Source organism: Chitinophaga sp. Hz27, from assembly GCF_042263525.1.
Taxonomy (GTDB): Bacteria; Bacteroidota; Bacteroidia; order Chitinophagales; family Chitinophagaceae; genus Chitinophaga.
Window position 1 is genome coordinate 173,015 of record NZ_JBHKFJ010000005.1, and the last position, 461,373, is coordinate 634,387.

At 44.0% G+C, this 461,373-nt stretch carries 349 protein-coding genes, 2 tRNA genes and 1 pseudogene (2 of these 352 only partly in view); 161 read left to right on the top strand and 191 right to left on the bottom strand.

All coding sequences use genetic code 11. From position 1 onward, the window contains the following. On the bottom strand, nt 1-658 hold the 5' portion of the coding sequence (locus ACE38W_RS12815) for a GNAT family N-acetyltransferase (RefSeq protein WP_375831392.1). It extends 293 nt beyond the left edge of the window; only the first 658 of its 951 coding nucleotides appear in the window; it begins with the start codon at nt 656-658; the stop codon falls past the left edge of the window. An 85-nt stretch (nt 659-743) separates the two neighbouring features. After that, a complete protein-coding gene (locus ACE38W_RS12820; RefSeq protein ID WP_375831394.1) occupies nt 744-1,700 on the bottom strand; it encodes a DUF5996 family protein in 957 nt (318 codons plus the stop codon). A 130-nt stretch (nt 1,701-1,830) separates the two neighbouring features. On the opposite strand from ACE38W_RS12820, the gene ACE38W_RS12825 reads away from it, so the two are divergent. Beyond that, complete coding sequence (locus tag ACE38W_RS12825) at nt 1,831-2,406, top strand: Crp/Fnr family transcriptional regulator (protein WP_375831396.1); 576 nt, start codon at nt 1,831-1,833, stop codon at nt 2,404-2,406. An 84-nt stretch (nt 2,407-2,490) separates the two neighbouring features. Next, nucleotides 2,491-3,264 carry a type 1 glutamine amidotransferase domain-containing protein gene (locus ACE38W_RS12830; protein ID WP_375831397.1) on the top strand — a complete coding sequence of 258 codons (774 nt, stop codon included), beginning with the start codon at nt 2,491-2,493 and terminating at the stop codon, nt 3,262-3,264. A gap of 157 nt (nt 3,265-3,421) precedes the next feature. On the opposite strand, the gene ACE38W_RS12835 is transcribed toward ACE38W_RS12830, so the two are convergent. Further along, entirely contained in the window at nt 3,422-4,195 is a 774-nt protein-coding gene (locus ACE38W_RS12835) for an MBL fold metallo-hydrolase (protein WP_375831399.1), read from the bottom strand. A 133-nt stretch (nt 4,196-4,328) separates the two neighbouring features. Next, nucleotides 4,329-11,756 (bottom strand): PKD domain-containing protein, encoded by a 7,428-nt coding sequence (locus ACE38W_RS12840; RefSeq protein ID WP_375831401.1) that lies wholly within the window; start codon nt 11,754-11,756, stop codon nt 4,329-4,331. Nucleotides 11,757-12,190: 434 nt separating this feature from the next. On the opposite strand from ACE38W_RS12840, the gene ACE38W_RS12845 reads away from it, so the two are divergent. From ACE38W_RS12845 to ACE38W_RS12860, 4 genes are all read left to right on the top strand, one after another. Then, on the top strand, nt 12,191-12,520 hold the full coding sequence (locus tag ACE38W_RS12845; RefSeq protein ID WP_375831403.1) for an antibiotic biosynthesis monooxygenase family protein: 330 nt from the start codon (nt 12,191-12,193) through the stop codon (nt 12,518-12,520). Then, nucleotides 12,520-12,654 (top strand): hypothetical protein, encoded by a 135-nt coding sequence (locus ACE38W_RS12850; RefSeq protein ID WP_375831405.1) that lies wholly within the window; start codon nt 12,520-12,522, stop codon nt 12,652-12,654. The genes ACE38W_RS12845 and ACE38W_RS12850 overlap by 1 nt, the downstream gene beginning before the upstream one ends. Nucleotides 12,655-12,680: 26 nt before the next feature. Next, nucleotides 12,681-13,826 carry a DUF6597 domain-containing transcriptional factor gene (locus ACE38W_RS12855; protein WP_375831407.1) on the top strand — a complete coding sequence of 382 codons (1,146 nt, stop codon included), beginning with the start codon at nt 12,681-12,683 and terminating at the stop codon, nt 13,824-13,826. 63 nt (nt 13,827-13,889) lie between these two features. After that, a complete protein-coding gene (locus ACE38W_RS12860) occupies nt 13,890-14,348 on the top strand; it encodes a hypothetical protein (protein ID WP_375831408.1) in 459 nt (152 codons plus the stop codon). Between the two features lie 74 nt (nt 14,349-14,422). On the opposite strand, the gene ACE38W_RS12865 is transcribed toward ACE38W_RS12860, so the two are convergent. The 12 genes from ACE38W_RS12865 to ACE38W_RS12920 form a co-directional block, all read right to left on the bottom strand. Next, nucleotides 14,423-15,412: a helix-turn-helix transcriptional regulator gene (locus ACE38W_RS12865; RefSeq protein WP_375831410.1), complete on the bottom strand. Its 990-nt coding sequence runs from the start codon at nt 15,410-15,412 to the stop codon at nt 14,423-14,425. A 347-nt stretch (nt 15,413-15,759) separates the two neighbouring features. After that, entirely contained in the window at nt 15,760-16,443 is a 684-nt protein-coding gene (locus ACE38W_RS12870; protein WP_375831412.1) for an ABC transporter ATP-binding protein, read from the bottom strand. A 10-nt stretch (nt 16,444-16,453) separates the two neighbouring features. Continuing rightward, nucleotides 16,454-17,698, bottom strand: a complete 1,245-nt coding sequence (locus ACE38W_RS12875; RefSeq protein ID WP_375831413.1) for an ABC transporter permease — start codon at nt 17,696-17,698, stop codon at nt 16,454-16,456. Between the two features lie 3 nt (nt 17,699-17,701). Further along, nucleotides 17,702-18,802 (bottom strand): efflux RND transporter periplasmic adaptor subunit, encoded by a 1,101-nt coding sequence (locus ACE38W_RS12880; protein ID WP_375831414.1) that lies wholly within the window; start codon nt 18,800-18,802, stop codon nt 17,702-17,704. A 2-nt stretch (nt 18,803-18,804) separates the two neighbouring features. After that, nucleotides 18,805-20,118 (bottom strand): TolC family protein, encoded by a 1,314-nt coding sequence (locus ACE38W_RS12885; protein WP_375831415.1) that lies wholly within the window; start codon nt 20,116-20,118, stop codon nt 18,805-18,807. A gap of 174 nt (nt 20,119-20,292) precedes the next feature. Then, nucleotides 20,293-21,054 (bottom strand): LytR/AlgR family response regulator transcription factor, encoded by a 762-nt coding sequence (locus ACE38W_RS12890; RefSeq protein ID WP_375831416.1) that lies wholly within the window; start codon nt 21,052-21,054, stop codon nt 20,293-20,295. Continuing rightward, nucleotides 21,051-22,058, bottom strand: a complete 1,008-nt coding sequence (locus ACE38W_RS12895) for a sensor histidine kinase (protein WP_375831418.1) — start codon at nt 22,056-22,058, stop codon at nt 21,051-21,053. Before ACE38W_RS12895 ends, ACE38W_RS12890 begins: the two co-directional genes overlap by 4 nt. 82 nt (nt 22,059-22,140) lie before the next feature. Continuing rightward, complete coding sequence (locus ACE38W_RS12900; protein WP_375831419.1) at nt 22,141-22,800, bottom strand: hypothetical protein; 660 nt, start codon at nt 22,798-22,800, stop codon at nt 22,141-22,143. 5 nt (nt 22,801-22,805) lie between these two features. Next, the gene (locus ACE38W_RS12905) at nt 22,806-23,282 is read right to left on the bottom strand and encodes a hypothetical protein (RefSeq protein ID WP_375831420.1); all 477 of its coding nucleotides are present in this window, start codon (nt 23,280-23,282) and stop codon (nt 22,806-22,808) included. A 92-nt stretch (nt 23,283-23,374) separates the two neighbouring features. After that, the gene (locus ACE38W_RS12910; protein WP_375831422.1) at nt 23,375-24,790 is read right to left on the bottom strand and encodes a serine hydrolase; all 1,416 of its coding nucleotides are present in this window, start codon (nt 24,788-24,790) and stop codon (nt 23,375-23,377) included. A gap of 105 nt (nt 24,791-24,895) precedes the next feature. Next, on the bottom strand, nt 24,896-25,789 hold the full coding sequence (locus ACE38W_RS12915; RefSeq protein ID WP_375831423.1) for a DMT family transporter: 894 nt from the start codon (nt 25,787-25,789) through the stop codon (nt 24,896-24,898). A gap of 51 nt (nt 25,790-25,840) precedes the next feature. Further along, nucleotides 25,841-26,341, bottom strand: a complete 501-nt coding sequence (locus ACE38W_RS12920; protein WP_375831425.1) for a MarR family winged helix-turn-helix transcriptional regulator — start codon at nt 26,339-26,341, stop codon at nt 25,841-25,843. Between the two features lie 148 nt (nt 26,342-26,489). On the opposite strand from ACE38W_RS12920, the gene ACE38W_RS12925 reads away from it, so the two are divergent. Then, nucleotides 26,490-26,888, top strand: a complete 399-nt coding sequence (locus ACE38W_RS12925) for a hypothetical protein (protein WP_375831427.1) — start codon at nt 26,490-26,492, stop codon at nt 26,886-26,888. Nucleotides 26,889-26,903: 15 nt separating this feature from the next. On the opposite strand, the gene ACE38W_RS12930 is transcribed toward ACE38W_RS12925, so the two are convergent. Then, on the bottom strand, nt 26,904-27,422 hold the full coding sequence (locus tag ACE38W_RS12930) for a DUF2199 domain-containing protein (RefSeq protein WP_375831429.1): 519 nt from the start codon (nt 27,420-27,422) through the stop codon (nt 26,904-26,906). Nucleotides 27,423-27,661: 239 nt separating this feature from the next. Here ACE38W_RS12930 and ACE38W_RS12935 point away from each other — a divergent pair, with 239 nt between their 5' ends. Continuing rightward, nucleotides 27,662-29,011: a vanadium-dependent haloperoxidase gene (locus ACE38W_RS12935; protein ID WP_375831431.1), complete on the top strand. Its 1,350-nt coding sequence runs from the start codon at nt 27,662-27,664 to the stop codon at nt 29,009-29,011. A 113-nt stretch (nt 29,012-29,124) separates the two neighbouring features. On the opposite strand, the gene ACE38W_RS12940 is transcribed toward ACE38W_RS12935, so the two are convergent. The 6 genes from ACE38W_RS12940 to ACE38W_RS12965 form a co-directional block, all read right to left on the bottom strand. Then, the gene (locus ACE38W_RS12940) at nt 29,125-30,702 is read right to left on the bottom strand and encodes a tyrosinase family protein (protein ID WP_375831433.1); all 1,578 of its coding nucleotides are present in this window, start codon (nt 30,700-30,702) and stop codon (nt 29,125-29,127) included. Nucleotides 30,703-30,733: 31 nt separating this feature from the next. Continuing rightward, complete coding sequence (locus tag ACE38W_RS12945) at nt 30,734-31,183, bottom strand: hypothetical protein (protein ID WP_375831434.1); 450 nt, start codon at nt 31,181-31,183, stop codon at nt 30,734-30,736. A 29-nt stretch (nt 31,184-31,212) separates the two neighbouring features. Further along, nucleotides 31,213-31,647, bottom strand: coding sequence for a hypothetical protein (locus tag ACE38W_RS12950; protein WP_375831436.1), 435 nt, complete (start codon nt 31,645-31,647; stop codon nt 31,213-31,215). A gap of 461 nt (nt 31,648-32,108) precedes the next feature. Then, entirely contained in the window at nt 32,109-33,107 is a 999-nt protein-coding gene (locus ACE38W_RS12955) for a hypothetical protein (RefSeq protein ID WP_375831437.1), read from the bottom strand. Nucleotides 33,108-33,426: 319 nt separating this feature from the next. Next, nucleotides 33,427-34,860 carry a SusD/RagB family nutrient-binding outer membrane lipoprotein gene (locus tag ACE38W_RS12960; RefSeq protein ID WP_375831439.1) on the bottom strand — a complete coding sequence of 478 codons (1,434 nt, stop codon included), beginning with the start codon at nt 34,858-34,860 and terminating at the stop codon, nt 33,427-33,429. Nucleotides 34,861-34,870: 10 nt separating this feature from the next. Continuing rightward, nucleotides 34,871-38,044: a SusC/RagA family TonB-linked outer membrane protein gene (locus ACE38W_RS12965; RefSeq protein WP_375831441.1), complete on the bottom strand. Its 3,174-nt coding sequence runs from the start codon at nt 38,042-38,044 to the stop codon at nt 34,871-34,873. 602 nt (nt 38,045-38,646) lie between these two features. Between ACE38W_RS12965 and ACE38W_RS12970 the strand changes: the two genes are divergently transcribed. From ACE38W_RS12970 to ACE38W_RS12995, 6 genes are all read left to right on the top strand, one after another. Beyond that, nucleotides 38,647-43,065, top strand: coding sequence for a hypothetical protein (locus tag ACE38W_RS12970; protein WP_375831442.1), 4,419 nt, complete (start codon nt 38,647-38,649; stop codon nt 43,063-43,065). A gap of 18 nt (nt 43,066-43,083) precedes the next feature. Then, nucleotides 43,084-51,852, top strand: a complete 8,769-nt coding sequence (locus ACE38W_RS12975) for a gliding motility-associated C-terminal domain-containing protein (protein WP_375831443.1) — start codon at nt 43,084-43,086, stop codon at nt 51,850-51,852. A 19-nt stretch (nt 51,853-51,871) separates the two neighbouring features. Then, a complete protein-coding gene (locus ACE38W_RS12980; protein ID WP_375831445.1) occupies nt 51,872-52,870 on the top strand; it encodes a type IX secretion system membrane protein PorP/SprF in 999 nt (332 codons plus the stop codon). A 21-nt stretch (nt 52,871-52,891) separates the two neighbouring features. After that, nucleotides 52,892-54,850 carry an OmpA family protein gene (locus tag ACE38W_RS12985; protein WP_375831447.1) on the top strand — a complete coding sequence of 653 codons (1,959 nt, stop codon included), beginning with the start codon at nt 52,892-52,894 and terminating at the stop codon, nt 54,848-54,850. Between the two features lie 141 nt (nt 54,851-54,991). Beyond that, nucleotides 54,992-55,249, top strand: coding sequence for a hypothetical protein (locus ACE38W_RS12990; RefSeq protein WP_375831449.1), 258 nt, complete (start codon nt 54,992-54,994; stop codon nt 55,247-55,249). Between the two features lie 595 nt (nt 55,250-55,844). Then, nucleotides 55,845-56,930: a hypothetical protein gene (locus ACE38W_RS12995; protein ID WP_375831450.1), complete on the top strand. Its 1,086-nt coding sequence runs from the start codon at nt 55,845-55,847 to the stop codon at nt 56,928-56,930. A gap of 67 nt (nt 56,931-56,997) precedes the next feature. On the opposite strand, the gene ACE38W_RS13000 is transcribed toward ACE38W_RS12995, so the two are convergent. Continuing rightward, complete coding sequence (locus ACE38W_RS13000; protein WP_375831452.1) at nt 56,998-58,623, bottom strand: hypothetical protein; 1,626 nt, start codon at nt 58,621-58,623, stop codon at nt 56,998-57,000. Between the two features lie 380 nt (nt 58,624-59,003). Here ACE38W_RS13000 and ACE38W_RS13005 point away from each other — a divergent pair, with 380 nt between their 5' ends. Both ACE38W_RS13005 and ACE38W_RS13010 read left to right on the top strand, forming a co-directional pair. After that, nucleotides 59,004-66,701 (top strand): amino acid adenylation domain-containing protein, encoded by a 7,698-nt coding sequence (locus tag ACE38W_RS13005; RefSeq protein WP_375831453.1) that lies wholly within the window; start codon nt 59,004-59,006, stop codon nt 66,699-66,701. Nucleotides 66,702-66,836: 135 nt separating this feature from the next. Next, a complete protein-coding gene (locus tag ACE38W_RS13010) occupies nt 66,837-67,331 on the top strand; it encodes a DinB family protein (RefSeq protein ID WP_375831455.1) in 495 nt (164 codons plus the stop codon). Between the two features lie 82 nt (nt 67,332-67,413). On the opposite strand, the gene ACE38W_RS13015 is transcribed toward ACE38W_RS13010, so the two are convergent. The 5 genes from ACE38W_RS13015 to ACE38W_RS13035 form a co-directional block, all read right to left on the bottom strand. Beyond that, nucleotides 67,414-67,800: a VOC family protein gene (locus tag ACE38W_RS13015; RefSeq protein ID WP_375831457.1), complete on the bottom strand. Its 387-nt coding sequence runs from the start codon at nt 67,798-67,800 to the stop codon at nt 67,414-67,416. Between the two features lie 189 nt (nt 67,801-67,989). Further along, nucleotides 67,990-68,925 carry a hypothetical protein gene (locus tag ACE38W_RS13020; protein ID WP_375831458.1) on the bottom strand — a complete coding sequence of 312 codons (936 nt, stop codon included), beginning with the start codon at nt 68,923-68,925 and terminating at the stop codon, nt 67,990-67,992. A 248-nt stretch (nt 68,926-69,173) separates the two neighbouring features. Continuing rightward, complete coding sequence (locus ACE38W_RS13025) at nt 69,174-70,529, bottom strand: DNA/RNA non-specific endonuclease (RefSeq protein ID WP_375831460.1); 1,356 nt, start codon at nt 70,527-70,529, stop codon at nt 69,174-69,176. A gap of 39 nt (nt 70,530-70,568) precedes the next feature. Then, nucleotides 70,569-70,970 (bottom strand): nuclease A inhibitor family protein, encoded by a 402-nt coding sequence (locus ACE38W_RS13030; RefSeq protein WP_375831462.1) that lies wholly within the window; start codon nt 70,968-70,970, stop codon nt 70,569-70,571. Between the two features lie 75 nt (nt 70,971-71,045). Continuing rightward, on the bottom strand, nt 71,046-71,567 hold the full coding sequence (locus ACE38W_RS13035) for a hypothetical protein (RefSeq protein ID WP_375831464.1): 522 nt from the start codon (nt 71,565-71,567) through the stop codon (nt 71,046-71,048). Between the two features lie 184 nt (nt 71,568-71,751). Here ACE38W_RS13035 and ACE38W_RS13040 point away from each other — a divergent pair, with 184 nt between their 5' ends. Further along, on the top strand, nt 71,752-72,660 hold the full coding sequence (locus ACE38W_RS13040) for a hypothetical protein (RefSeq protein ID WP_375831466.1): 909 nt from the start codon (nt 71,752-71,754) through the stop codon (nt 72,658-72,660). Between the two features lie 43 nt (nt 72,661-72,703). Here the strand turns inward: ACE38W_RS13040 and ACE38W_RS13045 are convergent, their stop codons facing one another. Then, the gene (locus ACE38W_RS13045) at nt 72,704-73,456 is read right to left on the bottom strand and encodes a glucose 1-dehydrogenase (protein WP_375831468.1); all 753 of its coding nucleotides are present in this window, start codon (nt 73,454-73,456) and stop codon (nt 72,704-72,706) included. A 56-nt stretch (nt 73,457-73,512) separates the two neighbouring features. Continuing rightward, on the bottom strand, nt 73,513-74,286 hold the full coding sequence (locus ACE38W_RS13050; protein ID WP_375831470.1) for a helix-turn-helix domain-containing protein: 774 nt from the start codon (nt 74,284-74,286) through the stop codon (nt 73,513-73,515). A 192-nt stretch (nt 74,287-74,478) separates the two neighbouring features. On the opposite strand from ACE38W_RS13050, the gene ACE38W_RS13055 reads away from it, so the two are divergent. Next, complete coding sequence (locus tag ACE38W_RS13055) at nt 74,479-75,315, top strand: hypothetical protein (protein WP_375831471.1); 837 nt, start codon at nt 74,479-74,481, stop codon at nt 75,313-75,315. 74 nt (nt 75,316-75,389) lie between these two features. Here ACE38W_RS13055 and ACE38W_RS13060 read toward each other — a convergent pair whose 3' ends face one another. The 7 genes from ACE38W_RS13060 to ACE38W_RS13090 all read right to left on the bottom strand — a co-directional run bounded on the left by ACE38W_RS13060 (nt 75,390) and on the right by ACE38W_RS13090 (nt 81,285). Continuing rightward, on the bottom strand, nt 75,390-76,499 hold the full coding sequence (locus tag ACE38W_RS13060) for an agmatine/peptidylarginine deiminase (RefSeq protein ID WP_375831473.1): 1,110 nt from the start codon (nt 76,497-76,499) through the stop codon (nt 75,390-75,392). A gap of 89 nt (nt 76,500-76,588) precedes the next feature. Then, entirely contained in the window at nt 76,589-77,425 is an 837-nt protein-coding gene (locus ACE38W_RS13065) for a GyrI-like domain-containing protein (RefSeq protein ID WP_375831475.1), read from the bottom strand. 300 nt (nt 77,426-77,725) lie between these two features. Then, the gene (rsgA, locus tag ACE38W_RS13070) at nt 77,726-78,787 is read right to left on the bottom strand and encodes a ribosome small subunit-dependent GTPase A (RefSeq protein ID WP_375831477.1); all 1,062 of its coding nucleotides are present in this window, start codon (nt 78,785-78,787) and stop codon (nt 77,726-77,728) included. A gap of 559 nt (nt 78,788-79,346) precedes the next feature. Next, nucleotides 79,347-79,655, bottom strand: a complete 309-nt coding sequence (locus ACE38W_RS13075) for an RNA recognition motif domain-containing protein (protein WP_375831479.1) — start codon at nt 79,653-79,655, stop codon at nt 79,347-79,349. A 344-nt stretch (nt 79,656-79,999) separates the two neighbouring features. Beyond that, nucleotides 80,000-80,083: transfer RNA gene (locus ACE38W_RS13080), tRNA-Leu, on the bottom strand. Nucleotides 80,084-80,211: 128 nt separating this feature from the next. Continuing rightward, the gene (locus ACE38W_RS13085; protein WP_375831481.1) at nt 80,212-80,709 is read right to left on the bottom strand and encodes a DinB family protein; all 498 of its coding nucleotides are present in this window, start codon (nt 80,707-80,709) and stop codon (nt 80,212-80,214) included. Between the two features lie 162 nt (nt 80,710-80,871). Next, nucleotides 80,872-81,285 (bottom strand): carbohydrate-binding protein, encoded by a 414-nt coding sequence (locus ACE38W_RS13090; protein WP_375831483.1) that lies wholly within the window; start codon nt 81,283-81,285, stop codon nt 80,872-80,874. A gap of 176 nt (nt 81,286-81,461) precedes the next feature. Here ACE38W_RS13090 and ACE38W_RS13095 point away from each other — a divergent pair, with 176 nt between their 5' ends. The 4 genes from ACE38W_RS13095 to ACE38W_RS13110 all read left to right on the top strand — a co-directional run bounded on the left by ACE38W_RS13095 (nt 81,462) and on the right by ACE38W_RS13110 (nt 85,069). Beyond that, nucleotides 81,462-82,079: a TetR/AcrR family transcriptional regulator gene (locus ACE38W_RS13095; RefSeq protein WP_375831485.1), complete on the top strand. Its 618-nt coding sequence runs from the start codon at nt 81,462-81,464 to the stop codon at nt 82,077-82,079. Nucleotides 82,080-82,179: 100 nt separating this feature from the next. Continuing rightward, nucleotides 82,180-83,256, top strand: coding sequence for a hypothetical protein (locus tag ACE38W_RS13100; protein ID WP_375831486.1), 1,077 nt, complete (start codon nt 82,180-82,182; stop codon nt 83,254-83,256). A gap of 99 nt (nt 83,257-83,355) precedes the next feature. Continuing rightward, a complete protein-coding gene (locus ACE38W_RS13105; RefSeq protein ID WP_375831488.1) occupies nt 83,356-84,171 on the top strand; it encodes a universal stress protein in 816 nt (271 codons plus the stop codon). 94 nt (nt 84,172-84,265) lie between these two features. Continuing rightward, on the top strand, nt 84,266-85,069 hold the full coding sequence (locus ACE38W_RS13110; RefSeq protein ID WP_375831489.1) for a class I SAM-dependent methyltransferase: 804 nt from the start codon (nt 84,266-84,268) through the stop codon (nt 85,067-85,069). Between the two features lie 54 nt (nt 85,070-85,123). On the opposite strand, the gene ACE38W_RS13115 is transcribed toward ACE38W_RS13110, so the two are convergent. Further along, complete coding sequence (locus ACE38W_RS13115) at nt 85,124-86,629, bottom strand: sialate O-acetylesterase (protein WP_375831490.1); 1,506 nt, start codon at nt 86,627-86,629, stop codon at nt 85,124-85,126. A gap of 188 nt (nt 86,630-86,817) precedes the next feature. On the opposite strand from ACE38W_RS13115, the gene ACE38W_RS13120 reads away from it, so the two are divergent. Continuing rightward, nucleotides 86,818-87,534, top strand: a complete 717-nt coding sequence (locus ACE38W_RS13120) for a J domain-containing protein (RefSeq protein WP_375831492.1) — start codon at nt 86,818-86,820, stop codon at nt 87,532-87,534. Nucleotides 87,535-87,564: 30 nt separating this feature from the next. On the opposite strand, the gene ACE38W_RS13125 is transcribed toward ACE38W_RS13120, so the two are convergent. The 5 genes from ACE38W_RS13125 to ACE38W_RS13145 all read right to left on the bottom strand — a co-directional run bounded on the left by ACE38W_RS13125 (nt 87,565) and on the right by ACE38W_RS13145 (nt 103,166). Then, nucleotides 87,565-88,491 (bottom strand): PorP/SprF family type IX secretion system membrane protein, encoded by a 927-nt coding sequence (locus ACE38W_RS13125; RefSeq protein ID WP_375831494.1) that lies wholly within the window; start codon nt 88,489-88,491, stop codon nt 87,565-87,567. Nucleotides 88,492-88,518: 27 nt separating this feature from the next. Beyond that, nucleotides 88,519-98,748, bottom strand: coding sequence for an Ig-like domain-containing protein (locus ACE38W_RS13130; RefSeq protein ID WP_375831495.1), 10,230 nt, complete (start codon nt 98,746-98,748; stop codon nt 88,519-88,521). A gap of 9 nt (nt 98,749-98,757) precedes the next feature. Beyond that, nucleotides 98,758-99,921 (bottom strand): ABC transporter substrate-binding protein, encoded by a 1,164-nt coding sequence (locus ACE38W_RS13135; RefSeq protein WP_375831496.1) that lies wholly within the window; start codon nt 99,919-99,921, stop codon nt 98,758-98,760. A 41-nt stretch (nt 99,922-99,962) separates the two neighbouring features. Beyond that, entirely contained in the window at nt 99,963-100,559 is a 597-nt protein-coding gene (locus ACE38W_RS13140; RefSeq protein WP_375831497.1) for a phage tail protein, read from the bottom strand. 375 nt (nt 100,560-100,934) lie between these two features. Continuing rightward, nucleotides 100,935-103,166, bottom strand: a complete 2,232-nt coding sequence (locus tag ACE38W_RS13145; protein ID WP_375831498.1) for a hypothetical protein — start codon at nt 103,164-103,166, stop codon at nt 100,935-100,937. A 219-nt stretch (nt 103,167-103,385) separates the two neighbouring features. Here ACE38W_RS13145 and ACE38W_RS13150 point away from each other — a divergent pair, with 219 nt between their 5' ends. The 3 genes from ACE38W_RS13150 (at nt 103,386) to ACE38W_RS13160 (ending at nt 104,890) form a co-directional block, all read left to right on the top strand. Then, complete coding sequence (locus tag ACE38W_RS13150; protein WP_375831500.1) at nt 103,386-103,946, top strand: hypothetical protein; 561 nt, start codon at nt 103,386-103,388, stop codon at nt 103,944-103,946. Between the two features lie 149 nt (nt 103,947-104,095). Further along, complete coding sequence (locus ACE38W_RS13155; protein WP_375831502.1) at nt 104,096-104,422, top strand: ArsR/SmtB family transcription factor; 327 nt, start codon at nt 104,096-104,098, stop codon at nt 104,420-104,422. A gap of 30 nt (nt 104,423-104,452) precedes the next feature. Then, nucleotides 104,453-104,890 (top strand): SRPBCC domain-containing protein, encoded by a 438-nt coding sequence (locus ACE38W_RS13160; RefSeq protein WP_375831504.1) that lies wholly within the window; start codon nt 104,453-104,455, stop codon nt 104,888-104,890. Nucleotides 104,891-104,951: 61 nt separating this feature from the next. On the opposite strand, the gene ACE38W_RS13165 is transcribed toward ACE38W_RS13160, so the two are convergent. From ACE38W_RS13165 to ACE38W_RS13185, 5 genes are all read right to left on the bottom strand, one after another. Further along, nucleotides 104,952-107,561 carry a glycoside hydrolase family 2 protein gene (locus ACE38W_RS13165; protein WP_375831505.1) on the bottom strand — a complete coding sequence of 870 codons (2,610 nt, stop codon included), beginning with the start codon at nt 107,559-107,561 and terminating at the stop codon, nt 104,952-104,954. A gap of 114 nt (nt 107,562-107,675) precedes the next feature. Continuing rightward, on the bottom strand, nt 107,676-108,242 hold the full coding sequence (locus tag ACE38W_RS13170; RefSeq protein ID WP_375831506.1) for an RNA polymerase sigma factor: 567 nt from the start codon (nt 108,240-108,242) through the stop codon (nt 107,676-107,678). 234 nt (nt 108,243-108,476) lie between these two features. Beyond that, entirely contained in the window at nt 108,477-108,971 is a 495-nt protein-coding gene (locus tag ACE38W_RS13175; protein WP_375831507.1) for a TlpA family protein disulfide reductase, read from the bottom strand. A 9-nt stretch (nt 108,972-108,980) separates the two neighbouring features. Next, a complete protein-coding gene (locus ACE38W_RS13180; RefSeq protein WP_375831508.1) occupies nt 108,981-109,409 on the bottom strand; it encodes a MauE/DoxX family redox-associated membrane protein in 429 nt (142 codons plus the stop codon). After that, on the bottom strand, nt 109,406-111,646 hold the full coding sequence (locus ACE38W_RS13185; RefSeq protein WP_375831510.1) for a hypothetical protein: 2,241 nt from the start codon (nt 111,644-111,646) through the stop codon (nt 109,406-109,408). Before ACE38W_RS13185 ends, ACE38W_RS13180 begins: the two co-directional genes overlap by 4 nt. A gap of 288 nt (nt 111,647-111,934) precedes the next feature. Between ACE38W_RS13185 and ACE38W_RS13190 the strand changes: the two genes are divergently transcribed. After that, nucleotides 111,935-115,153 carry an AsmA-like C-terminal region-containing protein gene (locus ACE38W_RS13190; RefSeq protein ID WP_375831512.1) on the top strand — a complete coding sequence of 1,073 codons (3,219 nt, stop codon included), beginning with the start codon at nt 111,935-111,937 and terminating at the stop codon, nt 115,151-115,153. A 139-nt stretch (nt 115,154-115,292) separates the two neighbouring features. Here ACE38W_RS13190 and ACE38W_RS13195 read toward each other — a convergent pair whose 3' ends face one another. Then, nucleotides 115,293-115,880, bottom strand: a complete 588-nt coding sequence (locus ACE38W_RS13195; protein ID WP_375831513.1) for a TMEM175 family protein — start codon at nt 115,878-115,880, stop codon at nt 115,293-115,295. Between the two features lie 151 nt (nt 115,881-116,031). Here ACE38W_RS13195 and ACE38W_RS13200 point away from each other — a divergent pair, with 151 nt between their 5' ends. From ACE38W_RS13200 to ACE38W_RS13245, 10 genes are all read left to right on the top strand, one after another. Beyond that, a complete protein-coding gene (locus tag ACE38W_RS13200) occupies nt 116,032-116,742 on the top strand; it encodes an outer membrane beta-barrel protein (protein WP_375831515.1) in 711 nt (236 codons plus the stop codon). A 26-nt stretch (nt 116,743-116,768) separates the two neighbouring features. After that, nucleotides 116,769-117,485 (top strand): outer membrane beta-barrel protein, encoded by a 717-nt coding sequence (locus ACE38W_RS13205; protein ID WP_375831517.1) that lies wholly within the window; start codon nt 116,769-116,771, stop codon nt 117,483-117,485. A gap of 23 nt (nt 117,486-117,508) precedes the next feature. Continuing rightward, nucleotides 117,509-118,204, top strand: coding sequence for an outer membrane beta-barrel protein (locus ACE38W_RS13210; RefSeq protein WP_375831519.1), 696 nt, complete (start codon nt 117,509-117,511; stop codon nt 118,202-118,204). Between the two features lie 39 nt (nt 118,205-118,243). Continuing rightward, nucleotides 118,244-118,942: a porin family protein gene (locus ACE38W_RS13215; RefSeq protein ID WP_375831520.1), complete on the top strand. Its 699-nt coding sequence runs from the start codon at nt 118,244-118,246 to the stop codon at nt 118,940-118,942. A gap of 366 nt (nt 118,943-119,308) precedes the next feature. Next, nucleotides 119,309-119,896, top strand: coding sequence for an RNA polymerase sigma factor (locus tag ACE38W_RS13220; protein WP_375831522.1), 588 nt, complete (start codon nt 119,309-119,311; stop codon nt 119,894-119,896). Between the two features lie 117 nt (nt 119,897-120,013). Beyond that, nucleotides 120,014-120,997, top strand: coding sequence for a FecR domain-containing protein (locus tag ACE38W_RS13225; RefSeq protein WP_375831523.1), 984 nt, complete (start codon nt 120,014-120,016; stop codon nt 120,995-120,997). A gap of 17 nt (nt 120,998-121,014) precedes the next feature. Continuing rightward, nucleotides 121,015-124,443: a SusC/RagA family TonB-linked outer membrane protein gene (locus ACE38W_RS13230; RefSeq protein WP_375831524.1), complete on the top strand. Its 3,429-nt coding sequence runs from the start codon at nt 121,015-121,017 to the stop codon at nt 124,441-124,443. 18 nt (nt 124,444-124,461) lie between these two features. Continuing rightward, complete coding sequence (locus tag ACE38W_RS13235; protein ID WP_375831525.1) at nt 124,462-125,910, top strand: SusD/RagB family nutrient-binding outer membrane lipoprotein; 1,449 nt, start codon at nt 124,462-124,464, stop codon at nt 125,908-125,910. Between the two features lie 25 nt (nt 125,911-125,935). Then, nucleotides 125,936-127,213: a DUF5689 domain-containing protein gene (locus ACE38W_RS13240; RefSeq protein WP_375831527.1), complete on the top strand. Its 1,278-nt coding sequence runs from the start codon at nt 125,936-125,938 to the stop codon at nt 127,211-127,213. Between the two features lie 2 nt (nt 127,214-127,215). Beyond that, nucleotides 127,216-128,385: a phosphatidylserine/phosphatidylglycerophosphate/cardiolipin synthase family protein gene (locus tag ACE38W_RS13245; RefSeq protein WP_375831529.1), complete on the top strand. Its 1,170-nt coding sequence runs from the start codon at nt 127,216-127,218 to the stop codon at nt 128,383-128,385. 122 nt (nt 128,386-128,507) lie between these two features. On the opposite strand, the gene ACE38W_RS13250 is transcribed toward ACE38W_RS13245, so the two are convergent. From ACE38W_RS13250 to ACE38W_RS13295, 10 genes are all read right to left on the bottom strand, one after another. Beyond that, a complete protein-coding gene (locus ACE38W_RS13250) occupies nt 128,508-129,311 on the bottom strand; it encodes a hypothetical protein (RefSeq protein ID WP_375831531.1) in 804 nt (267 codons plus the stop codon). A gap of 68 nt (nt 129,312-129,379) precedes the next feature. Continuing rightward, on the bottom strand, nt 129,380-129,700 hold the full coding sequence (locus ACE38W_RS13255) for a hypothetical protein (RefSeq protein WP_375831532.1): 321 nt from the start codon (nt 129,698-129,700) through the stop codon (nt 129,380-129,382). A 202-nt stretch (nt 129,701-129,902) separates the two neighbouring features. Next, nucleotides 129,903-130,346 carry a hypothetical protein gene (locus ACE38W_RS13260; RefSeq protein WP_375831533.1) on the bottom strand — a complete coding sequence of 148 codons (444 nt, stop codon included), beginning with the start codon at nt 130,344-130,346 and terminating at the stop codon, nt 129,903-129,905. A 51-nt stretch (nt 130,347-130,397) separates the two neighbouring features. Continuing rightward, the gene (locus tag ACE38W_RS13265) at nt 130,398-130,970 is read right to left on the bottom strand and encodes a hypothetical protein (RefSeq protein WP_375831534.1); all 573 of its coding nucleotides are present in this window, start codon (nt 130,968-130,970) and stop codon (nt 130,398-130,400) included. Nucleotides 130,971-130,975: 5 nt separating this feature from the next. Next, entirely contained in the window at nt 130,976-131,611 is a 636-nt protein-coding gene (locus tag ACE38W_RS13270) for a hypothetical protein (protein ID WP_375831536.1), read from the bottom strand. A gap of 10 nt (nt 131,612-131,621) precedes the next feature. After that, nucleotides 131,622-131,963, bottom strand: coding sequence for a hypothetical protein (locus ACE38W_RS13275; protein WP_375831538.1), 342 nt, complete (start codon nt 131,961-131,963; stop codon nt 131,622-131,624). A gap of 39 nt (nt 131,964-132,002) precedes the next feature. Then, the gene (locus tag ACE38W_RS13280; RefSeq protein ID WP_375831539.1) at nt 132,003-132,521 is read right to left on the bottom strand and encodes a hypothetical protein; all 519 of its coding nucleotides are present in this window, start codon (nt 132,519-132,521) and stop codon (nt 132,003-132,005) included. A gap of 373 nt (nt 132,522-132,894) precedes the next feature. Continuing rightward, a complete protein-coding gene (locus tag ACE38W_RS13285; protein WP_375831541.1) occupies nt 132,895-133,434 on the bottom strand; it encodes a hypothetical protein in 540 nt (179 codons plus the stop codon). Between the two features lie 111 nt (nt 133,435-133,545). Next, complete coding sequence (locus ACE38W_RS13290) at nt 133,546-133,851, bottom strand: hypothetical protein (RefSeq protein ID WP_375831543.1); 306 nt, start codon at nt 133,849-133,851, stop codon at nt 133,546-133,548. A gap of 205 nt (nt 133,852-134,056) precedes the next feature. Continuing rightward, nucleotides 134,057-134,503 (bottom strand): hypothetical protein, encoded by a 447-nt coding sequence (locus ACE38W_RS13295; protein WP_375831545.1) that lies wholly within the window; start codon nt 134,501-134,503, stop codon nt 134,057-134,059. Between the two features lie 141 nt (nt 134,504-134,644). Between ACE38W_RS13295 and ACE38W_RS13300 the strand changes: the two genes are divergently transcribed. The 12 genes from ACE38W_RS13300 (at nt 134,645) to ACE38W_RS13355 (ending at nt 150,959) form a co-directional block, all read left to right on the top strand. After that, a complete protein-coding gene (locus tag ACE38W_RS13300; protein ID WP_375831547.1) occupies nt 134,645-135,532 on the top strand; it encodes a hypothetical protein in 888 nt (295 codons plus the stop codon). 120 nt (nt 135,533-135,652) lie between these two features. Beyond that, nucleotides 135,653-136,213, top strand: a complete 561-nt coding sequence (locus ACE38W_RS13305; protein WP_375831549.1) for an RNA polymerase sigma factor — start codon at nt 135,653-135,655, stop codon at nt 136,211-136,213. A gap of 84 nt (nt 136,214-136,297) precedes the next feature. Further along, nucleotides 136,298-137,497 (top strand): FecR family protein, encoded by a 1,200-nt coding sequence (locus ACE38W_RS13310; protein ID WP_375831551.1) that lies wholly within the window; start codon nt 136,298-136,300, stop codon nt 137,495-137,497. Between the two features lie 129 nt (nt 137,498-137,626). Next, nucleotides 137,627-141,253 carry a SusC/RagA family TonB-linked outer membrane protein gene (locus ACE38W_RS13315; protein WP_375831553.1) on the top strand — a complete coding sequence of 1,209 codons (3,627 nt, stop codon included), beginning with the start codon at nt 137,627-137,629 and terminating at the stop codon, nt 141,251-141,253. Nucleotides 141,254-141,264: 11 nt separating this feature from the next. Further along, nucleotides 141,265-142,722 carry a RagB/SusD family nutrient uptake outer membrane protein gene (locus ACE38W_RS13320; protein WP_375831555.1) on the top strand — a complete coding sequence of 486 codons (1,458 nt, stop codon included), beginning with the start codon at nt 141,265-141,267 and terminating at the stop codon, nt 142,720-142,722. A 17-nt stretch (nt 142,723-142,739) separates the two neighbouring features. Beyond that, nucleotides 142,740-143,588 carry a putative zinc-binding metallopeptidase gene (locus ACE38W_RS13325; protein WP_375831556.1) on the top strand — a complete coding sequence of 283 codons (849 nt, stop codon included), beginning with the start codon at nt 142,740-142,742 and terminating at the stop codon, nt 143,586-143,588. A gap of 28 nt (nt 143,589-143,616) precedes the next feature. Continuing rightward, the gene (locus tag ACE38W_RS13330) at nt 143,617-144,585 is read left to right on the top strand and encodes a hypothetical protein (protein WP_375831557.1); all 969 of its coding nucleotides are present in this window, start codon (nt 143,617-143,619) and stop codon (nt 144,583-144,585) included. A gap of 119 nt (nt 144,586-144,704) precedes the next feature. Continuing rightward, complete coding sequence (locus ACE38W_RS13335) at nt 144,705-145,382, top strand: hypothetical protein (RefSeq protein WP_375831559.1); 678 nt, start codon at nt 144,705-144,707, stop codon at nt 145,380-145,382. Between the two features lie 81 nt (nt 145,383-145,463). Next, nucleotides 145,464-145,979 (top strand): class I SAM-dependent methyltransferase, encoded by a 516-nt coding sequence (locus ACE38W_RS13340; protein ID WP_375831560.1) that lies wholly within the window; start codon nt 145,464-145,466, stop codon nt 145,977-145,979. Nucleotides 145,980-146,014: 35 nt separating this feature from the next. Next, nucleotides 146,015-146,911 (top strand): DUF1444 family protein, encoded by an 897-nt coding sequence (locus ACE38W_RS13345; protein ID WP_375831562.1) that lies wholly within the window; start codon nt 146,015-146,017, stop codon nt 146,909-146,911. A 390-nt stretch (nt 146,912-147,301) separates the two neighbouring features. Further along, a complete protein-coding gene (locus ACE38W_RS13350) occupies nt 147,302-149,107 on the top strand; it encodes a WG repeat-containing protein (RefSeq protein ID WP_375831563.1) in 1,806 nt (601 codons plus the stop codon). Between the two features lie 97 nt (nt 149,108-149,204). Next, the gene (locus tag ACE38W_RS13355; RefSeq protein WP_375831564.1) at nt 149,205-150,959 is read left to right on the top strand and encodes a WG repeat-containing protein; all 1,755 of its coding nucleotides are present in this window, start codon (nt 149,205-149,207) and stop codon (nt 150,957-150,959) included. 75 nt (nt 150,960-151,034) lie between these two features. Here the strand turns inward: ACE38W_RS13355 and ACE38W_RS13360 are convergent, their stop codons facing one another. Next, nucleotides 151,035-152,042, bottom strand: a complete 1,008-nt coding sequence (locus tag ACE38W_RS13360; protein WP_375831566.1) for a hypothetical protein — start codon at nt 152,040-152,042, stop codon at nt 151,035-151,037. Nucleotides 152,043-152,197: 155 nt separating this feature from the next. Here ACE38W_RS13360 and ACE38W_RS13365 point away from each other — a divergent pair, with 155 nt between their 5' ends. Further along, nucleotides 152,198-153,205, top strand: coding sequence for an SUMF1/EgtB/PvdO family nonheme iron enzyme (locus ACE38W_RS13365; RefSeq protein WP_375831568.1), 1,008 nt, complete (start codon nt 152,198-152,200; stop codon nt 153,203-153,205). Here the strand turns inward: ACE38W_RS13365 and ACE38W_RS13370 are convergent. Together ACE38W_RS13370 and ACE38W_RS13375 are read right to left on the bottom strand one after the other, a co-directional pair. Further along, on the bottom strand, nt 153,183-154,010 hold the full coding sequence (locus ACE38W_RS13370; RefSeq protein ID WP_375831570.1) for a dioxygenase: 828 nt from the start codon (nt 154,008-154,010) through the stop codon (nt 153,183-153,185). The two genes, ACE38W_RS13365 and ACE38W_RS13370, sit on opposite strands and share 23 nt — an antisense overlap. A gap of 9 nt (nt 154,011-154,019) precedes the next feature. Then, a complete protein-coding gene (locus ACE38W_RS13375; protein ID WP_375831571.1) occupies nt 154,020-154,889 on the bottom strand; it encodes an SDR family oxidoreductase in 870 nt (289 codons plus the stop codon). Between the two features lie 147 nt (nt 154,890-155,036). Here ACE38W_RS13375 and ACE38W_RS13380 point away from each other — a divergent pair, with 147 nt between their 5' ends. The 3 genes from ACE38W_RS13380 (at nt 155,037) to ACE38W_RS13390 (ending at nt 157,263) form a co-directional block, all read left to right on the top strand. Then, nucleotides 155,037-155,405 carry a winged helix-turn-helix transcriptional regulator gene (locus ACE38W_RS13380; RefSeq protein WP_375831573.1) on the top strand — a complete coding sequence of 123 codons (369 nt, stop codon included), beginning with the start codon at nt 155,037-155,039 and terminating at the stop codon, nt 155,403-155,405. A gap of 29 nt (nt 155,406-155,434) precedes the next feature. Beyond that, nucleotides 155,435-156,052, top strand: a complete 618-nt coding sequence (locus ACE38W_RS13385) for a hypothetical protein (RefSeq protein ID WP_375831575.1) — start codon at nt 155,435-155,437, stop codon at nt 156,050-156,052. A gap of 191 nt (nt 156,053-156,243) precedes the next feature. Next, entirely contained in the window at nt 156,244-157,263 is a 1,020-nt protein-coding gene (locus ACE38W_RS13390; RefSeq protein WP_375831577.1) for a methyltransferase, read from the top strand. A gap of 114 nt (nt 157,264-157,377) precedes the next feature. Here ACE38W_RS13390 and ACE38W_RS13395 read toward each other — a convergent pair whose 3' ends face one another. The 5 genes from ACE38W_RS13395 to ACE38W_RS13415 all read right to left on the bottom strand — a co-directional run bounded on the left by ACE38W_RS13395 (nt 157,378) and on the right by ACE38W_RS13415 (nt 165,361). After that, a complete protein-coding gene (locus ACE38W_RS13395) occupies nt 157,378-158,496 on the bottom strand; it encodes an efflux RND transporter periplasmic adaptor subunit (protein WP_375831578.1) in 1,119 nt (372 codons plus the stop codon). A gap of 25 nt (nt 158,497-158,521) precedes the next feature. Further along, nucleotides 158,522-161,800 (bottom strand): efflux RND transporter permease subunit, encoded by a 3,279-nt coding sequence (locus ACE38W_RS13400; protein ID WP_375831579.1) that lies wholly within the window; start codon nt 161,798-161,800, stop codon nt 158,522-158,524. A gap of 51 nt (nt 161,801-161,851) precedes the next feature. Then, on the bottom strand, nt 161,852-163,234 hold the full coding sequence (locus ACE38W_RS13405; RefSeq protein WP_375831581.1) for a TolC family protein: 1,383 nt from the start codon (nt 163,232-163,234) through the stop codon (nt 161,852-161,854). A 115-nt stretch (nt 163,235-163,349) separates the two neighbouring features. Continuing rightward, nucleotides 163,350-164,678 (bottom strand): sensor histidine kinase, encoded by a 1,329-nt coding sequence (locus ACE38W_RS13410; protein ID WP_375831582.1) that lies wholly within the window; start codon nt 164,676-164,678, stop codon nt 163,350-163,352. Then, entirely contained in the window at nt 164,675-165,361 is a 687-nt protein-coding gene (locus ACE38W_RS13415) for a response regulator transcription factor (RefSeq protein WP_375831584.1), read from the bottom strand. The genes ACE38W_RS13410 and ACE38W_RS13415 overlap by 4 nt, the downstream gene beginning before the upstream one ends. Nucleotides 165,362-165,556: 195 nt before the next feature. Between ACE38W_RS13415 and ACE38W_RS13420 the strand changes: the two genes are divergently transcribed. Beyond that, on the top strand, nt 165,557-166,504 hold the full coding sequence (locus ACE38W_RS13420; RefSeq protein WP_375831586.1) for a hypothetical protein: 948 nt from the start codon (nt 165,557-165,559) through the stop codon (nt 166,502-166,504). Nucleotides 166,505-166,786: 282 nt separating this feature from the next. On the opposite strand, the gene ACE38W_RS13425 is transcribed toward ACE38W_RS13420, so the two are convergent. Next, nucleotides 166,787-167,608, bottom strand: coding sequence for an alpha/beta fold hydrolase (locus ACE38W_RS13425; RefSeq protein ID WP_375831588.1), 822 nt, complete (start codon nt 167,606-167,608; stop codon nt 166,787-166,789). A gap of 167 nt (nt 167,609-167,775) precedes the next feature. Here ACE38W_RS13425 and ACE38W_RS13430 point away from each other — a divergent pair, with 167 nt between their 5' ends. Further along, nucleotides 167,776-168,729: a hypothetical protein gene (locus ACE38W_RS13430; RefSeq protein WP_375831589.1), complete on the top strand. Its 954-nt coding sequence runs from the start codon at nt 167,776-167,778 to the stop codon at nt 168,727-168,729. A gap of 51 nt (nt 168,730-168,780) precedes the next feature. Here the strand turns inward: ACE38W_RS13430 and ACE38W_RS13435 are convergent, their stop codons facing one another. Beyond that, nucleotides 168,781-169,185, bottom strand: a complete 405-nt coding sequence (locus tag ACE38W_RS13435; RefSeq protein WP_375831591.1) for a 5-fold beta-flower protein — start codon at nt 169,183-169,185, stop codon at nt 168,781-168,783. A gap of 442 nt (nt 169,186-169,627) precedes the next feature. Between ACE38W_RS13435 and ACE38W_RS13440 the strand changes: the two genes are divergently transcribed. Further along, nucleotides 169,628-169,927 (top strand): hypothetical protein, encoded by a 300-nt coding sequence (locus ACE38W_RS13440; protein ID WP_375831592.1) that lies wholly within the window; start codon nt 169,628-169,630, stop codon nt 169,925-169,927. 78 nt (nt 169,928-170,005) lie between these two features. Here the strand turns inward: ACE38W_RS13440 and ACE38W_RS13445 are convergent, their stop codons facing one another. Then, on the bottom strand, nt 170,006-171,646 hold the full coding sequence (locus ACE38W_RS13445; RefSeq protein WP_375831594.1) for a peptide MFS transporter: 1,641 nt from the start codon (nt 171,644-171,646) through the stop codon (nt 170,006-170,008). A gap of 152 nt (nt 171,647-171,798) precedes the next feature. Continuing rightward, nucleotides 171,799-172,761 (bottom strand): helix-turn-helix transcriptional regulator, encoded by a 963-nt coding sequence (locus tag ACE38W_RS13450; protein WP_375831597.1) that lies wholly within the window; start codon nt 172,759-172,761, stop codon nt 171,799-171,801. 104 nt (nt 172,762-172,865) lie between these two features. Between ACE38W_RS13450 and ACE38W_RS13455 the strand changes: the two genes are divergently transcribed. The 4 genes from ACE38W_RS13455 (at nt 172,866) to ACE38W_RS13470 (ending at nt 177,102) form a co-directional block, all read left to right on the top strand. Further along, the gene (locus ACE38W_RS13455) at nt 172,866-174,497 is read left to right on the top strand and encodes an FAD-dependent monooxygenase (protein WP_375831599.1); all 1,632 of its coding nucleotides are present in this window, start codon (nt 172,866-172,868) and stop codon (nt 174,495-174,497) included. 242 nt (nt 174,498-174,739) lie between these two features. Next, nucleotides 174,740-175,711, top strand: a complete 972-nt coding sequence (locus ACE38W_RS13460) for a DUF6515 family protein (protein WP_375831600.1) — start codon at nt 174,740-174,742, stop codon at nt 175,709-175,711. 205 nt (nt 175,712-175,916) lie between these two features. Further along, nucleotides 175,917-176,426 carry a GNAT family N-acetyltransferase gene (locus ACE38W_RS13465; RefSeq protein WP_375831602.1) on the top strand — a complete coding sequence of 170 codons (510 nt, stop codon included), beginning with the start codon at nt 175,917-175,919 and terminating at the stop codon, nt 176,424-176,426. Between the two features lie 172 nt (nt 176,427-176,598). Then, a complete protein-coding gene (locus ACE38W_RS13470; protein ID WP_375831604.1) occupies nt 176,599-177,102 on the top strand; it encodes a hypothetical protein in 504 nt (167 codons plus the stop codon). A gap of 76 nt (nt 177,103-177,178) precedes the next feature. Here the strand turns inward: ACE38W_RS13470 and ACE38W_RS13475 are convergent, their stop codons facing one another. The 3 genes from ACE38W_RS13475 to ACE38W_RS13485 all read right to left on the bottom strand — a co-directional run bounded on the left by ACE38W_RS13475 (nt 177,179) and on the right by ACE38W_RS13485 (nt 179,460). Further along, the gene (locus ACE38W_RS13475; protein WP_375831605.1) at nt 177,179-177,700 is read right to left on the bottom strand and encodes a DUF3237 domain-containing protein; all 522 of its coding nucleotides are present in this window, start codon (nt 177,698-177,700) and stop codon (nt 177,179-177,181) included. A gap of 33 nt (nt 177,701-177,733) precedes the next feature. Beyond that, nucleotides 177,734-178,594, bottom strand: coding sequence for an RNA polymerase sigma factor (locus ACE38W_RS13480; protein WP_375831607.1), 861 nt, complete (start codon nt 178,592-178,594; stop codon nt 177,734-177,736). Between the two features lie 62 nt (nt 178,595-178,656). Next, a complete protein-coding gene (locus tag ACE38W_RS13485) occupies nt 178,657-179,460 on the bottom strand; it encodes an SDR family NAD(P)-dependent oxidoreductase (protein WP_375831609.1) in 804 nt (267 codons plus the stop codon). A gap of 158 nt (nt 179,461-179,618) precedes the next feature. Between ACE38W_RS13485 and ACE38W_RS13490 the strand changes: the two genes are divergently transcribed. The 5 genes from ACE38W_RS13490 (at nt 179,619) to ACE38W_RS13510 (ending at nt 187,538) form a co-directional block, all read left to right on the top strand. Further along, entirely contained in the window at nt 179,619-180,422 is an 804-nt protein-coding gene (locus ACE38W_RS13490) for a DUF5995 family protein (protein WP_375831611.1), read from the top strand. A 137-nt stretch (nt 180,423-180,559) separates the two neighbouring features. Continuing rightward, nucleotides 180,560-181,780, top strand: coding sequence for an MFS transporter (locus ACE38W_RS13495; RefSeq protein ID WP_375831614.1), 1,221 nt, complete (start codon nt 180,560-180,562; stop codon nt 181,778-181,780). A gap of 29 nt (nt 181,781-181,809) precedes the next feature. Continuing rightward, nucleotides 181,810-182,550, top strand: a complete 741-nt coding sequence (locus ACE38W_RS13500) for a GNAT family N-acetyltransferase (RefSeq protein WP_375831616.1) — start codon at nt 181,810-181,812, stop codon at nt 182,548-182,550. A 524-nt stretch (nt 182,551-183,074) separates the two neighbouring features. Continuing rightward, nucleotides 183,075-186,119, top strand: a complete 3,045-nt coding sequence (locus ACE38W_RS13505) for a SusC/RagA family TonB-linked outer membrane protein (protein ID WP_375831618.1) — start codon at nt 183,075-183,077, stop codon at nt 186,117-186,119. Between the two features lie 45 nt (nt 186,120-186,164). Next, the gene (locus ACE38W_RS13510) at nt 186,165-187,538 is read left to right on the top strand and encodes a RagB/SusD family nutrient uptake outer membrane protein (RefSeq protein WP_375831619.1); all 1,374 of its coding nucleotides are present in this window, start codon (nt 186,165-186,167) and stop codon (nt 187,536-187,538) included. Between the two features lie 145 nt (nt 187,539-187,683). On the opposite strand, the gene ACE38W_RS13515 is transcribed toward ACE38W_RS13510, so the two are convergent. After that, nucleotides 187,684-190,065, bottom strand: coding sequence for an ABC transporter permease (locus ACE38W_RS13515; RefSeq protein ID WP_375831621.1), 2,382 nt, complete (start codon nt 190,063-190,065; stop codon nt 187,684-187,686). A 454-nt stretch (nt 190,066-190,519) separates the two neighbouring features. Between ACE38W_RS13515 and ACE38W_RS13520 the strand changes: the two genes are divergently transcribed. Continuing rightward, nucleotides 190,520-191,734, top strand: coding sequence for a collagen-like protein (locus ACE38W_RS13520; RefSeq protein WP_375831622.1), 1,215 nt, complete (start codon nt 190,520-190,522; stop codon nt 191,732-191,734). 338 nt (nt 191,735-192,072) lie between these two features. Here ACE38W_RS13520 and ACE38W_RS13525 read toward each other — a convergent pair whose 3' ends face one another. The 12 genes from ACE38W_RS13525 to ACE38W_RS13580 all read right to left on the bottom strand — a co-directional run bounded on the left by ACE38W_RS13525 (nt 192,073) and on the right by ACE38W_RS13580 (nt 201,836). Next, on the bottom strand, nt 192,073-192,465 hold the full coding sequence (locus ACE38W_RS13525) for a RidA family protein (protein ID WP_375831624.1): 393 nt from the start codon (nt 192,463-192,465) through the stop codon (nt 192,073-192,075). Between the two features lie 80 nt (nt 192,466-192,545). Continuing rightward, nucleotides 192,546-193,238 carry a helix-turn-helix transcriptional regulator gene (locus tag ACE38W_RS13530; protein ID WP_375831627.1) on the bottom strand — a complete coding sequence of 231 codons (693 nt, stop codon included), beginning with the start codon at nt 193,236-193,238 and terminating at the stop codon, nt 192,546-192,548. Nucleotides 193,239-193,419: 181 nt separating this feature from the next. Then, nucleotides 193,420-193,638, bottom strand: coding sequence for a hypothetical protein (locus ACE38W_RS13535; protein WP_375831628.1), 219 nt, complete (start codon nt 193,636-193,638; stop codon nt 193,420-193,422). Nucleotides 193,639-193,861: 223 nt separating this feature from the next. Next, nucleotides 193,862-194,539: a flavin reductase family protein gene (locus ACE38W_RS13540; protein WP_375831630.1), complete on the bottom strand. Its 678-nt coding sequence runs from the start codon at nt 194,537-194,539 to the stop codon at nt 193,862-193,864. A 337-nt stretch (nt 194,540-194,876) separates the two neighbouring features. After that, entirely contained in the window at nt 194,877-195,272 is a 396-nt protein-coding gene (locus tag ACE38W_RS13545; RefSeq protein ID WP_375831631.1) for a YybH family protein, read from the bottom strand. Continuing rightward, nucleotides 195,259-196,269: an NAD-dependent epimerase/dehydratase family protein gene (locus ACE38W_RS13550; protein WP_375831633.1), complete on the bottom strand. Its 1,011-nt coding sequence runs from the start codon at nt 196,267-196,269 to the stop codon at nt 195,259-195,261. The genes ACE38W_RS13545 and ACE38W_RS13550 overlap by 14 nt, the downstream gene beginning before the upstream one ends. 79 nt (nt 196,270-196,348) lie before the next feature. Beyond that, nucleotides 196,349-196,954 (bottom strand): Crp/Fnr family transcriptional regulator, encoded by a 606-nt coding sequence (locus ACE38W_RS13555; protein ID WP_375831635.1) that lies wholly within the window; start codon nt 196,952-196,954, stop codon nt 196,349-196,351. Between the two features lie 413 nt (nt 196,955-197,367). Then, nucleotides 197,368-197,982 carry a YdeI family protein gene (locus tag ACE38W_RS13560; RefSeq protein ID WP_375831638.1) on the bottom strand — a complete coding sequence of 205 codons (615 nt, stop codon included), beginning with the start codon at nt 197,980-197,982 and terminating at the stop codon, nt 197,368-197,370. A gap of 121 nt (nt 197,983-198,103) precedes the next feature. Continuing rightward, entirely contained in the window at nt 198,104-199,012 is a 909-nt protein-coding gene (locus ACE38W_RS13565) for a helix-turn-helix domain-containing protein (protein ID WP_375831639.1), read from the bottom strand. Nucleotides 199,013-199,360: 348 nt separating this feature from the next. Continuing rightward, entirely contained in the window at nt 199,361-200,140 is a 780-nt protein-coding gene (locus tag ACE38W_RS13570) for a hypothetical protein (protein ID WP_375831641.1), read from the bottom strand. Nucleotides 200,141-200,833: 693 nt separating this feature from the next. After that, nucleotides 200,834-201,394, bottom strand: coding sequence for a hypothetical protein (locus ACE38W_RS13575; protein WP_375831642.1), 561 nt, complete (start codon nt 201,392-201,394; stop codon nt 200,834-200,836). 139 nt (nt 201,395-201,533) lie between these two features. Further along, nucleotides 201,534-201,836 (bottom strand): hypothetical protein, encoded by a 303-nt coding sequence (locus tag ACE38W_RS13580; protein ID WP_375831644.1) that lies wholly within the window; start codon nt 201,834-201,836, stop codon nt 201,534-201,536. A 241-nt stretch (nt 201,837-202,077) separates the two neighbouring features. Between ACE38W_RS13580 and ACE38W_RS13585 the strand changes: the two genes are divergently transcribed. Then, nucleotides 202,078-202,293 carry a hypothetical protein gene (locus ACE38W_RS13585; protein WP_375831645.1) on the top strand — a complete coding sequence of 72 codons (216 nt, stop codon included), beginning with the start codon at nt 202,078-202,080 and terminating at the stop codon, nt 202,291-202,293. Nucleotides 202,294-202,449: 156 nt separating this feature from the next. Here ACE38W_RS13585 and ACE38W_RS13590 read toward each other — a convergent pair whose 3' ends face one another. Both ACE38W_RS13590 and ACE38W_RS13595 read right to left on the bottom strand, forming a co-directional pair. Continuing rightward, nucleotides 202,450-203,010, bottom strand: a complete 561-nt coding sequence (locus ACE38W_RS13590) for a hypothetical protein (RefSeq protein ID WP_375831646.1) — start codon at nt 203,008-203,010, stop codon at nt 202,450-202,452. Nucleotides 203,011-203,012: 2 nt separating this feature from the next. After that, a complete protein-coding gene (locus ACE38W_RS13595) occupies nt 203,013-204,308 on the bottom strand; it encodes a hypothetical protein (RefSeq protein WP_375831647.1) in 1,296 nt (431 codons plus the stop codon). A gap of 520 nt (nt 204,309-204,828) precedes the next feature. Between ACE38W_RS13595 and ACE38W_RS13600 the strand changes: the two genes are divergently transcribed. After that, a complete protein-coding gene (locus tag ACE38W_RS13600) occupies nt 204,829-205,770 on the top strand; it encodes a hypothetical protein (RefSeq protein ID WP_375831649.1) in 942 nt (313 codons plus the stop codon). A 665-nt stretch (nt 205,771-206,435) separates the two neighbouring features. Further along, entirely contained in the window at nt 206,436-206,795 is a 360-nt protein-coding gene (locus ACE38W_RS13605; protein WP_375831651.1) for a hypothetical protein, read from the top strand. Nucleotides 206,796-206,855: 60 nt separating this feature from the next. On the opposite strand, the gene ACE38W_RS13610 is transcribed toward ACE38W_RS13605, so the two are convergent. Further along, nucleotides 206,856-207,950 carry a phage integrase SAM-like domain-containing protein gene (locus tag ACE38W_RS13610; protein WP_375831652.1) on the bottom strand — a complete coding sequence of 365 codons (1,095 nt, stop codon included), beginning with the start codon at nt 207,948-207,950 and terminating at the stop codon, nt 206,856-206,858. Nucleotides 207,951-208,369: 419 nt separating this feature from the next. Further along, a tRNA-Leu gene (locus tag ACE38W_RS13615) sits at nt 208,370-208,453 on the bottom strand. Nucleotides 208,454-208,563: 110 nt separating this feature from the next. On the opposite strand from ACE38W_RS13615, the gene ACE38W_RS13620 reads away from it, so the two are divergent. Beyond that, on the top strand, nt 208,564-209,316 hold the full coding sequence (locus tag ACE38W_RS13620) for a DUF2625 domain-containing protein (RefSeq protein WP_375831655.1): 753 nt from the start codon (nt 208,564-208,566) through the stop codon (nt 209,314-209,316). Between the two features lie 30 nt (nt 209,317-209,346). Here ACE38W_RS13620 and ybaK read toward each other — a convergent pair whose 3' ends face one another. From ybaK to ACE38W_RS13640, 4 genes are all read right to left on the bottom strand, one after another. Next, a complete protein-coding gene (gene ybaK, locus ACE38W_RS13625; protein ID WP_375831656.1) occupies nt 209,347-209,826 on the bottom strand; it encodes a Cys-tRNA(Pro) deacylase in 480 nt (159 codons plus the stop codon). Nucleotides 209,827-209,897: 71 nt separating this feature from the next. Then, on the bottom strand, nt 209,898-210,494 hold the full coding sequence (locus tag ACE38W_RS13630; protein WP_375831658.1) for a hypothetical protein: 597 nt from the start codon (nt 210,492-210,494) through the stop codon (nt 209,898-209,900). Between the two features lie 211 nt (nt 210,495-210,705). Beyond that, entirely contained in the window at nt 210,706-211,458 is a 753-nt protein-coding gene (locus ACE38W_RS13635; RefSeq protein ID WP_375831660.1) for an ABC transporter permease, read from the bottom strand. 9 nt (nt 211,459-211,467) lie between these two features. Continuing rightward, nucleotides 211,468-212,250, bottom strand: a complete 783-nt coding sequence (locus tag ACE38W_RS13640; RefSeq protein WP_375831662.1) for an ABC transporter ATP-binding protein — start codon at nt 212,248-212,250, stop codon at nt 211,468-211,470. A gap of 250 nt (nt 212,251-212,500) precedes the next feature. Here ACE38W_RS13640 and ACE38W_RS13645 point away from each other — a divergent pair, with 250 nt between their 5' ends. Further along, entirely contained in the window at nt 212,501-213,565 is a 1,065-nt protein-coding gene (locus ACE38W_RS13645) for a DUF2314 domain-containing protein (protein ID WP_375831664.1), read from the top strand. Next, nucleotides 213,510-214,160, top strand: coding sequence for a YdeI/OmpD-associated family protein (locus ACE38W_RS13650; RefSeq protein WP_375831665.1), 651 nt, complete (start codon nt 213,510-213,512; stop codon nt 214,158-214,160). Before ACE38W_RS13645 ends, ACE38W_RS13650 begins: the two co-directional genes overlap by 56 nt. A 123-nt stretch (nt 214,161-214,283) precedes the next feature. Here the strand turns inward: ACE38W_RS13650 and ACE38W_RS13655 are convergent, their stop codons facing one another. Then, entirely contained in the window at nt 214,284-216,485 is a 2,202-nt protein-coding gene (locus ACE38W_RS13655) for a B12-binding domain-containing radical SAM protein (protein WP_375831667.1), read from the bottom strand. A 439-nt stretch (nt 216,486-216,924) separates the two neighbouring features. Between ACE38W_RS13655 and ACE38W_RS13660 the strand changes: the two genes are divergently transcribed. The 5 genes from ACE38W_RS13660 to ACE38W_RS13680 all read left to right on the top strand — a co-directional run bounded on the left by ACE38W_RS13660 (nt 216,925) and on the right by ACE38W_RS13680 (nt 223,345). Then, nucleotides 216,925-218,181 (top strand): peroxiredoxin family protein, encoded by a 1,257-nt coding sequence (locus tag ACE38W_RS13660; RefSeq protein ID WP_375831668.1) that lies wholly within the window; start codon nt 216,925-216,927, stop codon nt 218,179-218,181. A gap of 35 nt (nt 218,182-218,216) precedes the next feature. After that, nucleotides 218,217-218,870 (top strand): YceI family protein, encoded by a 654-nt coding sequence (locus tag ACE38W_RS13665; protein ID WP_375831670.1) that lies wholly within the window; start codon nt 218,217-218,219, stop codon nt 218,868-218,870. Nucleotides 218,871-219,009: 139 nt separating this feature from the next. Continuing rightward, on the top strand, nt 219,010-219,972 hold the full coding sequence (locus tag ACE38W_RS13670; RefSeq protein WP_375831672.1) for a cytochrome-c peroxidase: 963 nt from the start codon (nt 219,010-219,012) through the stop codon (nt 219,970-219,972). 11 nt (nt 219,973-219,983) lie between these two features. Beyond that, nucleotides 219,984-222,539 carry a TonB-dependent receptor plug domain-containing protein gene (locus ACE38W_RS13675; protein ID WP_375831673.1) on the top strand — a complete coding sequence of 852 codons (2,556 nt, stop codon included), beginning with the start codon at nt 219,984-219,986 and terminating at the stop codon, nt 222,537-222,539. 20 nt (nt 222,540-222,559) lie between these two features. Beyond that, nucleotides 222,560-223,345, top strand: coding sequence for a DUF4397 domain-containing protein (locus ACE38W_RS13680; RefSeq protein WP_375831674.1), 786 nt, complete (start codon nt 222,560-222,562; stop codon nt 223,343-223,345). Nucleotides 223,346-223,403: 58 nt separating this feature from the next. On the opposite strand, the gene ACE38W_RS13685 is transcribed toward ACE38W_RS13680, so the two are convergent. The 13 genes and pseudogenes from ACE38W_RS13685 to ACE38W_RS13745 all read right to left on the bottom strand — a co-directional run bounded on the left by ACE38W_RS13685 (nt 223,404) and on the right by ACE38W_RS13745 (nt 236,096). Continuing rightward, nucleotides 223,404-224,606 (bottom strand): glycosyltransferase family 87 protein, encoded by a 1,203-nt coding sequence (locus ACE38W_RS13685; protein WP_375831675.1) that lies wholly within the window; start codon nt 224,604-224,606, stop codon nt 223,404-223,406. A 169-nt stretch (nt 224,607-224,775) separates the two neighbouring features. Beyond that, nucleotides 224,776-226,650 (bottom strand): TonB-dependent receptor plug domain-containing protein, encoded by a 1,875-nt coding sequence (locus tag ACE38W_RS13690; RefSeq protein WP_375831677.1) that lies wholly within the window; start codon nt 226,648-226,650, stop codon nt 224,776-224,778. Between the two features lie 90 nt (nt 226,651-226,740). Beyond that, complete coding sequence (locus ACE38W_RS13695; protein ID WP_375831679.1) at nt 226,741-228,750, bottom strand: TonB-dependent receptor; 2,010 nt, start codon at nt 228,748-228,750, stop codon at nt 226,741-226,743. 145 nt (nt 228,751-228,895) lie between these two features. After that, complete coding sequence (locus ACE38W_RS13700; protein WP_375831681.1) at nt 228,896-229,768, bottom strand: urea transporter; 873 nt, start codon at nt 229,766-229,768, stop codon at nt 228,896-228,898. Between the two features lie 13 nt (nt 229,769-229,781). Continuing rightward, entirely contained in the window at nt 229,782-230,483 is a 702-nt protein-coding gene (locus ACE38W_RS13705) for a hypothetical protein (protein WP_375831682.1), read from the bottom strand. Continuing rightward, nucleotides 230,480-231,280, bottom strand: coding sequence for an urease accessory protein UreD (locus ACE38W_RS13710; protein WP_375831683.1), 801 nt, complete (start codon nt 231,278-231,280; stop codon nt 230,480-230,482). Before ACE38W_RS13710 ends, ACE38W_RS13705 begins: the two co-directional genes overlap by 4 nt. Before the next feature lie 13 nt (nt 231,281-231,293). Then, the gene (gene ureG / locus ACE38W_RS13715) at nt 231,294-231,932 is read right to left on the bottom strand and encodes an urease accessory protein UreG (RefSeq protein WP_375831684.1); all 639 of its coding nucleotides are present in this window, start codon (nt 231,930-231,932) and stop codon (nt 231,294-231,296) included. 15 nt (nt 231,933-231,947) lie between these two features. Then, the gene (locus ACE38W_RS13720; protein ID WP_375831686.1) at nt 231,948-232,637 is read right to left on the bottom strand and encodes an urease accessory protein UreF; all 690 of its coding nucleotides are present in this window, start codon (nt 232,635-232,637) and stop codon (nt 231,948-231,950) included. Between the two features lie 11 nt (nt 232,638-232,648). Further along, nucleotides 232,649-233,155, bottom strand: coding sequence for an urease accessory protein UreE (gene ureE / locus ACE38W_RS13725; RefSeq protein ID WP_375831688.1), 507 nt, complete (start codon nt 233,153-233,155; stop codon nt 232,649-232,651). 18 nt (nt 233,156-233,173) lie between these two features. Then, the gene (gene ureC / locus ACE38W_RS13730) at nt 233,174-234,895 is read right to left on the bottom strand and encodes an urease subunit alpha (RefSeq protein WP_375831690.1); all 1,722 of its coding nucleotides are present in this window, start codon (nt 234,893-234,895) and stop codon (nt 233,174-233,176) included. Between the two features lie 71 nt (nt 234,896-234,966). Continuing rightward, nucleotides 234,967-235,266 (bottom strand): annotated as a pseudogene (gene ureB, locus ACE38W_RS13735) (urease subunit beta); the annotation flags it as partial. Nucleotides 235,267-235,284: 18 nt separating this feature from the next. Continuing rightward, entirely contained in the window at nt 235,285-235,587 is a 303-nt protein-coding gene (ureA, locus tag ACE38W_RS13740; protein WP_375831691.1) for an urease subunit gamma, read from the bottom strand. Between the two features lie 188 nt (nt 235,588-235,775). Next, complete coding sequence (locus ACE38W_RS13745) at nt 235,776-236,096, bottom strand: hypothetical protein (protein WP_375831693.1); 321 nt, start codon at nt 236,094-236,096, stop codon at nt 235,776-235,778. Between the two features lie 168 nt (nt 236,097-236,264). Here ACE38W_RS13745 and ACE38W_RS13750 point away from each other — a divergent pair, with 168 nt between their 5' ends. Continuing rightward, the gene (locus ACE38W_RS13750) at nt 236,265-237,149 is read left to right on the top strand and encodes a helix-turn-helix domain-containing protein (RefSeq protein WP_375831694.1); all 885 of its coding nucleotides are present in this window, start codon (nt 236,265-236,267) and stop codon (nt 237,147-237,149) included. A 140-nt stretch (nt 237,150-237,289) separates the two neighbouring features. Further along, complete coding sequence (locus ACE38W_RS13755; protein WP_375831696.1) at nt 237,290-238,249, top strand: YhcG family protein; 960 nt, start codon at nt 237,290-237,292, stop codon at nt 238,247-238,249. Nucleotides 238,250-238,487: 238 nt separating this feature from the next. Here ACE38W_RS13755 and ACE38W_RS13760 read toward each other — a convergent pair whose 3' ends face one another. Then, a complete protein-coding gene (locus ACE38W_RS13760) occupies nt 238,488-239,258 on the bottom strand; it encodes a DeoR/GlpR family DNA-binding transcription regulator (protein ID WP_375831698.1) in 771 nt (256 codons plus the stop codon). A gap of 225 nt (nt 239,259-239,483) precedes the next feature. Here ACE38W_RS13760 and ACE38W_RS13765 point away from each other — a divergent pair, with 225 nt between their 5' ends. From ACE38W_RS13765 to ACE38W_RS13795, 7 genes are all read left to right on the top strand, one after another. Further along, complete coding sequence (locus ACE38W_RS13765) at nt 239,484-241,085, top strand: FAD-dependent oxidoreductase (RefSeq protein WP_375831700.1); 1,602 nt, start codon at nt 239,484-239,486, stop codon at nt 241,083-241,085. Between the two features lie 108 nt (nt 241,086-241,193). Next, on the top strand, nt 241,194-242,687 hold the full coding sequence (gene glpK, locus ACE38W_RS13770; protein ID WP_375831701.1) for a glycerol kinase GlpK: 1,494 nt from the start codon (nt 241,194-241,196) through the stop codon (nt 242,685-242,687). A gap of 23 nt (nt 242,688-242,710) precedes the next feature. Then, the gene (locus ACE38W_RS13775; RefSeq protein WP_375831702.1) at nt 242,711-243,439 is read left to right on the top strand and encodes an MIP/aquaporin family protein; all 729 of its coding nucleotides are present in this window, start codon (nt 242,711-242,713) and stop codon (nt 243,437-243,439) included. 64 nt (nt 243,440-243,503) lie between these two features. Next, a complete protein-coding gene (locus ACE38W_RS13780; protein WP_375831703.1) occupies nt 243,504-244,433 on the top strand; it encodes a glycerophosphodiester phosphodiesterase family protein in 930 nt (309 codons plus the stop codon). 927 nt (nt 244,434-245,360) lie between these two features. Continuing rightward, complete coding sequence (gene pafA / locus ACE38W_RS13785; protein ID WP_375831704.1) at nt 245,361-247,019, top strand: alkaline phosphatase PafA; 1,659 nt, start codon at nt 245,361-245,363, stop codon at nt 247,017-247,019. An 89-nt stretch (nt 247,020-247,108) separates the two neighbouring features. Further along, entirely contained in the window at nt 247,109-247,642 is a 534-nt protein-coding gene (locus ACE38W_RS13790) for a hypothetical protein (RefSeq protein ID WP_375831705.1), read from the top strand. 186 nt (nt 247,643-247,828) lie between these two features. Further along, on the top strand, nt 247,829-248,239 hold the full coding sequence (locus ACE38W_RS13795) for a hypothetical protein (protein WP_375831706.1): 411 nt from the start codon (nt 247,829-247,831) through the stop codon (nt 248,237-248,239). A gap of 60 nt (nt 248,240-248,299) precedes the next feature. Here ACE38W_RS13795 and ACE38W_RS13800 read toward each other — a convergent pair whose 3' ends face one another. Continuing rightward, complete coding sequence (locus ACE38W_RS13800) at nt 248,300-250,813, bottom strand: phosphocholine-specific phospholipase C (protein ID WP_375831707.1); 2,514 nt, start codon at nt 250,811-250,813, stop codon at nt 248,300-248,302. Nucleotides 250,814-250,968: 155 nt separating this feature from the next. After that, nucleotides 250,969-253,857 carry a glycosyl hydrolase family 18 protein gene (locus tag ACE38W_RS13805; RefSeq protein ID WP_375831709.1) on the bottom strand — a complete coding sequence of 963 codons (2,889 nt, stop codon included), beginning with the start codon at nt 253,855-253,857 and terminating at the stop codon, nt 250,969-250,971. 360 nt (nt 253,858-254,217) lie between these two features. Between ACE38W_RS13805 and ACE38W_RS13810 the strand changes: the two genes are divergently transcribed. The 5 genes from ACE38W_RS13810 (at nt 254,218) to ACE38W_RS13830 (ending at nt 258,504) form a co-directional block, all read left to right on the top strand. Then, nucleotides 254,218-254,988, top strand: a complete 771-nt coding sequence (locus ACE38W_RS13810; protein ID WP_375831711.1) for a hypothetical protein — start codon at nt 254,218-254,220, stop codon at nt 254,986-254,988. A 744-nt stretch (nt 254,989-255,732) separates the two neighbouring features. Beyond that, a complete protein-coding gene (locus tag ACE38W_RS13815) occupies nt 255,733-256,710 on the top strand; it encodes a DNA/RNA non-specific endonuclease (RefSeq protein WP_375831713.1) in 978 nt (325 codons plus the stop codon). A gap of 127 nt (nt 256,711-256,837) precedes the next feature. Continuing rightward, nucleotides 256,838-257,626 carry a helix-turn-helix domain-containing protein gene (locus ACE38W_RS13820; RefSeq protein ID WP_375831714.1) on the top strand — a complete coding sequence of 263 codons (789 nt, stop codon included), beginning with the start codon at nt 256,838-256,840 and terminating at the stop codon, nt 257,624-257,626. 83 nt (nt 257,627-257,709) lie between these two features. Further along, nucleotides 257,710-258,129, top strand: a complete 420-nt coding sequence (locus ACE38W_RS13825) for a DoxX family protein (RefSeq protein ID WP_375831715.1) — start codon at nt 257,710-257,712, stop codon at nt 258,127-258,129. A gap of 12 nt (nt 258,130-258,141) precedes the next feature. After that, nucleotides 258,142-258,504: a dimethylsulfonioproprionate lyase family protein gene (locus ACE38W_RS13830; protein ID WP_375831716.1), complete on the top strand. Its 363-nt coding sequence runs from the start codon at nt 258,142-258,144 to the stop codon at nt 258,502-258,504. Nucleotides 258,505-258,561: 57 nt separating this feature from the next. Here ACE38W_RS13830 and ACE38W_RS13835 read toward each other — a convergent pair whose 3' ends face one another. After that, nucleotides 258,562-260,637 carry a DUF5689 domain-containing protein gene (locus tag ACE38W_RS13835; RefSeq protein WP_375831718.1) on the bottom strand — a complete coding sequence of 692 codons (2,076 nt, stop codon included), beginning with the start codon at nt 260,635-260,637 and terminating at the stop codon, nt 258,562-258,564. Nucleotides 260,638-260,691: 54 nt separating this feature from the next. Further along, nucleotides 260,692-263,232 carry a TonB-dependent receptor domain-containing protein gene (locus ACE38W_RS13840; protein WP_375831720.1) on the bottom strand — a complete coding sequence of 847 codons (2,541 nt, stop codon included), beginning with the start codon at nt 263,230-263,232 and terminating at the stop codon, nt 260,692-260,694. A gap of 438 nt (nt 263,233-263,670) precedes the next feature. Between ACE38W_RS13840 and ACE38W_RS13845 the strand changes: the two genes are divergently transcribed. Then, on the top strand, nt 263,671-264,720 hold the full coding sequence (locus ACE38W_RS13845) for an endonuclease/exonuclease/phosphatase (protein WP_375831721.1): 1,050 nt from the start codon (nt 263,671-263,673) through the stop codon (nt 264,718-264,720). A 266-nt stretch (nt 264,721-264,986) separates the two neighbouring features. Here the strand turns inward: ACE38W_RS13845 and ACE38W_RS13850 are convergent, their stop codons facing one another. From ACE38W_RS13850 to ACE38W_RS13860, 3 genes are read right to left on the bottom strand one after another with little or no spacing between them, the layout of a single operon-like run. Beyond that, nucleotides 264,987-266,732 carry an OmpA family protein gene (locus ACE38W_RS13850; RefSeq protein WP_375831723.1) on the bottom strand — a complete coding sequence of 582 codons (1,746 nt, stop codon included), beginning with the start codon at nt 266,730-266,732 and terminating at the stop codon, nt 264,987-264,989. A gap of 39 nt (nt 266,733-266,771) precedes the next feature. After that, a complete protein-coding gene (locus ACE38W_RS13855; RefSeq protein ID WP_375831724.1) occupies nt 266,772-267,788 on the bottom strand; it encodes a PorP/SprF family type IX secretion system membrane protein in 1,017 nt (338 codons plus the stop codon). A gap of 5 nt (nt 267,789-267,793) precedes the next feature. After that, nucleotides 267,794-272,371 carry an Ig-like domain-containing protein gene (locus ACE38W_RS13860; RefSeq protein ID WP_375831726.1) on the bottom strand — a complete coding sequence of 1,526 codons (4,578 nt, stop codon included), beginning with the start codon at nt 272,369-272,371 and terminating at the stop codon, nt 267,794-267,796. Between the two features lie 170 nt (nt 272,372-272,541). Here ACE38W_RS13860 and ACE38W_RS13865 point away from each other — a divergent pair, with 170 nt between their 5' ends. The 3 genes from ACE38W_RS13865 (at nt 272,542) to ACE38W_RS13875 (ending at nt 275,284) form a co-directional block, all read left to right on the top strand. Continuing rightward, on the top strand, nt 272,542-273,627 hold the full coding sequence (locus ACE38W_RS13865) for a cytochrome-c peroxidase (RefSeq protein WP_375831728.1): 1,086 nt from the start codon (nt 272,542-272,544) through the stop codon (nt 273,625-273,627). A gap of 12 nt (nt 273,628-273,639) precedes the next feature. Beyond that, entirely contained in the window at nt 273,640-274,131 is a 492-nt protein-coding gene (locus ACE38W_RS13870; RefSeq protein ID WP_375831730.1) for a molybdopterin-dependent oxidoreductase, read from the top strand. A gap of 82 nt (nt 274,132-274,213) precedes the next feature. After that, nucleotides 274,214-275,284, top strand: coding sequence for a glycoside hydrolase family 130 protein (locus ACE38W_RS13875; RefSeq protein ID WP_375831731.1), 1,071 nt, complete (start codon nt 274,214-274,216; stop codon nt 275,282-275,284). Here ACE38W_RS13875 and ACE38W_RS13880 read toward each other — a convergent pair. The 3 genes from ACE38W_RS13880 to ACE38W_RS13890 form a co-directional block, all read right to left on the bottom strand. Continuing rightward, nucleotides 275,259-276,446 (bottom strand): acyltransferase family protein, encoded by a 1,188-nt coding sequence (locus ACE38W_RS13880; RefSeq protein WP_375831733.1) that lies wholly within the window; start codon nt 276,444-276,446, stop codon nt 275,259-275,261. The genes ACE38W_RS13875 and ACE38W_RS13880 overlap by 26 nt on opposite strands. 62 nt (nt 276,447-276,508) lie before the next feature. After that, entirely contained in the window at nt 276,509-277,015 is a 507-nt protein-coding gene (locus tag ACE38W_RS13885; RefSeq protein ID WP_375831735.1) for a GNAT family N-acetyltransferase, read from the bottom strand. A 191-nt stretch (nt 277,016-277,206) separates the two neighbouring features. Continuing rightward, the gene (locus ACE38W_RS13890; protein WP_375831737.1) at nt 277,207-278,028 is read right to left on the bottom strand and encodes a hypothetical protein; all 822 of its coding nucleotides are present in this window, start codon (nt 278,026-278,028) and stop codon (nt 277,207-277,209) included. A gap of 192 nt (nt 278,029-278,220) precedes the next feature. Here ACE38W_RS13890 and ACE38W_RS13895 point away from each other — a divergent pair, with 192 nt between their 5' ends. The 3 genes from ACE38W_RS13895 to ACE38W_RS13905 all read left to right on the top strand — a co-directional run bounded on the left by ACE38W_RS13895 (nt 278,221) and on the right by ACE38W_RS13905 (nt 280,081). Beyond that, on the top strand, nt 278,221-279,006 hold the full coding sequence (locus tag ACE38W_RS13895; RefSeq protein ID WP_375831739.1) for a hypothetical protein: 786 nt from the start codon (nt 278,221-278,223) through the stop codon (nt 279,004-279,006). 46 nt (nt 279,007-279,052) lie between these two features. Continuing rightward, nucleotides 279,053-279,505: a hypothetical protein gene (locus ACE38W_RS13900; RefSeq protein ID WP_375831741.1), complete on the top strand. Its 453-nt coding sequence runs from the start codon at nt 279,053-279,055 to the stop codon at nt 279,503-279,505. 93 nt (nt 279,506-279,598) lie between these two features. Next, nucleotides 279,599-280,081 (top strand): FHA domain-containing protein, encoded by a 483-nt coding sequence (locus tag ACE38W_RS13905; RefSeq protein ID WP_375831743.1) that lies wholly within the window; start codon nt 279,599-279,601, stop codon nt 280,079-280,081. Between the two features lie 34 nt (nt 280,082-280,115). Here the strand turns inward: ACE38W_RS13905 and ACE38W_RS13910 are convergent, their stop codons facing one another. The 4 genes from ACE38W_RS13910 to ACE38W_RS13925 form a co-directional block, all read right to left on the bottom strand. Further along, the gene (locus ACE38W_RS13910) at nt 280,116-280,868 is read right to left on the bottom strand and encodes a metallophosphoesterase family protein (protein ID WP_375831744.1); all 753 of its coding nucleotides are present in this window, start codon (nt 280,866-280,868) and stop codon (nt 280,116-280,118) included. 21 nt (nt 280,869-280,889) lie between these two features. Further along, complete coding sequence (locus tag ACE38W_RS13915) at nt 280,890-281,102, bottom strand: hypothetical protein (RefSeq protein WP_375831746.1); 213 nt, start codon at nt 281,100-281,102, stop codon at nt 280,890-280,892. Between the two features lie 32 nt (nt 281,103-281,134). Continuing rightward, on the bottom strand, nt 281,135-281,824 hold the full coding sequence (locus tag ACE38W_RS13920) for a DUF2461 domain-containing protein (RefSeq protein ID WP_375831747.1): 690 nt from the start codon (nt 281,822-281,824) through the stop codon (nt 281,135-281,137). 86 nt (nt 281,825-281,910) lie between these two features. Then, the gene (locus ACE38W_RS13925; protein WP_375831749.1) at nt 281,911-282,672 is read right to left on the bottom strand and encodes a helix-turn-helix transcriptional regulator; all 762 of its coding nucleotides are present in this window, start codon (nt 282,670-282,672) and stop codon (nt 281,911-281,913) included. 158 nt (nt 282,673-282,830) lie between these two features. Here ACE38W_RS13925 and ACE38W_RS13930 point away from each other — a divergent pair, with 158 nt between their 5' ends. Beyond that, complete coding sequence (locus ACE38W_RS13930; RefSeq protein WP_375831750.1) at nt 282,831-283,484, top strand: DUF1349 domain-containing protein; 654 nt, start codon at nt 282,831-282,833, stop codon at nt 283,482-283,484. Between the two features lie 59 nt (nt 283,485-283,543). Here the strand turns inward: ACE38W_RS13930 and ACE38W_RS13935 are convergent, their stop codons facing one another. After that, complete coding sequence (locus tag ACE38W_RS13935; protein ID WP_375831752.1) at nt 283,544-285,289, bottom strand: ATP-binding protein; 1,746 nt, start codon at nt 285,287-285,289, stop codon at nt 283,544-283,546. 1,034 nt (nt 285,290-286,323) lie between these two features. Between ACE38W_RS13935 and ACE38W_RS13940 the strand changes: the two genes are divergently transcribed. Further along, nucleotides 286,324-289,806, top strand: a complete 3,483-nt coding sequence (locus tag ACE38W_RS13940) for a SusC/RagA family TonB-linked outer membrane protein (RefSeq protein WP_375831753.1) — start codon at nt 286,324-286,326, stop codon at nt 289,804-289,806. A gap of 10 nt (nt 289,807-289,816) precedes the next feature. Beyond that, nucleotides 289,817-291,223 carry a RagB/SusD family nutrient uptake outer membrane protein gene (locus tag ACE38W_RS13945; protein ID WP_375831755.1) on the top strand — a complete coding sequence of 469 codons (1,407 nt, stop codon included), beginning with the start codon at nt 289,817-289,819 and terminating at the stop codon, nt 291,221-291,223. A 40-nt stretch (nt 291,224-291,263) separates the two neighbouring features. Here the strand turns inward: ACE38W_RS13945 and ACE38W_RS13950 are convergent, their stop codons facing one another. From ACE38W_RS13950 to ACE38W_RS13960, 3 genes are all read right to left on the bottom strand, one after another. After that, nucleotides 291,264-291,533, bottom strand: a complete 270-nt coding sequence (locus tag ACE38W_RS13950) for a hypothetical protein (RefSeq protein ID WP_375831756.1) — start codon at nt 291,531-291,533, stop codon at nt 291,264-291,266. Nucleotides 291,534-292,288: 755 nt separating this feature from the next. Then, the gene (locus tag ACE38W_RS13955) at nt 292,289-292,579 is read right to left on the bottom strand and encodes a hypothetical protein (protein WP_375831758.1); all 291 of its coding nucleotides are present in this window, start codon (nt 292,577-292,579) and stop codon (nt 292,289-292,291) included. A gap of 301 nt (nt 292,580-292,880) precedes the next feature. Continuing rightward, nucleotides 292,881-293,315: a MauE/DoxX family redox-associated membrane protein gene (locus ACE38W_RS13960; protein ID WP_375831759.1), complete on the bottom strand. Its 435-nt coding sequence runs from the start codon at nt 293,313-293,315 to the stop codon at nt 292,881-292,883. Nucleotides 293,316-294,337: 1,022 nt separating this feature from the next. On the opposite strand from ACE38W_RS13960, the gene ACE38W_RS13965 reads away from it, so the two are divergent. Together ACE38W_RS13965 and ACE38W_RS13970 are read left to right on the top strand one after the other, a co-directional pair. Next, nucleotides 294,338-295,441: a FecR family protein gene (locus ACE38W_RS13965; protein ID WP_375831761.1), complete on the top strand. Its 1,104-nt coding sequence runs from the start codon at nt 294,338-294,340 to the stop codon at nt 295,439-295,441. Nucleotides 295,442-295,453: 12 nt separating this feature from the next. Next, complete coding sequence (locus ACE38W_RS13970; protein ID WP_375831763.1) at nt 295,454-295,744, top strand: hypothetical protein; 291 nt, start codon at nt 295,454-295,456, stop codon at nt 295,742-295,744. A gap of 585 nt (nt 295,745-296,329) precedes the next feature. On the opposite strand, the gene ACE38W_RS13975 is transcribed toward ACE38W_RS13970, so the two are convergent. From ACE38W_RS13975 to ACE38W_RS13985, 3 genes are all read right to left on the bottom strand, one after another. Beyond that, nucleotides 296,330-296,662, bottom strand: coding sequence for a hypothetical protein (locus ACE38W_RS13975; protein WP_375831765.1), 333 nt, complete (start codon nt 296,660-296,662; stop codon nt 296,330-296,332). A gap of 3 nt (nt 296,663-296,665) precedes the next feature. Continuing rightward, nucleotides 296,666-297,199, bottom strand: a complete 534-nt coding sequence (locus ACE38W_RS13980; protein ID WP_375831767.1) for an RNA polymerase sigma factor — start codon at nt 297,197-297,199, stop codon at nt 296,666-296,668. A 133-nt stretch (nt 297,200-297,332) separates the two neighbouring features. Further along, complete coding sequence (locus ACE38W_RS13985) at nt 297,333-298,814, bottom strand: DUF1254 domain-containing protein (protein WP_375831769.1); 1,482 nt, start codon at nt 298,812-298,814, stop codon at nt 297,333-297,335. A 190-nt stretch (nt 298,815-299,004) separates the two neighbouring features. Here ACE38W_RS13985 and ACE38W_RS13990 point away from each other — a divergent pair, with 190 nt between their 5' ends. Beyond that, the gene (locus tag ACE38W_RS13990; RefSeq protein WP_375831771.1) at nt 299,005-299,394 is read left to right on the top strand and encodes a putative quinol monooxygenase; all 390 of its coding nucleotides are present in this window, start codon (nt 299,005-299,007) and stop codon (nt 299,392-299,394) included. Nucleotides 299,395-299,484: 90 nt separating this feature from the next. Further along, nucleotides 299,485-299,883 carry a cupin domain-containing protein gene (locus ACE38W_RS13995; protein ID WP_375831773.1) on the top strand — a complete coding sequence of 133 codons (399 nt, stop codon included), beginning with the start codon at nt 299,485-299,487 and terminating at the stop codon, nt 299,881-299,883. Nucleotides 299,884-299,947: 64 nt separating this feature from the next. Here ACE38W_RS13995 and ACE38W_RS14000 read toward each other — a convergent pair whose 3' ends face one another. Together ACE38W_RS14000 and ACE38W_RS14005 are read right to left on the bottom strand one after the other, a co-directional pair. Next, complete coding sequence (locus tag ACE38W_RS14000; RefSeq protein WP_375831774.1) at nt 299,948-300,658, bottom strand: LytR/AlgR family response regulator transcription factor; 711 nt, start codon at nt 300,656-300,658, stop codon at nt 299,948-299,950. Beyond that, nucleotides 300,655-301,674 carry a sensor histidine kinase gene (locus tag ACE38W_RS14005; RefSeq protein ID WP_375831776.1) on the bottom strand — a complete coding sequence of 340 codons (1,020 nt, stop codon included), beginning with the start codon at nt 301,672-301,674 and terminating at the stop codon, nt 300,655-300,657. Before ACE38W_RS14005 ends, ACE38W_RS14000 begins: the two co-directional genes overlap by 4 nt. A gap of 197 nt (nt 301,675-301,871) precedes the next feature. Between ACE38W_RS14005 and ACE38W_RS14010 the strand changes: the two genes are divergently transcribed. From ACE38W_RS14010 to ACE38W_RS14105, 20 genes are all read left to right on the top strand, one after another. Then, nucleotides 301,872-302,696, top strand: coding sequence for a hypothetical protein (locus ACE38W_RS14010; RefSeq protein ID WP_375831778.1), 825 nt, complete (start codon nt 301,872-301,874; stop codon nt 302,694-302,696). A gap of 94 nt (nt 302,697-302,790) precedes the next feature. Next, nucleotides 302,791-304,077 (top strand): S41 family peptidase, encoded by a 1,287-nt coding sequence (locus ACE38W_RS14015; protein WP_375831780.1) that lies wholly within the window; start codon nt 302,791-302,793, stop codon nt 304,075-304,077. A 588-nt stretch (nt 304,078-304,665) separates the two neighbouring features. Then, nucleotides 304,666-305,277: a hypothetical protein gene (locus tag ACE38W_RS14020; RefSeq protein ID WP_375831782.1), complete on the top strand. Its 612-nt coding sequence runs from the start codon at nt 304,666-304,668 to the stop codon at nt 305,275-305,277. A 52-nt stretch (nt 305,278-305,329) separates the two neighbouring features. Next, on the top strand, nt 305,330-305,989 hold the full coding sequence (locus ACE38W_RS14025) for a hypothetical protein (RefSeq protein ID WP_375831783.1): 660 nt from the start codon (nt 305,330-305,332) through the stop codon (nt 305,987-305,989). Nucleotides 305,990-306,128: 139 nt separating this feature from the next. Beyond that, nucleotides 306,129-306,788 carry a hypothetical protein gene (locus ACE38W_RS14030; RefSeq protein ID WP_375831785.1) on the top strand — a complete coding sequence of 220 codons (660 nt, stop codon included), beginning with the start codon at nt 306,129-306,131 and terminating at the stop codon, nt 306,786-306,788. Between the two features lie 54 nt (nt 306,789-306,842). After that, complete coding sequence (locus ACE38W_RS14035) at nt 306,843-307,508, top strand: hypothetical protein (RefSeq protein ID WP_375831786.1); 666 nt, start codon at nt 306,843-306,845, stop codon at nt 307,506-307,508. Between the two features lie 65 nt (nt 307,509-307,573). After that, nucleotides 307,574-308,212: a hypothetical protein gene (locus tag ACE38W_RS14040; RefSeq protein WP_375831787.1), complete on the top strand. Its 639-nt coding sequence runs from the start codon at nt 307,574-307,576 to the stop codon at nt 308,210-308,212. Nucleotides 308,213-308,324: 112 nt separating this feature from the next. Continuing rightward, entirely contained in the window at nt 308,325-308,972 is a 648-nt protein-coding gene (locus ACE38W_RS14045) for a hypothetical protein (RefSeq protein WP_375831789.1), read from the top strand. A gap of 210 nt (nt 308,973-309,182) precedes the next feature. Next, nucleotides 309,183-309,821, top strand: coding sequence for a hypothetical protein (locus tag ACE38W_RS14050; protein ID WP_375831790.1), 639 nt, complete (start codon nt 309,183-309,185; stop codon nt 309,819-309,821). 161 nt (nt 309,822-309,982) lie between these two features. Continuing rightward, the gene (locus tag ACE38W_RS14055) at nt 309,983-311,563 is read left to right on the top strand and encodes a hypothetical protein (protein WP_375831791.1); all 1,581 of its coding nucleotides are present in this window, start codon (nt 309,983-309,985) and stop codon (nt 311,561-311,563) included. Nucleotides 311,564-311,606: 43 nt separating this feature from the next. After that, nucleotides 311,607-321,161 (top strand): DUF6603 domain-containing protein, encoded by a 9,555-nt coding sequence (locus ACE38W_RS14060; protein WP_375831792.1) that lies wholly within the window; start codon nt 311,607-311,609, stop codon nt 321,159-321,161. Next, on the top strand, nt 321,158-322,657 hold the full coding sequence (locus ACE38W_RS14065) for a hypothetical protein (protein WP_375831794.1): 1,500 nt from the start codon (nt 321,158-321,160) through the stop codon (nt 322,655-322,657). The genes ACE38W_RS14060 and ACE38W_RS14065 overlap by 4 nt, the downstream gene beginning before the upstream one ends. Nucleotide 322,658: 1 nt before the next feature. Next, entirely contained in the window at nt 322,659-323,579 is a 921-nt protein-coding gene (locus tag ACE38W_RS14070) for a hypothetical protein (RefSeq protein WP_375831796.1), read from the top strand. A 10-nt stretch (nt 323,580-323,589) separates the two neighbouring features. Next, on the top strand, nt 323,590-327,573 hold the full coding sequence (locus ACE38W_RS14075) for a hypothetical protein (protein WP_375831797.1): 3,984 nt from the start codon (nt 323,590-323,592) through the stop codon (nt 327,571-327,573). 9 nt (nt 327,574-327,582) lie between these two features. Then, nucleotides 327,583-329,022 carry a hypothetical protein gene (locus tag ACE38W_RS14080; protein WP_375831798.1) on the top strand — a complete coding sequence of 480 codons (1,440 nt, stop codon included), beginning with the start codon at nt 327,583-327,585 and terminating at the stop codon, nt 329,020-329,022. A 25-nt stretch (nt 329,023-329,047) separates the two neighbouring features. Continuing rightward, nucleotides 329,048-329,482, top strand: coding sequence for a hypothetical protein (locus tag ACE38W_RS14085; protein ID WP_375831800.1), 435 nt, complete (start codon nt 329,048-329,050; stop codon nt 329,480-329,482). A gap of 118 nt (nt 329,483-329,600) precedes the next feature. After that, nucleotides 329,601-330,098: a hypothetical protein gene (locus ACE38W_RS14090; protein ID WP_375831802.1), complete on the top strand. Its 498-nt coding sequence runs from the start codon at nt 329,601-329,603 to the stop codon at nt 330,096-330,098. Nucleotides 330,099-330,187: 89 nt separating this feature from the next. After that, nucleotides 330,188-337,153, top strand: a complete 6,966-nt coding sequence (locus ACE38W_RS14095; RefSeq protein ID WP_375831804.1) for an SDR family NAD(P)-dependent oxidoreductase — start codon at nt 330,188-330,190, stop codon at nt 337,151-337,153. A 6-nt stretch (nt 337,154-337,159) separates the two neighbouring features. Continuing rightward, entirely contained in the window at nt 337,160-337,912 is a 753-nt protein-coding gene (locus ACE38W_RS14100) for an aspartyl/asparaginyl beta-hydroxylase domain-containing protein (protein ID WP_375831806.1), read from the top strand. A gap of 133 nt (nt 337,913-338,045) precedes the next feature. Beyond that, nucleotides 338,046-338,585 (top strand): prolyl-tRNA synthetase associated domain-containing protein, encoded by a 540-nt coding sequence (locus ACE38W_RS14105; RefSeq protein ID WP_375831808.1) that lies wholly within the window; start codon nt 338,046-338,048, stop codon nt 338,583-338,585. Nucleotides 338,586-338,624: 39 nt separating this feature from the next. Here ACE38W_RS14105 and ACE38W_RS14110 read toward each other — a convergent pair whose 3' ends face one another. Both ACE38W_RS14110 and ACE38W_RS14115 read right to left on the bottom strand, forming a co-directional pair. Then, a complete protein-coding gene (locus ACE38W_RS14110; RefSeq protein ID WP_375831810.1) occupies nt 338,625-339,188 on the bottom strand; it encodes a hypothetical protein in 564 nt (187 codons plus the stop codon). A gap of 362 nt (nt 339,189-339,550) precedes the next feature. Further along, nucleotides 339,551-340,522, bottom strand: a complete 972-nt coding sequence (locus ACE38W_RS14115) for a hypothetical protein (RefSeq protein ID WP_375831811.1) — start codon at nt 340,520-340,522, stop codon at nt 339,551-339,553. 167 nt (nt 340,523-340,689) lie between these two features. Here ACE38W_RS14115 and ACE38W_RS14120 point away from each other — a divergent pair, with 167 nt between their 5' ends. The 3 genes from ACE38W_RS14120 to ACE38W_RS14130 are packed head-to-tail and all read left to right on the top strand — an operon-like array spanning nt 340,690 to nt 343,262. Continuing rightward, complete coding sequence (locus ACE38W_RS14120; protein ID WP_375831813.1) at nt 340,690-341,127, top strand: DUF1842 domain-containing protein; 438 nt, start codon at nt 340,690-340,692, stop codon at nt 341,125-341,127. Nucleotides 341,128-341,172: 45 nt separating this feature from the next. After that, nucleotides 341,173-341,826: a hypothetical protein gene (locus tag ACE38W_RS14125; protein ID WP_375831814.1), complete on the top strand. Its 654-nt coding sequence runs from the start codon at nt 341,173-341,175 to the stop codon at nt 341,824-341,826. A gap of 20 nt (nt 341,827-341,846) precedes the next feature. Next, on the top strand, nt 341,847-343,262 hold the full coding sequence (locus tag ACE38W_RS14130; RefSeq protein ID WP_375831816.1) for an alkaline phosphatase family protein: 1,416 nt from the start codon (nt 341,847-341,849) through the stop codon (nt 343,260-343,262). Between the two features lie 35 nt (nt 343,263-343,297). Here ACE38W_RS14130 and ACE38W_RS14135 read toward each other — a convergent pair whose 3' ends face one another. The 5 genes from ACE38W_RS14135 to chrA all read right to left on the bottom strand — a co-directional run bounded on the left by ACE38W_RS14135 (nt 343,298) and on the right by chrA (nt 347,397). Beyond that, the gene (locus tag ACE38W_RS14135) at nt 343,298-343,939 is read right to left on the bottom strand and encodes a response regulator (RefSeq protein ID WP_375831817.1); all 642 of its coding nucleotides are present in this window, start codon (nt 343,937-343,939) and stop codon (nt 343,298-343,300) included. A 20-nt stretch (nt 343,940-343,959) separates the two neighbouring features. Continuing rightward, a complete protein-coding gene (locus ACE38W_RS14140) occupies nt 343,960-344,745 on the bottom strand; it encodes a sensor histidine kinase (RefSeq protein WP_375831818.1) in 786 nt (261 codons plus the stop codon). Continuing rightward, entirely contained in the window at nt 344,721-345,374 is a 654-nt protein-coding gene (locus tag ACE38W_RS14145) for a hypothetical protein (RefSeq protein ID WP_375831820.1), read from the bottom strand. Before ACE38W_RS14145 ends, ACE38W_RS14140 begins: the two co-directional genes overlap by 25 nt. Then, the gene (locus ACE38W_RS14150) at nt 345,371-346,021 is read right to left on the bottom strand and encodes a hypothetical protein (protein ID WP_375831822.1); all 651 of its coding nucleotides are present in this window, start codon (nt 346,019-346,021) and stop codon (nt 345,371-345,373) included. Before ACE38W_RS14150 ends, ACE38W_RS14145 begins: the two co-directional genes overlap by 4 nt. Nucleotides 346,022-346,236: 215 nt before the next feature. Continuing rightward, the gene (gene chrA / locus ACE38W_RS14155; RefSeq protein ID WP_375831824.1) at nt 346,237-347,397 is read right to left on the bottom strand and encodes a chromate efflux transporter; all 1,161 of its coding nucleotides are present in this window, start codon (nt 347,395-347,397) and stop codon (nt 346,237-346,239) included. A 238-nt stretch (nt 347,398-347,635) separates the two neighbouring features. On the opposite strand from chrA, the gene ACE38W_RS14160 reads away from it, so the two are divergent. From ACE38W_RS14160 to ACE38W_RS14175, 4 genes are all read left to right on the top strand, one after another. Further along, nucleotides 347,636-348,658 carry a S41 family peptidase gene (locus ACE38W_RS14160; protein WP_375831826.1) on the top strand — a complete coding sequence of 341 codons (1,023 nt, stop codon included), beginning with the start codon at nt 347,636-347,638 and terminating at the stop codon, nt 348,656-348,658. Nucleotides 348,659-348,815: 157 nt separating this feature from the next. Next, nucleotides 348,816-349,412: a class I SAM-dependent methyltransferase gene (locus tag ACE38W_RS14165; RefSeq protein WP_375831828.1), complete on the top strand. Its 597-nt coding sequence runs from the start codon at nt 348,816-348,818 to the stop codon at nt 349,410-349,412. A gap of 5 nt (nt 349,413-349,417) precedes the next feature. Then, nucleotides 349,418-350,155, top strand: a complete 738-nt coding sequence (locus ACE38W_RS14170; RefSeq protein WP_375831830.1) for a YoaK family protein — start codon at nt 349,418-349,420, stop codon at nt 350,153-350,155. 316 nt (nt 350,156-350,471) lie between these two features. After that, complete coding sequence (locus ACE38W_RS14175; protein ID WP_375831832.1) at nt 350,472-351,185, top strand: Crp/Fnr family transcriptional regulator; 714 nt, start codon at nt 350,472-350,474, stop codon at nt 351,183-351,185. 283 nt (nt 351,186-351,468) lie between these two features. On the opposite strand, the gene ACE38W_RS14180 is transcribed toward ACE38W_RS14175, so the two are convergent. Genes ACE38W_RS14180 through ACE38W_RS14190 form a run of 3 tightly spaced genes read right to left on the bottom strand, consistent with a single transcriptional unit; the run spans nt 351,469 to nt 357,374 of the window. After that, on the bottom strand, nt 351,469-352,338 hold the full coding sequence (locus ACE38W_RS14180; protein ID WP_375831834.1) for an endonuclease/exonuclease/phosphatase family protein: 870 nt from the start codon (nt 352,336-352,338) through the stop codon (nt 351,469-351,471). Nucleotides 352,339-352,361: 23 nt separating this feature from the next. Beyond that, entirely contained in the window at nt 352,362-354,149 is a 1,788-nt protein-coding gene (locus tag ACE38W_RS14185; RefSeq protein ID WP_375831835.1) for a RagB/SusD family nutrient uptake outer membrane protein, read from the bottom strand. Nucleotides 354,150-354,173: 24 nt separating this feature from the next. Then, the gene (locus ACE38W_RS14190; RefSeq protein WP_375831836.1) at nt 354,174-357,374 is read right to left on the bottom strand and encodes a SusC/RagA family TonB-linked outer membrane protein; all 3,201 of its coding nucleotides are present in this window, start codon (nt 357,372-357,374) and stop codon (nt 354,174-354,176) included. A gap of 233 nt (nt 357,375-357,607) precedes the next feature. Here ACE38W_RS14190 and ACE38W_RS14195 point away from each other — a divergent pair, with 233 nt between their 5' ends. Further along, a complete protein-coding gene (locus tag ACE38W_RS14195; RefSeq protein WP_375831838.1) occupies nt 357,608-360,229 on the top strand; it encodes a hypothetical protein in 2,622 nt (873 codons plus the stop codon). A gap of 37 nt (nt 360,230-360,266) precedes the next feature. Here the strand turns inward: ACE38W_RS14195 and ACE38W_RS14200 are convergent, their stop codons facing one another. Beyond that, nucleotides 360,267-360,914, bottom strand: a complete 648-nt coding sequence (locus ACE38W_RS14200; protein ID WP_375831840.1) for a methyltransferase domain-containing protein — start codon at nt 360,912-360,914, stop codon at nt 360,267-360,269. A 678-nt stretch (nt 360,915-361,592) separates the two neighbouring features. Here ACE38W_RS14200 and ACE38W_RS14205 point away from each other — a divergent pair. The 8 genes from ACE38W_RS14205 to ACE38W_RS14240 all read left to right on the top strand — a co-directional run bounded on the left by ACE38W_RS14205 (nt 361,593) and on the right by ACE38W_RS14240 (nt 380,124). Then, entirely contained in the window at nt 361,593-367,691 is a 6,099-nt protein-coding gene (locus ACE38W_RS14205; protein WP_375831842.1) for a papain-like cysteine protease family protein, read from the top strand. 151 nt (nt 367,692-367,842) lie between these two features. After that, nucleotides 367,843-368,265, top strand: coding sequence for an SRPBCC family protein (locus tag ACE38W_RS14210; RefSeq protein ID WP_375831843.1), 423 nt, complete (start codon nt 367,843-367,845; stop codon nt 368,263-368,265). 206 nt (nt 368,266-368,471) lie between these two features. Beyond that, nucleotides 368,472-370,277 carry an exodeoxyribonuclease V subunit alpha gene (recD, locus tag ACE38W_RS14215; protein WP_375831845.1) on the top strand — a complete coding sequence of 602 codons (1,806 nt, stop codon included), beginning with the start codon at nt 368,472-368,474 and terminating at the stop codon, nt 370,275-370,277. A 9-nt stretch (nt 370,278-370,286) separates the two neighbouring features. After that, entirely contained in the window at nt 370,287-373,484 is a 3,198-nt protein-coding gene (recC, locus tag ACE38W_RS14220; RefSeq protein ID WP_375831847.1) for an exodeoxyribonuclease V subunit gamma, read from the top strand. 2 nt (nt 373,485-373,486) lie between these two features. Then, nucleotides 373,487-376,906, top strand: a complete 3,420-nt coding sequence (recB, locus tag ACE38W_RS14225; protein WP_375831849.1) for an exodeoxyribonuclease V subunit beta — start codon at nt 373,487-373,489, stop codon at nt 376,904-376,906. 88 nt (nt 376,907-376,994) lie between these two features. After that, a complete protein-coding gene (locus ACE38W_RS14230; protein WP_375831850.1) occupies nt 376,995-377,834 on the top strand; it encodes a helix-turn-helix domain-containing protein in 840 nt (279 codons plus the stop codon). An 83-nt stretch (nt 377,835-377,917) separates the two neighbouring features. Then, nucleotides 377,918-378,205 carry a DUF1330 domain-containing protein gene (locus tag ACE38W_RS14235; protein WP_375831852.1) on the top strand — a complete coding sequence of 96 codons (288 nt, stop codon included), beginning with the start codon at nt 377,918-377,920 and terminating at the stop codon, nt 378,203-378,205. Between the two features lie 191 nt (nt 378,206-378,396). Beyond that, the gene (locus ACE38W_RS14240) at nt 378,397-380,124 is read left to right on the top strand and encodes a hypothetical protein (RefSeq protein WP_375831854.1); all 1,728 of its coding nucleotides are present in this window, start codon (nt 378,397-378,399) and stop codon (nt 380,122-380,124) included. A 19-nt stretch (nt 380,125-380,143) separates the two neighbouring features. Here ACE38W_RS14240 and ACE38W_RS14245 read toward each other — a convergent pair whose 3' ends face one another. The 3 genes from ACE38W_RS14245 to ACE38W_RS14255 all read right to left on the bottom strand — a co-directional run bounded on the left by ACE38W_RS14245 (nt 380,144) and on the right by ACE38W_RS14255 (nt 384,834). Next, a complete protein-coding gene (locus tag ACE38W_RS14245) occupies nt 380,144-381,448 on the bottom strand; it encodes an McrC family protein (protein ID WP_375831856.1) in 1,305 nt (434 codons plus the stop codon). 6 nt (nt 381,449-381,454) lie between these two features. Beyond that, complete coding sequence (locus tag ACE38W_RS14250; protein ID WP_375831858.1) at nt 381,455-383,272, bottom strand: McrB family protein; 1,818 nt, start codon at nt 383,270-383,272, stop codon at nt 381,455-381,457. Between the two features lie 110 nt (nt 383,273-383,382). Then, a complete protein-coding gene (locus ACE38W_RS14255; protein ID WP_375831860.1) occupies nt 383,383-384,834 on the bottom strand; it encodes a hypothetical protein in 1,452 nt (483 codons plus the stop codon). 179 nt (nt 384,835-385,013) lie between these two features. Between ACE38W_RS14255 and ACE38W_RS14260 the strand changes: the two genes are divergently transcribed. The 12 genes from ACE38W_RS14260 (at nt 385,014) to ACE38W_RS14315 (ending at nt 403,541) form a co-directional block, all read left to right on the top strand. Then, entirely contained in the window at nt 385,014-385,562 is a 549-nt protein-coding gene (locus ACE38W_RS14260; protein ID WP_375831861.1) for an RNA polymerase sigma factor, read from the top strand. A 70-nt stretch (nt 385,563-385,632) separates the two neighbouring features. Further along, nucleotides 385,633-386,553: a FecR family protein gene (locus ACE38W_RS14265; RefSeq protein WP_375831863.1), complete on the top strand. Its 921-nt coding sequence runs from the start codon at nt 385,633-385,635 to the stop codon at nt 386,551-386,553. A gap of 78 nt (nt 386,554-386,631) precedes the next feature. Beyond that, nucleotides 386,632-390,084 (top strand): TonB-dependent receptor domain-containing protein, encoded by a 3,453-nt coding sequence (locus ACE38W_RS14270; protein ID WP_375831865.1) that lies wholly within the window; start codon nt 386,632-386,634, stop codon nt 390,082-390,084. Nucleotides 390,085-390,088: 4 nt separating this feature from the next. Then, complete coding sequence (locus tag ACE38W_RS14275) at nt 390,089-391,810, top strand: hypothetical protein (protein ID WP_375831866.1); 1,722 nt, start codon at nt 390,089-390,091, stop codon at nt 391,808-391,810. Nucleotides 391,811-391,821: 11 nt separating this feature from the next. Beyond that, complete coding sequence (locus ACE38W_RS14280; RefSeq protein WP_375831868.1) at nt 391,822-393,000, top strand: hypothetical protein; 1,179 nt, start codon at nt 391,822-391,824, stop codon at nt 392,998-393,000. 10 nt (nt 393,001-393,010) lie between these two features. Then, a complete protein-coding gene (locus ACE38W_RS14285) occupies nt 393,011-394,087 on the top strand; it encodes a fasciclin domain-containing protein (RefSeq protein WP_375831870.1) in 1,077 nt (358 codons plus the stop codon). A gap of 10 nt (nt 394,088-394,097) precedes the next feature. After that, on the top strand, nt 394,098-395,282 hold the full coding sequence (locus ACE38W_RS14290) for a fasciclin domain-containing protein (RefSeq protein WP_375831872.1): 1,185 nt from the start codon (nt 394,098-394,100) through the stop codon (nt 395,280-395,282). A 12-nt stretch (nt 395,283-395,294) separates the two neighbouring features. Then, nucleotides 395,295-396,275: a fasciclin domain-containing protein gene (locus tag ACE38W_RS14295; protein ID WP_375831874.1), complete on the top strand. Its 981-nt coding sequence runs from the start codon at nt 395,295-395,297 to the stop codon at nt 396,273-396,275. A 2-nt stretch (nt 396,276-396,277) separates the two neighbouring features. Next, entirely contained in the window at nt 396,278-399,517 is a 3,240-nt protein-coding gene (locus tag ACE38W_RS14300) for a carboxypeptidase regulatory-like domain-containing protein (RefSeq protein WP_375831876.1), read from the top strand. Nucleotides 399,518-399,528: 11 nt separating this feature from the next. Then, nucleotides 399,529-401,679, top strand: a complete 2,151-nt coding sequence (locus tag ACE38W_RS14305; protein WP_375831878.1) for an IPT/TIG domain-containing protein — start codon at nt 399,529-399,531, stop codon at nt 401,677-401,679. A gap of 120 nt (nt 401,680-401,799) precedes the next feature. Further along, complete coding sequence (locus ACE38W_RS14310; protein WP_375831880.1) at nt 401,800-402,240, top strand: hypothetical protein; 441 nt, start codon at nt 401,800-401,802, stop codon at nt 402,238-402,240. A gap of 131 nt (nt 402,241-402,371) precedes the next feature. Beyond that, nucleotides 402,372-403,541: an MFS transporter gene (locus ACE38W_RS14315; RefSeq protein ID WP_375831882.1), complete on the top strand. Its 1,170-nt coding sequence runs from the start codon at nt 402,372-402,374 to the stop codon at nt 403,539-403,541. Between the two features lie 77 nt (nt 403,542-403,618). Here ACE38W_RS14315 and ACE38W_RS14320 read toward each other — a convergent pair whose 3' ends face one another. The 10 genes from ACE38W_RS14320 to ACE38W_RS14365 form a co-directional block, all read right to left on the bottom strand. Next, nucleotides 403,619-404,608 carry a S1C family serine protease gene (locus ACE38W_RS14320; RefSeq protein WP_375831883.1) on the bottom strand — a complete coding sequence of 330 codons (990 nt, stop codon included), beginning with the start codon at nt 404,606-404,608 and terminating at the stop codon, nt 403,619-403,621. Nucleotides 404,609-404,884: 276 nt separating this feature from the next. Continuing rightward, nucleotides 404,885-406,780: a DUF3472 domain-containing protein gene (locus ACE38W_RS14325; protein ID WP_375831885.1), complete on the bottom strand. Its 1,896-nt coding sequence runs from the start codon at nt 406,778-406,780 to the stop codon at nt 404,885-404,887. A gap of 180 nt (nt 406,781-406,960) precedes the next feature. Then, nucleotides 406,961-409,411 carry a mechanosensitive ion channel family protein gene (locus ACE38W_RS14330; RefSeq protein WP_375831887.1) on the bottom strand — a complete coding sequence of 817 codons (2,451 nt, stop codon included), beginning with the start codon at nt 409,409-409,411 and terminating at the stop codon, nt 406,961-406,963. 161 nt (nt 409,412-409,572) lie between these two features. Next, entirely contained in the window at nt 409,573-410,079 is a 507-nt protein-coding gene (locus ACE38W_RS14335; RefSeq protein ID WP_375831889.1) for a hypothetical protein, read from the bottom strand. Between the two features lie 30 nt (nt 410,080-410,109). Continuing rightward, nucleotides 410,110-411,279: a peroxiredoxin family protein gene (locus tag ACE38W_RS14340; protein WP_375831890.1), complete on the bottom strand. Its 1,170-nt coding sequence runs from the start codon at nt 411,277-411,279 to the stop codon at nt 410,110-410,112. Between the two features lie 27 nt (nt 411,280-411,306). Beyond that, nucleotides 411,307-412,506, bottom strand: a complete 1,200-nt coding sequence (locus ACE38W_RS14345) for a redoxin domain-containing protein (protein WP_375831892.1) — start codon at nt 412,504-412,506, stop codon at nt 411,307-411,309. Between the two features lie 25 nt (nt 412,507-412,531). Beyond that, complete coding sequence (locus ACE38W_RS14350; RefSeq protein WP_375831893.1) at nt 412,532-413,914, bottom strand: RagB/SusD family nutrient uptake outer membrane protein; 1,383 nt, start codon at nt 413,912-413,914, stop codon at nt 412,532-412,534. 12 nt (nt 413,915-413,926) lie between these two features. After that, nucleotides 413,927-417,442 (bottom strand): SusC/RagA family TonB-linked outer membrane protein, encoded by a 3,516-nt coding sequence (locus ACE38W_RS14355; protein ID WP_375831894.1) that lies wholly within the window; start codon nt 417,440-417,442, stop codon nt 413,927-413,929. A 151-nt stretch (nt 417,443-417,593) separates the two neighbouring features. Continuing rightward, nucleotides 417,594-418,556 carry a FecR family protein gene (locus tag ACE38W_RS14360; protein ID WP_375831895.1) on the bottom strand — a complete coding sequence of 321 codons (963 nt, stop codon included), beginning with the start codon at nt 418,554-418,556 and terminating at the stop codon, nt 417,594-417,596. 81 nt (nt 418,557-418,637) lie between these two features. After that, on the bottom strand, nt 418,638-419,183 hold the full coding sequence (locus ACE38W_RS14365; RefSeq protein WP_375831896.1) for an RNA polymerase sigma factor: 546 nt from the start codon (nt 419,181-419,183) through the stop codon (nt 418,638-418,640). Nucleotides 419,184-419,339: 156 nt separating this feature from the next. On the opposite strand from ACE38W_RS14365, the gene ACE38W_RS14370 reads away from it, so the two are divergent. After that, nucleotides 419,340-420,140 (top strand): phosphatase PAP2 family protein, encoded by an 801-nt coding sequence (locus ACE38W_RS14370; RefSeq protein ID WP_375831897.1) that lies wholly within the window; start codon nt 419,340-419,342, stop codon nt 420,138-420,140. Here ACE38W_RS14370 and ACE38W_RS14375 read toward each other — a convergent pair. Continuing rightward, a complete protein-coding gene (locus ACE38W_RS14375) occupies nt 420,137-421,156 on the bottom strand; it encodes a hypothetical protein (protein WP_375831899.1) in 1,020 nt (339 codons plus the stop codon). The two genes, ACE38W_RS14370 and ACE38W_RS14375, sit on opposite strands and share 4 nt — an antisense overlap. 205 nt (nt 421,157-421,361) lie before the next feature. On the opposite strand from ACE38W_RS14375, the gene ACE38W_RS14380 reads away from it, so the two are divergent. After that, on the top strand, nt 421,362-422,129 hold the full coding sequence (locus ACE38W_RS14380; RefSeq protein WP_375831901.1) for a MerR family transcriptional regulator: 768 nt from the start codon (nt 421,362-421,364) through the stop codon (nt 422,127-422,129). 150 nt (nt 422,130-422,279) lie between these two features. Here the strand turns inward: ACE38W_RS14380 and ACE38W_RS14385 are convergent, their stop codons facing one another. After that, a complete protein-coding gene (locus ACE38W_RS14385; protein ID WP_375831903.1) occupies nt 422,280-424,787 on the bottom strand; it encodes a DUF5686 family protein in 2,508 nt (835 codons plus the stop codon). 121 nt (nt 424,788-424,908) lie between these two features. Next, entirely contained in the window at nt 424,909-425,862 is a 954-nt protein-coding gene (locus ACE38W_RS14390) for a Dyp-type peroxidase (protein WP_375831904.1), read from the bottom strand. A 168-nt stretch (nt 425,863-426,030) separates the two neighbouring features. Here ACE38W_RS14390 and ACE38W_RS14395 point away from each other — a divergent pair, with 168 nt between their 5' ends. Both ACE38W_RS14395 and ACE38W_RS14400 read left to right on the top strand, forming a co-directional pair. Then, on the top strand, nt 426,031-427,374 hold the full coding sequence (locus tag ACE38W_RS14395) for a hypothetical protein (RefSeq protein ID WP_375831906.1): 1,344 nt from the start codon (nt 426,031-426,033) through the stop codon (nt 427,372-427,374). A 47-nt stretch (nt 427,375-427,421) separates the two neighbouring features. Continuing rightward, the gene (locus tag ACE38W_RS14400; RefSeq protein ID WP_375831907.1) at nt 427,422-428,279 is read left to right on the top strand and encodes a hypothetical protein; all 858 of its coding nucleotides are present in this window, start codon (nt 427,422-427,424) and stop codon (nt 428,277-428,279) included. A 54-nt stretch (nt 428,280-428,333) separates the two neighbouring features. Here the strand turns inward: ACE38W_RS14400 and ACE38W_RS14405 are convergent, their stop codons facing one another. Together ACE38W_RS14405 and ACE38W_RS14410 are read right to left on the bottom strand one after the other, a co-directional pair. After that, nucleotides 428,334-428,858 carry a YceI family protein gene (locus ACE38W_RS14405; RefSeq protein WP_375831909.1) on the bottom strand — a complete coding sequence of 175 codons (525 nt, stop codon included), beginning with the start codon at nt 428,856-428,858 and terminating at the stop codon, nt 428,334-428,336. Between the two features lie 68 nt (nt 428,859-428,926). Next, entirely contained in the window at nt 428,927-429,505 is a 579-nt protein-coding gene (locus ACE38W_RS14410; protein ID WP_375831910.1) for a Crp/Fnr family transcriptional regulator, read from the bottom strand. Nucleotides 429,506-429,706: 201 nt separating this feature from the next. Here ACE38W_RS14410 and ACE38W_RS14415 point away from each other — a divergent pair, with 201 nt between their 5' ends. After that, nucleotides 429,707-431,560, top strand: a complete 1,854-nt coding sequence (locus ACE38W_RS14415; RefSeq protein ID WP_375831911.1) for a 7TM diverse intracellular signaling domain-containing protein — start codon at nt 429,707-429,709, stop codon at nt 431,558-431,560. 7 nt (nt 431,561-431,567) lie between these two features. Here the strand turns inward: ACE38W_RS14415 and ACE38W_RS14420 are convergent, their stop codons facing one another. Next, nucleotides 431,568-432,464: a hypothetical protein gene (locus ACE38W_RS14420; protein WP_375831912.1), complete on the bottom strand. Its 897-nt coding sequence runs from the start codon at nt 432,462-432,464 to the stop codon at nt 431,568-431,570. Nucleotides 432,465-432,530: 66 nt separating this feature from the next. Further along, nucleotides 432,531-434,342 carry a glycoside hydrolase family 30 beta sandwich domain-containing protein gene (locus ACE38W_RS14425; RefSeq protein ID WP_375831913.1) on the bottom strand — a complete coding sequence of 604 codons (1,812 nt, stop codon included), beginning with the start codon at nt 434,340-434,342 and terminating at the stop codon, nt 432,531-432,533. 467 nt (nt 434,343-434,809) lie between these two features. Between ACE38W_RS14425 and ACE38W_RS14430 the strand changes: the two genes are divergently transcribed. Further along, nucleotides 434,810-435,364 carry a dihydrofolate reductase family protein gene (locus ACE38W_RS14430; protein WP_375831914.1) on the top strand — a complete coding sequence of 185 codons (555 nt, stop codon included), beginning with the start codon at nt 434,810-434,812 and terminating at the stop codon, nt 435,362-435,364. Between the two features lie 138 nt (nt 435,365-435,502). Here the strand turns inward: ACE38W_RS14430 and ACE38W_RS14435 are convergent, their stop codons facing one another. Both ACE38W_RS14435 and ACE38W_RS14440 read right to left on the bottom strand, forming a co-directional pair. Continuing rightward, the gene (locus tag ACE38W_RS14435) at nt 435,503-438,247 is read right to left on the bottom strand and encodes a glycoside hydrolase family 2 TIM barrel-domain containing protein (RefSeq protein ID WP_375831916.1); all 2,745 of its coding nucleotides are present in this window, start codon (nt 438,245-438,247) and stop codon (nt 435,503-435,505) included. A gap of 228 nt (nt 438,248-438,475) precedes the next feature. Further along, a complete protein-coding gene (locus ACE38W_RS14440; protein WP_375831917.1) occupies nt 438,476-439,156 on the bottom strand; it encodes a DUF1345 domain-containing protein in 681 nt (226 codons plus the stop codon). A 186-nt stretch (nt 439,157-439,342) separates the two neighbouring features. Here ACE38W_RS14440 and ACE38W_RS14445 point away from each other — a divergent pair, with 186 nt between their 5' ends. Further along, the gene (locus ACE38W_RS14445; RefSeq protein WP_375831918.1) at nt 439,343-439,489 is read left to right on the top strand and encodes a hypothetical protein; all 147 of its coding nucleotides are present in this window, start codon (nt 439,343-439,345) and stop codon (nt 439,487-439,489) included. Between the two features lie 522 nt (nt 439,490-440,011). On the opposite strand, the gene ACE38W_RS14450 is transcribed toward ACE38W_RS14445, so the two are convergent. Continuing rightward, a complete protein-coding gene (locus ACE38W_RS14450; RefSeq protein WP_375831919.1) occupies nt 440,012-440,233 on the bottom strand; it encodes a helix-turn-helix domain-containing protein in 222 nt (73 codons plus the stop codon). Nucleotides 440,234-440,543: 310 nt separating this feature from the next. Here ACE38W_RS14450 and ACE38W_RS14455 point away from each other — a divergent pair, with 310 nt between their 5' ends. Continuing rightward, the gene (locus ACE38W_RS14455) at nt 440,544-440,906 is read left to right on the top strand and encodes a hypothetical protein (protein ID WP_375831920.1); all 363 of its coding nucleotides are present in this window, start codon (nt 440,544-440,546) and stop codon (nt 440,904-440,906) included. Between the two features lie 410 nt (nt 440,907-441,316). On the opposite strand, the gene ACE38W_RS14460 is transcribed toward ACE38W_RS14455, so the two are convergent. The 23 genes from ACE38W_RS14460 to ACE38W_RS14570 form a co-directional block, all read right to left on the bottom strand. Beyond that, complete coding sequence (locus ACE38W_RS14460; protein WP_375831922.1) at nt 441,317-441,925, bottom strand: glycoside hydrolase family 73 protein; 609 nt, start codon at nt 441,923-441,925, stop codon at nt 441,317-441,319. Nucleotides 441,926-441,927: 2 nt separating this feature from the next. Then, nucleotides 441,928-442,473, bottom strand: coding sequence for a hypothetical protein (locus ACE38W_RS14465; protein ID WP_375831923.1), 546 nt, complete (start codon nt 442,471-442,473; stop codon nt 441,928-441,930). After that, entirely contained in the window at nt 442,460-442,735 is a 276-nt protein-coding gene (locus tag ACE38W_RS14470) for a hypothetical protein (RefSeq protein ID WP_375831925.1), read from the bottom strand. The genes ACE38W_RS14465 and ACE38W_RS14470 overlap by 14 nt, the downstream gene beginning before the upstream one ends. Then, nucleotides 442,732-443,109 (bottom strand): hypothetical protein, encoded by a 378-nt coding sequence (locus tag ACE38W_RS14475; protein WP_375831926.1) that lies wholly within the window; start codon nt 443,107-443,109, stop codon nt 442,732-442,734. Before ACE38W_RS14475 ends, ACE38W_RS14470 begins: the two co-directional genes overlap by 4 nt. Nucleotides 443,110-443,119: 10 nt before the next feature. Further along, nucleotides 443,120-445,798 carry a hypothetical protein gene (locus ACE38W_RS14480; RefSeq protein ID WP_375831928.1) on the bottom strand — a complete coding sequence of 893 codons (2,679 nt, stop codon included), beginning with the start codon at nt 445,796-445,798 and terminating at the stop codon, nt 443,120-443,122. Nucleotides 445,799-445,811: 13 nt separating this feature from the next. Beyond that, nucleotides 445,812-447,152: a hypothetical protein gene (locus tag ACE38W_RS14485; protein WP_375831929.1), complete on the bottom strand. Its 1,341-nt coding sequence runs from the start codon at nt 447,150-447,152 to the stop codon at nt 445,812-445,814. Nucleotides 447,153-447,155: 3 nt separating this feature from the next. After that, nucleotides 447,156-447,914 (bottom strand): phage tail tube protein, encoded by a 759-nt coding sequence (locus ACE38W_RS14490; protein WP_375831930.1) that lies wholly within the window; start codon nt 447,912-447,914, stop codon nt 447,156-447,158. Continuing rightward, nucleotides 447,911-449,818, bottom strand: a complete 1,908-nt coding sequence (locus tag ACE38W_RS14495; RefSeq protein WP_375831932.1) for a hypothetical protein — start codon at nt 449,816-449,818, stop codon at nt 447,911-447,913. Before ACE38W_RS14495 ends, ACE38W_RS14490 begins: the two co-directional genes overlap by 4 nt. Next, nucleotides 449,818-451,947: a hypothetical protein gene (locus ACE38W_RS14500; RefSeq protein WP_375831933.1), complete on the bottom strand. Its 2,130-nt coding sequence runs from the start codon at nt 451,945-451,947 to the stop codon at nt 449,818-449,820. The genes ACE38W_RS14495 and ACE38W_RS14500 overlap by 1 nt, the downstream gene beginning before the upstream one ends. Continuing rightward, nucleotides 451,940-452,194 (bottom strand): hypothetical protein, encoded by a 255-nt coding sequence (locus tag ACE38W_RS14505; RefSeq protein ID WP_375831934.1) that lies wholly within the window; start codon nt 452,192-452,194, stop codon nt 451,940-451,942. Before ACE38W_RS14505 ends, ACE38W_RS14500 begins: the two co-directional genes overlap by 8 nt. Nucleotides 452,195-452,271: 77 nt before the next feature. Beyond that, on the bottom strand, nt 452,272-452,625 hold the full coding sequence (locus ACE38W_RS14510) for a hypothetical protein (RefSeq protein WP_375831935.1): 354 nt from the start codon (nt 452,623-452,625) through the stop codon (nt 452,272-452,274). Continuing rightward, nucleotides 452,625-453,083, bottom strand: a complete 459-nt coding sequence (locus ACE38W_RS14515; RefSeq protein WP_375831936.1) for a hypothetical protein — start codon at nt 453,081-453,083, stop codon at nt 452,625-452,627. Before ACE38W_RS14515 ends, ACE38W_RS14510 begins: the two co-directional genes overlap by 1 nt. A gap of 6 nt (nt 453,084-453,089) precedes the next feature. After that, nucleotides 453,090-453,512, bottom strand: coding sequence for a DUF3168 domain-containing protein (locus tag ACE38W_RS14520; protein ID WP_375831937.1), 423 nt, complete (start codon nt 453,510-453,512; stop codon nt 453,090-453,092). After that, a complete protein-coding gene (locus ACE38W_RS14525) occupies nt 453,505-454,083 on the bottom strand; it encodes a hypothetical protein (protein ID WP_375831938.1) in 579 nt (192 codons plus the stop codon). Before ACE38W_RS14525 ends, ACE38W_RS14520 begins: the two co-directional genes overlap by 8 nt. After that, nucleotides 454,083-454,421, bottom strand: a complete 339-nt coding sequence (locus tag ACE38W_RS14530; protein ID WP_375831939.1) for a phage head closure protein — start codon at nt 454,419-454,421, stop codon at nt 454,083-454,085. The genes ACE38W_RS14525 and ACE38W_RS14530 overlap by 1 nt, the downstream gene beginning before the upstream one ends. Continuing rightward, entirely contained in the window at nt 454,412-454,912 is a 501-nt protein-coding gene (locus tag ACE38W_RS14535; RefSeq protein WP_375831940.1) for a head-tail connector protein, read from the bottom strand. Before ACE38W_RS14535 ends, ACE38W_RS14530 begins: the two co-directional genes overlap by 10 nt. After that, entirely contained in the window at nt 454,902-455,129 is a 228-nt protein-coding gene (locus ACE38W_RS14540; protein WP_375831941.1) for a hypothetical protein, read from the bottom strand. The genes ACE38W_RS14535 and ACE38W_RS14540 overlap by 11 nt, the downstream gene beginning before the upstream one ends. A 5-nt stretch (nt 455,130-455,134) precedes the next feature. Next, nucleotides 455,135-455,521, bottom strand: a complete 387-nt coding sequence (locus ACE38W_RS14545) for a hypothetical protein (RefSeq protein ID WP_375831942.1) — start codon at nt 455,519-455,521, stop codon at nt 455,135-455,137. A gap of 32 nt (nt 455,522-455,553) precedes the next feature. Further along, the gene (locus ACE38W_RS14550) at nt 455,554-456,831 is read right to left on the bottom strand and encodes a phage major capsid protein (RefSeq protein WP_375831943.1); all 1,278 of its coding nucleotides are present in this window, start codon (nt 456,829-456,831) and stop codon (nt 455,554-455,556) included. Nucleotides 456,832-456,836: 5 nt separating this feature from the next. After that, complete coding sequence (locus ACE38W_RS14555) at nt 456,837-457,568, bottom strand: HK97 family phage prohead protease (protein WP_375831944.1); 732 nt, start codon at nt 457,566-457,568, stop codon at nt 456,837-456,839. Nucleotides 457,569-457,743: 175 nt separating this feature from the next. Further along, nucleotides 457,744-458,580: a phage minor head protein gene (locus ACE38W_RS14560; RefSeq protein WP_375831945.1), complete on the bottom strand. Its 837-nt coding sequence runs from the start codon at nt 458,578-458,580 to the stop codon at nt 457,744-457,746. Between the two features lie 164 nt (nt 458,581-458,744). Continuing rightward, complete coding sequence (locus tag ACE38W_RS14565) at nt 458,745-460,175, bottom strand: phage portal protein (RefSeq protein ID WP_375831947.1); 1,431 nt, start codon at nt 460,173-460,175, stop codon at nt 458,745-458,747. Between the two features lie 33 nt (nt 460,176-460,208). Next, nucleotides 460,209-461,373, bottom strand: the 3' portion of a protein-coding gene (locus ACE38W_RS14570; protein WP_375831948.1) for a terminase large subunit domain-containing protein. The gene runs 359 nt beyond the window's last position; 1,165 of the gene's 1,524 nt are visible here — the last part of the coding sequence; its start codon lies beyond the right edge, outside the window; its stop codon occupies nt 460,209-460,211.

Below are 461,373 nucleotides of genomic sequence, written 5' to 3' on the forward strand. Positions count from 1 at the left end.
CCAAAAGCGCTACCAGTATGTAACCACCTTTATCGAGGATATAACCTTCCGGATCATCCAGGGCTTTATAGTCCGCCGCTTCCATCTTAAAATAATGGCTAATCCATTCTTCATTTAGTGCGCGGAAAGCGGTTTTATATTCCGGTGTATAATTTACGATTTGCACGCCACTGCTTTCGCGGCGTTTCTTTTGTTCCTGCACCCTGCGCAGTAGCGACTTCTGTTCCAGCAGATACTCCCACTCACCGATGGCACGCCAAAGATCGTGCTGGGTCTGGGATTGTAACTCATCGATGGCAGCGGTTACATCATGGTACTGCGCCTGGATGCGACGTGCCACTTCCTGACCTTCAGCAGTCAGACTCACTACCGTTTTGCGGCCATCTGTCTTGTCTTTCTTCTCTTTTACCAATCCTTTCTTTATCATTTCCCTGACGATCTTACTAACAGAAACGTGAGAATGCCCTATTTCCTTTGCGATGCCAGTAATGGTTTCAGATTCATGCTGCGTGAGCACATAAAATACCGGGAACCATTTTGGTTGCAGGGATACGCCAAATAAAGCATAGATCTGTTCTGCATCTGCAGCTATCTGGTCAGTCAAAAATCTCAACCTGCTGCCTATCGCCATTTTTCCTACCTGATCGAAGAAGTTCATTTTCAAATATTTTACGTAAACAATTGCGTAATCAGTTACGTAAATTTAGAAATATTTCAGGAATTTCAAAATAGATTTTAATTTTTCAGGAATCGCGGAAGCAGCCATACTTATGTTCGAGGGAAGAGAGATCGCATTCGAGGTCGTGGCGATCCCAACCAGCGCTGTTTGCTGCCGCTTCATAGGTAGACTCGAGGAAATCCATCAACGCAGCTTCCGGGTCAGCCGATTGCTGAACCACATCATAGTTCAGGAGGAACTCTCCCATTTCTGAGCTATAAAAAGCGCCTGCTGGCCTTACCGGCTGTGTGGAAAATGCAGCAGGCGGCGGATAGGCGTAAGAATAGAAAGCGGCCTGCGGATAGGCATCGCTGCCAGGCCAGAAGCCACAAGAGCTCACTTCTTTGGAATAAGCTTCCTGCATAACGGCAGCGGGCATATTAGGTGCTTCGCCCTGGTGTACCGGCGCATTACGGCCGGAAAAGCGAGTAACTGCCAGATCAAAAGCCCCCCAGAAAAAATGTATAGGGCTTACCTTTCCGGTGAACTTGGCCCGGAAACGCAGAAATACATTGTAGATCTTCACCATAGCCCGCCAACACGCCTGCATATGGGCTTCATTATAGGTTTTATGCGTTACATCCACCGGAAACGGCACGGCATCAGGGATTTCGCTGGGCACAGGAAAAATCGCGACATCTATCTCCAGCTTCTCAATCCTCTCAAATATCTCTCTGTAAAAATCAGCCACAGAACGAGCTTCCAGCTTCATAATCTCCCTCCCTCCTTCGCTGGTATCAATGACCAGCTCATGGCGGAGAAAATTAAAGTCTATCTGGAAAATGCCATACTGGTAAGGCACACTTCCTGTAGTCAGGCCATCTGGCGTAATGTATAAAGTCACATGCCAGGAGTGATTAAGCCAGGGCATCTTACGGAGCCGAATCTTCCCAACGATTTGCGTCCAAAGATGTACAGTCGCCAATGTATCTTTCCACTCAGTGTAATTAAGTATAGGCCATGCCTGCCTGCTGTCCGTCATATTTCTTTATTGAGAGATGATTAATAAGATACCTGTTTATGCTAAACAAAGAATTATAGGGAAGGTTTATCTCCTGCCAGGTAAGCCTGAAATGCAATACCTTTATAGCACCATCAACTGATGGAAATTTATGCAAGTACTAAGAGATCATTTTGAAAAATTAATTAGTCTGACTGATACTGAATTTGCAGATGTCATGCAGTATTTTAAGTCGCGACGTATATTAAAAAAACAGTTTCTTCTTCAGGAAGGCGATGCGGTCAGTTATGAATATTTCGTGGTGAGCGGTTGCCTGAAAGCCTATGTACTGGACGAGGAAGAGAAGCCGCATATCCTGCAATTTGCAATGGAAGACTGGTGGACTACGGACTATCAGGCTTTATATACTGGTATTCCTGCGCGTGTATTTTTGGAGGCGGTAGAAAACACAGAAGTATTGTGTATTACAAAAGCCGATAAAGATAAGATCTGTGCAGAGATGCATAAAATGGAGCATTTTTTTCGTATCAAGAACCAACATGGATATATAGGGCTGCAGCAACGCATTTTGTCTATGCTTACCAATAATGCTAAAGATCGCTACGAACAATTAATAAAGCAGTATCCAGCATTGATACAACGGGTACCCAAACACGATCTGGCGGCCTTTCTGGGTGTTAGCCGCGAAACCCTGAGCCGTTTGTATAGCCGCTCCAAAGAAATGTGACCTGCATCACATAAAAATTGTGATCTGTGTCAATTACCGCTGTTGAAAGTTGCCTGAACTTTGTGATGAAATAAATATTTACGAATGAACTTCATCACTAAGCTGCTGTTAAGTACAATATTGATTCTTTCAGCAATTAAAGGATTTTCACAAATGAGCAACCCTAACAACCACCCAAAAAAGGTACTGTTCGTAGTTACCTCCCATGGCGATCTTGGCAATACTGGCCATAAAACTGGCATTTGGATAGAAGAGTTTGCCGCACCATATTATCACTTGATGGATAAAGGCGTAGCAATTACAATTGCCTCGCCCAAAGGCGGTCAGGCACCCATAGATCCGAAAAGCACTGCGCCAGATGCACAAACGCCTGCTACCAAACGATATTACGCCGACGCAGCTACGCAGGAAAAACTGGCGCATACCGTACAGCTGTCTACCGTGAAACAATCTGACTATGATGCTGTATTCTATCCTGGTGGTCATGGCCCTATGTGGGATCTTGCGGAAGACGCAACTTCTGCAAAACTGATCAGCGATTTTATCAGTCATAACAAGCCAGCGGCATTGGTATGCCACGCTCCTGCTGCATTGAAAAATGTAAAGGATGCAAAAGGCCAACCATTGGTTAAAGGCAAAAAGGTGACGGGCTTTAGTAACAGTGAAGAAGAAGCCGTGGGACTGACAAAAGTAGTTCCTTTCTTGCTGGAAGATGCACTGAAAGCCAATGGAGGACATTATGAAAAAGGACCAGACTGGCAATCTTTCTCTGTGCAGGATGGCTTGCTGATTACTGGACAAAATCCAGCTTCTTCAGATGCTGTAGCAGAAAAACTGCTGAAACAGATATCTAAATAATTTTCTCTGTTGAATAATTCCCGCCTTGGGCGGTAAACAAAATAATAGAGCAGCAAAGGTCGACATTTAGTCAGGCCATTGCTGCTTTTTTGGTTTATACAATCCATTCTACACAAAAGCTGTATCATCAGCTTTAAGTCCTTTATAACTTCAACGGCTAAACGTATTTGTTTATAGATTTCGTAATAATATCCTTGGCATTGCCTATCAGGTTCTGATAGGCAAGAAACCCATATAGGTTTTCAAATGGCAGCTGCTCCAGCAGCTGTAATACCCGCAGGGATTCTGTTACTGGCAGCGGAATACGATTAGGATAACTAAACATCACAGAAAGGTGCTGCATACTTTGGCTAAGGTACATGGTATCACCACAAAACAAATCGTTGCCATTCAGCAATACGGTACTACCAGGGAAATGTCCGCCGGCATTGATCAGGGTCACGTCTTCCCACATTTTCAATTCTTTCTCTTCCCAAAACTGAATATGCGAATGCATGTCAACTACATACGCTTTATCGGCAGCATGCAAGTAAACCTGGCAGCCAAATGTTTCGGCCCATTCGCGCATATTGCTGTAGTAATGCGGATGTGAAATGGCGATAGCCTGCAAACCACCCTTGGAGCGGATGAAGGCCACCAAGGCCTCGTCCAGCAAAGGGATACAATCCCAAAGGACATTACCAGCAGGGGTAGTAATAAAAAACGCGCGCTGTCCGATGGCAAACTGTGGTGTAATTTCAAATTCATACATGCCTGGTTTCAACTCCTTTACTCTTACGCTATGCTTGTCGCTCAATTGTTGTGGTCTAACCCAAACTTGTCCTGTTACTGGTACATACTGTCGTTCATCTGCACAAATCATGCAGTTATCGTTTGCCGGTCTTTCGTAATAATGTGTGCCACAGGTAGCACAGATCAAGTGTTCTTTCATACGTCACAATCTTTAAAATATAAAAGTAGGTTAACGCCGGCATATCGGCCGGGCCAGATTTTAATCAGGTGATAGTCCAACAAAAAAGCCCCTTGTTCTGATAACAAGGGGCTTTTTTGTCAATTAATGTTCATTACCTGATTAATAGTATCCAGCCTTTGTAATCTTTGGTTTCGCCAGATTGCAAGTGCAGCTTGAGTATATAATAGTAGGTGCCTTCATTGAGCCCGTTACCATTCCAGCTGTTATCATAATTTTTATTCTGATATACCTGGTTACCCCAACGGTTATAAATGTAGAGCGGTGTGCCAGGATATTTGTCGAGGCCGACTACCACGAACTTATCATTTTTACCATCACCGTTTGGTGTTACCGTATTCGGAATGAATATGGAATCATTGCCTCGTACGCGTACCAGCATGGTATCTGTGGTTACACAGCCATTGGTGGTAGTCATATTGATGAGGTATTGGTGATCTGCGGTGAGTGTAGCCATAGGATTGATAATAGTTGCATTATCGAGTCCTGTTACCGGTATCCATGCATAAGTGGTGCCATTGCCTAAATTTCTGGCAGCAAGTTGCACTGGATTATTGGCAGTGGTATTCACTTGCGGCAGTCTCATACCTGGTACCGGCGCTTCTACATCAAATGCTTTGGTAATGCTGTCTGCCAGGCCAGGGCAATTCTGAGGTGTTACGATAAGCTTCATGCTATAATTACCCACCGGATAAACGAACATCGGAGATAGTGTGGTGGAAGTATTTCCGATATTATCTGCCCAGCTGTAATTTACTGTTCCACTTCCTGTTACTTGTGACTGATTTGTAAACAGTACCGGCATATTTACGCATGTCGGGTATATAGTAAATCCGGCCACAGGTCTGGTGGTGGTAGTCACCTGTACGCTACCTCCCTGTTGTAAATTACAACCGAAGTTAGTGTAGATGCTCACTGTATATACACCATCTGTTGCTGCCTGGTAAGTAGCACTGGTGGCGCCTGTGATGGCGGCTCCATTTCTGTACCATTGGTAAGTATCTCCACCCTTCGCGATAAGCGGCACGTTGTTACCAGCACAGAAGGAAGTTCCTCCCGGCGTGCTGATAATACCACTTGGCGTTGGATGCACAGTAACGGTGTATGTTGCTGGCGTTGTCAATGCACAACCAGCAGGCGTAATAGCGTTTATGGAAATAATACCGGTGATGGCTGTTTCAAATTCATTTGTTGCCGTAAACGCCGGTATGTTACCCACACCATTCGCAGACAGACCAATATTTACGTTGTTGTTTGTCCAGGTAAACTGGCTGCCAGGAACATTTGTGGCAAGATTCACTGCTGGTACTGTCTGGCCGGAACAAATGTCTACATTACCAGGAACGGTTGTAATAAATGGTTGAGGATCTACTGTTACCGTTACTTGTTGTGTAGAGGTACAGCCCAGGTAGGAGAACGTGTACGTATATACGACATTCACCGGACTGGTTGTGGTATTGGTCAATGTTTCCCTGATATTGCCTGTACCGCTGCCAGTGGCAGGACTGATACCAGGTACAGCGGCACGTGTCCAGGTGGCAGTGGCGGTAGGTGCATTTGTCCTGACTCTATAATTAAATGGAGATCCAGAACATACCGGTGGCGGTGTTGTGCTGCTGGTAAGTTGTACCGTAGGCGCTACAATCACTACTACATTCTGACTATTGAAGCAACCAGCGGCATCAACAGAGAATGAATAGATAGCACGTGTAATATCATTGGAGATATTAACCAATGTTTCATTTGGATTCCCTGTTCCGGAAGCAGCAGGATTACTGAGTGTAGTGCTGGCGTCGCGGCTCCAGGTGAAAGTAGCTCCGGCCACATTGGAAGTTGGGTTATAACTGAATAGCGTATTGTTGCATATATCCGGTGGTGTAGTGGTACTAGACAGCCGTGGGCGTGGTTTTACTACCACTTGTACATTTGCTGTATTGACACCACAACCAGGTGATGTTACTTGCCATACATACGTTACCGTTATAGGTGCATTTGTATTATTGATAAGTATTTCATCGACAGAATCCATACCACTGCCAGCAGGGTTGCTAATACCAGCTACCGCAGCGCGGGTCCAGGTGAAGGTAGCCGTAGCCACATTGCTGGTAGGCACATAGCTGAATGGCGCCTTGCTGCAAACAGCATCTGGTGTTGTAGTGCTGGTAAGCACTGGCGTAGGCAATGCCCTTAACCTGAACTGCTGGGATGTGCCGGTACAGCCGAATGCAGTAGGTGTTACAGTTACCACTGCAGATAATGACGTTGCATTGGCAACAAATGCAGGAATATCTCCCGTACCACTAGCCCCTAATCCTATGGCGGTGTTATTGTTGGTCCAGTTAAAGACAGTACCAGGTATATTGCCAGTAAATGTAACTGGAGCTGAGCTGGTACCTGCACATATTGTCTGATCATTGACAGTATTTACATTAGGTACCGGATTCACCGTAATAGTATAGGTCATTGGCGCGCTGTTACAGCCATTATCAGTAGCGATAACGGTAACAGTAGCCACGATAGGCGCATTGGTATTGTTTTGTGAGATAAACGAAGGGATAGGGCCAGTGCCAGCGGCTGCCAGTCCTATTTCAGGATGATCGTTGGTCCAGCTGATAGATAATGCATTGCCGGAACGGGTACGATAATTCTGATCGCCTACACGCTGTCCGGCACAAACCTGCTTGTTAGCTTCTTGTACCAGCACTGGATTCTCCACTACTTCTACGGTACTTATGATCTCATCTGAAATGGGCAAACTGGTAGTTACACTGTGCTTAATAGTATATAACCCTGGAGCGCCGTATACATGCGTTGGGTTCTGCAAGGTGCTGGTATTGCCATCTCCAAAATCCCAGAAATAGCTGGTGATAACACCACCTCCTGCACTCACGATGCTTGCATCTGTAAATGCAAAGGAGTTTACACTGAAACATTGTACTTCATTATTGACGTTCAATCCTGCATTTACTTCACCATTGGATTCTATGGTGACAATAGTAGTATAAACAGCGGAGCATCCTGTTGGCGACAAGGCCGTAAGTTTTACGGTATAAGTTCCTTGTGCCGCATATTGATGCAATGGAGAAATATCCGTTGATGTAGTGCCATCGCCGAAGTCCCAGGTGTATGTCAACGTAAATCCGGCCAGACTTTTTGAAGTATTGGTAAACTGTATCTGATCAAAGTTTACCGGTGATACTTCTTTATAAACAAACGATGCTATTGGTGCAGGTACTACGGTTACTGTCTGCGAAGTAGTGGCCTGGCATCCAATACCGCCGGTGATAGTCATCGTAACAGTATATATACCTGTGGCAGTATATACATGCGTAGGACTGACAGCTGTAGAGGTAGTGCCATCACCGAAATCCCACAGATAGGTAGGATTGTTTGTCTGACTGGTAGAAGTATTGGTAAATACGAAACTATTTAAATCCAGGCATTGCAGCGGATTATTGATGGTGAACCCTGCTACCGGCAACGGATAAACGGACGCGTTTACTGTAGCGGTATTGGTACAGCCATTTGCTGCAAGCGTGTATACGTATGGAACAGTATGAATGGCGCCATCTGTAACGTTCAGTGTTTCATTGATCCTGTTGATACCTGTAGCAGCCGGGTTGCTAACACCTGTTACAGCGGCCCTGCTCCATGCGAAGGTAGTGCCCTGCACTTCACTTTCCGGTGTATATACGAATGGAGCGCCAGTACATACAGGATCTGGCGTTAGCGTAGAACTAAGCACAGGTGTTGGTTTAACCCTCACTGCTACGTTAGCCGAACTAATACAGCCATTGGCGTTAATACTGTAATTGTAATAGGCTGTAACCGGTGCTGTAGTGGTGTTGATGAGCGTTTCGTTTACACTACCGATGCCGGAGGCCGCAGGGTTGCTAATGCCAGGCACTACTGCCCTGGACCAGGCAAACGTTGCACCTGCTGTAGCGGAACCAGGTTCGTACAAGAATTTCGAGCCGCTGCATATATCCCCTGGCGTTAGTGTGGAGCTAAGCGTCGGTGTTGGTTTCACCACGAGGTTTACGATTTGGGTGTTGCTGCAACCATTGGCTGTTATTACAAATGTATATGGAACAGTAATATCACCGGTAGTAGTATTATCTAATGTTTCCAGTGGGTTATCAGTTCCGGAAGCTGCCGGGTTGGAGATACCAGTAACTGCTGGCCGTGACCAGGTGAAGGTAGCTCCAGGTGTGGCACTGGTAGGAACATAGCTGAAAATGGAATTATCACAGATAGGCGTTGGCGTTAAGGAGTTATTAAGTACTGGTATTGGATTCACAGTAATAGTGGCGGAAGCCGCAGCACCGCTACAACCATTAGCCACTGGCATTACGGTGATATCAGCAGTTACTGGCATGGTTGTTCCATTGACACCTGTAAATGCAGGGATATTACCGGTTCCGGAGGCTGCCAATCCTATACTGGTGTTATCATTTGTCCAGGTAAAGGTAGCTCCGCTAACATTGCTGGAAAAGGTCATAGGAGCAGTCATCTGGCCGGCGCATACAACCTGATTAGCACTAACGGTGGCTAATGGTGTAGGCTTAACCGTTATTGTCATCGTTACTGGATCGCCGACGCAACCATTACGTGTAGGAGTTACCGTGATAGTGGCTACCTGGTTGGTTCCAGTTGTATTTACAGCAGTAAATGGAGGGATGTTTCCAGTACCGGATGCTGCCAGCCCAATGGAAGTATTGGAGTTGGTCCATTGGAATACGGTTCCTTCATCATTGCCGGTAAATCTGATAGTGTTTGTGCTGGTATTAGCGCAGAGTACCTGATCAGCAGGCTTATTGACTACAGGTATTGGCAAGACCTCCACTTCCTCTATTACAATGAAGTCCTCGCCGGTATCCAAAACTAAGATAAAGGTAACCTCATAAACACCTGGATTGGCATATGTATGGACAGGATTCTCTTCTTCGGAAGTATTGCCATCGCCGAAGTCCCATTCATAATGATCAATGGTACCACCGTCAATGCCTGAGACATTTTTAAAGATAAATTTATTCCCTTTCAGACATTGAATAGGGTTATCAATAACAAACGCAGGACTCACTACTGGATCATAATATATGTATAAAGTGAAGGAATAACTGCCGGTACAGCCATCCGCGGTTGTTATGGTAAGCGTAACCTTATATGGACCTTTTTGCGGGTATGTGTGAACAGGGTTTTGTTCGTTACTGGTGCCACCATCTCCAAAGGTCCAATAGTAGTAAGCACCTTCGGCAGGGTTTACTACAGACTGATCTGTAAATTGAACGGTCCTGGCATCGCGCCCAGATTCGGCAAAATAGATGAAGTTTACCTGCGGCGAACTATTTACCACTACTTTACTGATAGTAGAGTCGGAGCAACCAAATGCATTGGTGGCTTTCAGCTTCACTTCATAGGTACCATAATCTCTGTAGGTATGTGTTGGGGATGCCAGCGTAGAGGTAGACTCGTCCCCAAAATCCCATAGGTATGTATTTCCTGAACCAGCTGTTGTATTAGTGAAAACGAATAAATTTCCATCAAGACATTGTGTCCAGTTGTTCAACCTAAATTCGGGAACAGGTTGAGGATTTACACTGATATTGAAAGAGTCCTTACCTGTGCAACCATTCGCTGTGGCCGTGGCAATGATCTTCCCACCAAGGGCGCCGGAAGAATAGTGAAACACGTTAAAAGACGGAATGGTGGCCCCGGTTCCGGTGGCAGGTAAAAGTATAACAGCCGGATTTGAGTTTGTCCAGGTGAAATCCGCGCCAGGAACATTACTTCCCAGTGTTATAGCTGGAATAGTCGTACCTGAACACGCAGTAATATCCGAAGGTACCGTTACCGTAGGTGTAGGGTTCAGCGTGAGCACTACTGTTACCGGGTTTCCTTTAATGTTTACAGGAGTACCATCTATCGGAGAAGTATAAGTATAAGAAGGTGTAAAAATATAAGTGGCGATTGCCGGCGAGGTGCCGGTATTGATTAGTGTGGGGGTAAATGCAAATTTGCCGGCGGTGTCGGCAACTGCGCTGCCATTGGTAGCGCCGGTAATACTCCCGCTGGTAGTCACCGTCCAGCTGACGGTGGCTCCTACCATGGTTTGCAGGTTGATGGCAGCAGGTGAACCACTACAGATACTGGTATTACCACTACTGCTGATACCTGGTTTCCGGTAGGTGTAAATGACAGCCGTATCGTTGCTGGGATCAGGATCGCTGAATCCTGACGGCGCTTTGGCGTAAGAAACGTTTTTGAGGATATGAGGCAGACTATCTGTAACTACATACTTTCCTGTAAATACAAAAGTACCGCGACTATTGGGTTCCAGGTTTACCTTTCCTCCTGAAAAAACCTGGTTGGTAATCGTTCCGGCACCATCATAGGAATTGCCAGTGTAACCATTATTCAAGAAATTGACAGCACTAACCTGCAAGCCTCGTGGCAGTGTATCCGTTACCGGTATACCTGTCAATGGATTGATAGCGTCATTAAAAACATCTACATCGTATTGCATACTGCCATTATTGATAACGGCAGCAGGACCGCTTTTTTCTACACGCACTGCGCCTGGTGTTGTTACCATCAGGTTTTTCACTTCATGCTTGGCCGTGAATAAGCCTGTAGATGCGGCAAAACCCACTTTAAGATTTGCAGGCGGCGGTGATGATAATGCTATAGGGCCAAATACCTTAGTCATGGTACCTGTTTCCGACATCTGCATATAAATAGATATTTCATAGTTCGCCCCTGTGTGTTCAATCACTACTTGCACTTTTCTGTAGTATACAGTTGGTGCAGGTCTTATCGCAGTGGCCACGCTGTAGCTTATTCGGCTACCTGCCAGTGGCGTTCCACCCAGGTAGGAGCCGGTACCAGCCAAGTATACGGTGTGACCCGAAGTAGGGCCACGTAATGAAATACTTTGCTGCACATTGCCAGGTGCCAGGTTATCATATTGCGTTTGCTTATCGCTGAAATTTCCCAGTTCATCTATGCCTAAACCAACGTATCCACCGGTAAGGCCCGGACCTAGCGTCCAGCCAGTGGGTTTAGCTATGGCATCCACTTCTCCATACCCTAATGCGCCACCATCCGGCCCCAGTGCAAAAGTGCCCGGACCATAATTTGCGTCAAAAAGGAAAACGGAAAGACCATCAGCATCTGGTAAGCTACCATCATTTGAATACACCAGGTATTCAAATTCCACCAATACGCCAAGGTTAGAAGGAAATGGAGTATTGACATAACAATACCCAACCTTGTTGGTAGAATCTTCAGTAAGCCGTAACCAACCCTGGCCCTCGGGATCTTCTCCCGTAGCTGCAGTTAATTTGGCATTACCTCCCAGCACCAGCTGATTAGAGATAACGGAACTTCCACCAAATGATTCTCTGATTGTAAACTGGGCCTGAACTTCCGGAGCAACAAGAAACAACGATACAAATATAAACAGGAGTTTACCGACGATAGTACAGCGATTATTGCACATGCTTTGCAATATTTTTTCCATATACCAACATCAGAAAATTGAATTAGTTTAATATAATAAATATTAAAATGTTTCGAGTCCTATCTAATCGAAAAAACGTATATGGGTAAATGTTGTATTTCGTATAGGCGCTTCTTTCTAACAATGGCCATCATCAAGTAAAAGCCCATATCCTTTGAATGACGACTGCAATGATAGTTTTCAATTAATGTTAATCCAGTGCTAATGAAAAAAACCAAAGGCTCCATGCATTGGTGCAAAAATCGTCTTGACTCAATAGGACAAATCGCCCCTCATAAGAATCGTATATGGCTAACTGTTAGCTGGCCTCTATCGAGATTTCGATTTTCGGCTTAACAGGAAGCTTCTCCCGATATGGTAAACTAAATTCCCGAAACGGATCATGACATATTGATGACAATTATACCTTTGGCATCTCAATAAAAAACTGTAAAATGAATAAGAATTTTGTAGCGATCAATTACATACATTGCAACGAGGATTATACCGCGAGGTTTGAGCAGTTGTTTGCTTCCCGTACCCACGCCATCGACACTATGCCAGGATTCATCAACATGCATGTACTGCGCCCTGCAAAGCCAGAAGATGATTATCTCATCGTCAGCTATTGGGAGAATGAACAAGCATTTAAAGACTGGACAAAATCCGAGGCTTTCATTGCAGGACACAAACGCGGTTTTGAAGATCTTGCAAAAGCAAAAGCAGCAGGCCAGCCGGCGCCTATGCGTAGCGACTTTAAAATATACCAGGTAATAAGCGAATAATGGAAACACCTACCAGAAAAGAAAAAATATACTTATGGCTCAAACGCCTCGGATTCTGGGGATTTATGTTCTTCCTGATCAAAGGACTACTATGGCTGGTATTTTTCTACTGGGTAGCGAAAGAAGTACCATGAGTCTACTTATGCATTAATTTATCGGGATGTCTTCTATAAAAAGGAAGACATCCTTTTTTATTTATCATACAGGTAAAAAATCTACAAAATTTACTGCCAAAATCATCCTAACTTTAAGGAAAGTCAGCGCTGACATGGATTCGTTGGGCATACATATCAGGAACATGCGGGAAAATGCAGGTTATTCGCCGCAGCAATTTGCGGGCATCAGCCATATTCCTTTGCCCGCTCTGCTGCAAATGGAACAGGGCCAGCTACTCCCCTCCAAATATCAGCTGCTGCAATTTGCCGGACAGCTCTCCCTTTCCGCATCTCCTTTGATTACACAACATCATACTGAATTGATTAAAAGAAGCCAGGGCACTTCTTGCCGTACGAATGCACTCACCCAAGAACTGCAACGCTGGCAACAAAACAACATTATCCTGGAAAGTTTTCCGGTACCTGCTAACCTTCAGCATGTAATTGAAAGCATGGTTTACTATGCCTGCACCAACCATAGCTATCAGTCCGAGAAGCTGTTACCAGATGGCTTTGCTCAGTTAATCCTTAACCTAAATAATGCCACCGCGCTGCTCATCGGACAGCGAGACGCACCGTTATTATTGCCGCAGGAAAGCAGGATACATCGTGTGATTGTACGTTTTCAACCTGATGGCCTTTTCGCCTGCACCGGCATTCCACAGCAAGAAATATTGAATAAGGCAATTGATGCCACTCCCTTACTAGGCAAGGAAATCACCGAATGGATGACCGCCTGCCTGCATAGTACCAAGTGGTTGTTTGAGCAAGTAGCTCAATTTTTTATTACTAAGTTGAGCGCAACTGAGGCGCTTCCGATAGAAGCGAAAGTAATACGTTACCTAATAACAAACATCGATCAGCCGCTACCACTATTAGTGGAAAAGAGCGGGTACTCTCAGAAACATCTGATTCACCTTTTTCGTATGCGCGTTGGCGTTACACCAAAAGTATTTCAGCAAATCCATCTTTTCTCCAATAGTATTCAAGCCATATCCTTATTGCCAACTGCGCGCTTGTCTGGCTATAACTGGAGTGAGTCTTATTTTGACCAGGCACATTTCAATCGTCAGTTTAGCCGCTTTTCCGGCTTTACACCTACCGCCTATCTCAATACCGGCGCCACCTGCCCGCGCATGGTGCAGCTCTGAGCAAGTAAATTCCATACAAAGGCCCCATAAGCGATGTGACTACCTTTGGTGAAAATCATAGTCATGAAAGACTTACATAAGTTTTATATTTTCACTTTAGCTATCATGGGCACTACCATTCTTCATCATTTTTATGGCGCCCTTATCTACCCACAACAATTCAGGATATATACTGCGCTATTTGCCATGCCGATCGTAATAGCGGAATGGGTACTTTACAGGATGTATACCAGGAACGGGAAACGCATATGGTTGCTGCTTTTCCAGGTAGTCACGATTATATTTCCTGTAATATTTATAGGCATATACGAAGGTGTTTACAATCATCTCTTAAAAAATATCTTGTTCTTTTCAGGACTTGGAAAACAGGAGTTGTTACAATTATTTCCACCTCCCATGTATGAAATGCCGGATAATTTTTTCTTCGAATTCACCGGTTGTTTACAAGGTGTCTTACTGGTTATTGCTCTGGTGTATAAGGTGAGATATTTCAGCAGTAATAAGCAGACAGCGAATCCTTAGTATATATAACTATCATCATCTATGCCTTGCTGGGCGCAGGTATTACTGCGTCCGGCACTTTACACCAGGTGGCTTTATCGTTTCATTACGCCAGGAGAAAATCCGAAGTGTTTTTTAAAGGCCCTTGTAAAATGCGCCGTGTGCTTGTATCCTGAGAGATATGCTACTTCTGAAACGCTTTTGCCTTCCGTTAATAATTCGCGGGCATGTGTCATTTTTATATTTTGCAGATAGCCGTAAACGGTAGTACCAAATACCTGTTTAAAGTGGCTTTTCAAATAGGCGTCGTTGGTGCCTACCTGATGAGATAGATCGATTAAGGTGCAGGGGCTATTAATGTTCCTGATAATAATATCCCTGGCAAGATACATACGTTCTATATCTTCCTTTTTTAAGGCCCTGGAATAAGTTTCTTTCTTCTTCATTCCAACCATTTCTTCATAATGCTTTAGCTGAATGGCGAGGAGTTCTGTTGTTTTTGCCTTTAGGAATAATTGCTGATAACGCCCATCCAGAGGGCAGTTTAACATATCATAAAGTATGGTGCTGATATTTGCAGATAAAGGCAGATTATTTTCACTCAGCTGAACAGGTGTATTACGAGCAAGGCTATCCTGAAAAATGGGGAATAGTGGATGTTCTTCCGGCATCATATTCAGCAATAGCTCCGGCGTCATACCCAGTTCAAATATCTCTAGTGGTTCATCTGCTTTCCAGCTGAGTTGTATTTCCTCTTCCGGAAGAAACAGGTAGTTATATTGTTGCTTTCCTACGGTTGCTAGTAAGCGATTGCCATTGTCTACCCGATAACTTTTACTGCCGCTTAATGTATAGCTCAATTGCAGGAAGGGCTGCTGGTTAGCAAATATCACGCTGCCATCCTGGTTTGATCGAATATTGTAATAGCCCAGGTTAATACCGTCAGGACTCAGGACTTCCTGGATGGTACCGGAGTGTCCATTTTGCACCAGCGCATGTTTACGATGACGCAGCGTTTCGCTTCCACTGATATTAAAGGGGCAGGCATGGAATAGTGTTGTATTGGCAGGTAAAATTGCGGGCAATGGTTTTTTCTATTAATTACAGAATAGGTGAACATGGCAATATTAAGGGATTAGCGGGCGGGAATACTTTCGAGAACCGGAACTTATTTTTTCAATATGGGAAAATCCTTTGTCATGGTGCATCCGGCAAAATCATATTTCCGTTTATGGTAATTTATTTTCCTTTTGAGAAAGGTAGGTTGATATATAAAAAAAGATAAAGCCTGTCTCTACAGAGTGGAGAAGGCTTTATCAATTTGATAATTGCTATTTGATTCAGCAGTGCTTAGGAAAACTTCGCACCGTGATAGAAACGAATGAAGGAGGTAAATTGTTATGTCATTAACAGAAATTAACGAAATCTCCGCTTAGTGGCCATGGTGAATGATATGTCCATCCATCATATCAATAACCCTGTCACTGCGCATGGCAAAGTCATTATCGTGGGTAACGGTGATAATCGTTTTATGTTCTTCAGCCGCCAGCCGTTTAAAAATATCGAATACAACAGCGGTGTTTTTACTATCGAGGTTACCGGTGGGCTCATCGCCCATAATAATAGCCGGATTATTGATCAGCGCCCTGGCAATGGCTACACGTTGCTGCTGACCGCCGGATATTCGGGACGCAGCCTTCAGGGCCTGCTCTCCTACTCCCAAATTTTTCAGATGCTCGTAAGCGTTATATTCTATCTCTTCTCTTGTTTTATGCCCCAATCTTAGTGCGGGTATCATTACGTTCTTCAAACAGCTGAAGTCTGGCAACAGATAGTGAAACTGGAATACGAAACCTAGATGCTCATTTCTAAAGGCTGCAAGGGCATTCTGCGATTTACCGGTGATGGGCTCTCCGTTCAGAGAAAGCATGCCTTCATAGTCTGTATCCATGGTAGAGAGGATATATAACAAGGTGGATTTTCCACAACCTGATTTCCCTGTGATGGATACGAATTCACCTTTATTAACCTCAAAACTCACTTCTTGTAGCGCCTTGAATTTTTCAGGGGCATAGAAATATTTATTGATCTTTTCTGCTTTCAGTGCTGTGTTCATACGCATGCTTTTATCCTCTGATAATCTGTACCGGGTCTACTTTTGACGCTTTCAGCGCCGGGATATATCCTGCAAAGAAGGCGGTTACCATCCCAAACAGGCCGCCCTGGAAATAAATGGGCCATTCAAAGGCCATCGGCAGATAGGCCACACTGCCTAGTCCCAGGTAAATCCTGGATACAGCCAGCGATATTAACCAGCCGAAAAACATGCCCGTCATAACGCCTATCAGGCCTATCAGCAATGCCTGACGTATAAAGATGCCCGTTACATGAGCACCCTGGAAACCAGTTGCCTTAAGGATAGCGATTTCTTTAATTTTCTCATAGATGACCATATTGAGGATATTATAGATACCAAATCCGGCCACTACAAGGATGGTGATCACCATGGCGTTGGCAATAACGTTACGAATGATTTGTCCGGCCAAAGCCTGCTGGTTACTGGTTTGCCAGGTTTCTACCGTATAGCCGGTACGCGCTTGCATGGCTGCTGCAATATCTTTTGTTTGCTTATGATCTTTTATGTTGATGTAGATGTCTGTTATATAACTCCTGTCTTTCTGCAATAGCTGTTGGGAGATGGCGATATTAGCATAGCTTTTGGTATTATCAACGGCCTTGATTGTGGTTTTGAAGATACCGGTTACGGTTAAACGCTTTCTGATACCATTGGATGCTGTGAGTGTGATGTAATCCCCTTTTTTAAGATTGAGTTTTTCTGCAAGGCCGGCGCCAATCATGATCCCCTGCTGGTTATCCTGTAAATCTCTTACCGTGCCCGACACCATGGTACTGGTGATATCAAACATTTTATCCTGCTGCGGCACATTGATACCATACACGCTACCATTTTCCTGTACGTTGCCGCTGGAATAAATAACGTTGGCGCTTACCTGCTTGCTGATGGCTGTTACTTCCGGCCAGGTTTGCAGCTGTTGCATGACCGCATCCGGATTGGTGACACGGTTATCGCTGTATACCAACTGGGGATTACTGATAAGGTTATACGTTTTATTGCCCAGGTACCTGTTGAGCATATCCGGAGTACTCATTTCATTATCGTGATATAGCCGCAGATGTGGCGTGCTGTTAAGCATGATCTTCTCCGACCAGTCGTTGGTACCTTTGATCAGTGAGTTCATGAAGATAAACATACTGATACCGAATGTCACCCCCAAAGCTGCTACAATGGTCTGTTTCGGCCGGGAGGTAAGATACGTGAACGCAATCTCTGTATTAATATTCTTCTTCATACATCAGTATGCTTTAAGTAATTTATCTGAAGTATTTACTCCTTGCAGAATTTCCACCCAATCTGTAGATATGATTCCTGGTTTTACGAGGATGGTATCATTCTTTTTATCTCTGCGAACGATGACTTTACTGTCTGGGCTCAAACAAGCCCTTGGCACTAACAGCGCTTTATCTTTACTCCCAACGATGATGTTGGCCTGTAGCAGCGTACCATTGATCAACCGTGGCGGCACGGTATCAAAGATGGCCTCTGCCTTGTATGCCTGCAGATTTTCATCATATTGCGGATATATCCTGGAGATATGCGCGACATAGGTATTACTCTTTTCTGTATTGAGCGCCACCAGTACTTTTTGTTGCAACTGTACTTTGGCGACGCTGGTTTCATCTATGTTCAGTACTACGATCATGCTGTCAGGATTGCCCATCATTGCTACTACTTCGCCTTTTTTTACGAAGTCGCCCTTGCGCTTCAGCAGCGTATATACTTTATAGTTACCCGGGGCCACCAGGTTATAATACTGGGTATTAGCAGCAGCTGTTTGCTGGGTGCTGCGGCTGTTTACTACCGACTGCTGCAAATTCAGCTTAGTAGCGGCAATGTTTTGTTGAAGCGCATCAACGTTGGCGGCGGCATTTTCATAGGCCAGTCTTGCATTGTCTGCATCAACTTTAGATACGGAATGCGTGGCTAGCAGCCGTGCCATACGATCGTACTGCGTTCTGTTATTTTGCAATGTTTGCTCGGCAGATCGTAGTTGTGCCTGCAACTGTTGCAAGACGCCAGAAGCTTCACCAGCCTGTTGTTGAGAGATCTGCAAGTTTTCGGCGGCGGCCTGCTGCTGTATCAGGGAAGTGGTGTTATCCTGCTTTACTATCAGTTGTCCTGTTTTGACAAGATCACCTTCTGTTACGGGTACCTCGCGGATATAGCCATCAAAATAAGCTACCAGCGAAAACTGTTTACCGGCTTCAATATGGCCGGGTGCAAAAACCGCTTCTGTAACAGGGCCTGTCACCGGCGACACATAGGTTTCTGTCTTTCCTTTACAGGAAACGATTCCAACAGAAAAAACACTTATAGCAATTATTTTCCAGTTCATATTTATTGAAATTTTGTCTGACGTACCTGCATATTATATTCCTGTATGAAATAATCGCTCATACTTTGCAGGTATTCGTTTTGATTGGTGATCAGGTCAGAGAATACTTTTAATCTGTCGTCCAGGGAGATGATACCTTCCTGTAATTGTAAGGTGGCATGTCCATCATTTTTCCGGTATAGGTCCAGGATGTCCCGGGCACGGAGAAATGCCTGTTGCGTGCTGTGATAGTTGATCAACAAATTTTGATCATTGATATCGGATTGTAGTCTGGCATTATCATACAACAATTGTTTATTACTATAATCTGTTTTATTCTTTGCAATTTCATATCGTTTGGTATTACCGCTAAACACAGGCACGGACAGTCGCAGGCCCCAATATTGAGCGGGCATGTTGTTACTATTCCCAAACTTCACAAATTCATTCGATGCTATCTGTGTACTGTACTGATAAAAGGCAGATAAGGTAGGATTCAGTGCAGCCCTGGAATTACGCAGATTATTTTTTGAAAGTTGTAACTGCGTATAGGCGATACGGATAGCAGGATCTTCTTCAAAATTCTTTTTATCACTGGTCTGCAATTCAAGTGTGGTAAGCACTGTGGCCAGCGACAGGCTATCCTTAATATTCAGCATGAGTTTCAGGTTATTGAGTTGCACGGCCTGTTGCTGCAAGGCTACCTCCCTGTTTTTCATAGCTTTTTCCTTGTTGATCCTGGCGGTATTCAAGGTTACCTCGCTGATCTGTCCATCTTTATATTTGTTATCAGAGAGTTCGTATATGGCAGCAGTTGTATGTAGATTTTCTTCGGAGAGGTGAGCCGCTTCCTGCAATAGCAGGTAGGAATAGTAGGCATTGGCCAGCTGAGCATACAGGTCTGCCTTGGTTTTGGCCATATTCTGTGCGGAGAGTTCTTCGTTCAGCTTTGCAGCCTGTATGTGGAACCAGTCTTGCGTATTCAATATATTCAGCTGTGCTGCCACGGCACCGTTATAAATATATTTCGTCCCAAAGGCTACCTGGGTAAAGGTTCCGGGCGGCGCCGCGGAATTGAATAGGTTTGCTGGTATTAATGTCGACTGTATCTTCACGTTGTCGGTGAAGCCCCCGGTGGCGGTAACTGTAGGCAGTAATGCGCCATAGGCTTGCTTTACATTATCTGCGGCCATACTTTTATTACCGGCAGCTGTTAACAGCTGTATGTTGTTTTTATCGGCATAACGCCAGATCTCTTCCAGGGAGTTAAACCGTACCTGCGCGTTGGCAAAGCGGGAAAGGCACAGGCATCCTATTAAAAAAAGTATTCGTTTCATATACAAGGGGAACAGGGACTATCAGTTGTTTATATAACAGCAACGGATGCACGAAAATCATTGCTATTATGCCGATAGCACCTGTTTTATTTATGGCATAAAGTTGAAGTAATCATCTTATTAAAGAAAGGTGTTTATATGTCAGGCGGACAAATTCGCTGTTGAAGCGGGCACTCAGCTACCTTCCATCCATTGCAGCAGCTGTGCTGCGCGGGCTTTGCTTACCACCACTGTTTCAGGTGTTTCAACAGTCAGTTGTAATACCAGCTTACGGGCGAAGAATCGGGCGGCGTTGGCAATGGCATTTCTGTTGATCAAAAATTGTCTGTTGGCACGGAAAAACAATACCGGATCAATCATTTTTTCCAATTCATCTAAAGAGGTGGACAGCACATAATGCTGATGTTGTAAGGTAGTAAGATGTACCTGCGATTTGTCCAGATAGAAGCAGGCAATATCCTTAACTTGTACAGGGATGATTTTTTCTTTTTCGTATACCAGCAATGCTGATTTATAATTGATCCTGAGCTGACCGATGAGTTGTTGCAGTTGCTCTTGCCCAGCTGTTGGCTGAAAGACTGCTTTCATATCCTGATACTTTTGCAATGCCTTACTAACTTTCTCTTTGGTGACGGGTTTGAGCAGATAACTGAGGGCATTAGTATCAAAGGCATTCATCAGGTATTCATCGAAGGCGGTGCAAAAGATTACAGGGCTCTTTACTTCCTGTTGTTGGAATATTTCAAAGCAGAGGCCATCGGCTAGTTGTATATCCGAAAAAATCAGGTCTGGCGCAGGATGCTCCTGCAACCAGGATACTGTTTGTTCGATGGAGTCAGTAGTAGCAATGATCTCAATATCTTCCTCCAGCTCTTTCAGCATGGAGGCCAGTTCCCTGGCGGCTTTCGCTTCATCTTCAATGATCAGTACTTTCATCTTATCACGGGCAGTTTAACAGTAAAAGCTGTTGTTGTTTTTTCAATGATAATATCTTTGTCGCATAATAACCGGTAGCGCTGCATGATGTTGCTGAGGCCATTGCCGGTAGTGGTGCTCACACTCGACTTAGGTTGAAAATTATTGCTGATGACCAACCACTCGTTGCCTTCGTAGGTGATATGAATAGACAGTGGCCTGGAAACGCTGGCCACATTATGCTTCACGGCGTTCTCTATCAACAGCTGCAAAGTGAGTGGAGGTATCTTGGTATGTATCAACGATTGATCCATCTGCATATCTACTATAATAGCATCTTCCAATCTCGTTTTAAGTATGTAGAGATAATTTTCTACCAGTTCCAGTTCTTGCTGCAATGTTGCCAGGTTGATGTTTTTATATTGTAACACGTACCTGTAAACGTTTGCCAGCGCGTCTATAAAAGAGCGTGCTGTTTCCTCCTGGGTAAGCGAATGCAGGGTATTGAGCGTATTAAAAAGGAAGTGTGGACTTAATTGTTCTTTGAGGGATGACAGCGATGCTTCTAATCGTGTTTCTTTGAGTTGGGCGATTTCTTCTGCCTGTCGCTGGCGGAGAAGAATCATGCGCAGGTAGTTGACGATGAGGAAGATGAGCGCACTGAATTCGAAGCCTCGTACGAGCAGTAGTTCTATCTTTTGACGATGGCTAAGGTCCTGGTATAATAGGATGTTCTGTGTCACCTTTGAGAAAACCCAATCATAGGGCAGCTGAAAGATGCCCATGATCGATACCGCCAGCACCATCAGCCAAAACCTCGCTGCTTTGCCGGTAACATCTTTCATGTTACGGAGCATATAGATATGCGATATCCAGCAGCTCATGGAAAACAGAAAATTGTAGAGGATGGTGATGGCTACTGTGTCCCAGGGGATTACTTCCAGCTTAACCAGGCGCGGAGAAGTGCCGATGAGCGTTACGCCCAACGATACGATACATCCCGGTAACCAATAATTTTTCTTCACAGTGTAAAAATAGCGAATAATGGATGTCTGCCTTGCTGAGGATGGCTAAACAGGGCAAAATAACACTTAAAGCGGGCAGCTATCAGAGAATATCATAAAGATGAGTGGCTTGTTCGAGCAGAGATGTTAGCGTTGCCGGTTGTTTGGCTTCAGTATATTCCAATAGCAAAGTGAGTACTATGGCTATTTTGTGAGCCGGGCTACCAACGGTGGGCGCGTATTTGCAGACTACCTGTGGCAAACGATTTACCTGCCATCGTGCGATATCATAGTAAGTCCCTTTTACCTTCATTCTTTCTGCGGGGGCAGGTACTGGTTTTTCCAGTACGGTTGTAAGTAATTGGTAGAGGAGCTGGCCTTGTTGGGGCGACAAAGTCACGGTCATTTCTTTATTGAAAAGCCGGCACCAACGGGCAACTACTTCAAAGCCATTAGCAACGGGGATTATTCTGCAATAGGCTGCATGCGCTTCTGGTGGGCGCACCAGAAAATATAATTCTTCTGTTGCTGCTTTTATATCAAAATAATTATAATAGAAGCGGATACTTTTATGGTCGATATAGTTGTTGGGAGGTATTTCAAAATATTTATCTGACAAAATCACGCCCTCCTGCCTGCGGACATAGGCAGTATAGGCATTTCTGACGGCACAGTCGTGCGATTCAGTGTCTTGCTGGAAAAAGTCGCCATATTGTGCTGTAAATTCCTCGAAAGATTCTATATAGTCCCAGTTGCGTTCCATGTAGGTTATTGGTCGATTTCTTCACTGTCGGAGAGGTCTTCCAGTCGGAGTACTTCCTTATTTTTAAAGCTGACAGCGATGCCGAAGGGGTCGCAGATGGCGAAATCGCCGTCGGCGAAGCGTAGCATCCATTCTTCATCTCCATCATAAAAAATCAATTCCGGCATTTCCAGTGGAAGCTGCTCAGGATCTAAATGGAGATATCGGTGTTCCTGTTCTGACTGCAGGTATTTTGCAGGATCTGTGATGAATGATTCCAGGATATGTTCCCTGGCCTTCATAACAAAGACTTCCGCCGCGAGTACAATTTCTTCTGCCAACTGAATTGTTTCAGAAGAGATACCTGTACTGCCAGATTGAATATATACGATCACCATATCTTCACCAGCCTCATAACTTCCTTCCCAGAAAATTGTATTTTCAGGCCCCTGGCCGGCTTTCAACAAGCCAAACCTGGTTTCTGTAATGCTGCGTGCATCCATATATGCCGTTTTTTTATGCAGAGAAAGATTTAATATACAACTTTTCCTTTAATGCCCAAAAGTGATGGATGCAATTATACGGCAGTGGCGCGCTACTGTGCGGATTGTAATGCCTGAAGGATACGTGCGCCGTTTTTATTATCGGGATTGAGTTCCAGGGAGTGTTGGTACATTTTGATGGCTTCTGTTTTACGGCCGCTACGCATCAGTACTTCTCCATAGCTGTCATATGCATTCCAGCTGGCAGGGTACAGATAGACGTTGAGTCCAAAAATGGCCGTAGCCTCAGTGAGTTGCCCCAGGCTCATCATGCGGTAAGCCCAGTCATTGAGGTCATCTTCTGGCAGCAGGAATTGCTTATTTTTCTTTTGTTCCTGCTGCACGATAGCAACGGCTTTATCGTAGCCGGCTATACGAAGTCTGGTTTTAAGTACGGTGATGGGATCAGCCTGAGGGATAGCCGGATTGAAATAGCCAGCCACTTCGTCAATAAAATCTTCGGGGTATGCGCCTGCGAGGTTGGTCAGGACTATAACGGCCATTTTATCTTCCGGATATACGAAAAAGGCTGCACGTCCGCCACCGGAGGCCATTACGGCCCTATGTTCCGCCCGTGGCCGGGTGACCCATCCCAGCGCCCATTGTGTAGGCTGGCCGTTGTTATACTTCCCCGGCGTCCATAAAATCTTAAGCGCGCTGTCTGACAGTAGTTTGCCACGTTGCAATGCGATGATCCAGTTTGCAAGATCTGTAACAGTGGATTTCAGTCCTGAAGCGGCTCGCCGGTAGGGCGCAAATACTTCATAGTTTCTGCTAAGCTGCGGCGAATCGAGCATAACACCATACATTCTACTGGTATAGCGATAAGTTTCTGTACTATGAGGAATAACACTATAGAAATCTCCATATAATGTATTGCGCATATCCGATTGCTGGAAGATATGCTGCTGATAATAGTTTGTAAAAGGTTGCCCGCTTAGTTTGGTAATGATCCTGGCCAGCAAGGCGTAATTAGTTTGATTGTAGCTGTATTGTGTGCCCGTCGGGAATTCCATGGGCATAGCTTTCACCTCCTGCCAGGCTTTGGACTCTTCTGACTCATCAGGTACCCGTAGAATATCTGGCAGTCCTGAAATATGAGTGAGTAGCTGACGTATGGTGACAGGCTTCCAGGCTTCAGGCAGGCTATCGAGGTAATCGGCGACCGGCGCATTGAGATTTAATTTTCCCGTCTGCACCAGCTGCATGATGGCTATTCCCGTAAATGCTTTAGTACAGGAGTTTATAGAGAAGATTGTACTGTCGGTAACAGGTAGATTATTTTCGAGGCTGGCAATGCCATAGCTTTTGCGATATACCAGCCGGCCGTCTTTCACTACGGCTAGTTGTACACCAGGGATACGGCGGGTACGCATCTCCCTGGCAATAATACTATCAGGATGTTCCTGCGCAATAACAATTGGACCAGCGGCCATGAGCGCAACCAGTGTACAGCCAAATATCTTCATAAATAAAAATTGGGTACATGAAAGAAACGTTCCTAAGCAAATAGTTGCATCTATTTACCAAATATAAGCGCAAATAGTTGTTTAAATGATGACATGGAAAGATGATCAATATACTGTCATTGTTTCTTTCTTTTGTCTGGCCGACCTGATAAAATTCATCGTCATGATGGCAATCAGCATGATGGCAATACCTGTCAATTGCAGCTCAGTGATTGCTTCGCCGAGGATAAAGTGTGCGGACAATGCCGCAACGGGTAATTCTATGGTCATGAGTAAACTGCTAACAGTGGCGCCTACTTTAGGAATGCCGATAGCAAACAGTATGGGAGGAAGTATGGTACCAAAAAAGGCCAGGAATATACACCAGCGAAGCAAGTCTATTTCCATCAGAAGATGATAGCTGATTGATTGGAGATTCATCATCCAGATGGCGGTAGCGGCGCCGGTCATGATCCACGCACTTTTGTTCTGCCAGCAGATATCACGCCCTATCCTGCTGTTGGCAACGATATAAATAGCGTATACCAATGATGCAGCCAACACGATCAAAATACCCTTCAGTGGCAGCGAGGCTCCGTCAGTAAAGGATATGCCACTAGCCATACAGGTACCAAAGAGTATGACCGCAGCGATGAGCAGTTCGGAATAAGAAGGTTTCTTTTTAAACAGGACCCATTCTATGAGCATGCCTATCCAGGTAAACTGCATCAATATGACGATGGCTAAGGATGCCGGGATGAATTCTACGGAGAGATAATAGAGGAAGGTAGCGATGCCAATAGTGGCGCCGGTCATCAGCAGCATTGGGATCTGCTTACGGTGGGCAGCGGGCTTTTTAGATATAACGAAAACGACCCATAATACGATAGCGCCTATCAGCGCTTGTAAAAAAGAAATCTGTGCGGTATTGTAACCATGCTGGTAGGCCAGTTTTACAAAAGAAGACAGTATCCCAAAACTCACGGCGCCTCCAAGCACCATCAAAATATATCTCACCATCTTAAAACCGTCTGTATAAAAAATTAATACTGATCACCAGTACTGGTTAATTTATTTTTTCCGTTGTGTTTTTTTTAGATGCCTTAATGCCCTTTCTTTAAATCCATTTTCCTGTACTTTATCTTCGAATTTTGCCAGCAGCGAGGAGAATGCTTCATTATCCTCCAGCAACTCCTTCATGGTGGCGAGTCCGGCGTCCCAATATTTTTCTAAGCGGGGCATAGCTTTTTTCGCCTTTGCCGACAATGATATCAGTTGTTTCCTGGAATCGACAGTATCAGTTACTACCTCCAGGTAGCCTTTCTGCTGCATGTTCCGGATAATTTTGATGCTTGCCGGATGAGAAAACTGCATTCGTGCTGCTACTTCTTTTATGGATAGTTGCTTATGCTTTTTTAATAATCGAAATACAAGGTACCAGTTAGGCTCAATATCAGTTCCTATCGTTTTGTAAAATTCCTTGGTACCATACAGAAGCGCGTCGCTCAAACGCTTTATCCTGCTGGATATGCCCGCATATGAAAGCGCTCTGAGAAAATCGTTGTCTTCCATAAATATATAACTGGTTATACAAATATACAACATTTCAGCAGATACTCAATTATTGCTCAAAACCCGGCGGGCATCCACATAAACTAATATTACAAATGCTTGTTAGAAGAGAAGTGAAAAGTTATCATCATTTTTAATCCATCGAGCTATGAAACACTTATGGATACTATTACTGTTTATTTGCTGGCAGGCAGCAGCTGTAAAGGGACAAAGTATTAAGACAGTGACCAATACAGCTACTGGGGTGGTAAATGTGGCCTCCACAACTACCAAGATCATGAAAACGCTTACACCGTCTCTTGGTCTGAGTACTAAACAACAGACTTCTGTAGCTAAGTTGGTGACTTCTTATCTGCTGGACAGGAATAATATTATTCCCATGCAAAAGTCTAACCCATCCGGATATAATTCCAAATTCAGTGTGTTGAACAATGGTTTTCTGGGTAAGATGAAGACGGTGTTAACCATCCGGCAATATGCCAAATTCCTTGGGCTGAAGCCTGGTCCTACGAATACTGCGGCGGTGTTATGGATATTATTCTTTTAGTAAATAATATTACGTTTATCCTTTACTGTTAGCCAGCATAGCGGCAATGCGGCGCTCTGCCTCCGCTTTGCTGATACCGTTATAATAATCTCGCACAAAAGGATGATCATGGCTTTCATGTGGCACCAATTCAGGGCGTTGTCCTTTACCCGTGTACACTACGTTTAAAGGAATGGAAGTTTCGAAGGTATAGTCTGGCAGGTTATTCGCCAACCAGCCGAAATAGACGGCTTCATGGTCTGGGTTTTCGAAATTATTATAGTAATCTTTAAAGCTTTTTTCGCTTAAGGTTGTCCAGACGCCATATTCGAGCGTATCACAATGATCATTTACTCGCTGAATAAGCACGCCACGTATAAAACGATCAATCTGGTCCGGGTGACAAATCGCGCAAAGGTCGGATGTTAGCATTGCGAAATCTTCATCGGCTCTTTCTTCCGCCGAGAGTTCAGCATAAGCAGTTGGTGCGCTGAAGCCCAACGCAGGCCATTCTTCATGTTCTTTACCACAGCAGGCACAGATATATTTTGTCATATAGGTTTTAATTACAGCTGCAAAATAAGCAATCTCCCGATTAAGTTTTTTTCATTACGCCAATTGGATGCGTAGTGAAAAATTAATTTTAGGTACTCAGAATAATCATTCTTCAGTTATCCGGAGCTGAAGGAAATACAATTGAAAGCAGTTGTAACCCTGTTGTGGTAAAGCTTTGACCACGTGGTACAAGCTGCAGTTCAGACATATCTTTTTTGTACTCATCTAAAAAAACCAAAATGAAACCAATTCGTTTGTTCTCCCGTTTCCTGGGAATTGTACTGTTATTGGGTTTGGCATCCTGTAGTAAGCAGGATACCCGGCTGCAGTCAGCATCCGACAAGGCCGCTATAGTAGTAGAAAGTTTCGGCAATAGTGCCACCGCAGTGCCGGTATCCTGGTATCAGCTGGAGTTGAAGCTGATTAAAGAAACACCAGGATTTACACCGCCCATTGCAGCACGCGCTATTGCTTATACAGGCATTACACTACATGAAGCGGTATTGGGCAATTCAAGGTATGCGGTATCGCTCGTAGGCCAATTGAATGGATTACAGTCTGTTCCTCCCTATAACCGCCAGCAAACTTATAGCTGGCCGGTAGTGGCCAACAGCGCGATGGCACAGATTATCCGCAGCCTATTTCCTAATGCCAGCGCGGCTAACCAGCAGTTGATCGCGCAGCTGGAAAGTACTAACCAGCAGGCCTATACGGACAGTTGTAGTACCACCATCATCACAAGGTCTGTTGCGTATGGAAAACAGGTAGCAGACAGTATCTACCAATGGTCTGCCAGCGATGGTGGCAAAGATGGTTATCTGAATAATTTTCCATCCAGCTACATCCCTCCTGTTGGCCCTGGACTTTGGGTACCAACACCGCCACAATTCCAATCCGCTATGCTGCCCTATTGGGGCAATAACCGCACCTTGTTGAAACCTGCTGCATCAGATTCTGTGATCTTGCTTCCACCAACGTTTGCAACAGACACGACTTCCGCATTTTATCAGGCTGCTCACCTGGTATATCAAAAACGCTTGACCTTAACACCGGAAGAAACAACTATTGCATTGTATTGGGCAGATGGTGGTGGTACATTTACACCTCCTGGTCATTTGATAGCTATTGCTGCACAATTGGCGGCAGACCAGCACCTGGGGCTATCACAAGCTGCTGCATTGTTTGCACAAACAGGTATCAGTCTGAATGATGCCGGTATCCTCTGCTGGAAATATAAATACCATTACAACACCATCAGGCCGGTAACTTATATCAACAGGTATATAGACAGTAGCTGGACACCACTGATTGCCACGCCTCCCTTCCCTTCTTTTACTTCCGGCCATGCCACCTTCACAGGTGCTGCAGGAACAGTACTGGCAGGAGTTTTCGGCAACAGCTTTAGTTTTACTGACAGACAAAAAGTTCCGGAAGGATTTGCACCTCGCTCCTTCTCTTCCTTCAATGCCATGATCGACGAAGCAGCCATCTCCAGAATATATGGCGGTATTCACTATGAGTTTGACAGCGAGGCCGGAAAGGCCACTGGCAAGCAACTTGCAGCGAGAGTTCTATCGTTGCGCTATTAAGTAGCATAATAGAAATCAAAAAAGTAAGGGTTTGCAGCACTACTGCCGCAAACCCTTTTTTCTCAAACTACATATGGCTAATCTGTTAATGATTGCTGTGTATACTTTCAGACTTAGATAATATCTACCTGAATAGGTGTAGCAGCCAGGGTTTCCGCTAATCGTGCCTGGAATTGATCTCTACCGGTGATTACAATTCTGTAATCTTCAGGTTTGAGTATATCCGCCAACTCTCCCAGGTTGAAATGTGCTTCTGTATTAATACTTGCCCTACAGTTAGCACAGCCCAATACATTCCAGCGACTTAGCACTGAATGATGACCGATATAATATTCTTTACCTTCATAATTCGCAAAAGCTCTGATAACAAAGGAACCAAAAATATTTCCCCTATTCACATTCGACACGCGCAGCTTTTTGGTGGTCAATGGCTGTTCTGCAGCCAGATTCAGGGTGCCCCAGTTTTCTTTATCAAGTGTTCCTATTGAGTAGGTATATCCCAGATCTTTCTCAATATTCACTACTTCTGAAAAGATAAAGGTTTGCTTGGTTTTAGGATTTATAAATGGATCCAGCTTGGAGTTATTATCCAGTGGAACATTCATATCATACGGATATGGAGGTGGATCATTTGTGTCGCCACTGAAAGTGCCGGGATATTTCGGCATTATCTCCAGCTTGTCTCTTAGGTCCATTTTCTTTTGCCATACCCAAAACATACGATCTATGTTGCAGTGGTGGAAATAGAAGATAGGATCAAAAGCTGCGGTATCATTCTCGCCCATATCGCCATTGGCGCCTGGATATGGTGAAAAACTATCCGGGTCAAGATCAGGAACGTCGAATCCTCCAACAGCAAGGTGGATGTCATTATGAGGAGCCTCCAAAGGAACAATTACTTGTGTTTTATGATCATTGTTCCATTGTTTCGCGGAGGTGGTATTGGAAAATACAGTATAGTTAGGTGCGTCCAGGCATAACTCAAAGAGTTTCGCCACCCCACCCAATTTCAATCTTTCGGCGATAGCCGGTAATTTAATAGTGGCGCGCATCCAACCAGATACGTTGGAGTTTAGGATAAGTACGCCATTTCGCGGGCTAATTTTATCGTTATGTATCTGTGATGCCTTCTCTGCTTCAGGCGTACCAAAAAGGCCGGAGTACGGATATCTTACGGTGACGGTGCCTTCAGGTTTTGTATAAATGCTGTTATCGCCGCTTACATTGTCGTTAATTCTTTTCTGGTATTTGTAGGAACGAAGTGGATTATTGATTTCACCAAATCCGGGTAGTGACACTTTTTCATCTGTCAGCGAGAAGGGTACGCCGCCATTGATAGACTGCTCCTCTGTTTCGTCCCAATATGGAAGTGTTACATCTTCACAGCCAGGAATGCTGCGCAACGCATTTTCGATATTGTATAGGTAAGCGCGGTGCCACGTTGGAAAAAGGACATTTCCATGATTACAGTAACCACCCCAATAATCACCTTCTGTTGCTCCTTTCCCTCTGAAAGGTTCGCCATGATAACCCCCGATATTGAACATGGAATTTTTATCATCCGGAGGCAGCTCCTTGATACCTTTCCAGGCAATCATCAGTTTCTCCAAGGGTTCTTTATTTCCATCCTTATACATTTTTTCCAGTTCCCGAATGGAACGACGAATTCGAGGTTCATTGTTAGTAGCCATAAGAACTTAAATTTTTAAGAAGAGTAAATAATCAATGTAATACTTGCACTTTAAGCGGACGTTTTGCAAAGGAAGCCATTAAGGACCCTAGTATGATAAACGCCATACCAGCATACATCATAGGCTTAATGCCAGGGAACATAAACCTGGAGAGTAACAAACAAGTCACTCCTGCCACGCTGCAGCAAAAAGGTAATATTCCTTTCGTGCGGATATTTCTGTATTGCATAGCTAGATGAAATAACAGCAATCCAGTGAATACAGGTAATAGCCAGGGTAGAAATGGCAGTTTTGCCAGTCCAATGCTACCAAACATACTCATATATACCGCCCAGCAAACAGGGCATTTAGGAAAAAAGGCAATGAGTATACTTAATAACACCGAAGGCAGACTCCTGGCGGATTTCACAGAAACCTGCTGCCACGTATTATCTGCAGAAGGTTTAGTACTGCAACAATTACAAGTAGTTTCAGTTGCCATAACCAGATATTAAAATGATATCGAAGGCATTAACGCAATACGGAATAAGCAGTACCTACTACGCCAGCTTTATGGTTTCCGGTACCATCCAATCCTGGATGATCTTTCAGTCGTACCACTGATCCAGCCAGTACTGTAGCCTGATTGATACCACCACTAATTTTGGGCAGATAATAAAACTCATAACCATATTCCCAGAGTGCCTGACCAGTGCCGGCTTTATTCATTCCAGTACCGATAAAGCTCATGCCCTGCGGATTTGTATTTAGCAATTTCCCAGTGATGTTGAGGCTCCATTCACCAGCGGTACCAATCGTTCCACTGATACGGCCATCAGAGGAAATATTGAGCTGTAGTGTGCCGTCGCCCAATTCGAGATCCTTAAGATTAGTATTGAGGTCCGCATTGTTGTAGAAACTCCGGTACGACCAAATGGAGCGTTGGATAACAGGTCCTTTTTCCATGAGAGAAAAGATTTAATATATGAACAATAGATATCCGGTCCTGCGGTGAGGAAGGGTTTTCACATAAGAACAGACATACAACTCAGTGTCATAGCTATTAAGCTACAACATTGGGCCAGGCGAAGTAAATTTTAAGATAACCTTGCGATCAACAGTTACAATAAGGGTTCTGCGACCTACCGTTTGGCTTCATGATAACTGGTTAATGGTTTTGTTAAGGGAATTCACATAGTAAGGATAGCTATCTATCTTTAATACTTTTTCAAATATAAAATTAAAATCGAGAAAAGAACCATCATCTCACAGAAATAAAATTGACATAAATCAAATAATTTCTATCAGCATTTTCATACGATATATATGACTATAAACAAAAAATCGGATATGGCGCAATGCACGTCCATACCCGATTTAACACTTGTAAATGATGGAAAGTTAGTAGTAGAAAGACGAATAAACGGTTATAAATTTTTCCTATCATCAGCATCTTTAGCTGCAAACTGCGTAGCATAGCGCAATGTATCCTGCATTACCCAGTCTATATATCCTTTCATCCAATATTTACAGCCATCCATGAAACTTGCCATAGTTGTGCTGGCATCCGGATATAATTCTTCGCTGAGAATAATGAATTTTGCAATCTCTTCGTATATGCGGTTTGCGGTATAGTTCACCCCTTCCTGTAAAGTCCTTCCTTCCTCTGCGTGTATCAGTACCATATTCCTGAATTGTCCTGGCTGGCGGGCTTCCACCGGCACGCTCTGAATATCATTACTCCAGCATACCATGTTATTTACATACAAACACAGCTGTTGAATATCAGCGCTGTAGTAGATTTCCGGACTTACGGCGCCTGCATTGGCTACATCTACTAAGGCAACACAGGGGTTCATGCCGCTGGTATGCCGGCGGATTGTTTCGTAAGTAGTCATTTGCGAGGAGCGAGATCCAAGATGATTCAGTATCTGCAAAGCCGCGGTAGTGGCCCAGAGGCGCATACCTTGTGCAAAGCGTTCAAAATGTTCGGCACTAAGCAACTGTCGTAAACGCTGGCAAACATCCAGCCAGGCAAGTTCGCCATACACTGGCGCAGGTCTGCTTCGTTGAAGGTCCAGCACATCTATCATTGCGGTAAGATGCTGTAAAGTCTCTGTATTCAATGTTTCTACGCGATCTACAAACAGATCATCTGCCATAAAAAACCAAAGAAAATAATCTGCAATCACCTGCAGCAAATCAGGACTGGCATTGGGATAACACCTTGCAGCGAGGTAAGCGTAACGCGTACGTTTCACCCTTTCTCTATAGGTATCATTTAAGAAAAGACCATACTGCTCTCCCCAGGCTAACATCTTTTCTTCCGTTGCCGCCGCATACGGGGAAATGGCTTCCGGCCATGGAAGCTTAAATACAGGAATACGCAAGGCTGTAAGCTGGGTTTCCAGGTTCTCTATTTTCATGGTTATTGAAGGAATTTAAACACTCATGGTATCCATAAATAATAATGTGGGCTACAGCATTCTATATAAAACCAGTCGGCCATTCAACATGAATATTAATACAAACGGGGTATATAAAATAGTCAATTCAACTTACCATACTTGTGGCTGTTGCAGCCTCCAGCAATGATAATACGGCTTACCTGAAATCTCACCGCAGTGGAAATATGGGTTTAAACACTATTTATATAAACTTATCCAGGAAGACCTATCAACAAAAAAGCGCAGCCTTCATAAAAAAGAGCTGCGCTTTGTAATCCTTATAAACTATGGCAGTAGCTTAATAAACATCGAACCAAAGTTTGGTTGTTAGTAAGTCCACACCCTGGCGAGCTACAGCGGCTTTATAATTCTTGCCATTCAGCGCCTGCTCACTGGAAGGATAGGTAAGTCTTACCGGAATTTTCCCCAACAAAACGCCTGTATATGCCGGCTTCAGCTGCGGATAATCCAATCTGCGCCATTCTGCGAAGGCTTCCAGACTTTCACTAAACAGTGCTAGCCACTTCTGCTCTCCTATCGATTTTTTATAGTTAGCTGCGTTGTACTGTACTGCTGGTTGCAGCAGGTAATTATCCACTGTAGTACCTGTGATACCATATTGCTTGAAAGAAGCGCGGATTGCCTGGTTGTATAACGTTGTGGCATCACCGTTATAGAAGCCACGCTGGGCGGCTTCTGCGAGGATAAACAATTGCTCTGCATAGGTAAACAGCAGTGCTGGCGCCTGGGAAGCGGTGAACGCCGCTCCTATATCTGAGGTTTTAGAAAAGCCCAGGCGGGAAGCCGAATCAGCAGCAAGGCCGTTCGTAACTCCCAGGTAAGGCCCACCATCCGCAGGTTTAGCTGCGTATATGGGTAACCGTGGGTCGTTTAATGTTTGCAGATAATCTATAACGGTTTTGCTTATACGATAATCGTTGCGTGTTTCGCGGTTTTTACCTACCGGGTTCTGGCTAGGAGAAGCGAGATAATTCAGTCTTGCATCTCTGTCGCCATCCGCGAAGAATACATTTCCTTCGGCTGCCAGGTCAGTAAATACTTTTTTGGCGCCATCAGGATCACGGTCGGCAATACGCAGGGCAATACGGGAACGCAGGCCGTTAGCGAATTTCTTCCAGCCCTGCAATTTGCCTTGCAGCAGCGAATCGCCAGTAAGCGCGGCATTTGGATTTGCGTCAATGATTGTCACTGCCTGTTTCAGTTCGGCCAGCAAACCATTGTAGACATCCTGCTGTGCATCATATTTAGGAGTGAGATATTTATCTATCTGACCTGCCTGTGAATACGGCACATCACCGTAGAGATCTGTAAGCACCTGGAATATCCAGGAGCGCATGATAATGGCCGCAGCCTTATAGCCAGGCTGTTTGAGGGTATCGCCCAGTTGGATGACCGTCGTAAAATCGGTGATACCCTGTGCATAGAAATTATTCCATACATTCTGAATGCTGGTGCTGGCGGGGATATATCGATCGGGATCAGGATACTGGATTTTAGCCCAGTACTGCACATAGAGCAGACTTGTTTCCATGGAGGCATCAGTACCCCAATAAGTGTCTATATTCGATTTGATGCCATTGGCGAGGAGATATTCCACATCCGGTACCGTAGGCTCGTTCGGGTTAGTATTGATACGGTCCAGTTCTTTGCGGCATCCTGCTAATGTCAGGGCCACCGTCATTATATAAAAAGGAATTAGCCACTTCTTCATGATGGGTAGATTAAAATGAGACATTCAAGTTAAAGCCATAGCTGCGTGTGGTCGGGATTTGCAGCGTTTCCAGCCCCTGCCCGTTGCCGGTATTGAAGGCCGTTTCCGGATCGATGTTAGGTGTATGTTTGCTCAGGTAACCGAGGTTTCTACCTACCAGTGCAATATTTACGGCTTGCAGGCCCCATCTTTTTACAATGGACTGTGGCAGCGCATATCCTATTTTTATTTCTCTCAGCTTAATAAAAGAGGCATCATAGATAGCTGTCTCATTCAGGCTGCTGCTGTATATTGCTTTGTAGTAGTCTGGTGCTGCAAGAATGGCCGTATTTTTCTTTCCGTCGGCAGTATAGCCGTCGAAGATGATACCGTCATGTTTTACCACGGCGCCATTAGGAGCGGTGGCATCATGAGACGCGAGCTGTACATTCGTCTTACCGTCGAAGTAATACGGCAAGCCGCCATTTTCTGCATCCCTGCCGGGCATAGTAGCTGCCAGTACGCCGGTACGCATACCTGTGTAGTTCGTACCCGACCAGATGGAGCCACCCTGTTTGGTATCAATGAGGAAGCTCAGGCTAACACCTTTAAAAGAGAAATTATTGTTGATACTTCCGGTCCATTTGGGTGTGAAGTAACCCAGCACTTTTTTGTTGGGGTCTATCTGTGGGCGTCCATCGGCATTTACCAGGATGCGGCCTTGATTGTCGCGCGCATATCCTGCTCCGAACAATGCGCCGTAACGCTGGCCGGTGGTGGCGATTACCTGCATATTGCCGGAGCTGCCCAACACGTAACTGTTCAGGAAGCCATCTCTATCCAGCGATATTACTTCACTTACGTTTCTGGCATAGTTAACGTTCACGTCCCAACGAAAACCGGAGTGGGAGATATAAGGGGTACCACCCAGCTGGATTTCTATTCCATGATTTTTCAGTTCTCCGCTGTTCAGCAGTTTGTTTAGATAACCGGTAGATGCGCTTACATCTGCCAGCAGTATCTGGTTGCGGCTGATCGTATTATAGTAGGTTATATCTACTCTTGCCCTGTTTTTAAAGAAACCTGCTTCCACACCGAGTTCTGTAGAGGTGGTGATTTCAGGTTTAATATTTTTGCTGAGGTATTTATCTGAAACCGTGAGCAATGGCTGCGAACCAAAGGGTGTACTGAAAGGATAAGTATTTACCTGCTGATAAGGATCTGTGTCCTTACCTACTTGTGCCCAGCCACCACGAAGCTTCAGCAGGGAAAGTACCCTGCTTTCCAGGTGCAGCGCTTCAGATAATACGAGACTCGCATTCACAGACGGATAGAAGTAAGATACCGGCAATGTGGAAGACCAGTCGTTACGCGCGGTGAGGTTCACGAAAGCATAGTTACGATAGCCTATCTGCGCAGATCCGAAAGCACTGTATACTTTTTGTCTATTGAGTAAACTGGTAGATATCAGGGGATCGCGGGAGTTATTGAGCGTATAAACTCCTTTCACGGCAAGTCGTGGCGCTTGTTGATAGTTTTGTTCAAACTGGTTGGTGCGTAAGTTACCACCTGCCAGTACATCGATATCGAAGCCTGCACCCAGTTTCTTTTTAGCATTCAGTGTAAACTCGCCATTGGTTTCATTTACAGCGTATGCATCTTCTGTATAAGATCCGAAAGGCGTGCCATTGGTATAATAGGCTACACGATATTTACGTCGGTCCTGGTAATAGTCGGTACCAATGCGGAAGGCGGCCGTGAGCCAGGGTTGTATTTCGTATGACAGGCGCGCATTGCCGAGGAAGCGATGGCGCTGCATGCCTACTGTATTTTCATTCTGGATCCAATAAGGGTTGCTATAGTAGCTATGATTCCAGTTATAGTCAGTGCCGTCTGGATTTTTATAGTTCTTCAGTTTCTCTATATCTACTTGTCTTCCAAACCAGATGAACTGCAAAGTTACGCTATTACCGCGTTTGCCGTCAACGCCGGGGAGGTTGTCGGCGCCGCTGCTAACGTAGTTGGCGTAGGTACTAAGTGTGAGTTTAGGTGTGATATGGAAGTTATTGCTGGCAACAAAAGTATTGCGGGTGATGCCGGTATTAGGAAGGATACCTTGTTGTTTGGTATTATTATAAGAGAAGCGATAATCCATTTTATCGTTTGCGCCGCCAACAGATACGCCATTGTTCAGCGTATAGCCGGTCACGTAAAAATCTTTTACGTTATTGGGATGTGCTACAAAAGGTACTGGTTCACCATTGGAGAAGAACTGTGGTATGAGGCGTCCGTCTAGTTTAGGCCCCCAGCTTTCATCCACGCCATCGTTGAGTCCACCGCCTTTACCATCTACATAGGAGAATTGTCCGCCGGATCCTTGTCCGTAGGAGTTCTGGAAGTCGGGCAGGATAAGTACTTTATCGAATGTAGCTCCTGAGTTAACGGTAACGCCCATACCGCCTTTGGTATCTTTTCCTGTTTTTGTTTTGATGACTATAACGCCACCGGATGCACGGGAACCGTATAAGGCTGCGGCGTTAGGCCCTTTGAGCACGCTGATGGCGGCGATATCATCCGGGTTGATGTCAGAGATGGCATTGGCGAAGTCGCGGCCTGTGCCTACGCCCAGCTGGCTATTATCTACCGGCACGCCGTCGAGTACGAACAGTGGTTGGTTATTGCCTGCGATGGAGGTTTCGCCGCGGATCACGATGCGGGAGGAGCCCATGTTTCCCTGGCTGTTGGTTACTTGTACACCAGCGATTTTTCCGGAGAGTGCGTTGACGAGGTTGGTTTCTTTAGCCTCAGAAATATCTTTGGATTTCAACTCCTGTACGGCGTATCCGAGGGATTTCTTTTCCCTGGAGATACCCAGTGCGGTGACTACTACCTCATTCAGTTTTTGGTCTGTATTTTCCAGGAAGATGTTGATGACATGATTGCTGCCTACTACCTGATAGGTAGAAACAAATCCCAGGAACGATACCTGTAGCGTATCTTTTTCATGTGCGCTGATGCTATAGCGGCCATCGGCGTCTGATTGAGTGCCCGTGGTGGTTCCTTTTACACGTATAACGGCACCGGGTATACGTTGAGCATCGCTGCGGGAGGTGACTACTCCGCTTACCCGTACTTCCTGGGCAATAGCATGCTGCAGGCAGCATAGCGCTGTCGCCAGGCTTAGTAGCCTCTTCAGGTTTATCATAATAATATCTTTTTTATGCGGACTTAAATCATGGCTGTTACGGCATGGACTTTACGATTCGCGACGTTTGATTTTGGCAATTAATAGCTACAATTGAATTTCAATATCGGAGACAAAAGTAATATGCAATTTTTTATTCTACAAATCTTATAGACTAAATAGGTAAATATTTTTTTCAAGGATGTTGTATAGAATATTGCTGATAATTTATTGGCAGAAGATGATAATATTTTCAAGTGAGTGGAGCAGATGTAGTTTCAGCTAGCCGATATAAAGCTTTGGAACACTAACCCCATTGCCTACACGAAAAATGAATTTGGTATCCTTACTAAATGCTACAGATTATATGAAAGTAGTTGCGAAAAGCACGATCATATTAAATTAATAAATACAGTATTTATTTTACTAATATAACAATAACCGTCTAATCAAACAAATTCATTTTACAGCATAATAATAATCAAAATTTTACATATTAATATTCTAAATAAGTCATCAATTAATATATATATCTGAATTGAATTATATTTTATTTTACGTGTATATCTTTGTGGCAGATATTATTACATAGCAGATAATTTTTTATTTCCCTATTCCTAACTATGCGCGAAATACTACGGAGTTTCGTCCTGGCATTCCTATTTCTGCCAGTGACAAATGCGTTATTTGCACAGAACTGTACCATTAACGCCGGTGTAACCACCTCAGTTTGCCCGAACGACAAATTTATTCTGTCTGGCTCAAGTAGCGGCCGAATTGCGATCAACCCAGTATGGTCGCAAGTAAGCGGGCCTGCCGTCACCATCAAAACACCTAACAATCTGACTTCAGATGTTGCTGGCTATGCGGCCGGGAACAGCTATAAATTCAGGCTGTCAGCGAAGTGTGAAGATGGCTCTCTCATCTACGACGAAGTGACCTACAACACGTATCCAGCCACCATTGCCAATGCTGGCCCGGATATCTCTGTATGTGCACCAGGCACCATCCTTCATGCAAATGCAGGTGGCGCGGGTGAAACAGGTACCTGGTCTATCATTGGAGATCCTCACGGCATAGGCTTCTCTGCTGCCAATGGCAATAACCCTAATCTTTCTATTACTGCGGACCCAACACAATCGGGCAACGTAACCCTACGCTGGACCCTCATCAGCACCAACTCCTGCCGTAGTTCCGATGATATTGTTGTCACCAGCCCTGGCGGTGTGACACCGGTAAGTGCCGGCGCTAACCAGGTGCTAACTAACTGTTACACGACTACGCAGATAGCTTATATGAATGCGTCTTATGGCGGGAATAACACTAATGGCCAGCAGGGTACCTGGACAGTACTCAGTGGTCCTTCGGTACCGCAGTTCAGCGACATACATGATAACAAGGCCACCGTTACCAACCTTATTGCAGGCACCTATAAATTAAGATGGACCGTGCAAGGGCCATGTGTAAACGGTGCTGCTGATATTACGCTGGAAGTACCTGTAGGCACGCAGTCTGTGACCCTCGCAAAAGATGCGGGCGTTACCTATTGCGACGGCCGCGTATCCACCATCATCACTGGCCTCTCCCCTGCCTATGCAGGCGAATCGCTCACCTGGACACGCGTTTCAGGCACCGGTGATATCGTTTCTCCTAACAGTCCTACTACAGAAATCAAAAATCTTACTGGTGTAAAAAGTGTGTTTCGTTATACGATCAACAATCCAAACACCGGTTGTAATACTTCCGCTACTTATACCATCAACTATACGGCGCCGCCTACCATAACGGCGGTATCACCAGTGATAGCGCCTTGCGACGCTACCATCGTGACGGTGAACTATTCCTATACAGGTGGCGACAAAACGCAATGGGCATTGATCAGCGCTCCTGCCGGCGTGCCCGTGAGTGATTTTACTGATGCGCCACAACCGCTTATTTTACCGCAATACACCATTCCAGGAACTTACCTGGTACGTTTAAAACGCACTACCAACAATGGTTTTGGCGGTTGTCAAGACCAGTATGCGGATGTATATGTTCAGCTGTCTCAGTCTCCTACCGCCGCCAACGCGGGTACCAAACAGGTGTTAGCTTGTAACATTACAGAAACACATCTTGCCGGTAACCTGCCCGCAATCGGTACTGGTGCATGGTCGCAGGTAAGCGGCCCGGGAACTGCCACCATCGCAGATAAGAAAGATCCTACCACACTGATATCTGCGCTACTCAATGGCACATATGTATTTCGCTGGATCATCACCGGCGGTACTGGTTGCCCTAATCAACAGGCAGATGTGCAGGTAGTAGTTTCAGATAGAAATCCTACTGCAGCTGCTGCAGGGCCAGATGTTACCATCTGTAACAACACGCCGTATAAATTGCAGGGCAATCAGCCCAAAGGCAATGAAAATGGCCGCTGGACAGTAACACCATCTACTGGTGTCACCTTCTCAGATGCTACAGATCCATTGGCAACTGTGAATGGATTGGCTGCCAGCACCGCTTATACTTTTACATGGACGGTAAGTAACGCTTGCGGACAAAGTGCTGCCAGCGTACATATCACCACCTCTGCTACTGCAGGTGCTCAACAGGCGGATGCAGGACCAGATAAATGTCTGCCTGCTGGTACAGCTTCGTTTAGCCTTGCAGGTAATGCTCCTGCTACTGGAGAAACTGGTAAGTGGGTGATCGTTGGTAGCAATACCCTCAATTTCACAGATCCTTCTAAAAATAATACTGGCATCACCGGCGCTGCTAACGATACCTATCTGCTGGAATGGAGCCTCGCTAAGAATGGTTGCCCTGCTACCCGCGACACAGTTAAATACACGATCTCTGCACCTGCCACCGCAGCGGCAGCAGGTAGTAGTCAAAGTCTGTGTGGCGCTACCACCATCAATCTGCAAGGAAATGCTCCTGCGATTGGTACCGGTACATGGACGCAGCAACAGGGCCCTGGCGGTATTACTTTTGCTAATCCTGCGGCTAATAATACCGCTGTAAATAATCTCAGCAGCGGCCGATATATTTTCCGCTGGACAATCAGCAATGGTGCCTGCGAATCTAACTTTGCAGATGTAACCTTCAACATCTCCGCACCTCCTACTCCTGCTAATGCAGGACCAGACCAGGTTATCTGTGGTTTATCTACTGCTAACCTGAACGCCAATACGATCAGTAGTGGCATCGGTACCTGGAGTGTGGTAAGCGGGCCTTCTAATCCTACTTTCGCAAATCCTTCTGATCCTAAAACCACGATAACTAAATTACAAACCGGCGCGTATACACTGCGCTGGACCGCTAACAGCGGCCCAGACTGCCCAGTAAGCACCGATGATGTGGTGCTGACCGTTCGTGAAAATGCCAAAGTGCAAACCACTACACAACAATTATGTAATGCTACATCTACAGTTGTAAGCGGTAATGAAGGTAGCATGGGAAGCTGGACACAATCTGGCGGCCCCGTGGGTCCAGTGATTACCCCTAACTCAGGAAACTCTGCTGTCATCACCAATATGACACCAGGTAATACTTATAAATTTACCTATACCATAGGCCTGATAGATGGCTGTGCCAGCACCAATGCGGAGAGTACAATCATCACCAGTGCATTACCTGCAGCTGCAAACGCAGGCCCAGACCAGGATTTCTGCCTAGTTGCACCTGCTACTGTGATCAACACTTCTTTAAATGCAACGGCACCACCAGCAGGTAAAGGCATCGGTAAATGGTCGATAGATACACAACCTGCTGAGGCTACCAGCTTACAGATTGTAGATCCTTCTTCCCCAACAACCGCTATTAAAAACCTGGTGCCAGGTATCTATGTATTTAACTGGACAGTTTCCAATGGCTATTGTACCAGCAATTCTGATATCATGCGCATAGTGGTGTCCGCAGATCCTTCAGCAGCACAGCCTGGCGTGGATCAGAGTAATGCATGTACCGATAATATTTTGCTGAATGCTGTTGTTCCTGTAAACGGTATTGGTACCTGGAGCATTGAAAGCGCTCCAAGCGGAAGTGCCGCCATTATTGATGGTATCAATGCGCCTACTACCAAAGTGACCAATGCTTTGGTAGGACCTTATACTTTCCGCTGGACAGTTACCAACGGTGTATGTAATGCAAAAACAGCGGTGGTAAATGTAAACATCACTTCTACTCCACCAAATCCTGCAGTAGCCAATGTTGGCAATATCGTTGCCGGCGAGCAGTGCATTCTTAACGGAACTGGTACCGATATTTCGCTGCAAGCCAATTCACCGCAAGCAGGTGAAACCGGTGCCTGGACGATTACCAAGGCGGATGGATCCCCGGTAACACTGAGCTTCAATCCTGCTGATCCACATACCACCGTAAGTAATGTTCCTGCTGGTTCCTACTTATTCCGCTGGACAATTAATTCTGGTAGCTGTATCAGTCATTCTGATTTACCGATCAAGGTTTACGATAAACCTTCTACCGCTGTTGCAGGTGCGGCACAAAGCTTTTGCCTGTATACGCCGGTAACATTGGGGGCTAATGTGCCTACCATTGGTAAAGGCGTCTGGAGCATTATCAGCAATCCTGCTGGGGCTACACCTGTTATCAGCGATGCAAACAGTCCTGCTGTAGATGTCACCGGCATAGCCAAAGGTGTTTATATGTTTAGATGGAGTATCAGTAATGGCGCTTGTCCGGTGAGTACTTCCGATACCAAGGTAACGGTAGATGATTGTGGCATCAGTGTTGTTAAAACGGCCACGCAGCCCGTGCAGAAAGCGGATGGATCCTATGATATGACGTTCACATTTACCCTCAAAAATCCGGGAACGGAAGTAATGATCAACAATATCGTGCTGACGGATAATATACAGGCCAGCTTACCTGCTAATGCCAGCTATACTGTTACTGGTCATACTATCAGCGGTATATCTGCCTATAACAATTCCTTTGACGGGAAAAATGATATCAATCTGTTGCAGGCCAATACCGGTTCACTGGCTGCTGGCGCTACTGCAACGATTTCTGTTACCGTTAACGTTAAATTTTTCTAGCAGATCAACGATACTATTATGACGAAGAAAACATTCCTTGCTATAAAATATTGGTTGACTGCTATACTGCTACTTTGCTGTATTTGCGGCCTTCGGGCGCAGTCAGGCAACTATAAGAATACGACTGGTGTAAGCGGTGATGCTTCGCTGGGCGCCGTTTCGGTAAGCGATATCAGCTTTGCCAACTATCAGTTTCCCATGCTCGGTATGGCATTGTCGGCAACGACACCCGCTATACAGAGTGATGGATCTTACAATATAACGTATACGTATACACTCAAAAATTATGGTGGTATACCATTAACGCAGGTACAGGTGAATTCAGACCTGGCAACAACTTTTGCCAGTCCGATGACCTTTACCGTTTCCACTATCACTGCTACTGGTATCACCAGTAACAGTGCTTTCACCGGGTCAGGCGCCAACAAACAACTGCTGGCGGCTGGCGCAACGCTTGCTCCTGGCGCGAGTGCCACTGTTACGGTGGTCATCAACCTAAAGAACAACGGGCAATATGGGACTTTCAATACTCAGCCTACTGCTACCGCTACTGCAGGTACAGGTACGGTTACAGATCTTTCTGTAAATGGTGCCAATCCTGATGCCAATGGCAACGGCGTTCCTATGGACGATCAGTCGCCAACACCTGTCACCATTGCACGTCCGGATATTGAAGTCACCAAAACGATTGCAAGTCTTACTCCATTTGTGGGAGATAATATTGTCTTTACCATTACTGTTGTTAACCGCGGTGCAGGTGATGCGGTAAATGTGAAGATAACAGAGCAACCAGATAATGGATTTACCCTGGTTACGGCTACCCCATCTACGGGTAGTTATAATGCTGCCACTAAGATATGGACGATCAGCCAACTCAATGCTGGCGCCTCTGCAACATTATCCTATACAATGACGGTAAATGCAACGGGGCCATATAGCAATACTGCCTCCAGCAATCACCCTGAGGATAATATTCCTGGCAACAACTCAGATACTAAAACGTTGACGCCGAAACCTTCTGCAGATGTTCAGATCGTAAAAACCGTAGATAATCTAAATCCAGATGTATTATCAACGGTAACGTATACACTGACTGCTAAAAATGCCGGACCTAGTGATGCAGCAAACGTGGTGGTAACAGATAAAATACCAACTGGTATTGAGCCAGTGGCACCACTTCCATCGGGCATGACCTATAATGCGGCCACCCGCACTTTCACCTGGAACCTTGGAACCATGGTAAGCGGAGCAACGCAAAGCAACACTATTCAGACACAAGTACAGGCGGATATTGACCGTTCTAACTTCACCAATACGGCCACTATTACCACTACGGATCATGATCCTACACCAGCGAATAATACTTCCAGTGTTACTATCATTCCAAAAGAAGCGGTAGATCTTCAGGTAACAAAGGATGTGATTACTACTACCAATCCAATCTATCCATTAGATCCGGTTTCTTTTGTGATCAAAGTGAAAAACCTGGGGCCTAATAACTGTTATGATGCCAACGTTACAGACCTGCTTGGTTCAGGTTATAGCTTTGTGTCTGCGACACCTTCACAGGGCACTTATACGTCAGGTACCGGTCTTTGGAAAATAGGCACAGTACTGAAAGACCAGGAAGTGACGTTGACCATTAAAGCTACCATTACTGCTAAAGTGAACTATGGTAATACGGCAACGATCTCCACTACCGATAATGATAATAATCCGGCAAATAATACGGCGTCTATCACTCCGCCACCAGTAAAACCACGTACCGACCTTCAGGTAACCATTACACCTACTGGTACACAGGAAGTTGGTAATAACATCAGCTTTGCAATAGTGGTTAAAAACAATGGTCCGAGCGATGCTACTACCGTGGTTTTAGACAACGTATTGTTACCGGCAGGATATACTTTCTTTTCTAAAAATCAGGCGGGGTACGACAATTCAAGCGGTATCTGGAGCATCGGCAATCTTGCAGCTGGCAGCAGTGTTACGCTTACATTGGTGGGGACCTTGTTACCAGATGCTGGCAACTACGATGTGAATGCGCATGTTTCCGGCAAAGAAGATGAAGTTACGCTTACCAATAACATTGCGACAACTACCATGGCAGTGAAACAGGTGGCGGATCTGGCGGTAACAAAAACTGTCGACAACACTGCACCGGAAGTAGGCCAGGCAGTTAATTTTACTATTACTGTTACCAACAACGGACCTAGTATTGCACACAATGTTGTTGTTACAGAAGCTAAACCTAACGGATACACGTTCAATCTGAGCACCCCGTCTCAAGGCAGCTATACTGGTAGTACCTGGACAGTAGGCACGCTGGCGAAAGGTGCATCTGCTACCTTGACCATCAATGCGACAGTATTACCGAACGGTAACTACACGAATACTGCTTCTGCTGCCACTACAGACAAAGACAACAATACAGCCAACAACAGTGCAACGGTAACTCCTACGGTTACACAACTGGCAGATCTCTCTGTAACAAAAACTATAAATAATCCGAACCCGGATGCAGGTAGCAATGTGCAGTTTACACTGGTAGCCACCAACAACGGTCCTAGTACTGCCACCTCAGTACATGTACTGGACCTCTTACCGAACGGCTATACCTTCGTGAGTGCGAGTCCCGCCGGACAGTATAATTACGTCAACGGGCAGTGGACCATCGGTAATTTAAATAATGGTCAGAGTGCTACCCTAACTATTTCTGCTACTGTAAGACCAACGGGATACTATAAGAATACGGCTGCTGTTGCCGGTGCGCAGAAAGATCCGAACATAACGAACAATAACGCATTTGTTGACCCTACAATAAGACCTGTAGCGGATCTTCAGATCACAAAAACTGTCAGCAGTGCTACTCCAGACCAGGGAACCGATGTAGTATACCACCTGGTAGCACAGAACCTCGGTGTAAGTGATGCCAGCAATGTGGTAGTAACAGATCTACTGCCAGCAGGGGTTACTTATAAACCAACGGCGGCAAGTGCGGCTTACGATAAGAACAGCGGCACCTGGAATATCGGCATGTTGGGCGCAGGCACCAGCACATCTATTGATATAACCGTTACCGTTAATCCTAATACAGGATTAGGTACTATATCAAACATTGCTACTATCGCCGGAACGGAATATGATCCTATCATGTCCAACAATTCCAGTAGTGTGGCCATTTCGCCAGTAACGGTGGCTGATCTTGAAATTGTTAAGACAGTAGACGATCCGACACCAAATACAGGTGCTCAGGTAACATTTACACTGACAGCTAAAAACCTTGGTGTAAGCAATGCTACCGGCGTAACGGTAACGGATGTCTTACCTAATGGTTATACGTTAGTTAACGCGACTCCTTCAACGGGAAGTATTGCAGGCAACACCTGGAACATCGGGAACCTGAATGCAAATACTACTGCTACTGCAACAATTAAAGCATTGGTCAATGCCAGCGGCAATTATCAGAATACCGCTATTATCATAGGTAGCCAACCTGACAGGAATACAAGCAATAATACCAGCAGCATAACACCGGTACCGGTGCCAGTGGCTAATCTTAACGTAACTAAAACCATCAGCAACGCTACGCCGGACGCAGGCAGCCAGGTAACCTTTACCATCACGGCTACCAATGCAGGCTCTAGCAATGCCAATGGTGTAACGGTAACGGATATACTGCAATCAGGATACTCCATTGTGAGTGCCACCCCTGCTGTGGGTACCTATAATTCAGGTACCGGCGTATGGGCTATTGGCAACATGACCAGCGGTCAGACCACCACCCTGACCATTACCGCCAATGTATTACCAACAGGCAATTACAATAACAGTGCAAGTATCAGTTCTCCTGTTAAAGACACGGACCCAACTGATAACACTGCCACTATCACTCCTCCAGTGGTGAGAGCAGTAACAGATCTCAGCATTGTTAAAACAGTTAATAATTCTACTACAGATGCAGGTACACCGGTAACCTTTACCCTGGTAGCTGGCAACAACGGCCCTAGCACCGCTACCAATGTAGTAGTGAGTGACCTGCTGCCTTCCGGGTATACTTTCGTGAGTGCCAGCCCAGCTGCCGCTTATGATGCAGCCAGTGGTAAGTGGACAATTGGTACGCTGAATACCGGTGCTAGTCAAACGATCACCATCACCGCTACTGTAAATCCTGAGGGTAACTATACCAACACCGCTACTATCGGCGGTCAGGAATATGATCCTAATACGACCAACAACACCAGCAGTGTAACGGTAACGCGTATACCAGTGGCTGATCTGGAAGTAATTAAATCGGCAGATAAGATGACGCCTGATGCAGGTGCTAATGTGACCTTCACTATTCAGGCACTGAACCATGGCGCCAGCAAAGCAACTGGTGTAACAGTAACGGATATACTGCAATCAGGTTATGCCTTCGTAAGCGCCACGCCTGCTGCGGGTACCTATAACACCGCTACCGGCATATGGACGATTGGCGACCTCGAAAAAGATGCCACCACTACACTGACTATTACGGCCAAAGTATTGGCTACCGGTAATTACAGCAACAGTGCAAGTATCAATGGTAATGAGATAGATAGAATTCCAAGTAACAATACCAGCGGCGTAATACTGGTTCCGGTGCCAGTGGCTAATCTTAACGTAACAAAAACCATTAGTAACGCTACGCCGGACGCAGGCAGTCAGGTAACCTTTACCATCACGGCTACCAACGCAGGCCCTAGCAATGCTACTGCCGTAACGGTAACGGATATACTGCAATCAGGCTATGCCTTCGTGAGCGCGACACCTGCTGTGGGCACCTATAATAATACTACTGGCGTATGGACAATTGGTAACATGACCAATGGTCAAACTACCACATTGACCATTACCGCCAAAGTATTGCCAACAGGCGATTACAGTAATAGCGCTATTATCAGTTCTCCTGTTAAAGACACAGACCCTACTGATAATACCGCCAGTATCACTCCTCCCGTGGTGAGAGCAGTAACAGATCTCAGCATTGTAAAAACAGTTAATAATTCTACCACAGATGCAGGCACACCAGTAACCTTTACACTGGTAGCTGGCAACAACGGCCCTAGCACCGCTACCAATGTAGTTGTGAGCGACCTGCTGCCTTCCGGGTATACTTTCGCAAGCGCAAATCCAGCTGCCGCTTATGATGCAGCCAGTGGCAAGTGGACAATTGGTACGCTGAATACCGGTGCTAGTCAAACGATCACCATCACCGCTACTGTAAATCCTGAGGGTAACTATACCAACACCGCTACTATCGGCGGTCAGGAATATGATCCTAATACGACCAACAACACCAGCAGTGTAACGGTAACGCGTATACCAGTGGCTGATCTGGAAGTAATTAAATCGGCAGATAAGATGACGCCTGATGCAGGTGCTAATGTGACCTTCACTATTCAGGCACTGAACCATGGCGCCAGCAAAGCAACTGGTGTAACGGTAACGGATATACTGCAATCAGGTTATTCCTTCGTGAGCGCTACACCTGCTGCGGGTACCTATAATACTGCTACCGGCGTGTGGGCGATCGGCGACCTCGAAAAAGATGCCACCACTACACTTACGATTACCGCCAAAGTATTGGCTACCGGTAATTACAGCAACAGTGCTAGTATCAATGGTAATGAGATAGATAGAATTCCAAGTAACAATACCAGCGGCGTAATACTGGTTCCGGTGCCAGTGGCTAATCTTAACGTAACAAAAACCATTAGTAACGCTACGCCGGACGCAGGCAGCCAGGTAACCTTTACCATCACGGCTACCAATGCAGGCCCTAGCAATGCTACTGCCGTTACGGTAACGGATATACTGCAATCAGGCTACGCCTTCGTGAGCGCGACACCTGCTGTGGGCACCTATAATAATACTACTGGCGTATGGGCAATTGGCAACATGACCAATGGTCAAACTACCACATTGACCATTACCGCCAAAGTATTGCCAACAGGCGATTACAGTAATAGCGCTATTATCAGTTCTCCTGTTAAAGACACAGATCCTACTGATAATACCGCCAGTATCACTCCTCCAGTGGTGAGAGCAGTAACAGATCTCAGCATTGTAAAAACAGTTAATAATTCTACCACAGATGCAGGCACACCAGTAACCTTTACACTGGTAGCTGGCAACAACGGCCCTAGCACCGCTACTAATGTAGTTGTGAGCGACCTGCTGCCTTCCGGGTATACTTTCGTAAGTGCAAACCCAGCTGCGGTTTATGACGCAGCGAGTGGCAAGTGGACAATTGGTACGCTGAATACCAGTGCTAGTCAAACGATCACCATCACAGCTACTGTAAATGCCGAAGGAATTTATACCAATACCGCTACTATCAGCGGTCAGGAATTTGATCCTAATACGACCAATAACACCAGCAGTGTAACGGTAACGCGCATACCAGTGGCTGATCTGGAAGTAATTAAATCGGTTGATAATAATAATCCTGATGTAGGTACAAATGTAACCTTCACTATTCAGGCACTGAACCATGGTGTCAGCAAAGCAACTGGTGTAACAGTAACGGATATACTGCAATCAGGTTATGCCTTCGTAAGCGCCACGCCTGCTGCGGGTACCTATAACACCGCTACCGGCGTATGGACCATTGGCGACCTCGAAAAAGATGCCACCACTACACTGACCATTACCGCCAAAGTATTGGCTACCGGTAATTACAGCAACAGTGCTAGTATCAGTGGTAATGAGGCAGACAGAGTGTCAACGAACAATAACAGCAGCGTAACACCGGTACCAGTGCCAGTGGCTAATCTTAACGTAACAAAAACCATTAGTAACGCTACGCCGGATGCAGGCAGCCAGGTAACCTTTACCATCACGGCTACCAATGCAGGCCCTAGCAATGCTACTGCTGTAACGGTAACGGATATACTGCAATCAGGCTATGCCTTCGTAAGCGCAGCGCCTGCCATCGGTACTTATAATGCCACTACCGGCGTATGGACAATTGGCAAATTGAATAATGGTCAGCAAACAACCCTGACGATTACCGCTACCGTATTGCCTACAGGCGATTATAGCAACACCGCTACGATCAAAGGAAATGAAAAAGATAAAACGCCTACTGATGATGCCAGCAGCATCGTACCTCCGGTACCAGTACCAGTGGCGGATCTGCAAGTGATCAAAACCATCAGCAACACCGTGCCAGGCACCGGCGATATTGTAAGCTTCCAGGTAGTAGTGAAAAACAACGGTCCAAGTACCGCCACCAACGCAACGGTAACAGATGTAATGCAAAATGGCTTCTCTTATCAGCAATCCACTACCAGCAAAGGCAACTTCAATAGTAATACCGGCGTCTGGACAATTGGTACGCTCACCGCTGGCGAAACCGCCACACTACAGGTAGACGCCTGGGTGAATACCACTGGCATCTACATAAATACTGCTACCGTAAAAGCAGATGAAAAAGATCCAGACAACAGCAATAACAGCAGTGTTGTCAACATAAAACCAGACCCAATTACAGACCTGCATGTTAGCAAATCCGTATCCAACATGGCGCCGCCACACGGATCCGATGTAACCTTTACCATCATTGCCGGCAACGACGGCCCTAGCGATGGAACTGGTATAACGGTAACGGATGTACTGCCAGCAGGATACAGCTTTAAGTCTGCATCCGCTACCACCGGTAGTTACAGCGCTACCACCGGCATATGGAATATCGGTAACATGACTAAGAATGCTACCGCTACCCTAACGGTGACGGCTACTGTAAACAAAACTGGCAACTACACCAATACTGCTGTTATCAAAGGAAATGAGACAGACAGAAACCAGACCAACAATACCAGCGCGGTAACACCGGTACCAGTGCCGCTGCATACCAATGATGATGCAGCCAGCACAGAAGAGCCTGATCCGGTAACCATCAACGTAATAAAAAATGATGTTTACGGAAATACAGGTCATACAGTGTTTATCAAAGACAAACCACTGCATGGTACTGTAACAGATAATGGCGATGGCACTGTTACCTATACTCCGGAAGCAGGCTTCGGCGGAACGGATTACTTCACCTATTATATCCAGGACCAGTCAGGATTTGCATCCAATGTATCTACCGTTACTATTGATGTTACCAAACGCCTGGTAGACTTATCTATCAAGAAGGTAATTGTTACGCCTCCGGCAGAAATTGCGGTGGGTAAAAACGTAACCTTTGAGCTTACCGTGACCAATAACAGTCGCAAAGGCGCTAGTGGCGTAGTGGTGACAGATATACTCGCCAATAATGTGGGTGATACTGAAATCAAAACTGAAACGCAAAATGGTCAGGAAGGCTATGATCCAGTTACCAAAACCATGAGCTGGAAAATAGATACACTGGCGCCGGGCCAAACCGTGAAGCTCCTGGTGACAGCTAAATTGCTCAGCGGCGGACAAGTGAATAACACAGCAACCGTTGCGGGTAAAAATGCAGATCCAGATCCTGACAATAACACTGCCACGGTAAGTACACCGGTGAAAGGAGCCGACATCTTTGTTCCTACCGCCTTCACACCAAATGGCGATGGCATCAATGATAAGTTCGTGATACTGGGAATAGACAGATATCCAAATTCACAACTGATCATCTGGAACCGCTGGGGCAACGTGGTATATCGTTCCAACGATTATCGTAATGGATGGGATGGTTCCGGACTCAATGAAGGTACCTACTACTATGAGCTGAACTGTCCTTCCAATGATGGTAAAATAACCTTGAAAGGATGGCTACAATTAGTTCGATAACCACGAAAAGATGGGCTGTATGCAAAACAATAAACTGAAACTATTACCAATGAATAAAGTCCTGACTGTTCTGTTTTTCATCCTGTGCGGAGTTACTGCCTCTGCACAGCAGGATGCGCAGTTTAGCCAGTATATGTTTAACGGGATCTATGTAAATCCCGCATATGCTGGCTATAAGGAGCAATGGAATATCCATGCGTTTTACCGTAACCAGTGGACTAGTCTGCCCGGTGCACCTAAAACCTTCTCCGTAGCGGCTGAAGGTACTGCCAACAATGATCGTGTAGGCCTTGGCGTGCAGTTTATGAATGATAAACTGGGCGCTTCCAATACCACTTCCGGTTATCTTACCTATGCCTACCGTATACCCATGAACGAAGACGGATCTTCCCGCCTCGCCATCGGTATCAGTGGCGGATTTCTGCAGCAACGCCTGGATGTTTCATTGCTGACAACCTCTTCTTCCACTATAGATCCTGCATTGGTAAATGGAGAAAATAACAGAACCGTTCCGGATGCCCGTTTGGGTATCTTTTACAACCGTGAACGATTCTTTGCTGGCATCTCTGCATCTAACCTGCTGGCGCAGTCGTTCCAGAAATCACAGGCCATGAAGGAATATCTTCCTTTAAAAACGCATCTCTACTTCACCTTAGGCGGTCTGGTGCCCTTATCGGAAGAGTTGTTGCTGAAGCCGAGCATATTAATCAAAGAAGACCTGGCAGGGCCTACCAGCGTAGATCTCAATGCATTTGTGCTGATCAGCCAGAAGCTCTGGTTGGGAGCATCCTACAGATCTACCTACCTCAAAAAATCTAATCTGGAAGCGAATCTCAAAAAACCATCGGCACTGGTATTTATGGCAGAAGTATTTGTAAACGACAAACTTCGTCTGGGATACGCCTATGATATGACGATGAATGGTACTGTAGCTACCAACTACCCTACCCATGAATTATCCATCGGCTATTTCTTCAAACGCAGGAATGCCAGGATGATGTCGCCACGCTATTTCTAATGATGGTCAACCAATAGCAGTATGAACAAGAACCCGTTTAATAAATATATACCGCAGCTGGCCCTGGTACTGGTTGCAACCGGCATGAGTTTCCAGGCGAAGGCACAATATGCCTATACCGAAGGTAGCAACGCCTTTAAGCTGTATAACTTCGAAAAAGCAAAGCCTCTTTTTGAAAAAGCTTATAACAAAAAGCCCAGTGCTAAAGCAGCGCTGGGAGCCGCAGATAGCTACCGGCTTACCAAAGATTACCAAAACGCTGAAACCTGGTATGGTAAGCTGTTACAAACAGGCGAGTATACGCCGGCAGATGAATTGCATTTTGCCGCCATACTGATGAACAACAGTAAATACGATTCCGCTACTGTTCACCTGCATCATTACCTGCACAGTAAACCAGGCGATCAGCTGGCAACCAACATGTTGGCGGGTTGCGAAGCCTCTAGGAAAATGTTTGCGAGTCCTGTTGCCGGAGCGTTGGAAAATATGGTGGCATTGAATTCCGAATATAGCGACTGGAGTATTACGCGCTTTGGAGATAAATTCATCTTTGCCTCTGACAGACCATTCAAGGATATACGAAAATCTGCGTTCTTCAGTCATGATGGTGATGTACGCAAGAAGATGTATACCTGGACAGGTAACAGTTACCTCCATTTATATGAAAGTAATGGAGATAGTACAGATATAAAACCGATGCAGCGTGCGGGAGTAAACGGAGATTATCATAGTAGCAATGCCTCCTATAGTGCCAACGGCAATACGATGTTTTTGGCCGTTACCAGGCTGAAGATGCGCCCTGCATCCGCCTTGGGAAAGGACTCCATCCTTACCATGAATATCTCTGTAAAAGAGCTCAATAAAAATAATAAAGAGCGTTGGGATATCTCTCCTGAAATTCCATTCAACGCTACACTTGAATATTCTGTTGGTGATCCATTTGTAAATGCTACCGGGGATACGCTATACTTCGCCGCCAGTCAGGGGCCTGAGCATCAGGGAGGAACGGACCTTTATTATGCGGTGAAGAAAGAGAATATCTGGGGGACGCCTGTAAATCTTGGTAGGACGATCAATACTAACGGTAACGAGCGTACGCCATCTTTCGATAAAAATGGTAATCTCTACTTTGCCAGTGATGGACATCCTGGTATCGGCGGACTGGATATTTTCAAGGCCACGAAAACAGGCGACAGCTGGAAAGTTGCGCATATGGGTGTGCCAATAAACAGCCCCCACGATGACTTTGCGCCAGCCCTGCTGGATGAGGCTTTGTATTTCGCTTCCAATCGCGAGGGCGGTAAAGGCAGCGATGATATATACAGATTTACTCCAGCGAAACCAGTGTTTACCATTTCAGGTATTATTACAGATAGAAAATCGGGGCAGCCGCTGCCAGCGGTAGAAGTAACCTTGTTGAATAAAACTACCGGCACTAACGTGAAGGTACAAACGAATACGAGTGGTGCGTATAAACTTCCAGCAGATGGTGGCGCTACCTATGAGCTGAGTTTCACGAAAACACAATATACCACGATAGCACATGATACCGTAAGCACCACAGGCCTTACTACCTCTGAGGATATCCACCATGACAAAGTGATGGACCAGCCGGAGCTGCACAAGCCTATTAAGCTGGAAAACATTTACTTTGACCTGGGCAAGTCGGATATCAGGCCAGATGCAGCTAAAGAGTTAGACAAGTTGGTAAATATCCTGAAAGACAATCCTACCTGGGAAGTAGAACTGGGTGCACATACGGATTCAAGGGCGAATGATGCCTTTAACCTGGCGTTGTCACAACGTCGTGCAGCCGCTACCGTTGCCTACCTGGTAAAAAATGGCATTAATGCAAAACGCCTCACCGCTAAGGGTTATGGCGAAACGAAGCTGTTGAACAAATGTGCCAATGGCGTGAAATGTTCCGAAGAAGAACATATGGTAAACAGACGTACAGAGTTTACCATTTTGAAATATTAATCACGAATGAATTACAATAAATAAGGTCGGCTAAGTAAGCCGGCCTTTTTTATTGCATAGGGAACATGCTCTTCAATTCGGTGAAATTATATTTCCAGAACCGAGTTCCTGTTTCAGTTGTAGTACATAAAATGATTGGTTATGAGTACTACAGAAATTACTGTATATATTGATAATAAGCCTTACCGCTTTAGGGTTCAGGTAGATGAGCAGAAAGAATCTACCACCTACAAAGTAGATCCAGCGAAGGATATGCATCCGGAACCTGATTTCATTCCTCCCCATCTGGAGTTTAACTTAAATGGGCAGCTGACCTTAAAGGAGCAGCTTAAAACAGCTGAACAGGCGCAGCTTGCGCGACTGATATGGCAGGAAATTTTGGATAAGATGAACCCATGATGTTGTGGGTTCATGAAAAGATAAGTAATTGCTGGGTTTGTTATCTATCTGAATTTTCCGCAATTTGCCGGTACCGGGTAACATTATCTGGTATTCTCACGTTTTAGCACTAGTGGCAGTAACTTCCCTCCAGGGAAGGGCTCTTTACTCTTTAGTGCCGAAAGCTGGTTAATTTTAGCTTTACAGCCCTGCGGCAGGCTATAGAAGGGATTGGGCCAAAGATGCGTTCGAAGGATTTATATGAGGTAAAGTTAAACGGCCTGGTAAAACGCACGATAGCGCCTAATACCGCTACTGTTACGGAATTGAGCTGACGGCATATGGTTTCTCAGTAAAATCTGTTTAGGAAACCATGACCGTCTGGGGACTGCAATACAGAGAAAAGATTATAAAAGGAATGCAATCATCAGATAAATAAGTAATTTTGATAAAAATAGAACAACAGACGACTTAGAGGAATTTAAAACAGACTATTATAAATTCATATTTTTTGTAATACCTGAATCATATCTTTACAACGTAGCATAGTAGCATGCAATTTGATTGCACTACTGAAAAATCGATAAGTATATACAGCCTACACACACTATCCAACATGCCAAAAAAAGCAGTATTAATAGAGCTGGGAGGATCTCATGCTGAATGTCTTTTTTCACAGATTTATTTCCTACGCGAACGAGGGTATGAAATACATGTTATTTGCAACCGCCACCTGTGGCCATTTCTCAGCGACGTGCATGAGTATATTACCGGTCATTTGCTGGTAGATACGAATGTAAAAAGATGGAAACGATTTAAAATGCTGCAGGAGGTATGGCGTTATATCCGCTATGGTGGCATTTCTCACGCTATTTTTAACACCACGGAGTTAAAGATTGTCCGCGATTTGTTGATATTCCCTTTTCCTGGTGTGGAGTTTGCCGGCCTGCTGCATAATGGACTTAAGCTCAGTAGCGGCTTTACGGTACGTCACTTTATCACTCAAAAGGTAAAAAAGCTTTTTGTACTCAACGATGGTATGTTGCCGCATTTGCAGGCATCCGACCTTTTACAGATACAGAGTTTGTATGCGGTTTTTTTCCCGGAAATGGGTGGGTCCACCACCCTGCCAAAAGGCAAGCAGGAGTTTTGGGTATGCATTCCGGGCGAAATTGATCCGAGGCGAAGAGATATTCCTGGCCTGATACAACAGATCCAGGAACATGGGTTGGCTTCCAATATCCGCGTGATCCTGCTTGGCTCCATGAATGCCGACCCTGCGCTGGTAGAGGCGATCAACGCTTTGCCACAGCGTTCACAGGTGATCACCTTTGGAGAAGAGAAAATTTCTAACGAGATATTTCATGCGTATATACGGCAGTCTGATATTATTCTGCCGCTATTACACCCTCCTATCCCGCGTTTCCAGGAGTTCTTCAAAACGCGTATTTCCGGTGCTTATAACCTGGCATTTGCCTACAAGAAGCCGTTAATGATGGAACAACACTTTGAAGCCTGGACGGATTTTAAAGAGCATGCCATCCTTTACCCGGAAAACGACCTGGTAAAAACCTTACATGACCTTGCCGGGCAACCTGCCGTCATGGAAAAGAAAGTGGAAGGTCTTCACAACTGGCCTAAACTGAAATTTGAAGTACAGTGCAATAAATATATCGGGCTGCTGGAAGCAGCTGGAAGATGATAATATTTTCTGTCTAAATAAAACACCCGGTTGATTGCATCAACCGGGTGTTTTATTTAGAGGAGAATTATTTCGGGTCAGAACTATTTACATAACTTGAATTACTTCCCAGGAAATGTATATTCTGTTTATCCATTTCTATAATAGAACTATCAGAAAACTTTAAAACAACTCTAACATCAATATCAGGCCATTCTTTATTCTTATCTCCTGATGGTTTGCCTTTGGGCTCCTCAAACATAAAATCAAGCCATCCAAATTTTGCCCAATCATCCTTGGTGATGCCTCTTTGCGTTACTACCCACCGATATCCTCCCTGACTATCTATCTCTTGATCGAATCCGATCCAATAATAATAATCCGGCTTAACGATCCATTTGGCAGTACCTTTTCTTACAACTTTTCTATCAGCTGCTCTTAGATGTACCTTACAATAACGGCTAATAAATGGGTCCAATAGCCTATCATAAGCATTGAACTGCGTATACACCGTAAAATCAGTAGGAAATGGAATACCCTTTTTCTCTTCAAAAAACATTTCTCCTCCCACGATATAAGGCGATATATTTTTTGAATACAATATTCTAACGTCTTCAGGGTTATTAACGGTATCATTTCCGGCCTGTTGCCGGGTTCTATCTAATGTCAGATCTGTTGTGTCGTAATGCTTCATTAATAACGCATAATTTGCTTTCAGTTCAGCAATACTGCTATCGTACTTTAACGCCATTTCATAGTACTGCTTCGCACTGCTTAATTGATTATGCCTGAAAAAAATATTTCCCATGAAGAAATGACTATACGATAATATTTGACTTTCCTTTTGAAAATTGTTCTTAGCAATTAAGGATGAAAAAAGATTTAATGCAATCTGGTCCTGGCATTGGAACATTACCGATAATGCCTGAACAAACTTCCTGATATGACCCTCTTGAATAGAAGTATCGTTTAGTTCAATCAGGCTTGGATTTCGGATTGCAACGACTATATCTTTCTGTAATATATTTGTACAATCCACCCCTACATTATGCAGGAAGATATTACAGATGAATGAACATCCTTTCTGATTTCTTGATCCAAATATTACCATACCGCTCTTGTAATTCTGCAGCAAAGGCTTAATATCTTTGCCTGGATTAAGCCGGCTTGAAACTGGTAAAAAATATCCAGGATGTTCAATTTTCACATCAAGGCCATACACAGTAGGGGAAAGGCTATCAAATAGACTATCACTAAACTCATCTCGTTCCTGGTTACTAAAATTCATCACCAGTATACCTTTTTGTTTTGTTGGAATAGGACTATTGCTGCTTTGTCTTTGATGAATAAAAACAGCTGTGCCAATAAAAAAAATCAGACCGCTTAAAAATATATACCGCCCAATCTGTGCAAATCCACGCCAACCAGCGCTATATTCATAACCTTCCTGCCCCTGCACAACTGCTCCCGGTTTATGCCTCGTAAGAATTATCTGGGATATTTTATTTACAAATAATAAGAGACCCAAATAAACAATCAGCATTTTCAGCAATATGCGATAGTCCTGATCAATTATATAATCTAACCCACTGAAAATAAAGGAGGCAATACCTAAAATTATAAGCATTCCACTGCATAGAAACTGCAGTAGCCCAATTGGAGTTTGCATACTTTTACTAACATCAATTTGGAGTTGGGATAAATTGCTTGGCATAGGGGGGCTACTTTAATAACCTAATATAAAAAAATAATTTAGCATTTTATTCTGCAAATCCTCCGCTCCCCTTCATTCTATCTTTGTTCTGTAGCCACCGCCAGGATTACATTTTAATAATAATTTAATCCGTATATGCATCCACGTAAGCATAAAAAAAGATATTTTCCATAAAGCAAATCAGCAAACAAGAAATACTACAAAGGTGCTATTTAAACCCACCTGAAAATCATTTACTTCGTTTGTATATACTCGTTACAACAAAATAACTGGAGCATCTATGCTGCTCACTTTTAATGCAATCCCTTGAATAATCCGGTGATTAACCCGAGTCAATCTCTCTAATCCACTGAGATATTTATTTATTATAACCACAAGTTATGTTAACACATGTTTTCCCGCTACATCCTACCCAGAAGGATATTTATGTAGATCAGCTGATGAACCCTGACAGCCCACATTACACCGTTGCCGGCTATCTCAGATTAAAAGGTCAGCTAAATAAAAAGAGCTTCACCAAAGCAGTCGAATGGGTAATATCCGGGAACGATATTTTCCGTATGAGTTTCGATCTTGAAAGCACGCAGCCAGTAGGGCATCTGAACGACATCACTCCTGAAATACCACTACAGGAGCTGGATTTCAGCACACAGACTAACCCGCAGGCATACACGCAGCATTGGATACAGGAACAATGCAACACTGCATTCCTGGTGCAGCAAGGCATTCCTCTCTTCGATCATTTTCTTATTAAAATTTCGGCAAATGAATACTGGTACCTGATGAGGTGTCATCACCTAATACTGGACACTGCCGGATACCAGCTTTTCCTCGATGCGGTAGCAAACGAATACCGGCAGCAACCTAAAGCTACCTTCCCTGGCTACGCAAAAGAAATCGAAGATTATGCGCCCTTCTATCAAAGCGAGGCTTACCAACAACAACTCCTCTACTGGAAAGAAAAGTTACACAATAAACCTCCAAAACTCTTCAACTATAAACACCCACATTACGATCCTCAGGGCAAGACCAGCGCAAGATTCACGTTACAACTCTCCGATACAGAAAGAAACGCCATAGAAAAAATTGCGCAAGACTGCGGATTCAGTTTACAGAAACTAACCGTAGCCGCTACCATCCTCTATTTTGCAAGAACTACAGGAAATACAGATGTGTTGCTGGGCATTGTACGCCATCGGCGCATGACGCCCCTGCAACGCAAAACTATCGGCGTATACTCTGGCATCGTTCCGTTTATTGGCAACTATCATCCCGATGATCAGCTGATAGATTTGCTGAGGCAGGTAGACGCTGCACAAAGAGAAGATTATAATCATCAACAGGCCTCCCTGAATGACCTGAGCAATATGCTGAAAGATAAACACGTCGACAGTGCTTTATTTGAGGTGTTGGTAAACTATGTGCTACTCGACTTTCAGCTCAACTTTGATGATAACCTCCAGACCTCATTCCATCAGGTATGGACGGAATATGAAAAGCGGCCATTACGCATTTACTGGCAGGACTATGGCAAACATCAGCCACTACAGCTGAATATCATCCACCAGTTGGCACATATCAAACCGGAAGAAGCGGTATTGTTATGCAAACGAATACTGTATATCATTTCACAGTTTGCGGCTAAACTGCATCAGCCGCTGCGTGATATAGCTATTATTCCTGCCGATGAAAAAGAGATACTCCTTCAATCTGCCCATCCAATAAGGGATTTCAACAGCAACAACACTATCTACGCTATATTTGAACAACAATCCATTCGCACGCCTAACAATATAGCCATTATCTGCGATGATCGTACGATGTCATATAAAGAGCTACATACACGTGCGCAACAACTAGGCCGGTATTTAAGCGGAAAAGGCGTGGGCAGGAATACGTTAGTACCTGTATGCATAGAACGTTCTCCTGAAATGATAATAGCATTACTGGGTATACTCAGCGCTGGTGCCGCTTACGTACCTATTGATCCTGAATACCCGGAGGAGCGTATACGATTTATGCTGGAAGATACCGACGCCAAAATAGTAGTTACTTCAACTGCATGTTTGCCGGCATTAACGGAAATTTATAATGGGGAAACAGTTGTGTTAAGCGAAACTTCCGACTTCCCCAATACGCCGCCAGCTGCTAATCTGCCAGCATCTGCTATAGATGCAGCTTATGTCATCTATACTTCGGGATCTACCGGCAAGCCAAAAGGCGTGATCATAGAGCATCGCAACGTGGTTAGTTTGTTTGAGGCAGTGCTGGGGCATTACGACTTCAATGACAAAGACGTATGGACGATGTTCCATTCTTATTGTTTTGATTTTTCTGTATGGGAGATGTATGGCGCATTGTTCTATGGCGGGCGGCTGGTCATAGTGCCCAAACAACTTGCCAGAGATACCGCGGCTTTCGCAGCACTACTGCAAAAAGAAAAAGTAACCGTGCTTAATCAGACGCCAGCAGCATTTTATGTGTTACAGGAAGCAGTGACCACCACGGATGCTTATGAAGATCTTTCCATACGCTATGTCACCTTTGGTGGTGAGGCATTGAATCCTGCCAAGCTAAAGGCATGGAAAGTGAAATTTCCTGATTGTAGTTTGATCAATATGTACGGCATCACCGAAACTACTGTCCACGTTACTTTTCAGGAAATCAATGCAGCACACCTCAACAGCACCGGCAGTATTATCGGTCGGCCAATTCCTACGCTGGGGGCGTATATCCTGGATAACAACCAGCAACTGCAACCCATTGGCGTGCCAGGAGAACTCTATATCTCCGGAGCTGGACTGGCAAGAGGCTATCTTAACAGAGATGAACTGACTGCAGAACGATTTATTGTAAATCCGCTGGATCTAGCCAGCAATCAGCGTTTATACAGGACCGGCGATCTTGCTCGCTGGCTCCCGGATGGAACCATGGAATATCTAGGTCGTATAGACAACCAGGTGAAGATACGCGGGTTCAGAATTGAATTAGGTGAGATAGAAAATGTGCTCCATCGCTCCCCTAACGTCAAACAAGCGGTGGTGATAGTTAAATCCAATCATCTGCATACAACAGAAGAAAAACAACTGGCTGCTTATATCGTACCTAACGGGGAGTTCAACAGAGAGGCTATTATTCAGCATATGCGCGAATGGCTACCAGACTATATGGTGCCATTGCTGCTTACACCGATTGAGGTAATGCCATTGACAAAAAACGGAAAAATAGATAAAACTGCATTACCAGCATTACATGTAAACTTCCAACAAAACATTGTCAGGGAGGGCCCCCAAAACGCCCAGGAGCAGCAACTGGCAGAGATCTGGACAACAGTGTTAGGCGTACAGGATATCAGCAGAAATGATAACTTTTTTGAACTTGGAGGCGACTCCATACGGCTTATCAAAGTAGTGAGCAGTATCCGCAAACTTTTCCATAAAGAACTCAAAGCGGCCGACGTTTACAGAGCGGCCACCATTGCTGATCTATCAAAGCTGCTCGGCTCATTGGAAACCGACAGCAACGACACCGCCAGAAAAGCCATCATAGCTGATCTCAACAAACAAAAGCAAATGCTGCTGGCAGCAATGCCAGATGCCGCCGAGATAGAAGATATTTTCCCGATGAGCGATATTCAGGCAGGGATGATCTTTGCTTCACTACGCAACCCTGAGGAGGCAGTCTATCATGATCAGTTTTCCTGTCGCATGCCCCTGGATACCGATATACAGCGGCTGGAGAAAGTTCTGTCGCTGATCAGTGCCCAACATGGTATACTCAGAACCGCCTTTCGCCTGGATCTTACGGAGAATATGCAAGTGGTTTATAAATCAGTGCATACACCATTAACGGTGCTGGATATACGTCATATGGAAGAAAACGTAACAGTGGTAAACGACTATTTAGAGAAAGAACGCCACATTCCATTTGATTTCGCACAAGCGCCACTGTGGCGGGCCAGCGTCTTAATAATGAAAACACATTGTGTATTTGTTTTGCAGATGCATCATGCCATATTAGATGGATGGAGTGTTGCCAGTCTGAATACGGCAATCAATAATCTGTATACATCTACTTCAGCGCAGGCCCCGCTCCCACTGAAAGCGAGTTACAAAGACTATGTCATCGAAAACTTACTCGAAAAGGGCAATGTTGCTTCAAAAGCTTTCTGGACGCAGGAAATGGCAGGTTACAAACGACTGGACATCTTTACAGAAGAAAAAGCGCAACATCGCTTGCTAAAAAAATATGAGCCCGGATTGTTAGAAGACTTAAAGCAACAAGCGAAGCAGGCGGGTATTGCTGTTAGCACACTTTTCCTTGGCGCCTTCTACTACGCCATCAGTATGCTGACACATGAAGATGAGCTGACACTTGGACTGGTGGCTAATAACAGACCACTTGTTGAAGATGGCGACCAGATACTGGGCTGTTTCCTGAATTCCCTTCCGCTAAGATGCAAAGCGCCTGGCATAGTCACCTGGCGTGAGTGGATGCAGACCCTGGAAGAAAAACAATTATCGCTAAAAGGTCATGACCGCCTACCACTGGCGGAAATCGCAAGATTACACAGCAATCATAGTAGTGATGGCAATCCGTTTTTTGATGTGCTGTTCAATTTTATCAATTTCCACGTATATGATCAATTGAATGAACGCATACTGCAAGGTAGCGTCAATGACCCTGCTACCATGACTTTCGGCAGCTTTGCGGTTGCCAATACCTTCTTTGATTGCACAGTGAGTACAACCGGCGATGTACTAACCATTCTTTTATGTCAATCGCGCAAACTGAAGTCTGGCAAGACGCAGGCCGAGTTTCTGGGATATCTTGAAAATATATTTCAACAAATCATACATCATTACGATGAGCCGGTAAACAGAACGGCGATACTTTCCCATACTGAGTTGCAAACCTGTTTCACACCAATGAATGAAGTAAGTGCAACACAGCCTGCATTTTCTACGATCCCTGCTGCATTTGAGAAACGGGTGCTGCTGCAACCCGCTGCCAAGGCCCTTATTGGTAATAGTACCATATGCTATGCCGAATTAAATATAAAGGCGAATCAGCTGGCGCATTACCTGAGCGCACTCGGTATAAAAAAAGATATGCCCGTTCCAGTGTGTATAGAGCGCTCTGCAGACCTGATCATTGCCATACTAGGCATCTTGAAGGCTGGCGGGGCTTATGTTCCGCTGGACCCGACCTATCCAAAAGAACGCATTGCCGGCATGATAGCAGATATCACTTTTGAAGTAGCCATTACCACAAAAAGGCATGCTGATCTTTTTGATACGGCTGCTAAAATTGTGTGCCTGGATACGCTCGCAGATACACTAGCAGCCCTGCCTGTGCATAATCTGCAACAGCCAGTGGCGCCAGAGGACCTTGCCTATGTGATGTTTACCTCCGGTTCTACCGGGCGGCCTAAAGGAGTAATGGTAACACATGCCAATGTGGTGAGTCTGGTAGTAGATTGCGACTTCGTTTCGCTAACTGCCGCCGATACTTTGCTGACCACCAGCGCCCTTTCTTTTGATGGCACCACACTGGATTTCTGGGGTATGCTCCTCAACGGCGGACAACTGCTGCTTTGCAGCGATGAGCAGCTGCTGGACAACGACCTATTGAAGAAAGTTATTGATACATTTGAGGTTACTAAGATATGGTTTACTTCAGGCTGGTTGAATCAGTTGGTAGATACGGATATCAGCTTGTTCCAACAGCTGCATAGTGTTATTACCGGTGGAGAAAAGCTTTCCGCGACACATATCAAAAAGCTACGCACCTGTTATCCCGCGCTGGAAATCATTAACGGTTACGGCCCTACGGAGAATACGACCGGCTCCCTGAACTATCGCATTGGACAAGAGATTTCCGGGGATATACCTATAGGGTTGCCTATGAAATACCGTACCGCCTATGTGCTGGATATGCAACAACAGTTGCTGCCTACAGGTGTTATGGGTGAGCTATATGTCGGTGGTGCTGGCCTTGCACGCGGATACTACAACAATCCTACGCTAACGGCAGAACGTTTTATTATGCATCCATTTGTTGCTGGAGAAAGATTATATAAAACCGGCGACCTCGCGCGCTTTGGCGCTGATGGGCAGGTAGAATTCTGCGGTAGAGTAGATGACCAGGTGAAAGTACGTGGTTTTAGGATAGAGCCGGGGGAAATAGAACATATGATACTGCAAAGTGCACTGGTGGAAAGAGCCGTCATCATTGTAAAAAAGGACAGCAGCGGCAACAAGCAGCTGATTGCCTATGTAGTGCCAATTGGCAGCTTTGACAAACAGGCATTGCAACAATACCTTACTACGCACCTGCCAGAATATATGGTGCCAGCACTCATCCATCCGATGGAGGCACTACCGCTAACGCCTAATGGAAAAGTAGACAAAAATGCTTTGCCTGATCCAGACATGAACAGTATTTCAGCGCATGAGTATATAGCACCGGAAACGGCCACTGAAAAGGCTATTGCTGCCATCTGGCAGCTGTTACTGAATATAAAAAATGTTGGTCAGGACGATGATTTCTTTCAGCTGGGTGGCCACTCTCTGTTGGTGATAAGAGTCAGGGCACATATAAAGCTCGCGGTAAATGTGAATATCCCTGTTGGAAAATTATTTGAATACAGGACATTGAGTAAGCTCTCCGCTTACATTGATGCGCTGCAGCAAGGCAATGATGAAGATATCATTACACCATTTGATCGTATTCATAACATCCATATTCCTTTATCCTTTGGACAAGAAGAACTATGGATGATGGATAGAGAGATGGGCACCTTACCCTATCATATGCCACTTATTTTCAACCTTAAAGGAGTTGTTAACCGCCAGGCGCTGGAACAGGCTTTCAGGGCGCTGGTAAGCCGGCATGAGTCGCTGAGAACAGTCATTCGCTGGCATGAAGCGGATGCCAGGGCTTATCAATATTTTCTTACCCCGGATAACTGGACATTAGGTTTTACAGATATCTCTCTTCAGCAAAACATTCAGCTTCCTACTTACCTGGAATCGTTGTTGGCCACACCATTTGATTTATCAGCAGATTATATGCTCAAATCCCATCTGGTAAAGATCAATGAAGAGGAACATACACTGGTTATGCTGCTGCATCATATTTCCGCAGATGGATGGTCGCTGGCAGTATTTATAAAGGAGTTTACGCTGCTATATAATGGTTATTGTAGTGGCGAAGTACCGGCACTGCCGCCTCTTCCCTATCAGTTTGCAGACTATGCATGGTGGCAGCGTCGTCAGGTGGATGCAGGTGTATTGGATACAAAGTTGCTATATTGGACCACTAAACTTAACGGATATACGCCATGGCTGTTGCCATCTGATCATCAGCGGCCGTTACATGCGAGCAACAAAGGCCGCATGTTATATTTCCAGACAGACAGTAAGCTGTTAGCCGCATTGCATACCTTATCGCAACACCATGACAGCACGTTATTTATGACACTGCTGGCAGCGTTTAATGTTATATTGCATCGATATAGTGGTAAGGAAGATATATGCGTAGCCACAGCCGTTGCGGGTCGTACCAGGCAGGAAATGGAAGGGCTGATAGGATTCTTCTCCAATAATTTGTTGCCATTACGAAATCATCTTGGTGGCAACCCAACATTTACGGAGCTGCTGCAGCAAGTACGGCAAACAGCCATAGCCGCATATGATGCCCAGGAGGTACCACTGGAGAAAATCATGGAAGCACTGACGGAAAACGCAGGCATCTCAGATAAATATCTCTACCAGGCCATCCTTATCTTACAGAACACACCTCCATTACCGGCGATGCAATTAGATCATTTAACGTTGAAAGAAATGAAAAAAGTTCATGACACCTGTCAGCATGAATTGAATGTAACTGCCCGGGAAAAGCCAGATGGACTGCTGTTTTCTGTAGAATTTAATACGGCAATTTTCCGCCAGGAAACGATAGAACAATTGTTCAAACAGTATTTCATCTTACTGAACAATATCATCATCTCCCCTGATAAAAAAATACTCAATTTAATACCTGCTGAAGAAATGAATACGATTGCGCAGGTTTAAACATACTACGGTGGCCTCTTCCCGGGAAGCCACCGTTTCTACTCAACTGTCGCAATTACCCCATTGATTGCCGTGTATGCACCCGTTGCTATTCCAGGAAGGATGTTAAGTTTGTATAAACTAAACATCAACAAAATGGACACGACAGCATTGGTTGCCGCTATAGATCAGGTGAACACGGAGTTACAGCAGGTACTTTCTTCATTCACCACGGAGCAATTGAATACGATTCCTTTCCAAGGCAGCTGGACAGCAGCACAGGTGGCAGAGCATATCCAGAAGTCCGTATCAGCAGATATCCTGTATGGTAATGTAGAAAAAAGAGCCCCTGAAGCGGATAAACTGGAAGGCTTGCGGAAGGTTTTTCTGGATTATACCATCAAGATGCAATCGCCGGATTTTATTGTGCCTTCAGATAAGTTCCATACAAAGGAGGAGTTGTTGACAGATCTGAATGATAGATGGTTAAAAATCAGGAAGGCAACCGAAACCCTCGAGCTAGACTATACCTGTGTAGATTTTGAAATACCTGGTATAGGTTTTCTTACCCGGTATGAATTGATAGGATTTTTTGTAGTACATACTACCAGGCATATCCATCAGCTAAAAAATATCAGGGCACATTTTTAATGTCTGCCCAATTTCGTTTAGCCGGAAAGGTTATTTCTGAAGCAATCGGCTGCATCATATACTGATGCAGCCGATTGTTCTTTTACATATGAAAAACATTGAAGCGATGACCGTCAGGATCAGTGAAAACGAAGCCATAATAACCTTCTCCGAAGGCCTCCGGTTCTGAAATAAGCGTACCACCAGCCTTCCGCACCTCTACCGCCCATTGGTTTACTTCTTCTATATTATCAGCAGATAGCGTGAATACAATTTCATTGCCAGCATTGGTATCACATATTTTTCCTTTCACCCCTTCTTCCAATACATTTTTCAAAAAGAAATGTATGATGAAGTTATCCTCGCCAAAGAAAAAGCTGGTCAGCTTATCTGAGGCGCCGTTGTGTTTAAAGCCAAGCTGCTGGTAGAATTTTGTGGTCTGCTCTAAATTCTCCACCCCGAAATTGGCCCAGATCTTTTTTGGTTTCATACAAAATAATTTTATGGTGATGACTACAATACCTATCATCTTGAGAGGCTTGCTCCAAAGTTAGTATTTGTATGTCTTACGGAGGATGGCTGTTTGCGTAATTCTTAGGGCGGTATCCAGACAAAATAACGAAGCCTTGCAGGTTATTACCTGCAAGGCTTTCATTGCCCGCCACCGTTTCTGGTAGTATCAATAATAAATATCTACAACGCCATTAGGGCTACCTGGTGTAACCACATTTGAATGCTGACCGCAGTCAGTAACAGCATTGGCTACCGACCATGATAATGGCGCCTGAACGCCGCCTACTCTCAGATCAATACCACTGAGTCTTGTGCTGGCTGTGTTAGGATAGTTAGAGCAGGTGCTCACACCGTATGCTTCCAGTGATTCAGCAGCCCAGTATAAGGTAGGGATGTTGTTCACGGTAAGCGTAATGGAAGGATATCCAACAAAAGCAGAAGTATAGCTACCGGTGGTACCTCCGCCGCTGATAAGGCTCATGACGCCTTGCAGGCTGGTACCAGGACTAACAGGAATCAAGCTGCTATATACGGCATTGTTGCCTACATACCAGTTGGCGATAGCCCAATAGCTGCCACCACCAGCGGCAGAAGGTCCCCATTGCAATACTGGCTGCAGGATATGATTGGAATTCTGGAGGCCGTTGAACAGGAAGATCGTCTGGCCGGAGTTGACAGCAGGTGCAGGAGGTACGGTCCAGTTGGTGTTGAAATAAGAGATTGCGGAGCCGGTGTTATTGGTCCAATACGTGTAGGTGATCCAACCGGAACCCAGCGGGAATATGCCTTTACCGCCTTTAGCGCTTTCGGTGGCCGCAGATGTTTGTTCAAGCGCGCCATAATCTGCCAGCACCTTACCGTTGCGATCATATTTGCGGAGGTGGTCGCCTTCTCCACTCAGGTATTCACCTGTCTCGATATGGTGCACCTGTGATTGAGATACCCAGCCAAACGGAGTAAGCGCCTGGCCCTGGTGATCTTTGTTTTGTGTGATATCGGTTGGTTTCACTGTATTATCAACAGTTGTGCTGTGCTGCTCTTTTTTACAAGCAGTAAATACCATAGCACTCAACAGTAATAAAGAGACGATGTATTTGCTCATAATAGGGGTTTGGGTTAAGAATTGTGAGAAAAGGAGAAACGGATAGCATGGGCGTGCACTAAAATAGGTTAAGTGACTGCAAAAAGACAGTAGGCAAGTACCGCTAAAACGGTTTTCAGACTGCGTTTATAATGCATAAAAAAAATTGCTGCCTGCAAAAAACAACAACTATAAATAAAATGAGTATCAATAAAAAAGGTTGTGTCCATTGTTAAGACACAACCTTTTTCTCCTGCAATATTCTTGCATCAAGGATCTATTTTCGTTTCCAGGCTATCTTGTAAAGATGTCCTCAGGTTAGACATGATATTGTAACCAGTGGCATTTTCGATGGCACGTACGGTAGTTTTGTATTGTGTCCAGTCGGTATTGATACTATTAGTATTAGGTGTGTTGATAGCGATTACCCTGGTATTGCCGTTGATCCTGCTCAGGTCATTGTTACCATTGGGTATTACGACTACAACTTTCCAGATATTGGAAGGAACAGTCACATGGCCGTTGTCGACAGTGGTTGTAACGCCACCGAGTGATCCGGTGCCGCCTTGTCCATAAGAGCCGCAGATAATATATACTTCGTTGCCAGCGGTAACAAGGCTGCGGGTATAATTTTCGAGGTTGGCCCAGGTTTGCTGGTTGTTATTCGGTGCTTGCGGCATCATGTTGGTCATGAGGAATGTTGCTGAGTTAGCAGCAGAGGTAGATGTTCTATCTGCCGAAGGACAGTTATGTCCGCGATCGAACCCTGAGCCACTGTAGCTACTATTCTGAACCTGGTACCAGCCGGCAGGCAGGGTATTATCAGCTGCGAAGTCGTTTGTACGGGAAACGCTGCCGAGATCGGAGGCTTGTAAATGCCAGCTTACCCAATTAGGCGTAGCACGGCTACGGTTATACGATAATGCGTAATAGGTTTTTACCATCAGGTAGTTATTTTCGGAAGATACATCTGCCAAAGCGGTGCTAGGGTTGCCGAGCAGCATGTTATCATCATCTGTAGCGGTGCCGCCACCGCCGCCGCCAGTGGTAGTACCGGAGGTAACGTTGATGTCATCGATGTTGATCCGGTTGGTACCGCCTGAAACCTTGCGGATGGAGAGGCGTAGGCTACCGGTTGCGGTGAGTGTGAAGGTTGCGGTTTGCAAACTTGCAGCGGTGGTAATGGTACTCCCCTGCTGTGCCCATGTTTGTCCATTATCAGCGGAAGTCCAGAGTTGCCAGGTACTGTTAGCATCAGAGCCATAAGTGCCGTGTTTAACGGTAACGGTTACACTACCGCTAACGTTGTTGATGCTGAAATTGGAGGTAAGGGTACCGGTGTTTCTGATACGTACAGACTGGGAGCCGTTTTTCAGGTCGGCGGCCAGGCTACCAATCAGGGCGTCGTCCAGGGTCCAGGAGCCACTGCTAAGCGCTACAGAGCCTACAGCATAGGCAGTTTTGCTCCCAGATTCAAAGTCTTCGTTGAGTACTACTACAGATTCAGTAGTGATGTTACGTGGTTTAGCGGTGTCCTGTGGCTGGATATCTGCTTCTTTTTTACATGCAGAAAATAACAGGCCTGCCAGGCAAATGATAGTACAATGCCGGATGAATTTGTTCATGATGTAGTTTTTATGGGTAACTGTATTGAAACAATTTGCTCAGGTTTCTATCGCTGTTGTATTCAGGGCCACACAGGTCCCATCTGGTTGATGGCATACAATATACACGGGGATGCGTGTACCATTTTCTACTCGGAAAACCTGGATACTGGTAAAGTGCTCGTTCAAAAATTGTTGCAGGTCTTTAAATTTTAGTGCGTTTTCTACAATGGGTGCGTCGTTTGGGTCTGGAGTGCGCGTTACTTCGTTGAAAAAATCTGTTGGACTTACGGGCTTTACAATGTTGGGATCTACTTGCAGCAGGGCGGCTATCCTTGTGGCTACATCAGCCTCAGAATGCGGCTCCCATTGCTCAATCATAAGCGGATACTCTGATTCACTATAATAGAGGATACCCGCGACCTTACTGGTCAGGTTTTCTAATAAAGAATCTGGTTGCATGAAATGAAGTTAATACATTCCCACACAAATTCCTATCAAGAAAAGTTTGGTAACAAATCTATAATATTCATAGATCTATTTAAATGATACATCAATTTTGTCGATCAACCAGTTGTTATTAGCTTTTACCAATTTGTAAATCAGCTTATACTTAGTATAATTTTTAAACGTCATGGTGATGGTGGCGTTATCACCAGCTATTACTGGTTTTGTATGGGAAAGTACCGCCAGGATGTCCTTATTTTCTGGTGGGTCCTGGCTAAGTGTGTATTCATCCGCATCTCTGTTGCTGGCATAGCCTTGTTTGACAATATCTTTCTCCAGATGCTGGTAATATTTTTCTTGTGCAGCTAAATAGGCCGGAGAAAAGAGTCCTGCATTTTTCAGATTACTTAGATACTCCTTGATATAAGGTTTGTTCAGTTTAAGGATATCCAACCCATCTACTTCTTTATAGCACTGATCTTCTTTATTGATAAAGCTCTTTGGATTATCCAATAGTGTAAATAGTTTTTTCACTGTTGAAACAGGGTCATTCTGCTGTGCAGAAGAAGTTTGAAAAACCAGCAGCAGTAAGAAGATTGCGATATATTTCATGCGTTGGAGATGCGTTTTATGTATTGCTATAACGGGAGATGATCACCGTATGCTACAGCGATGGGCTGTATGCATAGTAGCGAAATTACTTAAAAATTTGAAGCATTTTAGAAAGGGACTGCTAGTATATGATATGAAGTATCACCAATTTTCTTCTATCTTAGTGAAAAGATCCCTTAACCCTATGCCTGATATTAACAAGGAACCCATTACTCCTATTCCTGGCGATTGGATTACCACGAAAGCGCTAAAAACTGTAAGTGGAGCAGCACTTTGTTGTTGGATGACCACTATTTTTTTTGACCTTATCTTCTTCAAGGCCTTAGCTAATACAGAATTAGCTACTTTATTAGTGTTATTGGTCAGCACTTTTAGTTGCCTGGCATTGGCCTTATATAGAGTTTTTAGTACCCGTGGCAAAAAAACAAAAATTCTATGGATATTGGTCATTCCTAATGCTATGCTTATTTATGTACATGCGCTTGGCTTTCAGGTGGCATCAAAGGAATTGGCTACACGTGCATATGCAGAGAAACAGGTCACAAAAGTACAAGTAACTACTGCCGGCACCGATCTCTTTTATTTCCTTACACAACAAACCAGTTGGATACCAGATTTAAAGCTATCAGCTAAATTAGAAAAAGTAACAAGCCAAAACGATTTGCTGCAAACAGAAAATAGGAAGCTTCAACAATCCTTGTTACTACTACAGCAAACAAAAGAAGCGCGTGTGCCCGACAACGTGCCTGTAAAAAGCAGTTATGATAGCAGTGTCTATTTCCACCAGCAAATACGGTCACTTACGCTACAGCAAGAACATCTTAAAGCTAAGATTGCAACACAGGATAGCCTTATGATTGCTATGAAGGCAGATTGCGGGCATTCCATTCAGAACAACAATAATAAAACGAAAGCCGCTGCTGTCTTGCTACGCAGAATTGAAGATAAGAATGAACTAATTCGGAAATGGAACCTGATGATGGCAGGGCAGCCTATGGCAAGAGCGGAGGTAGAACGACAAATGATAGGCTATACAGGCGACCTTACTTTCTATAAGAAACTATTTCAGCCTATGGCTGTACAAGTTGAATGACATTTAATAGAAGCGAAAACCTGTGCGTAACACTTACAGGCATTTATCCAGCCGTATAACCGCCATCAGCCACCAATGTGTGTCCGGTAATAAACCCGGCATCTTTACTACATAAAAAAACGATGGCATTGGCTATTTCTTCAGGTTGGGCTATTCTCTTCATAGGGAACATATCCCTGATGATGTCTGCCACTTCCGGTGTATCGGCGATGCGTTCATACATAGGCGTATAGGTGGTGCCCGGCGCTACTGCATTCACACGTACGCCAACTGCTGCATATTCTAATGCCAACGATTTGGTGAGTCCAATGATGGCATGTTTACTGGCTGCATAGATAGCGGCGCCCGGGAAGCCTACCATTCCAGCAATGGAGGTGGCATTAACGATGCAGCCTTTCGTTTGCAATAGAGCGGGCAGCTGATGTTTTAGGCAAAGCCAGGTGCCTTTCACATTGGTGTCCATGATGCGGTGATAATCTTCCTGCGTTTGCGTACTGCTGTCGCCAGGGTCCTGATCTACGCCAGCATTATTAATGGCAATATCCAATTGTCCGTAAAGAGAAATTGTTTGCGTTATCAGGTGTTTCACGTCTTCTTCCTGCGTGACATCTGTTGGAATAAAAGTGGCAGATGAAGTGCGTTGTTGAATAAGGTGTATGGCTGCTCTCCCACGTACGACATTTCTGCCTGCTATCATCAATTTAGCGCCTCTTTCTGCAAAAGCTAATGCTGTGGCTAGTCCTATACCAGTGCTACCACCGGTAATCAATACTACTTTATTGTTAAATGCTTTCATTTCCTTTTTTGAGGAAGCAAAAATAGCTGAGGATGTACAGTAAAAATTGTATAAAATCAGCGATTTACGATCATCGTTTTGAAGTAGGCTTTAGGAATCTGACCTGTAAATGTTTTAAAATCGCGGTGAAAATGTGACTGATCATAATATCCAAATTCATAGGCCAGAGCTGTCAAAGAGCCGTTATAGTTTTGTTGGGATGCGATGGCCTGCATCCTTGCTATAAACGCGAATTGCTTAGGTGTCACTCCTACTATTCTCTTGAATCTTTTTTCGAAGGCATCGAGGCTAAGTGGGTATTTTCTGGCTAGTTCCTGAATTTTACAAATACCACAGGCTGATTGTATCTCGATAATAGCTGCCTCAATCAGGCTATCAGCGGGCTTTTTCAACAACATCCTGTGTAGAAATGATTCTATAGCAAAAATCCTTTGCTGTATGTTGGTGGCTTGTGCCAGCGTTGTTTTAGTATCTGCGAGATCTTGCTTTGCCAACAGGAGATCCAGTGGTATACTTTTATCTGAAAGCAGGTGCATGGGCTGCTGAAAAAAAGCAGCGGCACCAGCAGGTTTAAAAACCACCACCAGGAACCTTGATTGCTGGCTGTAGTGAATTATTCTGGGTGTTTTACGTAATCCGGTAATGCCGGCAAATGATTGCGGATAATCATTTTGCTGTTGCGGATAACGGGCATCTCCCTGAAACTTAAACACCATTGTAGCTGCTGATGCCGGCAATACTACACGGATAGCATGGCAATCGAATTGCAATTCCTGGTAGTAATCGATGTATGGTTGTAGTATGGAAGAAGGAAGATGCGTGTGTGCCATGGTTGAACACAAGATAGGGAATATTAACAAGTTAAAACCCTGGATAAACAGATCACAACCAAGCTAACCAATTAAAAGCAATTTTAATAAAGCGATGTAAAACATCTGTTAATTCAAATTCCGGACAGTACTATTTATGAATATTTCACTTGTTGTTTCTAATAACATTTATGAAAAAATAATTGTTAGCAGATGAACGTAGAAAAAGCCAATACATTCACACCTTCTATAAAAGATATCCTAAGTATAATTGTAGTTTTGCCAACGATTTTTGGTGGAATATGGCAACTCTTAGAACTTATTTGTATTAACCCTGCCTATATTCGATTCTTCTCTGTAACGCAGCTGGTTCCTGATGGGCTACTTATTCTGTCTATCATACTGTCAGGAGGGTTGATGTATTTGATAGTCATTGTTCTTCCTCAACGGCTTGCCCGGTTACCTTTTAAACAGGATGAAAAGCTGAAGGAGAGCTATTCCTATGATGATGATAATCAGATAGCGAATGCGGAATTTAAACTCGATAAAAAAGAGATGCTTACGGCGGTTACATTTTTTTCTGCTGCCATAGTCGTGTATTCACATAGTCTATGGGTTCGTGTGCTTCAACTAGTGATAACGCGCAAAAAAATCAGTATGCCAGAAATCCTGGAGCTCACAATAACACTTCCCTTCATACTGCTATTGCTCAAATTAATTTACAAAAACGTAAAAGCATATTTACCTGATGCCATTAAATTGATTCTCCAACTAATAGCCTTCCTATCTTTAGGCGGCTTTCTACTTGTGATCGGATTTAGTGTGATAGTGTTTCATAATTCATTTTCCCTTCCTGGCAATTTCAAAAATCTCGGTAACATAATGAATAAAGAGCAGGTTACATCTATACCAAATTCCACCTCGGAAATCATCTACTTTAATGATAAATATATTTTCATTAAAATAAAATATACAACAGGCATTGATTCAATTGAAGTGAAGAAGTTTGATGAGTTTTTGGAGGATGATAAGCGTAATAAAGATATTTGAAGGACCTAAGCTTAATTAACTGACCAATCCAAAAGAACAAACGGCTATTTGTTCTTTTGGATAAATGCAGCTATTTAGCGTGGTTGTTGTTGAGTGACGCAATGGACCATTCCTCCATTGGCAAACAAGTTGCGGCAGTCGATGCCGATTACTTTTTTATCAGGATATAATCTTTGAATAATACCTGTTGCTACTGCGTCATTGGGATCACTATAAATTGGCACCAATACACTATTATTACTGATATAGTAGTTGATATAGGATGCCTTTCCAAGGTTTTTCCCGTAAGTGGTTACGACATCATTTTGCGTGAGTGGCACATAAACAAATTTATAAGGCTGCGATGCTTTATTAGCGGCAGCATATAATGTACTTATATCTCCTTGCGGTACTTGCCAGTAAAGCAGGTCCTCATTATTCATTGTAATGATGGTGGAAGGGTTGGCAAATCGTGCGAAGCCGTCGATATGCATATCGGTAATATCAAGTCCTGCTTGTCCTTCCAGCCAAATGAAATTAGTGACACCCAGATATTTGGAAAATATTTCTTCTGCTTGTTGCTGTGTCATTCCAGGATTTCTGTTATTGTTTAAAACAGAACTTTTGCAGGCCATTAAGGTTCCTTTGCCATCAATTTCGACACTACCACCTTCATTTATCATTACACCATTCAGGTCGATAGCCTTGATACCCTGATCAGCAGCGATCTTTGAAGGTATAGCATTACAATTGCCAAATGCGGCCTTTCGTCCCCAGCCATTAAATCCCCAGTCTTCAATCAACAATTTGCCTGTCTTATCTTTTACGAAGATGGGGCCATTATCCCTCGCCCAGACATCATCTGTAGGATAAATCTTGAAATCGACGTTATTGAGTGGCACTACTGCTGTTTCCAATAAGGAAGTGATCCGATCTTTCTCTGTTTCGTCATACGCAATGATATGCACCTTTTCTCCTGGTACCAGTGCACTCGTCATGGCTATCCATGTAGCGTCCAGGCGATTTCGGTATTTGACACCGTATTGGTATTGGTGAGGCCACTGAAGCCAGGTACCTTCATGAGGACCAGACTCTTCTGGCATTGAATATATAATAGCAGTATCAGGTAGCACTGGTGTTGGATCCTTTATCTCTTTATTGCAGGATAATAGCATTGCAGGCAATAACAGCAGTGGATTTTCCATTTTAAACATGATTTATATGTTTGCTTCGTTTTGTAATACAGCAAAACTAGGCGAACCTATATGGTGAATGTTGTCCGAAATTGACAATCTTATTTGATCGGTAGCAATATATCTGTCAATTGTTCTGTTACATTATCTGTGTTATCTGGGTGTTTTAGATATCTTTCTATAACAGGCGTATGGCTAAACTCCAGTTCTGATTCCAATATCCATCCAGCATATATACTTTTATATGTCTCTTCTATAGTATCGTATGCCCCTTTATGTGTAAACCGTGCATAACGGCCCCCCAATATCATTTTGGAAGAGAGTTCCTTATCCAGTGCCTGCGTGGAAGAGCAGGCGTCATACTTGCAGTCCAGCTTCTCACGAATCAATGGCTCATCAGCTATCACCCCAAAGTAAACAGTGTCAGGACCTGTAAATTTATTACGCATAAACCGCTCCCATAAATGCTCTATTTCAGTATTATCGTAAGAGATAAAAGCACTTTCATAATAAACACGAACAGCAGGCAGGTAAATGATTTCAGGTTTTATTATAACAGCAGATTCAATTGGGGTGATATCAGCGTCTCTGAATAATAGCGGTTTGTTTGCCTTTGCTTCTTTGGGAGAGCAATTGAATTGTTGTTTAAAGGCTTTGGAAAATGAAGCCAGGTTGGCAAATCCTACTTTGAGGGCAATAGAAGTAATGTTTTCTTTGGTATACAACATTAATTTATACGCATTTTCTACTTTCAGTCTTTTCTGGTAGGCACCAATAGTTTCCCCACAGGTATACTTGAAAATCCGTTGTATATTTCTATAGGAGTAATGCGAAATATTTTCCAGGGCGGCTATTGAAATGGGCTGGTCGTAGTTTTGTTCTATAAAATGGAGAATATCATAAACACAGTGTAGATTTGATGAGCTATCCTCTTTCATTTGCTTGTCCTTTAGCTATTACAAATTTCGAGAAATAATGTAATATAGAAAAGGGGGAAATGAGCAGATGATCAATACTCCTAACTTATTTTAGGATTAAAAAATTCATTAGTACTTTCTTTTAGGGAATAGAGCATCCTTTTCCAAAAGTCATTTTTAAAGCAGCCAATCCTTGTGTAGCAGCCACAGCATGCATCGCAGGCTATACCTGTTCTTTTTCCAGGTGGAGATTCAAGTGCTGTTTCTCCTTGAATAGAATAGCGGCCTATAAACTTACAGGCCGCTTTACTTTCATTTTTCTCAATACTTGCTGTCTTTGCGATGCTTGAATATCTGTTTAGCTATTTTAGAGAAATGCCTTTCATTTCGTCTTTTATCAGCCTCGCTGGTTTGGAAATGGTATTGCTCGCGCAATAATTTCAGGTAGCTGCGATATACCGGTTCAGGCAATGCACCATTGCGGACAGCTGCTATGATGGCGCACCCTGGCTCGTGTTGATGGGTACAATCGCCAAACCGGCATTGAGGCGCTAGTTCATCTATCAGTGGGTGATGTATGCCTATAGTTCCGTTTTCTTCTGTAACGCCGAACTCGCGCATTCCCGGTGTATCGATGATCATGCTGCCATTAGGGAGCAGTACAAGCTGTCTGGCAGTGGTGGTATGCTTTCCTTTGTTGTTGGCTGTGCTGGTAGCGCTTTCCTCCTGTAACTTATAGCCCAGCAAATTATTAAGCAATGTACTTTTTCCAACGCCTGATGATCCCAGTAGTATGTAAGTATGCCCTGGTAGGAGGTATTGACGCGTCCATTCTTCTTGTTGCACCAGGTTCAACGCGCTGTTGAGTATCACTGGGCAGTTGTATCCCAACTCCTTTACTGCTTGCCGGTAGTTTTCCGGATTGGGTACGAGGTCAGCTTTATTAAGCATGACGATGGGCAGTATGTTGCACTGGATTACCTGCTGCAGGTAACGTTGTAAGCGCATTATGTTGTAATTATTATCGAGTCCCTGCACAATAAATGCCGCATCGATGTTGGTAGCAAGCACCTGGCGGGTACTTTGGGTACCTGGCGCTTTTCTGCTTAATTCGTTGATGCGTGGCAGTGTATCGATGATGATACCTTCTTCATCATAACGTTTCACCAGTACCCAATCGCCTGTTTTGGGATAGGCTTCCGGTTCGTGGCTGTTCATCAATGCGCTGGCGAGTTGCGCTTCCAGGTTGCCTGCTTCAGTGATTAGCAGATGTTTAAATCCTTGTATGGACAGCACTCTGGCTGCTTCGAGGTCCTGGGATTTGTTAGTTTTGAAATGACGCATAAAATGCTCATTCCAACCGTACAACTGTAGTGTAGGCATGGTATAACAATTCTGTCTTGCGTATGCGGAGGGGCATAGCAATTCTGTATCAATAAATTAATTGAAAACTTTCAACGCAGGTAGCCGGGAGTATAAAAGCGAAAATGCTATTTGGGCCTGCGTTAGGCAACAATGATCGGCAGGAGATGATATGTTGAGTGGCGTGTCATAGAGTGTAAAGATAGGAAAAAATGGGGCACATAAAAAGGACCACTTAGGAATTCATCCTGAGTGGTCCTTTTTATGTGCCCCTTAATGGAACAATATCGAACCAAATAGTAGTTCATATTTGTTTCTTAGCAATTCTTCCAATGGCATATGTTGACCCAATGCCCTGGCAATGTTTGTAATACTAATGGATTGTAAGCGAAAAATCACCCACACCAACAGTCATCCAACCCATTGCGATTGACGGTATCGGTTTCTTCACACCTTATGCCTGATTTGACGATGCAAAAAGTCAATAGAAGTATAATGACTGCACAAGAACTAATCTTAAGTTCAGTGTGTGCAAAGCACATTATTTCGAAATCCATCGACGTTTTAAGGCATCCAACTATTAGTATCTGGGTCTAAATCCTGGCCTTGGACCGGATCTGGAGAAACGATTATTATCTGGTCTTTCAGGTTTTGGACGTGCCTCATACACTACTATTGTTTGACCAGCAACTACTGAATTATTCAATTCCTTAATCGCCTGTACTGCATTGGAATCGTCTGGCATTTCAACAAATGCAAAGCCTTTAGAACGGCCACTGTACTTATCATAAGCCACATTAATACTATATACAACTCCATATGGGTCAAATAAAGACCATATCTCATCTTCAGTTGTTCTGTCACTGATATTACCTACAAAAATATTCACAATATAAATTTACTTAAATATACATAATACTAAAAAAACAAGACTTAGTAAGAAACAAGCGCCCTAAACTAAATTAAAGAAGCCACATGTAACCTTGTTAAAGGTAGATTAATAAATTGGGTATTATAGGAATAATTTATAAGGAATATTAAAAGTGCTAAAAGCTTTAGGTTCCTGCGACGCTAACGCGCTGTGGACTATTATTGAAGAATATTAAGTCATTCGATGGTAAAAGACTATAGGAAAGGCTGGGTATATAACATTTTGGACGACTACGCCAGTAAAGGATTTGGAAGTATTTAAAAAAGAAAAGGCCGGAATTTCTTCCGACCTTTTCTTTTTAGTGCCCAGAACTGGATTCGAACCAGCACACCCTTGCAGGCGCTGCGACCTGAACACAGTGCGTCTACCAATTTCGCCATCTGGGCAACTGATTTTGTGTTTCAGGGCTGCAAAGATAAGGATACAAATTAATTCACCAAATCTTTTTAAAACAAAATTTCAGCCACCTGGTTGCAAGTGGCTGAAATCGAGAAGTTAAGCGTAAGCCCAATGCTTAGCGTTCGTAGAATGCAGGTGGCTTGATACCCAACGCCCTCAGGTATACATAACCCTGACCACGGTGGTGAATTTCATTGTCAACGAAATACTGCAGGATAAAAACAACCGGACCTTCATAGAAACCCCATGAATTGTCCACCGCACGAAGACGCTCTGGTGTTAATGCCGGCCATTCTGCATTCAGTTTTTCTGTCAGCTCATCCCAATATGCCAGCAAGCCAGCTTTGGTTTTGATCTCCTCAATTTCCTTGTGCTTAGCCTCAAAATCATTCCATTTGCCATATGCCATACCATCAATACCAGTGGTAATAGCAGCCATCTCAGCTACCAGCGTTGCAAACGTGCGCATGCCGCCAATTGAAAACTCAAATAATTCTTTTTCAGGAAACGCCTCAATCACCCGACGGGTTAACCTGCGATGACCTTGCCAATGTTCCAGTAGTTCTTCAGAAGTAATAATAGCAGGTGCCGCGTTTAACGTTGTTGTAGACATAATAATAAGGTTTTGCGTTTGAATGTTGATAACAATACAAAATTCTACCGGCCAAGTGACAACAGTATGTCAGTAGCCTTTCTAAATTTCTAACTTTTTTTATAAAAATATTTATCCCAACAGCAAATACTCACTGCCGGCAAGGTCATCGTCTCCGAAAAACTAATAATTAAAAATAAAAGAGAAAGAAGTAATACTAAACTGTGAGCCCCCTTTGGCCACCAAAAATAAATCATGAACCCCCTCCGCATGACGCAGGTTCCCCGTTAATTTCAACGCATACGTTGTATCACCCGTATACGGTATATCTAATGTACCAATGATCTTGCTCTTCTTGCCCTTAGGCATGTCTATCCTAAACTCCAACTTCGTGCCCTTGTCCTTCGTCATCTTGTTCACTTCCACCTTAAAGCCTATCTCCCCCAAACTTAGATTCACCTGCGCAAACCCTAGCACACTCCCATTCTTCATCGTGAACTCCGTCTCATATTTTTTTGCTGACGCAGGGTTGGGACCACTCTGGCCACAAACAGTATACGCCGATAAACAAAAAAATAATACCAGGATTGATCTCATAGGATATGGGTAAAAAAATCACAATTGCCAACGCTCACCAATTCACTAAAACCCGTTACGAGGTAAATTAATGAATAAACGCCATAAAATTAAGGAATTATGTATAAATATATCAAAATAATAACATACAATTTGGTATTAGTAAAAAATAGTACATTCGTCCTAAGCATATCATCATGACAACTAAAGAAAAAATACTGGCCGCTGCACTCGAACAATACAACGCAAAAGGAACAGATGTTATTACGATAAGACACATCGCCAAAGAGATTGGCATCAGTCACGGTAATCTGCAATACCATTACAAAAACACGGAAGAGCTCATACTCGCTCTCTTCACACAACTCTCCGCTGAAATGGATCTGCTGATGACCAGCGTCGTCGCAACACCAGCGGCCCCCAGCTTCCATAACTTCCGCGACAACATCCAGAAAGCCTTTACTATCTTCTATAAATACAGATTTATATTCCTACACTTCGTAGCCATCGTACAACGCGTGCCTGAAATAAAAACACGTTACAACAGCATGGACGATTTCCGCGAACAACAGTTCAGTCAAATGTTTGCCCACTACCGCGAACTGGGCATCTTTAGAAATGACATCCCCGCGCAAATCTGGAAAGAACTGATCACACTACTTTATATCACCTCCGACTTCTGGCTCCCCCATAACGAGATCAAACTCGGCCTCAAAGACCAGGCAGCCGTTCAACATTATGTACAACTGATCAGCAACATGTTTTACCCTTACCTGACAGAAAAAGGCATCATTACCTGGCGTGAGGAAAAATAATATACTCACACCTGATAATTATCAAGATCCCACATGATCATCCTCATTTTCGGTGAACTTTACAAGGCCTAGCTTTGTTAAACCACCAAAAGAGAAATCTATGCAAGATCAAGATGTTATTCAAATGAGTCAGTATCGTGGTGCGCCAGCAGTAACGGTTTTAGTTTCAACTCACAGAACATTTCCCGATAACAAGCAGGATAGTATCAACCTGAAAAACCTGGTAACTACAGCCGAAAAACAACTATACGAGCTGTATGACAAACGTGAGGTTTGGCCTGTACTGGAAAAAATTAAAGAACTGGAAAATAATGTAGACCATCGCTATAACCTCGACAGCCTGGTGTTATATGCTTCCGAGAATTTCAGTAAACTCTATAACCTGCCCGTAGCCAGCACGGATCGTATCATCATCGGCAAACGCTTTGAGATACGACCGCTACTGAAAACTTTGCAGCAAGTAGTTCACTACTATGTAATAAGCGTGTCCCGGCAGAAAATAAGACTGCTCGAAGCCACAAATGATTCATTGGTGAAAGAAGTAGTTAATGATGATTTTCCATTTGAAAACACAAATTATTATACTACAGACCCCATGAAACTTAAGCATGATGCTGTAGTGGATGATCTGATCAAAGAATACTTCAACGTGGCAGATAAACGATTCAAACAATATTACCACGAACAACCACTCCCGGTAATTCTCATGGGTGATACCAAAATGCTTTCCTACTATCAGGAACAGATGGATATCAAAAATACTGTGATCGCCACCGTACCTGGTAGTTACGACGATACGCCTGATCACGAAATCCCTCGTATCCTCGCTCCTGTTGTCAAGGAAGTACTGGCCAAACGCCAGGAAGTAGCATTGGCTGATATCAGAACAGCCCTCTCTCAACAAAGACTACTTGTAGATCTTGGCGATATTTTTCGTGCAGCCGTTGACGGTAGTGCCGACACCCTGTATGTAGAAAGCAATTACTTCCAGCCAGGAACCATCCATGATGGCATCATCACAATACATCCAGAAGGTGAAGCCGACAGCGGCGACCTCTCCTACGATGTATTACTGCCCATCATTGAAATCATACTTTCCAAAGGCGGTAAAGTATTGTTCATGGAGCCAGGCACACTCAACGAATTCCAGGGAATCGCCTTGTCTACACGCTTCTAGCAAGCTCTTTACATATTAATCTCATACAATCAGTCATACTTCACAGGCGCCTGCATCACTCGTTGCAGGCGCCCTGTTTTATCCAAACCTAACCCGGCTATGGTGAAAATTCTTGTTACTACCGACTTCTCCGATACAGCAAAAAATGCGGTGCGCTACGCAATAGCCTTCTCCGCTCAATTTGATGAAACAGAAATTACGTTGTACCACTCCTACAGCGTTCTTCATCTTTCCGGTATCCCCATGCCTGTACTTCCGGAAGATACGCCCGCATTCCGCCGTAGCGTAATGGATGAAATGGAAAAACTCGTGGAGGCTATGTCCGATATAACGCCAGCGACTACACGCATTAGCTGTGAAACAGATGTGCTCCCACTGGTAGAAGGCATGCAGGAAATTATTGATGTACGCGGCATAGACCTCGTGATAATGGGCATCACCGGAAAAGGTGCATTAGGAAAGACGCTCATCGGCAGCAATACCCTCGCCGCCACTAATCATATATCCATTCCCGTTATCATCGTTCCTGGAGATGCCACCTATATTGCTGTAGATAAAATCCTCTTTGCCTATAACCGCGAACAGCCGCTGTTATCCAGTCAGAGCTTACATATACACAAACTGATAACCCAGCTGTCCACTCACCTGGAAGTATTATATATAGGAGATGATGAACCAGCTGCTGCCGTCAAACAAGAACTACAACGCTTGTTGCAGCTAAACGACATTTCTTATCATAGCATCCAGCAAAAAAGAACTGCCAAAGAAATACTTCAGTTTGCTGAAACTGCTAATGCCAGACTGATATTAGCCCTGCCTGGAAAGTATGGATTCATGGAGGACCTATTTCATAAAAGCGTTACCAAAGAATTAGCCTACGGTACTAAAATCCCACTGGTAGTCATCGGACAATAATTCCTTACAAATCTTCTTTCTTTTTAATTATTTTCAGGGGCTGATTTCTTCAGCTCCACGTATCTATTTTGTCCGGTTTAAAAACTATTTTTCTATGTCAAACGAGGCGGTTAAACGCGCTGAAATGCCCAGTGGCACTGCGGTATTACTTGAAGAAAGAAGTATCGAAAACTCCAACCATAATTTACTGGCAGTACTAAAACCCGGCCAAACCGTGCTGGATGTTGGCGGCGGCTCCGGCGCCATCACACAAGGCATCACAAAATATCTAGGGGAAACAGGGAAAGTATATGGTATCGACAGCAGCGAAGAATTAATCAATATCGCCCGCAGTAAATATGGCCACATTCCTAATCTGGAATTTATTCACGGCGACATCATGACCTACGAAACGTCGCTACGCTTTGATATTATTACAGCGGCCAGAACGCTGCAGTGGCTCACGAATCCGGCTGCGGTCATTGCCAGATTACGCCAACTGCTCAAACCTGGTGGCATGCTATGTATACTCGATTACAACCACACCAAGGCCTCCTGGGAGCCACAGCCACCACAAAGTATGGTTTATTTCTATGATAAATTCCTGCAATGGCGTCAGGATGTTGGCATGGATAATGAAATTGCCGATCATCTCCCCGAACTCCTCTCCCAACAAGGATTTTCTGACATCGTTATTACAGATGAATCTGAAAAAGGTATTCATACTGATCCTGGATTTCAGGGCCATGCAAACATCTGGTCAATGGTGGCAAAGCTCAGAGGCAAACAGCTGGTGGCAGATAAATATATTACGGAAGAAGAAAGACTACTGGCAATAGCCGAATATGAAGCCTGGGTAGCTGTTACGGCTCGCAGCCATACGATGTACCTGAGAGGCGTTCATGGGGTATTAAAATAATTAAGCAACGACAAAAGAATCGGCGTCCCTTTCAGTAAGGGACGCCGATTTTTTTTATTCTACATCTGTTCTAAAAGGAGAAGCAGGCAGGCCTGCACTATTGTAAAAGTTGTCATGAGGAATATCTGTCCATCCGAAACGCACTGCCACCGGGTTTTTCACACCTTTGGCACTCACTAACAATTTATTGCCGCTAATTTTAGCCTGTGCAGCTACAAATACCTTGTCGGCGTCAGCAATCGTGAAACCTGTGAGTGGGCCACCTTTCGCGACCAACGACTTACCTGTATGGCTAAACGAAATTATTGCCTGATTGCCATTGAAAACAGCTGATTCGTATACTGGACCGGAGTACTCCAGTTTTTCTTTATAGACCATTGCCCTGGCAGCCAATGCCAGTCGCGCTCCTACCAGCTGTTTGTTGCCAGGATGCAGATTAAAGGTAGAATCAATTCCATCGGTAGTAACTACCATAGCGGTATGAGGTACGCGTTTCCAGGTAAGGAACTGTGCTTCCCGGATTTCAGGGCCTTTGCCTTTGTTAGGCGCTATCTGTACAAAAAGGAAAGGAATATCTTGATGCCAGGTATCTCTCCAATTTTCTATAAGAGCAGGAAACAGCGTCTGGTACTGCTTTGCACGATCGCTATTAGATTCTCCCTGATACCATATCACACCGGTAATGGGAAAATTACGCAATGGATAAATCATCGCATTATATAGTCCGCCGCAATTACGTTTGAGTAACTTCAGCTGATTATAGGACTTCTGACTGGCTGTATCCGTAGTCCCTGCCGCGTTGGCGGCTTTGAGCGCATCCTGTAGGTTGTTGATTTTCTCTTCAAAGCCCTGCATAGACTTTTCATACGCTGTCACTAATGATTGCAGCTCAGGATTGGCTGCCATCACGGATTTATCCAGCCAGAATTCCGCCGGTGTTCCACCCCAGCAGGAATGTATCAGGCCCAGTGGCACATTTATCGCAGGCTGTAAATCTCTCCCGAAAAAATAACCAGCAGCAGAAAAGGCGCTGACATGCGCGCTGTCACACAACGACCAGGCGGCATTCACTTCTTCCTGTGGTGTCAGCGCGCCTTCTTTAGCAGGCACCTTAAACAACCGTATTTGCGGATGCGTTGCATTCGCAAGTTCCTGCTCATAATTATCTACATTGGGCTGGTTCTTATGTGGTCCTACTTCTTTATCCATATTGGATTGTCCACTGCATAGCCATACATCCCCTACCAGTATATCCGTTACCGTTACGGTGCCATCCCCGCTAGCGATGAGCGTATAAGGCCCGCCAGCCTTTAGGGGCTGCAGCTTCACCATCCAACGGCCGTCTTTTGCGATGGTGCTTACCTGCTGACCATTAAAAGAAACGGTGATGGTTTTCCCATCTGCAGCTGTGCCCCACACCGGCACCACCGTATTACGCTGTAATACTGCATGATCCGTGAATAAATTGCCCAGCCTGATATCAGCAACAGCCGCATGGCAAGCTAATACGACCGGGATACCCAAGAGGCCGATTTTTTTTACCGAAGAAATAAATGACATGGTATAAGTGGAATTTGTCAAGAGAAATTTAATTCTGACTAACAAGATAGAAAAAGCGATATTAGATAAGCTGGAATATTTAATTAACTTATCCAGATGAGATAAATTTGTTGTAGTAATAGTAGTATATTGACATAGTACTAGCTTATTTTAGCATAAGCAGCTAACTTCAGCTATCCTTAATATCCATGATGAACTATTATTCCATATTGGAACTTCCTTATTTCGCCAGTAGCGAAGATGTAAAAAAAGCCCATCGTAGGCTTTCCAAGAAGTATCATCCCGATCTTAACGCAGGTAGCATCACGGCTGAAGAGAAATTCAAACAGGTGCAGCATGCATATGAGCAGCTGAATAACCCCGACAGGAAAGCCTATTATGATGAGTTACTCCGATTAAATCTTTACAAATCTCAGTATACGCAGTCGGAAACCCACTATCAGCGTACGGAGCAACATAACACACAGCAACACACGCAACAGGAATATTATCGCTCGGAAACCCATTATCAGGGACCCGTTCACGATAAATATGATATGGAAGACCTTCCACCGGATACAAAAAAAGACGTGATCGTAAAAGTGGCTATCATAGGAGCCTTCATGTTGATAATTGCGCTGGGAGCTATTTTTGGTAAGCGTGAGCCATCTCCGCACTTCTACATAAATAAAGATAAACAAGAAGTTTATGATCCCAGCAATGATCCCATCATGAATGAATTGGGCATCAGTAACCAGTCTTCAAAAGCAGCAGTAAGAGAGAAGCTGGGCAAGCCTGATGCTATCTATGAAGCATCGAAGGGCATGGAGTTATGGGCCTATCCTGGCTATCTGTTATTCTTTCAGGACGGCAAAGTAGTTACTGCTACCAAAATAGAAAAAGCTCCTGCAGATTCTATGAAATAGACGCAGGAGCCTTCGTTATTGTTGCTTTAATTATTTAAAGAGATTCACCGTTAATCCTACTTCATAAGTACCATCGGTATAATTTTTCAGTCCAGTAGTTTGTGTATTGTAAAACGCGTTCAGTCGAACGGTATTCAGTATATACACCCCTGCCCCAAAGGCGAAGCTACCCGTTGTATGGTACAGCGCTGTCAGGTTGGCTACATTATGCAGAAATCCAACATTAACCCCCAGGTCTACGATATCATCATAACCTTTGATGGTACGATAGCATGCCTTAGGTTCTACAGAGCTGACAGCCCCATCTAAATCGAATTTATACGACAGTGCGGAGAAAAATATCGTTCCTCCATCTACCCCAGGATAGCTGTTACCAGAGAAGGTGGCGCGGATGTTGGGCAAGGAAGCCTGTGCCGTCCAGTGGTTATTGGTATAGGCCATACCAAAATCTGCCTCAAAATAATCATCACGGCGGTTAAACGCTGCAGCAGCGGGATCGCTGGGATCTCCATTGATTTTGGAATAATCGAGGCGCTGGAAGTTCAGTGCCAGCGACAAACCGAAGTTCAACCTTGCGCCGTTATCATTTAAAGGAAGATGATAAGCGTAAGTACCTGCCACCCTTGTTCTGGTCAACAGGCCAGCTTCATCACTGAAGATATTTAAACCAGCTCCTACCCTGCTTCCTACATAGCCGTCGGCAGAGAAGAATTTGGTTTTAGGCGCGCCATCGATGCCATTGATCTGGCCTCTGTAGGCAGCGTTGAAATGCCATCCGGTATCGATACCTGCCATCGCGGGGTTGGCCAGGTATTGGTTCTGGTAAAAAGAAGTTGCGGATGGATCCAGCAAAGCAGCGGTTTTACTGAGTGACTGGCTGTATCCTTTAAAGGATACAGCGCAGCACATAACAGTAATCATAAATTTTCCTGCTTTCGAATATAATGAACAGCTCATAGTATTTGTTTATTAGGCTGTGAGCAATTATCTGATAATAGTGATAAATCCTTTCGTTGTTTTCGCTCCGTTCTGAATAGTAAGGATATAGTAATAGGTTCCTTCCGACAGTGGACTACCGTCGACGGTACCATCCCAATCGTTACTATAGTTTTTGCGTTGGTATACCAGTCGGCCTGCGCGATCATAAATCTTCACTTCATTATCCGGATAACTGTCGAGATTTTTAATTACCCATTTATCATTGACACCATCACCATTAGGCGTAACGATGTTGTTAGCATCTACTTTGAAGTCGGTGTTGGCAGCAACAGATATACTTGCTGATGAACTACAGCCGTAGATATTGGTAGCGGTTACTGTGTAGACAGTGTTGGCTTTTACCCTGGCGTGCAGCGTTGCCGTCTGCTGGCCGGATATAATGCCATCTACCATATCCCAAACATAAGTATCACCACCGGTAGCGGTCAGTATGATGTTATCTCCTTTAGATACGGAAGTACCTTTATCTGAAGTGATGGTTACTACAGGCGTAGGATTTACTGTGATGGTAAACATACGTTGCAGCGTATCTACTCCATGGTTGATGGTACCGCCATTATCTTTTATTGTAACAGTCACATGTGCTACACCAGTAGATCCGGCAGTTTTCAGCTTAAAGGTCAGTATTCCATCATGTGTAACGGATAATACATCGAATAAAGGCTGATCTGTGCTGATGCTAACGGCGTATGTCTGATCTGTTTCTACCGCTGATAAATTGGTCAGCTGTATGATGTGGGCTGTCAGGTCAGCACATATTGCCTGGTCCTTGATTGGGTCCATGGTTGGTGCTTGATTGACGAACAGTGATCCTACATTGATGGTAATATTTGCAGGCAGACTTGTATTCAGTCCGTCGCTAACCGTTACCTGGAGCGTTACTGTTGTTGCAGCTACCAGTTTCAATTGAGCGATGTTATTCACGGTGATCTTTCCGTTGGCATCTATTACGAAGGCACCGCCAGTAGGGTCATTGGAGATGGTCCAGTTTTGGATCACACCGGAAGCATCCGAAGCAGCGACAGTACCTACAAGGGTATTGAGCGGTGCATCCCCACTAACATTGAATGTTGCCGCCGTAACAACAGGTGCGGTAGCATCATAGGTGAAGCTGATCGTGTTGCTTGCCTGGTTTTTATTACCAGCTACGTTGGTCGCTACATTAGCCGGAACATTTACCGTTACTGTACCATCTGCTGTTGGCGTGATGATAGCGTTGTAAGTGATGTTATCGGTAGTAGTCAGATTAGCAGCTGTTCCATTGGTTACCGTGATACCAGAGAGTGTAAATCCTGTCATTGCCTCACTGAAGGTAAAGGTTACATTCACCGGTGTATTGACTCTTGCTGCAGCAGTGGTAGCCACTACTACGGTTGGATGTACCGTATTTACGATCACATTTGGTGAAGCTGGTATCACTGGGAATGTCAGTACAGCATTGTTGCCTGCGGCGTCTTTTATGGTGCCGCCACCCAGGTTAATGCTTGCTGAAGTAGCGTCTAAGGTGCCGTTATCTCCTGCTTTTACGGTGTAAGTGAACACCAGGTCTTGTGTACCGCTTGCATACTGTGCTGTTACACCAGTGCTGCCAATTTTGAAGTTCAGTACAGGCGTGCCAGTGATTATTACCGGTTCGCTCATATGTACGGTGAACTGCAGCACAGTGCCTTCAGTATAGTAGCTCGCCGGCGGTAATGTCACACTGCTTACTGTTGGTGCAGTACCATCGAAGGTAAATGCCAGCGTGTTGGAAGCACTATTACCATTATTACCAATATTCACCGCTGCGTTGGCAGGCAATACTACTGAAACAGCACCATCAGCTACCGGTGTAACCGTGATCGTGTAGGTAATATTATCGGTGGTGGCAAGATTTGCAGCAGTGCCATTGGCTACGGTGAACTTAGCTGCTGTGAGGCCCGTTACCGCTTCAGAGAAGGTAGCGGTGATCACGATAGGCTGATTAGTCAGTGCCGGTGATGCGGAAGTTAATACCACCGTTGGGTGGCCGGTATTTACTTTTACATTCGGCATAGCCGTAAACTTACTGTTGTCAATGATAGCCGGATTGCCTGCTATATCTGTAATGGTGGCAGCGCTGAGGTCGAGACCTGCATATTCGATACCATTCATATCCATGTCACCATTTACGATATTGTATTCAAAGTGCAGGGTATTTCCTCCTGTCAGCGTACCTGTCATCACTTTAACTGCACCACCAATATTAATGGAGAGTTTAGGCGTACCCGTTACTGTAATTGGTTCGGAGAAGACCACATCGAATTTCAATGTAGGTAAGCTGTTGGTATTATATACACCGTCAGCAGGGTTGGTTACCGTACTGATTACCGGATTGATACCATCTACATTCACACCTGTTAATGTACCAATATTATTCAATGTCAGGTCTGCCACATTGGTAGCTGCATCGGTAACAGCGGTTACATTCTGGATGGTGTTTTTAGAGATGGTAATACCATTATTATCCAGATCACCGGTTTGTACGGTATAACTGAATGTATAAGCGTTGGTACCACTACCACCTGAATACGTAGCATGTTGTACAGTGCTGCCGATAGTCAGTTCCAGGTATGGAACAGTAGGATCCAGCGTTACTACCTTAGACCAGTTCACTACAAAGGTGAGTACATCACCGATTTTGTAGGTACCTGGTGCTGGTACCGTTACGCTGTTCACTACCGGAATGGTACCGTCGTAAGTAACCGTGAGCGGCGTAGCGGCTGTATTTCCATTGTTGCCAATGTTTACTGCTGCATTTGCTGGGAGGGCGACTGTTACGGTACCGTTAGCCGTTGGCGTTACTGTAAAGGTATAAACGATATTATCACTGGTAGTTAAGGCACTTACTGTACCGTTTGTGATAACAAAGCTACCTGCTGTAAGGCCAGTAACTGCTTCTGAGAAGGTAGCGGTTACGGTAAACGGTTTGTTGATCAGTGAACCAACTGTTTTAGTCAAGACTACAGTTGGATGGTTGGTGTTCACCAGCACATTAGGCATGGCGGTAAACTTGCTATTATCGATGGTGGCTGGGTTGCCGGCGATATCGGTAATAGTAGCGGCGCTAAGGTCTAGGCCTGCGTATTCGATACCGTCCATATCCATGTCACCGTCTACCACGTTGTATTCAAAGTGCAGCGTATTGCCACCTGTCAGGGTGCCCGTCATCACTTTAACAGCTCCACCAATATTAATGGAGAGTTTAGGCGTACCCGTTACCGTAATCGGTTCAGAGAAGACTACATCAAATTTCAATGTAGGCTTAGTCGTAGTATTATATACCCCATCAGCAGGATTAGTTACAGTGCTGATGAATGGTTTAACTCCATCAACATTTACACCGGTCAATACACCGACACTGTTCAGTGTCAGGTCTGCTACGTTGGTAGCAGCGTCAGTGATGGAAGTTACATTTTGGATCGTGTTTTTGGAGATGGTAATACCATTGTTATCCAGATCACCGGTTTGTACGGTATAGCTAAACGTATAGGCGTTAGTACCACTACCACCTGTATACGTAGCATGTTGTACGGTGCTGCCGATGGTCAGTTCCAGGTATGGTGTTGTGGTTGGATCCAGCGTTACTACCTTAGACCAGTTCACTACGAAGGTCAGCACATCGCCGATTTTGTAGGTACCTGGTGCTGGTACGGTTACGCTGTTCACTACCGGAATGGTACCGTCGTAAGTAACCGTGAGCGGCGTAGCGGCTGTATTTCCATTGTTGCCAATGTTTACTGCTGCATTTGCTGGGAGGGCGACTGTTACGGTACCGTTAGCCGTTGGCGTTACTGTAAAGGTATAAACGATATTATCACTGGTAGTTAAGGCACTTACTGTACCATTTGTGATAACAAAGCTACCTGCTGTAAGGCCAGTAACTGCTTCTGAGAAGGTAGCGGTTACAGTAAACGGTTTGTTGATCAGTGAACCAACTGTTTTAGTCAAGACTACAGTTGGATGGTTGGTGTTTACCAGCACATTAGGCATGGCGGTAAACTTGCTATTATCGATGGTGGCTGGGTTGCCGGCGATATCGGTAATAGTAGCGGCGCTAAGGTCTAGGCCTGCGTATTCGATACCGTCCATATCCATGTCACCGTCTACCACGTTGTATTCGAAGTGCAGCGTATTGCCACCTGTCAGGGTGCCCGTCATCACTTTAACAGCTCCACCAATATTAATGGAGAGTTTAGGCGTACCCGTTACCGTAATCGGTTCAGAGAAGACTACATCAAATTTCAATGTAGGCTTAGTCGTAGTATTATATACCCCATCAGCAGGATTAGTTACAGTGCTGATGAATGGTTTAACTCCATCAACATTTACACCGGTCAATACACCGACACTGTTCAGTGTCAGGTCTGCTACGTTGGTAGCAGCGTCAGTGATGGAAGTTACATTTTGGATCGTGTTTTTGGAGATGGTAATACCATTATTATCCAGATCACCGGTTTGTACGGTATAGCTAAACGTATAGGCGTTAGTACCACTACCACCTGTATACGTAGCATGTTGTACGGTGCTGCCGATGGTCAGTTCCAGGTATGGTGTTGTGGTTGGATCCAGCGTTACTACCTTAGACCAGTTCACTACGAAGGTCAGCACATCGCCGATTTTGTAGGTACCTGGTGCTGGTACGGTTACGCTGTTCACTACCGGAATGGTACCGTCGTAAGTAACCGTGAGCGGCGTAGCGGCTGTATTTCCATTGTTGCCAATGTTTACTGCTGCATTAGCTGGGAGTGCGACTGTTACGGTACCATTAGCCGTTGGCGTTACTGTAAAGGTATAAACGATATTATCACTGGTAGTTAAGGCACTTACTGTACCATTTGTGATAACAAAGCTACCTGCTGTAAGGCCAGTAACTGCTTCTGAGAAGGTAGCGGTTACAGTAAACGGTTTGTTGATCAGTGAACCAACTGTTTTAGTCAAGACTACAGTTGGATGGTTGGTGTTCACCAGCACATTAGGCATGGCGGTAAACTTGCTATTATCGATGGTGGCTGGGTTGCCGGCGATATCGGTAATAGTAGCGGCGCTAAGGTCTAGGCCTGCGTATTCGATACCGTCCATATCCATGTCACCGTCTACCACGTTGTATTCGAAGTGCAGCGTATTGCCACCTGTCAGGGTGCCCGTCATCACTTTAACAGCTCCACCAATATTAATGGAGAGTTTAGGCGTACCCGTTACCGTAATTGGTTCAGAGAAGACTACATCAAATTTCAATGTAGGCTTAGTCGTAGTATTATATACTCCATCAGCAGGATTGGTTACAGTGCTGATGAATGGTTTAACTCCATCAACTTTAACACCTACCAACTGACCCAAAATACCCAATGTCAGATCAGCTGCATTGGTAGCAGCATCTGTAATGGCTGTGACATTCTGGATTGTATTTTTCGTTATGGTGATACCAGTATTTTCCAGGTCACCTTCCTGTACAGTGTAGGTGAATGTAAACGTATTGGTACCACTGCCACTTACATAGTTAGCATGCACCGTGCTGCTACCAATTGTGAACTCTATATAAGGTGTTGTAGTAGGATCCAGGATGACCACTTTTGAGAATTTCACTGCAAATGTCAGTGGGGCACCGATCTTGTAGGTTCCTACTGTTGGTACGGTCACACTATTTATCACTGGAGGAGTGATATCGTAGTTAACTGTAAGCGTATTCGAAGCAGTATTACCATTGTTGCCGATATTCACTGCAGCATTAGCAGGCAGCGACACCGTTACAGGGCCAGTGACACCTGCCTGTACATCGAAAGTATAAGTGATACCGTCGGTGGTATTGAAATTGCTAAGAACAGGAACGGTATTAAATACAAACTTATTGACAGTCAGGCCTGTTACCACTTCTGAGAAGACAGCAGTAACGGTAAACGGTTTGTTGGTTGGTGAAGGTGCGGTAGTGCTAAGTGTTACAGTTGGATGTGTTGTATTTACCTTCACACCTGGCATAGCGGTAAACTTGCTATTATCAATCGTTGCCGGGTTACCAGCGATATCGGTAATAGTAGCTGCGCTTAAATCAAAGCCTGCATATTCGATACCATCCATATCCTGATCTCCGTTTACGATGTTGTAAACAAATTGCAGGGTGTTTGGTGAATACAAGCTTGTCGTACTCATCGTTTTAACCACTCCACCAATATTAATGGAGAGTTTAGCCGTACCCGTTAATTTAATTGGTTCGGAGAATACCACGAAGAAAGTCATGGCAGGCTTGGTATTGGTATTGTACACCCCATCAGCAGGATTAACTACGGAGGTGATAGTTGGTTTAACGCCATCTACCAGCACGTTAGTTAGAGAACCAACACCGTTGAGTGTCAGGTTCGCATCGTTAGCTGCCGCATCTCTTATTGTGGTCACTCCTTGAATACTGCCGTTAGAAATGGCTATACCATTATTATCCAGATCACCTTCCTGAACGGTATAAGTAAATGTAAGCGCTGTGCTACCACTACCGCTGACATAAGCCGCATGTTGTACAGTGCTGCCAATGGTCAGTTCGAGGTATGGAATAGTAGTGGTGTTTACAGATACCGGTTCGGAGAAGTTAACAGTGAACGTTAATGGTTGACCTATAATATAGGTAGCTGCTATAGGAACACCTACGCTGGTAACTACTGGCGCTATATTATCAAAGTTGAATGCCAGGATGTTGGAAGCGGTGTTTTTATTACCGCTGATGGCTCCTGTCAGCAGGTTTGCCGCAATACTTACCGTACCAGCACCTTGCGCGGTAGGCGTAACCAGTGCTGTATAGGTAATATTATCTGTGGTAGAAACACTGGTTACAGTACCACTGGAAATAGTGAAGTTTCCAGGTACCAGGCTGTTTAATTTTTCAGAAGAAACAATTGTGATTGTAAATGCGTGGTTCACCGGATTAGCATCAGTCATCGAAATAGTCAATGATGGCTGGGTAGTGTTCACATTTACGTTGGCGGTAGAACCTACGCTGTTCAATGTGAGAACAGCATCGTTGGTAGCCGCATCTTTAATTGTACCACCAGCCAGGTTGATGGCTGATCCGAGAACTACGCCGTTCATATCATTGTCTGGCGATACAACGGTGTATTGGAATGTCAGCGCGTTACTACCACTACCACTGATATAGTTGAGTGATCGAACGGTGCTGCCGATGGTCAGATCTATGGTTGGCGTACCTGTTACGGTTACCACTTTAGAGTAATGTACCACAAACGTCATCGTTGGTGTCACCAGGTTGTAGACGCCATCTGCCGGTGGTGTAACGCTGGTTACAACTGGTGGTATGCCATCTACCAATACATTGGCGGTAGACGGTACACCAATGAGGGTAAGGCCTGCATTTTTATTATTAGTGCCGATGATGGTGCCACTATTTAATAAGATAGCACTACCCAATTGCACACCATTCAGGTCCTGATCACCATTAGCAACAGTGTATGTAAATGTAAGTGCAGCAGTTCCGGTACCACCTGCATAGTTCAGATTATACGTAGTAGATCCAACTGTGAGTGGCAGCTGTGGAGTACCTGTAACGTTCACTGTTTTGCTGTAGTTAACAACAAAAGTTAAAACTTTACCGATACCATAAGTACCATTGCCTGGTACCGTCACACTGGTTACTGCGGCAGGTTGATCATCGAAATAAACGGTGATACCGGCAGGAGCGGCAGTGTTAGGGTTATTGGCTACGTTCACAGCAGCATTTGCAGGCACAGTAACCGTTACGTTACCATCTGTAATTGGATGTATGAGTACATCATAACCAATGTTATTGGTAGTCGTAGGTGCGTCTGCGGTAGCATTGGTAAGCGTAAGATCGCTCGCTACAAAGCCTGTGACGGCTTCACTGAACTGTACATGTACGGTGAATGGCGCTGTTACAGTGGCTGGCGCTGTAGTTGATACTGCGACTGTTGGATAAACAGTATTTACTATTTCGCCAGGTTTAGGCAAAGTAGTTCCTGCTGGTGGAACATAAGCATTACCAGCAAGATCTTTAACAGTTGATCCACCGGTGAGTAATACCGGCAAGCCGTAGACCACAGTGCCATTATCACCATTGACAATATTATATTGGAAGGTCAATGTATTCGTCCCAGAACCACTTACATAGTTCAGTGTTTTAGTAACACCGCCAATGGTTGCCGTAATGGTAGGTGTGTTTGTCACGTTTACTGCTTCTGAGAACTGTATTTGTACCTGGAGACTTGTGTTTGGACCTACCACATTGTAGTAGCCATCAGCAGGTGGTGTTACAGTTGCAATTGTTGGAGCAGTGCGATCTATCGTCCAGCTGTAGGTCGTAGGATCAGAAACGTTTCCGGCCTTATCCGTTGCCTTGATGGTGATTTTATGCGGACCATCTGCGAGTACGCCGGTAGGATACGTAAGCGTAGTACCGAAGACGGTAGTATATTGAACATATGCCCCGTTATCAAAGGATACCTGGAAGGTGCTTGCATCGCCCCCACCAGATCCTACTGTGGCAATGATATTTCCGAAGTTATTGTTATTGGTAAATACCGGAGGTACCGAAGTGAATGTAATTTTCGGTTTCGTAGTATCCCATACGATATTTTGTGCTGCGGTAGTTTGTATATTTCCCACAGCGTCAATGAATCGCATCGCCACCGTTTGCGTAACACCTTCCGTTGCAGCCAGCGTATAAACTTTCGAATTGGCGATTGTTTCCGGTGTGGAATATGCGCCTCCACTCAGCGAAAATGCCATGGTAGCGGCATCAGATGGTGTAATATTGATTGTTGGATTTACAACGCTCGTATAGCCGGTACCGTTACCAATTGTAAAGGAGCCACTAGGCGGAGTTCTATCAATCGTATAAGGTACGTTTACAGCACCCTGATTGACGATCAACCTATCCATTGTGCCTCCTGAAACCAGTTTAAGGTCAATGGTACCTGTACCTGTTCCTGTGCTCAGTGTCACTGTATAGGTAGTAGAATTGAGCGCTGTAACAGCGGTAACGGCGGGTGTTCCGCCAAGACCGGTAACCGCCAACGCGAAGTTTGCGGTTGTAACATTATTAACCCCCTGGTCAAACACAACCTGGTACTGGACCGTACCTGTTGTATTAGTAGGGTTGGTCGATAAACGAGAAACCGTTCCAGTTACACCAGCAGAATATTTTACGATTCTACCGAAGTTGCTATTTTTATAGGCATTGTTAAACCCATCTGTTACATATAAATCTTTATGGGAGTCCATTGCGATTCCCCATGCGAAGCCAAACTGTCCATCACTGGCTATACCGGTACCAGCTTCAAAGCTGTTAGTGGAGCTTGGATTAGGTCCGAAATACTCCACCACATGCATAGTAGATCCCGACTTCATTGCCGTTGTAAATACATTGCCGCTGGCATCCACCATCAAGCCGAGGTCGCCGGTTTTGGTGGAAATAACAGTTGGAGTTGAACTACCAGCAGGATATTTATATACATAATCTGTGGCAGTACCATCGCCAAAACCGGTTACATATATATTATTACTTGCGTCTACTGCCAATCCCCATGGATAGGTATTATTGACAGTACCTCCACTGGTGGTACGATCGATAGAAAAGGTACCTTGTTGCACGCCTGCACTGCTTTCAGCGCCGGCTGTATATTTCATTACTTTATACTTTTCCGGGCTGGTGGTGAGGGTCTCTATCGTATAAAGATTATCACTGGCATCCAGTGCCAGTGCTGTAAAAACGGTGCCCGTTCTTACTACAGTTTTTGTATAATTATTACCGCCTGTGGGCGTCAGTTTATCAATCTGATAAGTATAGCTAAGGCCATTTGAAGTCAATGGCTCTATAAAAAAGACATTGCCGGTGGAAGAAACCACCAAACTTCTTGGAAACTGGAAGCTACCAAATCCGAGACCGGAGCAGATAGCAACACTACCCGCTGCGGTACTTGTAGTAGCTTTTCGGATCTCATAACCAGTATTATTGGTTGTAGTCCCACTATAATCCGCAAAATAGACATTGTCGCTCTTATCTATTGCAATTGCTGAGGCATAACCATGACTACCTCCAATAGAAGGAGGTGCACCTTTACCATTCAGCCATACGGTAGGGGTAGAATTATAGGCTTGTCCAAAAACCTGGGGAACTAACGATGAGGCTCCGAGGAATAGTACTAGAAATGTTAGTAACCTGGAGTAAAAATTTTTCATGCTATTTGTTTAAATACATAAAAAAGGGTTCTGCCAGCCACTGACGCCGTTTTCATGAATTTCACTAAAAACTTTTGCATCATAGCGCATACCTTTACCTTGATCAACGATTATTTTTCTAATAGTCTTTCCGGATGTGGAAATGCGAAGAATATTGGAGTCAGGAAGTGCAAATCCGGATTGAGGAAAAAAGTTCTTATCGCCACGGGGTCCTTTAATTACTTCTGTTCGTAATAAATGTTTTACTGAATTCCAGTCTTTTTTGAGGGCATATGGCAATAGTTCTTTCCATGCCAATCCAGCTTCATATCCCATTAAAGCAAAAATGTTTGCCGGTTGATTAGCGATGGTTTCAAACTGTTGCACAAACGTTGAGTTATGTAAACTTTCATCTTCTCTAAGCCAGGACCTTGCTGTATAAAATTCGGTATCTGCGCCACTGATAAAATCCAGCATATCATCATACATGGTCGCTTCATGCAATAGCAATGGTACTTTTTTATGCAGTGGACTTTTGATCCATAACTCCATAAATTTCACCGCCATTGTACCACAGAAGATGGCATGTACATAAGCAGGGCGGTTACTTTCCCATTGTTTAAATTGTTCTTCCAGATCAAGGCGCAAAGGATCTTCTTCGCGAAAAGGTAATATTGTCATGGATATCTGGCCACCACCGGCAGCTTTGGCTCCCTCGAGGAAGCTACAGTGAAGATGATAACCACCTTCATATACAGGCATTACAATATGTCCACCTTCTCCGAATTTCCCCTGTGCCCAAACACCTAGTGCATATTGGGATTGCCACAGCTGATGAGATGCATAAAAAACGTGATCAGACAAGTAGGGAAAATGCGGAATATATTCTCCCATATCAAAAAAGAAACCTAGTCCTTTAGCATTTTCAATTATAGGTAAAGTGGTTTCAATAGATCTATAACCCACTAAACCTGACAGAACATCTACCCTATCAAAAAAGATAAGCTTTCGGGCAGCATCTTCATTGTGCTTAGCGCTGCCCGAATGCGTATATTCCGGAATAAATCTAACGGTTTGCTGGCGTGCAGGATCTAGTCCCATTCCTATGAGCCAACCTGTAGACAGATGTGCTGCATAAAAGGGATAAATACCAGAATAGGGAGTAAGAAAACCAATCGTTAAAGGTGCCGCCATCGAGTCGAAAATTTGTCCGGATAAAATAGATAAATACTTAATTAGTTTCTGGAAGGGAAAACTCCTTCTAATGCAATACAATAATTTACTGTCAGGTATGGTGACAGATTATTAAAAGGAATATTTTGCCCAGTAGCACCGATAGTGATACTACCGCTGGCAGGAGAAGGATACAAATTAGTAAGCGCTCCACCTGATTGTGCAGCATAGCCGTTGATCGGGCTTGCACTAGGACCACTTCCGATGCTTGGTAATGTAGCAGGTACAAGGGTTGGAGCAGGTGTTACATCAGTTGCATTATTAGTGGTGGCAACAGGACTGGAAGTCAGTTTGCTGATGTCAGCAGTGTGGGTGTGTGCGGGAAGGTTGCTGAGAATAAGCGTCGTATTCTCTGTACCGCCTACCTGGCCAATAACGTATGGAGAACCGCCGGGTGCCTGGCCCATATGAATAGCAGTGCGGCCCTGAAGGTTAGGTAACTGGAAGTTTGATTGACCGTTACCTCCATAATAAGTACCAATGAGAGAAAACAATGCAGCGTTCTGCGAGATAGCGAGTATTTGGCCATTACATAATGCCCAACCTCTTGGGGCAAAATTAAAACCAAACATGGCAATCATGGCAACAAATGGTTCCATAGTGTATACAATTTATGTGGTTGTGAAATAAATAGTAAACTAAAAAACCGACTGGACAGGGACCCATAATTCGCTTGCACTAAATACGATAACATATCTATCTATATCACAACCTGGGGTAAGGCCGCAGTTGGAGGTAACAACAAACGTTAGATGGTCTGATTGAGGTATGTTTCAAAAAAGATTGGAAAAGAGTGTAAAGATAAATGATAATTTCTCAGATTATCAAGATATTTTTTCTACCGCTGTCAACAAATTGATTTACACCTTATTTTATTTCAATGCATTAAGCATTTAAGTGACTTAAATATTTACCGGCCTGTGCAAAAATTTAACAGGCCGGTACTAAATAAATTTATTGGATCTCACTGCGATCTATCTGCGGAATCTACCACCACCATGAAATCCTCCGCCTCCACGAAATCCTCCACCACCGCCGCGTTGCCAGTTTTGAAAACGTTGGGTCTGGAAATTTCCCCGCTGCCTCGAAGCAGCGCTCTGATTCAATCCATGCAGGGTTTCCGGCGAAATATTATCCCCACTGATATTGGGTCTGCTACCATTATTGCCTGCCGGCCGTTGCACATTATTCCAGCTACCATTATTATACTGACTCCATCCGCCGCCAGCATCTTTCCTATATACGTTGCCATCGTGTCCGGCGTACATATTACCGTTGTTATTTCGTACTACCGTACCATTAGCCCCATGCTTTACAACACCACTTTGTCCGGTATTCGTTCTGTAGCCACTGATAGTACCATTACGTGTAGTCACATGCCCCGTTTGTATTGCATTCCCATTTCGTGTAGCCACTGACGTGCCCCATTGTCCATACGCATTATGTCCCTGATGTGTAGCGCCATAGCCACCTGTCCAGGGGTTATATGCCTGCGCACTGGTACGCCCTCCATACCATCCCTGCACACTGGCAGAACGACCATACCTGCCCGTGGCCGGATTATACCGTGCCGATGAACCTGCAGCACCATAGGGCCCATACACCCTTCGACCTACGGCATATCCACCTGTCCAGGGATTATACACCGCACCTACTCCATATGTCATCGGCCAGGGATGATATATAGGATACAACGCACCTGCGCCCCAATAAAAATAAGGCGGATACCACCATCCCGTACCATAGGCAATACAAGCGCCTACTGCTGCTCCGAAAATAAACATACCCAGGTAACCCGCTGTGTAACTGCTTTCTACAGTGGTAGCTGTAGCGTCAGTTTGCGTTACATAAGTGACGTTGTAGACAGGTGAACTTGGCGGGATACTGTAGATCTCCTGTGGCACTGCATCCGCAGTTTGCCAAGGGCCCTCCGGTTTTGTAGACATAAACCAGACACCCTGGAAACACAGGTAATACAGATCTCCATCTTTTATTACCTTATCCTGGGTATTGACAGCATATTGCAGATTGGTTGTTTCAATAGGTTTGAACACTGGTGTGCCATCATAATGCACATGAACCTTCGCTGCAGCCTCGGCTTTGTTGACAGTAACAGTGGTAGGTATCTGCGCAAGCATCACTGCATCAGAAGCTTCAATTGTTCCCGGCACAGAGGCCAGCACACTGGATTTAGGTGATGATGAAGGAATATTTTTGAAGTCTGCTGGCAAACTATTAGTTGCAAACTCCCAAGGCCCTGCAGGATTGCTGGCACTAAACCAACGGCCAGATAACAGCACATAATATTTGTGCGTACTATTATCTACAAAAAAATCATTGTCTGTATTCGCACCATACAACAGCTGTGTATTAGTGATACGCGTATATATCGGACTGCCTTTAAATAAAATCAGTTCTGCAGGTTCATCGCTATAAAAAATTGTTTCCGGTTGTGCATTGGCTGGTGGCGGCACTAATTTCTTCACATCATCGAAGTTCTCACCAGCGGGCAGTTTGCTCATATCTTTCGGAAGGCTGCGCGTCATCGTATATGGACCTTTAACATCCCTGGCTGAATACCATCCTTTGTCTGCAAGAAGATAATAGGTTTTATCTTTTTTATCAAAGAAGAGGTCCCAGTTTGTATTTACAATAAACTGAAGATCTGATTTTGCGATGGGACTCAACACCGGTTTTCCCTGCACCAAAAGTAATATTGCCGGCGAAGTACTATAGAAAATTTTCGGTGGATCATTCTTGATATCCGCGCCTTTTACATTAGTAGAGGTATGCTGCATATCTGCTAATAACCTGTCGACCGCAATGGACTGTTCATTGGTAGGTATCAGCTTCCGGAAAAGCATTTCCAGGTTGGCGGCATCACTTTCTTTCTGGCCGGAAATACGTACATCCGTTACCTTGATATCCGTGAGGTAGGCTGTTCGCGTTTCTTTGTTAACATCGGTATTGGCAGTAAAAGAGGCTACGCCAACGGCCTGGTTGCCACCAGATGGCGTCAGGGAGAAAGCCATACGGCCTGCCAGTGTTTTGTATTTTTCCCAGGAATCTATCTGAGGTTGATAATAGATAAGTGTAGCACCATCTTTTGTTATTTGCCGGGGCCAGCCAAAGTCCTGGGCACTGAGGGGCAACAACCATAAGGTGCATACGAAGCAGCTAAAAGCAAGGAAGAGTTTCTGTTTCATATCAGGCTTTTTTAAGAGGAACAGTGTACCACTGCCCTATGGGAAGATTGCGCTGATATGTTTATGCCGGATGTATTAGGTATAACAACAGAATAGGTGGTAATGTTGCCATGGGCAGACATCTCTATCAGTTAGCAATTATTTTTTTCTGCATAAATATTTTAGGTAGATGTCTTCCGCTATTTTTTTACAGGCAGATAAATACATTATCTTTCCTGCATGACCACCAGACAAATCCTATTTCATCATCTTAAACATCATATTTCTTCTGTTCAGCATTTTATACAATCATCTCTCCCGATCGAAAACAAACTACATACCATCAAAACCTTTGGCGGATCACAGTTTGATATGTATACGGGTCCACTGGAGGTGGAGGATATTCTGCAAGAAGTTTTACAAATATTAATTCAGCAGGGAGTGACGAGCCGCACTATCTTTGAAACCTGGATTAATGCCAATAAGGGTTTCCGCGAGGTTACCCTGTCTGATAAGAGCTCGTGGACATTACGCATACAACCAGCTCCCGCTGTCGCAGATCCTGGGGCAGCATTTGTACATCTGCATCCTTCGCGGTATGCGGTCAATACCATTCGCATTAAAGCCAATGCCATGAAGAGTATTGTTATCTATTTATTGTTTGCAACAGATACGGCTACACTCCATACCGACCAGCTAAACATTTTCAGAGAAAATTACCTAGACCTCTCTCCACTTGATGTAACCGGAAATGTAGAAGAATTAAAAAAAGTCTTTGCATTATTATCCAGCAAGCAATAATGCAAATTTCCCAATTCACTTCGTAATGTTTACTGCTGGTAGTTTTCTACCACAAGTTCCCCTTCTTTTAATGCTATAGGAAAAAATAAATTTTTATGTAACCAAATGGTTACATATATTTGTAACCGATTGGTTACATAAATTATCGTATGCGTAGAGATGTATTTCAGGCGATAGCCGACCCAACAAGACGAGACATTATCCATTTGCTGGCGGGCAATCCGCAGAACCTCAACAGCATTGCGGACAACTTTGATATTAGCAGGCCAGCGGTCAGCAAGCATATCAAAATTTTAACGGAGTGCGGACTCATTCTCATCAAAACAGAAGGCAGGGAACGATACTGTCATGTGAGTTTGGGAGGCCTTAAGCAGGTGGCGGATTGGACAAATCAATACCGTGCATTCTGGAATGAAAAGCTGGATACATTGGGTCATTTCCTGGAATCGGAGAAAAAACAGAAACGAAAAAAATAAATCGATTACTGACATTTAAAATTTCTAATCATGAACACCACTCCAGTAATGACTACTACTCCATTAGTTGTTGAACGTGTTTACAATGCACCGATTGAAAGTGTTTGGGATGCGCTTACCAACAATGAAAAGCTGAAACAATGGTATATTAGTATGCCAGAATTCAAGGCTGTACAAGGGTTTACATTCAGTTTTCCATGTACGGACCATGGCGAGGAATTTGTTAATCTTTGCGAGGTAACGGAAGTAATCCCAGGTCATAAACTGGCCTATTCCTGGCGGCACGAAGGACATGAAGGAGAAAGCAATGTTAGTTTTGAACTGTATGCTGAGGGCAGCAAAACACGCCTGGTATTAACGCATGTGGGCCTGGAAAGCTTTGCTGGCGATATATTCCCTAGAAGTGGATTTGAAAAGGGATGGGATTATTTTATTAATGAAACCTTGCCACAATTTTTGGGTGCTTAGTATTCAAAAAAAGTCTGCGGTTATTTGAATAAAATAACCGCAGACTTTTTTATTAAGATGCTTACCAGGTTTGCTGGTTATTCTTCATCTTCGTTAGGGTATCTTCATAATTTTTCTTCTCTTCTGGTGCGGCCATTTTTAGGGCACGTTCTTCCATGGCGATGGCTGCTGATTTTTTGCCTGCTTTATATAACAAGTTAGCATGTGTATCCATGTAGGCGGGGATTTCGCCCTGTTTCATGGAAAGCTTACTCCAGGTGGCGGCGGCGAGCAAAGTGGTCGTATCGGTATAACCTGTAAATACGGTCCAGGCAAACTTATTCAGATCAGCGGCGCTGATAGTGGCTGAAAATTGCTGTACATATTTATCGGCGGTGCTGGCAAAATGTTTCCATTCCTTATTATTCATATGGTAGATAGTTTTTGCACGCAGATAGATTTCTTCACCAGGCTCTCCAAAAGATTTTATACTGGCAGCCATGCCTGACCAGTCAGGGTTTTCATTGGTTCCAGTAATGTACGGCGCAATTTTATCACTGTAAATAATATTCATCAGTTTTATGTCGGCCTGGCGGCCGCCTAACGCTCTGTTAGCCGCATCTCTGTATTTATTAATGATTCCAAAACCTCTGTCATTGGTATTGCCAGTATAGGTGAAAATAAAATTCCATTGATTACGTGTATACGGCGCCGTTAGTTGGCTTATGTACGCGTTGGCTACCTCTTTTGCATTGGTAGCGTCGTTTTGCCGGAGGGCCATCGGTGCTAGCTCTTTCAGAAAATTGGTATCGCGCTTACCAGACTTGAAATCTTGTAACATAGCAGTATAGCGGTTATCCGGGTTGGAAGTATCCATATCTGCTATTTTAAAATCAGCGGCGAGTGTTGCTGTTGCGGGGAGCAGCCTGCTGTTTATTTCCCTGATTTTTTGTACCGGTATTTTTATGATAGCTCTGTCGTAGGTGATGAGGCCATTTTCTTCTGTTTCGACGTCGAAGGGTTCGGTGTAGATGGAGCCACTGAGTCCTTCTTCTTCATATATTTTCAGATGTTTAATCATGAAAGCGTATTTGCTGGCAAATTGTGCGGGGAGTACAGACACATAGCCCCAGCCGTCGGAGGGGTTCCATTGGTGGTTGCGTACGCGTACCTGAACGCCGCCCCATTCTCCTAATACACGGGCTTTTCCGGGCAACGCGGGCGCAATGCCGGGGCCAGGATATTCATGTACATCTGTGAGATCACTGGCAATCCATTTTTCGTTCGGGTTCTGGCTTGCTCTTCTATCGTAGTTTTCGCCGGTATGGCCATTGATGATACGGGAAGGATCTGTAGATTTCATCCACTCTGTTAATCGTTGCTGATCATATCTTGCCCAACCTTCATTGAAAAGTACCCAGCAGATGATGCTGGGATAGTTATGGAGTAATGCAATATTTTCTTGGTTTTCTTTTTCGAATTCTTTTTTGGCGGCGGGCGTATCGTCGCCACAGGTCACCATATCCTGCCATACCAGCATTCCTAGTTTATCGCAGTGATAGTACCAGCGGGCAGGTTCCAGTTTAATATGTTTGCGGATGGTATTAAAGCCCATGGATTTAATGGCTTCAATATCGAAGCGCAGCGCTTCATCTGTAGGCGCGGTATAGAGCCCGTCTGGCCAGAATCCCTGGTCTAGTACACCGAGGTTGTAGGTATATTTTCCGTTGAGGAAGATTCTCTCCTGGCCGTTTTCATCTTTTTTGATGGCGACAGTACGTATACCCGTATACGAATTTACTTCATCCAGGAGCTGATCATTATTTTTCAGTTTGATATTGATATCGTACAAGAAGGGATCTTCCGGCGACCACTGGTGTGCTGCTGGGATGGCAATGGTTGTTTCATTACCTGATGGCGTCGTTGCGGTAGCTACCACATTTCCTTTATCCAGTAATGTTATGGTGGCGGTGCAGTTGCTTTTACTGGCATTGACTTGTATTGTCAGGGAGCTATCTCCGGGTGTCATTTTCAGGTCGGTGATATAAACTTCCGGTACTGATTCCAGCCAAACTGTTTGCCAGATGCCACTGCTGGCGGTATACAAGATACCTTGTGGTTGTAGCACCTGTTTTCCGTGTGGGTTGATTCCCTGATCGGTGGGATCGAATACGGCTACGGTAATATTGTTATTGCCGGGTTTAAGGAAGCTGGTAATATCGAGTGTAAACGCCTGATAGCCGCCGGTATGGTCGCCAGCTTTTTTACCATTGATAAATACAGTAGCCTGCCAATCGACTGCTCCGAAGTGTAGCAGGGTATGTTTCCCTTTATTGTCTTCATTTAGCTGGAAGCTGCGACTATACCAGAGTTGCTGGTTGGGCATGAGTGGCTTTTTGACACCGGACAATGCTGACTCCAATGGAAAAGGCACGAGAATTTTCCCCTGGAAGCTGCTGGGTTTGGGCGCATCTTTTGGTGTGATGGCGTAGTCCCATAGCCCGTTGAGGTTTTGCCATTGGGGGCGTTGTAACTGTGGCCGGGGATAATCGGGTAATGTATTATCCGGGCTAACGTTTGCGGCCCATCGTGTTTTGATGGGTGTGGGCTGCATTTGCCAGGCTTGCTGGGCATATGCTACAGCTGTTTGCAGAAACAGGAGTACGGTGAAGATAAGTCGGCATTTCTTCATAACTAAGCTGGCTATTTGGTAAAAAAAATAAATTCCCTGTCATGACTGACAGGGAATTGGTGCGCACCTGGCGCACCAGGGTTTGGAATTCTTATTTCGTAGCGGAATTTTTCTTTACTGGATATAATGCCCTTTGAGGATCTGACGGAGGGCTTTCACGCTGTAGCAGACTTCATTTTTAACTGTCTGCAGTGATATCCCTCTTACGGCTACAATTTCCTGGTAGGTACAGTTATGCAGGTATGCCATTTCAAACACTTTACGTGGTTTTGGTGGCAGTTTCTGCATGGCTTTGAGTATCTGGTTATAGATTTCCTTGTTTTCGACAAGTCTTTCTTCGAACATTGTCGGGCGGGTATTATCGTATACCTGCTTATGGTTATCTATTTTTCTAACCCTTTGGGCCTGATTGAGTGCTTCATGGCGGCTGCAAACCACCAGATAGCTTTTCAGGTTGAGGGGGCGAGGGAGAGATTCCCTTTTATTCCAGATATTGACAAAAACGTTCTGCACTACATCGTCCGCCAGTTCTCTGTCGCGGGTAATATAATACGCTTCCCTGTGTAAACGCCTGTAACAAATTTCGTAGATTTCTGAAAAGGCATTCTCCTGACCTTGGTCTAAGAGGTGAACCAGGTAGGAATTACTTACTGAATTGTAACGATTTTTTTGCTTTGCCATAGCTTTTGCATTGATCAAGGTTAAAGGATTACCCTGTTACATCAACATATGGCAACTCTACAAACATAAAGCGATAAATTGCATTGATCAGAACAACAACATCGTTCAGATGCTCCCCAGTTGTTCATCCTTTATGCAAGTATCGATTATTTTTTCAATTCAGCGAAGCACAACATTGTTAATCACTCGTGAATCTGTCAGATTGGTGTAGTAATTAACAATGTGCGGAATACCTTATTCTTCTGCTACTTTACGGATATCCTTAATTGGAACGATATTATTAAACACCTGTTTCAACACATGTTTTTTATCGTATACAGCAATATAAGGCACTCCTCTTATACCAAAATATCTCATCATGACGGCTCCGGTATCGAGTCCGACAGAGATATTGGGGTATTTGTTCAGTTTAAATTCTTCCTGATAGGCTCGTACGTCAGCCACTTTTCCTCTTGTCAACAAATAAAACTGAATATTTTTAACAGAATCTGCGTGTTCAGTTAATGCACGTATTTCAGCCCTACAGTAGGGGCATTCTGTGGTAAAGAAGAATAGTACAGCTGCTTTGCCTGGTACTGTATCTACTGAGGCGTAGCTAACACTATCCGGCAGCTGATAATTTATTTTTAACAACTGTTCTCCTTCCCTTCCAGAGCTGAAAGGAGGTTCCTGCGGGGCATCGCAGGAGGCTATAAACATTAATAACAATAATGGCAATAAATATCTCATAACAACTATTTATAAAGCAACGGTATTTTTACTGATCTTCTTATTCAGTACTAAACAATATCCTGCCAGGACAATGAGGCTGACATTAAAGATCAGGTGCTGTGTCCAGGTCATGGACTCCAGTACACCGCCGCAGCTGCATGGCAGGTGTTTACTGAAGAGTAGAATGGCAATAATATAAACTGTAAATAGAATCATCAGTACAAATGAAGCGTACAATGCCTTAATCCTTACAGCAGGTATAATCAGTAAAACAGACAATACCACTTCCACTATTGGCAACCCCCAGGCAATAGGAACTGAAACAGGACGCAGTATCGGAGAGGTTTCGATCACCGATCGGAACACGTCATACTCTCTCAATTTCATAATCCCCGTATAGAGAAACAAGGCTGCAAACAGCAACGATACGATTTCAACAATTACTGCTTTTTTCATTTATTTTCATTTTGAGTGTTAGTAAAAGCTGCGCTGACAATATACCCTAATACCAGGATTGTAAAGGCTCCTGATACGAGTATTGGAAACAGTTGGAAACGCAATGCAATGGGCGAAGCAAACAAACTGAAAGCCATATTCACGCCCCATAGTGCAAATGCAAGCAATAATGCCTTTCGCAACACGACCTGCTTATGGGCTCCCAACACTAGCATAGAAATACAACCAAAAAGGAATAACACACTCAGCACTCCTACCAGAATTGGATAGATATCAAGAATAGGGGCGTTAAATGTTTTAAGTCTTGTTTTTACCTTCCTATCTTTATAATTAAACCAGACCTTGGCTATCTCCTGTACGCTATCGATTCCCATATTATATTGTTCCAGGAATTCTACTGGCGGTGTATAATATTTCAGAAAGTTCGGCCACAAGTAATGTTCTGCAAATGCCATCGGATAAGATCGGATGATAAAGCTGCCATAGTCTTTATATAAAGGCCCCATAGTAGCCCATTTTTTATGCTCAGAAGAGATGCTATCATTTTTAAATTGGCTTCTCATATAAAACTGTAGCGGCAGGCCGGGACTCCACATGTAAACAGTGCTGGCCACCATACCTTCGACAGGATGTTTGCGAACATCACGTGTGCTGTCAAAATAAGTACGAATCATACTGTCTAATACCTTAAACTTTGCAGGAACGGGTTTTCGATGGGCGCTATCAATATACCTGTACGTGTACATGGCATTGTTAGCCATTTGCCATCCGGAGAATGGCGTAAACTGGCGCATCTTGGTTAACTGATAATATTTATTGGTATTAAACTGAATAAACAAACCAATTAGTGCAACTGCGAATACAAGACCCGCCATTTTGAGCCAGAAACGCTTTTTCGCCAGCAGGAATCCAAACAATGCAATTGCCGGGTAAAACAAGGCATTATATCTAACGGTAAATGCAGCCGCTAACACGATCGCATGCCAGAAAACAAGTTTTCCTGTTGGTTTATACATAATCCAGAACAAGAGCGTAAACCATGTCAGGCTAAGCGATAGGAACATTGTATCGCTGGATACATAATTGCTGAGATAATTCAATACCGGATTACACAAAACAAAGCATAGCAATATAATTTTTGTTGGCTTTGCCGGTTTCAGGAAATAAAACAGCGTGAAGACCAGCGCCAGCAGGCTACTTTCGAGGCATAAATATTGGAATCCTACCAGTGCGGTGTCCCATTTACAAAAAATACTAAACAAACGCAGGAAGCGCGGATAACCGATTGGATAGGTACTGATATCGAGATTTAGGTATGCGGAGTTCAAATAGGAATAAGAATCACCATTGATATACGCTGCATACGGATATAGATATTTAAAAACACAGAACTGAATAATGATGGCTGCTATGGCAATTATTATATACCAGCGGTTAGCTGGATTCTTAAAGATATAAGCCGCTAGAGAGGCATCATCATAATTTTTATCGACGAGTTGTTGTTTGGCGAAATTGAAATGATCTGCTACAATAATTTCCTGTCTTTCTACAATAATATCCAATACATTGGCGCCTGCCGCAAGCCCGGTTTTTTCCAGTTCGGCCACAGCCTGTTGCTGAAAAGCTTCATCTGGTTCGTGCCAGCCGTTTTCAGGTGGATTGGAATAATAATGCAAAGCCACCCAAACATTGCCAGTAGCAGCATCATTGCGGATTTCAAGGTCCGCAGCCTTAATATCCCCCTGCGCCAGGGCAATATTGCAATCTATTAACTGAAGCGGCTTCCACTCCCCTGTTTTCTTATTGAGTAAGGAAAGTTTTTTCAATAATACACTTACTGTTACCAGCTGTCGGTTTTCAGGCAAGGATGTCAGCTCGATCTCTTTGGCAGCGCGGCCTGAGATCTTTCTGGCATAATCTTTATACAATTTATCGTATCCAAATTTGCCAACACTATATCTTAATGCCGACGCTAAATTCTGGGGCTTTTTATGTGGAAATATGGAGACTCTTAACCAGGAAAACAGCCAACAGATAGCCCCCCAGACACCCATCTTCCTTAGATTAAGGGCATTGAACTGAACAGGGTAGGCATAAAATTGCTGTTTGTAAAAGAGATAATCTGGGGCGAGTCCGGAATTTTCTACTGCATCAACATTATCAGTGGTACTTTCTGGGACGAAAGGACCAGGAACCGTAACAGGGCCGGCATCGGACATTGTTGCTTTTTTACTCATGGGGATAATGATGGTAAGGCTTATGACAAATAAAATATTACTCTTATTGGCATTACAAACGGCCCGCGATAACATCTTACACAATACCGGCAACCAACGATCCCATATCAGTATTCTTCGGTAATTTTGAGGTCCCGCGGGTGTTCTGCAATATAATTAGGGTGTCTGCAACGGGAACGCAGGCACGTCTTTTAGAAATAAAACAGAATTTTAACACTATGCCGCAGTAAAACCTAGTATTACACATTTGAAATTTTTATACTTTTACCGCGTAAGAATGGCCATATCATGAAAAAAGGCAAAAGAATTTTAAGAATAGCAGGGATAACTTTAGCGGCTTTATTACTAATAATTGCCATCGCAGCGGGTATCCTCTATAGCCAACAGCAACGCCTTACCCAAATGGCGGTAAAGGAACTGAACAAACAATTTACCGGGGAACTGGTACTGGGAAGCAGCAACATCAATCCGTTTGCTCATTTTCCCTATATCTCCATCGTTTTACACGATGTGAAATTTTATGCCAACAAAAAAATGGATACACCGCCCATGTACAAGGTGGAGAAACTTTTTGTTGGATTCAGTCTACCCGATATCCTGCAGCAACATTATAAGGTACGTATACTCGTATTGAATAACGGTGAAGTACATATCAACAGGAACCTCAACGGCAACCTCGATATCGTTGATGCGCATACCTTACCTGCTACCGCCCCACAGCCTAAAGACACTGCCAGCGAAGCTTTGGCAATTGACCTCCGGAAAATAATATTGAAAAATATTCTCGTCACCTATCACGACGATGCCGGCGGTTATAAAATTAAAACTCATCTGGATAAAGTTACCACGGGCTTCAGCATGAACGCCGAACATATGGCGATGAACCTGGACGGCAAGATGGAACTGGATTTCATCAGCAAAACAGATACTTCTCTTTTTCGAAATAAACATGTTGCGCTGAATATTACCGGTGATTATCATCTTGGTAAAAAATTCCTACAGCTGGATAAAGCCAATATCAAACTGGAAAATGCCAGCCTGGATATCAAAGGAAACGCTTCTCTCGCGTCAAAGCCAACGGTAGATTTCACCATTAAAGGCGATCGCCCTGATCTCAACCTGATCTTTGCTATGGTGCCTGCAGATATCGCCAGCCGTATGGACCAATACCGTCGCGATGGTCGTGTATTCTTTGACGGTACAATCAAAGGGGAGGTAGACAAACAACATATGCCAGCCATAGACGTACACTTTGGCTGCGAAAACGTATGGTTTGAAAACAAAACTGTTAACAAAAAACTAGATTCTCTCGGCTTCAGAGGCTATTATACCAATGGCCCTGACCACTCCCTCAAAACTTCTGAGCTGCATATCCTGGATATGAATGCCCGCCCTGGAAAAGGCGTCTTTAAAGGGAATTTCATCATGAAAGATTTCACCGATCCGCATATCATCATGCAGTTATATTCGGAGCTGAACATCCGCTTCATCGGTGAATTCCTCGGCATCAAAGACCTGGAGCAGATTGAAGGTGACATACGGCTGAACATGAACTTCCGGGAACTGGTAGACATGCAGGTGCCGGAACAAAGTCTGGCTAAGCTGAAAGATGGCGTACAGAGTGAGCTTACGGTTACCAACCTGGCCTTCCGAATTCCTAATTATCCACTGCCGGTACGTAATATGAATGTACATGCCATGGTAAAAGATGGCAGCCTGCAACTGGACACGCTTAATTTCAAAGTTGGACAAAGCGACCTGGCTGCAAGCGGCTCCCTGAGCGATCTTCCGGCTATCTTCCATAAGCAGTCCAAACCTGTACGTGTAACCTTCCAGGTTAATTCCAATAAAGTATTGCCAGGAGAACTGATGCTGGCAGATACCACGCATAAACGCCTCCGCGAAGAAGTGATCAGCGGTTTCAGACTGGCGCTCGCCTTTGAAACCAGCGTCAATGAGCTGTTGCATCCGAACCCGCTGCCAAAAGGCACCTTTAAGATAGAAGAGCTCTCGTCTTCCTTTAAGCAATATCCTCATAGTCTGCACGACTTTGCTGCAGATGTAACCATTGGAGATACCAGCCTGCTCGTGAAAAACTTCTCCGGAAATATTGACAGCAGCAACTTTGCATTTAAAGGGCGACTGAATAACTACGCACTTTGGTTCAGCAAAATCAAAAAAGGACAGACAGAATTTGCCTTTGACCTGAAATCCAACAGACTGGCAGTGAATGACCTGATCAGCTCCAAAGGAAGGCAGTTTATTCCGGAAGGCTACTGGTACGAACAAACGAATAATCTCTGGTTGCGCGCCAAGCTGCAAATGAAATATGATACTGTATTCAAACGTGTAGATGCGCATATCGCCAATATCAGCGGTACTTTAAAACAGCATCCCATTCAGCTGGAAAATATTAAAGGGCGCATCCGCTATGGCACCAATAAATACCTGGTAGTAGATACCCTCACGGGAAAAGTAGGCAGCAGTGATTTCGATATCAACCTGCATCTATATGCAGGCCCTGACAGAAAAGGAAATAAGCGCAATAATCTCTTCTCCATAAAATCAACTTATCTGAATGTAGATGAGATGATGAATTATGACTTTACTGATCATAAGGAAGAAGAAGCAGCGACTACCGTGCGCACTACAACCGTAAAGGAAAACGACAGCCTGCATGCTGCAGGATTCAATATCTTCAAAATCAAATTCAGCAATTTTGATGTATCTGCAGATGTTGGAAAGATAAGGTATCACAAACTCTGGATTAAAAACCTGACAGCCAATATACATATGCAGGAAGATCAGAAAGTGAAGATCGATACGATAGACCTTAGGATGGCCGGCGGACATATAGGCATGCGGGGTATACTCAATGCCACAGATCCACAAAAGCTGTACTTCAGAAGCAGTATAGGCCTGGATACAGTAAACCTTAGCAAGATGCTGCTGAAATTTGATAATTTCGGGCAGGACATGATCCTCAACAAGAACTTGCAGGGAACATTATCCGGACGTATCAAGAGTAATATCAAACTGCATCCTGACCTTACGCCAAGACTGGATGAGACCAAAGCTGTGATGGATATAGAAATCCGTAATGGCTCGCTGATAGATTTTGGCCCTATGCAGGCGATGGCTTCTTACTTTAAGGATAAGAACCTACGTATGATCCGTTTTGATACGTTGCGTAACAAGTTAAGTTTTGAGAAGGCCACGCTGGAGATTCCTAATATGAGTATTAATTCTTCTATTGGTTATATTGAGATCAGTGGCAAGCAGGCATTGGATCTCACGATGGCCTACCAATTGCGTGTACCTATGAAGATGGTCACTTCTGTGGGCTTCCAGGCCTTATTTGGCAAGAAACAGGAAGAAGTTGATGCTGAACAAGTAGATGCCATTGAGAGTCTGGATAAGGGGAAAAAAGGCAGATTTATGCATTTAAATATTTCCGGTACACCAGAAAAATACCATATCTCCCTAGGGAAAAAGAAAAAAGCTTAGGTAATTATAAAGTCCAACAGCCAGTCATTGGGGTTATCCCACTGACTGGCTGTTGGGCTTTATGTAATAGTCTCCACTTATTTTCCCAATATTTGGTCTTTCATTTTTAGTATATCCGTTAAGGAAAAATTGCTTGGTATTATTCCGATTGTTCTTCCAGTGCCTTCTCCACTCCTTTTGATGGTATGAACCATAAAATGGCTACTGACAAGAAGAGTAACCCAGATAGTACATTACTGACAAAAGCCGCGCCAATGGCGAGGATATAGAACCCAACAGAAATCCATGCTTTAGATCTTAGTTTGGATAAAGCTATGCCAAGTTCTCCCTGCTCAGGGTTAGCTTTTTTAATCGCATATTGCAATATAGCGAAGGCGGTGCCACAGCATATCATAACCACCGCGTAAGCCGTTATGGTATGGGGGGCAAAGTGGTTCTCTCCCATCCAGCCTGTCACAAAAGGCACCAACGACAACCAGAATAGGAGGTGCATATTGGACCAGAGGATACCAGAGCTAACATGTTTTACAGTATGCAACAGGTGATGGTGATTGCACCAGTAAATACCCACATACATAAAACTCAGTATGTAGCTTAGAAATACAGGATAGATGCGAAACAGGTCAGGCCATTCCGCACCGTGCGGCACTTTAATTTCCAGTACCATGATGGTGATGATGATGGCGATAACACCATCGCTGAAGGCTTCCAGACGGGCTTTGTTCATAGCGTTTGATTCTGGGAATAAATATACTGGATAAATATAAAAGCTTCAAAGCTATTAGTTGGGATACAAATAAGGGATATTTTAACTAGATAAGTAACAAATACGCCAACCACAACGCTTTACAGACACCAAAATCAATCATCCCCTAATCATGAAAACGATCACACTTACCCTGGCGGTACTATGTAGCAGTTATTTTGCACAAGCGCAATTCCATGTTGGGATTAAGGCCGGCGCTGGCGGCTCTTATCATTCTAAAAATAATACGCCAAATATTGATGCCCACAATGGCCACGACAATTATTTTGTTGGCAGCAAGGCCTCCTATTATGCAGGCATCAGCGCAGACTGGCAGCTGAGCAAACATTTCAGCGTACAGCCGTCATTGGTATACAGCGCTAAGGGTGGCAGTACGAAGGAGAGAATCTGGAACACGGGCGTCACCTATAACACTTCAACGCAATCGGGCGAAGACAGATTGAATTACCTGGAACTGCCTGTCAATCTGATTTTCAGGCAACAGTTAGGCAAGGGTCATTCCTTTATTGGCGCGGGCCTTTATGAGGCCAGGTACCTGAATGGAAGTAAAGATGGGAAGTTCCAGATCAGAGAATTACCTAAAATGAAAGAACAACCACCGATGGATGCCAGCGCTGAATTTGTAGGACCATTGGGCACTTTATATCCAGGGAAACAGGCGGATGCAAAACACTGGGACACTGGTGCTAATTTCACCGCCGGATATGAGTTTCCTGGTGGGTTACAACTGGCTTTGAATTATAGTCTGGGCTTTCAGGAGACCTTCTATGGCAAGAATCGCGCGTATTCAGTGAGTGTAGCCTATTATCTGCACAAAAAATAGTTACTGTATCTCTCTTCTTTTACATCATGAAAAAAACAACACTAATACTAGTGGCGCTATGCGGTAGTTGTATGGCGCAAGCTCAATTTCGTATAGGCGTTAAAGCTGGTTTGGGTGCAGCTTACCAGTCGAAATACCAACTTACCGATGCCGAAAAGGCTGCACCATATTTCGACAACTATTTAAATGGGTCCAAAGCTGCCTATTACCTGGGGGTTAGCGCTGATTGGGCGTTGGGCAAACATATTAGTATTCAGCCTTCCCTTCTTTATAGCTCCAAAGGCAGCATGACAGGAACAAAAACGATGGCCAGAGCAGATGATATGATTTTCCAGGTAGATATTACCGGTGAAAATCGTTTGAATTACCTGGAGCTTCCGTTGAATATCCTTTACAAACAAAAGCTTGGAAAGGGTAAGATCTTCGCGGGTGCCGGCTTATACGGCGCCCTATACTTAAATGGACACAAAGAAGGCGATTTCCTTATCAGAGAAAATCCAAAGATTAAAGATCCACTTCCAAAGGATGGTAGCTCTGCCTATGAAGGCAGGCTTGGACCTTTGTATAATGGCAACCAGGCGGATGCTAAAGTATGGGACAGTGGTATCAACTTCACCGCTGGCTATGCGCTCCCGCAGGGATTACAGATAGCGTTGAATTACAGTAGCGGTTTCAATGAAACCTATTACGGTAAAAATCGCGTGTATTCATTAAGTGTATCCTATTACCTGCACAAAAAATAATTTCACCATTCATCAATTAACTCATGAAAAGAACCCTGCTTATTTTAACTGTTCTATTTTTTTGTTCTAATGCCCAAGCACAATTTCGCTTTGGAATGAAGGCCGGCGCAGGAAGCTCCTATCACTCCAAAGCAGACCCACAGCAATATGTGATAGATTACCGTTACAGCAATAAATTTTCCTATTATGCCGGGATTACCGCCGATTGGCAGGTCTGCAATCATTTCAGCGTACAGCCGTCACTGTTATATAGCAGTAAGGGCAGCGCAAGTTCCTTTAGCCATATAATCAACGGTACCAATGGTTTTGACAAGTTTCAATATGCAGGAGATGTAAGGCTGAATTACCTCGAATTGCCTATCAACTTGCTCTTCAAACAAAAACTGGGCGCAGGCAAAGCTTTTATTGGAACAGGGTTATATGGCGCTCTATATTTAAATGGTCATAAAAACGGCGATTTTCTGATCCGGGAAATGCCGGATATTAAGACACCGTGGGCAGACATACTGCCAGCAACATTTGAAGGCCGCTCAGGCCCTTTGCATAGAGGCGGCCAGCCTGATGCCAAGCTTTGGGACACCGGCATCAACTTTACCGCTGGTTATGAATTGCCGCTGGGATTACAGATCGCATTGAATTACAATGCTGGTTTCAATGAAACTTACTATGGTAAAAATCGGGTATATTCTGTCAGTTTAAGTTATTATCTTCATAGGTAGACTAAATCCTTAGTCTACCTACGTATTAATCCCTTTGCCATGAAAAGAGTAGCCCTTGCCATTGCTATTATTTGTTGCAGTTATTATGCCCAGGCCCAGTTTCGTATAGGCGTTAAAGCTGGTATCGGTGGCGCTTATCAGTCGAAGATCACTGTTCACAGCCAGGAGGTGACTGAGTCAAAAACAGACAATTACTTACAGGGGCATAAAGTAGCTTATTACGCAGGCGTTTCGGCAGACTGGCAGCTGAGCAAGCATTTCAGTTTTCAACCATCCTTGTTGTATAGTTCAAAAGGGGGGAATGCTGGCGTAAAATGGAGTGGCCGACTGTCCAATGTGGTTTTTCAGTTGGACACCAAAGGAAATGATCGGTTAAACTACCTGGAGCTACCTGTAAACTTGCTATACAAGCAGAAGTTAGGAGCAGGAAAAGCGTTTATAGGTGCAGGCCTTTATGAGGCGATGTTCCTCAACGGGCATATTGAAGGAGCTTTCATGTCCAGGGATCAGGAGCCACATGCAATTCCAATTACAGCTACCGACCCAGTTACAGGTCCTTTCTTCACCAATCCCAAGGTGGATGCAAAAAAATGGGATACCGGCGCAAATTTTACCGCAGGATATGAATTTCCATTTGGGTTGCAACTAGCGCTCAATTATAGTCTGGGCCTCACGGAGAGCGGATACGGCAAGAACCGCGTATATACGCTGGCCGTTAGCTATTATCTACATAAATAAAATTGAGGGAAGATCTCCCGCTAAAAATATCTCCAATTGATATTAATTATCAGTTGAAGGCCTTCCTGCCCATAATAGCGCCCTTATAAAAAGGTAATCCCTGCCCCAACTGTATTGCATATACGCTGTATTCTATTTATCATATGAAACATTGTTGCAAAAAATAATCAGAGAATAATCTGGAGAATAAATAATTTGACGCCGGATCAGCAAATGCTGAAAAAGAAGATCAGCCAAACAGAAAAGCGAACGAAACAACCAACGTAACCACGTAATGGATACCAGCCTGCAATATGAATTTTTCATTAAATCTTTATCAGGGGCTCAACTAAAAGCAAATCGCTAACATAGATTTGCACCGCGATTATGAAGATAGTAACAGACACCAATGCCGTAGAATGGGATCAGCAAACCTTCAAGGGTGTTTATGAAGCGTATTTTGAACTGATTTGCAGATATTGCTTTGCGCTTGTAGATGATTACGAAGAAGCAAGAGATATATCTGCCCGACTATTCTGTGATTTATGGAAGAACCGCGCCAACATACGCGTCAGCACCAACCTGAAAAATTATTTGCTGGTATCTGCCAGACGCCTTTGCTATAAGAGTAATAACAGCAGGCAAAACGATTTTCTGGATTCCGCATTCATAGAAGATACATTAGAAGCCGATGATACACCGGCTACTCACCTGGCATCGAAGGAGGCCAGGCAGAAACTGCATTTGCTGTTATCCAAGCTGGATCCAGTGAAACGGGAAATCATAGACATGAAGCTATTGGGCCTTACCCAGCGCGAGATTGCGCAGATACTTCAGATTACACCAAAGAAAGTAGAATACCAACTAAATGCTGCCATCAGGCAATTGCAAGGAGAAAGCAAACAGCTACAATTATCTGCCGGCGATTATGACTTAACTGTACTCGCAGGATTACTTTTTCTGCTGATGAAATAATTTTTTTTCTCTCTTAAACAGCCACCACAAAGCCTTTCCAACCAGTTAATAATTCCTTAACATTAATTAACAGGAAAAATCTGCCGCTGCATCCTCCTATATGTAAACGGCAAACATTTGGAAGCTAATTTTTTAATACGATACCTGCAGAACGAATGTTCTGTAACAGAAAAACTGGAAGTGGAGGCCTGGCTTCAGGACAATCCTAAAAACCAGCAGATTCTGGATGCACTCCGGTTGCGGCAACAATCGCTGGACAGCGTACCTGTACAGCAGTATGCCCAACAGGCCTGGGAACAGGTATTGCAGGTAATGGCCGCAGAAGATGCAGCCAAACAATTAACCTATAGACGTACCTGGTGGCGCTATGGTGCTGCCGCTGCAGTAACAGCACTCTTCATTGGACTGGGTTGGACATACCTCCACAAACCCAAGCCAGCACCCGCTCCTATGCTGGTAAATATTCAAACCGGCGTCAAAGAAAAGAAACAGGTACTACTCCCTGACGGCTCCAAAATATGGCTACAGTATAACTCTACACTCGCCTATAATGCTACCGCATTCGGAGATACAGACAGACAAGTCATCCTAAACGGACAAGCCTTTTTTGATGTGCAAGGCCAGCCAGGAAAGCCTTTCAGGGTACAAGCCGGCAAATCAAATATTACAGTGCTGGGTACTTCCTTCAGTATTCTGTCAAGGCCTGATCTGCCGCAGGAAATTTCTGTAGCCACTGGTAAAATCAACGTCACCGCAGCTGCTGTTAATATCAATCTGCTGCCACAACAACGCCTTACCTATGATCCGGCTACACGACTTTCCTTGCTCGACAGCGTAGCACTCAATGAGGTAACAGCTGTAAAGGACAACAGGCTTGTGTTTGAGAAAGATAACCTGGAACATATTGCTGCAAAAATCCAGCAATGGTATAATGTAAAAATCAGTATTGCAGGTAATGCTCACAACACTATCTCTTTTACCGGCAGCATTGAGGATAATGGCCTATATGCGGTACTGGATGGTCTTGGCTTTCTGGCAGGATTCTCTTATAAAGTACAACAGCAGGAAATAGTGCTATCCCTTACAACTAAACAGAAATAATGCTTAAACATTCCTATATGAAAAAGACGGTGAGCGGACTTACCTTTCTGCTACTCTTTAATGCCGCTGTAGCACAAAATAACAGTCGGGTTATTTCATTTCAGAAAAAAACCATCACTGTGAAGGAACTGATCACGGTGTTGCAGAAACAGGAAAAATTATCTGTAATGTATGATGACAATGCATTACAGTCTACCAAAACATTACAACTTCCATCCGAAAAAATGCCGCTGGACAAACTCCTGGCATTGGTAGCATCTACTACTGGCATGGAGTTGAAACAGGTAAACAACAATATCTATATTAAAGCTCCCAATACTCCTGAAACAACGCAACAGCAGGCGGAATCCGTAAGGCTCAAAGGAATTGTTTCCGGTGCTAACAATGAAGGCGCTTTACCAGGGGTAAGCATTTCTGTAAACGGGAAAATCGTTGCTGTTACACAGGAAAGCGGCGCCTTTGATGTGAAAGCTCCTGTTGGGAGTAAAATAACTTTCAAGGCGATCGGCCTTGATCCCTATACCTATCCGGTTACCGGCGATGCGGGTAACTTGAAGATCATCATGAAACAGAACGTCACACAGCTCGATGGCGTGATCGTAACGGCGCTGGGTATACGCCGTGATGAAAAAGCATTAGGTTATTCTGCCACTAAAGTCAGCAACGAACAACTGACCGATGCGATGAGTAATAACTGGACCAACGCCCTCACTGGTAAGGTGGCAGGTTTGAACATGCTCAAAGCCAATGGTGGCCCGGGCGGTTCTACCAAAATAGTATTGCGCGGCGAAAATGCACTCACAGGTAGTAGCGAAGCGCTCATCGTAGTAGATGGGGTGATCATCAATGGCTCCAGTGGCCGCCAGACAGGTACCGGCAGTGGCGCTTATCTTTCTGATGATAGTCCCACCGACTTTGGTACCAGCCTGAACGACATCAACCCGGACGACATTGAAAGTGTGTCTGTGCTGAAAGGCCCTGGTGCTGCCGCTTTATACGGTGCACGTGGTGCAAACGGTGCAATCATTGTGACTACTAAATCAGGACGCCAGATCAACAAAGGCCTTGGCGTTACCATCAATTCCAACAGCACTTTCGAAACAATCAACCGCTGGCCTGATTACCAGTATGAATATGGTCAAGGTGCAGCCGGACAAGATACCTGGTACTCCTATGGAGCCACCGAAGATGGCGCCAGTACTCGTAGCACCAGCTCCGCATGGGGACCTAAATTCGACGGTCAGATGTACTACCAGTACGATCCAAAAACACGTACAGGCAGCACCGTGAGAACACCATGGGTTCCTTATAAAAATAACCGTAAGGATTTCTTCCAGACAGCCAAAACCTTTACTAACAGTGTTTCTCTGGAAGGCGGCAACAGCAACACCAATGTGCGCCTGGCTTATACAAACCTTAATAACAACTGGATCATTCCTAACACCGGCTATAGCAGGAACACCGTAGCGCTCTCCGTTAATCATAAGGTTTCTGATAAATTACAGATCTCTACCAAGGTAAACTATACCAATAAAAAAAGTGATAACCTGCCCTCTACTGGTTATAACAACCAAACCATTATGTATTTCATTCGTGGTATGGTGCCTAACTCCAATATTGACTGGTTTAAAGAATATTGGGTGCCTGGACAGGAACAACAGTCGCAGACACGTCCATTCAGCAGCCTGCTCGACAACCCTTATTTGCAGGCATATGAAATGTTGAATAAGATGAACCGCAATGGCGTCATCGGTAACGTGGCAGCCACCTATAACTTTAACAAGGATCTTAGTCTGCAAGTACGCTCCTCACTGGATTACAGCACAGAAGGCCGCTCTCAGCAACGTCCAAAAAATACGCAGAAGTTTGCCGACGGTATGTTCCGCACACAAAACATCTATTCAAGAGAAGTGAATAATGATTTCATGTTGCGTTACAACCACAACTTCAATAAATTTAATACAACCGTTTCCGTGGGTGGTTCACGTATGCTGAACTATTATAACAAAGATGAAGTAAGAGCAGATAAACTGAGATATCCAGGCGTTTACACCTTTGCTAACGCGAAGAACGTACCGACTACTTATCCTTACAAATCTACCTATGCAGTAAACAGTATGTACGCCTTAGTACAGGTGAGTTATAACAATTACCTGTTCCTCGACTTCACCGGCCGTAACGACTGGAGCAGTACACTGGCTACTCCGCAGAGCAAGGATAATGTATCCTTCTTCTACCCTTCTGTGAATGCCAGTGCAATCCTCTCCGACATCCTGGATTTACCTAAAGCAATTTCCCTACTGAAAGTAAGATCTTCTGTAGCAGCTGTAGGAAGCGGTGGTATCAATCCATACTATACATCCTTCGGATACCTTCCAACGCAGTTCCAGAGCGGATTAGATAATCCTAGCTATGTAGCTAACCCACAGCTGTTGCCAATGGAAACAGTGAGTGTAGAAGCCGGCGTAGATGCGAACTTCTTCCGTAACAGATTCGGATTTGGTTTAACACTTTATAAAAACAATACTTACCGTCAGATCGTAAAAGCGCCAGTAGACAAAGCTTCTGGCTTCCCTTATGCGATCGTTAACACCGGTACTGTAACCAATACCGGTATCGAGATTGAGGCAAATGGCTCTCCTATCAAACAGAAGAAAGGCCTTACCTGGAATATCACCGGAACGCTGAGCTCCAATAAAAGCTCCATCAGCACTATGCCTGAAGGTATCGAAACCTATGTATTGTCTACCGGCCCTGCAAACAGAGGATCTATCGAAGCACGCCCTGGTGGCCGCATGGGAGATCTCTATGGTTTAGGTTACCTGCGCTCTCCTGATGGTCAGATCGTGTATGATAACCAAGGTTATCCTATCATGGACCAAACGACTAAATATCTTGGTAATACCAACCCTCGCTGGAAAGCAAGTATGGGACATAGCTTCTCCTATAAGCAGTTCCGCTTTAGCTTCCTCGTAGACGGACAAACCGGCGGTGTAGCATATTCCCTGACACATGCCGTGTTAGCAGAAGAAGGTAAGCTGAAGAAAACATTGCCTGGCCGCTACAATGGCATCATCGGTGACGGCGTTGTTCAGAACCCTGACGGCACCTATCGTAAAAACGATATCATCGCTACCAACATCTCCGCATATTACACCGCACACTATACCCGCGATAACGTAGAAGCAAATACTTTCAGCACTGACTTTATCAAAGTGAGAGAAGCCAGACTGGATTATACTTTTGCACCGCGACTGCTACGCAAAATCGGCTTCAATAAAGGCACCGTAGGTCTTTATGGCCGCGACCTGTTCGTCATCTCTAACTGGCCTGTATTTGATCCGGAATTTGGTACACTCGGCGATGGTGACATCAACGCAGGTTTTGAAATCGGACAATTCCCATCAACAAGAAGCTTTGGTATTAACCTGACTGCTTCATTCTAAAAAATTAAAATGATTATCATGAAAAACTTCAGGATAACAACATATAGCATCTTATTAGCCACCGCAATGGCAGGTACTTCCTGTACCAAGGATTTTGTAAAACTGAATACTAATCCAAATACTTCTGATATAGCACCACCAGAAACCTTGCTGGCGCCAGCTATTTACTCTATGGTAAATAACAACCAGACAAGGGCCCTGCGTCTCACCAATGAGTTGATGCAGGATCACGTGACCATGATCAACTCCGATGAGATCCATCGTTATGTGATACGTCCCAGCGAGTCAGATAACATGTGGTCCAGCTGGTACACCGAACGTACCAATTTCCTGGACATGTATAACGGCGCAAAGGGCATCAATAATAAATCGTATATGGCTATAGGTGAGATCCTGGACGTATGGACAGTTTCCCTGCTGACGGACGTATTCGGTGATGTGCCTTATTCAGAAGCCAATAAAGGCCGTGATACTGTTTTCCAGCCTAAGTTTGACGCACAGAAAGATATCTATACCGATTTGTTTGCCAGACTGGAAGATGCCAATACTTTGCTGGCTGCAAACCAAACTCTCCCTACTGATAACGCACCGCTAGACCCTATGTATGCAGGTGATATTACCAAGTGGAGAAAATTTGGTAATAGTCTTTACCTCCGTTTACTCATGCGTGTATCGGGTAAGGCAGAGATGAATGCACCTGCTAAGATCAAGCAGATCGTAGAAACACCAGGCACCTACCCTATCTTCACCAGCAATACGGAATCTGCTATCCTGCGCTTTACTACAACTGCGCCATATACCTCTGCATTCAATACTTACAGGGATTATGATTTTAATGGCGATAATGGCCTGACAACCTTTTTTATTAATAACCTGATAGAATGGAATGACCCACGCATTGCCAAGTGGGCCAGCACCGTGAACGGCGCCTATGAAGGAGCAGAAAGTGGTTATGCACCAGGCGCAGTACCTGAGCGTAAATCCTATTACCTCGCTGCCCTGAAAGATGAACCATTACTCGGTAATATCATGAACTATAGCGAGCTACAGTTCATACTGGCAGAAGCTGCAGTGAAAGGTTATATCAGCGGTGATCCTGCAACGTACTATAACAATGGCGTGGAAGCAGGTATTACACTCTGGGGCTTTGCGTTGCCAACTGGTTACCTCACCAAAGACGGTATTAAGTGGAACCCCAATCTGACACAGGAAGATAAAATGGAAATGATTATGGTGCAGAAATATTATTCGCTTTTCTTCACTGACTTCCAGCAGTGGATAGAATATCGTCGTACCGGACATCCGGTGCTGCCTAAAGGTCCGGGCCTGAAAAACAATGGTGAGATGCCAGCACGTTTCAAATATCCGGTGGCAGTACAGTCACTCAACAAATCCAACTACCAGAAAGCAGTAGCAGCGATGGGTGGCGATGATATCAACATAAAAATGTGGTGGAATAAAAATTAATCATTACCAGTAAAAGCAAAAAAACATGAAACGTTTCTATATACCGGCGCTGGTATTTGCGGTGATGCCATTCATCGGATGTCTGAAAAAAGATATCGACTATGCACATGGCACATTGAGTCCACTGGCATCCATAGAAGTATTACGCAGTATTTATAAAGGACACGATGTGAAAGTAAGCACCGATAATCTTTCCGGTGCTTACCAGATCTCTGGTGTGGTGGTATCTGACAACAGAGGCAACAACCTCCCTGCTGGCACCTTTGCCATACAGAATTACGGCCGTGGAAACCTGAGAGGCGTGTTTATCTCTCTAGGCGAAAAAACTGCCATGCCATATACTGTTGGTGATTCGTTGGTGGTAAATGTGGATGGCGCTACGCTGCGCAACTACCAGGGCGCTTTACAACTGATAGATGTAAATGCCACTAAGATCCAGCTGGTAAAACAAAATGTAACGCCTATACGTAGAAGTATTTCTATGTCGGAGTTATCGAAAAACTTTAGCAGCTATGAAGCAACGCTGGTACAGGTTAACGGCGGTTTCCAGCAATTGCCTGGCGCCGCTGACGTGTATGAGGGTGTCAAAGGGATTACAGATGGGATTGATTCTTCCCTTTACTTGCGCACACTGAGTACTGCTACTTTTGCGGCCGAGAAAATTCCTGCCAGTGCCACCTTTACGGGCATCCCGATGTATTACAATGCTAAAGGCAACGTAACAGATAGCACTACCAGCAAAACACTGACACTGCGCACAGTTGGTGATGTTACCAATCAGAGTGGCCCGCTTTACTTCTCTTTCCCTGAAGATTTTGAAAGTCCGGATGCCAGCGTTAAAGGTAGCTATGCTGCCGCTGATGTGACGCTGAAAACAGGTTTATGGCGACTGGACCAGGCTATCCTGGCTAACACCAAAGACCGCGACAGATATAATCCTGCAGGTAAGCAGTGTATCCGTATGCAGCAGAACCTCACCACTTCCGGATATGTGATGATGAAATTTGACTTGCCTAATGGCGCCTCTAAGCTGACATTATCCTATGGCTCCTATTATACCGATGCCAGCTCCACCTGGAGATTGGAATACTCTATTGACCAGGGCGTGACCTGGCAGCAGATCGGCAAAGATATCAGCGATGCCGGCCCAGTGGCAAAAACAGCTACTTTCCTGATGGATATCCAGCAGCCGGTACGTTTCCGCATCAATAAGCTGGGACTCGGTACTACCAATGGTACCAGCATCCTGAATGGAAGACTGAGCATTGAGGATATAGCAGTTTATGAAAAATTAAATCACTAGTTGTGAAGATCTTTAAAGTTTGTCTGTATATACTCGCTATCACTTTCCTGGGTTGCCGGGAAGGTGAGGCGATGTATTTTGAAGGCGGCAAAGTAGTGCCGGTGCATATCAGCTTTCCTTCTGCGGTATTTACGGCCCCTGATGTGGTGGGCGCAGGGATATCGTCGCCACTGATCATGAACAGGGCTATTTCCTTGATAGACGCCACTCCTGCGGAGGCAGCGATACATATGTCTGCCTATGGCTTCGATCATAAAGGTATTATCAATGCCTTGAAGCGCGCCGCTAACAGAGGCGTGCATGTATTTGTGCTGATAGACATCAGCCGAGAAGAAACCCAGGAACAGAACCAGCCTGTAATCCGCGAATTACAGCATGCCGGTGCAAACCTGGTGGCTAAATCTTTCTACAATGATGCCAGTAAATCTGCTATCAATCATAACAAATTTATTCTCTTCTCTAAACTGGTAACAGACCGGGATACTGCCGCCAATATAGTGTTTCAGACCTCGCACAACTTCACCGAAGCCGATACTAAAAAAGTACAGGATGCCGTAGTACTGCAACAGGAAGGATTATATAAAGCCTATCTGAACTACTGGACAGATATGGAATCGCGTGCAGTATCCGGCATGAAGAATTATCAGTATAAAGAATATAATGATGATGTCGCTGGCATCCGCGCCTGTTTCTTGCCTATGCGTAAGAATGGTGCATTTACTGGCGATGATTTCATTATCGACATACTGAATGATATCACAGATCCTGCCAATACTACCGTTCGTGTGGGAATGTCTGATTGGGTTAACAGTCGCTTAAACGTGGCCCAGAAGCTACATGAGCTGCTGAAAAAAGGTGCTAAGATTGAGCTGGTTGTTAAAAATAAAATCGACGACAGCATTATCGATGAGATAGCGCAGATGGAAAAAGAAGGCGCTTATGTAAAGATGCTGAACCTGGAAGACAAGTCCAGGCCGCGTCAGAACATCCATAGCAAGTTTATGATGATAGATGGAGAATACCAACATCAGCGTGTACGCATGGTCGTTACCGGCTCACATAACTTTACGCAGAACGCCTTGCAAAACAACTGCGAAACGGAGCTGTTATTACGCGATCCAGGCATCTATAGCGCTTATGAAGATAATTATAAAGGCTTGAAAAATATGTAACAGTAAACTGTGAAAAAAGCTGACCGGGGTAATCTATTTCAACACACAATTTTACTTACGGTTGCAAAACGCAAAATGCCATCATTTGATGGCATTTTGTATTTATGGTAGTGAAGATCATTTTAGCAACCTACGAAATCATTCATAGCAACAACATGTAAGAGTTCTGTTTTACTGCGCCCGGACGACAAGAAAAGCGTAGGCCTGTAGAGGTTATAATGGTAAGTGGTGTTCATGAGTATGTCGGGGAAGCCATCACCATCCATATCCCCTGCCAGCATTATCTCGGGGATGCTGTCATCCAGGTAGCTGTGTTGTACCAGCAGCTGTGTTATCTGCCCGCCATCTTTCATACCTACCAGGAAAAGCCGGTAATGATAGATGGTTTCATCTCCAGGCCTCTTAACAGTATTGCCGGTGGCGTATAATTTATAGTCAGCGCCATTGAACTTAAATGCAATGGTATCGCCCGGCTTTAGCGTGGTATTACGTAGGCTAATGGCGGGGATAATACCTTCCTGCAATGCTGGGACAGCGTTAACCAAACTGATTACAGAGTCTTTGGTATTTGGCGCATCTATCTGCCATCCTTTTTCACCTTCGAGTACAGGATCATCTACCCTGCTGAATTGTAGCAGTATGGAGGTATAATAATAGTTGCTGTCTGTTCTGTAGATAGCATACCATTTGCTGGCGGTATCAGCACTTTTAAACTCTTCGGGGTGGCAGATACCTAAGGAAGACAGGCTTCCGGGAAAATGATCTCCTGAAGGGATAGCAGCGATTTCCGGGAAGTTCATGGTGGTATCTACCGCTACTTTTGGCGTATCGATAACAGGAGTTGATGCCACCTGTTGCGGTTGTTTATTACCGAAATTACAAGCAGCAAACAGGAAAAGGCAAAATGGTAAATAGCTAAACTTCATGTAGACCAGATAAATTTACAGAACGCGAAGATAGACAATCAGCATAAATATACTTTTGCCGAAGTAAACTAGCTTTTGGTAGTATCTGCATCAAAGAAGATTTCTTCTTCCTGTGGCTCGATGTGATGCATAGCCTTCTTGAAGCATGTTCTGAAGATGAAATGCCCTAATCTGAGCACCACCCAGCTAAGAATTGTGATAGCCCCTGCAAATATTGGTATAAAGAATATAGAAAATATCAAGCCTTGAATACCCACCTGGTTTCGTCCATCCCATTGTACAGTAGCGACGCCAAAAAGGCTCATTATACCACAAAACAAGAAAATTGGTGCCAGGCCACAGGCATACAGGAGAAATAAAGATTTAAAATTTAAATTGATTTTCTTCATAGGAGATAAGTTTTTATCAATAATTACCGGTATTTGTGCGCTCGTTGGTGCTCTAAAATATTAATACTCAGCTCAGGAACAAAACTGCTACAGTTGGTCTACCTCAAAATGCTAATAAAAGTCGTGGTGGCGAAGGTATTCATTTATTTACATGAACCTCTACGCCTGGTGGATTAATTTCTTTGGATAAAACAGCAGCAATTTATTCAAAGTTGCAGACAGCCATGAATACCATTGCTTCATTGGAAGGTGGCTCGCTTATTTTCTCTGTTTTAATTGATTTCACAAATTTATCTAGCAGCGGCAGTAGTTTTTTCGTTTTGTTGCTGTCTGCATCCGTATCATAGTTGTAACTGTAGGTCTCTACACCGTTCTTGCTGATAGCAGCCTGGTTAACTCTGTAGCTAATGATCATGCCAGCGGTATCAATATATAATAATACGGAGCCAGTGCCTTTGCTTCCTTTTTCAAAGATATCTGGGGTTACCTTGATGACTGGATCATATTTTAATTCGAAGGGGATTTGCTCCAGCGGGTCCGTAATAGTATCGTGTTGGATTTCCATGGCAGCAGAAGGCATTTTAAGCCCGCTATGATTACAGGCCGCCAGGAAAATGATCAGCATTATACCAGCGCAGATTTTCATGAGAACAATTTGTGGATCAACAATAAATACTACGTTGCTAAACGGCTGCCCCTAGTGCCTGATTGCCGGGAAATAAGTGATCTGACAAACCCTTAGTGTATCCGGAATATCATGAACAGATGCAGCACCATAGTAAAGATCGGGAATATCACTGACATCAAAAGACAATACATATCGATTATCATCTTTAAAATAATACTCCAGGGTACCGTCGGGGAAATTCTTGTGGTGAATGGTATCTATATAAGCCTTGATATCCTTGAATAAGGCCTTAGGATGAAGGTCCTTATTTATTGATAAATGCTCATCATAAAAGCTTACCCGATCTAAGGCCAGGTTATTTAACCAGTTAGACTCCGCACAGAAACTGAGTTGTTCATTTTTACAATAGGAAAAAGCGATCCAGGAGGCGTTGCTACCTTCCGGATCACTTTCATCTGTTTGAACGATCCTATAGTCTTGCAGGGCAGCAATTTTATCCAGGTCCAGGAAATTGGTGGATGTTAGCAGAGACACGATATGCGGGATGTCCGTATCCACTGGATGCTGGTTATGCTTCTTCTGTTCATGATTGGACTGGCAGGACCAACAGCATATCAGGAGAAAGAGTAAGTATTTATGCATGACAGTTAATTTCTACGGTCGAAAGTGGCATCGGTTTTAAATACGATGGATTGTTCGTCTCTTTTGTCTTTATCAAAGAAACCCCTCCCTTCATACGTTACGGAGACCTTTATCATCAGCTTAGCGGCAATGTTTTTCCATTCATGGGTGGCCTGACCTTGATTTTTTGTCGATGACGAATGATCTTTACCTTTGTGAGTATAAACCTTTTCTGATTCCTCAATATACATAAACGTACCCAGCGCACGCTCTGTATTAACCGCTTCATAAGTATCAATCGATATATACACCCTGTCATTGATACCTAATTCTGCTAATTCATAAACAGCACTTCCAGATCCGGCCGTGTTTTCAAAAACGTTTTTGATGAAGGTAGTCAGGGCCTGATTATCCTTGTCTTTTAAGCGCCTGTCATGCTTTGCTAAAAGTTTAGCCACAAAATCATTGATCCTGGATTGCCTGACATCCATCTCTATATTACAAGTGGAGGTATTCATATCTTGATATGCCGGTATTGTATCTGTTCTTTTAACCAATATAACATGGTTGGGTTGCAGGTTATGATAAGAATATGCAGCTGCTACCTTTGTAATCAATAATATGCAGAGCATTAAATACATTGCTTTTGAATAAAGAAACATGCTCCTCATATTATTCAAATTCATTTTTCACCGCATTACGAAAGAAATAGATAATCCCGGCGCCAGTGGCGAGCAGCGCTATGCCAGTTAGAATAGCATTAATACTGTTAAATATAAAGCAGGTGGCAGCCGCTAAAAGTGTATCAGTAATCAGGATGCGAAAGGAACGTAGCCGGATATTGGTACAGACCTTCAAAGCCCAGGCAAGAAAAGTGGCTCCAACACATAATTGAAATTTAAAATAGTAATCTTCACTGATGCCGGCGTCAATCGCAAAAATGTAAAACAGGATAAACCAGGCATATATTATATAGGTCAGTAGGGCTGTGGTGGCGAGAATAAATCTCCTCATACAAAAAAAGTATTGTTTAATTTTATTAGATGTGTGTTTCTATTTGGAGTGCATGGCTGCTACGTCAAAAGTACCATTAGTCTTAAATAGGATGGCTTGTGTATCCGATTTTCCACCATCTAAAATGCCATTGGCGTGGTATTCTACCTCCACTTTTACTATAAGTTGTGCCGCCACTGTTACCATTTCGTCTATTCCTGCAGCGCTTTTTCGTGTCGTAGTTCCGTTCAGCTTTATTTCAGTTTCTGTTTTTTTGTTCCGGTTAAAAGTTCGAATGATTTTTTCGGTGCCAGGAACTTGGTAAACAACAATAGAAATTATAACCAAATCAGGTGTTCCCCAATCTGGTAGCTCATATGCTATGAGACCGTAGCCATGTTTCAGTAGCGCTTCGTCGATGCACTGCGTCAAGGCATCCACATCTGCTTGTTGAAAGGCATGATGATGCAACGCAAATGTTTTAGCCACAAAACGCTGAATACTATTGAGGTTTAGGTCTGTCGCAATATTGGAACTACTATTATACAATACCTTGTATTTGGCAGTCGAGTCTTCCAAAACATTAATCTTGGTTATTTTGGTAACACTATGCTCCAAATGAGCAGAGGCTATCACAGAAATAATTATTATAATTATCAATAAGAAAATGCGCCGCTGATAGTAAAACGCTTTAGTGTCAATTAGGAAATTTATATACTTCATCCTTCAGCTGGTACTTTTTTGGATCAATTTTATAAAAGTGAATGTAGTTTTACCGGATCCGCCTTTTTCACTTGTGCAGAGACTGACATTGTCAGCAAAGAAATTAGTAGTAAGAGCGAGAATATTCCGTAACGCATAAGTATAGAATTTTTATTGAGTAGATATTGACGTGATGCCATTTCAATATTCATCGTCTAGCTATCTTTTCGTTTCAGTATTGATCAAATTCCTATTTTTCTTTTGACCTTGCTGGTGGAGGAACTGGTGGTGGCAGAGGCACGCGTGCGCCAGTTGCAGGTTTTAAAACGGCCGGCTTACTAAACATTTGTTCCGCAACTATGCCTGCCCTGTTAGAAAAAAACAGTTTACTAATGACTGTATCTGTATCATTTGCAAATGTTATTTCTACTTTATATAGGTCTTCATTTCTAGCCTTATTTGTACTTATACAATAATATATTACAGCCTGATCTCCTGGTTTCGTTATGATGCGAATGGAAGGTACTGTGATCGGAGTAACCGCAGATAGCTCTTCAGCTGCTTTCAGCCAGGCCTTTTTAAACTCCGCGCTGGTCCTATGTTTGGAACTGATTAGTGGTAAGGTATGCTCAAAGTCTTTCTGCTCCAGGTAGCTCATAAAAGTGAGCGCTATTTGCTGCTGTTTTTGCAGCTTTAGCGTTGATTGCGCATAGCTTTTATGTTGATTAAAAAAAATGATACAGATAACCCAAACGGTTATACGCAGGCATAGGCGACTGCCATTCTTCATATAAAATTTTTATTAAGATATCGGCAAAATATTGATATTGGTCAAGGATACAAAAATAAGCCATCCAAGATACTAATCACGATAATGCATATAGTAATTCTAACTTAACAGCTATCCTTTTAAAATGGCGCTCACCAGCAGCAGGCTGAGTCCTACAAATGCATAGAATAAGGCATCAGCAATATTTAGAAGCTTGATGGCCTTGTTTATACGTTTCAACATTATCTCATCGGTGAGGCTATCTCTGAATTGTTTTAGCTCTTGCTGTCTGATCCTTCCACCCCAGCGGGTTTTGATCCTTGCGCCGGTATCAAGATCAATATCTCTTGTCTGGATACCAGCATAACATCCAACAATGAAGCCTCCACTCCAGGCGCCTACAATTAGTATAGTCAGAATAAATTTGATATGCATCATCCAGTTACATTGAGCAACCTAATAAGTATAGAAAAAGTGAAGGTAACTATTCGCTTATATAAATATGTATACCACGGCCTCCAGGTGTGAGCAGCGGCATATAAATATCGGTAGTACAAGCCAGAAAGGACTTTCAGGGAAAGATACTTAAATAAATTCCAGCAAAAATAAATTTATCCAGTAAGACGCACATCATCTCACTCCATTATCCATATACGTAATACAACAAACAACCTACAAAACATAACAAGGTAAGCAGATGCAGGATACAATGCTCCAGGTTAGGCACAGGGTTTTTGCCTCTGGAAGGAAGAATAATAATTGTTTGTCCGAATGTACGGGTATAAAGCTCCTGCCAGTTTTTCTGCCAGGCAAATCTTGGTCCGAAGAAATAAGCTGTCCACCATGTATAAAACTCTCCTGCCAGCATCAGTCCTAGTTCGATGCAGGCCACCAGCACAATTTCCCGGTAACCAGACAGTAACGCCAATACCGGGAATCCCATTGACAAGAAATTTATGCTTGCTTCCAGGATACGCTCTCTCCGTGTATAATTACGGATATTATTAAATGGATACAAGTCCATATTAGAGGTCAGCTGATGGTAGATCAGATGGATGTTAGTAAGGATGATCGCAGCGAGGTACAACATAAGCAAAAAGATATTCAAATATGCATCCCTGGCTATTATTAACAAAGAGGCTTTCGGTTGGCCCCCGGTCATAATCGGTAAAATGCAGCAAAATATCGGTTAAAAAGATATCTTCGCCGTGGCTTTTATCGATATTCGTTTATGCGTTTTTGTATACTCATTCTATTATTATCCATTGGTTTTCAATATAGTCAAGCGCAAACACCAACTGTTGGCGGCTTATATTATGCGCAGACTAGTCCGGCGGGCAGCGGCAAATCCAAGGTGTATACTTACCTACGCCTCTATATTGATGGTACTGCCATTGCACAATTTGTAAACAGCGACAATGCCGAAGCGGTAAGCAAGTGGTTTGGCTGGGGCAGGAAATACAGTATGCGTGGCCGTTATGATGTCGATGGCGGCTCGATAAAAATCCATCTCAGCAACGAAGGAGTCCCTACTGACACCAAACTGGAAGGTATTTCCACCCGCGTGCTGGAAGGCACCCTCAACGAAGGAAAACTCTGCCTCTCCGATAGCGGCAACACTCAAAAATACTGCTACCGCTTCCTGGAAACCAAAGATACCACCAGCTTTAAATTCTCCGCCCTCAAGCCTATGATCACGCTGCCTGGCGACTGGCGATACAATGGCGTGAATGCAGAATCAAGACAAGTTTTTTTCAGGAATGAAAGAGGCACCGGCCTCGCTGTTACGATTCTCGAAGATAAGGCCCTCGATGAAACTAAAGACCTCCCCGGCGACTATGTGAAAGCGCTGGCATACTACCATTGGCAGGCCGACTACCTCAGTGAAGAGCCTAAAGTGAACGTAAAACTACTCAAACAGGCACCTGAAAAAGGCTACCTGATATGGGAAGCTGAAGTCGCAAACAGCCCAGTGGCCAACACTTTCCTGATGGCCTGTAATAACCACCTGCTATACAACCTTATGCTGTTTAACCAGGCTGTCAGCCAGGAACGTAGAATGCAAATGCTGGAAGATATCTATAATGCCAATAAAACAAACTCGGAGTCTGCCAACTAACCACTGCGGCCAGTCGGCAGCCAACCAGCCGAACCGCTCATAGAATTAGGCTATGTACTCACATAAATTGTTTTATCTTGTTGTCATCAGTACCCTATACCATTTAATAAATATCAACCCTTGCCCTCAGCGAATGACTATATAGAATCTGTGCTGCTACTGCATGTTGCCCAGGGCGATGAAAAAGCCTTTACCCGCCTCGTGGTCATCCATTCAGGCCCGCTCTATACTTTCCTCTGCAAACATCTTGACAACAAAGAATTAGCGGAAGAAATAGTACAGGACGTGTTTACACAAATCTGGCAAACCAGAGAAACGCTGGCAGAGATACGTAATTTTCGTACGTTCCTCTACGTTATTTCGCGTAATCGTATGCTCAACGAGCTAAAGAAAATGACCCGGGAACGCAAGCAAAGGCAGGCCTGGATTAGCCAACAGCCGGAAACAAGCCCCGAGCAAGACGAGCAACAAGTAATTGAAGAACAGCATAGCCTGGTGGATAACGCTATCAGTAAGTTACCCCCCCAGCAACAAAAAGTATGGCTGCTCAATCGCCGCGAAGGCCTTACCTATAAACAGATCGCCGGCGAATTGAATATCTCCCGCGAAACGGTAAAAACCTATCTGCAGCTGGCCAATCAAACCATTGCCAGGTTTCTCGCTACTAACCTGAACGCCTAAGTGAAAAAATATTTTATTTTTTTTCTCCCCCACTACCCCCTTTTTTAAATTCCTGTTGTCCTTATAGTGTAAAACCGCAATACCTTGGAACATCAATCGTCCAGACTGGCATATCTATTTGAGCTTTCCTGCAGGCAGGCGCTCTCCGACGAGGAACGTAAGGAACTGGATTCCCTTATGGAAGCTCCGGAAGCCACCGCCCAACTGGATCAGCTGCTGAGAGCCAGCTGGGAACAAACCGAAGATGATGGTTCCCTGAACATGGACAGTCGACGGAAAATGGCCGCAGGAATTATAGGAAATAGTCGTCATCGAACAATGACACTCCTCTTCTCCTGGCGTTCAGTAGCCGCTGCTGCTGCCATTGTAGCAGGTATAAGCGTGTTTAAGTGGATGCAACCCCGTATAGCCCATACCGGTAGTATCGCCATGGTGGCCGACCCAGCCCCTGGCCGTGAAGGCGCTATACTTACCCTCTCTGATGGCAGCACCGTGGTGCTCGACAGTCTGAAAGATGGTAAACTGGAACAGGAAAAAGCCGGTAATGCAGTACTAAAAAACGGGCAGCTGGCCTATCAACAAAAAAGTGAACAACAAAACGGACCAGTGGTATACAATAGTATCTCCACGCCCCGTGGCCGTCAATATCACCTGCAACTGCCTGATGGTAGCCGCGTATGGCTGAATGCCGCCACCACCTTGCGTTATCCGGTAGCCTTCAATGGAAAAGACCGTAGCGTAGAAGTAAGTGGAGAAGCATATTTTGAAATCGCACAGGATGTCAACAAACCATTCCGCGTGCATTTCACCTCCACTACCGGTAGCAGCAAAGATGGTATCGTGAATGTATTAGGCACCAGCTTTAATATCAGCGCCTATCAGGATGATATGGCCGCCAGGGTAACCCTCATCACCGGAAAGGTAATGGTGAAGCCCTCAATAGTATCAACCAATGAAAGTATATTAAAACCAGGCCAACAGGCGGAAATGAAGTACAGTGGCAACAACGCCTTACTGGTACAACAAGCAGATACCGCCAGAACCCTTGCCTGGAAAAATGGAATGATGAACCTGCACAATATGCCATTGTCGGAAGTAATGAAACAGATTTCCCGTTGGTATAATATTGATGTAGTGTATGAAGATGTCATCCCTGACATCACCTTCTGGGGAGAGATCAGCAGAAGTGAGAACCTGTCAACCGTTCTGGAGTTCATGGCTGCATCTGGATTGAAATTTAAGATCGATGACAATGGCAGAAAGCTGGTTGTCAGAAAACTGTAGGCTATAATAAGTTGAAATATAACAACGATGATCTGTACAGAAAAAAATCCTGTATGGTAATGTAGTGCTATGCCTTTAGTGTAATAACCAAGGGTAGGAACATTTATCAATCAAAACTAAACCCGATCTATGCAAATGCACACCTATGTGGGCTGTCCTCCCAAGGACCGGCCAGGTACGCTATGGAAGAGACTGGCGGCCTTTGTATTCATGCTGACCTGCTTACATATCAGTGTAAGAGGTAGTACGCAGAACATGACCATTTCAGGAAAAAGAATCCCCGTAGAACAGGTATTCATGTCTATCAAAAAACAGACTTCCTTTGCAGTGGTATGTAAATCATCCCTGATCAAAGGATTGAAACCTGTAGACCTGGATATAACGGACATGCCCCTACGTACTGTGATGGATGCTACCGTTAAAGAACAAGGCCTGCAATATACCATTGGCAAAAGTTCTGTTTTTGTGTATGCAGATTCCGCTGCCTCCACCCACCACACTCCTGCTACTACCACTCCTATTGTAATACAGCAGGAACCTGTAACAGGTAAGGTAAGCGACTCTTCTGGCGCTCCTATTCCCGGCGTTACCATCTTCGTAAAAGGTAAGTCTACCTCCGCACAAAGCAGCGGCGCCGATGGCAAGTTTTCTATCCAGGCAAACGAAGGAGATGTACTGGTTATCTATCATCCAGGATTTACTACCCGCGAAATTGTAGTCCACAAAGGTAAACCACAGAATATCACTTTACGCCCTGCTGAAAAAGCGTTGAATGAAGTGATCGTTACCGGTTTCCAGTCACTTAACAAAGAAACCTTCACTGGTTCTGTTGGTAAGGTAGATAAATCGCTTATTCAGCGTTCAGGCGTTGGCGATGTATCACACATGCTGCAAGGCGCCGTTGCCGGCGTGGCAGTAGAAAATGTTTCTTCTACTTTCGGTACTACTCCTAAGATCCGTATCCGTGGTAGCGCCTCTATCAGTGCCAACCAGGAACCATTATACGTAGTAGATGGGGTACCTATTACCTCCCCTGCCAATATTCAACCCAACCAACTCTATTCCGGCGATCCTGCAGCCCTCCTGGGTTCTGCAATTGCCGGCCTCAATCCTAACGATATTGAAGACATTGTAGTGTTGAAAGATGGTTCTGCTACCTCCCTCTATGGTACCCGCGCTGCAAACGGCGTTATCTCCATTACCACTAAAAAAGGTAAAAAAGGCGACCTGGTCGTAAATGCCGGAACCGCATGGACACTGGGCGTGAAGCCACAAGTAGCCACCTTCAACCTAATGAACTCCAAAGAGCAGATGGACCTCTCCGCAGAACTCTATCGCTACGGTTATCTCTCTGTACTCAACTACCCTTCCAGCACTGGTGCTTTTACTGATATCTACAACCAATACACACAACGTAAAATTTCCGTAGATCAGGCCAACGCCATGCTCAACAAAGCGAGAGGCGTTAATACCAACTGGTTCGATGTATTGTTCCGCAACAACATCGTACAGGAACATAACCTCTCTCTGAGCGGTGGTAACGATATCGCTACCTACTTCGTTTCAGGAAGCTATCTCCACGATGATGGACAGGCTATCGGGTATAACGTAAACAGATATACGGTTAATTTCCGTAGTACCGTTAACGTTACGAAGAAACTCGACATCGACTTCTCTACCAATTTCTCATACCGTGATCAGCTCGCACCAGGTACTTTCAATAGCGCCACCTCCAATGGTGCTACCACCCGCGACTTCGAGCTGAACCCATTCAGCTACGCCGCCAACACCAGCCGCGCCATGGTGCCTTATGATGAAAATGGTAACTATAAATATTATCTCCGTGACTATGCACCGTTCAACATCTTACAAGAGCTGAACGAAAACTTCAACACCCTGAAATCACAGGAGATCAGGACCGCACTGCGCCTGAACTATAAGATCATGCCAGGCCTGCGTTATGAGGCATTGCTCTCCGCCCGCAAAGTGTCTGCTGATAACAACCACGTGATGACAGAACGTTCTAACGTTGCTGCCGCCTACCGTGTGGACAACCCACTCTCCATTGCTGAAATGAACCCACTGCTGTACAAAGACCCGAATGACCCTAACGCGATCCCACAAACGATCCTGCCATTGGGTGGTATCCTTGACCAGCGCAGTACCAGAGGTACTTTCCTTACCATGCGTCATGCACTCAACTACAATCATCTCTTTGCCAACAAGCATGAGTTGAATGTATTCGGTGGTTTCGAAATCGGCGCCGATAAAGTGAACTATTCCTATGTAAGAGGTTATGGATATCAATATTATTCAGGCCGTATCATCTCTCCTAGTGAACTGGCCATCCGTCAGGCTTTACAAAGAGGTGATCAATACTACCAGGAAGGTTTCACGCATGAAAATAAAACCGCGTTTTTCATCAACACCAACTATACCTACCAACAGAAATATATGCTGGACCTCGCGGCCAGAGTAGATGGTAGCAATATGTTTGGTACCGACACCAAAAATCACTTCCTGCCTACCTACAGCATTGGTGCTGCCTGGAACGTGCATAGAGAAAACTGGATGGAAGCCGTTACTGCCTTCGATTACCTGAAAGTGCGTGGTAGCTATGCACTCCGTGGTACCGCCTGGCAGAACTCTCCCGCTATCAACGCAAGATATCAGAACTACAACCGTGGCGATGATAACTATAATGAGTTGGGCTTACGTATTACCAACCCTGAACTCTTTAACCTCAACTGGGAAAGAGATTATACCACCAGCTTTGGTATCGACCTGGGATTATGGAATAAATTTACTTTGACAGCTGAGTTCTACAACCGCGATAACAAAGACCTTGTGGCTGATCGCAATGTATCCTACGAAGATGGCTTTGGTACCAAAACCATCAACTGGGCCAGCATGAACAACAAAGGTATAGACGTTACACTCGGTATCAAGAACATCATCCAGACCAAAGACTTCCATTGGAATTTCAATATCCTCGTTGGTCAGGTGAAGAATACGGTTACCAGTGGTACTTTCTCTCCATTGCTCACCAACAAAACCTCTCCTGATGGTTATGGTGCGCAGGGCAAACCATTACATGGCCTGTATGCCTATAAATTTGCCGGCCTGGATAAAAACAATGGTCAGCCATTATTCTATGGTGCAAAAGGCGCCATCATGGATAATATCCTGCTGACATCACAAGACGACAGCCTGATTACGTATATGGGTTCACGTGATCCTACTGTTACTGGTTCTTTCACCAATAGCTTTAACTATAAAGCCTTTGAACTCCGCTTCTTCTTTACTTATAGCTTTGGTAACAAGGTATTCAGAAACCCGATAGTAAGCCGTATCTATCCGGATAATATGGCTACCCAGAAGGATGTGGCGGCACGCTGGCGCATTCCTGGTGACGAGGCTTATACCAACGTTCCTGGCCTGGTATCCAATATCCAGAACGCATACTATAGCTCTGCATTTATTGAGCGTGAATTTGCATACAACAGAAGCGATGTAATGGTAGTAAATGCAGCTGTATTACGTTTGAGCGAGATTAATCTCTCTTATGATTTTGTGCCACGCTATAAACCTAATCAGCGCAAGGTTATCAGAAATGCAAGACTTTCACTGGCTGCCAACAACCTGTATTTCTGGGCAGATAAAGATCTCAGAGGCGTAGACCCTCAGAGCATCATCAGCGGCGTAAGCTTGCCTAACCCTACCACCTATACGCTGAAACTGAATGCCTCATTCTAAACAGAAACCAGATGAAACAATTTAAAAGCACCATAAAGCATGCCGCTGTAATCCTGGCTGTGAGCAGTCTGGCCTTCAGCAGCTGTAAGAAATTCACGCAGGAGCCATACGACAACAGGGCACCATTAAATACGACCAAAGAATATGCACAAGTACTCGTCAATGGTTATCCGATAAGGCATGATCTGTATACAGACATCCTTACAGATGATTATGACTATCATGCAGGACTGGCACAGGCTTCCAATATCACGTATTATCTGCCCATGTATTTATGGAAAGATGATTACCCTGATAATGCCGGCACTGGCCCTGCGCGCGCCTATGCGGAGTACTATGCTAAAATATATGTAGCCAATGTGGCGCTGGAAGGCGTTGACAAAGCCACCGGCACCGCAGAAGAAAAAGCGGCCATCAAAGGAGAAGCAAAGCTGATCCGCGCCTACTGCCACTTTATATTGGTAAATCTTTTCGGACAACACTATGATGCCGGCACCGCTGGTACGAGTCTGGGGATACCGATTGTTACTGCTGTTGCCCGAGGTAATATCAACTACTATAAACGTAATACCGTAAAAGAAGTATACGACCAGGTAGAAGCAGATGCGACTGATGGTCTGGCATTACTCCAGCAGGGCGGATCCGCCGTGAGCACTAACCCTTATCATTTCTCCATTGCCGCTGCCAATGCTTTTCTCTCCAGGGTTAAGCTCTATAAAGGAGACTGGGCAGGCGCCGTACAGTATGCGGACGCAGTTATTGCACAGAAAGGCCGCAGCGTAAGAGTTTTAACGGAAGATCTTCCGTATAAAACCTCCAGCGGTATTCCTTTCTTTGCCAACAGATTCATGGACCCGGCCTCTCATCCAAATATCCTCATGCTCGCATATAATGCAACACTGGGCCCAATTACCCCAACAGGTTTCAGTATTTGTGGATTTTTCCCAAGTGATTCCATTTATGCATTGTACAAATCCAATGACCTGCGCAAACAGGTATTTACATCTGTAGGTACTGTTATCGATCAGCGCGTGATTGCCATTAAATACGCTACCCAGCCTAACAGCCCCAATAACACGCCTATCAAAACACCTTATTTCTCTATGGAAGAAGTGTTACTGAACCGCGCAGAGGCCCTGTTAAGGAATAATGGTTCCGTTGCTGATGCACTCACCGACATCGAAGCATTACGCGCACAACGCTATTCTCCTTATACCAAACTGGACGTAAACATCGCGCCTACGGCGTTGCTGGATACTGTTCTGCTGGAAAGAAGAAAAGAATTCATCAACGAAGGCTTACGTTGGTTCGATATCAAACGTCTTAAAATTAAGGTACTGCATAGACTTGGCAGAAATGAAGCGCCAGCAGCGACACTTGATGTGGCCGACTTACGTAAAGCCATTCAAATACCGCGACTGGAACAAGAAAGGAACACACCTATTGCCAGTGAGCTGAACCCTCGTTAATGTTAACTTATTTGCGTATGAAAAAGCTTTTTAAATTATCCATAATAGCGGCCGCTGTAGCAGTGACTTTCAGTTCCTGCTATAAAGATAAACAGCCGATTATTAACGACACCATCGACTACTTCCCTATCGGCACGCCACAAAATGCGCTGGATACATTGATATTACAGCTGCGTAAAACTTATGGCGTTACAGTAGTATACAAATTTGATCCGCGTGTGATCGATCCTACTACCTTCTATGTACCTGCACTTTACAAAAAAGTGTTGCCTTATACCAGGAACGTAGTACAACATATGTGGCTGGAGCCAATTGCTAAGTTTGCACCACTATTTGGTAAAAATGAACTCCCCATCGAATACCTGACCATCGGCACCGGTATACATTTCAACTCTATCAACTCCGGGCTCGCTGCCGGTGCAGGTTTGAACGGACAATACTATAGATTAGGCATGGGTGCAGTAGATAGCTATGACTTCGATCTGGCATGGATCAGGGATCATATATGCACAGTTTATCATGAACATGCACACCAGCTGGACCATAAATATGGCCGTCCTAAAGGATATGATCAGGTAAGCCAGGGTACTTATTATAACCTGGAATTCCAAAGTCATACCGATGCGCAGGCACGTAAAGATGGTTTCTTCACGGCCTATGGTGGTTATCTTCCTGAAGAGGATTTTGCTACAACAGTAGAAACGATGATCCGCTATCCTAAAACGATAGTGCTGCAACAGGCATCTCAGAATCCTAAGCTGTTGAAGAAATACAAGATGGTGTACGACTTTTATACCAGCAAAGGTATTGACCTGCATGCCATGGAAGTGAAGCTGGATTCAGTAATCAACACACTGCAACCCTGAGTAGTCTATCATGTTTAAATCAAGAAAAATGAGCAGAACCCATCAATTACTTGCTTTGCTGATACTCTGCATTGGCGTGGTGAGTTGTACTAAATACGATAATGATATTGACCTGGACCGCACTGCGGCAAAGCAGGCCGAGTTGAACAAAAAAATAGAATCGTATCTCGCTGATGCACCTAACGGATGGCTGATGCTGATCCCTAATCCGGATACCAGCATTGTAACGGCAACGCCTATACTCTTCCGTTTCGACACTGCGAAAAAGACATACACCACTAAATCTCCATACCCCGGTCCAGGTGCGCCTGAACAATATCAACTAAGCAGCGCTACTGGTTCTCCATTGCTTAGCTTTGCCAGTGGCTCAGTTATAAGTACACTCTATGAACTGGGTGGTGTAAGTGATTACTATTTCAAAGTATTAGATGCTAAGCCTGATACCATTGCTATCCAGGCATACCGCAAAGGAACCATCTACGCACCAGAAGGAGGTACACAACTGAAACTGGTTCGTCAGAAAACACCATTAGCATGGTTCAACGCTGATTATGACCTGGTAGATATTCTCACTGCCGACGACAGTCCTATGGCGCAGTGGCTGGACAATCCAGTAAACCTGACTTTCAAGAATGGCAGTAAAGCTGCGTTACAACTGGTATTCCAACAGTTTACACCGGAAGATATGGCATTCTTCGATAGCCAGATTACTGGCGCCAGAAACTTCGGAGGTACTGTAACTGCTGCGTATGTCAACAGAAGCACCGCAGCGCCATGCGTTTATTACCTGTCAAGGAATGCTATGTATACCTACGTAGAGCGCTATTGGAACCCTGCGGCCTGGTTCCAGACATTGCCAAATTTCGTAGTAAAAACTACTAAAAGTAATTACCTGCTGGTTAGAAGCGTAAACGATGCTCATACACAATTGCAGCTTTTTGCAGTAGATAAAAACGGCGATGAGGTCATTACAGGCACCTTTTCGGCCGCACGATAATTGGTTTTTGCATAAACATTCATAAATTAGGGTAAATGCCGGTTTCCACTTCTGGAGACCGGCTTTTTTTATTTGCCGGTGAATCAAAGTCAGTATCTTGCGCCATTAATGTTGTACCCATGAGATGCAAATTTACTGTAGCAGCAATGATCGCCATTTGCGCGTCCTATACCAGCGCCAAAGCCCAAGGCATTTTTACCGATAAAAAAAATATCTATACCGAAAGTTATTTTAGTACCGGCTATTATCTACTGAAAGATTCTTCCATCAGGAAAGGCTTAATTAAATACACCTTCGATACACCAGATAGATTCCGATTCCGGGAAGATGTAAACAGCAAAGCCATCACCATCACTGCAGAGGATTGCATAGGATTTTATGAAGACGGTGATCAGGCTTTATTTACCGTACTGGATAATGTGAAACTGCCGACCAAATCTCTGGTAAACAAAACAGCAGGTAAATGTTTCGCGGAAATCCGCATCCAGGGCGACCTAAACCTTTATGTAGTCTATTTCCAACAGGCCAAACCATTATTTGGCGATGTTACAGACTTCAGTGCTTCTCTTGATGCGAGCCAGAATCGCAACACCAAAAGACTACCTGCGAGCACTTTTGTACTTAGCAAAAAAGGTGTGCCAGGCCATTTGGTAGTACCAGCGAAAAACAAAAATTTCCGGGCAGACCTCAGTGAATACCTGGCCGACAAACCCAGTGTAGTACAGTTTATCAACGGCAGTCAACTGACAAAGGACAACATTGATGTTATCGTACAATCATACAACACCAGTAAATAATCAGGTCGTCATATGAAGGAGCGTTGACACAATACTTTTGAGTCAGCTCTTCTTTTTTGCTGAATAGCGTACCTTAGTAAAATGGAATTACGGGAAGCGATTGCATTGATTAAACACACTTATCCAGCAGGCACCTGGGCCGACCTTGGCTGTGGCAGCGGGCTATTCACTTTTGCGCTGGCTAACCTCCTGCCACCGGAAAGTACGATCTATGCCATAGATCAACAGCCCGTAAGATTGGATACCTTTCCTAATCCACATCATATCCATATCATTACCAAACAGCTGAATTTTGAGCAGGAACAGTTGCCTGCCAAAGATTTCCGTGGTATCCTCCTGGCTAACTCCCTACACTATGTAAAAGATAAGCATACACTGATACGACAGCTATCCAGGCACCTGACGACGGATGCACAGTTCCTCATCGTGGAGTACGACACCAACGCCGCCAATACCTGGGTGCCCTACCCTATAAAGTATCCTGCACTGCAACAACTTTTCAGGGATAACGGCTTTGCATCCAGCAAATACCTGGGCGACAGGCCTTCCGTTTTCAGGTCAGGTAAAATGTACGCAGCTATATTTTCCCGTACATAAAAAAGATGTAAGTTTGTTGACCTTATTCAGCCAAAATGGTAGCATACTACATTATTTTCTGTGCAGTGGCAGTGGTAGCATTAGCGCTGTACCTCTGGAAGCGTTCCCAAAAACATAATTCCTCTGAGCCCCTGCTGAGCCAGGCCAGCTTTACAATGGAATGCCTGGAAAGACTCCGGCAGGAATATCCGCAATACCATTTCACAATGGCGCCCAACCTCGCACTCAGAGGCCATCTTGGAGATCATAGCTTCGAAATATTTACGGATAACAGCTACCGCCAATACCTGCAGCATCCTGAAAATAAATCCACCCTGATAGCCAAACTGACTATCATGCCGCATATGAGCAATATCCAGCAGCATTCCAATCCGGAGACGGCTGATATACTTCCTATTATACGTAACGTAAAATATGCTGCTGACCTGATGGAGAAGCTGGCCGCCTCCAGTACTTCGACTCACCTCGCCCTGGCCCAATATAACAGCGATCTTGCCATCATCTATGTATTGGATACAGCAGAACAATTCCGCTACCTCACCATTGAAGAGCTGCCGGCACTTGGACTAGACATACACACCATACATACCATCAGTTTGAATAATCTGCGTAAAAAACTTAAACAGGTTAAGATTACGCAACTCCGGACAGGACTCTATTCCCTCAAATGCGACAATACCTATGAAAGCAGTTTCATACTGCTGGAAGAATGCTGGTCTAAAGAAAATTTTCCAATAGAAAATTTAATCATGACTGTTTCCAACAGGAACCTTCTGCTGGTTACCGGATTTGAAAATAAAGAGCTGCTGCAACCTTTAATGGAGACGGCTTTGAAATGCTACAATACTGAATCTTATCCTATATCTCCTCTGCTGTATCAGCAAAAAGCCGGCAAATTTGAAAGAATGGAAACGATGAGTGTTTCTGTTTAAGATCATTATTCGTGACAACTTTTCTATTCTCCTCCAATTTAATGGAAGGCAAGTTTGTTTCAGCTAATAAAGATGGAGACAATGAGTTATTCAGGAAAAAATAGCCATAGCAGCAGGATTGCGCGTCTTTCTGTTCTTCACCTTTCTGATACTGATTCGTATCAAACAAAACGGATAACAGCCTGCCTCGACAGATACATTACTTTCTTCCTTTGCTACTAAATGCAAAATGGAAGTATTGATAGAATTCTCGGCTATCATCTAAGGAAACGATGTGATTCGTTCCCTTTATTTATGATTGATTAAAACGCTGCCTCCATACCTGTAACCTCATTACTGCATAATTATCCAGAAAGCAGTAATATTACGATGTCCTAAACACTACATCCTATGATCAGCAGGAAAATACTTTTCCTCCTAATGCTACTCTCGGGAGTTGCAGCCTGTAATTTCCCTAAAGACAAACCACTATTCATATTTACTGAGCATGGTAAAGTCGGTTTTATTGATCAACAAGGTAAGATTATCATACCACCTGTTTACGCAGAAGCTGATGATTTTTCAGAGGGACTTGCTGCCGTAAGATCAGACGGCTATTTTGGTTATATAGATCCATCTGGAAAGATGATCATTTCTGCGGCTTATGACCGTGCTGAAGCCTTTCATAACGGCATGGCATTAGTGTATAAAGGCACGCAGGCACAGTATATCAACAAACAGGGGAAATTAGTTTTTACCTCTTCATATGCAAAAGTAGATCGCTTCAAAAATGGTTATGCACAAATAACAACTACCACGCAAATGATGGGCGTTATTGACAGCATAGGTCATCTTGTGGTTGATACTATCTACAACCATCTGCTTTATTATAATAAAAATCTCATCTTTCTACATAAAGCATATGAAAATCATCGGGATTCCTTTGGAGCAATTAATTTGAATGGCAAAATGGTGTTGCCTTTCTCCCGCTTCCAATTGCTGGAAATAGCTGAAAAAGGTTACTTCATAGGCCAAACTTACCCTGTTAACAACAGGACTATTTACATGCTAATGGATACTACACTTCACGAAATCTATCGCTCCGATACTTCCAACTATACGCTGGAAGCCTATTCCAATGGTCGTATTATCGCCACTAAACGGGATAGCATCAACCATATTAACTACTCCCAGGTAATCGATACTACTGGAAAAATATGGTACAGAGATGAAGGGAGAATCAGACCATATAAGAATAACAGAGCCATTGTAGAAAAAGGAGAAGGGGAAAACATAGTAATCGATCCTTATGGCCATACCATCGATACCTGCTACAATATTGAGACGTACGAATTTGATTATGGAGTGGCTTTTGTACAAAAAAGCAATAATGATGAGGAAGAATACTGGATGATAGACACCTGTGGGCATCGCCTTGGAAAACACTCTTTTCATTCAATCAAAGCGGTGCATCTCCAAGGCGAATATTATGAATTCAGCAAAGGAGAATTTATAGGCATTGTAGATAAAAAAGGAAATATAGTAGTACCTGCAGTCTTTGATAGCGAGTATCCTGTGGAAATAAGAGATGGTATCATCAAAGGAAAAATCAATAATGCAATCGTCTACCTTAATTATGATCATAAAGTAGTACGCGCCACCAGGCCCGATCCTACAAAGCGACCATTGAATATTAGTGAGCAACGTAGCGGATATACGTATGTATTGTCTGCCGGAAAAGAACTGGATTTACCTCCTGGTTTTGAACCATTCCCGCAACCACAACCAATCACTGCGGCCAATAATTTCCGGCCAGGGCAATTACAAATAAGGGTCAGAACAGATACCAGTATCCTCTTCGAAGCGAAATATTTGGGTTATCCCTTACTGATTGCCAATACCACTACAAAGCCCATTGATATTGATACACAAGATTCAGGATTGTATTTAGTACTGCAAGCTTATTACAATAATCGATGGGTAGATGTTGAATACCTGATGGACGTGATATGTAACGATAGCTATGGTACCGAAACCCTTGGCCCGCAGCAGTACTGGATGACTACCTGTCCGCAATATACCGGCAGTATTAAAACCGACCTACGGTATAAACTAGCTAATAACGTAGATAGCACTACGCACACCTACATATTCAGCAATGTTTTCAAGGGCAGCATCAATCCAGGACAACTATGGCGAGAAAAAAAACACTATTAATTATCTTTCTGTAATATAAATTCCTATCCTATGGACCGTTGGAAAACATATCTCCTCTTCATGCTGCTGGCAGGGGTTTCCGCCTGTAATGCACTTAATGATAAAACCATTATTTATCTATTGGGAGAAAGACAAAGTCGGTTTTATTGATCAACAAGGTAAGATTATCATACCAGCTGTTTATGCAGAAGCTGATGATTTTTCAGAGGGACTCGCTGCCGTAAGAAAGGATGGTTACTTCGGATATATCAATACATCCGGTGCATTGGTAATTCCTGCAAAATATGATTATGCAACCTCCTTCCATGAAGGCATGGCACTGGTTTATGAGGGAGAAAGGCCTATTTTCATTAACCCAAAAGGAGAATTTCAATTTGAATCACCTTTTGAATCAGCCAGCTCCTTTTTACATGGACTGGCAAAGGTGCGAGGCCAACAAGGAAAGTATGGCATCATCAATAAATCTGGGAAACTTTTGGCAGATACGATATACCAGAGAATTACAGCTTATTCAAACAATCTGTTTCTCTTCTATAACGACAATCACGATATTGAAAAAATGGCGCAATTTAAAGACGATACTTTTCATACTGTCATTGGTTATTGCGACATCTTGCCGTTACAAGATGGTTATCTGCTTGCCCGAAAAGCAGACAACAATAAAATCAGTGTGCTATTTGATTCCACTTTTCACGTCTATTTGCATGCTTCAGATATTAGTATGTGTATAGAGCATGCGGCTCCCACAAGGATCATTTCGAAAAAATATTCCGGTGATCATCGCATATATATACAAATAACGGATTACCAAGACAAACCTTTTTTTAGAGATACCAGTACCGCATCAGTTATACGATACCTTGGCGCTAACAGGTATTTTGTAAAAAACTACAACCATGATAAAGGCATTATCATAAACCAATTCGGCCAATTCCTGGACTCCATTTACGATGCAAGCTCAGAACTATTTTACCAGGGTGTAGCTGTGGTGCAGAAAAACCCTTTCGAGGAATCTCAACTTGTAGATACCAGCTTAAAGCCTGTTGGAAAAATAAATGGTAGTGTGGATGATACCTGGTCTTTAGCGGAAGGCTTTGTTGTATTTTATAACAACGGTCATAGAGGTATAGCTGATTTAAACGGCCACGTGATAATGAAAGCTGGTCTGGACCAGGATAGCAGGATAGTATTAAGAGATGGACTTTTTTTAACCACCTTAAAAGACAAACCACTTTATATCAACCAACAAGGGAAAGTAATTTGGGCGATGCAGGCCGACACGATAAAACGCCCATTAAACGTGAGTTCCAAGAACTATGGAACCTTTGCTGTAAGTTCAGAGCCTCCTCATGAAAATAGTCCAAGGTATCGTTTCTTCAAGTATGAACTACCAATGCCCGCACCTATCCAGCCTACACAAAAATTTGCTCCAGGCAAAATACAGGTGATTGTAAATACAGATAGCGTGATGGGCTATAACAGTAGTACACTTGGATACCAGGTATGGCTGGCCAATACTACTGATACGCTAACTACATTTCATGTCCAGGACGGAAGGTTATACATGGTAGTACAAGCCTACCAGGATAACGAATGGACAGATATCGAATACCTGCCATCCTCTTGGTGTGGCAACTCCTACGGCACAGAAGAGCTGAAGCCGCAAAAGTATTGGTCGCTGGTATGTCCGCAATATACCGGCGCTATCAAAACTAACCTGCGTATCAGGCTCTCTTCCGGTGATGAGCATGGTTTTACAGTCTATTCTAATGTATTTAAAGGAAGTATTAATCCCGGACAGCTTTGGAGAACCACCCGCTATGTTTCCAGCAACATCATGGACCCTTATTAAAAATATATCAGCATAAAAGCGAAAGGCATCGAGTACACGATGCCTTTCGCTTTTATATTTTTTTTATATTAAATGCTATTGCGGAGCAACATTACCTAATATATTATGTGTTTCTTCCAGAAAACGCTGGATCTTACCGGTGCCACTGAATCTCCTCATGGTCACATACATCAGTTTATCCTTCTGCGTTGGATGACGCAACTCCATTCTTACCTCTGTTCCTGAATAGATGAAGTTGGTTGTTTTTCTGATGATAGTGAATCGTACAAAATCATCATAGTTACTTTCCTTCTTGTACAGACCTCCAATATAAGAACGGATGATTTTCTTATTATGTTTATCGAAAGCGTAGTTTGTCAACAATCCCATCAGGCAAGCAAGTGTAAGAATGAAAGGTAACAATAGGAAAGCCCAATACTGGAATGCATTGTCGAAACTTATTGTACCTTCTTTTTTCACCGCATAATAGCACCATACAAGTGACAGCAGCAGAAAAGCAACCAGGGTTATACGTTTCTGTTTCATTACAAACAGGTTATTCTTCTCTTCATAGAAGGTAAAGTCACTAATCGGAACATAAGTATTCACAATTCTTTCCTCCGTTTTACCAAAAATCATCTCTCCTACCTTTGGTAATACTTCCTCATTAAACTGGTTGGCATCTTTACTTTTCCAGCTTCCATAATAGGAAGAGATGGTGATTCCTTTACCATGTCTGTCTGATTTTTTAAACGCCCTGAATACAAGACCGTGCGTACCTAATACGTCCTGGATAGCGGCAATTTCATCGAAGGGAATACCGCCTGTAGCGATTATCCCGCCAATCATCTTATACATGCGCTTTTTAGTATTGTCGAATACTACCGTAGTACCACCCATAAAATACAGCAATGCAGATGCAAACGCAATAAAAATATAGCCTTTGATAGCAGTTGTACCATGTTGTAATTCCGGCGCTGTCATTACCATGAAGTACCATAACGCCAGGAAAAGCACAGCCATCCCAATGGCTAGCGGTTTGTAAACCCTCACCGGGTAAAGCAGTATACGGTCAGCGGCAATCTGCCATGTCGTCTTCTTCATTTGGGTAAATGGATTTTTTTGTTTTTCAATATTCGGTTAGTCATAAATAGAGTACAAATCTATATAAATTTTTAAATTTTCATCAGGAGTCCTATAACGCGTATGTTATTCCTATATTAATTCCTACCTTCGGTTTTCTATTAAACGTTAACCATATGAATACCGCTACCCTACTACATCGTAGCCGATGGAACACCTTAAAGGAAGAAGAAGCAATCCATCTTTTACAACAAATAACCAATAGCTGGTTCCAGGGATTTTCTATCAAATCTTTCGAAAAATTTGACCGGTTTGAACAAAAGATTTTTTCTGCCATACTCGATTTTGAAGGTCAGGAATTCGTTTTTGTACCTGGAGATACGGTTACTTTAGGGTTAGCCAAGGTAGCTTACTCCGGTAAAAATCTGGAAAATATCCTTGAACAATTTGAAGGTAACCGAGAAGAAATGGATACCTATTTCAACGCGGCGCTGTCACCTGTAAGGACAGTCAATATTCCTCCCATGCTCGTAGAACGCGTAGCTCAGGAAACAGGCTGGTTCGAAATTTCAGCGGATGATCCTCGCCTGGCCGAATTCAATGACTTCCAGACTACCCTAGCGGAAGTACAGGCATCTGAACGGGAAAACTATACTTATATTGTAGATGAAAGCTATCGCGTGAAACGCCGAGGCAGCAATATTACCATACAGCTTTACGAAGGTAGGAGCTACGATGAGTTTGTAGCCTCAGTAGTGGCTACAGGATTCAGACTCCCTACAGAAGATGAATGGGAATACCTCGCCGGTGGCGGCGCACGCACCTTATATCCCTGGGGTAACCAACTCGACTATACGAAGAAATACCATCATTTCGAAACAGGGCATACGCCAACGGAACCTTATTACCTTGATACACCCAATCAGTTTGGACTGGTGATCGCTAATAATCCTTACCACAGTGAAATCCTGATGGACAGTGAGTATTTTATGAAGGGTGGCGACGGAGGCTGCGCCATTTGCGGCGGCGGAGGCATCGACCTGGGCTATTTCCCTGCTGGCATTTATGCCCGCGATCCTAATATCTTCGATGAAGACATGGCATTTAAAGACGAGATCACCAGCGAGTACAACTACTACAGGCGGATCCTACATATCCCTGCTATCCTACCCGAAAGCAGGTAAAGGCCATGCCTTTCACCACTTCTTCATGGGTAAAAACAATGGGCTCTCCAGGATCGCAGAGTGACATACAATACAACATGGGCAGGTAATGGTCCATGGTAGGCACGGCATAGCGCGCCACTTTTCCTAGTTTGTAATATTGAAACAGGCCAGATAAATCCCTGTTCTCAATCCTGCTCCTGGCCCAGCTTTCGAATTCCAGCGCCCAGTCGAAAGGCTTTTCCGTCCAGAATCGCAAGGCCGTCAGCTCCAGGTTATGCACGATATTGCCACTGCCTACAATGAGCACGCCCCTACGCCGAAGGGCGCTGAGCTGCCGCGCCAGCTGGTAATGCTGGTCCAGCGGCATTTCCATATCGATGCTCATCTCCAGCACAGGGATGTCTGCATTGGGGGCAAGGTGCCTTAATACGCTCCAGGCACCATGATCAAGGTCTCGCGCGGGTTCGTCCGAAACATGTGCCAGTGTTTTTATAAGTGCAGCCGTCTGAGGAGCACCATGAGCGGGATATTCAGGGGTATCAAACTTTTCAGAGATATTGACATATGTATTACCCAGGGTGAGCCAATGTGCTGAAATTACTAATATAGCAGTGGGTTTCACGGAACTGCCCATATCTCTCAGGCATTGTGTAAAAGGCGTAATGTGGGGCGACAAGGAGAAGTCCTGGTGCCCCACAAAAAATACTGGCATCTTATCACTTTCGGCCAATGCATTAGGGTGATGCAAGAGCTTTTCCACGCCCCTGGCTGTTTTCAGCAGGGGCAGCACCGCCATCAATGATAAAAATCGCTTCCGATGCATGTATCTATACTATAATTTTGAATATACTGTTGTAATAAATTCTTTTGCCGAAACAGGCTTACGTCCCAGGATCCTTTCCAGGTCTGGGTTTTCGGCCAGCAGCTCACCATTGCCAATGGCTACTGCAAAGCCTGAAAATCCTGTGGCATGATCTTCCGGGAAGCCCCCAGCGACCAGCAGCTGAATGTATTCGTTCAAGGTAACAGCAGTGGCAGTAATTGTTTTGCCGATAGTTTCACTGATAAAAACAGCTATCTCTTCATATGTCACTGGGTCAGCAGATATATGGTATGATTTATTGAGATGTCCTTCCTGTATTAAAACATTTGCCGCGGCAGCAGCCATATCACTGCGTAAAGCCATACCAGCACCAGATTTCAATACAGGTACTCGTACACCCGTTTCCGTTACCTTACTGCCTAATAATGCCGGCAGATAATCCAGGTATAGATTATTACGAAGGATGGTATATGGTATACCACTGGCCAGTATTGCTTTTTCTGTGTGTAGATGTGAGTCTGCTATAAATGCTATCGGCGAATCACTGCCTTCTGATTTACGTTCCACGCTGGTATAAACGATATGATGCACACCAGCCTTTTTCGCGGCATGTACCACATTCTCCTGCTGCTGGCTGCGTTGCGCAAGTTCTGTGCCGGAAACCAGTAAGAGTTTTTCAACTCCCTGGAAGGCCGTTTGCAGGGAAGCAGGATCATTATAATCTCCTATTCTTACCTGTATCCCTTTTGCCCGAAGGGCTTGTCCCTTTTCTTCACTACGTACCAATGCAGCAATGGAGGCTGCGTTGACACCTTTCTGCAATAACTCGTCTATGGTGATACCCCCGAAATGCCCATTGGCGCCGGTTACTAATATCATACTGTTGATTTTTTAATGAGATAATGATTCAGACTACGTAACCTGTATGAAGCTTCCAATGCAAAATTACTTACCTTCGCTATACAAAAGTAACTACTATACTAAAGTATAGCGCTATACTTTGGTATAGCAGCCAATGCCAACAACATGACAAAAAGGAAACCATTTGCTCCCTGCCCGGCACAATATCTGCTGGCACTGCATGATACGTTGAATGTGATCAGCGGAAAATGGAAGCTATATATCATTGGCGCCATTGTAAGCGGCAGCAAGCGTTTTAAGGAGATAGAAAGAAGTATTCCTAACATCAATCCCCGCATGCTCTCCAAGGAATTAAAAGAACTTGAAATCAATGGCATCATCACCAGGAAAGTACATAGTACTGCGCCGGTAGTCATTGAATACGAGGTAACCGCTTCGGGCCAATCCATTAAAAATGTATTGGACGTAATGGTGGAATGGGGACTGGAACACCGAAAGAATGTACTGGGAGATACAGTATCCATCGCCTCCTGATTACCTGCAACCATTAATTAAAACAAGCCATGCCAGCTGTTCAATACCTAATAAAAGAACGCGAATACCAACCTACACGTATCAGTGTCAATACACTCAAAAACCTGTTTTTACTGGCAGGAATATGCGGCCTTGCCCTGAATTATTTCCATAATGATCGCTATAGGGCTACTGACCTCCTTCCTGTAAACATCATACTAAAAGAAAACCCTCGCCTGATAGGCACTGGTGCCGGCGCTTCCCGTAGCTACCAGCTGAAATCCGACAATTACCGCGCTACCTTCATCATATGCCATGGCGCCTTATCAATGATAGAAAGAAATAATGCCACATACAACATCTTCAGCTCCTTACATGCTGGCGACACCATCCAGGCACAGGTGCAAGCCCAGGACGAAAGCCTGATCAACAAACCCGATAAAGGCATCCGGGTGATCGGCTGTGAAGCACGTGGACAGCGGCTATTCACACCTTCACAAGTAGAAGAAAAGGAAAATAATAACTGGCGATTGAATATTGCTATTGCGATAGCACTCCTGCTCATCGGCCTGGTTATGCAAGCAAAGCAAATTATACATTGGATAAATTCTTCCAATGAAGCTGCTGTTACTGTAAATCCACTTCCAGCAAGTTTATTAAACGAATAAAACACCCATTAACAGCTTCATACGCTGTACTACCAATAATGTATATACGTACTTGCTAAAACAAGTACAAACTTCCCATTGCATATCCTGACTGCGGCTTCCCTGCAGCCTCTCTCCCTATTTTCATCTTCCCTGCGTCTCCAACGCTACCGGCTAAACGCGATTATCTCATCATCACTAATAATACGCTTATGGCATCTTCCCACTCCAACGCCTACACGGAAAAACTCCTCCACATCCAGGCACAGCAATGGCTCTCCTGCTGCTTGTATGTAGCCTGCAAATTAAATATTTCAGACATACTAAGCGAAGGGCCCAAAAGTTTACATGATCTCGCCACTGCCACTGATTCCCATGCACCTTCCTTGTACCGCGTATTACGTGCGCTGGCTGGCGAAGGCTTCTTTGAAGAAACAGCCAACGGAGAATTTGTGATGACACCCCTTGCCATAGGACTCACCACCAACGCTCCCGGCACCATGAAACAATACTACCAGCTATGTATGGGCGAATTATATGCGCCATGGGGCGCCTTGCTCTATAGCACCCAAACGGGCAAGCCCTCCTCCAATCATATCTACCAGATGGACCTCTGGGAATATTATACCGCACATCCCGACGATGCACTCAACTTCATGGAGTCGATGACGCGGCTCACGCAATTCACCGATCAGACAGTGGTAGCGGCATATAACTTCTCCCAATTCAATAGCATCGTGGATGTTGGCGGGGGCAACGGCGAACTGCTGATGGCCGCGCTAACCATCGCACCACAGCTGCAAGGCATCGTATACGACCAGCCTTACGTTGTCGAACAAACGAAACGCTCCATCGCTGCAAGAGGCCTCAGCGATCGTTGTCAGGCACTGGGTGGCGATTTCTTCCAGGAAGTGCCGCCTAACGCAGACGCCTATATGATGAAACTGATCATGCACGACTGGCATGAACCTGAAGCCATCCGCATACTGCACAACTGTTATAAAGCCATGAAACCCGGCAGCAAACTACTGATCGTAGATGCGGTCATTCCACCACCCAATATTCAACACCGTGGTAAGCTGATGGATATCACTATGCTAACTGTAACCGGTGGTAAAGAGCGCACCGCAGCGGAATTCAAACTGCTGCTGGAAGCTGCCGGACTGCAATTCAATAAAGTAATTGATCTTTCCGTGCCGGATGTTAGCATCGTTGAAGGTGAGAGAATTTAGGCCGTCCCTAACGGCGAAGAAAAACAAAACACTATCTTTTCGCACATAAAAAAAGGCTGTTCTGTAGATACAGATCAGCCTTACATTTATCAACCTATTTTCTATTGAAAATTTTTATTTAGTATTTTTTGTCGCCGGCACTTCCACACCTTCACGTACTTCTTCCGTAGCAACGGTTACCAGCTGGTCACCATCAGCGATTTCGCCGAAGACCTCCGTCTTACCATCTTCACTTCTTCCAATGGTGACAGGCACCCACTGAGTTTTATGATTTTGTATGCGGATAACAAACACGCCTTTGGTACTGTTCAGCACAGCGCTGCCAGGTACTACAAAGTTGCTCACCCCACTGTTCAACGGCAGCAATACTTCTGCTACCATGCCTGGCAGTAAGGTTTTATCCGTATTGGTAACATCTACTTCTATATGCTGAGAACGAAGCTTACGATCCAGCGCACCTGCCAGACGTACAACCTTGCCGGTAAACTTTCTGTTGTTGAGCGATCTTACAGTAAAGGAAACTTCGCTCTGGTTGCTCAGATAGCTGGTATATGCTTCTGGCACGCTCACGACTAAACGCAGTCTTTTCTGCTCTTGTAAAGTGAAGATAGGCAGCTCAGAACCCTTACCTGCCGGGCCTACATAGGCGCCTGCGCTGACGTTACGGGCAGTGATCACACCACTGAATGGTGCGCGTATCTCCAGGTAGTTGCGATTATCAGTGATTTCACGAACAGAAGCCTTAGCGGCATCCAGCTGCGCCAGATCTGATTTCTGACGCGCATAGGCGATGTCCAGATCGTTCTGAGAAACCGTTCCCGGCGTTTTACTGGTTTCCAGCAAACGATCGTAATTGGCTTTGCTGGAAAGATAGATGGCCTCCTGTGATTTCAGTCTGGATTCTGCACCAGACATCTGTGCATTGATTTCAGGAGCTTCCATCGTAGCCAGCACCTGGCCTGAACTTACTTCTGTACCAACATCTGCATTTAACTTCTTCACAAAGCTGCTTACTTTGGCGTATAGATCTACTTGCTGGAAAGCAATCAGCTCACCAGGAATTTTTATGCTGGAAGACAGGGTCCCTTTAGATAGGTTGAATGTCTGCAATGCCGGCGTTTCCACTGCGGCATTCTTTTCCTCCTTCGCCTCGGAAGTGCCACAGCTCTGCAATCCCAGGCCGATGATCATCGCTGATAAAAAAGGAAATGTAATACGCAAACCGCTATTCATATGATGTATTTTAAAATGATCTGAATTATTTTTTGTCGTCTTCTGGTATATAATGAATGCTTTCTTCATCTCTTGGATGCAGCGAAACACTCTGTGTGCTAGCCTTACCCTGCCCCCAGGCAAATGCCAGTGGCAGAATAAATAAAGCGGCAAAGGTAGATGCAATCAAACCGCCTACTACAGCCCTTCCTAGTGGGGATGACTGATCGCCGGCTTCTCCGAGGCCACTGGCCATAGGTATCATACCTACCACCATCGCCAGGGCGGTCATCATAATCGGGCGCAAACGCAAGGCGGCAGCCTCTCTAGCCGACAATGTCGCATCTCCATTCACCTTCCTCAGCTGCTCCGCATTCGTAATCAGCAATACCGCGTTGGAGATTGATACGCCCACAGACATAATCATACCCATATAAGATTGCAGGTTAAGCGTAGAACGACACATCATCAATAATGCCAGTGAACCAAGCAATACCGCCGGAACCGTTGCCAGTACTACCGCAGATACTTTGAAGGACTGGAAGTTGGCCGCCAGCATCAGGAATATTACCACAATGGCTACAATCAGACCTCCCTGTAAACTATCCAGTGTATCCGTTAACGTGTTACTCATACCGATAGGCTCCACATTCAAACCTCTTGGCAGCTTGCCTAAACGCTCAATAGCCTTCTGTACATCCTTGGTAGCATACCCAAGATCTTTCTTATTCAGGTTAGCCGTTACCGTTATCATCGGCATAGCACCAAGGTTATCGATTTCCCCATAAGTAGTGCTGTTGGTCAGTGTAGCCACATCGCCTAATACAGGACGGGAAGCATTCTTCAGCAATGGTATCTCGCTGATATCTTCCTTCGTAGTCATTTTATTTTCAGGTATCTGCACCTGCACGTTATAACTATTACTACCTTTTTCATCTACCCAGATATTTTTTTCTGTAAAACGGGAAGACGAAGTAGATGCGATCAGCGAACGGGAAACATCACTCATATCTACGCCCAGCTGCGCCGCACGTACACGATCGATATCAACATTCACTGATGGATAGTGAAGCGCCTGACCTATCTGTACATCACGCAGATAAGGGATCTTTTTCAATTCTTCCACCATTTTCAGGGCATAAGTTTCGTTCAGCTTCTTATCACGACCTGAAAACCTTACCTCTACAGGTGTTGGAGAACCCTGACTCAAAATTTTATCTGTCAGCTCAATAGGTTCAAAAGACAATTTCATTCCCGGCACTTCCTTCGCCATTCTATCCCTGATCTTATCTTTCAGCTCATCAAGATTCGTTTTATAATCCTCTTTCAATGCTACCTGCAATACAGCTTCATGTGGTCCTGCCATCCAAAGGAAGATAGGGCTGATAGAAAATTGTTGTGGGTGCGTACCTGCATAGGCAGAAGTAATTTGCACATTTTCCTTACCTACAATATTTTCAACGGCGTGTGTAAGCTGAATAGTGGCTGCTTCTGTATTTTCGATACGTGTACCGTCAGCAAGTCGCATCCTCACCTGAAACTGTCCTCCATTTACTTTAGGTAATACATCTCTACCTATAGAAGCGAGCAACAACGCCACCATGCCACATACTACTACCAGGTAACCAATCACAATCGGACGACGGTAAGGCATGATACGCTCCAGGAAATTTAAATAGCGATAACGCAGCTTTTCAAACCGGCTCACTTTACCATCACGGTTGCTGTCCGCCTGTTTCACCAGTATTTCTTTCTGATCCCACGTATTAGTTTCACTGCCTTGTGGAAGGCCTGCTGCAGCATATTCTTCTGCGTCGGTCATATTATGACCATCGGCTTTTTTGTGATGCTTGACTTTCATCATCCAGTTAGCCATCACAGGTACAAAGGTTTGTGCCAGGAAGTAAGAGATGATCATAGAGAAACCAATCGCCAATGCCAGTGGCAGGAACAATGATCCAGGAATGCCACCCATCGTGAACGCTGGCGCAAATACCGCCAGGATACAAAACAGGATGAGCAATTTAGGGAACGCAATTTCCTGGCAGGCATCCCAAATAGCCAGGGCTTTGGGTTTACCCATATCCAGGTGCTGGTGAATATTTTCAATCGTTACCGTACTCTCATCTACCAATATACCAATAGCCAGGGCAAGGCCGCTCAGCGTCATGATATTGATTGTTTGTCCGAACAAACTGAGAAACAGTACAGCAGATATAATAGATGTCGGGATAGTCATGATAACGATCATCGCGCCTCGGGCATCACCCAGGAAGAGCAATACCATCAAACCTGTGAGGATTGCACCAATCGCGCCTTCCGACAATAAACTTTTTACTGAATTGATTACATAGGTAGACTGATCGAACTCATAGCTGAGTTTCACATCATCCGGCAGTTGTGCCTGTATTTTAGGCAGGGATGCTTTAAGGCGTTGAACCACTTCCCAGGTAGACGCATCTGCACTTTTAGCGATGCTCAGATACACAGAACGACGGCCGTTAACAAGCGCATACCCGGAGGTGATATCTGCACCATCTTCTACAGTGGCAACATCGCGAAGATAGAGATTGGAAACATCACCTTTAAACAAAGGGATATTCTCAAAATCTTTCACGTTCTTAATAGTGGTATTTGCCGGCGTCATGTAGTTTTTATCACCGATACGTACGTTACCAGAAGGAGCGGTTTGGTTGTTCAATCGCATGGCTTCTACCAGCTGATCAGGCGTCAGATTGTGCTGACGCATTAATTCAGGATCTGCTTTGATAACGATGGTACGTACGTTACCACCTACCGGCGGAGAGGCCACCAGGCCTGGTATGGAGGTAAAGGACGAACGAACATATAAGTTGGCCATATCCAGCAGTTCGTTGTTGCTGCGTTTATCACTGCTCAATACCAGCTGTCCTACGGGCAGCGTAGAGGCATCGAAGCGGATGATAAACGGCGGGTTGGAGCCCGGTGGAAATATCGCCTGTATCCTGTTGGAAAAGGCACTCACTTCAGCTGCCGCCTGCGCCATGTTGGTACCAGGATAGAAGTTGATCTTCATCAGGGTAAGGCCCTGGATATTTTTTGTTTCAATACTTTTCACGCCATTCACGAACAGGAAGACGTTGATATATTGCTTTGCAAAGTAAGTTTCCATCTGTGCAGGCGTGTAACCACCGAAAGGATGAGATACATACAGCACAGGCATATCCAGTTTAGGGAAAATATCAATCTTAATACTCGTTACCGCTTTGATCCCAAAGAAGAATAAACCGGCTACCAGCACAAGTATGGTGATGGGTTTCTTTAGCGCAAAACTTATTAGGTTCATAATTATCTTTTCTTAAATAAAAGAAGCATGGTTTCCGTTTAGCCGGTGCCGTTATTGTTCGAATACGTTAAAATCTCCTGCTGCAGCTGCTTTCAAAAGCAATGCCTGCCAAACGTTGACAAATGCGATATCGCGGTCTGTTTGTGCCCTGATGAGTGCATAGGCTGCCTGGGTAACATCTACGAGGTTAGTCAGGCCATTCTTATATAATACTGTTTTTTGCAGATAGGCATCAGACGCGGCTTTCACCTGTACCGGCACTTCCCGTACGTTGCTTAATGCATTTTCTATTTTAGTATCGCTGAGCTGTAACTGTGCATGGATCTGTTGTCCAGCCAGTTCATATTCATACTGCAGTCCTTTGCTGATTTGTTGCTGTGCCTTCACCTGCCTGGAAATACGTAGGGGCTGAGAGATATTCCAGGTAACGCCTACACCAAGCAAATAGTTGGTGCGCGTAGGTTTGATGCCATCCCAATAAGACTGGCTGAAATCATGCTGATCAGCGGCATAACCATTACCAAATCCGGAACCTCTTGTCTGTAAAACACCCACCAGTGAAAACGCTGGATAGTACAGTGTTTTATAGTACCTGGTCTGTTCTTCGCTTAATGCGATCCTGCTTTTATACCATTGTAATACTGGGTGACTATCTGCGGCGTCGTTGCCTGCATTTAGATTGGGTACTCTTTTTACAAAATTGGTATCTACTTCAAACTCACGTGGCGGTATGCCCATCAGCTGTGCCAATTGGTTGCTTTGCTCCTGCTCTGCATCTTTAGATTTTGTCCAGGAGATACGCGCACTGGAGTATTCTGCATTGGCCTGAGATGAATCTACACCTGCTATCAGATGATTTAGTACACGGGTACGAACAATACGGCGGACAGTATCCGCGCGGTCCATATTATCCTTGAAGCTACGTGTCAGCTGCTGTGCAGCAACAAGATTAAGATAAGCAGCCGCTACTTTTATTTTGTGCTTAAATATCTCTTGTTGCCAGTCTTTATCGTTCTGAGTAGCGGCTGCCATTGCAGTTTTCACTTTCTCTTTTGCACGACCAAATGCAAAGAAATCCCAGTTCACATTAGTTAGATATAGTGCGCCGAATGCGGCATTCCAGTTCTGATGATCGAGAGGAAGACCAGACGAGGCGGCAGCGAGGCCACCAAAGCCATACAGCGGCCCATTCTGGCCGTTGACGGTACCGTAATCCTGTTGCGCGGAAATATTAAAGTTAGGGAGGTACTCACGGCGCGCCTGCTTCACCTGCTCATTGCTGGCGGCGGTATAACTGGCCTTTGCCTTGATGGTACCATAATTAGAGACGGCCGTATCAATGGCCTGTTGAAGCGTGATTACCTGCTGAGCATGCAGGTAGCTATTCATCAGCATAAAGGATAGCGCCAACAACGATAGTTTCTTACTCCACATAGTGATGGTTTAAATTACAGCCGAAAGTCTGAATGAATTTCACTGCAAAGTGACCGTCACATTTTGAAGTAAATTTGAAGGATACTACAGAATTGAAAAAAATCTAAAGAAAAAATCAGGAGAGTGCGACTTTACCTACAGACGGCTCCGTCACAGAACTATTTACCACAGCGGATTTAGGAGATACAAAACATACATCTAACTGATGCCAGCCGTCTTCAAAATTATACGTCACAGTAAAGTCATTTACTTCGCAAATCTGTTTTACAATAGCCAAACCCAAGCCTATACTGTTATTGCACTGATTGCTCTTCTTGAAGCGGTGAAAAAGCTCTTCAGTCGGCATTATTGGTGGATGACCGGTATTGCGCACACTAAAATGCCCTGCAGTCAGCTCCACTTTCATCTCTCCACCCTCTGCTAAATTATGACGGATAGCATTGCTGAGCAGGTTGCTGATCAGCATTTCCGCCAATGCAGGATGTATTTTGATTGGAATATTTTTATCCAGTGATGTTTGTAATTTAATGTCCTTCAGATTGATCCAATCTTCATAAGTTGCTAGCACATTACGCGCGATCTTACAGAACTGAATATTCTCAGAAGCATTATACTCGTGGTTTTCAAGTTTGGTAAGCAAAACTAAAGACCTGTTGATATGCGACAAACGCTCAATCGCTGATTGCATATCGCCAATTAACTCGGCCTGTTTGCTGTCTATATCTGTCTGACTCAATAAGTCAAGTTTGCTACGGACCACGGCCAGCGGGGTTTGTAGCTCATGAGAAGCATTTTCACTGAACTCTTTCACGGCAGCATAATCTGCTTTTGCACGCGTAGTCATTCGCTTCAGAAAATCATTCAGCTCTTTGAATTCGGTGGTGGTAGTTTCTGGCAGATCTATGTTACTATCTTTCCTTTTAAGATCAAAGCGTTTAATGCTTTTCATACTACGATGCAGCGGCGATAATAGTATACGAGATAACAACCTGGCGGTAAGTACAACGGCGACAATCATGATCAGCATTTTCCAAAATACTGTTTTCGCCATATCCTTGAAAAGCTCGTTCGACTTCAGCACATAGTTATAGGAAGATATTTTATAGATCTGGTTACCATATGGATAATAAGAGCTCACGGTAATACGGCATTCATTCTCTACCAGGTCATCTTTTATGTTATTGCTAATGACCGTCTGCACTCTTTCTTGTGGCATCTTTCCATTGTACAGGCTCACGGTAATCGCGCGGCCATGGGTATACTGATCAGGCACATCTCCCGCCAGCAGCTGGTTATAGACATGGTCATTCACTGCCGTCATGCGTGCAATCTCCGCCTGATCAAGATGCTTCTTGATATTATTCCTCGAAATAAGCATGGTGATTGGCGTCAGCAGGAAGATGATCCCGAGAAACCAGATCGACATTTTATTGAGCAGTTTCATGATTTGGACGTATTAAACTTATAACCCAGGCCATACACCGTTTCTATATAATCCGTTCCTTTTGCCGCGCTGATTTTTTTACGTAGATTTTTTACGTGCTGATATACAAAATCAAAGTTAGCAAGATTATCGGTGTAATCTCCCCAGAGATGCGCAGCAATCGCCTGTTTGGAGAGTACCCTGTTTTTATTGACAATAAAATACAATAACAGATCAAATTCTTTGCGTGTAACATCCAGTAGTTGCTCATTAACAGAAGCTTCTATAGTATCGGTGTTCAACGCAAATTCATTAAAGTTGACCAGATTACTGGGGCCTTCCAGCTGTTTACGGCGGTAAATAGCCCTGATGCGGGCATGTAACTCCGACATATGAAAAGGCTTGGTCACATAATCATCAGCGCCTTCTTCGAGGCCGAGTATCTTGTCGTCCAACGCATCTTTTGCCGAAATGATAAGGATGCCACTACGGATATGCTCCTTGCGGATCAGCTTCAGCAACTCCAGGCCATTACCATCCGGCAACATGATATCTACCAGGATGCAATCGTAAGTAAATAACGCCAGTTTCTCTGCAGCTGTCTGCACATCATATACCGGCTCGCAGATGTATTTTTCTCCACTGAGATACTCTGCAATCCCTCCTGCCAATTCCTTATTATCTTCAACAATTAATACTTTCATAGCTGCATAACTGCCCGTAAAATCAGGTGCAAATTTAAAGTAATTTTGAAGTTTGGTAAAGATTGATATAGTTAAATAAAGCACAAACATCTACATATATAAAAATATACTATATAGATATTTATAAAGCGATTAAACGAAGCTTATAGTGGAGAATGATTTAACGTGTTCTATCTTCGTCATTTAAATCAAGATATGCGATATTTATTACTGTCCTTATTTCTTTTCCTGCAGTTGAACGTAAGCGCCCAGCAACTTCATCCATACAAAGATTATGTTCATAATTTCTCACTGTCATTACCAGATAAATGGCACTACTGGAAAAACCTGGACAGCATCAACGTATTGTTGCTGGTGCAAAATCCCGAAGCGCCAAGGATTCATGATAACTACAATGTAACGGTAGTCATGGACCCAGGCTCCAATGTAGATTCCTCTTTTGCGCATTTAATGTACTACACGGCTGGCAACCGCCTGAAGGTAATAGACACAGGCACCTATATTGTAGATGGTAAGCGTGTTCGCTGGTATGAGGATCTTCATGTTGGCCGCTTAAAGAAAGATACAATTGCGTCCTTCAACTTCCTGCTGTATAACATGGACAGGGCTTATCTGCTCACCTGCGCCACTACGCCAGACAGGCGAAAGCTGGTAAAGCCACTCTTTCATAGTATCGCCAAAACATTCAAAACAGACCTGCACCTGCCTTCCGAGGTATTTAAGATAGATCTGAATGGAGATACGCAATGGGAAATAGTTGCTGAAAACAAAAACGAACAGGTAAGTAATTATCAAATGGTACCAGCAGGAGAATCAGTGAAAAGCTGGACTAAGCTCCTGAATTTCACCATCGTAAAATCCGCTGCATCAACAGACATTAGTGCTATACTAGCCAATATGAAAGCCCAGGCAGAAAAGCAATATACCAATCCTGCAATCACCATATTGGCAAATGATCCAAATTATGGCTTAATAAAAATTGAAACTAATGACACTGTCAATGAAGCAAATTTGTTCTTTATCCGTAAAGGCGATGCTGCAATACATATGATAGGCTATATCGTTCACCGTCCACGATTCAACACTGGAGAGGCTGAGCACTGGCAGGAGGTATTCATGAAAGGAAAATTGGTGATTGAATAAATATTATAATGATTCGTATAGTTGGTTTGGTGAAATACCATGCATGATATCTTCAAACTTCTGTCACATGGTTTAATATAGGTGCCTATTATAAAAAGAAAAAGAGGGATGTCTCAAAAATAATTTTTCAGGTGCTAGCCTACAGCGCGCAGCGCGCCCCACCTAGCGGATACCAAAGGTATCCCCTGCAAATCTCATCGCTAATAAATAATCAATTATTTGCAATTTCAATTTGAAATTATTTTCAAGACACCCGTAATAATTAATTTTTTCTACTATCAGTTATGATTTGATAAAGGCAAGAATATCCTTGTTGATAGTTTCCGCCTCTGTGGTAGGCATTCCGTGCGGGAATCCAGGGTAAGTGATAAGTTTACCATGTTTGAGCAACTTAGCTGCTTTCACGCCGCAAACCTGGTAAGGCACGATCTGGTCATCTTCACCGTGGAGCACTAACACCGGGATATCAACGCTCTTAAGGTCTTCTGTGAAATCCGTTTCAGAGAAGGCTTTGATGCATTCATAATGCGCATTGATAGCACCCATCATTCCTTGTCGCCACCAGTTATCGCATACACCTTGTTTAATATTAGCGCCCGGGCGGTTATAGCCGTAGAATGGCATTGGGAAGTCTTTGAAGTATTGAAGCCTGTCTGTAGCGGTTTTCAGGCGAATTTCATCAAATACGCTAAGTGGTACTCCATCAGGATTGCTGGCGCTTTGCACCATGATAGGTGTTACTGCACTGACTAGAATGGCTTTGGCTACTCTTCCTTTGCCATGTTTGTTGACATAACGGATGACTTCACCACCACCGGTAGAGTGTCCGATATGGACAGCATCTTTCAGATCCAGGGCGGTGGTTAGCTCCGCCACATCGGCTGCGTAAGTATCCATATTATGACCATCGGAGGTTTGAGTGGAGCGGCCGTGGCCTCTTCTGTCGTGCGCAATGACGCGGTATCCCTGCTGCTGGAAATAGATCATCTGCGCATCCCAATCGTCGCCGGAAAGTGGCCATCCATGATGAAATACAATTGGCTGGCCGGAGCCCCAGTCTTTATAATACATTTCGGTACCGTCTTTCAGTTTTAACTTACTCATAAAAAAGCTTTTTGTTAAAAAGTTGTGATCTGAATATGTATCATAAAGAAACCGGGGAAACCTTCATTTTGTTCAGATAGCTCCAGTCATTTAAAAATGACATAACAGGTTGGTATATTTTCGATAAAAACAGAATACCCTACATTTGCTGCTTGCAATTTTTTCTTATGAAATATTTTTTCCTTGTAGCCTATATGCTGACTGTATTTACAGCCAAGGCCCAGCAGCAGCCATTTGTATTCAAAGATCGTATTAACAGTTTTAGTATCACTATTCCATCAAACTGGTCGTATCGTAAGCCAGACACAACTACCATCGCCGTTTCCGCAAAGAGTAGAGAAATCCTCAATGGTGCTGCCAGTCCTGATGTTTTCAATGTGGCCGTCCTTCCACTTGCTGGCATGAGTAGTGATGAGGCATTTGAGGATATACAATCCAAGTTGGGACTTGTTCAGTACAGAACCGTAGCAAAGGGTGTTTATCAAACAGGCAGGCAAAAGCTATTATGGGTAGAAAATATTATAGCACCGGTTGGACAGTTTGACAGCGCTTATGTGGCCTGCTTTGTGATGTCGAACCGATTTAATATTTATGTAATTTCCTGTACTACTACTGCAATCAGGTATAAGCAGACCAGAGAAGTATTCCATGCTGTCGCAAAATCATTCCGATGTACTCAGCTCCCGGCGCCTGAAACTTTTACGATTAGTTTGCCGGATGATAATGTTTGGGTAACCACCAACGAAACAAAAACGGATATCATGACAGGTTATTATGTACATCTAGAGCGGCAGACAATGGAGAATTACACGACTGCGGTTATGTTCATGCGTATCCCACCTATGGCAGGTATGCCATTTAAAGCCTTGGTTAAAGATTTCGTAAAAACATTTGCACCGGCAGATGGGGCTGCCAAGGTGATCACTATTACTGAAGAAGCGGATAAAGCGCTGTTCAAACAGTATGATCCTAAAGAAAAAGAGTGTTCATTATTCTATTTTGTGAAAGGAAAACTCAATATTCATCTGACTTCCTTTATGGCCCGTAACAGGGACATCTCTCCAGAAGAAATTGAAAAATGGATCGGTATCCTAAAAGCAGGAAAGCTGGTTACAGAATAACTAAAAGGTGGTTGAAAATTCAACCACCTTTTTTATTTATATAGTTTTCTATCAAAAGTCAAAAAAGAAGAAGATCACCGCCGCCCACTCCCGCTTTATGCCGGACGCAGATCCAATGGTACTATAGTGGCTGTCTAGCACACGTCCATCATCTTTTATGTAACCTAGTGTACTGTAGCCACTGTTCTGTATAGTCCCATCTTTTTTGATATACCCCACAGTGGAATAACTACTATTTTGTACTCTGTCATCTTTTACGTAGCCTATTGTCTGGTAATGTGAATTCTGTACGGTACCATCACTTTTAATATAGCCGAGCGTCTGATAGCCACTACCTCTAATAGTGCCATCACTGCTGACATTATACTTGGTGCTGTAATGACTGTCGCGGATCGTTTGTGCATGAGCGAGGCCGCAGGACAATAAGATGATCAGGGAGATGATAATTTTTTTCATGAGCTGTACAGGGATTGATAGGTTTAATAAAACATAATCATCTACAGAGAGAAAATCCTATGCCAGAATATACTGAAGCAAAAAATCTCCTTAAAACATCGTGCAGACTGGCATTACAGGCAATCATACACCATTTGAATTTCAATCAATTATCCTTCAAATTTTCTAGTGAAATTATTCTATATCAGCAGGATTAGGCTATTGTATTATCTTTATGCGCTAATATTCCTATACTGTACTTTCCTATGGAACAAGGATCTCCTTATGTCGAACAAGGCTTTCGACGCATATTAATTATTATTTCTGCGCTACTGTGTATATGGCTTTATTTCTATAATTACATGGCGCCAGGAACTGCATCCAACGATGTTGCCGGCAACCAATAATATCTTTATCCATTGTGGCATTTCTAATGGGAGCCATATTAATAGACAATAAAAAGATGATAAAATACCTGGTAGGCGCATGTTTCATCACGCTAATTTCAGTCTGTTTTGCAGTCTATCAGGGTGTTCTTATCGATGCAGCATTGTTGGCGTTTTTCTTCATAACTGCACATATTCTCTTAATGCTTGCCAGCACAGTAATATCCATCTCCACACTGGAAGGCCAGCAAATTGGAGATGGTATTACCTTCTATTACATCGTTTATCTACTGGGAACAAGTCTAAGCAGTTTAATTACTTTTTATATCATGCTGGCAAAATCAGGTGTTTTAAGGCACATCATCACAGGACATTGATATTAACCTAACCTATAAAAATGCAAAAAGAGGATGCCCAATTAGAACATCCTCTTTCTGCTAAATGATTAATTTATCTTACTTCACATATTCTTTAAATATCCCATTCAGCCAGCGCAGCATCAAAAAGATAACCGCCGCGGCACCGCCCAGTAACAGGCAGTTTACCAGGAAATAATTCGCTTTATTATCGTAAGTATCCCAAAGTGTAGCGAGGATACCTGACAGCTTATTACCGATGGAAGTAGCCAGGAACCAGCCTCCCATCATCAATGAGGTAAGGCGGGCAGGACTCAGCTTAGATACCAGCGATAAGCCCATTGGGCTCAGGAACAACTCCCCCACTGTTATTACACCGTAACAGCCTACCAACCACCATGGTGATGCTTTGATAGCGCCGTTGCTACACACATATACAGCACCTACCATCAGCAGGGTCGACATCGCCGAGATGAGCAATCCCCATGCAATTTTAGAGGGTGTAGATGGTTCACGGTTTCTCCTTCGCAGTAGCGCAAAGAAAGCCACTATTAATGGTGTCAGCGTAATTACAAAGAACGGATTAATAGATTGGAACAACTCAGTATTGAATAAGCTAATGCTGGTACCTTCTGCCGGCATTTTCTCCGGCGCCACATTTTTGAAGTAAGGCACTTTGCCCCAAACCTTTGCTGGCTTGCCAGCGGCATCACGTACCATTCTAAACTCCTCATCAAAGGCAGTCACAGAATCCATTTTGTTCTCTACTGTTTCTACGAGGTAGAGCTTCTTGGCGGCAGGCTCAATAGCAGCAGGAATTTCTCTATCTGTATAATATTGTGCCCATGTGGTCAGTGCAGTGCCGTTCTGCTTAAATACTGCCCAGAACACAATAGATACTGCGAAAATAGCCAGCAGCGCTGAAATTGGTTTACGCTCCTTAGTATCTGCCTTTACCAGCAGCGATACAAAAAAGAACAATATTGGGATACATGCAAAGATAAACGCATCTGTAGAATCGGAGCCAAAGATATTACCAGGGATAAACCATGCGCCTACACCCACCACAATCGCTGGCAGGAATACTACCGAGAATATCTTACTGAGCGACATATCTCCTTCCTGTTCTGGTTTTCGTACATCCGCATGACGGTAGTGCTTTATACCAATAGAAAAAATAATCACACCCAGGAACATTCCTACACCTGCCGCGATGAAAGCAGCTCCCCAGCCAACTGTATTACGCAGAAAGGCCGCAAAAAAGTTACAGATAAAAGCACCGATATTAATACCCATGTAAAAGATATTATAACCGGTATCCTTACGACTACGATACTTGTTGTCGTTGTATACATTGCCTAACAGCGTGGAGATATTGGGTTTGAAAAAGCCGTTGCCGATACAGATCAGTCCCAACGAGAGGTAGAAGACCGTCAGGTTGTGCACGGCCAGTCCCATATAGCCGATACCCATCAGTATACCACCGATGATAATGGATTTGGTGTAACCGAGTTTTCTATCGGCAATGAGGCCACCCAGGAACGGTGTCAGGTATACGAAAGCGATGAAAGTACCGAAGATATCGGCGGCGGTGGCGCGGTCCATACCCCAGCCCCCTCTTGCAGTATCGGTAAGGAATAACTGGAATATACCCAGGATCAGGTAAAACCCAAATCTCTCCCACATCTCGGAAAGAAACAGGAATGGCAATGCTACAGGATGTTTACGCGTGTCTTGCATATAGGTTAAATCAGCTTTTGTTGTACAGGTTATGCTACAGTGGCGGTTACGCCAAATCGCGAAAATAAGGGAAAGATGTTTACCAACAGAATGAATTACATGAAAAAAGGCAGTAAGCACAGACCAGGGATCTTTTTTGTTGCTGATGCCTATTATTTCAGCAAGGCGCCGGGTGTCAAACCGAATTTCTTTTTAAAGGCACGGTGAAAATGTTGTGGGTGCGTATAGCCAAGTGCGTAGGCGATTTCAGAAATATTATGATCCCCCTGGAGTATTTGCTGGCGTGCAGTATTGAGCCTTTCATTACTCACAAATCCAAAAACACTTTGTCCGAATAACAGCCGGAAACCTTTTTTGAGCTTGAATTCGTTCAGGCCGCAGATCCTGGCCAGTTCACTCAGCGTAGGTGGTAATAAAAGATTATCCAGCAAGTATTGCCGTGCATGTTGCAGCCTATCGCGATCGGCTGTACGTAAACCATCAGCTGGCGCTGCGTGCAGTGCAGCCATGGTGGCGGCACATTGAAGATAGAATAATTGTAGCACCTGGGTTTCTACATGCAGTCGGCGGAGCCCCAGTGGCGCCGGCGTTTCCCAAACCTGGCCAAGAACATACTCCAATTGAGGACTGAAATATGCGGCAGGCGAGTGCAAAACAAAATGCTCGCCCTTATCAATTTTTTCTGCCAGGTGCTGCAACTCAGGCGCATAGCTGCTTAGTAAGGCCATCATTTTTTCGGGTCTTATGTGTACCCCCAAATTATGAAAACCTTTATCTCCTGCCAGTTCGTTCTTTTCCCAGGAGCCTGGATTGTATAATATATTGGAATATCCTTGTTTTAATAACTGCCGCTGCATCAATCCTTCATGAGTTTGAAACAGCTGCCCCGCCATTACAAAGTTGAGTTCTACGAAGGCTTTTTCATTATAATGTTGCCAGGAAAAATCCGCTGTCCCTCCTGCTACATTTCCGTCAGCAATAGCAATATCTCCGCAGACAATAAACTTCCCACTGCCGGCTACATCTGGCAGTGGCAAACGATATTGATGTACTTCGCCTTCAGGAATCTGGAAAACGTCACTGAAGGCAGCAGCATGTGCAGGAGAGGATTCCATATATACAAATATAACATCCTGTGTTTCAAAAATGGTAATTATTAATCCGTTTTGTGCACTCCTTCCCTGCCTGGAACGCGGAGCTTTGCATAAACAATTGAATGATGAAAACAACAAATAAGCTTCATGTACCGGTATTGATTGCTGGTGGTGGGATCACAGGACTTTCAGCGGCATTATTTTTATTACAGCAGGGTATCCGGCCGCTATTGGTGGAGCGCCATCAGGGCACCTCTATCCATCCCCGTGCAAGAGGCTTCGACATCCGTACCATGGAGCTTTTCCGGGAGCTGGGCATCAGTGAGGCTATACGTGAAGCTGGCAAGGCACTCGGCCCGGCATGGGGCATTCTGCGGGGTAATAATCTGGCGGAAGCATTAGCGCCAATAAAGCCAAGGGAGTCGGGAAAAATCACCTATCCCAGTCAGCTAAAAGGTCTGGAACATATGGCTAAACTCAGTCCAGAAAGTGGTGCACGCTGTACGCAAGACCTTGCAGAACCCGTGCTGCGCGCCGCCGCAGAAGCCCGTGGCGCCGACCTGCGCTTTCATACAGAAATGATCGATTATACACAAGATCACAATGGCATCACCGCCATACTCAAAAAAAGGGAAACAGGGGAAACCACTACCATCACTGCCGATTACCTAATTGCTGCCGATGGCGCCAACAGTCCTGTCCGGAAAAAACTAAACTTACCCGTTAGTGGCCCTGGCGTGCTATCCTATTTCCTTAACATCTACTTCGAAGCAGATATGGCCACACTAGTGCGTGACCGTGAGTTTAGTTTGTGTATCATCGACAGACCCGACATCCTTGGCTTTATAAGCGCTATCAATAATAGTGATCGCTGGGTATATCAGCTGAGATATTACCCTAATAAGGGCGAAACGGCCGCGGATTATACGGAAGACAGGCTCCTGGAAATTTTAAGGTCAGCATTGGGCATTCCGCAGCTGCCAATGCGTATTTTAAGTGTATTGCCTTGGGAGATGACCGCCAGGGCAACGGATACGATGCAAAACGGCCGCATTTTCCTCATAGGCGATGCTGCACATACCATGACGCCTTACGGCGGCAAAGGCGCTAACACAGGCATACAGGATGCACAAAATCTCGCCTGGAAACTGGCAGCTGTATTAAAAGGTCATGCCATTTCCGGGTTACTCGATTCCTTTACCACCGAAAGACAACCCATAGGATTAGCTAACACCCTGCGTTCTGCCACCCTCGCTGACGAACGCGGTATGCTCAAAGAAGAAGAAATTATGCTTCGTCAACCTACAGGACAAATGCAGTCGTGGCAGCATTCAAAGCCTGAAGAGCAGGAAGCCGCTGCCAGCAGGCAATTGCGGAATTTATTAGGCATACCGGATTATCAGTATCCCGTTGCCATACCATCTTCTGCACCTGAAATGCCAGCGGATAAAGTATTATACGGACTTCCAGGCACACGTATGCCGCACTTCTGGCTGGATGAAGCACATACAAAATCTATATTGGATACCATAAAAGGACAATTCACACTTTTCGTAAACGGAACCCATTCATACTGGCAGGAGCTATTGGCAAAGCAGCATATTCCCGTACAGGTGTTCCCGTTAGAAGAGGATAATCTGGCGCAATGGGAAGAAGCCACTGGCGCGGCCCCAGGAGAAGCGCTGCTGGTACGCCCTGACGGATTCGTTGCCTGGAGAGGAACAACGGCTGTTCCCTGGGAAGTCTTGTTGTCATAACCCTGAAATAAGGGGTTGCAAGCAGTTGCCTGCAACCCCATTATACTGATGAAAAAAACTTACCAATGAAAAAAATACAGAGCTGGTTCAGGTTGTTAAAAGAATATTTCTGCTATAAAGGAAACAATATAAGCGGGCATTTGTTTTCAGAATACATACATCAGTAAAAAGCTTACGCAACACGTTCCTTCCAGCATAACTACTGTAGCAAACATCTTATTATTTCATCAAATACTGCGGTTATGCTAAGCTCACAACAGAAATACTTTCGTTTTATTAATATCAGCCTTATGCTGATCATTATGTTTGAATGGCCTGCGCTAACTCAAGGGCAGATACGGCGTGGCGGAGGAGGCAACAACAGACCACAACGATCTGCGCCTGCGCGGCAGCCTTCACGGAATGTAAACAGGCCCGCACAAAATAATCGTGGCTTTCAAAACCAAAACAGGAATAATATCAACAGACCTGCCGCCAATAATCGACAGCACAACTTCCAGCATAATAATCCCAATCAGCATATCCAGCAAAATAATAACCGGATAAACAATAACGCCATTCACAATAATAACAACAGAACGAATATCAATAATGGCCGTATAAACAATGCCCACAATAATAATGTCAATATCAACGTCAATAATAGTCACGATATAAACGTCATCAACAATAGAAATACGGTCGTACGTCGGAATAATTTAAGCTACTATCCTCGTCCACCTTATGCTTACGGTGGCAGACGTTATTATGCCTATCATCCGTATTACTATCATCCTTACCGGCCATATGTCTGGGGACCAGTATGGCATCCCTGGGGATTTCTCCTTACAACACTGGCTGTTACTGCAATAGCCGTTACCGTTAGTAACCAGCAATATCATTATGACCAGGGTGTTTGGTATACACCTGCCAGCAATGGATACACGGTGGTACAGGCGCCTATTGGCGGCACAGTGCCTTCTCTTCCTGGTGGCTATGAAACAGTGGTGGTCAACAATACCACTAACTACTACTATGGCGGCGCCTATTATCAGAAAGATGGCAGCAAATATGAAGTGGTGGCGCCACCCGCCGGTGCAGTAGTTACCAATCTCCCTTCCGGTGGCAAGGAAGTAAAAATTGGCGACCAGTCATATGTACAGGTAGGATCTACCTATTATCAACCGGTACAGGTAAATGGCGCTTCCAAATATGAAGTAGTACAGGTGGAATAAATTCACACGATGGATGATCAACTGGCTCAGACCAGTGACACGGCGCTTCTCTCAGAGGCGTCGTTTTTTTATCTCTCAACAGTTTAATTACAAACACTAATTATCATTACGCCATCAATCGTTTTTACCGATCATTATCATTAAAAAATATCGCTTTAAAATACAGGCTGAAGTTCAGACCTTTGCATTAATAAAATCACTGGAGATGGAATATACATTTAGGAAAGCTACCCCTCCCGATGCTCCTGCGATCTGGGAAATCCTGCAACAGGCCATACTTCGCAGAAGGGCGGATGGCAGCAATCAGTGGCAGGACGGGTACCCGAATGAAGACGTAGTAAAATCCGATATTGAGAAAGGCAATGGTTTTGTTTTAACCAAAGGAGATGTCATCGCTGGTTATACCGCCATTATTGTCAATGACGAACCTGCCTACGCAGGCATTGAAGGAAAATGGCTTACCGAAGGTGATTTCATCGTAGTACATCGGGTTGCCATCTCTGAAAACTTTATTGGGCAGGGACTTGCTAAAACGCTCATGAATGCTGTGGAAGACTATGCCAGGAGCCAGCAGATTTTCAGCATTAAAGCGGATACTAATTTCGATAATCCTGGTATGTTAAAAACCTTTGAGAAACTAGGATACGTATACTGTGGAGAAGTATATTTCAGAGGAAGCGCCAGGAAAGCATACGAAAAGGTAATAAGTAAATAAATTATATCGATTTTTATATTGATCAGCCGCAGGCAAATGATTCCAGTAATCATTACCTGCGGCTGATCTGCTAAGGAAATAACCTTTTATCACAACAACTTTATGAAATAAACAGAAAGCGTTACCTTGATGTATTATTACACCCCGCGCCTTTTAGCGCAAATAAAAAGTTATGAGAAAACTATCTATCCTGTTATTCCTTTGTGCCGGCCTGTGTTTTACCAGCAGCGCACAACAACCTAAACATAAGCTCCCTGCAGATCTGATACAATATTTTACCGGTACATGGAAAGGCGCAGGCACCTTTTCAAATGGCAAGCCTATTGCAGCTACGGCTACGTTTAATATGTCGCTGGACAGCACCTGGCTTCAATACGAACATACAGACGTACCGCCGAATCAATACAAGGCACATTCCGTATGGGGCGTGGATGCGAATGGTGATCTCCTCGCCTATATTTTTGACAATTTTGGTGGGCACCGCCAATTCCAGGGCAACTATTCAGCAGGGGGATTATTGCTAACCAACATACAGCTTAACCAGCAAGGGCAAAAAGTCTATTCGCATTTTGTATACCAACGCCTTACGGCAAATACATTCAAAATGGCCTTTGAAATGAGCCAGGACAGCCTCAAATGGAGAATGATAGATACGCTTATTTTTCACAAAAATTAATCATCTGCCTAAATAACAAAAGCAGCAGACTTGTAAGTTCAACTTACCAGCCTGCTGCTTTTTTCTACACCAGCTATTACTTAATAGCGTATATCTTGTAAACGAGTTTTCCTGGTCCAACAAAACGCCCTACCCCAACGGCTATAGTATGATTCAGCCAGGCATATTTAGGTGAGCTGGTTTCAAATACAGGCGTGGATCGGAAATAATAGTCAGATGGAGATAATTCATATCCTTTGCCAGCATTCATAATCGCGTTCTTTGGCGGTGCTACATAATTGTAACCCGTGTATGCGATGTATATCAATGCACCCTCATCTGTTTGAACGGTAACGCGACAATCCATTTTAAAAGTCGTAGAATCTACTACCAGTCCCCATTCTCCACTGCATTCCAATATTTTCCCAGTAATAGTATTTCCTTTTATGTCGCCGCCTTTGAATGGAAAAATGACACGCGTACCCTTCAACACCGGGCCAATGGCTTGCTGCCGATCCAGATCAATCTGCAGGTCAAATAAGAATTCAGACTTTAGTTCTTGTGCCTTCAAACAATTGCTTACAGCCAGGAGCACAATAAAAAATAATAGCTTTTTCATTTTTATGGGTTTTATTTTTCTAAAATTGATGTCCTATAAATCGGATTTAGACATGGGCGCTGCAAAAAAATCATCCACATCTCCAATGGCGGTGCGGGTACATCTCATAATGATATCCTGCAAATCAGCGCCGGTACTGCGAAGCGGATCGATCGCCTTTACCAGTTGTGTACGCAACTCATATAATTCCGAGCGGTTAAACTTCTTTGATTCCTTTACCAGTTCAAGTTTCATGCGTTGCTCTTGCTGGTCCTGTTTGGGATTAAAGATGCCATTAAGCTGACTGCACTGATCGCAGACCCCATTTTTATTTACCAGGGCACAACGATGATCAAAAACGGTGGTCATGGTATCGCGGGAGTCTTTGAGGAGATGCTTCACCACTCCTTCCGACTTATCGATGATCAGGCAGATTTCTTTGACGGGGAAGTCATAGATATCTTTCAGGATAAGCGCAACCTGGTTTTCGATGGGTAATGTTTTGGAGATGCAGGTAAAACAAAAATCGATATGCTCTTTCATTTCATAGGCGGCCGCATTGAAGGTTTGATGAACCACCCTGAATGATTCACTGATCGGTGGTGTGCCGATGGCCAGCATGGCGCCCTGGTCCTGTGCATCTACCGGCCATCTCTTCAATTTTCTAAGATGTTCGTAAGCCAGGTTGGTGGCAATTTTAAATACCCAGGTCTTCAGTGAAGATTCCTGGTTGAAGGTAGATATTTTATCAAATGCCCTGATAAAAGTATCATGTGTCAGGTCATCCACGTCATTGCGATCGGTGAGCAAGCGATAGAGATAAGATTTCAGCTGGTTTTGAAACGCAGAGAACAACGTTTGAAATGCCTGTATATCTCCATTCAAAGCCTTTTGCAGTATGTCTTCTCTTTCCATATAGGTAGTTGTTATGATAGGATATTAAAGGTGGTTGGGTAACCGGCCACCTGGTAAACTTATTACAATACATTCAATTTTCCATTATCCAGGTCTACTATGTGGCTATTAAAGAGTATTCCATTTTCACCGACCAGAAATGCGGCTGTTTCGCCTAGTTGTTTTAGTGTAGGCGTTGACTTTAGTATATCAAAATGGGTGTATCGCTGCGACATCTGCGCTTCACTAATGCCTGACAATGCGGCAAAGTCATGTATCATGCCCTGGATCTTTTTTGTTTCCAGGAGCGCGCCGGAGCATATGCATATGGATTTGATGCCGTGTTGCCCGAATTCGGCTGCCATCACACGTGTCAGCGCTTCGATGGCGGCACATGCTGCTGCAAATCCTGCCATGTTAGGCGTCTTGGTTTTAGCCATGGAAGCAGTTAACAGCAAGAGCGTACCTTCAGATTTCGTTTGGATCATGTACTTCGCCGCCGCCCTTGAAGTAAGGAACTGCGATCCGCAAATTCTTTGCAAGGGGTTCATAAATTGTTCAAAACTGGCTACAGTACTCGGCGTACCGCTGCCGGCATCTTTATAATAACTACCAATGCCGTTGAATACCATATCTAAGCGCCCGTTGTCGGCAACTACCTGTTGTAGATAGCTGTCAATCGCTGTTTCATCCAAAGCATCTACCACTCCTGCTTGTGCCCAGCCGCGGTTGGCTTTGATGTCTGCCACCAGTGTATCCACGGAAGAAAGTTTTTTAGCGGTAACATATACTTTTGCACCATGCTGCGCAAAGGCGCGGGCTACTGCGCCGGCAATTTCTCCTGATGCCGCAAATATAACGGCGACTTTACCTTTTAAATTTTCCATTTTATTCGCTTTTTCATTTGGATGAACAAGCGGATGTAAATGATCGGAATTTTAAATAGTTTTTTAAATACAATATCTTATTAATTGATTTTAAATGTTTTAAATTACAATCAGGGAGATAAAAAAGCTATATTATTGTATCCCCAAAATCAAGGAATATGTCGACCACCCCAATTGTAGCTAGCACGCTGGATGAAGTCATAGCAAAGCTGGAAAGCATCATTGCTTACTCCATTCAACATAAAGATCGTAGTGGCTATTTCGCCGCGCTGTATTATAAGGTTACGCTGAAAGTAAAAGAAGGAATTGCAGCCGGACAATTTGGTGATGGCCAGAACATTGCCCGACTGGATATTCAGTTTGCGAACAGGTACTTTAATGCTTATGATCAATGGCAGAAGGGAGCACCTGTCACCAAATCCTGGGAGATGGCATTCACGGCTACGAAGCAACGTTCTTATCTTATCCTGCAACATTTGCTCTTAGGCATGAATGCGCATATTAATTTGGATCTTGGCATCGCCACCTGTGAGATCGCCGATGGCAACCTCGATAATATCCGAACGGATTACAACAACATCAATCTTATCCTGTCGTCTTTGACCTATGGCGTTATCAGCCAGCTAAACCTCCTGTCTCCTTTTATGTCTATATTGGGTTTCAGGGGTAGCAAATCAAATTCCATGTTGGTGCAGTTTAGTCTTGGCAACGCCAGGGACGGTTCCTGGTGCTTTGCCGAGGCGCTGGCATTACAAAAAGGCAGTGCCTATGATGCCTTTATCCTCAACCGTGATAACGAGATAGCTGAGCTGGGAGGCAGTCTGATCAAAAATAAAGGCTTTCTACGTATAGGCGTTTGGTTGATACATCTTTTTGAAAACAAAAAAGTGGATGAAATCATCGATGTGCTGAATGATTTTAAGAAGCCATACAAAAAAGATTTGAAAGGATTTATTTTATAGCAAATGCCATCACGTAGGGATTTTTCTTGGGTTAACCACAAGGCATACACGAAATCTTATAAATCTCTTTTAAAATAATATAACACTAACGGGCATGGTAATTCGGAACTTAGCATCCGAAATCATCCAATACTACCATGAGAACAATTACGCAGCAGCAAGGCCGTATTCCATCTATCCTGGCCTATATGCTTATTCCGATATCAGGCTTTTCGCTGGACGTCTATATTCCTTCTTTCCCACAGATGGTAACCGATTTCGGGGTAAATGAAGCGGCTATCCGCATGACGATGACGGTGTTCGTATTTAGCTATGGTCTTTCCCAATTATTCGTAGGTAGCCTGATTGACCATTTCGGAAGATACCGTTTCAACCTGGCAGCCCTATTGCTGTTTATGCTTACCAACGTTGTCATTATTTATGCGCCTAAGATTGAACTGGTGCTGGCGATGCGTGTTCTCCAGGGTATTTTGATTTCAATCATTATGATGGCGAAGCGTTCACTATTCGTGGACCTCTACGAAGGCGAACAACGCCGCAGATATACCAGCCTTTTATCGATCGTTTGGGCTACAGCACCAATTGTAGCGCCTTTCCTGGGTGGGTATTTAGGACTTAATTTTGGCTGGCGCGCCAATTTCTGGTTCCTGACAGCCTATGCTGGTATTATGTTGGTATTGGAACTCATGTTCAGCGGCGAAACATTAAAAACGCCAGGCCCGATACAACTGAAACCTATCCTCAAGGCCTATACGAATATGTTGAGAAATACGGACTTTAGTCTGGGGATCATAATTTTAGGTTTGAGCTATGCCATGATGATCGTCTTCAATATGACCATACCATTCATCGTTGAAAACAACTTTCATTTGTCGGCAGTAGAAACCGGATACACTGCCTTGGGCTCCGGTGTGGCTATGCTTTTGGGCGGATTGCTCAGTAGGGCGCTGATACAAAAAGACTTCCATAAAAAATTACGGTACGCACTGCTCTTGCAAGTAGGTGTTGCTATACTGTTCTTTGCTACCAGAGGAGCCTTGCATCATATCCTTGCTGTGATGAGTTTCGTTTTCCTGCTTCATTTGCTGGTTGGGTTTGTCTACAATGTATATTTTACTTATTGTCTGACTCGTTTCCCACAATTTGCCGGCATATCAGGTGGTATTACCAGTGGTGGCGCCTATTTTGTTACGGCCCTTGCCAGCAACAGCATCGCAGCCATGCTCGCCGAAAACACTCTTTCTACTTTAAGCATTAGCTATGTTACGCTCAGTATGCTCGCAGGTGCAGTATTGATATGGATTAAATTAAGCAATAACACCGCGAAGACAGGTATACAGGTGGGTACCGCTCAATAATAGTTGTTAATTTAGTAAAAAAGCATAGCATGGATTATATCAAAAGCAATATCAATAATTTGACCAGCATCTGGGAAATTGTGGGCAATACTTTTAATACGTTACATAAAGACAGCTCCTATAACTACTGTTATGTGCCTGGTTCGGATTGGCCAAACAGAGTATGGGTAGCCCCAGGAACAGGCGCAGAAGGCCAACAGCAAGCAATAGAAGCAGTTAAACGCGTACCACTTGGCTTAACGTATAGTCATTGGCGTGGTAACAGTGAAGAAGAATCATTGCTGCTCAAAAATTCCGGACTGGTGATAAAATCAGAACAGGTGGGCATGTCCATGCATTTGAAAGAACTACTGCCGGTAGCAGGGCGACTGCAACTAATCCCGATCCGGGAGCAGGCCCAGGCCGACATCTGGGAAGCGCTCTACCCACAAAGCTTTGGTTACAAGATTAGTGCGGAAACAGTTCTGAAAACGGCGCATCTAATACCTTACTTTTTGATATATCTTAATGAAGAACCCATAGGCACTATCCTGTCAATACAAACGGGAGATGTCATTGGTATTCATTGTTTAGGAGTTATTCCTGCCCATCGTAGAAAAGGATATGCGGAAGAGGCAATGGCGATGGCATTAAATGAGGCGATCAAAAAAGGTATCACCTGGGCTACACTACAGGCGTCCCAGTTAGGAAAAGGTATTTATTCGCGCATGGGCTTTACCGATGATTTTATGGTGACGAACTATCATCTGCCACCAAGAGAAGATGCTTAAAATTTGTTTAAAATAAAAATCCTGTAAGTGGTTGCTTACAGGATTTTTTATTGACTAGTACTGAATTCATTACCTTATGGCTGTCAATCAATTAAAATAATTTAAGCTAAATTCCATGTTACAACATTTCTTTTTTTGCAGCCTTGTTTGCTAAAAGTCTTGCTGCTGCGATATTTCCGCAGAAAAATCTGCTAAATTAATTGCTAATCATTTTTTAAGCTGTTTTTAATTGAGTTGCAAAAAATATTATGGTTAGTATTATTTTTATTAGTTAATTACATTCCAGTTAACATCGGTGCTAAACCGATTTCCCATTTGACCGTATTTCTGATAAGTAGTTTTTAAGCGTCCAGTTATTGTTTAAGCTTGTGAGATCTGATAAACCAGGTATTTTATACAACGATTAGTATTTGCTCAATTATTGTTACGCCAACATTTATTAACCAAACATTTATTAACCAAACGCCCGCACGAATAAGTCAACTTATTAATTAATCATCGTTTTATTAACCAAATCAAGTGTTATGCTCCGTCTAAACTCGCTTATGGGGTTGCTTATGCTCATAAGCACCCTCTCATTCGCGCAAACTAAGCGCATTAGTGGTAAAGTCACAGATTCAAAGGATGGTAATGCTTTGCCAGGTGTTACTGTAAAAATCAAGGGTACCAATACCGGTACTATCAGTCAGGCAAACGGTAGTTATGAACTTTCAGTACCAGACAAATCAACAAAACTGATATTTTCTTTTTTGGGTTATGCCGACCAGGAAATTGAAATTGGCAACAAACAAGTAATCAATGTAGCCATGGGTAGTGGCAGCAAAGATATTTCCGAAGTAGTGGTGGTAGGTTATGGTAGTCAGAATAAAAAGGAACTTACCGGTTCTGTAACCAAACTTGCCGCTAAAGAAGTTGCCGACCAACCAGTGGCCAGCTTTGAGTCTTCCATACAAGGTAAAGCGCCGGGTGTGGTAATAGAATCAGGTAGTGGTAAGGTAGGTCAGGGTATGAAGATCCGCATCCGTGGTACTTCTTCTATCTCCGCCAGCAGCCAGCCATTATATGTGATAGATGGTATGCCTGTTATGTCGCAGAGTTTATCAGATGCCGGTAATGATCCTACCAACCCGTTAGTAGATATCAATCCTGATGATATAGAATCTGTAGAAATCCTGAAGGATGCTTCTGCTGCTGCCATTTATGGTGCAAGAGCGGCCAATGGTGTGGTACTGATCACCACCAAAAAAGGAAAGATTGGCGAGGCTACGAGGATTGAACTCAATCTTAATAGCAGCATTGCCAAACCAACTATCAGACGTAAATTCCTGAATACGCAACAGTATGCAACGCTTATTGAGGAAGCAGCTACCAATGATGGTAAATATGATTTTGCAAATAACGTAAGTGGTTTCGCTACAGAAGCGGATGCCATCAATTATTATAAAGGCCGTGTAGATAAAAGAATGACAGCGTTGGCCGGCGGCGATGGCTGGAAAACTAACGCCATCAATACCGACTGGCAGGATGAAGAGTTCCGCAACACCGCACATACTAACCAGATAGATCTTTCTGCCAGCGGCGGTAATGAAAAAACAAAATACTTTGTTTCAGGATCTTATTCAGATCAGGAAGCCATTGTTATTGTGAATAGATTCAAAAGATATGGCGCACGCTTAAACCTGGAACATACCGCTAATTCAAAATTGTCTTTCGGTGTGAATATGGGCATCAACCGTACAGAACTGAACCGCATTTCAAACGATGACGCCTTCTCTACACCAGGCCAATTAGTAGCACAGGTACCGTTTTCACGCCCTTACGATTCAACAGGGGAGCCTAGTTCCAATACACTCTACTATAATGGTTTGATCAGTAAAAAATATGAATATAACAGGCAGGTTACCTTCCGTACTATCGGTAATGCCTTCCTGAATTATAATTTCATGCCTTCCCTGGCATTCAGGTCTGAGGTGGGTACTGATATTTATATGCTGAACGAGGACTTCTTCCAGGGCAAGCCAACCCAGGATGGCGGCGGCATTGGCCGTGGCGGTAATAATATCACACAAAACGTGATCCTCAATACAAATAACTATTTCACCTATACGCCGCACATCAGCGAAAATCACAATGTCTCTGCAGTATTAGGTATGAGCTACCTGCAAAATGATCTGAGAGGCAATGCTGTAAGCGGAGAGAACTTCCCTTCTGACGCAGTGAAAAACCTGGGCGGTGCAGGAACTATTACCGGCGGTTCTTCTAACGAGCAACGCTATACGTTCCTTTCTTATTTCCTCCGTGCTAACTATAACTACAAGAGCAAATACCTCGCTTCTTTCAGTATCCGTACAGACGGTTCTTCCCGTTTTGGTCCTAAAAACAGATATGGTTGGTTCCCTGCAGGTTCTTTGGGCTGGGTACTCTCTGAAGAAAATTTCCTCAAAGGAAGTAAAGTCCTGAACTTACTGAAGGTAAGAGCCAGCTATGGTAAAACAGGTAATGCGGAAATCGGAGAAAATAACTACTATACATTATTGAGCGTTACCAACTATCCTATGTTACCAGGCTTTTCGCCTACTCAGCTGGGTGATCCTACCCTGCATTGGGAAAGCACACAACAAGCAGATGCCGGTATCGAGTTTGGATTCTTTGACAACAGGCTGAGTGGTGAAATTGATTACTATAATAAACAAACCACCGACCTGTTGCTGAGAACCAATGTACCACTGGCTAGCGGCTTTAGCTCTATCTACAGAAACGTTGGCGCCATGGAAAACAAAGGTGTGGAGATACTGTTGAACTCCCGTAATATCCAGACTAGAAATTTTACCTGGACGACCTCACTGAACCTGGCCTACAACAAAAACAGAGTGAAATCTATCGATGGTCAGATTATTGAAAGTGGTGTGCAACGTGCTGTAGAAGGCCAGCCTATCGGCGTATTCTACATGCAGCGTTATGCTGGCGTAGATCCTGCTACCGGAGATGCATTGTATTATACCAGCGATGGTAAAACAACTAATGATTACACTAAGGCCGACAGAGGTGTGGTTGGTAAATCAAACCCTGACTGGACAGGTGGTTTCACCAATACCTTCAGTTATAAAGGTATTGACCTGGGCGTGTTCTTCACATTTGTAGAAGGCAACCAGATCTACAACCAGGCCGGCCAGTACCAGTCTGTGGGCTTTGGTGGCGGTTACGACAACCAGACCATTGACCAGATGAACAGATGGCAGAAACCTGGTGATATTACCAACATACCACGCCTCTCCCACTTCTTTGGAAATGGTAACCAGGCGCCTTCTTCACAATGGATTTACGATGGTTCATACATCCGCTTAAAGTCAGTAACATTAGGATATAATCTGCCTAAATCTGTTGTATCTACAGTGAAACTGAACAGTGCCCGCATTTTCGTTGCAGGCTATAACCTGTGGACCAAAACTAAATATATGAGCGATCCGGAAGTAAACTCCAATACTTTGGGAAACATCACCGGTGGCATCGACTTCTATACTGTTCCACAAGCGAAAACATGGACACTGGGACTTAATGTGAAATTTTAATAGTAGCCGGGATTGAAAAAATATGAATCATTAAAAGTTAAAGCAATGAAATCATTAACTAAATATATCAGTTATATCATATTACCTGCGGCGATGGTATTCACCTCAGCATGTAATAAAAAGCTGGATGTAAAGCCAGGACAACAGATTTCGCCGGAACAGATCCAAACAGAGGACGACGTAACCGCCATCATGCTGAGTGCTTATAACTCGCTGCAAGATCCTAGTGCATTTGGGGAACGTTATATATTCTTGTCTGACCTCATCTCTAATCCGGATTTCATCACCTACCAGGGAACTTTCCTAAACTATTCGCAGGTAAATACTCACCAGATGCAGAAAAGCGGAAGTATTCCAAGTGATGTTTGGGGAAGAGGCTATGTCACAATTAATACCGCTAACATTGTATTGGCTAATATGAGTAAAGTAAGTGCTGCTAACAAGGCTACGCTTTCTGCTGAGGCCAAATTCATTCGTGCTATTACTTACTATGAACTGGCCGGATTTTATGGTTTGCCATATTCCGCAGGCAATGTAGATAAAAATCCTGCTGTACCACTAATTACAGCTGCTGTTATAAGTCCTGCAGACCTGGCAGCTACCAAGCAGCCCAGGGCAAGCGTAAGTGCTATTTACACACAGATCATTGCCGACTTACAGGAAGCTGCTGCTAATTTACCGGATAGTTATTCAGAGAAAAAGAATAAAAGCAGGGCAACAAAATATGCTGCATATGCTTTCCTAGCGAGAGTATACATGGCGCAGCATAATTATGTAGAGGCAGCCAAAGCGGCTGATGTAGTGATTCAATCAGGAGAATACACCCTGGTACCTTCTTTTGATGCAGAATTCAATAACTCTGCGCTTTCAGCAGAAGATATCTTTGCGATCCTTCAAACCAGCCAGAGTAATGCCGGTACATCCAATAACGGCTTGGTTACTTTCTATGGTTTAGACCAACGTAATGATGTAACCATCAGTCCAGATCAGCTTGCACAATATGATGCAGGAGATACACGTGGAAAATTCTATAACTATTCTTCAGATAGTTCCAGCATTACCACCAGCAAATGGAGAGATTTGTATGGTACTATTCCTGTAGTACGTCTTGCAGAAATGTACCTGGTTCGTGCAGAAGCGAATCTTCGTGCAGGCACTTCCGTTGGGGATACACCACTCAACGATGTGAATGCTGTAAGAAATCGTTCTAAAGCGATTCCGCTGGCCACTGTTGCCGCAGATGACGTAGTACAGGAAAGAAGATTAGAGCTTGCTTTCGAAGGCGACAACTTCTGGATAGTAAAGCGTTTGCAATTGAATGTAGGTAATCTCAAATACGACGACAATATGCTGGTGTTCCCGGTACCACAACGTGAGATCGATGTAAACTCAACGCTGGTACAGAACCCAGGGTATTAAGTAATTGCCCATGCATATAATTAATAATGGAGTGTTTCAACTGCAATCAAATATTGGTTCGTTGTTACACTTATGCTAACAAGCTACCAGTTTATTGCTATTGAAACACTCCATTTTAAAGCGGCGATGAATATCGCCGCTTTTTTTATTCTGCTTTCAGACTATCAACAGGATTGGCCAGTGCAGCTTTCAGTGCCTGGTAACTTACTGTACTCAGTGTAATCATCAACGTTAGTACAGCAGTAAATATAAAAGTCCAGATAGTAATATTCACCCGGTATTCGTAAGCATTTAGCCAGTGGGACATAAACGTCCATGCAAGTGGCATTGCAACAGCAAAAGCTATAAATACCAAAATTAAAAACTCACGGGATAGATTTGTCCATAGCTGTACCACCGAGGCTCCCAATACTTTCCGGATGCCAATCTCCTTGGTACGTTGTTCTGCGGTAAAGGTAGCAAGTCCAAAAATGCCCAGGCAACTGATAAAGATAGCCAGGATGGCAAAGGAAGAAGTTAACTTTCCAACACGTTCCTCTGTCTTGAATTTATTATTAAATTCATCATTAATAAAGCGATATTCAAAAGGGGCTGCCGGATTGTATTTCTTCATTACTTTTTCTATCTCTCCAATCGCCTGATGTGTGGACATGGCCGGGTTCAATCTTATGGTAATATCTGAAACGTTATCGTAGTCCATCATAAAAGCCGCCGGAGCTGCCTTGTCAAAAGGAGATTCCATCACAACGTTTTTAATAATCCCAAGTATATGAAAAGGATGGTCATCGAAGCGAATGGTAGCACCGATAGGTGATGTAATTCCCATCAGGGCAATTGCACTTTCGTTCAAAATGATGCCATTGGAGTCAGTGGAGAAGTTCCGGGAAAAATCTCGTCCTGCCACAAACTGCCACCCTACTGTATTACCAAAATCATGTGACACCCATGATACACCAAAGACGTGGCTTATTTCAGGATTTTTTCCTGTCCAGTCAAAGCCACCTAAGTGTGCATTTATGACGGAAGCGGAATTGGATGCTTCTGCCATATTGATGGCAGCACCAGATGACATCAGTTCTGTCCGCAAGAGGTCATATTTTCCATAGAGGTCTGGTGTGCTCATGGAAATATTTATCAACCCATTCTGATCATATCCGAGTGGACGTTCTTTGGCATATTTTATCTGTTGGAGAATAATAAATGTACCTATAATCAGTGCAACCGATACGGAAAACTGCACCACTACCAATACCTTCCTTGGTAATGCCGCAACAGGATTTACTTTAAAGGTACCTTTCAGTACTTTCAATGCATTAAACGACGATAGGTAAAATGCAGGATAGCTTCCAGCCAGGAGCCCTGTTATAAGCACCATACTCACAGCTATTCCCCAGAATAAAGGACTGGTATAGGGGAAATGTATCTGCTTATCAGCAACACTATTGAACCATGGCAGTGACAGGATTACCATTAAAAGTGAAATCACCAGGGCTAAACCAGCTACCAAGATGGCTTCGATAAGAAATTGAAAAATCAGTTGCTTCCGTTCCGAACCGATTGCCTTGCGAACCCCTACCTCTTTGGCCCTTTTTTGAGAACGAGCAGTATTCAGGTTCATAAAATTGATACAGGCTAATATCAGCACAAACAGGCCAACAATCCCAAATATCACCACATACCTGATGCTTCCGCCGGTATTGACACCATTGGTAAATTCTTCATAAAGATGCCATTTAGACATCGGATGCATAAACAACACGGCTCCATCGTTTCGGCCAGACCTGTGTTGCAGCATTAGCTTAATGGCATTGGCAGCCTTCTCCTGGTTTGCATTAGGCGCCAGTTGTGCATATAGCTGGAATGAATTGTTATTCCACTGATCGTAGGCGTTTTTTACCCAGCTTTTTTCTGCTACCAGGTGTGCCCAGGGAAGAATAAAATCTGTTCCATAAAAAGAGCTGTTACGCGGAAAATCAGCATAAACGCCAGCAACGGTAATAAGGGTTTTATTATCAAATTTCAGGGTTTTGTTTACCGCATTATCTTTACCAAAAAAAGCCGCAGCAGTACTTGCACTGATAAAAACTGAATTAGGGTCATTCATGCCAGCAATGCCTCCACTCAATATTTGCAACGATAAAATACTGGCTAAATCTTGCTCCGCATAAAGGCCACTACGGGACATCTTCTTTTCACCATCACCAAATATGCGCCCTGTTGTAGGTCTTGCTAAGGCTACATATTTAAAATAGGCGCTGTATTTTGTTTTTAGCTCTGTGGCGGCGGGAATTGGCAGATAAGGGACAGTGGCTATTTTTTTATTCACTTCATCATTCCAATGATGCATTAGTTGCACATTCCTGTTATAGCCGGGAATAGATTTGTCATAAGACAATTCATCTTCTACCCATAATCCAATCAGGATGACAATTGCCATACCGATTGCCAATCCGAGAATATTGATAATTGCAAATCCTTTACTACGTTGCAAATTTCGCCATGCGAGCCGATAGTAATTTTTGAACATATGCTGCCAGTATTAATTGCCAATGGCACATACAATATAATGCCACGTAATAAAACAATAATAATCAATCATTTAATCAATTACAATTTCATTTTTTTGTTCGATACTAATACAAATACTGTTCGGTATTGAACAGTATTTGTACGCTATACGATGATTAAATCTGATCTAAGTGTTTAGTTTTATTCGTTAGATTTTTCTGTTTTGTAGATAATACTTAAGGATGAATGATATCAAGAGAAATAAGGTTGCTATTAATTTTACGCCAACTTTCCATAACCATCCAGACAATCAAATTTGCGCATTTTTACTATTAAATGCGCCCTTACACTGGTAAGTTTATTTATTGAATTCGCAGTTATTATTCCCTGCAACCATTTTTTGTCACAACTGTTACTCCATATCTCCGAATAACTCATTACAAATCAATTTCAATCCCAAAAAACTACTTAATATGAAAAAGCTGTTACAAGTAACCATGTTTTTTGTCGTATTACTCTTAGTATGGGTGGGCTGTAAAAAAGGTGATCAAGGCGCACCTGGTGCACAGGGCGCACAAGGTGTGCAGGGCGCACAAGGCCCCCAAGGGGTGGCTGGTCCTGCCGGCACGAAAATTTACAGCGGAAATGGGCCGGCTGACGCATCAGTGGGCAGTATAGGTGATTTCTATCTAGATCTTTCTACTTCTAAATTTTATGGCCCTAAAACGGCTAATGGCTGGGGAACACCAATTACTTTAATGGGTGCAACCGGCGCTACTGGTGTCACTGGTGCTACCGGTGCAACTGGTGCAACTGGAGCAACTGGTGCTACCGGCGCAACTGGTGCTACTGGTGCTACTGGTGCTACTGGCGCAACGGGAGCCACTGGTGCTACTGGTGCGGATGGACCACCTGGTGCAACAGGACAAACTGGTGCTACCGGAGCAACCGGCGCTACTGGTCCGACGGGAGCCACCGGTCCGACTGGCGCTACTGGCGCGACTGGTGCCACTGGCGCGACTGGGCCAACCGGTGCGACCGGTGCAACGGGAGCCACCGGGGCTACTGGTGCAGCAGGAAGCCAGATACTAAGCGGCACAGGTGCTCCTACTGCTGCTATAGGAAATAATGGCGATTATTATTTGGATAAATCAACTTACATATTATATGGCCCTAAAACCGCCGGCGCATGGGCTGCTGGGTTATTATTGCAAGGTCCCGCAGGACCACAGGGACCAGCAGGACCTCAAGGACCAGCAGGAGCCACAGGAGCTACAGGAACCGCCAATGTGATCTATTCTACCTGGAAGTATGCTACTAATCCCAGAGATACGATGATAGACGAATCCAATCTGTGGGCTGTGGATCTGGCGGCACCTAGCCTGAATGCTGCCATTCTTAGTTCAGGAACAATAATAGTTTATCTTCAATTTGGAGGAGGCATGGAGGTATTGCCTTATACTGCGTCTGCGGGTGGAACCACCGTAAGCCTTATCTCCTTTATCCCTGAGATAAGTAATATACTCGTTACACGCTTTACCTTTGATAATAGTGGCAGTATTGAATTACCATTATCACTACAATACCGCTACATCCTGATTCCGGGAGGTGTTGCCGGCAGACAGGCAGCGCATCCTGACTACAACGATTATGCTGCCGTATGTAAATTCTATAACATTCCTCAATAAAACAGCACTGTGAGATAATATAAGCGCCTATCTCTAAATAGAGATAGGCGCTTATATTATTACTGTTGACTGCATGCAAATTAATAGACGGAAAGCTAGTATTAGATTCCTGTTCAATTCTTCCCTAGATTTTCTTTTGAGCCTCCAGAGAGGCTTTAGTCAGATGCTTTTTTATAGCATCAAAGTCTGGATTTTTATTATAAATTATCCTGGTAATTGTGCTGTTAATACTGTCAATGTCCAGCTCAAACTTAGGCGAATAAGATCTCATGTCGTCATACATAAAAAATAAAAGCCGGAGGAGCTCCGGCTTTTATTCAAAGATGTTAAACCAATGCTTATCTTACCACTGTTGCTTCCAGTTCTACCGTCAGCGTAGCAAATAATTCTTTCACACCTAATAAAGTAGTGGCTTGTTGGATACTGTACTTTTGAATAAAGGGCACATATACATCCATGCAGGTTGTAAAAAATTCCTGTGTAGAGGTAGTATATACGTTCAGTCTTACTATGTTCTTGCACTCATAACCCGATTCGCTGATCAGCTGTTCCAGGTTCTGAATAGTTTGAATAAGCTGTGAACGCATGTCTGTACCGCTTGGTATCCCATTTGCATCTATCGCGACCTGTCCGGAACAATAGAGTGTTCCTGCTACATTTTTAACTTCTACTGCCTGTACTGAATTAGTGTTTTTGCCCCATGCCCAAGGGTCGAAAGTCTGCTTTTCCATTTTTCTTGACTATTAATTTGTTATTGATAGTGCAAACCTAAAACGGGGTTGCGACAGCCTTATGTCAGGGGTATAAAAACTTAGTAATATTTATCAAAATACTCCTGCAACGTCATTTTATGCGGAGTGAAATTTTCGGATAGAATTTCGAGTCTGGTAATCCTGTCCAGGCGGAAATACCTGAACGCTTTACGCAGGCGGCACCAGGCTATCAGTAACCAGTTTTCATTGGTGCTGATCAGAGCAAATGGTTCAAGTACCCTGTCTGATGCTTTATGTTGCTCGTTACTGTATTTCACTTTTATAAGGAGAAAATTAGTCAATGCAAATTGTAGCTGCGATATATTATTACTGTTTCTTTCCCTGTTTATATTCTGCTCAAAACGGGTACGGTCGGCGAGTAAGTTGGCTTTGTCTTTTTCCGGCTGCCTTAGCACTGCTTTTATTTTATCGATAGCCTCGGTGTAATCTTTTACAAAAGAAGTGTCTTTATTTTTCAGCACCAGTTGCTCCGCCAGAATCAGCGCGTTGGCCTGGCTTTCAGAAAACATCACTGGCGGAATTTTATAGCCTTCCATCAGCGTATACCCTTTCCCTTCTTCTGTAAGAATAGGGACACCGGCCTGTTCCAGTGCCCTGATATCTCTGTAGATGGTCCTTACATTCACATTGAATTTTTCAGCAAGGGTGGTCGCTGTCAACAATCGCTTTGTCTGCAATTGTGTTAAGATAGCGGTTAGCCGTGAAAGTCGCTTGGTATCGTTTTCATTCATTTTTAACTTGATCCATTTTATAGAGAAAATAGCAAAGTCCAATCAACCGAAAAAGTAGGTATCTATTTGAGCAATATCCTGTAAATACCTATCAATAAAATTTTGTAATCCTCTGGAAAACATCTCCCCTCCTATTTTTATTTTCAGAACCTGAACATTATCAGTGTTGAAAATTAACAGCTTATTTAAGTTTATACCAGTTTGAGGTAGATTTATATTTTCGCTTCAAACGTACTAAAATTCCAAGCATTACTAATAGACCAATGCCTACCAATGCTATTATATAATCCGTCTTAGCGGGTATACTGTGACCACTTCCATGCGCAATTACCCCAAAAAAAAGATCTAAAAGGAATAATACACCCGCTAATATTGTAAAAATTGAAATTAGATATTTCATAATTATGCTGTTTCTATTTTCCTGCTGCATCCACCAATGCTAATTTAGTGATATAATGTGTCGTAAAAAATGGGAATTAGCGGGAAATCTCGACACTCGTAGTAAATAAATCGGAAACTTAGAACCGATTGATATAATCTGTTACATGCATCCGATAAGCGTTCACTATTATTTTATTAAATGAGCGTCTTTAATTTTTAAACATTTTCTGTGCTAAGATGAATTATGAGATTTGCCCTGCCTGTTCAGCTCTCCTGTAATCTGCTGTACGGTAGGATGATTCTGGGATCAGCGCCAATGTAGAAGGGTGTACTTTACTTCCGAGTCCATAAAGTTCCTGGAAGCTCATGATAAGAGGCCGCCACTTATCCGGATCAACATGATCGGACTTTCCATCCATCAATATAGATTCTTCAAGGTGCACACGTTGTATACGCATTTCAAAAACAACGATCTTACCACGCATTGCATCGTCATGTGATGCGAGCCCATGAACATCTTCTACTACAGCTTCCATTTGCACCGGGCACTCCAGCACAGACGGAGGCCGCACCGTTATTGAGTTTACAGGCGTTAAGCCTGCCTTTTCAAATTTATTTGGTTCATAGTAATAACCTCTTGCAATTTTACCTTCAGGCACTGGATTGCTGCCAGTAGTCCTGGCTAGTTTATTTACAGCACCCGCCTGGTCTACGGATGGTAGATTGATCACACATTCTCTTTCACGGAGCAGGTTATGAGTTGTTTTTGAAGATGCCGCCAACCCTACCATGCAGCGCCATCCCAGCCAGAATATAGAAGAACTGGGTGCAAGATTAAACGTACCATTTTCATTGGTGGTACTGATCAGTATTACTGGTGTTCCAAAATAAAGTATTGATGGATGCGAATGGATATGCATAGCGATATTTTTTACCACAAAGCTATCTGCAATACATACCATCAAAAACCCGAATCTTGCTTATCTTCCATTCGCTCAAAACAACGAAAAGGTAGATCCCTTAGGTGCGGCAGATTCATTGTAAGGAGATCTTCTTCCTGATAACTTTCAATGTCAGAGACTATGAATTTCTATTAATCTACGCACTTCCTGGCACATCCTTCCTGTCAATGCAAAAATGGTAAATTTGGAACAATGTAGTTGGAGAAATTGGCTGTTCTGCTGTAAAAAATTATCCAATCCAGAAAATTTTTCAATGGACCTTCTTTTTTATTAGTTCAAATACAGCCAGTGCCCCTTAATTTTCAAGCACTGCTGCGCCAAAGGGGTTATCGACCCACCATAACCAAATACCTACTTTATTTCTTTTCATCATGCACGTAGTATGACCGCTCATGCTAATAGTATGACCACCAGGTGTTGTACCTGTCATTTCCCATTTATCCAGCCAAATTGCTACATCGTCGATGATGGTTACATGTGACTTACCTCCTTTTATGTCTGGTCGCCATGCACACAGCTGCTCCATTGCCAGTTCTATTTGTTGTAGCCCTCTGATAGCTATACCTTCCCTGTCAATGTACACACCCTGAACATCAAAACAACTTATGGCTCCTTTAACATCTCCCGTTTTTATGCAGTGACGGAAATAGGATACCATGCCGGCAGGCGTACTTTTATCAAATCCTTCCATTATTAAATTCTTTATGTTGATACAGGTATTTTAATGCGTTTCCTATAGCTATACGCGGCGAAGTAGGATCATATCCTAAATCCCTTTCAGACTTGCTTATATCCATATCTTGATGAACATTAAAATACATTCTTACCTGATTGACGAGGAGTTTAGGTTTTTTCCCTGTTATGCCCGATACCAACTCCATCAGCCAGGCATTCACATAAAGCAACCATTGGGGAGACTTTGAAGGCAATTGAAGATCCAGCTCCGGGAACATCTGCTGTGCTATTGCGGCAATCTCGGTAATTCCTATAGCTGTTGTAGTGCCAAGAGCATAACGTTCCCCATTTCTGCCCTTCTGTGCAGCCAGATAGCAACCTGCTGCCACATCCTTTACATCTACCCAGTTAAAATAAAATTGAGCATCTATTTTTATTTGTTTGTCCAATACCATCTTCAGCGTTTGCTGAGATGGGGTCAGATGCGTACAAACAGCACCTATCATGGCCGACGGACAAACACTGACCATCTGTATATGATGAGCTTTTGCCATTTTCCAGGCTAACCTTTCACTATCAATTTTGGATTTATAATAAAGATTTTTTGTTTCGTTATTAAAAGTTTCCGGACTTATAGGCCATGTTTCTCTACCTAATGCAGCAATAGAACTTACATAAATAATCTTCTTTACTCCCGCTGTTGCAGCTGCCTCCATTACATTCCTGGTAGCGATCATATTCGCATCATAGATATCTTTTTTCGGATTTTTCGTCCATAACTTATACACCGCTGCTACCTGATACAAAATATCTACACCTTCCAATGCTTTTAAAAGCGAGTTTTCATCATGCAGATCCGCATAAACCGGGCTAAAATTTAAATCTTCAAATGGTGTTGCGTTATCCAGGTCCCTGACAGTTCCTTTTACTTTTTCTCCTTTACTTAAAAGATGTCTGAGTAAGTTATTCCCAAGATGGCCGTTAACGCCTGTAATTAGTGATATTTCCGTCATTATTGTATTACATTTATTGCAACACAAAAATCACCGGAACCGAAGTCAATTAAAATAACAATTGTTATTTTAATCCATTTTATCCTTTTATCCTGCTTAGAGATTCCGGCTTAACACCAATATAGGAGGCTATATACTGAACCGGGACATGTTTAATAATATCCGGTCTTTCCTCCATCAATTTGGCATAACGCTCTTTTCCCTTTAGTTTCCCAAATGTCAGGATTCGTTCCTCTTTTTTCAGCAATGCAGATTTAAGGCATGTCATACCCAATTGAATCCATGCAGGATTTTCAGTAGCTAATTCTTCGAAGGAAGCTTCTGATATTTTACAAACGATGCAATCAGTTACACATTGAATGCACATAAAAGAAGGTGCTCTTTTTAATATACTATACATCGATGATGCAAACTCCCCACTGCCTAGTAGCTCAATGGTAACTTCTTCGCCCTTTTCTGTTCTATAGAATGAACGAGCGTACCCCTCCAGAATAAGAAAGTAGTTTGTAGACGTATAACCTTCCCTGATAAGGAAATCCCTTTTCTTCTTGTGATAGCAACTAAAATGTTTTCTGATCTGGGATAAATCATCGATCGTGAAATTGAAATGATCCTTAAAACATTTTACCAGTAATTCATCATTTTCTTCTGAAGCCGGAGGCTTCAATATACCAGATTCTTTCATATGTATAGCAAGTCTGCTTCAACAAATCTCCATTAAAATGATGATATGATTTGGAAACGTGCCGTAATATAAAGATTAAATGAAAGAGGTTATCTCTAGTAAATAGAAATAACCTTTTCGAGTGCCCATTAGGGGAATTATATCGAATCAATTTTTGTTGGTTTTCAAAAAATCAAATGATCTTCATCGATGAATTACCCTAACATTCGATAACGTCATTTATTACAAAAAATAAAACCCACTTTTAGGGTGGGTTTTATTTTTGGCGGAACCTATCTGGGAGAAATATTGAACTTTTATAGCTTTTGATTAGATCGAAAAGATTTGAGTGTTTTTTTCAAATTCCGCTTCTGCTGTCGACGAGGAAATTGAGTCAAATATAAAAGTGTTCATCAAATGAGTTATCTAACGACTTATTTTTTATGTTTCCAGAATCGGCTTTTCCCTTCTCCAATCCATTCTACAGCTTCACTTATCCTTTTATTTCTGGTTTCATCGGTTTTGGCATCAGATATCCAAATAATGTATTCTTTGCGAAAGGAGTTAGACTTGGTTTCAAATATTGCCTTTGCTTCCGGCGACAAGGCTAAAGCCGCTTCAAAGTAGTCAGGGACATCCAGCGTTTTAGGCTTTTCAGTCACAGGTTTTTCCCGGGTTACCTTGATACCGTTTTTGTTTAGCAGCATTGCTTCGTTGAGCATGGCGATAAACTCGTTATCAGCAGGCAACTCGCTGAGTTTAGTTATCTTGCCTAAAAACCGTTTAATGGGCTTGGCTTCCTTGCCATTCTTTAGACGTGGGTCACTCATAAACTCCGCGTTCATGAAAGTAAAAGCACAATGCGCCTTATAGGAGGCCATAACAAAGAGGTTATTACCGCTATACTCGAAATGCGGAATACCCCATTTGATCACCTCAACAACATCGGGACATACACCCTTTATGAGATTGCGCCAATGATTTAGGACTGGTTTGGCGAAATCCTCTGCCTCAGCGATATAACTCTCTACAGATGACTGTTGATTCATTGATTAATGATTTTGAAAATTTGGCAGATTGATAAATACTTTGCTCGGCATAGAATTAAACTTGGTTGCAAAGAAACCGTAATCGACTAATCTATACTTGTCAAAATCTTGGTTTTTTTAGTCAATTTCCTAAAGTTTGGTTACCGCGGAATGCTGATGGCGTCATACCGGTATGTTGCTTAAAAAACCGGCCGAAGTTTGCAGCATCGGAAAAGTTAAGCTGATAGGCAATTTGCGAAATTTCTGAATTGGTATAGAGCAGCAACGATTTCGCTTCACTTGCTAAGCGGCCAGAAATAAAACTCAGTGCGTTTTTTCCAGATACAGATTTGACGACTTGAGAGAGATGATTTGATGTGACGGATAGCATGTCCGCGTATTCTTGAACTGTGCGTTTGTCAACATAATGATTTTCGATCAGCTGGATGAATTTGCGCAGCAGCTCTTGCTGGCCCGTGGGCACCGGGTTGTTTTTTTTGTATTCGTTGGCAAACTGCTCCAGATAGCAGAACAATCCCAGCAACTTCAATCGTGCTTCTAAATGCTGATCCTTGTCTGATTGCTCATAAGCTGTGAACACGGCCTCGAAATGAGGAGCCAACTGTTCGAATGTTGTATGACCAAAATTAAATAGGTTAGTATGTAGAAGATCGAACAGCGGAAACTGTTTTTGAAAATCAGGTTTGAAGAAAGAAAAAGCCTCAGGTTTAAAATAAATGATATAACCTTCCAGCGCGTTGTTATGCGCAAAGCTATAAATCAGATTGGGAGAATGGAAAACAAGATAGGAATCGGGATTATATATGGTTTTGTCACCGAAGTTCACTTGAATTTTCCCTGAATTATAAAACAACGCAAAGAAATAAAAGGAACGCTTGAAAGGCGGGCGGTATACAGACACTTGTCCGGGGACTGGTTTTAGCCGAAGACAGAAAAAATCGGGATTGACGGTACCGGCTGGCCAAGGTATGGACGCAAGAAAATCATTAATTTCTGTATAGTAAGGAAGACCCATTTTTGTCTTTTCCATAAATAACCGCGAAAAATTTGGCTAATATAATTATTATATGAGCTGTATTTTAGGGAAATCGGGAAGAAAGCTACCGAACCGCAATGCCAGGATAAAATGCAACGACTTGCACAAACATTTTCCAATGGACAGATTGTGCCGGAAGAAAATCGCGGTTCTTTTTGAAGAAGGAAGACGGAGGAAATTTCCGAGTATATCAGTTATTTAAAGAAGTGGAAAATTGCCTTCTGATTTTACAGGACTCAAAACCCGCTACTAGAGCGGGTTTTAAAAGCAATACTTAAATTAATACTTAGAACAAGAGCATTTTCGAATCAATTAGAGTATACTAAAATAATTGTGCCCTCATTAAAAACCTAGTGCTGTTCTGATAGCTTCCTCAACTGGACAAAACGGTCCTGAACCTTCAATATTAAAATCACTTCTGAGCAACAATGGAGGCTGTGCCATGAACTTAGGCTCTGTACCATGATGCTGCTGGGCACTGTGAGCCAGGAATGGATGACAGAGATATACCGTCCCTGCTTTTCCGGTAGCCAGCACCTCATGTGTCCCCGATAATGTCTGCAATTTCATTGCCAGCTCCATAAAAGTCAGCCCTTCATCCCCTTCCGGTTTTAATAATCGGGCAACATCCATATGAGATCCCTTGAGAATTTTTGTAGGAGCATCGAGTTCAGTCACATCAGAGAATAGAAAGAGCATCAGCAACGCTCGTCCTTTGGAGTTGATATTAATCCGCCAGTTGAAGTAATCATCAGGATTAGTTCCTGGAAAACTGGCGTCTACATGCAAGCCGGTATCTCCGGGATCATCAATTGAAGGAAAACGTACCGGAAAAGTACCCATGCTCATGCAAGGTATCCATTTGCCTTTACCTACTAACTGATCAAAAGCATTATGAAGCACATCTGTGTTAGCTGCTTCGATAAAAGGTGAATGATTGTAAAAACCTAACCTCATAACAGCTTGTTTCCATGTTGTAGGATCATTGGACTCCCCTGGCAGGTCATTCCATAAAATGGTTCTTATTTTGGAAGATAGTTCTGCCGAAAACGCGTTGTCGATGCGTACAAAGCCATCAGCAATAAAAGATTGTAGTTGTTGTGAATTTAAGAGGTTGCCCATAATGTTAAGTTTAAAGTTCCGACAATAGAATAATCGATGTCCCCACAAGGGACATTAGTCATTTGACTTAAAACTTTATTATAACATTACGGTCATTCTCATATAACAAATGTATAATAATTCCTTTAAAATTCTATACACCAATTCCAGCACTATTGAATCTAGGGTTAGATAATCTTTTGTTGGCATAGTATGCAACAGCGACGGATGATCCCTTCTGTTGCTTCTTAAAATAACATTCTAGGATTACTATGATCTACAATTGCGTTCGTCCCTGTTGTCCCTATAAGAAATTATGAGTACTAATTGAGACGATATGTAACCGCGAGGGGATTTTTCCCCTTGCTCTTATAAACGTATTGCTTTTTTCATAGATAAGAATAGGTAAGATTTAGAAAAATAGGTAATAACAATAACTCTACCATTTTCATGTATTGAAAAGATGGGGTGTTCCCACCCTGTCTCATTTCTCATTCATACAGTCAGTCATAACAACACCTCTACCATATCCTCCATTAATATTTTAAGACACCACTGGAAATAAACTTCGTAAAGTAGTTACAGACGTTTCTGATTCTGCGAATGGGAGAATTATTACAACAGATTACATAAATGATATCATATACATTAATAGATGCTAAACATGATTACCTTGTTGATTTTACATTAATACGTAAGTAAACATTAAGGCCTTTATATATCCGCTGATAAAAGTTTATTGAGTATTTTATTAGCAGGTAAAATCTGGTAAGGATCATGCGTAACCTGATAAGCATTTCCTTCTTCATCCATTCCTACGAAATCTCCATCTTCAAGATCTTTTAAGTGATAGTAGGTCGTTCCTTCTAGCTCTATAGGATAGACATCATCTGGGGAGATTTGCTTTTGTTGATCCTTAGTCAAATGCTTTTTAATCTTATCAAAGTCTGAATTTTTGTCATATAGTATTCTAGTGTCGCTCAAATCTATCTTGTCAACATCAAGTTTGAATTTGTCATTATTTGGAGTAAAGTATCCTAAAACAAGGCCATACCCTACAACGATATTAAATTCTATATACTCATTACTTAAAGTATCATAAACTTTTGTGCCTTTTATCAAAAAACCATTGTCGCTTTTGCGTTCATATTTTCTAACAACGTCTCCATAAGAAAAACCAATATAATTGGGCCTCACCGTAGATTTTCTTGAAATCCGAACCAATAATCCGTCATTAACCTGCTTTGCCAGATAGGCAAAATCATCGGGTAGCATGTTGAAAATATTAACCAACAAGTTAAGCTCCCAGGATGCGACTTTAGATCTTTTAAATAAATTGAACATAGTTACATCTATTTCTACCAATTTTACTTAGCTATTCGTTGATTAGTTGCTGTGTTCAAGATCTTCTTTATTAATTAAAATATTCAGTGAGATCTTCTACTTCAAGCGCTACAATCTCATATGGGTCAGAAGTAATTTTATAGAATATACCTTGCAAGTCAATACCAACAAAATCACCATCCTCTATCTCTCGAACGTGAAAGTATACCTTGCCATCTAATTCAACTTCATATACATCTGTGGGGTTGATTTTTGATGTCAGTGACGGAGGGATAAGATGGGCTATTTGCTTATATTCCTCTCCTCCCAGATATTTTATTTTATAATTTACTATACTTACCCTGTCGGGTACAATTCTGAATTTTGAATTCAATGGGAATACATAGCCTGCTAAAAGCGCACTAGAAACATATATGTTAATCGGAATAAATGAATTTGATATTATATCCCATAAATTGCCGGCATGTTGCCTTGGCCGAAGCCTAAAAAATAATATAGCCAGGTAAGTATTGGGTCATTCCCGTTAGGATCAGCAAATGTTATCGGATTATTGAAGTTACTATTATAAGGAGATATCCCGGTTCTTAAATGATTTCATTTTCCATCAAATTAGTTTGAATCAGATTGTAGATGAATATAGAAGCAACAATGAACACATAAATGATAACAATGGAAAGGGACTTTATGAACGAATTGATAAAGAATTAAGAACAAGGAAAAAGAGTAGAGTTGAAATCATTGAAATGGTGGTTGAGTATTTAATACAAAATGACAAAGCCAGCATTGAAAAGATATCTGTTTTTTTAAAGAAGCAATTTGATCCAAGCTAAAAGCAGAAATACAGCGGAAGATTTTTAGAATAAGCGATTGTCTACCTAAATTGATTATTATAAACCAAGCAATCAAAATAAAACTGAACGGCTTGAGTCCAGTACAACACCTGACTCAAGCCGCCTAATCCAAATGTCTTTCTGAACTTTTGTATGTTACCGTGGACCGCACCTAGTACTTGCCCAGCTGAATACATAGTAAGGTGGCGCTATGAATAATGGAACACCATTCTGTTGCTGTGAAAAACTAAGTGCACTACTTAATTGCGAAACCATATCTGCAGATAACCACGGATGCAGCCCTGAGCTTTTGTTTTCTAATAAATAGCAATGAATCCAAAATATTTTGAAATCCTTCAATCCTTTAGTTTCAGGAATTTTAGTGTCCCAGGGAAGCTCCGCCAAGTTTTTCAGGTTAGCCCTAATGAAATCTTTGAATGCCTCAGAGGCACCTTCCGAAAATTTCGGTGCCAGAAGTATTGAATCCTTATACTCGAGGATTACTGAAAAGATAAGTGGGTGATCATCTTGTACAGCGCCTTTAGGGGTTATACTTCCGGTTTTCGACCAGGCCCGGATATAAGGATCAGGCCTAGTAAGGCCTATTGAATCATAAGTTCCAGTTATAACCTTACCGGTTATGGGCTGGATTTGTTGTTGGGCAATAACTGTTCCTGGCATGAGGACAAGTATGCTAAAAATGAATAAGTATCTCATAGTTAATTACAATTGGTACCAGCTGTTCCATTTTTATGTTTACCTGCAAATATTTGTATGTCATTTTTTTCATCAACTGACAGGTTGAGATACTCTTGCGTATCTTCAAGTCCAATCCATACCAATTTCTTCGCATCAGAATAACTCAAATTAGGAAATAGACTTCTCAGTGAATTCACCTGCGTTTCAAAATAGGAACCAAATGACATCTCAATGTGGTCACGCACTTCATCAGGATTTTTATACTTAGCAAATAATAGAGCGTGAACAATTTCATGATAAATAGTTGCTGCAATATACTCCTGAGATGAATTATTCCTTTTGGTATTTAATGTTATAGTAACAGTATACTCGTTACTATTAATTCCTTGTGGCTGATAACGTCCAATTGCATCTAACCGATCAGCTAATGTATCTTCCTGAAAATCACAAGTCAACCTATCATTATTTTCATATAAAACTCTAAACGAATTAGTAATATTGCTATTAAGATCTGAAAATACTACTGTTGATAATACTGAGGATAGGCAAGGGCTACGAACACCGCTACGTACGTCCTGAATTGAGGTTGGTGTACCTGAATTATTATTTCCAGGAGTGTTGCCGCTCATGTCTCCCCCTCCTCCTCCATCTTCAGGAGGAGGTAGTTCCTGATTTCCGACAGGTAAATTAGAGCCCCCGTTATCAGCGACATCATACCATGTGCAATATGTATTACTAAAATTAAATTGCCAAGGACCGCCATTTACGGAATACCAGTAATTAATGGTGACACAGCTGTAGACAGCTCTTGCATTATCAATTCCCGAATTTCGAGGTGTTGGCATTTTTACAATTGCTCCATCCTCCATTGTGTACGCGGTAAGTTTGTTGCCGGACAAATCTTCCAGCATTACTGCACCTGAGAATGCAGGATTGTTGCTGCTTGTACGAAGTAGCTTCATCACCAGGTGATGGAAATTACTATCCGATCCTTTATACACCAACAGATAGCTTTCTAGCTTCAATGGCAGTATATGATTGTCAAAAGTAGCTTTCTGTGACGAGTCTGAAAAGAGTGGTACAGAGACTGCATCTATCTGACTAAAATGCCTGATGATTGCCTGCTCCCATAAAATTGAGTCGCTGCCTGTGGCAGATCTTCCATTAGGAAATACTTCTTGCCTGATACTATCAACATAATACTTTGCATCCGTTATCAGTTGGTTGGGCTTGGCCGGGGTGTTCTGCAACTTATCCGTCTTATTGCAAGACAGCAAGAAAACTATTCCTAATAGGGAATAAAGTAGTGTTCTCATGAAATACAATTAAAGTTTTGGGTACGTATCTGTTTAGGGTTCAAAAATCGGTTGTGATTTGCTATTAAAGGTTTTAAAGTAGGGCTACACAAAACATCTATCATTTGGTTGAATGCTACTTACACTTTCGGGTCTACTTAATCCTGCTTTTTTGAATATTATATATAGAATTTCTTATTACATCATGAATAAATTTATATAAATCATTGGATAATAAGATATACGTGATAAATCCTTATTTAGTTCTAAAAAGTCATTTTGGCTTCCTGATAATGTTCTAATTACAGTGGAAGACTGCTAATTCAAAATACCATCGTAATATACTCATTATCAATGTATTGAAATTTTTACTGATTAGATATAATTCCAAAATTTATTTTTATATTTATTTGTAATTCCGAACCCCAAAAATATGAGATACCTTATACTGCTGTCTTTTTATTTGATGACCGTTATTAACTGCTATGGTCAAATTAACTTGGATGATGTACTATACACCAGAATAAATTCGAGTCCAAGATTGCAGAAAACAGTAAAATCTGATCAATCTAAAGGTGAAACAATTACCATTTCATCAAGCATCAAGAACATAGAATATACTATTGAAGGCGGAATCGCAAATGTATTGACGGATAGAATAATCGCCTTACCGGAAACTTATGCTGTGGATTATTATTCTAACAAAAATTGTTCAGACAACAGGAGGGGATGGACGCAAAATATCACTTTAAAAGTGGCACAAGGACAATCATACAAAATCTCCAACAGCGTCACCACTAAAAAATCGACTTCATATTCATTAAGCTTTAAAATTCCAATCCCAAATATTAAAGGCGAACTGGCAGGAGCAACGACAACAACGGTTGAATTTGCGACTAGTAATTCTCAAGAAGTACAAAGGAGTATAACAACGGAAGAAACTGTAGCCAAGACAATCAGCTTTGATGTAGACCCTAAGAAAGCATTATATATTAAGTTTCAAACCATAAAATATTCGCTTAAAGTTCCTTTTGAGGCGACACTTTTTGTTAATGGATATGTGATAGTTGAGAGTACTTATGAACTGGCAGAATTGGGAATTCATATTGGACCTCCAACTGTTATTGAGGAGCGAATTCCTATAGAAAGTCTATTATCCATACAAGACAGGACATTTAATATTACTGGCTTTTTAGAAAATTCAAAAGCTGGTAAAGAAACAATTGAATATGCTGAACAATTACTTACTTCCGAGGAGTGCAATATTATCGCCAATACTCCCACAAATAATATAGAAAAAGTGTATCAAAAATTCCAAGAAAATAAACAATTATCAAAGTCAGATATTAAACTATTCAAAAGTATCAATACGAAAAAGGCCATCGATGGATTACGCTTTCAGTCAGGATTAGGAGATGGTACAATCGAGACCCAGGCCTCAATAGTGCAAAAGCAATTATCCTTTAAAAAAATTGACAAATGACAAATGCTTTTTTAATGAGTGCCGATGGAAGGCGCGTTGAAATTAAGGTTGCGTCCCAAAAATATCAAGCCGTTTGTTCTGGAGGAGGTCTTCCTATCTGTGGTCATATTGGCTCATGGTTTGGGCCGGAAAGAGATACCGAAGGTGAGGCTGAGGTTGACTGTAGAGAGCATAAGATCCAATGCCCTAATCATGATCCAGAGGTTTTTCAGTGGTGAATTCAGACAAAAATCATGCAAGCCCGTATCTCTATACTTTTTTTTTTCTTTTACTGAAAGCTTAGTAATCAATTCTAGTATTCATATCTGAATATTCCCAATAGTAATTAAATCCTCAATAAACTGGTTCGAGATATATCCTGTTGCCCCGACTTGACAGGAAAGAATAACTTCATTACAATACCGCCTCTTTAAAACTCTTAGTCATGTAGAAGAAAATTTCGGGGCAAATTAGGAGATTTTGGAAATGATAGTGAATAATCGTGTATAAAAAGAAAAGCTATCTTTCTTTCTGCCATACCTTCACCACAGATCCCAATCTTTTTAGTTTTTTAAATTAACTCACAATGATGACAACGACTATTACAAAGGGCATTTATTGTCTAGGAGATAATTCCCTTACCATTGTATGCATAATTTCAAAGCATGAAATAACCAATTCAATTATTGGAGATTATTTCACATGCAAGAGCAGTTAAGATTGATTCAGCCAGCGGAAGAATGATATTAGCCACTGGCACCTGGTTCAAACCAGTCCTTTCCTCATATTTTAATTTAAATAATCTAGTCATGATCAAGCCAGATGAATTACTCATAATGAAAGCAATCGCAATTTGCTTTAAGCCATTTCTGAAACCGGAAGAAGCCCTAATTTACTGCAACTTAGGGAGAACTCAATTTACAAAGAAGTGTGAGGAATATGGGCTATATAAAAATAATAACGGATATTATAAACGGGAGGAAATCGATAAAATGTTGTCTGATGAAATATTGGATACTAAAAGTAAAAAATTGAAAATAGCATAGAATGTGGGAAGTTCTCATCAAAAGCAAGGGGCCATTCATCGCGAATGGCCCCTCATATTTTTATAACCACCTTTCCATCTTTTGATATGGCAGATAACTAATTACTTCATCCTGGTTCTTTGGCCTATGTCTTTTATAGGTTTTCTGCACTTGCTCGGTTGTTGTATGCCCCAGTAAGTAGGCAATAGTTGGATCATCGACGTTTTTATCCTTTAGCAGTATCGAGAAACTAAGCCTTGCACATGACCAAGTGATTTTCTTGTTGATAGCTGCATCTTTTACCCATTGCAGTAATACTTTATTTGCACCGTCTGCTGTTGGTAAAGAAAAGACCTTTCCGGAAGGCTTGGATAATTCGCATATCATATCCCTAACCTGATTGAGAACCCCTATGGCAATAGGGTGAAGGGCAAGCACCACTGGTTGACCAGTTTTATTCTGAATAATTCTTGTGGTTAGTTTATGATTATTAATATCTTGCCATTCCATTGATTTCACATCCACCCAGCGCAATCCGGTATAACAGCAAAACACAAATGCGAGCTTGATCTGCTGATTAAGGCAAGGAGTATTGAGTAAGGCCAGGTATTCATCCACTTCAAGATTCTCTTTTAAATCGGTACTGGGATTACTTTTAGCTGCAATTTCTTCAGTAGGATTGTCAATAAAATATTTATCCTTGGTCGCTGCTTTTAATACCCGTTTAAAACGAGAATAATAATTAGCTGGAGTATCACCAGAAAAATTATCCAGTAAATAGCGTTGAAAGCGTTTGCACAGGTTTTCTGTCACATCCACAGGGGATATAAAGTCTTTCTTGATAAACTTTTTAAACTGCGCAAATGAGTTATTTAGATGACGGTTGCCTTCCCGCTTATTCAGCTCTACATATTCTAAATAATAATCCAGAAAATTGGCTTTAAACATATGAGCTGGAATAATAGGTGTACCAATAGATTGCACTTCTATAGTTCGTTGTGCCCTCTTTGTTTCGAGTATTTTGAGTGCTTCCTTGTTAAAATTCCGCTGCTCCTGATTTTTTGGGTTTACATATGTAAAGATACCCGTCGATGGGCGTTGTCCTGCTTTCCTGCCATAATCATAGAAGTAAAGGATTTTGTCACCATTCTTACTTAATTTTTCTCCGATATTCATACTGTATAGGTTTTATGGTTATGGGAAGAAGAGAGCAATAGAAGTGCCATGCCAGGTGATGGAATACCATACTTAGTTGGCATTAAAAGAAACAGTGAAAAACTGTATAAAAGTGAGCAAAAGAATTTTTTAAGTTTTTTCGTTGCAGGCCTTGTCAGTAGTGACAAGTCGTCTGTTATTTTACTGTCAGAAATACGTTCGTTGACGTTAGACTGGCAGGAATGGAATGTTGTATCCGATGACGATACCTTTCTCTTCCGAGTACTTCGAGAGACTGAAAAAATACATACAAAATGGAGTGTCATTTAGGGTGTCTTTAAAGTGTCGTAAATAATGGGAAGAAGCGTGAAATAGCGGGGAAATTTGACACTTGCAGAAAATAAAATAGGTTGTAAATCAGAGACTTACAACCTATTGTGTGCCCAGAACTGGATTCGAACCAGCACACCCTTGCAGGCGCTGCGACCTGAACACAGTGCGTCTACCAATTTCGCCATCTGGGCAACTGATTTTGTGTTTCAGGGCTGCAAAGATAAGCAGGGATTTTAATTTTCAAAATAATTTTTAAAAAAATTGCTACCTAACTTGCACGTCCCTACGTAATCTCTGTACCATGCCATTTCGTTTACTACTATTTGTCTTACTTCTCCATATCATGAACGATAACAACGCCGCCGCTCAATCACCTAAGCGCTCCCTCGATGAGCTGATCAATACAAAAGATCCTGCATGGCCCCTCGTACAGGAATGGATCAAAAAAGCCACTAACACCGTAGAAGTCTTGGATGCAGACCCTCTGCAAGCCAAAGAAACACTGCTGGAAATACAAGTAACCACAAGATCTCCCATGGGAGCCATCATTCTAAATAGCGGAGGGATCCTCGCTGACCATGGATGGATCAGAATTCTCGGTTCCGGACATACGAAAATGAAAAGAACACTTTATACCTGGAACCAAGGGAAAACAATCGATAAAGATGGACAAAACAGCGGCTATATACTCGTTGCAGATGATGCCATCGGCGGCTACTATGCCATCAATGGCGGAGGCCTTGGCAGTGATTTAGGTAAAGCCTATTTCTTCGACCCCACTACCCTATCCTGGGAAGCACTCGACATCACCTACTCACAACTCATCGAATTCTTCTTCAATGGCGATCTGCAATCTTTTTACAAAGACCTTCGCTGGCATGATTGGAAAAAAGACGTAGCAGGATTAGATGGCAACCTTGTATTTAACTGCTACCCCATGCTTTGGACAAAAGAAGGTAAAGACATTAATAAAGTATCCAGAAAAGAAATCCTGGCAGAAGAACAATACCAGTCTAGTATAACGGCCATGCACCAACTAAATGGCGGTAAATAATTACATTACTACAGTGGAATAGTCTTCTCACTATTCCACTGCAATCCCCGCCACCGTTGCATCCACAGCCTTCACCAGATCTCCTGGTGCAATCTTGAACTGCATTCCACGCTTGCCGGCACTCACATAAATTTCATCGTATAACTCCGCATACTCATCCAGGAACACCGGATATGGCTTCTTTAATCCAATAGGCGAACAACCGCCACGGATATAGCCTGTCAGCGCTAACAGCTGATTTACCGGCACAGGCTCCACACGTTTGTTACCCGATATCGCCGCCGCCTTCTTCAAGTCAATCTCCATATTTCCCGCCACCACACAAACAAGATATCCTGTCTTATCTCCCTGTAATAAAATTGTTTTAAACACCTGATCAATAGGCAAACCCGCTACTGCTGCCATATGTGTGGCACTCAAATCCTCCTCGTCCACCTCATAGGTAATCAAATCATATGCTATATGAAGCGTATCAAGTATGCGCGCCGCATTTGTTTTATTCACTTGCATAATCGCAATTTACACATAAAAAAACGGTCTCCACTTAGTAGAGACCGTTCATATATCTTCAGTAACTACTCTTAATCTTTCAGCCCCAGGTAAGCTTTCACAGCTGCATAGTTATTCCAGTCCACCGACTGACGCGCTCCTACTCCACCAGGAATAATTACATAACGATACTGTAGATATTTCTTACCACTTTTCAGATAAGTGCTCCCGTCGATATTTGAAGAAAACTGTATGGAAGCCGTATAAGCAATAAAGCGGATATTGACACCACTTTCCTCTACATATGGCAACGGTGCTATTACCGGATCATCAACGGTATTCAGATTTACATAGACCTTCACATCTGCATTCGAAAGTAATGCCAATGTTAACTTAGGTACGTTAATACCGCTATAATATCCGAGGGTATCTATCCTGCCACCTGCAGCATGAACCGTATCAGGCAAAAAAGCAACATCCAACCAGGCGGAATAAATAACATTGGCAGTACCAGGATCTCCTTTTGGACCAGTAGCGCCCGGAGTACCAGGAGTACCATTTGTACCATTAGTTCCATTATTTCCAGCGGCGCCAGCAGGGCCGGCAGGACCTTCTTTACTGCACGAATACATCAGCATAATCGCAAGACATGCCACTAGTAAGCGGAAGATAAGGGGCTTTTTATTCATATTTATAGGATTTTGGGTTGATAATCTATCATTGAGTACAGGAGCTGCATGCTAATAACATCTACAATACAACATCTAACAAAACATTTAATAGCTGGCATGGCTATACGAAAATACAAAAATCATAGACTTCTAATAACTTTCTCCTTAAAACAGAAAAGTCCGCAGGTGTTAAACCTGCGGACCCTGATTATGAAAAGAGCGATTATGCTTATTTGTTATCCCACTTGAATTTTTTAATACCTAACACCACAAAAACAAACGTATATCCAAGGGTGGCAAGGAAGGCCATAGTATGATCCGTTGTCCAGTTAGAAGGTTGCAAACTCCCTGCCAATACCTTCTGCACCACGCCATATGGCGACCATTGCACCACTTCTTTCATCGTATCTCCCAAAGCGCCAAACTGACCAAACATACCAATCATGATAAAAGCGAAATAAACCAGTCTGGTAGTAGAGTTAACCGTATCAGGGTTCTTGATCAGTCCCACGATCAGCTGCCCCAGTCCCAGGTATAAAAAGCCTGCCACCAGTGTCATTAAAAAGCTGCAGAGATATCCGCCTGCACTGATTGTAATTTTATCTACAGCAAAACCAACTATGTAAATCAATACCGTCATTAATCCAATCAAGGCTATCTGCACAGATAATCTGCTAAACATAATCGTCCAGGAAGATACCGGTGCAACCCTTAAGCGCTGGAACACGCCCTTGTCGCGGTCGCGGGCCATACTATTGGAATAGCCCATCAGACCAATGCTGGTCAGGCCAATGGTAATCACAGAAGACAAGACCACCACAGGCCCAATCTTGTCTACCAATCCTTTCCAGGATATCAGGATAAGTATCGGCACTAACAGTACCAGTCGTAAAGAACGACGGTTACGCCATACAGTTGTAAAATCAGCGCGCAGCAAGGCCGACAGCACATCTTTAGTTACAGGAATTCTAGTCTCCATCATACAGGGATTTTATGAACGTACGGCACGTCCGGTTAAACCAATAAATACATCTTCCAGCGTAATTTTTCCTTTCCTGGAAGCGCTGATCACCTCCGGATCATTCCTGTGCAACTCTATCAATCGATCTGGCGTGTCGATCGCGATAATTCTTCCATGATCGATGATAGCAATGCGGTCGCACACGGCCTCTGCTTCCTCCATACTGTGAGTAGTCAGCAGTACACCATGTCCCTGCTCGCGAATAGCTTCAATTCTTTCCCAGAGCTGGCGCCTGGATTGTGGATCAAGACCCGTAGTAGGTTCATCCAACAGTACCAGCACAGGGTTATGTATAGTAGAGATAAGGAGAGATACACGCTGTTGCTGCCCGCCGGAGAGTTGTCCAAACTTCTTCTCCGCAGCATCTTCCAGTTTTATCTCCTCTAATTTTTGCTGTACTTCTTCTTTTGAAAGTCGTACACCATAAATACCTGCAAACAAACGCAGTATATCCGCAATCGTTAGTTCCGGCTGGAAACTGGTTGCCTGTAATTGTACGCCCATATTGGCACGGGCATATAAAGACTGAGAAACATTATCATATCCTGCTACACTGATTTTACCGGTTGCCGGTTTGATCAGGCCTTCTATGGCGCTCAACGTACTTGTCTTCCCCGCACCGTTTGGCCCCAGTAAACCGAAAATTTCCCCGGGCTTAACATCAAACGTCACCTCTTTTACCGCCTGAAACTGACCATAGAACACGCTTATACGGTCTACATCCAAAATAGGTACTTGCTCTAAAGAATTCATTGTTGCGAATTAGGTTTGATTGTGACACAAATATATATCACGATATAATGATGACATCAACTAAAAAGGTGAAAACTTCCAGACCTTCGGTCAAAACAATATTGTTACCGGTGAAAACAGAAATCCAATGAATTTCCACCGGTAGAAAGTCCGAAACATACTCGCCTTCGTATATATGAAAAAATACACCTGTTTCCCCTGACCTGTTTTGTTTACGTCTATATCCTTTAAAACCAAAATCAACACCCTGATGCTGTTATCCAAACTGCTGTTACCCTTGAATAACCGATGGACTTATCTTTCCGCTAAAATCTCCGGCAGCAAAAAACCTGTTGATCTACCGACAGATGAAATCTACGCCGGACATCTGCTTTTACCGGAAGATACCCGGTATACCGACTGGATCTCCTATCGTGTAGCGCATACACTACATTATTTCCAAAGCTCACTGCTGGCACCCGCTCCCCACCAGAAAGGCTTTGCCGCCAAAGTGAAAATAGCGCATAAAGGCCGCGAAGCCGATACCTGGATCACTAATCCTTCTTTCGATGGGCATGGACATATTTGTGGGATAGTAGCCAACCGCACCAGGCTGGCGCCCTTTCGCAAAAATGAAAAAATTATCATGCCGGTATCCTCCATCACCGACTGGATGATCATTGAAGATGGATACCTTACCGGTGGCTATTCCATACGCAAAGGACTCAATACTATCGGCGCTTACAGAAAAAAGAAACTACTGCAACTGCTGCCTTATAAATATGATCATGGACATGATCATTTCCTCCATGACTTCAATACTCCTGAAGGCGCCCTGCTCTGTCTCGGCGACGCTATCGACGCCAGAGATGAAGCATATATCCAGGAATGCCGCGACTTCTACCGGGAAGCCATACACCTCCTCAATACCACCAACGACCCGGAAATCCCGGATACACTTACCGAAGAACTCATCGCACTCTGGGAAAAAAAATTAACAGCTGCTTTTCTTCACCTAAATTTACAGCCGGACCTCGCCCCTGTCAATAAAGCAAAAAGGGCGTTCTACAGCCGCAGAGATGCCGAACATGGCGTTTTTACGGTCTGTGAGGTCCGCACCTGCTATAATCCTGATATCACCACCCTCCATGAAATCAATGTACAGGAAACGCCGCAGGGATGGAAAGTACTCAGTCATATCAATGACCTCATTCTTTCCCCGCAGCCAGAAGGCTATAAAGGCCCTATCATTGACCTGAGTGGAAACAGAGTAAGAATGTATGACGACGAAAACGACCCGAGGTTCATCCAAAAATACGGGTACCTACGACTCTAGAATCGATGCCTATATTGAAAAGGCCGCTGATTTTGCACAACCAGTGCTCACCCACTTCAGAGCACTGGTCCACAAAGCATTTCCCGAAGTAACGGAAACCATCAAATGGGGTTTCCCACATTTCGACTACAACGGCAGTATCCTTTGCAGCATCGCTGCCTTTAAGCAGCATTGCGCAGTTAATATCTGGAAAGCACCACTGTTGGCAGATCCGGACAAAATCCTTACGCCCACCGGAGAAACAGCCATGGGGCATCTCGGGAAAATTATCTCCCTAAACGATCTGCCAAAAGATAAAATTCTGGAGAAATACCTGAAAGAAGCTGCCAGATTGATTGACGAAGGCGTCAAAATACCAAAGAAAGCGAAAGGACCCGCTCCACCTGCCGCCGCACCGGACGATCTGCTCGCAGCGCTTAAAAAGAATAAAGCCGCCCTTCAAACATTTGAAGCTTTCAGTAATTCTAATAAAAAGGAATATATCTCCTGGATCACAGAGGCGAAAACCACCGCCACCAGAGAATCAAGAATCGCCACTGCCGTAGAATGGATGGCAGAAGGGAAGATAAGAAACTGGAAGTATCTGAAGAAATAGCTGTCCAGCCACAGCTCCTGGGGGTTTTAGGGTTTTAAGCGCCGCCTTGGGCAGCGCTTAAAACCTTCCCTCCTCAGTGATGCTTAGATATCACTGAAATGGGAGTACGAAAAAAACGGATGGTTATAACTTCAATAACCCCAATTTATACAGGGAATTCACCGGCTTATTATCCCAGAAAAGTTCAAAATCCTCTAACCCGGCAGCCTCATAACTCTCTTTCACCTGCTGTAGCGTATATACTTTTCCGTTATTAATATCCAACTCTTTCAGCATCCCCGCCAGCCAGTTGCCCTGCGGCGGATCTACCTTAATGTTTACTGCTTCTTTCTTGCTCTGGAAGGTGATCGAAGCTGTCTCCCAGGTGTTACCCTTCTTGGATTTGGTAACGATTTCAATACTAGGCTGCTTGCCGAGGAACACCACTTTAGACGTAGGCTTTACCGTTCCCGGCTCCTCTTCCATCAAGGCTTTGGTGATGTAATCCGGTGCTATACTGGTTTTCGGTACCTTAAACTCAAACCACTTACTCAGTGGATAATCAAAGCAGGCGCCATGCATATAATTCAACAAAGACTTTTTCAGACCATAGGCAAAGGTTTCATGATCTGCACCAGTTGGATCAATATGCATAATATCATTATTGGCAAAATTGCCAGTATGCTCAGTTTCTTTCTGTACCTGGAACTTCGCAGGCTCCAGTCCTACAGGGGAATGGGCTGTCATCGTGAACTGGTGCCAGAAAGCAGATTGCAGGATGCCTGCCTGGAACATCTGACGCACCATTTCCAATGAATCGATGGTTTCCTGCGCGGTCTGCGTAGGGAATCCATACATCAGATAAGCATGCACCATGATGCCCGCTTCCGTAAAGTGACGGTTTACGCGCGCTACCTGTGCTACGGTAATACCTTTCTGGATCAGCCCCAACAGCCTGTCTGAGGCTACTTCCAGTCCACCGGAAACGGCAATACAGCCAGAAGCCTTCAGCAATACGCATAAATCTCTCGTAAAGCTTTTCTCAAAACGGATATTGGTCCACCAGCTGACATTCAGCTTTCTTTTGATAATTTCCAGTGCCACCGCACGCATCAGCGCTGGAGGCGCGGCCTCATCTACGAAGTGGAAGCCTGTTTGCCCGGTTTGCGCAATGATGGTTTCCATGCGATCTACGAGCATGGCCGCAGCCACAGGCTCGTATACACGTATATAATCCAGTGAAATATCGCAGAAAGTACATTTACCCCAATAGCAGCCATGGGCCATGGTGAGCTTATTCCAGCGTCCATCGCTCCAGAGGCTATGCATAGGATTCACCACTTCTATCGCAGAAATGTAATCGTTCAGCAGCAAATCACTATAATCCGGCGTTCCTACCTGGCTTTGCTTGTAATCGTGGCAGCTGGTATTATTTATATAAGCAACTTTACCGTCTTGCAACAGGAAAGTCCTTTTCAATTCTTCCTGTGTTTTATTGCCCTGGATATATTGTATCAGATTTTCCACTGGCGCTTCACCATCATCCAGGGTGATGAAGTCGATGAACTCAAATACACGAGCATCGGAGAGTGAGCGCAGCTCAGTATTAGGAAAACCTCCACCCATGGCTATTTTCGCCTGAGGAAAATGTTGTTTGATAAATTGTCCGCAGCGTAAGCCTGCATAGAGATTACCAGGGAAAGGCACGGAAATGCAGACCAGTTGCGGCTGCACAGCCTCCATATGTTGCTGAAGCAGATTGATAAGAAGGTGGTCCACAAAGGTATAAGGTGCGCGCAGGCTTTCATACAGCTCATCGAAGCTATTAGCCGAACGGCTGAGCTTTTCGGCATACCTGCTGAAGCCAAAATGTGGATCCACACATTCCATGATCAGGTCGGAAAGGTCCTCCAGATACATGGTGGCCAAGTGTTTGGCCCTGTCCTGATTGCCCATGGAGCCAAATGCCCAGTCCAGATCATCCAGTTGCGCAAAGCGTGAAGCTTCCGGTAAATAGTCACACTTTACGATCAGGTGAGCTATCGTTGGATTTTTCCCCTGCAAAAACGAAATAACAGCGTCTATGGTATTGATATAGTCGTCCTGTAGCGCGACAATGCGGGCTGCATTCTCTGATATCGCTGCAGGAGGTTCAGTATTGATCTTATTAAAAAGTTGCTGTAACCCCTGTCTGGAAAACAGCGCCAGCGTTACCTCTATGCCCAGGTCAGACTGAAAGGCACTGATTTCTTTGGTATTCAGAAATCCCTTCAGATAGGCTGTAGCCGGATATGGCGTGTTCAGCTGTGTAAATGGTGGTGTTATTAAATAGACTGTCTTACTCAAACCAGGTGTTTTAAAACGCAAAGGTACGACAACCCGGCCGCATTTAAAATTCCTTTCAAACTCGCTACCATACCAGCTTTTACAATTAGTCTACAATTTTTATAGGGTTTTATTTGGAAATTAGTATCAGCCCGTTTATCTTTGTTTCACCACCATCAAATTACCGCGGCGTATCATTACCCACCAAGTCTGCATTCCCCGGTCGATAAAACGGAAATATTATGATGTACTTTGTTGCTTCCTACTGTTCATATTGTTGCTGCTAAGCTGTAAGCAGCCTTACCCTATTATCCGGCACTGACCACCAGCCGGAGTAAATTCTGAGTATTTTTTTCGTATAACCATTGACGTTATTAACGTCATTTTATATTCTGTTGCAGATAAAAAACTGCAATCAGCCCAACCCTTGTTTTCACTTTTTCAACCAAATATTTGAGCCATGAAATCTTATAAACAAGTAGTCTTTTCCGCTTTACTGGCGGCTGGCATTAGCGGTGTAGCCCAAGCTGGTGGCCCTGCGAAGCCCTTTATCAAAGAAGGTACCTGGAGAGGCGTGTTCACACTCAGCGAATCGCAGGTACCATTTAATTTCCAGCTGAAAGGAAAAGATCCTGAACATGCCATATTCACGCTGATCAATGGTTCTCGTCACGATGATTTTCATGTACAGCGCATAGGCCCTGATTCTATTTTCATAAAGATGAACACCTATGACGCAGCCCTGGTAGCTAAGATAGAGTCAGACGGCCAAATCAGCGGAGAATACAGAAGTCTGGTACCTAACTTCAGAGGCAACGCCCTGCCATTTACGGCTGAATACGGCCAGGACTACAGGTTTGCGCCCCCAGGCACTGAAGAAGCGCCTAAATATAATATCGACGGAAAATGGGAATTGAAGATCTATAGTAAAGAACCTACGCCAGACAGAATTGGATTACTACATCAGCAAGGTAATAAACTAACAGGTGTGATCATGTCTGTAGTGGGCGACAGCCGCGAGCTGGAAGGTACTATACACGGCGATGAGTTTGAATTGTCCGGCTTTACAGGCCCTAGCCCTATCTACATCAAAGGAAAAGTAAACGACGACAAATCATTAACTGGAGAGCTGTCTTTAGGCATTTACAATAACATCAAATTTGACGGCGAAAAAAACCCCAGCGCGGAATTACCAGATCCATATAAGTTAACCTACCTGAAAGAAGGCTACTCAAAGCTAGACTTCACCCTTCCTGATCTCAACGGAAAGAATGTTTCACTCAGCGATGAAAAATACAAAGGGAAAGTAGTCATTGTAGAAATCATCGGCACCTGGTGTCCTAACTGTACGGACCAGACATCCTTCTTATCTCCATGGTACAATAAAAATAAGGACCGTGGCGTAGAAGCGATTGCAATAGGTTTTGAACAGAAAGATGACCTGGAATATGCCCGCTATACGTTGGGTAAATTAAAAGAGAAATATAACATTCAATATGATATTCTTTTTGGTGGCATTGCTGATAAGAAAGTGGCGTCAGAGAAATTACCGGCGCTCAATAGGATGATGGCCTTCCCTACAACGATCCTGATAGACCGGAAAGGGAACGTAAGACAAATCCATACCGGTTATACCGGAGAAGTTACCGGCCAGTATTACCAGGACTATGTGTCCAAATGGACCAAAGACCTGGACGAACTGATTGCTGAAAAATAATACAATCATCTCCCACTTATTCAAACAAATAACAAATGCAGAAATTAGCAACTTTAGTATTTCTCAGCGGAACAATAGCGCTGTTATCCATCAACGCGTCAGCAATTGTGAAGGATCGCAATAAAAAAGCAGCTGCTACCACAGCTGTTGTGAAGGCCAGAGCCACCACTTTCCAGGTAGATGCCAGACAGAGTAAACTGAGCTGGGTAGGAAAAAAAGTTAGTGGAGAACACAGCGGAACAATCAACATCAGCAATGGCGCCCTGACAGTGGAGAATAGTCAGTTGTCTGGTGGCAACTTCTCCCTTGATACGCGTAGCATTGCGGTGACAGACATCAAAGATGCAGACAGCAACGCCAAACTGCTGGGCCATTTAAAAAGCGATGATTTCTTTTCTGTTGAGAAATTCCCTAAAGCAGATTTTGTGATTACCAGCCTGAAAGCCAAAGGTAGCGGCACTTACGACGTTACGGGCAATCTCACGATCAAAGGTATTACCAATCCTGTCACCTTTCCTGCTACTGTTACCGTCAATGGCAAACAACTAACAGCTAAGGCAAACATTGCAGTAGATCGTACAAAGTATAACATTAAATACGGTTCCAAGAGCTTCTTCGAAGGTATTGGAGACAAGGCTATCTATGATAATTTTGATCTGAATGTGGAGCTGGTAGCCAGCGCTAAATAGTTGCTTTTTCTTGTAATAAAGCGCCAAGGGCGCTCTTCTATTTTGCTCGTCTCTACCAGGTAGAGGCGAGCCCGCCGCTGGCGGAATTAAAGCGCCCAAGGCGCTCTACAACCACAAGCCTTACCACCAATTTACTGACATGAACCACAGAAAAATGATATTCATTTTAATGGGGATGCTATGCCTATATTGCATGGTGGCGGGCTTCCGCACCCATACTTCAGGACCGCCTACCAAGGCTTCCCTGGGAGAAAAACTCTTTTTTGAAAAAGAATTATCGCAAGATAATACCCTTGCCTGCGCTTCCTGTCATATACCACAATTTGGTTTTGCGGATACGCTGGCTTTCAGTAAAGGCATAAATGGAACGCCTACACGCCGTAATACGCCAGGTATCACCAATCTCTCCGGACGCCCTAGCTATTTCTGGGACGGCCGTGCCGCCACCCTGGAAGATCAGGCATTACAGCCCATCATCAACCCAGCGGAAATGGGCCTCCCCATCCATGAGGCGATAAATCGCCTCAACAATAATCCCATCTATCAACAACTATTCAAACAAGTTTTTAATGATACCGTCAATACAAAAAATCTTTTGCAAGCCATCGCCGCTTACGAGCGAACCCTGGAAACAGCCAACAGTCCCTATGATCGTTACATCAACGGAGATGATAACGCACTAACGCCATCGGCTATACGCGGAAGAATGCTCTTCATAGGTAAAGCCAATTGTAATAACTGCCACTCCGGGGAAGACTTCACCGCAGATCGTTTCAAGAATATAGGCCTGTTCAACGGCAAGCAACTCAATGATGCGGGGCGCTTTGAAATAACGCACGACAGCTCACAGATAGGCTTCTTTAAGGTGCCCAGTCTGCGCAACGTAGCCGTCACCGCTCCGTATATGCATAATGGTATGTTTCACACGCTGAAAGAGGTATTGCATTATTACAATAACCCAGACTCCGTGCTGCCCGGCGGCATACACCGTGATCTTTCCCTCAACAAACCCTTGCAGCTGAGCGAATCAGAACTGAACGACCTGGAAGCCTTTCTGATAGCCCTTACCGACGATCGCTTTATCATCCATCGCAAACCATGAAAACGCAACGCATGAAAAAAATTATACTGCCCGCTATTACCCCATTAATACTGATGCAGGCTGCTACCGCGCAAGAGCAGCACGCCCGGCGCGATACTACCCGGCAACTGAATGAGGTGCAGATCGTTGGCTCCCGAAATGCCAACCGCACCCGGCTTAACTCTCCGGTGCCGGTAGACATCATCGATATTAAGTCCATACAAGAGCAGGCGCCTCAAACGAGCATTACGCAGCTGCTGCAATACATCTCTCCTTCCTTTCACTCTGTCAACGGCAGCAATGCCGGCGACGCCGGCTCTTCCCTGAATCTCGCACAGCTGAAAGGCCTTGGCGCCGATCAGCTGCTGGTACTAATAAACGGCAAACGCCGTCATAAAAGCGCTAATATCAACTGGGGCGGATTGGCTAATGGCGCCACTGGCTATGACCTCAATGCAATACCTACTGCCGCCATTGAAAGGATAGAGATATTACGCGACGGCGCCGCCGCTCAATATGGCTCTGATGCAATCGCCGGCGTGATCAACATCGTACTGAAAAAACAAACCGATAACGGCGTGATAAGCAGCACCGCCAGTACCAGACGCCGAGGCGATGGTATTACCACCCGCACCAGCGTCAACTATGGGGTAAAGCTGGGTCAACAAGGCGGTTACCTCAACGCCACCGTGGAATATGCTACCCAGGGCATCGCCCTGCAGCCTGGCCGTGATGATGCAGGACTCTATAATGGCCCCATCTATGGCGGCGGCGCTAATACCCGCGACTACGATAACGTATATACGAAAGAAATAGATGATGCCATTTTGAAAAGTCGTGGTATAGACAGACACTTCTTTGATCAACGTGGCGGCGGCTCCAACAAAGCCAAAGATGCATTGCTGTTTTTCAACGCAGCCGTGCCACTGAATGATAACGTAGAGGTATATACGTTTGGAGGCATCAGCCACCGCAACTCTCAGTTCACCGCCGTATACCGCCTCCCCGGCTGGACGGAGCGCAACAACACCACTTTATATCCTGATGGCTTCCTTCCTGCCATGGACAATGGTATCACGGATAAGTCCATCGCCATTGGTCTTAAAGGAAAAATAAAAGGCTGGAAGCTGGATATCTCCAATGTCTATGGGAGAAATGATTTCAGCAATAATATCAGCAATTCCCTCAACGCCAGCATGGGTGTAAAAAGCCCTACCTCTTTTGATGCAGGTAAATACAATGCCTCGCAAAATACCGCCGGTATTGATGTAAGCCGCTATTTTGAAAAGCCCTTACATGGCATCAACGTGGCTTTCGGGGCACAGTACAGAACAGAAACCTACCAGATCATTGCCGGCGAAGAAGCCTCTTATACCAAAGCTGACCTACGTAGCATCTACCGCATAGATACCAGCGCTGCAGGTATTCCATACATCGCCGATGCTGGTCTCCTGGCATTGAATGGGCTTAGCCCAGGATCGCAGATACACGCGGGTTTCAGGCCTTCCAATGAAGTGAATGTGAGCAGGGCTATTGTGGCGGGGTACATAGATCTCGAAGCCAACATCACCGAACAATGGCTGATATCAGCAGCGCTGCGTGCAGAAAACTTCTCCGACTTTGGGAATGTCACCACCGGCAAAATAGCCACCCGGTATAGTTTCGCACCCTGGCTTAGCATCCGTGGCGCCGCCAATACCGGCTTTCGTGCCCCGGATCTTGCACAGTTCTATTATACAGAAACCAGTACCAGCTTCCAGCAGGGCCGCGCGATAGACCAGGTAACTGCCTCCAATAAAAGCGCTGCTACCCGAGCTTTAGGTATCCCTGCCCTAACGCCTGAAAAGTCGACAGGATATAGCGCAGGCATAACGAGTCAGCCAGTCACCAATGCTGAAATTTCCATAGACGGTTATTTGATCGATATAAAAAATCGTGTAGGCAATACCGGTAATTTCTCGGCAACAGATAATAACTTACCTGCAGAAGTACGGGCCCTACTGTTAGCCACAGGCACCACACAGGCCAAGTTCTTCTATAATGCATTTAGCACCCGTACGAAAGGACTAGAGATCACTGCCAGTTATAAAATACCACTGCAACACGGGGCCTTACAGCTGCTGGCAGGCGCTAATTTCTCCAAAAATGAAGTTACCTCCGTGAATACCCCAAAAGGGCTGGAAGCCTATCGCTATGTTATTTTCAGCCAATCGGAACAGACACGTGTAACTACTAACATCCCACAACAGAAGATCACACTGCAAGGAAGTTATAGCCTGAACAGGTTCAATTTCCTTTTGCGTGGTGTGTACTTCGGCTCCGTGACTACCGCCACAGCGCTCAATGCAAATTTTCCTAAACCAGATTATTACCTCCAGGAACTAAGGCCTATACTGGTGGCTGATGTGGCTATTGGTTACCACTTCAATAAGGTATTACAGGCTACGATCGGCATAAATAATATTTTCAATGAGTTGGGAGATTATACGGCTGCTGCCACCTCTGGCCTCAGAAACCCTACGATTGTAGGTATGCAGAACGGTAGCGCAGGCATCCAGCCATTTATAAGGATACTGGCTAAACTCTGATCATCTCAAAAAATAATACTATGAAGAATAGATATATCCTTTCCTTGATGACAATTGGTCTGTTTGCTGCCTGCAAAAAAACAGACTACCTGGATACGAATGCCGGAGACAGGCCACCACTAAGCGCTCAGGTGAGCTTTGTAAATGCGAGGAGTGCTAATACCGGCATCCAGTTCTGGACATTCACCCAGCAAATCACATCAGCTTTACTATACCCCGGACAAGCTAGTCCATATCTGGCAACCACCTTTGGAAATGTACAGATCAATGTAACAGAAGGTACCGGCACTAGCTATACGGTTTCCAGACAATTCGGCAACAGTGCCACCTATTCCGCTACAGGCGGCCCCAACGGCCCTATCGCTACCTATTACCATACGGTGTTTGCTGCGCCGGCAACTATAGATAATAATAAAGATTCGCTGATACTTTTTTATGACGACCTAAGCACGCCTCCTGCTGGTCAGGCAAAACTTCGTTTTGTACATCTGGCTACGCAAACAGGAGATCTGCAGGTAAATCTAAATGATGGCGGTACCACTAAAACCCTTGCCAATAAGGTAACCTACGGCAGTGCAGCAAACGGTAATATAAATGGAAGCGCTTATGCATTAGGTCCATATACTAACGTTAACGCAGGTACGATTTCTATTATTCTCAGCACAGCCGACAAATTAAAATCATTGGTAATTAAAAATAATAACCTGACGGATATTAAGCTGGAAGCGGGAAAAATATATACGGTATTTCTGCACAGGGTTGCAGGAGAAGAGGCTGTTGCAGCAGACTGGATAGTGGAAAAATAAAACAAAGGGGAGCCGGGGTAAAGCCGGCCCCCACTTTGCTGAGACAAGTTAATAGTAGTCAGCCTATAACCTGTCGCCTATGAAAAAAGAGCGTTGATTGCAAAAATAACAGGATAATTAAACATGGAAGTGCTTTCAATTGGAAGCTTACAGCGAGGTGATTAATGGATGTTGGCACTAAATCAGTTGGTGCGAGTGACGCCACAAATATAAGTAATCCCAACAAAAACCATTTGATAAATTTTTGTGAACACATTACTAATGCCATTACCGCGCCGGTTACAGCAATGGCATAAGTGGGAGATTCAGTACTTTGGTTGAAAATGACAATCCAGATCAACAGGTAAGCAGCAAGTGTAAACCGGCTCTGTTGCGTACCTGCGACTGCTGTACAGATGATGGCTGTCAGCAATCCAATGACCGCCAGTACCAGTACGATTTTATCCATACCAGTACTGATTAAGTAAGGCTCATGCCGCATTGCATGGATCATTCCAAACAGTGAACCATCCTCTTTAATAGTGGCACTGCTGATGAGATGGAACCAATCTTTGTAAGCATGTATTAGTTCCATCGGGGAAATCACCAATAGTGGCAGCAAAGAGCCAGCTATTCCAAAAGCAAAACAGTATTTTAAGAACTTCTTTTTATCTCCGTAAAAAAGGAATAATATGCCAATGATAGCACCATAGCCCTTTATAAAGAAAAGTATACAGGTAAATAATGCCGCCTGCTTCACATTTTTCTTCTCGAACTGTACCAACGTCAGCAGCATCAATGCTACCATCAATGGATTTGATTGCGACGACTGTATCGCATTCATGATCTCTATCAGCAATAAACCGCTCATCAGATTTTTCTTCCGCCAATCCATCGGCAGCTGGTAAATGGCATAGAGTACCATTGCACTATTAAACAGCAACCATAGCAGCAATCCTGCATGAGAAGGCAGTATCGCGAAAGGCAGAAATAAAATGGGAAACGTAGGATGATAGAGATAATAATCAAAATATTCGTCCGGATACAGGTTATATAACGGAAGATGTTCCGATAAATGCTGCCAGGAATGACTGAAAATGGTGAAGTTATTATACTTCGTTGTCAGCACAGCTTGTATAAATAATACAAGTGTTCCTAACATATAAGCTCCGGCTATTACGGCGGCATAGCGCTTGGCCTTCGTGGTTGGCGGCTGCAGATATTGCAGTGCTGGCACAGTTATAGGAATACGCAAGCCTCTTGTCACTACTCCAAATCGCACAGTATAGAATATTTGGTTTATATCCCTATAACGATAGAATAATGGTTCCCCTCTATTGCATAATATTAAAAGCAGGCTTGCCTACCCACCTCCCCTAAAACACAGTAGGGATGCCATTGGCATCCCTACTGTGTTTCGGCAGCATACTGCCTCAATATTTAAATAAATCTTACAATCTGATACTCGCCCCTACCGTCATCCAACGGCCTGGCATCGGCACAGCGCCCGCTTCTATATAAGTTACGTCCAGGATATTATTGGCATCCACATATACTTTAAACCTGGCCTGACGATATGATAAACGCGCATCCACCAAAGTATAGTCTTTATAATTTATACGCATACAATAACGCGCATTCGCACTCAAACTGAAATGACCCGCAAAGCTGGTGCTGGCCCCCGCCACAAATTGATGACGCAAACTCTCAATTACATATCTTGAAATTTTATTATGCGTATCATCTCCTTTGAAATCAGGCGACAGGTAATTATAGCCTACATTAGCGCCAAAGCTGTTGAAGAAGCCTTTATCGCTGAAAGCAGTATTATATCCAGCGCTGGCCGTAAGTCCTTTGGTATCGGCACGCTGGAAGTTCTGCGGCTGCCATGGTTGCGGCAAACTATCTTTCACATAATCGATAAAGTCCGAGATCTGGCGATAGAAGCCACTTGCTGCAAAGTTGAACTTGCCACTGTACTTACGCACGCCTAACTCTGTATAGAAAGCTTTTTCAGGGCCTAACTGATCATTACCGATAATGCTGGCGCTCTTGTAATAAAGATCGGTGTAGGTGGGCAGACGTTGTGCGGAACCGGCATTAGCATATACTTTCAGGTCTGGCGTAATGTTAAAGCCTACATCAGCACCTGGGAAGAATTGCCAGCCATACATAGTATTATAGTTCAGATAGCCGCCAACAGAGAAATTGAGTCGTTTATCGCCACGGGTCTTATATTCCGCGAAAGCGCCAAGGTTGGTACGCTCATGATTACCCAGGTTAGAACTGTTGATATGCTCATACCTGGCCTCAACGCCAGCCCCAAACAAGCCAATTTTCGTATCAAAGCTATTATTTAGCTCTGCATCCACGATGTTGGTATTATGAAGATTACGGGCTTTGGAGATATCTGTTTTGAAATAACGATAATCATCTTCCGCAAAACGATAGCTGACACGTGGCGTCATCAACCAGTTTTTATTGATACGGTGACTGCTGCTAACGGCTGCCAGTGCAGTTTTCACGTACTCTTTGGATTCTTTGTCGCCAGGAGCAGCATAAAACGCATTAGCGCCATATTGATTATCCACATAACCTGCCAGCACGGATACCTGGTTATTACTATCCAGTTGGAATCCACCCTGGTAAAGCGCTTTGGTATTCTGAAAAGCGGTGTTATAGCGATAGCCATTGCCTGCACTCAGGTTGGCGGACAAAGACTGGTTACTACCTTCTTTTACCAGCGCACCGGTAGCGCCTACATTATAGTTATTATAGAGGTTACCGTTTTCGTTCTTTTTGAAGCTGCTTCCTCCGCTGACATTCACTTCTCCCCCGCTCTGCGTGGCTTTACGCGTGATGATATTGATAGCGCCGTTCAAGGCATTGATACCATATACTCTTGCCGCGGCGCCGCGGATAACTTCAATATGATCTACATCCTGCAGGGATACCGGGAGATTCATAATATTATGACCGGTTTGAGGATCGGTGATTTTAATACCATTGAGCAATACCAGTGTTTGATCAAAGGTACCGCCATCTATGCCGATATCTGCCTGTATACCGCCAGGGCCGCGCTGACGCACGTCGAGGCCGGGTACATAGGCCAATACTTCATTGATGGAAACAGCGGCCATGGCATCTATCTGCTTACGGCTGATGATGGTAATATTTCTGTTGGATTGCTTTAAAGGGGCCGACAGCCTGTTTTCCTGGACGATCACTTCGCCGAGGTTTCTTACAGGGCCAGTGGTATCGGGTTTCTGCTGGGCTACAGCCGTACCGGCCATACACGTCAGCAGCATCATTAAGTTAGCACGCATTTATTTGGACAATTGGTCTAAAAAGGTCGCAAAGCTAACCCTGATGCTACTTTCGGGGATAGGCCGGTTTTGAAATTGTTGCTAGTCCGGCTAGAACTTCACCGCCACGCCAGCCTTCAGGGCGAATGGCGTTCCTGGGGTAAAATGCAGCTCCGTAACCGGTCTTTTCTCCTGTTGAAGCTGTGTTTCGGTTTCGAATTGAGCCTCATTCCAATTTACATTAAAGAGGTTCTGGGCCTGCACCGTAAATTCAAATCGGCCCCGGGTATAGGCCAATGCCAGGTCATTCACGAAATAACCATGTGCTTCCACACTGTTATCTTCGTTAGCAGGCCTTGCCTTCATATACCTGTAACGGAGATTCGCCGAAAATCCGGACGGCAGCTTCACCGCTACACCACCTGTGCTAGTAAGCACCGGCGCCAACGGAATATAGTTCTCTCCCTTAGGGTCGTCGATTGAACGGCCATGGGCATAGTTAATATCTGCATCTACATATAACCAACGTAATGGCTGATATCTCACACTCACGTCCATGCCTAAACGACGTGTTCTGCCTGCTGGTTCTACTACTGCTTCATCTCCTACATATACAAACTCCTGTTGCAGATACAGATACCAAAGTGATGGCTGGATAAACAGGTTATGTGTGGGTTTCCATACCAGTCCCAGATCAGCACCTACAGAAAACGGCAGGATGTCCTTGCCCTTTTCCTGTATCACCACCCGCATGTCGTTGGAATGGAATCCCATACCCGTTCTCAGGAAATACTGTAATTTATTATTAGGCGTATAGCTGAAATTCAATTTAGGACTTACCCTGGTAGCTTGCTCTTTATTCGCTGTACTCAACAGTTTATCATAATAGTTAAAGAGAAAATGATCAACGCGTACACCAGGCGCAATACTCCATCCATTCTTACGCCAGTCTAATCCCGTATAGGCGTAAAAGTTAGTTTCGGTACCATTGCCCCAAGACTCACGACCCAGCAAGGAATCGCGGCGGTATACATGGTTTAGTTCCAGGTTATTGATATCATCTATCCTGAAACCTGCGCCACTCTCCCATCTAAAGTCACCGAAGGTCTGCGTATATTTTTGCTGAAATCCAAACAGGTTGCGGTTATCACGCTGTTCAATCTCGTCGCCATTTACCGGATCTTTTAAGTAGAAGGTGAAGTTGGAGAAGAGATTAAATTCGTAATGAGAATAGTAGAGAAATGATTCTGTAGATTGATGATCATTAAAGAGATGTTTATACGTGAACGCCGCATTGGTACGGCTGGTTTTACCACCTTCAGTAGGATCAATAGAACCCCAGCGGCTGATGATACCTTCTGCTACCGCACGTTCCGGGATCTGGCCGGAAGCATTCCAGTCGGAGCCAAAGGTGGATACGAGCAATGAAATATAGTTTTTCTCGTTCAACCATTTATTATATTTTCCGAAAAGATTCAGTCTGCGGAAATTTTGTTTCACATCAAAAGGACCATCGGAATAGCTGTAATCTGCCGCCACATAAGCATTTTCAGCACGAGGGCCTGTTTTATGTATGAGATTAAACAATCCCACGCCACGCAGATAATTGAAAGAACCACCTTCCAGCTTCACCATATTGCCAGGCAAGCTATCCATCGTATGGAAGCTCACATAGCCGGCGGTATTGAGATCACCTTTATCTACATAATAAGCGCCCTTACCAAAGTCAATGCCTTCAATGGTTTCAGGAATAAGGAAGTGTAAATCAGCATAACCTTGTCCGTGTGCATGTGAAACCATGTTCACGGGAATACCGTCTGCACTGATGTTGACATCGGTGCCGTGGTCGCAATCGAAGCCACGCAGAAATATCTGCTCTGCCTTTCCACCGCCGGCATGCTGCGCAATGAATAGTCCTGGTACTTTACGCAACAGATCTTGTGCAGTATTTACCGGTGTCATTTTTAAATCCACCTTCATCATAGTTTTTTCCACCCTGGGAGCAGTAACTTCTATTTGTGAAAGATGTGATTCCTTTAATGGTATTGAGTCTTGCGGCTCTCCTGCATATGCCTTCTGGGCAAGCAGGCTAGCGCTGAAAAAGAAAATTTCTCTAAGCATGATACATAATTCTAATTGGCATCACCATCTTCGATGGTAGTTTATAGGTTGGCGTATTACTACAGTGAGTACAAAGTTACCCAAAGCATTGCTGCATTACTTACGGCTCAACATCCCATACTGCCGATAATGTAAAATCACCCGATCATTTTATGCTGGACGGAAACAACTGCTTCGCTCCGTTTTTAATAGCAAGTGTGATCCAACTGGAAACAACAAACGGGAAAGTCAATACAGCCCAATGCATGCTCAGCATGCCCAGATCTATCGCCACAGACAGTAACACTGAAATCAGCACCCATATACCATCCACTGGTTTTTTCCCGGAGAAGGTAATAGCGCATAATACAGCGTTGAAACTAAAGAGCCCCATATGAATATCTGTCATTGGCTCGGCAAATCGTTCAGAAACATAAGCCCCTAAAACAGATGCTGCCACACCATACAAGGCGGCTTCGGGGGAGCTGATAAACACGCCCAGGAAGAATATCAGCCCTGCCAGCACACTACCCTGGAAAATCACTTCTCCAAAGCCATGTGTGGACACCGTGAAATCATCATAAGCATTTAAGGCATCGGTTACCTCACTAGACACTGGCACTACGTATACATGTCTGAAAACGAATAATAATATCCAGGTGATAACAATGAAAGGCAGCGTGAAACCCGGTATCTTCCTTTTGATCAGCGCATGCTGGAACATCGCTGCCAGCGCAGCCCCCAGCACTACGGCTACCCAGATAACAGGTATTGCCGCAAAATAGAATGTCAGGGCAACACCCACCAACGTGGCGCTGAAGCCATACAGCCCATCATTGATCTCTGTTTCATCATACTTCAATAATTTAGCTGTCAGCGTGCCCGTGACTACTGCCACTAATGCCGCAATACCCATCGTCATTGAATCGTAGAATATCCCTACCAGGAAAAGCAGGCCTGTCCAGCCGTTCGGTTGAAGCATGATCTGCCCTACACCCCTAAAATACGGGGCGGCGGGAAACAATTTTTTTTCTCGCATAATCTATAATTTCTTACCAGTTGAAGAATACCATGCCTATGCCACACATGGTCACTACTGCACCGCCAATGGCATGTACATAACGTTCCAGTTTATCTGTTTTGATGAATGAATATCCATAACATCCTATCAGCACCATGGCCAGCATCGTTGCTACGGTGGAAAGCGCGAATACCGTTATCAGTATCACTATTTCCGTTGCAGAACGATGTGCGCCGGAGTAAAACAACAGCGGCACCAATGGCTCGCTTGGCCCCATCACAAAAATGGCGAACAATATCCACGGTGTCACCTTCACACGGTTCTGCGGATAAACAACTTCACCGTGCTTATGTTCATATACGTAGATATCGCCGTCGCCATAAACATCAAAATGTTTATGTGGCTTGTTGATCCAGGCGGCACGCAGACCATATAAAAGATATAATATACCAAAGCCCAGCAGGCACCAGCCCGACATGTTACCTCGTATATCCTGGAACCAGGTCAGCTTCGACAGCTGCCAGCCCAGTAATACACCTGCCAATCCGAGTAATACGGAACTGAATATATGCCCGAAGCCGCAAAGTATTGTCCATACAATCGTTTTCGACATCTTCCATTTTCTTGATCTCGACAAAACAATAAATGGCAAATAGTGATCCGGCCCGGTGGCAGTGTGTAAACTACTAATAGTAACCGCCGACAGCACCAGTGTTATTAGTTCTATGTTCATGCGTTTACTGTTTGTGGTGTTAAAGTCCAGAAATAATGCGCAATACGCTGCAAACAACTATACAGCTGTTCACCGCCATTACCCAATATACGCACCGCTACCACCTTTGCGGATGGTTGCGTTATACCTGCTGCAATACCTTCTTCTGCTTCCAGCAATGAATACAGGATATCTGTAATATCCTCCGCTCCTGCTTCGCCAGTATTCACATGCAACAAGGTCGCCTGATGCGTATAGCCTTCCATTTGTCCGGTGGCGGACATATCGATCAATCCTGGCTGCAACAATAAATTATCTTTTACCAGCAGTTTATTTCCATGTCTGATCTCTGTGATGTTATGAAACTCGCGGTAACGAAATACTTCACCCGAATGCTTGCGGCCACAAGTAAGTATTTCACCAAAGGTCAACCTGCAATCATCTCCCATCTCTATAAAATTCTTTCCTTTAAAGATGGCATTTTCATGCGGTACCACTGGATGCTGTACATAACTGAAAGTAGAACCAGTATGTAGTTTAATACGCTGCTCCTGTGAGGCACCATGCTTCATATTAAAGAGGCGTTGATACGACTGCGTTTGCAGTTGAAGTTTACTACCTGTTTCTACATCAATGGAAATTTCATACCGGTCGCCATCAAGTATGCCTGGCGATGAACTCATCACCATCAGGTACAAGGCAGGATCCCGCCTGTGTTCACTGATGTCTGCCACCCTGAATGGTGGCGTAAAAAAGGTATCTCTCAGATACGACCGGTTATTTTTAAAACCACTGGTGATTGTCAGCCTGTTTATCATTACTTCAGTTTCATTATCTCACTAATGCTGGTTCTTCTATATCTTCCAGCAATGCATATTTCTGTATCCAGCCAATAACGGTATCCAGTCCCTGCAGTGACATAAGGTTAGTAAATACGAAAGGTTTGCCATTACGCATTTTGCGTGCGTCGCGCTCCATCACGCCTAAGTCGGCATGCACATATGGTGCGAGGTCAATTTTATTGATGACCAACAGATCAGAACGAGTGATACCAGGGCCGCCTTTACGAGGGATCTTATCACCTTCGGCTACGTCAATAACGAAGATAGTGACATCCGCCAGGTCAGGACTGAAGGTTGCACTAAGGTTATCACCACCGCTCTCTATGAGGATCAGTTCTACTTCCGGGAATCGTGCTGCCATTTCATCTACTGCTTCCAGGTTCATACTGGCATCTTCACGAATAGCAGTATGTGGGCATCCGCCGGTTTCTACACCGATGATACGTTCTTTTGGCAGAAGACTATTTTTAGTTAAGAACTCGGCATCTTCTTTCGTATAGATATCGTTGGTGATCACACCAAGACTATAAGTATTTAACAGGTGGCGCGACAAACGCTCTATCAGCGCGGTTTTTCCTGATCCTACAGGACCTGCAACACCAATTTTCACATATTTTCTTTCACTCATGACTGTAATTTTTTATTAAGACATGTACAATCTGGAATAGAGGCGCTCGTGCTGCATGCAACGAATATCGAATCCGATATTACAAACACCTACCAGGTCTCTGTCCAGTGTAATTGTTTTATCAATAAGACCAGCGATCACTGTTTGCATATTAAACAGGATATCTTGTCCGTCTAATTGCCCCAGCGGAACCAGTTTTACTGCGTTAGTAACCATTCCGGCGGCGGCATTGTAATAAAAAGCGTATAGTGCTTCCCGTAAGGGTATCTCTAACAGGGACGTATATACGCCGAAGGCGATGGCATAGTTACCACCCGTTTCTTTACGCAGGATGGCGTTTTCAAATTTTGCAGCAAGCTCAAATTCTTTTTGCCTGCGGAAAATTTTAATCAGCCTCAATCCCAGCTTCTGGCTGGCATTACGTATTTCAATGGGCAGTTTCAGTGCTGTCAGCTCTTCATCGAGACGTAGTAGTTCATCAAAATCACGAGCCTTCACAGCATTGTAAGCGAGGCATACAAAAGCAGCATCGTTGAAATGCAGGTTAGCACTCAGCATTTGTGATACATAAGCCGCAGCTGAAGCAGGGTTGTGTACTATTCCCAGCTGCACATAGGTTTCCAGGCCGTTGGAATGCGTATAGCCTCCGATCGGCAAGGTTGGATCACTGATGTGCAGCAGACTTCCCAATAAATGCAGGTCCATATTCTTACAGTTTAGCGGGAAGCGAGACCCATTATTTTAGAGAAGAGAGAACTACCACCGCTGCTGCCATGGCTATGTGGTTGCACATTTGCATTGAGCAGGTTGGTCAGGCGGGTATGTTGCTTTTCGGTAACATACCCGCTGGCTAATAGCCAGCGGTATATTGGTTCCTCGAATGGTAATAGTACCTGGTCATTTTGAATGAATACCGGCAGATGTTTATTCCCTATTTCATAGCACACACTTCCCATTTCAAGTAATGACCGCGGGGTCACTACGATGGCGTCACTAGGGATAATATCTACTACCACGGCAGTGGTGTCATCCTTCAGCAGGATGTCGCCCTGGCGCAAACGTTGTCCTTCTTTCAGGAAGCGGATGGCTATTTCGCGGCCCTGCTGTGTTTTCTTACGCTGTATACGTTTGGTCGTTTCAAACCATTCCAGTTCCAGTAAGTCCACTTGCAGGTGGTCCACTACTGTATCAGCAGTATTCCCCAACACCGATTCTATTATCATATAAATTATTTAAAGAGATTAGAAGAGGAAGTAGCGCTGCGCCAAAGGCACTGTATCAACCGGTTCGCAGGTAATAACCTCACCGTCTACACGTACTTCATAATTTTCCGGGTTCACGGTAATCTCAGGAGTTTTGTCGTTATGGATCAGGTCTTTCTTACCAATATTGCGACAGTTTCTCACTGGCAACACTATTTTCTCCAGTCCTAATTCATCAACGATACCTTTTTCGATTGAAGCCTGAGAAACGAAGGTGATACAGCTGCGTTGGAGTGCTTTACCATAAGCGCCGAACATGTTACGCATGATCACTGGTTGCGGCGTAGGAATGCTCGCATTCGGATCACCCATTTTGCTGGCGATGATCATACCACCTTTGATGATCATTTCACATTTGGCACCGAACAACGCTGGTTTCCACAGCACGATGTCTGCAAATTTGCCTGGTTCAATTGAACCAACATAATCAGAGATCCCATGTGCGATGGCCGGGTTGATGGTATATTTCGCTACAAACCTTTTAGCACGGAAGTTATCGTTGTTGTTGGCATTATCTTCCGGTAAAAATCCGCGTTGCTGCTTCATTTTATCGGCGGTCTGCCAGGTGCGGGTGATTACTTCGCCTACACGGCCCATGGCCTGAGAGTCCGAGCTCATGATGCTGAATACGCCGAGGTCGTGCAGGATATCTTCTGCAGCAATGGTTTCAGGGCGAATACGAGAATCCGCAAAGGCCACATCTTCCGGAATGCTTTTGCTCAGGTGATGGCAAACCATGAGCATGTCCAGGTGCTCGTCGATGGTATTTTTAGTAAATGGACGTGTAGGATTGGTAGATGCAGGCAATACATTCGGGAACATCGCAGCACGGATGATATCCGGTGCGTGACCACCACCAGCACCTTCTGTATGGAAGGTATGGATAACGCGGCCATTGATCGCATTCATGGTATCTTCCAGGAAGCCCGCTTCGTTGAGTGTATCTGTATGGATGGCTACCTGCACATCATATTTATCCGCCACTTTGAGGGAGGCGTCTATTACAGCAGGCGTAGCGCCCCAGTCTTCATGTATTTTCACGCCGAGCGCACCGGCTTCGATCTGCTCAGCGATAGGCGCTTCGGTAGCACAGTTGCCCTTTCCGAAGAATCCGAGGTTCATAGGGAAAGCTTCTGCAGATTGCAGCATGCGGCCCAGGAACCATTTACCTGGTGTGATCGTGGTGGCATTGGTACCATCAGCAGGGCCAGTACCACCACCTATCATAGTGGTAACGCCACTGAAGAGGGCTGTTTCTATTTGTTGCGGGCTGATATAGTGAATATGCGTATCGATGCCGCCGGCAGTAGCAATCAGTCCTTCGCCGCCATGTACTTCTGTGGATGCGCCGATGATCATATTGGGCGCGATACCGTCCATGGTATCAGGGTTACCCGCTTTACCAAAACCAACGATATGTCCATTTTTGATACCCAGGTCACCTTTCATGATGCCCCAGTGGTCTATCACAATAACGTTGGTAATCACGAAGTCTAACACACCTTCATCGCGGAGTGCAGTACTGGATTGAGACATACCATCTCTTACCGTTTTACCACCACCGAATTTATTTTCTTCACCGTAAATATTGAAATCCTTTTCGATTTCTATGATCAGATTTGTATCGCCCAGGCGTACTTTATCGCCAGTGGTGGGGCCATACATATTAGCATATTTGGTTTTGTTGATCAGCAGACTCATAGTGCTTGGTTTTTGAAGTGATTCGGTTCCAGTTTAGCCATTGCAGCTGCTTTAGCTTCAGCGGTGGTGGTGTCACCATTTACCAGATTATTGGTACCAAAGGCTTTCCTGTTTCCACCTATGGTTACGAGGGTTACCTCTTTTTCTTCTCCGGGTTCGAAACGAACGGCGGTACCAGCGGCGATGTTGAGGCGCATGCCAAAAGCTTTTGCTCTGTCGAAGCTCATTTTGCGGTTCACTTCAAAGAAGTGGAAGTGTGAACCTATTTGTACGGGGCGGTCTGCGGTGTTAATGACTTTTATCTTAACCGTTTCGCGGCCTTCGTTACAGTTGATGTCACCGTCAGCGATGATATATTCTCCAGGAATCATCATGGTTATTTTAGCAGGTTATCTGATTGGGTTGTGAACAGTCACCAGTTTGGTACCGTCTGGGAAGGTGGCCTCGATCTGAACGTCATGGATCATTTCAGGAATGCCTTCCATAACGTCTTCTCTGGTGAGGATGGTGGCGCCGTATTGCATTAGTTCGGCCACCGAACGCCCGTCGCGTGCAGCTTCCAGCAAGTTGCTGCTGATATAGGCGATAGATTCCGGGTAGTTCAGTTTAACACCACGGGCCTTACGCTTGGCCGCGAGTTCGCCTGCCAGGTGGAGTAACAGTTTTTCTGTTTCTCTGGGAGTGAGATGCATATGAGTAAAATTTTAAGAAGATAGCAAAAGGATACACATTCGGAATGCTGTATAACGGTTACGAATATACAATTCCGGACATATAATGTGTTAATATGACGCAAAGCCTTAGGGACCTGACAAAAAATGCAGGACTAATGGGAGATGCGGAGCCAAACTGTAGACCAGTGGCTGAAAAGAGTAGTAAATTAAGCTTGGAAGGGAATCAACAGTTGGTGGAAGCGAATGAACCTGGGCACAACAATATCAGGTACCGTGGCGTGCACAAATCTGGTATAATCTACGAGAACCGGGTCTGCTTTGGCAAAGAGGGAGTCGTAATAAATATTCAGGTTATTGAGGATGGAACAAGGTTGGTGGGGTGACAACCAATTTATATCTTCGTCGTTGTCTGTATCATTTATATAAATGATCTCGTCTGCTTGATGACAGGATTTCCCTGTATGATAACTGTCCTGAGCAATACCGGCAACAGCAACTTGCACTTTGTTACTATTGCTGACCTGCATAGGCCCCTTGTTTTTTCCTGTGAATGTAAATCCTGTCAGGAATAGAAACAATAATATATATAGCTGACAAACAGTTTCATGATTTCGTGTTGCAAATTACTTCTAAATAAAAAATAAGGCTAGCACAAATCATGACTAATATAGCCAAAATCAGGTAATTTTGTATAAATGAGATCTTCAGTAAAAATATTTTCCAATTTTGAATATAAACAACAATTCCTCCCGGGAATTTCCAGGAAGGTATTATTAAATGATGCCCAGCTACAGGTATATCGTATAGAGCACTACCTCCGTGATATCGTTATACCCGTACTTCCCTATCGCACCAGCTTCAACTTCCTCATCTTTATTACTAAAGGACATATTATACAACAGCTGGAAGCCGGGTCCCAGCGTATTGACGCCGGATCACTATTATTAATACGTCAGGGCAGTATCACCGCTACGCTGGAGATATCAAAAGATGCCACCGGTTTTTTTGTGGTATTTGAGAATGAAGTGGTAGAGAGTTTGGCGCTGAACCGTCAGTTGCTCAATTTTTTCTTCTCGGCTCCTTTTGTGCAGCTGCCACCCATCACGGTAAAGTGGTTGTCCAGATTGAGTACTTTATTGGAAGAAGAACTGGCCCTCGAACACTCATCGCTGGAAGTGGCCGTGGGATTGTTTCGCCCCTTTCTGCAAAAGATCATTGCTTCTGCAGGGGAAGCGCATGGCTCCATTACGAGAACGCTGGAAATTTCTCTGCAATTCAGGGAACTGGTACAGCAACATCACCTAAAAGAAAGACAGGTATCATTTTATGCAAGGAAATTAAATATCTCCGAAAATTATCTCAACAAAACTATCAAACAAGCTACCGGCAAGCCTCCCAAGCAATGGATCAATGAGGTCAACATACTCCATAGCCAGATATTATTACAGGATGGCAGCAGAGATATCTCTGGTATCGCCTTTGAGTTGAACTTTCAATCACCCAACTATTTTGCGCGCTTATTTAAGCAGGTGACCGGTGAGACGCCGACAGCGTATAAAAAGAGAGTGCAACAGAAATAAATATGCCTATGCGTTAACGTTGGCAAAAGCAAAGCAGTTGTAAATATAATCTTAAAAGATAAAGGTTAACCCTGCATTATACATGTTCCAGGTCAGAACTATTAAGATAGTCAGGTATATTTGTTTATTCAATAGTTTATATGGATATAGTAGAACAACGATATAACCAATTAGTTTCTGGAATTGGAAGGTTGCTTGACGAAGGAAGGGAAAATGCAGTATTACAGGTAAACAGTACATTAATTAAGACATATTGGGAAATTGGAAGATACATTATGGAATTTGAATTAAACGGGAGCACCAAAGCTGCATATGGCAGTAACCTGTTTGAACGCCTTTCCAGAGATCTTTCGGCTCTATACGGAAAGGGTTTCAGTCGTTCCAACTTATCATACATGACAAAATTATATAATTCATTTCCAAAACGTGAGACACTGTCTCACAAATTGACATGGAGCCATTATTTTGAAATTTTGAAAACAGATTCAGCACTGGAGGTGAATTTCTATATAAAACAATGTGAAAAAGAAAAATGGAGTGTCAGAGAATTAAAACGACAAATAAAAAGCATGTTGTTTCATCGGCTTGCACTAAGTACTGACAAAAAAGGCGTCCTAAAACTAGCGAATGAGGGTCATGAGGTACTTAACGCAGAAGATCTGATCAAAGATCCTTTTGTGCTTGAATTCCTAAATATTCCTGAACAACATATTTATTTGGAAAATGAACTGGAAGAAAAACTAATTAGTAATCTTCAGCAATTTTTGCTCGAGCTGGGAAAAGGTTTTGCATTTATTGCAAGGCAATACCGCATATCAATTGGAGGTAAACACTTTCGATTAGATTTGCTTTTCTATCATAGGATCTTAAAGTGTTTTGTCTTAATCGATCTGAAAAGGGGTGAAATTGAACATACGGATATTGGTCAAATGAATTTGTACTTAAACTACTTCAAAAAAGAAGAGGCTTCAGAGGGAGACAATGAACCAGTTGGAATACTTCTGGGAGCATATAAAGATCATATATTGGTAGAATATGCCACCAGTAGCATCACAAATAAGGTACTATTAGCTATAGTATCAATTATACCTACCAAATAAAAAACAATTAGAAAATGCACTAAATAAGTTATTGGAAGACTTCTAAAAGGCATTTTATTTTGGTTCACACCTTGCACATTTCCCCCAAAATTGCAGACAAGATGTTATGTTGAAATAAGAAGCCGTAAAACTTCTTTTATCAAATTTGTAACCTTCATCAACAGTTGGCAAGCCTTTGCTGCTTTGCATGTCCGCGAAGCGGAAATAAGCGCCGAAGGCGCAATCCCAACGAGAAAGCCTACACGATCGTTACCTTCACCCCCATTTCTTCCAGCTTTGCTACCAGGTGATCAGCAACGCCTTTGTCGGTGATGATTTCATCTACTTCTTCGAGGCCGCATATACGGCCAAAGCCACGTTTACCGAATTTGCTGGAATCTGCCAGCACAATGGTTTTTTGAGCTGCGGCCATCATTTTCTGATTGAGGTGTGCCTCCAGGATATTAGTGGTGGTGCAACCAAATTCGAGGTCTATTCCATCCACTCCTAAAAATAATTTGCTACAGGAAAAATCTGCCAGTACTCTTTCCGCATAAGGGCCTGTAACAGAAGTAGAACTGTTGCGAAGATGTCCGCCGAGTTGTATCACTTCTATCTCCGGATGCCGTAGTAATTCCAGTGATACGTTCAGCGCGCCCGTGATGACGGTGAGTTGTCCTTTGGGATGGATGCTACGTGCCAGCGCCTGCACAGTGGTACCGGAAGCGATGATCACGGCATCATTACGATCTATTAACGCAGCTGCGGCCTGTCCTATCGTGATTTTCTCTTCCCGGCGTATACTTTCCTTTTCATTTACCGGTTTATCGTTCGTATAGGGGTTATCGATAGTGGCGCCTCCGTGAGAACGAAAAAGTAAGGATTTATCTTCCAGCAGTTTCAGGTCCTTTCGGATGGTTACGGCCGATACATCCAGCTCCTTGCAGAGATCTAACACTGTCACAGCACCGGTTTCATGAAGTTTGCCCAATATATATTTATGCCTTTCGGCTATGTTAATCATCGACATAACGTAAAAATAACGAAACAATATGAAAAAAATCTATCTACACAAATCATCTACATAAACAATAATAAATCAATTAGTTAATTTAAAAACACATGCTTTAGCCGATTATCTAAATAATTTTTCTTTTTTCATTTTATTTTCTATTTTGGTTTCGAAATGTTTCGTTTTACTATCTTGCGAAAGAAAAGAGAAACATCTGAAATAAAACAAAAGAAATCGACCCACATGAAGCGGTTAGAATCCATACAACGCATAAAAGAGACTGGCAGCAGTGCCTGGGACATACTAATCATAGGCGGAGGCGCTACAGGACTAGGTATTGCCATGGACGCTGCCAGCAGAGGTTATAAAACATTGCTGCTGGAGCAAGCCGATTTCGCAAAAGGCACCTCCTCCAGAAGTACAAAACTGGTACACGGAGGCGTACGTTACCTGGCACAAGGCGATATAGCCCTCGTACGGGAAGCCCTATACGAAAGAGGACTCTTACTCGCCAACGCCCCTCACCTCGCACATAATCAACAATTCATCATACCGCATTACAGCTGGTGGCAAGGCCCCTTTTATACTATCGGCCTGAAAATATATGATATCTTATCAGGAAAACTAAGTCTCGGTAAATCCCATCATATCGGTAAAAAAGCCGTGAAGGAACGCCTCCCTAATATTCAGGCCTCTGGCCTGAAAGGCGGCATCGTATACCATGATGGCCAGTTTGATGATGCTCGTTTAGCCGTTAACGTTGCACAGACAGCCGCCGCCTATGGCGCTGTGTTACTTAACTACTGCAAAGTGATTGCTCTCGACAAAGTCAATGGCAAAATTACCGGCGTAGCAGCAGAAGACCTGGAAACCGGTGAGCAGTTTGACATACAGGCAAAAGCCGTCATCAATGCTACTGGTGTTTTTGTAGATGAAGTATTGCAGATGGACAACCCTACCGCGCCTAATATGGTAAGGCCTAGTCAGGGCGTACACCTGGTGCTGGACAGCGACTTCCTCGATAGCAGCAGCGCTATCATGATACCTAAAACCTCCGATGGACGTGTATTATTCGCTGTTCCATGGCATAATAAAGTACTACTCGGCACCACCGATACTCCGCTCAACGAGCATAGCCTCGAGCCGGTAGCACTGGAATCTGAAATAAACTTTATCCTCCATACTGCAGCGCAGTACCTAACTCGCACGCCTACACGTAAAGATGTAAAGAGCGTATTCGCAGGACTGCGGCCACTGGCAGCACCGCAAAAAAATACTGGCAGCACCAAAGAGATTTCTCGTAGCCATAAACTGATGGTAGCAGAATCCGGACTGATCACCATTACCGGCGGCAAATGGACAACCTTCCGCAGAATGGCGCAGGACACTGTGGATCTGGCTATCACTCAGGTACAGCTTACACCGGTACCCTGCAAAACGAAAGACCTGCGCATCCACGGCTACCAGCCTAAGAGCACAGAATATGCACCGCTGGACGTTTACGGCAGTGAGGCCATCAGCATTCGCGGCTTCGTGATGCGCAAACCGGAAATGGGAAAACAACTGCATCCGGCCTTTCCATATATTAAGGCACAAGTGATTTGGGCGGTAGAACATGAAATGGCACATACCGTAGAAGATGTGCTGGCACGCCGTCTCAGGGCTTTGTTCCTAGATGCAGCAGCAGCAATGGAAATGGCACCTGAAGTAGCAGCGCTCATGGCCACCATCAACGGAAAAGATAGTCAATGGCAGCAAGAACAAGTGAAGACCTTCCGTGAAATGGCCCGCCATTACCTGCTAAGTCCAGAAAAACAAACGCAGTCATTGGAAGTACCGGCATAAAGGCGTAAACTCGTGTCGCCGACAACAATGAAAAAGTAATTATCACTATGCTGACTATACGAAAAATGAAATCCTTTACTGATCACAATCCACGATAAAACGAAAAACATGAACAGGTACATTATGGCCCTGGATCAGGGCACCACCAGCTCAAGAGCCATCATTTTCGACAAAGCCGGTGCTATTAAAGCAGTGGCCCAGAAAGAGTTTACCCAGATATTCCCTCAACCAGGATGGGTAGAACATGATCCTACCGAGATATGGAGCAGTCAGATAGGCGTGGCTACTGAGGCTATTGCCAAAGCAGGCCTGGATGGTACTGCCATCGCTGCTATCGGCATTACCAACCAACGTGAAACCACCGTGGTATGGAACAGAACCACTGGTAAACCTGTATATAATGCCATCGTATGGCAAGATAGGCGCACCGCCGCCCTCTGTGATAGTCTCAAAGCCGCTGGTAAAGAAGCCATGGTAAGAGAAAAAACAGGGCTGGTAATAGACGCCTATTTTTCCGGCACTAAAATTAAATGGATACTGGACAACGTTGCCGGCGCCCGTGAACTCGCCAACAAAGGAGAACTGGCCTTCGGCACCGTAGATAGCTGGCTGATATGGAACCTTACCCATGGCGAAGTACATGCCACCGACATCACAAATGCTTCCCGTACCATGCTGTATAATATTCATACCCAGCAGTGGGATACTGAACTGTTGGCAATGCTGGATATTCCTGCTTCGGTATTACCGGAAGTAAAGGAATCCAGCGAAGTATGCGGCCTTACTACTCCTGGTATGTTTGCTGCGCAGATACCTATTGCAGGTATTGCCGGCGATCAGCAGTCTGCACTCTTCGGACAGATGTGCACCGCACCAGGCATGGTAAAGAATACCTATGGTACCGGATGTTTCATGCTCATGAACATCGGAGAACAACATATTCTCAGTAAAAATAATCTGCTGACCACCGTTGCCTGGAAAGTGAATGGTAAAGTGAACTATGCACTGGAAGGCAGCATCTTCATTGCTGGCGCTATTGTTCAATGGCTGCGTGATGGTCTGGGCATCATCCGTTCTTCTGCAGAAGTGGAAGCCCTGGCTGCCAGCACCACACAAAACGACGGAGTATACCTGGTACCTGCCTTCGCAGGATTAGGCGCTCCACACTGGGACCAGCATGCAAGAGGAACTTTAGTAGGCATGACCCGCGGTACCAACGCCGGACATATTGCCCGCGCAGCATTGGAAGGTATTGCCTACCAGACAATGGACGTATTGAAAGCGATGGAGGCTGATGCCAACATGAATATTACAGAACTGCGTGTAGACGGCGGCGCCACCGCTAATAATTTATTAATGCAGTTCCAGGCCGACATCCTGCAAACGCAGGTAGTACGTCCTGGTATAACGGAAACCACTGCTTTAGGCGCCGCCTATCTCGCAGGACTAGCCACCGGATACTGGCAAGACCTGGAAGAGATTCGCAGTCAGTGGAACATGGAGAAATGTTTTTCACCAGCAGATCTGGGCGAGCAACGCGCCACCTGGATTCATGGCTGGAACAAAGCCGTTACTACTGCTAAAACCTGGGCACAACTTTAATCAACCTAAATCCTATTCACGTTATGTCTCCCATTATCGCAGAATTTATTGGCACCGCTTTGCTTATCCTCTTGGGGAATGGCGTTGTGGCCAATGTTGTATTAAACAAAACCAAAGGCAATAGTAGTGGTTGGATTGTTATCACCACCGGCTGGGCCCTGGCTGTATTTGTAGGCGTAGTAATCGCCGGCCCTTACAGTGGCGCGCACCTGAATCCTGCTGTCACTATAGCATTGGCCGTTGCCGGCAAATTTGCATGGGCACAAGTACCTGCCTTTATAGGTGCACAAATGCTGGGCGCTATGCTGGGTACCAGCCTGGTATGGCTCAACTACAAAGATCATCTTAATGCCACGCCCGACGGAGGCTTACAACGCGCTACCTTTTGCACCGATCCTGCTATCCGTAATCCTATGCGCAACCTGATCTGCGAGATCACCGGTGCTTTTGTATTACTCTTTGCAGTATTTTATTTTACCGGCGCTGAATTAGGTGAAGCCAAAACCCCAATTGGTATGGGTTCTCTGGGTGCCATTCCGGTAGCTTTTGTGGTATGGGCCATAGGCTTATCATTGGGAGGTACTACCGGTTATGCCATCAACCCAGCCAGAGACCTGGGTCCGCGTATCATGCACCAGCTGCTGCCCATGTCTGGAAAGATCGACAGCGACTGGGGATATGCCTGGATTCCTGTACTAGGCCCTATTGTCGGCGGCGTACTGGCTGCACTGGCTTATGGCGCACTGAAATAAATCTTTCTACAACGGCCTGTATCAGCAGGCCGTTGTACTTTACCTGTAACGGAAACATCTTCACATGAAAAAACATACATCTTTAGCAATGGCCGCCTTGTCACTGGCAGCCATCGCCACTATCGGCACTTTCGCATTTGCGAAATCAGCACCCGCAAAGGGCCAGGACCCGAAAGTATTTAAAGTAGGGCATCGTGGCACCAGAGGCCTCATGCCCGAAAACACCATCCCCGCGATGTATAAAGGCCTCGAAGTAGGTGCCAACACCGTGGAATTTGATATTCATATTACCAAAGACGGAAAGGTAGTTGTTTACCACGACGCGTCCTTCACTCCTTCTTATACCACCAAACCTGATGGCAGTGATATCCCTGCAGCAGAAAGAGCGAAGTATACTTTTTACCAGATGGATTATAAAGATATCCGCCCGTTTATCATCGGTGAAAAGGCTTACCCACAGTTCCCTGAGCAGCAACACATGAAATCATATGCGCCATTGCTGGGCGAAATGATAGACTCCGTAGAAGCCTATACGAAAAAACATAAGCTCCCCGCGCCTTACTATCTGCTGGAAATTAAATCTTCCGAAAAAACAGATGGAACAGAACAACCTGCTCCGGAAGAATTTATTACCCAAATGATGAAGGTTAAACAGCTGGGCAAACTAGGCAACCGCCTCTATGTACAGTCTTTTGACATGCGCCCATTACAGGTGATGCATCGTCGCTATCCTAACATTAAATTAGGATTCCTTACCGGTGATAAAAAAGCATCTTTCGAAGATAACATGAAAAATCTCGGCTTCACTCCTTTCTTCTATAACCCTTCATACGATCTGGTTACAGCAGAACTGGTAGAAAAATGCCATGCGCAGAAAATGGTGATTGTTCCATGGACTGTGCAGGAAGCTGCGAAAATGCTGGAGCTGCGCAAACTAGGTGTTGATGGTATCATCAGCGATTATCCGAATCGTTTTGCGGAAGCTGGACTGTGATTTTTTCTCGCAAAGCAGCATAAGCAGCAAAGGATTATGTTATGTTATTTAAGCAAATAATCCTTTCTTCTCAGATAACTACAGAATGCAAGTCTTGGCTGCTTTGCGAGAAAAAGCAGCACAAGCAGCAAAGGATTATGTTATGTTATTTAAGCAAATAATTCTTTCTTCTCAGATAACTACAGAATGCAAGTCTTGGCTGCTTTGCTCCTTATGCTGCTTTGCGAGAAAAAGCAGCACAAGCAGCAAAGGATTATGTTATGTTATTTAAGCAAATAATCCAATCTTCTCAGATAACTACAGAATGCAAGTCTTGGCTGCTTTGCTGCTTATGCTGCTTTGCGAGAAAAAGCAGCATAAGCAGCAAAGGATTATGTTATGTTATTTAAGCAAATAATCCTTTCTTCTCAAATAACTACAGAATGCAAGTCTTGGCTGCTTTGCTCCTTGTGCTGCTTTGCGAGAAAAAGCAGCACAAGCAGCAAAGGATTATGTTATGTTATTTAAGCAAATAATTCTTTCTTCTCAGATAACTACAGAATGTAAGTCTTGGCTGCTTTGCTGCTTATGCTGCTTTGCGAGAAAAAGCAGCACAAGCAGCAAAGGATTATGTTATGTTATTTAAGCAAATAATCCTTTCTTCTCAGATAACAACAGAATGCAAGTCTTGGCTGCTTTGCTCCTTATGCTGCTTTGCGAGAAAAAGCAGCACAAGCAGCAAAGGATTATGTTATGTTATTTAAGCAAATAATCCTTTCTTCTCAGATAACTACAGAATGCAAGTCTTGGCTGCTTTGCTCCTTATGCTGCTTTGCGAGAAAAAGCAGCATAAGGAGCAAAAAAATTACCGCTAATCCATTAATGGGCTTCTCTTTAAGAGAAAAACATTAAGTTTGGCGCTTCCAATTAAAAAAATTGTAATACGATATGACTGTAAGAAAAAGAATGGTGAGCACGTTGATACTGGGCGCTGTTGCGGTAATGCAAAGCTTTTCTGTATCAGCGCAGGTAAACGCCAAACCTAAACTGATCGTGGGTATTGTGGTAGACCAGATGAGATGGGACTACCTTTATCGCTATTATGACCGTTATGAAGCCGGTGGTTTCAAACGCTTACTGGGCGAAGGTTTTTCTTGTGAAAATACTTATATCAGCCACTTACCTTCGTTTACAGCAGTAGGTCACAGCACCGTTTATACCGGCTCTGTACCTGCGATTCATGGTATTACCGGTAATGACTGGACAGACCAGGTTACCGGCAGAAAATGGTATTGTACAGAAGACACTACTGTATTGGCAGTAGGCAGCAATTCAGCCGCTGGTAAGATGTCGCCACGCAACCTGCTGGCCTCCACCATCACCGACGAGCTGAAACTCTCAACCAACTTCCGTTCTAAAGTTGTAGGCGTATCCCTGAAAGATCGCGCATCTATCTTGCCTGCAGGCCACACACCTAATGGCGCTTTCTGGTTGGATGATGCCAATGCCAGCTTCATTACCAGCACCTACTATATGAAAGATCTTCCTGAGTGGGTGAAAAAATTTAACGCACGTAAAGAGCCACAGCAGCTGATGTCTAAACCATGGACACCACTGTATCCAATGGATACCTACGTGCAAAGCTCCGAAGATGATAACCGCTGGGAAGGCCCTTACAAAGGTGAAACCGCTCCAGTGTTCCCACATAACCTGCCAGCAATTTATAAGCAAGACCCAGGAAGCTTACGTAGCACGCCTTTCGGCAATACCCTCACCCTCGACTTTGCAAAAGCCGCAGTTGAAGGATATGACCTTGGCAACACGCAGGTTACTGACTTCCTAACCATCAACTGTGCCTCTACTGATTATGTAGGTCACCAATTTGGCCCTAACTCTATCGAAGTAGAAGATACTTACCTCCGCCTGGATAAAGATCTATCCTCTTTCTTCAGTTTCCTGGACCAAAAAGTTGGTAAAGGTAACTATCTCGTATTCCTCACCGCCGACCATGGCGCTGCGCATGCAGTGGAGTTCATGAAAGAACATAATATTCCTGCAGGCCTCAGTCAGGACAAAAAAGTTATGGCTGATCTGAATGCCCTGTTGAAAGATAAATTCGGTGAAGACAACCTGGCGAAATCTTTCCAGAACTACCACGTAAACTTCGATCTGCCAAAGATAGCTGCTAACAAAAACCTCGATTTCACCGCTATTAAAAAAGTAACTGTTGACTTCCTGGTAAAACAACCAGGTATCCAGTTTGCGGTGGACATCGAAAATATCGGTAACAGTGCGGTTCCTGAGCCTATCAAAATGATGATCGCCAACGGTTACAATCCTAAACGTACCGGCCAGGTAATGATTATTCCAGAACCAGGATGGTTCGCTGGCTCTGCGAAAGGAACCACTCATGGCAACTGGAATCCTTATGATATCCATATTCCATTGGTATTTATGGGATGGCATATACAACACGGTGCTACCAACGACATCACACATATGACAGACATCGCAGCTACACTCGCTGCCATGCTGCATATCCAGATGCCTAACGGTTGCGTAGGTAAACCTGTAACTGCAATTACCAATACTGCCAATAACCAGTAAGATAATTACAGGCCAACGTCTGTTTTAATATAGAAATCCCCGGAAGAGCATTTGACTTTTCCGGGGATTTTTTATTTAGATGAACGCAATTGTTTGCATTCCAAATAAATCATATAACAGTTAAAAAAATAACGCAGGAATTTAAATACTGTAAAGATGCTGCAGTACTTCTTTCTTATTTAGCATTATCATCTCGCACCGGTTCATATTCATCACCTTCAAATATTTACCCCATTATGAAACCGTTTTTTGTTTTCTGTATGATGCTGTTTGTTACTGCAAATGCTAATGCGGCCAGTAATTTGTTTCAAAATCAATCAACAATTGTTCCCGATGATGATTCTACTTTTTTAGTAACTGTCAAAGTAATAACAGACGATTGGGGTCAGGAAATACCGGTTAGTCTTGCCGTGATCAGCACCAGCCACCCGGGCGATCAAGTTACTAATCAGTTAGGGATTGCAGCACCCATAGCGGTAAAGGCCGGCGACTTGATCACTATTACTGCCGCTGGTCATAAACCTACTGCTGTTATTTTCGAACCTGTTGTAATCACTTATCCAGACAGTAATCAGGCAAATACAATTAAAAGAAACCTATCCATCACCATAAAATTGTTATAGTTGTTGCTATCAAATGACAGTTAACCTGCTCATTTAAATTATATTCTTTATAAGCTCACACTCTCTGCAAAACCTATGCGGGCCGCTTTTGTCCACCTGAAAAGCGTATGTATAAATACAGCTCAAAATACCATTCCGATAATATTCATCATTACTTATTCATTCATCATTTCAAATGTTCCTAAGATGAAATCAATTATTATTTCCTGCATGCTACTGCTGGGCGCTGTAAGCAGTTTTGCCAGCACAAATAATCTGTCCGAAAGCAATCTTAATGGCAGGATTCAGCTCCATGCTGTAGCCAAGGATGATTCGACTTTCACCGTAACTGTTGTTGTAGTTACCGAAATACTGGGATTAGAGGTTCCTATCAATCTGGCTGTTGTTAGCACAGGCCTTGTAGGTGGCCTGCTCACCAACGTTCTGGGAATTGCGCCTCCGCTGGACGTAAAGGCGGGCGACATCATTACTGTATCTGCCATTGGCTTCGAAACGAAATCGTTTGCTTTTGATCCTGGAGTCACCAATTATTTGAATAGCGACAGTCAGGCTCGCGGCAACGTAACGATAAATGCTAAGCTGAGAATACTGAAATAAAAAATAAAAGGCTTCCCAAAAGGGAGGCCTTTCTTGCTTATTCATCAATCTACGTTTATACTAAACCGTTATACCGCCCATTACCGGGTCAGTAAAAGATTCTTTACCAGTTTCTACTCTGCCTGCATAACGCTGTTCGAAGTTATTATAGTCTTTCACACCGATACTGAAATCATACCAGCCAAAACTTTTGCTTAATGGCAACGTAATTTCTTCGGTCGTATTTGCAGCGAGATCGCGACTCACCTGGTTATTACCATAAGCCTTATCGCGAATAATAATTTTTCTTATTTGATTAGATGAATTAGTCAGTTTTACCAGGAGATTTCCTGTTGGTTTGTTACCCAGACTTGCTGACTCATAGGTCAGATTTACCAGGATTCCCGGATCATTATTATCGCCGCTGAACTGGCGGAAAAATCCATTAGGCCCATGCACGTGCAAGTTGTAAGCACCACCATCAAAGCTGGCTAGCGGCCAGGCATAGCTGATGGCATCTCCAGGTTTCACCGCAAATGACCAGTTGCGGCACTTATTCCCTTCAAAGCCTCCGGGAGCATAAGCCGTAAAAGGTGCGCCTGCGGCATCTTTACCAAAAAATTTATTGCCTGCACGAAAATTCAGTTGCAGTTGTTTCGTTTGTGCGTCTCTGTTAATATCTGCATATAGCTCATAGGGCAGTGCGCTCGACGGACGAATCCCTTTTTCTTGCAATTTCAGTCCTTTGGCTGCTATGTCCTGTATATCCGCTTTGCTTAAGGCCTTATATCCTGTAGGCAGGTCTTTAAATTTCGCATTGTAAATATCTTCCACCATACGCTGCTGGTCCAGGAACGGCAGCTGCTTGGGACTTGCAGGATCATACGGACTAAATACCGCAGTCAGATCACCGCAAATAGCCCTGCGCCATGCACTGATATTTTCCAGGCGTACATTCTTCTTATATTTTCTGTTTACAAACGTTTCCAGGAACTGTAAAGTACTGGTATGATCATACACTTCCGAACAAACCTTTCCACCCCTGCTCCATGGACTTGCAATAATCATCGGCACACGGAAACCTAAACCCACAGCCGCTTCGCGCGCTTGTTTTGCAGGTATCCCCTGTCTTAATTCCGCTTCCAGTCGCACCTGTTCTATTTCTGTATCAATACCATCAGAAACCTTCCCTGTACCAGGTTTATTGGCATCCGCGATAGAGAATGGCGGTATGTGATCATAGTAGCCATCATTTTCATCATAGGTAAGAATGAAGATGGTTTTCTTCCAGATTTCTTCGTTATGCGTCAGGATATCCAGCACTTCAGATACATACCATGCACCGTACCATGGCGCACTCGGGTGATCTGAAAAATTTTGCGGACCTGCCAGCCAGGATACAGTAGGCAGTTTCCCGTCTTTCACATCTTTACGGAATTGGTGAAACAGATCGCCTGCAGGTACCGTCACCTCACGTTTGTCGTTGCCATCCTTGTAACGCAGCGTGGTAATATTCCTGAAGTCTGGATCACCGCTGTTTACAACGAAAGCATTTTTATAAAGTTCTTTCTGCGCCGGTGTTAGTTTTTCGTAGCTTTCTTTGTTCCACTGTTTTAATTCAGCAGCCGCTTTATCCAACGCTTCTAACTTTTTAGCCAGGGCGGTACGATTCTTTTGCGCAGCCTCTTCAGAAGAAGGACTAGCCTCTTGTAACTTGTTTATTTCTGCAGGCAGGGTTTCCACCTGTTTGATGAGGTTCTGTATATATCTCTCTGAAAATTTAACGTTGTAGGCAGCAAAAAATTCGAGCAGGTTGCAACCAAAGTTGGATAACCATGCGCGCTCCTCCCCTTTAAATCCGCCACCACAGCTCAACTCATTCTGGTAAAACTTCCAGCTGATATCATTTTCACTCAGTAGCTCTGGAAACGTTTTCCATGGATGTTTGCCATAACTATAATCATCGTTGCGGATGTTGGCTTTCATATGGCCGTCTTCTTCATGGGTAATTTTGCCTGTCCAGAAGAAAGAACGGTTAGGCGTGGTGCTGGTCATGCCGGAGCAGAAGTTCTGATCACACACCGTGAAAGCATCTGCCATGGCGTAATTGAAAGGAAGGTCTGTTCTGCTGAAGTAACCCAGCGTGAGTGGCATATGCGCATATTCTTTGTTGCCAGACTTCTTGGCGAGCAGCCATTTATCATATTTACCTTCGTTGAAGGCATCTACCTGGCTAGGTCGGGAATGTGGCAAAGAGCCCATCCAGGTAACTTTGGTATCTTTTATATCTAGTCGAAATGGTGCAAACGTTTTTCCTTCGTCATTGGTTTGGCACCATACCGGGTTGCCATCAGGCAGTACTACTGCACGTGGATCATTAAATCCTCTCACTCCTTGCAAAGCACCAAAGCAATGATCGAATGAGCGGTTTTCCTGCATGAGTATAACGATATGTTCAGCATCCAGAAAAGTACTTCCTGGTGTGGGATTGATGGCTAAAGCACGCTGAACTGAAGAAGGTAATAAAGACGAAAATCCTGCTGCTCCCGTGAGCAAAATCGATTTTTTAAGAAAGTCCCGTCGGTTGTCCGTCATATATGTTGGCTTTTGTATCGGATAATGTAGCAAAGATATTTTTGGGATTTATGAAATTGTGACGGATGGTAACACTTAATAATAAATTAATGAAAAGGGTGTCTCTGCTAAGCGGAGACACCCTTTCACACCATATAAGTATACTATTTTTCCAATCAGAGTTTTACCAGTTTAGCACTGGAAACTTTCCCGGTAGCACGACTGATAATCCTGATCATCCAGGTGCCAGCAGGCACTTTACTTACGTCCAGTTGTACTTGCTGGAGGCCTTTGCTGCCGGCAGTATATACCTGACGTAATAAAGGTGTGTTGCTGTTTACACCTGTCAGTTCTATCATCACCTGGTCGTTTGCTTTTGCTGTGAACTGGAGCTGTACGTTGGAAGTAGCAGTAGGGTTAGGATACAGTGTAGCTGCTTCTGTATTGCCATCTGTTGTATACAGTGGTCCATCTACCATAGTACTGGCAGCATTTACAGCGGCCAGACTTGCAGTGCTGCATTGACGTACCAGCAGCCATGGTTGTCCATCGCCGGTGCTGATATCCGGACGATTATTTTGTGTCCACCATTTTGCCCTATATACGTAACCGTTATAAACGGCGGAGTCGTTGGCCCAGTATACAGCGGTAGCACTCCATAAAGGAATACCGTTACAATCACCGCCAGCGCTGCTCACTGTAATATTTACGGCGGTGCTGGTAGTAACTGCGTTGCTGTTATCGGTGGCCTTGGCTGTCAGCACATAAGTACCCGCGCCAACGCCTGTCCAGGTATAGCTATACGGCGAAGTAGAATCTGTTGCCAGCAAGGTACTGCCGTTATAGAAGGCCACTTGTTTCACCGTACCATCACTATCGGAGGCGTTTGCGGTAATTGTAACACTAGCAGGTGCCGTATAGGCTGCATTGTTAGCAGGAGCTGTAATACTTACTATTGGAGGCTTATTAGCTGAGTTAACGGTAACGCTTACACTATCTGTAATAGAATTTGCCCCCATGTTATCTGTAGCGATTGCCTTAATCTTATAGGAACCTCCGGCTACGTTGGTCCAGCTATAGGTATAAGGCGCCACAGAGTCTATGGCCAGCACGCTGCTACCATTATAGAAAGTAACACGCTTAACGACGCCATCTGTATCGGAAGCATTAGCGGCGATGCTGATAGTTGCCGGCGCCGTATATACGCTACCGTTAGCAGGTGAAGTCAGCTTTACCGTTGGCGCTTGGTTAGCGGTGCCGGTAACGGTAATAGTTACCTGCGCAGAGGTGGTGCTGGCGCTTTTGTTATCTGTTGCAATAGCCTTGAGTACATAGGTGCCTGCAGTCACGCTATTCCAGGTATAGCTGTAAGGGCTGGTGGTGGCGGTTCCCAGCAGGGTGCTGCCATTATAGAAATCCACTTTGCTTACTGTGCCATCGGAATCAACAGCATTAGCAGTAATAGTAATATTCAATGGTCCTGCAAGGGTAGCATTATTAGCCGGAGAGGTGATGCTAACAGTTGGTGGTTTGTTAGCAGCGCCGCCGGCGGCAAATACTTCATTGATTTTATTTACCAACGGGCTGGTAGTGTTAGGACAATAAATCAGTTTACCTTTTGCGGTAGTGCTGCTCGTCATATTCAGCATATCGCCGTAGACCTGCCAGATGATAACACCAGCGAGGCCATTATCTTTGATATACTGTGCTTTTGCGCCGATAGAGCGTGGGTTATCATAACTCAGGAAGTAGCTGCCTTTAGTCATATAAGGCACTTGTGCGATGCTGTCCCAGTGGTCTGTCCATCCGCTGCCAGCACCTGTTTGCTGCAGGATGTAGCTATAGTTAGGAGTGCCATCCCATACATCTTTTGCCCAGTTCGTATAGTCGGCACTGGTTTGAATAGGACCATCCGGCTGCACAGTTTCGGCACGTTTTACAGTGGCCACGTTGAGGTCTGCATTGCCGCTTGTGATCACTCCCCTGCCATAGAAAGGTGCGCCCAGGTTAACTTTGCTCAGGTTCACACCAAGGTTTCTTAGCTGGGTAGTAGTCGCATTGAGCGAGAAGTTTGCATACTCAGCGCCAGGATAATCATATAACGGGGCGTTATGTCCTGCTTTGTTTGACCAACCACCATTATAGTCATAGGTCATCATATCAAAATAGTTCATGCTATTGTTGAGCCTTGGCCAGTCGAAGCCGGTGAGTTTAGCCGGCGCCGCGGAGAAGCAGGCGGTAATCAGCTTATTAGGGCCGATAGCTGCACGAACCTTTTCTACCAGGATGGCAAAATTTGTAAAGTCAGCAGTGCTATAGTTAACGATATTCATACCAGGATCATTAGGGTATTCCCAGTCGAAATCGACACCATCAAAGCCCATGCTCATCAGGGTTTGGATACTGGCGATAAAGCGGTTACGCTTGGTGCTGTCGGCAGCCATTTCGGGATAGTGACGGCACATACTCCATCCGCCGATAGAGGCCAGTACTTTCACACCTTTCTGGTGTGCCAGGTCAATTACACCAGGGGCGCCGCCGGCTTTGTGTACAGACAAAGGAAAGCTGCCGCTTGCGCCGGTGTTGACGTTGGTCCAACCGCTACCGCTGTTACGATAACCAAGATTGTAAGCATTACTGCCGTCGGAGATATAGTAGAGAATGTCGAGTTCACCATATAGCAGGTACATATCCCAGCTGCTATAGATGTCTTCATCTACCAAAGGGGCAGGTTGCTGTACCTGTCCGGCTGCGTAGATGTTTTTGTTACGATAGTCGCCGCTATGTAGAGAGCCGTCTACCGCAACGCCAAAGAAAGAAAAGTTGAGAATGGTGTACTGGGAGTAGTCCACATTCAACTGATTGTAGCCGCCTGCCGGCACAATACCGGAAACATTTTTCCAGGCGTCCCACTGGGTGATATACCCTATTACCTGCTTGTTGTGCTGTGCGGTGGTAGCAGGAACGGTTGGGCTAACCTGGGCATGGGCAATGCCCGAAACCAATAGGCAGCAGCATAGGCATAGTAGCCGCCACCCGCTAGTACGAATAGAATTACAAGTCATAAAGATAGTTTAGACAAATGGTGGTTAAGTAATTGGGTTACAAAAGTTCACCGAAAAACGCCATGCGATACATAAGGCCTGTCTGTCAGGTATAGCTATATGGTTATTTTGCTTTGGTTGATAGATTCGACAGATGAATACACAGTACAGAGCTGCACGTACCTGTAGTCGTATAAACGCCAGGTTGGTACTATCTGGAAGAAAATTTTTTTTGCCTGCATAATAGCTGCAGCGGGCTTTAGATTTTGATATTTCGGAATATTTTATCTTAATTGCAACTCAATGAAATTTAGTTAACCGTCCTTACCTCCGCCTGACTTCTTATAACCATTATAATGTAAAACCAAATAAAAATTCGCTATGAAAAACTTCCGTCTGGGTAACTTACCGTTACTGGGTATTGTCTTGTGGTCCTTCTTTGTACTATCTGCCTGTAGTAAAAGCGATAACGACACACCTGCTCCTACTCCTGATCTCAACTCACTGTATGCGGCCTCTATTAAAGATGCGATGACGGCAGACAGTTCCGAAATCATTGACTCTCTCTGGCCTATAACGGCCACGAACACACGCTTGCAATGGAAAACCATCAACGGTCAGCAATATGTACTGATGGCCACTTTCATGCGCTTCCCTTCCAGCTATCCGCAAGGCGATAGCATCACCACTACCTGGGGCGAATCTTTCCTCTTCATCCCTACACAGATGAAGCAGAAACTCACCCCACAGCTGACCTCCAGCACCGATACCATCCTGAGAATATGCGAGGTGCTGGGACTTCCTCCGACCAACCCAAAGACCAATACGCATATTGCACAGATGTGGGTGCCTGCCAGCCAGCTTTATCGCCCTGCCGGCAACCCAGATATCACCACCACTACTACCGGCCCCGTGCCACTGCCTACGGTGAGCAACGATTTCCTTACCTGGTTCAATAACTATATCATCTTCGCTTATTACCATCCGCTTACTTCCGCTACCGACTTCCATTACCCATGGACACGTCTGGGATATACCTACGACTGGGCACCTAATGTTAAAAGAGTGGGCATGAGTGAATTTGTGATGAAACCTAGTACCGGCTGCTGGGTAGAGAAAACTACGACCGCACAGGATTTCTTTAAGCAGTAGTGTTTTCACGCAAAGCAATATAAGCAGCAAAGGCCTGTGATTTGTTATTATTCCTTTTTAGGCGCATGTCTCATAAAGTTGTGTCTTATAAATTTTATTAAGACTAGAAAGTGAATTCAAACAATAAAACATAATCCTTTGCTGCTTTGCTTCTTATGCTGCTTTTCGTGAAAAAAGGAAGGCCGAAGGCCTGCCTTCAATGAAAATTAGCTTTGGAGTAAACAAACAATAAATGCAAGTCAGTAGCAGTTCCACGTAATGGGTTAGTGGTTATTGCTTGGCTGATATACCCGGCGAGCCACGTGTTACCACGCAATCGTATCCGCAGCTACCTCCAGGCATACCAGGCTAATTGACTGGTTGTTTTTGGGGTTATTTAGGTCATCATAGAGTGTTTCATAGTAGTATATTTTCTGTTTGACTTTATATCGAAATGTTAGATTCTAACAGCATTTGAACAATAATGCAATATTAAATCAACCATCCTTAGTACCTTATATCAGATCAGGAAAAGTATTTTTCTATTTGGGAATTTCAACAGACCAACATCATACAATACAGTACCATAGCATGTTTCATAAGATATCAACCAAGAGTACCTAAATGATTTTTTGAGTAGAAATGATGATAACAATGGTATTTTTTCAGCAGTTTTGTGCAACCGGAGGTTACATTCCTTAATAGTTTCTTAACATAAAAGTATTTCCTTTACAACTCAATTCACAACGAAGAACTCATATGAGAATGAATTTAAGATTATGGGGTATTTATGCTGCCCTGTTAGTGCTGGCTGCCTGTGCCAAAGATGATATTCGTAAAGCATCTCCACCATCCAATCAACAGACTCCAGACACCATTATCGTAAAAAATCCGGGCGATCCTAATAACGGTAACGGCAATACGGACAATGGTACTTCTCTCGGCGACAACACACATCTCCTCCTCGGTAATCCTACAGATGCCCAGAAAAACCTGGTATCCATTGAGAACTACCTGATGGACCAAAAATATTTTGTTGAATCTTATAGCAAAAACCGCGGTATCCCTGTGTGGGTAGGCTGGCACCTGCAAGCCGAAGATATCGGTAGCCAGAGCCGTACAGACGCCTTCCGCCCTGATCCTAACGTTCCTAACGGATGGTACCAGGTAAACGAAAAAAGCTATACCAACAGTAGCTTCGACCGTGGTCATAACTGTCCTTCCGGCGATCGTACCTCTACACTGGATGCCAACCAAACTACCTTCCTCATGACCAACATGATCCCACAAGCGCCGTACCTCAACCAGGGCCCTTGGGAAGGACTGGAAGACTATGTAAGAAATACCCTCGTAAGCTCCGGCAACGAAGCCTATATTGTAATGGGTAACTATGGTCAGGGTGGTGTAAACTCTGCCAAAGTAAGCATGAACACCGTAGATAACGGCAACGTAGTAGTACCTAAATCCGTTTGGAAAGTAGTCATCATCATTCCTAAAGGTAACAACGACCTTTCCCGTATCGATGCTAACACCCAGGTACTCGCGGTAGATATGCCAAACGATCATACCTTGTATAGCACCAACGCTGCTGGTAAAGCTGCCTGGAAAAACTACCTGGTATCGGTGAAAACCCTGGAAGACAGAGCCAATACCTACTACCAAACCCAAGGTATTAAGCTGGACCTCTTCAAAAATATTCCTGAAGGTATCAGAACACAGTTGAAAGCTAAATTATTCCAATAAGCACAACTTTATTATAAAATGGGAAAGGGTCTCTGGTCAACCAGAGACCCTTTCCCATTTTATATCTCCTGGCGATTATGCTGACTACTCTTTTTTACTATATTTGGTAGATATCTGCATAAAAGCCATGGTAGAATTAACTACGTTTGATAACCTGCATGAACTGACTACGCCAAGGCGTATATTGAAATACGTAATGGTGTATTGTTTGGAAGGCCAGCTGACGCTCACCATTGATGGTACGCTCTTCACCTTAAAAAGTGGAGACGTAGTGACCATTACTTCCGGGCAAATCCATCAGTTCCGCGAAACAGCTGCTGCCAAAGGATATATACTTACGTTTACCCTTGATTTTTTTGCCAAAGATGATAATGATATAGAACTCATCTTCCATAATGGCCTGTATTGCCATTTTGGTATGAATGAAGTGATACTGGTAGATAAAAAGACCATAGAAGAACAACTGGGCCTTATCAGCAGCGAACTTTCCGAACAACCCTATCAATACCTGATATCCGTGCATAGCAGGATCAAACTGATATTGGTAGCGATAAACAGGGCCAAGGTGAGCCGCGGCGACGAAATATGGAAGCCCGACGCCTTATTCCTTCGCTTCCTCGAGGCGATCCGCGATCATTCCACTTATCACCACCCCGTTTCCAAATATGCAGAAATGCTGGCAACAACAGAACTCAAGCTCAACGAGCTTTCAAAGATCCATGCCGGCAAAACGGCCCAGAATATCATCTACAGCCTCATGACCTCCTCCGCCAAACGGTTACTGATATACGAAAACCTTTCGGTTAAAGAAGTGGCCTATCAACTAGGTTTCAATGATCCCTTCTATTTCTCCAATTTCTTCAAAAAACAAACGAATCTCTCCCCTTCTCAGTTCCGGGAACAATACGAAATCTAAATATTACATGCTTTTCTAAGGATACTCTATGTTCCGGCACCCCATCCTGGCGCAACTTTGTAGCAGAATAAATCATTCAGCATATGAAAATAAACCAGGACATAGCCGCCCTATTACTGCGCATAGGATTATCCGCCAGCCTATTATCGGCCGTGGCAAGCAGACTAGGACTCTGGGGCAAGCGCTCCTCTGGCTGGCAAAACTTCGTTAGCTATACCGCAGACGTAAATGCCTTTTTACCCAAAACCTGGGCACCTGCCCTTGCCATAGGCGCCACCATCCTGGAGGCAACTTTCGGGATCATGCTACTGCTAGGCCTGAAAACACCTTATGCTGCCATAGGCACCGCCGTACTTACTTTCCTTTTCGCTATAGCCATGAGCATTTCCGGTGGCATCAAAGATCCATTGGACTACTCCGTTTTTGCCTTTAGCGCCGGCGCTCTGGTATTGGCATCTCTCCCTGCACACCAATGGAGTGCAGATAAAATCTTTAATCTCTAAAAATTATATATCATGCAAGCATCTACTAACATCAACGACTATATCGTTAGAAATAATACCAAACCTTTTCAGCCACTGATCGAAAAAGGTGTTCATTACGAAGGCATCTCCGTTGTATCATTACTGTATGATACCCAAAAAGAGCGCAGCACTACTATCCTTCTAAAGTTCGAACCTGGGGCTGCTTATCCTTATCATAATCATCCAGCCGGAGAAGAAATATATGTACTCAGTGGCAGCGTACTTGTGAATGATACCCTGCTACAGGAAGGCGATTATCTGTATACGCCGCCAGGATTCAAACATGCAGTAACAACGATGACCGGCTGTACCTTGTTTTTTGTGATTCCGGAAGAAGTTGAAATTTTAGTGTAAATAAAAAAGGGCGCCTCATTCCTGAGACGCCCTTCAAGTTATATGCTGTAGTTAATCTTACCAGCTGAATTTCACGTTATCGATCGCACTTAAAGCGCGGCTACCAGAACCAGTAGTTGCAGTAGCATAGATACGGATATAAACTTTACCAGATTGATTATCCAGTGCATTACCGAAGTTTACGGTGAAGTCCTTACCAGCAAAACCATTTGCGGTGGTCATATCAGCAGGAGTAGTCACTTTAGTAAAGGTGGTTGGATTATCACCGAATGCGTAGTCAACGTTCCAGGTAGTAGTTCTGGCTACAGTTGAGGTTACATCCAGGCTTTGCAGGTTAAAGCTCATAGAGAGGTTAGATTTACCTTTGGTATCGTTGATTTCGAATACAAAGGCTACTGCTTCAACGCCGCTGGTTTGTCTTACAGCCAGTGCTCTGTCAGTACTAGCCGCTTGAGCGGTGGCATCGGATGCAGAAGTCAGGCTGGTGTTCAGTGCAGAAGCAGCGTTCTTAAATCCGAAAGCAGTTTCTGTCCATGGAGTAGCAGCAGATTTGAAAGTGGTATCAACACCCATAGCGGTGGTAGAAACTTTACCTTTGGTAGTTACACCCATTGGTAATCCGCTTGCCAGGTTGTTGAAGTCGATCAGGTATGGAGATGTAGCCAGTACGATGTTAGTCGCAGTAGGTACGGAACCACCAGTGATATCGCTGGTAGCACGCAGACCCAGCTGGGTAGTAGTATCAGTAGCACCATTAGCGAGGTATACAGATACATAACCAGTGATGTTAGCGTTGGTTACAGGCGCATTGATTTTGATGTTTGCATCTCTTACGAAAGCAACGATGCTGCCGGTAGTCGCGTCAGTGATAGTATAGTTAGTACCAGTGCTGGTGGTGTTAGACAGCGCGATATTAACGTTTTTAATAGTTACCAGTGTAGAAGACCAGTTGCTTTTGTTAGCAACAACAGTTTTAACATCAGCTACGCGCGGAGTAACAGTGCCATTAGCACCAACAGTTACCTGTGCGATAGGCACGTTTTTCAGTTCCAGCTCACCATTGAAAGCAGTAAGTGTACCGCCACCAACGTTTACTGTCAGTACGCTACCCAGTGCATAGTCTGGAGAACCTTTCAGGGTGTACATCAGGATACCGGCGCTGTTATCAGCAGAAGCCAGGCGCACGTTGCCAGTAGATTCGTTAGCAGTAGAAGATACTACAGTACCAACGAAGGTAGTACCAGCAGGCAGTACAACGTCAGCACCTTTATACATTTTTCTCAGGTCGGCAATAGTTATCGCAGTACCGGTGCCACCACCTTCGCAACGAACACCAGTCATCAGGCGAACATCAGATGTATCGCGGATTACGAACTGGCTGGTAGTATTGAAGATAGTGTAGATACCAGTGATATTACCTTTACCTTTTGGCACTTTAATATTGGTGAAGTTAGCATAGCTGCTGGTACGGAGCACCAGGGAACCACCTTCACAATTAGCCAGGTTGATATTAACGTTAGCAGCTACTTTAGTGCTGTCAGCATAAGTTTTGCTGGTATCAGCAGCAACTACCTGGATATCTTTCAAAGTAACCAGCATGTTCTGGTATTTCTGGTTCAGCTGAGCCACGGTCAGTTCCAAAGGAACTACTACGTTGTTAGAGCTACCAGCTACCAGGAAAGAGTCGATCAGGGCCTGGGTAATACGTACCGGCTGGTTCTGATCATTTACACCTTTACCCAATTCCAGTAATCCGCCATAAGCGCCCAGGGTCAGACCTTTAGCTTTAACGAATACTTTACGGCCAACAGGGAATTTAGCATTCAGGTTAGAAGCATCCAGCTGGATGTTGATACCAGCAGTGCTATCTTGAATAACGATCTGTTTGTACAGGTTACCAGATTTATCATCTCCAATAACAACACCAGCAAAAACCATATCATTGGTGATAGTAACAGGACTACCTTTATACAGCGCCTGTAAATCGGCGATGGAGTTAGTTACTTTGATTGCAGGATCACCGCTGTTATAAGGCGGCTCATCAAAAGTCTTTTTACATGCTGTTATCGCCAGCGCTCCCACTAAGAGTGATGCTCCGGAAAACCTTACGAATTGTTTACACAATTTGTTCATCAGATTTATTATTTAGTAAGTTTAATTGTTGTAATGATGTATTCTGTTTTGCTATTATAATCTTAAACCCAGGCTGATAAAGTAGTTCAGACCGTAAGCATAGTAGTATTTAGCAGGGAATTTGTTTACGTTTTTGTCGGTATAGTCAAAGCGCAGCTGTTCAAATCCACCAGTGATGAATTTCTTGTTATCCAGTACGTTGTTGATACCAGCAGTAAATACCAGTGTAGATCTGAGTTTACCAGTTCTGATGGAGAATGTTTTACCACCATACAGGTCTACGGTATACTGAGAAGGCAACTGAGTTTGAGCGAGGATGCTGTTCCAGGTATCGCTGCCCGGTTTAACACCAGCAGTAGCGCGTTCTGTACGTCTGATCGGGTTCATATCCAACCACATCTGATCGAAGTAGTTGAAGTTCACGTTAGCGAACCAGTTACGTTTGCCCTGGTAGTTCAGGCCTACGGTATAAGCCTCTTGCGGTGTCTGACCTACTCGGTAATTTTTCGCATATACGGTCTCGTTAGCGAGGATAGCAGAACTGTTATCAACGGTTACGATAGCGTTCTGGCGAGTGTTGTAATAGTAACGACCGATGTTAGCGGCAGCTTTTACGCTCAGACCTTTATAGATAGGTGCTTCCAGGCCGATTTCCACACCGAAGTGTTCTTTTCCGACGTTGGTGAGGGCATAGTTTACGAAGTTCTGGTAGCTATCATCATAGTAGCTGAGTACATCCATTCCATCCGCGAAGTTGGTATAGTAACCATTCAGGCGGAATTTTAGTTTTTCCCAGTTCAGTACATAACCTGCTTCTGCGTTGAATACTTTTTCAGAACGGAGATCTGTCTGTGCAGTATTTCTGTTACGAGGAGAGATAAATACGTTTTCTACGAAAGGTGCTCTGGTGTTGTAAGATGCGTTAGCGAACAGGTAGTTGCGACCATCCAGTTTGTAGGTAACACCACCTTTCACGCCAGCGTTATTGAAAGTATAGGTATCTGATTTACCTTTTGAGTTATCAGGATACAGACCATTTCTAACATTACCGGTTCTCCACATAGAAGTATAGGTATAGTTAGCCCCGAGGAACAGGTCTACACGGTCCAGTTTCACAACTGTCTGTGCAAAAGCTTTTGCTTCGCTCAGGGTCATCGTATAGTCGTAACCGAATTTATCACCTTTCTGGAGGGTGCGGTTAGGATTGTCCAGGTCGTTCTGGTTGATATTGCTGTTACCAGGATAATCTCTTTCAGCGAATTGGTTCAGGTTTACAAAGAAGTCGCCACCCAGCAGATCGTTCACTCTTTCGAAGTTGCGGTCTTCCTGACGGCTGTAAGTAATACCGGCAGTGAATTCCTGTCTTTTACCGATGGTGGTATTGAATACGCTGTTGAAGTTAGCTTTCTTAGTATTGGTAACTCTGTCTTCCAGGATATAACGGGAAAGGTTACCCGTTTTTCCGTTGATGGTAGCGGTACCATGACGGTTGATATCATAGAGGTTATCCCAGTTTACCTGTAATGCGTCTGGATTATTATGATAATAATCGATCAGCGATTGTTTGGTAGCATCGTCTGTAGCGTAGCTAGGCAGGTTGCGGTAGTAGTCTGGGCGTGGGTCTGGCGCATTGTACCAGTCCAGCACAGTACGGGCGCGTTCGCCGAAAGTATAGCTGGCAGCAGTTTTCAGGCTGCTTTTGTTATTGATGGTCCATTCGTGGTTGAGGATAAAGTAAGGCTGGTAGCTGGTGGTATAGTTGGAGCTACGTTTTTTGCCTTGCTGGTATCCCCATGAAGGGTTGTAGAAGTTAGAACCAGCCAGGTCATACATTTCCTGGGTCACTGCTGTTTGTCCGCCGGAAACCGTTGGGGTACCGAAGGTAGTGAAAGACAACAAGTGGTACTTATTGATTTTCTTATCTACTGAAGCGAAGTAAGAAGCACCGTTATAGTAGGTACCCTGGATATAACCTTCACCAGCATAGCGGAAAGATGCCGCCAGAGAGAATGCCCAGCCATTCGCCATCATACCGGTATTCCAACTGGCCATGACACGGTTATTGTAGTTACGGTTGGCTTGTGCATAGCTCACACTCAGCTCCTTGCGTTGTTTGGATGCGCGTGTATCGATATAGTTAGCACCACCGATATCACCATACGCAAAATCCACAGGACGCAGACCATTGCTGGTAACCCTGCTGTGCATTACGTCATTGAGGCCACCCCACAGGCTCCAGGAAGTATAACCGTTGGTCAGGTTCTTTACCGGAGCGCCATTGATGTAGGTATCAAAATAAGATGCATCATAACCACGGAGTTTAAACCTGGCCACATTGAAGTTAAATACTCCGGAATAGTAAGGATCACGACCACCATAGAGGATAGAAGAAATACTTTGACCGGAAGAACCAACGTTATTGTCGGCATCATTCTCATCCAGTACAACTACAGGGATATTACTTTTAATATCGTCTTTCAGCTCCTGCGTATTCACGGTGTCTTTTTTGACTTGCGCGAAAACCGCTGGGGCAGCCAACATAAAGCCTATCCCGGCAATAAGTTTTTTGGAAAAAAACCTGGCAGATCTATTCATGCATTAATGATTTGAACAATTGTTGTTTGTTTACAGGTGATATCTCTTATGGGAATGTTCCTGGCATAGCAATCATTCACAGTAGGGATAATCGTTGCATACGGTTGATTAATCGGCGCTTGCATATCAGGCTGGGTCCACCTTAATCACGAAGCGCAAAAGTAGGTTTGCCTTTTGAAATTACTATTAACAAATTATTAATTCAGCCCTGAAACGCCCGTTCCGTAAGAGAATTTGTCAATTCGTGTTAGATTCTGACATTTTCCGTAATTAGATTTATTTATTGAGAGATTTTTACGAAGTTCGCGCTTCGTTTAACCGAATGCGTTATTCATTAATTCTGGGTCCCTGGCAAAAAATTACCTCTGGTAATTCGATCATGACGCACATAAACTATGCAACTTATTCTATCACCTGATTATTTTATCTGTAAATAATATGCAGTACAGAATATTCCTGCTCATTGGCCTCCTGGCGGCTTTCTGGCATACCAGCACCTCCGCTCAGGCCAAGCAATACCAAGTGGTCAACATCGGTTTCTACAACCTGGAGAACTTCTATGATACCCTCCATCAGCAAGGTATAAACGATTATGAATTTCTTCCTAACGGAAAAAAAAGATATACCGGAGAGGTTTATCTAGATAAATTAAATCATCTCGCCTCTGTTATCAAAGACATTGGTACTGATATCTCTCCTGAAGGACTTACTGTACTTGGCGTGTCTGAAATCGAGAACCGTAGTGTACTGGAAGCCCTCACCCACCACGATGATCTTAAATCCAGGAACTACCAGATCGTTCACTACGATTCTCCTGACTCCCGTGGTGTAGACGTAGGACTCCTCTACAATCCTGCTCACTTCACCGTTATTGACAGTCGCCCTTTACGTGTAGACCTTCCGCCTGATGCAGATGGTTATCGTCATAAAACCCGCGATGTACTTTGGGTGAAAGGCAGCATTGACGGACAAATCATTCATATTTTCGTGAACCACTGGCCTTCCCGCCTCGGTGGTGAAGCTGCTTCTGCGCCTAACCGCGCCGTTGCTGCAGCAGTATGCCGCAACTTCATCGACTCCCTGTACAAAGAAGATCCTAACGTAAACGCTGTAGTAATGGGCGACCTGAACGATAACCCTACCAACGAAAGCGTTACCAAAGTATTGAAAGCTGGCGGTAACCAAGACAAACTGAAGTCGCAGGAACTTTTCAACCCTTGGGTTGCTTTCTACAACAAAGGGATCGGTACCCTGGCCTATCAGGATGCCTGGGCACTCTTCGATCAGATCATCATCTCCCAAAATCTGCTGGCGAAAAAAGAAGCTCAGTTCAGATTTTATAAAGCCAATATCTTTAAGAGAGATGATATGATTCAGTCTTCCGGCAGATATAAAGGCTATCCTAAACGCACCTACGATTTTGATAACTATGCAGGTGGCTTTAGTGATCACTTCCCAACTTATATTACGCTGATTAAGGCATTGTAAAACGCCTTCCACGGGCTCGTGGAAACGCCTTCGGCGTATTTCACACAGAGCAGCATAAGAAGCAAAGCAGCAAAGACCTGTATTACATATTTAATGAAATATGTAATACAGGTCTTTGCTTTTTTTTGTTATTACAATAAATTATTACCACACAACAAAACGCAAGCCTTTGCTGCTTTGCTGCTTATGCTGCTCTGCGTGAAAGAAAAGGCCGAAGGCCTTTCCTTTACAAGCTTTGCGTGCCCCTGCTATTTCGCAAAAAACAATTAATGGCTGCTAAACACCCTGCACTCTACCCTTCTGTTCATCTCTCTGGCACTCGCATCGTCATTGCCTTTTTCTTCTTTTAGCAGGTGTCGCTTTCCGAACGACTGACCGCTGATCCTTGCGGGATCAATGCCCTGTTTCAGCAGATATTGTATGCATACCTTTGCACGCAGGTCCGCCAATTTATTATTGTAGTCATCAGATCCTTTACCATCGGTATGGCCGAAGATCTCCGTATTCAATGTAGCATCAGCTTTCAGCATCCTCGCCAACTCATCTAATACTTCTATCGCATCTGGCTTCAATACTGATTTATCAAAATCAAAATGTATAAACCAACTGGTATCTTTCTTCTCTTGCACTACCACTGGCGGCGGCGTTACCGCCACTACCGGCGGTGCTTCTACGACCTTAGGCGGTTCCGGTGGGAATTGGAGCAATACAATACCTAAACAACAATCAGAATTTCTATCAGAACTCAGTGCCGCCTCTTTTCCATTACTTCCCGGACGAAGCGTAAAGTATGCATCATGCTTAACCGTATTCACAGGAAGGCCCATGTTTTCCGCCATACCAGGCGTTTCCAGCGGCCCCACACTACGATATACATCTAATCCGCCCATACCTGGTCTTCCATCAGAAGAGAAGTACAAATACTGTGCAGCCATATCATAGTAAGGCGTCACTTCATCACCAGCGGTATTAATATTAGTGCCGGCATTCAGTGCTGCACCAATTACTTTACCGCCATTGAGGGCTACTGTCCAGATATCGTATTGTCCTGCGCCACCTGGCCTATCGGATGAAAATAGCAAATGCTTACCATCTGTTGTTACGAAAGGCTGCATCGCATTATAGCCTGGCAGATTCACGATAGCATCTATCCTTTCAGGAGCAGACCATTTACCAGCTGTTAAAGTGCTGCTGTAGATGCTTGCCTGCTTCTTCTCTGCCACCATTTCCCAACGCGTAAAAAATATCGTATTACGATCCGGTGTAAAGCTACCAGCGGCATACTGACCGTTTTCCTGCGCTATTTCCAGCGGCTGCACAGCGGAAACGTTTCCATCTTTCAGCACTGCCTGATATAATTTATTAGCATAGGCCGCGCCATGAGGTACCACTCCGGTGAAGATGATATGGTCTGCATCCTTCCAGGAAAGGGCGCTCACCGCTGTCAGCGAATCACCGGCCATATGCAGTATAGTGGCCTTGATGTCAGGATGTACTTGCTGCCTGGCCGCAAAATCAATATGCTCTAATTCAGCAGCTGCAGCACGTGCAAAAGCATCACTATCGGGAAGGCCTGTACGAAATTTTAACAATGCCGCTTTAGCCGCATCAGGATGACCAGTAGCACGCAATGTAACAGCATACCAGTACTGCAATTGCGGCTGGTGACTATTTTCAGCAACTGCCCTGGCGTACCAGTCTGCCGCTAGCTGGTAATGAAAGCATTGTCGATAACTCTCCGCTGCCTTATAAGCCAGATCAGCGTTATTATATTTTTTTGCAGATGATTTCCTGCGAATTTTCTTTACAGAGAAAGGGGCTGCATAATGTTTGTCAGTCAATGCCTTGCCGGTATAACACTGCTCATAGAGTTGTGCGGCAGCAAAATATTCCTGCTGGCTGAACAGGGCGTCTGCCTTGGCCATGGCCGACCGTGGCGATTGTGCCATCAGTGGCCTCATACCCAATGCAGTTACCGTCAGCAATGATATATGTAGATAATATTTTTTCATTACGTTGATAAGGATAAATCAGGGTCTAAAATGTTGGCATTACAAACGTGGACATTTGAAATAGTTCGTCTTCACGCTATTACGTCTTTTGCCGGTAAACGAGATGCTCAGCTCAAAGCTGTTAGCGTTGGCATTTGCCAGTTTCCCCAGCTGAGAGGTAGTGGCATCATAGCTTAAGCCAATCGTCATGCCGTTGAAGTAAATACCCGCAAACGGCGACACCGCATCATTCATACGCCAGTTAGCTCCCAGCATCACATCTGTCGTTTCATTTGCCATCAGCTGGAAATAAGCACCCAGCATTTTCTCCTGCGAATTACCCTGTAAAGAATAAACGCCATTAGGCACAAAAGTCAACGTTTCGTTCATGGCTATACGCGCACCCAAATGAGCGCTATATCTTACCGGCATCACTTCCTTATTACCTGATTTCAGAAATGGATCTTTAGGCTGCGTAAGGTGGAAAGCCGATACGCCACCAAACAGCGTAGCCGTCTTATCCGGCGAAGCATCGTAATACGCGATGCCAAATCCTGCGTCAAAAACGCTTGACTGTGTTTTCTGGAAACTCTCTCCATTTGGAATGCCTGCATCATAACCGGTGCCTGGCATCCACTGCTGTCCAAACTGGAACTTAGCCGGATCAAATCTCCTGCTCAGGAAGCCGCCCTGGAAGCCAAAAGAAATATGCTGATCTCCCTCCGGCCCAAACTTTACACCCGTGTATGCCAGCGTAACATAACCATTCAGGTAGTTATAACCGCCGTTGCCTGCCTTCTGATTAAAAACGTTTGCACCAATATTGATGTTTTTATTGGTGGTAACATCTCCCGATAAACCCACCGTAGAATAAGGACTGGCTACTGCGCCCCACTGGCTGCGATAGATGGCAGATATCCGGTAATCCCCGTCCATAACGCCTGTCAACGCAGGGTTCAGACTCATAGGATACATATAGTATTGTGAAAAATGCGGATCTACCTGCGCATAGCCTGACTGCACTTTAAGTGCAGCCAGGAAAAATATCATTAAGGAAATACCAAGATTTCTTTTCATGTCAATTATCGAATTAAGTTAACAGAACCCTTTTTAGTTATTACGGCGCCATCCAGCATGATAGCTTTTAACGCATATACATATACGCCCACCGGCTGCTGACGACCCTTATAGGTACCATCCCAACCTTTGGCGGCATCATTGCCTTCATATACTTTCTCTCCCCACTGTGTGTATACCTGAAGCGTGATCTCTTTAATACCGGAGCCATAAGCCTTAAATACATCGTTACGACCATCGCCATTAGGCGTGAAGGCATTAGGTACAAAGAAGTCGTTGCTGTTAGGCACCGCCGCCACTGTAATAGTTGCAGATGCCAGGCATCCTGCAGATGTTTTACCTTCAACGGTAATCACTACTGGTGTTTGATCATAGAGTGTAACTGTTTGTTGCTTCGCCACCTGGTTAGTGAACAACGCAGCAGGTTTCCAGGCAGTAACCGTGTACGCCGCATCACCAGTGCTTGTAACCGTGAATGACTTACCTGCAATAATTGTTTCAGGACTGCTGCTCAGCATGAGTTTCAGGCCTTGCACATGAATGGTGGATGTAGTACTTCCCACACAACCTTTATTGTCAACCGTATAAGTTATATCCGCCGTACCAATAGCCAGGCCCGTAGCCCAACCGCTGTTATCTACACTAACGATTGCGTTATTGGAAGATGTCCATTTTCCATTAGCAATAGTGTTGCTCAGCTGAATGCCAGTGTTCTGGCAGATATCTGCAATACCATTGATAGGTGCCACAACAGGGATATCGTTCACCGTGATCGCATGTGATTGCGCACTGTTGCCACAGGTATTAGTTACAGTGTAAATGATATTTGTTGTACCTGCGCTTACGCCGCTTACCGCGCCAGTGGTAGCATTTACCGTAGCAATGCTATTATCTGCACTGCTCCATTGGCCACCTGTTAAAGTATTCGTGAAATTCGTTTGTGCATTTTTACAGATATCTGTAACACCAGAAATTACCGGCACCACAGGTTTATCAGATACTGTTATGGTGAATGGAATCTGCGTAGTACCACAACCGTTAGTAGCCGAATAATAAATATCCGCCGTTCCAATCGCAAAAGCAGTCACTTTTCCGGTCACATCCACTGTAGCAATAGCAGTATTGCTGCTGCTCCAGGTCCCGCCAACAAAAGCATTGTTCAGGGTTACATTTCCGCCCACACATATAGTATTAACACCAGTGGTAGCATTCAGTACGGGTTTGCTATTCACAGTGATCAAAAGTCCCTGAGTAACATTACCGCATACACTATTTACTGTATAATTAAGTGTAAAGCTACCTTTAGCCACTGGTGTAACCACACCGGTAGTACTTACTGTAGCGATACTATTATCGCTGCTGCTCCAGTTGCCACCAACAGTTGCATTTGTATAGGTGGCAGTAGCGCCTGTACAGATCGCATTGCTACCGATAATGGCGGCTACTACTGGTTGTGCGTTTACAATAATTGTTTTTGTTTGGGTAGATGTACCACAGGTATTAGATACGGCATAAGAAATATCCACTGTTCCAGCAGCGATGCCTTTCACGGTACCATTTACATCCACCGTGGCAATCGTGTTATCAGTACTAACCCAGGAGCCAGCAGGCGTACTATTTGTCAGCACAATTGTAGCGCCAACGCATACACTGTTAGCGCCATTGATACTGCCCAACGCAGGTTTATCTCCTACAGTAATAAATAATGTTTGGGAAACATCTCCACAGGCACTGCTTACAGTATATGTTAAGGTGAAGCTACCAGCTGCTACAGGCGTTACATTTCCTGTGATATCTACTGTAGCAATACTATTGTCGCTGGATTTCCATGAGCCACCTGCCGTAGTATTCGTATAGGCATAAGTGTTACCCTTACAAATACTGGTGCTTCCGCCAATGGCTGTTAATACAGGTGCCTCATTTACAGTAACTGATTGAGTGTTTGTTTTAGTACCGCAGCTATTAGACTGATTGTAGCTGATAATAACGTTACCTGAGGTTACACCGCTAACTACGCCAGTGGTGTTTACAACCGTAGCAACTGCGTTATTGCTGGAAGACCAGCTACCACCTGCCTGATCAGCAGTGAGCGTGATAGCTGATCCGGTGCAAACAGTTGCAGGCCCTGAAATAACAGCATCAATTGGTGTAGCCGTTACTGTGATGGCCAAAGTTTTGGTATCATCTCCACAACCACTGCTAACCGTATAAGATAAGATGAAATTGCCGGCAGCTTTAGGCGTAACACTACCATTTACATCTACGGTTGCAATAGCATTATTACTGGAAGACCAGGTACCACCAGGAGTTGCATTGGTATAAGTATAGTTCGCCCCAGTACAAATATTGGTTGAACCTGCAATATTAGCAGCAGTAGCACCTGCGCTTACCGCAATCGTATGCGTATTGGGCTTGGTGCCACAAGTATTTGTTTGAGTATAGGTAATAATCACGTTGCCGGTGCTAACACCTGTAACTAATCCAGTGGTTGGATCAACAGTAGCAATTGTGTTATCGCTGGAACTCCAGCTACCACCTGTTTTATCAACGTTTAATGCGGTAGTAGCGCCGATGCAAACACCAGCAGCGCCTGTAATAGTAGCATCCGCTGGAACGTCACCTACCGTTACATTCAACGTAGCTACGCCGTTGCCGCAACCTCCGGGAACAGTATAACTTAAAATAAATGAACCTGTAGCCACGGGTATAACATTACCATTCACATCAACAGTAGCAATGCTATTGTTGTTGGAGCTCCATGTACCACCAGGGGTTGCATCCGTATAGGCATTAGTGTTAGTACCCATACATATGTTAGCGCTTCCTGTGATAGGCTGTACAACAGGAACGGTATTAACCACCACGCTATATGAATTAGCATTGCTGCCACAGGTATTCGTTACAGTATAGGTAATCGTTGCGGTACCGCCCGCAACGCCGTGTACCAGGCCAGTGGTGGCATCTACTGTAGCAATAGTATTATCAGAAGACATCCAGGTACCGTTGGCAATATCTGCAGTGAGTGTGATGTCTGCATCTTTACAAACATTGGTATTACCGGTAATGACCGGCTGTGCAGGTTTATCATTTACACTTACAATAAAAGTAGCAGTACCACTCTGGCAAGCGCCTGAAAGTGTATACGTTACCGTTACATTACCAGTTGCTACGCCGGTGAGCACACCTGTCGTATTATCAATTGATGCAATGGTGTTATCGCTGCTTGTCCAGGCACCGCCGGCAACAGGATTAGTCAGCGTAATAGTGGCACCTTTACAAACCGTCGCCGGGCCGCCGATGGCACCAGGTGTAATCGCGGCGGTGACATTAACAGTATATGACCCTGTAGCGCCGCCACAAGTAGAAATAGTGTACTGAATGCTAACAGTACCGGTACTCACGGCTGTAACCAAACCACTGGCATCTACTGTTGCGACTGCGGTATTACTGCTGCTCCAGGAGCCAGTTGTATTATTTACAGTAAAGGTAGCAGTAGTGCCGGTGCACATGGTTGCTTGTCCGGTGATAACCGGTGTAGTAGCACCAGCATTTACAATTACAGTGGTAATAGCCTTACAACCGCCTATTGTATAAGTAATATCAACAGTTCCTTGTGCTACGCCTGTAACCAGTCCGGATGTAGGGTCTACAGTGGCAATAGCGGTATTAGCGGAAGACCAGCTGCCACCAGCAGTGGCATTGCTCAGCTGTGTGGTAGCGCCTACACAAATAGTATTATTACCGGTGTTTTGCGTTGGCGGCGCAGGATCTTGTCGCATGGAGGCAATCCAGGCCTTGTTTTCAGGCGTATTGCCTTCACCAGGAGTTTCGTTGGTGTTAGCATTACCTATCACCCAGTTGGCAACATTGGTATAGTTGTCGCTGGCGCCATCTTTTAAATAAGCATTCTTACTACCAGCTACAGCACCTAATTGTACAGTAGGTGTTTTCGGGGTTGGTGAAAGCCCGAATGTGATCGAGAAAAATGGAACACCTGGTGCATTCGGATCTACGGTAATTACCGCGTCGCCGCTGTTACTCAGGCCCACCTGACTTTGCCAGGCAGTAGCCCCTGCTGCTGATAGTTTACTGTAAGTACCACCATACACATAATTCGTGTTCTGTGTACCCGCCGCAACAGGTAAGGCGGTATTTACATCAATAAGATTTTTTGCTACAGATGTTTTACCAATAGGTACAACATATACACCATCATGATTGCTATCATCCAGGTCAGGTGTAAGTTTTGACGCTATCACAGTATTGACGTCATCTGCATTATACAAAACGATGATGGAACCGAATGGAATTGCGGCCCAGTTTGGGTCGTTCGCAAATCGCATATGGCCTTGCGCGATACCTGTTCCGGTACCGCCATACCATCCGTTCTGATCATCAAAAATCCACCCTCGAATGTCCGCGGTGGTTTGTGTACAGGTCCTCGTACCTGCTACTACCAGCTCAAAGTATTCTTTGGTGCCGGCATCGCCCTGTGAAAATTCATTTACTACTAATCCCTTAAACTGTGCGTTGGTTGATAGAAAACAAAAGATCAGGGGAATAAGGATAAATAGGTATCGCATACGCTAAAATTAGACGGCAAAACTATCCGGCTACTGTTATGCAATTGCGACCAAATGATTAACAAATTATTATCATAAAGCATTCAAAATTAATAGAATATTATATTATAAATTCATGTTAGATTCTTACAAATTATGGGGGTGAAAAAATTCTTACTATTTTTAGGTTGATGAAAAATGTTCTAATTTCCACTCTTTTTTTTCTGACGATTACGGCGCTGGGCATTCATAGCAGCAGCGCGCCAATTGTTAATAAAGACAGCTCCTATACTTATATATATCCCACTTATTTCGGCAATAGAATTAATACGTCTGCCAGCAACCCGGCCACAATCAATGGTGTATACCTCGGCAGAATGCTCTTCTACGAAAAATTATTATCTGTCAATAACAACATCTCCTGCGCTAGTTGTCATCAACAATCAAAAGCATTTACTGATGGTAAAAAATTCAGCACAGGGATAGACACGGTAACGACTACACGTAACTCCATGTCGCTGGTAAATTTACTATGGGTACGTAACTTCTTCTGGGACGGCCGCGCGGCCTCTCTGGAAGAACAAGCCACCACCCCACTCACCGCCATCCACGAAATGGGACAACCGCTCCATATCTCCGTTAATAAACTCTTGCATACACGCCGATACCCTGCCCTGTTTAAAGCAGCCTTCGGCTCTGCCACCATCACAGATACACTCATCATCAAAGCGCTCGCACAATTCGAACGCTCCCTAATCTCCGCAAATTCCAACTACGATAAATATCTCCAGCATCTATATACACCCACCACTGCAGAATCCAATGGTATGGCGCTTTTCATGAGTAACCCCACACCAGAAAAAAATATCCGTGGTGCGGGATGCGCACATTGCCATGGCGGCCCTAAACTATTTGTAGAACTATATCATAATAATGGTCTCGATAGTATGCCTCCTGATCAGGGCCGCTCTCTAATCACCGGACAAGCCACAGACATCGGTCGATTCCGCACCGTTACCTTACGAAACATCGCACTCACAGCACCCTACATGCACGACGGCAGATTCAACACACTCGAAGAAGTACTTGACCACTACAGCGATCATATCAAAATAAGCAGTACACTCAGTCCCGCTATCCGTGGCAACTATAATGATACGTTAACGCATACACTACATCTCTCTAAAAAAGAAAAAAATGATATCATTGCCTTTCTTCATATGCTCACAGATAGTACCTTTATAAACGACAAACGTTTTTCTGATCCTAATCAATAAAAAGCTGTTTCTATGATAAAAACATGGCTACTGGCGTCCATCATCTGCTGCGGCGGCATGCTGGTCCAAGCCCAGACCAAACCAGCCACCATCACAGTAAACGGGGAAGTGACCACGCCACTCACCCTCACGCTTGAATCATTAAATCAAATGAAAAAAAGCAGCGTAACGGCTGCCGATAAAGATGGTAAATCACACGTATATAGTGGCGTAGCGCTCTACGATATTTTACAGGCAGCTGGCGTTACCTTTGGCAGTGCCCTTCGCGGCGAAAACATGGCTAAATACCTGCTCGTCAAATCCGGCGATGGTTATGAAGTACTCTTCTCTCTGCCGGAAATAGATCCTGCCTTTAATGATAAAACGATCCTGGTAGCGATGGAGTCCGACGGACAAGCATTACCTCAAGGCAAAGGCCCTTACCGCCTTGTAGTACCTGGTGAAAAACGCCCCGCACGCTGGGTTTGGGAAGTAACCACTTTAACAGTTGGGTTCGCGAAATAAATAACTATAAACATTCGATCAGGATAATTTGTATTTACAGGAGATGATGAATTAATCGGGAAGCATATAAATTTTTCTGCCGATGCCTGATTTAGCGAAACGATTTCCTGCAAATCCTTTATTAAAGCCTGGTGATATAAAAGCCAGTATGCCCGGACTCAAAGTAGCCTGTCTGCTTAATCCGGGCGTATTTACTTTTAACGGCAAAACCTGGCTCATCGTACGCGTAGCCGAAAGGCCCGAGCAGTCTGACATACACATGTCCTTTCCCGTATTGCAGCCTGATGGGAAAATGATCATCCGGGAAATTAAACTCAATGATCCTGATCTCATCGCCACAGATGCCAGGGTGATCACCTATCAAGGCGCCGATTACCTCACTACGCTCTCGCACCTACGATTATTTTCCAGCGAAGATGGGATTCGCTTTAAAGAAGATCCTGATTATCCGCCTATTTACGGTACTGGCAGCATGGAAACCTTTGGTGTGGAGGATTGTAGGGTATCCTTCCTGGAAGGTGTCTATTACCTCACCTACACAGCCGTTTCTGAGAATGGTGTGGCGGTAGCCATGAAAACCACCACCGACTGGAAAAGCCATCATACAGCAGGACTGATATTCCCCCCGCATAATAAAGACTGCGCTATTTTTGACGAACGTATCAACGAACAATACTATGCCTTCCACCGACCTAGTAGTCCTACGCTTGGCGGCAATTATATCTGGCTGGCATCCTCCCCTGATACCATCCATTGGGGCCAACATCAGTGCATTGCTAAAAGCAGGCCCGGAATGTGGGACAGTGCCCGCGTAGGCGCCGGTGCAGCGCCCATCAAAACATCACATGGATGGCTGGCTATTTATCATGGCGCAGATGCCAAACACCGCTATTGCTTAGGTGCATTATTACTGGATTTACAAAATCCAGCCAAGGTACTGGCACGTTCAGATGTTCCTATCATGGAGCCTTTGGCAGACTATGAACTGACGGGATTCTTCGGACATGTAGTATTCACCAACGGCCACCTCGTACAGGATGACTTACTCACCATTTACTACGGCGCCGCCGATGAATATGTATGTGGTGCTAGTTTTTCAATACAGGAAATTTTAAATTCACTGCCTGCTAAGCCGCTTGTTTCTCCACCATAGGCATAGGAGCGCGTTTTGGAAAATAATAATTGGTCATCAGTTTCCTCACCGGCTCTTCATAATACCGGTAGATCAGTTCTGTCACACCTATCAGTAAAGCATATACGAAAACAGGCACAACCGGCCACAATGCGGCTACCGGCAACCATTTGCAGACAGCATTAATTAGTATCAATCCTATGTACTGATGCAGCAGGTACAATGTATAGCTGATCACGCCTATCCTTCTGACTATTGGCAAAGCAAAGAATCCCAGCAGGCTGCTGCCATTTACCAGCATCGCGAATAATACCAGGAAAACAGCCATGAAGGTCATCCCTGCCCATCCTAATGACCAAAGCGTTATACCTGCGATCATAGCAGTAACCAGGTACTCCAGCCTCCACTTTTTATGAATATAAAAATCATAAAAGCAGATGCCAGCAGAAAAGAATGCAATGTAGTTGTAGAAGAAAAAAACATCCATTGCCTTACGAATGGCAACAGCCATCGGAAAATGAACATATTCCGCCAGCGTATGTACAACCAACAACACTGCCATCAGCGAAGTCCAGTTACGCAAAAATTTTTCCTTCGGCAACAAAAAATAGATCAGCGCTATCAGCAAATAGAATTTCACCTCTACCAGCAATGACCAATACGCGCCATCTATCAGCGCGATCTTATGTCCCTTGAATAAAGGCTGCCAGAAAAGTGTATCCGTAAACGTGAGGGAAGGCAGGAAAGAAAGCGCACTCACATGAAATGGAAAGGCACGCTGCGGGTCAGCTAATGCTACAAAAACATAGGTGATCACCGAGGCGAGTAACAATGGCGGAAACAACCTGATAAAGCGCCTCAGGAAGAAATCCTTTAGATGACTGCTTCTCAGGATACTGAAATAAATTACAAAGCCTGAAATGATAAAGAAAAAGTGTACACCGAGATAGGCATTAGCAGAAAAAACATTGCTGAAACTGCTGCCATATGGATAATAATTGACGGGGGACTGGGGCAGCGTAAAGCGGCTGTAATAGTGAAATACAGCTACCAGGCTGATTGCCAGGAACCGAAACCCGTCCAGGGCATTGATACGGTTTTCCATCTGAAAAATAAAGATATGGTGATATGAAACGACTATACGCATCAGCGTACTTGCGGCAGCTGCTCCGCCAAATTTCATACCATCTTTATCTTAATGGATACGATTTACAGCAGTAGTCCGGACTACCGCCGCTCAGAAAACTACAATACTATCTCCAACAGCGCAAAAGTACCGCCACGGTAGTGTGCTGGCAGCGCTGGCGAATTCGTATATACATCACCGAGAAAATTAAAACCACAACGTTTATAATAGTTGATCAGGCGTTCGTTGCCTGCGCCGGTATCCAACCGCAGAAATTTTTTCCCATTTGCGCGGGCATGTTCCTTCCCCCAATCCACAATTCCCTGCACATAGCCCTTGCCTCTATGCCCTGGATGCGTAGCTATCCGATGTAAATACACCGCGGGATCTTCATCTTTCTCCTGCCAGATGTGAGGGTCGTTATAGGTCGTAAGAAAAACGGCTACGATCTCTCCATTTTCTATTACCTTCCATTGACGCCCTTCCTCGATCTCTCCCGCTACTACCGGCCGCTCAAAACCTTTCCAGGGACTGGGAGCTCCCATTTCTCTCATATAACTTGCGGCAGCGCCATACAATTCAAAAAGCTTATCGATGTCCTCCATCGTACTGTTGACAATAACCATAAAACTTACATTTATTCTATTGCAAAATTCTCGCTAAATAAGCAAATAAAACAGATTCAGTTTTGTTATTTTTAACCAGATCAGATTTCAGGAAAACCAATACAGATAATCGTATTAAACATCTACACTATAAATAAAAAACCGCATTGGCAATAAATACCAATGCGGTCCTATAACATTTTTCGGAATTATTATTTTTTATACAATGGGCTGCGTTTTAGCAGGTATTCCACCGCATCTTTATATGAGTCATCTTCATTCCAGAATGCCTGGCGGTTCTGATTATAGATGGAAACACCTTTATCGTTGTAAACTTTCATATCTACCCTGGTTTTGAAATTCTGTTTAGAGGTAGAATAATTGGTGCTGGAACCTGAAGATTTATTATCACCATTCTTGCCTTTTTCGTCATAGCTGGATGTACCGGTATGGCTAACGGAAGTCGCGTTCACCGTAATACTCCCTGACAAAATATATTCCACGCCCAGCTTCTTACAGATCTCGTCCATAGTGTAGTTCATGAACGTATTTTTGTTGATGCCAGCTTTATTCAGCATAACTACCGTGAGGCGAGGCTGCATAATTTGGTATACACCTGCATGTTTGCTCAGCAGATTATATACTTCATTCTGAACTTCCTGGCTTACTTCATCAGGTTGCAGGACGCCATCTCTGGTAAATGAAAATGGCAGGATAGCTACCTTATTATGCGGATCACCGATTGGCGCACCATCATCCGGTGTAGTCGCCGCCGGTGCACCATTTACGATAGCCGGCTGATTGTAGACCTCTTCACGGCCACTGGCAAACTTTATCTTCTGTATATCCGATTTCTTAATGGTATAATCCAATGTTTCACCGGCATAACGGAATTTAACTTCGGCATCATTGATAGCAGTGACCTTGCCGGCAAGTTGTTCTCCATTGGTTTTGAAAATAATATCATTGCGGGTTTGAGCAGATACGGTTACCGACAGTAACAGCGCAAAAATAAATTGCAAAATGCGATACATATAAGCAGGGTTTTTGGGTTGTAACAAATATATGTGAAAAAGATCACGTATAGGCGTGACATTTAGTTATTTTTTCCTGAACTTTTTATTCATCTAACCTGTTATATATAGAGTTTTTATAATTCTCTGTTTCCCTGCATAAATAAATATCAGCCTTCATCAAGTCCTTTCATCATCCAAAATGAATCCTTTATGAAGCAGCTTTTACTGTTATTACTACTGTTCAGCAGTATGAAAACCCTGGCACAACAGGAACTGAGTGAAGATGAAATGAAAAAGGCCAATAACCCGCTGGCAAATGCCAAAGCCATCAACCTGCAGAATTATTATGTTCCCACCATCTACGATAATGCCGATATGCACGCAAACAGTATGCTGATTCGTGCAGTCATTCCCTTTGCCAAGGGTAAAATCCTGACAAGATTTACCATGCCCTTTAATACCAATCCTACCGGCCTACAAAACGATATGGCTAAATATGCCTCTGGCACCGGCGACCTTAGTTTCTTTGCCACCTATACCTTTACAAAACCTACTTCCCACCTGCTGATAGGCGCAGGCCCACAGGTATCCATTCCTACCGCCAATACAGATTATACCGGCGCCGGAAAATGGCAACTGGGTGGTGCATTGATCATATTCAACACCGCCTCGCCTATATTGCAATACGGTGCTTTAATTACATATCTGGGTTCCATTGCCGGCCAGCAAGACAGAAGTAATACCAGCGCCATACAGATACAACCTTTTTTTCTGGTACAATTAGGCAAAGGAACCTACCTTCGCTCTACTGCACTAAGCACTATCAACATCGAAGGTGATACCTATAATGTTCCTATTGGCGTAGGTATTGGCAAAGTGGCGAAAGCTGGCAAAACAGTATTCAATATATTTCTTGAACCACAATTTACTCTTCTGCATTATGGCGCAGGACAACCAGCCTTGCAGTTATTCGGTGGTATCAATTGCCAATTCTAAAACCAAACAAACCTCAATGATGTTATACACCAAAAAACTATCTTTTATGAAGCTTGCACGTTACCTCGTATTCGCTGCTTCACTGGCTGTAGCCTGTGGCAATCCACAAAAGCAGGATGAAAAAAAAGCAGAACAAAAAGCAAATGAAGCGGCTCAGTCTGCCGGAGCTGCCGCCGCACACCAGGCTGCCAGCGATGTCAATGCAGTCAACGCAGTGACAGCCGCCATACAGTCCAACATCAATACAGCCATGTCAAAAATTGCCATGCCTGATTTTAAAAAGAATAATGCGAAATCTATCGCGGAAGATTTTCATAAATACCTCTCGGAGCTGATAAATGCTAACAGCGGTAAAAAAGCAGGTGAATACATGGATAAACTCACTGCATTAAGACAGGAATATGATAAGAAAGCCGATAAACTGGACCCGGAAGATAAAGAGAAACTCAAAAAATATGTAGGCGATATGCTGAACGCAGTTCAGAATGCGAATCCTTGATACTGATCTCCTAATCAATAAGTCAAAGGGCTGACCCAAAGCATAATTTTGGTCAGCCCTTTTTCTGTTACTGCTGCGCCGTTACAGTATTACATGCGATATTTATTGACCATCGTAATTATTGTCAGCATGTATAACCGCTTAAAAGTTGTTTGTCCTCAATGCCATCAGGACAACTATTTCGACAGACCTTCAGAAAGGCCGGCTGCCTGTAAAAATTGTGGCGCCCCCCTCGCCAGTACACTACCGGTGCACAAGCCTAAAACACCGATAGGCATTAGCGTTATCGATAATGCCACCAACGAATATTTTGACCTGAAGTTTTTTGAAATGGCCTTTTTCGGAAGAGAGCATATGGGACAAAGGCTGTTCGGTAATAACAACACCATCAGCAGAAGGCATTTTTTGATCAAGCTAAGTAATAACCAATACTGGATACAAGATGTAGGCTCTTCTGGTGGCACCTTCTACCAGAAAGATGGTGAACTGATTGAATGCAAGGAGCCCGTATTACTGGAAGATGGAGGCACCGTCTTACTTGGTGATGCGCCGTTTACCATCAAAATTCTGTATTAGATTCTGCTGCAATCCAATGTCTGTTGCCTGGCGTTTACCAAGCTGGATACTTATTTCTTCCTGGTTCGTCAGGATATAATTCTGGTAAGGGTTCCGACTGATAGATTTTTTTTGCATCTATGTCCAGCGCCGTCAGGCGGCCATAGAAACCTGCGCCAGTGTCTACATCCCAGACATTACACGCATGTATGGGCACAAAGGAGTTGTAATTCAGTGTAGGCGTATGCCCTATAAAGATTTCCTTAAACTGTGCAAGTTTCTTAGGCATCAATTCCGGATGTTCGGCTATGCGCTTATTCATCGTGATGGCCAACTCCAACAGTGTGCGGTCTTTTGTAAGCAGGTCCGGCGTTGGTTCATACGCAGGACCATCAGCAGCGGTGAAGCCGCCATGTACAAACAATCGCTGTTGATCATCTACATAAAAATATTGCATGCGTCTGAAGAAATCCAGATGTACCATCCGCCGGGCCTCGGAATAACCGGCATAGCTTTTAACAGTAGAAGCGCCGTGGCCGTATAGCCACTCCTCCTTGAGTAGCCGGCCGTTTAACCACGACTCACACAATACATCATGATTTCCTTTGATGAAAATGCAGTTAGCAGATTGTTCCAATCGCATCAGGAAGTCTATCACCTGTGCCGATTGTGACCAGCCATCTACATAATCACCGAGGAAAACAATCCGGTCGCTACTGGTGATCTTGAGGCCGTCTACCAATTGCTGCAGGGCTTTCAGCCCTCCATGTATATCGCCCAGGGCTATAGTTCTTGATATAATGCTCATAACGGAGAAGCGTAAACGTAATTATGGGTTATCGGTTTTTCTCATGCGGGACATTACTGCCCATTTTTTACAATGCTCACAAATCAGGTATCTGTCCCATGCATCAGATTCAGGTATAGGCACATCTTCCACTAAAAGCAAACCAGCATTACATTCCGGGCAATTAACCTTTTCAGTAGGATCAATTGCCAACACATTTCCAACATCCACCCATTTTCTGAATCTGTCTTCCATATAATTTGCAATCAGGTATCAGGATGATGAAATCACGCTCCATTACCATCGCTGCTCAATACTTCGCTCATATAATCCAGGAAGGGGCGCATGGCCTGGAAAGTTTTATCTGCTTCATCCAGGAAGCTGGGGCTAAGCACCTCTTCATCACTAAATTTACGAAGCACCAGGTACTGCTTATATCGCAACAAATCTATAGCTGAATGGTCGTTCGGAAAGCCTTTGGGCGCAGTTTTCAACTGTTCTCCCTCCAGGCTGCCAAAGTTTTTTACAAAATTTTTCGACTGAATGATTTTGCGCAAAGGCGCATCATCAAAAGCAATATCTTCACGTACCAGTCGCAGGTCATCTGCGGAAGGGCCCCAGAAACCACCTCCAATAAAGCTGTTGTTATGTTCTATATGGAAATAATATCCTCCTCTGCGCTGTTTGGTAGCTCGTTTGAAACTACCGCTCCAATGTGTTTTATACGGCGTCTTATCATTCGAAAAACGAACATCTCTGTAAATCCTATACAGACTACTCTTTCCGGAAGGTGTTTCCAGTACATCATGCGCGTTCATTTTCTGTAACAGCGCCTCGGCAAAAACTTCCATATCTTGTTGCTGTTCCTGGAACTCCGGTTTATGCTCATTAAACCATTCCCTGTTATTATGCTGACGTAACTTTTCCAGAAATGTAAATGCTTTCGGGGAGATGCCTGTCTTTTGTTGTTTGGCCATATGATTATTCTGTTTAAACAAAGGTAGATACACGCAATTTATTAAATATAAATTTACACATTATCTCCTTAAAATATTTCCCGCGTTTATATCAGTAAAATGGATTCCGCTATCCTGCAGGCTTCCATGGAATTCGTGACATGCAATTTCTCCAGGATATTCTGCCGATGACGGTTCACGGTGAAAAGACTGATAGATAATATGGTTGCAATTTCCCGGCTGCGCTTACCATTCTTGATTAGCTTCAGTACATCAATTTCACGCCTGGTCAGAAATTCATTTCCTTCGGGATCTGCCGCTGGCACCAGTTTCCCGGTACGTGTATTGATGATGGCGCCATGATACGACGGCTTGTCGGTAGACACAGTGCAGATATTATAGAGGCATAGCGCCAGTCGGACCGTACCTTCCAACGTACTGCTGATATAAAAGATGCGGTGTTGGACCGGTAGGTAGGTATCCGCTTTTCCACGCATCTGCATCCGACTTAATACCTGCCATGCAGACCTTTCTGCTACCGGTATGTTTTTCAGATATTGAAAATACTGATGCTCCAGCGAATATTTCTCCAGCAGATCAGTAGGTCTTATCCTGCTAAAAATCTCCTCTTCCCAGATAGAGTCTATGACTTTTACCTCCTTATGGGAGGAAATTCCCAGCTCCTCTCCTGCTCCGCCTATGTAGATATAGCTCCTGTTCTCCTTCATATCACTCAATACGCTGACCGCATTTTCTACCTGTGCATACATCTGTGCCACCAAAATAGCATTATGTAAGGCCACATCATCGGTAGCATCTACAAAGTCCTGTTGCAACAATATATCATTCAGGATCTTCCTGTCTTTCATTTCTACTGATTTTCATGACCGTCAATCTATGTCCAAACGGCCTGCTATCAATGGTTTCACAAAAATGGTTATTAATAACCATTGCCCCAAAATCGCAGAGGTGCTAGCTTTGTACACCAATGCTGAGTGGACATTTAAACAATTACATTAAACAAGATATGAAGAAATTCTTTTTGACAGCGCTGGCAGTAGCAGCCTTGCAAACTATGTATGGTCAAACTTTAGAGAAAATGCAATGGTTTAATGAACCAGAAAAGTGGGAGATAAAGAACAATGTCCTGACGATGTTCGTCACGCCTCAAACAGACTACTGGCGCATTTCTCATTATGGCTTTACAGTGGATGATGCACCCTTTTACTATGCAACTTATGGTGGTGAGTTCGAAATAAAAGTAAAGCTGACTGGCGCCTATAAATCCAGGTTTGATCAGATGGGATTGATGATCCGTGCGGACCAGGAAAATTATATCAAAACCGGAATCGAATTCTATGATGGTAAATTTAACGTAAGCACGGTGGTGACGCATCATACGAGCGACTGGAGCGTGTTACCATTGGATAAAACACCTGCCTTCATTTGGATCAAGGCTGTAAGAAGATTAGATGCTATTGAAATCTATTACTCTTATGATGATAAGGAGTACATCATGACCAGGAATGCGCCACTAAAGGATAACCAACCCGTGATGGTGGGTCTGATGGCGGCCTCTCCTGATGGCAACGGATTCCAGGCAAAGTTTGAGTCCTTTACCGTAAAGCATTTGCCGGATGCACGTAGATTACAATGGCTGAAAAACAATAGCGCACAATAAAATAGTGGTAGATAAACGGAAACCATCACTCAAATTCCTCTTTCATCCATTGTTACCCATTACTGTTTTGCTGTTTGTTGTAAAATTTCCGCAAAGACCTTCATTGTATTCATTCCCAGTGGCTTAGCCAATACCGCGCTTGCCCCTAAGGCCAGGAATTCCTGCTGGCATTCTACAAAACTTGTAGATGTTACGAGTATAACCGGGATGTTTTTTAGCACAGCTGAATTCTTGATTTGCAGGAGTATATCCTTTCCTGATAGTTTATCATTTAGTTCTGAATCGAGGAGGATGAGATCCGGTAAGATTTCTATGGCAATACGCAGGCCTGTTTCCCCTTCTCTTGCGTAGTAGTTATCACTTGTATTGAAGAGGTGTTGAATGCTTTTAAAGGTAATAGCTTCATCATCGATGAGGAGTATTTTTTTGTCTGTAAGCAGTGGGAGTCGTTGTTTGACGGCTATGAAAGGTGATTCTTCCGGGAGGAGTTTTTCATTAGGTATCACCGGTATTTTTACGAGGAAGCTGATTTCCTGGCCCGTTTCGCCGGCCTTCAAAAGTATATCGCCACCCAGGCGATGGGCAAAGTTTTTGGAGATTTCGAGTCCTAGTCCGGAGCCGCCGGTAGCGGTATAATCACTGCTGACAAAGCTGGTGAAGAGTTCATTTATGCGTTTACCGTTGAAGGCTTTTCCCTGGTTGGCTACACTGATTCGTAGTTCGTTGGTTGCGACATCAAAATCTACGTGTACACGTATGGGTGAGTTCACCGGCGCATATTTGACCGCGTTGGAGATGAGGTTGAGCATGATCTGGCGTAGCATGGTCTCATCTGTGGTGATGCGAGTAGGCACCTGGTTATTCGCATAGCTGATGTTAAGCGCCTGGCCTTTGTTGCGTGCGGAGAGGACCATCATATTGTAGATGCTGGTCATGAAACGTTTTAGCTCAAAAGAAACCCTTACGATCTCGGATGGGCGACCGGCTTCGATTTTGGCTACTTCCTGAATGTTGTTGACTACTTTGAGGCCATGTGTGGCAGCGTCTATAATGCTTTCCAGGAGTTTAACGGTGCTGTCGTCCAGATCTTTATTATGTACATTATTGGAGGCCAGCGTTATAATAGCACTTAATGGAGATTTTAGTTCATGTGAAGTTTCCACCAGGTATTTACGACGGTTGGCATCTGCTTCTGTCATCTTCTTCAGCAGGTTTCTAAATAGTTTGATAAAGTCGGACGAAGCGGTGAGTGTGAGTACAAACATTCCGAAGATGCAGAACCAGCGGAATATATGGAGGTTGGTATGTTCCAGTTGTATGGTAGGTATCAGGTGGTAATGATTGTTGTAGGAAATAGCCATGAGGAGACAAATAGAAACCCCGAGGTTGGCAATGAGCACTTTGACGTCGCGGAATATAAAGTACGAGCCGAGTACCAAGAAGGCAAACAGGAAAAAGCCTACTATTTTAGCATTGATGGCCATGCCAAGCAGGGCACCGAAATAGATGGCAGAGAAGCAATGTATAGCCAGCATGCAGAAGGCAGTTACTTTGGCATTTGCCAGGCATTCTGTGAGCCAGATGAGGCTGAAGAACACGGAACCTTCGAAGATGACACCATATAGCAGTAGTTTGCTACTCACCAGGTAGTAGAAGAAAAGGCCGAATACGAACACCATGAAGCCAGTCACCAATGACAAAGCGTTCAGTATTTTCAATGCGGGGGCTTCAGCCTCATGTACTTTGCCGGTGCCGGCGTTTACAAGGCGTTTGATAAAACGAATAGCGGATAGTGCAGGGTTCATAAGTAATAGTTAAGTCCCAGGTATACTTTGAGAGAAGTGCTTTACCTACCAGGTGTTGTTCCTGGCGCTGTTCTTCCTATTTTAAAACCACCACGTTGTGTAAAATCAAGCAAAACCAATGATTGGCAAACGATCCGATGGCAGATAAATCAGTTCAGATTTTATACAAGAAATCCTGCCACATTTATTTGTAAATCAGTCCTTTTTACAGTAATAGTTGGTATTGTTTTAAAGGTACTCTTGTCCCGATTGTAAAGTCATTGCTAAACAAAAATAGAAAATTTCTCATGTATAACCAACTGGGGTTTTAAAAGCACGGGTACGCATATAGTAAAATATTTAGCAACCGATTGCTAAATAATTACATGGTCCTTTAAACAGGGTGATTTAACTATCTAGCATTAATGCAATTGCAGTTATTATGATGTGGACTACGGGCACGAGTAAACGAAAAATAGCACTATAGTACTAGTTCAATAAAACCACCTGAATATTTAACAAGATTGTCTTTACGGGCCGTCATCGACCATAAACCGCTACAGTACAAGATACTGTTGTCTGATTGCAGATAAACACCCGCTATCATTGCTGATTATCCCAATAAAAAATTGGTACGGGGTGTATCAATAAGATATTTAAACAGGTATATGGAGCTTTGTACGATATCAGTTCGTTCCTGCAATGGAAAGAGCTGTAAGTGCCGTTATATGCATGATCAAAATCGGTTCAACACTATAAAATACTGTATACATGTTAAACAAAATTTTCTATATTTGAATAACGTAGGAATTTTGAGTAAAGAGCTTTTAATAAACCAGAATCACAAAATTAGATTTCCAGAATGCATGGATCATGTGGCTTTTTCTCAATCTCACAATATTTATTTTATTCATTACCTTATTTGAAAACAATAAAATATTAACTGTGAAATTTCTATTCGCCAACAAGGTTTGTATAGATCCCTTAAGACACAACAGCAAAACAGCTCCTCAAATGACACCAAAGGATGACCTCAAATAATTCCGAGCGCGCAGATGAAACAACTATTTCTGATCCTATTTACGTTTTTTAATTTGTTAACGTTCCGGGTAACTGCGGAACCGGCAAAAGATTCAATTACGCTGAAGAAAGGCTCCTATACCCTTAAAGAAATTTTCAACATCATCACCAGGCAGACGGGCAAGCAGGTAGCTTATGCCAGCAATGTCCTGGATGATCAGCAAAAAATCAAGCTTTCCAAGCAAACGAAAGGTACGGTAGACAACATTCTTACGCTGATACTACACAGCGGTATTAAGTGGACATTTTCAGATAACTACATTACGTTGTATGAAGAATCTCCTCCTACGGCCTCTGGTGATGCGGTAGCATTGCCGGTGAACAGCACTACTGTTCGGGGTGCAGTGGTAGACACGGCAGGCAATCCTTTGTTCCTGGCTACCATCAGGATTATGGGTACTACCTCAGGATGTACCAGCAACGAATCAGGTAAGTTTAATATTACCACAAGGGAAGCACATCCTACTCTACTGGTCAGTTATTCCGGCTTTGAAACCCGCCAGCTGAAGATAGACAACCCGGAAGATGTGCGTATCATCATGACGCCTGTCATGGCCGAGTTGAAAGCCGTCAATGTAATATCCGATGGTTATCAAACGATTCGCCCGGAAAGAGCCACCGGCGCTTACACTACGATTTCCACAGAGCTATTCAACCGGAACCCTTCCACTAGTATTCTAGAGCGCCTGGATGGAATAGCCAGCGGCTTTGTGATAAATAAGAACCCGGATTCCAAATTCAATCAATCATCTATTTCTATTAGAGGTCGAAGTACCATATTCGCCAACGCGGAGCCACTCATAGTTGTGGACAATTTCCCTTACAACGGCACCTTGGACAATTTGAATCCCAACGATGTAGAAAGCGTCACTATATTAAAAGATGCTGCCGCGGCTTCCATTTGGGGAGCAAGAGCCGGTAATGGAGTAATTGTAATTACAACCAAGAAAGGGAGTAAAAAGGATAAATTGAAGCTGGAGTTTAATAGTAATCTGAGTATATCAGAGAAGCCTAACTTATTTTATACACCACAAATGAGCATCAAGGATTACATCGATGCGGAGAAGTTCTTATTTAATACCGGGGCTTATTATCTATACATGCAGCAGAATCCCGCATATTTTGTTTCCCCCGTTGTTGAATTGCTATATAAGAATAAGAACAAGGAGATCAGTGACGCAGAACTAGCTACACAGTTAGATAAAATTTCAAAAGAGGATATCAGAACCGATTTAGAAAAATACTATTACCAACCTAGTATCACTCAACAGTATTCTGTATCTGCCAATGGAGGCAATGCTCAAAATCAATATTATGCTTCCTTAGGATACAATAGATCCCAAGGCTCCTATAAATATAGTACCTATAACGATGCTAGATTGACTATTAAAGATAACCTCACAATGATTCCAAATAAGTTGTCGGTTTCTGGTACTTTGATGTATATGGAGCATCATGGTCATACTCCGTCTTCATTTACACCACAACTGCCCTACGGTAGACTTAAAAATGAAGACGGATCAAATGCAATTATGGCTAGCAATTGGCGCAAGGCATACACCGACACGCTTGAGAGGGGCAAGCTACTAAATTGGGATTTTATTCCATTAGACGAGCAACGAACAAATTATCAGTCTATAAAAAATGCCGATCTCTTAATAAATTTAAATGCCAAATACATAATCATACCGAAATTGTCCATCAGCCTTTATTATCAGTTTGGTCATGGAACAATCACTAATCAGTCATTCTACGATGCAAATTCCTATTATACCAGGGATCTAATAAATAGTTATACTTTTTTTGGTACTGATGGACAAGCTATAAGGCCAATTCCGGTTGGAAATATTTTCGACTATGTAAAATATACATACCAATCAAATAATCTAAGAGGAGAACTAGATTATGAAAATAATTTTGGAAAGTTTTCATTAAAGGTAATTGCTGGAGCTGAACGAAGAAACACAGATGCTCATCTATTGCCTAACAATAGGCTATATGGATTTAATACCAAGACTGGGACCTCCATGTCTGTTGATTTTGAAAGCTCTTTTACCCAACTCCCAATGCCCTATCTTGAAAACCGTATTCCCAACAACTCTTTTGGCATCAAAGATGTTTCCACAGTTGATAATAACCTTTCATATTATAGCAATGCAGGGCTCTCCTACTTAAATAGATATATATTTTCTGGAACGATCAGACGTGATGAATCCAATTTATTTGGGGTTGCAACAAATAATAAAGGTGTCCCATTGTATGCACTCGGTTTTGCATGGAACATTTCTGATGAAAACTTCTTCAAGGTTCCTTGGATCGACCGAATTAACTTAAAGTACTCATATGGATACAGTGGGAATATAGATAAAACAATTACCGCCTATACCACTGCAGGAACAACAGGCTATAACAATATATTTGGATTCCAGTCAATTTATATAACGAATCCGCCAAATGCAAACCTCCGATGGGAAAAAATTGGTATGTCCAATTGGGGTGTAACGTTTAGTACCCTATCAAATAGGGTTTCTGGTTCATTTGACTATTTTATTAAAAATGGAAAAGACCTTATTGGGTATGGTCCATTAGCTCCTTCTTCAGGAAATTCAACATACAGAGGGAACGTAGCAAATATGAAAGGGAATGGATATGAAGTATCACTAAATGCTTTAATAACTACTAGGAAGGTAAAATGGCGCACTATCTTCCTTTTTAGTAAGGCTACAGACAGAGTTACGGAGTATAAGCCAGAACCAACTGCTGTAAATAGTTATATGACCCAACTTGGTATAAATCCACTCATTGGTAAACCTGTATACTCAATTTTTAGCTATAAATGGGCAGGCTTAAGTCCGGATACAGGCGACCCTGAAGGAATAGTTAATGGGAAGCCTTCCACTGACTATGCAACCATAATTGGGACCAAAGACTTATCTACTCTGGTATATAATGGTCCTGCCAATCCTAATTATATTGCTAGTATCCGAAATGAATTCACTTATAAGAAATTCGAGCTGTCATTTTTAATAACAGGAAAATTTCAATATTTCTTTAGAAGGTCCTCCGTCAATTATTCCAGTATGTTAATTACTGGACCAGCAATTAATCCCTATAACCCAGATTATAGTTTAAGATGGCAACAACCAGGTGATGAAAAACGAACAAACGTTCCAAGTCAAGTGTACCCTAATAATTCATCCAGGTCAGTATTTTATCAGTATAGTCAAATTTTGGTTGAGCCGGGAGATCACATCCGCTTCCAGGATATTAATTTGTCCTATTCGCTCGAACCCAAAGCTGGCAAATTCAAAATGATTAAAATCTACACTTTTATAAATAATATAGGCATAATCTATAGAAAAACTCATTACAAAATAGATCCAGATTATGTACCAGGGGCTGTTTCGATAATCCCTCCATTTCGCACCTATAACATTGGTGTAAAAATATTCCTTTAAAATATTCACAATGCAGTTGGCTAGAAACTTAGTTTTGTTTATCGTTATTATGGCTCTAAGTAGTGCCTGTCGTAAGGATTTCCTCAACAAGAAACCCAATACTTCGACTATTATTCCTGAAACGCTTAACGACTTTGACCTATTGCTAAATGAGGTTGGAATAGCATTCTGCAATTTTCCAGAAATGGGCGCACTTTCCAGTGATGATTATTATATAAAAGATATGATATATAATTCCTTACCATTCACAAGGACGAGGAATTGCTATCTCTGGGCTACCGACATCTATGAAGGAGACACCCAAATTTCAGATTGGAACTACCCTTTCAAGCAAATTTTTTATTGTAATACCATTATCGAAGGCATAAAGAAAATAACTGTCACTAATAACAATCAGGCACAATGGCATAGATTGCTAGGAAGTGCATATTGTCTTAGGGCATATGCGTTTCACAACCTTGCAACCATCTTTTGCACTGTATATGATAGCAGCACCTCTAGAAAAACACTTGGCTTACCACTTCGTATATCTTCAGATGTTAATGAAAATGTAATCCGTGCGAATTTACAAGACACTTATGAACTGATTATTTCTGATCTAGATGCCGCAGAAGTTAACCTTACAACGCCTTTTGATCTTACTCAACCCAATAGGCCCGGTATAGAAACCCTCTATGCATTGGCAGCAAGAGTATATTTATATATTGGCGATTACTCAAAAGCGATGAAGTACTCAAAGGCATGTCTCGATTTGAAATCGGAATTAATGAACTATTCTATCTTTGATACAACGGTATTAAAACCATTCCCAGTTATTCCAGGAGGTCATAATCCAGAAGTTTTATATTTTGATAAGTATGCCTACAACAGTTGGTTTCAAATACTGAGTACTGGTTTGTTGGTAGATACGGCTCTATATCAATCCTATAATGACGCTGATTGTAGGAAAAGACTCTACTTTAGAAATGTAGGCGGTACAGACTATGGCCCTAAAGGAGGATATATTGGATTGGCGAATTTCTTTACGGGATTATCAATGTCGGAAGTATATTTATGCTATGCTGAATCTGCGGCCAGATTACAGCAGTTTGACATTGCTAAAGAAGCAATTACAAAACTAATGATTTCAAGGTGGAAACGGGATTTAATAAGCGGCAGAAGCCTATATGTATTTCCTGTTATAAATAGTAGCAACGACTTACTAACCTATATTCTTGCAGAAAGAAGAAAGGAACTTGTATTTAGAGGCACAAGATTCAGCGATCTTAAACGGCTTAACCGTGACGGTGCTAATATTACACTTTACAGAATAATTAACGGTATTACTTATACACTTCCTCCAAATGCGCTCAAATATGCTATGCCTATTCCGCCAGATGAAATAAACCTTTCAGGAATACCACAAAATGAAAGGTGATAGCAGAAAATAATTCTGCCATCACCTTAATAGTAAGTTATTAAAGATATGAGAAATAGCCACTACATGGTACATAAACACCGTTATTATTCTTTATCCAACGACAAACTGCGCCAGGTGCAGTCACACAAGTGTAGGTAAGACCATACGTACCACTAATTAAATACTTATTAGGATCAGTCTGACCCGTTGGATCAGCTGTGTATCCAGGTATTGGTTGGCTACATAATTGATCATCCGAGTATCTAAAGGCAAAGGCGCCGGCAACCATAAGCGCAGCAAGGAACAGCTTAATCTTGAGTTTGTTCATGGATTAAGATTTTTACGGTTAAGAAATAAGAAAGCAAAAAATATGAATTGAAAAAGGATTTTATTAGGTTATAGTTTCTCTCTACAAGCCAAGACTTGATGTTATGTGACAGTAAAGTATTTCCAAGGTATTAACACCAAATGTCAATGTATTCCTCCGGCTTATAATTTATTCGGGAGGCTGACAAAATGAAGGATGAAAGTTGGTTAAATATTTCTGTATACTATATTTAAGTTAAGAGACCTTAAAGACTCATATATATCCCTGTACACGGCACATATAGACCATCTGCATTTTTGATCCATCGGCATATTGAGCTCGATGTTGATATACATGCATAAGTAATCCCAAATGTTCCATTTATTAAATACATATTGGGGTATTTTTGGCCAGTCGGATCGATCGTGTATCCAGGAACTGGTTGGCTACACAATTGGTCATCATTATATTTGAAAGCCAATAAGCTAGCAATCACGATTGCTGCACAAAAAAGTTTGATCTTAAGATACTTCACTGAAATAGGATTTTACCGTTAGTTGATAAGATTATAAGAAAGCTTATCACTAAGTAAAAGTACCTTCAAGACAATAGATTCCCTGATACAAGCCAAAGCTTGATTTTTACAAAGCCTGAAGGGGCAGCCAGAAAATGCTAAGAAACAAGAATTATATGCTTCAGATAGCATCACTTGATCAAAATTCTAACCATTGGCTTTGTCGATTTTGAGACCGCCCATTACTTCAATAACTATTCAATCAAATTTTTGTAAATGCACCACTACAAGGAACATAAACACCATAAAAATTCTTTACCCATCGACAAACATTAGTAGGTGCAGCAAGGCACGTATATGTTAAACCATATACCCCACCTGGTGGATCGACAAGATAGAGGTAGCGAAGCCCTATATTTATGTTTGTCACATCAATAGAATATCCTGGAACTGGTTGGGCACACCAATCATCATCTGTAAATCTAAATGCGAAAGCACCAACGCTGGCAAGAATAATTGCAGCAATAAAGAACTTAGACTTAATACTTTTCATGGTAAATGTTTATTTCTTAATAATATAAAATCAAGAAAGAATAATACCATGGAAACGTACCTTCAAGACAAAAGGATTCCTTGCACAAGCATTACTGCTTGCCCGACTTACAGCCCCATCAGTATTGTTATCAGCTAAACATGAACGGTTAGCCTGTCCTCCTTTGAGGACCAATACATCCGGATTTCCATAAATAAATTGATTTTTTCTAGTGGATATGTCACTGTCACCCCTACGGCTATACTTTTTTAGAAAAACATGGAGTACAACTAAACAAAAGAATGAAAGGAGTGTTATAGACTCAGGCGATACTCACCTTGTTAGTTCTATAATGAAGGATGATTGCAATGAAGCCAAGAAGAGATAAGGTAAGATTGAACCAAAAATGTTGTGGCCAATCCAGGGTAGCGATTAAGCCACCGCAACTGCAAGGAACTTTAAACATACTTCTTCCAAACCAAATAATTCCAACATACACCGTGAACGTACACATTAATAGCGTACTGCCCCATAATCCAATTTTTCTGGTTCTGCTAAGGAATACAAGTACACATAAACTTAATTCCAGACAAGGTATGAACCACGACATAAAACCAGCGTACCTCGTGTCAAACGGCTGATTAAACATCTGTCTGTAAGTTTGCTCGTGGTTAAGTAGTTTAGTAAGTCCTGCATAGAAAAAAACCAAAACGTACAAAAAGATGATCGATTCAATCAATACGCGATTTAACTTCATTGTGATGCCTAATAATAAAAGTGAATTGAAAAGTGCTTGCTCGAACGTCAATGACCTGACCAGTGAGTATTATTCGATTTACTATACTTGATCCCAGTTTGTCAATAAAAGATTTCGGTTTACGGTTGATACACGATGAATTAATAAATCACGACAAAAAAATAAAATGTCACTGTATTTAATATCAGGTATAGGATACATGCCAATCTTGTTTATGCATTCTTTCAATTAGTAAGCTACGCGCTTCGAGATTAACTTACGTATAATGCGTACTTGTCGGATTTAGCCTTTTTTGAATTTTTCGTGTTATTTCACAACTTTTTTACTTTCACTATCTTACCGGATTTACATCTGCTTAACAAATCCTAACAAATTCAGATTAACTCCCGCTTAGGGTATGCTTCCATTTTTAGTTGCTTAACTAATTTTATCAATTTGAAAATAAAATTATCATGTAGAGTCCGCTTAATCCATATTGGATCAATGTTCTGGCACTATATTTTACAAAGCGCCTTACATACTCCTACAGGCAGTTTCACCCTTCCCCTCTCATTGTACCCTCCATAATATTATAGCCATTCCTGCTACGGATATTCGCCACCGTTATCCCCCGCAATCAGATCTTCTTAATAAATTTGAAAAATCATCGGTACCCACCTTGGGTGATTCCTCTTATTTATTTATTGGCTGGAACTATTTTTTTTGTAGAAAAAATTGTAGCTTACAGTATAAAGGTTATCGTATCAGATTGAAGGGAATCAACCGTATATTCTCGGAACACTAATAAAATTAAGAGGGCAAAGGATTAACACCTTGAAATGGAGGCCCGTATGAACAATGCCCTGTTAAAATGCACCGCCCCTTGAATACCATATTCAAATATACTCATCATCATAAATGTGCTATAATGCACCTATCAGCTTCAAAAGCTGGACTACCAGATTGGATCTTTTTCACCACCGGAGCAAACCTCTGTTCAGGAAGTGTGCAAGTCAAAAAACTTAAAAACGTCGCATTTTAAAATGGACAAAAACACTGCAAATTTACGAGGCTTAATTATCAGGAAATATCTGCACCAGCTAGATACTGCAGATGCGATTCGCCTTCATAATGCAATTGAAGAATCCTACACTGTACGAAAAATGGATTCCGCATTTAAAGAATTCATCCTGACTAAAAAAACAAAAAGAAGAATCCCCTACGATCAGATGGATCATCTTTTTGTTGAATACCTGGACCAAAAACAAAAAGAAACCAAGGCCCAGGTTACCCGTATTGGCGTAGCCGCTACCATTGCTATTGTTGTCGCCTGTACTACCATAGGCGTCATGCAAAACCGAAAAACAAGCGTCAGCAAAACGCTGGCCAAAAACGCTATCGTCATCACCGACGTTAATGGCAACCAGTTCGCCTTTAGAGGTGATACCACCCTGCAAGTCAAAGACGGCAACTATGTTATCAGTAACAATACCCTCAACCTGACTACTACCCCACTCGCCTGCCTTAAAAGTATCAAAGTACCCAATCAGCTGACCTTTAATGTGGTGTTGCCTGATGGTTCCTCTGTACAAATGAACTCCGGCAGCGAAATCACCTTAAATGAAAACTTTACCAAACTACGCACAGTAGAATATAACGGTGAAGGCTACTTTAAAATCGCCCAAAACGATAAAGCCCCTTTCCATGTAACCTGCCGAAACGCAGCAATACAAGTATTAGGTACCTCCTTCAATGTTAATACCTACCACGCTAATCCAGTAGTCTCCCTGATCACAGGCGCCATCAGAGTGAATAGCAGTAACGATACGCATACACTCCAACCTGGTACCCAATCAGTTATTCTCCCGGATGGTAAACAATTACTGCAGGAATCCGACAGCGAAGACGTCATCTCCTGGACCAATGGCATCGTCAAATTCCAGAATGCACCGCTATCCGAAATCATAGAACAAGTAACCAATTGGTACGACTATGACCTCCAAATCGCTGATAACGCAAAAAACCTTAAATTAACCACCTCCGTAAATAAGAATAATTCACTTATTTCGTTTATTAGTAGTCTCAAAAATACCCAACAGCTGGATTACACGCAGGAGGGTAATACCATTAAGATCTATAAGAAGTAAAACTATTCGATAATGTCCACAGGACTCACTGAAGAAGCTAAGTTCGTACTGCAATTAAAAGCAGGCAACCAACGCGCATGGGAAACATTTTATATCTCATTCCGTGACAACCTCATCCTCGATATCTATGACCGCGAACCAGGCGAAACTTCCGCCAAAATCCAGTCATTCTTTATCAGGTTCCTCACACAAGAGCAATATAAAGAACTCTCACATGAGTCACTGACAGGCATTAAAGAAGAAATTAAGGCACTTCTACTCCATTATATCCAACAGGATACTATAGCAGGTACCACCAGCTGATTCTCCATCGACAATCAGCTATTATCTTCTATAAAAAATAACGCTTAAAGGAATTATTTAAGGGAATTTCGGCCACCAGACCGGAAGCCTTTAGCTATCTTTTACTGCAATCAGTACTATGCTCCATAGACTGAAACGGTTGGCTGTTCACTACAAAAAAGAAAAAAGGCAGGACTAAAAAGACCTGCCCGAAGCTCTATACTCATCATTTCATTCACATGGGATCCGTTGTGATCTTCATAGTTAGGGCCAAAGAACCCAAACTAAATAACCTGTCTAGCTTTAGTTGTAGTTCATTAGCTAATTGAACTACAGGTAAGCAATGTGGTTAAAGAGTACGGGAATGACTTGCATTCGAACACGCACATTTATGACTTAATTAAATTGTTTCTATCCTGTCTGTCGGAAAGCATCCTAAAATACCTCCCTACAATAAGAGTACACGGCTCAGAAAAAAACGGGTAATGTCTCTGCACTTTTTTTTTAAAAAAATTTTCTTACTGCCTCCCTACCCTTTCCTACTGCAATAAAATAACAGCGTGTATATAGAGTACACGGCTAAAAACAAAAAGGGTAACGTAAAGACTAAATATTTTTGAAGAAGTAGACGTAAATCACTAAGACAGTGATAATGAGGCAGATAATGATGTAGAACCAGTGTAGGAAACGGTTTCTTTTCTCGGCTTTAATGGCTTTTGTGATTTCATTCCACCCCTTGATACGCGATTCAGGGGAGAAAAATCCGATATTTTCATTCAAGGCATCAATTTGTTGGATATCTTCCCAAAGCTTGGCTACTTCAGGTTCAGTATTTATGCGGTGTTCTAATGCGCGATCTTCCTCCTCCGTTAAGAAGCCAGATATTTTCAGTAAAAGTAGTTCCTTTAAGTTCTCTCTGTCAAGATTAGAATTCATCATTGATTAGGATTCATCATTCGCAAGATGATGTTTTATGAACTTTACTGCCTTCTTTAAAGAGAATTTTACTGTATTGATGTTCATTTGGAAAGCTACAGCAATCTGGTCATACCTGTTTTTCTCGAGATGGGCCATATAAATTGTACGTAACTTCTCGGGAAGTTGCTCTACTGCGTTGTCAAATTTTGCGTGAAATTCTGTTGCAAAGTGTGGTATGTTGCGGGACCGCTCTAATTCAGCATATTCTTTAAGGTAGTGGTGTTCCGTTTTTTTATCTCTTAAATAATTCTGTGCACGCTGTTTGCACATCATCAGCAACAGCGCCGTGATAGAATTACTGTCCTTATAATATTCTTTGGTAAATAGTTCAATGAAAACATTCTGAACAACATCATGTGCTTCTTCCTGGTTCTCAATAATAGACACCACGATATTTAAGCACATTCGGTAGTACGTCGTGTATAATTCTTTATACACCGCTTCCAGGTCGTGCCCGGCTTTAAGCGCTGAAAGTATTTCGCTATCGGTAGATGGCACTATATTTTCCTTTGTATGTTAAGCAATTTAAAATAAAATCTTTAGCCGGCAAGCGATTAAAGCTATTTTTTGTGGATTTTTTCTTCGTACACCTGGATGCAGCCCACATCCAGGTGTACGAAACGCTGCAGCCTTACTTCACTTCCTCAATATCTCCTGGCTTCCAGCTACCATTAAATGCAGCTTCTTCGGGGCCGTATACACGTATATACGCAAACCAACCCTTTCCTGGTATTGTTTTGATCCATTGTTTTTCCTTACCCACAGGTGCCTGTGGCCCGAAATACAAGTCCACAGCAGGATCCTTCGCTTTATCTTTCAACTCAAACATAGAACGCAAAGCGGCATAACCCTGGTCCGTTTTGATCTGGCTTCGCGTTACTGCATCATAGATCGTTACGGACCAGAACAACTGTGCAGGCACTGGCTGCGGCATCGTAAGCTTATACGTTTTACCACCATCTACATACTCACCTGACTTATCACGCATACCTAACCAATACAACGATCCCGAACCAGCCTTCCTTCTGAACATAGCCGGAGAAGCACCAATAGCCTGATAAAACCAGACTTCCCTTGCATCCTGGTCTACATAAGAAGGAGCATCAAAATTTCCGTTTTCTGGCCGCAGGCCTACCCATTCCCACTGACGGTCTTTCCATACTACTTTATCCGGCCGTCTGTCTGCAAAAGATTGTACCCGCATCTGCGCATTACCAATCTTTGCGGCCTTCTCCAATATCCCTTTCATACGTGCGTCAGGGTTAAAAGGCTGTCCCTTGATAATACCTAATACAGCCAGGTCGCCGTAGTTATTACGATAACCTTCATACACCGGCTCGCGGTCTATTACTTTTTTCAGCGCCTCCCAATATTTGAAGGTGGTTTCATATTCCAGTGGCGTCGTATTTTGAGGCTTGCCTGTCATATCCATGAACTGTACGGACTTTGCAGCTGCCGGATTATTCAGCTGATAGAATTTCACCGTTTTAATTTTTTCCATCGCCGCGGGTACATCTCCACCCACGGGTAAAGAACGAATGCCCACCGTAAGGTTATTACTGGAAGATTTCCAGACATAATAACCCGATGGGATATTGCCCTTATAATCTGGCGGCAATATCAAATGCTTACCTCCTTTCCCTGCATCCGGGCCAGGAATACCCATATCGGCCACCCAGCGTTGGTTGACATCCATCGCCACAACAATCAATGGTCCTGGCGGGATCTCAATAACAAAAGGACCCACCGCCAGATCCACCAGCAACGGCCCATAAGGCGTGTCGGAATTTAGTGTGAAACCTACCTGTTCAGGCTTAGTATCTAATGTTCCCGAAACGATATTAGGCTTAATCCCCAACACCAGATTGCCCTGCAGAATCGCATCTCCCGAAACGGTCGGATAAAAAAATTTGTAGGCTTGCACCGCACGCATCAGATCCGCGTCATCATAAGCCTTTGTGATCGTGGCATCAGTAGGAAATCCTCCCTCAAACTGATATCCCTCGGCAGTAGGCATGTCCGTACTATCAGCCTTGCCACTTTTCGTAGGGGCAGCATTGTTACAAGCCGCCATAATAAATAAGGGAAGTAAAGGCAGAATGGTCTTCTTCATAGCAATACTTTAAAAGTTGATAAAACTTTTGAGGATGCTAATATTGCTATGCAAAGTGGAGATTGGCCGCTAAGGGGCCGTTACAGTGATTAACAAGCTCGTGTTCTGATTTGTTTTATCCCCTGCTATCTATCACAATTATTATTTGCAGATGATTGTCTTTATCTTCCCTTATCTAAAAATTAATACCATGCGTATTTTCAAAGTCTTGCTACTTAACCTGATCCTTATGACGGTAACGATATTTACTGGCCTGACAGTAACGGCACAACAACAGCAACCCTATTTTCGTATAGCAGAGATCGTAGTAGATGCCCCTCAACTGGAGGCCTATCACACCGCATTGAAAGAACAGATGACTGATGCCATCAAGCTGGAACCCGGCGTATTAGCCTATTCTGCACTCGCCGATAAATCTAACCCTACCCATATCACCATTTTTGAAACATATGCCAGTGTAACCGCTTATGAAAATCATATCCAAACAGCACATTTCAAAAAATACAAAGCTACCGTAGCAGGAATGGTAAAATCCCTGACACTTAGGGATATGGTGCCCATTGGCATTATGACTAAATGATTTGGTTTGAATAATTAACTTTTTGGTTTGATTCCTGTTAGGAAATAGACCTGGGCCTTGCCTAATTTTGTCATCATTAAACAGCTAATCATGGACACCAATCAGCTATTTCCTAAGGGCGACAAAGCGCCCGCCAATTATTTCACAGGCGATGTTTCCGTCAACATTCTTGTGCCCAAAGATGAAACTGGCACCTTTGCCATCGGTGATGTACAGTTTGAGCCAGGCTGCCGTACCAACTGGCACACGCATCCTGCAGGACAAATACTCCTGGTGACAGCAGGCAAAGGCTACTACCAGGAAAAAGGTCAGGCCGCAAGAACTATTCAAAAAGGAGATGTGGTGGTGATTCCGAATGGCGTAGTACACTGGCATGGCGCCGCCGCCGATAGTCCACTCACTCATATCGCGATAACCAATTTTAAAGACGGTGTTAATGCCGCCTGGCTGGAACCTGTTAGTGAGGAGGAGTATACCGCACTATCCTAAGTATAGGCGTTTAGGTTATACAAAACATCTTAGCCAATGGCAATGCTATTGGCTTTTTTATATCCTACAAAAACTGCTGCTGTATCAATTCCATAAACGCAGGCCTGAATTTTTCGCTCAATGGGATCACCTGGCCATGAATATGTACCTGGTTATCCTGGATTTTCTCTATAAAGGTGGTGTTGACAATATAAGAATTATGGATTCTTACAAACGGCGCTTGTAACTGTGCTGCGATGTCTTTCAATCGTTTGTATACCAGCAGCTCTCCTTTTGTGGTCACGATCTTAACGTATTCTCTGGTGCCTTCGATATAACATAGCTCCGATAGGCGAAGCTGCTGTATCGTTTTGCCGGACTTCACAAAAAAAGAATCGTTGTGATCAATTGGAGCTACGGCTTTAGGTTGCTGTTTATCCGCGTAGTAATTGTCCACCTTTTGTTTTGCCTGAAGGAAACGCTTCAGCGTAATAGGTTTCAGCAGGTAATCCAGTGTTTCGAAGTTATAGCTCACTGCGGCATATTCCGTATAGGCGGTGGTGAAAATTATTTTCATGCCTGGAGGCAACAGCGCTGCTAGTTCCATACCATCGAGGCGTGGCATGTTGATATCGAGGAAGATGATATCCGGTTGATGTACTTTCAAGGCTGCCAGGGCTTCCAGGGCATTGTAGCATTTGTCTAACAGCTGCCAGTCGGTAGCGTGTTGTATATGCAGCTCTAAAAGATTGACCGCATTGGGCTCATCATCTACGATTATACATTTCAGGTTCATACGGGAATGGATAAATAGGAAGTGAACGATTCGTCTCCGCGATGTGTTTCCAGGATAAAGTCATTACCATATAGCAAGGCTAAACGTTTCCGTAGGTTTTCTATACCGGAGCCTCGACCATTGGCACTTTCGCCGTTCCCACTGAATTGATTATTGGTGGTATGGAATTCCAGGCGGTTATTTTCCTGTTGCAACTGTAAGGTAATTTTGTTGTTGGTACTGGTTTTATCGATACCGTGTTTAAAGAGATTTTCTACAAACGTCATGAGTAACATGGGCGGCAGACAACAATCAGATTCCGTCTTTTGTAAAAACTGCAGATCGATGGTATGACGGATACGGATTAATTCCAGTGCTATATAGTTTTCCAGGAAGCTGATTTCAGCGGAAAGCATTACTTTATCTTTTGGACTTTCATCTACAAAATAGCGCATGGTTTCTGAAAGACGCTCTATGAGATTAGCGGTACGCGGGGATTCCAGGTAAGCTTCATAGTAAATATTATTCAGCGTATTAAAAAGGAAATGTGGTTGTACCTGTGATTTAAGTAGGTTCAGTTCTGTTTGGGTATTTTGCAGCATTAAGGCAGCAGCTGTACGTTTCAGCGTGAAATAGTCCAGCACGATACGTCCAAAAATGCTGACCATAAACAGTAGCGGCATACCGGCCAGGTATCGAATGATGGTTTTGCCAGTCATGGGCATAGGCTCTTTTGCAAACCAGGTATTGTAGGTCCAGTCGAGCGCATAGGCTCTTCCTAAACCTGTAATGATCAGGAATGCCAGTACCGCAATGGCATACCAGAGGTATTGCTTCTTTTTATATAACAAAGGATATAAGACGCTTATATTCCCATAGATCACCAGGGCGTAGATAGTAGTGTTGGCAGCGGCAAAGAAGGCTGCTTGAGCAAGGCCATCTTCCGGTAACATGGTAAACATCAGCATAACAAAAACAACCAGCCAGCAAAGCCATTGTAATCGGGTGATGGTGGTGATATCCTTCAATAAATGCATGCTCCAAATTACAAAGGATTTCTTTCCGATTACTTACAATATTATTTTTTCAACGATTGCCGGTATTTCTTCAATCATCACCGCTTTTTCTTCAACGCTGGGCATCTCCCCAGATTATTGAAAATCAGCTAACAACCATTGAATTCATTTTTTTAATTTTTTAGAGAGATGAATTTTTGCAGCATTAATATTTCAGTATGCAACAGTTCATCACCTATATCCAACGTTATCAAAGACGCCTCTATGCAAGGCGATTCTTTTTATTCATCACTACAGTTTTGCTTTTATGGTTTACCAGGACGCTGGCGCAGGACACCATCAGCCCTGCCCACCGCCCTCTTAATACCGGGTTCCTCAAGCCCGGCCTGCGTCAGTACCTGGTATACTATGAAGTAAAAGGCATGGAAAAACAGCTCTGGATGAGTCTTTGGAATCGCGATATCCGCAAAACGGTCATCGACAACAAACAAGTTTTCACTACCCAGCAATACTGGTTTAATGATGACAGTACCAAGTTCCACGAGAGTTATAGTGTCAATAGTGTAGCCAACTTCTCTCCACTCTACCATCAACAGCGTGTAGGCGACGACGTTAAAGCTTATATATGGTCTGCCACCAGTATAAAAGGCGATACCGCAGCTAGTAATAAGGCGAAAGATTTTTCGTTAACTTTTGATGGTCCTAACTATAACTGGAACCTGGACCTGGAGACTTTCGAAATGCTGCCGCTGGCCGCGGGTAAAACTTTTGTGATTCGCTTTTATGATGCCGGCCTGGAACCACCTGCATATGTTACCTATCGCGTAATTGGTACAGAAATGCTGCAAACACTGGATAACCGCAGCGTCGACTGCTGGAAGCTTTACACAGAGGGTAGCAGCAAGCGTGGAAATTACAGTCAAACATTTTGGATCAGCCGCAAAAATCATGAATGTCTGAAAGAAGAAGATACCATCGGTGATCGCATGCATCGGTACAAAGTGAAGCTCCCCGCCTTAGCCCCCATTCTTCATAAAAAATAACCGGTCATCTTGCTAAAAAACTATTTACGAAAATCTTCGTAGCAACTACGAAGATTTTCGTATTTTGCATATATACACTAAAAAATCAATTTACATGAAACGATTATTCATCCTGATTACCCTGTTGTTCAGCGCCTGGTATACCATGGCGCAATTACCGTTCAACGCCGCCACCAAACAGTCTGTGGTAAAGCGTTTACAAGATTCACTACAGGCAAATTACATCTGTCTGGACACCGCCCGCCGTATGAGCGATTACATCGGGGAGCGGTTGCAATCCGGTGCTTATAATAAGATTAATACGCCGATGGAGTTCGCGCAAATATTGACGACCGATTTGTATCATATTTATCAGGACGGGCATCTCGCTATTAAATATGATCCGAGAGTAGAAGCTCCGCAAGATACCAGTGCAGCGATGCCTCCAATAGAAGTTATCCCTGACGATAGTTACCGTAACTGGGGATTTAAGAAGGTGGAAATATTGTATGGCAATGTAGGTTACATTATGCTGAACCAGTTCGCCGATACTACAGCGGAAGGTTTGGCTACTGTGCGTGCTGTATTCAATGTATTAAGACATACCGATGCGATTATCCTGGATTTACGTAATAACGGCGGTGGTGCTCCTGAAATGGTGCAATACATCTGTAGTTTCTTTCTTCCTCCCAATACGCATTTGAATGATCTGTATGACCGCAGGAATAAACATACAGAACATTATTACACATCGCTGACAGATACCAGCCATCATTTTCTGAATGTGCCTTTATATATATTGACCAGCCAGCGTACCTATTCAGCTGCGGAAGAATGTAGTTATAATCTCCAGAGTCAAAAGCGTGCAACGATTGTAGGCGGTACTACCGGTGGTGGGGCACATCTCGTAGATGGGTTCAGGTTAGGCGACGGTTTCATTGGAAACATTCCATTCGCGAGTGCCATCAATGCGGTAACGCATACCAGCTGGGAACATATCGGTGTGCAACCGGATATCAAAGTCGCTGAACAGACAGCACTTCAGACAGCCGTGATAGATTATCTCGACAAAAAAATCCAGGAGCCGCAGGCAGGGCAGCTCAAAAAGAGCAGACAATGGGCAAGAGATATGGCAGCAGCGCAGTTGCATCCACCTAAAACAGATGCCAATGTATTGAAGCAATATGCAGGCTTATATGGCAATCGTCAGGTGAAGTTTGAAAATGGCCAGTTATATATTACCAACCAGGGAGGTGTATTTATGCCACTCATCCCCGTTAGCGATAAAGTTTTCCGCATCGATGGTTTCGACTATATAAAGATCATCTTCTCCGATGACATCAAAACTGTCACCATGGCCTACGACGAAGGCTTTATGAATATACTGAAAAGAAAATCATAGCAATGCCGGATGTAACCCTTTACAGGTAAGTTACATCCGGTTACTCTTGTTAACTCCAATTATATTTTTTTAGGGAGATGATCATTTTTTCTTCTTAAAGAAAAAATTTAAGTCCTGATTTTTGATGTTTGATATCCTAACTAACAATACAGTCCTTCAAATTATCTTTAAAACACATCTAAAAATAGTTTATGTGGAAAAATGATAGTTACCACATGCATCGGAGAAATGATTTTTTAATTAATTTCGATTCTATCAATGTTGTCTATGGTAAAAATTATTGTTCACACTAAACCTCAAATAGCCTGCAATAACATGTTGTGAAATACCCTCAAAAGATCAGATCGGTGTTAGCTATTTTCTCGTCGTTCCATCTTCTTTAAGCATCGCTATTCAATTACCGGAATCTATCCTTATGATGTGGTATATCTCTGATTTACTTATGACTGCGGCCATATAACAGTATCGTTGTTATGCGGTGATTAACTTCTTATCCTTTTTTTGGTACGCCTGACTACTGTCGGGCAGGTATTTTATTGCCTTATCATACTGCTGATTATTCTTTTATTCCATAAATGAAATACGCTTATGAACACACTCACACAAGAACAAAAAGACAAGCATGCAGCTGTAAATTCACGTCTGGGACTGGCGTCTGATGCTCATCTCACGCTTAGCAAACAAATTAAGAGCGTACAACAGAGCAAGCAAAACCTGGTTTTTTCTTCAGATCCGTTAGAGTCAGACTTCCCTCCTATTCATGTCAGTGTGGGTTCTATTGCAGAATTCAAAAAACTGGTGGGTGTTGCTGATGGTGAAGACGACAGCCATATCGACTATCCTGGTCCTATGTCTGAAGGCCAACGATCTGTCATGAGTACAGTGAGGTCCAAAGCGGAACTACTTACAAAAATGGATGAGCAGTTATATGACAGAATGCGCAAAGCTGCACATGCATTTGTAATGGGCGACTCACGTAAAGTGCAGGAATATGTACCGCTAATTAATTCGCTGATGTTCCCTGGCAGGATTGCAGTGTTTACAGGCGAAGACCTGGATATCCCTGCTGGTGCTACTGTTACCATTAAAGGCGAAGATCCTGTTGTATTCAATTTCCAGGAAATCACAGAAGGTAAGGATGCGGAGATTCTCATTACTACCATGACCTCATTGTATACACAATACTTCACACAACTATAACCCCTAACAGCTACTTCTTATTGCGGAGGAGTAGCTGATCTAATTTTTTTTGATGACAACTTTCAGATACGTAGGCGAGCCGTATGACAGGGCAGCCGACAGCGGCTATTATGGCAATCCTGGAATGCCAGGAGAGTCAGGCCAGCAGGCCGATACAACAAATATCTTCGGCAATGAATACTGTTTACGCGCACCTACTGATGGTAGTGCTGGCGGGGTTGGAGGTACAGGCTCTAATGGCGCGCCTGGTATTAAAGGACGCCCTGCACCTTCAGGAAATCCAGACCTCGGTATAGTAAGAGGCACCATTACCATTGAAGTAGGTGGCGGCAGAGGACAAGATGGAGGCAGAGGCGGTGATGGCGGGGAAGGTGGCATTGGTGGATATGCCGGAGGCAATCCTTGGATTTCACGCAATGGTGGACCCTTTCAGTGTCCCTGCCCAAACGCCAAAGAAGGTCCACAGGGGGTTGGCGGTAAGGGAGGAAATGGCGGTAATAGTGGCGATGGTGGTGATGGATCTACTATTGTAGCATACTACGACAGCATAATCGAAGGAGAAATCATTTCCATAACAGTTGATGGCGACCCTGGTATGCCAGGTGATGGTGGTCAAGGTGGAAAAAGCAGCAGTTCTAATTATGGTCCGGGAGCAAAAGGCCTGCCGGGGCGTCCTGGCTCAGCATCCAAAGTAATTGTACGCCAGAGGTAATCATCCTGATAATAGTGTATTCATCACCGTTAGAAAGCTGCAAATGATAGTATCATTTTATTTTCCAGCCTTATCACACGGCAGTACTGGCAAAATATTATAACACAACATTTGACATTTCTGAAAAAAACCTATTAGTATGACAACTTTTCGATTCATTGGAGAACCATACTCCTCTCCTGCAAACCCTGGCGGAGTGGGTAGTACCGGCGGTACCGGGGCAAAAGGTAATGATGGTGCCTGGGGTATTAGCGATTGCAGTTTTGTTTGCACCAGTAAACCAGGAAATGGACAGACGGGTGGTACTGGCACTACAGGTACTATGGGCGGCGGCGGACTCAAAGGCCGACCTACTCCTCCCGGAAATATTGATCTTGGAGTTGTGAATGGAACCATTACCATAGAAGCCGGTGGTGGGCAAGGCCAAAATGGTGGCAAAGGCGGGAAAGGCGGTACTGGTGGAAATGGCGGACAACCAGGAAATAATCCTCCAATTGTGATTGGTAGTATTACCATTCCATCTCCATGCGCAAACGGTGTGGCAGGCGCACAAGGTCCTGGCGGTAAAGGTGGTAATGGCGGAAGAGCCGGTGATGGTGGCGATGGCGGCACTATTATGGCATTCTATGATTCCATTGTGAGTGGCGAAGTGAAAAGTGTTACTTTTTTTGGTGATCCCGGGACTCCTGGCAGCGGTGGTGATGGCGGCAGCAGCAGTAATAGTAATCTTGGCCCCGGAAATCAAGGTAGTCCTGGTAATCCCGGTTCTGCGTCTACCATCATTGTACGTCCAAAATAATAGGGCCATACATCGTTAACGACTATACGATTTTTTTTAAACAAACACCGTTCAATGTCTAGTTTCTTATTTACGGGCGAACCCTGGCTACGCGCAGCCTGGGAAGGAGAAATGGGTGATAGTGGAAGTCCAGGTAGGGATGGAGACCCTGGCCAAACAGCGCAGTTCTTATTTAGAAACATGTGTATTGCCCTTCCTGGTGATGGTGAGCAAGGCGGCAATGGCCATGACGGCTATAACGGTGATGCAGGTATGAAGGGCAGACCTGCTCCTCCAGGCACGTTGGACCTGGGGATAATAGAAGGCCAGATTACCATTGAAGTAGGTGGTGGTCAAGGTCAAACGGGAGGAAAAGGCGGCCTTGGCGGGGCTGGAGGATCAGGTGGCAGAGCGGGATATAACCCTATATATGAAGGCCCAGGCATATATCCACCTCCTCAACCTTGTCCGTCAGGCCAGGCAGGCCCTATGGGTTGGGGTGGCAAAGGAGGCAACGGCGGCAATGCAGGCGATGGTGGCGATGGCGGCACTGTTACCGTCTATTATAAATCTATTAAGTCAGGAAACATTGATTCCAAAACATTCTTTGGAAACCCTGGAATACCGGGTGCTGCCGGATTTGGAGGCTACAGCACTACTGGCAACCGCGGAAATGGCAGGCCAGGATTTCAAGGTAGCCTTGGATCTGCATCCAATGTTATCATCCGGCAGGTTCCCTAGCTACAACAGTAAAAAAGTATATCCTTCAGTACATCATTTCTACGTATAACCGTAAACGTTATAATATGACATCTTTCTTGATCACAGGCGCTCCATATCCCAACAAGGCGCTTAATGGAGGCAATGGGCGTTCCGGTGAAAAAGGCCAAACAGGACACCGTGGAATGTCTGGTTATAATTCTCTCTCACATAGCTTTTTTTGCCTCACCATGCCTTCAGACGGGGGTATTGGCGGCACTGGCACCAATGGCTTGCCAGGGGGTGCAGGCATTAAAGGTAACCCTGCTCCTCCTACTACTTTGAATCTGGGTATTGTCAAATTTCATATAACAATAAGCGTAGGCGGTGGCCCAGGCCAGAATGGAGGAGCTGGCGGCAATGGTGGAGCAGGAGGCCCGGGAGGCGATCCTGGTGGACCAGATCCACACGGCTGCTGTCCAAAGGCGAGGCCAGGTAACCAGGGACGAGGAGGTGCTGGTGGCAGCGGTGGTAATAGCGGAGGAGGTGGAGATGGCGCAACTGTTTTTGCAAACTATACCAAATTCGAAGGTAATGGTTCTATTAGTCCTTCTACATTCAAAGGTTTACCCGGAATTCCGGGTAGTGGCGGCATTGGCGGTAATATCTCTGGCGACAATGGTCCTAAAGGAGCAGCAGGTTCTTTGGGGACAGCTTCCAATGTTATTGTTCGTCAGCGGGGTTAAGCTACAATAATACCAGGACTATCCTCAGCATCTTTATACATAGCATAACTACAGGATAAAAGCGCATATTATTCATCGTATCATTTTTACGTATAACCTTAAACGTTATAACATGACATCTTTTTTAATCACAGGAGATCCATATCCTAACAATGCTCCTAACGGCGGCAATGGAAGTACCGGTGTTAAAGGCAATCAGGGCAATCCTGGCAAAAGCGATTATAATGATAGCAACTGTAGTTACTACTGTGTTACGCCGCCAGGCAATGGCGGGACCGGAGGGAATGGAACCGACGGCATCGCAGGTAGTGCTGGGGCCAAAGGCAAGCCGGCCCCTCCTACTACCTTAAATCTGGGTATTGTGACAGATAATGTGAGTATACGTGCAGGTGGAGGTCCAGGTCAGAATTCAGGTAATGGTGGCGTTGGTGGCATGGGTGGACCGGGCGGGGAACCGGGCACTCCAGATAGTAATAATGCTTGCACCAAAGCAAGTCGCGGTAGTCAGGGACGTGGTGGCAGAGGAGGTAACGGCGGCAACAGTGGTGGTGGCGGCGACGGCACAACTGTCATCGCCAACTACAAACAATTAAATAATGGAAGCTCAATCACGCCAAGCACTTTCCGGGGCTTACCTGGAAGATCTGGCGCTGGTGGCTCAGCTGGAGGCAATGCCGGCAATAGCGGCTATAATGGCTATAATGGAGCAACAGGGCCGTTTGGTAGCGATTCTGTTATTAATATTCGTCAGGTACCATAAAATATTGCCAGGCACCGGAATTATACCATGCACATTTTGGGCTCCCCAGGAAACCCTGGTGGATTTGGATCTCCGGCCCCCGGCACAGCATCAAAAGTAGTAGTAAGGTAAGAATAGGCATACGGATACACTGACATCATATCAGCGTATAACCATTACTGTTATAATCATACTAACAAATATTAGTAAGGACTCCTAAACTTTATCAATATGAGCATATTAATTATTGGCGCACCTTATTCATATCCTGCCAAAGCAGGCGTAAAGGGAAATGTAGGTACAAAAGGCACCAGAGGCAATGATGGCGTCTCTGGTTACAACGATACAAACTGTACGAATTTCTGTAAGACGCCTCCCACCAATGGTTCTATTGGAAACAACGGCAATACCGGCTATAACGGCGATAGCGGCGGCAAAGGCAACCCTATGCCCAGCGCTGATATAAACCTCGGAGTAGTCACCGGCCTCACAGAAATTGACGGCGGTGGTGGCACTGGCCAGGATGGTGGTAAAGGTGGAGAAGGTGGCAATGGTGGTCCGGGTGGCGATCCAGGAAACAAAGACCCCAAAGGAGAATGTCCCAGTGCCAGCACAGGCCCACAGGGACGTGGTGGCCAAGGTGGCAACGGTGGCCGCGCAGGTGATGGCGGCAATGGTAGTACGATCACCGCATGGTATACAGAACTTAGACCTGGTGGTAATGTCATCGCCAGAACGTTCTACGGATCGCCCGGAAACCCTGGCGCTGCCGGAAGTCCAGGCAGTGGCACCAGCAATCTTGGCCCCGGAAATCCTGGTGGCCCCGGAAATCCTGGCTCTGCCTCCAATATCATCGTGCGTCAAAAATAATTACAACAATCAACTAGCATCTACTAAAAATATAATCGTACAGCCAGTCCGGTGATTGGCAAAAAACGCCGTACTGGTTTTTCATCTTCCAGAATAACTATTTCCATCATCTGTCTGGAAAACAACAGGAGCTTGATTCTCCGGACATAAACGATTGCCCCATGGAATCTACGAACAATACGCTCGCTGCAGCCGAAGCAGCGACCTTGCTTACCATTCCTCCGTTTCGCCTGGAAATCATCGCAGGACAGGCAAACATCAACGGATTGATGACGGACGGCCCTTCGCTGCCATTAGGCTATGAGCTGATTACTACTTTCGCCAGTGATAAGGCTCCCAGCAGTGAAATGCCTGTAGTACCCTCACAAGGATATCTGGTCAAAATGACTGTTGGTACTGTGGAGGTAGATGTAGTAACCCTGGGCGTTACCTGGCTGAATTATTTCCTGTATCAATATGATGGACTTTGGACCATGGGCAATCTTCCCTCAGATATTGCCAACAACGCTTCAACAGATGCCAAAATACTCGCCCTATATGCAAAAGCTTACCAGTACATTCGTAAACCATTATGGAAAGCTGTTTCTCAACGCACCGCTCCTGTTCGGCCACTTATTATCTGCGGCCACGGCCTGGGCGCTCCGTTAGCACAAATTGCAGCGCTGGACCTGCGTGTAGGCCATCAGGGACCTAACGACGATGGTGGCAAACCACAATTTGCACCTACTACAGTAACGCCTTGCTACACTTTCTCCAATGCCGGTTATGCCAGCACTGCTTTCAAAAACTATTTCGACGATACACTAAAGAAATTAAATATTGAAGTTATTGCCAGAAGAGCAGGAACCGCTGGTAACAATGTGGACCAATGGCCCGACTCCCCTGCCAATCTGGTTGTACCTGGACAAGTCGTGGGTTTTGACACCCCCTTGATTAATGCAGCTGATGATCCATGGTGGGAACGTGCTACCACCTATTATACTACCGCGTTGGGTGGTCAGCCACTCCCCAATGACCCGGAACCAATCAAGTTACCGGACAATCCTGATTTCTCCCGCGACTTTGCCTTTGCGGCCACACAAATGTGCATGATGGCCTACCACAAAGGGCAGCATCCTGATAGTGGCTACAAGGACCCTTCCTTGAGCTATAACTTCGAGAAAAGCCTTACAAGTGACGGTGGTACCTGGGCATATATCTTTACCAATAACACCAATAACTCCGTAGTAGTAGTTTTCCGTGGCACCATTAACTACACCGAGTTCAATACATACGCGGCCTGTTCTGTATCCGTTACTCCACCCTGGTATACACAAAATTCACCTAAGGTACATATGGGCGCATACACGATTTACGCCAATATGAAGGATACACTAAAAACAACCTTACAGTCGTATAGTAACCGAGACCTCTATTTCACAGGACATAGCTTCGGAGGCGCCATTGCCAATATTGCGGCATCTGATTATGCAATAAGCTCAATCCGTAATGTGAAAGCAGTTTACACTTTTGGGAGCATCATGGGAGGAGATTATACGTTTGCCCAGAAATTTGATCAGGTACTCGGATCAAAAAGCTTTCAGGTAAAAAGGCCTAAAGACCGTATTCCTACAGGCTTTTATGAAATAGGTTACGAACCATTCAATACCGGTATCGTAATGCAGGGAGAAGTTGTAGCAGAAGAACCAGACTATCATTGTCTGCTCAACTACAAAAAACTACTGGATACTTCTAACCCTTGATCCAGGCCTGCCCCGATTTTTCTGACCCCACAACTCATTAAAGATGATTAATGAATATAGCACTGCCCAGGGCAACAAACGCGCCAGGACAGATAACGTCAGCAGCGATAACGGCATTTCTTTCTCAGGACTGGACCCAGTATTGGCCAGTCTTGGATTATTAATAGGATTACTGACTAAACCAGACCCCAATAAAGAAACGTACGCGCTCAACCCCAGCTGGTTTGCCAATCCTATCGATAATACCCAGAAAGGCATTACTGACAATCCCGCGCAATTCGAGCAATTACTGACAGCTGTCCTTGGAAAAATCGGGGGCAATGCCCTGGGCATACCTATACAGGATGCTGCTTTGCTTGGCACCTGGTATCCCATTAAAAACGGTAACGAACCTACGGGGTTTTATCTCGTCAGCTACCAGAAAGAAGATAATGGCAAAACAGAAACCGTATTGGGCCTAGGTATACTCCATAGTTGGAAAGTGCCTCCTACCAATGCGGCACTCACGGTGAATGTCTGGGGACTGATGCCTTTCGTAGCAATTGGCAACGGTAGTTTCAAAATAACTTTTACAAATCCTGGCTACCCTATCAGCTTAGGAGTGGCAGCAGAAGGCGGCGACAAAAAGTTACCATTGGTAAACATCAACGGTATTTCTTTTGATGGCGTTAAGTTCAGTGCACTGATAGATGTCGCTTCCAGCGATCCTTTCAATGTATCACTGGAGGTATTGTCGCTGAAACTGGGAAGTGCGCCACCGGCTAATAAATCACTGGCAGATCTGCTGGCCATTAGTGGGCAGGAGATGCTGGAAATAGCCACCAACCTGTTTATGGGAGCCCTCAGTTATGTGTTCCCTAACCAGCTGAAAAATCTTAACTACATCACGCCATTATTAGGATTAAGCTCGCAGGTGCCTGACCTGGCAGTGAAACTGCCTGTCATGGAATGGTACAAGCTCTTCGAAGTAGCAGCTAATCCATCCAAGTATCCTGATGGCGTCAAAACATTATTCTTCAACTGGTTCAATGCCCTTTGTTCGGATACTGATGCGCTGAAAGGCTGGATCACCAGTCTGAGTGGGTTCCTGGGTAATACCAGTTTGCAAATAACGGGTACGGGTACACGTATTGATCCATTCCGTTTGGGTATTATATCGGTGAATAATATCGGCAACCTGGATTTCTGTGTGGCCACTACTGTTGACGATGGAGGTATCCGTTACTTCTATCCCGGCTTATCATTCCGCGGTAATAATGTAGCATTGGGCAGTTCATCGGCAGTATTCACCTCACAGGCCGATTTAGAGCTGGGGCAGTTTGGACTCAGCGCACAAGCCTTAACAGCCTCTCCACAAATAAAATTTGCATTCCAGTTTGCATTAAAGAATAAAACCTCAGGCCAGCCGTTGGTAGCTTATGATGGCAATAGCGTCGGCTCCTTAACTGCAGGATTGGTATTGGGTACAGATGGAAAAATCGTTCCTGACTTTTCCCTGAACCAGGTGGTGACCACACTCACATCATTTGAAAATGTAAACCTGCTGTCGCCAGGAGAGCTGGCCGAAGCCGGTGCAGCAGCGTTAAGCGATGCGCTGATAACGTTAATAGGTGTCAACAGCAATGACTTTGCGAAAAGTATTGGCGCCCTGATAGGCCTAGTACCTCCTGCAAGTGCGCAGGGAAAATGGCCGGCAACACTGCCACCACCGTTCTCCAGCGCGCAGATGGCGCAGTCTATCCTCAACCCGGTGAAAGCCTGGTCTGACTTCTATCTGCATACCTTACAATATGCCACATCAGTAGATGGTAAATCTGCTTTTGCATACATTATACAAGAAATGGCTAACCTGCTGCAACAAACAACAGCAGGACTTAATATATCCGTTACCGGTAGTGGTACTATCACCGATCCATGGAAGGCCGGCATAGCCTTAAGCAGCAGCACATTGCCTGCTTATCTTACTGCCTATAAAGTAGACAACACTACTGATAACACCACGGAGCTGGTGATTGGTTTATCCTTAATGCCAACGATTACAATTGGCGGCGTGGATATTGTACCGTCATTGAGCTTGCAGGGACTTGGCTTGAGATTCAGCACAGATGGAAGTGTAGCTGCGTCGTGGCTACCGGAGGTCGGCGCAAATCTTCAATTACCAAAAGGATTCATGACTCCTGCCGTTGGTGGCGCAGTGGTGAGTACAGATCTTGCACAGCTATCTGCAGGTTGGAACCGCATCAGTGGCTGGGGATGGTCTATGCTCATCAAAGCTCCCAAGCTGGTCATCAATGGAAAAGATATTATCCTTGGAGAAGACCTGAATTTTGATAACCAGACGGCTTTACATGACCTGGTGAAAAAATCAGCCAGTACATTTAGTCCTTTCCTGGTGGGTGCTTTAGGTACCCTGCTGATGCGCGTAGAAAACAGGGCCGCACTGTTTGCCATTGGTTCTTTAGGGCTGATTCCGGATATTACCAAATCACCAGTATTCCCTACGGGACTTGCCTGGAGCGGATTCCAGCAATTATCACTGAGTAGTTTGAGTAATCCGTGGCCGGATATACGAAATTACATCGCTACCACATTTGCCAATACAGCAAATGCTAAAAGTCTGCTTTCCCTCTTATCATATGTCATCAATACGGAGATAACGGCAGCGCCGCCAACGGGTGGTACTGGTGTTTATGAAGATCCCTGGACGTTTGCACTGCCAGCAGGGTTTGAAGGGCTTGCGTGGTTTGATAATACTGGTAAAGTCCTGGGGCTTGGCGCTGGCAGGTCCCAATCATGGTCCTATACCCTCTCCGGCACAAAATTCAATTTCGATCTACATGCCAGGGCCCATGCATTGAAATATAACCTGAGTACCGGCGCATTAGTATTTGACGCACAGGTACCATCGTTTAGCCTGAGCGGCGTGCTGTACAACCCTGACGGCATGCTGGTAAATCTTCCAGGTTCGTTGGGTAGTGTGGAGAAAATTATTGTTGGCTGCGATCTTTCTTATGATACGGTTGGTAAGTCTTTCCACTTTCACCCTATCGTAACCTTATTGAATGTAACGCTGCCAGGACAGGAAAAACAAGCCCAGCTCACCCTGCAGGACTTTATGGATCCAGGGTTCCCTGCCAGTTTACAAAACGGCTTTATGCTGCTGTTGAACCAGGGATTACAGGCAGGCTTTCAGCAAGTGAAGAACAAACCATTGTTCCAAAAAGCCTATAGCCTGTTATCTATGCTGGGCCTTACTTTAGCGCCTGATGGAGAAACAGACCTGCGCTATATTGAGCTCTATAATCTACCTGATGGATTGTTGGGAATTAATACGGCAGGTTGGAATGGTTTACTCGCTAATTTTGATAGCTACATTCAAACACAGTTCAACAAATTACTCGCTATACAGGAAGAGCGCGACCTGCTCTACTCTTTCCTTTCTGATATACTTGGGTTCCAGCTACCTAAATTTGAAGTCCCTGTATTGCAGCTTTTGTCGGGCCTTGGCATCTGCGCGCCTGCAGAAGAAGGTTACACCGTATATCCATATAAGTTACTCGAGTTAATTTCTGATCCTTATAAAACATTCCAGCAATTATTTGGGCAATTATTCGATCTGGCTAATGTAGAGAACCTGAAACAACTGGCCGCCAATCTTGCTAAGAACCAGGGCCCTTATAAAGCAGGCCGCTGGACTTTCAGCACAGATGCTACCGGTGTTATTTCCTTTGGCATATTGCCTGCAGACAGTTTCCCGTTGGGCTCCTTCCTGCTGATCAGCGGCGGTATTCAGCTAGATCTTAACAACCAGGTACTTAATGGAGAGCTGGATATATATTGTGAAAATGTAGGCGTAACGCTGAAAAGCGGCTTCACATTAAAATTGGAATCAGGTAGTGTAACACCAACATTTACGTCAGTAGCTACCTGGGGAGATGGTAGCAAGCCCGCTGCCAAAGCGCTGCGGCTGATCCCCTTCCATACCAATGACTTCCTCGATGATGTAGCAGACCTCGCCCCATCTTTCACCCTTAACATTTTGCTGAACGCAGTTTTTGAGGAACAGCTCCTGAAGAAATATCCGTTGATACAACAGATATTCGAAGGCCTGGGACTTGCAGATAAAGCGCCAGCGGAAAGCCTCACAGTCCAGCGTTTGATTAATGGCGCTACTGTTGCAGCCGTAAGCAAAACAGATCTGCAATGGCAGATGCCATCATTAATGGGCATCCTTTATGATCCTTTGGCATGGCTACTTTCAGATGATGTATTAGGTACAAATGGAAAGTTCAGTATTTCCAAACTGGTGCAGCTATTGAGTCATCTGCCCGAAGTTACTGCACCTAATGGCATTAAAATAACACCTGATCCAACAGGTGCGAAGATTACCGGCATGCCTTATGGTTTTGAGATAGACTTGAGTGGGAAAGACGATGTGGCGAGTTTTGGTTTCAATGCAAAAGACCTTGTGATCAGCGATAACTGGGGGACCTTGAATTTATTGTCCTTCCAGGTGGGCATCGATGGCAACTATCAGCCTTCATTTGGCGGCGAGCTTACCATCTCATCAGGAAGTAAAATTCCACTTGCATTTTATGTAAATACGGGATATAACAAAGACTTCTTCCTGAAAATATCACAGGGAAAAGTTGATGCGCCAAGTGGTATTTCTTTACAATTGCTACCATTCCTTGGATGGGGAACACTACTGGAACAGGCAGGTAAACTAGCTGCGGCAGCCGTCCTCAAGAACCTTGTCCCTACAGTATTACAAAAACTTTCCGATAGTGGAGCAGGCACCTTTGTGACGAAACTGCTGAACTTTGGCAAGCAAGTAGATACGATGGCATTGGTGGATGCTATCATTGGGGTGACTTCACCAAGTGCTTTTGCGTCAAGAGCTCAGAAAGATTTATTAAACGATATAGAGTCCGTAGCATTAGGATGGTTAAGAGAGAAATTCTCGCAAAGTGGCGCCCCTACTACCGTTCAGGGTTTGATCACCTTACTGCAGGACGTAATGCCAGGCGTGAAGGCACAAGGAGGCCGACTCGCATATACACCAGACAGCAAAATACCTGTCACCATACTCGCAGGACTTAATGATGCAGGATACCTCGGACTCTGGGCAGATTTCACGCTGCCTGATACGCAGGTTATGAAAATAAAGCTTGCTGAAACTGGTGTTGGTGTTAAGTTAGATGGCTCTGTTACTTTCTCATTCGGTATGGACCTCCTGATACCGGTAGATGATAACAGTGGGCCAGGGATTACACTGGCTTATGATCTGAATAAGGGCTTCAATCTGATATTTGATCCTATCAGCAATAGTACAGATGCTACGCAGCACTCTGATCTTGCGATAGAGTTGTTACCTAACTTTTTCTCCAAACCTGCAGCAGAAGCGGCGGCCATGTCTGGCAGTGTTACAGATTGGCTCTTGAAAGTGGTGAAGGTAGTGCTGCCAAGATATGTATCCCTGCTGGTACTAAACCTGGATAAGGTAAAAACCTGGCTGGAGGCGCCGATAGTGAGCACTATCGCTAACGCCCCTACGCCGGCAGTCTTGTTACAGGCCACCTCACTGATACTGAAGAGCGGTACCAAGTATGAGCTGAACAGCATCGACAATCTCACCAAGCTCACACCAACAGGTTTCTTTGGTAATCTGTTGTATACGTTGATGCAGAATAAACTCACCTTATTACAATTTGGTGATGGCAATACAGGCTCCATTATCGTAGGACCACTTACCGGCAAAGCGGATTATTTTGGCGTCACGGTAGCTGCGCCTGGATTAAAAATTGCCGCGTTGCCAAACCTGGTATTGCAGTTGGGCGCAACAGACAGAGACTGGATTACAAAAGCAGGTGATGGCAGTGTTGCAGGAGATCCTGGTATAGGTTTTTATCTGCCTATAACAAAAACAGGAAATGATTTCAGTGTCAACTTCTCTTTGTTCAGCATGATGTTGAACAACCTGGGATTTGATATAATCGGTACTGGCGGAAAACCTATCGTAGATCAGCCGAGGTTTAAGATAGGAGCGGTACAACCCAGAACGGTATTCGCGCTGACCTTTAATGCCAGCGGTGGACCTACCGTACAATTTGGTGCAGGTATTACCCTGGCAAAAATTGGGTTGTCGCTGGCGCCGGATAAGCTGGCAGGATCTGGTGGCAGCAATCCTATCGCAAACAATATTCTTGGATCAGGCGCCGATAGTGGTAATCCACCAGTTAATCCTGAATTCTCGGTAACCACTGCTTACATTAATAAGTTATGGGTAAACCTGAAAAGCAATACTGGAAATGGTTCACAGGTGATCGTACCTATAGAGCGTTCATTTGGGCCGTTGTATATAGATAGCTTTGGGTTGGGTTGGGAAGATCAACGCAGATTGCTGGAATTCCTATTTACCGGTAATGTAGCATTGGCAGGACTGAAGGCATCTGTTGTTGGTTTAACAGTAGGCGTTCCCGTTACCGACCCTACTAATTTCAGTAAGTATACCGCAGATTTACAGGGCCTCGACATCAGCTTCAAGGGCGGCGCAGTAGAAATCAATGGTGGCTTTGTTAAAACAGAAACCGTTGTTTCCGGCCAGAATGTGATCGTGTATAATGGCGTTGCGGTGATCAAGGCGGGTACCTTTGCATTGATGGCATTAGGTTCTTATGCAGAAATCGCCGTATCTCCTGCCCCGAATGCATCCAAACAACCTTCTCTGTTTATTTTTGCCGTGCTGACAGCACCATTGGGTGGCCCTCCATTCTTCTTTATCACTGGTGTAGCAGCAGGCTTCAGTTTCAATCGTTCGCTGAAGATCCCTGATATTACAGGAGTACAAGATTTTCCATTACTCAAAGGATTATCTGATGGCACCTTTGCAGAAGGAGAAGATCCGGGAACAGCACTCGTGGCATTGAGTAAAGTAGTAGAGCCAGAGGTAGGCCAGTACTGGCTGGCAGCAGGTATTAAGTTTACCTCCTTTGAACTGCTGACTACTTCCGCCCTATTGTTCATCAGCTTTGGGAAGGAGTTTGAGGTGAACTTACTTGGCCTTAGCTTTACTTCTTTACCACCAAAAATACCAAGACAGTTTGCCCTGGCATATTTTGAGCTGGCGTTAAAGATTTCCTTCAAACCTTCGTATGGAGTTATCTCTGCAGAAGCGCAGCTGACGCCGAATTCATTCGTATTATCCAAAGATTGTAAAGTAACAGGCGGATTTGCATTCTTCCTGTGGTTTAAAAATATTCCTACACCAGCAGGCATGATTCCAGCGGGAGATTTTGTGATCTCGCTGGGTGGCTACCATCCTGACTTCAAGAAGCCGGCCTGGTATCCGGAGGTGCCACGGCTTGGCATGCAATGGAAGCTGGACATTTCTGTAGGCAGCATCAGTGTTGGCGGTGGCGCTTATTTTGCGCTTTGTCCTACCGCGGTGATGGCTGGTGGATATCTGAACGTCGCTTATCAGTTAGGCCCGTTGAAAGCATGGCTGAATGCCTCTGCCGATTTTCTGATAGAATGGAATCCGTTCTACTTCAATGTTGGCATCAGTATTACCGTGGGTGCTTCTTTCGGCACCACTATACTCGGCGTATCCATCACCCTGCGTGCAGAGTTAGGCGCTACACTGAAGCTGGAAGGCCCGCCTACGCATGGTTCTGTGAAGGTAGACTGGTTTGTGATATCCTTCACCATTCCTATCGGCTCCGGTAAAACACAAACGACAGACAATAACATCAGCTGGAAAGAATTTGCGGACGCCTTCCTCCCTCCACCAGCAGAAGCTGGCAGTACGATGAAGAACGCCAGGTTGAAACAGCGTAATACCACACCAGTACAACAGGTGGTTAAACTCAATCCGGAATCAGGCTTATTGAATGATGACGGTGAACGCTGGACTATCCAACCCTATCCTTTTATGCTGACCGCCAAATCCGCCATCCCTGCATCAGCGGTGATAGTGACCAATAGCGGCTTCAATCAGCCCGGCATAAAGGTAGGTGTGCGACCAATGGGTTATATAGATGATTTAAATGCACCACTGACTATTACACTTACGGATGATCGCGGCAATCCTGTAAACCTCACAGACCGCAAAATAAAGCTCATTATTGACACCAATGGCGCGCCATCAGCTATGTGGTCCAAAGACCCATTAGACCGAAATAAAGCGCCGCAGGCAGATGATCTGCTGATACCTGGTGCATCTTATGGCATTTTACTGGATGCAGACGAATACAATTTCCTCGGCAACGTTCCAGCCTTTGATATCATGAACCTTCAATATGAGTTTGGTACGAAACACATATTACCTTTTAAAAACGTCATCAAATTCCCTGCAGCCGCCAGGTATCCGGTTAGTGACCAGAACAATGCCTACCATGTGATCATGCATTCTATCATGACTGCTGGTATTGTTATCAAACGCAATAGCATCCTGGATGGAATTGCAGCTAGCGATATACTGGCGCCGCTTAATCCGGATCTTAGTGTGATGGCCGCTTCAGCAGATATGATATTGCAGGCGTTACCTGTTATTGCGCGGTTAGGCATCTACCAAAACAATGGCGTATTGGAACCTGGTAAAAATATTCAGCCACCGTCCTTGCCGGTTTCATTCGCTCATGCTATAAAACCACTCAAAGCACCGCAGTTGGCAGGCATAGTAAAACGATATAAAGTAGGCAGCAATGTCAGATCCGTTAAAAGCCAATATCAGCCAGCGCCTAATCTAAATAGAAAAACCAAGCTGGATGCTATTTACAATGATAGCAGCAAGCAATTGTATGATGGCACCACGCTGTTATGGAATACTGACTATCGTACCGCTACCATGCTGCAAACCAATGGTGATTTACCGTTGCGCATTACTTCCTTCGATAGGCATGGCCGTTTGAATGGCATACAGCTGATCATAGGAGAACAGCCAGTATCGCTGGCAGCGGGCACCGCGCAAGTGGCAGTACAAGGCTATGAAGGCAATGCAGATGGCATCAGCGGCTGGGATATCTACTCTCAGCTATTTAAAACCAACAGCGTTTGGGCACTGGGAGATGCCGCCATGGTACGTGTACAGAACAGTCAGCGTATACGCGTTCGCGGTACTCATGCTAACACCGGACTGATTGATGCTGCAGATTTAATGAATGGTAACAAAATCACCGACACAGGCAACACTAAACGTAGTGGATGGATTCAATCTGTATTCCCTGCTGGCACACAATATATCGCCGTACTGGTAGACCAGCATACCAGTGCTGACAGACTCGATATTGCTATCGGCGCAGGTAGTTTGCCATTGCAGGGAGATAACCTGCAACCGCTACGGCTACACGAAACAGAGAAAGGAACACTATTGATATACCCTTGTCCGAAAGATGCAACAGATGCACCTTACATGGCTATACTGGCTATCCCGAAAGACAATAAAGTACAGATCAATGGTATGTATGGCTTCACTGACATGATTGAAAATAACACTTTTGCAGAAGGGATACAACTCAGTCATGCAGGGCTCGACATTAGCGCAACTACCATTAAAACAGCCACGGTTAGTATTCACGCTCAAAAACAGGCAATATGACACCTATTATTGAAACCACGCCAGGTTCTATAGGGCCGGGTATGATACGATTTTATGATGCGATATTAAATCCGCTGGAAGCAGGCTTATATACCTTAAAGGCTGAACATCAGGTGAAAGATATTCCTGGTGAAACACCTGCTCCATATGTGGCAACACAGCCACTGGTAGTGGACGGGCCCCGGTTTTCCATCAACCCTTCCGAAATACATATGGTGTACCCTCCCGCCAACCAGGAAGGACTTTATGATAATCACATGCCCAATATGGTATTTAGCAGCTTTGCACTGCCCTGGGCACGTTCAATAGATCCGGCCACCACCACGAGAGGAGCTAATCTGGCGGTAGATAGCGACCAAAATCCGATACCATGGATTGGACTACTGACGATTTACCCGGACGATTTCAAGACAAAGGTTAGCGAGCCACAGGTAATGAAGGCATCAGAAGTGGTGAAGCCATTGGATACAAAGATATTACCACCTGCATTAGGTGATCTTTTTGGAGCAGACGATACGCTTGTAACGGTTGTCGATATTGACCTGCCTTACTTTCAGGCGATTACACCTTCTCTTGACGAGTTACCATTTCTTGCACATGGCAGGGAGGTGAATACTGGAGGAAAGATATTGCTCGGCATGCAGGACGATGGATGTTTCTCACTTGTATTTGGTAACAGATTACCAATGGCAGATGCAGAAAATACGATGTTCCTGGTTTCATATGAAGGGCACCAGGATCATCTTCATGGCAGCACTATCGGTGGCGGCTATACGAAGATACGATTAGTATTATTAGGTTCCTGGCAGTTCAGGGCTAAGGCGGCGCAAGGCAGCTTCATTCAGTTGATGGAGAATCTTTGTCTGGATGGCAGAGGTGGCGTGCAATTGCTGCAAATGCCGCTATCAGCTAAAACAGGAGAAATATCTTCAGATGCACAAAAAGCGCTGCAGATGGGATACGTTCCATTGCAAAATAAAATGCGTCAGGGCGAAGAGAGCACCTCGTGGTACCGGGGACCATTGATCCCTTCACCAACAAAGAGGGACCTTGCCTATGGTCCATATCACTACAGTGATCATGCAATCCATTATGATCCCGAAACAGGACTTTTTAATCACGCCTATAGTACAGCATGGCAGACGGGTAGGCTCCTGGCCTTGTCGGATGCCGCATTTTCCGGTGATCTTTTCAATTGGCGGAATGTATATCTCCTTGGTATCATCAACAGTGCGCGGCAATTAGACGAGCATAAAATCAACGCGATCGCAGGTAATACCCGCAGTATTAAAACATCCGAGAGCGCCCGCACCGCCGTAGGCATGCTGCTGGCAGGAGGTTTCAGCAAAGTGAAATGGCCACAGATTACCACGCGCGCGGAAGCAGTATTGCAGGATGGACTTCCAGGTGTATTCACCCAAGAAGAAAAAGTAGCTATTCTAGAAGAAGATGCAGACCCGTTATTAATGCTTGTTAAAAAAATAAAAAGCGAATAATATGAAATCATGGGGAAACAGAAATGCTGTAGCCACCAATATGATGCAACAGCTGTTATCTGTCAGGGATGGAAATTATCCTGCACCGGTGTTACCAGACAACCTGACGACCTGGCTGGCGCAGCTGACGTTACTTTACGGCATGCCTGTTGAATACCTGGTGGCAGATAACCGTATGTTGCCGTTGGAGTCCATGCGTTTCTTTTATGTAGATAGAAACTGGCTGGACCGATTGGTAGACGGGGCACTCAGCGTAGGTGTACTTTCATCAAAAGAACAGGTTTTTAATGAAACCTTTTATGAAGAAATATATGCGCAGATAGATGCTAAACAACAGCTGCTCCGCGCCGAACTACGCGATGAATCAGCGCCAGTACCGACTACAGCAGGTGGCGGCATGACAGGACTCATCTTCAGATCGGTGGTAGTGGCCGGATGGCCCGGACTTGAAATCGAGGCAACAAATAATGGCACTCCCGTGAAGATATTACGTATGGATCGCCTCTCCGACAATACGTTGTTATGTATCTGGGATGGTATTCCTGATAAAGTGAATTTTATTGAACCTTCTGAAGGCCTCCATTTTGGTATTACGCGGGACGCCAACGCCACGAATTTCACTATAGCATTACGGGGGCTGGGCTATCCGACAGACAATCCTTATCCTGCAGGTGTGCAGCTCTTTAACGGCCCCACTCCCATCAAAGCTGCTGGCACATTACGTAACGGCGCGGAACCAGGCGTTATCGATCTGGCTACACTCCGTGAGAACGTTATTAAAGCCATGCCTGCAAATGCGCTACCTAACGGAAAGCTGGCGCCTGGTGCCATGGCCATACAGCTAGTACGGGCAGCAGGCAACCAGGAATATAATCTGGACGCCGACTCTCTTGCATGTGGCTCATCTATTACCCAACCTTAAAATGTAAATCATGGCAACTAACTATATCCCCGTTTGGCCTGGCCCTGTTGTAATGGTGCCCGTTCCTATGGACATCCTACGTTTAGGCCTTCCTGATACCAGATCTGGTATATGGGCATCAACAAAAAATAATTATTATAACCTGTCCCGAAAATTGGTAGCAGACCCGCAACCATTTGTCAGAGGAACCAGTCCTGCTGCCGGTATACACCTCATGTGGACCCTTCCCTTTAGTATGCGCCAAGGACAACAATCCGATGAAAACAATCCTGACGGCAATGTTGCATTTCCGTTGGTGCCTAACCGTTGGTTGGTAACACGTTTTAAATATCCTACTCTTAGCAAAGACAATCCCAATCCTGCGCCACCGCAATTACAAGCTACAATTATCTGTAGTGATATGCTGTTCGACATTGATGATTCGGACGATATCGGTACGTCATCAGGAGATAGTCAATACCCATATCCTAATGACCCTGATTTTCCGGTAAGAGGTATTGGCGTGAGCATGACATTGGCCAGCTTTACAGGAGAAATTAAAGATGACCAGGCAAAGATTAAAGCAGTAGGTCCAGGGGATGTGTCGTGGTCTGTAGCCTATGATAATGTGAAGAATGTTTTTACCATGCATGATAATGCCGGCGGAGATGCAGGTCAGTATACCTATTCTCTTTTGGGATGGTATGCGGATCCTACGGAAGATCTGCTGACAGATATTGCCACCGGCAATAACACAGACTGGATGAATGCACTGGAAGGGCAGTTTGGATGGTCTGTTGGCGGCGCTGGCGCTGTGCAGGAAGCAGTGGCAACGTGGCAGCAATGGCAACAAAATTATGGGCTTAAAGGCGCTTATGGTCCGCAGTTACCTCCACAGATAAAAACAGCGATGACTGCCTGGAATAGCTGGCGGCAGCAGCATGGCATAAAAGAAGACCAACCTGATTTGCCTAAGCAATGTATCTGTCATTCTATGGCATCCGTGGAGTGGAAAGGAGATTCCTGGGGCTATGGTTCCGGGATACCTACCCCTGATGGAGGAGTAACTATTGCTGTTGGCAATAATGCAATGGAAGCTATTTCTACGTATATGGCCAACAAAGTAGTAGCAGAGAACCAACAGAATCCCGCTGATATCCCTATCATAGAAAGAGCATTAGAAGCATTTCAGAAAGATTTGCTGGCACAGCTAAATAGCGACCCTACCGCTGTGGAAATGGCCATCCATGCGGATCGCTTTGAGCAACATTACAGTGGCCAGGAATGGATCGTAGTAAGGCCGGAAAGTACTGATGATAATATCCTTGGAACAGGTGGGCAACAATCCATTCCATTGAATGCCGCCGACACCGATTCATTGACACAACTAAACCTTAAACAACAGGATTTAAATAACCTGAATGCAGATATACAAACTTTAAGGCAAGAGATGTTTCAGCTGCATGTGAAACAATCTATTTTTGGAAGACAAGTGCCTGCTAACATACAAACACAGGTAAACAATAGCATGGCCGCTATCACTTCGGCGCTTAATAGTAAAACCCAGGACAGGGACACAAAGCAGGCGCAGATTCTAACAGATGCAAAGACATTTAGTGACAAGCTTACTAATAACTTTGTATTGAAAACGATTGACCTTCTCGCTGCTTCTGCTCCCGTAGATCCTGTTATTATGGTGGGTGGAGCTTCTATTGATCCTAAACTTACCTCTCCTGAACAATATACAGATACCTTCAATTTGCCGGTACGTTTTACCGGCCAGACAATTACCGGCATAAATATCACATTTACGATTAGTGGTTCTCCACGTTCCTTTCTCGTAAATGCTACAGACTTGCTGGGCAAAGTTACCCTGCCGACCTGGAACATCTTCCCCAAAGAGGCCATGGACCTATGGGTTGAAACCATGCTCCTCGATACTTCTTGTGCAGCCATGATAGCCAGTATCTGGTTTGGCAAAGCCGGTGTTACACCCACCAATGATCAGATGAAACAGCTGACACTACAAATACAGGCACAGCAAACATCCGTTTGGAATGACAGCGAAACATTGGGTATCCATCCTCAGGCACTGAATGCAGTTTCAGGTATGGAGGGTGTATTACCTTCACCATTTGCAGTAGCCTTTATTACCAGGCAGCCATGGACGCCCATCTATATGGATTGGAAAATGAATTTTTTCCCATCTTCCGGCATAGTCACTGACTCATTGAAAGATTGGGTGCTGGGAGATATTGACTACGACTGGTCTGGCAGTAGTATGGCGCCGGCACAATCCTCCATTGTGTTTTATGGCCGTGCGGTGATGAATGCCAAATCTTCTCAAGTCATCAAAACAAAAATGGCAGCCTTCCAGGATGACCCGATGTATGATGGACTTCCGCAGTATATCCTGGATGACCTTCAAAGAGTAGCCGGTCAGGTGGGCCGTATTGATTTACTCACTCAATCTATGAGTGGTTTCACCAGACAACTGATCACTTCTCTTATTTCAATAAATAAGGCTCCTACAGATACTAATGTAAAACGCTTATTGGGAGATTCAGAATTAAACTTTCGCCCACAAGTAAGTAGTAGTTACACCGATTCACAACCTTTCTATCCCATCAGGTCGGGGCATTTTCAGATGATAGACCTATGGGTGGTAGATTCTTTTGGACAGGTATTAACCACCAAGGATAGTCATGCCGGCCCTATAGATCCCCTCGAAAACGTTTTCTGGTCAGAGAATTTCACTACCAGCAGTCCTAACTACACCAATCCTAATCAGAAATATTTTGGGCAATTATCTCCCAGAGTATCGCAACCGGTAAATGTACGCTTAAACCTGTTACAGCAGAACAATGATAGCATTCATACGAATTCCTCCGATCTTACCAGTCCAATTTGTGGCTGGGTAATGCCTAATCACCTGGATAATTCGCTGATGGTATTCGATGCCAATGGTTTTAACCAGGGCTCTATTATTAAGGTACAGCGTCAGATATCGGATGGTAATGAGGAAAATGACTTTCAATATACTATCCGCTGGGATGCAGTACCAGGTAGCAATACTGCTTTAGGAGCGCCGCCTGCACTGGAGAACCAGCATTTACAGGATTTTGTGATGGCCTTGCTCAAAACCGGGTTTGATGGTTCTACTGCCTATGATGACCTGATCAGCGTAATAGATGTTACCCTCTGGCCAATGAGCAATTTCAAGAGTCAGTCAGGCAACCAGAGTATACTACTGGGAAGACCGCTGGCAGTAGTTCGTGGAGAGGTACATATGGAACTAGCAGGCACACCTATGTATAATCAAAGCTGGGCAGATACTGGTAAATTTTACGACAGCAGCCAACAATACCAACCTACCGATCCACCTTATATGAATACACCTTTCGCCATCAGGATTGGCGATGCATACCTGTCTGGAAATGGCGCCATTGGCTATTTTGAGGCGGATGATTACAGTAATTTCTATGCGGTGTATGGGGCAAATGGGCAAACAAAGGAATTGTTGAAGATGTTTTCAAGGAATACCAGAGGAAAGATTAACCTGGCAGGATTTGCAGCACAAAAATTCAATGGCGTCAGCTTCGAATCTAATTACGTAAAACAGGGACATACTATAACGTTGACCCCTAAACGTAATACAGTTAAACTGACTATGTTGGTAGACCCTTCCGGTGCTATTCCAGTCATTCCGGGAAGTCAGCCACAATTTAACATCAGCTTGCCTACAGGCCCTGTTGCCAATGCGCTTGGCAACCTTAAATCTACCTTCCGTACCGGACCATTATTACTGGATCCTGACAAAATAAAAATGCCTACACCGGCGGAAGTACAAGGCAAATGGGGTTGGGTAGCCAGAAAAGATGTCACCAGCTGGAATGAAGAAAAAGAGATAGAGCAATACACCCCTATTGCAACAGCAGATCAGGATAATCTACGGCTTACAGAAGGATGGATTACACTTTCCGGAGCTAATAACCAGGAACCTCAAAACAACTAAAACTACATTATGGAAACTAACTTCACATATAGGTTCAGCCCTTCAGAAATATATACCAATGCATTTGTAGATCTGGATCTGTTCATTAAAAATGACACCACAGACACCATTAATTTTGACAGCGATAGCCTGATAACAATAACTTTTCCCGTTGGCAATACAGACACTACACTCGCATTAGATGCCAGTTTTAACGGCAAATCCCAAACGAAAAGTTTTAGTTGCGCTAAAGATAATCCGCAAGCAGCCATTTTTAATGTAACTGGCATAAAGCTTAACAATCCACTGGCGCCAGGTGCAGAGATCCACATAACGTTTGAACAAGTAGCCATTAATAGTATAGCTGGTACCGCCATCGTTGCTATCAATGATTATGTACTTACCGTGGAGCCAATTCCTTCGGAGGTACCGATTGTCAAAACAGTAGAGTCGAAGTTTGGGGTACTGGCCTATCTGCAACAGCTGGTTGTTGGCCTGGGACAATCTACATTACTTACCTGGTACTCCACGGGCTCTGCGAAGGTAAAAGTAGCAGGCTTCCCGGAAATACCTATAGAAAGGGAATTCCCTATACAAGAGCCTTCTCCTTATAGAGGAACCAGTCCTGTAAACATTGCTGCTACAGCAGCAAATACGCCATATACTGTTACTGCATACGATATAAATGGAAAAGCCAGTGATCCTGTAATCGTATACCTTTATCAAAGTCCTGCTATCATCAATGAATTTAAAGCATATAAAACAGCGGACCTGGCGCCTGGTCAGGAAGTAGGTGATGAACCATTGACAGCAGACCAATCTATTACACTTGACTGGACACTGACTTATGCGGCCAGTTCCCTTTTGAAAAAACCTGACAGATCTATCAGTAATCCTATTAATCCAATGACAGTAGTGCCAGGCAGAGACCTGGTTACAGCTTATCAAGGGAATTATGATGCCATGCCGGACTATGCCTCGTATAAGCTGAGCGCATTCGGATATAGTGATTCGAGACCTACACAAGAACTACGTTTCAAAATCAAACCAATCGGCATCAAATACTTTAAGTATAATACCAGAGCTGAGGATGGAACCTTATCCGGTGTCACCTGGGCAACAGATCCTCTCAACTGGCCGGCATTGGAAGTGCAATTAAGCAACCAACCTTATAAATTAATCATTACACATCCAGGAGGCACTAAAACAACCTATTACCTGGGAGATAATGATAGTCATCCGCAGATACAATATTTCAATCTTACTAAAAGCGGTAACCAGGGCACGTTTAGTTGGGTAGGCAAGAACCTTAAAACACTAGTACTTACCAGGCCTGATAACAGCACCTACAATGTTCCTGGTAACGTGAACACATATGGCACGCTCACTGAAGCACTGAAAACAGGAGAATATACATTGACTGGTACTGCTAACGACGGTAGCACTATTATCAGTAAGCTGAGTGCATGATTACACCAATCTAAAAACTATCGCTATGACAGAAAAAACACAAGCAATGCAACCCGGGACAGAACTTTTCAATGACCCGAACTGTGCCCTCACCATTACCCCACAGGGCTCCATTACTGACTATCCATCAGCGGTATCTAATCAGAATATAGCAGATGCTCATTCTGCTATCGCACAATTATCATTTGAAGATATCTGGAGACTTCCACCTTTCAGCATACAATACGGCAGCATCAGATTAGAAGTCCGGGGCGTTATTGCCGGCGGTGGCCGCAGCTGGGAGATCCTAATCAATGGCACCAATGGTAGCGGGCCCATCTCATCTACATTGGTACAAGGGAACGTAGTAACTGCTTCTACTGATGACAGGCGGGCATACGTTCAACGTATGGTACAAAATGCACTGGTGCAAAGTCTTGCTACTAAAAACATCACTGATGTAACCGGTCCTTGTAGATAATCAACATGCCGGGCCGTAGCAATACGGCCTGGTTTCTATCTGCCTAAGCAAACAATCATTAACCAGCATAAACAAAATCCAGTTCATCGTTTATCCATTAACGTTAACATTTTATTTTATGGCAAAAACAATTGCAGTAAATGAAGGAGAAGTAGGTCAGGCTACAGGTCAGGACATACTCGAGTATCCCAATATCAATAGCTGCCTGTCTATCACAGCAGTATTTACCGATGGTAAAAGATATGGTGGTCATGTGGTGATGTTTAATACAGATAAGCAGCTTACGTTAAAAGAAATCTGTGATAAGATTATCGCCAACAAAGGTAATAGTACCAGGTTGATCATCATCGGCGATATAGGTACCTGGAATCAGAACTGGTCGCAGCTTCCGCAGACAAGCAACTTGACAATCAATGGTAAAAAAGTAACCAGTGTGGCTGGTCTCGGCCCTGCCATGGGCTTCACTACCAACGACAACTGGGATACTGATAACTGTGTTACTTCCGGCGGTTCTTACGATGTATACTTTGAATATGCAGGTACTACCAGGCAAATCAGGGTGCATGATAAAAAGACCAACAGTAATTGTCCTTATTTCAATAACAAAACCTGGTAATCCTCTTTGTTCGTCGGTATTCTCCAAAGTGAATACCGGCGGCATTTTCATGAAATCATTTCTACGGAAATCCTGAAAAATTATTATGCATGGAGCATAAAACAATTGTTGACCTGATATCCAGGTTCCCTGTTGGCAAAGCCAATGACAAAGCGCTCGTATTCCTGGATCATAACGGTAATGAATCTACGGTATTTACCTATCGTACGCTTAAACAGCAATGTATTATCATCGCGGAAAATCTCTGCCATCATCTTTCCTCAAAAGAAATTGTATTACTATGTGCTCGGGAGCAGACGGAGTTTACAACTGCATTCTTCGGCTGTATGATGGCTGGCGTGATACCTGCGCCCATGGCGCCAGTACGTAATAATAAAGATAAAAATGGGATGGAGCGTATAATCCGGATTTTACAACAACGGACCATCCGCACTATACTAGTGGCCGAAGAGCAGCTACCGCTGTTCAGGCAAGCCATACAGGAAGCAGGGCTGGCAAATATACAGATTGTGGTGCTGGACCGCCTGCAGCAGCAGAATATCAGTGTGGTAGAATTACCAGCCATCCATGAAGACGATATCGCTTACATTCAATATACATCAGGTTCTACCAGCGTTCCAAAAGGAGTGGTGATTCGCCACCGCAATGCGATGAGTAACCTGGCCTTTATGTACAATAGCTTCCAGCGGAGCGAGCCTGTGCGGGTAGCCGGATGGCTGCCTTTCCATCATGATATGGGGCTAATAGGTCATCTACTGACCGTACTCTTTGAACATGGGTTTGGCGTGTTTATCAATCCACAGACGTTTATGGCTACACCAACGCTGTGGCTGAAAATGATTGGACAATACCAGGCTAATGCCGCTGCAGCGCCACCTTTCGCGTTCGACCTGTGTTGCAATAAAATCAATACTACACAAGGCTTGCAGCTATCTTCCTGGAAATATGTTTATGTAGGTGCTGAAACAGTTTCTCCCGAAATCCTACAACGATTTGCCACAAAATTTAAAGATACAGGCTTCGACATACATGCATTCAAACCTGTTTATGGACTGGCAGAAGCCACATTGCTGGCCGCTGGCGGCGGAGAAGGGTTAGATGAGTTGCTAACCTTCATGCATACACGACAAATAGGAAATACTTCAAGATCCCTCCTTCCCTATCGTATAGGCGATGACGTTAGCATCTCCATACATCATACCATCACAGGCGAAAAGCTGACAGCTGGTCAAGAAGGTGAAATTTATATACAAGGAACTGGCAATGCCAGCGGCTACCTGGAAGACAAACTGCAACAAAGCATCACAGATGATGCACCATTGAAAACCGGCGACACTGGCTTCATTCAGGGTAATCATCTTTATATTACCGGCAGAACAAAAGATATCATTATTGTTCGTGGTGTCAATTATACCGCCGATGACCTGGAGAGCACGATACGCCATCAACAACCTGGAATAGCCACCAACAATCGTACTGTATGTATTGCGCACATTGGTTCTTCAGAAGAATTGCTGGTATTTCAAGAGATACACCGGCATACAGACATAGCCAACAAAGAAAGTATCATTACGCATATCAATGGCAGTCTGGCAGAAAGCTATGGCATTGTTCCTGACAACGTAGTACTGGTCCCTTCAGGCTGCATTCCCAGAACAAGCAGTTATAAGGTATCTCGCAAAACCTGTCTGGACAGCTATCTAGAAGGCACCCTACCGGTCATTTATGATGCAAAACATACCAACGACAATACGATTGTGAATACAGATGATGATGTAGTGATTGTGGCAATGGCTTGTCGCTTCCCTGGTGCAGACTCACCTGAAGCTTTCTGGGAGCTGCTGCAACGAGGCGGTGATGCGATCCGTGAAGTACCTGCGAGTCGTTGGGCGAATGAGGTTTTCTATGATGAAAAACCAGCGATGCCTGGTAAAGTAAATACGCGCTGGGGCGGGTTTATAGATAATATAGATCAGTTTGATCCGGCATTATTCGGCATTTCGCCGTATGAGGCGCCAGAAATAGATCCGCAGCAACGTTTGCTGATGGAGACATCGTGGCGGCTGCTGGAGAATGCAGGATGGAAGAAGGAAAACCTGGCAGGCAGCGATACCGGCGTCTTTTTAGGCGTTAGCACTAACGATTACCTCTATATGAAAATAAAGCTCATTCCGGGTATGGAGAGCTTTAATGCCTATTCGGGGCTGGGCAATGCGAATAGTCTGACTGCGAACAGGATTTCGTATACCTATGACCTGAAAGGCCCCAGCATAGCGGTGGATACAGCCTGTTCTTCTTCACTGACAGCCTTTCATCTCGCGGTGAAGGCAATACGAAATGGAGAATGTACCCAGGCGATTGCCGGTGGTGTAAATGCGTTATTATCTCCCGGGCCCACCATTACCTTATCACAGTTTGGGATGATGTCGCCAGTAGGCAGATGCAAAACTTTTGATGCCAGCGCAGATGGTTATGTACGTGCAGAAGGATGCGGGCTCGTCATGCTAAAACGAAGATCTGCTGCCATTTTGGACGGAGATAATATTTTGGCTACAGTGCTGGCAAGTAGTACAGGGCAGGATGGAAAAAGCAACGGCATCACCTCTCCCGATGGAGATGCGCAGTACCGACTGATTGCAAGGACATTAGCCGAAGGTAACATTGATGCAGCAAGCATTTCCTATATAGAAGCACATGGCACCGGCACAGCGTTGGGAGATCCGGTGGAGATGGAGCAACTGGTGAAGATATACGGTCAACAAGGAAATCCTTGCTATGTAGGTGCTGTAAAAGCCAATATTGGGCATTTGGAGGCTGGCGCTGGTATTGCGGGCATCATCAAATCAGTGCTGATATTGCAGCACGGTAAAGTTCCACCGCAACCACATCTGCAGGAATTAAATCCACGCATACATCTGGAAGGCAGCAGACTGAAAATAGCCACCGTGTTAAATGATTGGGCCCCGGGCATACGACGCCGAGCAGCGGTTAGCTCATTTGGTTTCGGTGGCGCGCTGGCGCATGCCATCCTGGAAGAAGCAGCACCAGTAAAACCATTGGCAACACAAAGAAATCCTTCTTTCTTTCAGATACCATTTATCTTCTCTGCTCATTCTGCCGAAGGCTTATTACATCAGGCAGATAACTGGATCGACTATTTGAAAACAGAACCAGCAATAGATATGCATGACCTGTGCTTTACGCAGGCCACCAGTCGTACTGATCTGCGATATCGACAGGCATTCCTTGCTGATAGCAAAAATGTATTGCTGCAAAAGCTGAAAGCCTTTAAAGACGGCATTTACCAGCCTAATGACCTGATATCTGATGGACTCCGTTGTTTTATTTTTTCTGGTCAGGGAGATCAGTATATGAGTATGGGAAGAGAATTATATTTTCATTTTCCTGCGTTCCGTCGGGCATTTGACCGCTGCGCCGCTGCCGTGGATGATCCTGCAACAGGTTATTCATTAACCGCTTTGATCAACCACAAAGACGATGGCGCATTTGTGATGAACCATGATTATCAGCCAGTATTATTTGGGGTACAGTATGGGTTGGGGATTTTACTGGAAGAAGCAGGCTGTGTCCCGAATATATTACTGGGCCATAGTATTGGCGAATACGCAGCTGCTTGTCTGGCTGGCTGTTTCGAGCCCGAAACAGGCATATTGCTGTTGAAAAAGAGAAGCGAATTATTTCAAACGCTTACGGAGTGGGGTTCTATGCTCACCGTTTTTGCAGATAAAGAAACAGTAGCGAAGGCCATTGCAGCCTATCCTGACCTTTGCATTTCTGCGATTAATAGTCCGGCCAAAACCGTTGTTTCTGGCAGTGGTGAATCTCTCAGCGCACTGGCGGCATATTGTAACGAACAAAAGATAAGCACCTACCAGCTAAAAGTGGCACAGGCTTTCCACAGCCATCTCATGGACCCTATGCTGGAGCCTTACCGCGAATACCTTTCACAGTTTACATTTAAGGCTCCTTCCAGGCGATGGATTTCTTCTTTACTAGGAAGAGAAATGACCATTGCTCCTGATGCCGAATACTGGGTGAAGCAAACCAGACAGGCGGTGAATTTCCGCCAGGCATTGATGTTGCTGGCTGAGGAGCGTATACGGGAGTTTGTAGAGATAGGGCCAGGAGGAAATACGCTTTTAGCTGTCAGCGAAACCATAGACTGTAGCAATGCGCAGCTATTACGTACACTCAATTTTCGCAAGGGCGACAGAACAGAGGCGTACTTCCTCTTGGAAGCAATATGTAAAATGTATACCGCGGGCGCGCAAATACACTGGGAGCAAGTGATGCGAGGCCAGGCTGTTCCAGCAGCTATACCCGGACAAGCATTTCAGCATAAGCGTTATTGGCTGGAAGGTTTGAGTCCTGAACAGCTGACAGCCTTTGCTATGCCTTCGCAACAGCCTCGCACTACCAGGCAGACTTTTAAAAATAGCTTCTACCAGATCAACTGGAACCCAGCAGGAAGTATTGCATCAGCAATACCTGAAGAGCTGCTGCACAAAAAGATTAACTGGATTATAGCAGCGCCGTCGGGGAATATTACGCAGCAACTATTGCAGCAATTAAAAGCTACGCAAAAAAGCGTGTATTGGTTTAGTACTGGTACCGGCGAAAATGGGAAATACCGACCGGATTATCAGTTTGACATAAATTCCAGCAAAGGTGATTATCGTAAGGCTTTGGATAAAGTAGTAAATCTGCAAAGGAAAGAGAATGAACGCGAGTGGAAAATTATTTATGCAGATGCAGGAATAGGTGAAAACAATATTGTCACCATTGAAAAAAATACAGCCGTTAGCGTTAGTATGCTCGTTCCATTTTTACAGGCAGTGAAAGAAAGTGCAATGGTAATGCCTTTGTGGCTGCTGACACGTATGTCGCAGCCGGTGCCGGTGGCAGACCAGGAATTACAGCTGAATGCCGCTACGTTATGGGGTTTCGGAAAAACATTATTCCTGGAGCATCCCGAATGGAGAGGTGGCATGATCGATATTGCCACCGTAGCGGATGTGCCGGCGTTGCTGCATAAAGTTGTGCAGCCAGGAAAAGAACATTGCATCACCCTTCGCAACGGACAACAATATATAACGCAGTTGCAAGCTGTTGCGGAAATGCCGGCGGCCACGCTTACACTCCGTAACGATGGCGCCTATATTATAACCGGCGGCTTCGGCGGGCTGGGCCTCGCCTGCGCCCAATGGCTGGCAGGCAAAGGTATCAAGCACCTCGTGCTGATAGGCAGACGAAGTTTACCGGCAGCAGAAAATTGGGCACAAGTCCCTGCTGAACATCCAGCGTATAAGGTAATACAACAGCTGCTAGACTTGCAATGGGAAGGCATACACGTAGAAGTACACAGCATAGATGTGCGTGACAAATCCGCAATGGCCGCCATTTTCCAGCAGCTAGACAACAATGACATCCCTGTTCGTGGCGTGCTGCATGCCGCCGGCGTCAATTGGTTTTCCAAAGTAATTGAGCTGGACAACAGCAAACTGGCAGCAACATTGAAAATAAAGACAGATGCTTCCTGGCACTTACATGAGTTGACCAAAGACAGAGACCTGGATTGTTTCCTGCTGTTCTCATCTGTTTCTGCACTATGGGGATCAGTAGATCTCAGTCATTATACTGCCGCAAACTATTATATGGACATGCTCAGCAAATACAGGGCAGCATTGGGATTGCCAGCAACCTGCATTGATTGGGGTCCGTGGGCGGAAGCTGGCATGAGTGCAGGAGAGCAGGAAACCTATGTACTCGAACAGCTGGGCTTTAAGTTGATGAATACCAATAAGGCATTGGCTTGTATGGAAACAGCCCTGGCGCAAAAAACACCGCTGGTGTTGATTGCAGATATCGATTGGGAGAAATTCCGTTTGTTCACCGATTTTTCATTGCAGCCATCCTTATTTGCGGCAGTAACGAAGAACAGTACTGCCGCACGACCGGCGGCCAGCAACCTGGATAATATCCTGCATAGCACACCAGAAAAAGCCCGGTCCCAGATTGAAGAAGTGGTAAGAATGGAGCTACGGATGGTAATGCTAATAGAGTCTATGGATACCATCGACGCGAGGCAACGATTCAATTTCCTGGGAATGGATTCCCTGATGGCGATATCATTTGTAGCAAAGCTGGAACAGTATTTCCATTGCAAACTACCGGCTACGCTGGCTTACAACTATCCCACCATTGAGTCGGTGAGTGATTTTATTTTCTCGTTGGTATATGACAGCTGTGCAGCTAAGCTCCCTGTTGTTGAACAACAGCCGGAGGAAACGCCTGTGGCAACACCTAAAGTTGGTAAAGCATTCGTGTCTATGAATGAAAAGCGCCAGTCTGCGAAGCGGCGACTGTATTGTTTTCCGTACGCAGGTTCCGGGGCCTCTGCTTATTCGCGCTGGGCAGATGCCTTTGGAGAAGAGCTGGAAATCATTGCTGTGCAGCCTAGCGGCCGTGAAGAAAGGAGTCATGAGCCGGCATGTACAGCACTACCAGCACTGATAGCCGACTTAATGAATGATTATACTGATCCTGAAGAAACGTTTTATTTCTTTGGTCATAGTATGGGCGCGTTGGTGGCTTATGAGTTTTATGCCGCTTTACAACGCAGTGGCAGGAAGCTACCTGCAGGCATGATACTTTCCGGCTGCGGTGCGCCACTAGAAGCCAGTACAGGCACTTTACACCAGCTGAATGAAACTGCATTTATAGAAGAGGTACTGAGAAGCTATGGAGATCCGGGAGTAGCAGCAGCGCGCAGGCAAGCATTGCAACATACCAGTGAGCTACTGCGTGCAGATTTACAGGTGCTGGAATGTTATCAGCCAGGAGGCATGGCGATCAATATTCCATTGACAGTAGTGGCAGGCATCAGCGATCAGCTGGCCCCTCCTGCTGAAGTACGCCGCTGGATGGAGCTTTCCACCAACGACTTCTCTATCTGTTATCTCCATGCGGGACATGACCTGGTACAACAAAAGAGTCAGGACCTGATTAAAATTATCTCAGCAGCTATTAAGTAAAACACGATGAGTAACATGCGCAAACCCTGGTATAATGTTTTCGGAGGCAGGTATACTGGCGAGCAGCCTCCATTCTACAATACAGCGGAACTGCCTTGGGTCAGTGTGCTGGAAAACAACTGGGAAACCATCCGTGATGAGGTGACAGGACTCATGCACGAGCAGCCAGCTAAGCTAAAGCCATATTTCATTAATAAGTCCATGTCATTCCCACCAAAAAAATGGAAAACGATGGGATTGTATTTCTGGAAATTTACGATGCATGATAATTGCAAAAGATGTCCGGAAACGGTGAAGCTGATGAAGCAAATCCCTAATCTGACTTCCTGTTCGTTGAGTGTGCTGGAGCCGGGATCAAATATCAATCCGCACCAGGGCGATACGGATGCGATCATTCGTTGTCACCTTGGATTGTCGGTACCAGCAACGCTGCCAGATTGCGGCTTTCAGGTATCAAAGGAGATCAGACCCTGGGAAAATGGCAAGGCCCTACCCTTCTGTGATGCGCATACACATACCGCTTGGAACAACTCCGCGGAACGACGACTGATCCTTATCATTGATGTAATGCGGCCGGAATATGCCAAAAGTCAGAATATGATTTGTGCGCATGTATTGGCATCTTCCGTATTACAAATGTTATATCAACGGTTTGCATTTTTGGGTAGCCGTTCGGGTTATCTCAAAAAAAACCTCTACAACCTGCTACGGTATTCTATCTGGCTGGCATTACCGATTCAAAGATTGAAAATGTTCTGATAAAAAAACTCCTCTTTTACGAGGAGTTTTTTTATTTATTTCTCAGAGAAAAAAATCTCTATTTAAAAATATATGCTCCTGCTAAATTTTTAATAAATGCGCCTTAATTTAGCAACTTCGAGAATAAGGAATTATGTTTTATATCAGTGAAGTAACAAATCAGGCGCCAGCGGAGTTTAAGACACCCTTACAGGAGCAGGTATACCGCACCTTACAGCAGTTTGCGGAACCATTTGAGCGGGTAGATACCGCTCCGGCGATCACGATGGAAGATTGTATCCGGATAGATGAGCAACTGAACATGCGTACAGTGAAAACCTTGCTTCTCTGTAACCGGCAACAGACGAAATTCTACCTGTATATTACTACGGCCGGCAAACCGTTTGTGACCAAAGACCTTAGCAGTGCGATGGGTATTCCTCGCGTATCCTTCGCTTCAGTGGATTTGCTGCAAAATGTATTAGGCACGGATGTAGGAGCAGCCACTGTTTTTGGCGTGCTGCTGGACGCAACGCAAAAAGTAGAAGTGGTTATAGATAAAGCGGTGATGGCAGAAGAGTGGTATGGATGCAGTGATGGCACTACCACCAGCTATATGAAAGTACGCACCAGTTGGGTGATAAATGATTTCCTCACATATGCAAAGCATACACCTACGATTATAGAAATTTAATGTTTAATAACCTCCTTGTTTAGCAAGGAGGTTATTAAACTAGAAAGAATAACTGTAGAAAAAGAAATCAAAATCGCCCTTATCAGCACCAGCTTTCAGTAGTTCAAAGCTATAGTCGCACCAGCTGAAAACATCCTTAAAAGTCTCACCATCGTAAATATCCGATGCATACTCATTTACGATTCTCCTCGCCTGCTCTCTGTATCTTGTATGCTCCGTATCTTCCTGATTCATTACTTTATAAATCGCCAGAAACCAATCAGCGAGGCCTTTTACCTGTAGTCTGTCCCAAATGAATGAGCAATCGTATCCTTGTGGTCTTATTTCCTCTTCCCAATCGAAGTTGCAGAAATAGTAGACCACTAAAACATTATACAAATAGCAATATCGTTTGATGCCATTAAAAAACAGTTCCTCAGGGCCATAGTCGCTTAGCTCCGCATTTTCTGGCAGGTTGTTACTGTAAAAGATATCGTAGATATCCTTGACGGAGAGTTGGGTTTTACCATCATGGTATTTGTCTTTGATAGCAGCAAAGCTATCGGGCAGGTTGCTTAGTAATTGTTCTTGTTTTATGCCGTAAATCCAGATCTGGGCGCTCATAGGTGGATGTTCATTATTAGCTTGAAGTTATTATTATTAAATATATAAACCTATTTACAATAGAAAAGGGCGTAATAATCAATTTTCACTTTTAAGTAAGATTTCTGGCTACGCCAAACTAATCAAACAAGGATCATATGGTGAAGCCATCATTGTTCATACTTTGAATATAGATCTATGGAAATTATCTATTGCCACTACCAGAGGAATTATGTATAGCAAACTTCAGGGGTCAATGCTGGATAATGTGGTGCTACCTATTTTACCATTTGAAAAAACTGCTAATTAATGGTTTCATTTTAACCAGGTAAAATAATATACGCAACCCATAACAGAGGAATTAACAACCTGCAAAACTTCGTTTAGTACACCTTTTTACCACCACTAAAAATCCCCCATACTTTCTGCAACAATGTTTGCTTCGGCTTTTCATTGTTGAAAATCTGCTGCAAATCCTGTTTAACAGGTTTTTCTTTCACCTCTTTCAAACTTGTTATCAGCCTGTTCTTAGGCCCGAAGGCATCATGATCAGCGATCAGTGATTCAAACTCCTCTAACACTTCATCCATTGAGACTTTTTGTGGTGTGCTGCTGATACCTGCCATGGCTAAAACGCGCACATAACCATAATCGCCCATGGTTAAGGAATAACCAGGCCATTGATAGCCACAGGATTCCCATAAACTGAATATACTCTGGTTGATCATAATCTTCTTAGCCAGGGTATCGATGATCAGGGTATTAAAGGTCACGTCGTCATCCTCTGCTGGCAAGGCCATAGCTGGTCTCTTTTTCAGCAAGGGTACTGCATTCACGCCGTAGTCAATAATTTTTTCTATGGTAATGTTAGCCGTTTTGGTAATAAATTCACCCGCTTCATCTTTAATAACTACCAGCGCTTCGGCCCAGGCCTCGTCAAAATCATTGACGATATCGTCTGCGGCTACACGCTCCGGCTCATCATACTTCTGCCATGATAAATAATTAAGACTGAAGACCTTCTCCGCATCATACATTCTATTTGCCAGTTGCTGTACTTCCCATCCAGGCCACTTTTCCGCCAATTTCGACACATAGTAATCAATAACTGTGCTCTCATTGGGAAATTCCAGCGCCCAGAAATATAAATGCCTTGCATCCATATCTATCAACACACATCCTTCCATCCACACCTCATCTAATAACTCTTCATTAACCGTACATTCCCGTACCATATCAAGGAATTTTTTCTCCCCCTGGTACAAATCACTGGTCATGCTATTGCCTCCCCATTTATGGTAGTAAATGGTTTGTTTGTTTCCTTTCCTGACTACATAGTTTACTCTTTGTCCCATTGTTAACTGCTTAAGTATCTAAATGTAAATGAAATACAAAGTGATTTTTCGCCCTGGTGCCAGCTATTTTTCGCTGTCAGATAAGCTCTTTTCAGCTGTAAGATTGATGGGGGCGCACGCGAACTTTGTTATCGTTATTTCATCATTCATCTAAAAACTTAAAAATCATGAGTAATCAAGTTTCCAAGACCGGACTTTTTGTGGTGCAATTCCAGATTGGCAAAGAAGTGCCAGGGGCACCTGAACTACATCTATCGTTGACAGTTAATACCGTTACCCACCAGGTAAGAGGACTGGGAAATGTTTCACAGACAACCAATCCAACCCTTCAGCTTCCCACCTATGTAAAAGGAAATTATTTTATCTCTCCGCTTCTTCCGCCTGCAGAATACCCAATAACCGTGCAGTTGACAGGTTGGCCCGCTGAAACTAATCCACTCAGTACAATCGTGCTGTATCCTAATACCGAGATATTCATGCATGTGAATGAGAGTTGGACAGCTGGTGTTTGCAGCTATAAATATGAATTAAATGGCAGATGGCATCCCGTTCCAGATGTGCCAGTAAAAATTATCCAGACAGCGGCCCTTACCCCAGTAAGTTAATTTTTGTCTGTCCCTTTTTCCTATACCGTCCTAAATATTCCTACTATGGTGACTTCTTTAAAAAATCTTAGTTATCCAGCATTTATAGCTCAAGCCGGACCAGCGCTCGACACGTTCCTGCAAACAGAACGCAGCGTCATCAACGGACATACCATCCACCGTGAACAGGCATTGGAAGACATGCATAATTTTATACGCGGTGAATTCCCTATCCATTGGGTACCAACCAGCAATGTAACGACTGTGCAGATCTCTAACGCATGTATTGCGGCATTGATCACTTGCTCCGTAGATATTCTGGCAGTGATGTTCCAGCTATTGGGCTTGCCCGAAGAGGTGACAGAAGATGCCGCCGAACAGGTAATGAAGAGTGTCCCTGCCGAAGAACTGAGCGGATTGGAGCAACTCTTTAAAAACCTTGCTGATGCTGATTCCATGACAGATAAAGCCAAGGCCATGTTTGCCATATTTGCAGGCATTTACAAGGTGACGGGGATACGTCAGATCCTGGGTGCAATCGAGCATAATATGGCCTGGTATGAATGGGTCATCATGGGCGCCACCATTAGTGCGCAGATTGTCGCCTGGATTGCCACTGATGGCGTGGCCGCTGTTGCTGAACTGGTATTGCTTACTGCAGCCGTAGGACAAGCTGTTGCAGATGCTGTGCTCGCCGTAACAAATTGTGCTATAAATTAGTGAGATAAATTAATCCCAATATGGCACAACAAATGTCCCAAATTAAACATGTCGTTCACCTCATGTTGGAAAACAGGTCGCTGGACAATGTGTTAGGATGGCTGTATGAAGATACCGGCAACGTGCCGGCCGTCAACCTGATCGACACACAGGCCCCTCCTGCTTATTACGGCCTCACAAATGATATGTATAATCTTAGTAGTCCCGAACCAGGGGCTACTAAGGAATATGTATCCAAGGCTCCAGACAACAACCTCGCCATTCCGGCCTTTGACCCTTATGAAATTTTTCAGCATGTCAAGAAGCAAGTGTACACTTCCCTGACAACCGGTCAATACCCTTCAGGTCCTGAAATGGGCGGCTTCTATCAGGATTATGCCACTGATTTCGATTCTCCGCAAGACATCATGATGGCCTTTACCCCGCAGAACTTACCTGTTATCAATGGCCTCGCAAAAAATTTTGCAGTATGCGACAGATGGTTCTCTTCTGTGCCTACGCAAACATTCTGTAACAGAGCATTTGCAGCCACAGGAAATTCAGAAGGTAAAGACTGGCTTACAGGAGCAACATTGCAGTACCTGGACAATTCTCAGTTTCTTGAATTCACTTCCAACACACATTGGAATGTATTAAGCAACAATGGTAAAGACAAGCCGACCGACTGGATGATATATTACAGTCAGTTATTCTGGTTGAGAGAGTATTGTCTTACCAGGGATTTGTTTAAGGAATTAAAGGATTCCAGCCTGGATGCCAACTTTGCAAGTATAGATTCATTCTATACAGCCGCTGCAAATGGTTCACTGCCTTCCTATAGCTTTCTGGAGCCTGACTGGGGCCTCATGTATTGGAAGCTGGGGATCGATGGCACCGACTACCACCCACCTGGAAATGTAGGCAAAGGAGAAGTTTTCCTACAACAGGTATATGATGCCGTGTCACAAGGGCCTGCATGGAACGAGACCCTGCTGATCATTACATTCGATGAACATGGCGGCACTTATGATCATTATCCTATAAATACCAACGCTCAAGCGCCTGGTAATGTCAGTTCAGCACCCGAATATCCATTCGACTTCAAGACATTCGGCGTAAGAGTACCGGCTATACTGGTATCTCCATGGGTGCCACAAGGAGCGGTATTTCGTATGCCCGACGGAGAAACACCATTTGATCATACTTCTGTTATTGCAACTGTATTGGATTGGATGGGTATAGACCGTTCCTTATGGAACCTGGGCAATCGCGTGGCAGCGGCACCCACCCTTGATCCTGTGCTTTGCAATGAAACGCCTAGAACCGACGTTCCTATTATTCAGGCAGCGCCTTATACAAGTAGTGCAACCCCGCCACCTGTCAGCGACCTGCACAAACTGATCGTGGCAAGAGCATGGCGATATGCAGCAGAGAAAAATAATCCTTCCATCATCTAAAAAAATCGGGGCTGACAAAACCAGCCCCGATTCATTTATGGCAAATAGAGTTCATGACGTACAGCAAACAACACCAAACCTGTTCTGGACTTAATCTCCAGCTTATCAAACAATTCCTGACGGTAATTATCGATCGTATGTGGACTCAATCGCATCTCTGCTGCTATCTCTTTATACGTAAACTCAGAGCAACATAATTGCAAAAAACGGATTTCATTTTCACTCAGCTGACTCAGTATATCATTCGGTCCGGTATATCCCTGCAAGCTTCGCAGCATCTTCCCTGACACCACATCGTTTAGGTAAAACCCTTGCTCGTTAATTCCTGTTATGGCACTAACAACATCGCCTATACGAGATTCTTTAAGTAAATATCCACCGGCACCGTTCTTCAGCATTTTAATAATCGGCTTATCATCTTCAAAAGTGCTAAGAGCAAGGATATGCACGGCAGGATAATGCTGCCGGAGCCACTGTGCGGAAGTATATCCATCAACTATAGGCATGTTGATGTCCAGCAAGATTACATCCGGCAAATCATCTAATTTAATTTTCTCCTGCATTTCCCTACCATTGGCCGCTTCAAAAACCAACTGTATTTCTTTATACTCCGACAGCAAGCTAATCAGTCCTTGCCGGAATAAAGTATGATCATCTACCAATGCTATTCGTATCATATTTCCTGTATGGTTATTTGTTAAGAAGGTAAACTAATTTTAATGGTAGTACCTGTGCCAGGAACTGCATTTATATCTACGGAAGCTCCTACCAAGGCAGCTCTGCGCAATATACTTGACAGCCCCATGCCAGTATTGTTTGCTAAAACTGTATTTAAATCAAAACCAATTCCATTATCGTTAATGGATAAACGAAGTTGTTGCTGATCATAGGCTTGATGCACGGTTATTTCAGTTGCCTGCGCATGTCGGAGGATGTTGTGCAATGTTTCCTGGAAAATCCGAAATATGATCAGCTCTTTTTCCGGCATAGCAGGCATCTGGTGCAGACTCCCGGTATACACGACTTTATGTCTGCCAGCTTTTTCCAGCCATTCCAGTTCAAAAGCGATGGCATGAGGAAGCCCTTTTGCTACCAGTTCTTCTCCGTGCATAAGTCGCGATAGTGCGCGTATTTCCTGAATGCTACGCCTCACCAGTGACTCTGCGGCCATAAGCTTTTCGTTGGCTTTCTGTTTGTTGTCCAGGTCTACGGCGCTCAACGTTATGACAACGAGGCCAAGTAACTGGTTGATATTATCATGCAGATCATTGCCAATCGTTTTCAATGTCTGCTCCTGGACCTCCATTTGTGATTGCAATAATTCATGTCGGAAGTTTTGTTGTAGCCACTCTTTTTCCTCCTGATGGCGGCGTTTTCTGCGGTTGTATACTACTACATATACGATCAGGAAACCTGGCGCTATCAGGAAAATTGCGCTAAGCCAGGCAATGAGCGAAATTATTTCTGTTGACGATAACGGCATATGAATGCGTATATCCAGCTACCATACAGCACTATATTGAGTATAGAAAAGATGATATATCTCAACGAATAGTGTACGCTATTTACAGCGGGGGTATGCAGGAGGTATTTAAAAAAGATATTGGTTACGATACCACCAAAATAAAATATCAATACTCCATTTACCCACCAGAAAGGCGCATAGTTTCCAAGGCGGATGTAAGCATCACTTTCAAGGACCTGGTAATGGTAGTATAAAGATGTACAGACAAATACCACTGCCATTAATACCACTACCTGACTACTGTATTTGGAAAAATGATTATAAAAAGATTCTATCAGGTACAGCGTAAAGAAGATCCCCAACCAAACCAATAATAGCCAGCGTTTTATTCCAAATGGCTTCATCAATAGAAACAGGAATATGCTGATACAAATACATTCTATTGGAAGATAGTAATTGTAAAGAAAGGCATTACTAACGTGGTTGGTTACACGTATATGTATTCCTAAGGTTTCTGTCAGGCAAACGACAAGCAGGTATGCAGGGAAGCATTTCCAGGCAAGGCTTTCATCATTTCTCAGACAAAAAACACCTGTCAGGAAGCAGCTCCACTCAGCGATGGTATTGACAGAAAGATAAGACATCATAATTTCCCTTTGGCGTTGTTTTTATTCTCCAGCAAGGTGGCGCCCTGTGCATTACAGTTGGAAGGAGGTGGGCACATTTCTCCACTGTTGGCGAGTGCGGATGCCTCTATGATAAATCCATGTCTGTTAATGCTATCATAGGGGTCAGGATAATAATCCGCATGTATAGTATCGGTTCCGCTGACAATATCCTTTGTAGGAACGAACAACAGCGTATTAAGCCCCCAAAAAGAAGTATCAGGCGCTGGTTCCTGTCCTTTGGTGAATTTACGGTCGTAGGTTAAATTATAGGCAGCAAAATAAAAGCGTACACCTGTGCCGGTGTCAGCTTTGATCAGGTCCAGCAGGCGTTGCATACGCCATGCAGGAAACCATATGCAGCGGGAGTTTTCCACCATTACGCCCTGGGTAGAGATATCACCTAAAAGACCAGGATAACGAGTTACGGAGTCTTTCCATTTTGAGTAGTTCCGTACATATTCTTTTGCCCGCTGTACCGACAAAGAATAGGAAGAATCTACGGCAGGCCAGTGAGTGGTTCCATGAGGGTTATCTGGATGCAAATTATAGCCGATAAACCCGGATGAAACAGCAGTACATATGAAAGCAACAATAAGGAAAAGTCTTTTACGGTAATGGGAATTCATGATAAAGGGATTGGGTGTATAAAGTAATATCAGGCTAAGGGGAACAGTTGGCAATTCTCTGTAAAATAATAAAAAAAGAGGAAGCGATAAATATATGTTGCGTTTTTTATCGCTTCCTGTAATAACTAGGCTGTCGTGGTCATATACCTACGGGCTGTTGCGCCAGATGTATGCAGCTACGTGGTAGCCTAAACGAAAAAATGGGATATGATGGTCTACGCGAGCAAATGACTTATTATCAGCACTACGTATCCACCGATACTGCCTATCAGTATAATGGCCAGGCTCGTGATTTTTTTACTTACAAAACTTAGTACCAGGCAAATCAGTAATATAATGGCACTTTTGATATCCCGTAAGTTTTCTCCCAGCAGGTGTACAGCTACCACTGCGATCACCGCTATGGAAGCGGCGCTCAGGCCATCCAGGAAGTAGCGTAGCCGTTGACTCCCTCTTGCCCATGTAACTACTTTATGCAGAAAAAAGGAGATGAAGAAAGAAGGCAGGAAGATGGCTACCGTTGCCAAAACGCCACCAGTAAGGCCATTGATCAAGTAGCCCGCAAATGTTGCACTGGAGAGTATAGGCCCCGGCGTTATTTGTCCAACGGCAATGGCATCAATGAGTTGCTGTCGTGTGAGCCAGTGCTGATGCCTTACCAGCGATTCGTCCATATATCCGAAAAGCACATAGCCACTACCGTATAAGATGGCGCCTATCTTTAAGAAGATCAGAAATAATTTAGTGTTTGAATAGGTGGTACCCACCACTGCCGCTGTGGGGGCGGCTGCCAGGCCTATGGCAAAACTCATTACCGGCTTGCGTATGGAAATGAGCAGATTCAAAAATCCAGCCACCAAAATTAAATTCACTTCATTGATGCCGTACATGGATCCTGCGAAAACCAGCAGACATAAAGTAATGAGCCTCCAGTTGGTTTTGATGGTGCCTTTAGACAACCGTATCACGGCGCCAATGACCAGCGCTGTAGTGGCAGGCCTGATGCCGAAGATAAAGTCCTGTACATTAGGGATGGCGCTGTATTTCTGGTAGAAATATCCAAATAGTAAACATATCACCATGGCCGGAAAAATATAGCAAACACCTGCTACTATCAGTCCTAACCTGCCGCCGCGCTCCTTTCCGCAATGCATGATTATCTCAACTGCATTAGGCCCGGGAATGATATATGAAGTACTAAGGATATCCGTAAAATGCTGATGTTCTATCCACTTTCGTCTGACGACCATTTCATTTTCAATAGTAGCCACCATCCCAGCTATCCCACCGAATCCAATAACACCCAACTTAAAACATGACCAGGCCACTTGTTTTATACGTAAAGCCTTGCTGTCACTCGCATTCAAATCCTGCATGGTAAGAACTGACTTTAGTTAACATCTCTTAAAATAGTTAATTTCTCATCTTTTAGAAATTAAAAAAGAGTGTATTCAGTCCTCTTAAGCAACCACAGGAATGGCCAGACGTTGATATTTGCTGAATGACATCATCATTTTGCAGATGATTTCAGTAAACAGCCTGTTGATAGATAGCGACGATTTTCATATATTCATTCCCGTATGCCATCTCCCATACCAACAAATATCTAAAAACATGGCAAGAATAAATGCTGTAGCCGCTTTATTATTCACAACAACCATTGTTATTTATAGCTGTAAAAGCAATTATTTGCTGAGCGAGCGAGAAGCAGCGCAGCTGCATATCTCCCCTACCGCGTTACAGTATTTTAATGAGGCGTTTATACAGGTAAGCAGGGAAAGTTATAGAAAAAAAGAGATCGATTTCAAACAGTTATATCAGGCATCTATCAGCAAAATGGATAGTGCTGTTACCTGGAAAGATGCCTACCCTGCCATTAAGGAATTGATAGCAGGCCTGCAAGACCGGCATAGCTACTTTCAGCCACCAGCCACCAATGGCAAATCCGTGCTAAGTACCGTTAGTGAACAATCTGCCAGCATTCCTTTTAATGCCAGCATAGCCGATAGCTGCGGCATCATTGAACTAAAGTCCTACAATGCCATTGACCTCTCCGATCGGCATCGTGTGGCCGATAGCTTGTATGCAGCGCTTAAGCAGATGGACAACACAAATGTAAAAGGTGTCATCATTGATTTCAGAAAGATGGAAGGTGGCACCCCTGTGCCCTTCCTGACAGGCTTTGCGCCGCTGATCAACCAGGATATACTGCTGAAATACGTCGACAATAAAAACCATGCATCCTATATTACGCGGTATAAAAATGGAATCTATACAAAAAACGGTCGCAAGACCGCCCGGTTGGGGTACCTCTCTGATTACGCACCACTGCTGCTTTCCAGAAAACCAATTGCTATCATCACCGGAAAATATACTGCCAGCGCCGGAGAAATGATACTGATCGCGTTCCTGGGTTTACCGAATGTAAAAACCTTTGGCGTACCTACCTATGGCGTTGCTACCGGCAAAAGCAACATTTTCCTGGCCGATAGCGCTTTCATTTCTTTGGCATCCAGCGTTACCTGTGATCGTAACGGCAAAGCATATACGGGATCACTATCACCAGCGGAATATATAGATCCTGCTGCAGTGAGCGAGGAACAACTGAGACAGGCAATACGCAAATGGATGCAATAACGATTATTCACCTACTCTTCCAAAAATTGATTTTTTACAGTTTTTCCATTGCACTCTATCAACTTTTAAAAATAAGTATAGCCCTAACTTTGTGCAGCAATAAAGCACTGTACTATTAACCTGCCTGGAAATAAGACAGCCAGGCTTTTTCAAGCACATGGGGAGCATTACGCCAAGTCCAACCTGGAATAAAAACGATACATCCTTCGATTGGTTATATCCGGAGCATATTCAAAAGCTGTCCAAGCGACACTGGACACCTATGCCTGTTGTCCAAAGATCCGCCAGGTTCCTGGCTTGTAGGCCAGGCGTCAAAGTGCTGGACATAGGCAGCGGCGTTGGGAAATTTGCTTTGCTGGGTGCTTTCTATAACCCAGAAGCTAATTTCTATGGTATAGAACAACGACAAGAGCTACACGATCATGCAATGTCTGCGAAAGCATATACAGGCATTTCCAATGTAGATTTTATTCATGGCAATCTAACCCAGTTAGACCTCCAGGATTTTGACAACTTCTATTTCTATAATTCCTTTTTTGAAAACCTGGTCAGCGATGGACACATAGACCAAAGCATAGAATATTCCAGCAGTCTATATCATTATTACTGTAGATATCTATTCAGAGAGTTGGATAAGAAACCACGCGGCACCAGGCTGGTTACCTATCATAGCATGGAAGACGAGCTGCCGCCCAGCTACCAACTGGTAGACGCTACGGTAGATCTATTACTGAAAATGTGGATTAAACGGTAGCAAACGTGTTACGTCATACAGGTAAAAAACGAACTTACAGGCATAATCTACGTTTAGCCGTGCTACTTTGCTTTACCGCCGGTATTGTCAATGCAGCAGGGCTTTTTGCCTTTGCAGTACTAACCACCAATGTAACCGGACATGCAGCTCTTCTGGCTCATAAGCTGGCACTAGGCGAGCTAAGAGCTGCCAGAATGGTTGCATTGTGGTTATTCCTGTTTCTGGCAGGTGCCTTTTTTACCGCATGGTGTATCGATAAAACCAAGACAGACAAACGATTCACCTATACCATTCCCATCATTGCTGAAATAGCGATTCTAATATTGGTAGGCATCTTCGGATATACCTTTGACAACACCATTATTAAAACCGAATATTTCGCTGGCAGCCTGCTATTTGCAATGGGTATGCAAAATGCACTGGTATCCAAAATTTCAGGCTCCGTAGTGAGAACCACCCATCTCACTGGCATGTTCACCGACCTGGGAATAGACCTCTATAGCCTGCTTACCGTGGCTGCGGAAAACAAGTATGAAACCAAACGGAAAGTCGTTCTGCGCCTCACCATTATCTTGTTTTTCCTTGCTGGCGGCATCACAGGCGGATATGCGTTCCTTCGGCTGCGATATCATACATTTTATATCCCGGCAGCCATATTGGTAATCGCCATCGGCTACGATGTATTCCGGTTAAAGTTTAGAAAAATGATAAGAAAAATACTAGGAACCAGCCATCGCAGTTAATAAAAAAGGAAGCACTGATGTGCTTCCTAACTGCATTATCATCAAATGGTCAAGACCATTGATAGGTCATCCTTACTATTATACGATTTATTGGTGGTGCTTCAAACGCAATTTATTACTTCAACATCTTCCTTAATCATTTACAGACAAATGCTTATATCATTAATACAGCCTTGTATTCCAGACAGGAAATAGTTGATTATTTCGTTTTGCAAAGGTACCTTTGAACAGGTACAAATGCATTGATACTTTTCAGTTGAAAAACTGAAAAATATCAATTTTTTATAACCAGGAAAGCATAAAGAATTACATACGTATGAGTCTGAAGGGTCTTTTCCCCATTGATAAATGGAGCTTCAAATCCCAATCCATCCTCAAGAATCTTCCGGAAGAAGATATGCAACTGCTTTGTAAAGACATGACCGAGCAGCACTACGGAAAAGGGGAAGTCATATTTCGGGAAAACAATGCGGCCTATGGGATCTTCTTTATCCTGAAAGGAAAAGTAAAAAAATATAAAGCCGATAAAACCGGCAAAGAACAGATCATCTATGTGGCCAATTCCGGTGAACTGATTGGATACCACGCCGTAGTACTGGACGAACGCTATCCCGACTCCGCCGCCACGCTGGAAGACAGCACCATCGCCTTTATTCCAAAAGAAGCTTTCCTAAGTGCCGTGGCACAATCACCCATGCTCGCACAACGACTATTGAAAAATCTCTGCCACGAATTTGTGGTCTTCTCCAATACCATTTCTCTCCTGGCACAGCATTCCGTGAAAGAACGCCTCGCCGTGACACTCATTCTTTTACGGGAAAAATTCAAAGATGAACATAACCCGTCCGCAGAAATCTGCATCAACATCTCCCGTGCCGACCTCGCCAATATGGTAGGTACTGGCTCTGAAAATATTGTTCGCTTCCTTACAGAATTCAAGACCGCAGGTATTATCACCACTAATGGCAGGAAGATTTATGTAAAAGATGTGAAGAAATTGATTGCATTGTCTGGTTGTGGTAATATGTAATATTGCCATCAACTAGCTTCGACAAAGAGGGTGTCTCAAAAACATTTTCAAATCTAAATCGTCGATAAATTGGTAATCTATCAGCAATCAGACAATCATTATTATTCTCTTGTCTGTATTGGATTTGTAGCTGATACCGAAGTATCAGCTGGGTGGATTCCGCGCTGCGCACGCCTGAAAAAACATTTTTGAGACACCTTCTTTTAAGCTGATCGCAAATGTGCAAATGATATCTTCTGATCACTTCTTTGTTCCTTACTCCATGCACTGGCACATCCGCTGGCTATCTGCCATGTGTCACTTCTACCAATACAGGGAAATGATCTGAAGGTAAACGGGCAACGCCAGTATCGCCATCCTGGCTGCGATAGGTATCATCGAGGATGCCATAACGCTGCACAATAAAGTCTTTTGTCAGGAATACATGATCGATGCGCTTGTCTGAAGTAACATCTGGTTTAAAGTTATTGAAAGTGGCCGTCAGCGCATAACGTAGCTTAGTAGTCGTATATGCATCAAACAATACATTGCTGTTTGCCAGCAACAAATAAGATTCGCTGTTCTGATCTACGTTGAAGTCGCCGGTCAGTATTACCGGGCGTCCCGCAGTCATTTCCCTGATCTTCTTCAATATTAGCTTCGCGCTTTCTGCACGCGCCTGCACACCTACATGGTCCATATGCAGATTAAACATGTAGAACGTAAAGCCTGTCTTGATTTCTTTGAATAACCCCCAGGTGCAGATGCGCGGCAACACCGCATCCCAGCCCTTGTTAGGCTTGTCTTCCACTTCCGACAACCAGAAGTTCCCTTGTTTCTCTACTTTAAATAGCTGGGTGTTATAGAAGATAGCAGAATGCTCGCCAGCTTCTTTTCCATCATCACGGCCAACGCCGATGTAGGCAAAGCCGGGCAGGCTATCTTTCAGGTTTTGCAGCTGGTGTTTCAGTCCTTCCTGGGTACCAAAGATATCGTAGCCATGAAAGCGGAGCAGGTTGGCAATTACCGGGTAGCGGCGTTGCCAGCCGTTGCCATGCAGGGAATCGCTTTTGTTGTCGTAACGCAGGTTGTAAGATCCTACAGTAAAACGCTGCGCCATGGCCATCTGTACGATGACCAGGCAAAGCGTTGTTATCAGAACATTTTTTTTCATCATTTTCGTTTAGTCATGAACGTTTATTGACCCCATCCTTGATTCTGTGATAGGTTTGGATTCAGCTGAATAGCGGTAAGCGGCAGTGGATATACGTACATGTAAGACTGGAATATACGATTGGTAGCATCTTGCCAGTGTAATTCACCATAGGTGCCGTTTGCCAGCTGCTGCGGGTTAGTGACGCCACCTAAAGTTGGGCCTACATTGATATAAGTAACACCTGGAATTGGATTTGCTGGTGGTGTAGTCTGATAGAAGCATACATCCAGAACGCCGTCTGCGTTGAGGTCCATAGGCACGTTCAAAGCAGGCACATAGAGGCCGTTCCATTTTTTCAGCAGCAGGTCACCATGTGCCCAACGCACGAGGTCCATCCAGCGGAAGCCTTCCAGGCAAAGCTCAATAGCGCGTTCACGACGGATTTCCATCAAAGGCGCATTGGTTACATCCGGATAGTAGCGCGATTTCATATAGGCGTCTACGGTAACAGGTAAATTATTAGCATTGGCGATGCCAGCACGGGTGCGTAAAGCGCCAATAGTTTGCACCCATACAGTACCGTCCATCTGTCCCAGCTCCGCTTTGGCTTCTGCATAGTTTAACAGGATTTCTGCATAGCGCATGAGGGAAATGCTGTTGGTATTGAGTGCGCCCGCATCGTAGTACATATCGTCTAAACACCATTTAATAGGCTGATAACCGGTATAGGTATACGAAAACACAGGCGGTGCTGCTTGTGTTTTGCCACTATTTACACGGCTATATCCTGCCAGGCGTATTGTTTGTCCGAGGCGCAGGTCGCGGTTCTGTGTTTCATGCGCAAAGGTCATGGTATCATGGCCTGGCACATCAGTAAATGCAGTACCATCCTGTTGCAGGTAGGTGTTGATGAAATCGCGGGTGAAGCTGAAACGGTTGCCGTAGGTAGCGCTGGTAAAGAACCAGTTGGCATCGTTCATCTTACCTAAAGTGCTGCTGGTAATATCTGCCAACATGATCTCTGAGGTTACCGGCGTTGCGCTGATGAATAAATTACGGTACGATTGGTTGCCCTGGTTCAGGGAATATTTACCATTATCCATCACTGCTTTTGCGGCGGCAGCAGCTTGTGTGAGCAAGTCGCCCGAGCCAGGCAACGAGTCGTTACGATATTTACGATAGGTGCCTTCAAAGAGGCATACACGCGATTTAAAGCCCAATATTACGTTTTGGGTGATGGTACTACGGGTAGCATCTTCCCCGTCGATTATATGGCTGGCAGCCCAGTCCAGATCCGCAATAACAGAGTCCATCACCAAAACGCGGGAATCACGCTTTGCATAGAGTAAGCTGTCGTTTACTGCCAGTGGTTTGCTTAGCCAGGGTACATCTCCATAACGCTTAATTTTCTCGAAATAAAAATAAGCGCGGAAGAAACGGGCCAGGGCGGTATAGTTATCCCTGGTGGCAACAGGTATTGCGGGGTTGTTATTGTTAACGATGAAGTAGTTCACGTTACGCAATGCTGTCCAACTCCAATTGGACTTGGCTTCTACCTGTGCGCTATACACGCCGGGGCGGATATAATCCGGTACAGTGTTGATAGCTCCCAGGTCGGAGAGGTTACAATCGGTACGGAAAGGCGTATTGATATCTGGTAATATATCGTAGAAAGAAGTAGTATAAAGTTTCAGCCCGGCCTCACTGCCAAACACCGCATCGCGGGTGGCACTAGCCTGCGGCGACTGGTCCAGGCTCTTTGTACATCCTGCCAGTGCTGCTGCCCCTATGATCACTGCAGCCCATTGCTTTTTGAAGGGTATATGCATTGTTCTGAAAGTTTAAAAAAAGAATTATAATGATACCTGTAAGCCAATAGTATAGCTCTTCAGAATCGGATAGTTGTTACCGTTACCATTGTTGGAATTTCCTGTCAGGATCACATCAGATTTTCCGATATTCTCTACGTCGATATTACGGGTCAGCTTATACAGTGGAGAAGCAGTCCAGAGGTTTTCGCCGGAAATATAAATGCGCATGCTGTTGAGGTGTGCCCTGGAAATCAGGCGTGCTGGCAGGTTGTAGCCGATCTGTAAATTTTTCAGACGTATATAGCGAACGTTCTGCAGGTATTTTGTTTGAGCGATAGACAACTCATTACCTCCTTGTGCCACATAGCCACGGTAACGCGGGAAATAGGCATTCGGGTTATCTTCTGTCCAGATCTTACCCAGCTGGTATTTCATGGCATAGTTATAAGGACGGTTGTATTGTCCCCAGAAGGCATCTGCTTCACCACCCGGGTACCAATCCTGCTTACCTACGCCCTGGAAGAATGCGCCAATAGAAAAGTTATTCCAGGAGGCATCCAGTTTAATCCCGAAGTTATAGCGTGGAGTGCTGTTACCAATCACGCGCTGGTCGCCGGGATTAGAGAGTGTATTGGTACCGTTGTTGATCTTTCCGTCGCCGTTAAGATCTTTGAATTTGAGATCACCGGCCATCCAGTGGCCACTGGTAGAAGATTTATACTGGGTCTGTGTACCGTTGGCATTGGCATAATCTGCATCTTTCTGCGTCATAAAACCATCATTTACCAATCCCCAGATATCTCCCAAACGCTGACCTACATAATAATCTGTGAGAATGCCGCTCGTATTATTATATCGGAGAATAGTAGCGCTATAGTCAGACACCCACACACCTGCGCTGTAAACGAATGGTTTGTTGGCTACCATAAATTTATCGCGCCAGTTGATGCTGGCTTCCCAGCCACGGGTGCGGAGATCAGCATAGTTTCCTTTTGGAGGGTCGGCGCCAAATACATCCGGCAGGGTCGGCCCTACGGTAAACATATTCATCGTTTTACGCTCGTAGATATCGCCGCTGAAGTTCAGACGATCGTTGAGGAAGCCCATATCGATCCCGAGATCAGCTGTGCGGGCGGTTTCCCAGGTAAGGCCATCAGGAAGTACCACCGGCTGCTGCGTTTTCTGCGGTAATACACCACCGATTACACGACCGTATTGCGTGATGTTGAATAACTCCTGGTACGTATAGGAGGCAACGTTACCATTACCCAAAGAGCCATAGGAGCCACGCACTTTCAGGTCAGACAATATCTTGGGAGATACATGCCAGAAAGATTCCTGAGATACACGCCAACCACCGGAGATCGACGGAAAAAATGCAAAACGTTGATTGGAGGGGAACTTGGAAGAACCATCATATCGTCCGTTAAACTCTAAGAGGTAACGATCTTTATAGCTATAGTTCAATCGGCCAAATCCACCGAGGATCGCCCATCTGTCCCAATACCCTGCGGTGCTGATATTTTGTCCCAGCGCCAGGTTCAGGTTTTCTGCACCTGGGTACGACAAACCATTTCTCAGTGCGGAAAATGCAGAATAAGTAGACTGCTCGAAGTTATAACCTGCGAGCACCTTGATGTAGTGGCCGCCAAAGCGGTTTTCATATTCACCATAGATGTTGGTAGCGATGTACTGCGTACGAGCGGTGAGGTTTTGCAGGTCGTTATATGCGGCACCAACATAAGAAATCACACCAGGCGCGGTGCTGTAAGGAACAGGCACACGTTTCTGGGTTTCTCCGTTGTTGAATATCTGGAAAGTAAAGTCGCCCTTTACACGGAAGTGGTCATTTTTGAATTTGGCAACAAAACCGGTCGTATTACGAATCTGCTGGTTGGTGGTATCAATACCATTTTTGCCATAGAAGAAATCACCAACAGTATACGCAGCTGTAAATGTCAGCGTACCATCCGGGTTGAACAGCATAGAAGAAGGATGGCCTTCGTCGGCGAGGTTGCGCCAGATGCCACCGCCTTCGCCCACGTTGAGTGGGTTATGGTAGCTACGGTACGCGAAATCAGTGCTGTTATTCAGTTCCAGCCATGGCAATACCTGTAAGCTTCCTTTAGCGCGGAAGTTATACGCTTTGAAGTTGTCAGAATTAAAACGGAACAAACCTTCTTGTCCATAGTAACGCCCGGTGATATAATAGCTGGCTTTCTCGCTGGCGCCGGAAATGGCTAAGTTCTGGTCAGTAGAGAAATTATGTTTTTTGTATAGCAGGTCATACCAGTTGGTATTTCCATAGTAAACATAGTTACCATTTGCACCTACTTCTACTTTTGGCTGCGAAGGATCATCATTGCGCTTTTTATATTCTGCCAGGTAGGCTGCAGAAAAAGGCTGCGTTTTGTTGATGTTCTGCGCGGTTTGTGAATAGTCGTTCCATGCAGACCATGCCTCGTTGAACATAGACGCATACTGATAGCCATTGTCTACGATATCAGGAACGGAGGTCGGACTTTTTAAAGAATAGTTGGAAGAATACGTCATGGTGGTTTTACCCTTAGCAGGATTTTTGGTCGTGATCAAGACCACCCCAAAAGCGGCGCGAGCGCCATAGATCGCAGCAGACGAAGCATCTTTCAATACGGTCACACTGGCGATATCATTAGGGTTAATGAGGGAAGGATCGCCTTGCACCCCATCTATCAATACCAGCGCGCTACCACCCTGTCCGATGGAGGTATTACCGCGTACGTTGTACGAAGGCGACTGTAAAGGTTTACCATCCCCCATTACGAGGTTCAGGTTAGGGATAGCGCCCTGCAGGCCCTGTGTAATGTTAGGGATAGAGCGACTACTTAGCACCTCGCCGGTCACCTGTGCAACAGCTCCTGTCAGGTTCGCCTTTTTCTGCGTACCATAACCCACTACTACCACATCGTTCAGGGAAGCTACTTTGGTCTTTAATCTAACTCCACTTGTTGCGCGGCTGGCCAATACAGTATCTGTATTGAAGCCTACGTAGGTGAAGATCAGTTGCGCATTCGGTGCAGCATTGATGCTAAATCCGCCTTTCGCGTCTGTGCTGGTACCAAGACTGGTACCTAGTACCTTCACCGAAACACCAGGCAGGCCCTGGCCGCTTTCATCGGTTACTCTACCTGTGGTCTGGTGCGACTGCGCATAGGATGCAGTTGCGCCGCTTACCAGGCAAAGCATACAAAACCATTTTCTCATGATGCTTTTGTTGTTTAAGAATATTATTTTATTTTAATCAGAAAGAATTTGCCGTGAAGTAAACAGAAGGCGATTAACAACAGGGATAATGAAAGATTAACAACCACCGGCATATGCTGTAGTAAAACCAGCCACAGAAAAGAATTTTCAACCATTAACCCTTTAAAAAAGGGTATATCTATTAATATAAACTTAACAAGAGAACCACGCTTAATGGGATATTTTTGCTAAAGATGTATTATCATTTTACTCGTATACTGGCCATATTAATACTAGCATTGACGAACCTTGCGGCTGCCCAGGAAGGATACGGACTGGAATTTCGGGCTAAAAATATCATCCCGGAACAACGTACTTCGCTGGTCATCCCGGCTGTGCCGTTATCTAACGACTACGACTACACGCTCTCCTTCGATCTCTCTTTTGCACCCTTATCTACCAGCTATTTCGGATACCTTTTCCGGTTTATAGATGATAAGGACCAGAACATTGATCTGATATATAACGTACATGCGAAAGCGTTACAAGTTGTAACAGGTAATGAATTCTCTGGCATCAGCTTTCCCATGGAACCAGGTACCATGGCCCATCAATGGAAAAACATACGCGTTAACATCGGGGTTAACAGCCGTTTATTATCCCTTTGGATAGATAATAAAATGGTGAGTGAGGTATCATTAAAACTAATCCTCGGAAAATCTGGTCAGTTTCTTTTTGGGGCTAACCGCGATGGCAGTTGCAGAAGTATAGATCTTCCTCCGATGCGGCTGCGCGACATTCAATGGTTTCGCGGAGAATCATTACAAATGCATTTTCCTTTAGCTCAGCGCAATGGATTACATGATACAGATCTGGTAAAAGGAAAAGTAGCTTATACAGAAAATCCTGTATGGCTGCAACCCCGCTATCATAACTGGCAGCTGGCAGGCACCTGGCAGGTAAAAGGAAATGTAAGTCTTGCCTTCAACAATCACCTGGATATCTTATATATCTCCGGGCAACAAGAATTAATGCAATGGAACGCAGTTCGAAAGGAAATGGTTTCACAAACACTCTCCCAACCTACCGGCGCCCCTCAGGGCAACCAAACTGTTTTCGATGAACAACATCAGCGGCTATATAATTATTTTCCGGACAGCCCTAAAGTGGCAATCTTTGATCCGCAGCAACAACGTTGGACACTTGCCTTAGACAGTAACCCGGTCACGCATTACTGGCATCCTGCCGTGTTCTATTCCAGCTATGATAGTGCAGTATATCAAATTGGTGGATATGGTGATTACCAGTATAAAAACCTGCTGCGCCGCTACCATCCTCATACGCAGCGCTGGGATACGCCTACCGTCGATGGAGAACGATTTACGCCACGCTACCTTTCTGCGGTAGGCTTGAATCCGCAGGGAGATACCGCGTATATACTTGGAGGTTATGGCAGTCTCAACGGAGAACAAATACTAAACCCACATCAACTATATGATCTAACGGTATTAGATATACGTCGTCATCGGTACACGAAAATATATACGCTGCCCAAGCCACAGCATCCCTATGCCTTTGGCGGCAACCTGGTCATTGATTCCCGGCAGCAGGTGGGATATACGCTGGTATTCCCCAACGATCGCCTGCAGTCGGCCTTCCGGCTCATGAAAGTAGACCTGCATCAAGCTTCCAGTGAATTGATTGGCGCAGCTATTGATTTTCCTTTTGCTGATGTGAAGTCGAAAGTTGCTTTGTATTATTGCGAAAAAACCGGGGAGTTATTAGCTGTCACCAGTTATGCTGCGGATAATAAAACCAGCGAGGTGAAGGTATATAGTCTGTTGCTGCCGGTTTCCATACCTACGCTAACACATATGCAACCCAGCTGGTGGCGGATATTCCTTTCCTGGAAAGCCCTTGTAGGCATGGCGGTGCTGCTGCTGGTAGTATGGGCAGAATGCAGACCTTTTCGTATAGGCAAAACAGTTACAGCCAATACCAGGAATGAACCCACCATACTAATACCGGAACCATATTTTGCCGAACCTGTTATCACACAAACCATTGCAATACTTCCAGTCAGTGAGCCAATAGAATTGGCCATGCCAGCTGAAATAAAGGCGTCGGTTACAGCGGAGGAAACGCCCATTTCCCTACCGCCAGTAATGGCCAGGATACAGCTCTTTGGAACTTTTAAAGTAATAGATCAACAAGGAACGGATATCAGCAGGCAGTTTAGTCCGTTGGTAAGAGAATTATTTTTGCTGATAATGTTGCCAAATATTACAGAAGGTGTAGGCATCACAACAGCGCGTATCACGGATACGCTGTGGCCTACGATGACACAGGCCGCCGCTAAAAATAACCGTTCGGTAAACATCGCGAAGCTGCGCAGCCTCCTGGATAAGCTGGGCGAACATTCATTAATAAAAGAAAAAGGCAGATGGGTATTATTGGTAGATGAAATGCAGATTGCGATTGATGTATCGCAATGGCGTCAGCTGCCTCCTTTCTGCCAGGCGCCGGAACAACACCTGGAATTATTGAGAGGCCCTCTGCTGGAAGGCCTCGACTATCAGTGGCTGGACAGCTATCGTGCAGCCATCTGTCAGCACGTGATCAGTAACATGGACGAATACCTGCATTATCATCATCATGAATTATCACCTAACCGTATCATTGCGATCTGTGATTGCATGCTACGCTTTGATCCTGTTTGTGAATCGGCGGTGATGTATAAATGCAAGGCATTGGCGCAACAGCAGCAGCATGCCTCTGCACACAAGCTGTTCCTGCGCTTCCAGGAAGACTATCAGGTAATTTACGGGGAAAGGTACGAACGACCATATGGGGAAATAATTGCGGCTAATTGTTAGCGTGTAATCGTGACAGTTAGTAACTCAATAGGCAACTTTATTTGCTGGCTTCTAAAGCTACAGCATTATTAAACCGGGAGGCCTCCTCTACCCTTTCAAACATACTGTCATGGCTGTCGTTGAAGGCACAGGCACGCACGTTTTTGAAACCTGCCTGCTCAAATGCTTTGCTGAGCGACAAGTGATCCCACATATACAGGTGCTCTTTATTGCCATAGGTAGCCTGTATGAGCTGGCGCATACCACGCACACGATAACGCTTTCCTAACAGGGTTTCATCCATAAATTTCACATTAGCTTCAGGGTCTTTTTGATTTAACTGTGCAATATAATTTTTAGCAGCACTTTCCAGATCAGGAACTACACAACGGAAATAGCCACCGGGTTTGAGTAACGTAAAAGTATTGTCCAGCGCTTTTTTGCAGTCCTGGTATGAAAGATGTTCCAATACATGGCTGCAATAAATACCATCACAGGAGTTGGCTGTCACGCCCGGTAATCCGGTGATGATATCTCCCAAGATAATATCCGGATGGAAAGCCACATGCATCCGTTGTTTTAACAACTTTCCGATTAATGGTATTTTTTGCAATCTCAAGGTAGGTGATACATCATAATTTTTCCAGCCTGCGGGCGCAGAAAAAGGTCCGCAACCATATTGTACATAAAGCTTCTGCTGTGTCATATTTATTCATCATTTTTTAGTAAGAAATAATTACAATAAGCTCCCTTAAAAGGCAATGCTGCGGCCTATTTGCAACAACATCACTCCAATAAACTTCCATTCAAAAACCGATGTGTGATTTTTTCCGTGATACTCATGACGGAATATTTTGCAAGGAATTCATAAGCAACCTTTTTACATCTGTTCATTTGCCGGAGACAGCATATCAATCAAACGAAAACAGTGTAGCCATGATCGTAACTAGCGGATAATAACAAGGGCATGGATGAAATTCCAGAAAGCTTGGATGATTAACAGTCTAACCCGCCCTATTGTTTGCAAGTAATTCAAAACGGATAAATCCTATTTTAAATGATTGTTTTTATATTTTTTATAAAAAATATATTTTTCTTATATTAAAAGAAGATTAATAATATTATTACTAATAAAAAAAAGTTGCACCATATACTTTCACCGTAGAATCACGTTGGCAGGGCTCCAGATATCCAACGTACTTCTACTGAATTTTTAAAAAGCACATCAAAAAAATTTGTCGAAAAATACGAAACTACTAATTTCGATCCTTCGTAACCGACAGTACTGTACATGTTATATTAGACCCCAAACCCCAATTCAAATGATGCTTACTTGTATTTAGTAGCAGAATACACGTATTCTTAAACCCCAAATTGAAAGTCAATGTTAACACTCCAAAAGTCGTTCCGCTATGCAGCGGACCCTACTAAGCTGCCGTTTAGTAAAGTTCCCATCAACGTCAGTTATCCTGTATTCACGTTTAATGTAAGCGACACAGGCGGACAAGTGACCCGGGAAAAATCCGCTACCAACACCATTACCTTTTCTCAACAGGTAGCAGGTACGGAATATTTTACCGCACTGCCAGAAGGTAGCATGTTTAGTAATGCCTTTGATTTACTAAATAGGTTTTTCCAGTTTAATTTTAATTCTCCCGCGCCTACAAACGTCACACTGAGCGACCTTACTGTTACTATGCAGGCGATGTATGGCAGCTCGGCCGTTACGCCAGATACCACTATCCTGGAAGGTATCTATTTTCTAAAAGACCTGGAACCTGTGCAAAGGCTGACCAGGCGCCTGGATACCAGGGCTGCAGATGGAAATGCGGAATTGTATATCAATAAAAATCTTTATCTGGTCAATAAAACCGTCTTCAAAAAGTTCCTGGAAAAATTCGGGAACATCTCTGCTGAACCAGAAGGATTCTACCTGTTATATACGATCAATCAACTGATAGATCTCAACGGCAAAGCGCCTGCGCTACGCACAGATATTGATGAACCGTTGAAATCAAAGATGATCGCTATCTTAATCAGCCTCGGCGTGCAGGAGTCAGCCGTTAAAAACGTCATCGACTATACGATTACCAACTTCGCACAGCTGTTTGATTTTCCTTTGCTAATGCCAGAACAAAAGACCGTAGATATTAGCGGCACCTTTGAGGTAGTTAGCGGAGATAATACAGAAGTAGGTTTTACCGACCTGTTGCTATTTGATTTGTCTGTAGAATTTTCCACCTACATTGCAGACAATACTTCCCTGATGCAGATCCAGCATTTCGATTGGATGGCGCATAAAACAGATTTCCATAGCGGCAAGATCAAATTTTCCTTCACCCAGGAAAACCCGATACTGCTCAGCAGTGTAGACGGGAACGTGTCGGTGAAGGTCAAAAATTTTGATAAGACAATCATCTGGTCAAAAGATTACAAAGCAGATGACCTCGCACTCGGAAAACTTGCAATCACAGTACCACTGCAACGCCCCAACGTTATTACCACCGGGGATAAAAGTGGCAGCAAAGATGAAAATAAACGCCTGAGAGGGCAGCTGGTAGAACTTAGCAAGAAGTGTAACCTGAAAGGTGTTACTGTATTAGTGCAGGCTAAAAAAGGGGCAGACCAGCCCTGGCAGATAGTTGGCGCCGCTGAAGCTGATAGTGCCGGCAATTTCTCTATGGCCTATCCTTTTGGCGTGTACATTGCAGCTCAAGCATTGGTATCATTGACGCCTGAAAGTCCGGTGGATATTGCCACTGATTCAGCTACCAAAAACAACCAGTCTATTTCCAGCGACTTCCTCTATCTGCTGGTGAAAGGCGCTGATTGCGATTCTACAGGCGACAGTCATGGCGATGATGACTGCGAATGTCACTCCGTTAAAAAATCAGGCAGGCTACCCGCCCAGGAAGACCTGATCAATTCTGATCAATATTCACAAGACATAGGCGGTTCCTGCGTAAATCTCTCCACTCCTAATCGTACATTAAGAGAATATACGCACCATGCGATCGTTCGTACATCCGATCCGGATGTTGCCAACTATACCTTGCGCAAGCTGGAAAATGGCAGCTTCGAACTGGTAGGTGACAACAAAAAAATCAAACGTGCCGGTGTGGACCTCGATAATCCTGTTCGCTGGCAGGATGCGCCAGATGCAGGTGATAATCTCTCCTTTTATCAATCTGTAACCGTAGCCACTGGTCATATTCTGCATTATAAGTCAGAGTTTAAAGCCGATGGTTATTCTATGGGAGATCTGCTGTATTCCTTAGCCCTGGCTCCCGGACAGAAAAAACAGATGGTGGTGATCGATGCAAACCATTCAATTGTTGGCGCGGAGAATCAGTCGGTGGCACAAGGTGAAACCTTAGCAGCCAACCTACTCAACGAACGTAGTATCACGGACCAGCTGGGTGGTAATATCAGCGAAGCAATGCGAGGTAGCAGCACAGCGTCTACCAGCGGCGTCAGTGCCGGTTTAGGCGTTGGCGTTAGCTATGGCGGCATAGGTGCAGCGCTGGGCGTTGCCGGCGGATATTCGAATGCCAACTCTTCTGCTTCTCAAAACAGCTCCCGCAATGTGTCGCAGTTCTTTGGTGAAAGGCTGCGCCAGTCTATCATGCAAAACGCAGAAAGTTACCGGCAACTAAATGCCTCTGTAGTTACCTCTGTGCAGGAAGGCCAGACTTACGGCGCTACCGCAGATGTGGTGGCCAACCATAACCACTGTCATGCACTGACGATGATGTACTTTGAAGTACTGCGTCACTTCGCCATCTACCAGGAGCTGGTTAATGTGGAAGAATGTGTGTTTGTGCCGTTGCTGATGACCAATTTTACCACGGAAAATATCTACAAATGGTCAGATGTATTGGCAAAAAACCTGCTGCCAATGTCTTCCAACACTTACCTGAAACCTTTCAGTTATATCGCCGGAAGACCGCAGCATCCTTTGCTCAAAGCTTTTGACGCCAATGAGCGCATCAAAACAAACTATGTGCATGTAGATTATCCAACAGGCAGCTACGACCAGGAACAAATCAGTTTCCTCAAAGGCTATATCAACCTGCGTACAAATCTGCAAAGACCAAAAACAAAATACGATCGCATCAAATCCCTGCCTATCATCACCAAAACAGTGACTAAAGAGGTAACAGATGCACGTAGTATCGCGAAAAGCGCCATGCTGGGCATTATGACAGGAGGCCTGTCCTTCCTGTTTGGATCTGATGGTTCGCATACGGAAACAGAAGAAATTCTGGCTAAAGAAAAAATCTTCGATTCCTTTATGCAGCTGGATGCTAATTACGAATATGTGCCTCCTGCGAAATGTATAAGGGTAGTGAATTTTGAAGCATTCAGCATCAAATTTTCCGGTATCAGCATCAACATTTCTCCAATAGACTTTTTCCAGAATGGTATTATAGATAAAAAACTCTGGGATGCCTATGCGAGCATCCTCGGTTATAAGAGTACCCTGGAAATGCTGGACTATTACTTCAAAGGAAGGCTGATCTCCGAGTGGGACGATATCTACTACAATGATATTGCACCAGTAGTTTTTGATAAGATAGTAGATAGTATCCGCATGGAATACATCGCTACTGATATGACCAGCACTTCCCGCTACAAAGGTGGTGAACGTGTGATGAGCATTAACTTTGAAGGCACTACCAACAAACGCAGGATAGATTTCCCGCTGACCATGAAACTGTTCTGTAACAGTCCGGTGGTGAAAACCCTCAAAGACCTGGTGACACTAACGGTAGAGAACGTACGAATTGCCTACTCTACGCCTCACTTCAATGGCCTCTTATACGGCGGCAGTGTTGGCGACGATCTCCTGGACGACACCATGCTCTATATTCCGGAGAATGCAGAAGAGAAAAAAGACCCGCGCAAAGAAGACCGTTATCTTGTACAGAAGCTGATAGAACACCTGAACAGTAACCTGGAACATTACAACAAAGCGCTGTGGTATAACCTCGATGCAGACAGGAGATACATGCTACTGGATGGTTTCAACATACAGATATTTAATGATTTTGGTATTCCGGTTGGGTTTAGAAGTCTGGCCTCCGTGGTAAAAAATCAACTGATGAGTATTGTCGGCAACTCTCTGGTATTGCCAGTGGCGCCGGGTTACAAGGTGAGTCAGTCGTTCATTACTGAAAAAACCGGGGATGGTGTGGAGCAGGAAGTAACCCTGTTAGACCACTACCAGCCGCTTACACCAGTACCACCATATCGTATCAGCGTGCCTACAAGAGGTGTGTTTATGGAAGCGGTACAAGGCGCCTGCGATGCATGTGAGAAAGTGAAAGAGAATTCATCACAGGACTGGACGAAATTCCCAACAGACGAGCCTTCTCAGATTAATGCAATCACACCGCCGGTACCTACGGTTACCGACTGGAAGGCAGCCTTTAAGGACTTTGCCACTCCTATCGTTAATATTCAGAATGCACCAGCAACGCCAGAACCTGGATCAGGTTTGGCCGGTATTACAGAACTGCTGGGTAAAGCAGGCATCTTCAAAGATATCACCGGACTGGATGCTAACCAGCAGAATGCTATCAAGACTTATCTCTCTAACCAGGAAAATGCGAAAGCATTTGCTGAAATGGCAAAGAGCATGGCGATGCAGGGACATAATACGGACAACTCATCCAAAATTATGGATACCCTTAAAACCGCTAAGGATTCAGGTGCTATCAGCAACGAGGATTATGGCAAACTGGTGAAAGAACATTTGCAGCAGCAAATTGATGGCGGCGCCAGCAAAAAAGCTGAGCTGGAAAAAGATAAAGCTGCACAGAAACCTACGCTGACAGATGCCGCAGTAAAAGCTGCGGACCAGGGCAAAGATGTGAAAGCACAGAAAACAGATGCGGAAGGCAATGTTGAATCTGTGGAAATCAGCAGCAGTGGAAAGAATGGTAACGTACTTGCTTCAGTAGACGGCGTACCTAAAATGTTACAGGATAACAGGCTCGCCTGCTGGGCTACTGCAGCCACTATGATGATAAACTGGAAATTGAAGAAAACGATGTCTGTACCAACGGTGCTGGCGCTGGCTGGAGATGAATATCTGGATAAATTCAATAATAAGCAAGGGCTGAAATCCAGTGAGAAAGAAGCGTTTATCGGCAGACTGGGCATGGTAGGTGAATCACCTGCGGATTATCCATTGCAGCAGTATATCGATTGGATGAAGACATATGGCCCGCTGTGGATCACCATGGATGCCAGTATTGCCGAAGGTCTGTTCTCACCACATGCACGCATCCTGACGAGAATTGAGGGTACTGGCAACCCAACTGGAACAGGTACTTTCTTTGTGTTCAACGATCCAGCTACCGGCACTGAAAAATCAATGGCATTCCTGGAATTCATCGCACAATTTGAACAGATGGCAACGGATAATAAATCCGATAACCTCTTTGTACAAGTGGTGCATTTTAAAGATAAGATCGATGAGGATGCAGAAGGATACCAGGTCCAGGGGCCTTGGAACGTACACAATGCCGTGCATGAAAATATCACCCTTGCAGCATTGATCAAATCAGCTGTAGGCACACCAGCCAGTACCAAAGTAGGCAGCGACTCCGCTACGAATGAATTCTTCCGCGGGGTAATGTGGAATGATGACCCGGCCGTTCTTTTGTTTGATGAAAATAAATATGATAACTGGGACTTCTCCAGCGGCATTATCTGGAAGAATAAATTTGATGCTGGCGGTAAAGCCAGTGCGAACGACCTGAAAAATCTTACAGGAAGGTCGCACTACTGGGACTTACAATTCTTACACGCTATGTCTGCTGCGGTAGGTGAAGATCCTAAAGATACGCAAGCCAAGATACTACTGTGGGTAGAAACCATGTATAAGTTATCTATCGGTGAAGGCATCATGGATACTGACACATTGAAATCAATACCGGTAACGGCTAAATTCGGTAGCACTACTTACACGATGAACACCTTCTTCACCGCGGCTTCCGACCCTACAGATACGGATACCATCAATACTTTGCTTAACCGCAATACAAAATGTGTATTCCTTAATAATTCCAGAAGGGCCATCGGCTCTGTCATGCACCTGATACAGGATTCCTTTGCAAAAGGGCATGTAAAGCGTGTACTGAAAAACCCTGGCGACCTGAAAACCGGCTCTACAGATCAGTTCCAGCCTGGAAAATATGGCGACTACGGCGATATCCAGAACTTCCATTGCTACAAAGGCCAGAATCATACAGAGCATGACAAATATGATGATTATGATGCCAGCCTTTTCGATACCAGCAAATTGGAAACCTTCAATGGCTTGATCGGCGCAAGAAATTCCATTGATTTCTGTGTTCGTTTGCTGAATTTCTGGAAAGCTAAAACACCGTATTCCAGTGGCCCTAAAGTGATGTTTGAAAATGAAATTTTCAAACTCGCTCCTGGCGCAACGCCTTCGGATACGTCGTTGTAGTAATTGTGTAAGTACTGTTAGCATTTATAGTAAGGTGGCCTCAGCAAAGGCCACCTTACTGATTTTTATAGTGATCTCTTTTAAAAGCATTTGAATAATTACTACCTTCAATAACTATTTACGCATTTTTTTAAAATATCAATTTCATCCTATGATTACTAATATCTCCAAAATAACTATCAATGCCGGACAGCAGAGAGTCTGGGATGTACTTACCCAACCAGCGCTGGTAAAGCAATGGCAGTATAACAGCGACCTGGATACAGATTGGGCTGTAGGCAGTAAGATAGTATTCAGCAGTAAGTGGGGCGACCAGGAATATAAACAGTGGGGTACTGTGTTGGCCTATCATCCGCCACATCAGCTGTCATATAGCTTGTTTGCGCCAAGGCCTGACCTACAGGACATTCCAGCGAATTATTTTGTAATGAAATATATACTGGAAGAAGTAGACGGACAAACGAAACTGGAAATCCGTATGGAAGACTCCCGGCCAGTGGCGGTTCAGGAACCTGAGCAAGGAGAAGAAAGTCCGATCCTACAACAACTAAAACAGCTGGCAGAAAGCGAATAGTAGCTTTTTCCGTAAAAATAATTGTATGATTCTTCCTGTGGTTACAACCCGGAAGAATCATTTCTTTTTGGAGCCGTTGCGGACACAGTAATTTTTTTTACTTCCTGTTAAAAGAATTAAACTTGCAGTTGGTGCTGGCGGAGGATGCAACATTCCTATTCTTGCAGCTGGCAATGGCGGGAGATCAGCTCCCAGGGGTAAAAAGTATGCGAAATATAATCACCATCAACGACGTTCATCAGCAATTTGCTGACTATTTTGATCATCCGGATTTAAAACCATTTTTGTATCTGCTGTCCAAAAAGCTCAGTGAGGGCCACATATGCCTTGACCTGAACAACCTGCATGCAGAACAGGAACAGCTACCGGAGTATTATAGTTTTCGCGAAAACGCCGCCGCAGCGCTGTTACATCAGCCCCTCATCGGCACTGCCGACGCACTTAATAAGCCGTTCATCGTACACAAACAGAAGCTGTACATGCAACGTTATTACCTGTACGAAACTTCTTTGCTGCGATATATCCGCAATTTCCTGGCTGCCGAGGCGCCACTGCGTGAAGAAAGAGCTGCCGCATTGTTGCAGCATAGTCAGCTGATACAACAACTATTTCCTGCAGATACCAGCCTGACAGCGGCTGATGATCCTGTAGACTGGCAGCTGGCAGCGGCTATCACGGGAATATTAAATAATTTCACCATCATTACCGGAGGGCCAGGAACAGGTAAAACCACTACCGTAGCCAAAATTCTGGCGCTCTTATATACGATAGATCCATTTCAGAAAGTAGCGCTGGCAGCTCCTACAGGCAAGGCCGCAGCGAGGATGGCCGAGAGTCTGCGCAATGCCGCCATACCCAAGGATCCGCATATGGCAGCAAAATTCCAGGACCTGACACCATCCACCATTCATCGGCTGCTTAAACCAATGAGAGGCACCCCCTACTTCCGTCACAACGAAGAAAATCCACTCAACTACGACGTCATCATCCTGGATGAGTGCTCCATGATAGATCTGGCATTGTTTACCAAAATGCTGGCTGCCATAAGACCTACCACGAGGATCATCCTGCTCGGTGATAAAGACCAGCTGGCCTCAGTGGAAGCTGGTAGCCTCTTTGGAGATCTCTGCCAGGCCCTGGAAGCGCTGAATTATTTCTCCGTACCACTGGCCGCGCTGATAAATAAATTCGCCAGCCATCAAGGACAAATTACTACCATCTCCAACGGCTCCTCACATCCGTTATTTGAACATGTAGTGGAGTTGCGCCGTAGCCGCCGTTTTACCGGCAATACCGGCATTGGTAAATTCAGTAAGGCTTTGATCCAGAATAATACGGCCATCATCCGGGAAATGATGGCTCCCGGCGCTGATGAACAGGTGGTTATTGACACCGCCTATTCAGAAGAGATATTCGAAGATTTTATAACGGGTTACACCTCTTTCATACAAGAGAAAGACACCCTCGCCGCTTTGCGCAAGATGAATGAGCTACGTGTACTCGTGGCTATCCGCGATGGCTCCCAGGGCTTATCTTCCATCAACAGACGTATTGAGAAATATCTTTCTGATAAAAAATATCTGCACCTCACATCAGCATTTTATGAAAACAGACCGTTGATGCTGACAAAAAATTACTATGAGCATGGTCTTTTCAATGGCGATACCGGTATTATCCGCCCAGATGAAAACGGCGTGCTGATGGCCTGGTTCGAAGATAGTGATGGTCAGCTGATCAGTGTTTTTCCCGGTTACCTGACGCTCGCAGAAACAGCATTCGCAATGACCATCCATAAAAGCCAGGGTTCTGAATTTGGTAAAGTGTTGGTGGTACTGCCTTCTACAGAAGTACCATTGCTGACGAGAGAACTGGTATACACGGCCGTGAGTCGAGCCAGGAACAAGGTATACGTGCAAGGCAGCACGGAAACCATCCTGCTGGCGGCGCAGAAATTCGTGGACAGAGGCTCCGGCATTAATGCGCGCATCGCAACAGAGATCAGCAACAACTAAAAAATTATTATGTCATTATACCTGAAGGTTTCAAATGCGTTGAATAGTCTGGCGAAAGGCCTGATAGACGACCTGCATCATGCTGGCAACGGCGTGTTTGAGCCTCACTATATCGTTACGCAAACAGAAGGGATGAACAACTGGCTCAAACTGCAACAGGCCTATCGCCAGGGCATTGCGGCCAACTCTCGTTTTCTGAAGCCTAACGATCTACTCTTTCATCTCTACATGTGGCTGGGAGGCCCGAGTATCAATGTGATGTCTTCCCAAAACCTTAGCTGGCTGATTTTTAAGCTGCTGGGAGAAAGAGAATTTATTGACCGCTATCCTGAAGTGGCCGACTACTATCTCAATCATGGAGATGAAAGCAACCTGAAAAAAATGGTGCTGGCAGAAAAGGTAGCGGATTTACTCGATCAGTACCAGGTATACCGCCCCGAGATGATACAAACCTGGAGCCAGGCAGATCCTAACACGCTCCAAACGGAGGAATGGCAGGAATGGCTATGGGCAAGGGTTAAACAGCTCTCCGGTGATGCGCTGCCCGATAAAACCCTCATCGGAAACTATATACTCGATGCACTTCAACAGCCCGAGAAGCATGAGGTATTGCGCGCCAGGATCCCCGCTGTACATGTGTTTGGCTTATCCATCATGACAGCCTACCACATCAAGATATTGCATGAACTCTCTGCCGTGATAGATATTCATTTCCATATCCTCAACCCCGCTCCTGGCGTATTCTGGTTTGAAGAGAGAAATGAAAAACAACTGGCACGTTGGCGTGCCAAAGGATTGAAAGACCTGGAAGAGCAAGCTACCATAGGTAATGCACTACTCACCGGCTGGGGCAAAGTGATTCAAAATAGTTTCCGACTATTTTTTGCATACGACAATTTTATCAACGCCTATGAAGAAGTAGACGTAGTAGAGCCCAATCCCAATACGCTGCTACGTAAAGTACAGCATGATATTTTTTCGAGCGCCACCAGCAGCCGATACCAGCTTTCTATGAAAGATGTCCAGGACGGCTCCGTAACCATCAATTGCTGCTATACCCCCGTGAGAGAAGTAGAGGCGCTGTACAATTACCTGGTGCATCTCTCTGATAAACGAAAAGAGCTATTATCTCCGCGCGAAATAGTTGTGATGGTATCTGACATCGATGCATATGCGCCTTACATCAAGGCAGTATTTAACCACGCACCGCATCGCTTCCGGTATACCATCGCCGATGAAAGCTATACCGATAACGATAACATCTTCAACGCCCTGCAGGCTATCCTCCAACTGGACGAAGAAAACTTCACCGCAGAAACGGTGATGCAGCTGCTGGACTTTTCGTATATCCGTCAGCGTTTCAACCTGCAAAACCCGTTGACCATACGCCCAATCGTAGAAGCTGCCAATATTCGTTTTGGGATTGACGGCTCCGCCAATGAACAAACCCATTATGTAAGCTGGAAATACGGCATACAACGCATTATGTTTGGCATCTGCATGAGCGGTGAAACTGAATACGGCCAGGATGCAGACAGCTTCTTCCCACTGGACCTCGTAGAAGGACGCGATGCTTATGACATTATCCGCTTCTGCCATTTTGCGAAAGTCCTGATATCCGCTATAGAAGGCCGCCGGCAGTCGCGCTCCATCACCGACTGGGTAAGCTATACCGAACAGGTACTGCATAGCCTCATCTTCGAACAACAGGATGAAACAGATGAAGACTACGCCTCGCTCATCAAACAACTAACAGACTTCAACATCTTACATGAATATATTGAAGATACCGTACCATTCAATGTTTTTGTACATAGCCTGTTAAATGTGATCAGTGGCACTACCCGCGCCAGCCTGTTTGCCAACGGTGGTATTACATTTTGTTCTCTGATCCCGATGCGTTCTATTCCTTTCAAAGTGGTAGCATTGCTTGGATTGAACCACGATAAATTTCCAAGAAAGGAAAATAAATCAGGTTTCGATATTATGTCGAAACAACCACAGCGCGGCGATCGTAACATCCGGGAAAATGATAAGCACCTTTTCCTGGAAACCATTATATCTGCCAAGGAATACCTGTACATCAGCTATGTGGGCCGTAGCGTAAAAGATAACACCACTATTCCACCGTCGGCCATGGTGGATGAACTCCTCGACTATATCGAAACGGGTGCCGGTGACACTACAGGCGCTATTCGCAAAGCGATGGTGCAATATCAGCCATTACAAGAATTCAGCAGAAAATATAATCTGCCTTCCTCAGGGCTTTACAGCTACCTCAATGCCAATACAGCTGCGAGTCTGCCTTTTATCAACCCGCATAAAACGGTGGAAATGCCAATGATGGAAGATTTCACGCTGGATATGCTGACCAACTTCTTCAAAAATCCTTTTAAAGCATATTATAACAGGGTGTTGGGCATCTACTTTAATGATAACCCGCTGCTGTTGAATGAAACGGAAATATTTAGTTTGGATAAACTTCAGCAATGGGGCCTGAAAAACCTGCTACTGCCCGTACAGGGCGTTTCAGCAGATACACAGGCTAGTCTGGTGAAGAAAGGAAAACTACCACTCAGCAATATGGCCTTTGTTGCGATCCGCCAGGTGGAAGACACCGTACATCCTGTACGTACGCTGCATGAGCAATGCACCGCAGGAAAAGACCCGGTACGCCTCGATTTCGACTTACTCGTAGATAATGTGCTGATGAAATGCAGTATAGATGAAGTCTATGATGGCCATCTAGTAAAGGTATCCTGGTCCAAAAATGAAGCACGCAACCTTATTGAAGCATATATCACTTACCTCGCGGGCGTTGCTGCTGGCGAGTTACATGGGATGATGTTTGTATCCGGTACGGCAAAAGAAAACGTTTTTGCGGCGACACCTGTTTCCAGGGAAACTGCGTTTAGCCGTTTACGTGACCTTATCCGGGTATATCAACAAGGCATGGAAGAAATTCTTCCCTTCTACCCCGACTTCAACATGGAGCCAAAGAAGATTGAAAAAATCGACAGTAAACTTTTTGCCAAACTGGTACAGGATAATCTCGACCCGTCCAAACGCAGCACCAACGATAAGTACGTGATGAGTGAATATGAAAACGGGTATTTTGAGAAAGAAGGCATTTCAGAAGCCTACAAGCAACTCTGTGAGCAACTGATTAAACCATTGGCAGAAATTTTTCCAGATTATTATAAATAAATATGACTACAGCGCGATATAAGAATTTTGAGGCCACCACGGTACCCATGGAAGGAAGTAACCTGATAGAAGCCAGCGCCGGCACAGGAAAAACTTACTCCATAGGCATCCTGGTATTGAGGTTGGTATTGGAAAAAAAGATTTCTGTAAAAGAAATTCTGATGGTAACCTTTACCAAAGCCGCTGTAGCAGAGTTGAAAGAACGTATCCGTAAATTCATGCGGCAAGCATACCAGGTGAGCTTCGGATATCCAGTAGATAATGACGATATCATTAACATGGTGCTGGAGGCCGGCGAGAGATCTGATCCTAAATCTGTCAATGAGCTGTTGCACGACGCGGTGTTATTACTCGATGAGATTTCTGTGCTTACCATCCACAGCTTTTGCCAGCAGATATTAAACGAATACGCTTTTGAAACAGACCAGCTTTTTGGAGCTGAAATGGTGCCCGACACCAGCCCCATCGTGGAAAGAGAACTGAATAAATTCTGGCGCAAACACATCACCACTCTACGTCCTGAGTTGTTACAACTCATCTGGGAAGAAGATATGCGTACGCATATGCAGGATATCCTGGAACAACATATGAGTGGTAAAAAGTACCTAGGATTTGAAGAAGGATATAACTATCATATCGGCGCTATTAAGCAGGAAGAATGGCTGGCGGAATATGAAGTGCAAGCGGTAAAACTCGCGGACATCACTACACAACTGCATGATTATATCTGTAAACATACACCAGACATCACTACACGATGCAGCAAAAATGCACATGCTAAAAAGGCGTTTGCTGAGCTCATCACGGTGCCGGAAGCCTTTGTAGACGCCATTCGCCTCAAGAAAAATTCAGCTAAGCCTCCTGGATATTTAACAGAGTTATTTCCTGAAATACTGGAATATATAGATCAACAGGAATTGATAGAAGTAGAAATACAAAAACTGGTTGGCGGTATCCACCATCGGCTGAATTGCTTTGCGATCAGCCAGGTAGCCAGTGGCGTGCATGGTTACATGACCAGGAATAATATCCTCGGCTATGATGACCTTATCACCAACCTGAACAACGCGCTGGTAAAACGCGATAATCCTGAGCTGGTAGCCAAACTCCAGGAAAAATACAAGGCCGTTTTTATTGACGAGTTCCAGGACACCGACCGTTTGCAGTACGAGATATTCAACAAGGCATTCGGTGAAAACACAGCACTGTTCTATATCGGCGATCCTAAGCAAAGTATATATGCCTGGCGTAAGGCCGACATATATACCTATTTCAGTGCGCGCAATAACGTACAGCATCTGTACAACATGAACTTCAACCGTCGCTCCTCCGAACCGCTGATAAGGGCCATGAACCAGTTTTTCATGCCATCACCCGACTTCGACACCTTTCAGTTTAGCGATGAACAAGATAGTATCCAATATATACATGTTGACAGTCCGCCGGACAATAACAAAGGTTTATTATATCATCATGAAAAACCGGAAATTCCTATTGCTATCTATGAAGGCAGTAATAAGCCCGAAATAGCGGCAGCAGTAGCAGCACAGGTAGGTCATCTGTTAATGGATCCTGGCTACCATATTCAAACGGAGGATGGTCAATCACGAGCTATTACGCCAGCAGACATTGGCATCCTGGTGAGAACAGGCAAGGAAGGGGCAGATGTAAAGCAGAAGCTCGCAAAGCTAGGCATACCAGCAGTTTCCATCGATGAATCGAAAGTACTGGACACCGCAGAGGCCCTGGAAGTATACTATCTGCTTGAAGCCATGGATAATCCCGACCGCTCTACGATTAATCGTGCGTTATTATCTACCCTTACAGGTTTTAGCGTAGATGATATCCTTCATCTCGATGATGAACTCGTGTTGGTATGCTTTGGTAAATACCGGGAGCAGGCAGATCGTAACGGCGTATATCCGGCACTGATGGCTTTCTTTTCCGACTTTGGCGTGAGAAATGTGCTAATGAAGGACAATAGCGGAGAACGTATTCTTACCAACCTATTGCAGGTTACAGAAATTGTGCATCAGGTGCAGAGTCGTCGTAACCTTTCTATGCGCGACCTTATCTCCTGGCTGAAACGCGGTATAGACGGCATGCCTGTGGAAGGCGACGAATATACGCAGCGCATGGAAAGTGATGAAGAAGCCGTAAAGATCGTCACCATTCACAAAAGTAAAGGTCTTGCCTATAATATTGTGTTCGCGCCATACCTGGATTTCACACAGAAAGATAGTCATGCCTTTGTGAGCTTCCGTGACCCTGCTACCGGTGAATACATCAGTACAGAAGAAGAGCGGCAAACGGATGAACAGCGCCATGCCTACCTACAGCAACAGGAACAGGAGAACAGGCGCCTGATATATGTGGCGATTACCAGGGCGGTATATAAATGTTATATCTTCCGAAACAATTATTATAAAAACTCTTCTCTGACGGCATTTACCAATGAACTGGCCAGTTTTGGGAGAGATAAGGAGTTGATAGATTTTGTCAACAACTTACCAGAGAAGCCAGAGCATCATTACCGGAAGCATAAATTACAAGAAGCGCCAGCAAACGTTTCCAAGGAAGTTTCTTTTCATCTGAAAGAAGAATACTGGCGCAAGCTGAGTTACACGATGCTCGCCGCTAAAGCAGAGCAAAAGCGCATTCCACGCGGCGATACCGCCACAGATGCCTACGACCAGTTTATATTTAATACGCTGCGTCGTGGCGCGAAAACGGGTAATCTGTTGCACTTTATCTTCGAAAATATCAGCTTTGCAGATGATACTAAATGGGAACATTGGCTGAAGGTAGCCATAGACAAGTTCCTTCCTGGCCAGGAAGAAGCTTATCTCCCGATGCTCCTTCAATTGGTGCAACACGTGGTAAAAGTGCCGCTCAGCACAGGAAAGCATGGTTTCCAGCTATCTGCTGTGTCGGGGTACAAGCGCATGACCGAATTTGAGTTCGACTTTCCGGTACCTGTTTTTCAGCTTAATGAGTTGAATGAGCTTTCCGAAGGCGGACTAACGGTAGGGGTTAAACGCTTTGCAGAGCTAGGCAGCCAGGAACTGGAAGGGATCATGAATGGTAAGATAGACCTCTTCTTTGAACATAATGGCCGCTACTATGTACTGGACTGGAAATCCAACTACCTCGGCGATCAGCTGGACGACTACCAGCGCAGCTCCCTGGAAGCAGAAATGAACAGCAACAACTACCACCTGCAATACCTTATTTATACGGTAGCCGTAAAGAAATACCTGGAGACAAGACTGCCGTCATTCAACTATGACCAGCATTTCGGCGGGATCTTCTACCTCTTTATCCGTGGCATAAGGAACTACGCAGATAACGGGATATACTATACGAAGCCGCCATTAGAAAAAATAAAGCAACTGGAAAAGCTGATCTCAATGCAGCGATAGGAACCATTTTAAGGGCTGTTGACATAGGGCTGTCACTGCCCTGATTTACTTTTGTTCCATCAATATTTCATTAGATAAATGGGTAGATATGGAAGCAGACATTCAAACACTTTACACATCACCGATCTGTTCGGTACATAATTTTCTTTGTCGATGCACTAGCTGTAGCATCTCTGAGAAGGAGTACCAGGAGACTTTCAGCATCGCATATATCCGTAAGGGTAATTTCAAATTTAAAGTATTTCGTAACGAGCTGGATGCCTATAGCGGCCTGTTTCTGGTGTGTAAGCCCGGATACGAGCAACAGGTGCGGCATGTTCATGATATCCCTGACCAATGCACGATATTTTCCTTTCCCGCAGATAGCTGTGCTTCGTTGATGGAGCATGCCGGTGCATTTGAATGGTTCTTCGGTAATCCGGATATTCAGTCTATTTTGGTAAAGGCTACGCCCGCGATGGAATCCTTGCATCAGCTTATTTTTCAGTCTTTACAACAGGCACGTGTCCCCTCCTTATGGACAGAGCAACTGATGATGGAGCTTTTCCTGCAATTGCTGAATACAGAGAGCAGTAACAGGAAATTACCTGTTTTGAATGACAGACAGAAAAGATATTACCTCCCTGTAATAGAAAATGTAAAGGATTATATCAATAGGCATTTCGAGGAGGAGATTAACTTGTCGCACTTGGCTGCTATAAGCCATATGAGCCCTTTTCACTTTAGCAGATTATTCAAAAACATGACTGCTACAGCACCTTATGGGTATCTTTTACAGGTGCGGTTAAACCATGCACATCTGCAGCTTCGCAATACGGGATTACCTGTCACCGATGTTGCCTTCACTACTGGCTTCAATAGCCTGGAGCATTTTTCTGCCGCCTATAAAAAGCAGTTTGGCAAATCTCCGCTGGCGGCGCGTTCTTAAAGTGCGCAAGATTCCTTAAATACATCCTGGCATCATCAGCTAATTTTGACATATCAAATGAATGATCAACTAAATTATTTTTTATGTCAGTTTATTATGTGAATAGTTACAACATTACCGACGCCGATGAGTATGCGAAATATGGCCCGCCGGTAGTAGCTTTATTACACAAATATGGCGCAGAAGTATTAGCTGCCGACCTGGAAGCCATTGGCGTAGAAGGTACGCCGAAACAGATGAATGCCATTATCCGCTTTCCTTCAGAAGCCGCTGCACTGCAATGTTACAGCGACCCTGAATATCAGCAATACAAACAGCTCAGGTGGAATAGCACCAGTGATACCACGATGCTGTTACTGCATGGATTGTAATTGTACAAAACGGCGACAGGCACGGGCCCTGTCGCCGTTCTTTTATTTCTATATACTTATCTTGAAAAACAGCTTACAAAACATTTTCTACAGATGTTTATCTAGTAACATATTAGAATCCCGGATATTAACAGTTTATATCGATAGGGCAATAATAGGTTGATGTATCTTACAGGCAGATATAAATACCTATGTTCATCTCCTTCGCTACCATTCAACGATTATCTTTTTTACTATTAATTGTATTAACAGGCAACAGCATAAGTGCGCAGGTGCACTATGAGCCGAGTATACTTGTTTTAACGCCAGGGAAAGTCACTGTCAGTGAGGAGGTTAAAAAAGAATATGATACTGCCAACAACAATAATATCGTTGCGATGCGCGACGATAATGCTGAGGACTATGCGCAGGCCCCCGCTAATATTCAGCTGATGCACACTAACCTTATCACCTACACGCGTCAGCTGAATGTATCGAAGATGTTCAGTTTCCAGGCTGCTGGTTATCTTTTTTACCGCTTTTTTGAACGTTTTAAAAACTTACTGGTGCTGGTAAAGGATACCAGTGCCGGGCCTGAAATAACAGCGCTTCAGGCGATAGCTTCGCAAGAAAACATGGAATACATCATCAATATTCCTGCGGTACTTTTTTTCATGAAAGATAACATACGCTACTGTAAGGCACGGTTTCAACTGTACGAAAAAAGCAGCAATTCTTTACTGATAAACGAAGAATACACCGGCAACGAAACTAATCCAGGATTTGAATTTGGCTGCCAGGAAGGCACGCTGGAATGTACGATCAGCAATGTACTTTCTCCTGCTTTAACGGATATTATTACACAGGTGGCACAGCATAACCCGACATTGAAAAGAGAGCAGGAATTAGCCGGTTTACGAAGGGAAGCATTAAAAAATATATTGTCTGAGAAAAAATATGACAGCATTTTAATTCGTCAGGTTATTCCTGATACCGACAACAAGATTCATCTCCAAGCCTTATACTATTGTCTCAACAGCCCCGACAACACACAGTTTGTAGGCTTCTTTCTGGAAGAGAAAAAGCTGGGAGATCTCAAGTCATTCAGCGAAAAAGGCGAAGATGAAAACATCACCATCAAGACCAACAAGGATATCCATGATAGCACTTATCTTACCAGCTTCCCATCTAACTATGGCTATATCGTAAAAGGCGTAAAGTATAAAAGCAAATGGTATTACAAGAAAGATAAGGTCACCTATTTTGATGCAGCATCACCAGCAGATGGGCCGCTGGAATATATGCAGCTGCTACAAAGGAATGATTTCTTTAAAGAGAATAGTGCAGATTATGACACAGCGTTCTGGAATGGCAACCTATTTAAAAAAATAATAGATCTTAGTAAAAGTCAGGTGGGGGCGGTAGGAAAAGAAATGCAGGCCAGCAAAGAGCGAGAAAACAGGAAGTACATTGGGTTATACGAAATAGTAGCCGATGAGCTGAAGAAAGAAAAAGCTACCGAAGCAAAAGCATTTGCGCTACATCATGGCAATACCATTCTGGAGCCGTTCTTCAAGCAACTGGCCGCAAATAAAAGCGATCATATTGAATATGATAAAATTTACGGCGAATTTGCACTGATATATCCAAAAGACCGTCATGTTATTCTGACGCCGATGAAATTGATCAGCGACAAGGGTAAGAAAACAATACATTATTATGTTTCATTTCCTGGTAACAAACAGGTATATGAATGGACATATTTTCCGGTAACGCCTGTAGGAGACATCGTTTATGAATATGTACCAGACACCATTGGAAGTCTTACCCAATGGGACTTTTCTTATTCATCACTTGATGATGATAATTTCTGGGAGAAATATGTTTTGTTGAAAGAAGGTAATGGTTATAAGTATCTGAAACAGGTAAATGCAAACTAAAGTTTGCATTTACCTGCTATTACAAGATGGAATGCAGTTTAATATCGTCAATAAAGAGTCGTTCTATCTTGTTCATTTCCTCGCAAAAAACCTGATACTTATTTGTTGATTGAGGTATGGGAAGCATCCAGATTTTCACTGCGCCACCATAGCCATTCAAAATACCTTTGTCGGCCGCCACTGCTGCTTGTGTAAGACTATCTGATGGGCAGATAAAGCCACCGATAGTTGCTTTCAATAGATACATATAGGTTATAAGCTGATGTTCATCCTCCCGGCCAATATTGTTTGGCCTTCTGTACTTGGCATCGAGTACAACTTCGTCTTTATAGAAATCGGGATACCTCTTACTTTCCTTTGTTTCTTTGAAAAGATAGATTGGATTTTTTCCTTTCTTATTCTGTGGATGAATAAATTCAAGCGGATGCAATAAAGTATGGAGATACTCTTCCCAAAGCCAGGCCCCGTCGAACAGCAGGCCATATACCTTGTCTTTTTCCGTGCCATACTTCAATCCTTCATATCGCAATATTCTTAGACAAATTTGTTGTAGCGGCCTATACTCCTGATAATATGGATGTACAAATGGTTTCGCATTATCAATGATAATATCGATTCTGTCTCTCCTATTGTAATTTGGAGTAGCCATAATAACCTGGTTGACGCAGGATTTGGTTTCCGAATCGTTATTCAGAATGGTATGACCATATTGGAATTGTTTGACGTGTTCGATCGTATGCCGGATTAATTGAGTAATCCGATTATCATAGCTAAAATCTCTTGTATTATATGCGATATTTCCTGCAAAGGGCAGATTTTTGCTAATATGTCTGTTGATATCGATTGCGCCACGAACATTGGTATTATTGTGTTTTCTATGGCGGTATTCTTTGAACAAGCCTTGTTTCAAGGCTTTCTTCAGGTAAAATGGGAGAAGATAATGCAAAAAATCAAATATGGTTTCGGAACTAAAACTATGTTTCAGATCAAACATATTAATAGCGAATACTTTTTGCAGCATAAAATGCAGGAAATAATCTTCCTTATCTTTGGCGAATCGGGATTGAATTGTTAGTTCTGTATCATTAACGCCAACAAATCCCATCATGTTTTCGGTAGTCAGGGTCGATTCCTGCAGAGAGAAAATACTTTTCTCTCCGATGCTGTCGCCATGGGCATTCAGAGAATGTGGAAACACCAACAGCTGCTTATTTTCCTCTAATTGCAGGTTTCTCACCTGCACATCAGCAATTTTTTTCAGGTTAGGGATATGCTGTTCATCTACCTGGTATTTGCCACAATTATTATCTGTAGTTTTAAGCATGACAGCCTAATTTAATTCACTGGGATTATACACAGTCTGTAAACTGTCTAATTCACTTTCCATATTAGGTAATCCCCTCAGGTATTCTGCCAATACACTTCTCAGATGATTATCCCAGAGCATATTGAAATTCCCTTCATAATTTTTTAGTGGAAGGAAATAGGCAGGACCGATATGATAGGAAGCATTTAAACCTGGAATTTTTTCTATCTGCTGGTTTATGCTGGTCATTCTTTGGAAGGCTTCCCTTTTCCATTTATCGATCGTCCCGTCCCACATGGAAATACGATCAACAGCCTTTATTTCTTTCCAGGCAAATCTTCTACGCATGGCAAAATCCATACTTTCCACACTTCTGTCTATATCATTCATGGTGCCGATGATATAAATATTATCCGGGACATAGAACCAGCCCTGGCCCAGGGTATCATCAAAAATTGTTTCGCCTGTTTGAATATTGGCATATTGCGTTTTTACTTTTCCATTTTTTCCTCTGTAACCGGGGTCTAGTGAGAAAAATAGCTCTCCAAATATTTTGGATATTTCACCACGATTTATTTCATCGATCACGAAAATGAAAGGATATTCTTTATTGCTTTCTGAAGCTATATCCAAGCGATAATTATTTTTTATATAGTCGCCAATAGCGGGAACATATGATGGCCAATCCTTTAACTTATTATAAATAACATAGTCCCGAATCATTTCTTTCGTCATCGTTATTCCACCACCCTCACCTTCCAGCGGATAAGCTACAAATGATTTATTACTATTGATTTGAACTTTGTACTCCTTCTTTTTTGCAGGTGTAGCAAATCTTATATCATTTTCTAAAATATCATTAATGGCTTTATTGTAGATTTCATCAAAATTGTCTCGTACCGGCTTTTCGATGGCGCGTTTACAAAAATCTTTGAAAATGCCATTATGCAAGTTAAACGTAACCTGACCATTTAAATTTTCTGCACGCAAGCCTTCTACAAAATCCGTATAATCGTAAGATGGATGGAACTGTACAAAACAGAAATGTTTTTCTAAAATTTGTTTTTCATCCGCTGTAAGTTCATTTTCGTGCTGTTTGTTAAACAATAAAGAGATGGCCATTTGCTTGGCAAGATATGTTTTACCAGTGCCTGGTGCACCAGTCAGAATAAGGTTTTTATTTGCTTTGAGCAGGTCGATATAGTCTTTCATTAGTGCTGTTTTTTGTTCGATTAAATACTTTCTTTCTTCAAAAAACTCATACAAATACCACGCAAAGAGGGAGCTATGCCATGGATGTTGAAATTGAATATTACTATTACAATATTCAATAAAATTGATATTATCTTGAAGCCAATGATTAATTGGTGATGGAAAATCAGGGCATAATCCCTGTATTTCCCACATAATATTATTCAATCTATCAGGCTTGGTGACGGTTGTAACAAAATTTGGTAAAAAGGCGGTGATTACTCTATTAGAAGCGGCCACCTTATTATCATTTGTATGATTTCTAAAAAACGACATCAATGCTGTATACTGTTCATCATTAATGCGGTTACTCTCGGCAATAGTTTTTAAGACAGGGGTTATTTCATGCCAGGAATCTTTGATACTTTTAAACTCTTCCCATTCAAAATTCTTTTGCGGCAAATTTGAAATTCCATTGTTTCTGGTTTGCTTTATCAACTTCCCTAATTCTACCTCTGACCAATTTTGTTCAATTGCTTGTTGTTTAAAGCTTTTTACACTTTCCTCATAACTATTGAACCAATCATAGTACACCCAATGTTCATCATTAATTGCATCGTTATAAATTTTTTGTAAAATATGCTCAGCCATCAATTACTATTTTATAATTCGTAAATACAGGAAATCCATTAAATAGTTTTCCAGTATTTACAATTTAAATATTTTTCCAATAGGACAAACTTCTGTGGCAAGAAGAATTCCTACATTCCACATTCCATCGTTCCTTCCATCTCATTCATTTTCTTCCAAACGGCATGCTCCTGCGGCTTTGGCGAAACCTTTATCACCAGCACTGTTTTTTCCGGAACGCAACCATCTTTTCTGACAACTACTACATTTAATACCATGGGCCTCTGTGCCATATAGTCCAGCATGTTTATTGTGCCCGTATATGTTTGTCCGTTCTTATCTTTCTTGAGCGTAACTTTTGTAGGAAAAACGATATTGGCAGGAATGTTCCGCGGACTGATATTTCTTTTCACAAGTCCATCATAGTACATGGTAAGGCTATTCTTCAGCTCATTTTCATCAGGCGAAAGCTTACCATTGAGTAGCCAGGTATAAGTGTATGACCAGTATTCTTCTGATTTGCTATCAGCCCAGCCTGGCGCAAAGGTAATGTCTTCCACCCCCTTACCCGGAATAGACGTAGCAAAATCAGGTGGAAAAGACATCAGTTCTTTATTCCAGCCTTTAGGCACAGTAATATGATATGGGCTTGTCCAGTTGTTAGGATCAAAAATACCCATCGATTTCTTCAGCCATCGTACACAATCCATTTCCTCAATGATAGAAAATGAATTAGGATTACGCACGCCATTCGGCTTTACGCCCGGGCGGCCAGCGATGAAGGCTGCATTCTCATTTCCAGCCAGCTGCAAACGTTTTATGAATTCAGAACCATCAGGGATATTGGTATCGTAAAAACTATTTCTACGGTTAGATAGTTGCCAATTGATATCTGTATCAAAATATAACCTGACGCCCAAATCTTTCAACAGCTGTTCATTTCCTGGCGCATCGATTTTGGCCACAAAAGGGCTTAAATCCTTATACCTGGCGGCATTAGTATGAATGTCGCCATTTTCTTCGTTCATGCGTTCCAGTAAGAACTTCGCATCATTTACTTCTCCGCTGTAAAAATCTTTTTTAATTTGCCCTTCACAGCGTTCCCAAAGATTGAACAGATCTGTTGGCCCATCCGCAATAAAGACGGCCTTTGGCACTACCGGAATGCCGCTGCTACCGGCTTTGGCTAACTCAGCATAGCGTAGCGCAATAGTGCCAGCAAAATCGTAGCCACCTATAGCAAATGGCAAGGTATCTACCTTAAATTTCTGAACAACATGAAAGATGGCCTGGTTAATCTTTTTCACTACAAATGAATCAGCATATAGCTTTTGTCGGGTGGGTACGATAATCGTCAGTATATCATTGACTGCTGCTACATTAGGAAGATTTGTTTCTGCCAGGACCGTCTCCGGATTACCGAAACTCCGCAATAATACCAGCACACCGTTGATATTACCTGATGGCGGCTTTATGGCTAAATAATAGTCCTTTCCATTGAAATCAACTTTCTCTGCATTTTGGCCGAACACACAGGATATATTAACGAGGAAAAGTAAAGCGAAAAACAGTTTTTTCTTCATGGTTAAATTTTGGCAAATACAATTTAGAAAATATTCCAGGGGTTGTTTGTTAAAATAATGGTAATCCAATGCCAAATAATCTTGTACGGATTTCATCTCACCAAAAAATATAACATAAGCTTAAAACCGCTGTCAGTTTAAAACGATTATTTTGCCTCGCGTTTGATAATTCACGTGGTATGCAAGATGTAGCGCTTATTCGAAATGGAGACCAGAAAGCTTTTGAGCAGTGTTTTAACCAACACTGGGCGTCCCTGTATGCATTTGCTGTAAAGATCCTGGGCAATACTGCCGACGCCAAAGATGTGGTGCAGCAGGTATTTATTGCGATATGGTCCAGGAGGGACAAGCTTCAAATTAACACTTCACTGGAAGCCTATCTCCACCAGGCTGTCCGCTACCAATCACTCAAAAAGCTCCAGGAAATATTGAGTCGCCCGGAGCGATTGGATCATGTACAAGAATATGTACTGCCCGTATTAAATGATATATGGGAAAAGATGGACACCGCCGATGTCTTCAAAGAAATAGACCTGCAACTTGATCAACTACCCCAAAAAACCAAAGAGATATTCCTGCTTAGCAGAAAACATCAGCTCTCCATTACAGAAATCGCCGGGAAGATGAACCTCTCGGAGAAAACTGTCAGAAACCAGCTCCACATTGCTTTAAAGGCCCTTCGGCATCATATAGCCGTTGCCGTAGTGATGGCACAATTATGGAGTTAACATTTTGGTAACACACTTCTTCGGGACAAGCATCTCCCTTTACGGAACATACCTATAGAAGAATGTTCCGATGAATATTATACAACTGAGGAAAATCATTAATAGTTATTTGTCTGGCAAAGCCGCTTCGAAAGAAAAGCAGCTGATAGATCAATACCTGCAACAAGCCTGGGAAAACAGGCAAGCGCCGGATGATACGGAGATACAACGCCTGCTGGTGCTCGACAATCTCCGTAACGCCATGCGCCCGCGCATGTATATACGCTGGATTTCCGCTGCTGCCGCCTCTCTTCTGTTGCTGGTGACAGCAGGTACTGCCTGGCATTACAGCGAAGAGCTGGAAGAATGGGTACACCCAATACCTATGAAACAGGTATATGTAGCTAAATACCGGGTGCAGAAAATAATGCTGCCAGATAGCTCTGTTGCCATTCTGAATGGTGGCACACTTATCGAATATCCAGCCACTTTCCACGGAAAGCATCGCACCGTAAAAGTCAATGGTGAAGCCTATTTCGATGTAGTGCCGGATAAGCATCCTTTTGTTATCAATGGTCCTAATTTACGTGTAACCGTACTCGGTACCTCTTTTATTTTGACCGATAGTATGCAAACCACAAAGCCTGCAGTAAGCGTTAAAACCGGTAAAGTAGCTGTATCAGTAGCCAGCATTACACAACAGGTGGGCGCCGCTGAAGAACTTGTATATGACCTGCAGAAAAATCAAATTAACCTGATTCGTCAGCAGGAAATAGATATGGACTGGATTACCAAAAGTATGGTGTTTGATGACAACACCTTACAGGAAGTATTCACCACCATAGAGCATGTCTATCATGTAAACATCAGCTGTGATAACGACAACATCCGCCACCAGCGCTTTACCGGAGCCTTCGAATCTACCGACACGCTGGAGGATATGCTGCGGGTATTATCCGTATCCTACAGATTACATCTTACTAAACACAACAACAGCATCGTAATCAGGTAACCTGTTTTCATGCTTTTTCCCTTGACCGACCACAGCACTGTGGCCGTAACAGGATTGCTATTTATAAAATTTGATCGAATGAAGGAAAAAATTTTACTCGGAGGTATGCTGGCGCTGCTACTCTTCTCCACGCCATCCTATGCGCAGGATGTACAGCAGAAGAAAGTAAGTGTCAGCTTTAAAAATGAACCCGTTGTCAGGTGCATCAACATCCTGCAACAGCGTAATGGCGTTACCTTCTTTTATAACCCTGCAGACCTGAAAGCAGTGGAGAAAAGAGTTACCGCAGACATTAACAATAAATCCATCACAGAGATTCTACAGTTATTGCTGGATAATACAGGACTGGAATATGAAATTGTAGATGGTAAGAAAGTGGTGATCCGTAAAGCATTGCCCAGGCAATCAACACCACGTACACCACAAAAACGTACGTTCAACGGCGTTATCACCGATGCGGCCAAACATGGCCCCATTGGCAAAGCAGAGATAATGGTACAAAGTTCCGGCGCCGTAGTTACTGCCGATGAAACCGGCCATTTTTCCACTGAAGTACGCGACACTACTGATGTATTGGTGGTTTACTATGTCGGTTATACAACCAAAACCCTCAGAGTGGGCGCTGCCAGTGTAATGACCATCGGACTTTCTCCTGATAATAAAACATTGAGTGGCGTTACCGTTGAAGCCCGCAGACGCGCCAATACGGAAGTAATGATGCTCAACGACAGAAAAAACGCCGCTGTTATCTCTGACGGTATCTCTGCCCAACAGATGGAACGCACGGCCAGCGTGACCACCACACAAGCATTACAGCGAGTTTCTGGCGTAACCATTACGGATGATAAATATGTTGCGATCCGTGGCCTCGGCGACCGCAGCGTTATCGGGCAGCTCAACGGCGTACGCATGGCCTCCTCCGACCCCGACAGAAGTGCACTCCCACTCGATCTCGTACCTGCGTCACTGTTAGACAACATCACCATCTATAAATCTGTCACCCCAGACAAACCCGCCGATGCCGCCGCCGGTATCATAGAGCTTAAAACAAAGTCAGTACCCGAATCACAACTGCTTACCATCACCGTACAAAGCGGTATGAACTCACAGACAGGCAAAAGTGTAAATAGTTTCTACAATAGTGATATGGGTTTTCTGGGAGGTAAGGTTAAAGACAAACAACTGTCCAACGACTTCAAGAACCTCTCCACGCAATACCCTGGCGGCCTGAAAGATATTCAGCAACTAATTGCCGACAGCCGTAATGATCCGGCCAAAGCAGCAGAAGCCAATCGCATCAATAATATCATGCATGGCTTTGATCCGGTACTCACCACCAGGTATAAGTCGGCTCCGCTGAACCAGATATATTCCATCACTTACGGTAACAGCTATACGATTTTCAAGAAACATCAGCTAGGAGTTATTGCCGGCGCCAACTATTATAACCGCACTAATGATATTCATGACGGAACCCTTACCCAGTATAGCGTTTACCAGGGAGTACTCACTGGCAACAGCGCGCTATATAGTCCAAGGGTTATCCCAAACTATATCACGCCAAATAAAATCAATCTCGGTAAATATCTCAACTATAAAGAAAATACCGGCACCCAAACACTCAACTATGGCTTCCTGGGAGGGTTAACCTACCGGTTCAACCCACAGCATGAAATCAGCATGCAATACCTGGGAAGCAGGGGCGCCGAAACAAAGGCTTCAAACTTGCATGGGCAGTACGAGTACACCGGCCTTCCCGGCAAGGTATACAACAACGTATACTCTCTTCGTCAGACGTATCGCGTACTCAATACCTTCAACCTGCAAGGCGAGCATAAATTGGGCACCAATGAATATGCGCCAAAATTGAGCTATAACCTGGCTACGTCTAAGTCTACACAAGACGATCCGGACTATCGCTTTGTAAACCTCGCAGACTACCGCCTTAATGAAGGCAGCACTTATGGTATTCCTAGCAATCAGCCTAATTCGATTCCCAACTATGTATACACGAAGGACCTGTATGCACTGGTATCAGGTTATGTTAACGGCTATGGCCCCTATGGCATCATCCAGGCAGATCCTAACGGCCGCAGGTACAGGAAGCTCACAGAAGATAATTACAACTATAAAGTAGATGTAACCTTACCTTTTAAGGTACATGGCCTGCGTCAAGAGTTTAAAACAGGCGCTAACTACCTGCATCGCAGAAGAACGTTTGGAGAGAATATATTATACCTGCCAGGTTCCAACTACTCCACCAATGGCGCCCTGGCGCTGTATGAAGTAAACGGCAACCTCGATCAGCTTATAGGCTATAACCGCGTTGGTATCCGCCCGATCAATAACAGCAACGAAGAAGGCGCTCCAAAAATCGGTGGGTTCCTGTATAACATCCAGAAATCTCCCAACAACTATAAAGGATACTACGAAACACGTGCCTTCTATGGTATGCTTGACCTTCACCTGACCAGCCAACTACGTGTAACCGGCGGTGTTAGGTTTGAAATGACAGATATACAAGCGGTAGTAGATACTGCCAATGTGTTCCTGGACCCTAACATCACCACTACTGATGCCAGTGGCAACAAAGTAAATCTCGTGTATACGGAGCCCAACAGCGTGTATAAGACGGATTACAAACCTTATTACTCTGTCAATGCTACCTATACACTCAACAAGAGCATGAACTTCCGTCTGGGCTATAACACTACACTGGCAAGGCCAGAGCTCAGAGAATTAACAAATGTTTTCGACTTCGATCCGTTTCAGTTTGCATTGGTAGTAGGTAATCCTAAGTTAAAAAACCAACAGACAACCAACTATGATTTTCGTTGGGAATGGTTCGTAAAACCTGGAGAGGTATTGTCTGCTTCTCTTTTCTATAAAGAGATAGACAACCAGCTCACCAAGGTATTTAAACAACAATCGTCTGGCTTAGAAGCAAAATTCCCTGAGTTCCCTGCGATAGAATTTCAGAACGACCCTAACAAAGGCCGCGTATATGGTATAGAGCTGGAAGCCGTGAAAAATCTCGGAATTTTTGGAAAGTCACTGCGTTTCTTCAATCTGGGTGCTAACCTCCTGCTGGCGCAAAGTGAAATTAAAAAAACCAAGGAGCGACTGGAAGCATCCCGTTCTTTAGACCGTCGTGCACCAAGCAATAGCCCTCTCTTTGAGCAGGCGCCGTACTCGGTAAACATCTTCCTCAACTTCAATCAATCAGTATGGAAGACAGATATCACTGCCACATTCAATATGGTGGGTGAAAGGCTTATCCAGGTGAACCTCGATGGTACGCCAGACCTCTACTCCAGGCCGCTGCCTGTGCTGGACTTAGTATTTACTCAACAGCTGTTTAAGCGCTTACAGTTAAAAGGTTTCGCTAAAAATATTCTCGACAGGCCTGTTCAGGAAGTATATGCTAACCCTGGCACTGGTGGTATGTTCTATGGTAAAAAATATGTGAGGAGAAGTTTTTATCGTGGTACAGAATATATGCTGGGTCTTACTTACACGCTGTCAAACTAATTACATGAAAAAAGAATTACTATATACTATCAGTGCCGCCGTTTTGTTGGGGGCCTGTACAAAAAAACTGGATTATTCTTACGATAACAGGGTGGTACAACTACCTAATGCGCCGTCCAACAGCAGGATCGTGAATCTGACCGGCGCCACAGAGATCAAGATGAATGGCCAGCAACTTACCAGCTTCACCAAACCTAACCTGGAAGGTGTTTACGATCAGAATACCACCAAAGGTACCCGCTGGTTTCCGGAAACAGGTCGCTTAGGCGTTACGTTTACTATTCCTAAAGAAGTATTTAAAAATGGCGTGGCAGACAGCGTGTTATTCTATGCGTTGAGCCCTAAAGCGCTGGTGCCGCCTGCTCGTCCATTCAGCATTTCAGAAGATGAGGTAAAAACTTTTGATTATTACTTCGTCAACTTCTATCCCAATGCCAGTGGTAATATGGATTCCTTGTTTCGTATACCACGTGATATTTCTTCTCCCGCAAATCCAACGGCATTTAAGCTGAGACTTGTTAATCTCTCTTCTATGCCAGGCGCGCATTCACTTCCGGGCATTTACCGTAAAGGCCCTATGAGCATAACATTTGCCGATGGCACAAAAATCCAGGGGCTATCTGATGTGGCGCCTGGGACTTACTCTGACTATATCGAAATTCCTTATGGTACCTACCAGTTCAAAGTGTTGGATGCCGATGGCAGGGAAGTTTCCGCTACTGGTGGCGGCTACAATCTGCTCAACCCTACTACCGGTACACTCATGGATATTAACGGTACACCAGGTGTTGGAGGTTATAAGGATACCTGGCTGACATATACGCCTATCAAGACTTTTCAGCCTGGTGGCGTATATACGATTGCGGTAAGTTCTAATTACGACACTAAAGTTTCGAATGGCAATCCAAATGGAGAAACGGTATCTACCGACAACAATGTTTTTCGCATTATCAATGACATCAATGATCCGTTAAACCTTACCTATGGCAAATTACAGGGCGTTAATGCCATGGCGGGACAAACGATCAGCTGGATCGTTGATGGCAAAGCCATTACAGAAGCCTTGCCATACGCAAAAGCTGGTGAGTATAGCATTCTTATAACGGGCAAGCATACACTGCAAGCCATTGGCCAGGATAAAAAGATACTGGTAGATACTACAATCTACCTGAATGCAGCAGATAATCTTACTGCATGGTTATACGCTAATAGCGGGGGCCAACCAGGCTTAACGCTGGTAGCCAATAACCTCAGTGCTAAATACTATGATGGAAAATCCGGCGACGACGGCACCTATAGCATGATGAAAGATGCATTTCCATTCTGGGTGCGCTTCATGAATTTCTGCCCGGATATGAAAGAAGTTTCCTTTATGGGTAATAACGGGCAGGCATTTCCACTTACACTAGCCTATAATGCTACCAGCAATCAACACCTACTCTTCGGTAAAGCCTTGACAACAGATCCATATACCAAGATGATCGTCAACTTCACCAGCGGTATACAAGTGCATGCTTCTCAGCCGGCCCTATTGCCGGGCGACTGGATGCGCAACGTGAATAAACTAAGTAGTCAGCAGTTCATTGCACAACCAGAGCGCTACAAACAGACGGCGCTGCCTGGCAGCGAGCCTGGCGTATATACGGTAGCGTTAGTGGGCCGTACCAGCTCCGATGCTGCGGCTTCCGATAAAGCAAAGATGATAATTGTGAAACATACCAAATGATTTGTTGCATCATGAAAAGATACTTTCTATACTGTTTAATAGTGGGTGGTATGCTGATGAGCAGCTGCCGTAAAACGGAATACGCCACCATCGACAGTCCTGCATACCTGCGTGTATTCAACAACCTGGACTACTCTCCTTCGCTGGATACAAAAGATGCACCACAGCCATTTCTGACCATGCTGATAGACCCGGTACTGGATGCTGAAGGCATTCCAGTGAGCGCAGCTATCACCGGCGATTTTCTCGACCATCGTGATCCCTGGGCAAGGCCTTATCCAGATGCCGCCAGCAATGTCATCTGGCAGAAAGAATATCCTGGTACCACCAGAGTGATGGCTGCACCTATTCTCAATGGCTATGACCTCTCCAGCTGGGCGCAGGTGCCTTCAGGCAAGCATCGCATTATTTTCAGAACAAGACCATTGAGTAATACTCCCTTCTTTGAGCTGAGCAAAACAGAAAGGGGCATTTCGCTGGTAGATACCACCATGGAACTTTCCAGCAAAGAAGTATATACCATGCATGTGCTGACAGAAGATTATGAAAAGAATAATCCAATCATGTACCTGCGCCGGGAAACCTTTCCCAATCAGCCTTTCGTGGATTCAATGGTATATGTCAATTTCTATAACCTGAGTTCAAAAGGCTTCTTTGAAAAAGCGCCGAATGAAATCATTAACCAGGTGCTGATCAGTACGAAACTGCGTGATACGATGAACGTGTATTGCACATTGAACAGGAAAAACGATGGCAGCATGACGCCTATCAATGGTTTCGATGGTGTGCCTATGGGACGTATCATTCGCTCCCTGGATGGCGCAGTAGCTCCCTATCAGCGTTTCCCTCTTTTTCCGGACACCAGCAGCAATAGGGTATTTACCGGGAACATGAGCCAGCAGTTCGGCTTCTACGCAGCAGGTTTTAATCCGCAGAATACAGGATTCCCTGACAATCAGGCTCCCGGTATATACTCCGGGCTCATCATGGGCGATTATGCTGATAATGTATTAGCCTCCAGTCTTCCGTTTAAAATTAAAGGAGACCTGCGTACAGGGATGATCATCAGCATACATTCCGGCAATGATAACCCGCGGTCGTTTTCTTCTGTAAACACAGTGGAGTATATCAACCGCAAGTTCTATGTAATCACCATCCAGCGCTCCTTTGAGCCTCCTGTTTACCAATAAGTGACTGACTATGTTTAAGCTAAAAAAATATATACTGGGTGCGGTGTTATGCGGATTGGCCGCATGCAGCAAGGATAACATCCAGCCGCCAATTGACCGGGCTACGCAGCCACGTTCATTGGGTGTGTTTATCGAAAACAACTATGACCTTAGTCTGCTCAGCGCAGCACTTAAAAAGACAGGGCTATATGACACCCTTGTCAGCAACAACGCCTATACGTTGTTTGCGCCAGATAATCAGGCATTTGGTCAGATAGGCATCAGCACTATTGCACAGATAGAAGCGATGAATACGGATAGTTTAAGGGAGATCCTGAAGTATCATATCCTACGCAACAGATACTTCACCAATATGCTGCCACTACAACTGGATATGAAATACACTACGCTGGCAGATAAGCCATTGTATATCTCCCTAGACATCACACCGCTAATCCTTAATCCTTCAGAAAGACAGATTGCGGTAAACGGGTCCTTAATGGGCATCGGCGCAAAGAGGGATGTTGCACTGGCAAATGGGGTATTGCATGTTATCGGAAGACCATTCCAGCTTTCCAGTATTACTGTACAGGAGTTCATTGCTGCAGACACTTCCCTCTCCATGTTCCAGGCTGCCATGCGCCAATTTGGTATGTGGGAAGATCTGAAAACAAAATCACCAATTACCGTTTTTGTGCCGAACAATGACGCCTTTCGTAAAAATGGGCTTACGCTGGAAAAAATCACCGCTATGAAGCCTGCTGAATATAAGCCTGCAACTTTTAGCATATATACATTGAACATGCGCTCCATGCGTGTTTTCTCCACTGATGGAGTTATGGTCAGTAAAACAAATGTCTATGGCGCTAATATAGCAGTAATAGATACTGTTTACGGCGTATCTCCCAATTTCCAGGGGTATTCAGCCATTACTTCTGCAAACGTTGCAGTCATGAAATTACAGTCAGGCTTCTGGGCTGAAAATTCGGACGGTCCTTCCAGTGTTGGCTATTACAATGGCCTGGCGGGTTCCGACCATCAGTGTGCTAACGGTATCGCACATATCGTGACCGATTTATTTCTACGACCAGAACTCATGAAGCGTTAAAATCTAATCCATGAAATCATTCTTACTATATCTCCTTCCTGTGTTTCTATTGCTGGCTGCCTGCAGCAAGCAGGATATCGAGCCAGCGCCAATTGGGCAGCCAGTTCCTGGCGAAAAGGGTGCGGATAAAACCTGGCAGGAAGTTATCAATAATACTACGTATACCCTTTTCCGTAGTGCGCTGCAACGCGCTGACATGGCGGATATGTTAAAGTCTACTGCCAACAGCACCGTACTGGTACCCGACGACAAAGCCTTTACTGCCGCCGGCTGGACCGCCACACGTATCAACAATGCTACACCAGCGGAGTTGAAAGCATTGTTATCTTACCACATCATACCCATGTTCCTGACACCTTCAAGTCTGGAAACAGTAGTCGGCAATATACCGGCAGTTACTATGTCCAAACGCCCTATGGATGGCCGGGAAGGCTGGTACAGCGACTATACCGATGTATTATTCTTAGGTAAACATGGCGATAGTCTGCTGGTGAATGGCTGCGCTGAAAGCAAATGGGGTACTGCCATCCAGGCTTCCAATGGCATCATCTTCCCTATAAATCACGTTCTGGAAGCGCCACAGCAAACGATGTGGGAGTATATTCAAAGTGTGCCGGAATATAGTATGTACGTGGCCGCCCTGCTCATCAGCGATAGCTTGTACAATGAGAGCTATATCACTTTGGGCGTCATGCCCGCTATAAAGTCGGCCCAGAGTGTAGCCCAGTTCACGCTGTTTGTACCTACTAATAATGCTTTTGCAAAGGCTGGCTTTCATACGCCGCAAGATATCCTTGATTATTGCATGCGCTCTTATCCACTGCCCTATCCGGACTATGACGAGCATATGTATTATCAGCAGCCAACAACTGCCATGGATAGTATACTCATGGCAAATGGCCTGGAGGTGAGTAATGCGCTACAGATTTATGGCAACATGAAAGGCGGCCCGGTATTTTTCTCTAATGACCTTACTGATAACGCGAAACAATTGAGCTGGATCCAGTTGTTGAATGGCCAGCCATACAATACACCGCCAGTTTATATCAGCCTTGATTTTAAGGTAGATAATGGCCAGCCATGGGTCAAAAGACATGGTGTGAACCAACCATATATTTCGCTTGCGAAAAAAGATCATCGTGTAACCAATGGCGTAGTGCATGAAGTAGATGATCTCTTTCTATTACCCAACTAATAAATGGCCAACATGAAACTTCTACGATATACCAGCCTGGCGCTATTGTTTGCCCTTGGCGCCTGTACAAAGAAAGATGATCTTTCTGCGGATAGCACCATCTCGAACAGACTTACTTTTATCATCAATGATAATAAGTTCAATTTCTCAGCCTTCAGCACTGCCCTTGGCAGAACGAACTACAAAAATCAATTGCTGGAAGAAGGCCCATATACGGTGCTGATACCCGACAACAACGCTTTCTCAGCAGCAGGCTATATCAATGACCAGAGCGTGTTGAAAGAAAGTGGAGCGATACTTAACAATCTCGTGGCATATCATATCGTATATGGTACCTGGGAATTGAATAAGTTACCTTTTAAATTCAACCAGGAGATTACGTCATTGTCCGGTGCGAAGATGTATGTGACACGATGGATTAAGAATAAAGATACCGTAGTGACCATCAACGGCGCGCCTATCCTGTCTTTCAACCTCCGTGCCAGCAATGGCTTGATACAGGTGATGAACAACGTGCTACAGCCATTGCAGCATGATAAAACAGGAGAAGTGATTTCCGGCGATACCACGCTTACCTTTCTGAATGTGGCCTTGCAGCAATCTGGACTAAGAGATCGTTTTTATAACAATGACGTATATACTTTTTTTGCGCCTACCAACGCCGCTTTCAGAAAAGCAGGATATCCTTCTGCAGACAGCATTTCCCGCACATCACCCGAAACGCTTAGCGCTTTGCTCCAGTATCATTATTTCTCCGGTCGCAAGTTTATCTATGATTATATCCTGACAACAGGAGATGCCGAGCAAACAACACAGGCCATGAATAACGGTAATACATTAAAAATAAATCTTGTTAAAACAGGCTTAAAATATACCAGTATCACCATGGCCGGGGAAGGCAACAAAACCGCTGCCCAGCTCGTAAGATCCAATGTGATGGCGGGCAATGGTGTGGTGCATATCATTGACCAGGTATTAAATGAAAATCGATAATTATGATGAAGAGAATTCTATATATCTGTTGTTTTTTCATAGTCCTGTTAATGCAGCTCACAAAGCTGTATGCGCAGGAAACCAATGGAACCATTTCCGGTAAGGTGTTGAATGAAAAGAACGAGCCACAAATAGGCGTTACCGTAATAGCAGTTCACGAACCTTCCGGCACCCGCTATGGCGCCGTAACGAGCAATAATGGCGGCTATTACCTGCCAGGACTTCGCATTGGCGGCCCGTATACCATTACTGTTACGATGATGGGAATGGAAACGCAGAAGAGAGAGCAGTTAAATGTAAGATTGGGAGAACCGCTGACATTTAATTTCATCTTAACAGCAGCAGGCAAAAACTTGAGTGGAGTAACGGTAACGGCAGCACGTAAATCGGGCACCGCCAATACCTTTGGCGCGGGTCAGAATATCAGCCGTACGCAGCTCAGCAGCATGCCCACCGCTTCCCGCAGCATGCAGGACATCACCAAGATGGTGCCGCAGGCTTCCCGTGATAACTCTTTCGCCGGTACCAGCTTCCGTTATAACAACGTTACCATTGATGGCGCTATCAACAATGACGCGATAGGTTTCAGTCCGTCTGCAGGCGGTATCACCGGCGCTTCAGGCATGCCTGGCTCCAGCACCCGCACCAACGCGGTTTCGCTGGATGCCATCGAAGACATGCAGGTATACCTCGCTCCTTTTGATGTTAAGATTGGTAACTTCACCGGCGGTAGTATCAACGCCGTTACTCGCAGCGGTACCAACAGCATCACTGGCTCCGTATATGCCTATGGCCGCAATGCCTCACTAATGGGCAAAAGCCCGGCTGGTAAAATGGGCGCCGACTTCCACGACGGCCAGGCTGGCGTTCGTATCGGCTTCCCTATTATTAAAAACAAACTCTTCTTCTTCACCAACGAAGAAGTAACCTCACGACAGGACCCTTCACAACTACGTGTAGGTATGCCAGAAACCGCGCATATCATGAGCGAAGGCGATGCTGAAGATATCCGAAAGGCCACCCTCGCAAGAACAAACAACAAGTTCGACCCAGGTACCGCCAACGACTATACGTCGTACTCCAGATCGCAGAAGTTCTTCAACCACCTGGATTGGAATATTTCAGATAAACATCAGCTCTCTCTCCGCAATAATACCATCTTGTCTAAGGCCATCAACATGGACAGAGACCAGCAGGATTTCCGTTTCAGCAGCATGGCTTATCAGCAGGTCAACAACCAGACTTCCACAGTGATGGAACTGAAATCACGCTTCAACAATAAACTGTCCAATAGTTTTATTGCAGGCTACAGCGTAGTAAACGACAAACGCAATCCTGAGTCGGACCCTTCTCTTCCGCAAGTACAGATCATGGGTCGTACACCAGGAACCACTATCTACCTGGGCACCGACAGGGAAGCAAGTATTTTTGATATGAAGCAGCGTACCCTCGAAATCACCGAAAACCTTACCTACAGAACAGGTAAGCACACGATACTCGTTGGTACTCACAATGAGCTGTATCATATCAACTATGGCTTTGTAAATAGCTGGAATGGCAGAGTAGATTATTTAAGCATAGAAGATTATCTCAACAATATACCTTATCGCGTACGCGGTAGCTATAACTACAACAACAACGACCGGAATTACATCCTGGCGCATCCGGAAGCTAAGTTTGACGTAAACATGCATAGCTTGTATGCACAGGATGAAATCCAGGTCACCGACAAGTTGAAACTGATTCCGGGGCTTCGTGCCGACTATACCTGGTTGCCACAAAAGCCACTGCTGAGTGATAAAACCCGCGATGCCATCACCGACAATTATTTTGGTAACACCTACACCTACACGCCGTTAAACAAAATCGACAACAGCTACCTTGGAAAAGTGCAGCTGTCGCCACGATTGGGTTTCCGCTATGATGTACTGGGTAGCCAGGCGTTGATAGTACGTGGTGGTACCGGCCTATTTACTGGCCGTATTCCTTTTGCATGGCTTGCATACGCCTATTATAACAACGGCGTAAGCTACGGTTCATACGACCAGAAGGCTGATACTAAAGCATTTACACCGGGCAGCGATCCACTCTTAGGTGGACCTAATGGCATTACACAGTTTATCCAGCAGAATGGCGCTGTTACCAATAATGCCAATGCCGGTAAAACACAAGTAGACGTAGTGGACAACAACTTTGTGATGCCACAGGTTTGGCGCTCTTCTATCGGTATCGACTATACGTCAAAATCAGGATGGAAGTATACACTGGAAGGTATGTTTACCAAAACTATCAAAGATGTATTATTCCAGCAGATAAATATCCAGGACAATCCTACTTATTATGCATATGATAAAAACCGCGAGCAGCCAGTATTTAATGGCACGGTTGATTCACGTTTTTCAAATGCTTATCTGTTGAGCAATACCAGCAAAGGTTATCGTTATAGCATTACTGGTAGTGTCAATTACAATAAAAATAACTGGCAGTCGTCGCTGGCTTATACCTATGGTGGCGCAAAAGATGTATCCAATGGTATCAGGAACTCTATGGAGAGCAACTGGCAGCTCAACCAGGCGTTGAATCCAAATAATCCAGGGCTGGCCTGGTCTAATTTTGATCTCCGTCATCGTATTGTGGCTAATATCGGTTATCACAAAAGCTGGAACCAAACATGGAACAGCCAACTGACACTGTTTGTATCTGCGCAGTCGGGCAGTCCGTTTACCTATGGTGTGGTAAACAACAGCATACAAGGCTTGCCACAGCAGGTAAGTTTGCTTTATGTACCTGCCGCAGAAGAGGCGGTGAAATTTTTTGCAGATACCAAAGAACGTACCGCCCAACAACAGGCAGACGCCTTCAATGCTTATGTAGAAAGCAACAAATACCTGCGTACCCGCCGCGGCGCCTTTACAGAAAGGAATGCAGCCCGTACCCCATGGAATGTGCAGGCTGATCTGCATTTTGCACAGGAGTATCATTTTGGAGGTAAACAGTACATCACTTTTACGATGGATATCATGAATCTCACACATATGGTAAATCAGAACTGGGGTATTTCCTATTTCTCTCCAAATACCTTCAACTCTACTGCCAGTGCAGGTTTAACACCAGCATTCCCTGCAAAACAAAATCCAGGTGCTTACCCGGTATATAATTTTGCAGATCCGGGCACACCATATTCCATTGATTTTCTGAACTCAAGAGCGCAGGTACAACTTGGGCTCAGGTATTCATTCTAATGCAAAAAATTATGAAAACGAGATTAATACTCTTGTCGTTACTGATAATACTTTTTTCGGCGTGTAAGCGTGACCGTAATAACGACATGCGCGCATTAAAAGTTACCTCTTTCTGGCCTACCAGTGGTAATGCAGGAACGATCGTAACCATGTACGGACAAGGATTTGGCAAGAATACTACTATTGCTTTTAATGGTAAGGAAGCAAAGGTGACAGATGCCAGAGATACCATATTGATGGCACTGGTGCCGGAAGGCGGCAGCACAGGCATGGTAGTAGTGAAAGATGGTGAAAGCAAAATTGATGCAGGTAACTATACTTATCAGCAATTAAGCATGCAGCGTGTTGCACCACTGAATGGCCCGGCAGGGACCAACATTTCCATTTATGGCGCGGGCTTCTCCAGTCTGGAAACACCTGCAACAGTTACTATTAATGGCAAAGCCGCCGTAGTAACGAGTATTGCGGATACTGTGCTGGTAGCGGCTATTCCTGCGAATGCTGGTACAGGTAAAATTGTAGTAACAGTAGATGGTAAGATGGTAGAAGGTCCGAACTTTACTTACCAGCAGATCAACAGCATGAAACCCCTGAAAGGTGGCGCAGGCACCGAAGTAATGATTAGTGGAACTGGCTTCGAAACTACCAACACTGGTAATACTGTCACCTTTAACGGTAAGGCAGCTACGATTATCAGCGCACAGACAACGCAGCTGCTGGTGAAAGTACCGGAAGGTGTCAGCAGTGGCCCGGTGGCGCTTACTATCAATGGACAGAAAACCGTAGGACAACAATTTACGGTGGTACCTAAGCCACTAATTAATGTAGTAGCACCACTGAGCGGGCCTGCCAGTACAACCATAGATATTGCCGGTGATAATTTCAGCACTTTCAATGATGAGGTTATTGTAACGATCAATGGCCAACAGGCAACTATTGTAACTACCACAGAAAAACAGATATCCGTAAAAGTACCTGCAGGCGCGGGTACTGGCAAGCTGGTAGTAACTGTAAATGGTCAGCAGTCCGACGGCCCTGTATTTAAAGAACAGGCCTTAGGTGTAAAGCAGCTGATACCAGATAACGGTTTGGCGGGTACAGAAGTATTGGTGAAAGGCATGGGCTTCAATACCAATGCGGCATCCAACATCGTTACAATTGGTTCGCTCAATGCTACGGTTACTGCGGCAACAGACAGCACCCTGAAGATCATTGTACCAACCGGTGTAAGCACAGGCCTTTTAAAGGTGACCGCGGGCACATTGGATGCTACTGGTCCTGAGTTCAGACGTGCGGGCGTTGTAACAATTGCAGGCGGTCCGCAGCTGGATGTTTTTGCAGATCCTATGGGCGTGGTAGCCGATTCAAAAGGCAACTATTTTGTGGTAGATAGAAACGTGGTGAAGAAAGTTACTGCTGACGGTGTGGTGAGTATTTTCGCAGGCCGGGCAGACAACAGCGCCGGCAATGCAGAAGGTTACGGCACCAATGCTGCATTTAATTACATCAATAACATCGTCATTGATGCGCAGGATAACATGTACGTCAGCGATGGTAACAACCGCGCCATCAGGAAGATTACAGCTGCTGGCCAGGTAAGCACGTTCGCAAAGGTTACTTTATTTGTGACAGGACTGGGAATTGATAAAAATGGGTTGCTGTACTACGGCGGTCAATACAATGGATTATTTAAAATAGATGCTTTGGGTAACTCCAGTAAGTTAGGTGTCTCTTATACCAGTCCGCCGGGTAATATCGCCATTAATAATGCTGGTGTGGTTTACTTTGCCGGTGATAATGACAATCCTTACGTCTATTCATTTACAGATGATCTGGTGTCGCGTTATGCAGGTAGCACTTTTGGTTATAACAATGGTTCACTCACTACCGCGCAATTCGCCAGTATCAATGGTATCGCATATAACCGCAATACAAATGAAATGTACCTGGCAGAAAACAGTGCTATCCGATATATTAAAGATGGACAGGTAACACGCATTGCTGGCTGGAATGGCGGCTCATCGCCAGCTTTCGGCTTTGTTGACGGTACATTGGCAAAGAGCTTATTTAATAACTTTTATAATATCGCACTGGATAAAGAAGGAAATCTTCTTGTAGTAGAACGATATAATAAATCATTAAGAAAGATAATATTGCGATAAGCAATAGTTGCTGGCTGTCGCAGGGCGTTTCTGAAAAGAGGCGCCCTGCTTGTTTTTGGGACGTATTGAATAAACCAATCATTTTTCCATACCTTAACATTCATATTCCTGTCAGATGTTATGCTACGATTAATCAAAAAAATATTCATCTCCAAATCAGCTCAGGCGAATAGCAAGCCTGCAAACGGAGAAAGCCCAATAGCAGAAGATTTCATCTGGTGTCTGGTTGGCAATATTGAAGGTGAACACGTAAATGCCGCAGGCAAAACAGTTTATGGCATTAAGCATTTTTCTCCCGGCACCAAAGTCTATTGTTTTCCTGTTCGATGGGGCGATGGATATGAAAAGATTTATGTGCTTGGAAAACATCGCAAGACAGCACGGAATATCCTTATTGTCATCCCTTCAAAGCATATCCGTAACTGGCGTCTGAAAAAGGTCTATCACCCGCATATCCTTGAGATCATGCGGAAGGAAAGAGGATGGAAAAATCGAGATGAAGACAAATTAATAATAGAAGAGATGGCTAAGGATTTGAATCAGCAATATCCTGTAGCATAATACATACGCAGACTTCTCCCATCAGAAAAATAATACATACACAGATTTTTATTATTTTAAAAATACCATTCTCTTTAGGAACTTTGCCTCGCCTACAATTATTAGTTAAAACGGAAATCAAAGTATAGAGAATGATAGATAAGCGAGTATTACCACTGGCCATAGGCGGCCTTGGTATTGGCACAACGGAGTTCACTATTATGGGGCTGTTGCCCGACATAGCCAAGACATTACGCATCACCATACCAGAAGCTGGTCACCTGATTTCGGCATATGCGCTGGGCGTTGTAATAGGCGCGCCGTTGCTGATACGCTACACCGTATCGAAGCCGCCCAAGCAAACCTTGCTGGCACTGATGATACTATTTACGATTTTTAACGCCTTTTCAGCGATTGCACCCACCTACCCTACCATGATGCTGGCCCGCTTCCTTTCAGGCTTGCCACACGGCGCATTCTTCGGCGTAGGCACCGTTGTCGCCTCCCGACTGGCAGGAAAAGGAAAAGAAGCATTGTATATATCACTCATGTTTACTGGTCTTACCGTGGCAAATCTCGGCATGGTTCCGCTGGTAACCTTTATCGGGCACGCCTTTCACTGGCGGCTCTATTTTGGTATCGTGAGCGTGATCGGTATACTGACCATCATTTCGCTGATAGCCTGGCTTCCTGCGTTACCAGTGAAAGAAAAAACACATGATAAAAGCGAATTACATTTTCTTACTAATCCACAAACCTGGTATGTGCTGCTGATCACGGCTATTGGCTTCGGAGGTTTGTTTACCTGGTTTAGCTATATAACCCCGCTGATGACAGAAGTAGCAGGTATTCCGGAACGCAACATGGCGTATGTCATGGTGCTGGCCGGCGCCGGCATGGTAGTAGGCAATCTCCTCGGTGGTTATCTCTCCGATAAAATTGGGGCCGCCAAAACCACGGCTATATTATTAACGCTGATGATGCTGTCACTCGCAGGGGTATTCTTCTTTGCGCATTATATGCCAGCGGCCCTGGTGCTAACTTTCCTTTGTGGCGGCCTCTCTATGTCCGTTTCCGCTCCTATCAATATTATGATGATGCGGAGCGCTCCAAGTGCTGAAATGATGGGAGCTGCATTTATGCAGGCGGCCTTTAACGTGGCCAATGCTGCAGGAGCGTATCTGGGTGGCATTCCGCTGGATAAAGGTTACGCCTATACGTACCCTTCGCTGGTAGGCGTAGGCATGGCGTTTATAGGTATCCTGATTTGTATCGGGTATCTGATCAGATATGGTAATAAGACGAATGCACATCTTGCATAAAATAAATGAAGAGGATGTATCAAAAGACTTTTGATACATCCTCTTTCCATCCATAATTAATTTAGACGCAATCCCTACTACTTTAATTCTCCCGGAATAACCGTCACTTCTTCTCTTCTACCTCCACGCAAAATGGTCAATACCGTTTGTTTTCCGGTTGCTTCTTCTGTAAGATATTTATGTAGATTATCAATTGTTGCCACTGGCTTACCATCATAGGCCACAATAATATCGCCTATACGAAGTTGTTTGTTGTAAACATTGGCATCTGCAAAAATCTCATAAACATACACTCCCGTTTTGGTTTGGAGGTTATTGGCAACTGTAATCCGAGGCGTCAGATTAACGACCTGGCCAGCGATACCTAGTTGCGCGCGTTTTACCCTTCCATGCATGATCAGCTTACCTGCAATATAGGCCGCGAGATTAGCAGATATAGCGAAGCAGAGTCCTTGTGCAGCAGAGATCACCGCTGTATTTACGCCAATAACATTTCCTTCAGAATCTACCAGCGGACCGCCGCTGTTGCCTGGATTTAAAGCGGCATCTGTTTGGATAACATCATCAATCAGGCGTCCGTTTTTTGCACGGAGTGTTCTTCCGAGGGCGCTCACCACACCTGTGGTTACAGTATGTTGCAATCCCATCGGATTACCTATAGCAATGGCAATCTGCCCGGGTTCCAGCAAATCAGAGTTACCAAACTTCAAGGGCTTCAGGTTTCCATCATAAACTTTAATGACGGCAATGTCTGTAGCTGGGTCCGCACCGATCAGAGAAGCGTTGTATTCCGTTTGATCGGCAAAAGCCACCTTTATAGTATCGGCACCTTCAATGACATGGTGGTTGGTAACTATCAGCCCATCAGAAGAGATCACAAAGCCTGACCCAGACGCTTGTTGGTCTACCAACTGTTTCGTTTGAGGGTGCCTGGCTTTCTTCTCAATTTTAATATGGGTTACAGACTGTGCTGCATGCCTCACGACGCCCGTTACCATTGATGAGTAGGCGTCCAACAGTTGCCGGTCTTTTTCGGCAACAAAGTTCAGTTCATGTTCTACTATCATGAAAGATTGTCCTCAATAATCAATCCCGTTGATAGCAGCCGAAATTATGGCAGGAAACCTATGCTTTTCATAGGCAACAGGTAGACTTTTTGTCTGCATGTTTTCAGCGCAGATTTAGGGAGATGATGATAACGTATTGTTTAGCAAATCTTTTTCGTGGTACGCGTTTTATCTCTGCATAAATCGGTAATGCTAAAACGGCATACAAACGAAAACGGCTGTCTCATATGCTATAAAAACATATAAGACAGCCGCTCTTGTATTAAAAAATATCGGCTACTCTTTGACGAATGTCACGGTATCTTTTCCATACTTCACAAAATAAGTTCCAGGCTTCAATGCGGAGATATCCAGCTGCATAGTACTGCTGGCAGCCGCCTTGCGACTTACCTCTCTTCCTAGCGCATCATACAGGTAAAGCCAGACATTACCAACCACCTTCTTCAGCGTCACGTGAAGGGTGCTGGAGGCTGGGTTAGGATATACCTGGAATGACAGTGCTGTAGCCGTTGGCGCAGGCATATAGGCAGCGCTGACATTAGCACCACTTAAAGCGCTGAGAGAAGAGCTGCTCACGGATTCCTGCATCCATTGCTGATTGGCAGAACCGCCTGTTCCTGAAGGAGAATACAAGATAATACCCGTGCCTTGCAAAGTGCTGCTGGCTGAATCGTCCAGCACATAATGATTTGACATATTACTTTGGATCAGGTAGGCTCCACCGGTGGTAGCAACCAGGTTCCATTGCTGATTAGTGCCATTGGTAACTGTATACTGTATAGGATGTGTGCCCGCTGTTTGCGCACTCCCAGGAAGATCGAGCGCCTTACCACTGCGGCGGTTTATCAGCACTAATGCCCCGTTACTTTGCGTACTTGGGTACCATTGCAGATTGTAGCTATTGCTGTTGGCATATTGTGAGATAGTAGCTGAATTGGCGGTGCTGCTGTCTTTCACGCCGAGATACAGGTTACTATAGACATTCTTAAATTTATAGAAGGTCGTATCTGTGCCACCACTGCTAACAGTAAAGCTGCCGGTAACGGCTGCAGAAAGGTTATTGAAAATATCTCTCATGGTAACTCTTGCGGTGTAAGTGCCTGCACTCAGTGTAGCCGCAAACGTTGTACTACGTTTTTGGGGCACTGTATCCTGCTGGGTATACAGCACTGTTCCGCCAGCATCCAGGATTTCTACTTTGGCAGAGAGTTGCGGCGCCGTGGTATTGTTGTTCGTCCAGGAAATGGTAGTAGTGCCAGCAGCATAGGATGCGCTTATATTGGAAACAACGCCCGCTGTAATTGCAGGGGCAGTACCCTGATTAGTTTGCGCCGGTAAAGTAAGCGTGCGGCCGGTGCCAAAGCCTGTATTCGGTGTTGTGCTACCACCATGCACCATATAATAGGCATCTTCTGTAGAATCATAGCCCGCATCAAAAGCCCTGTCGTAAATACCATTGCGCACAGAATCGCCCGCATTGGCACTGAAATAGCGACTGGTATGCTTTTGCCAAACACCGGATGCATTCAGGTTCCAGCAGTCTTTAAAAAAGGCCTTGCGTACAAAAGCGCCATTCCATTTCACGTTATTATCCCAGTTTTCCAGGAAGGCATCATTGCCAGAGCCGAGGTAGTTGGAAGGCGCTGGCATCGCCAGTGTAGCGGTATGAAACCACTGATTGGTACTCAGGTTATTAATGAAAGTAGCCACATATAGCTGCCCGTTCGACTTCCACGACCTGATCACCTGGTTGTACCAGGTATTCATCACCCAGTTGTATGGGTTGATGCTCTGATAACCATCTCCCTCTCCTCCAAACCTACCAGTATAAGTATTGGGTGCCTGGTAGGCTACACTGGAATAAATACCCGCGCTGGTATTAGGGTCCCATAAAGAAGAGATCAACGTATGTGAACTGCCTTTGCTGCTATCAGGAGTTTGCTGTAATCCCGCATAGCCACTGGTGAAGCTGTTCATCTCAAAATACTCGGTGAAGGCCGATTGCACAATTTTAATTTTGTGCATTTTTAAAACTGCATCTGATGGAAAAGAAAAGGTAAGGTGCTCTGATGGTGCTGCTCCCTGTGCGCTTGCGTTTTTGGGCTGTAGGAAAGCAAACAAATACAAACACCCCATAATGGCGTATAGCCATGTGCGTAGATTTTTTTTCATTGTTACACAGATTTTGGGAAATGGGGAAATATCATACAATATTGTAATTTATTTCTTACCAAGCAAGTCACAACGGCAAAATAGCCATCGCAAAAGAAACAATGGAAATTCAATCCATAGAAAATCAGGAAATTATGGAGAGATATTTTTTTAAGCATGCACTTGTATCGCGGTAGCCAGTTATTTCTCCGGCGGAGGGGTATTAAAAATGTGCAGGTCAGTCTGCGGAAAAGGAATACTGATGCCATGCTCCCGGAAATGCTCTTGTATAGCAATGATCAGCTGACTTTTTACCATCTTGGATGTACGTAATCCTACTGTCCAGAAATAAAGTTGCAGCTGAATGGCACTGTCATCAAATGAGTTGGCATATACCAGTGGTGCTGGCAGCTTTACCACCTGTGCGTGCTCGTTCATAAGCGTGAGCAATAGTTTTTCTGCCGCTTTGATATCAGTATCATAGCCAACGCCCACTACTATTTCATTACGACGCAATGCATTATTCACGCTCCAGTTAGTAAGATGGTCGTTTAGCAGTTCACCATTGGGAATAGTCACACGGGAGCCTTCCAGCGTTTCGAGTACACTACTGCGAAAACCTATACTTTTTACGGTGCCTGTTTTCCCTTTTACTTCTACCATATCTCCAACATTGATGGGCTTTTCGAATGCGAGTATCACCCCGCTCACGAGGTTATTGACGATCGTTTGCAGCCCGAAACCTACGCCCACTCCTAACGCACCCAGTACGATCATGGCCTGATCCAGCGGAATACCAGTGGCCGCAAACGCCAGCAGCACACCTATAACAATAATGGATATACGAATTAATAGCATCCAGCTACCCAATCCTGGTTTGTTTTCGCCATGCTCATTACGCACATCCGCAGCAAAGAAAGATACTATCCGCGATACCACCGAAGCCAGTATCAGTATGCCAAAGAAAGCCAGCAGATTAAAGAAACTGAAATGATAACTGCCCAAGGTTCGTTGCTGAAACAACCAATCTACAAAAGGCAACGTAATCAACTTGAATGCATAGAAGTTACGGGCAAACAGAATGAACCACCCAATAACGAGAAACACATAGAGAAAAGTCGGTGTTTTTCTCCCTACTGCCTCAAAATTAATAAAGAACAGCCTGCGTTCGGGTGTTTCAAAAATATCTGATGCAAGGGTCAGCGCTTCATTAATAAGTCGCACCGTCCAAAGGAAAGTTATTGCCACGATGACGCTAATAAATCCGCTCGTCATCAGTGATTTTGAAAGATTGTAACGCCCGTATATATTCGCCAGCACGGATAGCACCTCGATCAATACCAGATAAGTAATAAAGTAAATGATAGCTTTTTCCCGTAACACTTCTCTCCTGCCTTTTAACAGGAAAATAAGACCCCATGCAGCGCCTGCAAATGCCAACGCCAGCATGATCCAACGCTCCGTCCGGGAAGCCTGCAAAACCAGGTTATCCGTGCAAGCCAAAATAAATAATAACCACATGCCTACCCAGAACAGCATCCAGTAGCGGGTAATATATTGGCTAAACAATATCGTCAGGCATACCGAACTAACCACCCAAATGATGCCGCTGAAAATAAAAGGCGGATCAGGAAACATAAACTGGAAAATGCTTAATACTACGACCAACGCTGATATGAAAGGCATCTTCAGTACCAAGTAGTTTTCCTGGTCTTGCGGAGGCACATGCCCATTCTCTACTTTTTGCCTCAACGCCCGAAGGAAGATAATCGCAAACACCAGCAGCAATGCGATTACTAACAGTAGCGCAGCATTGTTCCGTATATAAAAAGAGAGGATCAACTTTCCTTTACGCCAGGATTCTCTGACTATTTCCGGGAAGGGCCTTACCGCCACCGGTGGCTCATTCAAATAGCTTACCTCTTTGCGGAAAGTATTGCCAGAAAGTTGCTTCTGATAATGGTTGATCTGTTCCAAAGCCGACTCTAATTGGTACACCAGCAAGTCGGCCCGCATTTTCGACAGCTGTACCTGTTTTAAGGCAATGGTTAGCGTAGAATCAATCGGATGTACTTCAGTGGCTGTTACGTACAGCTGTTGAATATAGGCTACAAACTCAGCAGAATCCCTGGATACCTGGAACAATCGTGGATCGGCAGAAAGGCTATCGAAGTTATTACGAAAGTTGACCAGTTTATTTTTGATTTGCGTAGCCTGCTGGTCTCTTTTGCGCGCACGGCTCAGCAGTTCATGTAATAGTTTATAGGAAGTAGTAAGATTGCGTTCTGTCTGGATCGTTCCCTGATGCGTGAGTATACCGTCGATGGCTATACTGTATTTATTGCGAAGCACTATAATTTCACTATTAATACCGCTGGTATCAATACCGGCTTTCAGGTAATCGCGGGTGCCGCGGATGGTCTTCAGAAGGCCTTCCAGCAGCTGGTCTTGCTGCAAAGATATCTGATGTGCCTTGTAGGTTTCTACACTATTGGTAGCTTCCCGTTGGAGGACTTTACGCAACGTGTCCTTAATGTTTACCGTTGTATCCTGCAAATTCGCAACAGCAACGACGCTTCGGCTGGTAGTTAGTATAATCACCACCGTTAGCACTATACGAAATATCAGGGTCAGGGGCGTTCTGGTTTCCAATATGGTCGGGTTTTATACTAAAAGATACAAAATATCTGTTGATAATCATCATATTCAGCAGATGATGTATCCCAAAACCCTTTTAAAAAAATAACGGGGGGGCTAAAAAAATTTTCAGCCCCCCGCTATTTTCTATTCCAGCGTTAAAAAAAATTAAATCCTTATTCCAGCATTTTTTTCAATCCGGCCTCATAATTGCCGATCTCCGCTGAAAGACTTTCCACCAGCGGCTTGCGGGCACTCTTATCTCCTTCCAGGATAATGCTCCATCTCACCACTGCCACATCATCATTATTCGGTGACGATTCCACCAATGCGGTAACGATTGCCTTGGTAATGCCGGTGGGCAAAGGCTCCAGCACATGGAATACAAAAAACTTGTATTGTTCATGGACCTGTTCAATTTCGTCGGTTCGTTTATGCCCATCCGTGAATACCAAATCACGATAACGGGTTTCACCCACCGACCGGATATTTACTTCTTTAATCGTGCCATTGGAATACTCTTTTACCTGGGGCAGGTCACGTACTACTCTCCAGATTTTCACCGGTGTGCTTTTGATCTGGGATTCATGCGTGTAATCAGGTATTATTTTCTGAGCAGCCTGCATCTGGGCCATGACAGCCGTGCTGCAACAGATTAACAACATCGTAAGCAATTGCTTCATAACATTTCTTTTACAGGTCTATCTTGATTTTTACTTTCCAAAAATTTCTTCGAGCTTATTCGTAAGCTCTTCTCCGCGCAGGTTGACAGCAATAATCTTCCCGGATTTATCGATCAGGAAATTACTAGGCACCGCACGGATATTATATTCTTTGGCTATTTCATTCTTCCAGCCTTTGAGATCACTGACATGTTCCCAGGTAAGACCATCATCCTTGATTGCCTTTACCCATGCGTCTTTGGAGTTATCCAGCGAAACGCCCAATATCTCTAATCCTTTACCATGGTATTTTTCGTAGTTATCCAACACATTCGGATTTTCTGCACGACATGGCCCACACCAACTGGCCCAGAAATCCAGCAGCACGTATTTCCCTCTGTAATCCGAGAGCTGTACTTCTTTACCGCTGACATTATTTTGTTTAAAATTCATCGCAGTAGCACCGATGCCCGTCTTACGTGCAATTTCCTCTGCCACTAGTATGTCTGCCTTCTTTCTCTTTGCTTCTTCGAGATAAGGGTATTTCTTGATAAGGCGGTCCAGCTCAGTAGCGATCAGTTCTTTATCTTTACGAGGATGCAGGAAATCCAGTGCATACAATACGACAGGTGTGTTAGGATTCATGCGGATAAGCAGTTTCACACGCTCACCCATGTCATCACCCAGCCACGCATACATATCCTGGAAGGCGCTGTCCAGTCCCTTATTCTTAGCCGTAGAAGCCAGATATTGTAAATGACCATTCTGAATCATCGTCTGGTAGTTACGATAAGAAATAAAATTAAGCTCATTCACCAGCTTATTTTCTTCACTACCATCGATGTAGACGTATGGAGGATTTTTGTATTTAATCAATGCCGTATCAATACCTCTGAAATCTATGCGAAGGTTTTCTTTATTGGCCCAAATGGTCAGGCGATCTTCTTCAAACTCATTCAGAACATAGAACTGTGGCCTGGTTACATCGAGTTTATGGCTATAGGTACCATCCGGGCGCAGGTGAATGGTATCCACGGTAATGCGCTCATCTCCTACTTGTTTCTGCACCAGAAAAGGAAATTTTTCCTGTTGCTCGGCAGGCGGCGGGAATTTGATCTTACCACTCACGGTAATAAACTTTTTCGTCTGCTGGGCAGCGGCCGGGAAGATACTCCCGGCGGCCAGCAGGAAGGCTACCAAATTAATCCGGTATTGCTTCATGTATGGGTGATTTTTGATTTTAAACTATTATTGCAAAGGGGCCATAGGAATGGCTTTGGTGGTTTGTGCTGCTGTTGGCTTCTCAATAGCTTTAGATGCTGATTTTACCGTGCCGCCTAAAAGTGCTGCCAGTTTTTTTTCAATCTCACCGTTACCACTTTCATCAAACCCAACTTCTTTCATCATAATTTTACCATCAGGTCCGATGAGATAAGTAGTCGGTACACCGGTGATGGCGAATCCACTACCAGCTATGTTTTTATCATCGAGCGATTGTAACCATGGGTTATTTTCCTGTGCTACAGCCTTCAGCCAGTCTGGTTTGCTTTTATCAATAGAGATACTGTAGAAGACAAGATTTTTATCTTTATATTGTTGATATACTTCTCGCATATGTGGGAACGATTTGCGGCATGGCCCACACCAGCTGGCCCAGAAATCGATGAGCACATATTTTCCTTTCAGATCACTGAATTTCACCGGCTTGCCTTCAGGATCTGGCAAGCTAAAATCCTTTACTTGCTTACCGATGGCGGAGTTGCGTAGTCCTTCGCCAAACTGATGGAACTCCTGTGCTTCTTTGGTGGCTTTCATTTCTTTAGACAAGCTTGCGAACAACTGTTCCTGCTGCGCGATGGTAGCTATGTCGCGGGCATCATTCAAGCTATAAACTGCTGCATAGGAATTTGGATGTTGCTTTACCAGCGTTTGTAGCAATGGCAGCAAGTATTGTTGTTGCAAGGCTGATTGGCGCTTTTCAAAAGCGGCATATTTAGGGTCCGTCTCTTCCATCCATGGCGTTCCAAATTCAGATTGAAGGGCCTTACTTATTTTCCCATAGACCTCCGATTTTTCTTTACCATAGGCAAGCAGCAATTCCGCCGCCTCCGAGCCTTTTACCACAGAGGCGTTCATGCCTTTGCTAATATCAGAGGTAATCGTATAGGTCACCGGTTTGTCGAATAACACACCAAAAGGTACGTACATCTGGCGTTCAGCCTGTATATACTGCGGCAGCAGCATCAGGAACATTGGATCCTTATAAGGAATTTTAAAAGTATAATGCCCATTGTTGATGTCGGCAGAATCCTGGTAGGTACGGGAATACAGGTACATTTTATTATGTCCTTTCAGGTCGCCAGCGAGGTCCCCCTCTATGGTGATGGATTGCGCCATACTACTCATTCCTAGTAGCATGCCGGCAAATATTCCGATTGTTTTTTTCATACTGTATGTCGTTTAATCGTTAACGTTATTTAAGATAACCAGGGTTCTGTTTTATAAGGCCACCGGTGATGTCGATTTCATGCTGAGGGATTGGCATTGCATACTTTGCGGGCTGTAACAAAGGATTTGGCTGCTTACCATAACGGATGGCATCATATCTGGCATGTCCTTCGAAAGCCATCTCCCGCTTGCGTTCCAGAAGTATCCTATCCAGCAGCTGGTCTTTGCTGCTGAAGTCAGCCACTGTATAAACTTTGGGAACAGGGTTTACAGAAAACGACCTGCTATAGATTTTATTCAGCAGATCTACAGATCCCTGGTTTACGCCAGAAATCTGCGCCTGTGCTTCAGCTGCGGTGAGTATAACTTCTCCCAGCCGCAACATAATCACGTTATCACGCAAACTCATATCGGTAAACTTAGGAATGAAGGTACCTCCAGTTATAGCAAGCACTCTATCGTCTGTGGTATCATAGATAGATAGAAAATCTGGGAGCGGTTTGTAATAGCCGTATGCATAATATATGCCGGTGTTTTCTCCATAATTGGAAGTAGCGTTATAGCTCTCTGGAAAAGCAAAAATCGTTTCTGCATTCAGCGGATAGTTGCCGGTGCCGGCGCTATTATCGGGCCACATGGCTGCAAACGTTTTCTGTAACGTATATTGGTTACCGTTAATTACCGTATTGGCATAGGCTGCTGCTTTCTGATAGTCCTGTTTATAAAGGCAAACCCTTGAAGCCAAAGCGGCCGCGGCGCCGCTCGTAGCCCTTGATGCATTGTCCAGCGGTGTACTCCTGCTTAGTGGTAACGTAGCTATGGCATCATCCAGGTCCTTTAATATCTGCGTATAAACTTCAGCGTTAGTGTTCCTTCCTTTATTCTGAGATCCATCATACCCTTCAAAGGCATCCAGCATAACAGGGATACCCATGTTACTACTTTTCCCCTGCAAGGCGCCATCACCATACATCTGCAACAGTATGAGATGGCAATAAGCACGGATAAACTTCGCCTCTCCAATAAACACTTTTTGTGTGGGTACATCAAAGGCTGCATATTTACCCAGATTATTAATGATAACATTCGCTTCATTAATGGCTACATAAGGCTGCTGCCAGTAAGGCTCATAGTTTTTATCTTTAGGATCAACAGCGCCATTTACGAGTGCCTGATCATAAGTACTTACAATATTGCCAGTGACATCTCCCAACATATAAGTGTTGGCGGCGCATGCATTCATCGTTTGCAGGTAAGCATCTGCCAGGAAGCTTTCGGCAGACTGCTTATCTTTTAGCAGGTCAGCTTCCACCATGGTCCCCTCTGGCTTCAGGTCCAGTTGTTTACTACATGCGCTGGTCATTAGCAATAGTCCGGCCAGGTATATACTGTAGGAAAATTTCTTCATAGTAATACAATTTTACAGTGATGCTTTTACGCCTATTCTCCAGGTACGCGGAGCTGGCATTGTCAGTTCATCAAAACCCATCCCCAGCGCCGAAGACCCGCTGGCGCTAACTTCCGGATCAATACCCGAATATTTCGTGATCACAAAAAGGTTATTACCTTCCGCAAATACACGCAGAGAGCGGATTGACTTCACATTCTTTACAACCTTACTACAATCGTATGTCAGCGTGAGACTCCGTAGCTTAATGAAAGAAGCATCTTCCAGGAAGCGGTCATTCTGCCTGCTCAGTGTATAATCAAACGAAGACCCAAAACCTCCGCTGGCATAGTTGGATTTATTGATCATGGCCGGAATGGCTGTCTGCTGGCCTGAATACTGCCAGTATTGCAATAAGTCTGGCGACAAATTCCAGGTATCATTGGAAGCAGCAGAACTGCCCATGTAATTGTATTGCGCAGCTTTTGCGCCATTAAAAATTTTATTACCGGCAGAGAAATTGAAGAAGCAGTTCAGCTCCAACGCCTTCCAGGTGAAAGTATTACCGAAGCCGCCAAAAACAACCGGCATGGCATCGCCTTTATAAGCTCTTTGCTGATAGGGCCTATCCGTGTATTGTTGCTGGATAGGTGTTTCAGATGATTTCCCTGAATTATCGATCCACAGTGGCTGCCCATTCTGCGGGTTAACGCCGCCCCATTGATACAGATAATAAGCCGTAGCAGAATGTCCTACCTTCCAGAAGCGGCCACCATCCAATTCGTTCTGCATCGCTAAATCATCTTCATTGATTTTATGTAATCGCACCACCTTATTTCTGTTGGCAGATATATTAAAGTTGGTCGTCCAATTAAAATCCTTCGCGTTTATATTTTGGCTGATGATGCTCAGCTCTACCCCGTTGTTGCTGAGGTCAGCAAGATTTTGTTTCTGCACGGAGAAGCCCATAAAATAAGGCAATGCAGAGCTAACGATTGCATTGTTTGTTTGTCTGCGATAGAAATCAAGAGTAGCGGTAATCCTGCTATTAAACAGTCCGAGGTCCATACCAACATTCCAGGTGGTAGTCCTTTCCCAGGCCAGGTTAGGGTTTGCGGGCTGTTTAACGCCAATAGCCGTCACATTGCCGTAGGTTGCTCCATAAGGATTTACTACATATTGCCCCTGATTACCGTAGTATCCATTTCCACCATCACTACCGGTGAAGCCTACACTACCACGTATTTTCAGTTGATCTATCCAGGTGCTGCCCTTCAAGAAAGGAGCTTCACTAGGCACCCATCCCAAGGCAAACGATGGGAACCCAACATAACGATGGTTTTTAGAAAAACGGCTGCTACCATCCATGCGATAGGTAACTCCGGCCAGGTATTGGTTTTTGTATTGGTAATTCAATCTCCCCAGAAAAGATACCTGCGCCCATTGCTGCTGCAGCGAAGTAACCACTCTCTTGTTTTTAGCGGTGGAGATGCTTAGCATTTCGTCATTAATAAAGTGATCACCTACAACGGTTGTTACATCTTCAGTAGATTTCTCATAACTCTGACCCAGCATAGCACTAATGCCATGTCCGTTGCTCAGCAACTTATTTATATCAATACGGTTATTGATGACAAATTTGCGTAATTGTTGCTGCGTTTCGGTAGCCATACCACCTATGGTTTGAGGTCTGTCTAATACACGGCTATAGGCACGCGAGTTGATCCAATCTGTTCCGGCATCAGAATGAAAGGTTAACCAGGACAATAGTTTAAGATCAGCGAAAACATTACCCAACCCCCTACTATCAACAGAATAATTTTTACCTGATGTTGCTTGTCCCACAGGATTAGAAACACTGGAAGGGCCGGTTGGATTATTACCATATAACCAGTTGAATTTGCCAACGCTATCGTATACATCAATATTTGGCGCTTTAAGCACGGCATCGCGGTATACTTGCTGCGCGTTCAGACTACTATTATTCGCCTGATTTAAACCAACACTCACGCCCACTTTCAGGGCTTTAGACATTTGGTTATCAAAGTTAACCCGGCCCTGGTAGCGGGTAAAATCGTTATTGATGATATAGGCTTGTTGTTTATCATATCCCAGGCTCACGAAATAATTACTTTTATCGGTACCACCGCTGAGTGCAATATTGGCATCGGCTCCTATGGCATTTCTGATAACCTGGTCCAGCCAGTTTGTGTTTACGCCTTTGGGGAATTTATAATTTACAGGAATATACCATCCGCTGTTAGCCTTACCTATGGAGTCTTTCAGCGCAAACAACCGGGTATAGAAATCAGCGTATTGATCACCGTTCATTACCTGTGGCAGCTTACGCGGCGTACTAATGGAAGTACTCATTTGCACGTCTACATGCGAAGTTCCTTTTTTTCCTTTTCGGGTGGTGATAAGGATTACGCCGCCAGAGCCCCGGGAGCCATAGATAGCTGTAGAATAAGCATCTTTCAATACTTCTATCGATTCGATATCATCTGGGTTTAGCGTCGCTAGTGGATTTTTTTCAAAGGTGGTTGGTGGGCGATAATCGTTTAGTACTTGTGTGCCCCCATAAGAAAAGCCCGCAGTAGAGCCTTTGCTGTAATCGACAGTATTCAGTTGTTGATCAATACCATAGATGGGCACACCATCTACTACTATCAGCGGCGTGTTGCCGTTGGGGTTAAGGGTGCTGATACCGCGGATGGTGATATTGCTGGCAGCGCCGGGCACACCGCTACTTGGCGCAATGTATACGCCTGGCAGCTTACCTACCATCGCCTGATCTACGGATAATGGCAGCTGTCCTGGCTGGTCCTCTGGCCGGAAGGTACTCACTGCGCCGAGCAGGTTACGCCTCTCTTGTACGCCATAACCTATCACCACAGCTTCGGAGAGCCGCGAAGCCATAATGCTCATACTTACGGGCAGATTAACTACGGTAGCGCCTATACGCGCAGGCATTATCGTTTGTTGGTAGCCAATAGAAGAAAACTGTAAGGTATAGTTACCTTGCGGTACGGTGAGCTCATACCTGCCTTCAGTATCGGTCATCGCGGAATATTTAGTGCCATTCACGCGCACCGTGACACCAGGAATGGGAATCGTGCTACCAGCTTCCACGCAACGGCCACGTATCTTCCCGGGGGCCACCATAGCAGGTTGTAGCAGCAAAGCCATAGGTATTCTGGTAATAACTACAACACCATTCTTTTCCTCAAAAGCAAGGTCGGTATGTTGTAAGAGTGCCGCTATGACTTTATGGAGCGGTTCATTGGTAAATCGTACATGCGAAATCTTATAATCTGTTAGTTGCTTTTGGTCATAGCCAAACGATAGTTGGTAATTCTTTTCCAGTTTCTTAATACATGATGCCAGCGATTCATTATTGAAGGCGGCTGTTACCCGGACATCCTGCCGGTCTTGGCTATAGGCGCTGTCGATCGGTAACAGGGCAAAACTCCACAGCGAGAACACTGCATACACTACGCTCCATCTTATCATGCTGCGTATGGACGTCAGCTTAAACGATTTTTGCATATCTTTGGTTGATTTTAGAATTAACTGACAGTGCGCAATTCATTGCACACTCCGGACCGTACCTGCGTCAACAGGTGCGGTTTTTGATTTCAGACAATACTTTCCCAGGGATGATCGATTTTTTCATCCCGGCAAAAAAATAGTATGGTGGTTAATATTTTTTGTGAATAGTTATCTCGTTGTCATGTATATCATATTGTATGGGATGTATGCTGCTGATAATATCCAATACCTGTGTAATAGTCAACCTGGTACTGCATTTGAGCGTATATTCATCCTGCTTCATTTCGGCAGGATTAAAGCGGATTTTAACGCCATACTGATTTTCTAAGGTGAGGGCGAGTTCAGCAAAACCTACCTGTGATAAAGAGAGCATACCCTCCATCCATTCATTTACCTGTTCATTGCTCACAGTCGATTTCATATACTGTTGTGCCGATCTGCTAAACGTAAGTTGATCATTGGTACTGAGTACATCCAGTCCTGTTTGATGATGCAACACCTTTACCATACCTGTTTTCACCGTTACCTGTGTTTCATCCAGCAGTGGGTGCGCTTTTACATCGAAGGAGGTGCCTAGCACCTGTACATTTATCTCTGTTGTATGTACTTCAAATGGATGTCTGGTATCCTGACTGATATCAAAGAACGCCTCTCCTGATAGTTCTACTGCCCTTACTTTTCCAAAGGTCCGTGGGTATTTTAGTGTAGCACCTGCGTTTAGCCATACCCGTGAGCTGTCCGGCAACACTACCTGTTTTATTTGTCCGGGGCCGGCGGTGGCCAGCAGCATTTCATGGCCGCGTTGATAATTTTTGAAGAGCACACCTGCTATTACTAGTAACCCTGCGACAACAGCAGCCACCATCCACCATCTCCGGTATAACGGAATAGCATATACGGATGGTGTTATTTCCTCCTCCATTGCCGCATGGATATCCTGCAGCATCTCTTGCCGGATCGTTCTCTTGTGTGCATCATCCTGAAAGACCTGCGTTGTTGCAGGCTCCTGGGAATCATACCAGGCTTGCAACCACTCCAGCTCTTGCTGGGTGCAGGTTCCGGTATCGAGGCGCGACAGGATTTCTTTTATTTTTTCCTGGTGGTGGTTCACGTACTAATAACGGTTTGCTTGTATATATGACACCGCCCGGAAGATGGAGTACCGTATCTGTTCAAAAAAAATTTCAGGTTTTTATTTAAGGGAGCTCAGTTGTTCGCGAATGCGGCCAAGGGCGAGGGTTAGCTGGTTTTTCACTGTTTGGCGGCTAAGGTTAAGTTGGGTGGCAATATCGTCTATAGAAAGGAAATCACGGCGATTGAGGAAGTAGATATCCCGCATACGTTGCGGCATAGCGGCCACGGTGGCGGCTATGATGCACTGCATTTCATTCAGCAGCAGTGGCCCGTCTGCCTGGAAGAGTTGCGCTAAAGGATGATCAGCGAAGATATCCAGGCGTTTCTGGTAAGTGGAAGTATTACGAAAATGATTGAACACCCTGTTTTTCAGGGCTACATGCAAATAAGCCGCAAACTGCTCACGGATGGCCAGGTCTTTTCTTTTTTGCCAAAGGGCAATAAAAACGTCCTGTACACAATCCTTGGCATCTGCGTCTTGCTGTAGCCTGGCATAGGCGGCTTTGTAAAGCTGCTCCCAATAGCGATGATACAATTCATCAAAAGCAGCCTTATCATCATACACCCGCATACGTTCCCATAAAGCGGTATCCGATTGGTTCAATCACAAAAGGTTTAGCCATAAATATAAATAAAACCTTTTCAAATTTGCAAATCCAACACCCAACTACCTTTCAAAGAAACAGTGATAATAAGATGTACGAAATTGGTTGTAATTCAATACATTTGATGCACTGATATTTTATTTACATATCTTTTAATGAAAACATCGGCCTTGAAAAGCATCATCAAAGCGCTATCTACACTATTTTTGAGCAGCACATTATTACTGACGCACCTAGTCAGCTTCGCTCAAACGGATACTACCACAATTACACATAAAGACGGAGCCCCGCTCTTTAGTCCGAGGAAGGTTACTGGCTGCTCTTACATTCTCCCGGCCGCATTGATTGCCGGAGGAACCATTGCTACCATCGTCAGGGTCCATGACAATAACGACAAAAACGTGGTGCTCAACACCACCAAAACGGAACCAAGCATGTTCGCACAGCCCGAAAACTATACGGCCTTTGCGCCCGTAGCAGCTGTGCTGGTGCTGAACCTGGCAGGAATAAAAGGAAAACATAAACCCGGCGAACAGGCCATACTGTACGCCGCATCTGCCGGTTTAACTGCCGCCATCGTATATCCGTTGAAGTCAGCTACGCATGTATTACGCCCTGATAATACGGATTACCAGTCCTTCCCTTCTACACATGCGGCCATCGCTTTTGCATCCGCAGAATTTTTAAGAAGAGAATACGGCGATCAATCCATCTGGTATACCATTGGCGGATATGCAGCTGCTACCACCACTGCAATTATCAGAGTCGCCAAAGATGAACATTGGGTAGCCGATGTATGCGCGGGAGCCGGCATTGGTATTGCATCCACCACCACCGCTTATTGGCTGTATGATAAAATAAAAATGCATGTGAAGGATAAAAATTTCTCCAATGCATTCATCTTACCTGCTGTTGCACCTAATTTTTATGGTGTTTATCTGGCAAAATCTTTCTAATAATTTACTGCTTTATTCATTTCTTCCCAGCTGGTGTTAAAAGCCAGCTGTATCCATTCACAGAAAGTGGCATTGTCGCTGACAACATACGCTACCGGCCATCTTACTCTCCAGTTAGGGCCCTGCGGATCTTCACGGTAGGTATAGAAGCACTCCACCGGGCGATCTATCGCACCTTCCAGTATTGCACGCAACCTAGCCATTAGCCATCGCAATTCCGAAGGCGCTTGCTGCTGATATATCTTCCTGAAAAATTCTACATAGTGCGCCATCACATTTGTGGTAGTACGCAGCATATCATCCATTAAATGGTTGTAATGTGCCGATATCAAGTCATCACTACAATGTACCATTGGAAAATGAGTAGTTATCAATTTACGGTCGTTGTCGTCCAGTAAAAAATCATAAGAAAGAAATAACGTTTTATGCGCTGCAAACTCCTCTTCTGCTTTAAAATTCATACTTATTCGTACATACACCGGCTCAATACCACAATTGCGGTAGGCTGTCGTTTTATGATGCCCATCAATAATGAAGTTATGCTGCCAATAGTAAGACCCCATACTGGAACTATACACGATCACTTTGGGTCTTCCTCCATTTTTAATCATGGTTTCATAATACTGAATCCTTTCAGGATTTAACGTTTCTTCCGGTTGCGTATACAACCATACGTCGCCAAAATCATAGTAGAGGTCATTCGCCTTTGTGGCGTAATGCCGGTCACGATTCACTCCTTCCGGCCTTACTATCTCCACCGCATATTCACCAGTTCGGAATAAGCGCAGGAAATCGGGTATGGTATCGAGGATACTTTCATCATCACCATCGATTAACAGCTGATCCAGTTGCTGTGCCATATATGGATCAAAGCCGGCAGCTTTATAGTAATATTCACAGGTGGGGCTGAAGGCAGAATAGCATATAGCAATGGGTTTACGGATCTTCAGGCATGCTACGAGCCCATCGTGTAATACATCAATAATGCCTTTGCCTTCTTCAACTTTAATAATCATAGGTAATAGTTAATAATCTTCAGCAAACCTCCTACGCATATGCGCAATGTTTTTGCGCAGTTAATTATCTACTTAAAAATATTATATAGATACTACATTAAGATATATCGCTATTTTATCTTTCTAAAAATAAATTTCATTTTTCTCTTGACTCTAACCTTAGGTCATACCCTATATTTGTTCCATCAAGGTATAAATCCAAACGATGGACAATTATTCTGTAAAAAAACTATCTCAACTTGCAGGTGTGAGTGTGCGCACCTTACACCTCTATGATAAGATAGACCTGCTCAAGCCATCTGTCCGTACCGAGGCCAGGTACAGGTTGTATGGCTCAAAAGAACTACTGCGTTTACAACAGATCCTCTTTTACAGGGAACTCGGTTTCCCGCTGAAAGAAATCTGCACGATCCTGGATGATCCAGCATTTGATCTGGAACAGGCCCTGGAGGGTCACAAAGTAGCGCTATTAGCCCGCAAAGAAAGAATAAACACGTTGATTGGTACCATAGACAAAACATTGGTAACACTAAAAAACAACGCTATGTTACAAGTAGAAGATTTGTACGAAGGCATCCCACAAGAAAAAGTGACCGCCTACAGAACAGCTGCCATGGCTCAATGGGGCAAGGATACCATACTGGAAGTAGAAAACAACCTGCGCGACCTCGGCAAAGATGAAATGACATCCATCCAGGCCGAACTTCATGAAATCACCAAGCAGTTAGTACCGCTTATTCACAGTGATCCTAAAAGTGCTACCGTACAGCAATACATAGCCAGGCGCTATGCCCTCACCACACAGCTAAGTGGTGGCGAAATAGCGCCTGCCAAACTGGATTACTTCAGGAAACTGGGTGAATTACATGCTGCGAATAATCACGATGTCACAGCTGATGGCCTCCCAAGCAGAGAGGTAGCGACCTTCCTCCAAACGGCAACTGCTTATTATATTAAAAACAAACAACAATAATCAATCGGGGCCTGCTGCAAATGCAGGCCTTTGCTCTAATGCTACATTTCTTCGTATAGCCATGCAGGAAAATAACAGACAACGAAACACCTAATTTAGTAAGGACTACAACCGATAATTATATCAACATACTGCTGGGCAGCTAAAACATCAGAACTGTAAACGAAAACTACCAAACACCCCAAAGTCGCTGCTATGTGCAGATGTAGGCTGCTGATAAAGCCTCCACACCGCATCCACTCTGAAGAACCTGAAGATATTATCAAAGCCGGTGCCTACTTCCGTATAAAGATTCCCTTTAAGAGAACGCATGCCATAGCCGGCAAACTCCATATGATTATATACGCGGTTAGCGTTGGAGAGATCACCGATTACCGACTTCACATTCCAGAATTGCCGTACGCCTGTTTTGCGCATGAATGGCAACAGATGTAATAGCTTACCATTGAAGTTATGTTCTATGTTGATGCCTGCATAGCGGTCGCTAAAAAATTCGTATTTGTTCATAAGGCTAAATGCCTCTTTATTGTAATAATAAGTTTCATTTCCGGGGTGCATCTGCAATAACATAAACGGTAAACGGTCGGTGAAGATTTTACCGGCATACACCATATAATTTACCTTTCCCCAGCCAGGCAGTGGAAACTGCTGCCGTACGCTGAAATTCACTTTCTGGTATTGATATTTACTATCAAACAAGCCGGTGGGCGCAAATGCATAGGTGATTTCAGTTACTGGCAGATTGCTCTTTACGTGTTTTATTTTCCGAAAGGTACGCACCTCTTTTTCTCCTGGTGCATAGCGAAACTTAAACTGCATCTCTGTATTCACTACCTTACCTTTTTCTTCTGACAGGAATAGCTTATGCGGCGGCAGCGGATCAAAAGTATTATAGCAGCTGCGTGACAGAGTACCTTGAAGCGAAAACTCTTGTGGAAACTGCTTTGTCGCGGACACGCTGGCAGTAGCTTCCCGCATAAATTTCTGTGGTATTCCACGGCGGCGCACCAGCTGCCCAAAGATGTTATCTAATGATACTTCTTCTCCATTAAATCCCCGCTGGTTATTATCCAGATCATCTTTGTAGAAGGCGGTCATCTGCCAGCCATTATCACGAGGCCAGGTGTAAGTGACCGCCATGCCGCCTTTCAATGATTGGTCTTTTGTACCATAGGCAAGATATCCATGCAAGCGCCAGTTGCGGCTAAACTCCGCAGTGGTACCCAGATCAAAACGTAACCTAGGCCCTTCTACACGGTTGCGGCTTATCCATTTATACCAGGGGCCGATCTCTACTTTCCCCAACTTAATATGTCCATCTACAATGAATGTAATGGTGTTGCTCAAGCGTTGGAAAGAAGGCAGCGATTTCAGTGTATCAATCAATGTTATGGCCCGAACTTCATTACTTGTCAGCGTTTCGGGACGATGCGCTTCCAGGTACCCTTTGCCTGCCGACAGCGCACTATCGGGAATCACGACTTCTTCTTTCTTTCTGTTGGCATTGAGTTTTGCAGTGATAAAATATTCATTGGTTTTAATATGATCGTACAATGTGGTTTTACGACCAATGAAGGTGGTCTTATCATTGCCCATGGGCGCTAGCTCCACAATAAATCGATCTTTCGTCACTACCCATTCTTTGGTTTTGTATTGGGCAAATTCCTGGATAATGTCCAGGCGTTTAACGAAATTGATATCTACGGGGCCAGCCACCGACATACTTATTTTCTGTATAGCCCAGGTGGAGGCCTGTATCCAGCAGTCGCCGGCAAAGAGATTCTCCCCGGCTCGTTTAGGTGTAAAGGCCAGATGATAATATTGTTCCCCGTGTTGCAGGATGGTGTCCAGTCCTTTGTAGTGATAGTAATGATCCCCTACACTGCTGAGTGGACTGATAAACTCACGGCCGAAGATATATAGTGAATTTTGATAGCTGTTGATCTTTTGATTGATACCGCCTAAATACTGCATCACGGATTCATTTTTTATGCCGCTATTATTCAGTGCGCGGATTTCTTCCCGGATAACAGGCGGTGTGCCGGCAGCATAGTAATCAGAAACGGATTCGCTGAGAAATACCGGCAGAAAAGGTTTTTGCTCGGAGGTGGTATCCATTTGCTTATTCACAAATGAATAAGGCTTCAGCAGCCTGGATTTCTCCCAGCGCTGACGATTGATATTCGATAGGTCTATTTCAAGTTTATTATATAATTCCGCATAATAGCTCTGATAATGCGCAGGTGAGTTTTCTTCTTTATGAGCTACTATCTGCCGCCACCACACGAGGCCTTTGTCCATTTTGGCTCTTACCTCCACGCCAATTTTAACGGCTGCTTCCAGTGGAATAATTAATGGCGTAATGTTAATAGCTTCCAGTGGTAAAGCTTTCACCTCATAGCCAACATAACGCACAATCAGCGTGTCGTTCTTCCGGGAACTTCTGGCGAGTTGAAAATTGCCCGCGCTATCGGTCATGACGCCGTTGCCGGTTACTTTCCAATAGACCGTGGCGTAGGGTAATGGTTCTTCAGTGAATTTGTTAACCACTTTCCCATTAATGGTAGGTATATGCTGTGCCCGGACCTGTTTAACAGATAATAGCAAACAAAACAGCACGACCCATCCTTTGCAAGTACAGATAAAGGTTTGCGGCATCAGGTAAACAGTTGTAGTACTTATAAGACGGCTGATTTCCTGCTCCCCCCCATTAACTTATCAGGATTTGACAAAAGCCTTAATCTGCTGTTGTAACGTTTAATATTCCGTGCCTGGATTTTTAACCACCAAATTCATCCAGCATATCCATAGATGGAGCAAAGAACAATGTACCAGTGACCGCAGTGCTGAAATCTAAAATGCGATCGTAGTTACCGACAGGATCACCCAAAAACATATTGCGCAGCATTTTTTCTACTGTAGTAAAAGTGCTGGCATAACAGATAAAATAAGTGCCCATTTCATTGGTAGCCACATTGCCGAAAGGCATATTATCACGTACCACCTTGAAGTCGTCGCCGATATTTGCCAATGCGATATGTGAATTTTTAGGCTTCACCTCATCACTCATTTCAATATCCTGCTCTTTTGAACGCCCGATGACTTTTTCCTGCTCCTCAACTGGTAGCGACTTCCAGGCATCCAGGTTATGTAGATATTTTTGAACAAACAAATAACTACCACCTTTATATGCAGGATCCTGATCGCCAATAATCGCAAAGTATCCACGTTCAGCGCCATGCGGATTTTCAGTTCCATCTACAAAGCCCAGGATGGAACGGCTGTCCCAGTAACGAAAGCCCTGTACCTCCACCACACAATCAGCGATTTCCTTCATGAATCCAGAAATTACGGTAGCCATATCATAAGCGAAGCTTTTTACATCCGCCCGAATATGAAAATGCAAATCTCCCTTGGTAGCGATAGCGCTATGTTTAACACCAGCGATTGTTTCAAAGCTTTTTAACTCTTTAGGCAAAGGCTTAGGTAAATCCAGTTTCAACCAGGCTTCATAACCTATACTCATTACACAACTGGCCTTTGAGTCAGGAAACCTATCCAACGCGGAATTGTTTAGGTTCACGATCAAAGCGCAAACCCTCCGAAACACCCCCTGCACCTGCTCCTGCGGCAATTCTTCCTTTAAATTCCATACCAAAAAGTAGGTATTATTATTAGGGTAATCCGTTACATTCTGAGGATTATTGCTGGAGAGGTTATTGTTCGTTGTCATGTATTATACACTATCTGATGAATACACTAAATATAGCGATTAACATGCGTTTATATTTTATCTACATAAAAAATAACAGTAATGCATTATAACCATCATTTAATTTAAAGGATATTTAATTGAAGAAAAATATGATATCTTAACGTCGAAAATCCCAGATCTCCAAAAATGAAACGACCTGTTACTGTACCTGAAAGCGCCAACTATGATCCAGCTAATAAAGCATGGCTATATGGTGAAACCAATGAAAACAACCAACGCATCGGCCTTTGGAAGAAATGGCATGAAGACGGCCATCACTGGGCAACCATCGATTACCGCGAGGGAATCCCTCCTTATCCTTCCCAATACTTTCATCCAGATGGCACTATAGCCATGGCCGGTGATTGGTACGGCGGTGATAAATATCTCGGTCCATTGCGCTTCATTAAAAGTGATCATCCCACGCCCGAATATTTTCCGACCGGCAATGCAGCCAACGTATGGATAGCGGAATTTGATTATGTAGATGAATTCATTTACATAGCCCAACGTTATTTCGACAAGGATAATACGGCAATAAGTTCAGATGGAGACCCACTACCAGCAAGACCGGACAATGTTCCTTCCAACGCGCATTTTATCCGATCACGCTATTCTGCCACCAACTGGGTCATGGGCACTGTTGATACCCGGATCGCCAATTATATTGGCGAATATTCCGAATGGGACTTGAATGGCAAGCCAGTAGTACAAAGAGTCTACTCCAATACCAGTGAGGTATTGGAAGAGCAGAAGTATGATTCCGGTGCTTTGTCTACGTCCTGCGTTTATGACAAAAACGATCGTGCCAACTACGAAAACAACTTTTACTATAGTGGCATGGATACACCCACACTAAAAATCCGGAGGGTCCACTGTAATGCCGGGAAAAAAGTCACCAACACCTATTACGATAAAGGAGGCCAGCAGCTTTATTCCGTATGTCGGGAAGAAATATCGCCACTGCATAAGCGCAGGTACTTTAATGAACAATTGGTATGTGAAGGACATATCACCGACGAAGCAGACAGGCTACCTGAAAGTGCCATCTATTATACTGCTGAAGGTGCCACGCTCATCGACTTCACCAATAACAATGATGGTACCGGCTACTGGCGCCTTTACAATGCCGCCGGGCAAATGCTAAAACAACTGGTTGTAAATGAAAACGGCGACGATCATCTCCATTTAACCAGATGGGATACGTTTCTACCTACCTGGGCTAGTTATACTGTCAAAACCAAGCACACAGACAGTGAAACTGCGGTTGCATTATTCAACCGCTATTATGATGAAATCATTGCCTCCAGCAAACTCCAAGCAATGGAAGTACCTCCATATCTGCAAAAAGAACTGGATGCTATCGACTGGGAAACCATCGATACCTATCATAGTGGCGGCAGCGCTGAATTACCCATAGGGATTAATGGCATGTTGTCTGAAGATGATGCGGTTGCCAAAATTGCCACAATAGGATCTGGCCAGAGATAGCACAACAAGGGTACACATATACGTCTACGTATAAAGTAGCCATTATAATGGCACGCATGATTCCACACTATCAACATTTGCCTGCTGTACAACTGCGTTTGGGCGCATTTCTTTCCAGCATCCTCGATCTGAGTTACATCCAGGAGGATGCAGCATTATATGCAGAACTGAGCGAAGCCTTTGCACTACTGGAACCAACACTGCTACAATGGGCCATCAGCGATAACGATGACCAAGCACAAATGGCTCAATCCATTCTCCTATATACCGGTAAAGATGCGAGTGAGCAATTCTTTCTGCAGGAATGGCAAGATACCAGCAATAGCAGCAGCTGCAGAGGATATGCCGCCTTCTCATTGTCGAATTTCTATTTTCTCCGGGAACAAAGCGAAAAGATACTCCATACTTATTCCGTCGCAATCGCCAATGAAGCTAATGAATTTGTTCGTTTTGTAATGGCCGCACAACTGGTACTGCTTACAGGCGCCGAGGCCCAGGATGCCTGGCTGATGGAGCTGTTAGCCGCTTTAGCCAACCAGGACGTACTGGACCAGGACTTTGACGACATGGTGCCTTTCGTTGGTGAATTCGATAACGTACAGGAATATATTTTAGCCGTATTCGGTAAATCAAGGCCTGATTTCCTGGAAAATAATATCTCGCCTATCATCGACGAGCTAACGGCCATGCCTGCACTAAAACAGGTGAACTACCTAAGGATTATTGCTGACGCAATATTCCCCGATGAAAATGCTTTAAAAGACATTACACCTATTAGAAGAAAAGTCTTGCTGGCAGCGGCTGATATAGTCGCACAGCATCCTGGATTTATCAACCTGCTGGAAGTACTTCGGACATATGGCCTGCCGCAGGAGGCCTATCAATTGAGGCAACTTGCAGGTTAAAAATACATGCCGGAGATACTCTCCGGCATGTATTTTTTATTGCTTTTCACTACCTTAATTTACAACACAAGTAATCATCACTTCCACTTCATTACCTACCATAAAAGTATTCGTTCCTTCTCCCACCTTGTAATCTAGCCGCTTGATAGTGAGTTTTCCTTCTAAGGTATTGTTGGCAAATATAAATGGTATAACCACATCATTTGTAACACCATGCATAGTGAGTTTACCGCTCACGTTATATCCGGCTGTCGTTTGTGTTACCTGGGAAGATTTAAAACAGATATCAGGGTATTTATCTGTTTCAAAAAAATCTTTATTTTTTAAATGATGGTCTCTTTTTTCATTATCTGTGTTAACGGTATTAGCGGCAACACATACATCAAACTGAGCAGTGGAAAGACTTTTAGGATTAAAATCAATTTTACCTTTCATACCTGAAAAGGTACCTTTCACTTTTCGCATGCCCATATTACCAACGGAAAATTTCACGCCAGACTTACCGGTATCAATAGCTTGTGCAGCAGCCGAAACATAGGATGCTACAGCCAGCACCATTAACAACATTATTTTCTTCATTTATCTGTTTTTGCTACAAAGGAAATATCCTGTAATGATACCGGAATTAATGTAGATTAATTTTCTTCTTATTTTTTGTTCCTGTACTTCTCTCCTCTTAACTTACTTAAAGCCTGGGGTGTAATACCAAGATAAGAGGCAATCATCTTGCCTGGCACACGATTGGCGATGTCGGGATAGGTTTCAAGAAAATGCTGGTATCGCTCCATAGCAGGGGCGCTCAGCAGCATTATAATCCTGCGCTGCAGTACCGAAATTCTTTTAAAAGCCTTGTTCACCTCTGTTATCAATTGCGCTGCTGGCAAAGCGCTTACATCTATCTTTTTTACATCAACAACATAAACTGCTGTATCCTCCATCGCTTCAATGAATAATTCTGCCGGAACTGCATTAATATGCGCTTCTGTATCCGAAACAATCCATCCTTCAGGTGCAAACATAAAAGTATGTTCTTTGCCTGCTGTGTCCACAAAATAAGACCTGAGCAATCCTTGCTTTACCAAAAAGACTTTGGAAGTTTTCTCCCCTGCCCTTAGCAGCAATTCGTTTTTTGAAAATACCTTGAGGACCACCGCGTCCTCGTTTAATGATGCTAATAATTCGTGCATAGCTGCTTCTCTCCGATGATCCCAATTTAATACAACCAATCAAATGTAAAATGTTAAATCCAGATAGCAGAAATCCCGGACTTTCCTTAATTTAGAACATCAACAGCACCAGACTTGAAGCTGTTGCTAACAACCGAAAGTTAAAACAGTCGCAGTTATTCCACGTACCTTATGCTGTCATAAAGGCATAGCCATATTCCATTTACGATGTATTCAACCAAAATTCCACTATACACAAAAATGAACTGTGCAAAACCCTTCTTAATAACGATCCTCTGCTGTTGCTTTATAACGGGTTTAAAAGCACAACAACAGGTTCACCTATACGAAAATACTGCTGAATATATTTTCACCAGCAATGAGATTAATTGGTTAGAAGATCCTACTGGAAATTTGAGTTTTGAAGAGATAAAAAAACGAGATGCAGCGGGCTATTTCAAGTCCAACTACAATTACTACCCACAAAATACGAACCACCGATCCACATATTGGTTTAAAGTGCGTGTAGTCATTTCCGATACCTTAAAACAAAAGCAAAGCCTCATAGAGTTTTTTGACCAGACCATCGACGATATAACACTCTTCCTGCCTGATTCCAGCGGTAAATATACTGCAATGCATTCCGGCGCTGGCGTGAACTTTCCCCATCGGCTTTATCACCATAAAAATTTCGAATTTCTCATCCCCCATGTTTCAAAAGGCACTTATACCTACTATGTAAGAATTAAATCTTTGAATGAAATCAATTTCATCATGGTATATCGCACCATTGAGCGTTTCATTAATTATGCATTAGTGGAGTACATCACATATGGATTATTTTATGGGATGATACTCGTTTTCTGTTTTTACAACCTACTGATGTTGATGGCCACTGGCCTCAGTCATTACCTTTATTATGTACTGTATATCGTTAGTGTGGGTATTTATGAGATGAGTACCGATGGCATTGCGTTTCAATTCATATGGCCGGAAACGCCAGGCCTTAATGTCTATATGTATGGCATCTCCTTATATTGCATGAGTATATTTGCACTCATTTTTGCCAGAACACTTTTGCGTATTAAGCGCCAGAGTCCTACATTGTACAAGATGATAAACTGGATCATCTTTATACGCACTATCTATTTTCTCATTTGTCTTTTTATTAGAAAAGAATGGTTTATATATAAATTTCTCGATTTTATCCCACTCTTTGCAGCGTTTATTTCCGGTATTATCATCTGGTACAAAGGATTTAAGCCAGCGCGTTTTTTTGTACTGGGAAATGCATTGCTTTTTGTAGGCGCTATTGCCAAACTGATAAATGTATTAGGTCTTGTCAGTGGCAATCTCGCAGTAGCAGGGCATTACAGTATGGTGTTTGGTTTTGTTATGGAAATGATCTTCCTTTCCTTTTCCATAGGCGACCAGGTAAGACTCTTCAGAAAAGAAAAGAAACAGGCGCAGGATGATGCTTTTTTCCATATGCAGCGTAACCTCAAGCTGCAGGCATCCATCAATCAACAACTGGAAGAACAGGTGGCAGTGCGTACCCGACAACTGGAAATTCAGTCCAGGGAAATTTACCTACAAGCGCAAGAGATTGCGCGCATGAATAAATTATTGGAGAAAGACAACGCCGAGCTTAAAACTAATATTGAAAAAATTACTGATGCAAGAATTAAGTCTTCCGCACTGACGTTTGCAGAATTCAGTCAGAAATATCCTGATCAGGAGCAGTGCTATCGTTTCCTGGCGGATTTAAAATGGAGCCAGGGATTTACCTGTAAGAAATGTAACTACAATAATTTCAGTAATGGCCGCAAGCCATTCAGTCGGCGTTGTAATAAATGCGCCTATGAAGAATCACCCATGAACGACACTATCTTTGAAAACAACCGAATACCAATAAACAAGGCATTCTACATCGTCTATTTAGTATTTACTACTAAAGGAAATATTTCATCCTATCAAATTGCAGAAAAAACCGGTATGCGCCAAGGCACTTGCTGGGCCTATGCCGTGCGCATCAAAAATCTATTAGAAACTACAGAGCATACCTCTAAGAAAAATAAAAAAAATAGCTGGATAGATCTAATCATGAAAACATAGGTTATTTTTAAAATTGAAATCTGGTACCGATAGCAATACTTTTCGTTTGAGTAAATGCCCCATTAAACTGCGTCGTCTGCACAGCGCCAGACGCCAGGTACAAGTCATCTCTGCCAGTTCCGGTTGCTGCATGACAATACCCGCCAGAAAAGAACAAAACTAAATATTGATTCAGTCTGAATACGGCACTGCAAGACAAACTAATATCAAATCCGCGGGCATGTTGTTCAAAACTCAGCGGATGCTGAAAAGCAGCTATGAGGTTCCAATCGGCTGCCGCATAGTAATGCAGCTGGCTGTATTGCAGTTCTGCGCCTATGTTCAGCCAGGAAGTAATTTTATATAAACCAGATATCCCACCTGTAATCCCTTTCCAACTGTTATCATAGGTGCAGCGAAGATTTTTCTGTCCAGCTACTTCTTCCGCATGATTAAGCAGGAAAACAGCCGCTTTCCTTTCTGTATAGCCTGCAAAAGCCGACAGTTGTACTTTTGCGCGTTGCAGCAAATGATATCCGCCAAATATTCTGTAAGAAAATAATGATCCTTCATCACTATCTAATTGCGCATGGTAGGTAGGCAAGCTACGATTGCTCTCTCCATAATCCGTATCTGTTGCTGTCCCTGTTTTAATAAAACTTTTAGAGAACGCGCCTCCTACAAACCAGCGTCTGCCTGTATTTAGGAGTACCTTTCCATTCAGCAAAGGCCCGCTTAGGGCTCGCCATTTCACTTCAGACAATACATTGATCGCTTGTTCATTGACATTACCTGCAATGGACCATTGCAGGTCTGTTGCCTGATATCCGCCAGCGCATTCAACTACGACCAGCGGTCTGTGGTCCTGGGCATGTAATACTACCCAACAAGGCAACAATAAAAAATTGATGAATAAAAATCGCATGGGCAATATTTGGTTTACCCACCCGGCATAACGCCTGCAGTGGGTAAACTAAATGGATAGATGAGGTTACTGATTTACACCAAATGCTTCCCAGCCAGAGATGGAAGTGCGGTTACAGGTCATTGCCTGTGTTCCGTTTTCGGAACTTACATACAGACCATTGTTTCCGCGCAGCGATATCTTTCCGTCTGCATTTACCACCCAGTCAAACTTTTCCCAGTCGCCAATAGTAGTTCGGTTGCAGGTAATAGCTTGTGTGCCGTTTTCTGAAGACACATATTTCCCCATGGCTTGCAACGCAATTTTACCGCCACCAGCATCAATTACGGTGAAAGTTTCCCATCCAGATGCCGTTGCCCTGTTACAGTTCATTGCCTGTGTGCCATTTTCACTGCTCACATACATGTTATTAAATCCTTTCAGGGTAATGTTCTGGCCTATAGGCGCAGTAGTGGTAGTACCACCGGTACCTGACCATTTGAAAGTAGCCACAGCGCCACCTGGCAGCGAATAGGTAAAAGACTGGCTTCCCCATAGCACTTTAAAGGAAACAGCGGAAGAGCCGTTATTAAATGCCAGCAATACTTTGGAGCCATCGCTATTTTTAAAAGCTGTCGTTTGTATGTTGCCGGAGCTGTTAGAAGAGATACGCACTGCGTTTGGCTGCACAAATTTTGAAGCGTGTGCAATAATATAGTAACCTACCCTGCGTGTAATCGTGCTTCCATCGATTGTAACAGCACCTCTTGAAACAGAGCTTCCACCGGGAGTATGAGGCCCGCCCTGGGAGTCGCTGGCAAGGTTCCATTCCAGCACCGTTTTAGACCAGTTGTTAATAGATCCGATCACCACATTCTGTATATGCCAGGAAAGGTCGCCGGAGAAGCTGCCACTTGTGGAGGTGTACTGCTCGGTGAAATAAACATTTTTGTTGGTCGCATTTTTCACGGTGGTCATAGCGGAGATACTGCCGCCATAGAGGTGAAATGCCGAGCCATCTACATAGCTGCTGTTATTGGCAACATAAATAGGGAAGTCGGTATTATCGCAGTTGTGATCATAACAAATAATCTTACAGTTGAAACCAGCGCCACGGAGTTTGGGTCCCATATAATCGTTTATCAGTCCAAGCTCGTTTTCTTTGGACAACGTCATACTAGGTTCGTTATTAGGATTGAGTGGTTCGTTCTGTGGCGTTACGGCCCATATCTCGATGCCCTGCGCCCGCATGGCATTCATATAATCCAACCAGTATTGACCATAGCTTTCATAGTTTTCCGCTTTCAGGGTACCGCCAACAAAAGAGCCGTTTGTTTTCATCCATACAGGAGCTGTCCACGGCGTAGCCAGCACTTTGATGGCCGGATTAATCGCCAGTATTTTCTTTAAAATCGGGATGGTATATGTCAGATCAGGGCCAGTCAGACTGAAAGAGGCGCCGTCGCGGTAAGTATAGGAATAATCACTGAGGTCAGTAGCGCCCACGCCTATACGAACTACTGAGAGACCGATGCCGCTGGCAGGACTGAACAATTCCGTTAACAGCGCACTCTGTGCTGTAGCAGATAAATTGCTGATTAACTTGGCGCTACCTTGTGTAAGCGTGAATCCAAAGCCATCAATACTCTGATAGGTAGTTCCATCGTTGACGGTAATGGTAGTGCTGGCAGTACCCGCATCTGCTGCGAAAGTGACGTTGCTTTGTTGCTGCAGTAATTTACTTTGGTCGCCGGTTGTCATCCATACACTTACCGATTCGTTTGCCCTGGCAGTAGTGTTGCCTTTGGCTTCGTCAGGTGTGTAAATGTTCTTTTTGCATGCGTACAATGCAATGCAAAGCATGCTCACGGCTACAAGCCGGAGATAGATTTTCTTCATACGGTGGAATTTTTATTGGTTATAAATTGGTTGATACGGGTTTACTATTCAACTGTCATTGGTTGTAATGTTTGTGGTTGTCGGGTGTACATAGTGCTCATCAAAGTGGAATTAATCTGGAAGTCATCTGCGGTTATTCTATTCTCATCCTGATCAAATTTATCGAAATAAAAATCAAAAAAACAAGGAAATATCATCATAAATAACTGATTTTCAATCAATGACAACAACATTCAATTCACTTAGATCACATATAGCGTATAGACGTAACCGTTGAAAAACAAAGATTTAGATTTGGGGATTTTTGTAAGAAAACTGAAATTAATACACTTAAAAAGCATGGTTTTTTTTATTGAGATGGCAATTAATTGCGCGAAATTAACATCCATAAAAACCTCAAATGGCCTTAAGTCCGCTTAGTGTGCAGATATTTTTCAGTATTTTAGAAAGACAATAAACTTCATGTTATGCGGAAACTTATTTACGGCATAAATATCAGTTTAGATGGCTGCTGTGATCACACGAGATTTGGCGCCAGCGATGATATCCATGAATACTTCAGCTCCCTGCTGGAGCAGGCGGACACGGTCCTCTACGGGCGCAAAACCTATGAGCTGATGTATCCATTCTGGCCGGAGGTGGCAAAAACGCAATCAATGGAGCCTTCGATAAATGCATTTGCAAGGGTCTTCGCTAAGCTGAAGTGTGTGGTCGTTTCTACCACTATCAATCAGGTGGATAATGAAAACGTAACGGTTATTCACGATAACATAAAGGAACACATCCTCGAACTGAAGCAGCAACCTGGTAAAGCCATATCCACTGGCGGAGTAGAGCTACCAGCGCGGTTAATCGAATGGGGGTTGATAGATGAATTCCATATGGTCGTCCATCCCGTGCTGGTAGGCCAGGGACGCCGGCTGTTTACAGAGATGCACTTACCAGAAAATATGGGTTTAAAATTGGTGGAGACAAAAACACTGCCAAGTGGATGCGTGGCGCTGCGGTACGAAAGGAGGTGAAGCAGCTGCAATCTTCTTTGCCTGGTCACTCCTGTTCACTTTTATATAATGCAGGCATATCCAATTGTTTTATTCTTTTACTACAATTAACCGCGATATAATTACAAATGTATTAAAGGCAGAACCACTTTTAATCCATTAAGGTATATCTATCCAAACAGTACCCTTTACAGGAGAATAGTTTAGCATCAGGTTACTTTGACTTTCGGGTCCCATTTGCGCCGCATCCTGAAACTTAGTACCAATAGGGGCAATAGCACTCAAAAAGCCAATATCCCCTTCAGGAAAGGCAGGGTTGGTATTATTATTGGCAGCTCCTTTTGGGGCCTCTGGCTTGAATACCTGTAAAAACGTACCTGCATTCCCGATATAAAAAGAAATAGGTTGTTCGATGGTATGAAAAGTGGCTTTGTGTACATTGGCATGATACCCTTTAAACTCAGGATACACCCAGCTTTCACCTGTTACCGTATTATTATAGGTTTTATACCAGTTGCCAAATAAATTTCCATGCAACCGGTTTTTCCAAACGCGGTATGGACCCTCACCTCGCCATGAAAGCCCTGTCACCTTGTCTTCTGGGTAATGGAAAGTAATACCACTAAAAGCTACTTCTCCTTTAAAGCTATAACTGTAATCCAATTTTACCGGCACACCTGACTGGAAAGTCCACTTTACCTGGAGAAAGCCATTACCTTCATACCGCGCCGAAACAAAGAATCCACTGGAATCAGCACCTGATTTAAATTCTTTTAATTGTTGAGGAACACCAGCCAACACAGGGCCACCACTTAAAGATACCTTTCCTTTGGGTGTAAGTATTTGCAATAACAACCCACTGCTACGACTGAAATAATAGATACCTTTCCCATTATCCACCGCCAGGGTATCATTTCCCGTCACTACATTCACCTTACCACTAGCCTCAGGAAACTGGCGTACTACGTTGCCTGGCGATTGCAGTGGCCAGCTACGGGTAATAATTTCACGACCGTGATTATCCCATGCAGTTATCAGTAAAACATCTGCGTTCTGCCAACCTTCCGGCAACTGTAATGATAAAAAACCTTTGGTATGTGGCGCCAGGTCGGGAGCGTTGATCACATCGGCAGCAAGCGTGTCTGTTTTTTCTTTTTTTCCGGGAGATGAAAATTGCAGTAGTTGCCAGCGAAATCGGCATTGGGCTAATGACGTATAGTCGTAACGGTTTTCGACCGGAATAAGGCCATTAAAATTGGCGGCAATACCTGGCATGATTATATGCACTGGCGACCATATTTCACGGATAGCATAGAAACTCCCCTCCTTTTCTCGGTGCGGTCCTAGCATCCCATCAGGAGCATGGTTACCATCCGTGTCAATCCAACCATTTCTATCCGTGCGCACCAGCCCTTCATCTGCAAACGCCCAGAGGAACCCGCCTGCCCCGTGAGGATGTAGCAACATGCGTTCCCAGAAGTCTGCCAGCCCTGCTCCCATACCTCCATCATACAGACCATGCATAAACTCAGTTGGCAAATAAATATCCTGATCATATAAACTTGCATTTACGAGGTAATTGAAGTTTGGATAGTGTTTGGTATCTACATCATTATACCTTTCCCAGGGATGTAACACGGGACGCTGTTGTGGATCATATTTTGCATAGTCGTCATCCAGTGACCGATTGAACCCGCCTTCATTACCATTATCCCACGCAATTATAGCAGGATGATTTACATCCCGTTCCACCAGTTCCTTCACAAGTTTATGCCCCACAGTAGAATCATAAGCGGCTTGCCACCCGGTCAGTTCATCCAACACAAATAAACCCAGTGAGTCGCAGACCTCCAGGAAATGAACATCCGGCGGGTAATGCGACATTCTCACCGCATTCATGTTCATATCCTTTATGAGATTTACATCCAGTATGCTGATTGCTTTGCTGAGCGTTCGCCCTGTTTCGGGCCAGGCGCTGTGCCGGTTAACACCTTTGAATATCACCTTCACATCATTTACGTATATACCATCCCGTGGTCTTATTTCAATGCTGCGAAATCCGAAAGACTGCGTAATGCGATGTATAGTTTGGTTACCCTTTTTAATTGCTATCACTACCTGATAACGATTGGGGGTTTCCGCACTCCATGTAGCCGGGTGATCAAAAGATTGGTGCAGCGTATAGACGTTGCTGTTATTTCCTTCGCTAATAACAGCCTCCTTCAACGCTTTACCATTCAATGTCTGCACCTGCGCACTGATGGCATAGTCGCCTGACAGGCCAGTCGTATAGGCATGCAGGGTAAACTGTCCTTTTGCAGTAGCATCTATCGCAACACGATCAATATGTATGATGGGCTTAATCTCGAGGAATACAGGCCGGTAAATACCACCCAACACCCAGAAATCGCCGTTACGCTCCGCATTGTTAACGCTCGCATTCGCCGACATCTTATTCACTTTTACTTCCAGCAGGTTACTGCCGTTGTGCAACAACTTTCCGATATCATACCTGAAACGGTAAAAGCCACCCTGGTGTACAGGCCCTGCAAGCTTTCCGTTTATTTTCACCTCCGCGTCTGTCATCACTCCCTCAAAAACAATGTTAACCTGCTTTTCACGCCAGTTTTCCGGCGCAGTGAACTTATAACGATATAGACCATATTCATCCGACTTTACTTTATCGTGGCCATAGTTATAGCTACCAAAGCCCTGCTGCTCCCAGTTGGAAGGAACGGCAATAGTCGTCCATTGGCCGTGACGCTGTCCTCCTGAACAATAGAATTGCCAGTCTTCGGTATGATCTTTATCTGTTCCTGAAAGGTATTTATATTGGGTTTCCTGGGCGACGGCAATGTGCATGCAAAATATGCCTGTAAACAACAGAAGGATTCTTACTGACATAAGTGGAATTTTAATGCTACCCAAAATAGAAAAAGAAACCCGTGTTTTAAGATTTTTAGGAGGAATGAAAAATTTCAGCAGCTATCATAATGGAACCATCATTGGATCTTCACCTACATCAGCTGATTTAAATTTAATAAGGTAATAGTTGAAAAACCATCTGTAACGAAATGGTATAATACCGTTTAAAATCGATTTTCCATTAAATATGGACAGATCGAAAAACCATTATCTCAATCCCGCAATCAGGTTAATGGTGAGCGCTACCACAAAGGTATTCAGGATGAAGGAAATAAGGCCATGAAACAGTACCACCCTTCTCAATAGCTTCCTGCTGATCTCCACATCAGACACCTGGAATGTCATACCTATCACAAACGAAAAATAGGCAAAGTCGATATAATCAGGGGTGTTTTCTTCAGGAAAAATAAGCCCACCTGCATGCTTGGCCGGGTCTTTAATATCATCGTCGTAATAAATATCTGCATAATGAAAGGTAAAGGTGGTATGGACCATAATCCAGGAGGCCAACATACCAACGATTGCAACAGGCAAGTATACCCTCTTTGAAGGGCCTAAATCATTAGATAACAACATTAATAAAACAATGACCAGACTGGCAACTGCGGCAATAATTACCACCGCCATCACAAATACCCGGTTACCATCATCTATTCTTCCCCAGGTTCTAATTTCATCAACATTCCTGCTAAAAAATATCATCCACCCCATCGTTATAAACGAAAGCGCAAATACATCCCATAATAACACCGAAAACACCAATGGATTAATAGGTATGTGACAGAAATAAAATAAGGCAAATACCAATAAGGTCAACCCAAGACTTACTGTCACCCTTTCTACCGGGTGCATGCTTAGCAACAATTTGATAGCAGCTTTCTTTTTCATAGTAATTAAAGATATCCGCAAAAATCCACTTTTTTATGCTTTGATTACACGCCCTCCAGCATTTTATAATTTTTACAGTTGTAATTGAGCATAATGGTGTTAAAAAGATTTTCTGCTTAGACGGTTAATTAAACACATTTTGATAATAGGAATTGTCAGATGTAGTTGTAAAAAATAGCTTTTTTCATGCAGCAGCTAGGAATGAAATGCTTTGTAGCAGATATGATGGGAGAAAAATTTTGCTTACCAACACACGTGGTTGAAAGCCGTGACCAACTAAAGAAAGTTAACATTGTACAAAACAAAAAAGGCCCCCTTCCGGGAGCCTTTTAATAAGCGACTGGTAGTCTTGGTGCCCAGAACAGGAATCTTATTTAATTGATTTACAATTAAATACACTCAATATCTGTCATTTATCAGCCAATATTTTTTACAGGAATATTACACAGGCAGATACCTTATTTTTAGTAGTTAACCCCTCCTTTCATAAACATATTGGTTGATGGTTTAAATTCAAAATTTATTTTCACGTTTGGCAGTTCAATTCCCAATGCTGGCAACTGAAGCTCCTGACAGCCAGAATAAAAGTAATTGTGTGTTTTCTAAAGTCTTTCTTTAAGGTAGTAGGCAGTGTACTCTCCTAAGTATTGGTAGTCCCAGCCTTCTTGTTGGTACAATATGTAAAGGGTAACATCTCCAGCCTGGAAATAAAATGCGGTAAGCCCCTTGATCACTCGTATCGAGTGCTCGAACTCTGGGCATCTTGGCCAGCCAGTAAATTTATGTGTTGACATACGTAGGAAATTTCAGGCAAATTACTAAAATACTTAGCAATACACCAAAATGGGTGGGATCTCAAACACCTTCTGTAAGCCTGGAAACAGTTGTATTGAGTGTTTGAGCCATAACACGTAATGTTTCCAACGTGGGGTTTCCACGACCCGATTCTATTCTCCATACCTGGGCTAAGGCAATATCACAATGATCGGCAAACTCACGAGTTGACAGCCCAGCCGCCTCTCTGAGTTCTTTAACCTTCTTTCCGAAGGCTATCTGATATGTTGCATGCCCTTTCATTGGAAACTAAAGGTGCTGCAACGGAGAAAAAATATTGACTTCATAAATGAAGTCAGTTCAAAAATTACCTATATTGCGTACATTGCAGCCCTTAATTTATTATCGCGCTGCTTCAAAGGTTCATGGACTGGAAACGTAGGAAATTTTTAGAAGCCATGAACGGGGAAGCTAGCCTGCGTTATTGCGCGGGCTCTTCTTTGTGTGTGCTTCACGGTCTCCTACGACCTCCAGTCGCCGCAATGTAAGAGTACCGCGCATTATTTTTAAATTTGGTGCGCGGCATTTATTAAGCCTCAAACACCCTGCCGCAATGCGTATCCTATTACTAGATCCAGACAAAGAGTTTATCAACCAGCTCATCAATGAAATTGACCCACATTACCACCAGGTTCGAACTGCAACAACATTAGCTGCAGCCAAAGAGGTCCTCTTAAATAACCAGATAAATATTGTAGTTATGGCAAGTGGTGCCGCTGACATGCAGGATAAGAACTTCATAGACATTTTGAAGCACCGCAATGCCAATGCTATTATATACAGTCAGCTTTACAACAAAGAAGAGAAAATGAGGTATATGTCACTTGGTGCTATAGGCTATTGTTCAAAGGACCCCCTATACATTCTTGGAGAGCTAGTCACTTACAAGAACAATCTGTCGAGTATACAAGAATAATAATATCAATCAAAGCTCTATCCGAGTACACCTACCGTTTTCACGTTGGGCGGAAATTTCTACGTGTTTACTATAAGTAAACAATTTACGATTCAAACAATTAGTCAGGTGTTTCCACACCAGACTTTTAATTATATACCCACAGCCAAGAATAACCGCAGGATTCACATTACTTTCGAAAACGAAGAAAACTTATTCCGAAAGTAACACACCTGAAGTTTGCCACTCTATTCGTTTTTGTTTTCGTGTTCATTTTCATTCGTGGCTTTTTGTATTGATTTTTTCTATATAAAAAATCCGCCCAAGTGAGCGGATTTTAGAGAAGATCGATTTTTCTGTGTGGGTTAACTACATAGTCCTGTACTTTGATATACTGCGATGATACAGCGGTGGTGCGCACTGTATTTGCGTTATGGTAAAGGAGGTAGCCCCAACATTTTTAGTCTTGGGTCAATACTATCTTTCATGACCCCTTTAATTGTCTCACCATATCCTTTGGCAGTTGCATAACCAGCTTTAGCTATTGCCATTGCGAAATCATCAGAGTTATTACACTGGAAAGCTGGCAGGTACCGTGGGTTTTCCAACAGGAATTTACAATGGTCGGCGATTCCTTCAGCTGCGGTATCATAAGCCCTAAACCAGTCCTTCACTTTCCATAAATAGCTACCATCGGTTAATTTGGTGATTGAAATTACCTCTGGGAAGATATGTTTCTTGCGATCGTTATCTGGAAACTGTTCATGGGTAATTAGCAGTTGCTTTTTACCAGTCCAGCCTCTATCTGCTTTAATACCATTATAGTTGTTTCCAGGTGCTTCATTAGCCCAGCCTTTTTCTACCCCTGTTTGCGCCAGCTTAAACCTTGCAGGCACACCGAATAGCTCAGGTGCCTTCGGGTTTATTTTCTTTTGCTTCTCCCAAAGCGCCTTTGCATCCTTTTCGCTATCTCTTGCAGCCTGTACAAAAGCAGGGTAATATATTTTTAAGAACGTACATACGTTATCGTTAATATTCATTTCTATCGTTTGAAAAAGTAAATACATGCTCCAGTAAGCCCAGCTATACAGAGGCAAATAATAAAACCAGCGGGCAGCCGCCAGGAATCCTTCGACGAGGCAGAACTCTCCTGCTGGATACTGGTTGTTTTCTCTCCTGCAGCTGAATCAATGTTGAGCTGCGCTGTAATTGTGTGAATGTCTATTGGTATTGCAACTGTCTCTGGCGATTTAACAGCTGTAAACTCCAGGTCGCGGCCAACTACTTTTCCGGCGCCGTCTTTTCGCGGCTTGCTTTTTATCTTACCCGACAAAGAACCTGACTTCACATTCTGCTCATAGGTAGTCGTATCTCCGTCAGGAATAAACTGCGCCCAGGCCAGGCTATCGAATTTCGTATAGCCTGGTGCGGTGGATTTGATAGTAGTTTCTGTAATTGTTGCTGCATGCTTAACCTCTACACGTGAGCTATCCATGCGTTGGTTGCTGCTGGTGTGTGATGAGTTCTTTTTCACCACTGCACAGGAGCAAAACATTACAGCAACTAAGAAGTAATTACCGGTTCGCATCTTTGCTGATTTCAAGGTTATTAACACGCTGCTCCAAGATGGCCAGCCGCACTTTAATTTCACCGTACTCAGTTTCGACCTTTGCCTGCCAGGTACGCTGACGTTCCCGATCCTCTTTACTTTCTTGTTTCATTTCCGATAGTCCATCTGCGATAGCCCTAATATCAGTCTTCATCATTACTATGAAAACGGTACCTAAAATGATTTGCACACAAATTTTGGCAACTTCATTGCCAGTAAATGATACTTTAGTCCAGTTCATTTAGCATCGTCGTTTACACCGTCAGCAATATTTGTTTTCTTGTCGATTGTGTCTAGTATTTGCTTTTCGCTCTTACTGAATAAGGATAACAGCACAGAGCTGCCTGTATATCCAACAAATGCAAAAAACCACTTAGCAAAATCAGCTACTACTGGCTTGGCCTTGATGATCTCATCAAAACCAATTACACAGAGTAATAAGCAAACGAGAGATATGGCAAGACCCAGGCTATCGTCCAGGATAAACCTCGTAAATGACCATGGTTTATTAGCGGCAATACTACGTGCCTTTAAGCTACGAGCCTTGACGAGAAGGTGTAATAGCATGCCTAATATGCCAATTCCGAAACATTGGAAAAATAAAGTAGGTGTCATAGCTCACTGTTTAAGGATTGATAGTAATTTGTTTCCATCCGGTATTGCCAGTACCAGAGACTTTGAAGTATGGCACGCCTCCAGACTTGTCAGAATACCAGCTACCAATAGGTGCAGTAACAGTACCTTCTGGCGATCCAGAGCCATTAACGTAATAAAGGCCATTGATAATAACAGTACCACCTCCGGTAATTACAAAACGCTCCATTGCATTTGTCTCTACGCTGAATTGTGCGTTGATGTCTGTTCTGATTCTAGCACCGTTGACTGCATCGAATTGCAAAAAGCCTGTTCTTGTGGTATTCGCTGAATTATAAAACGAGATGTAGCCTGCACTGTTGGTAACATGTAATGCCTCTGGGCCTGTAACAGTGAGGGTTTGAGGGTTCAAAACCTGGCGCCAACCTCCTCTCTGGAAGTGTGCAGGGCCAATATTGTCAAAGATTGCATAGTCTCCATTTCTCCCAGCCAGTTCAGAAGTATCCCCTATTCGTATACTCCAGCTCGCGTAAGAGATTTTCCCGACACCTGTGCTAATAGAGCTAAACCCTGTTGGCCTGGTAACATAGCAGTTTGAAACTCTAAGTAGAAGAGTATCTGTATTAAAAGTTGATGCTCCACGGTCATAAAGACGCTGGCCGATGATACCAGCAGAATCTTTCATAATTACATTAGATATGTCGATATTCTTTACCTTACCGCCATCATCTACTAATCGACCCAGGTAACCATTGTATTGCAACGAGATATTTGAGACAATCAAATTATTTACTGTGCTACTATCTGTAATACGGATATGCGAAGTATTTTGCTTTTCGTTGCGTGAGCCACCATCTACAACTAGGTGGTCTACATTTGCCGCCTCCACAGTTATAATACCGAATTGTGTAGCGCTGTAACCAGAAACTGAACGAGTAGCTGTATTGATGTTGTGTAACTGAATATTTGAAAAATTACCCATGTTCCCCATTGGATCAGCTATGATAACTCCGCCACTGGTAGAAACACCATTGGTATTTTCTACTGTGATATTTCGTAACCATTTTCCACCGATACTATAAAGACCAACTGCGCGCCAGGTAGGGATAGTATCGGTGCGAATTTCTGGTCTGATATTTCGAATCATAATATTCGAATAATCATGAGACTCAAAAGGTGCAAGTACACCTCCGAATATAGGCTGTCCTGAGCCTACGCCCACCATGTCATCATTTGTAAAGCCGGATATATTTTCTGCTACTACATTATCTGCCAAGAAGGTAAAACCGTCTCCATTTTCAGCAAGACCTACATTTGTGCTTCCCGGAAGAAATGGGTTTTGTTCGAATCGCACATCATGAACATGAATGTTTTTCGACACAACGGCAGCTATACCCCAGCTGCGCGTACTGTCAACTTCGACATTGCCAACTTCTACATTATCACATTTATGGAAAAAGAAACCGAAACAAAATTTAGATGCCGCTACAGTGCCAGCAATAGTTCGTGTTTGGCTCCATCCGCGGCCATTCCATGTGCCACCAAAAATCCGTATATTCTTGTTTCCATTGGTCACATCAGCATTACGTAAAATATCATCATTTGAACCAGATGCAAGTTCTATGTAACTACCATAGGCCTCAATCGTGGTATTGCTTGGAACGGTGATCGCCTTCGTAGTTTTTGCGCGTAGTTTATTGATCTTGACTAATCCCACACTATCCGAGAATGATCGATCAACTGCCGCCTGGATCTTTGCCACGTCATCGGTCACGCCATTATTTGCAGGTCCATACCAGAAAATGTTCACCCCATTAGACCTGTCGTATACACGTTGCCAGTAACCACTACCCTTACCTGTGGCTGGGAAAACTACCCCTGAATCAACTGATAACCCTGAGGATACATAATTGAACGTACCACCTCTTAGAGAATCGTTTACCTGGACAGCAGACGAAAGACCGCTGTAATTGCATAGAGCTGTGACATCCGCAACAATACCTACACGGTTTTTTATACTATCTCGCACTTGTCCTAAAACAACCAAATTACTATCCGCTGTTGCCGGCTGTGCACTCACTTTGCCAGATACCCAGACATTCCCTGCATCAAATACTTTTAGCCTAATCGCGGCATCGGTGCCGTCTTGTGTGAATCCAAAGAAACCTAAATAATTTCCATAAGCAGGACCAAAATTTGAAATATACCATTTGTCATATTGCAGGCCTGTCTTAGTGGTGGTTTTTAACAAGATGCGGCCTCCAAAGTCAGATGCATACTCACTTGTAATAGTACCAAGAGAATGAATATCGCCAGCGACGTTTAATTTCGCGGTACCAGGTGTTGATCCAAAGGATGTATTCCCTGTAGATTTATTGTAGGTTATACCGACCATGCCTCCAAAAACGCCAGAGTCATTGAATTGCAATTCCGTATTGGCACCGCCTGGTGATAATGCAGTTCCTCCAGTAGCCATTTTCTTCCATAGACCAGGCACTTTAAGATAAACAGCTTGGTCTGCCGCACGATATACTAGCGCTCCAATACTGTCCTTGTTGCCGCCTAACCATACGGTATCTAATCTGGGTAAACGAATTGCGGAATCAGAGATGACGCCTTTTAATTGTGAATACTGGCCAGGTGTCCAGCTTTGCGACTGACCTTCGTTTATGTACAGAAGGGTCAGGATAATTATTACTATTCTTTTCATTGTTCACTTATTGTTATATGTATTGGTAGTATTCTGCACCACCGTTGATTGGCCGTGTTTCAAGGCCTCCTACGGATTGAGTAATATTTGCAATCGCCTTTTCCCATCCTCCTGGAGAGTTATTCAATCCTAATCTACCCCCAGAACCATGTTCGTGTCTCGCTATGATCTCATCGTCATTGGTAGCGCTTACTTTGTGCGCATGTGCTCTTTGGTCATCCATCTCAAAAGAACCGTTGACATTGCCGTCACCAGCAGTTACGCGGGTGACATCTATTCCTGTCCTTTCCCCTGGAAGGGTTCGGGTGACTAATCCTCGCCAATCAGGTATCATATAAATACCAGGTGATGGACCATAGCACCACTTGGAGCGATGCTTAAACGGATCACTGTCCCATAATGCATAACTTGGAATAGCTCCTGGGCCATTACGCGCAATTATGGCATCAATAAGGGTTTTTACGCGAGGTTGATCACTCACGTTTATTTGACCTCCAATCAATGGCACAGCATTCAATAAAGGAATAAAGGAGTGGGCGAGCTGGCCAACCATTTTATACGAATGTGATATGTAGTCGACGGACCAACCGGAGGTAGAATCATCTTCCAACCAGATAAGTGAAACCTGTTCATCCACTCCTAAAATAAGTCGATCCTTACCTACGGCAGTGATATAAATTACATCTGTACCCTGTGCTAAGATGATAGTCTGGTAGGTATTGGTGAAGTTCGTTGTAATCGTCAGGCGGACTCCAGCTGGGTAGTTACTGCCTGGCGGTAATGTTATAGTTTTGGCTCCATCAGTGGCCACAACTTCCTGCAGCTTTTGGTAGTCATCTGGAAGAATCATAGCATCGGTAGTATAGCGTTTACGGGCGGTATACTGCTTGCCAATTGAACCAGGTGCAGAAACATAACTGCTTATCTTTGGTTCAAATGTTACTTTGACGACATCTCCTGCATTAAAAGGTCGTGGATTACCGGCATTATCAGGATCAAGATCGAAAATTGTGATTGTACTCACTTCGTCAAATCCATACTCACTTGCGGGGTCCAGGCTTCCGAACCCACGTAGTTGTACATCTGAAAACGTATAACCTTCCAAGGTAGCATCCACTATATGGGTGTCTCCTGCTGCCGGGTCGCCTGGATTACCCCTCCCGGCGATATAGAATTTTGGGTTGCGTATTTCCGCTATAGCTCCTGATTCAATCAACTTTTCTGTAAAAGCCCCCCCAGCTAATTTATAAGCTTGTTTGCTGGATGGATTGGCTATGGCTAGGGGCCAATCAAGATCCCACGTTCCTGGTGCGGGCGGTAAATCCGGTATAGGTATTAATAATGGATCTGCCATCTGTTAAGCGTTTATTGGTGTTAAACCATTACCGGCACCATCTCCGATAATATTTATATATCTATCCGACAAAGCGAATGCATCATTCAATTTCTCTGCTATGATCCAATTTGGAATGTTTTGAGCATTCCATGGAGCTGAAAGGTTAAAGTCGCATCCTGTTGTATATCCTGTCAATGTAAAATCTGTGTTGCTAGGGTAGTTATTTATTTGACTGATTACATCCACTTGGTCATATGCTATCCCGATAGGTGTTCCATCGATCCAATATACACGTACAGGATAAACATCTGGGCAGCCATCTAAGCGAACCCCATTTTGATTAGCGAGATAAACTGTTTTATTGAATGGTATTTTTTGTACAGTCACCTCTCCATCTCCTATGGCCTGAAAGCTAAACTGGGATGCATCGCTGTAAGGACTGGTATTTTCCACAGAAGTCCATAATAAAGATCCCGAGTAAATCAAACCTCCAGATGAGAATCGGGTAAACTTCCATTTAATCTTTTTCCACGCTATCAGCTGCTCCTGTATTTGAAGCAGATTATTTGAATTGTAGTAGCTTACGATTCCATTACCACTTATGGAATATGAAAGCGCACTATATATACTACGCTTCCATTTTCCTCCCGGCCCTGTTGTTTCAGTTGTGTCTGCGTTTATAGTTAGCGTGCAATCTTGCAAAAGACAAATGACATCAACTGTTGATAAATTATCACCAGTATACAGCATCAAGTCTTTACCCATTACTGGTTCATTCATTCTTCAGCAGTTTTTTGAGTAACAGAATAGATACCATCTCCTGAACCCTCAGGCATTATAGTCACTAGTAACACATCATGCAAGCATTGTAACACATTATACTTATCCCTAACGACCATTAAGCGCTCGTTAATATCTGCGCACTCTACCACATGATGAAAGCGTAGGGTATTAGCCAAAACATTTCCCTCTATGTTCTCCACAGGTATATGAGCAGCAGCAAGTCTATCACGCGCCATTAATTCTTCAATTGGCTTTGCGGCAAGAGTTGAATCTTTGATGCTCACCCAGCCGTCCTTCGTAATAGGTTTATAATCGCTTCCTTCTTTGTAGTAGATTGTATTGGATAGTGCATTGTCATTCGTGTCAAGAAAAGTTACCTCCAAATCATCAGGGATATAGCTGTATACTCCATTATTTGATATTTGGGTGTCTATTTCTACATATGTATCATTGTAGATCCTAAGAAAAACAGGATATACTTCATTGTATATGACTGTTCCTGGTGGAACAGGATCGTCTCCTGGTTTGGGTCCGGGAAGGCTAAGGTACAAGTAAAAGCTTCCACTGCCAGAAGGAATCGGGGAAGTTGTAATAGATAATGACCCTTGATTTGTTTTACTGTTTGGAGCTATAATAATTTCTTGATCTTCTGCAGGAGTTGATCCCTCACGCCATTCACTACCAGAAAGAAAGTATTGTTTACCACCTATTAATGGCTGAATATACACTGCTACTCTTATGCCAGATGTATAATAGATTAACCCTTTAATATTCAACTCTACGCGCTGTCCTGGCTTAACAATAAACTGTTGCCAGATAAATTGACCAGACGACATATCTCCACTGCCAGAAAATCTTGCTTTATATGGATCTGAAATAGTACCGGAACCATATCGAGACAAAACTAAACCAGGGTTTGGCTTATGCCATCCTGGGAAATAATCTACACTATAGTCCCTCCAATCAAAGTTTGTGAGTCTATTTATCCCTTTGAGTTTATAAATAAAAGACTGCTGCTTTAGGGCAGGATCTACGCGCACTCGCTGGGTTCTGCCTGTGTAGTAGACATCATTTTGAGGATCACTTGTACCGAGATATCGAATTGTGTCACCGTCTGTCATGACTTCACCATCCAAATTATCTGGTGTAATCTGCAAGTAGGTAAAAGACGTTTGATCCATATCCTCAATACGCATGACCCAATAGGCACCGGCACTATAAAATATCCTACATCCAGTACTTAAAAGGAAGTTTTTCAATGCATCATACGCAAATAGTGGCCCTTTATCGAAATCATACAATATGTCTGTATGTATATATAGCGCATTAGCTAGAGTTGCTGCATCCGACAGGATAGCTGGCCTACGGCTAAAAACTAGATTTACAACCGCATCATCATATGGTAACGAGTCGAATAAAACACGCTTGAAAAATGCTCCCCAGGTAATGTAATCATACAGAAATAGAACATCATCATCCAGATTAACAGTAGTCCCTTTTAATCCCTGGAAATAATCGGTTGCATTGATTTGAAAATCATAAGGAGGATGCAGTAACGGATATGTATTGCTATCCGGCACTACAAACCCCGTAAATTCTCGCACACCGTTCTTTAGAATGATCATCATCCAGGTATCTTCTTCGACTCCTTTGATAAATACATTAGGATGAGGTAATCCAATATCGTATGTATATGTGATTGTAGCAGAAGTTCCGATAATTGGACCAAAGGTATTAGCGTCACTATTTCCTTTATCTATTATAATTGGAGCTTGTCCAGCAGGCAGCTCTATAATAGTAGGATTAGTAGCATTTTTTCTTAGCAGCTGAATTTCCCAATTAGCTGGTAAAACCGGGTGCCGGTCTTGGAATGATATCCGATATGTTAAAGCATGTGCCATTAAGACTTTCTACCTTGTTGTTGTTGTGCATTATCAAAAACATATATAAGATCAGGGCCAGATGCGCGCAACTGGCCTGTAAGATGCACCTTGCTGCCTCCCATAGATCCAAATATTTCATCAAAACGTTCAAGTGGAATGATAGCCTCTTTACCTGATGGATTATCTCCAACCATTGCCATCATTGGCCCAGATGTAATAGCGCCATTTGCGAAGGCCGGAATCCCTTTCTTTGTAGCTGCCTTAAACGCTCCTGCTGCTCCCACTAATGCCAAACCCGCAACAATAGAGACTATCCCATTCATAGAATCTAAAGACTTTACGAAAGCCTCCATTGCTATACCTTGTGCTATCAAAAGTTTCCCTAGCTGTTCTAAAAAACCTGCAATAGTATCAGCAAAGCTTCCCAATACACCTCCCCAATTACCAGACACCAATGCATTGCCTATAGATTCACCAATCGACACTATCCCTTCAGATACAGTTGATGAAATAAGATCATTGATTTGCTTAACGAGGTCATTCGTCATATCGGCCACCTTTTGATATGTGGTAGCTCCAACCGATGCAATCTTATCATTTAAAGCCTTTTGTGCGGCATCCACATTTTGAAGTGATGTATCAAAGCCCATCTTCCCAAAGGCTTTCTCATTAGCCTTAAACTCTTTTGGGCTAAGTTGAATCCTAGCTCCAATCGTCTGAGTACCAATATTTGCTAGAGAGAGCTTATCTATCTCCCCTGCAATGCTTTTTAATCGTTCATCAGTTGGAGTAAGTCCTAATTTTACCAGATCTGAAAATGCATCTTTTAGAATACTGATCTTATCTCCAGATATTTGATCAAAGGAAGCTCCAAGTAACTCAGCTTGATAATCAACATTCTTTAAAAGAACGTCCATATCCATCAAGACATCGTTAACTGTACGCGTCTTATTGCCCTTGTCTGGTGTATCTGTGTCTCCAACAAGATTACTTAATGCAGCAGTGGCTTCTTCTAATTTCTTTTTCAAATCCTCTCCAATAGTAAATTTACCCACTGCAGCACTTATCGAAGTACCAACCTTTGCTACGTCTCCAACAATTTGGGCTGAATTAGACTTTAAAGCACCTTTGAAATTTGCCAGGTTAATTGTTGTATCATCCTTTGCTTTTTTGACAGTATCAGATAGCGCAGCAAAAGGATTAGGCCCGGACATTAACTTTTTTGTCTCTGCTGAAAGTATTGGTGTCGTTTTAGCTACCTGCTCAGTTAGTTGTGTGATTTGATCACGCAGTCCTTTAATCTGAGCTTGCCGTATAAGGGAATTAATATATTTATCAGATGCCTCCTTCAGTTGCTCATAGGATGACTTTTCAAGGGTTAAATCTCTAAAATAATCCCCTCCTATTTTTTTTAATTCATTCAGTACTGACTTTCGTCGTTCATATGAGGTATTTGAATCAGTCAATACAGCTATTAGTGCCTTTACCTCTTGTGTTTGACCTGAAACACTAGTAATGCCTTCCTGCATTATATCTTTAAGGCTTTTCTGGGAATCTTTCAGTTTGTCTGTATCATCCTTACCCTTACGTGCGCTCATGGAATACATGGTCAACCCGGAGACGACAACATTAAATAAGAGACCTAATCCGCCAAATCCCAATAATGATGATCCAATTGCTTTGAATGCACCTGCAACCCCACCGGATTGTTTAATCAATGACCCGAAACTATCAACAAGGGGAGGTAGGTTATTCTGTATAGCTATAAACCCAAAAGGCAAATCTTGCGCGACCCTGCCCACGTTAGTTAAGGCATAAGAAGCATCGCCAACAGGTTTCTTTAGCTTATCGAATTTATCAGGCAAATCACCAAGTCCCTGTTTCCCTTTATTCACACCATCGACAAAACTGAGGGTAACTTTTTCGCCATTTTTAAGAGCGGTGAATACTTTACCTATAGCGTTGGTTGCTGCGGTTGATGCAGGAGTAAGATCATTCAGAGAGCTTGCAGCCTCTTTTGCAGAGCTACCAAGTTCTTTGAATCCATCGGCCGTTTTAGCTTGAACTGATTGCATTTGCGTAAATGCTTTCAGAAAATCTGAAACATCGGCTCCTATCTTCGCACTAAGTCCTCCCTGATCAGCCATTGCTCACTGGTTTTGAATATCGTTGAATAATTTTATCGTACTCTTCTTTTGAGATATCCTGCTGCTTTATTACCCTCTTAGGGTCAGTTGGGAATGGCATGAAATGTTCTACTGAACGCGGGAAACTCTTCTTTGGATCGCGGTTAGCGGCGGCAATCATATAAGCGATCAATCGTGGCCCTTCCATCTGTCGGTAATGCCGTATCCAGTACCCTTGTGCATACCTGCTGTAATCCTTCCAGGTCATACAGTAGAAATCATGTGGCAAAAGACCTAGTTCACCAAAGGCAAAGTCCAGTACTTTGTCCCAACTATTATCATCGCTCAGCTCGGGCTTTTTTTTTCATTGGCACTGAGGAGTTCACGAACACCACTCCATTCGGTCCACAGATTCCATACCCTTACCAATTCATCATTATCTGCCTCAGCGACCCATTCTGCTATCTGCTGTTTAGAATATGGCATTTCTTGACGGCTACCATAGTAATAGCCAATAAACCCCATCCATAAGAGATCCTCAAATGCGCGGAATGGGTTAGCCTGGGCCTTCTCAAAAAAAGCCTTCCCGATTTCTGAAGGGTCGATGCCATACAGGTTTTTCACTTCTCCACGGGAATAATTATTGAACCACAAATGCCGAAGTTCCCCTCCTAGCGTTATAGATATTTTCCCGTTCATTATGCTGCTGGTTCAATTTCTTGTGTATAATCACCATCCACTTGAATAGTGAAGTCGAACGTTGCCACACCGTCTGTATTAAAGGCACTATTTAAGGCACTGAACCATCCCCGCCCGCTGTATACCACATCGCCTGGTTCGGGAGTCCCTGATTTAGGCCCCATCACCCAGTCAAAAAATGTTGCATTGCGGAGGAGTTGATCTATTTTTGCTTCAGTTACTTTGGTAGTCAAATCACCTCCAGCGTCATTCTTTAAAACCTGTCCATTTCCTTGAATTGTTGCGGCTAGGTTCGGGTTAGGAAGCCGACTAGGCCCACATTTAGAATCAGCAGTAATAACATCGCGGCTGCGATCGAAATTATGGTCGACTTCACATCCTAATAAAATGGGGCCTGTCCCTCCAGGTAGGGTAATAGAGATAACCCTTTCAACTCCCATCACTTTTTGTTCTGCCATGGTTATTTAATTTAATGTTTGAATAATGTGACCAAAGCGGAGTATCCGCCGATAAACTTTGTAATCCGTGTCAAATCCTTGCAGATCATTATCGCTGAGCAATTGGGTTGATAACAGGATAAAATTAGGTGACAGGTCTAAGTTATTTGCTTTTATACGATCAATAACCATGTCAGCTATTTGATCGGCCAGAAGGCTTCCTCCTTGCTTTTTAAACTTCGTATAGACTTCAACTGTAACAGATGGGTTATGGTCATCTTTGCACTTAGTCCGTAGCTCTGTAGAATTATAAGAGCCTATCACTATATAAGCATCAAGGGCATCGTCCTGGGCAAATAAATCATATACTGGGATAGTCTTTCCAGAAACGACTGCGCCACTTAGCTTGTCTATATACCCCTTGCGTAATATTGCCTTTGGACTACCCACTGTACCGTTTTAGTATTTCTTTAATACGTTTCATCGCTTCTGCCTTACCGGCTTCCAGCGCCGGTATGAAATAAGGGCGAGGTGTAACCCCATGTTTTAAAATTGAATACATTATGGCATGTGCCGCTTCCTTATCCTGTGCTTCCCTGGTTGTTTTGTTGCCAAGCCTTCGTCTGGTTTTAACTGAATAGGTACCGGTTATGTTATTTCGCCTCACCCACTGGATCATCTGCTCAAAGAAGTCGTCTATATTGCCACGTTTCGCAGGCCCCTGGTATGCTTTGGCATAATCTTCATATCCTGCCGGGATCTTAACCTTGCTTCCCGTACCAAACTCCTGATAAGGAGCAAAAAAAACAGGATAGGAAACAGACTTTTCCAAGAACACAGAATTATCAACAACCGCTTTCAAGTTACCCTCATCTTTCGGTGCATCTCTATCACCCTGCAGCTTCACCAGGTAGGCTGCTGCCGTCAGCTCGCCGTCAATTTCTGCCAGCAGATCGTCTTTGACTGCTTCCAATCGCTTCGTATCAAACCCTTCAAAATCAATTGAAATCCTAATTGCCATCAGGTATTAATTTTGGCTATTAATAACCAGCATCGTTTTGATGCCTGTATTTCTACCACGCCGTTTATAGAGTATTCCTTTCCCGCGTCCACAATTTTCATATCCTTCAAAGGCTCAAAATCCGATCGCCAGCGGATTAGATATTGAACTGTATCCGTAAACACCAGCTCGGCCGATATGAGATCCCTAACAGATGTAATTGGTAACTTCATAGCCCATGGGGTGATTAAATCGACCTCTGTATCGGTCGTCCCTCCATAGCCATCTGATACCGATGAAAAACCACGGATAGCAATCTTTCGATCCGCCTTTCCTATATCAAATCTCCTTACCAGCATGTGACACGTCGATATTTAGAGGCCAACTCATAATAAATTTCACTATCATGTTTCCTGTCTTCATCACCTCTGTTCTCATACATGGAGGCAATTTTTGCCAGGATGGCCATCTTCAATTCAGCGGGCAGTTTATCCCCATAGCCTACAGGATATGAAACTGTAAATACACCATACCCTTCTAGCCATGGAAAATCAAAACCTGTAACAACCGCACCAGGGACTGTAGGCTTGTCTTTTACAGGCCCATATGGCAACTCATGCCGGCTGTGGATTTCAAGAATTGCCTTTACTGTGCGCTCAATAATGCTGCAGCCAGTATACTTTTCTGTGTCTTCTCTCGCGGCAGTAATGAGATTTAAAATCAAGTTATCATCTGCAGTAACATCATCATCGATACGCATATAAGACTTTGCCTCTGCCAGTGTTACTGGCTCGACTATATCAGCAGCATTTTCAAATGCGTAATCAATGAGTTTATTACTATATATCATCTTTTTTCTTAGACTTATCTTTTTTAGGTTTATGCACATGGGGAGAACAGGTATCAGGACTCCCTGATACTTTGGTTTCTGCGGCCATCGCTGTGACCTTGCCTCTTTTATGCAATTCCTCATAGCGTTCATCGGATAATTCCAGCGTTTCACCAAGACGATGAAACACTGAAGTATATTTATCCGTGAAAGGAAGCACAACAACTGCAATCTGCATAAGTATTATTTTGCATAGTAAAACCCTTTGATTGCGCTGGATTGGGTGCCTGATGTAATAACTCGCACCCTGTAAAATCGGGACTTAGGGATTCCTAATTCCCAACGCTTATAATTATTTGCATTAGTCAAGGTGAGGGTATCTGTACCTGTGGCAGTAAACCAGTTTAAAGCATCCTCACTACACTGCACTATTGCATTGCCGGCAACCGTACCAGAAACCTTAGTAACGTTCACCTGAAACGATAGCCAGTGTGTAGCGATGGTAATTGTAGGAAATAGACGCACAGTATCCGCATTGACTGTGGTATCCTTACTCTGCGCCATTTGCCCCGACTGAGCGAAGGCTGATGAGCACAGGAAAATAGAAAGAATAGCAATGATGTATTTCACGTTTAATAAATTCAAAGGTGAGTAATAAGGTATTAGGCAACACGACCGAAGTCACCTTGCATGAATGAATCAGGATAATAGTTTGCAAAAGCGACCCTCTCCTCCGCAACAACTGTTACCATGTTTTTAATCGCGTTATCTTGATCCTGGTCGAAGAATCGCAGAATTAATCCTTTCTTCTGTTTCAATTCTACGTTATTGAAGTTACCAACAAGGAATTTGTCAATATTGACTTCCGGATTAGGTATCAGCAGAATACCACCCACTGTCAGAGGCGCAGAATAGAGCAAGGTCGGATGACTGTATCCCTTATTGTCATCCTTCCGAGTAACCAAGAAAAGCCAGTCAATGTCATTAATAAGCCCAATATTAGGCCTGTAGCGCTTATTACGCAGCTGAGCACCGGCGTCTGCGATAACATCCCAGCTTTCGTTCGCGTCAATGCCTGAGGTGGATGTATAAACGGGCGATGTTGTAAACAGGCCCTCAAATTGTTTATTAGCCTCGCCTGTTCCATAAAGAACCTGTCTATCCTCCGATGTGTATACATCATCCGGCATGTAGGTTTGAAGGTACGAAGTCATGCCTGCCATATCTTCCATCATTTCTTCTGGAAGTCGTACATATCCTGGTAACTTTCTTACAGTAGCTACTACCCCATTGAAATTGTATTCCATTTGAGTCTTAGTTACCCCCGGATCGGTAATAGCAGGATATGGTGAGCCTGGCTTTCTGGTGGCTTGTACATAATTGTACACAGGTGCATCTGTGGGTGTAACTCGTATAAAACTACGCATATGCGGAGATACAAGGGGCTGACCGTAGATGTTCCAATTGTAGTCTATCGGTGTAACTTGTCCTGTTGTATTGCCGCCAAATGACATATCAGCTTTCCGCATAAAAGAATCACCTTTCGTAGAAGTCCATCCTTTAGCCTCGAACTCCATGGCCTTTTTAAGGCTTACGCCAGATTTCAGGGCTTCATGATTTTCTTTTACAATTCGTGCAATTTCCTCCATCAAACCCGGTTCTTGATCCTGGTTATTGATCGGAGTGCCGGACATTTGCTTTTGTAGCTTCTCCGCATATTCATTCACCGCCTTGATATCCTTTTCACATTTGGATAAGGTATCTTTGAACTCGGCAATCTCCGCTTTCGTGGCTCCTTTCGTTTGCAGATCGTCGATTTTTTCCTGGATAGATTTAATTGATTTTTTAGCCTCAGTCCCCAGGTCGTCCATGGCCTTCTGAACGGTTTCAATTGTTGCGCCACCTTCAATAACATCGGGCGAAAAAAACTTTCTATACATGGTAATTAGTTGAAAATTGTTTTAACAGAATTGATTGATTTCAGCAAGCTGCTGTAGTTATCCTGCTTTGGCGGCTCCGGTGCTTCTACAGCGGCGGGAGTGCTACTAATCAGTTCTGCGTATGCTTCTTGCATTTGTTTTATACAGATAAGCAAAGACTGGATAGTGTCGTCTGTCGCGTCAGTATTGCGGCAGAATTTTTCTACAGCCTTGATCTTAGTATCAAGATATTTAATCCTATCCTCAGAGGATAGCGACTTTGAAACGCTAATAAATGGAGTCATTGGATTCGCGCCCCATGCAGTCAGGCTGGATACTTCCCAAATTTTAACCTCCTGCATATCCAGCCCAGTAGATGTCTTTGTGTATCGGGTCGGCTCCAGCATATAGGAATGTTCGGTAATCAATCCGCTATCTACCATTTTGAGATAATCCGTGCCCAGGTTATGATTTCCGACTGTGCCAGAATAAAATGGGCCGTGGTTATCCTCTCCCATGTCAGTGAGCTTGGAGAGGGGCTGGGTTATATTGTGGTTTAGGAAATGCTTAATTCGCGGATTGGCCGACTTGGGTCCTTGTTCTGCTACTGTCTTAAGAGTCATCCCCTTGCGGCCTATGTCTCCATCAGCATCAATGTTATTCCAGGCGGAATAATATGCGCTTACATGCCGGTTGGATAAATCCACCTCTTTAAAGATTAATTCTGGCCTATCTGCTATGTAGGTTTTAAATGGCATACCTGTCAGTATTAAACCGCAGGACTGTGACTATAGGTTGAAGGAAAAAATCTTAAACAAAAGTAAATAAAAATTATCCAAAAATAAATAAAAATATATCTTTGCTTAACAAGCAGCGAACTGCTGATTATTTTGGTTGATAAGGGTCGCCGGCTGGATTCTTCCAGCCGGCTTTTTATCTTAATACAGGCTTTCGAATTAACCTACCGCTACTATCTCGTTTCGCCTCATATCCTTGAGTACATCTGCAGCATATGACATTGCCAGCGGAGCCAGTTGGGTCTCCAGGGAAGTCTATATTCTCCTCTCCACTTCTTGCGTTAACTGTAAACGGTTCATTCATCGCAACTGTTACACCGTTCATATGCAGATGATCAAAGGAGTCACGCGGGACCCGACGTGTTCTATCCCCAAGTTCTGAAATCCATATTTTTAGCATTTCTAGCCCTGTTTGCTCGGCACCTGCATGTGCTGCATAATTTGCAGATCCTGAAACCTCAGTTCTTGAAATTATACGCGCCCTTCCTGCATATAATGGGTCTACATCTATTTTTTGGGCTATCCTGGCATAACTTTCCCCATTTGCAAGCTCACGCTCAATTGTCGTTCGAATATTGTCCCTCGTAGTCTCAGTTATACTCGTAATTTTATTTGCAGCATAGTTTAATATATATTCTGTTACATCTCGCAACCAGCGGCCACTAATGCCAAATAATTTTTCTTGGGCCAACTCTCCTTTATACCTATCCGTTATTTCACTGAATACAATGGATGCATAAGCAGGGATAACCTGCTTATACATGCGATACAATACATCCTTAACTGGATCCTCTTTTACTATCACATCTATTTGGGCCAATGCTGAATTAACGCCTTGATCCTTGGCAAAGGCCAGGAACTGGTTCACCTGCTTACGAAGAGCTATATATATTGGCTTTTGCCATGCTACCTCAGTTTTTATCTGGTATCTGTTCCACTGCCTGCGCAGGCGTTGCTGTTCCCTTCTGGTCACTGGTTAAATATTTTGTGAGTAAAGGATGTTGTTCCGCTATGTATATGGCAATTAGTTCAACAGCCCTTTCGCGTTGTATAATTTTTGCATTCAGGCGTATCTTACACCCTTTATCAATAGCGGTTATTGGTAGAATTTTATCCACCAACTCTGTCAATGACATGTTACCTATTTTGCATTGTGATTAAATCTCCTGACAGATCTGGTGCCTGAATTGACAAATCAGATAAAGGAGCTAGGTTATTCGGGACTAATATCTCATTCATCAAAGATTCCTTTGACTCTGGCTCACCCATAATTTGTAACTTCTGATTTCCGGTTAACCACCAAGCATCCTTTAGCCATGCAACTTGGTCCTTCTTATTTTCTTCCAGTTCAGAAAACGCTGTCATATCAAAATCAACAATGGTTCGAGTGCCTTTATATCCCCAGTCAGTTTGAAGTTTACGGTTAGTTGATTCCCTGTGTGCTATAAGCAAGGGCAATGCGCACCGGGCAGTGAGGGCCTTTTCACCCTCTGAGCTATTGTTATAGCTTTTATTCTCTGGATCATTCAGGAGCTGTGATGGTACACCGAATACGTTACAAATCATGCGCATATCCCACTTTTCAGATTCCAATATTGCTAACTCGACAGGAGATAACCCAATTCTTGTCCACCCCATCTTGTAGCCTGACCATACAGCTTTCCCGGCCTTATCTGCACCTGAAAACTCACTATCCCATTTATTCTTTAACGCCCCAATCTGTTCGAATGCCATCTTTTGATGTAGACGGGAGGTTTCAGGATCATCTATATAGACCACGCCATCAGCTCCACCGTTCTGAAAAGCCTTTAATCCTCTTAATTGGGCTTCATTATTACGATGAACTCTTTTTAGGGTTGCTTTTAGGGGAGCCATGCCATAAAGCTGAGTCCCAGCAATGTTATACTCTGGGTTCCAATATTTTTCATGGAGCATTTCTTCTCGGGCGTACTTTGGATTTACCCCTGTGACGCCGTAGAGCTGTACATTGTAGGCTGCATCTGTAAATGGGTAAGAGTCACTACGAACGATGTTTACCAAATCAGAGGGTTGATTATACATCGCTAGAGGCTTACCTGTGTTAAGTCCCCCACCTGCCAATTCAGCACTAATAAACTTATCACCAGTAACTAGTTTAAACCCGCAAGCCTCACCAATAAAATCAGCATAACTCTGATCCTGATTCGGCCACTTCATCAACTCTGCCAATCTTCCATCAGTGGATGGCTGCAATGCTTTGCTGCGCAAGTAAAAAGCCATCTTTGCGTCCTTGTGGAGTTTCTGTATTCCTTCTGGGGTAGTGAAAGACGTTGAGGTGATTGACTTTTGTATTGCCTGGTATTGCTGGTACGCTTTCTCATCTATGACATCATATGGTGCCCAACCGGGGACCATAATCTTATCCAGCTGAATGCGTACCACAGAATATACTATATCGTTATATGTATAGCCTTTACGGATATACTCAGACTTCTTGTCTGGATACATTACCAGCTGATTGCCGATAAATTGCATAACTGCAGATTTACGACGAACACTAAACAAGTTCTTGATCCAATTTCCTGCCATAGAATTTATTTTATGCAGGAACCGCCTGGTTGATTACCAAACCCCTGTTTGCAGAGTCGGTGTAAGGTCTTTGTATTCTCTCATCATGAGCAAGTCAGTCAAATCAGGTGATTCAGAGTTGCCCAGAATAACTTTCATTTCGCTTTTTTTTATTATCCGTTTCTTCCCATCTGTATTTGTTGGAGATTTTTTTATTGCCTTGCGTTCATTAAAAAAACGTTGGCGCACTGTTGTATTATCGTCATACATCATATCCGCCACCCTTTCACAGATCCTTACCTCTCCCCTTGTAACTCGGTTACCGGAACGATAATAGCATTGTGTTCGCAGATTAAAGTAGTTCTCCTTTATAAACTTAGAACTGACAAGATCTTCTACCTCCACAACTGAAGCGCCCCCATGAAAGGGGATAGCACCGGGAATAAATCCATCTACAAATCCTCCAACACCATCAGCATCAAAAACAATATCTGTATTACTCACCTTGTAACGTTTGGCCATATCAGCGATTACCTCGATAACCTTGTCTCCTTTGTTCTTATCCACAATCACTAAATCTACCATCTCCCATCCCATCCAGTAAGACACTGTAAGCTTGTTTGATCCTTCCAAGGCAATATCTGCTATTATACAGTGGCCTTCCTTATCTACCTCGAACAAATCATCAAACATTCCGGCAAAAGCCTTGTATTCGTAAATATCGTCTTCATTCGGTCTTGTATTCCAGTTACCACCAAGTAACTGCATGCGGGTCTGCTCATCCTGTGCCATCAGGTTGGCTAAATACCCTGGGTCATTATCCAGCAATTCCTGGTTATCGTATATCGACCCGGAAATAAATGTAACAGACTTAACAAAGTCCTCTGGTCTGCGTCCTGACTTGGTTACCTGCTCTTCCAATACATGCCACGCAGCCTCGATCACTTCGGCTTGTGTATCACCCCAGATATACCGCTCTCCATCCCTTACCATATACCGCACAACTCCGTTTCGCTCAGGTATTGGATAACCGGTATCCGGATCTATCCACCACTGTATAAACTCTTTTACCCAGCTGTCCGGATCAGGGTTGCATGTGCCCATAACATAAGGCCTTACACCGCAAGTGGTTCTATTCCTCGAAATCAGGTACCAGAACATCTTCTTACTGAAGTGGGTAAGCTCGTCGAAGCCAATATAGGCGATCTCGGAGCCCTGC

What these genes read in the sequence shown, in the direction of transcription:
- ACE38W_RS12820 (WP_375831394.1), bottom strand. Translation starts at nt 1,700, where the DNA reads ATGACGGACAGCAGGCAGGCATGGCCTATACTTAATTACACTGAGTGG.
- ACE38W_RS12825 (WP_375831396.1), top strand. Translation starts at nt 1,831, where the DNA reads ATGCAAGTACTAAGAGATCATTTTGAAAAATTAATTAGTCTGACTGAT.
- ACE38W_RS12830 (WP_375831397.1), top strand. Translation starts at nt 2,491, where the DNA reads ATGAACTTCATCACTAAGCTGCTGTTAAGTACAATATTGATTCTTTCA.
- ACE38W_RS12835 (WP_375831399.1), bottom strand. Translation starts at nt 4,195, where the DNA reads ATGAAAGAACACTTGATCTGTGCTACCTGTGGCACACATTATTACGAA.
- ACE38W_RS12840 (WP_375831401.1), bottom strand. Translation starts at nt 11,756, where the DNA reads ATGGAAAAAATATTGCAAAGCATGTGCAATAATCGCTGTACTATCGTC.
- ACE38W_RS12845 (WP_375831403.1), top strand. Translation starts at nt 12,191, where the DNA reads ATGAATAAGAATTTTGTAGCGATCAATTACATACATTGCAACGAGGAT.
- ACE38W_RS12850 (WP_375831405.1), top strand. Translation starts at nt 12,520, where the DNA reads ATGGAAACACCTACCAGAAAAGAAAAAATATACTTATGGCTCAAACGC.
- ACE38W_RS12855 (WP_375831407.1), top strand. Translation starts at nt 12,681, where the DNA reads ATGTCTTCTATAAAAAGGAAGACATCCTTTTTTATTTATCATACAGGT.
- ACE38W_RS12860 (WP_375831408.1), top strand. Translation starts at nt 13,890, where the DNA reads ATGAAAGACTTACATAAGTTTTATATTTTCACTTTAGCTATCATGGGC.
- ACE38W_RS12870 (WP_375831412.1), bottom strand. Translation starts at nt 16,443, where the DNA reads ATGAACACAGCACTGAAAGCAGAAAAGATCAATAAATATTTCTATGCC.
- ACE38W_RS12875 (WP_375831413.1), bottom strand. Translation starts at nt 17,698, where the DNA reads ATGAAGAAGAATATTAATACAGAGATTGCGTTCACGTATCTTACCTCC.
- ACE38W_RS12880 (WP_375831414.1), bottom strand. Translation starts at nt 18,802, where the DNA reads ATGAACTGGAAAATAATTGCTATAAGTGTTTTTTCTGTTGGAATCGTT.
- ACE38W_RS12885 (WP_375831415.1), bottom strand. Translation starts at nt 20,118, where the DNA reads ATGAAACGAATACTTTTTTTAATAGGATGCCTGTGCCTTTCCCGCTTT.
- ACE38W_RS12890 (WP_375831416.1), bottom strand. Translation starts at nt 21,054, where the DNA reads ATGAAAGTACTGATCATTGAAGATGAAGCGAAAGCCGCCAGGGAACTG.
- ACE38W_RS12900 (WP_375831419.1), bottom strand. Translation starts at nt 22,800, where the DNA reads ATGGAACGCAACTGGGACTATATAGAATCTTTCGAGGAATTTACAGCA.
- ACE38W_RS12905 (WP_375831420.1), bottom strand. Translation starts at nt 23,282, where the DNA reads ATGGATGCACGCAGCATTACAGAAACCAGGTTTGGCTTGTTGAAAGCC.
- ACE38W_RS12910 (WP_375831422.1), bottom strand. Translation starts at nt 24,790, where the DNA reads ATGAAGATATTTGGCTGTACACTGGTTGCGCTCATGGCCGCTGGTCCA.
- ACE38W_RS12915 (WP_375831423.1), bottom strand. Translation starts at nt 25,789, where the DNA reads ATGGTGAGATATATTTTGATGGTGCTTGGAGGCGCCGTGAGTTTTGGG.
- ACE38W_RS12920 (WP_375831425.1), bottom strand. Translation starts at nt 26,341, where the DNA reads ATGGAAGACAACGATTTTCTCAGAGCGCTTTCATATGCGGGCATATCC.
- ACE38W_RS12925 (WP_375831427.1), top strand. Translation starts at nt 26,490, where the DNA reads ATGAAACACTTATGGATACTATTACTGTTTATTTGCTGGCAGGCAGCA.
- ACE38W_RS12930 (WP_375831429.1), bottom strand. Translation starts at nt 27,422, where the DNA reads ATGACAAAATATATCTGTGCCTGCTGTGGTAAAGAACATGAAGAATGG.
- ACE38W_RS12935 (WP_375831431.1), top strand. Translation starts at nt 27,662, where the DNA reads ATGAAACCAATTCGTTTGTTCTCCCGTTTCCTGGGAATTGTACTGTTA.
- ACE38W_RS12940 (WP_375831433.1), bottom strand. Translation starts at nt 30,702, where the DNA reads ATGGCTACTAACAATGAACCTCGAATTCGTCGTTCCATTCGGGAACTG.
- ACE38W_RS12945 (WP_375831434.1), bottom strand. Translation starts at nt 31,183, where the DNA reads ATGGCAACTGAAACTACTTGTAATTGTTGCAGTACTAAACCTTCTGCA.
- ACE38W_RS12950 (WP_375831436.1), bottom strand. Translation starts at nt 31,647, where the DNA reads ATGGAAAAAGGACCTGTTATCCAACGCTCCATTTGGTCGTACCGGAGT.
- ACE38W_RS12955 (WP_375831437.1), bottom strand. Translation starts at nt 33,107, where the DNA reads ATGAAAATAGAGAACCTGGAAACCCAGCTTACAGCCTTGCGTATTCCT.
- ACE38W_RS12960 (WP_375831439.1), bottom strand. Translation starts at nt 34,860, where the DNA reads ATGAAGAAGTGGCTAATTCCTTTTTATATAATGACGGTGGCCCTGACA.
- ACE38W_RS12965 (WP_375831441.1), bottom strand. Translation starts at nt 38,044, where the DNA reads ATGATAAACCTGAAGAGGCTACTAAGCCTGGCGACAGCGCTATGCTGC.
- ACE38W_RS12970 (WP_375831442.1), top strand. Translation starts at nt 38,647, where the DNA reads ATGCGCGAAATACTACGGAGTTTCGTCCTGGCATTCCTATTTCTGCCA.
- ACE38W_RS12975 (WP_375831443.1), top strand. Translation starts at nt 43,084, where the DNA reads ATGACGAAGAAAACATTCCTTGCTATAAAATATTGGTTGACTGCTATA.
- ACE38W_RS12980 (WP_375831445.1), top strand. Translation starts at nt 51,872, where the DNA reads ATGCAAAACAATAAACTGAAACTATTACCAATGAATAAAGTCCTGACT.
- ACE38W_RS12985 (WP_375831447.1), top strand. Translation starts at nt 52,892, where the DNA reads ATGAACAAGAACCCGTTTAATAAATATATACCGCAGCTGGCCCTGGTA.
- ACE38W_RS12990 (WP_375831449.1), top strand. Translation starts at nt 54,992, where the DNA reads ATGAGTACTACAGAAATTACTGTATATATTGATAATAAGCCTTACCGC.
- ACE38W_RS12995 (WP_375831450.1), top strand. Translation starts at nt 55,845, where the DNA reads ATGCCAAAAAAAGCAGTATTAATAGAGCTGGGAGGATCTCATGCTGAA.
- ACE38W_RS13000 (WP_375831452.1), bottom strand. Translation starts at nt 58,623, where the DNA reads ATGCCAAGCAATTTATCCCAACTCCAAATTGATGTTAGTAAAAGTATG.
- ACE38W_RS13005 (WP_375831453.1), top strand. Translation starts at nt 59,004, where the DNA reads ATGTTAACACATGTTTTCCCGCTACATCCTACCCAGAAGGATATTTAT.
- ACE38W_RS13010 (WP_375831455.1), top strand. Translation starts at nt 66,837, where the DNA reads ATGGACACGACAGCATTGGTTGCCGCTATAGATCAGGTGAACACGGAG.
- ACE38W_RS13015 (WP_375831457.1), bottom strand. Translation starts at nt 67,800, where the DNA reads ATGAAACCAAAAAAGATCTGGGCCAATTTCGGGGTGGAGAATTTAGAG.
- ACE38W_RS13020 (WP_375831458.1), bottom strand. Translation starts at nt 68,925, where the DNA reads ATGAGCAAATACATCGTCTCTTTATTACTGTTGAGTGCTATGGTATTT.
- ACE38W_RS13025 (WP_375831460.1), bottom strand. Translation starts at nt 70,529, where the DNA reads ATGAACAAATTCATCCGGCATTGTACTATCATTTGCCTGGCAGGCCTG.
- ACE38W_RS13030 (WP_375831462.1), bottom strand. Translation starts at nt 70,970, where the DNA reads ATGCAACCAGATTCTTTATTAGAAAACCTGACCAGTAAGGTCGCGGGT.
- ACE38W_RS13035 (WP_375831464.1), bottom strand. Translation starts at nt 71,567, where the DNA reads ATGAAATATATCGCAATCTTCTTACTGCTGCTGGTTTTTCAAACTTCT.
- ACE38W_RS13040 (WP_375831466.1), top strand. Translation starts at nt 71,752, where the DNA reads ATGCCTGATATTAACAAGGAACCCATTACTCCTATTCCTGGCGATTGG.
- ACE38W_RS13045 (WP_375831468.1), bottom strand. Translation starts at nt 73,456, where the DNA reads ATGAAAGCATTTAACAATAAAGTAGTATTGATTACCGGTGGTAGCACT.
- ACE38W_RS13050 (WP_375831470.1), bottom strand. Translation starts at nt 74,286, where the DNA reads ATGGCACACACGCATCTTCCTTCTTCCATACTACAACCATACATCGAT.
- ACE38W_RS13055 (WP_375831471.1), top strand. Translation starts at nt 74,479, where the DNA reads ATGAACGTAGAAAAAGCCAATACATTCACACCTTCTATAAAAGATATC.
- ACE38W_RS13060 (WP_375831473.1), bottom strand. Translation starts at nt 76,499, where the DNA reads ATGGAAAATCCACTGCTGTTATTGCCTGCAATGCTATTATCCTGCAAT.
- ACE38W_RS13065 (WP_375831475.1), bottom strand. Translation starts at nt 77,425, where the DNA reads ATGAAAGAGGATAGCTCATCAAATCTACACTGTGTTTATGATATTCTC.
- rsgA (WP_375831477.1), bottom strand. Translation starts at nt 78,787, where the DNA reads ATGCCTACACTACAGTTGTACGGTTGGAATGAGCATTTTATGCGTCAT.
- ACE38W_RS13085 (WP_375831481.1), bottom strand. Translation starts at nt 80,709, where the DNA reads ATGTCTACAACAACGTTAAACGCGGCACCTGCTATTATTACTTCTGAA.
- ACE38W_RS13090 (WP_375831483.1), bottom strand. Translation starts at nt 81,285, where the DNA reads ATGAGATCAATCCTGGTATTATTTTTTTGTTTATCGGCGTATACTGTT.
- ACE38W_RS13095 (WP_375831485.1), top strand. Translation starts at nt 81,462, where the DNA reads ATGACAACTAAAGAAAAAATACTGGCCGCTGCACTCGAACAATACAAC.
- ACE38W_RS13100 (WP_375831486.1), top strand. Translation starts at nt 82,180, where the DNA reads ATGCAAGATCAAGATGTTATTCAAATGAGTCAGTATCGTGGTGCGCCA.
- ACE38W_RS13105 (WP_375831488.1), top strand. Translation starts at nt 83,356, where the DNA reads ATGGTGAAAATTCTTGTTACTACCGACTTCTCCGATACAGCAAAAAAT.
- ACE38W_RS13110 (WP_375831489.1), top strand. Translation starts at nt 84,266, where the DNA reads ATGTCAAACGAGGCGGTTAAACGCGCTGAAATGCCCAGTGGCACTGCG.
- ACE38W_RS13115 (WP_375831490.1), bottom strand. Translation starts at nt 86,629, where the DNA reads ATGTCATTTATTTCTTCGGTAAAAAAAATCGGCCTCTTGGGTATCCCG.
- ACE38W_RS13120 (WP_375831492.1), top strand. Translation starts at nt 86,818, where the DNA reads ATGATGAACTATTATTCCATATTGGAACTTCCTTATTTCGCCAGTAGC.
- ACE38W_RS13125 (WP_375831494.1), bottom strand. Translation starts at nt 88,491, where the DNA reads ATGAGCTGTTCATTATATTCGAAAGCAGGAAAATTTATGATTACTGTT.
- ACE38W_RS13130 (WP_375831495.1), bottom strand. Translation starts at nt 98,748, where the DNA reads ATGAAAAATTTTTACTCCAGGTTACTAACATTTCTAGTACTATTCCTC.
- ACE38W_RS13135 (WP_375831496.1), bottom strand. Translation starts at nt 99,921, where the DNA reads ATGGCGGCACCTTTAACGATTGGTTTTCTTACTCCCTATTCTGGTATT.
- ACE38W_RS13140 (WP_375831497.1), bottom strand. Translation starts at nt 100,559, where the DNA reads ATGGAACCATTTGTTGCCATGATTGCCATGTTTGGTTTTAATTTTGCC.
- ACE38W_RS13145 (WP_375831498.1), bottom strand. Translation starts at nt 103,166, where the DNA reads ATGAAACAGAAACTCTTCCTTGCTTTTAGCTGCTTCGTATGCACCTTA.
- ACE38W_RS13150 (WP_375831500.1), top strand. Translation starts at nt 103,386, where the DNA reads ATGACCACCAGACAAATCCTATTTCATCATCTTAAACATCATATTTCT.
- ACE38W_RS13155 (WP_375831502.1), top strand. Translation starts at nt 104,096, where the DNA reads ATGCGTAGAGATGTATTTCAGGCGATAGCCGACCCAACAAGACGAGAC.
- ACE38W_RS13160 (WP_375831504.1), top strand. Translation starts at nt 104,453, where the DNA reads ATGAACACCACTCCAGTAATGACTACTACTCCATTAGTTGTTGAACGT.
- ACE38W_RS13165 (WP_375831505.1), bottom strand. Translation starts at nt 107,561, where the DNA reads ATGAAGAAATGCCGACTTATCTTCACCGTACTCCTGTTTCTGCAAACA.
- ACE38W_RS13170 (WP_375831506.1), bottom strand. Translation starts at nt 108,242, where the DNA reads ATGGCAAAGCAAAAAAATCGTTACAATTCAGTAAGTAATTCCTACCTG.
- ACE38W_RS13175 (WP_375831507.1), bottom strand. Translation starts at nt 108,971, where the DNA reads ATGAGATATTTATTGCCATTATTGTTATTAATGTTTATAGCCTCCTGC.
- ACE38W_RS13180 (WP_375831508.1), bottom strand. Translation starts at nt 109,409, where the DNA reads ATGAAAAAAGCAGTAATTGTTGAAATCGTATCGTTGCTGTTTGCAGCC.
- ACE38W_RS13185 (WP_375831510.1), bottom strand. Translation starts at nt 111,646, where the DNA reads ATGAGTAAAAAAGCAACAATGTCCGATGCCGGCCCTGTTACGGTTCCT.
- ACE38W_RS13190 (WP_375831512.1), top strand. Translation starts at nt 111,935, where the DNA reads ATGAAAAAAGGCAAAAGAATTTTAAGAATAGCAGGGATAACTTTAGCG.
- ACE38W_RS13195 (WP_375831513.1), bottom strand. Translation starts at nt 115,880, where the DNA reads ATGAACAAAGCCCGTCTGGAAGCCTTCAGCGATGGTGTTATCGCCATC.
- ACE38W_RS13200 (WP_375831515.1), top strand. Translation starts at nt 116,032, where the DNA reads ATGAAAACGATCACACTTACCCTGGCGGTACTATGTAGCAGTTATTTT.
- ACE38W_RS13205 (WP_375831517.1), top strand. Translation starts at nt 116,769, where the DNA reads ATGAAAAAAACAACACTAATACTAGTGGCGCTATGCGGTAGTTGTATG.
- ACE38W_RS13210 (WP_375831519.1), top strand. Translation starts at nt 117,509, where the DNA reads ATGAAAAGAACCCTGCTTATTTTAACTGTTCTATTTTTTTGTTCTAAT.
- ACE38W_RS13215 (WP_375831520.1), top strand. Translation starts at nt 118,244, where the DNA reads ATGAAAAGAGTAGCCCTTGCCATTGCTATTATTTGTTGCAGTTATTAT.
- ACE38W_RS13220 (WP_375831522.1), top strand. Translation starts at nt 119,309, where the DNA reads ATGAAGATAGTAACAGACACCAATGCCGTAGAATGGGATCAGCAAACC.
- ACE38W_RS13230 (WP_375831524.1), top strand. Translation starts at nt 121,015, where the DNA reads ATGAAAAAGACGGTGAGCGGACTTACCTTTCTGCTACTCTTTAATGCC.
- ACE38W_RS13235 (WP_375831525.1), top strand. Translation starts at nt 124,462, where the DNA reads ATGAAAAACTTCAGGATAACAACATATAGCATCTTATTAGCCACCGCA.
- ACE38W_RS13240 (WP_375831527.1), top strand. Translation starts at nt 125,936, where the DNA reads ATGAAACGTTTCTATATACCGGCGCTGGTATTTGCGGTGATGCCATTC.
- ACE38W_RS13250 (WP_375831531.1), bottom strand. Translation starts at nt 129,311, where the DNA reads ATGAAGTTTAGCTATTTACCATTTTGCCTTTTCCTGTTTGCTGCTTGT.
- ACE38W_RS13255 (WP_375831532.1), bottom strand. Translation starts at nt 129,700, where the DNA reads ATGAAGAAAATCAATTTAAATTTTAAATCTTTATTTCTCCTGTATGCC.
- ACE38W_RS13260 (WP_375831533.1), bottom strand. Translation starts at nt 130,346, where the DNA reads ATGAAAATCTGCGCTGGTATAATGCTGATCATTTTCCTGGCGGCCTGT.
- ACE38W_RS13265 (WP_375831534.1), bottom strand. Translation starts at nt 130,970, where the DNA reads ATGCATAAATACTTACTCTTTCTCCTGATATGCTGTTGGTCCTGCCAG.
- ACE38W_RS13270 (WP_375831536.1), bottom strand. Translation starts at nt 131,611, where the DNA reads ATGTTTCTTTATTCAAAAGCAATGTATTTAATGCTCTGCATATTATTG.
- ACE38W_RS13275 (WP_375831538.1), bottom strand. Translation starts at nt 131,963, where the DNA reads ATGAGGAGATTTATTCTCGCCACCACAGCCCTACTGACCTATATAATA.
- ACE38W_RS13285 (WP_375831541.1), bottom strand. Translation starts at nt 133,434, where the DNA reads ATGAAGAATGGCAGTCGCCTATGCCTGCGTATAACCGTTTGGGTTATC.
- ACE38W_RS13290 (WP_375831543.1), bottom strand. Translation starts at nt 133,851, where the DNA reads ATGATGCATATCAAATTTATTCTGACTATACTAATTGTAGGCGCCTGG.
- ACE38W_RS13295 (WP_375831545.1), bottom strand. Translation starts at nt 134,503, where the DNA reads ATGTTGTACCTCGCTGCGATCATCCTTACTAACATCCATCTGATCTAC.
- ACE38W_RS13300 (WP_375831547.1), top strand. Translation starts at nt 134,645, where the DNA reads ATGCGTTTTTGTATACTCATTCTATTATTATCCATTGGTTTTCAATAT.
- ACE38W_RS13315 (WP_375831553.1), top strand. Translation starts at nt 137,627, where the DNA reads ATGCAAATGCACACCTATGTGGGCTGTCCTCCCAAGGACCGGCCAGGT.
- ACE38W_RS13320 (WP_375831555.1), top strand. Translation starts at nt 141,265, where the DNA reads ATGAAACAATTTAAAAGCACCATAAAGCATGCCGCTGTAATCCTGGCT.
- ACE38W_RS13325 (WP_375831556.1), top strand. Translation starts at nt 142,740, where the DNA reads ATGAAAAAGCTTTTTAAATTATCCATAATAGCGGCCGCTGTAGCAGTG.
- ACE38W_RS13330 (WP_375831557.1), top strand. Translation starts at nt 143,617, where the DNA reads ATGAGCAGAACCCATCAATTACTTGCTTTGCTGATACTCTGCATTGGC.
- ACE38W_RS13335 (WP_375831559.1), top strand. Translation starts at nt 144,705, where the DNA reads ATGAGATGCAAATTTACTGTAGCAGCAATGATCGCCATTTGCGCGTCC.
- ACE38W_RS13340 (WP_375831560.1), top strand. Translation starts at nt 145,464, where the DNA reads ATGGAATTACGGGAAGCGATTGCATTGATTAAACACACTTATCCAGCA.
- ACE38W_RS13345 (WP_375831562.1), top strand. Translation starts at nt 146,015, where the DNA reads ATGGTAGCATACTACATTATTTTCTGTGCAGTGGCAGTGGTAGCATTA.
- ACE38W_RS13350 (WP_375831563.1), top strand. Translation starts at nt 147,302, where the DNA reads ATGATCAGCAGGAAAATACTTTTCCTCCTAATGCTACTCTCGGGAGTT.
- ACE38W_RS13355 (WP_375831564.1), top strand. Translation starts at nt 149,205, where the DNA reads ATGATAAAACCATTATTTATCTATTGGGAGAAAGACAAAGTCGGTTTT.
- ACE38W_RS13360 (WP_375831566.1), bottom strand. Translation starts at nt 152,042, where the DNA reads ATGAAGAAGACGACATGGCAGATTGCCGCTGACCGTATACTGCTTTAC.
- ACE38W_RS13365 (WP_375831568.1), top strand. Translation starts at nt 152,198, where the DNA reads ATGAATACCGCTACCCTACTACATCGTAGCCGATGGAACACCTTAAAG.
- ACE38W_RS13370 (WP_375831570.1), bottom strand. Translation starts at nt 154,010, where the DNA reads ATGCATCGGAAGCGATTTTTATCATTGATGGCGGTGCTGCCCCTGCTG.
- ACE38W_RS13375 (WP_375831571.1), bottom strand. Translation starts at nt 154,889, where the DNA reads ATGATATTAGTAACCGGCGCCAATGGGCATTTCGGGGGTATCACCATA.
- ACE38W_RS13380 (WP_375831573.1), top strand. Translation starts at nt 155,037, where the DNA reads ATGACAAAAAGGAAACCATTTGCTCCCTGCCCGGCACAATATCTGCTG.
- ACE38W_RS13385 (WP_375831575.1), top strand. Translation starts at nt 155,435, where the DNA reads ATGCCAGCTGTTCAATACCTAATAAAAGAACGCGAATACCAACCTACA.
- ACE38W_RS13390 (WP_375831577.1), top strand. Translation starts at nt 156,244, where the DNA reads ATGGCATCTTCCCACTCCAACGCCTACACGGAAAAACTCCTCCACATC.
- ACE38W_RS13395 (WP_375831578.1), bottom strand. Translation starts at nt 158,496, where the DNA reads ATGAATAGCGGTTTGCGTATTACATTTCCTTTTTTATCAGCGATGATC.
- ACE38W_RS13400 (WP_375831579.1), bottom strand. Translation starts at nt 161,800, where the DNA reads ATGAACCTAATAAGTTTTGCGCTAAAGAAACCCATCACCATACTTGTG.
- ACE38W_RS13405 (WP_375831581.1), bottom strand. Translation starts at nt 163,234, where the DNA reads ATGTGGAGTAAGAAACTATCGTTGTTGGCGCTATCCTTTATGCTGATG.
- ACE38W_RS13410 (WP_375831582.1), bottom strand. Translation starts at nt 164,678, where the DNA reads ATGAAACTGCTCAATAAAATGTCGATCTGGTTTCTCGGGATCATCTTC.
- ACE38W_RS13415 (WP_375831584.1), bottom strand. Translation starts at nt 165,361, where the DNA reads ATGAAAGTATTAATTGTTGAAGATAATAAGGAATTGGCAGGAGGGATT.
- ACE38W_RS13420 (WP_375831586.1), top strand. Translation starts at nt 165,557, where the DNA reads ATGCGATATTTATTACTGTCCTTATTTCTTTTCCTGCAGTTGAACGTA.
- ACE38W_RS13425 (WP_375831588.1), bottom strand. Translation starts at nt 167,608, where the DNA reads ATGAGTAAGTTAAAACTGAAAGACGGTACCGAAATGTATTATAAAGAC.
- ACE38W_RS13430 (WP_375831589.1), top strand. Translation starts at nt 167,776, where the DNA reads ATGAAATATTTTTTCCTTGTAGCCTATATGCTGACTGTATTTACAGCC.
- ACE38W_RS13435 (WP_375831591.1), bottom strand. Translation starts at nt 169,185, where the DNA reads ATGAAAAAAATTATCATCTCCCTGATCATCTTATTGTCCTGCGGCCTC.
- ACE38W_RS13440 (WP_375831592.1), top strand. Translation starts at nt 169,628, where the DNA reads ATGATAAAATACCTGGTAGGCGCATGTTTCATCACGCTAATTTCAGTC.
- ACE38W_RS13445 (WP_375831594.1), bottom strand. Translation starts at nt 171,646, where the DNA reads ATGCAAGACACGCGTAAACATCCTGTAGCATTGCCATTCCTGTTTCTT.
- ACE38W_RS13450 (WP_375831597.1), bottom strand. Translation starts at nt 172,761, where the DNA reads ATGGAATCCTCTCCTGCACATGCTGCTGCCTTCAGTGACGTTTTCCAG.
- ACE38W_RS13455 (WP_375831599.1), top strand. Translation starts at nt 172,866, where the DNA reads ATGAAAACAACAAATAAGCTTCATGTACCGGTATTGATTGCTGGTGGT.
- ACE38W_RS13460 (WP_375831600.1), top strand. Translation starts at nt 174,740, where the DNA reads ATGCTAAGCTCACAACAGAAATACTTTCGTTTTATTAATATCAGCCTT.
- ACE38W_RS13465 (WP_375831602.1), top strand. Translation starts at nt 175,917, where the DNA reads ATGGAATATACATTTAGGAAAGCTACCCCTCCCGATGCTCCTGCGATC.
- ACE38W_RS13470 (WP_375831604.1), top strand. Translation starts at nt 176,599, where the DNA reads ATGAGAAAACTATCTATCCTGTTATTCCTTTGTGCCGGCCTGTGTTTT.
- ACE38W_RS13475 (WP_375831605.1), bottom strand. Translation starts at nt 177,700, where the DNA reads ATGAAAAAGCTATTATTTTTTATTGTGCTCCTGGCTGTAAGCAATTGT.
- ACE38W_RS13480 (WP_375831607.1), bottom strand. Translation starts at nt 178,594, where the DNA reads ATGGAAAGAGAAGACATACTGCAAAAGGCTTTGAATGGAGATATACAG.
- ACE38W_RS13485 (WP_375831609.1), bottom strand. Translation starts at nt 179,460, where the DNA reads ATGGAAAATTTAAAAGGTAAAGTCGCCGTTATATTTGCGGCATCAGGA.
- ACE38W_RS13490 (WP_375831611.1), top strand. Translation starts at nt 179,619, where the DNA reads ATGTCGACCACCCCAATTGTAGCTAGCACGCTGGATGAAGTCATAGCA.
- ACE38W_RS13495 (WP_375831614.1), top strand. Translation starts at nt 180,560, where the DNA reads ATGAGAACAATTACGCAGCAGCAAGGCCGTATTCCATCTATCCTGGCC.
- ACE38W_RS13500 (WP_375831616.1), top strand. Translation starts at nt 181,810, where the DNA reads ATGGATTATATCAAAAGCAATATCAATAATTTGACCAGCATCTGGGAA.
- ACE38W_RS13505 (WP_375831618.1), top strand. Translation starts at nt 183,075, where the DNA reads ATGCTCCGTCTAAACTCGCTTATGGGGTTGCTTATGCTCATAAGCACC.
- ACE38W_RS13510 (WP_375831619.1), top strand. Translation starts at nt 186,165, where the DNA reads ATGAAATCATTAACTAAATATATCAGTTATATCATATTACCTGCGGCG.
- ACE38W_RS13515 (WP_375831621.1), bottom strand. Translation starts at nt 190,065, where the DNA reads ATGTTCAAAAATTACTATCGGCTCGCATGGCGAAATTTGCAACGTAGT.
- ACE38W_RS13520 (WP_375831622.1), top strand. Translation starts at nt 190,520, where the DNA reads ATGAAAAAGCTGTTACAAGTAACCATGTTTTTTGTCGTATTACTCTTA.
- ACE38W_RS13525 (WP_375831624.1), bottom strand. Translation starts at nt 192,465, where the DNA reads ATGGAAAAGCAGACTTTCGACCCTTGGGCATGGGGCAAAAACACTAAT.
- ACE38W_RS13530 (WP_375831627.1), bottom strand. Translation starts at nt 193,238, where the DNA reads ATGAATGAAAACGATACCAAGCGACTTTCACGGCTAACCGCTATCTTA.
- ACE38W_RS13535 (WP_375831628.1), bottom strand. Translation starts at nt 193,638, where the DNA reads ATGAAATATCTAATTTCAATTTTTACAATATTAGCGGGTGTATTATTC.
- ACE38W_RS13540 (WP_375831630.1), bottom strand. Translation starts at nt 194,539, where the DNA reads ATGCATATCCATTCGCATCCATCAATACTTTATTTTGGAACACCAGTA.
- ACE38W_RS13545 (WP_375831631.1), bottom strand. Translation starts at nt 195,272, where the DNA reads ATGGAAGGATTTGATAAAAGTACGCCTGCCGGCATGGTATCCTATTTC.
- ACE38W_RS13550 (WP_375831633.1), bottom strand. Translation starts at nt 196,269, where the DNA reads ATGACGGAAATATCACTAATTACAGGCGTTAACGGCCATCTTGGGAAT.
- ACE38W_RS13555 (WP_375831635.1), bottom strand. Translation starts at nt 196,954, where the DNA reads ATGAAAGAATCTGGTATATTGAAGCCTCCGGCTTCAGAAGAAAATGAT.
- ACE38W_RS13560 (WP_375831638.1), bottom strand. Translation starts at nt 197,982, where the DNA reads ATGAATCAACAGTCATCTGTAGAGAGTTATATCGCTGAGGCAGAGGAT.
- ACE38W_RS13565 (WP_375831639.1), bottom strand. Translation starts at nt 199,012, where the DNA reads ATGGAAAAGACAAAAATGGGTCTTCCTTACTATACAGAAATTAATGAT.
- ACE38W_RS13570 (WP_375831641.1), bottom strand. Translation starts at nt 200,140, where the DNA reads ATGGGCAACCTCTTAAATTCACAACAACTACAATCTTTTATTGCTGAT.
- ACE38W_RS13575 (WP_375831642.1), bottom strand. Translation starts at nt 201,394, where the DNA reads ATGCTACCCGATGATTTTGCCTATCTGGCAAAGCAGGTTAATGACGGA.
- ACE38W_RS13590 (WP_375831646.1), bottom strand. Translation starts at nt 203,010, where the DNA reads ATGAGATACTTATTCATTTTTAGCATACTTGTCCTCATGCCAGGAACA.
- ACE38W_RS13595 (WP_375831647.1), bottom strand. Translation starts at nt 204,308, where the DNA reads ATGAGAACACTACTTTATTCCCTATTAGGAATAGTTTTCTTGCTGTCT.
- ACE38W_RS13610 (WP_375831652.1), bottom strand. Translation starts at nt 207,950, where the DNA reads ATGAATATCGGAGAAAAATTAAGTAAGAATGGTGACAAAATCCTTTAC.
- ACE38W_RS13620 (WP_375831655.1), top strand. Translation starts at nt 208,564, where the DNA reads ATGCCATTTCGTTTACTACTATTTGTCTTACTTCTCCATATCATGAAC.
- ybaK (WP_375831656.1), bottom strand. Translation starts at nt 209,826, where the DNA reads ATGCAAGTGAATAAAACAAATGCGGCGCGCATACTTGATACGCTTCAT.
- ACE38W_RS13630 (WP_375831658.1), bottom strand. Translation starts at nt 210,494, where the DNA reads ATGAATAAAAAGCCCCTTATCTTCCGCTTACTAGTGGCATGTCTTGCG.
- ACE38W_RS13635 (WP_375831660.1), bottom strand. Translation starts at nt 211,458, where the DNA reads ATGATGGAGACTAGAATTCCTGTAACTAAAGATGTGCTGTCGGCCTTG.
- ACE38W_RS13640 (WP_375831662.1), bottom strand. Translation starts at nt 212,250, where the DNA reads ATGAATTCTTTAGAGCAAGTACCTATTTTGGATGTAGACCGTATAAGC.
- ACE38W_RS13645 (WP_375831664.1), top strand. Translation starts at nt 212,501, where the DNA reads ATGCTGTTATCCAAACTGCTGTTACCCTTGAATAACCGATGGACTTAT.
- ACE38W_RS13650 (WP_375831665.1), top strand. Translation starts at nt 213,510, where the DNA reads ATGACGACGAAAACGACCCGAGGTTCATCCAAAAATACGGGTACCTAC.
- ACE38W_RS13660 (WP_375831668.1), top strand. Translation starts at nt 216,925, where the DNA reads ATGAAATCTTATAAACAAGTAGTCTTTTCCGCTTTACTGGCGGCTGGC.
- ACE38W_RS13665 (WP_375831670.1), top strand. Translation starts at nt 218,217, where the DNA reads ATGCAGAAATTAGCAACTTTAGTATTTCTCAGCGGAACAATAGCGCTG.
- ACE38W_RS13670 (WP_375831672.1), top strand. Translation starts at nt 219,010, where the DNA reads ATGAACCACAGAAAAATGATATTCATTTTAATGGGGATGCTATGCCTA.
- ACE38W_RS13675 (WP_375831673.1), top strand. Translation starts at nt 219,984, where the DNA reads ATGAAAAAAATTATACTGCCCGCTATTACCCCATTAATACTGATGCAG.
- ACE38W_RS13680 (WP_375831674.1), top strand. Translation starts at nt 222,560, where the DNA reads ATGAAGAATAGATATATCCTTTCCTTGATGACAATTGGTCTGTTTGCT.
- ACE38W_RS13690 (WP_375831677.1), bottom strand. Translation starts at nt 226,650, where the DNA reads ATGCGTGCTAACTTAATGATGCTGCTGACGTGTATGGCCGGTACGGCT.
- ACE38W_RS13695 (WP_375831679.1), bottom strand. Translation starts at nt 228,750, where the DNA reads ATGCTTAGAGAAATTTTCTTTTTCAGCGCTAGCCTGCTTGCCCAGAAG.
- ACE38W_RS13700 (WP_375831681.1), bottom strand. Translation starts at nt 229,768, where the DNA reads ATGCGAGAAAAAAAATTGTTTCCCGCCGCCCCGTATTTTAGGGGTGTA.
- ACE38W_RS13705 (WP_375831682.1), bottom strand. Translation starts at nt 230,483, where the DNA reads ATGAACATAGAACTAATAACACTGGTGCTGTCGGCGGTTACTATTAGT.
- ACE38W_RS13710 (WP_375831683.1), bottom strand. Translation starts at nt 231,280, where the DNA reads ATGATAAACAGGCTGACAATCACCAGTGGTTTTAAAAATAACCGGTCG.
- ureG (WP_375831684.1), bottom strand. Translation starts at nt 231,932, where the DNA reads ATGAGTGAAAGAAAATATGTGAAAATTGGTGTTGCAGGTCCTGTAGGA.
- ACE38W_RS13720 (WP_375831686.1), bottom strand. Translation starts at nt 232,637, where the DNA reads ATGGACCTGCATTTATTGGGAAGTCTGCTGCACATCAGTGATCCAACC.
- ureE (WP_375831688.1), bottom strand. Translation starts at nt 233,155, where the DNA reads ATGATAATAGAATCGGTGTTGGGGAATACTGCTGATACAGTAGTGGAC.
- ureC (WP_375831690.1), bottom strand. Translation starts at nt 234,895, where the DNA reads ATGAGTCTGCTGATCAACAAAACCAAATATGCTAATATGTATGGCCCC.
- ureA (WP_375831691.1), bottom strand. Translation starts at nt 235,587, where the DNA reads ATGCATCTCACTCCCAGAGAAACAGAAAAACTGTTACTCCACCTGGCA.
- ACE38W_RS13745 (WP_375831693.1), bottom strand. Translation starts at nt 236,096, where the DNA reads ATGCAGGTCAGCAATAGTAACAAAGTGCAAGTTGCTGTTGCCGGTATT.
- ACE38W_RS13750 (WP_375831694.1), top strand. Translation starts at nt 236,265, where the DNA reads ATGAGATCTTCAGTAAAAATATTTTCCAATTTTGAATATAAACAACAA.
- ACE38W_RS13755 (WP_375831696.1), top strand. Translation starts at nt 237,290, where the DNA reads ATGGATATAGTAGAACAACGATATAACCAATTAGTTTCTGGAATTGGA.
- ACE38W_RS13760 (WP_375831698.1), bottom strand. Translation starts at nt 239,258, where the DNA reads ATGTCGATGATTAACATAGCCGAAAGGCATAAATATATATTGGGCAAA.
- ACE38W_RS13765 (WP_375831700.1), top strand. Translation starts at nt 239,484, where the DNA reads ATGAAGCGGTTAGAATCCATACAACGCATAAAAGAGACTGGCAGCAGT.
- glpK (WP_375831701.1), top strand. Translation starts at nt 241,194, where the DNA reads ATGAACAGGTACATTATGGCCCTGGATCAGGGCACCACCAGCTCAAGA.
- ACE38W_RS13775 (WP_375831702.1), top strand. Translation starts at nt 242,711, where the DNA reads ATGTCTCCCATTATCGCAGAATTTATTGGCACCGCTTTGCTTATCCTC.
- ACE38W_RS13780 (WP_375831703.1), top strand. Translation starts at nt 243,504, where the DNA reads ATGAAAAAACATACATCTTTAGCAATGGCCGCCTTGTCACTGGCAGCC.
- pafA (WP_375831704.1), top strand. Translation starts at nt 245,361, where the DNA reads ATGACTGTAAGAAAAAGAATGGTGAGCACGTTGATACTGGGCGCTGTT.
- ACE38W_RS13795 (WP_375831706.1), top strand. Translation starts at nt 247,829, where the DNA reads ATGAAATCAATTATTATTTCCTGCATGCTACTGCTGGGCGCTGTAAGC.
- ACE38W_RS13800 (WP_375831707.1), bottom strand. Translation starts at nt 250,813, where the DNA reads ATGACGGACAACCGACGGGACTTTCTTAAAAAATCGATTTTGCTCACG.
- ACE38W_RS13805 (WP_375831709.1), bottom strand. Translation starts at nt 253,857, where the DNA reads ATGACTTGTAATTCTATTCGTACTAGCGGGTGGCGGCTACTATGCCTA.
- ACE38W_RS13810 (WP_375831711.1), top strand. Translation starts at nt 254,218, where the DNA reads ATGAAAAACTTCCGTCTGGGTAACTTACCGTTACTGGGTATTGTCTTG.
- ACE38W_RS13815 (WP_375831713.1), top strand. Translation starts at nt 255,733, where the DNA reads ATGAATTTAAGATTATGGGGTATTTATGCTGCCCTGTTAGTGCTGGCT.
- ACE38W_RS13820 (WP_375831714.1), top strand. Translation starts at nt 256,838, where the DNA reads ATGGTAGAATTAACTACGTTTGATAACCTGCATGAACTGACTACGCCA.
- ACE38W_RS13825 (WP_375831715.1), top strand. Translation starts at nt 257,710, where the DNA reads ATGAAAATAAACCAGGACATAGCCGCCCTATTACTGCGCATAGGATTA.
- ACE38W_RS13830 (WP_375831716.1), top strand. Translation starts at nt 258,142, where the DNA reads ATGCAAGCATCTACTAACATCAACGACTATATCGTTAGAAATAATACC.
- ACE38W_RS13835 (WP_375831718.1), bottom strand. Translation starts at nt 260,637, where the DNA reads ATGAACAAATTGTGTAAACAATTCGTAAGGTTTTCCGGAGCATCACTC.
- ACE38W_RS13840 (WP_375831720.1), bottom strand. Translation starts at nt 263,232, where the DNA reads ATGAATAGATCTGCCAGGTTTTTTTCCAAAAAACTTATTGCCGGGATA.
- ACE38W_RS13845 (WP_375831721.1), top strand. Translation starts at nt 263,671, where the DNA reads ATGCAGTACAGAATATTCCTGCTCATTGGCCTCCTGGCGGCTTTCTGG.
- ACE38W_RS13850 (WP_375831723.1), bottom strand. Translation starts at nt 266,732, where the DNA reads ATGAAAAAATATTATCTACATATATCATTGCTGACGGTAACTGCATTG.
- ACE38W_RS13855 (WP_375831724.1), bottom strand. Translation starts at nt 267,788, where the DNA reads ATGAAAAGAAATCTTGGTATTTCCTTAATGATATTTTTCCTGGCTGCA.
- ACE38W_RS13860 (WP_375831726.1), bottom strand. Translation starts at nt 272,371, where the DNA reads ATGCGATACCTATTTATCCTTATTCCCCTGATCTTTTGTTTTCTATCA.
- ACE38W_RS13865 (WP_375831728.1), top strand. Translation starts at nt 272,542, where the DNA reads ATGAAAAATGTTCTAATTTCCACTCTTTTTTTTCTGACGATTACGGCG.
- ACE38W_RS13870 (WP_375831730.1), top strand. Translation starts at nt 273,640, where the DNA reads ATGATAAAAACATGGCTACTGGCGTCCATCATCTGCTGCGGCGGCATG.
- ACE38W_RS13875 (WP_375831731.1), top strand. Translation starts at nt 274,214, where the DNA reads ATGCCTGATTTAGCGAAACGATTTCCTGCAAATCCTTTATTAAAGCCT.
- ACE38W_RS13880 (WP_375831733.1), bottom strand. Translation starts at nt 276,446, where the DNA reads ATGAAATTTGGCGGAGCAGCTGCCGCAAGTACGCTGATGCGTATAGTC.
- ACE38W_RS13885 (WP_375831735.1), bottom strand. Translation starts at nt 277,015, where the DNA reads ATGGTTATTGTCAACAGTACGATGGAGGACATCGATAAGCTTTTTGAA.
- ACE38W_RS13890 (WP_375831737.1), bottom strand. Translation starts at nt 278,028, where the DNA reads ATGTATCGCATTTTGCAATTTATTTTTGCGCTGTTACTGTCGGTAACC.
- ACE38W_RS13895 (WP_375831739.1), top strand. Translation starts at nt 278,221, where the DNA reads ATGAAGCAGCTTTTACTGTTATTACTACTGTTCAGCAGTATGAAAACC.
- ACE38W_RS13900 (WP_375831741.1), top strand. Translation starts at nt 279,053, where the DNA reads ATGAAGCTTGCACGTTACCTCGTATTCGCTGCTTCACTGGCTGTAGCC.
- ACE38W_RS13905 (WP_375831743.1), top strand. Translation starts at nt 279,599, where the DNA reads ATGCGATATTTATTGACCATCGTAATTATTGTCAGCATGTATAACCGC.
- ACE38W_RS13910 (WP_375831744.1), bottom strand. Translation starts at nt 280,868, where the DNA reads ATGAGCATTATATCAAGAACTATAGCCCTGGGCGATATACATGGAGGG.
- ACE38W_RS13915 (WP_375831746.1), bottom strand. Translation starts at nt 281,102, where the DNA reads ATGGAAGACAGATTCAGAAAATGGGTGGATGTTGGAAATGTGTTGGCA.
- ACE38W_RS13920 (WP_375831747.1), bottom strand. Translation starts at nt 281,824, where the DNA reads ATGGCCAAACAACAAAAGACAGGCATCTCCCCGAAAGCATTTACATTT.
- ACE38W_RS13925 (WP_375831749.1), bottom strand. Translation starts at nt 282,672, where the DNA reads ATGAAAGACAGGAAGATCCTGAATGATATATTGTTGCAACAGGACTTT.
- ACE38W_RS13930 (WP_375831750.1), top strand. Translation starts at nt 282,831, where the DNA reads ATGAAGAAATTCTTTTTGACAGCGCTGGCAGTAGCAGCCTTGCAAACT.
- ACE38W_RS13935 (WP_375831752.1), bottom strand. Translation starts at nt 285,289, where the DNA reads ATGAACCCTGCACTATCCGCTATTCGTTTTATCAAACGCCTTGTAAAC.
- ACE38W_RS13940 (WP_375831753.1), top strand. Translation starts at nt 286,324, where the DNA reads ATGAAACAACTATTTCTGATCCTATTTACGTTTTTTAATTTGTTAACG.
- ACE38W_RS13945 (WP_375831755.1), top strand. Translation starts at nt 289,817, where the DNA reads ATGCAGTTGGCTAGAAACTTAGTTTTGTTTATCGTTATTATGGCTCTA.
- ACE38W_RS13950 (WP_375831756.1), bottom strand. Translation starts at nt 291,533, where the DNA reads ATGAACAAACTCAAGATTAAGCTGTTCCTTGCTGCGCTTATGGTTGCC.
- ACE38W_RS13955 (WP_375831758.1), bottom strand. Translation starts at nt 292,579, where the DNA reads ATGAAAAGTATTAAGTCTAAGTTCTTTATTGCTGCAATTATTCTTGCC.
- ACE38W_RS13960 (WP_375831759.1), bottom strand. Translation starts at nt 293,315, where the DNA reads ATGAAGTTAAATCGCGTATTGATTGAATCGATCATCTTTTTGTACGTT.
- ACE38W_RS13965 (WP_375831761.1), top strand. Translation starts at nt 294,338, where the DNA reads ATGGACAAAAACACTGCAAATTTACGAGGCTTAATTATCAGGAAATAT.
- ACE38W_RS13970 (WP_375831763.1), top strand. Translation starts at nt 295,454, where the DNA reads ATGTCCACAGGACTCACTGAAGAAGCTAAGTTCGTACTGCAATTAAAA.
- ACE38W_RS13975 (WP_375831765.1), bottom strand. Translation starts at nt 296,662, where the DNA reads ATGATGAATTCTAATCTTGACAGAGAGAACTTAAAGGAACTACTTTTA.
- ACE38W_RS13985 (WP_375831769.1), bottom strand. Translation starts at nt 298,814, where the DNA reads ATGAAGAAGACCATTCTGCCTTTACTTCCCTTATTTATTATGGCGGCT.
- ACE38W_RS13990 (WP_375831771.1), top strand. Translation starts at nt 299,005, where the DNA reads ATGCGTATTTTCAAAGTCTTGCTACTTAACCTGATCCTTATGACGGTA.
- ACE38W_RS13995 (WP_375831773.1), top strand. Translation starts at nt 299,485, where the DNA reads ATGGACACCAATCAGCTATTTCCTAAGGGCGACAAAGCGCCCGCCAAT.
- ACE38W_RS14000 (WP_375831774.1), bottom strand. Translation starts at nt 300,658, where the DNA reads ATGAACCTGAAATGTATAATCGTAGATGATGAGCCCAATGCGGTCAAT.
- ACE38W_RS14005 (WP_375831776.1), bottom strand. Translation starts at nt 301,674, where the DNA reads ATGCATTTATTGAAGGATATCACCACCATCACCCGATTACAATGGCTT.
- ACE38W_RS14010 (WP_375831778.1), top strand. Translation starts at nt 301,872, where the DNA reads ATGCAACAGTTCATCACCTATATCCAACGTTATCAAAGACGCCTCTAT.
- ACE38W_RS14015 (WP_375831780.1), top strand. Translation starts at nt 302,791, where the DNA reads ATGAAACGATTATTCATCCTGATTACCCTGTTGTTCAGCGCCTGGTAT.
- ACE38W_RS14020 (WP_375831782.1), top strand. Translation starts at nt 304,666, where the DNA reads ATGAACACACTCACACAAGAACAAAAAGACAAGCATGCAGCTGTAAAT.
- ACE38W_RS14025 (WP_375831783.1), top strand. Translation starts at nt 305,330, where the DNA reads ATGACAACTTTCAGATACGTAGGCGAGCCGTATGACAGGGCAGCCGAC.
- ACE38W_RS14030 (WP_375831785.1), top strand. Translation starts at nt 306,129, where the DNA reads ATGACAACTTTTCGATTCATTGGAGAACCATACTCCTCTCCTGCAAAC.
- ACE38W_RS14035 (WP_375831786.1), top strand. Translation starts at nt 306,843, where the DNA reads ATGTCTAGTTTCTTATTTACGGGCGAACCCTGGCTACGCGCAGCCTGG.
- ACE38W_RS14040 (WP_375831787.1), top strand. Translation starts at nt 307,574, where the DNA reads ATGACATCTTTCTTGATCACAGGCGCTCCATATCCCAACAAGGCGCTT.
- ACE38W_RS14045 (WP_375831789.1), top strand. Translation starts at nt 308,325, where the DNA reads ATGACATCTTTTTTAATCACAGGAGATCCATATCCTAACAATGCTCCT.
- ACE38W_RS14050 (WP_375831790.1), top strand. Translation starts at nt 309,183, where the DNA reads ATGAGCATATTAATTATTGGCGCACCTTATTCATATCCTGCCAAAGCA.
- ACE38W_RS14055 (WP_375831791.1), top strand. Translation starts at nt 309,983, where the DNA reads ATGGAATCTACGAACAATACGCTCGCTGCAGCCGAAGCAGCGACCTTG.
- ACE38W_RS14060 (WP_375831792.1), top strand. Translation starts at nt 311,607, where the DNA reads ATGATTAATGAATATAGCACTGCCCAGGGCAACAAACGCGCCAGGACA.
- ACE38W_RS14065 (WP_375831794.1), top strand. Translation starts at nt 321,158, where the DNA reads ATGACACCTATTATTGAAACCACGCCAGGTTCTATAGGGCCGGGTATG.
- ACE38W_RS14070 (WP_375831796.1), top strand. Translation starts at nt 322,659, where the DNA reads ATGAAATCATGGGGAAACAGAAATGCTGTAGCCACCAATATGATGCAA.
- ACE38W_RS14075 (WP_375831797.1), top strand. Translation starts at nt 323,590, where the DNA reads ATGGCAACTAACTATATCCCCGTTTGGCCTGGCCCTGTTGTAATGGTG.
- ACE38W_RS14080 (WP_375831798.1), top strand. Translation starts at nt 327,583, where the DNA reads ATGGAAACTAACTTCACATATAGGTTCAGCCCTTCAGAAATATATACC.
- ACE38W_RS14085 (WP_375831800.1), top strand. Translation starts at nt 329,048, where the DNA reads ATGACAGAAAAAACACAAGCAATGCAACCCGGGACAGAACTTTTCAAT.
- ACE38W_RS14090 (WP_375831802.1), top strand. Translation starts at nt 329,601, where the DNA reads ATGGCAAAAACAATTGCAGTAAATGAAGGAGAAGTAGGTCAGGCTACA.
- ACE38W_RS14095 (WP_375831804.1), top strand. Translation starts at nt 330,188, where the DNA reads ATGGAGCATAAAACAATTGTTGACCTGATATCCAGGTTCCCTGTTGGC.
- ACE38W_RS14100 (WP_375831806.1), top strand. Translation starts at nt 337,160, where the DNA reads ATGAGTAACATGCGCAAACCCTGGTATAATGTTTTCGGAGGCAGGTAT.
- ACE38W_RS14105 (WP_375831808.1), top strand. Translation starts at nt 338,046, where the DNA reads ATGTTTTATATCAGTGAAGTAACAAATCAGGCGCCAGCGGAGTTTAAG.
- ACE38W_RS14110 (WP_375831810.1), bottom strand. Translation starts at nt 339,188, where the DNA reads ATGAGCGCCCAGATCTGGATTTACGGCATAAAACAAGAACAATTACTA.
- ACE38W_RS14115 (WP_375831811.1), bottom strand. Translation starts at nt 340,522, where the DNA reads ATGGGACAAAGAGTAAACTATGTAGTCAGGAAAGGAAACAAACAAACC.
- ACE38W_RS14120 (WP_375831813.1), top strand. Translation starts at nt 340,690, where the DNA reads ATGAGTAATCAAGTTTCCAAGACCGGACTTTTTGTGGTGCAATTCCAG.
- ACE38W_RS14125 (WP_375831814.1), top strand. Translation starts at nt 341,173, where the DNA reads ATGGTGACTTCTTTAAAAAATCTTAGTTATCCAGCATTTATAGCTCAA.
- ACE38W_RS14130 (WP_375831816.1), top strand. Translation starts at nt 341,847, where the DNA reads ATGGCACAACAAATGTCCCAAATTAAACATGTCGTTCACCTCATGTTG.
- ACE38W_RS14135 (WP_375831817.1), bottom strand. Translation starts at nt 343,939, where the DNA reads ATGATACGAATAGCATTGGTAGATGATCATACTTTATTCCGGCAAGGA.
- ACE38W_RS14140 (WP_375831818.1), bottom strand. Translation starts at nt 344,745, where the DNA reads ATGCCGTTATCGTCAACAGAAATAATTTCGCTCATTGCCTGGCTTAGC.
- ACE38W_RS14145 (WP_375831820.1), bottom strand. Translation starts at nt 345,374, where the DNA reads ATGATGTCTTATCTTTCTGTCAATACCATCGCTGAGTGGAGCTGCTTC.
- ACE38W_RS14150 (WP_375831822.1), bottom strand. Translation starts at nt 346,021, where the DNA reads ATGAATTCCCATTACCGTAAAAGACTTTTCCTTATTGTTGCTTTCATA.
- chrA (WP_375831824.1), bottom strand. Translation starts at nt 347,397, where the DNA reads ATGCAGGATTTGAATGCGAGTGACAGCAAGGCTTTACGTATAAAACAA.
- ACE38W_RS14160 (WP_375831826.1), top strand. Translation starts at nt 347,636, where the DNA reads ATGGCAAGAATAAATGCTGTAGCCGCTTTATTATTCACAACAACCATT.
- ACE38W_RS14165 (WP_375831828.1), top strand. Translation starts at nt 348,816, where the DNA reads ATGGGGAGCATTACGCCAAGTCCAACCTGGAATAAAAACGATACATCC.
- ACE38W_RS14175 (WP_375831832.1), top strand. Translation starts at nt 350,472, where the DNA reads ATGAGTCTGAAGGGTCTTTTCCCCATTGATAAATGGAGCTTCAAATCC.
- ACE38W_RS14180 (WP_375831834.1), bottom strand. Translation starts at nt 352,338, where the DNA reads ATGAAAAAAAATGTTCTGATAACAACGCTTTGCCTGGTCATCGTACAG.
- ACE38W_RS14185 (WP_375831835.1), bottom strand. Translation starts at nt 354,149, where the DNA reads ATGCATATACCCTTCAAAAAGCAATGGGCTGCAGTGATCATAGGGGCA.
- ACE38W_RS14190 (WP_375831836.1), bottom strand. Translation starts at nt 357,374, where the DNA reads ATGAGAAAATGGTTTTGTATGCTTTGCCTGGTAAGCGGCGCAACTGCA.
- ACE38W_RS14195 (WP_375831838.1), top strand. Translation starts at nt 357,608, where the DNA reads ATGTATTATCATTTTACTCGTATACTGGCCATATTAATACTAGCATTG.
- ACE38W_RS14200 (WP_375831840.1), bottom strand. Translation starts at nt 360,914, where the DNA reads ATGACACAGCAGAAGCTTTATGTACAATATGGTTGCGGACCTTTTTCT.
- ACE38W_RS14205 (WP_375831842.1), top strand. Translation starts at nt 361,593, where the DNA reads ATGTTAACACTCCAAAAGTCGTTCCGCTATGCAGCGGACCCTACTAAG.
- ACE38W_RS14210 (WP_375831843.1), top strand. Translation starts at nt 367,843, where the DNA reads ATGATTACTAATATCTCCAAAATAACTATCAATGCCGGACAGCAGAGA.
- recD (WP_375831845.1), top strand. Translation starts at nt 368,472, where the DNA reads ATGCGAAATATAATCACCATCAACGACGTTCATCAGCAATTTGCTGAC.
- recC (WP_375831847.1), top strand. Translation starts at nt 370,287, where the DNA reads ATGTCATTATACCTGAAGGTTTCAAATGCGTTGAATAGTCTGGCGAAA.
- recB (WP_375831849.1), top strand. Translation starts at nt 373,487, where the DNA reads ATGACTACAGCGCGATATAAGAATTTTGAGGCCACCACGGTACCCATG.
- ACE38W_RS14230 (WP_375831850.1), top strand. Translation starts at nt 376,995, where the DNA reads ATGGAAGCAGACATTCAAACACTTTACACATCACCGATCTGTTCGGTA.
- ACE38W_RS14235 (WP_375831852.1), top strand. Translation starts at nt 377,918, where the DNA reads ATGTCAGTTTATTATGTGAATAGTTACAACATTACCGACGCCGATGAG.
- ACE38W_RS14240 (WP_375831854.1), top strand. Translation starts at nt 378,397, where the DNA reads ATGTTCATCTCCTTCGCTACCATTCAACGATTATCTTTTTTACTATTA.
- ACE38W_RS14245 (WP_375831856.1), bottom strand. Translation starts at nt 381,448, where the DNA reads ATGCTTAAAACTACAGATAATAATTGTGGCAAATACCAGGTAGATGAA.
- ACE38W_RS14250 (WP_375831858.1), bottom strand. Translation starts at nt 383,272, where the DNA reads ATGGCTGAGCATATTTTACAAAAAATTTATAACGATGCAATTAATGAT.
- ACE38W_RS14255 (WP_375831860.1), bottom strand. Translation starts at nt 384,834, where the DNA reads ATGAAGAAAAAACTGTTTTTCGCTTTACTTTTCCTCGTTAATATATCC.
- ACE38W_RS14260 (WP_375831861.1), top strand. Translation starts at nt 385,014, where the DNA reads ATGCAAGATGTAGCGCTTATTCGAAATGGAGACCAGAAAGCTTTTGAG.
- ACE38W_RS14265 (WP_375831863.1), top strand. Translation starts at nt 385,633, where the DNA reads ATGAATATTATACAACTGAGGAAAATCATTAATAGTTATTTGTCTGGC.
- ACE38W_RS14270 (WP_375831865.1), top strand. Translation starts at nt 386,632, where the DNA reads ATGAAGGAAAAAATTTTACTCGGAGGTATGCTGGCGCTGCTACTCTTC.
- ACE38W_RS14275 (WP_375831866.1), top strand. Translation starts at nt 390,089, where the DNA reads ATGAAAAAAGAATTACTATATACTATCAGTGCCGCCGTTTTGTTGGGG.
- ACE38W_RS14280 (WP_375831868.1), top strand. Translation starts at nt 391,822, where the DNA reads ATGAAAAGATACTTTCTATACTGTTTAATAGTGGGTGGTATGCTGATG.
- ACE38W_RS14285 (WP_375831870.1), top strand. Translation starts at nt 393,011, where the DNA reads ATGTTTAAGCTAAAAAAATATATACTGGGTGCGGTGTTATGCGGATTG.
- ACE38W_RS14290 (WP_375831872.1), top strand. Translation starts at nt 394,098, where the DNA reads ATGAAATCATTCTTACTATATCTCCTTCCTGTGTTTCTATTGCTGGCT.
- ACE38W_RS14295 (WP_375831874.1), top strand. Translation starts at nt 395,295, where the DNA reads ATGAAACTTCTACGATATACCAGCCTGGCGCTATTGTTTGCCCTTGGC.
- ACE38W_RS14300 (WP_375831876.1), top strand. Translation starts at nt 396,278, where the DNA reads ATGATGAAGAGAATTCTATATATCTGTTGTTTTTTCATAGTCCTGTTA.
- ACE38W_RS14305 (WP_375831878.1), top strand. Translation starts at nt 399,529, where the DNA reads ATGAAAACGAGATTAATACTCTTGTCGTTACTGATAATACTTTTTTCG.
- ACE38W_RS14310 (WP_375831880.1), top strand. Translation starts at nt 401,800, where the DNA reads ATGCTACGATTAATCAAAAAAATATTCATCTCCAAATCAGCTCAGGCG.
- ACE38W_RS14315 (WP_375831882.1), top strand. Translation starts at nt 402,372, where the DNA reads ATGATAGATAAGCGAGTATTACCACTGGCCATAGGCGGCCTTGGTATT.
- ACE38W_RS14320 (WP_375831883.1), bottom strand. Translation starts at nt 404,608, where the DNA reads ATGATAGTAGAACATGAACTGAACTTTGTTGCCGAAAAAGACCGGCAA.
- ACE38W_RS14325 (WP_375831885.1), bottom strand. Translation starts at nt 406,780, where the DNA reads ATGAAAAAAAATCTACGCACATGGCTATACGCCATTATGGGGTGTTTG.
- ACE38W_RS14335 (WP_375831889.1), bottom strand. Translation starts at nt 410,079, where the DNA reads ATGAAGCAATTGCTTACGATGTTGTTAATCTGTTGCAGCACGGCTGTC.
- ACE38W_RS14340 (WP_375831890.1), bottom strand. Translation starts at nt 411,279, where the DNA reads ATGAAGCAATACCGGATTAATTTGGTAGCCTTCCTGCTGGCCGCCGGG.
- ACE38W_RS14345 (WP_375831892.1), bottom strand. Translation starts at nt 412,506, where the DNA reads ATGAAAAAAACAATCGGAATATTTGCCGGCATGCTACTAGGAATGAGT.
- ACE38W_RS14350 (WP_375831893.1), bottom strand. Translation starts at nt 413,914, where the DNA reads ATGAAGAAATTTTCCTACAGTATATACCTGGCCGGACTATTGCTAATG.
- ACE38W_RS14355 (WP_375831894.1), bottom strand. Translation starts at nt 417,442, where the DNA reads ATGCAAAAATCGTTTAAGCTGACGTCCATACGCAGCATGATAAGATGG.
- ACE38W_RS14370 (WP_375831897.1), top strand. Translation starts at nt 419,340, where the DNA reads ATGAAAACATCGGCCTTGAAAAGCATCATCAAAGCGCTATCTACACTA.
- ACE38W_RS14375 (WP_375831899.1), bottom strand. Translation starts at nt 421,156, where the DNA reads ATGATTATTAAAGTTGAAGAAGGCAAAGGCATTATTGATGTATTACAC.
- ACE38W_RS14380 (WP_375831901.1), top strand. Translation starts at nt 421,362, where the DNA reads ATGGACAATTATTCTGTAAAAAAACTATCTCAACTTGCAGGTGTGAGT.
- ACE38W_RS14385 (WP_375831903.1), bottom strand. Translation starts at nt 424,787, where the DNA reads ATGCCGCAAACCTTTATCTGTACTTGCAAAGGATGGGTCGTGCTGTTT.
- ACE38W_RS14390 (WP_375831904.1), bottom strand. Translation starts at nt 425,862, where the DNA reads ATGACAACGAACAATAACCTCTCCAGCAATAATCCTCAGAATGTAACG.
- ACE38W_RS14395 (WP_375831906.1), top strand. Translation starts at nt 426,031, where the DNA reads ATGAAACGACCTGTTACTGTACCTGAAAGCGCCAACTATGATCCAGCT.
- ACE38W_RS14400 (WP_375831907.1), top strand. Translation starts at nt 427,422, where the DNA reads ATGGCACGCATGATTCCACACTATCAACATTTGCCTGCTGTACAACTG.
- ACE38W_RS14405 (WP_375831909.1), bottom strand. Translation starts at nt 428,858, where the DNA reads ATGAAGAAAATAATGTTGTTAATGGTGCTGGCTGTAGCATCCTATGTT.
- ACE38W_RS14415 (WP_375831911.1), top strand. Translation starts at nt 429,707, where the DNA reads ATGAACTGTGCAAAACCCTTCTTAATAACGATCCTCTGCTGTTGCTTT.
- ACE38W_RS14420 (WP_375831912.1), bottom strand. Translation starts at nt 432,464, where the DNA reads ATGCGATTTTTATTCATCAATTTTTTATTGTTGCCTTGTTGGGTAGTA.
- ACE38W_RS14425 (WP_375831913.1), bottom strand. Translation starts at nt 434,342, where the DNA reads ATGAAGAAAATCTATCTCCGGCTTGTAGCCGTGAGCATGCTTTGCATT.
- ACE38W_RS14430 (WP_375831914.1), top strand. Translation starts at nt 434,810, where the DNA reads ATGCGGAAACTTATTTACGGCATAAATATCAGTTTAGATGGCTGCTGT.
- ACE38W_RS14435 (WP_375831916.1), bottom strand. Translation starts at nt 438,247, where the DNA reads ATGTCAGTAAGAATCCTTCTGTTGTTTACAGGCATATTTTGCATGCAC.
- ACE38W_RS14440 (WP_375831917.1), bottom strand. Translation starts at nt 439,156, where the DNA reads ATGAAAAAGAAAGCTGCTATCAAATTGTTGCTAAGCATGCACCCGGTA.
- ACE38W_RS14445 (WP_375831918.1), top strand. Translation starts at nt 439,343, where the DNA reads ATGCAGCAGCTAGGAATGAAATGCTTTGTAGCAGATATGATGGGAGAA.
- ACE38W_RS14450 (WP_375831919.1), bottom strand. Translation starts at nt 440,233, where the DNA reads ATGAAAGGGCATGCAACATATCAGATAGCCTTCGGAAAGAAGGTTAAA.
- ACE38W_RS14455 (WP_375831920.1), top strand. Translation starts at nt 440,544, where the DNA reads ATGCGTATCCTATTACTAGATCCAGACAAAGAGTTTATCAACCAGCTC.
- ACE38W_RS14460 (WP_375831922.1), bottom strand. Translation starts at nt 441,925, where the DNA reads ATGAATATTAACGATAACGTATGTACGTTCTTAAAAATATATTACCCT.
- ACE38W_RS14465 (WP_375831923.1), bottom strand. Translation starts at nt 442,473, where the DNA reads ATGCGAACCGGTAATTACTTCTTAGTTGCTGTAATGTTTTGCTCCTGT.
- ACE38W_RS14470 (WP_375831925.1), bottom strand. Translation starts at nt 442,735, where the DNA reads ATGAACTGGACTAAAGTATCATTTACTGGCAATGAAGTTGCCAAAATT.
- ACE38W_RS14475 (WP_375831926.1), bottom strand. Translation starts at nt 443,109, where the DNA reads ATGACACCTACTTTATTTTTCCAATGTTTCGGAATTGGCATATTAGGC.
- ACE38W_RS14480 (WP_375831928.1), bottom strand. Translation starts at nt 445,798, where the DNA reads ATGAAAAGAATAGTAATAATTATCCTGACCCTTCTGTACATAAACGAA.
- ACE38W_RS14485 (WP_375831929.1), bottom strand. Translation starts at nt 447,152, where the DNA reads ATGGCAGATCCATTATTAATACCTATACCGGATTTACCGCCCGCACCA.
- ACE38W_RS14490 (WP_375831930.1), bottom strand. Translation starts at nt 447,914, where the DNA reads ATGAATGAACCAGTAATGGGTAAAGACTTGATGCTGTATACTGGTGAT.
- ACE38W_RS14495 (WP_375831932.1), bottom strand. Translation starts at nt 449,818, where the DNA reads ATGGCACATGCTTTAACATATCGGATATCATTCCAAGACCGGCACCCG.
- ACE38W_RS14500 (WP_375831933.1), bottom strand. Translation starts at nt 451,947, where the DNA reads ATGGCTGATCAGGGAGGACTTAGTGCGAAGATAGGAGCCGATGTTTCA.
- ACE38W_RS14505 (WP_375831934.1), bottom strand. Translation starts at nt 452,194, where the DNA reads ATGACCTGGAAGGATTACAGCAGGTATGCACAAGGGTACTGGATACGG.
- ACE38W_RS14510 (WP_375831935.1), bottom strand. Translation starts at nt 452,625, where the DNA reads ATGAACGGGAAAATATCTATAACGCTAGGAGGGGAACTTCGGCATTTG.
- ACE38W_RS14515 (WP_375831936.1), bottom strand. Translation starts at nt 453,083, where the DNA reads ATGGCAGAACAAAAAGTGATGGGAGTTGAAAGGGTTATCTCTATTACC.
- ACE38W_RS14525 (WP_375831938.1), bottom strand. Translation starts at nt 454,083, where the DNA reads ATGGCAATTAGGATTTCAATTGATTTTGAAGGGTTTGATACGAAGCGA.
- ACE38W_RS14530 (WP_375831939.1), bottom strand. Translation starts at nt 454,421, where the DNA reads ATGCTGGTAAGGAGATTTGATATAGGAAAGGCGGATCGAAAGATTGCT.
- ACE38W_RS14535 (WP_375831940.1), bottom strand. Translation starts at nt 454,912, where the DNA reads ATGATATATAGTAATAAACTCATTGATTACGCATTTGAAAATGCTGCT.
- ACE38W_RS14540 (WP_375831941.1), bottom strand. Translation starts at nt 455,129, where the DNA reads ATGCAGATTGCAGTTGTTGTGCTTCCTTTCACGGATAAATATACTTCA.
- ACE38W_RS14550 (WP_375831943.1), bottom strand. Translation starts at nt 456,831, where the DNA reads ATGTATAGAAAGTTTTTTTCGCCCGATGTTATTGAAGGTGGCGCAACA.
- ACE38W_RS14555 (WP_375831944.1), bottom strand. Translation starts at nt 457,568, where the DNA reads ATGCCATTTAAAACCTACATAGCAGATAGGCCAGAATTAATCTTTAAA.
- ACE38W_RS14565 (WP_375831947.1), bottom strand. Translation starts at nt 460,175, where the DNA reads ATGGCAGGAAATTGGATCAAGAACTTGTTTAGTGTTCGTCGTAAATCT.